Genomic DNA, 461,373 nt, shown 5'->3' with positions numbered 1-461,373 from the left:
TTTCCAATAATTCGTATTTGTTTCCAAGGCTTACATATTCCAGACCAGACGGTTTTATATCCTTTTCAAAAACTTCATATTCAAAAAGTACTATGGGCTTTTTTGCAACAATTGCTTCCAAAAGTTGATTTCCCCATCCTTCAAGAATGGAGGGATATGTTATTGCATCTGCAATACTATAGAGATCCCAGAAAGACCACACTTTATTTTCCACATTGGGGTATAAATTTATTGTTCTAACACCGTATTCAAACGCTTTATCTAAAAGTTTGTATTTATATACATCATCCTCGCACATGCCAGAAAAAGCGAGCACTATTTCACCTGTGAATTTTTCTCCATTGTAAAGTGTCTTTCCAATATAATTTTTTGCTTTCTTTTGCATGTTTGATATAAGATCTATAGCCAACTCTATTGCCTTTCTTTCGGTAATTCTTGTTGCCTGCAATAATACAATAGCTCCTGTTGAAACATTATAAGTTTCTCTGATTTTCAAGTTTATTTCTTTTTTAGTAAAAGCTGGCGCCTTGAAATCCATAACGTTAGGAACAACTACAGAATCAACCCCTTTCCTTGAATAAAGCGCGTGCTTTGCAAAGGTATTTATAACAAGATGTTTTATATTATCTCCTATCGGTGGGCAATATTTTACAAGAAGTTCTGTGATTTTAGAAGTTGTGGCATTTAAAAAGTATTTTCTTTCCCACCAGAAGTCATGATGGTGACCTATAAAAATTTTATCTGGATTATTTCTGGCATATTTAGTAAACGCTACAGCAGATGGTAGAAACGCTCCAATAGACCAGATATTGTTTGGAATTATTACATCATATTTATCTAAAATTGCCACTATATCGTTGTATATCTTCTCACTTTCCTGAAATATTTCAGCGATTAATTCTTTTTCTGTGTAATCCTCAAGTTTTTCAAATGCGTTTTTGTTGATAATTCTATATTTTGGATTTTCAAAACCTATAGATGAAACCTGCACATCTACACCTTTTTCACCATTTCCAGCGATTATATCAACATTGTGGCCAATTCTGGTCAATACCCTTTTCCACTTTTCCATTTCAAGAGAAACACCATCCATTAGCCCGGCTCGGTAGTGAACAAGAGCAACATTCATGAAATCATCTCCAATCTTTTTTTAGTGTCAATATCAAACAACATTATACGTTCGTAATCAAGAGTCACGTTTACTAATTCATCAGCGTTGTATTTTGGAAATGCAGGAGAAACTATCTTTACTATTTGTTCTCCAAGTTCAACAGCTATAATTTGATGCGAGCCCTGCGGCTCAACAACAAGAATTTTTTCTGAGAATATTGCCTGGCTTTTATCATCAGTTATCTTTAAATTTTCTGGGCGTATTCCAACAATTAAATGTGATTTATTGTACTTTTCAAGAATTTGTGTCAATTCCTCGGTAAGTAGTATGGAGATAAACTGATTTTTCAGGTACAAACGTCCCTTTTCACGCACAATTTCCATTTCAAAAAAGTTTGTTGGTGGTGTTCCAATAAATCCAGCAACAAAAACATTTGCACTGTTAAAATATACATCATCTGGTGTTCCAACCTGTTCAATATGTCCATCTTTCATAACAACAATTCTATCTGCCATAGACATAGCCTCAGACTGATCGTGTGTGACAAATATTGTGGTAGCCCCCGTTTTATGATGAATAGCTTTTAACTCTGTTCTCATCTTCACTCTTAGTTTTGCGTCAAGATTAGACAAAGGTTCATCCATAAGAAAAATCTTTGGTTTTACTGCAAGAGCTCTTGCAAGAGCGACTCTCTGTCTTTGACCTCCTGAAAGTTGAGATGGGTATCTATTTAAGTATTCTTCTATTTTTACCATCTGTGAAACTTCATGAACCACTTTGTTAATCTCATTGTCAGGTAATTTTCTGAGTTTTAATGGAAAAGCTATATTTTCATAAACTGTCATGTGAGGCCAGACAGCATAACTTTGAAATACCATACTAACTTCTCTTTTTCTCGGCTCTAAATAAGTTACATCCTGTTTATCTATCAGGATTTTTCCTTCCGTTACTTCTTCCAAACCTGCTATCATTCTAAGCGTGGTTGTTTTACCACAACCTGAAGGCCCTAAGAGGACTATAAACTCTCCATCATTGACTATTAAATTAACATCTTTTGCGCCCCACACTTTTTTACCATATCTTTTTGAAAGATTTATAAGTTCAAGTGTCGCCATATTTCACCGCTCCTTTTATCTTATAATTTTTATTAAACACGTACTCCGCCCCACATTTGAAGGATATATTTCCTTATTATCATAGTAAATACAACAGCAGGTAAAGCCAGAGATACGCCACCAGCGGCAGTTAAGTTAATCAGTCCCTTTGCTCCAACAAGTGTCTGATAAACTACTACTGGAAACGTAGGATTAAACTGTGTTAAGACTATTGCTTGTGCTGTTTCAGACCAGCTCCCAATAAAAGCGTACATAGCACTTGCAGCAAGACCTGGTAAGGCAAGTGGCAATGTCACTTTGAAAAATGCACCTCTGCGTGTTGTCCCAAATATCATCGCAGCTTCTTCTAATTCTACGGGAATTCCCATGAAAATACTGGCAGTTATCCACACAGTCATACCTATTTGACCAACTGAATAAACTAAAGACAATCCTATTGGTTTATCGTAAAAGCCCATATTTATAAGTATTATAACCATAGGCATTGCTATCGAGATACCGGGAAACATCCTGACAAAAAGAACACTTAATTTTAATAAATTTTTCCCTTTGAAAGAATACCTTGCAAATGCATAGCCGGCCATTCCGCCTATACTAAGGGAAATAATCACTGTAAGAACCGCAACCTGTACACTTCTCAAAAGAGCAGGCAAAGCATCGCTTGTAACTCTAAAGAAATTTATGTAATTGTCAAAAATATTCTTAGCAACACTAAAATGAACAGCACCAATTTTATCCAATTCTGCTGTAACATTTTCCAGATTCTTCACAAGTTCAGCCTTCTCTTGTTCATTATCTTCTATTTGTTTTTTTATCATATCTATAAATTCCTGCATATTGGCTTTTTCCGCCATTTCTAACTGGCTTTTAAGTCGAACAGTTTCGACGGTTAGTCTGTTAATCTGTCTTTTGAGTTTATCCCTCTCTTTTCTTAAAAGATCAATTCTATCTTTATTTTCCTGAATTATTTTCTCCAGCTTTTTTACCTGAGTCTCAAAAAGTTCTTTTTTTATCGTAGAATTAGTTTTATTACGCACAAATTTTTGAAGATCTTCAAAATTTGAAGACTGCTTTATAGTTACATAAGTTTTTTTTGCAGGACTATACACACTTATTAAAAATTCATTATCTACTATTTCCAATTTAAATTTATTGAAAAAACTTGGTATCATTTGAGTTGGCCAATCATAAGCTTCCTGGTCGGACATTAGAGAAATGGTTACAAGAAAATAAATAGGCGTAAGTATAACCAATACAATCCCTGCCACTATTATATAAAAAAGTGTCTGTCGTATTATTTTTGCAACCTTCATTATTGTTCCCCCTTCTCAAACGCACCGGAAACTTTTAAATAAATCACCGAAACTATAGAAACAATTATTGAAACTATAACGGAATAAGCCAATGCAACTCGATAGAAACCCAATAACTGCTCTTCATAAAACACCACTTCTTCAAGAAGCACCGGTATTCTTCTATAGCCAAAAATCATAACTATGATTAACCATACCTGAATAGCAGAAATAATCCTAAGTATAAGTGCCGTTTGAATACTCGGTTTAAGCATGGGTAAAGTTATTTTCCTTAGGACCGTAAATTTTGTTCCTCCAAATATATATCCAGCTTCAATGGCCTCCTTAGAAAGTCCCTGAAGTCCTGCAAGAAGTATCACCATCATAAATGGAATGACCTGCCACGCGTCTATAAGAATGATCAACATAAGGGATTGAAAATCACTTCCTGCAAGAAAAACTATTTTACCATCTGCGGAAATAAGGCCTAAATGATGGAGAAGACTATTCACCCAGCCATATGTTGCAAAACCACTTGACCACATGGCACCAACAGCAACAGCTGGAAGCGCCATAGGAATCAATGCAATTGATAATAACAATTGAGCACCTCTGAATTTTTTGTTTATAATTAGCGCAAGTCCAAGAGCAACTAAAAATTCAAGAGTAACTGAAATAACAACAAAAATTGCTGTATTTATAACAGCTTTCTTAAAATTAGGATCTCTAAATATTGTCAGGTAATTATTCAAAGTAAATATATTATTGTCATCAAAAAAGCTATAAACAACAGCAGAAATGACAGGTCTTAGCCAGAAAACTATATAGTAAATAATTGTTGGAGCAATCAGAATATACGGTATCCATTTTCTACTTTCTACTTTATTCAAGAGAAGTCACCACCTTAACCATTTAATTGCTCTTTTCTTTTAATTAAAGGGGGCTGGGCCCCCTTAAAGTCTATTTTTTAAGACTGTTTATCTTTATCTGGTAGAACTCAAGAAGATCTGGCTCAAATCTCTTATCTTCAAGAATCATTTTCTTGAATATTTCATCGTAAACCAGTTTTACCTGACCCCAGTCTTTCCATGTAGGTGCAATATAGGATAAAACTCCCTCTTTCAAAACCTTTATAGCATTTTTCACAACCTGGTCTTCTATATCATCACCAAGATAATTAATTGCTTCATCGACTGGAGGAATAAATCCACCTGTACCTTTGTGTGATTTCAAAATTATATCTGGTCTTGTCATATATTCCAGGAACTTGAGTGCAAGGTCAAAGTGTTTTGTACCTTTAACAATAGCAAGTCCACTTGTTCCAGCAACTGAACCTCTTCCAGCAGGTCCTTTTGGAGCTGGTGCTATAATGAACTGTGTTGGATTACTCTTGTAAACTTCTCCAACACGCGCAGAGTGTGCAACCGTCATCCATGTCTCTTCCCTCTTCATTGGTGGCCTTGTGTCATCGTATGTCTTAACTGCAGGTGCAAATGCATCTTTCATTTTGTATACAAGATACCAGGCTGCAACTGCTCCAGGATTATCAAGATTTGGCCAGTCTCCACCGTATGACAATGTTATAGCACCAATTTGGTAAATAAGAGATTTCATTGGAACACCGGTTACTGCAAATTTCCCTTCACCTTCACCTTGTGCAACAAGATTTGCCCATTCAGCAAGTTGCTCCCATGTAAGATTTTCTATATCTACGTCCTCTGGCTTATACTGTAACGCCTTCTTATTAATCAATGTCAAATAAACATCGGCACCTACTGGCAAGAAATACCTCTTTCCATCAAACACTGTCATTGTGTCGAAACCCTTTGAGAAAGTCCTATCCGTCCATTTGGAAACATAAGGAGTTAAGTCAACAACATAGCCTTTTTCAACCCATTCTGGCATTTTCGAAGCATACACTATAACAACATCGGTGGTGATCTTTCCAGTTTGTTCCTGAACAGCTACTTGCTTCAAAATCGACTCGTCATCCATTGTCTGGAATACTACTTTAACGTTGTACATCTCTTCGAAAGGTTTGATAATCTCGTTAATAATAAACTCTTTCTCTGTTGGTGGTGTCCAGAGCCTTGAAGTGACAACCAGAGTCTCAACACTGAACGCAAAAACAACCATTAACACTAACAACACAATAAATACTTTACGCATGACCCCACCTCCTCTTTGGAATGCGCTAAGAAATATTCCAAAATTTCCCATCCGTGGTAATATTATCATATAGTGTAAGCGTTTACAAAATTAGATTAATTTAAAATATTTCGAATTATATGGTATTATTTTCTATGAACAGAAAAAAACTTTACAGGAGGCGGTATAATGAATTTATCAAGATATATAAATAACCTGAAAGAATATCGAAAAAAAAGTCTGGAAGCACTTAAAAAGCAATGGAATCCAAAAAAAGAACTTTTCGAAAAAGTAGATAAAAACGGAAATTACAAAGAATTTAAAGGAGATACAATAGTATTTTCCCTAAACAAAGAAGATATCGAAAAAGTATATACAATTCAGAAAAAACTCTATTCAGAAATTCCAGATCTTCTGGCAAAACCGCTAAGCAAAAAATATTTCCATTTGACATTGCATGATTTGTGCAACACCAGCACAACAAATAACATAAAAAACTGCATGGAATACAATAAAAAAATTATTCCTGAAATATTTAAAACTCTACCAAAACGCAAGATTATAAAAATGAGTTCAATTGGACTATATAATGGAGGTTCTGCTATTGGTATCATGTTTGCTCCAGTTGATGCCACAGTAGAAATACTGTTTAATATAAGAAACGTCTTTGATAAATTAATAAAACTTGAAAGATTATTTATTCCACATGTTACATTAGGGTATTATTTACCAAGAGATTATACAGAAATTGAACGAAAAGAAATTATCTCCACGCTGGAAAACATGAAAGTTGACATAGACATCTCATTAGAACTTTCAAGATTAACATACCAGATATTTCACACCATGGATTTATATGAAAGCGTTTACAAGAATGAGTAAACATTTTTCATTATTACAACTGCAACAAAAAATATTAAAATAATACCGGAACCGTTTCCAATAACTTCGATTTTAACAAGTTTTTGCATAAAGCATTTTCATTTAATAATTCGTAATACGAAATACCGTTTATATTCCTCTATAAACACCTTTTTGAATACCCAAATATACAATTACATACAGAACAATCATTCGTGGCTTTAACAAGGATTTAAACGCGAATTTGCTGAAAACATTATAAAATCCGCACTTTTGCAGCATTTGTTTGACATTTTTTAATGAAAATTTCTTGATGCAATATAATAATTCTTATATTGCATCAACATTTTTTCAAAATAAAACCAATTAAAAATGGTAAAATTATTTTGAAAGCAACTTTTTGATAAATAAATGACCTGGAGGGTAACTAAATGATAAAAATTATCGACACATTCAAAGAATTCAAAGAGGTTTTTCAGAATAAGTTAGATTTGTCTGTAGATGAAAAAATTGATTTGTGGAATAAAGCATACATATGCAAATATCCAGAACTTGAAAACAAAATAAAAAAAGACTATGAACTATACGGTTACAATTGGCGAGAAATAGCAAAAAATAGGGTTTTTAATAATACCAAAAAAAATTTTAAAAAAATGGTTCAGGCGTATTATAACTTAATACAGGTTATTAACAATATAAGCAAAAGAGTTTCACACACATTTGATTTAAATTTAGAATTGTACATGGTGCTATACTGCGGACTTTGCAACAGTGCTGGGTGGGTAGATAAATATAACGGAAAAAGAGCTATTCTTCTTGGAATTGATAAGATTGCTGAACTTGAGTGGCATACTAAAGAGAAACTCGAACCACTTGTAGCACATGAACTTTGTCATGTTATACATTTCGAGTTAAGAGGTGAAGATGATTTACCAGAAGCAATGGAAAAAAATGAATACAATATAGGAATATGGAGATTATACGAAGAAGGTTTCGCTCAATTTTATCAAAATAAATTAATTGAAAAGGATACTGATCCACGAGGCAAAGAATGGCTTGAAAAATGTAGAAAAAAGAAAAATGCTCTAAAGAAATTGTATAGACAAGCGCTGGAAAAAGAAGGCGTAAAAAAGTTTTTCGGAGATTGGCATAAAATTTTAGGAATCAGTGATGTTGGTTATTACTTAGGAGCTGAATTTATAAAAAAATTAGAACAAAAATACAGTATAAAAGAGATAGCACAATTAAGTTTCAGTACAATTGAAAAAGAGGTGATGATCTATCTAAACAGTAACAACTGAATATTACATAACATTCAAATGGGAGAGAGAATTTCTCCAATTCAAATTGTTCTTTTTATGGGTTTCCCTGTAAAATCGGAAACATTATTCGCTTATCCTATAACTTTTTCTATATCTTTTAACAGTTTCTTTACTAATTTTAAAGCATCCGAAGCATTTTTAGCATAGAATACTCCAAATTTTTTGGCTATTTCACCATTCATCGATGCTCCTCCAGCTATTATAGGTATTTTTATATTTTCATTTTTAAGTAGGTCTTTAACTTCTTTTATTTTTCCTATCGTAGTTGTCATCATCGCAGAAAGTCCTAAGATATCTGGATTATACTTTTTTATTGCGCTTAATATAACATTAGCAGGCACATCCTTTCCTAAATCTATAATGTTGAACCCTGCACTTTTCAATACTGTCCCCACAATTTTTTTTCCTATATCGTGTACATCTCCTTCAACTGTTGCCAATAATATTGTTGTTATTTGCTTATTGTCTTTTTCTTCAATTAAGCTATTTAAAAATTCAAATATAGGACTAACAGTCTCTGCGGCAAGAATTAACTCGGGCAAGTGTATTTCTCCTTTAGAATAAAGTTCTCCCACATATTCCATAGCTTTTGAAAGTATATCCTGACTTATTTGCAATGGAGAATAGTCTTCGAGTAACTTTTCTATTTCTCTTTTTAAATCTGTTTCCTTTTTTTTCAATATCATATTAACTATTGGATTTTCAAAAAATTTCTTTTTCTCAGTTATTTCAATACCTTTTAACATTAAACTACCAAATATAACATTCATCGTACTTCTTTCAGAAGTATTTAATATAGCAGCACTTAAACCTTCATTTATACATAGCGCCAGGAAAGCTGAGTTTAGCGCCTCTCTATTTGGCATACCAAAACTAAGATTAGAAAGTCCTATACTTGTATTTATACCACTTCTGGATAAAATATTTATTGCTTCTATAGTTACATACGGATCTTTTTTCGCACCAATTGGAAGGACAAGAGGATCGACAAAAACTCTTTCTTTATTTATGCCATTTTTTTCAAGATATTTTATAGCATTTTTCGCTATCTCAGCACGTTCTTTTGCAGTTTTTGGAATTTTATCTTTCATAGTTAAAAGTATTAAAATTCCTCCGTACCGTTTTAATAAATAAATAGCCTTATCAAGTTGCTCTGTCTTACACGTAGAAGAGTTTATTATAGGACGTCCAACATACTCTTTTAAAGCTTCCTCCATAAATTCATACTGTTGAATGTCTAAAGAAAGCGGTAAAGAACTCACTTTATCAAGTTCATTTATAACGGTAGTAAAATGGGAACTTTCAAGAAGTTTTTCTATCCCCAAATTTACATCCAAAACATGAGCACCTTCCTGTTCTTGTGTAATAGCGAGTTCTACTATTTTTTCCGTATTTTTCTCTCTAATCTTACGTTGAAAATTTTTCTTTCCAGATGCGTTAATCTTTTCGCCAATTATAAGAAAAGGTTCAGTACTTTTTATTTTCGTTCTGCTTGAGACAAACTCTTTCAGCAAAATATTTCGTTTTTTACTTTTTACTTTTCCAAGAAATTCAATCATAAACTTTATATGATCAGGGGAAGTACCACAGCAACCTCCAATAATATTTGAACCCATTTCGATGAAATCTTCCATACAAATTGCGAATCTTTCCCTGGAAACTTTGTAAATAACACTTCCATCTCTCTGAAGTCTTGGTTTTCCTGCATTTGGTTCAACGCTTACAGGCTTCTTTGAATACTCAGAAATCTTTTTAAAAACAGGTACTAATTCTTCGGGAGCAAGTGTACAATTTGTACCTATAACATCAACATCCAGATCATTTAAAAGAGTGACAAAAATCTCAACGCTTGTTCCCGTAACGGAAACTCCATTTTTATTAAACGTCATGTGGGCAATTATAGGTATGTCATCGTCAAGATCTCTAATAGCCAGAATAGCAGCTTTTAATTCTTTCAAATCTGAGATAGTTTCTATTATAAAACCGTCAACTCCCGCATTTAATAAAATTTCTGATTGCTCTTTAAAAACATCATACGCTTCATTAAAAGAAATTTCCCCAAATGGTTTTATAAAATGTCCCGTTGACGAAATATCTCCAAGTATGTAAACGTTTTTATTTGCTGCAGCCATTTTTGCAATTTTCACCGCGTTATAATTTATATCCCTTAAATCATAATTCACTTTTAATGTTTCAAGTTTTAACCTGTTTGCACTAAAAGTATTTGTTAACAAAAAATCAACACCTGCCTCTACATAAGCTTTTTGTAATGAGTAAACCATTTCTTTATTTTCAATATTTAAAATTTCTATAACTCCCTTAAAACCAGATCTAAAAAATTCCGTACCATATGCACCATCAAGATAGTGTATTCTTTCATTCAAAAGCCCTAAAAATTCTTTTCTTGTCAAAATCACCACCACCCTATCATACATGTTGTAGTTTTCCTGGGAATCATTACTCCACTCTCAAAAACTTTTATACTTTCTATTTTCATAAGCCTAATAACTGTTTTATTCTCCCTTATATCTACATTGCCATAACCAGGAGAAAATCTTCTGGTTCCTTCTCCAAACATATGTCTCAACCTTATATCAAATGACTCATTCAAAGCTTCTAAAGCTTCTGAAGCCCATGCATCTAAAATAGTTCCATTAAGAATTTCATTGTTTTTCATATATTTATCTATCCTTACGTCTATATGTTTGCCAAGAGTAGAAACAAAAACAACTATCTTTTTTACTCCAGAAAATTCTTCTGGCATAATTGATTCAGGTACTCTGTCAAATATTTTCCACCAAACCTTAGGTTTTGAATATTTCATACCTTCAACATATATATCATTCACTTTTTTGTTAAAATATTGATCCACATTTTTATATCTGACACCAAGCCGTGCAAAAATCATCTTTTTTGATGGCATAAACTCTATATCATTTGGAAGGTAAGTCATCTTTTAACACCCCTGAATATTTCTTAATATTTCAACAATGGCATCTGTTTTACTCATTGTGAAAAAGTGAATACCTGGTATTCCAAAATCTACTAAATTTTCTATCATTCTCAACATATACTTAACCCCAACCAAAAATTCTTCTTTTTCCGTTTTTGCCTCACTTAACTGTTTTAATAGCTTTTCAGGAATGTCTATGTAAAATTTTCCCGGTAGTTTCAAAGCACTTTTGAATTTTGTAATTGGTTTTAATCCCGGTATTACTGGAACATTTATATTTTGTTCTCTCAATTTTTTTACAAAAGATATATATTTATTTTCATCAAAAAACATTTGAGTTATTACAAACTTTGCACCAGAATCAATTTTTTTCTTTAAACATTTTATATCTTCCAATATATTTGGAGATTCGAAATGCTTTTCAGGATATCCTGCAACACCTATACAAAAATTTGTTTTTTTAGCGTTTTGATAAAGATACTTTCCTGCATTCATATTAGAAATTTGTTCGACAAGTTGATATGCATAATCATATTGCCAGTCTTTTTTTACTACATTTTTTGATTTATCTCCTCTTACTACAAAAATATTGTCAATTTCCAAAAAATCAAGATCAATTAAAGTTTCTTCCAGCTCAAACTTACTATTCCCTGCACATGTAATATGCGGAACAACATTTACGTTGTATTTCATTTTTATTGCTGCAACTAACCCTATTGTTCCAGGTCTTTTTGTTTTCGGAAGCTTTAAAATATGTCCATCTATCTCATAATATTCTATTTCTGGTGGATGTTTGGTAACACTGATAAATGCTGGATCAAAAGGAAGTATTTTATCCAACACTTTATAAATCTGGTCAATACTATGTCCTCTTAAAGGAGGAACTATTTCAATAGACACAAAAAATTTGTCAATTTGTGATATCTTCAAAATCTCACCACCTTATCTCATGCGAACAGTTCAACACTACGGTTTTATCAACAACTACCACTATATCTTCTATATCTTCATATTTCTCCTTTAATACAATTTTGGCATCATAAACATTTTTAATTTTGTTAGATATTGCTGTAGCATAAGCATCAGACAGTGTGGGATCACGAGTAACTATTGTTGTTGAATCAGTCCTTCCGAAATTTTTTGAGTGCCCAATGGTCCCAGAAGATGTTGCTACACCAAATTCTCCGGGAGGTAAAATCAAAAATAAATTTATAGAACCTGAAAATATATGTATGGTAGTTTCTTCCAAAGAATAAATATAAAGATCTCCTCCGTTTTCAACTATCAATTTATCAAGTGCAACCTGTTTCAAAATAAATTGTCCAATAAACTTTGCAAAAGCTCCTGCCACAGCGGCCATAGGCCCAACGTTTGCTTTCTTTGAAGCCAGAATCATATCTTTTACAATGTCCGGGGCTTTTTCGTCGAAATCAATTGGGGTAAAACTTTCAAAAAATTGTTGATTTTGATAACTTTCTACCTGTTTTCTGAGATTTACTATGTATTCATAAACAATAAGCGGAAGTCCTGGAATCGTTTTATCCAGACCTATCCAGAGGTCACTTTCTTTATACTTTACGACGAAAGAAAATAAATGAGAATTCATAAATTTTCTATAATATCTCCTCAATTCAATAACCCCCATGGAAGTCTAATGCCAACAGGACAGACATCTTCACATAAGCCGCAATTTGTGCATTTGCCATTGTAAAATTCAATGCTATCGTCTTTCATAACGATTGAATCACAGTATCCGCAACATAGTCCACATTCTATACATCTTTTCTCTTGCAATTTTTTTGAAGAAGGAGTACTTTTCACAGACAATTTTTTGTAATCTGCTGTTTTGGGAAGGGGAGAAACAGGCTTAGTGAGGTAAAAATCTTTGTTTTCAATTTGCTCTTTCAAGATTTTAGCTATCTTTCGTGACATTTTTAAACTTGTAATTGAGGAAGTCCTTACCGATTTTCCAGATAATTCAACCCTCCCGCTTCTTAACTCTTTAAAAGTTACTTCTTTCAAAACAGGTTTTCCACATTTTCCATAATCTTTTATAGTTGTAACAAGTTCTGCGTTTGAACGTGTTACATAATATGCTATTTCCTCATCAATTATAGGAATTGGAATACCTATTCCTATGAACATAGTAACACCATATTTTTTAAATCGAGCAGCTTTTATATATTCCACAGACATTTCCTTTGCATTACCTATTACCGCAAGTGTTCTGGAAGGGCTTTTAGGTATTTTTTGATTGGATGGTGCAAATTGTGTTCCATTCCAGACTACATAACCATGTGTTCCTCCAAAAAAGATTTTGGTTCCTATGCCAATGGTTTCCAACTGTGGATCCTTTAACAATGGACTTAATTCTCCGGAAGTTGCATACGTAACATTTCCAAAATGTGGCAATAATTTCCCCATGTAAGTATACAGCATTCGTCCTGAACTATTTGTAGCCGCCGCATAATTTTGGTAAACATTTCTTGGATTAAAAAAGTAAAATTCGTTAATTATGTCCTTGTTTATATAGCCCCTCACATGCTTTCCAGGATAACAATCTGTTCCTTTCCCATATGCTTCCAGAAGTACATCCTCTCCCGATATCAGCTTTTCGATAACAAACGCTCCGCCTGTTTTTTCAAATTCCTGTGTCACACCAAGAAAACCATCAACAGCTGCAAGTCCACCATAGGTTAATACTCCATCTAACGTTATTTCTTCCATTCTCATAGGTGGCGTCGTGTGACCAAAATTAAAAAACACTCCGGAAGAACACATAGGGGCAAATGTTCCTGTAGTAACAACATCTATATTTCTATACACATAATCTACCCCTTTTTCTTTAGAGAGCTCTACCGCCTCTTCTGCCGTTACAACGACAACTTTACCTTTAGATATTTTTTCATTTATTTCTTCAAAACTTCTCATACAACCGCCTCCTTTGCAAATAAAATATTATGAATTATATTAACAGCATCTTTAACATTCTTTCTTTTCACCAATAAAATTATGAATTTTTCATCATCTTTTAAAACAAAAAAATCACATTTATTAGAATACAAAGTATTCAGTATTAAAAGTTTTTTTTCGATATTAATGTTTCCTGTAACAAAAACAAGGGAAAGATTTCCAATCAAAACTGGATTATAAAAACATTGTTCTATTTCTTTTGCCTGTTCTTCAGTTGCCACAATCCAGGCTTTCCTATGAAATACATCCATATATTTAGCATTTACCGGAATTTCCTTTATATATCCTTTTATCAATATTAAACTTTCTAAATAACTTATGGAAAAAACATTTAAGTCCATTTCCTTTGAAATAAGTGTAAAAGATTCACTATCTACACTTTTTATTTTGACATTAATATCCTTTAATTTTGCTGGTTTTATAGCTTTATAGTTAATAACCTTAGCTCCAAAATACGATAAAAGCTCTGCTACTTCATAAGAAATTTTTGTTATCGGAACAGAATTTTTAACAATTTTTGGATCACATGAGAAGACTGAGCTCACATCCTTATAAAGAATTACTTCTTTAGAATCTAATAAATATGCAATAGCAGTCGCTGTGTAATCACTTCCCCCTCTTCCTATTGTTTTTATCTGACCATTAAAAACTCCGTAAAAACCAGGTACAATATACGTTTTTTCTTCTTCAAAAAATTTGCTAATCTTTTGATCCAAATTAAATTCACCGTATTCTGTCAGTGAAAAATTTATATTTTCAGGTAGTATTTCCTCCACATCAAATCCTTTTTTCTCAAGAAACAATTTAAGTGCAAGTGAATTACACCTTTCCCCATGCGATAAAATTTTCTCAAAATTTTTTTCACACTCAATTTCAAATACCCTCTGTTTTAAAACACTTGAATCAAAACCTAATAATTGCTTGAAACGCCTGTACATCATCAATAAAAATTCACTGGATATAGCATTTTCTTTAAGTCTATCTGTGATTCCAAAAGGTGCTGACACAATAATCACTGTTTTACTATCATCGAGCAATTTCAAAATTGAATTAAAAGAATTTTCATCTTTGAACACAGAACCACCAAACTTTACAATTTTCAAATCACTCACCCCCTTAAAAAAAAAAAGCGGCCATAATTCTCACTGGCCGCTTCTCATTATACAAATGGCTTACTTTAATAACATAGCAACAACTGCGGCCAGTTATCAAACTCGCCGCACATTATCATCATATTAACATTGAAATTAATTAGACTTTTCACTTTAAGTTTTATATCACCCGTTATCATACAACCCCTCCTATATTTTCCCTTATTTTAACAAAATATACCCTTATGTCAAGATATTAATTTATCGTTCACATTTTCATACACTCAATTAATTTATTACAAATCTATCTTTGCATGACTTATTACAACTTCAACTCTTTTAGATTATCCTGAATTAATTTTAAAAGCCCTATTGTTTGAGACACATTATCAAACACTACATCCAATTCCCCTAAAAACTTTTGAATAGAAGCGCTGATCTCTTCTGCTGTTGCAGAACTTTCTTCCGATATTGCCAAAAGATTTTGAATACTGGTAGTGATATTTTCCAGTTTAGTTGCCTCATTATTTAATGATTCAATTAAAGAATTCAATTGTACAGTAATCTCAGATATTACTTTACTCGATTTTTTACTTTGCTTTGCGCTTTCAGAAAGCTTAATAGACTGTGTTTTTAGATTTTCATATTCGCTCATGACTCCATTGCTCAACTCTTCTATACCAAAAGAAATTGAATTTAAAAACTCGGAAATTTTATTCGCAGAACTTTTACTTTCTTCCGCGAGCTTTCTTATCTCATCTGCAACTACGGCAAATCCTCTTCCTGCTTCACCGCTTCTCGCAGCTTCAATTGCAGCATTTAAAGCCAGTAAGTTTGTCTGTTCAGCTATATTCATAACCGTATTGGCTATCCCCTTAATCTCATCTGCTTGATTTTTAAGTTCGCTACTTTGTGCTGCTATCGCTTCAAAATTGTCACTTACAGTGCTTATATTATCTGAAGAATCCTCAACACTTTTTGCTGCAAGTATAATATTCTCAACTGCATCATTTAAATTTTTCACTATGCTGTTTTGCTCCTCAATTGTTTTTGAGATCGTTTCAACGTTTGAAGAAACAGCTTCAGAAATTTTTTCTGCATCATTACTGATCTGGATTGCAGTATCTGCAACCTGACCTGATAACTCTTTCATAGTGTCTATTTGCTCTTGCACAGCATTGATAGAGCTGACTGTCTTATTTGAGAAATTTAAAAGTTCTTCAGTATCTCCCTGAAGCGCTGTGAAAAACTCTTTCAAATTCTCGTGAGCTTTTAAAGTTTTATCGAAAACTTCTTCAAAACCACGTTCGCCTTTGACAATAATGATATCACTGAAATCTTTTTCTTCATAAAGCTTGTTTAAATCTTTAAGTGCTTTAAACCCCTTTTTCAAATCAGTTGTTCCAAAAAATATGGCAATAAGAACTATTATTGATGTAACCATAGCTGAAAATACACTATTTAAAAATCTTGAAAATATTATTGACGATAAAAATACTACTATAGGAAGTAATACAATAAAGTTAGAAGTAAAACTTTTCATCAACCCAAACGACAGCGCTTTGAACTTTCTTAAAATGATCTTTTTACCGAACGGTTTTGTAGCTAAAACTCTAACTTCAAGAAATGTTTTATCACCCTCTTTTCCGCTATTCAATACTTCAATTTTTGCAGGATCGTCAAAAAAATCAGACGCAGCTCTTAAAAGTCCCAAAAAATAACTTCTAAAATCTCTTGAAGATTCATATCGTATTATTGCAGTTTTTTCATCAATATAAGTGTAAATTATTCTTGGAGGATTGGCTCCTTTAATTCTTCTTGTTAAAGCTTTGTGTACCATATCCATATCTTTCATGAATGATAATAATCCTTTCTTTTTAAAATAACCAGGATAGAATTTTTTAAACGACCAGAGATTCTGATATCCAGTTTCTTCCCAAATTTTTTCATAAGTTTTCCCCAACCTTTTTGCAAGTTCACTTGAAAATTTTACAACCATACTGTCATCAACATTTTTTATTGGATTTTGCAAAATCTCTGTATCAACACCTAATTCTGTAATCAAAGAATCAACAATTTGCTCACCATAAAGCTTCTTCCAGGTTGTAATCCATATATTCATAATAAAACTTTTCAAATCAAACACCCCCATGCATCAATGATTCTCTTTATGTATAATTATATCAAAAATCATTACTTCTACACACACACGAATATTATAAATTTTGAACTACTTTAAAAAAAGTTTATAATTGATATTGAATATTGGGAGGAGGAAAAACATGAATCTTCTTGAAAAATTTTTGGGCGATTATAAAGTTATAAATTTACTTGACACTTTAGATATCCCCGCATATGTTGTTGATAAAAATAGGGTAATAAAATACTGGAACAAAGCAGCTGAAAAACTCATAGGTTATAACTCAAACGAAGTAATAGGGAAATCCTGTGCAGATAACGTTTTACAACATATCGACAGAAATGGAATAGTGGTATGTCATACTGATTTATGCCCTCTTAGCATGTCAATGAAAAACAAAAAATATTTCAGGGTTCCGTTTGCTGTATACTCTTTAACCAAAAATAGTGTAAGAATACCAGTAAGTGTTTATGCTATTCCCATAAAAAATGATTCAGGAGAAATTATTGGAGCAATTGAAATGTTTGAAGACGCCACAATCGCAGATAGAGAATTATCAAAAGCATTTGAAATTCAGCAGGCACTTTTACCAGAAAAAGACAAAGTAATTGATTTTGTTTATTATCCATCAAATGTACTGGGAGGAGACCTGATATACTATAAAAAACCATGGATTATGCTCATAGACATAAGTGGCCACGGGCTCGCTGCGGCACTGTTATCCACATCGTTAAAACTTATGATAGATTCAATTCTTGAAAACAGTAACATCTCAATTAGTAAACTGCCAATGATTATGGAAAAAAAAGCCGAACGCATATGTGACCAGAATTATTTTACTGTTATAATAGGCAAAATTGATAAAAATAAGTTAGAAGTAATAAGTTGTGGTCACCCAGATCCAATAATATTTAATGGAAAACAATCCAAAATTATCGAAGTAGCCCGAACATTCCCCATAGGAATGGGATTTATTGATTCGGAAATTAAGCCAACCATAATAAATCTTAAAAACAAAAAAATTCTATTCTACTCAGATGGGATAACTGAATTAAAAACAAATACGAAACAAATGCTTACTGCAAATGGTCTTGCAGAAATATTTAAACAAACACAAAATTTAACTGAAATATACAAATATGCAATGAAAAACAATATCGATATTTATCAAAAAGACGATATAAGCATGGTATTGATTAAATAAAAAACACTCCAAATTACAAGGAACAAAAGATCTTATTCTTCTGTCATTCTGAACACATATGAGGAAGATATCTTCCTGAAGAGCAGGAAGGTGAAGGATCTTTTCCTCGTCGCGTATGCTCTCTGGAATGCCAACCTTTTCTGTCATCCTGAGCGTAGCGAAGGATCTTGTTTTTTTACCAATCTTGCTAACTCTCGCTAACTCTCGCTGTTTTTTGTCATTCCGAGTGAAGCGAGGAATCTTGTTTTTTACTAAGCTCTTGCAAATTAAAGGGAAAATATATCTATAACATTGAAAGAAAAAAGCTAAAAATGCCAGTAAAATGTTGTATAATTTGGTGGGGGTGATAAAATGAAGAAAATAATTTTTGTATTACTTTTGTTTGTAAGCATATTAGGACTCTCTAATGTTTATGTTCCTCGAAAAAGTATAATAGAATATCCTGTTAATAATATCACAATATATGCGGATGAAGAGTTTAATGTTCGTATATATTATTCCTCAATTGATAGAAACATAATAATTAATAATGATAAATCAAACTTTACTTTGACAAAGGATTTTTCACTGAAAAAAGTTAGGGATGGGGAATTTAAACTTATATTTCCAGATAAACCTGGAGCCTATAAACTAATAATTGAAACAAAAGAAAATTATTATTCAAGAGTGTTCTTTTATACGCATTTTAAGGGATTTATAGCTTCCGATGAAAACAATTTATATTTTGGTGTATATGATTTAAAAAGAGGAAAATTTTTAAACGAAATTTTTTATTTTAGCGGTTCTTCAAAGAAGAAACTAAATGGTCCTTTGTTCAGATTTTCGTTGAATACTTACGAAGATAAGTTATTTTTTGTTGATAATAACATTGTGGTAATAAGTAAATATTCTTCATGGAATCAGTATCCCAAAATTAAAGCTCTGGTTATTATGGATAAACCTTTATATGCACCCGGAGATACTATAAGGTTTAGAGTAAATTTGTTCAAAAGAGAGGGGAACAAATACGTACCATATGTCTCAAAAGCTCAGGTTATACTGGAAGACCCTTTTAGAAATATTATTTTAAATAAAGAGTTCTTATCGGATGAATATGGAGGATTTTCTCTGGAATATAAAACCACAAAAGAGATTGTAACAGGGAATTACTATATAAGAGTTGTAAATAATGGTAAAACGATCTCATGGTATTACTTCCTTATTCAGGATTATGTAAAGCCAACTTATAAACTTGAAATTTCAACTGATGCAACTCAAATAATTGCTGGAAACACTGTGAAAATAATTACAATAGCGAAATATCTAAATGGGGATCCTGTTAAAAATGCAGAAGTTTTATTTTACACCTATAAAGATGGTTATCTGATAAACAAAACATTTGAAAGGACCAATGAAAAAGGAATAGCAGAATACACAGTACTTCTAAATGAGCCAGGTTATCACAGGATACAGGTTCTGATTTCAGACGATTCAGGTAAACAGTACGATAAAAATACTTATGTAAAAGTACTTCAAGAAGATATAAATATATCCGGAAATTTTGAGGGAAATAAACTAAAATTACATATAACAAATTTGCAGGGGAATCCTTTAAAAGGAATAGCAACGGTAACATTCAAAGATAAAAGAGAATTTGTAACCATATTAAATGGAACTGGAGAAGTAACTATTCCAGAGGATATCTATATGGTTACTGTCAAATTTGGTAGTGTTACTGAAAATTTCTTTAAAGGTTACAAACAGGACATAGTATTCAAAGTTGATAGAAAAACAGTAAAACCTGGTGATAATATAAAACTTACTTTTACAGCAAAAGACGCTGGAATTTTATGTATAGGTGGTTCAAAAATTCAGCAAATATTTCTGGTTAATAAACCATCTGACTATTCTATTTATATACCAGACAATGAGATTTCAAAAAATTACTTTATTGAATTCCTTGGACTTGAAAATAGACAGCTCCAAAAATTAAGTATATTACACAGCAGAGTTAAAATTAAAAAAATCACCACAGACAAAGAAATTTACGTTCCCGGAGAAACGGTCAGTGTACAACTGGAAAACAGCAAAAATTTAAAAGTTGTAAGCGTTGTAGATGAAGGGCTGTTCGAATTAGCCAGAAGCCGTTCATTAATAGAATATTTGTATCCAGATAATAGATATCCAGGATTTTATGTTTACAATTCAGGAAACTATATCTATTTTGATGCACTATCACAATTTGAAAAAAACAAAAAATCTCATGTTTTTACTACTACAAAAGAAACTCAGGAAAAAAGAATAAGAGATTATTTCCCACAAGTTGCTTATTGGAATCCAAACCTTTTTGCCAGCAAATTCTCCTTCAAAGCGCCAGACAGCATAACAAAATGGAGAATTAATGTTTTTGAAATTTCAAAGGAATACGTATCATACTCAACAAAAACTTTTGTAGTATCAAAGCCATTTGAAATAAAATTGTTCTTACCTGAGTTTTTAATTGTAGGAGATGAAGTGGATGGAACAATTTATATCAAAAACTATACAGGTGAAAAAGGGAACGTTTTTGTGTCCCTCCAGGCAAGTGGAGCAAATGTAAATTTCTCAGAAAAAAGTTTCAGCGTTGATTCTGATTTAAGAATACCTATCACCTTAAAGGCGGAAAATACGGATAATATAGAGATAATCGCAAAAGCAGAAATGAATAATTATTTCGATGGGATCAAAATAACGATTCCCGTACACAATATTAATATTGTAAGGAAAACTGGAAAAATAATTAAAGTAAGTGGAGAAAAAAGATTTCCGAAAAATTCAAACATAAAGATCATAAATGATATTAGAGCCCTTTTAGAACCGTCTATTAAAGAGTTGATAAAGTATCCGTACGGATGCACCGAGCAAACCATGAGTTCGTTTTATCCTGCCCTGGTTGCAAAAAGTTTTATAGAAGTTGACAATCTTGATGATATTATATTGAAAGGTCTCCAGAGGCTCTTAAAATTTCAGCATTACGATGGAGGTTGGGGCTGGTGGCCCAACGACGAAAGCGACGTTTTTATGACTGCCTATGTTTTAGAAGGTCTGTATTATGCAAAGAAAAATGGATATTTTTATCCAAAAGAAGCTGTTAACGCTGCTATACAATTTCTAAAAAACAGCGAAATTAATGGATATTCTGCTTTTGTCCTCAAACTATACGGAGAAAATATAGCATTTTCTGGAAAAGATGTTTATGATTTTGTTTACACATCTCCTTCAAAAATTAAAAAATTAGCTATTCAAAAGGAAGATTACGCCTACATAAAAGGTGAAGGATTTTATTCCAGTGTACATCTTACAAGCGCTGCAATAAGGACATTAACAATGCACAAACAAAATCTTGAACTACGAGATAAATTAATCACCTATCTTATAAGAAAAAAGAAGGGGCCTTTCTGGTATTCTACCAAAGATACTGCGCTCTCTATTCTGGCAATAATTGAAAGTGGTAATTTAAAAAGTGAATTAACCACAATTGAGACAGAAAATAGTATCATTGTAAAGGGAAATGGATACGTGGAAATCACTGAAACTGAAACAATAACTCCAGATAATAAATCAAACAATAATTTAAATATAAAAAGCACAGATTATAAAAGACATATGGTAAAATTTAAAAATACTTATCTGGATGCATTTTTGCCATTATCAAGCGAATACATCCCACTTACGATGACTCTCGTTTCCACACCCTCTACTTTTACAGAAATCCCAGAATTTATATTAGAAACAGTTTCTAGAGGAACACCCGTTTATTTTGAAAATAACGCACTTGTAATCATAGGCCCTTTTAAATTTTCAGGAAATGAAGAAACTTTTAAAAAAGGTGCGTACAAAATAACATATAAAAAAATAAAACCCTCTCTTAAAAAAGGTGACTTTATAAAAACTGAAATTACTTTAGAAGGAACGTCAAATGAATATCTAATAATAGAAGAATTTTTGCCATCCTGTGCCGAAGTCATCAAATATTATGTAGAAAACACCTCAGAAGACAACAGTAAATTTTCATATAGCTGGTATTATAATAAAAAACTCTGGTATAGTTACGTTGATTATAAAAAAGATAAAATCTCATTTTTTATAAGAAGCTACGATGGAAATAAAAGAAGTATAAGCTATTATTGGAGGTTAATGTATAGTGGAAAGTTCAAGAAAAAGCCAACGTTTATTTACAATATGTATTTTGAAGATACTATTTCTATTGGTGATTTTAACACCTACACAATTAAAAAGTGAAGAATATATGTTAAAAGAGTACATACCAATAGGAGTTACTCTGCAGCTCTACAATTTTCTACAGGAGGCAAGTTTAACGCTTCCACCAACACCTGTAACTATTTACTATACAAAATCTCTTACAGAATTTCATTATTTAACAGATATGCCATATAATATTGGAGGCATATATGAGAATTTCCAGATAATTTTTCAACCGAGAGAGATTCTTGTTAAAAAGAAAATTTTTGAAAAAGTATTACTTCATGAACTTTTGCATTGGGTGTTGTACGGCTTAAGTGAAAAATATCAGGAGGGATTGATTTATTGGTATATGGGGTATTATGAAAAAAAAGAAGTGGATATTTTTCTCAATAAGTTTGCTGATTTTAACTATGAGCTTCCTTTATTCATTTCGTATTATTGGGAAAAATGACACAACTTTTGACAACAAATTAACTCTAACATTAGACAATGAAGATTCATGGAAATTTAGAATGTGGTTTGTTGCAATAGCACTTGATAATGTTGATAACATACACCCAACTTTTAAAACCAGAGATTGCTCAGGATTTGTTTTTTATTCGATAAAAGAAGCGTTGAAAAAACACACGACCAGGTGGATAAAACAAACTGGATATAAAGGACCTATTTTTGAAGATATAAAAAAATACAATTATCCTGATACTCCATCAGGGGTTAACATATTTTTCAATGGTAAAGAATATGTAAGCTATGTAAACGGACACAATCTGTTTTATTATAACGTAGAATTTATTTCAAAAGAAAGAAAGTTTGCAAAACCAGGTGATCTAATTTTTTTCTTTCACCCCGAAGATCCCAAATATCCATACCATGTAATGATTTATACAGGTAACGGTTTTGTTTACCATACAGGTCCAGGTGGAGAAGTTAGATACGTGACATACGAAAATATAATGCTCTCAGATATATCCTGGAGACCCATAAGTGTAAATCCATATTTTTTAGGATATTATAAATTAAAATTTCTAAAATAAAAACAGTTGTCGGCGAGGTTAGCAAGAGTTGGCAAGGCCTGTCCTGAGCGCGGAGCGCAAAAGATCTTGCGAGGGTTAGCGAGAGTAGTAAAATAAGATCCTTCGTCGCTGGCGCTCCTCAGGATGACATCTTCTCACATGCGTTCAGGATGACATTCCTTTTGCCGCTGATGCTTTTAAAAAAAGTATCCTTTTTCAGTCATTTTTTAAGATTAGTTTTAAAAATTGCACATGAAGAGTATAGTTGTTTCTGAAGTTGCTCGCATCTTTTCAACCACATTTTTTTGTATCGATTGTGTGAAATAACTCTTAAATGAGAAATATTGGTTATCTTTTCATTTATACACCAATCTATACAAATTAAATAAAGTTCCCAATCAAGTTCGTCAGTTTCCCAGGTCACTTTTATCTTTTTTAATCCTAATCTCCAGAGAGCATACGCTCTTGTGTGTCCATCTGTAAAAAAAGTAATGTTACCGATTTTTTTAATAGGTATAGGCTCAATATTGTTAATACCTACATTTTTTATGTATTTTAATACATTTTTCAATTTTTCTTTTGAGATATAAAGCTGACTTGGCATTACTCTTTTTAAATCTAAATAAAAATAATTCATGAAAATACCTCCATCAAACATACAGGTTTTTATAAATTGTTCTTATTCTTGTGAATTTTCTTTTTATATTGTATCAAATATGTCAAAATTTTAAAATGTAGAAAGCAAATGGCCAGATTGCCCATTTGCTTTTTTAAACACCAGATCAAAGTTATCCTACTATTTCTTCAAGTTGCCTTGCAGAAGTTATTCCAGAACGTATACTGTCCCATATTCCAATAGCAGCAAATAACTGATAACGTATCAATGCGAATAAATTTAAGAGAGCATAAAAAGTACCAGCATTTCCTATGATTATTCCACGATATACGATAAAAAGATAAAATACTGTTGAAATTAAATCCCGAATCGAAAAACTAAGTATGAAATCAACAAAAAAGAGTCTTCTTTTGTATTTCCACACAGGGTCAGTATTTTTCCTATAGAGATTCATTTCAAAATCGTATGCTTCGAATAACTGCGTCTCTTTTTTTCCTCTGAACATATCCGCGACATATGATCTAACCTCTAAAAATTTATCTTTCACTATTTTTGAATGTTTATAATAGTAAATGTTAGCTATCCAGAGAGATAGCAAAATTAAAATGGAAAATAAGATCATAAACATACCGGAAACATAATCAAGCGTGTATATAGTTAGCATGTAGAATGTAATTCTAAATGCAAAAACAAGTCCTCCTGAATTGTTATAATCTGAAATCAAATAAAGCATATCTTCAATGGTTCTTAAAGAAACCTCAGAATAAAAAGCAGGAGTTTTTTTAGAAAAATCAGAAAAATCTTTATTCATTATTTTTTTATAGCAATATTCACCAAAGTATTTAAGATAATTCCCTTTGGTAAAAGAAACAAACCCTTTTCCCAGGGTGAATAAAACATGACTTGTTAAAACTGCAATTACCAATAACATACTACTTATGAAAAAATTTTTATTCCCTGAAATCGCGTAATTTATAACATCTTTATTTATTATTGCAGTGTATGAAACAATCAAGCTTGAAAATATTCCGAATAAATTCATTATTCCGATCATGTATAATAATTTTTTCGGTAATTTTAGAATCCATTTTATCAATTCTTTCATACGACATCATCCTTTCTGAATTTTTCGGTCAGTTCCTGTTCGGCTTTGAAAAATTGCTTCAAAAGGCTGTCCTCTGAATGTTCGTGATATTTTCCTTTTTCAATAATTTTCCCATTTTCAAGTACTGCAAACTCTTCCGTTAACGAAAGAATACTAAATCTGTGCGAAATTAAAATCAAAGTCTTATCTTTTACAAAATCTCTAATATTTTCAATAACCTCTTTTTCAACAAGTTTATCCACACCTTCCAGAGGTTCGTCAAGAATAACAATTTCCGGCTTTCTAAGTAACAGTCTTGCAAGTGCTATTCTTGTTCTTTCCCCACCTGATGTGAATCCACCTTCATTTCCGAGAATAGTGTCAAGGTTCCTTGTTTGCATAAATTTCTTTAGTCCGGCCTTTTCAAGTGCTTCATACATTTCTTTGTCAGATGCTCTGGGATTTGCAATAAGAAGATTTTCTCTCAAACTTCTATTAAAAATATGCGCTTTTTGACTTAAGACTCCTAACATTTTGTACCAATTCTCAAATTCTGATATAGGTTTTTCATTTACCAGTATTTTTCCAGAATGTGGACTTATGAACCTTAACATGAGTCTTATTAAAGTTGTTTTCCCCTCACCACTTGAACCTACAATTGCAATTTTTTCACCACGTTTTATTTGTAAATTAAAATTATCCAGTATTTTTCTTCCTTCATATTCAAAAGATAAATTGATAAATTCGATTTTTTCAAACATATTATTCATCCTCCTTTAAATATTCTTTGTATGCAACTTTTGCTCGGGCAACTGCCCATGCGATATAGTCTGTATCTTGAATATACACTTCAGAATAGTCCTGTACTCTTTCTGCATAAACAAGGAGCATTATAGCCTTTCCAGCCGAAAGATTTCCAGAGAAAACTTCAAAACCCAGTATGAATGTTATAATGGGCATGGTTAGAATTGATACAAATTCATAGGTAAGTCCGAATTTAACTTCAACTTTTCCAAACAGATAATAAGCCTTTTTTAACCCGTTTAAAACCTTTTCCACCCATCGAAATGTTAAATTAAAGGTCTCATATGCTCTGATATCTTCGTATCCAGAATATAAATCCGATAACGTTTCTGCTACACTATATTCAGCTTCATTCATTTGAGACGCTGCTTTTTCTTCTACTTTCATTTTTTTATTACTCGACATCCATGTAAAAATAAAACTGAATATTGCCACAATGCCTGCTTTCCATTCATTTAACATAATCATTCCTATAGAAAATGCCATCATAACAGGAACAATTAAAACGTATAAAGAAAAAGTCGCGTAGAAAAATTCAAAAATATGAGAAAAACTGAATATTTTGTCCATTTCCTTTTCTGGAACAAAATTATTTTCCTTTCTTTTCAAAACATTTGATATTCCTTTTTCAAATAAATACTTTGGCCCATCAACTATTGAAAATGTTCTTCTGTTAATACCACTGATCTGTTGAAACAAAAACAGAGCAGAATAAACAAATACGTAAGCGTAAAGGCTGGGTAAAATTTCTCTTTTTCCAAAATTATCCACTATCTTTCCAAGAAAAATGGGAAGCATAAGCGATAAAAATCTGGAGATAAAATATGCAATGTCAATAAATAGTTTCTTGATAAAAAGAGAAGGCGAAAGAAGTTTATGAAACAGATAAAAATATTTATAAAATTCTTTCATCTAAAATCCCTCCATTTCCCAGAAAATTTGCAACAAAAAAGCCCCGGCAACCCGGGGCTTTTTACATGAAAATCTAATACAAAAGAAGATCATTCAACTCAAGAATGATAAAAACAGCAATATATCAAAAGGCAGATTATTACCTTTTATCTGGTTGCCGCAAATATTTTTTTATTAAATTGTCCTGAAAAAATTCTTATTCTTTCTCATACTCTTGCCCCCTTAAGTGTGAAAAAATCAAAAATCGTAAAAATAATAACATGGAAATTGAACAGTGTCAATACATTACTGGCCCTGTTTCAAAAATCGTATAAGAATAAGAAAAATGAACTTGAAATATACAATTTTTTTATGAATTTCATGTGAATTTATGTAATTTTATCTAATTTTATCTAATTTTACATGGAATTATATAAAATTTGTATATTTTTATATGATTTTCTATGAAATTTGTAATATCATTCCACAACTGTGTAAAAAGAAAAATATATGCCACATACAGGTTGTACAATAAAAACTTTATTAGTGCCTGTATCCTTGCCATGTCCTCTCTGTAGGCGTATACATATCCCCCAAGCTTTGTTTTTATGTTTCCAAATAGTCCTTCTATTTCGTTCCTTTCTTTGTATTCTTCATAATCTACTTCTTTCCTGCCTATTGCTCTTTTTCTTATTTTTATTACCTCTTTTATTCCTCTTTTTTTCAGATACTCCCTCAACCATTTAACATCGTACAGCTTGTCTGCTATGAATTTGGGAGTATAATAAAAAATGTGTCTAGGGGGTGAAAGGGATGGGAATTGATAAAGAGATGTACGAGAAAGCCAAGGAGTATGCAATAAACAAAATGATAGAAAAGTACTGTAAAAATAGTGACGAACAGACAAAAATAGCGCTCAAAGAGTTCTGTGAAGCGTTTCTTGAATCATTCATGCTGGGTGAAAGGGATATCTTTCTTCAGAATCATGTGCAAGACAAAGGCAACGGATTTTACACACGGACAGTTAATTCTGCGGGGATATCGTACAGTCTCAACATTCCACGAACAAGAAGCGGGCAATTCAGGTCTTCTATTCTTCCAGAACGCTGGAAACGGAACACAACTGAATACACACAATTTGTCATGGCATTAGTTTTGAATGGTTATTCTCCCACACAAATCATGGATGTACTTGAAACACTAAAACTTCCGTACACAAAGGAAGAACTGACAAAGATTCGGGAACAACTTATGGAGAGGTTAAAGGATTTCAAGACGAGACAACTTCCAACATCAGCATTTGCATTGGTGGTGGATGCATACAGATGTCAGGTAAAGAAAGATGGAAGGGTAAGAGATGCGAGTGTATATATTGTACTTGGAATAGACATGGAAGGAAAAAAAGATATATACGGATTTTACGTTCACTTTGGTCCTGAAAATAAATTCGACTGGATGCGTGTGTTTGATGATTTGGTGAGCAGGGGATTGAAAAGGGTAATGGTGTTGGTGAGTGACAACTTTCCAGGTATGAATGACGCGGTGAAACTTGCATATCCAGAAGCTGATCATCAGCTGTGCTGGGTACATCTGAAAAGAAACGTGAACAAGCATATGAACAAAGAAGATGCCAAACAGTTTAAAAAAGAACTGAAACAAATAAAGGTTCAACCCGATTACGACACAGGGCTTGAACAGCTTAAAAAGCTGTGTGAAAGCTACAAAGAAAAATACCCGATCTTCATGAAAAAACTGTTGAATGATGCAGAAAAGTATGTGGTGTTTTTGAAATATCCCGATGAGGTGAGAAGTTACATATACACAACAAACGCAGCGGAAAGTTTCAACAGTATGTTGGAAAAAGAAAGACACAGGAAAGGAGAATACTTCCAATCGGTGGAGGTGTTAGAATTGAATGTGTTTTTAATACGGGAGAGATTAAAAGAAAAAAATTGGAAAAATTCTATACCCAAAATCAAAGGTGTGGAGTACGAGCTTTTGCAACTTTTCAATCTCAGGTACGCTAACCAGACACAATTTTTTTGACTAGTCTCATGAATTTCTTTCCCTTGAGTTCTATCTTTTTCAATAGTTTTTTTAGAAGTTTTATTTCACTTGAATAAGCTTTTCCCACTTCCACATACTGAAAAAGTTTGTATTTTCCTTTTGTTAACACTACTTCACATCTAACGTGGTTCTTTATCTGTCGTACATATGTACCTCTCATCCAGTTCAAGGTAGTATGTTTCTTAAACCCTATTCCTGTACCGTCTACTATAATACTCTCTATCTCACACTGAAGTGTGTTGTGTATGAAGTTTATAAGATGTTTTATAATCTCTTCTAATTGAAGAACCCTGTAATGAAAGTCCCTGAGTGATGGAACTTTGTTAAAGTACATTGTACCTATTTCTAATGTCTCTCTGAATGAAAGTCCCAACAGTTCTTTAAGAACTGCTAATGAAAGTATTAATACATCTGAATATTTCCTAGGCCTCCCCCTATTGGTAGATTTTTGGGGAAGTTGTGGTAAAATATTTTTGTAGAATTTTTGGATAAGTTTGAATATCTTCTTTATGTTTCTTCTTCTCATAGCAAGGGAGATTATAACATCTCCCTTGCTTTTTTTCTATACCTTTCCTTCCTATTTTTGAAACAGACCCATACATTACTAAGAGTTGGCGAGATTAGAGAGGTTAGTAAAAAGAGCCTTTGTCGTTGTGCTCCCCAGGATGACATCACCCTCACATATGTTCGTAATGACAATAAGAAATAAGATCCCTCGTCATTGCATTCCTCGGGATGACAAAAAAAATAGCGAGGGTTAACGGAAGTTAGCGAGTGTTGGCAAGGTTGGCATCCACAAAATGTCATTCCGAGGAGCGTATGCGACGAGGAATCTTGTTTTTGTAGATTGTTGATAAAAAAATGAAGGCTTTAATATGTCAAAAATTAAAATTTTTTTCGTTTTATACAATGAAATACTAATTAATTTTCAGTGAGTCCAGCACTTTAAAATAAAAAAGCTTTTCTTTATTAGCTTTTATTTTCTTTTTAGTTTTAGGAGTGCTTACTGCACTCCAATTTTTTATATTTGGATTTAAAAAACTTCTGAATAGATAAAGAATAGAAAATAATATGTCAGACTTTGTGATGTTATTTCGTTTTATAAATTCGAGAAGAAATTCGCAAGTTTCAAGGGGAATATTTTTAACTCATTTTTTGTTTGAAAGGAGGTGAAAAAAAGAAAAACTGCTAAATAAACATGATTAAAGATGGAAGTTCAATTTAATAGGAAGGAGTGAAAACGTGAAAAAAGTTTGGATTGTATTATTTATATTACTTTTAGCTGTCATTGCACAAGCATATACTGTGACATCAGCAGCAGAAATTCAAAGTTTAGCTAAGAAACATGCAAATGAAGATATTAATAAGATAATGCCGTTTTTTGGAGGAGTACTTTTTGGACCGTTGGCGCCACTTTATCAGTATATAACTACACCAGAAGTTCCAGCGAATAGACTTTTTGAAATCAAGGAGATGATTTCTAATGATCAAAGTTATCTGCTTGATGTTTATGTACAAACTTACAGGGACGAAGTAAAAAAGATAAAGGCAAATTCAGGTTGGCTTGGATGGGTTTCATGGATTTTAATAGTATTGGCTGTTAATGCATAATATTTAATGATATTTTCTCAGTTATATTATCAGAAAATTTGTAAATTTCCCGCGGCAATTGCCGCGGTTTTTTAATAATTTTCCATTTAATACAAAAAGTATTCGACGCAACAAAAAATATTTTTGCCTATTGACAAAAATATTTGGTATATGATAAAATAATTTTGAAATCAGTTCAAAATTCTGGAGGTGTTATTATGTTAGAATTTGGTAGTGTTTTAAAATTTTTTAGAAAGTTTGTTAAATCAAGCAGGATAAAAGATGCTTTGGAAATGTTGAAAGTATCTTTTGGACTTGAAAATGATTTGTGGATAATTAGATGATAATATTCTGAAAAGGAGGAATATTGAGATGGATTTTAAAATTCGCTATTCAACTGTTAAACCAATGCTTGAATTATGTCAAAAATTAAAAGATGGAAAACTTGAACGTGAAGAACTTAATGGGTTGTTGAGTCATGAAGATTATGAAATTGAGTTTGAAAGATACGAAGGAAGAGTTTCTAAAAATGAGTTTATAGAATATTTTTTAAACTTAATGGATTTAACAGAGAAAGATATTTGTAACGAAGATTTGAAAATCCATCATAAATACTATAAAGATTTGCTGGATAATCTGGAATTTTATGTGGAAAAAAATAACGAACTTTCCAGATTAACACCAGAATTATTTAAAGAACAAATAGAAATAGCTCTGAGAGGATTACCAGATGATATTAATTTACCTGATTTAAATTTCATTTTTACTATAGGAATAGGTCAAAGCTTTGGTTATGTTCATAAAAATAACATGCACTTTGATTTTCTTCAACTGGTAAAAAATATGTCGATAGATGATTTTTGCGCGTCAATTGCTCATGAAGTTCATCATGTTGGAATGAATTTGATATACGAAAATATCGATATTAACACCATTTCACTTGAAGAACTATTTTACCTGTATTTTTCAGGTGAAGGTTTAGCAGTTAAATATTGCAATAATGCGGAAGGGGTCTTATCAAAAAGTATTTACGATGGACCTAAAAACGTAGGACTTGATAGTTTTACCTGGGAATATTTAAACAACGATTTTGATAATACCATGAGACAATTTAAAAAAACTATCGAAGATATAAGGAACAATGTCATAAAATCAAGGGAAGAATTGGAAAAACACATAGCAGAGTACTGGATGAATCCTTATATGGACGGTCAAAGTAAAGATGAAATTCCCAGGCTAAAGCATTTCAGGTTGTACAGCTTTGGCAATGATATCTGGGGAATTATACACGATTGTTTTGGAAAAGAGACAGTCTATGATACTGTAAAAAATCCAGGTAAATTCAAAGACGTATACAACAGTGCTCTGGAAAAACTTGGACGTGAAGAATACAAAATTTAAATATTTAATGTTTTTACAAAACATCAGGTTAATTATAAGATTCCTCGTCGCATGCGCTCCTCGGAATGACATAGGAGGGGAATTCCTCGCCTTCCCGTTCCTCGGAATGATTTTTTGTCATTCCGAACGAATGTGAGGGGGATGTCATCCTGAGGAGCGCTAACGACGAAGGAACTTATTTTACTAACTCTCGCCAACTATAAGATTCCTCACCTTTCGGGTTCGGAATGACATGAGAGAGGGTTATGTTCTTACTTAATTTTAAATTTGCTTCTTCCTTCTTTTTTTGCAGCAAGCATCGCATTTCTTGCTTTTTCAATGATTTCCTCTTCCTCTTCACGGTTTGCTGAAAATTTAGAAATCCCTATAGATACCGATACGTTTATCAATTTTTCCTCAAATTCAATCGATGCATTTGTTTCTTCGAGTATTTTTTGAGATAACTTTTTTACAAATTCTTCGTCTTTTCCCTTTAAAATTACAACAAATTCATCTGCACCCATACGTATTACATCAACATCGTTCAAGAAACTATCTAGTGTTTTCTTGATTCTTTTCGCTATTTCGACCAAAACAAAGTCTCCGGCTTTTCTTCCAAAATTTTTATTCACCTCTGCAAATCGATCAATATCTATCACCAGGATATACCCTTCAACTAACTTTTTCAATTTCTTAATCACATTTTGATTACCCATTTCAGTCATATAATCACCTCCATCTAAATCACTTACCTTCAAAACAATTTTAGGAAAAATATTCACGTACACCCCTTCCCTCCTGTATCTCCCGGGAGAAACTTTAAAAACTTTTTTAAAAGCTCTTGAAAACTGCTCATACCCTGAATATCCGTACTTTAATGCTATAAATAATATACTTTCTTTTGTGAAAATCAAATCTCTTGCCGAAAGTGCCATGCGCCTTTTTATTATGTATTCCTTCACAGTAAATCCAAGTAAATTTTTAAATAATTTACAATAAAGAGAGACAGAAATATTATAGTTTTCAGCAATATCCGAAAGATGTATATCTTCCAAAAGATTCTCTTCTATATAATCCAAAGAATCAGCTATGAGCTTAATAATTTCTACATTCATTTTCATCACATCTCCTTTTATTGGTACGAAAAAATTATAACTAATTTTTAAAGTAATAACATGACTTTTTTTATACAAAAATAAAAAACTCCAATATTGCCAGTACTTTTTACTAAAGTAGTTACTTAATTTCCTGCATTTTTTTTACAATATTGATAAAGGTCTCCTTTGCTCTACTTAAATCTTTCTCGTCAGGGTGCTTGGCAGCTTCTTCATGCCTTTTTAATCTTTCCGGGGTCATAGTATGCGGATGGTCAAGTGGTAACGATTTAAACTTTTCAGTTAATTTAGGATCTATTTTACCCTGACAATAAAATTCTCCCAAAACTTCGTTATTGTTTTCTTTTAACAAGTTTCTAATCCTATCAGCGGAATCTTTTGCATGTTTTGAATCAGGATATGCACCTAATGTGAAAAAAAACGCCACTTTTTTGTTTTTAACTTTCTTTATAAACTCCAATGCTTCTTTATTTGCTGTACCTCTATCTATCCAACATCCTAAGATTATAAAATCATGTTGTTCTAAAAGCTCATCAACAGTCTTCATTTTTTTGAAGGTCGTCCCTTCGGGCATAACTTCATAAATAGCTTTAGCAACTTTCTCCGTATTTCCAGTTCTACTGGAATAGGTCAGCAATATTTTCACATTATACACCCCTTTTCTTTAACTTCATTTATAAAAAATTCAGCAAACCTTTCTGCTATATCGGAACAAATATTGTTTCCCCAAAAAATCCCTTCTCTGGTGAGTTTGTACAAACCGTTATCTAACTCATCTAATAAGCCATTTTCAACGTACTTATCTATTAAATCTTTGCAATAAAAACGGAACTTTACATTATTTTCTTCATCCATCTGATCAAACGAAATATAGCCAAATTGTATTTCACCAATAATTTTTATTCCTATGTCATAATACTTATTTACTACTGTTCCTGTTAAAGGCAGCGGAAATTCATGATCTTGCCTTAAGTGAAAAGGCATTGGCACATTGTAATACAAATAATTCTTAAGTTTTCCTCCTGCTCCATTTCCAAAAGCCAAGCAATCACCAGCTTTATATTTTACCCGGATGTATTGGTATTTATCCCTATTCTTTCTTGCCAATTTTGTTAACTCTAATAGCTCAAATCCGTTATTGTTCAATTCATCACAAATTATGTTAAAAAAGAATTTATCTTTTTCTATTTTAGGCGGTGATACAACACCGTCATTTATCAATTTAAAAAGTAAAGAACCTTCATGCATTATAAGTGAATAGTAACTCAGTCCTGCAATATTTAAATCTTTTACTATTTTCAAATCGTACATAAGTTCATCTAAGGTTTGACCAGGATAATTGTAAATTAAATCAATATTTGTGTTCTCAAAACCTTTATCCAAGACTTCCTGAATTTTTTTAATAGCTAAAATTCCAGAGCCCCGACGGCCAAGTAATCTTCTGCCTCTATCAACAAAGGTTTGAACACCTATACTAAATCTATTTACGCCTAATTCTTTCATAATATTTAATCTATCTTCTGTAAGCTCTGACACTGAAGTTTCAAAACTAACCTCAGCATTTCTGCTAATTGGTAACAACTCATATAAGGCTTTAAGTATTATTTCTATTTGTTTTGCGGACAAAGTTGTCGGAGTTCCGCCGCCAAAGTATATGGATTCAAACTCTTTTGAACGTATATAGTTATATTTCGCAACATTTCTGATCTGTTTCAGAATCAGTTCATGGTAGTTTTCAATAGACGAATCTATTTTTGTGCGATTTAAATTACAGAAAGAACATAATTTCATGCAATATGGAACGTGAATGTAAATTGAGCGTGAATTATCTGAACTCGTGTTTAGCATTTCTTTTAAATATAGCGCAGGATTTTGTTTCTCCTCAAAAACTTTTTTCAATTTCATTAAAGCCGCATGATGACTTTTGTATCTTACTACATACATTTTTTCACACTCCAATTTTTAATAGTTTATATTTATTTTTGTTTATCGAACACAATGGAAGAAACACAGGTCTTAAAGTACTTTTGTCAATTAATATCTGAGCCTCAATATTAAAAATCTTTTTCATCATTTCTTTGGTTAGAATTTCATTTGGAGTTCCAGATGCAACAAGCTTACCATCTTTAATTGCAAACATTCTATCGCTAAATCTTGCTGCTTGATTTAAATCATGCAGAACCATAATTACCGTTACACCATGTTTTCTGTTGATTTCGTATAACAACTCCATTATTTCTAATTGATGGGCAATATCTAAATATGTCGTTGGTTCATCAAGCAACAATACTTTCGTTTTTTGAGCTAACGTCATAGCAATCCAGGCACGTTGTTTTTCTCCTCCTGATAAAGTATTGACAAATCTGTTTGCCAAATGCGTAAGTTTTGTAACTTCTAAAGCCCATTCTATAATCTCCTCATCTTTTGAGCTTGTAATTTCATACCATTTTTTGTAAGGAGCCCTCCCAAATGAAACTATTTCCTTAACAGTGAAATCGTATGGAGCGTTATTATGTTGGCTAAGTATAGACAACTTTCTTGCCACTTCTTTTGTGGGTAAATGCTGAATATCATACCCGTCTAAGTAGGCTACTCCTCCCGAAGGCTTGAGAAGTCTGGATAACACTTTGAGTATAGTGGACTTGCCAGAACCGTTTGGACCAATAATTGAAACAATTTCTCCAGGTTTTATTTCCATAGAAATTCTTTTTACTATTCTTTTTTCACCATAATTTACCTCTAATTCTTTAGCGTAAATCAATATCCTTCCCTCCCAACTTTTTTAAGTAAATATAAAAAGAACGGTCCACCAGAGACAGCCATAATTAACCCCACAGGTAATTCTATCGGAGCAAATATTGTTCTCGCTACCATATCTGCGAGTACGAGAAGCGAAGCGCCAAGTAACGCACACGAGGGAATTAAAAATCGGTAATTAGAACCAACTAATAATCTGCTTATATGAGGTATTATAAGACCAACAAATCCTATTATTCCAGCTATGGCTACAGAAATTCCTGTTAAAAAGGCAGCAGTTATAGACAATATAATTCTTGCCTGATTTAGTTTTACTCCAAGACTTACTGCATTACTATCTCCAAGTTGCAAAAGATTAGCTATATCCGATAGAAATAAAGCAACTATAAACCCAACTACAGTATAAGGAAGTAAAGTTTGCACATCAATCCATGTGTTTCCAGCCAAACTTCCATTCACCCACATTAGAATCCCCTGTATTCTATCACTGTATAAAATAGACAATAAAGAAGTTCCACCACCTAAAATAGCATTTAACGCTACTCCAGCAAGTACAATTCTGACAGCATTTACACCTGTTCCTTTTTTCCAAGCTAACGCAAAAACCAAAAATGTTGCAAGAATTCCTCCAAAAAAGGCTGCAAATGGTACAAAATAAGTTAATGCAGGAAATACGAGCATTATTGTAACAGCTGCTAAACTTGCTCCAGATGTAACCCCTATAATTCCCGGAGCCGCTAAAGGATTTTTCAAAACTGCTTGCAATAGAGCACCAGCAATAGCTATATTAGAACCAACTAAAATTGCCGATACAGTACGAGGTATTCTGATTTCCCGTACAATAACCCGGGAGACTGAATCTCCCTGCCCTGAAAGTGCCATTAAAATCTCTTTTGCAGAATAATTCACACTGCCAGAACCTAAAGACATAATAATTAAGAAAATAAGAATAATAGCTTCTACAGCGTAAATTGCTACTCTTTTTGTTAACCTATAATCTTTTAACTCTTTCTTTGAAACACTTTGTACACCCATATAATCACTACCCTATTTAAAAATTTTTTGTTCTATTTTTGTGGATATAAAATGTCTGCCAAATATTCCAGACTCTCAATTGCTCTAATTCCAGGATTTGCTGAAAATAATTTGAAATCAAGGAAATAATAGTTATTATTTTTTATCGCATTGATGTTCTTCCAGACAGGATTTTCTTTAAATTCTTTTTCAAAATTTTTTCTTACTTGCTCAGGATCTCCGTGAGCAACTAACAAAATTACATCAGGGTTCAGCCTTACAATTGTTTCGATGTTAAATGGAATACGAGAACTTAAATTTTCTTTTCCCACGATCTCTTCAGTTACATTTACAGCTTTTAATACTTTAGCCACACTTCCCACAAAAGTGTTTTCTCTCATCAACACAAAATTTGAACCTGCTCCAAACATTATCATAATTTTTGGAGAAGGTTTGCCTATTATTCTTTCGATAATTTTTTTCTCACTTTTGATAAATTCGTATAAAATTTCTATGGCTTTTTTCTCTTTTTTAAAAGCTTTTCCAAGATTTATTATAAGTTCTTTCGTATCACTATAAGTAACATTGCTGAGGGAGATTACAGGAATCTTGTATCTTTCAAAGGTTTCTTTATGCCGTTCATAAAACGTTGGTCCAAAAATTATTAAATCAGGTTTTAGTTTCACTATTCTTTCTATATCCGGTCTTTTAGGATTGCCTAATTTTGGAATAATCTTCAATGCGTCTGGTAAAGAGCGTTTTGTAGAGGTCATTCCTACTAAGTCTATTCCTAACTCATTCATAATAGTGGCTATACCATAAGACATTACAACAATCCTTTCGGGAATTTTTTCAAGTACAACTTCCTGACTTTGTGCATCAATGATTCTAAATTCTTCTACAATTTTTCCACCATTACTAAAGATTAACAATGGTAAAAGTAATATAACTCCACACACCAAAGCAAAAAAAATCTTTCTCATAAAAATCCACCTCCTATTTAAAATTTTTCTACTATCTAATAATTAAAATGTATTTTGTATAAAAAACGAATAACTATTGATATTGAGACTCATTCTCATTTATATTATAATAGTATTTGTCAGTTTTTTCTTCAACTTTTTTACTTTTTTAAAACAATCTTATTGTTTTAAATGCTGTGAAATATTAAATAATATTTGTGGTGTTGATCAAAATAGCTACAACAAAAATGCTTTTTACATTGTTTCAACTGTTGTAAAATAGACAACTTCTTTAGAAATCAATAAAAGATTATGTGTATCAAAAAGGCGATATAACAAACAATAAAATTCATTTTTCCGATAAATGTAGCATCTAAAAATATATCGCTTATAAAGGGGAGATAAATATGACATTTGAAAAAGGTCCAACTACAAAAAGTAAATATGCAGATATTCAATTACACTTGGAAAATGGGATTCTGGAAGCTATTCAGGAAGGAAATTTGAATCGTGCTTTAGATTTATACAAAAAAATCATAAAAATATATCTTGATATCGATATAGGAAATAAATGTAAATTAAGGTCTATTAAAAATCACATAATTTGTTTAACGACTTTGATTGACAAAACAAGTTACAAGTTTTTTCTGAACACTAACATTGCACACAAAGAATATTTTTTTAACAAAATAGAATCTTGCCGTTCGGTAAACTGTGTCATACAAATAGGGCAGCAAATAATCAAGAAATATTGTAAGACGATAGCGGATAACTGTTGTAGTAACAATAAAAAAATTATTGAAAAGGCCATTTTGTATATATACGACAATTTTTCAAGAGATATCAAACTTCATGATGTATGTAATTACGTACACGTCAGCAGCAGTTACTTTTGTTCTATTTTTAAAAAATCCACCGGTATGTGTTTTTCAAGGTATTTAAATAGAGTAAGAATTGAAAAGAGCAAAGAACTACTCAGGCAAAGTAAAATGTCTATATTAGAAATCGCACTTGAAGTTGGGTTTAACAGTCAAAGTTATTTTACAAAGATGTTCAAGAAAATTACCGGAGTTACACCCAAAGATTTTCGAAAAAATTATCTTGTTTCATTTTTAAAAAAATAATTGTAGAATGGAAATTTTCTAAAAGCCGGATATTTATTTCTCATTCATTTTTAATTACTTTTAAACGCTCGATAATAGGTGCAAAACCAACAAGGATGAACCCGAAGAGCTTTAATAAGTTAAAACCTTCCCCAAATATGAAAAATGACAGAAGACTTGCAAAAACAAGCTCTAATGGCATTATTATAGCAAGTGTGTGAGCTCCAAGTTTTTTTAAAGAAAAGAAATTAAGCGTTAATGGAATAAACGTTGAAAATATAGCAAGAACAAGCGCATATCCCATAAATTCTATTTCAATACTGACAAATTCTCTTAAACTGATAATCAAAACAAAATAGTACAAAAAAACACCTGTAAAAGTGTAAAATACAGAATCGACAGTAGTATTTGATGCATTCTTCAACTTTTTACCTGCAACAGTGACAAAAAAAGCGCTCAAAATTGCAGAAACAAGAACCAATAATGTCCCATAAAGGAGGCTATTTCCAACAGCAAATTCTTTTTCTCCATAGTTTGCAAAAATAACACCAGTAAAAGATACAAATACTGCGATCCAGTTTAATATGCTCATTTTGTCTTTGTAAAAAAATAGTCGAAACAATACAACAAAAATTGGATTAGTATAATACAAAACAGTTGCATACGCTGGATTTAGATAGTTCAAACCTTCAAAGAAAAAATATGCAGCTATTCCATAATTTAATATTCCAAGTCCACCAAACAAAAATAGTTTCTTTATATCTATCTTTTTTCTTTTTATCATAAATACAGAAAAAGCCACCAGAAAAGTAAAAAGAAATCTCAAAAATAAAATCTGGACAGCTGAAGCACCTATATTTAATGATAGTTTGCCAAAAATTGAAGTAACTGAAGATGAAAAAGCTGAAATAATCGCGGTTATATAATGCATTATCTTGTAGCCTCCTTATATACACCTTTTTTAAACCATTCTATCACTCTTGAACATTAATTTCCAAGGAAAAATACAAGATTCCTCGTCGCATACGCTCCTCGGAATGACAGGGATGGGTTGGATTCCTTCGTCGCATACACTCCTTAGAATGGCTATTCTTTTTCTGTCATTCCGAGCGAATGTGAGGGGGATGTCATCCTGAGGAGCACCGGCGACGAAGGATCTTATTTTACCAACCCTCGCCAACCTCGCTAACCTTGCTAACTCTCGCCAATTATAAGATTCCTCACCCTTCGGGTTCGGAATGACATCCCCCTTTTTTGTCATCCCGAGGAAGGAAGTGACGAGGGATCTTATTTTTTCCCGATACTCGCTAATTTTGTATTCAATTGTTTGATAGAAACCATTCCAATCTTTAATTTACTAAATAAAGTAAAGTATGTTAAAATATTAATTGTGAGGTGATAAATTTGGATCTAAAAAGTTTTCATTTGTTTTTAGCTTTAATTTTTTGTGTTTTTCTTTCATTGTTGTTCTGGTATTTTTATGCAAGTAATTATGTGGGTTTTTTATATTCTGTTAAAAATTCCTCTTATTATTTCCCTGAAACTTATTCGGGCAATTTGAAATTAGTTACTTACAGTGAAATGAGTGCCCCTGAAAAAGTATTGAGAAAATTTAAATCTAAGGGAGTAAATATAGTAATTGGTCCAACGTATAGTACAACCGGGGAGTTATTTGCACCTTATCTTGAGTATTTTGATGTAATAGCCTTTTCTCCAACAATCACTTCGTGGGAGCTTCTAAATAAAACTGATAGAATCTTTTCATTTTCACCTGATAATAATGCACAAATTAACGCCATTAAAAATTTTTTGAAAGCCAGGGGTATAAATAATATTTTGCTCATTCTTGATCCCATGAATAAAAAATATTCTGAGGAGTTTAAAAAACTATTAGATTACTTCTCAGGAACAGAATTTTATTTTTATAGCCTTAAAACTTTTCTGAAAAAGGAGTTAGATTATAAAAATTTCGAGGCAGTGGTAATAACAATTACTACTAAATCAGCTGTTGATATAATCTCTCAAACTAAATCTCTAAATCCAAATATGATTTTTGTATGCGCTGATGCTGCGGTAGATACAGAACTTATTGATTATGCAAAAAATGCAAAAGAAGAAATTTACGGTGTAAGCTTTACAAGTTCTTTGAAAGATCCTGTTGAAATTTTAATTAACGACGCTGTAAACGCTGTAGAAGATCATAAGTTTATTTCTGCTCAACAGGCTCTCAGGTTTTACAAAAATCATTATGTGCGTATTAAAGGAAACCTCAGTCATTTCAATAAAATGGGATTTCTTGACAGACCAGTGGATATAGTAAAATTAACAAATAGGAGGATTAACCAATGATTGAGAAAAAAAGAAAAATACTGTATATTTTTCTAATCGCAGCTGTAATTATCACCGGATTTATCTTATATTTTTTAACAAAATCAGAAATGGCAGAAAGTGCCACAGTTTTTGGAAGTTTTATTGACAATGCTTTCTCAAACGAAAATTTCATAGTAGCGCAACTTGATAAAAATTTTTTTGACAGTAAATTGAATCGAGACCTCAAAAATTTCCTTACAGTTGGAGCAAATGATTACCTTGTGGGAATTTATTATCCAGTAAAAACTTTAAAATATGTAAAACCCTACAAAACCGGGTATCTTTTATACGAAATTCCAGAAACTTTCTTAAATTTACATCCCACAGGTTCAAAAATATATATAATAACAAGAGGTGAAAAAATTGTTCATTCAAGTGATGAGGAATTGATAGGATCCAGCATGGAAAAATTTTTCATGATATCTGCTCGTGCAAAAACAAGAGCAGGGTACACGGCTATAGTAGGTCTTAGGGTTGGAATTTTCTTTGTAAAATGGCTATTATTTTCTCTACCTGTTGTTGGATTATTTCTAATTATGATGTATTTTATGAACAATTTCTATCAATTTGAAAAAAAGCTTTTAACCTCAGTAAAGTTAATAAATCGTTCATTGAACGAAAGTCTAAAGAAGTTAGAGGAAAAGAGAGAAGTTTCTTATGTGCCCGAAAACACAACATTTGAAGTTGTAAACGAGCTCCAGGAAATAATAAAGAAAATTTTCACAAGTTACTCAACTATCTTGAAAGAATACAAGGAAACAAACAATATTCTTGAAAGTACTATGGCTGAACTTGAAGAAACTTACTCAGAACTTATGGAAAGGAACATCCAGATAATCTCAGCACTTGCTGAAGCTATAGAACTAAAAGATGCAGGAACAAGTAATCACTCCCAAAATGTCATGGAACTTTCAATAATGCTGGCAAAAGAATTGGGAGTAAAGGATCCAACAGAATTAGAAGCTATAAAATATGGCTCTATTCTTCATGATATAGGAAAAATAGGAATTCCAGAATATATACTAAATAAAACAGGGAAATTGAGTGATGAAGAATTTGAAATAATGAAAAAACATACCATATTTGGTGAGAAGGTTATACATACTATCCCAGGCTGGGATCTTGTTGCAGATATTGTACGACACCATCATGAAAATATAGATGGAACAGGTTATCCGGATGGATTATCAGATGGAGAAATAAGTTTAAGATCACAAATTGTAGCTATAGTAGATGTATTCACAGCACTTACAGAAAAAAGACCGTACCGTGGTCCACTTTCAATTGAAAAAGCGCTGGAAATTATAAAAAATATGGTTGAAAAAAAGTTTTCCAGAAAAGTATATGAAGCATTTTTAAAAACTTTAAGAAAAAAAGGATTATTTAGTTAGACGCGTGTTGATTTTCTCAATCTTTTATGTTAACATATTTAGGGATTAATCGACCAAAAATACAAAAAAGGAGGAGGAAACGTGAAACGTACATACCAACCATCAAGGATCAAAAGAAAAAGAACCCACGGTTTTTTGGCTCGTTCAAGAAGTGCATCTGGACGAAAGATTTTGAAAAATCGAAGAAGGAAAGGTAGATGGAAACTAAGCGTTTAAAATTTCCAAAGAAGTGGCGCTTGAAGCTCAGGAAAGATTTCAAAGGATTAGTTCAGTTTGGCGAAGCTGTTCAAGATGAGTTCTTTGTTATTATATATAGAAAGAATGGACTTGAATACAGTAGGTTTGGTATATCTATTAAAAAAAAGTTTGGTAAAGCTGTTAAAAGAAACAGGGCTCGAAGATGGATAAAAGAGTGTGTAAGACAAAATATTTCATTTATACCTCAGGGATACGACTTTTTAGTTATTACAAGGAAGAGATTTTCAGAATTGTTTGAAAAACTAAACTATTATAAATGCTGTGAGGATTTACTGGAGCTTTTGAAGAGGGTAAACAATGAGAAAAATAGTACTATTAATCATTAAATTTTATCAAAAATTTATATCTCCCATTAAACCTCCAACATGTATATATACTCCCACATGTTCGGAGTATACTTATCAGGCCGTTAAAAAGTTCGGGGCTATAAAAGGCCTTTTCCTGGGCTTCAAGCGTATTTTGCGATGTAATCCCCTTCATGAAGGTGGAAAAGATCCTGTACCTGAAAAATTTTATATCTTTACAAGGAGGCGGTAACGTTGAAAAAAATAACCGTCCTTTTATTTTTGGCATTTGTTTTGATAATCTTCGGCGGTACAATTGGTGTTGAAGAAAGAAGTGATGGAATATATGTTATCACAAAATTTATGGAATACAAAATAGGTTATGATGGTAACATTCATGAGATTTACAGGACACTGGAAGGTAGAAGAAAAGTATTTACCTACTCAAACGATGGTTTTGATATAACTTCTGTTTCTACACCGTCTTATAAATGGAATGGTTTAAAAAGTAGCGACAATAAATATTCTGAAATTACTCTTACATTCAATTATGAGTTTGCGGAAAAAACTTATCATTTTGAAGAAGGGCCAAATTATACTTTCGATGTATATATTAAAGCCAGCACCTCAGTTGAAATTTCTATACCAAGAGTGGGTTACCCTCAGGATGATAGGATTCGTAATAACATATTTGTATCTTACTATAATAAAGGAGATTACATATCGATTATTAAATTTACCGGAAAAACAGCTGGACAGAATAAGGTTGTAGGAACTAATGTAAGATTTCTCGCTTACATAGGTCCCTATAAAAAAACTCTCATAAAATCTGCTTTTGAAGAAGATTATACAACAATTTCTGAAATGCTGAAAACTGTTCCAGGTGTTGGAAGCTGGTATGATCCTATAAAATACGGACTTGCATATTTTTTCAGCTGGATTAATAATTTTACAAAAAATTTTGGACTTACAATAATAATATTTACAATCATTGTACGACTTATCCTTTATCCACTTTACCATGCACAAACAAAATCTATGATAAAAATGCGAAAAATCCAGCCACAAATTGAAGTAATTAAGAAAAAATACAAAGATCCTCAGAAACAACAACAAGAACTTTTGAAAATATACCGGGAAAATAAAATAAATCCTGCAAGTGGTTGTTTAATGGCTTTAATTCAACTTCCCATTTTCATTGTTCTTTATCAGGTAATTAGATATTTCCAGGAAGAATTTGCATTTAGTGGTTCATTTTTAATATGGAAAGATCTCACAGCTGGTGGTTTTTCGGCGAACTGGATATTTCTGGTAATACAGATTGTGGCAGGATATTTCCTTGCACTAATTATGAGCCAGGATAGCAGAACAGCCTGGCAAAGTATACTCATGTCAGTGTTTTTCCCATTCTTATTTATAGGATTTCCAAGCGGCGTATTTTTATACTATACAACAAATACATTGATTCAACTTGCAACAACATATTATATTTATAAAAAATACAAAATCAAAGGTATAACTCAACGGGAACTCTGGGGCTTGCCAAATAAGGGGTGAGTTAACTTGAAAAAGCTCACTATTACAGGAAAAAGTGTGGAAGAAATAATTACACTTTTTGAAGAATCATATGGAATCAAAAACGGTGAATATGATTTTGAAATTATAGATAAAGGTTCGGCAGGGTTTTTAGGGATGTTTTCAAGAGATGCAGTTGTAGAAATAACTATAAAAAAGGAATATTACGAGAGACGTCTGGAAGAATTTCTAACTAATATATGTAAATATTTTGATAAGCATATTTTCGTAAGTGTTTACGCAAAAAATGCAAAAACGTTTCTTGCAAAAATCGAAGGTGATGGAATAGGAAAAATTATAGGTAAACACGGAAAAGGACTTGGAGCTTTGCAACATATTGCCACTATCTTTCTCAATAGATTATCTGACACGAAAGTTACTATTATAATAGACGCAGGAGATTATAGAGAAAGAAGAAAAGAACTGATTAAAAATATAGTGGAAAACGCATTGAAACGTGTTGAAAGGGAAGGAAAGGTTGCTCTGGATCCTATGTTTTCGTTTGAAAGAAAACTTGTACATGAATTTTTGAAAAATCATCCTCATGTTGTTTCATATTCTGTCGGGATTGAACCCTACAGGTATGTTGTAATTGAAAGGAGGAGAAATGGTGATAGTTTCAAAACCAGAAAACATCGAACCTATCATCATCGATAATGGTAATATAGAAAAACGTGTATTAATGGGTTCTAATGTTGGGGCACAAAACTTTGTTATGAGACTGTTTACTCTAAAACCTGGTGCAAAAACCCCCTATCATTCACATGATTGGGAACACGAAATTTTTGTTTTAGAAGGTACAATAGAAGCAGTTACCAACCAGAAAAGCTATAAAGCAGAAAAAGGAAATTTTATATTTGTACCTTCAAATGAAGAACACCAATTTGTAAATGCTGGAAAAGAACCTGCAAAATTTTTGTGTGTGATACCTTACATGCCCGGGAATGAATGAAAATGAACAAAGAAGAAGTTGGACATATTATTATAAGGCATATAACAATAATTCTAATAATCGTTTCTATAATATTGCTTTCAGGAACGTTTTATTATTACTATTTTGAAGGATTGACGTTCCTGGAGGCGTTTTTTTTCACTGCAATCACAATTTCAACTGTAGGTTATGAAATGCCACAAAATCTTTCACAATTTGGAAGGATATTCACTTCTTTTCTGATATTTGGTGGTATAAGTGTCGTACTCTACGGTGTGTCTTCCATAACAGCGATTGTTGTTGAGGGACAGTTGCGTGATTATATGGCAAGGAGGAAGATGAAAAAAATGCTTGAGAAATTGACTGATCATATCATTGTGGTAGGTGCTGGAAAAACAGGCCAATACGTAATTTCAGAACTTTTAAAAGAAAGAGAAAAATTTGTAGTAATCGATACCAACGAAGAACTTTTAAAAAGGTTGACAGAAATATACAAAGTTGAAATTCCATACGTTATAGGTGATGCAACAGAGGAGGATATTCTGATATCTGCTGGAATAGAACGAGCTAAAGCTTTAATAACAACCCTCCCTGAAGATTCTGTGAATGTATTTGTTGTCCTAAGCGCTCGAACATTAAATGCGACTATGACTATTGTTTCAAAAGTATCTGATGTTTCCTCTATAAGGAAACTCATATATGCAGGTGCCACTACAGTTGTTGCAGCCGCAGAAATAGCGGGAACACGTATGGCAAGACTTACGACAAGACCAGAGACAGTAAACTTCTTAGATATAGTTGCTTTTGGAAATGAATCATACAGAATCGAAGAAGTTTTAATTCCTTCAAACAGCCCATATGTGAATAAAACACTGGCAGAATTGGAGCTTGCAAGAAAATATAATGTGATGGTAGTAGCTATTCAAAGATCAGAAGATATATTATTTGCCCCAACAGGCAAAACTACCATTCATCCTGATGACAAACTTATGGTACTTGGAAAAAAGGAAAATGTTGAAAGTTTCAGGGAAGCTGGAAAAGTGTAGGAGTAAGTCCACCACTTGTTATTATAGCATTTCTTTCCGGATCAACCGCTATAGATAATACTGCCTGGGTGAATCTTTTGTATGTTTTTATCAACTTCCCTTCAAAATTGAAAATTTTTAACGTGTTGTCCACACTTGCTGTGATTATCCCATTTTGAAATATTTTAACTGTAAATACAGTTGCCTTATGAGCGTTTATGACAAGTATCCTTTTAAAGTCGTTCACACTATAAACAAACACTTTACCCTTTTCATCACCAAAAACGATGAAATTTTTGTAAATATCTATATCCCATATAGTACTTGAAGAGACGTTTGATACTGATACTTCACCTGTTGTTATATTTACGCGCGCAATATCGCCATTCACTTCTGAAGCAAAAAGAAAGTTTTTCCAGATTACTATATCAGTAACAGCTGAATTCGTTTTAACCTCAAATAAGATCTGACCACTCTCAAAGTTTCGAGCTATAATTTTGTTATCCCAGCCTCCGCTGTAAAGAATACCGTTTTTGTGCGCCAGAGCCCAGACATAGCCATTATGTTCTGACAAAGTCTTTACCAATCTACCAGAATTTTTATCCCAGATTTTTATAGTGTTATCAGCAGAGCCAGAAACTATATATTTATCTTTTACAAATATAACCGAACGAACCCAGTCATCATGACCTGCCATGGTTTTTTCAAGTTTAAACTTGTTTCCTTCTATTCTCCATAGCTTAACCTTGTTGTCAGCTCCACCAGTTACAACGTATTCTCCCTTTGATGACACATCAACAGCAAGTATTTTATTTTCTCCTTCACGTAAAATTTGAGAAAGATTATAATTTATATCGTAAACACCCACTGTTCCATTGGCAAGTCCCACAAAAAGTTTTTTGTCTCCATGTGACAGCGCAACCACCATAGCTTCTGTTTTTATAAACTTATATGTTTCATTTTCCAAAATATAAAATCCTCTTTTAGTACCTAAAACAATTTTTCCATCAAAAAAGGTTTCACATAAAACATTTTCATCAAATGATTTTGTTATTTTAAATAATCTTTGCGAAAAATTCATTTCAAATATTTTTCCCTCAAAAGTTATTACAAACAACTCGTTATATCCCGTAAAACCCACAATTAAAGAGTTCGAAATTTTTTCAGTCCATATCAGATCAAAGTTTTCAGACAATACGAAGATTTCTCCAGCTGTTGTCCCAAAGAAAAAATATTTTCCATTGTAATAAAAAGAATTAAACCAGCTACCTTCACTTTCAAAATAATTTTCTATTTCACTACTTTCTTCGTTAATAATGAAAAGATATTTATAAGTCCCTACTATCAATTTACCTTTGACTGATTTTAAAAGTGTTACTTCATTTTCTGTTTGAAAAATCTCAATGTTTCTATCTCCAAATTTGTAAACTCTGCCGTTTATGTCTGAATAAAATACACTATCAGATATATCTAAATTTGAAACTTCATCAAAACCTGCTCTCTTTAAAATCAGCCCATTTAAAACATTGTATACGATAAGCTTTCCTGAAGACATCACAACATATAATAAATTTTCTTTATAAAACATCCTTTTTATTTGAAACGTTCCTGTAAGCAGCGAGTTTATTCCGTTTGTCTTTAAGTTATACATCTTTATTTTTCCATCAGAACCACCAACATAAATTATTTCTTTAAAACCAGAAATACTTGTAATACTTGCTCTTAATATTTTTAATCTTTCTAATAGCCTAAAATCTGTACTTAAAATGTAAAGCATTCCCGTATTATCTCCTAAATAAATCAGCCTATTTGATGAATTAATAAAAGCTGCTGTAATATTTTCCTGAAAATATACTTTTTTTAATCTGGGAGAGATTTCATATACAAAACCTTTTGCTGTAACAGCATATACTACATCGCTTACAGTTAAAATTTTAATAACTTTTTCTGATAATTCAATTACTTTATCAATTTTCAAAGTGTTTAAATCAAAAAATATAATTTTTCCATCATCACCACCGCTTATTAGATAATTTTTATAAAATTTAAGGTCTCGAACCCATCTGGAATGAGCGTGATACTTTGCCACTATACCATTTGTTGATAAATTTCTTATAACTACCGTGTTATCTGAACCACCAGATGCAAGTAATAATCCATCTGTTGCAAGTGTAAAAATAGAGCCTTTATGATCCGAAAATGTATTAACCAGTTTCCCTTCCTTTTTTGAAAATATTTTTACACTATTATCCGGTTTATAACCCCCGGTTATAATATAGTCATTGGTTATTTCAACAGCACGTGTCCAGGAGCTATTTGAATATATTGTTCGCAATAAAATATCAGAACCAAATTTCCATATATTTACAGCACCATCTGCCCCCGCTGTAAAAACCTCACCATTATAAATTTTTATATCCCATATAGCCCCTGAATGACCGGCAAAGTTAAAAGAAAAAGACGCATAAAAATTAGAAATAATCAGAAAAAGAAAAAATATTACACAAAGTTTTTTCATACTATCCCTTCTTTGATAAATTCTCCATCCACTTTAAATATAGCATAAAAAAGAAGAAATTAGTTAGAAAACATTCACGACAACTAAATAGGAATCAACTCCTATTATGTTCGAAAATAGCATTTGTTCAAATTGATAAATAATGTTACATTTGATATGAAAAACTAAAAAACTGTTAGGAGGTTGAGACATGGATCCAAAAGAAATTGTGAAATTGGTAGAAAGTGAAAAAATTAACTTCATAGACTTAAAAGTAGTTGATATCTGGGGACGATGGCGACATGTAACCCTTGCCCGAACAAATTTTTCAGAAAAAACATTTCATGAAGGAGTTGGGTTTGACGCCTCTAACCTTGGGTACGCAAACGTAACCAATAGTGATATGATACTCATTCCTGATCCAGAAACATTTTTCATTGAAGAATATGATAATGAAAAGGTTCTTTCAATCATTTGTGATGTTTACGATGCTCAAACAAAATTACCATGTCCATATGACCCTCGAACTATACTTAAAAGTACTTTAAAGCTCATCGACAATGTAGCAGATAAAGTCTTTATGGGACCGGAATACGAATTCCATATACTGGAAGATGTTAAGTACAATGTTTCCACTAACGAGATCTCTTTATATGTAGATAGTTCTGAAGGTTTCTGGAATGCAGGAAAGAGCGGAGAATACTTTATAGGGAAAAAGAGAGGTTACCATAGAATTCCCCCATTTGACACCCTCATGGAAATTAGAAACAAAATAGTGGAAAAACTATTAGAATATGGAATACCTGTAAAATATCATCATCATGAAGTGGGAAGTTGTCAGGTAGAAATAGAATTGAACTTTGTAGACGCTTTGAAAGCAGCTGATTATACTTTGTTAGTAAAACATGTCGCAAGAAATATCGCTCATAAATTAGGTTACATAGTAACGTTTATGCCAAAACCACTTTACGATGAAGCTGGAAACGGCATGCATGTTCACCAATTTCTTGTAAAAAATGGCAAAAATATTTTTGATGGAAACGAAGTGTATAATTTATCAAAAACAGCTCTCAATTACATTGCTGGTCTTTTAAAACACGCAAATTCCGTAATGGCTTTTAGCAATCCTTCAACAAATTCTTACAGACGACTTGTACCGGGATTTGAAGCCCCCACTAACGCAGTGTTTGCGCTTGCCAATAGAACAGCAGCTATTAGGATTCCCGCATATGTAAAAGATCCTGCAAAACGTAGAATAGAATTTAGAACAATTGATGCCACGTGTAATCCATACCTTGCTTTTTCAGCCATGATTCTTGCAGGAATAGACGGGATTAAAAAGAATTTAGATCCAACTGTTGAAGGATTTGGACCATTTGAAGGCGATGCGTATAATCAAACAATTATGCCTCTTGCAGCAAATCTTGAAGAGGCCTGTAAGGCCCTTTTAGATGACAATTCCTACTTGACAACTTTTCCTGAGGAACTATTAACACACTGGGCAAATGCAAAAATAAAGGAAGCTCGCTCAATTAACTCTATTCCCCATCCAGCAGAATTTGAATATTACTTTGATGCTTGAGATATGGCACTAAAAACCATACCGCACAATAACATGCGGTGTGGTTTTTAGTTTTTGTTATATAATATTTATTAGAAGACATTTGTAAAATCCAGGAGGAAATTTATGGATATTATTACAGTTATTAAAAAGATACCGTATTTCGACAACATCGACGAAGTTGTTCTTAAAAATAAATCTGGATTTAAACTTTTAAAGTTTAAAAACGGCGAGCTTATAAAAGCCCAGGGTGAGGAAATCGATGAAGTGTTTATAATAGTCGATGGAAAAGTAGTTGCAGAATACGTATCTGAAAGTGGTAAAAGTCTCGAACTGGATATTTTGGAACCTTACGATATTGTCGCTCCAGGATTTATATATACATCAGAACCGTTTTACCCGGTGAATATAATATCCGAAGGAAATGCCAGAATACTTGCAATTGAAAAAGACACTTTCTTAGAGATTTTACAGCAAAATAAAAAATTGTTTTTGAAGTTTCTCAATGAAATAGGCGATAAATTTCATATCTTATCTCAAAAACTTTTTTTACTTTCAACCAAAACATTAAAAGAAAAAGTAGCTTATGTTTTATTAAAAAAGGCAACTTCAAGCAAAGACATTTATTTGAAAATAAACAAAGAAAAGCTTTCAAGATTTCTTGGCTGTGCCCGGCCCGCTCTTTCGCGGGTTTTTGCGGAATTTGAAAAGGAAGGAATCATAGAACGTGAAGGTCGAAATATCAGAATATTGAAGATCGAAAAACTCAAGCAACTTATAAATGAACTTTAATAGTTAAAAAGCGCGGGAATTTCCCGCGCTTTTTGATTATGCTAACATAGTTTTGATATCATTTTCAACATCTGAAATAGTTGAAATATTGAACTTTTCTGCTACCACTTTTAATACATTTGGTGACAAGAAAGCTGGTAAAGTTGGACCAAGTTTTATTTTTCTTACACCAAGATATAAGAGTGCAAGAAGTACCGCTACAGCTTTCTGTTCATACCATGCGATGTTGTATTCAATAGGAAGTTCATTGATATCATCTAAACCGAGAATCTCTTTTAATTTAAGCGCTGTAACTGCAAGAGAGTATGAATCATTACATTGACCAGCATCAAGTACTCTTGGGATTCCATCAATATCACCAAGATCAAGTTTATTGTACCTGTATTTAGCACAACCAGCTGTGAGAATAACTGTATCATTTGGAAGTTTCTTAGCAAATTCTGTGTAATATTCACGGGAACTGTGCCTTCCATCACATCCAGCCATAACAAAGAATTTTTTAATCTTACCGGCTTTTACTGCTTCCAGAACACTATCCAAAACTTTTGAAACCTGATCATGTGCAAATCCTATTGTTAGTTCTTTACCAGGTCTTTCTGGAATTGGTCCAAGCTCAAGCGCCTTTTGTATAACAGGTGAAAAATCTTTTGGTTTGCCATCTACACGATTCGGTATGTGTGTAACCCCATCAAATCCAACTAAACCTGTAGTAAATACTCTGTCTTTATAAGTTTCTTTCGGGGGAACAAGACAATTTGTTGTCATCAAAATTGCTCCGCCAAATTCCTCAAATTCTTTATCCTGTTTCCACCATGAATTTCCAAAATTACCCGCTAAATGCTTATACTTTTTCAATTCAGGATATGCGTGAGCCGGCAACATTTCTCCGTGGGTGTACACCTTTATGCCTGTACCTTCTGTTTGTTTGAGAAGCTCTTCAAGATCCAGCAAGTCGTGTCCACTTACAAGTATCGCTGGAGTGTTGTAAGTACCGGTGTAAACTTTTGTAATTTCTGGATGACCGTATGTAGATGTGTTAGCTTTGTCAAGAAGAGCCATTACTTCGACTGCATATTTGCCCGTTTCAAGAATAAGTCCCACCAATTCATCTGCCGTTATATCATTTCTCAATGTTTCTACCAGACCTTTCTGAATAAAGTAAAGTATTTCATCATTAGTATGTTTTAATATATAGGCATGGTCTGCATAGGCTGCTACTCCTTTTAACCCGTAAATGAGAAATTGCTTCAATGATCTTATGTCTTCATTTTTGTCAAGCAATACTCCAACTTCTGCACCTTTTAATTCGTAAACACTCATTCCACCAGGAGTACTCCAATCAGCTGGTTCCGGCACTTTTTCATTAAATTTTTTGCCATGTTTCTTTTCGTAAGCTTTCAGAAATTCTTCTTTTATTCTATCCCTTAACTCAATCGCTTTGTCAATCATCTGAGAAATTCTTTTGGCTGAGAAGTTAACATTTGTGATGGTTGCAAACAATGCTTCAGCTACAAATAAGTTCACTTCATCATCTTTGATACCGTACTCTTTTGCTTTAAGATTCCAATAGGAAAGACCTTTAGTCACCCAGATAAGCATATCCTGTAAATCTGAAACTTCAGGCTCTTTTCCACAAATACCTCTAATATCACACGCTATCCCTCTTGCAGCTTCCTGACACTGGTAACAAAACATACTTTCCACCTCCTACTTTTCATCATATATTCTTTTTTCACCTTGAATTTTTTGGAGAGGGGCAATATCCTGAGTAACTTCTAAAGTACCAAGATATTCCCCGTTTTTATCTCTAACAGCAAAATATTGAATATACACATATTTTTCTCCGAGCTTTATCCAGAAATCTGCTTTGTCTCTTTTGCCGCTTTTAAAGTCATTAAGAATTTTATTAACTATATCAATGCTTTTTTCCGGGTGGCAATTTTGCACTTTCCTCCCAATAATAGCCCGGCTTCTAACAAAGATCCTATCCTCAGTTTCGTTGAAATATTTCACTTCGTCGTTCTTATCCACAAAAGATATATCAACTGGCAGAACATTTAAGACAGCATTCAACTCTTCAAGAGTCAACTCTCCGCTTGGAAATTTAATTCTATTTTCTATAAGAATTTTTTCCTCAGAAATTTTACGTCCAAATGGTTTTGGTTTATAACAACAATAACCGATTTTATCAAATTCTTCTCTTATTAAATACCATTCGTTTTCAGATATCAAATTTAAAGCTGTTGGAAATAATATAGAATGCTCCTTATGTACATGACTCACAAAAAGCTCAGAAAGTTCTATAGCAATTTGCGATAATTCTTTTTTTACAGTTTCTAAATTTCTTTCGTCTTTTAGCTTTTTCAATCTTTTTCTCAGCTCTCTTACTATATCGTGTTCTTTCCACATAATCGCAGGAGGTTTAACCACTCCATGTTTTTCAATATACGGGAATAACGCGTTCTCTTCTTTTAAAAAATACTTTTCAGCTGCGTGCAACTCTTCTATAGTTTGCGATAATTTTAAAAGTTTTGGTAAAGCTTCATCAATACCTTGTATTTTACTGAGCTCTTTAGAAATGTTCCTTAACCCTTCCAGCGTATGAAGTATATGTTCGTGCTCTTTCATAAGAATGAAGATTGGATGCCACTCTGGAACATCAAGTTTCTCTTTTTCTACATACTCCTCAAACATTTGTAAATGTACATCACATACGTTTCTAATATCCTCAATTGATAAATTTTCTTCTTCCATAAGCTCTTGTTCAACTTTCGCTATCTCTTCTGGAGAAAGCTGGCTTATAATTTTTCTTAACTCCTGTTTTAACTGCTCAGTATCTTCATGTTTTGATCTTTTTATAAGATTTTTTAAATACTCCTTTTTACTAAAAATTTCACTCATAATCTCAACTCCTTATACTTAGCATATTCTAAGTTAATTATACGATACCTTTATAGCTAAGTCTGTAATAATTGTTACGAATAGGAAGGATTTCACAAGTTAAAGCCTGCCGTCTTTTATCGTAACTGAAATTTACTATTGACAAATTCTTGATATTTTCGGATAATTAGTATAGCGAACATAATCACTTAAATAAATTATATATGCCTGGAGGAATAATATGTACAAAGTAATTATTGCTGGAATTTCTATGTCTTTTATCTTTGGATTTTCATTTTTATTTACAAAAAATGCTCTGGATTACACTACTCCTCTGAATTTTATTGCGTTGAGATTTACTTTCGCTGCTATTGCAATGATTTTTTTGAGTTTAATAAAAGTCGTTAATCTCAAAAAGAAACGGTACCTTAAGCTTTTAATTTTAACATTTTTTCAACCAATTTCCTATTTTCTATTTGAAACATTTGGACTTAAAAAAGTTCCCTCATCGGAAGCTGGAATCCTTATAGCAAGTATTCCGATATTTATAACATTCTTAACTCCCCTAATATTAAAAGAAAAGGTCCCTCGTATCAACTATTTGTTTGTATTTTTAAGCTTTACCGGAGTATTTACTATTGTGGGATTTAACAGTTTTCGGGGAAATCTGGTTGGTGATCTTTTGATACTGGGTGCTATATTATCAGCAGTAGGATATAATTTTACATCGAGAATTCTCTCTAAAGAATTTACACCAAAAGAAATTACCTTTTTTATGATGATAATAGGAGCTATATTTTTCAACCTTATTGCTTTAATAAATAACGAGTTAAACTATAAAATTTTACTCAATTCTAATGTATTACTTTCTGCTTTATACCTTGGAATTTTGTCTTCCTCTGTTGCATTTTTTCTGGTCAATTACATGCTTTCTAAAGTATCGCCTGCTCAATCTTCAATTTTTGCAAATCTTGCCACGGTTATTTCGGTTATAGCGGGGGCAATTTTCAGGAACGAGACTATTGGCTTTTCACATATTTTTGGAATGAGTTTAATCATATCCGGAGTCTGGGGAGTCAATTATTTCTCCTATCGTTTTCGAAGGGAAAAATAAATATGTTCGGCTTTATAAATGGTATTTTGCGACAATGATATTTCTGATGCCAGGTCACTACAATATCCAACTCCTCGTATCTCATGCAAAACAAAACCATATTTTTCCAGCGCTTTTATATCTTCACATGTAAAACACCTCGATAAAAACAAACCATATTGGGAGCCTACTGTTGTAATATGAGTTTTTAGAAATGATTCTTTTTCTTTTGATGTTCCGTATTTAAACACAAGTTTCGACATATAATAGAAACTATCTACTGTGGCAAATAAGTAACCCCCAGGCTTTAGAATATCAGAAAGTTTTTTCATTGCTTTTTCAAGATTTTCCACATAACTCAAAACATCTCCCTGCAAGTTCGCCACATCGTATTTTTCTTCAACGTTGAGCTCTTCTACAGTAGAATTTATATAATAAACATTATCTCCCAATTTTTCTTTTGCTTTCTCCAGCATATTTTTAGATGGTTCTACAATCGTTACGTTATTTCCAAGTTTCAAGAAATATTCTGCCCAGTAACCTGTTCCACTACCTATATCTACTACATCTAAATTATGTGGTGAAATTGTATTCTCTATATAACTTTTAACAGCTTTTCTCACTATATCCCACTCTTTGTTATCATACATAGAATCATACAAATCTGCTATTTTGTTATAATACTCATAAGATTTCAAACAAATCACCTCAGGTTAAATTAAACCTTTTCTTATTACCAACTTTCAACAATACTTGTAAGATTTTTCGTCATTTTACTCCTCAGAACAGGTCTTGCCAACCTCGCTAATTATAAGATTCCTCGTCGTATGTGCTCCTCGGAATGACAACCTCTTTTCCTGTCATCCTGAGCGTAGCGAAGGGGATGTCCTCCTGAGGAGCGCCAGCGACGAAGGAGCTTTTTCACTTGTCATTCCGAACGAATGTGAAGAATCTTGTTTTTTACCAATCTTGCTAACTCTCGCCAACCTCGCTAACCCTCGCTAAATCACGATATTCTTTTATACTGATCATAACCCTTAACCACTTTATTTGAAACTTTCAAAACTTTAAATGATTTAGCTGCTAGTTTAACCTTCAATACTCCTCCAACTATGTAGCTTTCTTCTTGAGTAAATACATCTACAAACGGTGTACCACTCAATAATCTATGATCTGGAACAGAGAATGCTATCTCCTTTTCTTCGTTAATATTCACAATTACTATAATATCATCAAGTACCATAGGAGCTTTTCTCAGAAATACTAAAGGTTCATTTGACATAAGCTCAAAACTTCCAAATCTCAAAGCTGATTCAGTTTTTCTTAATTTTATCAACATTTTATAAAAATCTCTTAATTCTCTGTCCCATTTGTTTTCGTTCCATTCCATGGTAGCACGACATTCAGGATCTTTACCACCCTCAATTCCTATTTCTGTACCATAGTAAACAACAGGAACTCCAGGATAGGTAAACTGCAAAAGAATCGCTACTTTTCTCAAAAATTTATCCTTTATTACTGTTGCAAGTCGCTCAGTGTCATGACTATCGAGCATGTTCCAGCATCCATGAATGTTTGGTGTTTCTTTATATGCCTTTTCAAGTTCAACCCCTGCATTTTTCAACTTTCCAGTTAAATAATTTATAACAGTATTTCCAAAATGATAGTTCATAATTCCATCCACCATATCCCATCCCGATGGATAAGTCCATATTTCACTCACAAGATATTTCTCTGATGAAAATCGTTTCACTGTAGCATTTATATATCTGTTTATCATAGGTCCAAGATCATGTCCACAGTCCAATCGCCATCCATCTATACCAAGCTCAAGATACTTTTTTAAAATTTGTGATATATAATCTTTTACTTCAACCTCTTCTAAATGGAGTTCTGGTAATGAATGAGCTCCCCACCATGCTCTATAGTGAGTTTCATAAAATATAAAGCGATTCATATACTTCTTATTACCTTTTACAGCTTTTTCAAACCATACGTGTTTTTTTCCAACGTGGTTAAAAACTCCATCCAGTATTATTCTAATATCGTTCTTATGCGCACTTTTAATAAGCTTTTTCAAAGCAAGTATACCACCAAACTGGGGATCCACTTTAAAATAATCAATGGTATCATATTTGTGATTTGATTCTGCCAGAAAAATTGGTGTTAAATATATAGTGTTTATACCTAAATCTTTTAAATACTCTATCTTTTCTTCAATTCCCCAGAGATCTCCTCCGTAAAATACACGAACATGATCGTGATTTTTAGTCGCTTTTGGTGGAACACCCCAATTCTCGATTTTTCCACCCCTTGATTCATACAATTTTCTTTTATCTTCTATAGTTTTCCCTTTTCCAATAGCAAACCTTTCTGGAAATATTTCATAAACCACAGAATCATAAACCCACGAAGGAATTGGATATTTTGGAATAGACATTTATCATCAACCCTCCCAAACCTTTTTCTTTACCCATTATACCATTAAAAAAGGGAGCATTAAAGCTCCCTTCCCCTTTTCATTCCATAAAAACTATTACAACTTAAATTTTTTAACCTGTTCTCTCATTGTTTCAACAAGATGGTTAAGTTCTTCGCTAAGCGCTGCAACCTGCTGAACTCCCTGTTCAAGCTGAATGAGCATCTCTTTACTCTTCTCAATTTCAGTTACTTCCTCTGTAAGGGTTCTCGTAGTTGCATCCACAGCGCTCGACATTTCTTCCGCTGCAGCGCTTTGCTCCTGCGCAGAAGCTGCTGCGTTATCAACCATATGCGCCATATTAATTATTTCTTTTTCAATGTTTTTAAGCTGTTCATTAACTTTCCTTGAAAACTCTGATGCTTCCTTAATACTTTTCACCGTTTTTCTTGTGTTTTCGTCTACTTTAATTGCATCGTTTTTAATTTCTCCAAGTATCTGGGCAATTTCAGCAGTTGCATTCTTACTTTCTTCCGCTAATTTTCTAATTTCATCTGCAACAACTGCAAATCCCCTTCCAGCTTCACCGGCTCTTGCAGCTTCTATAGCCGCGTTAAGCGCTAAAAGATTGGTCTGCTCTGAGATTTGATTGATTGTCTCAACAATTTCACCTATATTTTGTGCGCTCTTTGCGAGTTCCTGAACTGTTTGAGCTGTTTCAAGTATTTCCTGATAACTCCTCTCAACTATATTTGTAACTTCTTCCACAGAATGCGTGCCTGAACGCACTGAATCTGTTATCTCACCTGATCTTTCAGATAATTCCTGCGCCGCTTTTGAAACAGCCTGGGCGCTCGCTGCAACTTCCTCGATACTTGAATTTATTTCCTGAAGAGAAGCAGAAATGTTTTGAGAGTTTGTAACTATTTTTTCAAATGTTGAATTTACTTCCTCAACTGATGCCTCCTGTTCTTCAGCAACTGCTGCAAGATTTTGCGAAGATTCTTCTACCTGAATTGATGCCTCATTTATCTGGGTCATAGTTGCCTTTAAATTTTCAACCATCTTATTTACAGAATCAGCTATAATGCCAAGCTCATCTTTCCTTGAAATATCAATTTCTTTCGAAAGGTCTCCTGATGCTACTGCATCAGTGATTGTCGCAACTTTATTTGCGCTTTTTCCAATACTTTTACCAATAAACAAAATTATAACAATAATTCCCGCAATTACAGCTATTGCTATATAAATAATTGGCATAATAATACTTCTAATTATGACACTAACATCATCTATATAAACACCTGCACCAATCATCCACTTGTACGGTTCAAACCACCTTGCATATGAAATTTTAGGAGTTTCTACATTTTTTGGCGGCTTTACCCAGATATAATCATACACAAACTCTCCGTTTTTTCGCGCGCCTTCAACAAGATCCACAAGAACAAGCTTACCATCTGGATCTTTAATCTTTGAGCCGTCTTTCCCCTCAAGAGTAGGATGAACAATTCCTATGTATCTATCGTTAAAGACAAACACATAATTGGAACCTTCAAATTTCATGCTACTGACTGCGGTCTTTATTCTTTTTATAGCCTCATCCCGAGAAATTTGACCGCTTTTCTCAAGACTATAAATTTTCTCAATAACACCATATGCAGCATCAACAATGTTTTTCACAGCGTCGAGTTTTAAATCCGTAGCATCTTTTTTTACCATAACATATGTTGAAATCAATGACACACTTACTGCAATAACAACAGCAACAACTGCTATGAAAAGAATCAATGTGGAAAGTTTCTTAAATAACATAATCCTACCTCCTAACCTTTCTACATACAAACCGGACATTTCATGTCCCTTAATTTAAAATTATACAACTCAAATCAAATGTTTTATAGATAAATTTTATAACTTTTTAATGTATATATATCACATATTTTGTTAATAAAATTTAAAACCATGTTATAAATTAAATTAAAAAATAAGGAATAGACTGAATTTGCAAAAAATTTCGTGTTTAGTTGCTTTTATTTTTTACCATTTCTCTGTGTGAATTTTTCTAAAATCAATTTCTTCAGAAGAATGTTCGGGTTTTTCTTCAGCTGGATAACCTATTCCTATGACACACAACACGCGGTATTCTTCTGGAATATTCAACAATTCTTTTATATTGTTTTCAACACTTTCATCATTATAAAATCTCTCATGCGCGTGTCCCCAGCATGATCCAAGCCCAAAATTTACCGCAGCAAGTTGAATGTAAATTGCAACAATAGATGCATCGTTTATCCAGGTGGTACTGTTCTTGTTTGCAACAACTACAATAGCAAGTGGAGCCGTTTCCAGAAAACCGTAAGCACTTTTTCTGAAATCTTTGACTTTTCTTATTTTGTCTCTCTCTGTTATCACTATTAAATCCACAGGTTTTGAATTTCTTCCGCTTGGTGCATACATTGCAATTTCAACTATTTTATCTATAATTTTTTCTGGTATAGGAATGTTTTTAAACTTTCTTATACTCCTTCTTTTCCTTACAACATCTAAAAAATCCATAAAATCCCCCCATGGTAAAAAAATTATTTATATATAAAACATATTATTTTTCTTTTTTTCAGAATTTCGCATGTTGAAAGTTTCACCAAGAGCCAGTATGATTGCGAGTTCTTCTGGAAGACCCGCCTTAATAATTTTTTCAATAGTAGTTTTCACATCATATTTTACAATTTCAAAAGAATACGAATATACACCTCTGTCAAATTCAACTATAAGATAAGATGCGCCACCTGAAAAACCATCCTTTGTTCTACCAACGCTTCCTGGATTTAACAAACTTTTTCCAGAAAGATGTTTTGCCAGCATGTGATGGGTATGGCCACAAATAATTATTTCCGCATCAGTACTTTCAACTACTTTTTTTAATCTATCTGAAGAAGTTCTGGAATGCAAATACTCAAAAAGTGGATTTAAAGGGCTTCCGTGGACTAATAGAACTTTTATACCTTCTATTTCGAAGTTATATGTTTCTGGCAAACTATTTAAAAATTCCTTATTTTCATTGGTAACATTTTTGATAGTCCAGTTCAAAGATTCATTACCTATTTCTGTTTCACGCCCCGGCGAGTATGAGCAACCACAATCCGACTTTTCGTTACCAACTGCATCGTCATAGTTTCCTTTAACACTGATTATATTTTTTTCTCTTATCTTTTTTATAACTTCATCTGGTTCCGGACCATATCCTACTAAATCTCCAAGACAATAAATTTCCTCTATGTTTTTCTTTTCGATATCATTTAGCACTGCTTCCAAAGCTTCAATGTTCCCATGTATATCAGATATGAAAGCTATTCTTTTCATATTACCCAGCTCCTTTTTTTACTAACTCTCGCAAGATCCTTCGCACTCCATGCTCAGGATAGAGCTTGCAAATCTCGCTAATTATAAGATTCCTCGTCGCATGCGCTCCTCGGAATGACAAAAAGGAACTACTAACCCTCGCTAACCTCGCCAATCTCGCCAACACTCGCTAATTATAAGATTCCTCACCCTTCGGGTTCGAAATGACATGAGTGGGGAAGCTAACCTCGCTAAATTTACATCCCCTTACTCCAGTAATTTGGTGGCTCTTTTGTTATAATTACATCGTGAGGATGGCTTTCTTTGATTGAAGCTGCTGTTATTTTAACAAACTCGGCTTTTTCATACAATTCTTTCAAATTCTTCGCTCCTATATAGCCCATACCAGATTTAAGGCCCCCTATAAGTTGATAAACAACATCTTTTACACTACCTTTATATGGAACCATCCCTTCTATACCTTCAGGTATAAATTTTTGATTTGAAGCCTGGAAATATCTGTCAGCACTTCCGCGACTCATTGCACCAAGAGATCCCATTCCTCTATAGGATTTATACTTTCTTCCCTGGTAAAGTATAGTTTCTCCCGGTGCTTCTTCTGTACCGGCAAATATACTACCAAGCATTACTGTTTCTGCACCTGCTGCAAGAGCTTTCACAATGTCACCAGAAAACCTTATTCCGCCATCAGCAATTACAGGAATATCAAACTCTCTGGCAATCCTTACAACATCGACTATTGCGGTTAACTGCGGCACACCAATTCCAGCTACTATTCTCGTGGTACATATTGAGCCAGGTCCTATTCCCACTTTTAGCGCATCAACTCCTGCGTTTATTAAAGCCTCTGCTCCTTCTTCTGTAGCAATATTTCCCGCTATTAATTGTATATCTGGAAAAACACTTTTTATCTTTTGAACAGTTTCAATGACTTTTTTAGAATGACCATGCGCTGTATCAACAACTATTACATCAACTCCCGCGTCTATTAACGCCTGAACTCTTTCCAGTGTGTCAGGTGAAGTCCCTACAGCCGCACCAACAAGTAGACGCCCCTTTTTATCTCTTGATGCATTTGGATGTTCCACAACGCTTTTAATGTCTTTTATTGTTATCAATCCACTCAACGTGCCATCTTTCTTTATAATGGGTAATTTTTCTATTTTATTTTCATGCAATATCTCTCGAGCCTCATCAAGGGAAATTCCTTCTTCTGCGTAAATTAATTTTTCAAATGGGGTCATTAATTCTTTGACAGGACGCTGAGGATTTCTTTCGAATCTTATGTCTCTGTTTGTTACAAGACCAATAAGCTTTCTCGAATCATCCACCACAGGTAATCCACCTATCTTGTATTCGGCCATAAGTCTTTCCGCATCTAAAACACTAACATCTGGAGAAATTGTGATTGGATCATCAATAATTCCATTTTCCGTTCTTTTTACTATATTTACCTGATGAGCCTGCTCTTCAATAGAAAGATTTTTGTGAATTATACCAATTCCACCTTCACGAGCCAGAGCTTTTGCAAGTTCTGCTTCTGTAACAGTATCCATGGCAGCGCTCAGTAATGGAATGTTCAACTTTATCTTTCTTGTAAGCCTTGTTGACACATCTACCTCATTTGGCAATATTTCACTGTATTTAGGTACCAGCAAAACATCATCAAAAGTTAGGGCCTCTTTCATAAATTTTTACCTCCTACTTATTTTCTCTGGAATACGTATAAAATATACGTAATGTAAATACTCAAAAGCAGTATTCCTTCTACACGTGTGAGTTTTCTCCTGGTAAAAGAAAATATTAATAGTAAAAGCGCAATCCCTATCATTACAAACAAATCTATATAATAACCACGCACATCGACAGTAAGGTTGCCAATAAGAGAGCTAATACCAAGGATAAGAAGAATATTGAATATGTTACTTCCTACTATATTACCCACTAAAATATCGCCTTCTCCCTTTACAATGGAAGTTATGCTTACAACTAATTCAGGAAGCGAAGTTCCAATGGCAACTATTGTTAAACCAACAAATGTTTCACTGAGTCCAAACATTTTTGCAATTTCCACAACATTTCTAATGGTTAATTCCCCTCCTAACGAAACACCAGCAATTCCAATAAGAACTAACATTACTGAAGTTAATGTTTTATACTTACCCCTTATTTCACTTTCGAGCTCTTCTTCTATAACATCCCGAGCAGACGTAACTATGTAATATATATAAACTATCATAAGCGATAGAAAAACAATTCCATCATTCCATTGTAATAAATAAGCACCGTTTCTTATAAGGAGCGAAAAGAATACAAATGTTGAGATTATCATAAAAGGCACCTCTATCCTCATTGTTTGCTTTCTTATATTAACAGAGGAAAAAAGTACACCTACAGCCAGACAAAGCCCAATATTCGCCACATTGCTTCCCACAACATTAGAAATAGAAACACTTGAGTGACCTTTTAATACAGAAACTACAGAAGCAACAAGCTCGGGAATTGATGTCCCAAAAGCTACAACTGAAAGCCCTACTATTAGCTTGGAAACTCCTAAATTTAAAGCTATAGAAACGGCTCCTTCAACAAGCCAATCTGCACCTTTGATCAATAAAATCATTCCCAGGACCAACCACAAAAAAACCATTCACCTTCCCCCTTAAAAATACCTAAGTTCAACGTATACTATGGAAATTACCAGCGATATAAGTGATGGTATTATCGCCAATTTCATATAATCTTTAAATGTAATTTTAGAATTTGAATATTTTGAAACCATGGTTATTGCAACAATATTAGCAGATGCTCCTATGGGTGTCAAATTTCCTCCAAAACAAACCCCCAAAGATAATCCCCACCAGAAAGGTGTTAAATTTGTAAGATTCACATTAATTTCTGGAAGCATTTTTATCACAGGCAGCATCGTTGCAGTAAATGGAATATTATCAAAGAATCCACTTATGAAAAACGAAGCTATCATTAAAACTATTCCAAACATTCTTGGAGAATCTCCAAGATTATTACTTAAAATATTTGCAACTGTTGAAAGTATTCCCGTATCTTCAAGAGCACCTGTTATGATAAAAAGTCCTATAAAGAAAAATATGGTCCCCCACTCAATTTCCATGAAATGTTTTTCAAGGTTTTTGGGATCCAGAATCAACACTGAAATAAATCCCATTCCAAAGGCAATTACAGAACTGTGTATTCCAAGAAATTCCTGGAAAACAAATAATAATAACGTAATTAAAAGGATCGCATAAGATTTTAAAAGATTTGACCTGGAAATATTCACAAAATTTATTTCAAACTTTACATGTTTTTTTAGTTTCGAAAACTGAATTAAAAGCAAAAATATAAGAACGACAAATAATGTTACAAGAGCAGCTGGACCTGTGTTTACAAGAAAATCATTAAAACTAAATCGTGCAGCATTACCAATAAGAATATTAGGAGGGTCTCCTATGAGGGTAGCTGTCCCCCCAATATTAGAACTTAAAACTTCAGCTATAATAAAAGGAACTGGATTTGTTCCTGCAATATCCGTAATTGCAAGCGTTATTGGAATAAAAATCATAATAGTTGTTACATTATCAACAAATGCTGAAAAGACTGCCACAGAAATAATCAAAAGCATGTAAGTACTTATCAAAGATCCTCTTGAAAGTTTAATTACTTTTGCAGCGATATATTCAAAAAAACCAACACTTTTAATTGTGGAAACAAGCAACATCATTCCTATTAATAAAAATATAGTATCAAAATCCACATAATTTTTAAACAAATACTCTGGATCTTCAAAGACTCCAAAAAAAGTTAATGTAAAAGCTCCCAGCACCACAGCAATTGATCTATGAATCTTTTCAGAAATAATAAGATAATAAACTACAACAAAAACAAATAAAGCTATTATTGCATCAACCGACATTTAATCCGCCTCCTAATTATAATAAAAATTATAATAAAAAAAGGGCTATAAAGCCCTTTACTGGAGCGGGCGACGGGACTCGAACCCGCGACCCTCAGCTTGGGAAGCTGATGCTCTACCAACTGAGCTACACCCGCACCTATCTATCTCGTCTAATATTGTATCAAAATTAAAAAGGATTTTCAAGTATTCCATTCACGCTCAGGATTGGCAAGTACTGGCAAGGGTAGTAATATAAGATCCCTCGCGTACGCTCGGAATGACACTCTCTTTTTATGTCATTGATTTCTTTATAATTTCTCACCAAAAACCTGCTTTCCTCCTACAAAAACTGCTTTAGGAGTACTATAAAATTGCTTTTCATAAACTACAAAATCTGCATAATAACCAGGTGAAATTTTTCCAATAGGTTTATCGATAATTTTTCCACCGTGCTCGGTATAAAGTTTTATAGAATCTTCTAATGAAAATCCCATTTTCACCGCCGACTGAATAACATACCAGGGATTTTCTGGTGAAACAGGTGAATCTGTTGAAAAAGCTATATCTATATTTTTTCTATACATTTCGAAAAAAGGGTATAACAAATACTCACCATCCTGGATATTCTCAAGCAACGGTAAATCTTCAAAATAAAAATGAGGCTGAATAGAAAATACAAAGTTTTTTAATCTTTCAAAGTCGGCTTTCTTTATTATTTGCGCGTGTATTATTCTATGACCATAACTTCTTCCAAAAGCGTTAAGAACTTCTGTTACTGCCTGATCTCCAATCGCATGAACACAAACCTGTAACCCATTTCTATCAGCAAAATCTATTATTTTACTAAAATTATGTGGTAAAGTATTGACCCCACTATTTTCAGAACCTTTATATGGTTTTGAAAGGAAAGCAGTTTTTCCACCCAATGAACCATCTGCAAATATTTTTATTCCAAATATCTCAGAAATTCCATAATTTCCATATTCATAATCCCAGGGTCTGTCTGTGTACAATTTCTCATAAATTCTTATTTCACTACGTGATAACAACTTTTTTAAAGTTTCAAAAGATATTCCATGAAAATCGTCTGAATGAACACATGTAACCCCACTCTTTAAAAATTGTTTCTCTCCAAGTTTAAAAGCATACTCATAGAAATCCTCCGGTAATAAACTCCATATTTTTTCTAACTCATTTTCAAAAATCATGTTTTCTTTCAACTTTAGAAGATTTTTTGCCTTATTATTAATCCACGCAACATGTCCGCATCTTCTTATAAGAATAACTGGTCTATCAAAATCCAATAACTTATTAATATTATCTGGTAATTTTGACCATCCACGACCCACTATTATTGATTCTTCTGTTTTTAAAATTTCATTTACAAAATCCCCTTCCAGATTTTTTATAAGTTTTTTTATCCCCACACCCAAAACATGTGCATGAGAATCTACAAACCCTGGAAAAACATAAAAACTTTCCAGATCAATACTTTTCCTGATTTCTTCTTCTTTCAGGAAACTTACAAAAATCCCTTCAGAATTTATATATAAATCTTTTTTCTCAAAATTTCTTCCGTTCCAAACTTTTGCGTTCTTTATTCTGATACTCATGACAATAGAGCCGCAAGTTCTACAAGCTCCATGTTTAAACCTTTTTTCTGTTTCAACACTTCATCAAGTTTTACCGGGACTATTTTTCCTCCCTGCAAAGCCATCATAACAAAACTTTGTCCTCGAGTTAAATTTTCAACAGCAGCGACTCCCATTCGAGAAGCAAGTAGTCTATCAAAGGCTGTAGGCGAACCTCCTCTTTGAATGTGACCAAGAATGGTTATACGTGTTTCGTAACCTATTCTGTGTTCAAGATGTCTTGCAACCGTATATGCACTTGCTGCGCCTTCTGCAACAACGACTATACAATTTATTTTCCCTCTTTCTCTCTCTCTTAAAATTTTATTAGCAAGTGCCTCGTAATTAACTGGAACTTCTGGGATTACAACAGCTTCCGCGCCAGTTACAAGCCCCGATACAGTTGCAATGTATCCTGATGTTCTTCCCATTACCTCAACAATAAAAGCCCTTTCATGTGAAGATGCTGTATCTTTTAGTTTCTGAATAGCATCAACTACTGTATTTAAACACGTATCTACACCTATACTCATATCTGTCATTGCTATGTCATTATCAATAGTACCCGGAATACCAACAACGGGAACTTTCTGCTCTTCTTCTAAAAACATTGCTCCATGTAAACTACCTTCTCCCCCAATGACTATCAATCCCTCTATATTATGCTTCTTTAATATGCTTGCAGCCTCGGCTCTTGTCTCTTTTCTAACAAATTCAGGACATCTACTACTCCTTAAAACTGTTCCTCCTTTTTCCATTATTCCCCCAACAGACGCAAAATTCAATGGAATAAAATCCTCGTCAAGCAATCCCGCGTACCCTCTTCTAATTCCATAAATCTCCAGTCCTTTGTTAACAGCGTATCTTACAACTGCCCTTACTGCTGCATTCATACCAGGGGCATCTCCACCACTTGTCATAACCGCTATTCTTTTCATATAATTCCTCCTTTTCAAATATACTTTTCAAAATAATAATATCACAATTATAGTCAATTTCAACAGATTAAAAATTGTCAAATTGAAATACTGGCAAGATTCTTACCAATTCTCAACATCTTTTGTCGAGCTCATTAATTATAAGATTATCTATCTTTTCGCTTCTTAAAATGATAATCTCTTTCCCTGTCATTTCGAACAAATGAAAGAGAGATGTCATTCCGAGGAGCGCCAGCGACGAAGGATCTTTTTCCTTATTGTCATCCCGAACGCATGTGAGGGGGATGTCATCCTGAGGAACGAAGTGACGAAGGATCTTATTCTTTTTACTAACCTCGCCAATCTCGCTAACCTCGCTAATCTCGCCATTTTTTCGGCGCATTTTCTGGCCCTGTTTCAAAAATCGTATAAGAATAAGAAAAATGAACTTGAAATATACAATTTTTTTATGAATTTCATGTGAATTTATGTAATTTTATCTAATTTTATCTAATTTTACATGGAATTATATAAAATTTGTATATTTTTATATGATTTTCTATGAAATTTGTAATATCAATACATAGCTTTGTAAAAAGAAAAATATATGCCACATACAGGTTGTACAATAAAAACTTTATTAGTGCCTGTATCCTTGCCATGTCATCTCTGTAGGCGTATACATATCCCCCAAGTTTTGTTTTTATGTTTCCAAATAGTCCTTCTATTTCGTTCCTTTCTTTGTATTCTTCATAATCTACTTCTTTCCTGCCTATTGCTCCTTTTCTTATTTTTATTACCTCTTTTATTCCTCTTTTTTTCAGATACTCCCTCAACCATTTAACATCGTACAACTTGTCTGCTATGAATTTCTTTCCCTTGAGTTCTATCTTTTTCAATAGTTTTTTTAGAAGTTTTATTTCACTTGAATAAGCTTTTCCCACTTCCACATACTGAAAAAGTTTGTATTTTCCTTTTGTTAACACTACTTCACATCTAACGTGGTTCTTTATCTGTCGTACATATGTACCTCTCATCCAGTTCAAGGTAGTATGTTTCTTAAACCCTATTCCTGTACCGTCTACTATAATACTCTCTATCTCACACTGAAGTGTGTTGTGTATGAAGTTTATAAGATGTTTTATAATCTCTTCTAATTGAAGAACCCTGTAATGAAAGTCCCTGAGTGATGGAACTTTGTTAAAGTACATTGTACCTATTTCTAATGTCTCTCTGAATGAAAGTCCCAACAGTTCTTTAAGAACTGCTAATGAAAGTATTAATACATCTGAATATTTCCTAGGCCTCCCCCTATTGGTAGATTTTTGGGGAAGTTGTGGTAAAATATTTTTGTAGAATTTTTGGATAAGTTTGAATATCTTCTTTATGTTTCTTCTTCTCATAGCAAGGGAGATTATAACATCTCCCTTGCTTTTTTTCTATACCTTTCCTTCCTATTTTTGAAACAGACCCCGCATTTTCTTGACAAAGACTATTTCTATGGTATATTGAATATGACATAAGATTATGCTATACTTTAAAAGTGATAAATGGTCTTTAATCACCTTATAATAAATAACTTCTTGACGTTTAAAGCATTGTATGGTATAATATATATTGGTGTCGCCGAGGTGGTGGAATTGGCAGACACGCATGGTTGAGGGCCATGTGAGCGTATAGCTCGTGCGGGTTCAAGTCCCGCCCTCGGCACCAGGGTCCCAGGAAGGGACCTTTAATTTTGTGAACACATTTTCTCTTTGAAATGTCTAATATTATAGAGCTGTGAAACGGGGGCGAAATGGTCTCGACGGGGGCAGGAGCCTCCGGGAAGCGAGCCGGGGTTCGCCGGACTCCTCGTAAAAAAGTCCGGACAAAAGATAAGTGCCAACGAAGAACTTGCTCTCGCTGCTTAATTAGAATAAGCAGCCGTCCTTCCTAATCCTGGCTGGGGATTAGAGAAGGGCGTGATATAACCAGCCTACTGGTCCCGGAAGTGCCTTCCGTCCTGGGCCGGGAATCTTTAGGAAGGCTAAGGTTTGAAGAGCCTGTCCGTGGGCGCTTCGAACCTGAATTTTAAAACACGGACTGCGCTCGGAGAAACCCGGAGGACCCTGTCTTCGGACGCGGGTTCGATTCCCGCCGCCTCCACCAGAATTCTATTTTTGAAAAACAAAATTTAAAATAAATCTATCTACTTTTGTTCTTGCTACTCTTTTTATTTTTTGAATAGTATTATCTATCTTCTTAAAATTTACTCCTAATTCCTTTTCTATCTCCTTGTATGAATATCCCAATAACCACATTTCAAAAATATCTATTTCAATATCTTTCAAATGGTTTATTATAGTTTCTTTAACAATTTCCAGAAACGCTGTGTGAACAACATTTACGTTGGTATCTGGAAGTAAATATTCTGATTGTTCAGAACTGTCTTCCTGAAAATTATCTATACTTGCAGAGTCTGAAAGTATTTTATTCTTTTTTCTATTAAGATATGTAATAAAAGTTTGCACTTCGCTTTCAATACTTCTCCATGCAAATGAATTAAATGAGCTTTTTTCAAAATCAAAGTAAAAAACAGCTTTTATAAGTCCTATTAGACCATTTTGAACTATGTCCTCAAACTCTGCCCATGGGGCATAATAATTGGAAGATATTTTCAAAACCATAGGATAATATCTTTCTATTATTAAATCAAGAGCCTCTTTTAATCCACTCTGGGCAAGTTCAATCAGCTTCTCGGTCCTTTTTCCTCTTAAATTATATTTTATCATTCACTATCACCCAAAAAATCTGCTATTTCACCTATATCGTTAGCAATTATGTCCGGCGTTATCCCCAATCTATGAACATCCTCTTCTTTAGCTTCGCCTGTAAGTACCAAAATTGTTAGAACTTCTGCACGAATACCAAGAAGAATATCAGTGTATAACCTATCGCCCACTACGCATGTTTTATGCTTTTGCACATTGAACTTTTTCATAACCATCTCAAGTATAAGCGGTTCAGGTTTTCCGAAAACAATATCTGGTTTTCTACCAGTTGTTTGCACAATAACACTTGCTATAGCCCCTGTATCAGGCACGGGACCATCTCTGGATGGACAATTTAAATCTGGATTCGTAATTACAAAAAGCTTTCCCTGTGAGACAAATGTAGAAGCTTTTGCAAGTTTCTCGTAATTTAACGATTTATCGAAAGTAACAACTACTATTTCTGGATCGTGTTCTACTACTTTATGTCCCGCTCTTTCAAATATATCTTTGATAGCAGATGTGCCAACAATATAAATTTTTTTACTTCCAAATTTTTCGTACAAATATTCAGCCGTCTCAATTCCTGCAGTAAACACCTGTTCAGAATCAAGAAATAGTCCGTTTTTCTCAAACTCTTCGAGATACTCTTCCAGCGATTTATTGGAATTATTTGTCAAAAAAACAAACTTTTTACTTTTTCTCTCTACATTAACAGCAAATTTTAAAGAACCTTCAAAAAATTTTCCACTTATAGAAAAGGTTCCATCTATATCAAGTACAAATAATTCTATATCCTTTAATTTTCTTCTAGCGTCTTTTGAAAGGAATTTCAACCTTTCCCACCTCTTTTTAAAAGGATAAACATTAATGGTGCTCCAACAAAGGATGTAATAACACCCACCGGTATTTCTATTGGCGCAACCACCGTTCTTGAAATGGTATCTGCAAATGATAAAAATATGCCACCTATTATAGCACTACCTATTAAATTGTATTTATGCCTTGAACCAACCACAAGTCGCGAAGCATGTGGGATAATAAGCCCCACAAATCCTATTATACCAGTTTTCGAAACTATTACAGAGATTGTAAATGATCCGAATATGTATAAAATCCATTTTAGTTTTTCAACTTCAACACCTAAAATTTTAGCTTCATCCTCTCCCAATGCCATGGCATCCAGCTCGCCATTCTTAATATATGCAAAAAGTAAAAATAATATTGTCACTAAAAACGGAAAAAGCAAATCCTCATAAGTAATTCCTGAGAGACTTCCAAAAAGCCATACATAAACATTTGTTAACGATCTATGAGAAAAATTTATCAACAAAATAGTTCCAGAAGAAAAGACTGTACTAATTAATACCCCAGACAAAATCAAATGTGTTATAGGTATTACATCTTTTTTTCTGGCCAGAGCTATTGTTAAAAGAGATGCTAAAAGGGCAAAAACAAAACTGAAAATAGGCACACTTACAGAAACATTCAAACTTGAAATAAGATATAATGCCATAACTGCACCAAATCCAGCTCCTGCGGATGTTCCAATTAAATATGGATCAACCAGGGGATTTTTCATAATACTCTGAAATACACTTCCAACAATAGCAAGAGCACTTCCAGTAATTATTGACATTAATACCCTGGGAAATCTTAATCTCCATATTAAGAAATGAATATTAGAGTCTTCAAATATTGAAGTAAAAATATCTTTAAATTCTATTCTCACACTTCCAAGAGAAATATTAATCAAAATTGTTAATACGAACAAAACTGGGAGGATAATCCTCCCAGTTTTGTTAAAAATTATACGCTTCATTCTTAATTGCCCCCATAAAAGAAGTTGTAGAATTTTTTAAGATATTTGACTGTTTCAGGACTTATCTGACTTATTTCATTTCCATTCACTATGTAAACTTTCCCTTTCCTCACAGCTTTGAGCGAACCAAAAATCTTGCTGTTTTTTATATTATTCAAAGTTTTTTGCGGATCTCCGTATGAAGCAATAATTATTATATCTGGATTTTTATAAACAAGAAATTCCCAATCTACTGGAAGCCATCCATTATTTCCCGTATACGGAGCCACAATGTTTACCCCACCAGCTATTGTTATTAATTCGTTTATGTACGAACCCATACCAGCTGTCCATAATTCTTTAACGTTATCATCTGGAGGAGTTACTGTGAAGAAAACAGTTGGTCTTTTTTCCAGGGGTATTTTAGAAGTTTTTATTCCCATATTTACAATTTCATTTCTTACATTATCTGCGAGTCTGGACGCTTTATCACTTATTCCAAATATTCCTCCTAATAGAGTTATGTCTTTTACTATATCATTGAGCGTTACCGGATTCAAAACAACAACCTTTAATCCCGCTTTTTCAAGTTTCTTAACCTCTGGAAGTTGAAATCCACCAAAAGTAATCACCAGATCAGGATTTAAAGAATAAATCTTTTCTATATTCAAAGGTACCAGATTCCCTATCTTCTCCGATTGAAACATATCCCAGTCTGTTACGCCCACAATTTTATTTTCCAATCCAAGAGATAAAAGGAATCTCGTAGCACTTGGAGCAGCACTAACTACTTTACCTGGAACCGATGGAATTTCCACCAATCTTCCAGCATCGTCAATGATAGTAACACCAAAACTAAGAGTTGCTACAATCAACAGAATCAATAGAAACATTTGAACAGACCTTTTCATAAAACCACACCTCCTTAAAAATTTGAAATTAAAACAGTAATAACCACCTTTAGGGACCGTAAAGGTGGGTTCCTTCCTTTTCACGACAGGTCTCCCGGCTTCCGGATCATCCTACTCACCACGCCTTCCCAGGCACCTTTGCCCAGTGGCATTCATGTGGCTTTCGTCCCCGGTCACGGTGGCGTCCCCGCGCCGGATTCTCACCGGCTTCCCATAATCGTGAAAAGGGAGGTATGGACTTTTCAATCCACAAAAATTATAACATACAAACTCTTAGCAAAACAAGGATTACAACTTACAAATTCATCTTGTTATAAGCAATTTCTCGAGCTAACCTGTCTATCTCAAAAACATCTTCTATGCTTTTTACTTTTTCATTTATTGATTCGCACACACTTTCTATTAATCCTGGAATTTTTGTGAATTTTATTTCCCCGTTTACAAACTTATGGACAGCCACTTCGTCCGCCGCATTAAAAGCTATACGTCTGGCAAGGTCTTTAGCTATCGCCCTACCATAAAAATATGCTGGATATTTTCTTTTATCAACTTCATAAAATTCAAAAAACTTATTTTCAAATGGTGGCCAATTATAATTTTCATAGCATCTTTCTGGATAAGTTAAAGCAAATGCTATAGGAATTTTCATGTCAGGGTATCCATAATGAATCTTTACAGTTCCATCTTTTAAAAGAACAGCACCGTGTACAGTACCAGTAGGATGAATATAAACTTCTATATCTTCTATTGGAGTTCCAAACAATTCATACGCTTCTATTATTTCAAACGCTTTGTTAACCATAGTTGCTGAATCTATTGTTATCCTTTTTCCCATATTCCAGACAGGGTGTTTTAAAATTTTTTCTGGAGTTAAAAACTCAAATTCATTAATATCTATATCTCTAACAGCTCCACCTGATGCGGTTATCATTATTTTTTTTATTTCAGATTCCATTAACTGAAAAATAGCTGAATGCTCACTATCAATTGGTATGAGCTCTGTATCATAATCTTTACATAGTTTTTTAACAAAAGGTCCGCTGCACACCAATGCTTCTTTGGTTGCAAGAGCCAATCTTTTAGTAAACGGTATAGAATCCAGAGCGGCTCTAACTCCTGCAAAACCAGGAATAGCTGAAACAACTATATCAGGCCTCAATAATTCAAGTAATTCTTTTATATTTTCGTATCGCGTGCCTTCATTCAACTGAACTTCAGCTACATAATGTTTTATCTTAAATTTTTTCATAATTCGCGTCCCAGTTTTTTTATTTTTACCAAAAGCTATGCCTATTACACGAAAATTATTAAGCGTTTCAATTACCTGAAATGTTTGAAGTCCAATGGAACCTGTCGCTCCAAGCACTACAACGGTCTTTTCTTCCACCTAAAATACACCACCTTACCTGAAACTATTTCTATCTTTACATTTTGAACAACGGCTTCATTACTAATTCCTATTGGATATTCTATACTCATTTCGCCGTCATAATTATATTTAAACCCTTCCAATTTCACATTCGATTTACAAAGTGGTAAGAACGACCAGAGTTCTCCAGGAAAAGTTTCAAATTCGCCTGTTGATTTCAAAACTCCTATCTCAAGCTTTTCAGATTTGGCAACAATTGGTATATCGTACCTCCCCATTAAACCAAACAACGCAAAAATCATATCCAGTCTTTCCCCCTGAAAGTTTAAAAGCTCAATGAAACGTGCTCCTTTCTTTAAGGCGTATTCAATTGCCAGCTCACAATCTGTCTCATCTTTCTCAGCAGGATATTGTATGATTTCAACACCTTTCATTTTAAAATATTCTAAAGTTTCTCCGCTGAGCGAATCCATGTCACCTATAACCACATGAGGTATTACACCACGCTTTTTCAAATAATCCGCTCCGCCATCAACACCTATTATAATGTCACCTGATAGAAATAATGTTTCATCAGCGCTGCCATTCAGAACAATTGATGCCTTCATATTCTCCTCCTCCAGTGATATAATAGCCTATGAAAAGATTATATCATAGGCTGGAGTGTGATACTAATGGAATTAATAGCTAAGGCAAAGAGTTTAAGAAAAGTTTACGGATCAAAAAATAGTGTAGAAGCTCTAAAAAATATTGACATAGAAATAGTTAAAGGGGAAATCTTAGCGATTTTAGGACCATCCGGGTGCGGAAAAACCACTTTATTAAATTGTCTTTCAGGTCTGGATAATCCGACAAGTGGAGAAGTGATTGTTTTAAATAAAAACCTAAATAAAATGTCTGAAGAGGAAAAAACAAGATTTCGATCTGAAAATATGGGATTTATTTTCCAGTTCTTTAATCTTATTCCTGTGCTTACAGCACTTGAAAACGTCGAACTTCCATTACTGATCTCTAAAAAATACCATAATTTGCCTCCTTCAGAAATAAGAAAAACTGCTATGGAGTGGTTAAAAAAACTTCACATTCATCACAGAGCAGGTGCTTACCCTTCAGAAATGTCTGGTGGAGAACAACAACGTGTGGCAATCGCAAGAGCGTTAATAACAAATCCAAAAGTAGTATGGGCTGATGAACCTACAGGTGCATTAGATACGAAAAATAGTGAAGAACTGATGGAAATAATCTCAACCATGAACAAAGAACTTGGAACTACGTTTGTAATAGTGACTCACGATGCAAATGTTGCAAAAAAAGCCCATAGAATAATAAGGATGGATAGTGGGTTAATAATTGGAGAAGAAACCAAAAAAATCTGAGGAGGAATATATGCACCTTCCATTACTTATAGAGGATTTATTAGATGAGTGTGAAATCCTGGCCCTGAATAAAGACTATAATGCATTAATAGAATACGTGGAGGAAAATTACAAAAGACTTGATGATCCTCTTTTAAATAATCCGGAGGTACATCAAAAACTACAAGCTCTTTATAGTTACATTGTTCAGATGAAAAAAATTCCCGAAACAAGGATTATAAAGAGGCTTGAAAATATTCCTGGAATGATAAACAGATTTCGAAAACAACATCTTGTATGGAAAGTATCAAAAAATGAGCTTTCAAAACCTTTAAACACTCCCATAAAGTATATCAAAGGTGTTGGTCCAAAAAGGGCAGTAAAACTGCAAAAACTCAACATAGAAATACTGGAAAATCTTATAAATTTTTTTCCAAGAGATTTCGAAGATCGTAGAAAAGTGATTCCCATTCCTTTATTAAGAGAGAACGAAAAAGTTACCACCGTTGGAAAGGTAATAAGTATTGAAAAGGTAAAAAAATCTGGCTTTTCAATAATAAGCGCAGTAATTTCTGATGGATTATACCAGATTCTTTTGAAATGGTTTAATCAGGATTATATGGAAAATCTCCTAAAGGTTCTTAAAAATAAAGAAGTATATGCCACTGGTCTGGTAAAAAAAGGATATTACGGTGCTCTTGAAATTCACAATCCTGATATAGAAGTAAATGATAATACAAAAAGAGAAATATTACCACTTTACCCTTTGACAGAAGGATTAAACCAAAAAACATTGAGAAATATTATAAGAGAAAATTTACCGTCCATATATTATTACGATGAAATACTTCCAGAAGAAATTAAAGAAAAACGCAAGTTAATAAGTATTTATGAAGCGTACACCGGTATGCATTTTCCAAAAAGTATGTACCATTTCAAACAATCGAGATTTAGATTAGCATACGAAGAAATTCTCACCTTACAAATAGCCTTTTTGCTCACAAAATTAAAAACAAAAGAGATTGGTGGAATTCCAAAAAGATTCGATGGAAAACTTTCAAAAAAATTTCTTCAATCACTTCCTTTCAAATTAACCTCAGCACAACAAAGAGTGTATAACGAAATAAAAAATGATTTAAAATCAGATAAACCTATGAATAGATTACTTCAAGGAGATGTGGGTTCTGGAAAAACAATAGTTGCAGAATTAGCTATTTTAGATAATTTTGAAGCAGGTTATCAGGCTGCTATAATGGCTCCTACGTCTATTTTAGCAATACAGCATTATAAAAAAATGTTTGAAGATCTATCAGCACTGGGACTAAGAATAGCTTTATTAATAGGTGCAACTTCCAGGCAGGAAAAAGAAAGAATAAAGAGTGGATTAAAGGATGGAACAATAAATGTAGTAATTGGAACTCACGCGCTTATACAGGAAGACGTTCATTTCAAAAATCTGGGGTTGGTTATAATAGATGAACAACACAGATTTGGAGTAAAACAAAGAGAAGAATTGATGAGTAAAGGTCATCTTGTTGATACTTTAGTAATGACTGCTACTCCCATTCCAAGGACTCTGTCTCTTGCACTTTATGGAGATTTAGACGTATCTATAATTGATGAAATGCCTCCAGGTAGAAAAACCATAAAAACTTTCCTGGTTCACCAGTCAAAACTCGACGAAGTTTACAATTTCGTCAAATCTGAAATAGAAAACGGGGGGCAGGCGTACATTGTCTACCCATTAATAGATGAATCTGATAAATTATCAGTTAAAGCTGCGACAACCATGTACGAACATCTATCAAAAAACATCTTTAATGGAATACCAATAGGACTTATTCATGGAAAATTAAGTGACTCTGAAAAAGATGAAATAATGTATCAATTCGCCAAAGGAAAACTCAAAATTCTTGTGTCTACAACTGTAATCGAAGTCGGAATTGATGTTCCAAATGCTACAATTATGGTGATAGAAAATGCCGAACGTTTTGGTCTTGCACAGTTACATCAGCTTAGAGGAAGAGTTGGTAGAGGTGAAAAACAATCGTATTGTTATTTAACTGTAGGAGATATTCCCAGAGAAACATGGGATAGGCTGAGTTTTTTCGCATCTACAAACGATGGTTTCAAAATTTCCGAGTATGATTTAAAATTAAGAGGTCCTGGAGAATTTCTCGGAATAAGGCAACATGGGCTTCCCGAATTTAGAGTGGCTGACATAATAAGAGATACTGATATAATGTTAATTGCAAGAGAAGACGCTGAAAAAATAGTCGAAACCCCTGAAAAGTATAAGCATATAATAGAAAAAGTAAGACAGCTTCACAAAGATCGTTTAAAGCTATTAGAAGTAGGATAACGAGGTGATAAATTGATTTTAAGAGCATCGTATGCAACTCTCGGATTAATGGGACTCTCTAAAAGCAAATTAAAAATGGAGACTGCATATCTTTTACTTGACGGAAAATGTGTTTACGATTGCCATTTTTGTACACATGCCAGAAATTCAAACTCGAAAAACAAATTTTTATCAAGAGTAACCTGGGGAGAGATCTCTTTTGATGATTTAAAATTACTACCAGAAAGTGTTAAACGTGTATGTATACAGGTTGTCAGTTACCCTGGATACAAAAATGATTTAAAGGAATTGCTTAATTTTTTAAGGAGCTATACAGTGTCACTTTCTGTTAGAACAACCACACTTCAGGAAATAAAAGAGTATTTTAATCTGGGGGTTGACAGTATAGGAATTTCTGTTGATGTTGTTAGTCCAGAACTTTTCAAAATAATAAGAGGTGGGGATCTAAAAAAAGTTATAAATTTATTGGAAGAAGCCGCTCAGCTCTATCCTGAAAAAATAACTACTCATGTTATAGTTGGATTGGGAGAAACTGATAAACAATTAATTGATTTTTTCTATTTTATGAAAAAACTGAATATAAATGTAGCATTATTTGCTTTTACTCCAATAAAAGGTACAAAACTTGAAAATTTAACCCCCCCTACAATGGAACGTTACAGAAAAATCCAACTTGCAAGATATCTAATTTATCATACTAAGACCAAAGAAAATACTTTCGAATTTGACAAAGAAGGAAATCTACACAAAATTCACGTAAAGCCATCAAAAGAATTATCAAAAGCATTTATGACTTCGGGATGCAGGCATTGTACACGACCATACTACAACGAAAGACCTGGAACAAATCTTTATAACTACCATATTTATAATGAGCATCTTGTTGAAGAATTAAAAAAAGTGTTAAGTGGGTGATTTTATGTTTTATTTTAAAGAAAGAAAAAAACACCCTCTTATTTTAAAAAATCCCGCTCTGTTAATAATCGATATGCAAAATTATTTTTTAGATCCTCATTCTCCTGCATATTTACATGGCGCAGAAAGAATTATTCCCAACATAAAAAAAATAGTATCACAAGCATTTGCTAAAGAAATTCCTGTGGTAATGACTGTTCACATTGGTGGAAATGAAAATATGAAAAACTGGTGGGGAAATATCGTTCAGGAAAATTGGGCAAATCCTTTTTTCAAAGAAAATAAAATAGAGTTGATTAAAAAAGATACTTACGACGCTTTTTGGCAGACAGATTTAGACCAAAAACTCAAGTCAAACAACATAAAAGATATTATAATAACCGGTGTAATGACTCATTTATGCTGTGAAACGACTGCAAGAAGTGCTTTTGTGCGTGGGTATAATGTTATTATGGTAGAAGATGCTTTGTGGGATAAAGATGAGTTTTACCATTTTTCATCACTTAAAAATCTTGCACACGGCTTTGCTACAATTTCGAAAACGGAGGAAGTTGTATGGCACATTTCACAGCTCCCAGGATAGGAATAGTAGGAGCCGGACCAGCTGGAATATCCGCTGGAATATTTTTAAAAAGGTACAATTTTAACGTTACTATTTTTGAAAAAAAAGCAATTGGAGGATTAATTTCAAACGCGTGGAGAGTTGAAAATATTCCAATTATGGAACCAGCAAGCGGAGAAACAATAGTAAATATGTTTAAAAAATACATAAGTCTTTACAATGTTCCTATAATTTTCGAAGAAGTTTTAAAAGTCACTGAAACCACAATAACAACAAATAAAAGCTCATATAAATTTGACGAAATAATAATTGCAAGCGGAACGAACCCCAAACGGATTCAGGAATTTGAGTTATGCGATAAAAAAATAGTGTATGAATTCAGAGATTTACCCGATAGTTTTGACAGCCTTGCAATATATGGAGCCGGGGATGTTGCGTTTGACGGGGCAATAAAAGCAAAACTTTCAGGAATAAGAGTACATATATTTAACAGAAGCAAGAAAATAAGAGCGCTTGAAAGGCTTGTGAGTCTTGCTTTGAAACTCGGTGTTGTGTATCATGAAGAAGAACCTATAATAGAAGTAACACGGGAAAATAATAACGTTATTTTAAAAACATCTAAAAATACTTACAAATTTAATTCTATGCTTATTGCAATAGGAAGAACTGGTAATACGGATTTTGTAAAAACTAAAAGCGTCTATGTCGTTGGTGATGCGGCACATCCAGAAATTCGTCAGGCTTCAATAGCAATCGGAGATGGCATTAAAATTGCTATGAAAATAATTCAAAAATATAAAAATATGAGTACATAGGAGGGTTTAAACAATGGAAATTCTAAAAAGATTCGGAAAAGATGAGATAGCGTACGTTTATCTTGGTAAAACTTCAAAGGGAAATATTATAGAGTTCGTTGAATCAATACAACCTCCCATTCCTCGAGAAGAAAAGTGGGTTCTGATTATATCTACGTTAAATGGATGTCCTATAGGTTGCCTAATGTGTGATGCCGGTGGTTTTTACAAAGGGAAATTAACAAAAGATGAAATAATGGAACAAATCCTGTTTCTAATTTCCAAAAGATACCCCACGTATAATGTCCCCGCAAAAAAGTTCAAAATACAATTTGCAAGAATGGGTGAACCGGCACTAAACATGGCAGTAATTGACGTTCTAAATGAATTACCTCATATTGTTAACGCTCCTGGGTTAATGCCTTCAATATCGACAATAGCTCCCATAGGAAGTGAAATGTTTTTTGAAATGTTGCTGGATATAAAAGAGAAGTATTACAGAGGAAAGTTTCAGCTTCAATTTTCAATACATTCCACAGACAATGAACAACGAGACAAAATAATTCCGGTAAAAAAATGGAATTTCAAACAAATAGCAAATTATGGTGAAAAATTTGTAAAAGATGGCGATAGAAAAGTTACTCTCAATTTTGCCCTGGCAAAAGAAAATATAGTTGAGCCTGAAATAATTTTTAAATATTTTGATCCAGATAAATTTTTAATCAAAATTACACCAATAAATCCTACCTACAGCTCTACTGAAAACGGTTTACACTCAGATATTGATATTACATCTAACAGCCCTATAATTCACAAAACTTTTGTTGAGAAATTACAATTAAAAAATTACGATGTGATTATAAGCATAGGTGAGCTTGAAGAAAATAAGATAGGTAGTAATTGCGGGCAATATGTTCAAAAGCACATTATGAAATCAGAAAAGTTAGTAGAAGGTTATCAACTGGTAACAAATTCGCTTAAAACATACCAGTGAAATTTATAGTGTAAAAAAATAATACTATTATGTTATAATCGTTAGCGGGAGGTGAGATAATGGGTGAAAACACACTTCTATGGATAGGGGTAGCAGTGGTTGCCGCGGCTCTTGTGGTAGGTGCTATTTTCTTTTTGATGCCACATGATAAGTTCATTACAGCACAGGGATACAGGATATGGAAAATCCCAAAAGAAGCAGAAAATGTAACCATCAATTATTCTCTTGAAACAAAAGTTGCACAACTTTACAAAGAGGGACGACTTTTCCTTTTTGAAGGCGTAAACGTCGGCGGTGGCGTGAATATGTCAATTGCAGAAAACGCTGCAAGAACGCAAGCTTTAGGAAAAATCGCAGAATTTTTAAATGCAAAAGTTGAAACTTTCAGAAAGGTTGTTGAAGGTCAACTTCAAAGTGTTCAAACAAACACATCCGATGAAGAAAAACAGCAAATTATTGAAACGGCAGTATCAGCTTACAAGGGTGTTACTCAGGTCACAGCAGAAGCTATAGTTAGTGGAGCGATGAAATACGCAAGCTGGGAAGTAAGAAAAGGAAATATTGTGGAATTTCATGTTCTATTCTTCTATGATCCTTCTAATCTACTCGCTATACTTGAATCTCAGGCAATGGTAAGCGATACAGTCAAAAAATTAGGCCAGCAAGGCGTAGACTTTTTCAAAGCACTTAATTCTGTTCTTGAAGAAGGTTCTAAAGGCACTCCTATGGAAAAATAGCTATTGATTGATCAATTAGAAAAAGTCGGGGATTTTCCCCGGCTTTATTTTCGTCTTTCTACAACCATTTTTTTCTTTTAAACCATATAAGAGTCAGGATAATGGTTCCCACAGACCATGTTATTATATGAAGATAGGCAAGAGGATTGTTCTGTAATGGCAAACCTACATTCATTCCGTAAAAACTCGTAATTATAGTTGGAATCTGCATAAGTATAGTAACAACTGTTAAAATTTTCATTACTATATTTAGATTGTTAGAGATTACAGAAGCGTAAGAATCCATCATACCAGCCAGAATATCACTGTATATATTTGAAACTTCTATTGCCTGCCTGTTTTCTATAATAGCATCTTCAAGCACATCTTTATCCTCTTCATATATTTGTAGTATGTTACCTCTCAACAATTTTTCCATCATTATCTCGTTCGAACGCAAAGAAGTTGTGAAATAAACGAGACTTTTTTCCAGATACATCATCTCTTCAAGTTCTTTATTTTTCATTGACCTATGCAATTCTTCTTCTATCATACCTATGGTTTTGTTTACCTCTTTAAGGTATCCAAGAAAAACCTTAGCATTGGTATAAAAAAGTTGAAAAATCATCCGGCTTCTCTTATTCAAGTCAAATTTGCTGGCGTCTATCATATGCTGAATAAACTCAATTTCATTTCGCATGGAAAATACTGTATAATTTGGACCAATGACTATTCCAAGAGAAACAGTTTTGTACGGAATTTTCGAGTCACCATTAAGTTTTCTTGGAATTTTTAAAATTAATAAAACGGTATCATCATCTATCTCTATACGAGCCCTTTCATCTTCATCCAATGAGTCATAAATGAAATCAGAGTCAAATTGTAAAAGGCTGGATAACATGTGGACCTCGTCTGCGGAAGGATCTACTACTTTAATCAACGCCCCTGGAACAAATTGTTTAACCTCAACAATTTTGTTCTCTTTCATTGTGTAAAATTTTACCATGTCTACTACCTCCTTTTTTAAATTTCACTATGGTGGTCTTGGTAAAGGATCATCGCTGTAACTACTAAAACTCTCACTGTTCATTACAATCTCACCTCCACAACAAAATTTATACACATCAAATTATTTCATCGAAAACAATTTTTCCCCTTTCAAATATTATAAGCTCTCCTTTTTTCATAGGAATGAAAAAATCATTAAGTTTCTCAGAAGAAACTACGCCTTTCTCAGAAAACCACATAGTATAATACACAGGATCCTCTTTGTAATCGCAGTATGCAAATAACTTTTTATCAAATGTCATCAAAAAGTTTATCCCGGTGTATTTATGACCTGCTCTGAATTTTTGAATATTTTGAATTAATTCTTTGATTGTTTCAAAATCTTTTATACTTACAAAGTAGTCAAAACTGTCACTTTTAAAAATATTCTGGCGATTTGCTGTGTATATTGTGCCATTATGACAGAAAGCCTTTCCTTTTTCATCAATAAATGGATGGAGTTGCAAATAAGTTATAGGAAAATTTGGAGAAGCTTTTCTTGCATGCATTATTCCTATTTCAAATTCAGGAAGACAAATCTTTAAATCAAAAATTGGTTTTTCCCATTTATGGTATAATATTTCATTTCCATTTACTGCAAATATTCCAGCTCCATGCGGATGTGGACTTTTTATTCCAAATTGAGCCATATCCTGAAGATTTTTGAATAAATCATTTACATTTTGTTTGTCCTTGAATGAAAAACCCAACATTCTACACATAGCATTCACTCTTATATTAAATTTTAATTATTTTAGCCTTCTTTTCTAAAGGCTCAATCAAAGCCACTGTTGAAACTCCTGTGAGCCATCCCGAAGATTCTCCAGGATTCACAATAAGAGCATCTCCTTCTTTTCTTTCAACAATTTCATGTGTATGACCAAAAAAGACAAAATCATAGATATTACTCTTTTCAATAGATTTTAAAGCGTATGGTTCATGCATCATCATTATTTTATAGTCTCCTATGGTTATTTCAAGTGGACCTGGTCTGATTCTTCCATTTGATTTTTGAAATAACAGTAGTTTCTCACCATCGTTATTTCCAAAAACACCGAAAAAATTCACACCATCTTTTACCAAATATGGCAAAACAAATGGAGCAACAAAATCTCCACAATGAAAAACTGTAGTTATTTTTTCTTTTTCAATAATCTTCTCTATCTCTTTCATTTTTAAGATATTATCATGGGAATCGGAAACAACAAGCCACATGATCCCCCTCCTGATATTATATTTTCCATTCTCCTTTTAAAAGTCCGTATATTATAATATTATAATATTTACCTTCGTGGTATTTACCTTCTCTGACAACACCCTCAACTACGAATCCAAGTTTTTCAAGAACTTTCTTAGAAGATACATTATAGTCATAAACTTCTGCAGTAAGTCGTCGCAAATTTAATTCTTTGAAAGCAAACTCTATCGCCTTTCTCAACATTTCTTTTCCTTTACCCATTCCTCTTTTCTCAGGTAAAAGATAGTAGGTAATGTAGGCATTTTTATTAAAATATCTCATATCAAAAGTTACAAATCCAATAACCTTTTCACTTTCAATAAAATTCAAAACAATTCTCCTCTGAGTTTTTAGGTACCTTGTCTCAGAAAAATATATCAAATCACTGGGTGCAATTTCCACTTTTTCATTTTCAGAAATTTCAAACAGCAAAATTGTCACCCCTTTCATTTTAATGTGTAAAACAGCTGTATTCCAACAGTGCTTTTTCCCATGCTTAACGTGAAAATTTCTTTTTCCATACAATAATACATATTAAACGCTGTAACAACATTAATCATCGTGTCAGCGACCAGCCCAAGTTTTATGGCACCTGACACCTGAACACCAAGAATATTAAAGTCGTTTGTTTTTATATAACGAAATCCTCCAGAAAAACCTATACCGGAGAAAGAAGCAAGGTTAAAAATATTGATTCTGTTTTCAAGTGGAAACATGGAAGCAAAACCTAAAAATGCATCTACTACACTATAAGTTGAAAAATCTACGTTAAAAAACGGATCCTCACTTTTTTTTCTGTACAAAAGCGATACATCGTATTCAAATGGTTTAAAAATCTTTTTTCCTTCAAAATTATAATCCACAACCAGAGAAAAATTAGGCTTTACCAAAGATTCTACATCGAAAAAATACGTAAAAAAAACTTCCAGTGAGTTTAGTACCTCATAAGAGTCCAAATTAAATGAATATCCAATCCCTGTAAAATATCCATACTTCAGTAAATTATTAAATTGATAACCAGTAATACCAGCTATTTCATCCTGTAAAAAGTTATAGTAAAATTTTCCGGCAAAAGAATGTTTAATCTCACGAATAGGCGAATAATTACCAACATTTATATCTTCGGCTATACCTATGGAAAAACTTGCTTCTAAAATTCCAAACTCGTATTTTCCTTCAAAAGTAGTAAACGAATCCGGAGAATATTTAAAATACGCTCCATAATCATACAAAGAAATATTATCTATTACCACATTGTTGGAAATTAACCCTACTTCAAAAACTGGATAATCTTTGAAATACAATGAATATTTCAGATTATAGGCGTTAATAGTATTAGTGGAACTAAGAGTTTCAAATTCGAAGTTTACGGAAAGCAAATAGTTATCAAACAAATCAGGATTTAAATCAAAAGGTAAAGCAAACTTTACAGGATAATAGTTGTTATGTCTTTCAATATCAAATGTTTTTTTATCCGGGTCAACACTTACCTGTAAAATATTCCTGTAATCTAAATACATGCTTTGGGTGGCAACAAAAGTTTCAGTTCCATCAGTCGTTTCAACAACAACTTTGACAGGGATATTTAGCCCGCCTAAATCTATATAAATTCCATTTTCAGTGTTATAAGCCTTAGCGTCAAACGGTTTTTGCGAATAAAAAAGCGAGTTAATCACGGCATCATCGACATCGGAAAAATAGGAAAGAAACTTTTTACTATTGCTAACACTGCCAACGTTTTCTAAATAATACCTCCGTAGTCTTTTAATCAAATTTTCTTTTCCTAAAAGCGTCTCAAGAGAGAACAAAGCTCTTTTGCCTTTTTGATAATCAAACGTTGCTCTAAAATTTGAAGGCGCTTTGTAACTTTCAGCAACAGAAATGTTTACGTTAGAACGATACGTGTTTAAAAGAACCAATTGATCATAATCGGAAAATGTTTTTGGTAGTAGACCATAAATATAATCTACAAAAACATCTGGAACATCCTGATTATAAAATGGATCTTCGTTATACATGTCAAACATACTAATATGTGCGATATAATCTGCTAAGCTTTCACTTAAATAATTGTCTTTTATAAAATCAACTGAAACTCCTACACCATACCAAAAATGGGCACTTTCATGGGCAATAACATAATACGAAGCAGGGTCAAGAACGCCTGGAATCCATAGATCTGACGTTGTAAAAAAACCATCTCCCAAAAGGAAAATTCCATCTGCTGCCATTCCCCATAAACCGGGATAATTACTCTGAATGACGTTTATCTCTTTATATCTCAATTTGCCTAAAAGTTTTTCGTGATGCGCAAGCACATTATTTAAAAATGCAGCGACTTTTGCCGCGTGTCCCTGTTGACCCTTTTTATAATAAACTATCAGATTATTCTCTTTGCTTTCCAATTTAAATATTTTAAACTTATCTTTTTTTAAAAATACTATAGGACAGGATGCATAAAAGCCATTAGAATAGTAATTTTCACCATTTTTCACTCCACCACCAACAAACATCCACTCATCCGGGTATCTGATACTTAATTTCCATTTATGCGGATAAAGAACTATACTATCTAATTTTTTAACGAGAAACGGGTACCATCCGAAACGCCAGACAAATATTTCATCATTCCCCGAGTTATCCGGCAAAAATTCATCTGAAAAATATGTATTAAATCGTATTACAACACCTTCTCCTCTGGAAGTTACCTTCAAAAGAGTATCTTTTTTATAATCTTTCGAACCAAGCCATGTTGATTCAGGTGTCTCTATTGAAAATTCCAGACTGTTGCCTGATTTATCTTTCACAGAAATTATTTCTATACGAGTCCCCTTATTTTTAAATAAACTATGAATATAAGGATTGTTTGAAGAATAGTTTGGCAGAAGGAAAAAATTGTAATCCCCTTCTGGAAGATTCATAGTTAAAGTTGCAGTAATTTCATAATTTTCTGGAACAAAAATAGCATCAAGAGAATATTCAAAGGAAAACAATAACACAGTTATCAATAAAAAAGCAATTAAAATTAACCTTTTCATTTTTATCTACTCCTTGCCTTCTGAACCAGATCATTTACGAGTTTGCTAATAGCATAAATTACTACCAAAAATTCTAATCTTCCCGTAAACATAGCAATAGTTAGAACCCACATTGCTCCAATAGGCATTGTAGGTGAAGTAATGCCTACAGATAATCCTACACCATTCATAGCAGAAGAAAACTCAAACATCGCTCCTGTAAGATTATAACCATAAGATGCAAGAATTATACTTCCAACAAAAAACGTAAAGAAATACATAGAAAAAACTAACAGAATTTCCTTTAAATCTCTATTATTAATATAATTTTTGTTTTGACCCTTCCATACGACCAATTTTGTTACAGTTCTTGAAGGAAGTAAAAATTCTTTTATTGAATGCAAAAAGGCTTTTATTGTAACCCAAATACGATACTGTTTAAGACCTCCAGCGGTAGAATCCATTCCACCCCCTGCGAGCATTAACGAGGTTAATATAAACATAGCAACTCCAAAATTCAACCACATGGGATTTGAAAGATCTACAGTTGAAAAACCTGTTCCTGTAAGTGCAGAAGTCGTCTGGAACACAGCTTCTCGAATTCCTTCAGAAAAGCTATCAAAAATCCTGCCCAAACCATTTAAAGCTATTACAATTGTGGTGATAAATATTGTAGAAAGCATTAACCACGGTTCTCCATTTTTAACAAGCGATTTAAAGTTACCACGCCACAGAGTATAATGAACCCCAAAACCTGTACCACCAAGAAACATAAGTATCATAGTTACTATTTCAACAGATAGATTTTTGTAATCGCCTATACTTCCATTCCGCACAGAAAAACCGCCTGTAGCTAATGCCGTTAAAGCATGATTAAAGGCATCAAATAGTGGCATACCAGCTATATCAAGGGCTATTATTCCAAATACCGCATACACTACATATATTAAAGCTATTATTTGAGCAGATCTTTTTATGTTAGGCGCAATATTATCGACACGACCTTCCGCATGATATAAACCGAATCCCTTAGGACCTATAACCGAACCCATCATAATTAACGCAAAACCCGCGCCACCTATGAATTGCATAATACTTCTCCAAAACAAAATAAGCCTGGAAACTTTTTCTACATCAGTAAACATCGTCAATCCAGTAGTAGTAAAACCACTTGTTGCTTCAAATATTGCCTGAGAAAAGGTAAGACCTTCTATAAAAATAAAAGGAAATGCTCCAAATAATATAACAAACAACCACGTAAAAAATACAATAACTGCACCTTCACGTACAGTAACAGTTGGAGAAGATTTCAGTTTCGACGCCTTCCATAAAAGAAATCCCATCACAAATGAAAAAACAGCCGGAAGTATAAAACCAAAAATATTTTTCATTTCTTCAGGATAAAAGGAGACAAAAAAAATTGGAGAAAGAAGAATTATGGGATAGAGCATCAATAGCAGTCCTAAGTTGTTCGATATTATACGGTATTGGACACTTAATTTCGGCATATCATTCCCCCGTAAGAATCCTTGCAATCTCAGTTTGAACAGTGGGTAAAGCCACTATAAACAATCGATCTCCTACATTTAATCTGGTATCACCTCTTGGAACTATTACTTCTCCCTTTCTGAGAATACCTCCTACCACACAATCGTGGGGTAATCCTATATCTTTTAACTCTTTACCGATTACCTTTGAATATTCAGGAATTTCTATCCTTAAAAACGCTAATTTTCCACCTTCGATAGACAAAAATTCTTCCAGTTCTTTACCAAACAACAGATTTTCTACTGCTTTTTGTAACATGGTTGTTGTACTAACAACAGAGGTAATACCAAGTTTTTGAAAAAGTTCAATATTATCTGGATTATTAACAAGTGTAACTATATTTTTCACGCCGAATATTTGCTTAGCAAGCTGTGTGATTATTAAATTTTCTTTATCTTTGTTAGTAAGAACAACTATTATATCATCTTCTTCTATATCGAGTTGCTCAAGTACTACCTTTTTACTCGCATCACCATTAACTACTACCGCTTTCAAATCACGAGCAAAATCCTCACATAAAACCGGGTCTTTATTTATAACATAAACTTTATATCCCTTACTGGAAAAGGATTTCGCCAAAAAATATGCTACTCTTTCGCCGCCTATAATAACCACTTTCATATTTTATCACCTGCTACTATATGAGTGAGTTCTCCTATTACAAGCAACGTAGGAGACACAACCTTAATACCTGATTCCTGGAATAACATTACATTATCAGGTTCATAAACCCTGGATATAACATTTTGAACAGCAAAATAATATTTGCATGCCATAGAAACAAGATAATTAGTATTATCATCGTCTGTGAGAACAAGCACAAGATCTGCTTTATCCACTTTCGCCTGGGCCAGAACATCTCGCTCAGTAGCATCTCCTAAGATTGTAAACCCGGTATATTCAACAGACAGATTCTCAAACGCATTTTCCACCTTATCAATTACCACTACGTTGTGTCCAGCAGTAGATGCCATACTTGCAATGTTAGCTCCAACACGTCCGCAACCAACTATAACTATATATAAAGATTGTATAGTTTTACCTATACCTATCATTGTTGCTTACCTTCTTTCTTATCGGCATACTTTGGGTCAAGAGCTTTAGCAGCGTTTAAGTGTTTCTGAGCGAGTTCATTGTTGCCTCGTTTTTTTAACAATTCGCACATTAAATAATGAGGAATTGGAGAGGAAGGCATGTATAAGAACATTTGCTTTATAAGTTTCTCCGCCCTATTCAAGTCATTATTTTTCAAACTTTCGTTTGCTTCTCTAAGAAATCTGTCAAAACTTTCTTTTGGTTTTTCCAGCAGTTCCTGAATTTTAGCAAAAAGTTCTTCTTTGGTGAAAGGTTTAGATAAAAAGTCAACATTTCCATATTTAAATGCCTCTGAAAGCACTTCAGGCTTTGCATAAGCGGAGATTATAAGAATTGGTACTGTTTCGCCAGAATTTCTCAACTCTCTTATAAGCTCTATTCCTGATTTTCCAGGAAGTTTAATATCAGTAGCAACCAGGTCATACTCGTTAGTTCTGAGAAGTTCAAAAGCCTCTTCGGCACTTACTATCGCTTCTACTTCAAAATTCTTTTCTTCAAGAAACTTCTCAACCAGCATTCTGATATTTCTCTCATCATCTACCACAAGAATCTTAGGCATGATAATCTCCTCCAAAATAAAACTCAAGGGGGAAATTCCCCCTTGGTTTATTATACCACTCTTGAAAGAATCTTGCCAAGTTCTATAAAACTTTCTTTTAAACTGGCGCCACCAACCAGGCCACCATCAATATCAGGTTGAATGATCAAACCAAAGAAATTTTCAGGTTTTATGCTGCCTCCATATAATATCCTTAGCTGTTCTGCAACTTCTTTAGAATACATATCAGATATTAAATTCCTTATGAAATGATGAACCTCCTGTGCCTGTTGCGGAGTAGCCACTTTTCCAGTACCTATCGCCCAGACAGGTTCATACGCTATCAAAACATTTTTCATACCTTCTGATGGAACATTTTTTAATCCTTTTTTTATTTGCATTTCAATTACTGCAAAAGTCAAATCTTGCTCTCTTTCCTCAAGTCTTTCTCCAACGCATAAAATAGGTGACATCTTATTTTCGATTGCCTTTAAAACCTTTTTGTTAATTACTTCATCAGTTTCACCAAATATATGTCTTCTTTCACTATGACCAATTATCACATATTCTATCTCCAACTCTTTTAACATTTTCCATGATATCTCTCCTGTGAACGCCCCAGAATCCTCATAATACATATTTTGTGCAGCGATTTTTATATTTGAATCCCTCAATATTTCGTAAACACCAGGTATAGACACAAATGGTGGCGCAACTATTACCTCATAATCGCTTACCCCTACAAACCCATTTAAAAGAACTCCTGCAAATTGCACAGCCTCGCTTAAAGTTTTATTCATTTTCCAATTACCCGCTAAAACCGGCTTTCTCATTTTTTTTTACTTGCTATTGAAACAATTCCAGGCAATTCTTTTCCTTCAAGAAATTCTAAAGAAGCTCCTCCACCGGTAGATACATGTGAAAACTCCCCTTTTATACCAAACTTTGCTACAGCAGCAGCGCTGTCTCCTCCACCAACTACTGTTATAGCTCCATTTTTCGTTTGATTTGCTATGGCAAGTGCTACTTCTTTAGTACCCACCGCAAAATCCTCTATTTCAAATACTCCCATAGGTCCGTTCCAGGCTATAGTTTTCGCTCCTGATAATTTCTCCTTGAAAATTTTTATAGATTCTGGACCTATATCAAGACCCATCCAACTTTCGGGTATACCATCATCAACTGAAAATACTTTTTTCTCTACACCTGCTTCAATTTTTTGTGCACATACCGCGTCTACTGGAAGTACAAGTTCTACACCTTCATTCTTAGCCATAGTGATAAGTTCGTTTGCAAGTTCAAGCTTATCTTCTTCCACTAAAGAAGATCCTACGTTTTTACCCATAGCTTTCAAAAATGTAAACATCATAGCTCCACCAATAAGTATTTTGTCTGCTTTTTTTATCAGATTTTTTATAACACCTATTTTGTCAGAAACTTTAACCCCGCCTAAAACAACAACATACGGTTTATCTGGATTCAACGCTGCTTTTGAAAGGAATTTTATTTCTTTTTCCATCAAAAAGCCCGCTACACTTGGTATATATTGGGCAATCCCAACGTTACTCGCATGTGCCCTGTGAGCTGTACCGAATGCATCATTGACATGTATATCAGCAAGTTCTGCCCATTTTCTGGCAAGCTCCGGATCGTTTTTTGTTTCGCCTTTATCAAATCTTGTGTTTTCAAGTAATATTACATCGCCATCATTTGCTTCCTGAATTATTTTTTTGACTTCCTCGCCATAAAGTGCGGGAACAAATTTAACTTCTTTCCCAAGTAGTTCCGACAGTTTCTCAGAAACAGGTTTCAGAGAGAATTCCGGTTTAGGCTCACCCTTAGGTCTACCAAGGTGGGATAATAAAATAACTTTTGCACCCTGCTCTACAGCGTATTTTATAGTTGGAAGTGCTTCAACAATCCTTGTAGTATCAGTAATAACCCCATCCTTAATTGGCACGTTAAAATCTACTCGCATAATAATTCTTTTCCCTTTAATATCAACATCTCTTATTGTAAGTTTGTCCATAACATTACACCTCCCCAAATTCGAAGAATGGGGGCAGCCTGCCCCCTTTCACTTTAAATCTTAAAAAAATCATAATTATAACAATTTTCTTACCATCTCAATTGTATCCACTACTCTACATGTATATCCGTACTCGTTATCATACCAGGAAAATACGTTGACAAGCTTTCCATCCATAACTTTTGTAAGTGTGGAATCAAAAATACCTGCATATGTAGTTCCAACAATATCACCGCTTACTATTGGAGCCTCGTTGTATCCTATTATACCTTTAAGTCTGCCTTCTGTTGCGTCTCTAACTACTTTATTAACTTCTTCTACTGTTGTTTCTTTTTCGACTATAACACTAAGAGCAGTTAATGAACCGTCTGGTGTTGGAACTCTCATTGCCATTCCGTCTAACTTACCCTTAAGCTCTGGTACTACCAAGGCTACTGCTTTTGCAGCACCGGTAGTAGTTGGAATAATGTTTATAGCAGCTGCCCTGGCTCTTCTTAAGTCTTTGTGAGGCAAATCCAGAATTCTCTGGTCATTTGTATAAGAATGCACTGTTATAAGATGCCCTGTAACTATACCAAATTCATCGTTAATAACCTTAGCTATAGCAGCAATTGAATTTGTGGTACAGGAAGCACATGAAATAATATTGTGTTCCGCTGTCAACTTTTCATCATTGCATCCAATAACAACCGTTATGTCTTCACCTTTTGCTGGTGCAGTGATGATAACCTTTTTAGCGCCAGCTTTTAAGTGTTTTTCCGCTCCTGCTCTATCTCTAAATTTACCAGTGGATTCTATAACAACATCCACACCCAAATCTTTCCAGGGAAGATTTTCTGGATCCTTTTCAGCAAAAACTTTTATTTCTTTGCCATCAATGACTATCCCGTTTTCAGTTGCCTTAACATCGTTTGGGAGAACCTTATGAACTGAATCATATTTGAAAAGATGTGCAAGAGTAGTAGAATCAGTTAAATCGTTAATAGCAACAACTTCAATGTCACTTTTGCGGCGTATAAGTTCCCTTAGTACAAGCCTTCCTATGCGTCCAAAACCGTTAATAGCTATTTTCATGCTTATCCCTCCTTTTAGAGTGTTCGTGAAAAATTTTACTATCTTTTTTTGACAACTACTAATTAAATTCCTTGAAATTTTGGTTACATATCACTATTCCTAAAACTTTACAAAATCAATTTCTTTTACAGGAAGAAACATAACCCCAACAGCTGTTTCTATAAGAAAATTACCAGACTCATATTTTAATATCTTTCCATAAATTTTTGCGCCATCTTTCATGTTAAAAACAACATTATATTTACTGTTTACTGGATAAATTATTGTTTCTATGAACTGTGTGGGAATTGAAATTATGCCTCTTTTAACAACAAAAGTAATAACATCTCCCAGACGAGAAGAAAAAGTCGCGTGAAAAATATTGTTATTTTTCAATTTTATCTCCAACTTAGTGACATTTCCAGGAAGAACAGAAGTATGCGTAGAAGAAGATATTTCAAATTCCGGTGACTCATAATTGGCATACTTTACAGCTGCTTTTTCAGAAAAAACAAAAGTTCCATTTGAAGAAAACAATATTGTCCCGCTTCTTCCATCAAACTTTGATAATACCCCTGGAACGTTGATCCATTCACCTTCATTGGGTTCTATCCACACTCCTGACACAGGAGTTGCAGAATCATCAAAATATATCTCCGAAACATAGTCCACATAAGATACTATTTGGCCAACAATTGATTTTACACTAACAATTTGAGAGCTTATTGTTAAAACATCTCCTTTTATCCTGCTCCCATCCCTTAAAACCACAGTCTCAGAAAAAATTACCGTCGAAAACATCAATATAAACCAAAAAACTAATGTTTTTTTCACAACAACTCCTCCTTGCCTTGCTTTTCAGGCTTTATTCTATCATACTGAGTCCTATTAAATCAAATCCAAATTTTAAGAAAACGTGTCAATAGATTAAAATCCCATATCCAATAATAGTTGATATAAATATCCGGATAATATACCACCAAGATATATAAAGCCTAAATAGAAAAGAATCGCTCTTTTTTTTAGTATTATTGACATACCCATTATAACCGGTATTCCCGTTGCTTTACCAGTTATCAGAAATGCCATTATCGCTCCCTCTCCAGCACCGGAATTCATAAATGATCTCATTAAAGGCAAAGATGCAGAGCCTGAAATATATAAAGGCAATCCAATTGTAGCTCCCAGAATTATAGAATAAGCTTTCTCTGCACTGAACAATGTCATAATCCATTCCTGAGGCACAATCATTTCAACAACCCTTCCTATAGCAATGAATAATATGAACAACAACAATATCTTTTTTATTCCAACAGTAATAAACCTTTCGACAAATTCGTCAATTTTATATTTTTTTATAAATGACCTGGATTTTGGCAAAATAATTTTTGTACAGCATAAACTATTCTGCTGACTATTTGTTGAAATTTCACCACAACAACTATTTTCCCCCCTTATTTTTGTGCGAAACTGTTCTTTAAAAAAAGTAGTTTTTCTATCGAGTATATGAGCTATAAATCCTGATGACAATCCTAAGAAAATTGATGATATAAGTACTGCAACCGCAAATTTAGTTCCAAAAAAAGCGGTCTGGAACATAAACTCTGAAGGACTCGTCAAAGGAGATGATACTAAAAATGCCATCACAGGTCCCCATGGCATGGCGGACGCAAACATAGCTAATATTACTGCCATCGTTCCACAAGCGCAAAGAGGTGTAAATGCACCAACCCCCACAGAACCTGGAATAGATAGTCTTGAATTTTTCGCCAAATATCCCCTTACTTTTTCTGGATCAAGATATACAACAATACCAACAGCTAATAATATACCTATCAATAGAATATACCAATCAGCCTTCAAGTAATAAAGAATTGTCATCAAAATATCATTAAAAAAAAGCATTTACCATTCCTCCTTTTTTACTGGTTTATGTTTAATATCAATCATTTATACAAATGATAAAAACTCAACAATAAAAACCGTAAACGTTAATATTTACATGTATATCACAAGACTATATATCGTGCATTTGCATATTACATAATTTGTATTATACAAATTTATTTCTAAAAAAATTAACAGCAATTTGGATTAGCTTTTTCAAAGGCATTCAATAACAAAGATACTGAACTTAAAACTTCTGTAACACGACCTTCCGGGAGATTTTTAATAATCTTTTTATAGAACTGATTGATACTATCTCTTAATTGTATAGCAGAAGATTTGCCTTTTTCTGTTAATTTGACTATAACAATTCTTCTGTCTTTTTCAGATCTTTCTCTCAATAAAAATTTATCTCTCACTAATTTATCCACAATTCTTGTCATGGTACTTGTATCCAGCTTCATTTTTTCACTAAGAGCATTCATAGTAAGACCAGAAGGATCAGATTTTAATAGTTCCAGCAAACAATAACACTGCGAAGTAGTAAATCCAAAAACCTTTATCTGATCTCTTTCAAATAACTGAAAAACTCTTACCAGTTTTTGTACCAACTCACCTATTTCATCAATACAGCAATTATCATCTATAACCTTTTCTTGATTTAATTGGCAACGTTTATCAGTAATTAACTCCTTTTTTTTATACAATCAATATCACCTCTTGCCTTAATTGTATTATACAATTATTGTATTGTCAAGCATTATAGTGAAAATTGAAATTTAAAAAACAATGACAAATCAAATATTTGCTCTGTTTTATTAGAAGGGGAAAAATAGGGTTTCTTTGTACTATCGTTGGCTTCAACCAATTCTAATTTGTTCCAGATTATTCCCGAAACAAAGTTTACACCTACTGAAACGAAATCAAAATATTTTTCCAGTTTCGTCCTGAAAAACAGACTTTTTTCGAGAAGTGGATCATTTAGTAAATTAAATCCCGGAGTATATGTATCACTTTCCGTCCAGGGATTAACAGGAGATTTTGTTCCAGAAATTACGTACTCTACATCTGAATAAAGATTTAAAAAAGGAAAATTCATTGAAAATTGACCTAAAAATGCCAGATTATTCTCTCCATATTTGTACCCAATATAGTTATCGAGATAATCTATTATGTACTCTTGCCCGTACTTTGTATACAATGTTTCTGTATAATAAGTGTACCCGTAATACAATGGCTCATTTTTTGTGTCAGATGGTTGAAACACATACTTGGTTGCCCCGGCATGGTATACACCAACAGAAAAAATTCCAAAGTCAAACTTCCCTCCCAGCGACCAGGCTATCTTATCGACAGTTGGATTGTCTGGATTAAAAAATCTATTTGCATTGAAATCATCCACAAGCATCTGAGCATATAAATATTTATCAAGAGTTTCGTATTTTATGAAAAAACCCATCATGGAATTATCATTCCAGCCTTCTGAAAATGGCCCCCATTCTCTTATATATTGTACAAAGAAGCTTGGCAGGGGATTAATAAAATAATCTACATCGAAAATTCTATTTACATATACAGAAGCTTCTTCATAACCAACAACAACATTCCCCAGCTTCATCGCATAATATTTAAAATTCATTCCTTTATCTAATAATGGCGAACTTTCATAAGACACAAGAATCCAGCGTGTTTCATATATAAACTTATCGTCCTGATACTTAAAAGAAACAGTTGGGGCACTATGTCCAAGAGAGGAAAGATAAAGTGAATACGGTGAATTAATTACATCATAATTTGAAAAGTTCCCTATTTTTATATTCATATTATTGTTTAAAGAAAATTCCACACCTGAATCTTTCATAATAAAATAGTAATTACCGTAATATCCTGGATAAAAAGGAGGATATTTATTATCGTTTGATAAATACATAGTCGCCCAGAACTGGAAATCTCTTGCAGAATACTCTATACCCACCTGAAACGCATTTGAAAATACTGTATCTGTTGAGAGAGTAAGCACATTTTGAGTATATTCCAGCGAAAAGTTCACCGCAAAAATGACAAAGAAATTCATAAACAGTATAACTATCGAAATGTTTTTTTTGTTCATTTTATCCCTCCCCCAATTTTTCTAAATGTTTGAGGTTTAAAAGCTTTTTTAAATAAATTCCCGTTATTTTTTTTATCTCACCCGGTTTTGGCACAAGTGAAATATGTATTGGTCCATGAGAAACTCTTTTCAACTCTAACACTTCACACCCGATACTTTTGAAAAGTCTTTTAACTTCGTGCTTTTTTCCTTCTGTCATAATAACTTTAACAATTGAATGATTTTTCCCGAGTTTTTTTATAAATGCTTTTTTACATTTTAAAAATTCACCTTCATTGTAAACACCTTTTTCAATTTTAAAAATAGAACTTTTTGATAATCTTTTTGAAACTTTTGCTATATAAACTTTCTCTACACCATATCTTGCATGAGTTAATATGTTTATTAAATCACCATCATTTGTAAGAATCAAGACACCACTGACATCTTTATCAAGTCGCCCCGCAGGTTTTACAGGTTCCTTGATTTTTGAAATAAGTTTAGATATTGTCATTTTTTCTTTTGGATCTTTTAGACTCGTTACATAACCAACAGGCTTGTGCAAAACATAGTACACATAGTTCTTTCTGTATTTTACTTTATGTGCTTTGCCTTCGATAAAAATTTCGTCATTTTCTTCCACATCATGCCAGGGAACCGTCACAGTTTTTCCATTCACTTTAACCTTTCCATTGAATATTTGTTTGTCAGCCGCCCTGCGAGAATATCCCAATTGCTGAAGAAATTTCTGAAGTTTAATAAAAATCACTCCCGGTGTTTAAAACATTATAAACGATATTTTTTATTTTAATTGTATCACAAACAAACATGATATAATTGGCTGAACTTGTTTTGAGCACGAGAAACAAAAATTTCTATGAACTTACCAAAATTTGTATCGAAAAGCTCGATACAGTATATTTTAGTTCATTTTACTATAGAGAGGAGAATATATATGGCGAAATTACTTTTTTCTTTTCTTCTTGTTTTTCATGGATTGATCCATTTAATAGGCTTTGCTAAAGCCTTTCAAATTGCAAAAATTTCTGAAATTACTCAAAATATTTCCAGACCTGTTGGTGTTTTGTGGTTAATATCTTTTTTACTCTTTATTACTACGGCAACACTGTTCTTGTTTAAAAATAACTTGTGGTGGCTATTAGCAATTCTTGCTGTTATACTTTCACAGACACTTGTTATTATGTACTGGCAAGACACTAAATATGGATCAATACCAAATATTATAATACTTGTTATTGCTATTATTGGATATGGAATCTGGAATTTTAACTCAACAACACAAAATGAATTAAAATCACTATTACCCTCTACAAACTATAAAACATTGTACATAACAAAAGAAACAATTAGCAAATTACCTCCAATAGTTCAAAAATGGCTGGAACGTTCTAACATAGTTGGTAAAAACTATATTAAATCTATTTACTTAGAACAGAAAGGCAAAATGCGAATCACTCCTGAGGGTAATTGGATGGATGTTACTGCAAAACAATGGTTCAATACAGAAAATCCTGGATTTATCTGGATAGCAAAGGTTAAAATGTTTCCAGGAGCATACTTTGCTGGTAGAGACAAATATGAGAATGGAAAAGGACACATGCTTATCAAATTACTTTACCTCATCCCTGTTGTAGATGAAAAAGGAAGAGAAATAGACCAGGGCACACTATTGAGGTATCTTGGAGAAATTGTGTGGTTTCCAACAGCTGCTTTAAGCAAATACATTAAATGGGAACAAATAGATAAGAAAATAGCAAAAGCTACTATAAGTCATGGTAAGATTACTGCTACGGGAATTTTTGAATTTAACGAAAATGGTGATTTAATTAGTTTCCAGGCCAGACGGTATTATAACAGAAAAGGAAAAAATACTTTAGAAAACTGGTACGTACGAATTGAGCCAGATAGTTATAAAGAGTTCGAAAATGTAAGAATTCCTACAGTATTTAGCGTCACATGGAAATTAAAAGAGGGCGATTTCACATGGTATAAATTTGAAGTTACAAACGTTAAATACAATTTGCCTCCCAAATAAACTTATCGAGGGTTAGCGAGGTTGGCGAAAAAGATCCCTCGTCACTTTGTTCCTCGGGATGACAAGAAGAAGGGTGTCATTCCGAACCCGAAGGGTGAGGAATCTTAATTAGCGAGGGTTAGCGAGATTGGCAATGCTTGTCCTGAGCATAGAATACGAAGGATCTTGCAAGAGTTAACAAGTGTTAGTAAAAAAAGATCCTTCGCCTTCCCGCTCCTCAGGATGACACCCCCCTCACATTCGCTCGGAATGACAGAAAAGGTATAGCCATTCCAAGGAGCACAGAGGGCAAGGAAGCTTATAATTGGCAATGTTAGCTTAAAAACTTTAAGAAGTTAGAAATAATTTTTTCGCTGATAAAAATCAACCCTTCAAATTGTATATGGTTAAAAAGACATCCACTCACAGAGCCTGGACAGTACCAATTTCATTCTGTGTTACTTAATAAAATCTTTTTATTTGCTTGCAATAACGCTACAAATAAAGCTTAGCTTGACTTAAAAAAGTTAAATTGATATAATTCTTGCAGAAATGCAAAGGAGGTGTATATATGAGACGAGTAGTGGTAACCGGCATCGGAACAATAAATCCTATAGCAAAAAATGTAAGCGAATTTGAAAAATCTTTAAAAGAATGTCTTATTGGCATCGAGCCTATTTCGGCTTTTGATCCTTCAAATATTCCCATAAAAATCGCTGGAGAAGTAAAAGATTTTGTACCAGAAAATTACATCGACAGAAAACTTTCAAAACGCCTGGATCGTTATGCACAGTTTGCATTAGTTGCAGCAAAAGAGGCTATTGAGTCATCTGGAATCGATTTTTCAGGAATGGAAAACAAAGTAGCAGTAATATTTGCTTCTGGAATGGGCGGCTTTTTAACCCTTGATCAACAAAATGAGATTTTTAAAAATCGTGGTGCTGAAAGAGTTAGTCCTTTTATGATTCCCATGATTCTTGCAAATATGGCAAGTGGAGTAATTTCAATGGTTTACAAATTAAAAGGACCTAATTTTACACCAGTAAGTGCATGTGCAAGCTCTATTCATTCAATAGCAATTGGAGCAATGCTTATAAGACACGGATACGCAGATGTGGCTGTGGTAGGTGGAAGTGAAGCAACAATTGCACCGTTAGCTATTTCAGGTTTTGCTTCAATGAAGGCTTTATCAAAGAGAAACGATGAGCCTAAAAAAGCCTCGAGACCTTTTGATAAAGAACGAGATGGATTTGTAATGGCAGAAGGTGCAGGCGCATTGATATTAGAAGCTGAAGAAATCGCAATTTCCAGGGGCGCAAAAATTATAGCAGAAATAAAAGGATTTGCCATGAACGATGACGCACATCATTTTAGCGCGCCTGATCCTGAAGCTCGAGGTTCTACAGCGGTTATGTCGCAGGCAATAAAAGACGCGGGGCTCTCGTTTGAAGACATAGATTTTGTAAGTTGCCATGCTACAAGTACTCCTATGGGAGATGAACTGGAAGCAAAGGCAATCCTAAACGTGTTTAAAGATAGAGCAAAAGAAATTTTTGTTAATTCCACAAAGGCACTAACAGGACATTTGCTGGGAGCTGCAGGAGCTGTTGAAACAATATCTGCAATTTTACAAATGAATAACGGTTTTGTTCATGGAATGCCGAATTTAGAAGAACCAGACGAAATATCATCTCAGGTTGGACTTGTAAAAGAAACTAAAAACGCAAAAATAAGAAACTTTTTGAAAAATTCTTTCGGGTTTGGTGGACATAATGCCTGTATAGTAGTGGGGAGGTACGAGAAATGACAAAAGAGGATATTATGAAGATACTTCCGCATCGACCTCCTATACTGCTTGTGGATAGGGTGATTGAGAAAGGCGACAATTACATAATTGCCGAAAAAGACGTTTCTGAAGATGAACCGGTCTTTAAAGGACATTTTCCAGATTATCCTATATATCCTGGTGTGTACATTATAGAAGGCCTTGCTCAAACTGCTGGAATTTTACTTTTAACTGGAAAAGAAATTCCTCTATTTCTTGGAATAGATAATGCTCGATTTAAAGCAGAAGTTAGACCAAATTGCGTTTTAAAATACGAAATAAAAGTCAAAGAAAAAAAGGGAAATATTGTATTTGTAACAGGAAAAGCTTCTGTTGAAGACAAAATAGTTGCTAAAGCACAACTAATGCTTGGAATGAAGGGGTGAGTCTTTTGAATAAAATATGTGAGCTTTTTGGTATAAAGTATCCAATTATAATGGGTGGAATGTCATGGGCTGGAACTCCTAAACTCGCCGCTGCTGTTTCAGAAGCTGGCGGTCTTGGAATCATTGGAGCAGGGCCAATGCGCACAGCGGATCTTGAAAATGCCATAAACGAACTAAAAACACTTACAGATAAACCCTTTGGTGTGAATATAATACTTGTATCCCCATATGCTGAAGAGCTCATTGAAGTCGTAAAAGAACATAAAGTTCCTGTAGTAACTTTTGGTGCTGGAAACCCTGCGAAGTACATTAAACAATTAAAAGAAAATGGGATAAAGGTTGTTCCTGTGGTAGCTTCGGATAATCTCGCAAGAATGGTAGAAAGGTCAGGAGCTGATGCGGTGATAGCAGAAGGAATGGAATCTGGAGGACATATTGGGGAAATCACCACATTTGTATTGGTCAATGCTGTTTCAAAAAGTGTCAACATACCTGTTATAGCAGCAGGCGGAATAGCAGACGGGCACGGTATGGCAGCAGCTTTTGCGCTTGGCGCCGAAGGTATTCAAATGGGAACTCGTTTTATAGCAAGCGTAGAAGCCGACACACATGAAAATTTTAAAAATATGATAGTTAAATCTGGGATACGTGATACCGTTGTTACAGGAGCTTCTTTAGGCCACGCAGCTCGTGTTATTAAAACAAGATTTGCTAAAAAAGTTAAAGAATTAGAAGTTTCAAGTCCCCTCGAAGCGGAAAATATACTAATCGGCAGTCTCAGGAAAGCTGTCAGAAACGGAGATATTAATGAAGGTTCATTTATGGCAGGACAATCTATTGGATTAATAAAAGAAATCAAGCCTGTGAAAGAAATCATAGAAGAGATTATAAACGAGTTCAACGCTACTATTAAAAAACTGGAGGAATTTCCTTTATGAGAAAAAGAGCCAAAGAAATTTCTTTAGTTGCACTTTTTATAAGCTTGATGGTTGTAGGAGCTCAGATTTCAATACCAATTGGTCCAGTACCAATAACTTTGCAGGTGCTAATGCTTTTTTTGACAGGTTATATTTTAAATCCTAAACTTTCATTTCTAACTGAGCTAATTTACTTAGCAATGGGGGCCGTAGGTCTTCCTGTTTTTGCAAACTTCACAGGTGGTATAGTTCACTTACTGGGCCCTACAGGAGGGTATTTAATTAGCTTTCCATTAGTTGCATATATTGTATCACTCTCGAAAAATCGTTTATCATCTCGTATAGTCTTTGGCTTTTTAGCTCTTGTTTTACTTTATGGTCTTGGAGTTGTTGTTTTATCGTTTCACATCAAAAGCATAGTAAAAGCATTTACTGTAGGAGTATTTCCTTTCATTCCCATTGATATTGGAAAAATGTTCCTGGCAATTTTCATAACAACAAAGCTTAAAAAAATCATCCCGGAGGTGGGTAAAGCATGAAAGCTTTCGTCTTTCCAGGCCAGGGTTCCCAGTATTCAGGTATGGCAGACGATTTTTCCATATACCCGGAATGGAATTATTACAGCGAGTTAGCAAATAAGACACTTGAAATTGATTTAATTTCTATTATGAACGGTGATGAAAATATATTAAAGATTACCGAAAATGCGCAACCAGCCATTTTCCTGGCAAGCTATGTTGCGTACAAATTTCTTGAAAAACACAATAAAACCCCGGACATAATAGCCGGGCATAGTCTTGGTGAATACACAGCATTTGCAGTAGCGGGAGTCTACGATTTCGAAACGGGCATTTATCTGGTAAGAAAAAGAGGAGAATACATATCCATGGCTATAAAACCTGGTGAAGGAAGCATGGCAGCAGTACTTGGAGTATCTCCAGAAGAAGTAGAAAATCTTGTGAAAAACTACGAAGGGTTATATGTTGCCAATTACAATACATCATCGCAAACTGTTATAAGCGGGCTGAAATCCTCTATTGACAAATTTATAGCTGATGCAAAGAAAAATGGAATACGTGCCAGAGAACTTGTCGTCTCAGGACCGTTTCACACACCTTTCCTTGAAATGGCTAAAGAAAAAATGGCCAGGGAGGTAGAACATATAAAATTTAAACCTCCAAAATTCCCTATAGTCATGAACAGTACAGCAAAAGAAACAAGTGACCCAGAAGAATTGAAACATTACCTTTTGGAACAAATTTCAGGCCCCGTTTACTGGTATCAGTCCGTAAAAAGGATGATAGAACTTGGAGCATCCGAATTTGTTGAAGTTGGACCAAAAAAAGTTTTAACAAATATGCTCAAACGTGAAAAAGTAAAAGCGCTTCATTTTCAGGAACTTGGAATAAACATTTAAAATACGTTAAAAAGCGCTCCTCTGGAGCGCTTTTTTATCATGTGGTATTCAAACTTATCCCCCTTCACAGATTTTTCGTTTTTTCAAACAACATTATTAAGACAAAAGAAAACACAAACACAATCATGAGACCATAGATGTTAAATTTTTCTATTGATTTAATCCAATATACAAAAAATGTCACAAGTAAGACACACAATGCCGCTTTTACCGATTTCTCCTTATTTTTGAAACAGGCCCTATAAACTGTTGGTTAACACATATATTTATGGTATTATAAATTATAGTACAAAACAAAATTTAGCCACTTTGGAGGTGCTATCATTTCCGAGAGAATATTTGATCCTGAACGTACCCCAGCTGACCTGATAACATTAAGGCCACAATATCTTTCCGAATATATCGGTCAGAATACTATTAAAAAAAGATTAAATCTGGCAATAAGTGCTGCTAAAATCAGAGGAGAAGCACTGGATCATGTGTTGCTGGTTGGGCCTCCGGGGTTAGGAAAAACTACTCTTGCCCATATTATAGCCAATGAAATGAATACAAATATACATGTTACAAGTGGGCCTGTTCTCGAAAAACAGGGGGATGTTGCCGCGATACTTACAAATTTAGAGCGCGGCGATGTACTTTTTATCGACGAAATTCATAGAATGAACAAGACAGTAGAGGAAATTTTATACACTGCAATGGAAGACTTTCAAATTGATATTATGATTGGAAAAGGTCCTTCTGCACGTTCTATAAGAATAGATTTACAACCATTCACCCTGGTCGGAGCGACAACGAGAAGTGGCCTGTTAAGTTCTCCTTTGAGAAATAGATTCGGCCTCATAATGGAAATAGACTTTTACTCTGAAAGTGAACTGGCAGATATTATTAACAGAGCTGCCAGTTTCCTCGATGTAGAAATGACAAAAGATGCTGCTCTGTTGCTTTCTAAACGTTCTCGAGGTACTCCACGTATTGCATTAAGACTTTTAAGAAGGGTAAGAGATATGAGTACAGTGAAAGATCAGAGGGTAATTGATATTGCAATGGTCAACGAAATAATGCAACTTCTTGGAATAGACGAAGAAGGATTGGATGATATGGACAGAAAAATATTAAAAGTAATAATCGAAGTATATTCAGGGGGACCAGTTGGTATAAAATCTTTAGCAGCTTCCGTTGGAATAACTGAAGACACTATTTCAGAAGTTTACGAACCATACCTCCTTCAAAGTGGATTTATTGCACGCACTCCCAGGGGAAGAATTGCCACACAAAAGGCATACAAACATCTGGGCTATAGCTATGGAGGTGGGCTTTTCGAATGATTTCTATAAAAGAAAACTATGAAGCTGTTCTGGAAAAAATTAAAGAAACCTGTGAAAACAGCAATAGAAGTTTCGAAGAGGTTAAAGTTGTAGCTGTAAGCAAAACATTCCCTTCAGAAACAATTGCACAAGCTTATGATGTGGGAATAAGAACTTTTGGTGAAAATTATGCCCAAGAATTAAGAGATAAAGTTAGAGAATTAGAAAAATATAAAGACATTGAGTGGCATTTTATAGGAAGAATTCAGTTAAATAAATTGAAATACATAGTTCCAAATGTTTACCTCATACATTCAGTTACAAGATTGGAAGAAATTGAAAAAATTAATACAATTGCCAGAAGATTCGAAAAAATTCAAAAAGTGCTAATTCAGGTAAACGTATCCGGGGAAGAAACCAAAGCAGGTATTGCCCCTGACGAAATCAAAGATATTTTGTACAAATCTCTGGAATATGATTCTGTAAAAATTGTAGGACTAATGACTATGGCTCCTTTTGTTGATGATCCCGAAAAAGTGCGATGGGTATTTTCAAAACTTAAAGAAATTCAAAAAGAACTTAGTAAAGAATTCCCGGAGATAAAAGATTTATCAATGGGCATGTCCGGTGATTTTACAGTAGCAATTGAAGAGGGAGCTACAATTGTAAGAATTGGAAGTGCAATATTCGGTAAAAGACAATATAAAAAATAAGAAAAAAGAAAAGGAGGGAGCAAATGTTTATACTTGGCAATTTTGTAATAGGAATTGGCGTGGCTTTAAGAGTTTTTTTGAATATAGAAATTGTATTTATAATAATATCTGCATTACTCAGCTGGATACCTGAAGCACACTACCATAGAGTGTATCACTTTTTTCAGGGAGTTGCTGATATAGTAGAAAACCCTATTAGAAGAATAATTCCAAGAATAGGCCCCATTGACATAACCCCAATTCTGGCAATTATTTTAATAATTTTTCTTGATAGATTTATAGCTCAGAGTCTAATAGAGCTGGGGTATCTGTTAAAATGAAAACCATCGGCATAATATACAAACCCAATCTGGAAAAAATTGCGAAAATTTTTGAAGAACGACTTAAAAAAGAAAGATTTCTCGTAAAGTTTGTAACCTCCACCATCTCATCAACATTCAATGGTGTGGATGTGTCTTTGATTATCGGTGGAGATGGTACTATATTAAAAACTGTCAAAAAGTTAAACTCCCCTATTATAGGGTTTAAAGGCGGGAGATTGGGTTTTTTATCAAGTTACACCACAAAAGACTTAGATAAATTTATTAAAGATTTGAAAGAAAATTCATTTGTTGAAGACAGAAGAAGTCTTTTAAAAGTATACAATAAGCACATTGAAAAGTATTGTTTAAATGATGCTGTTGCAATGAAAGAACCAGCGCAGAAAATGGTTGATATAAGTGTTTCATTTAAGGACGGAGAATTTTATTTTCACGCAGACGGAGTAATAGTCAGCACTCCTACAGGTTCAACAGCTTACGCGCTTTCTCTTGGTGGTTCTATTTTATTACCAAACGTAAATGCGTTTGAAATAACCCCAATAGCTCCGCAATTTCTTGCAACACGTAGTGTGATTGTTCCTGATACAGAAGAAATTTCCGTAAAAACAAACTATAAAATTCTTTTGATTCTCGATGGTGAAATTGTGGGAAACTTTGATTTTTTCAAAATCAAAAAGTCTGATAAACAGATAGTATTATTAAGACCAAAGGATTACGATTTTTCAAAATCTATTAAAGAAAAAATGGGATATGGAAAGAATTTCTTTACACAAGTCAGGTGATTAAAATGGACTGGATTCTTAAAGAAAACATTGAAGAATTAAAAAAGATGGTATTGAAAGAGGGATGGTTCACAGAAGGTATTTTTAATCAGACGATAAACGCTTTAAAAGAAAGAGACGAAAAATCAGCTAAAGCGGTGTTAAGCACTGGAGCAAAAGTTAACTTAATGGATATGAAAATAAGAGAAAAAGCAGTGATTATTCTGGGAACCATGATGCCAATGTCCACAGATTTAAGAATTGTCACTGGAAGTTTCGTAATATCGAGTTATTTTCAAAATATCACAGAACGCGCTCAGGAAATTGCAAGAAAAATTTTAGAATTAATTAGAGAACCGCAGTTAAAACCTCTTGTAATAATCCCGGAAATGGCAAAATTGGCTATTTCCATGCTTCGAGATAGCATGAGAATGTACGTTGATCAAAATATCACCGGTGCAGAAGCAATTTGCGAAAAAGACGCTGAAATGGATAATTTTTACGAGGAAATAAGAGAAGAATTAATGGTATATATGATGGAAAATGCCCGGTATGTAAAAAGAGCTCTTTTGCTGTTGGAAATAGCTCAAAAAATTGAAGAAACCGCAGACTTTGCCACCAAAATTGTTGAAACTACAAGTTATATTATTACTGGAAAACAATACAAATGTTATAGGGACAAACTTTATACAACAGAAACTCTGGATTCCTCGAAGGGTGAAACCTCTTGAAAACGTTAACAAAATACATTTTAAAACTTTCTATAACTCCCTTTCTTATGGGGCTTGTTGGTTTTGTAGTATTTGCAAGTGTAGAGCTTTTATACCAGCTTTCAGATATAATAGTACGACATAGGGTCGGAATAATAAAGTTATTTGAACTTATATACTATAATCTGCCATATTTTGTTTCTCTTGGGATACCTGTTGGCATCCTTTTTTCTATATTCTGGGTTCTCTCTCAGTTATACAGCACCAAAGAAATTACCGCTCTTCTTGTTCACGGTATTCCTTCCAAAACTCTTGTAATACCATTTTTTGTTTTTGCCATTATTTTAGGAGCCAGCGCTTTTTACTTAAATGACCAAATAGTTCCTAAATACAATCAAAAAGCTGTTAACGCTATCTCAAAATATGTTTATAAAAAGCCTGAAATCACTATAAGAGAAAACGTACTAACAAAAATCGACGAAAACCAATACTTTTTTGCAAGAAAGTACGATCAGGAAAATGGAATATTGTACAATGTGGTACTATTTAGAAACGAATATAACGAAGAAAGAATCGTAACAGCCAGAAAAGTTGTTAAACAAAACAATTCATGGTATTTATTAAATGGGCGCATGTACATAACTGATATATCTGGATTTTTAAAGCTTGACATGAAATTTTCAAAAGTAAAACTTAACTTAAAAGATGATCTTGAAAATCTGATGAGGTTCGGAAAATCTCCAAGAGACATGACTGGAAAAGAGTTGAAAGAAAAAATACAAACTTTTAAGAAGTTAGGAATTGATCCTGCTCCATGGACTGTGGAATTACATGGAAGATATGCAAACTCCGTCGGGCCAATAATCATTGTAATATTAGGAGTTCCTCTGTCACTTTTGTTTGGTTTAAAAAGTAAATCCTGGAGTGTTATATTAACGTTTATAATAGTAGTTCTGTACCAGGGCTCTGGAGCCTGGTTATCTGCTATGGGAAAAGAATCTTTACTTGATCCAATATTTTCTGCGTGGCTTCCAAATTTAATTTTCGGTGTTTTAGGACTTGTTTTATTTTTGTTTCTCGATACACCTATTGCCTATAAAATTAGAGAATTACTATCCAAAATTATGCTCTTTGTAATCGCCATAGCCATCCTGTCAACAACAGGCTTCTCTAAAACTCTAACTATTGCCGCTTCCGAAGTAACGTATAGTGAAAACCTTGTAATTGCTTATGGAAATGTACATATCCTGTGGGAAAGCAATGAATTATTTTCAAATAACGCTACAATAACCACCTTGGATGGAAAAGCTCAAAAAATTGTCGCCTCAGGTAATATAATTTACAAAAAAAAAGAAAAAATATACCATGCAAGTTATATTGAATACACGTTTGATAAAAACCTGGCATATGCTGTAGATGTTAAAGGAACTGCTGACTACCAAAACAAAAAGAAAAAAGTTAAACTCTATGTTGGTGGTAAATATGTACATACCTTTTCTGCAACCTCAGTTTTTCATAACGCTTATGTAACCACATGTGATTTAGAAGAACCTCATTACAAAGTAGAAGCTCTAAACGTTTATGTATATGAAAATAAATATATAGTTGCAGAAAATTCGGTGTTGCTTATTTTGGGAATTCCTTTTTTTCCTTACCCTATATACTTTACTTCTCTAAAAGGAGATCCACCTTTTTCCTTTTCATTTTCCTGGTCACCTGAAAGTGGATTTACAACTCGTCAGATCTATGTTACTCATTATAATGACCTCACGTTAAAAAGTGTATTTATAAACGACGAATCTAAAAGTTCCTCCAGTTTTACAATAACGAAGGGTACCGGAAAAAACTCAACAAAATTTTCGTTAGATTTTGATAAATCAGAATTGAAACTATTACTCGAAAATTTTACATACAAAACAAACTGGGACAGTAAAGAAACTTATTACAAATTACTGTTAACGCCAATTTATTATGAAGGAAAATATATTAATGATGACAATTGGTGGAAAAAATTAGGAGTGAACCTATCTAATAAAGACAAAACTATCAAATCACTCGTTAACTCTTACATCAAATACGACAAAATGAAAGATAAAACATATTTTGTAAACTCCTTCAGAGTCGAAAACATAAAATTTTCCCTTCCATTCCAGACCAATTTAAAAATTTCAAACATAAGGTATAACACAACATTCTCAACAAACGGACTTATCACTAAACCTGGAACAAAAACATGGCAATCAAATATCAACGGCTCTTATCAGTTTAGCCTCTACGACAAAAAATTCTTTAAAACAAAATTCACTGGAAATTTTAAAAATGATTCTTTCACAACAAAAATTACGCACGAATTTAAATTACCACTCGTGTACAAATTTGAACCTTTTGAAATATCTACAAATTACACATTTGGAATGAGTTTTCTAAACTCAATAACCGATAGTTACATTCTCCAGCTGGGAATGCATGATATGTATTCTGTCGGATTTAAGTATGAATTTTCTCCATTAAAGTTAGAGCTGAAATATAATTATAGAAAAAATTTTCGTGATGAAGCTACTGATACAGAATATAATAAGTTAATGAGTATATATGAAATAAACACAAAATATTCCATTTTTAGTGTAACCCGTGGCTGGGATTTTATTAATAATAAAGTATTAAATGATATTATAAAAACCAACACCCAGATTCCTTTCAATAATTACAATTTCACACTTAAAACGGAAACCTCATACGATAATGAAAACAAGAAACTCAATCCATCGAAAGTAAGTTTTTCTATTACAAATAAAAAAGACAGAATTTTTTATAATGCAAAATTTGATTATTTTCACAACTCACCCACTCCAATAAAAGAAATAATACACTCTTTAACATTTCAAAAACTTAAAGGAAATGTTGTACAATCAATTGAAAATGGTTTTATAAAGAGAGCCAACTTCAAAGGGTATTTTAACACATTTGGTTATAAAAACACGTTAGAGCTTAATTATTACCAGACGTTAAAAACAGCAACACCAAACTGGAATATGAAATACACCATAGCAAAAAGCAAAAATAGTTTCTCATTGAGCTACAACAAAGATAGAAAAAAATCCTGGATTTATGAAATGAAAATAGGGAATACAGACCCATCTTTTAGTTTATATACTAAATATAATCCTCTTGAAAATAGAATAACAAATTTGAAAATATCAGTTTCAAAAAAATTACACTGCTGGGCAATGAATATTTCCGGAGAATTTTCATTTAATAACGATGGAAAATTCGACATGCAAGATATAACAAAACTCTCTGTATTATTCTACGTAATCGAATTTGATGAGAAATTTTTTGGATGGGATTTCAAAGAAAACAAACCTGATATAGGACTGTTCTAATCTCAACAAACTTCTTATACAACGATACCAACAATGTTCTGTGCTATAATTTTAAAGTATTTAATAAAAAGGGGTGTAAGAATATGATAAATAACAAAGAGAAGATAGAAACTGTCTATATAGAAAAAATAGCTCATGGCGGACAGGGTCTGGGAAAGCTTCCAGGAGGAAAAATAATATTCGTTGATAGAGGATACCCAGGCGAACTTGTAGAGGTCAAAATAGTAAGAGAAAAAAAAGATTACGCTATAGGTTATGCTCACAACATTTTAGAAAAAATAAATGAAAGACGTTCTCCCGCATGTCCTTATTTTGGTAAATGCGGTGGTTGTCAGTGGATGGACATAAATTATGAAAAACAAATTGAATTCAAAGAAAGCATAGTAAAAGATCAACTTAATAGAATCGCTAAAATTCCTCCCGAATTTGTAGAATCAATAGAAAAAAGTTCGCATGAGTTTGAATACAGATTGAAAATGGAGTATGCTTTTGATTATAAAAACGAAGTATTTTTGGGTTTGAAAGAAAAAAATTCCAACAAAGTCATTCCTTTAAAAAATTGTCCTATTTCTCCAAAGGTTTTCAATAGAGCACTGACAGTTGTACCAAAAATTGTGGAAGAATTAAAAATACCTGTTTATAAAAACAAAAGAGGGATATTAAAACATCTTGTGATGAGGTATTCTCCTTCTGAAGGAACTGTTATGGCAATTTTCGTAACAAAAACTGAAAACCTACCTTTCGACAAATTGATAGCGACACAGTTAATTAAACACATACCAGGAATATCATCTGTTATACATGTTATGAACAGTGTTGATAAAATAGTCCTTCGAGGCCCATACAAGGTTTTAAAGGGCGAAGGAGTACTTTCTATAGAATTTGACTGGGAAAAATTTCAAATCCCTCCAACAGCCTTCTTTCAGAATAACTATTATATAACATCAAAACTTATTGAAACAATAACTAAACGACTTGAATTAACTGGTAAAGAAATTGTTTTAGATCTTTATAGCGGAATTGGAACATTTACAATGCGACTTGCAGCTTTAAGTAAACACGTCACAGCAGTAGAAAATAACAGAATAGCTATAAAAGCAGGAAGAGCCAACGCCAATATAAACAATTTAAGGAATATAAATTTTGTAATCGGGGATGCTGAAAAATTTCTGGAAAATAATCCAGAAAAATACGATGTTATAGTACTTGATCCCCCACGAACCGGTGCAGGGAAAAATGTTATAAATAAAATACTACAATCCTCTCCACAAAAGATAGCCTATGTTTCGTGTGATCCCTCAACTTTAGCGCGAGATCTAAAAATTCTGTTAGATTCACAAAAATATAAACTACTTTTTGTAAAACCATTTGATATGTTTCCTCAAACCTATCACGTGGAATCTTTAGCACTATTAAAAAAGAAATAATTCATTTTTATCAAAAACATTTTGTCTATTGCCAAAATTTTTTTGTATATGATAAAATATTTTTTGCATAGAATCAGATGTCTTTGTTTATAATTTCTGGAGGTGAAATTTATGTTGCATTTTCTCGCCACATTAGGGGTAATATTTCTTATAATTCTTGGTATTATTTTCTTCCCATTTCTTTCACCAATTCTTGTAGTAGTTCTTGGAATTGCTTTAATAGTACTGATTTTCGTTGGTCTTGTTACAATAGTATTCCCGGTTGTTTTGATCCTGATAGCTATCTGGTTAATAGCAAAAGGTATTGAATATATAAAAAACAAAGTTAGATAATCAGCAAATTATTTTTAACTATCTCAAATAAACACAGCCTTCTAAATGTATGAAGGCTGTGTTTGTTTATTGTAAATCAATACCTATTCTTCTACTATTTCAAAATCTATTTGCATACGCGTTTTATCTGCATTTACAACTTTTGCTTTTAATTTATCTCCTATTTTGTATATCTTTCCACTTTTTGAACCTATAAGCACGCTTCTATCCTGATCGTAGATATAATAATCATCCATTGTAGAAATATGAACAAGCCCGGAAATATATTTATCTATTATTTCTACAAAAAGTCCAAATTTTGTAACAGAGGTTACAACAACATCAAAGACATCTCCAATGTGTCTGGAAATATAATCTATTTTTTTAAGTGCAATATAATCCCATTCTGCCTCATCTGCTACTCTTTCCCGTTTGCTGCTTTGTACAGCTATCTTTGTAAGCTTTTTATTCAGCACTTTTATCTCTTTTTTAGAAAACTTCCCTTTGCTTTTTAGAAAGTTCCTTAATAATCTGTGAACAACAAGATCAGGATACCTTCTTATAGGAGAAGTAAAATGTGTATAAGCAAACGAAGCCAAACCAAAATGCCCTATGTTTACCGGTGAATATACTGCTCTTTTCATAGATCTTACGAGAAGTCTCTCTATACTACTTCTGAGGGGATGACCTTCTGTTCTTTCGAGTAAATCCTGTAAGATTTTTGGCTGAATTTTTTTTGGAAGTTTCAAATTAACTCCTATGGCAGACAGATAATTCTTTAATTGTAATATTGTGTCTGGATCAGGCTGCTCGTGAACTCTATAAACAAACGGTATGTCCATATGATGAAAAATTTCCGCTATTGTTTCATTAGCTTTTATCATAAACTCTTCTATAATAATCTCTGCCTCTCCTCTTGCCCGAGGAATAATATCAACAGTACGTCCTTTCTCATCAAGAACTATTTTAACTTCTCCTCCTTCAATATCAAGTATGGCTCCCCTTTTTCGTCTTGCATTTCTTAAGATGTCTTTTAACTCTCTCATCAATTCAAGGAAATTGCGTAATTCACCTATTTTTTCCTGGGCAATTTTATCCCCCTTGAATAATGCATTGACATCATCGTAAATTAATCTTCTATAACTTCTTATTACTCCAGGTGTTACCTCAAAATCCACAACTTCACCGTTTTTATCTATTTCCATAATAAGCGACATTACCAGACGATCTTCCCCCTGTACAAGACTACACACACCATGAGACAGTTTAAAAGGGAGCATCGGTAAAACACGGTCTATCAAATAAACACTGGTACCTCGTTTGAAAGCCTCTTTATCAAGCTCAGAATTTTCTTTCACATAATATGAAACATCTGCAATATGAACACCAAGTTCATAATTTCCATTAGAAAGTTTTTTAACACTAACTGCATCATCAAAATCTCTGGCATCAGGACCATCTATTGTGACGATAATCTCATCTCTAAAATCTTTTCTTTCCTTCAGATCAGAAGGTGTTACCTTTTCAGGAATTTTTGCAGCTTCCTTTAACACTGTTTCTGGAAATTCCACTGGTAAATCGTGTTTTACAACAACTGTCGGAAAATCTGTGCTCGGATCGTCAGCAAAGCCCAACACTTCCACAACTCTGGCCACCGGGTTCCGTGTAGCAGAAGGATACCTTAAAATCTGCGCAACTACTTTTTCTCCAGGCTTTGCATGCCCAAAATACTCCACAGGAACATAAAAATCGTATTGAATTTTTGGGTCGTCTGGTATTATATATGCAAACCTTCCACGTGGTTGAAAAGTACCAACTATTTTATTTAAACCACGCTCTAAAACCCTTAAAACCCGACCTTCTGGAAGTTCATACCATTTTCCAATAATCTCAACAACAACTTTATCTTTATGCATAGCATTACCTGCTTTTTCCACAGGAACGGCTATTTCATCCCCAGCCTCAGTCCATACAAACGCCAGAGTTCCGCTCCTCGTAAATTCTATATTCCCAACAACGAGATTTTCTTTAACTGTTCTAAATCTTCCTCTACTATCCCTGAAAATTTTTCCTTCACTCATAAGTTCATTAAGTATCTGACGCAATTTTGATTTTTCATCTTTTTTTCGCAGGTTGAATTTCTTGTAAAGCTCTTTTAGAATTTTAGGAGTATAGATTTTTGAAAATAAATATTTCTCTACTATTTTTCTCGTTATCATAAAATACCTCCTTCAAATTACTTCTTAAAAACAGACACGTAAAATGGTGTAAGTACTTCTTCAGGATAAAACAACGCTCCAAATCCATCCCATAAATATCTTACTCCATAATTGTCCAATTTTTTTCTAATATCAACAACCTCTGCTTTTTTCTCCTTGAAAAGCCACGAAGCCACTTCAGTATTTTCCTCTTTTGTTATAGTACAGGTAGCGTAAATTAGTTCCCCACCTTCTTTCAACAGACTCCAGGTAGCATCCAGTATTTCTTTCTGGAGTATAGATAATTTTTTGATGCTGGCATAATTTTGTCGTCTCACAACTTCCGGATTTTTACGAATAGTTCCAAACCCACTACACGGAGCATCAACTAAAATTTTATCAAAAATCTTTCCATATTTTTCTTTTATCTTTCTCGCGTCGCTAACTGTATATTTAGCCTTAAATCCCAACCTCTCCATTTGTTTTCTAACAATTTCTATTTTTTGAAAACTTATGTCATTAACGAAAAGATTAACATCAGCAAGCTCTAAAATATGCGTTGCCTTTCCCCCTGGAGCAGCGCATGTATCTAAAATATTTTCCCCTTTATTAAATTCAATAATCAACGGAATAATTTGCGAAGCTTCGCTTTGAAAAGTAATTATACCATTTTTATATTCTTCAAGTTCCCACGGTGATCTATCAAAAGAATTAAATATTATGCCATAAGGTGAATGCTTTGTAAAAGAAATATCAGAGATTTTTATGTTCTCCCTTACTATTTTTCGACTGTTTACACGCGCTACTACCTTTGCAGGTGTTAAATTGTACCTAAGCAAATCTTTAAGATAATCCTCTGGTAAAAACGAACTCCAATAATCCACAAGCCATTCAGGATGAGAATATTTAATATATAATTCTTTCGGTTCAATATACCCATGTTCAGATACTCTCCTCAATATTGCATTTACAAGTCCACGAAATCCTCTGTGCTCAACCATATTGACTGTTTCATTAATAACAGCATAGGCTGGAATGGATGTAAAAAATAACTGATAAACTCCCATCCTGAGGAGAACCCTTATAGAAGGTGGAATATCTTTCTTCTTTAAAAACTTATCTATAATCCAATCAAGATATTCCTGGCGTCTTAAAACACCGTATACAAGCTCTTTAAAAAAGGCTTTCTCCTCTACATAGGAGAAAGCCTCGCGAAAATCTTTACCGTATAATCCCCCTCTAAAGTTCTTTCTTAATAATCTATACGCTATATACCTATCACTCAATCTCTATTTCCTCCCATTAGACCAGCAAGAAACAACATTCTCAGAAGTTGCAAAATTGCCATCAATGTTCCAGCAACATAAGTAAGAGCCGCGGCACTTAACACCTGTTTCACTCCCTTTAACTCTTTTTCCGGCATCATGAGGTTTGTTCGAAGTATTTTAATCGCTCTATTACTGGCATCAAATTCCACAGGTAAGGTGATCAATGAAAAAATTATAGCAAACGCGAACAAAAAAATCCCTATTCTAATAAGCGCTATGTTAAAAAACAAGAAACCTGCTATAAACAATATCCAGGAAAGATTAGAAGTAAGACTCACCACAGGAGCAAGACCGTTTCGAACAACTAAAGGAGCGTAATTTCTCGCATGCTGAATTGCGTGACCTATCTCATGAGCCACTACTCCAAGAGCTGCAACAGAAGCTTTATTGTAAGTGGCACTTGAAAGCCTCACCACCTTACTTCTTGGATCGTAATGATCATTCAACTTACCGGGTATCATTTCAACTTTTACATCATATAGTCCCGCGGATTCTAACATAAACTTTGCCAGCTCAGCTCCTGTCATTCCAAGTGTAGAAATCACCCGCGAATACTTATTAAATCTCTCCTGAACGTATGCCTGGGCCATTAACGCTAAAATAATTCCGGGAATTAATATAATAAAACTCGGATCAAAAAAGAACACCATATCACCTCCAAAAAAATCTATTTATTAATTACATATCCTACTCCACGCACAGTTTTTATTATCTCTGAATCTATCTTTTTTCTTAAATAATTAATATACACTTCAACAACATTTGGAGAACCATAATAATCCATTCCCCAAACGGCATCTAAAATTTCCTCTTTCGAAACTACTCTACCAACATTTTTCACAAGATATGCAAGAAGATCAAATTCTGTCTTACTTAACTGTATTTCTTTTCCTTTATATTTGACTATCCTTGCACTTAAATCGATCGAAAGTTCACCAATTGTTACTTCATGTTCAAATTCAATTTTCTTTCTTCGAAGCAGTGCTTTAACTCGAGCAAGAAGTTCCTCAAAATCAAAAGGTTTTACCACATAATCATCTGCTCCACTTTCAAATCCTTCTACCTTATGTCTTGTCTCACCCAGTGCCGTTAACATAATAATTCCCGCATCTGGATCCAATTTTTTTATACGCTTTGCAACTTCTGTGCCATCTATATCAGGCAACATAACATCGAGTATCACAATATCAGGTTTAAATTCCTCATACGCTATAATGGCATCTTCGCCATACTCTACAGTTTGCACTTTAAACTTTTCATGTAAAAATTCCAATTCCAGCAGTCTTTTCATTTTTTGATCATCTTCAACTATCAATATTTTCATTTTGTCTCGCCACCTCAAATAAAATTATTCCTGCACTAACTGAAACATTCAAAGAATCAATAGAATTCTTCATTGGAATAGAAACTACCCCATCACATTTTTGTTTTACACCTCTTCTTATTCCCTCACCTTCACTACCAAAAACTATAGCTACAGGCCTTTTTAAATTCGCTCTATAATACGCTACTCCCTGCATATCCGCTGCATAAACCCAGAACCCTACCTTTTTTATTTTCTCAATAAATCTCGAAATATTTACAACTTCCACTATTGGTATTCTGAATATTGTCCCCACAGAAACTTTCACAACAGTCGGAGTTACTTTTACAGAATTATTTTTAGGGATGACAATGGCATTTGCTCCAGCTCCAACTGCGCTTCTTATAATAGCTCCAAAATTGTGAGGATCCTGAAGCTGATCAAGTATAACAAAAAAACCTTTTCCATTTTCTGTTTCTATTATACTACTCTCATCTTTGTATGGAAACTCCCCTATATCCACAACCACCCCTTGATGTTTGTCAAAGTTACAAAGCCTTGTTAAAATTTTTTTTGGTGATATTGTGTAAGGCAGTTTTCTGGATTTTGCCTGTTCTATTAACATTACTAACTCTTTATCACCATTCTCAGAAAAATACACCATTCTTACAGGGAAATTTGAATACAATATCTCGCGAAAGACATTTCTACCGTAAACTCTCACCTTTTACTGCCTCCCAGTATCTTTCAAGTTCATTTAAACTCATTTTTTCAAAATCTTTTCCATCGTTTTCTATAAGTTTTTCCATCGCCCTGAATCTTTTAACAAATTTTTCTGTAGCCTTTCTAAGAGAAATCTCTGGATCTATATTCAAAAATCGCGAAAAATTAACCAATGCAAAGAGTAAATCTCCAAACTCCTCTTCTCTTTCTTCATCATTCTTTGTGTTAAGAAGTTCATTCACCTCTTCCCTTACCTTTTCAGCTACATTTGTTACATCTGTCCAATCAAAACCCACATCAGCCGCATTTTCCTGGACTCTTCTTGCAAGTGAAAGTGCAGGTAATGCTTTGTTAATTTTACCAATTCTACTGTACCTTTCTTCTCCTTTCTCTTTCGCTTTTATTTCTTCCCATCGAGCATAAGAATATCCCTGCTTATCTCCAAAAACATGTGGATGCCTTCTAACTAGTTTATCTGTTAAATCGTCTATAATATTTTTTATTGAAAAATTGTTATTTTCGCTGGCTATTTGAGCATGAAAAATTATCTGAAGAAGAATATCTCCCAATTCCTCCTTCATATGTTCATAATCTTTTTCATTAACTGCTTCTATAAATTCATACGTTTCTTCGATAAGATATGGTAAAAGTGACTCATGGGTTTGAGATTTGTCCCAATCACATCCTTCTGGTCCTCGTAATTGTTTCATTACATTTACAAGCTTCTCAAAACTGATTCCCAGGTCCATTCTTTGCCCTCCATTTCTTAATTATTATGCAATCTATATTGAAGAGCTTCACTTAAATGTGAAAATTTAACATTTTCACTTTCTGATAGGTCAGCTATCGTTCTACTAACTTTCAGAACCTTGTCTATAGCCCTTCCAGAAAGCTTGTACCTTTTTACAAACATTTTCAACAATTCTTCTGATTTATCATCCAATTTTACAAACTTTTCTATCATTTTATGGGACATCCTGGAATTTAACAACGGACTTTCATAACGTTTTCTCTGAATTTCTCTTGCTTTTATTACCCTTTTTTTTATTTCCTTACTTGATTCCCCTGGCACGTAATTTCGAATCTCTTCATATTTTAATCTTGGCACGTCTATTTGAACATCTATTCTATCCAATATGGGACCAGAAACTTTTTTTCTGTACCTTTCTATTTCATATGCGTTGCATTTGCACTGTATCTCTTTATCACCGTAATATCCACAAGGGCATGGATTCATGGCTGCAACAAGTATAAATTCAGCTGGATAAGTTATTGAAAATTGTGATCTTGTAATATGAGCTACACCTTCTTCTAATGGTTGCCTTAAAGCTTCTAAAACGTCTCTTCTAAATTCTGGAAATTCGTCTAAAAATAAGACTCCTTTGTGAGCCAGAGTAATTTCACCAGGTTTTGGCCTCACTCCACCGCCTATTATTGATACTGCACTTGCTGTATGGTGAGGAGACCTAAAAGGCCTTTTCGAAACTATAGTATTTTCCAGAAGACCAGCGGCGCTGTATATTTTTGTTACCTCCAAAGTTTCATCAATTGACAAGGGCGGAAGTATCGTGGGAAGCCTTCTTGCAAGCATCGTTTTACCTGAACCAGGTGGTCCAACCATTAGTAAATTATGTCCTCCTGCAGCAACAATCTCCATCGCTCTTTTTACAATAGCGTGACCTTTAACATCTGAAAAATCTTCTTTGAAAGTCTCAGAAAAATCCTTAAACTCATCAATCTTATACAAATTATAATCCAATTCCATATCACTTGTAAGAAAGTTATAGACTTCATACAAATTATCAACTGGATAAAATTTTTTACCACTTAATCTTGCTTCTTTTTCATTATCTTTTGGTACTACAAATAAGAAATCATCAGAAAACCCACTCATAATTGGCAATATTCCCCTGACCTTCCTGATTTTTCCATCCAGAGACAGCTCCCCAAGTGCAATTACTTTTTCTTTCAAAAAGTCGATCTCTAACCCAAGTATTGAGAGTGCTACACTTAAATCAAGTAAAGAACCTTCCTTCTTTAAATCAGCTGGAGCTAAGTTAACTGTAATATAACCCTGTGGTACAGGAATTCCACTATTTCTAATTGCACTTATAACCCTTTTTTTACTCTCTTTTACGGCGGTATCGCCTAACCCCACAATATCTATATCTCTAACAACTTTTCTTTTGTTTATATCCGCTTCAACAGTTATAAGTATTGGGTTTAACCCACTGAGGATAGCAGAAAAAATTTTTGAAATCCCCATCGCCCCTTTAACCCCCCATACATTATTTATTAAACATATATGTATTCCAGTATTCCCTGACAAACAGAAGTGTTGGAATAGCTATTAAAATGCCAGCTAATCCAAAAATATCGTTGAATATTAAAAGCACTATTATTAAAACAAACCAATGAATCTTTAAATTGGCACTCTGAATCTTAGGAGCAAGGATCCAGGCTTCTACCTGGTTTACACCTATTAATATAATAGCAGCAAGAATCAGACCAAATAACCCTTTAGTGGAAAAACCAAGCATAAGCATTGGAACTGCCGTTATTATAACACCAAGAAAAGGAATAAAATCAGTTATAAACGATAAAACCCCTAAGAAAAAAGCTCCTTTTATCCCGAGAATAACACATGATGCTCCAACCAAAATGCCTACAATAGCCGCAACAACAACCTGTCCCTGTACAAACTTTTCAAACTCTTTATAAAATTTCTTCAAAAAACTTTTTCCTTTTTTCGGGTTTTCCAGAAAAAGTTTTTCAGCATTAATACCTATATATCCTTTAAGATTTCCAACTGCAACTGTGGTAACAACTATAAGAACAGCCATAGTTATAAACGAAGGTGCATATGAAATAACTTTATTCAATACTTCTAAAGCAAAACCTGAAACTTGTCTGTTTAAATCATTCAAAAAGTCAAGTACCCAGGAAGGCAGCACAGTATTCGAATTGATTTTTAAACCGCTAAGAGTATCAAAAATTATTCGTCCCTGTGCTATGACTATAGGCACAAAATTAACAAAAGCATAAGTAACAAGTCCAAGAATAACGATATATGATAATACTTTCGAAAAAGCTTTGTTCATTTTTTTTGAAAGGAACCCCGCAGGAACTTCGATGATTATTGAAAAATAAAAGCCTATAATCACAGCACTAATTATAAATGGAGATAACTTTACCAGAATAAGAAAAAACACCAGATAAATAAATATCAAAAGTGAGTCACCAATCTTCATTTTTTCACCTTTTCACCTTTCTATAATTAAACCAGATTTTTCGATCACTTAATTCAAAATAATTAACCAGATTTAGTTTTTTTCTATCCTGTATATTTTACCATATACCTATTTCTATTCATCAAATAAAAAGGCATCCCACCGGGATGCCTTTTTACTATTTTTTATTATCATTTTTTAGAAGATTTTGTTGCAATACCAAGAGCCCAGAAAAGTCCTCCAAACAACACCGCACCAGCCAGGATCAAAAATACAATAGCACCCGCTGTCACAATTACATTCCTCCTTCCTCTAAATCAATCTTTGCCTTTTTATAATAATTATTATCTTTAGGAGGAATCTTTGCAAATATAATTGCAAGAATCGGCGTTGCAATTAAAACGAAAAATCCTGTCCAGAGAGCCCACGATGGGTAACCACCATAAGGTTCCTTTAGCTCATCTGAAAAAGTCAAAACCAATACAATTAAGAGAACAACAGGAATTAAATATTTGATTGAAAAGTTAAACCATTTCCCGATTTTTACTTCTGAAACCTGATTTATATATTTTCTCAATTCTTCTGCCCCAAATATCCAGCCAATAACAATCGCCTCTAAAATCCCTACTATTAAGAGTGCATAGGTACCAAGAAAATGGTCAATAATGTCGAGCCAGTATAATCCACCCTGTGTAGAGTACAAAAGTCCTGCAGCAAAACCAAAAATCGAAAAACCTATCAAAAATGCCTTTTTATTTATCTTAAATTTGTCTTCAGCTGCCGCTTCTACAGCTTCCACCAATGAAAAAGCAGAATCAATTCCAAGTGTGAGAAGCATCACAAAAAACGAAAGTCCTATGATAGATTGAACTATTACACCACCCGGGAAAAGGGAAATTGCTTTTGGATAAACTACAAATGCAAGTCCAATGCCACCTTTTACAACTTCATTCACAGGTACACTCAACTGTGTTGCCATATAACCCAGAACTGAAAACACAGCAATTCCTGCAAGATAAGATGTTGCTGAATTTCCAAGAGCAGTTATAATAGCATTATTTGCCACATCTTCATTCTTTTTATTGTAACTTCCATATGCTATCATAATTCCAAAAGCAAGACTAAGAGTAAAAAAGATTTGACCAAACGCATTTGCCCAGACTCTCGGTTCAACGAGTTTTTCAAAATTTGGTTGGAATAGAAAATTCAAACCTTCTGCAGCACCTTCAAGCGTAATTCCTCTAATTCCAAGAATAATCAAAAGTATCACCGGCAGAGGGACAGTCCACATAACTGTTTTCCCTACCGATGAAGTTCCTTTCCTTAAAATAAAGTAAATCCAGAGCCAGGTAACAGCAAGGCCTATCACTATAGGCCATCGGAGCCCTCCCAATTCACCAGGACCACTTGAAACCTGTAAAAATTTTCCAAAAAAGAAGTTGTTAGGATCATCTTTCCACGAAACACCAAATGAATAATAAAGATAGTTAAATATATAAGCCATTATCACGTTGTAGTAAAAAGTAATTAATGCTCCTGTAATAACCGCCCACCAACCTATTATTTCTGCTCCCTTTTTGATCTTTCCCATGGATTTTGGAGCACTGCTTTGCAATCCCTGTCCAATAGCAAATTCAGCCATTAGCAATGGAATCCCTGCTAAAAACAGCGCTATAAAATAAGGTACATAGAACGCACCTCCTCCATTCGAATATGCCATATAAGGAAATCTCCACGCATTACCAAGTCCAGCAGCTGACCCTACAGCTGCTAAAATAAATGCCCATCTGGATCCCCACTTTTCTCTAGCCATCGTCTACCTCCTTTTTAACAAAGATGTTAGACATTTAAAATTATAGCAAAAATAGTAACCCCAAGTCAAATTATACTGCATCCTAACTTTATAACTTTATACACCTGACACTTTAAACTACTTAATAACTGTATAAATCGAAATATCAATTTCCAAAGTTTTGCTTTTTTACATAAATAGGCTTTTTTAAAAGCAAGTCCATTAATAATTGTTACCATATATTAAGTTTATCTTTGTGAATAATGTAGTATACTATAAACGGTCTAAAAAATTAACATAAAAATATTAACACTTTTAAACATGTATGCAACGCGTTATATCATATAATAGTAACTTTGTGGTTACGAAATGTGTTTTATTCGTAATCAGAGTGCAAATATTCGCGAATAAAATATTACTGAATATTAAGTTTTAATTGTTAAATATTCTGATATTAACGTTTCTGAAATCATAATGTGTTTATTATTAACCATTAGTAATTTCTTAGAAATAATCGTGAACACAAAAAACTTCAGGAAAGGGATCTTTATGAAAAACATAAAAAAATGGGCTGTGTTTTTTTCGTTTTTACTTTTATTAACAACAAACTATATATTTAGTAGAGATATAACAGTTGGTTTATATGACAATAAACCATTGACTTATTATGAAAATAATAAATTCAAAGGCTTCATTGTTGACATTTTAAATGAAATAGCCAGAAAAGAAAACTGGCATGTAAAATACAAATATGGAGAATTTGGTACTCTATATAATGAACTAAAAGAAGGAAAAATAGACATACTTCTGGATATAGCTTACTCTGAGAAAAGAACAGAATTTATCTTGTTTAATAAAGAACCTGTATTTATAAACTGGGCTGTTGTTTATTCTTTTGATAAAAAATTAAATTCCCTCCTGGATTTATCCAGAAAAACTGTTGCTGTAATAAAAAGCGATATATATTATACTGGAAAAGAGGGAATTAAGGTTCTTGCTGAACAGTTCCATTTAAGCATCAACTTTCTTGAAGTTGACTCGTATGATGATGCTCTAAAAGCGGTGAGAGAAAAAAAGGCTTACGCTGCCATTTTAAGTAGAATATATGCTGGAGATACATATGGTCTGTTCAAAACTCCCATAATATTTTCTCCTGTTGAAATTCATTTTGGTTTTTCAAAAGACATTGATAAAGGCATTATCGAAAAAATAGATTATTATTTGGGTAAATGGAAGGCTGATAATAACTCCATATATTATAATTTACTTGATAGATATTTGTTAATTGGAAAAAAGGAAATACCATACTGGATAAAACTGATTATAATCTTAAGTTTAGTTGTGATTGCTACAGTTTCGATGTCGCTTTATGTACACAAAAAGGCCCTTAAAAAAGCCACTGAGGAACTTAGAGAAAAAAATAAAAAACTCAGAGAAAATAACGAGCAGCTTTTGTTGATAAGTAAAGAGCTTGAAGAATTATATAAAGAAAATGAAGAGTTCTCAACCAACCTGTATAGAATGATAAACATACTTTCCAGTATGACTCCTGGAAAAAATTTAGACGAATTTTACCAGAATATCCTTGAAACCGCCATCCATATCATTCCTGAAGCAGATTATGGAAGTATCCTGCTTATAGATACAGAAAAAATGAAAACAAAGTTTATAGCTGCGTATGGTCATGATCTGAAAAAACTTCAACAAATTAACTCGATTGTGGGAACAATTCCCGACAAAGAAGATATTAGAATAGTAAAAGATATAATTAATTCAGAAAAAAGAAATGATTTCCCCGAAAAAGACTATAAAATACTGATAAGCGCATCAAGGCCTATTAAAGAAAGTCTTGTTAATGAAATAAAAATAAAGTCTGATACATGGATAAAGATCTTGTTAGATATTGATGCAAATAGTGATAAGAATTTCTCTGAACAATCCAAAAAATTAGTCAACGGATTCGGGAATTTAGTAAGGGCTTTTTGGCTTGAAAAGTTATCATCACAGGAGATTAAAAACGCATATTTGAAATTTGCCGAAAAGCTCTCTATAATTGCTGAGGCTCATGATGATATAACTGGAGCTCATATATACAGAGTTGGACAATTATCGAGGTTCATCGCGGAAAAATTGAAACTTCCAGTTGAAAAGATTAAGGAAATCGAAGCTTTCGCCCCTCTTCACGACATAGGAAAAATTTTCATCGATAGGGAGTTACTAAGAAAAAATGGTAGGTTAACTAAAGAAGAATTTGAGGAAATTAAAAAGCATACAGTTTATGGTGCACGTCTCTTAGAAGAACCTTATTTCAAAACCGCTAAAAATATCGCTTTGTACCATCATGAAAAGTATAATGGTAAAGGCTATCCACATGGTCTTTACAGAGATGAAATTCCAATCGAGGCTCAAATAGTAGCTCTCGCAGATGTTTACGATGCACTAAGATCGCCTCGTCCGTATAAAGAAAAATATTCTCATGAAAAAGCTTTGAAAATAATTCTCAAAGGTGATAATAGAACTTCACCAGATGATTTCAACCCTGAAATTTTGAAAATTCTTGAAAGGTTTCATCTAGAATTTCAAAAAATATACGATAAATTTTCTTAATAGTTTGGCAGGACGAATAATATGAATTTCAAGGATTTATTGAAATTTTCAAAAGGAAAAAAGATTTTACATACAACTCATACGTTCTCAGATTGTGACGGAATAGCCTCAGTTTTCTGGGGGTTAAAGGTGTTTGGTGGTGATTATTATATCCCGGCGTTAGAATTAAGAAGTGCTTATGGACTTGTTAAGAAACTCAATCTTACTCCTGAAAAAAAGTTAAATTACAAAGAATACGACTTATTTTTCATATATGACACCGAAAAACAAGAAAATGTTGATTTCCTCCCCCTTGAAAAGAATAAGTACGTCATTTTTGACCATCACCATGGAAGGGATAGTGCTTTCCTGAAAAATGCCATGTATGTTTATTCACAACCGTCAAGTGCCAACGTTGTAAACCTGTATGAACTTTCCATTGTCAATGAAATAGAACTTTCAGAAGATATTCTTCTTGCTTTTGCAGTTGGACTTTACACAGACACCGCGGCTCTGAGAACTGCTAGAAGTAACGAATTTTATTATATGTCAAAGTTCTTACTCGAAAAAAGATTGGAAGACATTTTAGATATCATCTACCTTGAACCAATTGATAAAGATAACTTTTTGAAACTCTTAGAAAACATAAAGTTTTTTTATATAAAAACTCTTTCGATAGCGGTATCTAAATTCAATAATCAAAATGAATACTTTGGTTTCATTGATGGATTATTTAACATTTTAAATTTAGATATATTGATAGGTATTTTACCAGAAGGAATAAAAATTCACATGAAAAAGAAGCACATTCAAAAAGTTTATCATAGATTGTTGATTCCTTTACAAAAAGAACTTAGAATCAATAGAGATCATGGTATATGGTATAACTTCTATGATTATAAAAGCATATTAAAAACCCTTGAAAATTATCAATGACATTTTCTGTACATCCCCGACAGTACTATCACCGTTGATAGCACCCTCATATAAACGTTTTATTTAAACAACTCCCTTAAAAAATAGTATACTCCCCTTTCTTTCCATACTATTTCATCAAAACGTGGAATTTCTTTTTTTGTTAATTATGCTGTCATTATCGGATAAAAAAATGATAAAATATTAATGGTATACACGTAATAAGGAGAGATAAATTATGACAGAAATTGTAAAAGCTCTCCCTTCTCAAAAATATGATTTTTCAAACTTAATGCTTTTAAGTGCCCCGGAATTTTTTCCACAATTTCTTGGAAAGAGATGCCAGCAACTTTTTGAAAAACTCTTTGTAAAAACCAAAAATTTGTTTAGTTATAAACATACCCTTTTTGCAATGGATAAGACAAAAGTTGCTGGAATGATCTTATCGTATGGGTGGAAAGAGAAAAATCATGAGAACTTAAAAACAGGTATTTACATGCTTTTACATCTAAACATTCTATTTTTAAAAAACATAAAAGCTTTTCTAAAAATGAATAGAATAAATAATTTTAAACAGGATGAGTACTACATAAGTAATATAGCTGTTTATCCAGAGTATAGAGGAAAAGGAATCGGCAAGCAACTTTTAAAAGCAGCAGAAAATGAAGTTTTGTCACACGATTACAATTATCTGGTCCTTGATGTTGAAAGTGATAACGACGTTGCTGTCAAACTATACAAAAAATTTGGGTTCAAAATTGTGAAAAAATATCAAGTTAAGCTGAAAAATACCTTCTGCTTTTACAGAATGCGTAAATTAATAAACATAAATCAGAAAATTTAACTCTTTTATTTGCAAACTACCATAATTCATTTTGTATTTATACAAACCGCTAATAATAAAATAGTGTTTGACACTCCCCTTCCAGTTATATCGTAAAATTTTCAAAAAACAACCATTATTACCTTTTAATAGTCATCTCAAATAAAAATTACAAATTTTTGTACAACATTTACATTTGACATTACACTTATTATTTTGATAGCATTTGTTTGAAAACGTTTTCGAAAACGTTTTCAACAGGAGGTGAAAGTTTGAAAAAAGATGGGATATTTAATTCTAAATTGGCACAGGTAATAGCCTCAATGGGACATCTTGATAAATTAGCAATTGTGGATTTAGGTTTTCCAGTACCAAAGAATGTAGAAAGAATAGATTTAGTTATTGACAAAGAAAAGCCTTGTTTTGAAGAAGTCTTAAAAGTTATATTAAAAGAGTTATACGTTGAAAAAGTAATTGTGGCAGAAGAATCCAATGAAAAATTTGTTGCAATGATTGTTAAATATTTGCCAAATGCTGAGATACTAAAAGTTTCTCATACCGAATTGAAAAAGATTTCCGAAGATACAGTGGCGGTGGTTAGAACAGGCGAAATAATTCCCTATTCAAATGCTATTTTAGTTTCCGGGGTGATCTTTTGATGCAAATTTTGAAAATGAAGAAGATCATAAAACAATTTCCCGGAGTTCTTGCTCTGGATAAAGTGGATTTTGATTTAAACAAAGGAGAAGTTCATGCACTTTTAGGAGAGAACGGTGCAGGAAAAAGTACTTTGATAAAGATAATAAGTGGTGTTCACAAGCCTGATAGTGGAAGGATGATTTATTTTGATAAAGAACTATTTTTTTCAAGTCCAACCGAGGCAATTAATGCAGGAATAGCAACAATACACCAGGAAGTCAATTTGTTTGAAGATTTAACAGTCGCAGAAAGCATTTTTGTGGGAAATGTTAAATCTTTTATTTTTTCAAAAAAGAAAATGTTTTCATTAACTAAAAAATTATTGGATGCTCTTGATTTCCCGTTAAAAGCAGCGGCAAAAATTCGGGAATTAAACACGTCTGAAAAGCAGCTTGTATCAATAGCAAAAGCTCTTTCTTTGAAGGCAAAGGTAATAATCATGGATGAACCAACTGCAACCATCACTGACCATGAAACAAAGCGATTATTTGAAATTATCAGGAATTTAAAGCAGAGAGGAATATCAGTAATTTTCATCTCTCATAGACTGGAAGAGATTTTTGAGATAGCTGACAGAGTTACAGTATTAAGAGATGGAAAACTTATTGGTGCAGGAAAAATCTCTGATTTTACACGCGAGAATCTGATTAAAATGATGGTAGGTAGGGAGATAGACGAAATGTATCCAAAATTTAACAAGGTGTCTGACAAAGTAATTTTTGAAGTTAAGAAGTTATCTGTTGAAAATTTTGTTAAAGACATTTCTTTTACTTTAAAAAAAGGAGAGATTTTTGGCCTGGCAGGGTTGGTAGGAGCTGGTAAATCTGAAATTGCACTTGGATTGTATGGATATTTACCATCAAAGTGGGAAAGTTTGAAATTACATGGAAAAGAAATTAAGAAGATCAACAGTCCTGTTAATGCTTTAAAAAATGGAATAGCACTTGTTCCAGAAGATAGAAAAAAAATGGGATTGATTCTCGAGTTAGATGTAGTAAAAAACATATCCATTCAGAATGCTGAACAAATTTCTAGTTTTGGTGTATTGTCCTGGAAAAAGGCCAAAAAAATTGCTCTTGAGGAAATTAAAAAATACGCAATAAAAGTGTCTTCACAAAAACAAAAAGTGAAAACCTTATCTGGTGGAAATCAACAAAAAGTTATACTTTCAAAGGTTCTTAGAAAAAAACCAAAGGTACTTTTTCTAGTAGAACCTACTCGTGGAATCGATGTAGGAGCAAAGGTAGAAGTTTACAATATAATCAACAAACTAGCCAATAATGGCGTAGGAATTGTTTTTATTTCTTCCGAACTACCAGAAATTGTAAGTCTTTGTGATAGGGTAATGGTAATGCATAGAGGAAGATCAATGGGAATTCTAGAAAAAGAAGATATTAATCAGGAAAATATTTTAAAACTTGCAACAGGAGTTGATGTTAAATGAAGTGGAAAAATATTCTGAAAAAGATGAAAGAGTACCCAGCAATTGTAGGTTTTTTTGGAATCGTCCTTTTCTTTTCATTGTTAAGTGATAGATTTTTAACGGTGTCAAATTTTGTTAACGTTTTTAGACAGGTTTCAATCCAGGCAGTAATTGCTTTTGGAATGACTCTTGTCATTATTTCAGGCGGAATAGATTTATCAGTAGGCTCAATATTTGCTCTTTCTGCGGTCGTAATGGCCTCAATTTTAAAAGGAGGCTCCGTATTTTTAGGTATAGTTGTCGCACTTTTAGTGGGGGCAGTAATGGGCGCTGCCAATGGAATAATAATTGCTAAAGGTAGAATTCAACCATTTATAGTTACTCTTGCGACTATGGCAATAGGAAGGAGCTTAACACTTGTATATACGCAAGGAATGCCTATAACTGGATTCCCTCAGTCATTTAGAGTAATTGGAAGAGGAGAAATGTTAGGTATTCCAGTACCTGTCATTATTATGTTTGGACTTTTTATGCTTATCTGGTTTATTTCAACCTATACAAAATTGGGGTTATACACTTATGCAATTGGTGGAAATGAAACTGCTGCAAAATTAAGCGGTGTAAAAGTTGATAGATATAAAATAATTATTTACGTACTCAGCGGAGTACTTTCAGCTGTTAGTGCGATTATTCTTACATCACGCTTGAATAGTGCGCAACCAACTTTTGGAACAGGATATGAACTTGATGCAATAGCAGCAGTCGTTTTGGGTGGTGCCAGTCTTGCAGGTGGTAAAGGTACAGTTATAGGAACATTATTTGGAGCATTGATTATGGGAATTTTGAATAACGGTTTAAATTTACTAAATGTATCACCGTTTTACCAGCAATCAGTAAAAGGAATTGTTATCTTGATAGCCGTCTTATTGGAAAGAGAAACTTAAATGTTGGATTCAATAAAATCCACGTTACTCAAAAGGAGGTGTGTGGTATGAAAAAAGCGATTTTGGTAATTTTTGTGTTGGTTTTATTAGTTGCTACAGTACTGGGTGCAAAGTATAAGATAGGGTTATCACTTTCTACTCTCAACAATCCATTTTTTGTAACTTTAAGGGATGGGGCAATTGACAAAGCAAAAGAATTGGGGATCGATTTAATCGTTGTCGATGCTCAGGACAAACCATCTAAACAGTTAAACGACATCGAAGATTTAATTCAACAGAGAGTAGATTTGATAATTATCAATCCAACAGACAGTGATGCAATTGTTACAGCTGTTGAGGAAGCAAACAAAGCAAATATTCCAGTAATTACTGTTGACAGAGCGTCAAACGGTGGAAAAGTTATAGTTCATATTGCATCCGATAACGTTTTAGGTGGAATGATGGCTGCAAAATTTATTGCCGAAAAGTTAAACGGGAAAGGTAAAGTAGTTGAATTAGTAGGGATTCCTGGAACTTCTGCTGCAAGAGATAGGGGACTTGGTTTTGAAACTGAACTTAAAAAATATCCAGGACTGACTCTTGTTGCGAGACAAACAGCGAACTTTAATAGGGCTGAAGGTCTTGTTGTTATGGAAAACTTGTTAGAAGCTTATCCAGATATTGATGCAGTTTTTGCACAAAATGATGAAATGGCATTGGGGGCTATAGAAGCAATTAAAGCTGCGGGAAAACTTGATAAAATAATGGTAGTTGGATTTGATGCAATTCCCGATGCAATTGATTCTGTAAAAAAAGGTGAAATGGCAGCAACTATCGCACAGCAGCCATACTTAATGGGACAAAAAGCTGTGGAAAAAGCCTTTGAATATCTTAAAACTCAAAGCATTTATATTCCTGTTGAACTTAAACTTGTGATTAAGTAATATAATAAATATTAATAAGAACAAAGTTTTTATGGGGGGAATTTCTCCCCCCCATATTTAGGAGGAATTATATGAAAAGAGTAAGCATAAAGGATGTAGCAAGGGAAGCTGGAGTTTCTATTTCAACAGTTTCGAGAGTTTTAAATAACTCAGCTCCAGTTTCAGATGATTTGAAGGAAAAAGTAGAAAATGCCATAAAAAAGTTGGATTATATGCCAAGTAATATAGCAAAAAGTTTAAGAAAAGGTAAGACAGGAACAATTGGTTTTATAATTCCAGATATTACCAATCCTTTTTTTGCAAACATTGTGAGAGGTGCGGAGGATTACTTAAGACAAAGGGATTATACATTAATTTTATGTAATTCAGATCAAGATGAAAAACAGGAAGTAAAACTTTTGGAAACTCTTATCTCCAAGCATATTGACGGTTTACTCTTTACTGGTACAGGTAATTTTAACCCAGTACTTGCAGAGAAAATTGAACGTGGATTTAATGTCGTCTTTCTTGATAGAATCATACAGGGTATTAGCGCTTCTTATGTAATTGTGAATAATAGCAAAGGGATGTATGAACTTTTAGATTATCTAACAGTCACTGGCCATAAAGAATTTGTTTTTATCAATGGAAATAAAGAAACTTTTAGCGCAAAGATCAGATATGAAACATTTAAAAAAGTCATGGGAGAAAAAAAACTTAAATTCACACATTTTTATACGAACTTTTCGTATGAAGCTGGTTATAATTTTGGAAAAAAGATGAAAAAAATGCCCGATGCAATTGTTTGTGGAAATGATTTGATCGCATATGGCGTGATAGATGCCCTGGAAGATAGAGGATTTAAAATACCAGAAGATGTAAGTGTTACAGGATTTGATGACATACCTTTTAGTAAACACTATAAACCTCCTTTGACAACTGTCAGACAACCAATGTATGAAATGGGAATGAAAGCCGCTGAATTGTTGGTCAAAATCATAGAAGAAAAACAGATAAATACGGAAGGAATAATTCTGGAACCTCAACTTGTAATAAGAGGATCAACAAGGAGAGGATAAAAAATGATTTCAATCGTTGGAAGTTCAAATATGGATATTGTTTTAAATGTAAAAAAGTTTACACTTCCCGGGGAAACTCAAAAAGCTATGAACCTACATTATTTTCCTGGTGGAAAAGGTGCCAATCAAGCGGTAACAGTTGCCAGACTTACAAATTTCCCGGTATTGTTTCTGACCTGTCTTGGAAACGATTCTTATGGAGCAAAACTTAGGGAAAGTTATAACCTGTTGAAAATTAGAGGATATGAAATTGTAAATGATTATAATGGACTTGCTTTTATTGAAGTTACAGAGCAAGGGGAAAATAGAATAATAATTTACCCTGGAGCAAACAGGAAACTCAGTATTGATTTAGTATTGAAGAAAAAAGAAATGTTATTAAAAAACGATATTGTGCTTTTACAAAACGAAATACCATTTAAAACCAGTCTGGAGGTTGCAAAACTTTTTAAAGAAAACGGAAAGCTTGTTATTTTTGATCCTGCTCCTGTTGAAGGTATCGAAAAAGAAATTTTCAGGTACGTCGATTTTTTAACACCTAACGAGGAAGAAACAAAATTACTATCTAATAAATTTTTCGGAAAATTTATTTCTTTTGATGAAAGTTTTAAAAATTTCCAGGAGTTTGGTTTAAAAAGAATGATAATAAAGCTCGGAGAAGCAGGCGTCTTATATTTCGATGGTTCCAGAAAAGTAAAAATTCCTGCATTCAAAGTTAAAGCAAAAGATACCACAGCAGCCGGAGATGTGTTCAACGGAGCTTTTGCTGTTGCACTATTTGAGACAAAGAATATAGAATACAGTTTAATTTTCGCATGCGCCGCATCAGCAATATCTGTTACAAGAAGTGGTGCTCAAACTTCTATTCCAGAAAGAAAAGAAGTCGAAAGATTTTTAGAAAAGAATCTGAAGGAGAAACAAATTCTAAGATAATTTAGTATTTATATTTTCGCCTACTCAATCTCTTTTTCCATTTTTTTATTTAATCTATACAACAACCATATAACTAAAGGAACCAATAAAATTGGTAGCAAAAATACGGCAGGTACATACCATGAAGGTAATTCCTGAGTTTTAATGCCAACAAGTGTTCCATATTCAAGGGCTAAAAGCAAATAAGTGACCGCATTACCTATAATTAAAACAATTTCAAACGCTTTATTTAACCATATTGATTGTTGTTCAAGAGGCATCTTATTCAAATTTGTATAAAAAGCTGGTAAATTCATTATGTAAGGAGCTTTGTTAAAAATAGAAAATCTAAATATGGACAGAAAAAATATAAGCAAAGGTGTTATAGAAAAACTTACAGGAAAAAACCAGAGAGATATTTTACTTCCATAGTTAAGTGGCTCTCCTTTAAAACTAAATTTTGTGATTATCTGTTCAGGTAAAGAATAATAAAAATAAACAAATGTTATCCACATAAGTGTTGCCCCAATAACCAACATTGTTAACAAAAACTTCCCCATAGCAGAAAAAGGTTTCATCGGTACTTTCATTACCTCACCTCCGTCTATTGCTAAACTGTTCTTTTTCACTATTCTATCAAACTTACATTATTTTGTAAAACTGAGAGTTTTAAGTAGTTATCTTGAAAAATTCTACATTATGTACTATTTCATATATTAGGTATACCTTATTATATATTGACTAACTAAGTTTTCTGAAATATAATATAATCAGGAAAGAGCATTATTTGCTTGAAAAGGAGGGGGAAAAATGAAAATTATTGTTATTGGATGTACACACGCGGGCACCGCATTTATAACCACAGCAAAGAAGCTTTATCCAGATATTGAAATCACCGTGTATGAGAGAAATGACAACATATCTTTTCTTTCTTGCGGAATCGCTCTTCACGTTGGCGGAGTAATAAAAGATCCACAAAAACTTTTTTATTCATCTCCAGAAAAGCTTAAAGAAATGAAAGTAGCGACGAAAATGTTACACAATGTAAAAAAGATTGACTTCGAAAATAAAAAAGTGATAGTTGAAAACCTTAAAAGTGGAGAGATATTCGAAGATAATTATGACAAACTTATTATAACTACAGGTTCATGGCCAATTATTCCGGATATTCCAGGTATAAATCTTCCAGGAGTAAAATTGTCAAAAAATTTTAACCATGCGCAGGATATAATAAATTCTTCTAAAAATGCCAGAAACATTGTTGTAATTGGGGCAGGTTATATAGGAGTGGAACTTGCAGAAGCGTTTCAATTAAACGGTAAGAATGTGACACTAATCGATATTGAAAAAAGAATACTTTCAAAGTATCTTGATAAAGAATTTACAGATGTTTTAGAAAAAAGGATGAAAGAAGCAGGAATAAATTTTGCACTGGGTGAAAGAGTCATCGAAATAATTGGAAATGGGAAAGTTGAAAAATTAAGGACCGACAAAAACGAATATAAAGCAGATCTTGTCATTCTTTGTGTAGGATTCAAACCAAATACTGAACTTTTCAGAGAAAATTTGAAGATGCTTCCCAATGGCGCAATAATAACAGATGATTATTTGCAGACAAATATTAAAGACGTGTATGCTGCCGGTGATTGTTGTGCAGTCAAATTTACACCTACAAATTCTTACGAATATATTCCCCTCGCAACAAATGCTGTTAGAATGGGAACAATTATCGCATACAACTTATTTGATGAAAAAGTCAAATACCAGGGAACGCAAGGAACATCCGGAGTAAAAATATATGAGTATAATGTTGCATCCACAGGTTTAAGCGAAACATTAGCAAATAGTAAAAATATAGATGTTGAATCAGTTGTTATAAAAGAAAACAACAAACCTGAATTCATGCCAGATTACAGGGAAGTTATTGTGAAACTTGTTTATAGAAAAGATAATAAGGTAATAGTTGGAGCACAAATTATATCAAGAGCAAATATCACAGAGGCGATAAACACTATGTCACTTGCTATTAAAACTAAAATGAAAATAGAGGATCTGGCTTTTGCAGACTTTTTCTTTCAGCCGCACTTTAATAAACCCTGGAATTTTTTGAACACAGTTGCATTGCAAGCGCTTAAATAAGTAAAGATTACTGGATTACCACATTTAAAACTCTATCCGGGGCTTCTAAAATCGGACTATGTCCAATCCCGGATAGAGTTATCAATTTACCATTTTTAAAAGCTTTTGAAGTCTTTTCCATTTGTTCTTTTGAAAGAATTATATCTTTATCTCCCCATATAACAGTAACCGGTGTATTTATTTTTTTAACTTCTTTTGTATAATTTATTTTTTCTAATGCTCTTGCATTTTCTGTAAAGCACTTTGGATTCATTCTCAAAGCATCTGAAACTGCTTCATCAAAAAAATTATCGTTAGTGTATGTCGGTGCTATAGCTTTAATAGCTTTTTTAAGAAGCTCAGGATTATTTCTGTACAACTCGAGTATTGGGTAGCTTTCTTCAGGTGTTTTTAAACCGTCAATTGGAGCTGGATCGACAAGAATCAACTTTTCCACTTTTTCACTGTAATTTATCAAATAATCAATTACTACAGCACCACCAAGTGAATGACCAACAAGGATAAATTTATCAAGATTAACTGCTTCTACAAAGGCATTTAGAGCTTCGGCATAAGAATGAATACTAATATTATCAATTGGATCAGAATACCCAAAATTTGGAAGATCAAGAGCAAATGCTTTATAATTTTCAGGGAGTAGATTCATAAGTTCTTTGTACCACAGAGAACTTGCAAAATTTCCATGAACAAAAAGGATATTGTTTTCACCCTGTCCCGATTCAAGATAATGAATATTTCCTATACGAGTTTTAATTAACTTTCCGCGCATTTTTCTCCCCCTTCTAATCCATGCAGAGATCTTAGACAAATATTTTAGTTCAAGAAGATATACGTAGTACCCTATACCCCTTGGCATAAATAAAACAACTACTATCAATAATGAACCAAACACTATTGAAAGTGAAATTTCTGTTCTGCTGAGAAAAAATGGTAATCCTGTGTAAATAATTGAGCCAAAAAATGGACCAAAATTTAATCCAAGACCTCCTATTACGACTATCGTGAGAAGATCCAGAGATTTTGCAAGTCCAAAATCTGCAGGTGAAATATAACCAACCACATGTGCATAAAGTGCACCCGCAAGTCCAGAAAACGCTGAACCTATTGCAAACCCCAGAACCTTGTATTTTGAAAGATTTATTCCCATTGCAACAGCTGCTTTCTCATTTTCTCGAATTGTTTTCCATGCTCTTCCATATTTCCCATTTATCAGCGAATCAAATATATAATAGGAAATAAAAAGAATTGCAAAAACAAAATAATATTTTAAAAGATCATTATTAGCAAAATCGTAAAACGGAATATTTCTAATCCCTATATGTCCACCTGTAACATTTTCCCAGGCTCCCATTATTTGCTCAACAGCTATTCCAAACCCCATTGTTGCAATTGCAAGATAAAAACCGGAAAGTCTTAAAGCGGGAAATCCAAGAATTATACCAAATATAAAAGAAAGCAATGTTCCTAAAATAACCCCTACCAGGATCGGAACATCGAATCTTAAAACAAAAATCGCCGATGTATATGCGCCAATACTCATAAATGCTGCGTGACCTATAGAAATTTGTCCTACATAACCCATTATTAAATTCAAACCAATGGCAGCAATAGAGTATATCATCACCAGCGTTATTATTGTAAGAACAAACGTTAATTTTAAAAGCAAAACAGGAAGAATCAACAATATCAAAATCCATACAATCTTCTTCATACTCTTTCCCTCTTTTTCATTCCAAATATTCCGTTAGGAAATAAAAGTAAAACAACAATAATGAGTAATAAAGAAAACGTCGATTTCAAATCATTTGATATGTACTTTCCAACGAGATTTTCTAAAACTCCAAGTAATAAGCCACCAAATATAGCCCCTGTAAAGCTTTCAAATCCCCCGAGAACAGCAGCAGTAAACCCTTCAAGCTGGTAGAACAGGAGCATGGAAGGTGAAACAAAAGTTTTCGGCGCAACAAGAATACCAACTCCCGTGGCAACAACTGTTCCAAATATCCACGAAAATGAAAAGATTTTCCCCACATTAATCCCCATATAACTTGATATTTCTTCATTTTCCGATACTGCTCTAATTGCGATTCCAAACTTTGTGTATTTCATCAGAAAAAATATCAAAATAGAAACCATTATCAACAGTGCAAATATTAACACATCCTGTTTTCTTAAAACCAGAATTCCAAAATCTCCTCTAAACACATATGGCCTTCCTTTTATAATTTCTGGAAAAGTTTTATAATCAGTACCCCAGATCTGCACAGCAAGTCCTTCAAGAACCATCAGTACACCAAAGGTGACTATCAGCATAGAACCATGTGACAGATGTCTAATCGACCTAAGCCCAAATTTTTCCAGAAAATATCCCATAACACCTGCCAGAATAAGCGAAAAAATAATTCCTATCCAGAAATTAACATTCATGGAAATAAACCAGTAAGCTATATATACAAAAAACATCCCCATGTTTCCAAATGCAAAGTTCACCACACCTGTTATTTTATAAATCATCACAAGTCCAAGAGCCACTAAAGAATAAATAGCGCCAGTGGAAAGCCCCAATAATATCTGATTTATCATTTCTTTACCCCCAAATATTTATTCTTGACTTCTTCACTATTTAATAACTCCTCTGAATTCCCCTGCAGCATTAACCTGCCAGTTTCAAGCACATAACCATATGTGGATATCTTCAAAGCAAGCGAGGCATTTTGTTCTACAAGTAACACTGAAATCCCTTTTTTATTAATATCTCTTATAATTTTAGCTATTTCAGAAACAATTATAGGAGCAAGTCCCAAGGAAGGCTCATCAAGCAAAAGTAATTTTGGTGAAGCCATCAAAGCTCGCGCTATTGCAAGCATTTGCTGTTCTCCACCTGACAATGTTCCTGCTACTTGCTTTTTTCTTTCTTTTAGTCTTGGGAAAAGTGAGTAAACGTATTCCAAATTTTCCTTTATTTTTGATTTATTAACAAGATAAGCTCCAGCTATAAGATTCTCATATACAGTCAATCCCATAAAAATACCTCTGCCTTCAGGGCACAGAACAATTCCTTTTCTTACCCTTTCATGCGTTTTAATGCCAGATATATCTTCTTTTTCAAATATTATTTCCCCTTTCGATTTTACCGTTCCCATTATTGCTTTTAAAGTTGAACTTTTACCTGCACCATTCGGCCCCAAAAGGCATACAATCTCGCCTTTTTTAACTTCTAAAGATATACTTTTCACAGCCTGTATGGGTCCATAATTTACTTTCAAATTAGTTATTTTAAGCACTAATTTCATCTCCTAAATATGCTTTTATAACCTCTGGATTATTTGCTATTTCCGCTGGAACACCTTCAGCTATCTTTTTTCCAAAGTTTAAAACCGTTATCTTATCCGAAATATCCATTACAAGATTCATATCATGTTCAACCAGCAAAACAGTTATCCCTTTATTCTTGATTCTATAAAGAGCTTCTTTGAATTTTTCAGTTTCCGCTTCCGTGAGTCCTGCAGCAGGTTCATCAAGAAGTAGCAACTTTGGTTTCAACATCAATGCCCTTCCAACATCGATTAATTTTTGTATTCCATAAGGCAAATTCCCTGCAAAAAGTCCCAATTTGTTTTTTAATCCCACAATATCGGCAACCTCAACAGACAAATCCCAGGCTTCTTTTTCCAGGGCATTCACTCTTTTTGTTTTGAAAATTTGATCCCAGGAAGAATAATTCAAATGAGGGTGATACCCTACAAGTAGATTTTCCAACACTGTCATGTATTTAAAAATTATTATATTTTGAAAACTTCTTCCAAGTCCAAACAAAGCCCTTTTATATGCTGGAACCTTACTTATATCATGATTGTCCAGTATTATTTTTCCATAACTTTTAACAAGTCCTGATATAGCATTAAAAACAGTGGTTTTCCCCGCACCATTTGGACCAATCAAAGAATGTATAACTCCCTTGTTCACTTCCATATTAAAATTGTCAACTGCTACTAACCCTCCAAACCGGACTGTCAACCTTTCAATCTCTAATAACACCAGATTCACCTCACAAAAAGGGAGGCAAAAGCCTCCCAGCTATTCTCTTATTTACCATCCCAGGTTATTAGTTCTGTCAAAGGTGTAAATGTTCCATCTTTTACTATTAATAAATACATAGAATCTTTTCCACGTCTTCTATTTTGATTCCATGTGATATCTTTTGCAAGAATTCCACTCCAGTGGTCAAAACTTTCAAGCGCTTTCACAAGTGTCTCCCTTGTAAGATTTTCTCCTGCTCTCAACAAACCTTCTACAAAGACTTCCGCTGCAATAAAACCAGCCGCTGCATAAGAAGAAGGCACCTGGTCTGGATATGTCTCCTGAAAAATTCTCACATATCTTTCAAAATCTTTAACATATTCAGGTTTATCTGGGGTTGGTAATGGTACCCAACCAGTGAATATTATTCCTTCAGCATAGTCTCCGGCAAGACGTATGAAATTTGGATCAGCATTTGGATATATTGTTATTATCCTGCTTTCTAATCCATAATCTCTTATTGTTTTAATCCATCTAATAGTATCTGTAATCAATCCATATATAACGATAAATTCTGGATTCACATCAAGTAAGTTTAAGACCTGTGCGCTGTAATCAGTTTCAAGAGGATTGTAAGAAACTTCAAAAGCAGGTTCTATGCCATACTTTGAAAGTTGATCCTTTACAGCATTGTAACCTTCTATTCCTATATCATTGTTCATGTACAAAATAGCAATCTTTTTTGCATCTTGTGCTTCTATAAGATATTTGCCTATGATATGACCCTCCAATGTATAGTCTGGCTGTACCCCAAATATATATTTTTTTGGTGGAACAACTAACTTTGATGTTCCGGCTCCTTGATAGACAAAAGGCACACCTTTTTCATTTAAGTAATCCATTACTGCCAAGCAACCGTAAGTTCCAAGTCCTCCAACAATAGCAAAAACTTTATCCTGCTCAACTAAACGTTTAACCTCAACAACTGTCTTTGAAGGATTCAATTGATCATCTGCGACAATAAGTTCTATTTTTCTGCCGTATAATCCTCCCCTGTTGTTAATCCAGTTGAAATAAGCTTTCATTCCTTTTGTCATTTCCTGGCCAATTATTGCGTAAGGACCGGATAGTGCCTGAAAACTACCTATAACCACTTTTTCAGGATAAACTCCTATTTCGGCAACAATTAAAACCGCTATCATCAAAACAAAAATCGCAAAAAATTTACGCATGAGCAGCCACCTCCCCTAAAATTTTGACTTTCTCCTTACACTTAAATAGTCAATCCCCCATCAACTCCTATAACCTGACCTGTTACATATGATGATTCATCGGAGGCGAGAAATAGGTATACATAAGCAACCTCTTCAGGTAACCCCATTCTTTTCAATGGTGTTTTTTCTTCCATAGCCTCAACTATTTTTTCTGGAACTTTATCCGTCATCGGTGTTTTTATAAATCCAGGAGCTACAGCATTAACTCTTATTTGAGCACCTTTTCTTGATAATTCTTTTGCCCACGTTTTCGTCATACCAATAACTCCCGCTTTTGTAGCAGCATAATTGGTTTGACCAATGTTCCCATAAACTCCCACAACAGAGGAAGTATTAATTATGCTGCCTTTACCTGCTCTAAGCATGTGAGGTGCCACAGCCTGAGTCATATTGAAAACTCCTTTTAAATTTACATTTATCACTGCATCCCAGGCTTCCTCAGACATTCGTTGTAAAAGAGAATCTCTTGTTATACCCGCGTTATTTACAAGAACGTCTATTTTCCCAAATTTTTCGATAACTTCACTGACCACTTCTTTTATTCGTTCTCTGTCTGTAACATTTAAAACATAAGTTTCAATGACACCCGGTCCCGGGTTATCCCCTTTCAACTTTTCAAGGAGTTCAGAAGACAAATCACATGCTACTACAATTGCCCCTTCTTTTGAAAATAACAGACTCGCCGCGCGACCAATACCACTTGCTGCTCCTGTTATAAGACAGACTTTATCTTTTAACCTCACAAAAATCCCTCCTTTTAAATATTTAAATTTTCAATTATAACCGCCGTTCCCATTCCTCCACCTATACAAAGTGTTGCAAGGCCATATTTTACATTTTTCTTCATCATTTCATATAAAAGTGTCACGATTATCCTGTTACCACTTGCACCTATTGGATGACCGAGAGCTATTGCCCCGCCATTTACATTGGTTCTTTCCAGAATCCATTCCGTTGCTACTCCGAATTTTTCACTTAAAAGTTTTATAACAGCAAGACTTTGTGCGGCAAAAGCTTCGTTTAATTCTATAAGTCCTATATCGTCTATCTTTAATCCTGCTTTCTTTAAAACCTTCTCAGTAGCTGGAACAGGGCCCAACCCCATTTCCATAGGATCAACACCTGCTTGAGCCCATGCAACCACTTTAGCAAGTGGTTTTAAATTATTCTTTTCAACATACTTTTCACCTGCAAGAACTATCGCACTTCCTCCATCGTTTATACCACTTGCGTTACCTGCTGTTATCGTCCCGTCTTTTTTGAAAGCCGGTCTTAATTTAGCAAGTTTTTCCAGTGTTATATCGAATCGTGGATGCTCATCTGTGTCAAAAATCTTTGTTTCTTTCCTGGTGACAATTTCAACAGGTACAATTTCATCTTTGAATCTTCCAGCTTCTATAGCCTTTTTTGCTTTCAGCTGACTATCAAAAGCAAACCTGTCCTGCTCTTCTCTGGTAATATTATATTTCTCTGCAAGATTTTCAGCTGTTATACCCATATGAACGTTATTGAATACATCTGTTAGACCATCTAACACCATATGATCAATAACCTCAAAATTTCCAAATTTTAATCCATATCTTGCGGAAGGTGGTATCAAATATGGCGCCAAAGACATATTTTCAATTCCACCAGTCAAAACAAGGTCAGCTTCCCCTGAGACAATATCTACAGCTCCTATCATTACTGCTTTCATACCGCTTCCACAAAGCATATTAACCGTATATCCCGGCTTTTCTTCAGGAATTCCTGCGTAAATTCCAACCTGTCTGCCAGGTCCCATCCCCTGGCCTGCAGTAAGTATTGAACCTATAATAGTTTCATCAAAATCCCGGGCCGGAACTCCTGCTTGTTCAATAGCAGCTTTTGCTGCTATAGCTCCCAATTTTGGAGCAGGAATGCTTTTCAATGATCCTGCAAACGTTCCTATAGCTGTTCTTTTAGCACCTAAAATGTAAACCATCTTATCCCTCCCTCAAATTAATCCAAGCTTTTGTGCTTCTTTTTTTAAATACTTTCTAAATTCTGGATGAGCAATTGATATTAAAGCCTCTGCTCTTGCTTTAACAGATTTACCTCTCAACTGTACTACTCCCCACTCAGTTACCACATAATCAAGTTCCTGTCTTGGAATAGTAACAGGAGAGCCTTCTGGCAACAACGGAACTATAGTAGAAATAGTCCCATTTTTTGCTGTTGATCTTATGGCTATTATTCCTTTTCCATCCCTACTTTTTACAGCTCCACGATGTGTGTCAAGCTGACCTCCTGTTCCACTATAATGATTGGTACCAATCGCCTCAGAACATACATTTCCCGTTAAATCCACCATCAACGCTGTATTAATACTTACCATTTTTTCATTTTGACTGATCACATAAGGATCATTAACATACCTTCCTCTCAAGAAAAAAACAGCTGGATTATCGTCTATAAATTGATACATTCGTTCGGTCCCATATGCAAATGTACAAACAAATTTCCCGGGCCATAATGTTTTTCTTTTGTTGTTAATAACTCCTGCCTCAAAAAGATCTACCATACTTTCTGTAAACATTTCTGTATGAACACCTAAATCTCTCTTTTCAACTAAAAATTTTGCTACAGCATTTGGTATTCCACCTATTCCTAATTGAATAGTTGAACCATCCTGAATTAAATCTACTATATTAAAAGCTATCCTTTTCTCAAGTTCAGAAGGTTCTAAAAGCTCCACTTCCGGAAGTTTGTAGTTTACCTCCACAATATAATCCACATCAGAAATATGAACTTGAGTATCTCCGTGCGTTCTCGGTGCATTCGGATTGACCTCAAGAACAACCTTTTTTGCTTTTTCAACAACGTCTTTTTCATATACCACACTGGCAGACAATGTCAAAAAACCTTTCGAATCCATAGGAGAAGCAACGCCTATGTATAGATCTACATCACGCGTTTCAAGTAAATTCGTTCCCGCTTGATGTAGATTGTTTGGAACATAAAATACCGTCTTATATTTTTCTTTCCAGGCTTTCCTATTAGACGCTCCGAAAAACCATGAATTGTTTCTAAAAAGGCCACCAAATTTTTCATCCATAAAAAAATCATACTCTTCCGTATTTAAACATGTGAAAACATCCACATTCGATGCTTCTGCTTTATGGAGGTTTCGTAAAAATACTTTCGGTTCCATGGGTGTCATACCAACGACTATTACAGAGTTAGAATGAACTAACTTTATAATATTTTCAATATCAGCTTTTTTTCTATTATACACTTCTTTCCAATCCATGACTACACCTCCAGACCACCTGTTATATATTTTGAAAGTTTTATTAAAAAACGAATCATATCTGCATCATTTGCCTTTCTCTTTAATAGTAGTTCAATTCCTAAAAAATGTCCTATACCCATCAAAAAAACTGCTAAATTATGAGCATCGTATTTCACAATTTCTTGTTTTTCCATTGCCCGCTCTAATGGCAAAAGATAAGAAGTTTTTATTTTTTCATAATACTCCAGAACCTTTTCTTGAATCACAAATTCACTTTCTCTAACAATCTTGTACATGTTAATATGGTGACTGAAAAACTTTAAAAAAGCATAAAAACCGGCTATTTCTGCGTCAATTCTATTCTCAAATTTCTGAACGGCCAGCTTTACAGAAAGTCTTAAATTTCTATTTGTTTTCATTACAAGCTCCTCTAAAATTTCTTTCTTTCTTTTGTAATATATATAAAACGTTCCTTGAGCTACTCCAGCGTTTTGAGTAATTTCGGAAATTTGAGTCTTTGAATAACCTTTTCTGCCAAACAATTCTTCCGCGCTTATCAAGAGCTTTAATTTCGTATTCTCCAGATCAATTGCCACAGGTGTATATTTATAGTCATAAACTTCCGGTGAAACCGAATAATCTGGCTTCCCAAAACCTACTTTCAAAAAAGTAACAAGATCTTTATTATCAACACTCTGTTCTTTCCACAAAATGTTATAAATAACATAAAACCTTAAAGATCCCCAAAAAAATACATAACCTGCATCATCTGAAACAAACTTCTCTGTTACGTTTCTCAAAATCATCTCATAGCTTTCACTAACCCAATTATGAATAAATTCAGCTTCATGAAGTACTTTCACTTTCTTCTTGTTTTTTAAAGCATAATTTATGTAAGTTTCTACTACATTCTCTACTGTGTCTTTCTTTAAAAATTCAGCCATATCTTTTAATATTTTCTGAACTATTGTTTTGAACAATGATTCTTTATTGGAAAAGTACTGATAAAACGCTCCTGTACTTATCCCTGCTTTTTTTACTATTTTTGAAACAGAAACATCGTTGTAATTTAACGAAGAAAAAAGTTCATAAGAAGCTTTTATTATTTTATCCTTTGTGAGCTTTCCATCTATTCTTACCGGATTTCGTCTCATTCTCTATAATCACCCCATTTTATTACTCCTGCATTCCACGTCCAGCCAACACCTGCACCTACCATTACTATAAGAGTTCCATTTTTTATTTTTCCAGAGCTTAAACCTTCCACAATGGAAATTATTTGATCATTTTGCCCAATGTGACCGTAGTTTTCCAGGTAAGTTGTTTGGTTTTCTGACAGCTTAAGCGTTTTCAAAACTTCTATATGTGCAGACCTTTTAATATGCAAAATAGCAAGATATCCTATGTCTTTACGTGTAAAACCACTTTTTTCAAGAGCTTTATCAATCACATCATAAAAATTACTAAGAGTCACTTTCGAAAGTTTTTCTTTAAAAACATCGGGCTGGTAAATGTGAAAATAAAAGTTTTCAACATCTTCACGTTTTGGAGGCCACTTTTTAGAACCAAACACCGGTACAATAACATCTTCTGAAAAGCTACCATCAACAATTGAATGAGTTGAAAAAACTACATTCTTTCTGGCATTTTTTTTCAAGATAACAGCAGAACCCCCGGCTCCCACATCAAACATAAAAGAAGTTGGTTTATGATTATAATTGATCATATCAACGTTTCTATATCCGCTAACCAGTAAAACTGTATTTATATCAGAATTAGCCATCATTAAAGATTTCGCCACTTCCATTCCCACAATCATAGAACCACACATCGCTTCCATATCAAAACTCCACGAATTAAATGCGCCTATCTCGTAAGCAACTTTAACTCCTGCAAGCCAGTTAGGATAATCTTTGTGTTGCGCCCCATTCCATATAACAACATCTATCTCTCCAGGGGAAATCCCTGCATTTTCAATAGCTTCTTTTGCAGCCATTATTCCCATAAAGCTTGTGGTATCTTTTTGCGAAGGAATCGGCTTTTTTACAATTCCCATTTTATCTCTGACAACATTTTCTGGTATACCTGTTATCTGCGATATATCTTTATATGTCATGTAATTCTCCGGAACGTATACGCCCAATCCTATTATTCCAATGTGCATGTTTCCGTCCCCTTTCATCTTAATGAATCACTTCTCACATTAAAAAACCTTTAATTAAATTAACCCATAATTCTTTTTTCTCCAGGAAAAGGCCATGTCCGGCTCCATGAACTGTCACAACCTCAGAATTTTTAATATTTTTTGACATTTCCAGCATATCCTGATACGGGGTAATAAAATCTTCATCAGAACAAATCAATAAAGTTGGAACTTTAATACTCTTCAGCTTAGAAGTTACGTTAAAATCTTCATTTGATTTAATTAATCGTCTAACACCTTCAAACCACTCTTTTGTTAAATATTCTTTGAATAATTCTTTCCTCTGAAGCAAGAATTCAATATTGTCATTGTAAAATGATTTTCCGTAGATAAAAGGAAGTGCAAGGTTATAAAATATTTCGCCTTCATTCAACTTACATGCAAAATCCCATACATTTCCAACACACAATAAAAAATTATCAACTTTAGCAGTTACATTAGAAAGTACTAATTTTTTTACAATATCAGGGAAATCTATAACCAATTTTAACGCCACCTGACCTCCATAGCTTAACCCCACAATGTTGTACGCTTTCATATTCAAAAAATATAAAAGTTCTTTCAGTACTTTTACTTGCAAATCTATTTTATATGACCTTTCCATTTTCTTGCTTTTTCCTTGATCAATAAAATCAAAGACTATAACCGTAAAGTATTTCGACAATTTTTCAATATGCCATTTCCAGCTATCTGTACTCATCATTATCCCGTTCGTTAGTACAACTGGTTCACCTTTCCCATAAACTTCATAATATATTCCTTTATAAACAGGCATTCTCTTCACCTCGATAATATATATGATTCACCTATCATATTAGCGATTAAATTGTAATACTTTTCGCTTTCAAAAAACTAAGCTTAAAAATTAGCATTAAACGAAATTATATTTATTTACAGAAAAAATGCGCTGTCTTTTGACAGCGCATGGATTTTTTGAATTTTAACATTTTGAATAAATTTTCAATTCAGCTCATAAATTTCTATTTTTGATAATAATTCTTCAACATCCCTTTTTCTACAAAGTTGTGTTCCAGGCGTCATGACAGCAGCATTCCCCGCCGCATTTGCCCATTTGAACGCTTCTTTACGTCCAAAACCTTCCGCAATTTTCAACACATACGCAGCAAGAAACGAGTCCCCCGCCCCAACTGCGCTCTTCACCGGTAATTTTAACGGTGGTGAAAAATATACTTTATCATATGAAATAAGCAATGAACCTTTTGCTCCAAGGGTTAATAATATTTCACTTAACTCATACTTTTCTAAAAAGATTCTCGCCTCTTTTATTAAGGTTCTTTTATCTTCTATTGAGAATTTTTCTCCTGCTATTCTTGAAAATTCGTGAATATTAGGTTTAATCACATCTGGTGAAGCTATTAACCCTGCTTTGAGTTTCTCACCATCTGCGTCAAAGAAAACTTTCGCTCCCCACTGTTTTAAAGCAAAAATTATACCTGTATAAAAGTCAGGTGAGATTCCTTTGGGTAAACTGCCTGAAACAACAACAATATCATTTTCTCTAACAAGAGCATTTAACACTTCCAGAACTGTCTGTAATTTTTTCTTGCTAATTCTTTTGCCAGGCATGCTGATTCTATACTGACCATTTTTTGATTCAAGAATAACGTTCATCCTTGTTTCTTCATTTACTCGAATAGAACTGTATATAACACCTTCCTTATCAAGCATTTCTTCTAACTTGCGACCAGTATCACCACCAACTAAAGCAACCGCTATGGAAACACCTCCAAGTTCCTTTATAACGCGTGAAACATCTATTCCTTTACCCGCAGGGTAATCAACCACTTTTCTTGCCCTTATTGTATCATCAACTACCAGTTTATCCAGATATATATATCTATCAAGACAGGGATTCATTGTAAGTGTAAAGATCATTAAATCACCCCCAAAAAATTACAAACATAAGCCCTGAAATTGATATTATTATAAATATAGTATCTTTAACGTTCCACTGAAGTTCATAATAACTTGTCCTTGGACCTACCCCATATTTTCTTGCTTGAAGGGCTATTGAAAGCTCCTCTGCTTTTCGAATAGCTGAAATAAGAAGAGGAATCACTATCACTATAAGTGCTTTAATTTTATGTTTTATTCCTGGTTGATCAAATCTTGCACCTCTTGCTATTTGAGCTTTTATTATTCTGTCTGCCTCATCGAAAAGAATAGGAATAAACCGCATGGAAATAGTCATTATCATACTGAAATCTTCCCTATGCCTTTCTTTTATCCCGAACCATTTCATGATATCAGAAAGCCCTTTCGCAATAAGAAGCGGCGAAGTTGTATACGTTAAAACAGACGCAAAAATAATCACGAAAACTAATCTTAATGTAATATATACTGCCATAGTAATGTTTGTAGAAATATATTGAATAATGAATGCAAAAGTAATGAGAACCCACATATTTTTGACACTTCTTAAATAAAGTATCAAATTCACCTTCGAAAGAAAAGAAATTAATATAAACAAAAAACCGGGGATAAGATATCCCCGTATATTCTGTACTAAAAGAACCATAGTAACAAGAATAAAAGTCGCCAATATTTTAGACCTTGGATCAAGCCTGTGTACATACGAATCTACTGGAACAAATTTACCTACAGCAAATCTCAATTTAGTAATATTCCTCCCAATAAATCAATTTTAGTTAATAGTGAAACGATTTTAGAACAAATGATAAACCATAAATAGTGGAGCCATTATCAACGAAACAACAGACATGATTTTTATAAGAATATCAAGACTTGGTCCCACTGTATCTTTCAAAGGATCACCAACTGTATCCCCTATAACAAGAGCACTGTGCTCAGGTGTTCCTTTTCCCAAACCTTCAAGTCTTCCCTGCTCGAGATGCTTTTTAGCATTATCCCATGCTCCACCAGAATTTGCAGAAAACAAGGCAAGCATTATTCCACTTAATGTAGTTCCAACAAGCACACCACCAACAAATTCTGTGCCAAACAAAAATCCGGAAATTAATGGTGTTGTAACTGCTATAAGCGTAGGTGTAACCATCTGTTTTAACGCCCCAGATGCGCTTATAGTGATACACCTTTCATAATCTGGTTTTGCTTTTCCCTCTAAAATACCTGGTATTTCCCTAAACTGTCTTCTAATTTCATCCACCATAATAGCTGCAGATTTCACTACAGATTCTATAAGTATACCACTGAACATGTATGGAAGAGCAGCACCAACAATGGCTCCAGAAAGAGTTCGTGCATTTATCATGTTCAATTTCAAAAGACCAAGAACATCAGCAGCTACCTGGCCGGGAGAAGCTTGAGAAAAGATGTACGATGAAAATAAAGACAAAGCTGCAAGTGCGGCTGAACCTATGGCAAATCCTTTTCCTATGGCTGCGGTGGTGTTCCCGACCATGTCCAGTTTATCTGTTATTTCTCTGACCTGAGGCTCAAGCTCGGCCATTTCACTTATACCACCAGCATTATCAGCTATAGGACCGTACGAATCCACTGAAACTGATGTCGCAACAAATGAAAGCATACCTACAGAGGCCATGGCCACTCCGTAAATCCCTGAAAAGTAGTCCGCAAGTAAAATTGCAAAGAATAAGAAAAGGGATGGCAAAAACACACTTCTCATGCCCAGGGCCATTCCACCACTTATAACAATTGCTGTACCCTGTTTCGATTTTTCACTAAGTATTCTGGTAGGTTTAAAATCATCAGATGTGTAATACTCAGCTAAAAGTCCTATTATTATACCTGAGAATACACCAAGGACAGAAGCCGCATAAGGTGAAAGTGCTCCAAATTTAAAACCAAATACCTCAAGATTTTTCACATCTTTAAAGAACAGGATGGTAAAAATTAAATTCCCCAATAAACTTAAAGCAGCTGAAGTAAAAAGGGCAACGTTCAGATCCCTGTGGGGTTTTTTGGTACCCTTTTTCAAAATAACGTAATAAATTCCAATTATGCTCGCTAAAAGTCCTATCATTGTATAACTGAGTGGATAATAAATTAATTTTTTCGCCGTATCGTAAAATTTAGAACCAGAAAGAGCATAAATATAAGACGCAAGAACAATCGCTGAAAGAATTGAACCAACATAACTCTCCAATAAATCTGCTCCTAATCCGGCAACATCACCTACATTATCACCGACGTTATCAGCAATGGTGGCAGGATTTCTCGGGTCATCTTCTGGAAGCTTGAGTTCTGTTTTTCCAACCAGATCAGCTGCCATATCTGCTGCTTTTGTATAAACACCTCCACCAACCCTATCAAACATGGCAATTATAGAGCATCCAAGAGCATAACCTGATACAGTCATGGCAAATGGAATGAAATTAACTCCCAGAAAATTTTTTACTATTACAAGCTGATCAGGTTCTAACTGGTGTCTGAAGAGATAAAACACAATAACTAATCCCAGCAAGGCAAATCCACCAACTGAAAGTCCCATTACTGAACCACCCTGGAAAGCTAATTTAAGAGTGGGAGATATATCTTTCGTAGTCCGTGCTTTATTAGCAACCCTGACATTTGCACGAGTTGCTATTTTCATTCCAATAAATCCTGCCAGAGAGCTCATAATTGCCCCTATTAAAAATGAAACTCCCACATACCATGCTGTTAGTATTCCTATAACAATAGCAATTGGAACTGCCAATTTAAAAACAACAGAGTACTCATGAGAAATAAAGGCGTCAGCACCTTTACGTATAGCTTGTGAAATTTCTTTCATTTTATCGGTACCTTCTGAATGTTTCACCACAAGAGAATAGTTTAACAAAGCAAAGAAAATAGCTAAAACTGGTGGTATAAAATATATCATACATTTTCCCTCCTTTGTAAGAAATTGTAGAGATAAATTGTGAAACCGTATCTTAATTTGATTTTAGCATAAATTTTGTTCCAAAATTCAGTAAAAGTATTTCCGTTTTGTTAAAAAGTATGATATAATGTTTCACAGATATATCAGTTAACATTTAATTATTAGAACGAGGGGAGGTTTTTTTATGGGAAAGCGAAGAATTATGGTAATTGACGATCAGCCTGAAATTCTTGAGCTTGTAAGTTTTAGTTTAGAAAAAGAAGGCTATGAAGTAATACCAGTTGAAGATGCTGAAAAAGCATTGGAAGAATTGAAAGATAAAGAAGTAGACATGTTTTTGGTTGATATAATGCTTCCAGGGATGGATGGTTTTGACTTTGTTAGAAACATCAGGAGTCAGGAAAAGTACAAATTAACACCTGTAATCTTTTTAAGTGCAAAAGGAGAAGAGTTCGATAAAGTTTTGGGTCTTGAACTTGGCGCAGACGATTATATTACAAAACCGTTCAGTATAAGGGAATTGCTTGCAAGAATCAAAGCTGTGTTTAGAAGAATGCAAATGTCTGCTCAGGTTAAAGAAGAAAAACCGAAAAAGATAACCGCGAAAGATTTAGAAATAGACGTTGACAAATACGAAGTTAAAATCAAAGGTAAAAAGGTAAATTTAACCCCATTAGAATTTGACCTGTTAAGATTTCTTGCAGAAAATGAAGGTAAAGTATTTTCCAGAAATGTTCTTCTCGACAAACTATGGGGATACGATTATTTTGGGGACACACGAACAGTTGATGTTCACATAAGAAGGTTGAGAACAAAAATAGAAGAGGACCCATCAAACCCAAAATACATTGTTACCGTACGTGGAAAGGGGTACAAATTCAGAGACCCTGGAAAGGAAGATTAATGAATGAAGCTGTATTTCTGGCTAATTTTTCTTGGAACAATTTCTTTTACACTCTTTACATTTTATCGAAAAGCGCTTAAAGAATTAAAAGAGTACAAAAATAGTTTTAGAAAAGTGGCAGAGGTAATTGGGGAGGATGTAGATTCTCCCCACCTTTATATTGCTGAAAAAGTAAAGAAAAGAATCAAGGAACTCGAAGAAAAAAATTATGAACTCGACATTTCAAGAAGAAATCAATTAACAATTCTTAACAATATAATTGATCCTATTATAATAGCCAAAAGTGATGGTACAATAACATTTGCAAACATAGCTGGAAGAGATATCACAAGACCTGGAGTAGAAGGAAGGAAAATCTACGAGGTTTTCGAAGAGTATTTTGTTAATCAAATGTTTGATGAAGCTGTCAAGACCAAGCAATTACAATCGGGTGAAATTACACTTTATGTTGATGGTGAAAAAAGATATTACGTTGTTAAAATTGTTCCTGTTCAACTTGAAGGGAACAACGATAGATACATTATAGTGCTGTATGATATTACAAAAGAACGTACCCTCGAAAAGATAAGGCACGAATTTATTTCCAATGTATCACATGAACTGAGAACACCTCTTACCTCTATACACGGTTATGCAGAGGCTTTAATTGATGATGATTTAAGTAATAAAAAACTTGTTAAAAGGTTTTTGAGAATAATTGAATCAGAAGCAGCACGAATGACTCGACTGATAAACGATCTTCTTGATCTGGAAAAACTTGAATCTGGAGAAACGAGCTTTGAATTTGAAAAATTGAATTTTGCTGATGTTCTCGAGCATGTAAGACATATTATAGAACCATTGGCTGAAGATTACGGAGTAGAAGTGGAATTCGAATATCCTGACGAGTTGGATTTAGTAGGTGATCATGATAGACTTATACAGATGATATTAAATCTTGTGGATAACGCTGTTAAATATACTTCTTTGAAAGAAAAAGGAGAAAAGAAAGTAACAGTGCGTAGTTATAACGACAATGGAAACGTCATCTTCATAGTAAAAGACACAGGTGTGGGTATTCCAGAAGAAGCTCAAAAAAGACTTTTTGAAAGATTTTATAGAGTTGATAAGGCAAGAAGCAGGAAAATGGGCGGAACAGGGCTTGGCCTTTCTATTGTAAAAACTATTGTGGAAAGGCATAATGGAACTATAGAATTTTCAAGTAAACCTGGAGTTGGAACAATGTTCAAAGTAATTTTACCAAAAGATTATGTAAAACAGGAGGATGTAAAAAATGAGAGCGTATGACATTATACTTAAAAAAAGAAATGGAAATGCTCTTTCAAAAGAAGAAATGGAATACATGGTTTTAGGATTTGTTAAGGGCGAGATCCCTGATTACCAGATGTCTGCTTTTTTAATGGCTGTATATTTTCAACATATGAACAAAGAAGAAAGAGCAATGTTTACAGAAATAATGGCGCATTCTGGTGATATGATAGACCTCAGTCCAATAAAAGGTAAAAAAGTCGATAAACATTCAACAGGTGGGGTCGGTGATAAAACGACTCTGGTGGTGGCACCTATAGTTGCTTCATTAGGTGTTCCTGTTGCAAAAATGTCTGGAAGAGCCCTTGGGCATACTGGTGGAACCATAGATAAACTCGAGTCGATTCCTGGCTTTCAAACAAGTTTAAGTCTGGAAAGGTTTTTTGAAAATGTTAACAAATATGGAATAGCAGTTGTTGGTCAGACAGCGAATCTTGCCCCTGCTGATAAAAAAATATACGCATTAAGAGATGCCACAGCAACTGTAGATGAAATATCCCTGATAGCATCAAGTATCATGAGTAAAAAACTTGCTGGAGGAGCAGATGCTTTTGTTCTCGATGTAAAAGTCGGAAGTGGCGCATTTATGAAAGATTTAAAAAGCGCAAAAGAACTTGCAGAAGCTATGGTTGGAATTGCAAAGTCTCACAACAAAGAGGCAGTTGCTGTTTTAACTAACATGAACCAGCCTCTTGGAAGATTTGTGGGCAATTCATTAGAAGTTCTGGAAGCTATTTACACTTTAAAAGGAAAGGGCGAAGAAGATTTTGTGGAATTGTGCATCACGTTAGCTGCATGGATGTGCTATCTTGCTGAAAAGGGTTCGTTTGAGAAGTGTCTGGAAATGGCAAAAGATTCTTTAATTAGTGGAAAAGCGTTAGAAAAGTTTAGAGATTTTGTGACAGCTCAGGAAGGAGAAGGTGAAGTTATAGAAAGACCTGAAGAAATTCTTCCAATTTCCGGTAAGATTGTCGAATTCAAGGCAAAACAAGAAGGTTATATATCAACTATAGACACTGAAAAAGTAGGAATCGCCTGTAACTATTTAGGAGCGGGAAGAAGCAAGAAAGAAGATAAAATAGATCACAGTGTTGGAATAGAAATATTGAAAAAAATAGGAGATCCTGTGCATAAGGATGATATTATTGCAAAACTATACATAAGTGAAAAAAGTGATCTTGAAACTTCTTTAAAACTTTTAAACGATGCTTACACTATAACCAATCATCCAGGAGAAAAATGGAATACTATATTAGAAGTTGTAAAATAAACCTATGAAGGGGTGCAAAGCTTTTGAAAAAAATTATAGTAATTTTTTTGAGTTTTTCTTTAATATCCATATTATTCTCAACTACCATATTGATCAACGGCCAGGCTTTCCAAACAACCACTGAATGGCTGCCAAGTAAATTAATAAATACACTCGGTTTTCGTTATGTACTTAACGAAAAGGTATACATGGTATATAAAAACGATCTGTTTATCGGCAAAGAAGGTACTTTTACTTTGAACTTTGAACAAAAATTCGAAAATGCATTTAAAATAGAAAATGACAAACTTTATATAAATGTACTTTTTTTAAAAAATTATTTTGGATTATACGAATATAGGCTCGAAAATGGTACAAAAATCTTTTACGATCATCTCCCGGAGCTTAAAAATATTCAGTTTAAAGACAACACTTTAAATCTGGTTTTTAGCAAAGAAATTACAAAAGAAATAGTCAATGTCGAAATAATTGACAGAGATCTGTATATAAATATAGAACCTTGTATAGGGAACCCTACTGTCAATGGTAATGTAAGTGTTCAAAAACAAGCCAAAGGATTTCTCATATCCATTACAAATAATAGGTTAAAGCCTATTCCAATAATAACTATCCAAAAAAATGTTATGAGAATTACTTTAAATTTTACCGAAGAAGAGTCAAAAAAAATTAAAGAAGGCATTCTATGGGAAAGAAAAATCGAGACGTTTAATAACAATAAATACCTTGTTAACTACCTTCACATCGATCCAAAAAAGGTTGAAATAACACCAATAATAAGCTCAAAAGGAATAGGCACACGCGACGATTTGCGAAATATATTAAAAGATAACAACTGCATTGCCGGTATAAATGGAAACTACTTTGATCCTGCAACAAATCTTCCTATAGATCTGGTAATAATTAATGGGAAAATACTTTCGGACAAATTCAGCTTAAGACCTGTTTTTATTATCACCTACTCTAACGATGTTTTCATAAAAAGGATTACCTTAGAGTTAAATGTTTATATAGGAGATCTACTTTTCCTGGTAAAAGGAGTTAACACCACAGCAAAAGGAGAAGTATTAGTGTATACCAGTGAGTTTTCATTGAAAATTCCATTATCTGAAGATAAAATATATTACGTTGTCAAAAATGGAAAAATTATTTCAGAAAATTATGTGGAAAAAGTTCCAGAAAATTCAGTAGTAATTTCTATAGATAAAAAGTATGAAAAATATTTAACCAATATAAAAATCGGTACGAAAGTTGATTTTGTGAGCAACACAGATTTTCCACTTCCTATAAAACACGCTATAGGCGGAGGTCCCCTATTAATTGAAAATGGCAAAGAGATAATTGATAGCGAAGAAGAAAAGATGAGATACGGAAATGGCCTTGCACTATCAAAAACATCACGAACTATATTGGCAATCACAAAAGATGGAAAAGTCGATTTTATAGTAATAGAAGGGTACAACAATAAATCTGGAATGGATTATGATATTGCTACAAAATTTTTGCTTGAAAAAGGTTACTATTCTGCTATGATGTTAGATGGTGGCGGTTCAAGTGCTATGGTAATAAACAACGAGGTTGTTAATCAGGATGGTGAAATTCAGCGGGGAATACCTGTGGGGCTTGGTGTGAAATAGAAAAATTAAAAAAATTTATTTGGAGGTGCTGATAAAAATGGATTTAAAAAAATTTATAAGGGATATTCCAGATTTTCCAGAAAAAGGGATCATATTCAGAGATATAACACCTTTATTAAAAGATAAAAATGCCTTCCAATATGCAATCAATGAAATGACAACAGCTTTAAAAAGTATCGACTTTGATGTTATAGCTGCTCCAGAAGCGAGAGGATTCATATTCGGTGGAGCTCTGGCATACAATCTTGGAAAGTCTTTCGTTCCCATAAGAAAGCCAGGGAAATTGCCATATAAAACATTATCAGAAAAGTATCAGCTTGAATATGGTACAGCAGAGTTAGAAATACACGAGGATGCTATTAATGAAGGGGAAAAAGTACTTATCTTTGATGACGTACTTGCAACAGGTGGTACTGCAAAAACTTTGAAAAGTCTGATAGAAAAGACCGGGGGAATAGTAGCAGGGATGGCATTTCTCATAGAACTGACTTATTTAAATCCAAGAAAATTATTAAAAGATGAAAAAGTCATTTCTCTTATAACCTATTAATTAAAAAAAAGCACATTAAGGGGTGTTTAAAATGCTAAAATTTGATTTCTCAAATACTTTAAAAGAAAATGTCACCGGGGGTATAAAAAGAGAAGAAATAAACTCTTATGAAAACAAAATTAATGACATATTGAGTTTAATAGATAAAGAAAGGCCTGGTTTTGTAAACATTGTTTTTAATAGAAAGTGGATTGATTCTGTTCTGGATATTAAAGATTTTGTTCACTCTTTTGAAAATTTAGTTGTAGTAGGCATTGGTGGATCAGCGCTTGGAAACATTGCTTTACAAAATACTCTCCGCCCAAGTGATTGGAATTATAGATCGAAAGAGGAACGAAATGGATTTTTAAGAGTTTTTGTTATAGATAATGTCGATCCAGATTTTGTCGCATCAGTTTTAGATCGTATTGACATTAGAAAAACACTTTTTAATGTAATTTCAAAATCTGGTTCCACAGCAGAAGCTATGGCAAACTACCTCATAATAAGAGGATTGCTTGAAAGTTATGGCTTAAAACCAAACAAACACATAATATTCACAACTGATCCAGAAAAAGGTGTATTGCGAAAAATCGCTACTTCAGAAAATATAAGAACTCTTGACATACCTCCTGAAGTTGGGGGAAGATTCAGTGTTCTGACCTGCGTAGGACTGGTTTCCGCCATGGCTGCAGGCATAGATATAGAAGAACTCTACGATGGAGCGCGTACAGCTTATAATCGAACCATAAAGGAATCTCTGTGGAATAATCCAGGCGCTCTCATTGCTCTAATACATTATTTACATTACCTAAATGGAAGAAATATTTCCGTTATGATGGCATATTCCAATAAACTCTACTATCTTGCAGATTGGTATAGACAATTGTGGGCTGAAAGCTTAGGAAAGGCGTATTCAAAAGATGGAAAACTTATAAATGTTGGCCAAACCCCTGTAAAAGCTCTTGGAGCTGTAGATCAACACTCACAAATCCAGCTGTATAACGAAGGACCAGATGACAAAATAATAACATTCCTAAAAACAGAAAAATTTGAGAGAGATATAAAAATTCCTCATGTTCATAACGAAGAATCCCTTAATTACCTTCAGGGTAAATACCTATCACAATTACTAAATAGCGAATTATCAGGAACAGAATCAGCTCTGGCAAAAAATGGTCGACCATCTTTAAAGGTCATTTTTCCAGAAATAAATGAATTTCACGTAGGTGAGTTTTTCATGTATTACGAGCTTGCAACGGCAATTGCGGGCGAGTTATTCAACGTAAATCCATACGATCAACCTGGAGTTGAACTTGGAAAAAAGATTACTTATGCTCTTATGGGGAGACCTGGTTTTGAAAAATTCAATATGAAACAAGATAATCAAAATGGTTGAAAGGACTGATATTTGATGAAAACCATAAAAGATTACATCAAAGAAATCTTCAATCCTCTTGAAATTTACTTCAAAGAAAATAGATATACTATTATAGTTGAAGATGATAAAGGAATTAGAGAAAAACTTGGATTTTTTGCAGAAACAATATCCGGATTGGAAGAAAATTTAAGTATTGCCGTTATGACTAAAAAAGAGTATGAACACATTAAAAAAGGAGAGCTGGGGGAAAAAATACTTTGAAATTTGTAGTTTGTATAACAGGAAAAATTGGGACGGGAAAAAGCACCGTCTCATCTTTTTTTGAAAAAAAGGGATTTGAATACTTAAACATGGATGAAATTGGTCATCATGTATTTAGTCAACTAAAAGAAACTATAAAAAAAGAATTTGGAACTCTCGAAAGAAAAGAAATTTCAAATATTGTGTTCAACGATCCAGAAAAACTAAAGAAATTAGAAGAGATTCTACATCCGAAAATGCTGCAAATACTAAATATCAAAACAAAAGAAGAAAAATTGTACATAGTTGAAGCTGCGATAAAAAGGCGTCTTAAAATTCAATGTGATTTAACTATAACAGTAATTGCAAAAAAAGAGGTCATAATCGAAAGATTAAAAAGAAAAGGACTTACCGTATCAACTATTGAAAAAATATTATCTGCTCAACGTGATATTCTCCCCGAAGGCCTTATTATAGACAATTCTTCCTCCTTAGAAAAACTTACTGAAAAATTAGAGTGTATCTATCATTTCATCAAAAAATCTATGAATTTTTAATTACTCTTTTTAAACTTTTTCATAAACTTTTGCTGATACATCAACTTGTCTGCTCTATCAATTGCCTGCTTTACACTCTCAAAACCATCTGGAATGTTTACCACACCGTATGAAAAACTCATACTTACAACTGCTTTAATTCTCTCAATAACTTCCTTTCCTCGAGAGGTATTGAGAAATAATACAAATTCATCTCCACCCCATCTTATAACGAAGTCACCTTTTCTGATAAATTCTTTGCATACAAATACAAACTCCTGTAGCTTTTTATCTCCTGCCAGATGACCTTCCTTATCATTGATCATTTTTAAACCGTCTAAATCTACAAAAACTAATGATGCAACTTGAGAGTATCTTTTTAAATCGCTAAATCTTTTTTCAAGAAATTCTATACCAACCTGGCGGGACAATGCTCCAGTTAACTCGTCATGAGAAGCCCTCTCTTTTAAAGATTGATATTTATACACGTTCCTCACATGAAGTTCTGCGACACCAAAAATAAATTTCAAAAGAGTTTTTTCAAAGTCACTTAAAGAAGCTGCATATATTAATATTTTAATTCTTTCCATTTCATAAATTTCCCATACATTATTTAAAGCACCGTATTTTAAATTCTTATCAACACTCTTAACTTCAACCCCTTCCACAGAAGGAACGATATTATAAATGGTACGTACCAATTTATCTAAAAACTCCTCTACTTCCAATACACCTATAAGATCTACAACCGACATAGAAAACAACGACAATAGTGCTTTATCTTTCAACTTTTCAGAAGCCTGTAATATTATTTCTCCTATTTTCTCCATATTAATCACCTGATTTCTTTAACAAATTTCTTTGCAAAGCTTTCCTTAATTATTTATCGACTATTACGCAATATTTTTAATTTTTCACGCACTTCAAATAACTCGTCACGTAACCTTGCAGCATCTTCATATCTCAAATCCGCAGCTGCTCTGTACATTTCTTCCTCAAGAACAGCAGCATATTCTTCGAGAGACAAAGATTCCTTAAGTGACAGCACCTGTTTCATTTCTTCTTTATATTGCTCTTCTTCCTCCATAAATGGTTTAAATATCTCAGTTGAAAGTGCCTTCACTATACTTCTTGGAATTACTCCATGTTTTTTATTGTATTCCAGTTGAAGCTTTCGTCTTCTATTAGTTTCATCTATAGCTCTTTTCATAGAAGGTGTTATTCTATCAGCATACATCAGAACTTTCCCATTTTCATTTCTTGCAACTCTTCCTATGATTTGAATAAGAGTTGTTTCACTTCGTAAAAAACCCTCCACATCAGAATCAAGAATTGCTACAAGCGAAACTTCCGGTAAATCGAGCCCTTCTCTTAAAAGATTCACACCCACTACCACATCTACATCTCCTCTTCTAAGTTTTTTCAGCACTTCTACTCTTTCTATCGTATCCAGCTCAGAATGAATATAAAGTGCATTTACTCCTATTTCAATAAGATGTTCCGCCAAACGTTCTGCCATCTTTTTCGTAAGCACTGTTACAATAGCTCTTTCATCATTTCTTTTCAATTTTACAATTTCATTAATTAGATCATCTATTTGATTTTTTGTAGGGCGTACTTCAACTTCAGGATCAACAAGTCCTGTAGGCCTTATAATTTGCTCAACAATTTGCTGGGAATTTTTTATTTCAAAATCTCCAGGAGTAGCAGAAACAAATATAATTTTATTAACCTTTCTCCAAAATTCTTCAAATTTTAGTGGTCGATTATCAAAAGCACATGGTAACCTGAATCCATACTCTACCAAGTTCTTCTTTCGTGAATAATCACCATTATACATGGCACGCAACTGAGGGACGGTAATATGTGATTCATCTATGAAAACTAAAAAATCTTCTCCAAAATAATCCAGGAGAGTATACGGAGCTTCACCTGGACGTCTTCCATCAAAATGTCGCGAATAATTTTCTATACCATTACAATAACCTATAGCTGATAGTAATTCTAAATCATTTAACGTCCTTTGTTTTAATCTTTCTGCTTCAAGATTTTTTCCAAGTTTTCTAAAATGCTCCAGTTGATTGTTTAATTCCTCTTTTATGTTTTCTATAGCTTTTCTTATTTTTTCCTCAGTAGTGATAAATTCTTTAGCTGGATATATGATAACTCTATCAAGTTTTTCTAAAACATGTCTGTCTATAGGATCAAAATGATAAATAGTTTCTATTTCATCGCCAAAAAGTTCTATCCTTATACCTTCATCCTGATATGTAGGAAATATCTCGATAACATCTCCACGAACTCTAAAACTTCCTGTCAAAGAAGCATCTTCTTTTCTTTCATAACCTATTTTAGCTAAATGCCTGGTAAATTTACCTATGTCTAAAACATCACCAATCTTTATTGTGTAATTTAAATCACTAAAATCACGAGGATCCCCACAATTATAAATAGCTGAAACGCTTGCAACAACTATTACATCTTTTCGAGTGATTATAGATTTTATAGCACTCATTCTCATCCTCGCTATTACTTCGTTTATATCTGCATTTTTTTCTATGTACAAATCCTTTGTAGGAATGTATGCTTCCGGTTGATAATAGTCATAATAACTAATGAAAAATTCTACTCTGTTTTCCGGGAAAAAAGACTTAAATTCTGAATAAAGCTGCGCAGCAAGCGTTTTATTAGGAGAAATAATAAGAGTTGGTTGCTCAACCTGAGCAATAACATTAGCCATTGTAAATGTTTTCCCGCTTCCTGTAACTCCGAGCAATGTTTGCACACGATAATTATTCTTCAAACCATTAACCAGTTTTTTTATAGCTTCAGGCTGATCGCCTGAGGGTTCAAAGTCAGAAACTAACTTAAATAACATGTTAAAGCCTCCTTGGGCTTACCATTAAAGTTTTGTAATTTTCGTAAAACACCATACCAGGTTTAAGCCCTTTTATTTTCTTCACATACTTTGCTTTTGTATAATCCACTGGAACTTTTGCCGAATCTTTTCCTTTACTATAACCCGCTGCAAGCGAAGCGGCAAATAGCAGTGTATCATCATCAAGTTTCTGGCCACCTGTTTTAATCAAAACGTGTGCTCCCGGTATCTCATGAGCGTGGAGCCATATGTCATTATCTGAAGATAATTTTACAATTTTATCATTTTGTTTGTTGTTTTTTCCTATTAGTATTTTAAAACCATTATGTATAATTTCCCTCGGTTTAGAAATTGCATCTTTTTGTTTTCTGTGCTTTGCTGATTTTAAAATTCCTGAACTTATCATTTCACCCCTAATTTCCTCCATTTCCTGCTCTGTTTCCGCTTCCAAAATCGTATACCAGAGCTGGTATAAATATTCCAGTTCTTTTTCAATCTCTTCAAGTCTTTTTGTGATCCCTGATCTTTTAGTCTTAAATTTATTGTATTTTCTAAAATAATGCTGTAAGTTCTCTATAATCGTAAGATTTCTTTCCAGAGGAACTTTCACATAATCTTCAGTTTCCCAATCATAAAGCGTTACCATATTTTGATTTTCTTTTATTTGATAAAAATACGCTTTCAATAGTTCTCCCCATTTTTTGTATTTTTCCATATTTTCAGTTTCAGACAATTCTTTTAAAAGTTTATCCTTTACATTTTCCAATTTATCGATGTTTTTTATAACTGCTTTCTCAAGCTGGAGTTGTTTTTGAATAAAAATACTCTTTCTTTCTTTCCATTGAAAAAATACATTAATTCCTTCAAAAACGTCTGAAAAAATTTCATAATCCAGATTCAGTGCTTTTAAAGGAAAGGCCGATATTTCATATGGCTTATCATCAGCATAGTACAAATACAACTTTCCCTTCTTAAACTCATCAATTAATTGTTTTATTACATGTATAATTATTTCCTTTTCTTTTTCGTTAAGTTGGGAAACGGGCTTGTTTTCCAGACCTGCCCTATGGAGCACTTCCATAGATGTTAATTTTGAAAATCCCTGAATATTCTCATAAATAAAATTCAAAAGAGCTTTGTTGTTATTATCCGAATTTTCAAACAACTTATGTGTTATATTTTCAGGATTGAGCTTTTGAAGAGGAAATACCAGAAACGGCTCTCCAGGGTAAATATTTCTGTATTTTGTTCTTACTTTTTTATAAGCTTCAAGGATTATACCATTTTCAACTAATATAATGTTTGAATGTTTTCCCATTATATCTATGTAAAGTTCATATCGATGACTTTCACCTATTTCATCTAATTTTGTCAAAACCATTTTCCACGTCCTTTCATATCCATATTGAAGCAATTTTTCCACTCGAGCATTTTTCAATCTACTTCTCAAAAAACTTACAAACGAAGTGAGTTTAAGATTATCGGGGATATTTCTTTTTTCAACAGTAATATATGAATAATTAGGATTCAATGATACTTTTAAATCCATATTCTGAAAACTAAAATAAACTATATTCTTAACAGCGAATACATTTCTTAACGGAAACCGCATAATCCTGTGAATTTCTTCCTGTACCCTTTTCATAACAAAACCATCGTATGCCATACCACTTTTCACCCTCCTGATAAAAAAGTATACCATATAAAAAAAGCGGCCCACAACCGGGCCGCCTTCCAAACACAATTATAATAATTATCATTTACCTTCGAAATAATATGCGTAGTAGTCATCACCTGGTCTCATCGGATTATGATACCAACCTTTGAGCCATTTTCTGTGTACACGAACTGCAATTGGCTGGTAAAGTGGTACACTTATAGCATTTTCAACAACAAACTTTTGGACCTTTGCGTACAATTCTGCCCTCTTTGCAGAATCAATTTCTGCAGAAGCAGTTTCGATAAGTTCGTCGAGACTTTTACCGCCAAGTTCCGGTCTTGGAGTACTTACAAATTCTCTAAATTTTGCACCCTGTCTTCCGCTGTAGTCACCTTTTGAATCATAGTATGTGAAAATGAAGTTATCTGGGTCTGGGAAGTCTGCAAGCCAGCCGAGAATGAATATTGGAAGTTCCCCACGTTTTGTAGCATCAAGGAATGTTGGCCACTGTAATCCAACAACGTCTATCTTAATTTTTGGTGAAAGCATTTCAAGATACATCTTAACCATTTCTGCTGCTCTCTGACGTGCTTCGTTTCCAAGGTTGTACGCTACTCCAAACTTGAATCCTTTTTTCCATGCCTCTCCATTCCACGCCTGCATAAGTTCCTGCCTTGCCTTAACCAGATTGAAATTGTAAAGTGGAAGTGTAGGATCATATCCGAGTAATCCTTCTGGAAGTGCCGTTGGAACTCTCTTACCAAAACCTTTAAGCACATCACTTATAATGGCATCATAATTTATAACGTATGCAATGGCCTTTCTTGCGTGAACATCGTTGAAGAAATCAAGTGGTATACCATTTCCATCGAGTTTTCCACTGCCTACATACTTACTTCCTTCTCTTATAGTCCAATTAAACGCAAGAACCGTTACGGAAAGTGTTGGAAGTCCTTCAATTATTTCAATGTCTGGATTTCCTCTTACCTGATCAAGATACTGTGTTGGAATGTATGCTATATCAGCATCGCCTTTTTCAAGCATGGCTTTTCTTGTTGAGAACTCGTCGATACCCCAGATTATAACCTTTTTAATCTTTGCAGGCTCTCTCCAGTAATTTTCATTTGCTTCAAGAACAACTTTTTGTTGTGTTCTATCCCATTCCACGAATTTGTATGGTCCAGTTCCCATTGCCTTGTCGTAAATTGGTGATTCTTCTTTTCTCTGATCATACCATTTCCACCATGTGTCTGCCTTACCATCCCATAATCCAACTTCTATACTCCATTCTTTGTCAAGAATTGCACTCCAGCTTGAACCCTGTGCAAGAATATTAAGGAATGGAGAGTATGGCCTCACAAGATGGAACACAACGTTATCTCCATCAACTTCTATAGCAGGGTCTATATAGTCAGTATAAACTTTAACAAACACATCTTTGTATTCTGGAAGAGGCTCTCCATTTTCATCTACAAGTTCATCGTAAGGTTTGCCTGCTACTTCTTCTACTAAATCAGCCACACTGTATTTTCCAAATATAGCATACCAGAGCATCCACATTGGACCACCTGCAGGACTGTAGAGAAGACCTCTTTCGAAACTGTACTCAACATCTTCCGGTGTAAGATCGTTACCATTGTGGAACTTAACGCCTTTTCTTATTGGGAAAATGTAAGTTTTGCCACCATCGGTGATAAGGCCGTTTTCAACACTTGGTACCTCTGTAGCAAGCCTTGGCAAAAATTCACTGAGGCTTGAACCTTTGTACTGGATTAGGTTTTCATACACCTGATAAATAACCTCTCCGCTTGCTGTGTCATATGCAAGATGAGGATCAAGTGTGTCTGGTTCACCTATGGTAGCATCAACAAGCACGTTTGGGTCTGCTGCAAACAATACAACTGCTACCAATACCGCTAAAAACACCAATACCTTCTTCACAAAAATCCCCCCTCTTCTGGAGTAGTTAAAGCCACACATTGGTTATTATACCACACGTTTTACAATAAAATCAACCATTTTACAAATACATCAACTTTGCTACAGGCAAATTATCCACACGAAAATCACGTGTAGTCACAAATAATTGGTATTTTCTTGATATTTTGATTATTTAGCTTCTCTAAAAATTACCAAATTGTAAATAGGATTTATTAAAGTATACATTTATATAAGATTTGCAAAACTTCAACTTAACAAAAAACTTATATCCACGTCTCAAATGTCCGATAAAATTTCTGGAGGTGATAGTATGAACATGTTAATTAGTAAAGAAATACTTAACATGTTTTACCAGACAAAAGTTCATTTTACAAATGTCATTTCTCCAGAAAAAAACAGAAGAAACTTCTCTTTAAAAGGTAACAAGTTCTCAAAAAAGCTTAAAATTGAGATGATTTTAAAAAATGAACAGAAAATTAACTCCGAAAACAATGCAGAATTACAGTTTTTGAAACTAATTTTAGAAATGTTTTTCAATATCAAAGATGAAAATTCTCAACGGCTCTTTAACAAACCAGGTAATAGTAAGACTTATAATTCTTTTGCACTCATAGAAGCAAAATTTTTAAAAACAAGAAGTTCATTTACACTTTCAAAACCAGGTATTATCCGCGAAAAATTATCACAGCAAATTTTAAATTTCAATTTAGAGATTGTTTTAAAAAACAAAAGAGGAAAAGATTTTTCCTTATTCTATAACCTTTTTGTCACCAGAACGATATATAGCAGATTTAAAATAGAAAAATACACTGAAAACACCATGAAATTTAAAATTCCAGAAGATATTTTAAAAAATCTAAAACTCTTTAATTTTAATAATTTAAAACACAAACACAGTATTTATACAAAGAAAGACATATTACTATTAGATTCCCTGGAAATGTTTTTTAAATTAATCAAAAATCTGGAACCCATTTATCAATACCCAAAAGTAAATTTAAAAGAGGTTTCACCAACCGCGTACAACTTGTTAAGTAAAAAATCTACAGTTATTTTCGTCCTAAATATTGATTACAATGTAAACTGACAAATTTCAAACTTTCCAGGTTGTACCTTCTGCCTATTGCAATTTTAAAAGTTCTATGTTAAAATATTAGACGGTTTTAAAATGGAGAGGTGGCCGAGGGGTCGAAGGCGCACGCCTGGAGAGCGTGTGACGTCCGAAAGACGTCCGTGGGTTCAAATCCCACCCTCTCCGCCAAAACGGAGAATGGTACCGGGACTTGGGTCCCGGTTTAATATTTATCGTAAAAAGAGGTGAATATTATGAATATAGCTCATATAAAAAAACAGGTAACAAAAATTGCAGACAAAATTGTCAAAGAGGTTGGATTGGAACTATTTGATGTAAGATTCTATAATAAATCAGGAAGATGGATCCTTGAAGTAATAATAGATAATCCTTCTGGATATATAAATCACTTAGATTGTGAAAAAGTGTCCAGAGCTTTAGAAGTAGAACTCGACAATCTGGATCTTATTACCAAACGATATTACCTCGAAGTATCTTCGCCTGGTCTTGATAGACCCTTGAGAAATAAAAAAGATTTTGAGCGTTTTAAAAATCATCTTGCTAAAATAAAGACTAATGAAAAAACATATATCGGAAAAATAGTTGACGTAAATGATGAAAGAGTTGTATTAAAAAACCAGAAACAAGGAGAAATTGTAGTGGAATTTAAAAATATAAAAAAAGCAAATTTAGAGATAGAATTTTAATTTTAATAATACGTGGAAATATAGGAGGTGAAGTAATGAATTTAGGGTTACTGGAAGCATTAGAACAACTTGAAGAAGAAAAAGGTATAAAAGTAGACGAAATAATTCCAATATTAGAAAAAGCCCTCATAAGTGCATATAGAAAAGACTATGGCGGGGAAAAAAACGTGGAAATAATAATTAATAGACAAACAGGAGAAATAGAAGCATACCAGCTTCTTGAAGTTGTTGATAATGTTGAAGATGAGAAAAAACAAATTTCACTCGAGGAAGCCTTGAAAATAAAATCAGATGTAAATATCGGAGACATAGTAAAAAAAAGATTAAATGTAAAAAAGTTTGGACGAATAGCTGCACAAACAGCCAAACAGGTTTTAATTCAAAAAATTAGAGAAATAGAAAAAGAAAAACAATATGAAAAATATTCAGAACTTGTCGGAAAAATAACCACTGCTGAAGTTGTAAGAGTCACTCCAGACTGGGCTGATATAAGAATAGGAAAACTTGAGACTCGACTTCCGAAAAAGGAATGGATTCCTGGCGAAGAAATTGAACATGGTTCTCTAATAAAGGTCTATATAAAAGAAGTCAAAAAAGATAAAAAAGGACCAAAAATTATGGTAAGTAGAACATGTGAAGAATTTGTAGCTGGGTTGTTAGAACTTGAAGTTCCCGAAATAGAAAATGGTGTTGTAGAAATTGTAAAAATTGTTAGAGAACCTGGAATCAGAACAAAAGTAGCTGTGCGTTCAAACAATCCAAAAGTTGATCCAGTGGGTGCATGTATAGGTGAAGAAGGTATACGTATATCTGCCATATTAAAAGAATTGAAAGGTGAAAAACTTGATATAGTAAAATGGTCAGATGATCCTAAAGAACTCATCGCAAGTGCGTTACAGCCCGCTTCTGTAATAGAAGTTGACATTTTAGATGCAGAAAATCAAGCCTCCCGTGTGATAGTTCCGCCAAATCAGTTATCACTTGCTATAGGAAAAGGCGGCCAAAATGCAAGACTTGCGGCAAAACTCACAGGATGGAAAATAGATATAAAGCCAATAATGAATATATAAACAAAGTTATAACTTAAGGAGGAAGAAAAATGTACATAGAAACACTTAAAAAAGAGCTCAAAGAAAGAAAATATAGAATGACACCACAAAGAGAATTAGTATTAAAAGTTTTCATGGAACACGATGCAGAGCATCTTGGAGCCGATGATGTTTACAGAATTTTATTTTCAAAAAAGCATTCTGTAAGTAAAGCAACCGTTTATAGAACCATTGATCTCCTGGTTGAATTTGGTTTTCTAAGAAGACTCGAGTTTGGTGAAGGTATATATAGGTACGAGCTTGCCAAAAAAGATAAATTACATCATCACTTTGTCTGCAAAATATGTGGAAAAATATACGAAATAAAGGAAAGTTACCTTGAAAATCTTAAAAACTCACTTGAAAATCAGGGGTTCGTTTTCGAAAATTTTGATTTAAAAATATATGGAATTTGTCCAAAATGTGCGAGAAAAAGCAAAAAGAATCCACTCAGGAGAAAATAAGTAAAAATATTTCCAGGAATTTTTGGAAACTTTGACAATATGTAAGAAACACCCTCAAGAAATATCACAAATGGTTCACCAGCTTTTAAAATAAGCAACGACATTGCATTTAAACCTAATTGATAAAAAATAAAAGCAAAAGTAAGAACGTAAAGAGTTATTTGAACTGGTATCATTACAATTAACGTGCCAAGGATTGAAAAAGGATTCACATTTGAAAATAGTGCTAAATATGGAGCACTACCTAAAAAACCACCTAAGGGTGAAAGATATTTGTTTTGTACACTCAATACACCAAATGTTGCAAAAAAGGTCATATAGAAAGAAAGAGAGTATACAATGTCTGGTTCAAAAAATATAAGGACAATTCCGACAAAAGAAAGGATTTCCAGAACGTCAAATTTAAATTCCAAAATTTCTATAAAAATAGCAAAATAAAGAAAAATAAGTGCTCTGATAGAAGGTAAATTTAATCCTGTTCCTATGACAAAAAAAGTTGGCAATATTAAAGCAAGCAGTTTTTTTAATCTTTTATGATACAAAATAGAAGATACAAAAAACAAAGAAAAACTGTACATGATACTTACATGAGCGCCTGAAATACTGAAATAATGATACAACCCACTTTCAGAAAATATTTCAGAAGCTATCTTACCACCGTACAATCCTGGATAAACGGGATTTATCGTGGATGAATAATTACGGAATTTTTCTGCTCTTTCATAAATTTTTGAAAACAAAGATACTGGATAAGGAGAAGTAAGAATTTTTTCCTTATCCAGTATTATTTTTGGATAGCCATTTCCTTTCAGAAACTTTCCGTTATAATATACAATCCATCCCAAAGGTATTTTTTTATATATTCCAACCGCTTTTCTTAACTTTTGCCATTTTCTCAAATAAACTTTTCCGTATACAACTGACAAATTTCCCTTAGCTTGGACAACCCTACCAACAAACTCATATTGCCCATCTGTTATTTGTGGACCTGAAACAATATTAACAACTAAATAAAAAGTTAGTGCCAGGGCTATCTTAGGATGTCTGTACAAAAAAAGTGGAACGATCAAAAAAATTTTTGGCATTATAAAAAGGGCGCTTGAAAGCGCCCCTAAAATAGAAATCAAAAAATAAATTACGAGCATATCGCCTTTATGCCCCAAATTTCTTGAGTCTACCAGCGTAAGCAAGAGCAAGCGTCATAATATCCACCGCTTTAATAGTACCAAGTGTTCCTCTTGCACATTCGTATTCATTAAATCTATCTGAAAGGCCTCTGCGTACAAATTTTGCTTTTATCATAACAGGAACTGGGTGGAAAGAATGAGATTTCATAAGACATGGTGTAGAATGATCACCTGTAACTATTAATACATCAGGTTTAAGGCTCAAAAGTTTTGGAAGTACACTATCAACTTCTTCTATAACTTTTACTTTCGAGTCATAATTTCCATCCTCACCATAAGAATCTGTCTTTTTTACATGTATATAAAAGAAATCGTATTCTTTCCACAATTTTGCTACAGTATCAAATTCCTCTTCCACAGTTTGCCCGGTTGAAACTACATCCATTCCAACAAGTTTGGCTATTCCTTTATACATAGGGTACACAGCAACAGCGGCAGCTTTTAATTTAAATACTTCTCCGAACTGAGGAAGATGAGGATGCTTTGAAAAACCTCTAACAAGAGCGAAATTCATTCTTGACTCTTCTTTTAATACTTCTTTTATTTTATCCAGTAATATATTTATTATTTTAGCCGTTTTTTCAGAATCAGAAGAAAGAGCTGAAGTGTACTTAATAGGCTTTCCTTCTTTTTGAGGATCTGCATCTTCCAGATTATCTCCCAATCCCTCTCCTGTCAATTTTAATACAAATCTATGTTCCTTTCCCGGAAAAAACCTTATTTCCACATCTTCTATTTTTGTTATTTTTTCATTTAAAAGCTCAACAATTTTGGCACTCTCTTCTGAACTTGGTCTCCCGGCTCTTCGATCTATTACTATACCATCTTTAATTGTAGCAAAGTTTCCACGCGCAACTACATCTTTTGGTCCCACTTCCACATTACTACCAAGAGCTTCTAATATACCTCTTCCTATCTGGTACTTTATTGGGTCATAACCAAAAATCCCCAGATGTCCTGGTCCACTCCCAGGAGTTATTCCAGGAAGTACAGGAATAGATTGACCCAGTTCGCTTTCTCTTGCTATAGCGTCAAGATTCGGTGTATTAGCTCTCTGAAGAGGAGTTAAACCAGATTCATCAGGGATATCCCCTATACCATCCATAACAAGTAAAACAATTTTCGAGTTATTTGGCGATATCAGACTCTTTATAAACTCATGCCTATCTACCATAAGTTCACCTCCTAAAAAAATCATTTATCTATCGCAGCTTTTTTGTTTTTTCGCAAATAAAGAAACATAATTAATCCTAAAACAATAAGAACAATACTCACAAGTTGCGCAATTCTCATGTTGCCAAGATATAAACTGTCAGTTCGCAATCCTTCTATCCAGAATCTATTTGCTGAATACAGTATAAAATACAGAGCTGTTGTTTCACCATTGCTTTTTTTTCTTAAATCATAATTATAAAGCACTAAAAAGATAATAAAATTTCCAACACTTTCATATAAAAAAGTAGGATGAAACTTAGAAAAGTTTTCCAACCCAAGAGGTCGATTTGCAGGTGGAATATACATACCCCACGGTAAATCTGTTGGAGATCCAAAAGCTTCGTAATTAAAAAAGTTACCCCATCTTCCAATAGCCTGACCTAAGGGTAGTACACTTGTAAACAAATCGAGACCCTGTAAAAAAGTAAATGTACAATTTTTCTTTAATCTTGTATATAAAAACGTAGATAAAATAGCTCCTATAATGGCTCCGTGAATAGCAAGTCCTCCATGCCATATCTTAAATATCTCTCCGGGATATTTTGAATAGAAATCACCCCACATAAATATGACATAGTAAGTTCTTGCACCTATTATGGCAGCTATAATTCCCCAGAATATTGCCTCGTCGACATGGTCAGGATTTATTTTGTAACGCTCAAGTCTTCTCCTCACAAGCGCATATCCCAATAAAATCCCACTGACTATCAATAAACTGTACCATCTTAGTTCAAACCAGCCCAACTTGAATATATACCTTTTTAAAAGAATTTGCCCTGAAAACACCTTGCCAAGAAAAATATATAATCCAATTAGTGCAACAATCCCCACAACTAAAACAAATAATCTCATTAACCTTTTCAAACAAATCCCTCCTATTTTCTCCGTCTCTTATCTTTTTCATAAAGAATGGAATATACATAACTCACTTTAGAAAGTTTTGTCTTGAGTTCTTCGGGAAATTCTATATACCTCCAGAATATTTCTCTAATCTCTTTTTCAAGTTTTTGAACACCTTTTGCCTCTTTTGCCAACCACAAAATATAATTCTTTATGAAATAATCATCAGGCCGTTCTTTTATCTTATTATTAACAAGGTAGTTATATATTTCACCAGTTAATCCTTCTTCCATCCAATGTCCAAAAGCTAATTCTTTTGATGCTTTCCATCTATAATCACCTAACGCCTGAACCACAGAAACCCATAAATTTTTGCCAAACATAGGAATAACAACACGGCCTCTTCCAGTACTAAAATTCATACCCTCAAAAGGTTCCCAGCAAAAACCAATATCACCATACCCAGGAATCAAAATAAAATATGGCGGAAATCTCACAGGAACTCTATCCAATTTTCGCATAAATATAGTATAATCGATGGACTCAATCTCAGATACAACACGTCTAACTTCTGCCTTCGTTCCCCACTTTTGAACATTCCTTAAATACAGAGTAGCAAGCGCCGGAAAATTATTCCCAAGTCTTCCTATAGATTTCTTTACCATTTGCTTTATAACAAGTGGTTCAGTAAAAACTTCCTCTTTATTCTGTGAATGAAATTCTCTTGAGCCAAGTTTATTTTCAGCATCTTTCAATTTATTGAAAATAATATGTATCTCTTTATCAATTTGCCTTAAAGCATTACACGTATCAGTAACCTGCTGAATAATCATCAATATTCCACTATGATACGGACCATCACTTTCGATACCTTTCACAAGCTCTTTTAACTTTTCTTCCAGAGTTTGTCTTTCTTGTAATTTCTCTTCATAAACTTTTTTTATCTGGGTTATATTTAACGGTGCAACGACTCTCTTTGTTTCTCTAAGTTCTTCAAAACTACTCGGAGTTACTTTTCCAGACTTAACTGCTATCAACCATTCATCAACATAAAAAAAATCTTCTTCTTGCTCTGAAAATGGAATGTTTTTTAACTTTTCAAGATCAGCTTTTAATAAATATTTGGTATCCACAAGCCCGTATCTCAGAAATAACCTCTTTTCTATCTCTGAATCCTCAGAAATATTATCAGCTATAAAATCGTAAAGCTGCCAGAACACTTCCACAAACTCTCTTTTCAACTTACTATTTGAAAATTCTTTTTCGAACTTCATTTTTATTTCAAGAAAACGCATTGCAAGTTCTTTATCGACACCTTTTAAAAGTTTTTCGACAAACTCTATACGAATCATCTCCTTTCGTCTTCATATTATTCCTCTATGTTTTATAAAACTATAAAGAATTATCCAGGTACCCAACATAACTTTAAAGTAAATTAACAAATTCAAAAGAACTATATGATAATTTTCCAGAAAAGTCAAAAGTGAAATTACAAAAATTATTATTAAAAACACTTTCTCAACTGTTCTAATTTTTAAACTAACAAACATATGTTCAAATTCCTGAAATGTTGTACTCAGCGCAAATAAAAGAAGTCCAGTTCCACCTGCAACTCCCGCTGAAAATCCACCACCAGGTGATTTGTGTCCAAACATCGCAAGGTAAAAGGAAGCGAGAAGAGTTAAATAACTGGAAAATCTCAAAAATAATCTTATGTGCTCATCGTGAACAAAACTCCTTCTTATCTCCATAGAAAAATTGAATATATAAACACCTAAAGCTGCTATTGAAAAAATAATCACCTCAAAAATAGTATCGTAAAGTCTATTTTTCAAATAAATTTCTGTCACCATATTTGGAACACTGCCAAAATAAGAAAAATCCACATAGTAATTGGATTTCTCAAAAATTAACATCATCAAAAAAAAGAAAATCAAAACGAAAGATAATATTTTAAAAACTTTTATCCAACCCATATGAGTTTTATAAAATCCTCCTCTATTTTAAACCTGTAAATATCCCTATAACCTTTTTTCAACGCTTTTTCTACCATTTTCTCGCCATTTTTAAAAGAAGCTATTACCAGGGCTTCTATTTTTGCAAAATCTCCCAATTTAACAACCGGAATTCCGTTGATCCTATTCCCTATTTTTTCGATATCGTCATCGAAAAAGACAGAAACAATATAATTTTTCTGCGATAACAAATCTGCCAATATATTGCCAACCAAACCTGCACCATATATACCGATTAGTTTCTTTCCTTTGAGTTTGAGAAATATATTTTCAAGCTGAGAATTAATCATTCCATAAAGCTTACTTATTTCATCAAAGAAAAGCAACCTCAAATAATTCATTTCCGATAAACCTTCCAGAGTCAGTTCATAAACATAGTGTTTCCCTTCTTTTCGCTTAACCAATAATCTATCTTTCTCAAAGTCTGCTATATACTTGTTAACCAGAGAAGGTACTATCCCAACATATTGAGAGATCTCCATCTGGGATGCTTTTTGATTTTTATTTATATACGAGAGTATTAACAATTTTCTATATACAGTCGATGGAATAAAAAAATGGAGTTCCTTTAATTTTATCAAAACATTGCACCTCCTCCCGCCCCTCCAGTCAAAATTATACCACGAATTACCTTATGATATAATTTAGTTGTAATGTTCCATAAAAATATTACGGAGGCGAAAACAAAATGTATTTAAGGATCACTTTAGCCCAATTAGATGCTGTACTTGGTGACTTTGATCATAATGTAGAGAAAATAAAGAAAGCAATAGATATTGCCGAATTGGAAAGATCAGACATACTCATTTTCCCGGAATTGTTTTTAACTGGATATCCTCCAGAAGACTTGATTCTAAGAACATCTTTCCTAAAAAGAAATATGCAGGCTCTAAACAATGTTATTAATTATACAAAAAATAAAAATACATTAGTTCTATTGGGGTTTATAAACGTAGACACTGATGCACATAACGCCGCTGCCATAATACAAAACGGAAAACTACTCGGAGTTTATCATAAACATTTGCTCCCAAACTACAGTGTATTTGATGAGCGCCGGTATTTTGCACCAGGCGACTCTCCAACAATTATCTCATTAAAAGAGGCAAAGATAGGTATAACAATTTGCGAAGATATATGGAGCCCCATAGGCCCCATGCATGAAGAGGTCCTCGAAGGTGCTCAAATTATAATGAATCTTTCAGCCTCGCCGTATTACTATGGTAAAAGACAGTTAAGGAAAAATTATGTCTCACAAAAAGCTTATGATTATCATTGTCCCATTGTATATTGCAATCTAATAGGAGGACAGGATGAATTAGTATTTGATGGAGGAAGTATAGTTGTTGATTCTAATGGTAATATTGTAGCTGAAGGGAAACCTTTTGAAGAGGATATTATAACAGTTGATCTTGAAATAGAAGAAAACTTGCGCTCCAATTTACACGATCCCAGAAGAAGACATATTGAAAAAGGATATTTTTCTCCTCCAGTGTTTATAAAAGCCGAAGGGAATTTTCAACACAAAAATTTAAAGGTAACAGGTAAAATTAGTTATAACATGACAAAAGAAGAAGAAATTTTCAAAGCACTTGTATTAGGACTAAAAGATTATGTAAGAAAAAACGGATTTATAAAGGTAGTTTTAGGCCTTAGTGGCGGTATGGATTCATCTCTTGTAGCTGTAATAGCTGTAGAAGCTCTTGGAAAAGAAAATGTAGTTGGCATTCTTATGCCATCAATGTACAGCTCTGAACATAGTATAAACGATGCGAAAAAACTTTCAGAAAATCTTGGAATAGAACACCATATAATTTCCATCTCTGAAGTATATCATTCCTATGAAGAAGCTTTGGAAAACATCTTCAAAAATTATCCCAGAGATATAACTGAAGAAAACATTCAGGCAAGAATAAGAGGAAATTATCTAATGGCTCTTTCAAATAAATTTGGATACCTCGTTTTAACAACCGGTAACAAAAGTGAAACAGCAACTGGATATGCTACTTTATATGGCGATATGGCAGGGGGCCTGTCTGTCATAAAGGATGTTTATAAAACTGATATATACAAAATTGCTGCATGGTATAACTCCTGGAAAGGCAGTGAAATAATACCTGAGAATATTTTTATTAAACCTCCAAGTGCTGAATTAAGACCAGACCAAACAGATCAAGACACACTTCCACCATATGAAATTTTAGATGAAATTTTAAGGTTATATATAGAAGAAGAAAGAGCAGTGGAAGAAATAGTCGAACGTGGTTTTGAAAAAGAAACTGTTAAATATGTTGCTCGCCTTGTGGATAAAAACGAGTACAAAAGAAGGCAGGGACCAATAGGAATTAAAATCTCAAAACGAGCTTTTGGAAAAGATAGAAGAATGCCTATAACAAATAAATATAGAGAATGGTAAAATTGGCGAGAGTTAGCGAGAGTTGGCGAGGGTTAGTGAGAGTTGGTTCCTACTCATGTCATTCCGAACCCAAAGGGTGAGGATTTAGCGAGGTTAGCAAGGCCTGTCCTGAGCACGGAGTGCGAAGGATCTTGCGAGAGTTAGCGAGGTTGGTAAAAGATCAAGATTCCTCGCTTTGCTCAGAATGACAGGGGATAAGATCCTTCGTCATTACATTCCTCGGGATGACAGAGGACAGCGAGGTTGGCACGATTGGCGAGTATTAGCGAGAGTTAGCGAGGGTTGGCAAATTTAGAAAATTTCATAAAAACAGAAAAAGGTGGTAGTGATGTCCTCTCAAATACTAACTTTTAAAGGTAGAAATTCTTTAAACTTACTAAAACGATGCTGGGCTATTAGAAAAAAAGTATTTATTGAAGAGCAAAACGTGCCTGAAGAAGAAGAGTTAGATAGTAGAGACAACGAGGCTGTTCATTTTTTATTGACTGCAAACGAAAAAGATATTGGAACATGCAGGGTTCGTCATATAGCACCATTTGTTCTGAAAGTCGAACGCGTCGCCATAATAAAAGAATATCGAGGTCTTGGTTACGGGAAACTTCTAATGAAATATGTAGAAAAATATTCCAGGGAAAATAAAATAAAAAAATTAGTTCTAAATTCGCAGTTACACGTAAAAGATTTTTATGAACAATTGGGATTTATTTCAGATACGAACAATATTGTATTTTACGAAGCAGGAATCCCACACATAAAGATGGAGAAGGTGATAAATCTATGATACTAATAGGTGCTCATATGCCCATTGGTGGGGGATTCAAAAGAGTTCCAAAAGAAACTTACGAAATAGGGGGTAATGCCTTTCAAATCTTTCCTCACAATGCCAGACAATGGAAAGCCAATACTCCAAAAGCAGAAGATGTCCTCGAGTTTAAAAGAAGGGTAAAAAAATACACTTTAAATGAAGAAAGTATGCTTTGTCATAGTGGTTATCTAATAAATATTGCCAGCCCAAGGGATGAAATATGGAAAAAATCCCTTGAGTTATTAAAAACGGAAATGAAAATATGCAGTGAATTAGGTATAAAATATTTAAACATTCACCCGGGAAGTCACCTTGGAACTGGAGAAGAAGGTGGTATAAAAAGAATAGTTCAGGCTCTCAATGAGATTTTCGAAGAAGAAAATAATGTGATAATATTGTTAGAAAACGTAACAAAAAAAGGTGGAAATATAGGATATACCATTGAACAACTTGATAAAATAATTTCGCTGAGTAAATATCCTGAACGTTTAGGAATAACTTTTGACACCTGTCACGGATTTGATGCAGGATATGACATTACAAATTTGAAAGAATTAGACAAACTTTTAAAAAACATAGATTCTCTCATTGGACTTAAAAAATTGAAATTTATCCATTTAAATGATTCAAAATACGGACTTGGATCAAACAAAGATAGACATGAAAATATTGGAAAAGGCGAAATCGGCATAGAGGGATTCACACGCTTCCTAAACCATCCAATTATAAAAAAGATACCGTGGATCTTGGAGACACCTGGTAGCAATCATGCACATGCCGAGGATATCAAATTAGTTAAAAAACTTATAAATGATCTGGAGGATCACAAAAAATGATTAGAGGAGTTGCACTTGCAGCAGGTGGCGTCAAAGGAATAGCTCACATTGCCACATTAAAATACTTAGAAAAGAAAAAATTAGACTTTCAAATAATAACAGGTTCATCTGCTGGAGCTATCGTAGCCGCATTGTATGGGCTCTATGGAAATAGCGATATTGTACGCAAAAAGTTTTTTGATGCTATAGAAGAATTTTTACCAATGTTTAAAGGCCATATGGAAAAAGTTGAAAAATCCGGAGTATGGAGCATTCTTCAAAGATCGTTAGTCACAATTGAAGAATATTACCCGTTTTTCAAATATCTTTTTGGTAAAAAGAAATTCAGCGATTGTATAAAAAATATTGGGATAGTTACTTTCGATACTTTAAATATGGAATCAATCCTTATCACCGAAGGATATCTTGTCGATGCTGTAATGGCAAGCTCTTCAGTTCCAGGTGTTTTTTCGCCACTATGGATTGGCGGCACACAAAATACCGATGGAGGTGTTTTATCACCAACACCAGTCAGTGAAGCCATAAGTATGGGAGCTGAATTCGTTGTCGCAAGCACCTTTCAAAGGACTCCCAGGAAAATTCCAGAAGATCAACTGGAAATTATACTTTGTGTAGATAAATGGAAAGAAATCGAGATCGAAAAAGTTGATTTAAATTATGCTGATGTGGTAATATATTATATGATTTCAGCGCATTGGTTTGAATTTCATAAATATAAACAGATATACGAAGAGGCTTTGCGGTTTATCTTTGAAAGGAGAGAAAATATTGAACCTCTCGCTTGGTGGTGACTCTGCTCTGTATCTTTCTATTCCCGCCTTTTTCAAGGCAGCTTATGAAGAAAACATAAGATTTGAAGAAATACATTGTACAGGTTTCTCATGTATACCCGCTTTTTATATAACTTATTTTAATTCTGTTGATAGAGCATATCTCATTTCAAGAAACATTTTTGATGAATTGAAAAACATTTTTAATTTTTATGAAGGAGTTAATTTATTAGGAATTGTAAGACAATTTAGAATGTTATACAAAGCTTCCAGAAGCATGCATGGTGTAAAAAATCAAAAATTATTAAAAGATTTCATAACCAAAAATTTTCCAGATATAACTACTGAAAAAGTTCCAGCTTTAAAAATTCACGTGTTCAATTTAGAAACAGCTACCGAAGAAATTGTTACAGGAAGATTTCACGAAGCATTAATGAAAACCCTGAGTTTTCCTTTGGATTATTCTCCATATGAAAATTGCATTACAGGTTCATGGGCATACGGGGTTCCCAACGGCGATCTTATAGTACTCCTTGAAAAAAATACTGAAATTGCTCCAAAAAATGCGTTGGATTATATGACTGCCGCTACAATTGCAAGGACGAAAAAAATTATAGAATTACGTTCCAAAAAAGCAAAGCATGTTTTAAAAGCAACTTTCACATCTATTGATCCTATAATAGTAGCACCAAAGCTTTACAAAGAAACAAAAAAATTTTTTCAAGAACATTTTAAAAATAAAGAATAGGAGGTTTTACATGAAAAGATTAATTGCGTTTTTTATGTTATTAATTATCGTTTACGCTTTTCCAAAAACTATTCATATAACTGCCGATTACGTTGAACCAACGGATACTCTCATAACTTACAAGGGAAATATTCAGGTTATAATTGAGGAAGATAATATAGTATTAATATCAGAAAGTATGCTCATAAAAAAGCAGGAAAACAAGTGGAAATTATTAGAAGCGTCCACAAATGTTACATTTACTTTTGAAAACGGGAAGGTTCAGGGAAATGAGTTAGTTTATAATATTGACTCAAAAGCTGGAAATATCAAAAACGCATCTATCACAATTAACGATTCAAAAAGTGAAGACATAATAAAAATTCAATGTCAGGTCTTGAATTTCGACTTAAAGAACGATAAGTTCAGCGGCGAAGATAGCGATGGAGTTCAGATCGAAAAAGGAAAAATTAGGGCAAACGCTAAAAAATTTGTCTACGACAGAAAAAACGGAAAAATTATTCTTGAAGGAAATGTCAAACTAAAAGATCAGGAAAAAGATATTACTCTTACAGCTTCAAAAATTATAATCAATACAGAAAATAACAACATGAAAGGCGAAAATGTAACAGTGGAAATAGTGGTGAAATAACTATGAAATACCTCATAATAAGTGGACCAACTGGGGTAGGGAAAACTGATCTTGTAATAGAATTTTGCCAAACAAAAAATAGTGCAGTAATTTCTGTTGATTCACGGCAAATATACAAATACATGGATATAGGAACAGCAAAACCCACTGTAGAAGAAAGAAAAAAAGTTCCTCACTATTTAATAGATTTCTTAGATCCATCCACTGATTATAACGCTTTTAAGTACAGGCAAGATGCTTTAAAAATAAGAGAAAAGCTGATTAAAAATAGTATTATTCCTGTATTTGTAGGCGGTACAGGACTTTATATTGATGCCCTGATAAAAGGACTGTTTGAAGGTGTACCACGAGATGAGAACTTAAGAAAAGAACTCAGCGAACTGGAAAAAAAGCAACCTGGAATCTTAAGAAACATGCTGGAAAAATTTGATCCCGCATCTGCTATGAAAATACATCCATCAGATTTAAAAAGAACGATTCGTGCGCTTGAAGTTTACATGAAAACCGGGAAAAGGATATCAGAGCTACAAAATCAAAATAAAGTGTCTTCTGAGTATTTTATAGTGATCTTTACAAGAAACCGGGATGAATTGTATGAAAGGATTAATGAACGAGTCGAAAAAATGATAGAAGTTGGTTTATTAAGTGAAGTAAGTTCTCTTATTAAAAAGTATCCAAAAGATATTAATGCGTTTCAAACTATAGGTTATAAAGAACTCATAGAGTATTTTGAAGGAAAATACAATTTAGAGCACGCTATACATCTCATAAAAAGAAATACAAGAAGATATGCAAGACGACAAATAATATGGCTAAAAAGATACAAAGATGCATTATGGTTAAATTTGTCTGAATTGAAACGAAAGGATATTCTTCAAAAATTAAACGAAATTTATGAAAAATATTCCATGCGAGGGTGATACAATGGAAACACTGTATAGAAAATACAGACCAAAAAGATTTTCAGAAGTTGTTGGGCAGACACACGTCAAAACACTTTTTTCACACGCTTTAACTCAAAATAGGTTAGCTCATGCTTATATATTTGCCGGTCCACGAGGAACCGGGAAAACTACAGTGGCAAGAATACTTGCGAAAGCTCTTAACTGTGAAAATAGAAAAGATTACGAACCCTGCAACGAGTGCTTTTCGTGTAAAGCAATTGATAACGGAAATTTTATAGACGTTATAGAAATAGACGCTGCTTCAAATCGTGGAATAGATGAAATTAGAAAAATTAGAGAGGCAGTGGGCTATCACCCGGTTCATGGGAAATACAAAGTATACATAATTGATGAAGTACATATGCTTACAAAGGAAGCCTTTAATGCCCTGTTAAAAACATTGGAAGAACCCCCTGAAAACGTTGTGTTTGTTCTGGCCACCACAAACCCAGAAAAAGTTCCTCTTACAATTTTATCGAGATGCCAGGTTATAGATTTTAGAAACATAGATATAAAAAATATTATAGAAAGGCTGAAGTATGTCTCTGAAATTGAAAACCTTGACATTTCTATAGACGCATTGAATGAAATAGCAAAAAGAGCAAACGGAGGCCTCAGAGATGCTTTAACAATACTTGAACAGGTAGTTAGATTTTCCGAAGGTAGTATTTCCTCTTCCACTGTCAAAGAAGTATTAGGAATGGTTCCAGACGAAATTATTGAAGAATTTATATCTAACATACTTTCTGGAAAAGTTCAGGATTTACTTAAACAAATCGATGATATCTATTCTTCAGGAAAAGACATAGAAGTCTTCTTTCAACAAACTCTAAACTATTTAGTAGAAAACATTGAAAAAGGAGAAATTAAGTACATTCAACTTTTAAAACCGTTATCAGAAATAGCAAAAGATATAAAATATGTTAATGAAAAATTACTCATTGCAAAGATAGGTATTGTAAATGTTTCCCATAAATACATAGAATCTTACAGCAAAAACAACTTTCAAAAAAATCAGACAAAGTCAGAAGAAATGCAATTTACCCATCCAGATAACAATGATGAAAAAGCACAGACAACTTTTGAAACTGAAAAAATAACATCTGAAAGCACAGAGGAACTAACTCAAAAAATGCAATCTGCTTTTTCAGAAATTATGGAAGAACTAAAATTATATGGAGATCTCTCTTTATATGTTGGCCTTTCCCTGGCAGATGTTGTGGAAAAACAAAATGAAATAACTATTTCATTTACACCTGATAAAAAAATTCATTACGAACTGATAAAAAGCAAAAAAGAAGAGCTGGAAAAAATGTACGCCACAAAAAGCGGTATATTAAAACCTATAAGTATCAAAATAGGAAAAGATATTGACACTGACGTGCTGGATAAACTCAAATCCATCTTTGGAGATGACTTTGTGGTAGAGGAGTGACAAATCATGATTGGGTTGAATATAAGAGAAATTATTCTAAAGGCGAAAGAACTAAGGGCATCGGATATCCACCTATCAGTGGGAATGCCACCAATAGCTCGTGTCGATGGTAACCTTACAAAAATTCAAGGTTTTTCAATTATAAGCAGAGAGGAATTAGAGGAAGCTTTAGATGCCATGCTTTCAGAATTGGAAGTGGATAAAGGAGCAAAAGAGATTGATTTTTCGTTCTCAATCGAAGATTTGAGAATAAGAGCAAATCTATACTATGAGCGGAAAAATCCCGCACTTGCTTTAAGGTTAATTACAAAGAGAATACGTTCAATAGAAGAACTAAAACTCCCCTCATTACTGAAAGATTTTGCCGAAAGGGATCATGGGTTAGTATTGGTAGCTGGTCCTACAGGTAGTGGAAAATCTACAACTCTGGCTGCAATGATTGAACACATAAACAATCGCTTTGCAAAACACATAATTACAATTGAAGATCCTATAGAATATGTTTTCGAAAGCAAAAGATGTCTTATTCACCAACGTGAAGTGGGAACCGATACAAACAGCTTTTCAGCGGGGCTAAAATACGCTTTAAGACAGGATCCAGATGTCATTCTCGTCGGTGAAATGCGTGACCTTGAAACAATGGCTTTGGCACTTACTGCAGCAGAAACTGGACATCTTGTATTTGCAACAGTTCATACCAATTCAGCTTCCACTGCTCCTGAAAGAGTCATAGATGTTTTTCCTTCGCATCAACAAAGGCAAATCTCTTTGCAACTTGCCAATACTCTCGTCGCTGTGGTATTTCAAAGGCTTGTCCCTAAAAAAGAATATGGAGTTTATCCTGTAATAGAAATTATGGTAGCTACACCTGCGATAAGAAATCTTATAAGAGAAAACAAGCTACACCAAATTGAAGGAGTAATGCAGGCAAGTCAAAAATACGGTAATGTTTTGTTTGATGAGGCTCTTATTAGCGCCTATTTAGAAGGTATAATTGAACGCGATGTTTTAATTGAAAATGCCAGAAATCCTGAGGAGGTGGCTAAAAAGATAGGATGGAGAATTTAGAAATCGCACGTCTAATTGAAGACTGGAGCAAAAAAGCGCTCAAAAAGCTTGAAAATATTTTATCCACACCTTTGTCTCCAGAAGACCTCAGAAAATTTTCAGAAGAATATTCAAAAATGAAAGAAATTAACGAACTTTCTCACAAGTTTTTAGAAATAGAAGATGAAATTGCCCTCTGGAAAGAAGAAATGCCAGACGGATTTGAGCAGGAAATAGAAAAACTTGAAAAACAAAAAGAAAAAACCATTCAACAACTTATTTCTTTAGTTATTCCTGATGAAGAATTTAGCGGTAAAAACGTGTTTTTAGAAATCCGTGCAGGAACCGGTGGAGAAGAAGCAGCACTTTTTGCCGGTGATTTATTGAGAATGTATTTAAGATATTCTGAAATAAAAGGATGGAAAACAGAAATAGTCGATGAAAGCAAAACAGATCTCGGCGGTTATAAAGAAGTCATAGTTAGAATTCAGGGAAAGAACGTGGGAAATTACCTAAAGTATGAAAGAGGTGTCCACAGAGTTCAAAGGGTCCCAACCACAGAGTCTGGTGGAAGAATCCACACTTCTACAGCCACTGTTGCTGTTTTACCCGAAGTCACAGATGTAGATGTAAAAATAAACCCGGGAGATCTTAGAATTGACACATATCGCGCTTCTGGAGCTGGAGGACAATATGTAAATAAAACAGAATCTGCTGTTAGAATTACTCATATTCCAACAGGCATTGTGGTAACCTGTCAGTCTGAAAGATCTCAACTTCAGAATAAAGAAAGGGCATTGATGGTTTTACGTGCCAGGCTTTATCAATTAAAATTATCCGAACAGGAAAAGACATTAAGTGCTAATAGAAAATCTCAGATAGGAACAGGTGAACGTAGTGAAAAAATTCGAACATACAATTTTCCACAAAATAGAGTCACAGATCATAGAATAAATTATACTTCATACAATCTGCAGGCAATTCTGGATGGTGAATTAGATGAATTCGTATCACGTCTGATGAAAGCTGAAATGATTAAACAGGTTGAAAACATTATAAAAAAGGAGGAGCACAGATGAAAGTAAATGTGGTGGACCATCCTCTGGTAAAACACAAACTAACCATAATGAGGCAAACTGATACTGGCCCAAAGGAATTTAGAGAACTTTTGAAAGAAATAACACTTTTGATAGCTTACGAAGCTACAAGGCATATTGAAATTTTCGAAACCGAAATAGAAACCCCTCTGGAAACCACCAAAGGATATTATATTAACGACAAAGACGTAGTTATAGTACCAATATTAAGAGCTGGTCTGGGAATGGCAGATGGCATCCTGCAACTTCTACCTAACGCTTCTGTTGGTCATATAGGAATTTATAGAGATCCTAAAACACTGGAAGCGATCGAATATTACAGTAAATTACCATCTTTAAAACAAACAAGTCAAATATTTGTACTTGATCCAATGCTTGCAACAGGTGTATCTTCAGTAAAAGCTATAGAAATAGTAAAAGAGCATGGCGGGAAAAAAATCGTGCTCGTTACCCTTATCGCATCACCGGAAGGTGTTAGAGTGGTTAATGAACATTGCCCGGATGTGATAATATATACTGCTTCACTGGACAGAAAGTTAAATGATAAAGGATATATACTACCGGGATTAGGAGACGCAGGAGATAGACTATTTCGAACAAAGTAGGAGGTGAAATTTTTGAACACAGACACATTAAACATCAAAGAGCTCGAACAAATGACAATAAAAGAATTGTACAAATTAGCAAAACAATACGATATTCCAAGATATACCTCTTTAAGAAAACATGACTTAATTTTTGCTATTCTGGAAGCAAAAGCAGAATCTGAGGGCTATTTTTTTGGTGAAGGAGTTTTAGAAGTTCATCCCGATGGCTTTGGTTTTCTCAGAAGTCGGGAAAGTATGCTACCCAGTTCTAAGGACATTTATCTATCAAATTCACAGATAAGAAAATTTAATCTGAATACCGGTGATATTATATCAGGTGTTATACGACCTCCAAAAGAAGGAGAAAGATTTTTTGCCATGATAAAAATAGAAGCAGTAAATTACAAAACCCCAGAATTGGCAAACGAAAGAGTTAACTTTGAGAATTTAACGCCGGATTATCCAAAAGCAAAGTATATTTTAGAAACAGACAAGTACACTTTGTCTACAAGACTTATAGACCTTTTTTCGCCTATAGGAAAAGGTCAGAGGGGAATGATAGTTGCCCCTCCAAAAGCTGGTAAAACAACTATTTTAAAAGAGATTGCTAATGGAATAGCCAAAAATCATCCTGAAACAATTCGAATAGTACTTTTAATAGATGAAAGGCCTGAAGAAGTTACTGACATAAAAGAATCTGTTGATGCTCATGTAATAGCTGCTCCCTTTGATATGCCTCCAGATAAACAAATAAAAATAGCAGAGTTAACCCTGGATATGGCGAAAAGATTAGTAGAATACGGATATGATGTGGTTATTTTGCTCGATAGTTTAACAAGACTCGCGAGAGTGTATAATATTCATGTGCCACCAAGTGGAAAATTATTAAGTGGAGGGGTTGACCCAGCGGCTCTGTACAAACCCAAACACTTTTTCGGAGCGGCCAGAAATACTCGAGAGGGTGGAAGTTTAACTATAATAGCAACTTCTCTTATAGAAACAGGGTCTAAAATGGATGAAGTAATATTTGAAGAATTCAAGGGAACAGGCAACATGGAACTGGTCTTATCACGGCAATTAGCCAATAAAAGAATATTTCCGGCTATCAATCTCTCTTTATCGGGAACAAGGCGCGAGGAACTCTTACTTGATGAACAAACTTTGAAGAAAGTATGGATTTTAAGAAAAATGCTCGCTTCTATGAGTGAAGAAGAAGGATTAAAATTAATTTCCAATAAGTTACGCGAAACTCACAGTAACGAAGAATTTTTAGCCCTTATTGATATGCAAAAAAAGGCTTAGGAGGAAAAATGTTAAGGAAAATTTTTATACTAATGTTAATTGCTTTCACATTGTTAACTTTTGGCTTAAGTCCTAAAGCCTTAGAATTTTATCAGTCTGGATTAAACGCATATCAACAGGAAAATTATAAAGATGCGTTGTATTATTTCGAGCAATCGCTAATAGAAGACCCATCTATAGAAGGATACGATCCAAACATAAAGTTTAAAGCTGGAATATCTGCGTATATGATAGGAGATTATGACAGGGCAAAAGCTTATTTATCTTCTTACAAGGACAACCCTCTTATTTCAAATATTTTCAAAGAATTAGAAAGCAAAGAAAAAAGTGATGAGTGGAAAAACTGGATAGATAAGTACACTCCAACAACCTCTCAAGAAGCCACTCCAACTGAAACCAAAAAAAGTTCCAACAAGTTATTTTTGTTCCTCATAACATTTGCTATTTCATTTGCCGTTCTTGGATTTATGGAATATCGAGTGTATAAGGCGAAAAAACTGTTACCTTCATCTGAGACAGCGCATCCCATGTCTGTTGTTGAAGAACCTTCGCTAATCGTAGAAGAAGGGCAAACAGATTTATTGCAGGAAAGCACAAAAATTGTTAATGTCGAGGAATTGTTAAATTCTGAACTTGACATGATCACCAGCCTTATTGGAGAATCAAACGAAGACACAAAAAAAGTATCGAAAACTTTGGAAGATAAGGAAGAAAAAGAAAATGAGTTTGAAAAAGAGATAACTGAAGAAATAAACGAAGTTCTGGAAGAATTAACCGAAACTATCGAAGAAAATAAAGAAAAAGTTGAAAAAAACCAGAAAGAAGAGGAAGAGGAACCAATTACATCTGAAAAGACGGAAGAAAAGCTGTCAGAAAAAGCGGACCTAAAAGACGAAAAAGAAACTATTGAAAAAGAACTAATAGAAAAACTCAAAACATATATAGAAGTTAATAAAGCCACTGAAAAAGAAATTTCAGATAAAAAAGAACAAGAAGAAATGGAAATTTCCATTGAAGAAGCTGAGGCTCTTGAAAGCGAGACTTCTGAAACAACAGAAGAAGATATTTTAAAAACTCTTGACGAAAAATCTCCAGAAGAAATCACAGAAGATGATATAAAAACAATTTCACATATAATTAAGGAGAGATTGAGTTAAAATGTCCCGTTACATTGTGTTACTTCTCTTCTTCATAGCTTATTATTTTATAATCTTTAAAAAGGATAAGTCTTCCGTCACAACTTTTCTCATAGGTTTAATGGTTGGAATCTTTAAAGTTGGAAATTTGAAAATAGAAAATGCTTCTGAATTTATCGACTTTAACACCATTTCTTTACTTGTAGGTATGATGATAATAATTTCTGTATTAAAAAGTACGGGTTTTTTTCAGTTCATAGCAGTCAAAACTGTTAAAATAAGTGGATCAAATATTTTTAAACTTTTACTACTAATGAATTCTATTATATTTGTGTTTTCTGCGCTACTTGATAATGTAACAACCATTCTTCTCTTTATACCTTTGCTTTTGTTGATATCCGACACTGCAGATATACCACCAAATATACTAATATTCACCGCTATTCTTTCTGCAAACCTTGGAGGTTCGGCTACACTGATTGGTGATCCTCCTAATATAATCATTGGAAGTGCAGCGAAAATCAGCTTTTTAACGTTTCTAAAAAATATGATAATTCCTTCTATAATTGCGTTTATTACCGTATCGTTTTATTTTTTTAAAATCATGAAATTTCCCGGGGATGTAAATCAAAAACTAAAAAATTTTATTCAGGTTGACGCTACCACACTTATTTCAAATTATCCACTTATGATTAAAACTCTGATTATTTTTTTAGGAGTAGTAATAGGTTTCGTTGTTCATGAATACATTGATTATGAAATGTCTCTTATTTCTCTTACAGGTGCAGCTTTAATACTTCTACTATCAGGAAAAAACTTTGAAAATACAAGCAAAGATATAGAGTGGGATACCTTATTCTTTTTTATTGGGCTATTTTCGCTAACTTACGCTTTAGAAGTTAGTGGATTAACAGAACTTATAACACATCAATTTCTTTTATTAGAAATTCATCCAAAATTTCTTACAATCATAATGTTCTGGGCTGTATTTCTTTTTTCAGGAATAGTGGGAGCTGTACCAAGTACAATGATATTTATTCCTATAATAGAGGGTTTAATAAACTCTGGAATGTCTTTCAATCTCTGGTGGTCGTTAGCATTGGGAGCTGGATTTGGAAGCAATTTAACTCCTATAGGTGCCGCATCTAATATTGTAAGTGTTTCATTACTTGAAAAACACACTGAAAAGAGATTATCATTTGGTAAATATATAAAAATCTCAATTGTTCCAACACTTGCCTGTGGAATAATTGCTACGGTTTACCTTTTTATAAAAGAAGCTTTAACTGTATAATGCATTATTCAATTTGCTGGAGGTGAAAAACATAAAAAAGGCAATAAGCTTGGCTATCATTTTATTTTCAACGCTTCTATTTTGTGGTACATCTATTTTTGAATTTGTAGAAAACACAGCTGGTGCAAGAGATTTTAAATTCTCTGCCGATATAGTTTTTGATGTTTACTCTCCCGATAACAATGAATTGATCACAAAATTCACCATTGATGGGACAATAATAAATCTCGAAAAATTTATTATAGAATTTAGAGAGCCGGAATTTTTAAAAGGAATAAAAATAAGTTTAGACACAATAAACAACTTAATAAACTATACATATAGTGATTATACTATAACCGAAATCTCAAACTATGATATGGAAATTGTATACGAGTTTATCAATACAGCTGTAGGTTTTTTGACTTCACCAATATTTCAAGTTCATGAAACTAAAACAGGATTAACATTTATACCTTCTGGATATTCCTTTTTAAAAAGATTAGGCCTTGAACCTACAAAAATCGATATATATTTAAAAGAAAACAAAATAGAAAAAATAACATTTACCACCGAAGAAAGTACAGAAAGTGTAATCATCCTTTTCAAGCAATTTGAAATAATAAGGAGGTAATCACTCTATGAAAAAAACTGCTATTTTATTTTTCGTAACTTTGATACCCGTCATGCTACTTTCTTCCAGCTTTGACATGGGAGCGGGATGGAATTTTGGTTCTGTAAACGCTTTTTCTGTAATTATTGGATACTCAGACGAAACTTTTTCCACAAATTGGATATACAGTTTTCAAGGGTTTGAAAAATATAATCATAGGATAACTTTTTCTTATAGTCTTTATAAAACTTCACAACTTAAAATTGGACCAATGCTGTTCATCGAAAATACTAATTTTTCTTCAGAGACTACTTCTCCCATATATGAACTTGGAATAACTATAAAAATCTCTCTGCAAAACTTGAATTTTTCAATAGGAATGGGATATCCTATTTCTGGCGTATTTAACTTTTCAGAAGCTATTCATATACAGGCAAGATACTTTATACCACCACCAAAAAACATGAAAATGCGAGATAAACTTTATTTAATAACTGACTATAGCAAATCAAAAATTTTTGTAGGAGTCGGCTTGCTCGAACCTATTAATTGAGGTGAAAATTCATGGATGAAATGCACAAAACAATTTTTGATATAAATTACGACCAGCTCATAAAAAATGGAAAGCAATGTTTCATCTACGACTTTGATAATACGTTAAACAGATGGCGTGAATCTCACGTTGATCAACCAATAATAGAACTTTTCAAAAAACTTAACTCAAAAGGTGTAAAAATATTAATAGTTTCTAACGGACATCCAAGAAAGCTTGAGATTGATGTTGAATGCATCTGGCTTGCCAGAAAACCTTTCGCTTTTAAAGTGAGAAAATGGTTAAAAAATAACAATATAGACCCTAAAACTGTTGTGGTCATAGGTGATCAATTATTTACGGATGTTTTATTTGGAAAATTTATAAAAGCATACACAATAAAAGTAGAACCTCTTGATAAAAAACATGAGTTTTGGGGGACTAAAATCCTGCGTTTTTTCGAAAAATTAGTCTTGAAAATGTTAAAAGCTATGGTATAATATTTCACGGAGGCGTGTCCGAATTGGCTAAGGAGCCGGTCTTGAAAACCGGTGGGGGTTACACCCCCGTGTGGGTTCGAGTCCCACCGCCTCCGCCAGTAATAAAAATTAAAAGCGGGACATCTGTCCCGCTTTTTCTATTTATTGTATGATCTCTACTTATTATCCCAGAGCCCTTGGATCCAGCGCATCTCTCAAGCCATCACCAACGAAATTAAATGCTATAACTGTTACAAAAATAAAGATTCCAGGTATAAGCAACCATGGGGCGCTTTGCAAAACGTATATATCCTGAGCTCTTGCCATCATCAATCCCCAGGAAGCGGAAGGTTCTCTTATTCCAAGTCCAAGGAAAGAAAGACCAGCCTCACCGAGAATATACGCAGGTATTGCCAGAGTCGCATTTACAATCATATAAGTCATTGTATTTGGAATCACATGACGCCACAAAATTTTTCTATCAGGGTAACCTAAAGCAATTGCAGCTTCAACAAACTCCATCCTTTTTATAGATAAAACCATACCCCTTATAATTCTTGAACGACCAGCCCAACCTATAAATGAAAGAATAAATACCAAAAGAATGTAAATCTGCGACGATGGTATGTCCATCGGCAACAATGACCTTAGCAATATAAGAAGATAAAAACCTGGTATTGACATTATAATCTCAGCAAATCTCATCATAAATTCATCAATCATGCCACCATAGTATCCTGAAATTCCACCAAATAAAAGTGATAAAGATAAAGTTATAGTTAATCCTATAAAACCTATAGATAGCGATATTCGAGAAGCAAAGATTAATCTACTCCATACATCTCTTCCAAATTCATCTGCTCCCATTATAAAAACTTTTACAAATTTGTTGTTATCATAATTGTCCACACCATAAAGGTGGTATTTCAAAGGAATAACCCAGAGAACATAGCCCACTCTACCATAGTCCTTTGCTTTCGGACCCCAGCTTTTTACAAACCACTTAATAGGATAATACTTATAGTCATATCCAACTACTTTTAAATTTTTCCCCATTAACAAATGAAGTTTCCCGCTTTCATCTCTATATTTGATGTAATTTATTGTATATTTTAGCCCTACCTCTTCAATAGCATCTTCGGAATCTACTTTAAGCTTAAAATTGTACTTCCCAAAAATAACAGACTTTGCCGTATTTGTTTTTGTAGTGACAAATGCTTCTCCTTTAGTAAGAACCTCATCATTATAATTAAAAACAAGATAAGGTGCTTTTTCAGCAGCGCTGGAAACTCGTATCCACTTTCCATTTATCTTTGCATATTCTTCCCTTTTCAGGGAGAATTCCAAACTTTTCGCATTAATAATTTCGCCGCTAAAATCTTTTCGTGGAAAATATTTAGCATCATTTAACACTATAGTCATTAACTTACCATTATATTCAACCGTTAATCTGCTTGGATAAAGCAGCTCTCGAATTTTCCTTGTATAGTCGAGTTTATCAACATAACTTGTACATGGAAGCACATGAGGTTTGACTTTTGTTTCAAAATCCCCTACCTTATACTTTGTTTTAATATCTGTTGGAGGAGCGTACGCATGTTTTAAGCTTTGTTCAAATGGGTTGTAAGGAGCCAAAAAGTCAGCTGCAAACATCATTATATACAATATAATTAGTACCCACATCCCAACAACTGCAAGTCGATTCTTTTTAAAGGCTCGCCACATTAACTGGCCACGTGTCAGGTATACTTCTTCGAAATCTATGTTTTCATTATTCTTTTTTTGCTTTTTTTCTTTTTCTTTAGCCATTCACTACGCCCTCCTTACTCAAGTCTAATTCTTGGATCAACTGCAGCGAGAAGAATATCGCCAACAAGATTTCCAGCAATCAGCATTATAACACTTATTACTATACTCGCCATAACCACATAAATATCCTGCTGTATAAAAGCCTGATAAACGAGTCTCCCAAGTCCTGGCCAGGAGAATATTGTCTCAGTTATAACAGCTCCACCAAGAAGTCCTGACAAACTATATCCAAACATTGTAACCAATGGGTTGATTGCATTTCTCACAGCATGTTTGTATATAACAACTCGTTCTGGCATTCCCTTTGCTCTTGCAAATTCGACATAGTCTTCGTTAAGAACATCTAACAAAGTTCCTCTCATATATCTCATTAACCCAGCGAAAGCTCCAAAACTTAAAGTAAACGCAGGTAATTGCAAATGCCAGAAAATATCTTTAAATCCCTGCCATACAGACATACGTCCATGGTTGACATCGTACATACCCGCTACAGGAAACCATCCAGTTTTGGCTGCAAAATAGAGCAACAACAGCGCAAGGAAAAATCCTGGTACGGCTATTCCACTGAATGCTATCACAGTCAAAAACTTATCCCAGAATGTATATTTTTTGAGCGCAGAAACAACGCCCAATATTATACCCACAATCCATGATATAACAAATGAATACAAAGATAAAATCAACGTAGCAAGAACTCTCTCACCAATAAGACCAGTCACAGGTCTTCTATAATAGAAAGAATAACCAAAATCACCTTTAAGAACCTGTTTTAGCCATAAAAAATATTGAGTTATCATAGGTTTATCAAGACCATATTGCTTTGAAAGATGATCCAAAAATTCCTGGGAAACTGATGGATCGAGTCTATATTGATCTAAAAAATCACCTGGGGCTGCATACATAATTGTAAAAACAATAAATGTTATTATGAAGAGTTCTGGAATCATTATTATCAATCTACGTGCTATATACCTTAGCAACCTATTCACCTCTCTTCAAAAATTTAAATAATGCGGGCGGATACAAATCCACCCGCTTTGCTCTTACATCACAAATTATTGTTCTTTCCATTCTTCGTAGACATTCCACCAGGTTCCACCAAGTGGTCCTATTTTTACATTTCTCAATGACGCGTCATAAGCATAAAGTCTTAAAGTATTAACTGTATAGATAAGTGGTAAATGTTCAGATACCAATTGCTGGAATCTTGCGAAGTAATCTTTTACTATATTTTCATCAAGAATTCTAACATTTTCTTTGAAAATACTATCGATTTCTAATTCCCAATCTGGCAGGTAATAATCGTTTGCATCAACGTATTCTGCAACTTTTGGACTGTAGTTCCAGAAGTGGAGACCTGCTTCAACTTTCCAGACATTTGCACCACTCTGTGGTTCGTCACCACCGGTAAGACCTATTATAACAGCTTCCCAATCGCCTGTATTAAGAAGTTTTTGAACGAGTGTATTGAAATCAATCGGACTGAATGTAACTTCCATTCCAAGCTGTTTAAGAGCATCAGAAATGATATTCGCAATACCTTCTCTAACTCTGTTTCCTGCGTTTGTTGTAAGAAGGAATTTAACAGGATTTCCATCCTCATCAACAAGTTGACCATTTTCATCCCATGTAAAACCACCAAGTTCAAGCATCGCTCTTGCCATATCAAGATCAAATTCATACTTTACTACAACATCTTCGTTATAATATGGAGAATTCATAGAAACTGGAGACCATTGAGGAATGCCAAGTCCGTTATAAAGAGTATCTATTATAGAATTTTTATCTATAGCATATGCAACGGCTTTTCTAAAGTAGTCATTTCTAAACCATTTTCTTTTTACAGGATCCGGGGTGTTCCAGTTAAAGGTAATAAACGCTGTACCATATGCTGGACCTGCCGTTGTTACCACAATATTAAGGTCTTTTTCTTTTTCTTTCAACTCTGCATATTCTGTACCACGTGGTGCATAAACATCTATTTCCTTATTTTCAAATGCTAGTCTCATGGCATCCTGATTGGAAATTATCTTAAATACTACTTCATCAAAGTATGGAAGTTGATTTCCATTTGCATCTTTTTTGTAATAGTATGGATTTTTTGTAAATCTTACATACTGATCCGGAACATATTCTACAGGAATATATGGACCAAGACCAACTATTTCACCATTGTTTATTGCATCAACTGTCCAGAATTCTTCAAAGTTACCTTCTTTTACATATTTTTCAGCTATGTGTTTTGGGAAAATGTACATACCGCCAAGGTATCTGAAAGCAAGCCTGAATGGTTCTGGATAATACATCCTTACTGTGTAATCATCTATTTTTTCCGCTTTTGGAAGATACCCGTTTGTACTCTTCAATACATCCTGCATGGAACTTGGAATATCTGGATTTGTGTAAATTTCATTTAAAGTAAATACCACATCATCTGCTGTAAGAGGTTGCCCATCACTGAATTTAATTCCTTTTCTCAAATGCCAGATAACTTCCATTCCACCATCAGCTGTGAGCCTTGGACCTTCCCAGCTTTCAGCAACTGCTGGATAGAATTCCATATCTACTCCATGGCGCTCAATAAGGGTTCCACCATATCCCATGAACATATCAATGACATCGGTAGAGCTTGTTTCTTTTGCTACAATGTCGTTCACCGTCTTTGGACCGCTAAGCGTTCCTACCACAAACTGTCCTCCAGCTTTACCGTTTGCATCCGCACCAATCCACGGTAGTTTTGGAGCAGCAAAGGCAAATACTACTATCAAAGCCAACAACATCACTGCAAGTTTCTTCATAAACTCACACCCCCTCTTTTTCTACCAGGTAACATGCTACCTGGTGATTTTCAGAAACATTCGACATTTTTGGATATTCTTTATCACATATGTTCATTTTATAAGGACATCGTGGATGGAAGAAGCATCCACTTGGTCTTGCAATAGGACTTGGTACACTTCCTGTTAAAATTATTCTTTTTCTTTGTTTTTCAACTTTTGGATCCGGCACAGGCGAAGCAGATAGTAATGCTTTTGTGTAAGGATGTACGGGATGATCAAATACCTCGTTCACATCCCCCATCTCCACAATTCTCCCCAGATACATTACAGCAACACGGTTGCTTATGAATCGGGCTAAAGAGAGATCGTGGGATATGAATATGTAAGTTAAATTCAATTCTTCCTGAAATCTTTGAAAAAGGTTAACAATTTGCGCCTGCACAGACACATCAAGTGCTGAGGTAGGCTCATCAAGGAATATTATTTCTGGACCAACTGATAACGCGCGAGCTATAGCGATCCTTTGCTTTTGTCCCCCGCTAAATTGGTGTGGATATCTATCCATATGATATGGTTTTAAACCAACCATCCTCAAAAGTTCAACTGCTCTCTCATAAGCCTCTTTATTTGTTTTCACTATATTGTGAAACAACAATGGTTCTGTTAATATTTGACCTATTGTCATCCTCGGATTTAATGAACCTATTGGATTCTGGAAAACTATTTGCATCTTTCTTCTAAAAGGTAACATTTCTTTTCGAGTAAGTTGAGATATGTCTTCCCCAAGAATTTCTACTTTTCCTTCAGTTGGTTCTATTAACTTTAGCATTGTACGAGCTGTCGTTGTTTTCCCACAACCTGATTCACCAACTAAAGCGAACGTTTCTTTTCGTTTTACATCAAAAGAGACATCATCTACTGCTTTAACATCCCCAACACGCTTTTTAACAAGAAAACCTTTCATTATCGGAAAATATTTTTTTAAATTTTGAACGCGAATAATGGTTTCACTCATTGTTCATCGCCTCCAGATTATTTTCTGGTTCAACAGGATTAAAACATCTTACAAAATGGTTTGGTTCCAGTTCTTCTAATTTTGGCAACTCTTTCGTACACTTATCTAATCTCCTTGGACATCTTGGGGCAAACGGACAAACGTCTGGAACATCTATCATTCTTGGAGGTTGTCCAGGAATAGCTTCCAGCTTATCAAGTTTCTTATCCAGCCTTGGGATTGCCCTTAATAACATATGTGTATACGGATGCATTGGCCTATAGAATATATCTTCTGCTGTACCTAATTCCATTTGTCTGCTTCCATACATAACATTTATTCTGTCAGCCATGGATGCAATTACACCCAAATCATGCGTTATAAACAAAAGACCTGTTCTAAATTCTTTTTGAAGATCCTTCATCAGTTCCAGAATCTGAGCCTGAATTGTAACGTCTAAAGCTGTTGTAGGTTCATCAGCAATCAACACTTTCGGATTACATGATAATGCGATAGCTATAACCGCTCTTTGCCTCATACCTCCACTGAACTCAAAAGGATACGCCATCATACGCTTTTCAGGTTCGGGAATCTGAACTTTCCTTAGCATCTCAATGCCTATATCCCAGGCAGTTCTCCTATCCACATTTTGATGCTGAATGATGGTTTCTACCAGCTGGTCCCCTATTGTATAAAGCGGGTTTAATGAAGTCAATGGATCCTGGAAAATCATACCTATTTCTTTCCCTCTAATTTTTGTCATCTCATCTTCCGGTAACTTTAAAATATCTTCCTCTTCTCCGCGACCTCGATAAATTATTTCACCGTTCACAATTTTCCCTGGTTTATGAATGAGCCTCATAACAGATTTCACCGTTACACTTTTACCTGAGCCAGTTTCTCCAACAATTCCAAGAACTTCATTCTCATGTAAATCAAATGACACATCGTTAACTGCCTTTACTACACCTTCCTCCATATAAAACCATGTACTGAGGTTACGCACAGATAATACCGGCTTCAAAAGTTTTCACCTCTCTTAGTAATTTTTTTCAGATTGTACTTCAGTAAACACATCAAGTATTGGATTATAAATACCCACTAATTTGACTTCATCACTTAATTTATAAACATACATATTTGTAACAAGAAAACCATTTTCGAAACTTCCATAATTCCCTGAAATTATATCAGATATTACCCGGAAAATATATAAATCAAGCCTTTCTAAAGGTGCAGGTAATATCATTATATTTATACCACATGAAAGGCTTATTGTAAAGTGTTCGTAAAATTCACTATTCGGCAGGTAATATTTGTTATTTACATTTAAGACTGTACATGTAGATAAATCTAAAGCAGAAAGAATTTTAGTAACAGTATTATTATCCCACTTTAAATTAAAAACCAATCCTTCCCCTGTACTCACTTCAAACTTTTCAAAATTTACAAAATAATTCGCTTCATCTTTATTAACCAATCTATATCTTATTCCCTGCGAACTTAAATAATCAATTAATTTCGCAATTGTTACATTATCAGCATCAATATAAATTTTCCTAGGACTATTAAAGCTGTAGAAAAGACTTACAATGATGATTACCAGTAAAACAAAAAAAAACCAGAGCGACTTCAAAAAATCCCTCCTTTCAGAATACATTATATTATACACTATAAAATATGTTTTTCTATATTTGAAATTTTGAATGGAGAATACTTTTTCATTGAAAATAATGAAATATCACTTTAAACTGCACATTTTCGCTTTATAGAACCTTAAAATTTAAAATTGTATGTAGAAAAAAGACAACACTTATTATCTCGCTAATCTAGTAACCCTTGCAAGATCTTTTGTCACTGCGTTCCTTAGAACAGGTCTTACTAAACTCGCCAATCTCGCTAATCTTGCCAATTATAAGATTCCTCGTCGCGTACGCTCCTCGGAATGACACAGAGGAGGAACTCCTCGCCTTTGCGCTCCTTAGAATGGCATTCTCCTTCTTTTGTCATTCCGAACGAACGTGAGGGGGATGTCATCCTGAGGAGCGCCAGCGACAAAGGATCTTATTTTACCAACTCTCGCTAACTCTCGCAAGATCCTTCGCACTCCGTGCTCAGGACAGGCCTTGCCAACCTCGCTAAATATAAGATTCCTCACCCTTCGGGTTCGGAATGACATAGATGGGTTGGATTCCTTGCCTCCACGCTCCTCGTAATGATATGAGTGGGGGGCTAACCTCGCTAATTTTTGACAAATGTTTTTGTAAGTGATAAAATATGAAATTGGTACCGTGCTAAGCGGGGGGTTGGTGGTCCCCTGAACCCGAAATCCACCAAAGCGGGGCTGAATTCCCTAACAGAGGCCGTTGGGGGTTGAAAACGGCATCTGAAGGGGCGTAGAAGATTGGGTCCCACGCAACAACTACCTGCGAACCGGGTCAGGTCCGGAAGGAAGCAGCCCTAAGCAGGCAAGTGTGTGCCGTGGGGGAGCCCGGTCGGAGCTCTTATTCAGATGCACGCTCAGGTCCCAACAGGTCGAAGTTAGGGGCACGGTACCTTTTTTATTGAGGATATATATTCAATAATTTACTCCGCAAATTGTATTTCGTACAATTTATAATACGTTCCCGATTTTTTCATTAATTCTCCATGAGTTCCTTCTTCTACTATCCTTCCATTGTGAACGACGATTATTCTATCTGCATTTACAACTGTTGCCAACCTATGTGCTATCATTATAACTGTTTTGTCTTTTGAAAGCTCCCTTACCGCTTTTTGAATGCGTTCTTCTGTTTGCACATCAATATTACTGGTTGCCTCGTCAAGAATAAAAATTTTTGCATCAAAAAGCACTGAACGAGCCAGAGCTATAAGTTGTCTTTCCCCGGCAGATATTCCTTTTCCCCTTTCTATTATCTTTGTATAAAGACCATCTGGAAGTCTTTCTATCAAGTCCCAGACATATACTTTGTTCAACGCTTTTATGACTTCTTTTTCAGGAATTTCATCATGAAACAGCCGAACATTATCTAACAGCGTACCACTAAACAGCACCACATCCTGTGGGACAGCTGAGATTTGTTTTCTGAGTTCGTGGATATTATAATCTTCAAGAGCTACTGCATCTATCAAAATCTCCCCTTTTTGCGGCCGGTACATTCCATTTATTAGATTCATTATGGAAGTTTTCCCAGCTCCTGTTTCACCAACAATTGCGATCAGTTCTCCGGGGGTAAACTTAAAATTTATGTCTTTTAAAATCCATCTATCTTCTGTATATCTAAACCATACGTTTTTGAATTCCAAAATTCCTTTTTCCACATGTTTTTTTCCATTAATTTTTCCGAAATATTCTTCGGGCTCATCCATTAAGTTAAATATTTTTTCCGCACTTGCCGTAGTGTTTTGAATGATATCATATTTTTCTGATAGGTCCTCTAAAGGCCTCATAAAAAGTTCAAGATAAGCAACAAACGCATATAAATCTCCAAAGTCAAGGGTTTTATTTATAATATATTTCGCTCCCATCCAGATAATAGCAGCTATCGCAATTCTATATAACGTACTAACTGTGGGTCTAAAAATAGCAAAGACATACATTTGTTGAATTCGGGATTTATACAATTCTTTGTTTACTTTATCAAATTTCTTCTCCTCATAAGCTTCGGCATTGAACAGCTTAATAACTGGCATACCGGATATATGCTCAGCAAGGTATGCGTTTACCCTTGAAATATTTGTTCTAACAGCCCTATAAGCCTTCAAATCAAAGTATCTGAAAAGCAAAACAGCCACAATGAGAATTGGAAAAACGAACGAAATATTTATAAACAAACTTGTACTCACTTTTAACATCATTATTATTACACCAGCAAGTAAAAACACATCATTTATAATGCTTGTTATAACTGAGGTAAAAAATTCCATAATGTTTTGAGTATCGTTGGCTATTCTTGTTGTCACCTGTCCACTTGGATGCTTATCAAAAAAGGACATAGGCAATTTCAAAACATGATCGTAAATGTCTCTTCTAATGTCATAAACGATTCGACCACCTATATACGTTGTTAAATATATGGAAAGATATTCAAGAACGAAAATTCCGGAAGAAACTAACAAAAAATATATTCCCATTTTAAAAATCCCTTGAAATCTCTCATTAATTTCAAGGGCATCGTTATTTATATATTGATTTATAGCAGTTCTAACTATCTGTGGTGGCATTAAAGTTATATAAGTAAGAGACAATACAACAATAATAGCTAATACAAACAATAAAGTATATGGTTTAGCGTATTTTAGTAGTCTAACAATTACCTTCACAAGTCTCTCTCCTTTAAACAGTATTAAACCAGAGTTTTATATATCTCAAAATGTCCCGTCTTTTTCGATTTATACGCAAGTTGATCAGCTATTTCCAGAACTTTTCTTAAATCGTGATTGTTAAACGGATATGGAACTATCCCTGCAGAAAAAGTTATTCCCAACATTTTCTCTGCTTCAGCTGCTATTCTTCGAAGCACGGAAACTCCCGCTTTTTCATCATCGGAAAGTATAACAATAACAAACTCATCACCACCGTATCTAAACGCTCGATCGTGACTTCTAATGTTCTTTTTAACTATATCACCAAACGCTGATAAAATTCTATCCCCTTCTTTATGTCCCCTCTTATCATTTACTTTTTTAAAATCGTTCATATCAATAAAAATTATTAAACTCCTTCTTTTAAAACCTCTTCTAATAAACTCTTCAAGGCTTCTTCGATTCTCGAGTCCAGTTAATCCATCATACATTGCGTATGTTTTAAGTCGTAAAAGAAATTTCTTATTTTCCATTAACATAGCAAGTTGCATACCGAAAAAATTAAGCGCTTCGACCTGAAAATTTTTAATATCTTTTTCATCAAACTTATTATCTGCTATAATAAATCCCAGTACATCGTTACCACTTCGAACAGGCATAAATGCAATATCTGTGGTGATTTCTAAATCGTCTTTTAAACTTGAAGGAATATCAGAAAGAGGGATAATTATTGAAGTTTCTGTTGCTAACAAATCAGTTATTTCATGACTTTCAATAAAAACATTTTTATACTTTAATTCAACTGTTGGTATAAAATCCGAGTTAACTGTTTTCAAGAAGTCCTGAATATCGTATTCTATAGTTTCAATCGCTTCCCAAATTCCATAAGCTTCTTTTCTGTCTCCTGGTCCAAGTGCTTTAAATAACCTGTAATTTGTTTCATCCACCTTATAAAATAAGAAAGCCCGATTAAAAGCACCAGAATATCCTGCGGTGATGCCTGTCAAAATCGAATATATTACAGTATTAAGATCGGCCTGCGGATGAAGAGCGTAATTTAACACAATTGAGGCGTTTTTTAACAAATGTGCAGCTTTTACAGCATTAACGTGAAAGTCAAATATTCTTCTCTTGAAACTTTCAGGCATAGCTAACATCAAATTATACACTATTTCAATAAAATCCCGTTTTAAATTTGTATAGTCTATTTTGTAATCAAATTCGCCTATTTTTAATCTTACCATTTGCTCTTCTACTCTATCAACAAAATGTACATCTTGAGAATTTGAATAGTATCTTGCTACTTTCCAGATTTTATACAAATTATCTGGAACTTTTTCCGGTTTTTTATGAGGAAAAAGTTTTATTTTTATATCTATACCTACCTTTTTTGAAGATTCAAGCAGATAAAGAATATAGCTGTCAAGATACGCTATATTTATTTTCTTTTTATACTCACCATTTATTTCCATAATTTACCAACTACCTCACAAATTGTTTCAAGAAAGAGTTTATCCCGTGCATCAAAAGGTGCTTTATAATGACTATCTATATCTATTTCCCCTATTACCTTTCCATCTTTAAAAATCGGAACAACTATTTCGCTGTTTACTTTTGGACTACAGGAAAGATAATTACTTTCCTGACTAACATCCTGTACCAAAAACACCTGTTTTAAAGCAGCAGCCTGTCCACAGATACCCTTTCCTATAGGAATTTTTACATGTTCTGTGGGTTCTCCAACAAATTCTGTAAGTTCAAGTAAATTTTCATCGTTTACCATATAAAAACCTACCCAATCATAATATGGAATGTTTTTATATAAAATCTCACAAATTCTTTTCATATAGTTTCTCACATTCTCCCTGCTTAAACTCTCAATTTTTTCTGAAATACTTTGAAATAAATTTTCTTTATTATAGTAGTTCCCACCACTTTCACCGTGTCTAAAATGAATAATAGCCTGATATACCGCATCGTGAAGGTTTGTAAGTTCATTTTTTAACCACAAATTATACGCATTTACAAATATAACATTTTCCTTTTTCCCTTCAACGACACACCAATCTTTTCCTCCAGGAAACACTGCTATAAAAATAATAAAATCTTCCCTCGACAACTCCAGTTCCTCGCTATATTTCCTTATTCTTTCGGAAATCTTCCCTTTGTTTGTTTTCTCATATTCTTTAAAATCAAAATAAAATCGATCCAGAGAACGTCTTTCTAATCCAAAAAGTTCACCTTCAACGTTTATGCTAAACTTTTTAACATAATTAGTTAAAATAGGAGAAAAGCGTCTTTCCATTTTTTTCCAGAATTCTCCCCATTGGGATTTATCATATCTAAGCATTTCCATAAATTCATCCACGCGATTCTCTATGATATTCCTCACTTTCAATCCTCCTTTTTACACTCTTTTCAAGTAATATATAATCTTTTTCACCTGTTACTTCAACTTTCAAATACTTATTACCATAATAAATTTCCAGTACATCTCCTACCTTAACGTTACTGGAAGGTTTCAACGAAATATTATTTCTGAGTATCCTACCACCTTTTGCCAGCTGCTGGGCTATTACTCTTCTTTTAATAATTTTGGCTTCTTTTAAGTATTTGTCTAACCTCATTTCCATCACCAGTAAAAATTATAGCATATTTTTAATTTGTTTGACGAATTTTTTACACAAATCCATGTAAAATGAATAAATGGAAACATTACTTTTCTACCAGAGACAATGATATCTGTATGAGTTTAACTGTTCAAAAATGATATAATTTTTCCGGGGTGTGGAGTATGTATAGAACTAAGGGAATTGTAACTACTAAAATTGGTTCTATAGTCATAGCTATTGTTGATGGCAAAGCGGTAGCAATAAATTTTGTAAATAAAAAATTAGAAGAAAGAAACGCCGGAGATTTTACCGAACAAGTAAAAGAATACTTTTCGGGAGAGAGGAAAGTATTGGATTTTCCTGTGAACATAAAAGGTGGATTAATTTTCAGAAAAATCTGGGAAACTGTAAGAAAAATACCCTACGGGGAAATTATGACTTACGGAGAAGTAGCCAAACAATTAAATATTAACCCACGCGTGGTTGGATTTGCAATGGCAAAAAATCCTCTTCCGCTTTATATTCCGTGTCATAGGATCGTAGGAAAAAATGAACTTGGAGGATTTACTCCGGGAATATCGTGGAAAAAATTTCTTTTAAGTCTTGAAAGGAGGTTCAAATAATTTAATGAAAATATATTCTATTATTTTAGCAGCAGGAAAAGGCTCACGATTTTCTAAGGGAGTAAAAATTTTATATAAAATTGAAAAATATCCTATGCTTCAACATGTTGTAAATTTAGTTCATAATCTAAGGTTTGAAAAAAACTTTTTAATAGTAAATCCAATGTGGAAAAAAATAGCCAGTAAATTTCTTCTACCTCAAAATTTTACTGTGATTGAAAATAAAGATTACGTGTCAGGAATTTCTTCTTCTATCAAAATAGCTATTTCACATATAAATGAAATAGAAGTCCCAGACTATGTGACGATTTTTTTAGGAGACATGCCTTTTATAAAAGAGTCGAGTGTGAAAAAAATTTTAGAACATGCAGACGGGAAGAGAAAAATCATTGCCCCTTTTTATAAAGAAAAAAAGGGTTTTCCAACACTTATTCATAAAACAGTTTTTTCAGAAATTTTCTCACTTCAGGGTGATAAAGGCGTGAAACAAATAATAGAAAGACATCCGGAATATTTATTTAAAGTCGAATTTAAAACGACTGATGTTATAAAAGACGTTGATAAATAAACTACAATATCCTGATTGATATGGTAACAAACAGAAACAACCGGGAGTTAATCCTTCTATTTCTATCATTATGAGCATACAGTGCGTGATATAATACTTTCCAGGGTGAGAAAATGAAAAATTTAAAACTTTACGTTAAACGACTGCTATATCTTGCTATATTTTTATCTGCTTTTGTAAACATAGGAATATTTATTTTTATTATAGTTATTCTGAATATCCCGCTAATAAAAAGAACTGTTCTTGGAAAACTCCCCATAAAAGTTCCAAAAAAGTCCTGGGAATTTATTAAGACTGTTCAATATAAAAAAAGACTTTTTATGGATATTTTATATCCTTCCAGCGGCATGCCACCTTTTCCTGTGGTTATATTTGCTCACGGTGGTGGCTGGATAACAGGGTATAGAAGACAACCAAACAATATTTCATGGTATAACTATTTAGTTTTTAACGGTTTGGCTGTTGTCAGTATAGATTACAGATACGGTTATCTTTACGATATAGAAGATCTATTAGATGATTACGAAGATGCTATAAATTATATATACATGAACGCGCCAAATTTGAAATTAGATCCAAAAAATATAAGCCTCATGGGGCTTTCCGCCGGCGGACATCTCGCGTTATGTTACACATTCATTAGAAACAATCAAAAAAGACCTACTATCAAAAATATTGTTGCCTACTATGCGCCTTCCAATTTATTGGATCTCTGGAGCCACGACTCCACTTCTATATTTGCCAAATTTGCTGTTGCTACAACATTAAAAAGAATTCCTGGAAAATCCAGAGAATTATACATGAAATACTCTCCAATAAACTTTGTTCCAAAAAAAAATAGCCCACCTATTTTATTAGTTCACGGAATGAAAGATAATGTAGTACCTGTAAAATCATCAATAAAACTTTATAAAACACTAAAGACCAACGGAACTAACGCAAAAATTCTTCTACACCCTGAAGGCAATCATGGTTTTGAATTTGTATTAAAAGATGAATTAACTAAAAAAATTCTCCAAAAAACGGTTGAATTTTTAAAAGAGGTGATTTAATTGATAAATTTTACATACGTGCACAAACCTATAAATTTCACCTCAGGATATATTCTGAAATCAAAACATTTTAGAGTTTCCATAATAAAGTTTCCCACACAGTACGATAACCCTGAAAAAGGAACAGAGACTGTAGAAATATATCTATTCAATCCAAAAAAAAATGTAGTAGGTACATTAGTAGCATTACATGGCCTTGGCACAAGCAATATTCCATTTTTATTATGGATGGGCACACATCTTGCAAACGCCGGTATTAGAACAGTAGTTCCTATCCTTCCTGGCAACTTCACAAGAACATCTCATAATTCAGTAAGCGGAAAAGACTTTTTTTCACCAGACATTGAAAAAGCAATAAAATACTGGGAGCACGCTATTGTAGACTCTTTAACTACTATTGAGTTTTTAAAATCAACAGATTTATGGAGTGAAAATAATTGTCTTTTTGGTTTTTGCCTTGGTGGCATGATAAGTGTAATTTTAAATGCTATAACAGATGATTTCAAACAAACTATTCTTATGACAACTGGAGGAGATATCTCTACACTAATATGGCACTCTCCAACGCTTGCCTTTATGCGTAAAAACATCAAAAAGCTCCCTAATAAACCAGCTTATTTATATCCTCAGGAAAAATTCATAAACATTTTTAAAAAAGATATTGAAAAACTTAAAACATTCAAAACTGTAGAAGAAATGCAAAAGAGCGATATTCACCCATTTCTTAAAGTCGACCCTATCGCTTATGCAAAATTTGTCAAAACCGATAAAATAACATTTATTGAAGCATTATTCGATAGAGCTTTACCAAAACAAAGCAGAAAATTATTATGGGAAATGCTTGGAAAACCAAAAAAATATGTTATTCCTTCTGGACACGTTACATGGTTACCATTTCAGTTTTTCCTTGCAAAATTCATTCTAAAGAAAATGAACGTAAGAGAATTTAAAAGACAGATCTTGCTTCTAAAAAAAGTAAAATACGATGAAAAATAAACTTCCAGAACACTTTTTTGCAGTCATTCAAAAAGTTTTCATTACTCTGGGTCTGTTTCGAAAATAGGCCCATTGACACCGAAAAACAAGATTTTTCACATTTGTTTGTAATGACAAAGAATAAGGTCCCTCGTCACTCCGTTCCTCGGGATGACAAAAGAGGAGGGGTGGGATGACAAAAACAGGCCCAGCATTACTCTTGACATAAATAGTCAAAAGTTATAAAATATATATGAACAGATATTCATATAAAAGGAGATTGGTAAAATGAACAAAATAAAAAAATCCAAAGACGTTAATATAGAGGTATGTCAAACAATATCAGTTCATGAAGATGTTGTTGATAAGGTACGAAAAAAAATACCGGAAAATGGAAATTTATCAGAGCTTTCAGAATTTTTCAAAATTTTCGGAGACCCCACAAGAATAAAAATATTATACGCATTATCTCAGGTTGATGAGCTATGTGTTTGCGATATCTCAGTTATCTTAAAAAAAACGCACTCAGCTATTTCACATCAACTAAGAATTCTCAGACAGGCAAAATTAGTAAAATATCGAAAAGAAGGAAAAGTAGTATTCTATTCGTTAAATGATGAGCATATTAAAGCTATCCTTGACATGGGTTATATTCATCTTTTTGAAGAAGATGAAAAAACTAAATAAAATGTTTTTTTATTTTAATCAATATATGAAAATATATTCATTTGTTCAACTATAAATTTTCAAGGAAGGTGGTAATAAATGGAAAAGAAAAAATTGGTACTCGAAGGTCTTGACTGTGCAAATTGTGCTGCAAAGATAGAGGAAAAGGTAAAAAAATTGGAAAATATTGAAGATGTTTCTCTGAATTTCCTCACAAAAACCCTGAGCTTCGAGGTTAAAGATGAAAGCAAAGTTGAAGAAATCAAAAAGATAGTAAAAAAACTTGAACCCAACATAAAAATTCGTGAATATGACAAAGAACAAGAAATCAAACAGGAAAAAAATCACCATTCTCACGATCATGGAGGTTCGTTTAACAAAAGAAATGAAATTATAAGGTTAATACTTACTGTAACTTTTTTCATTGCAGCAATATTTGTAAAAGACCCATATTCATTAAAAGTAACTTTATATGTAATTGCCTATTTAATATCAGGCGGAAAAGTTTTACTACGCTCTTTTAAAAATATAATTAGAGGTAACGTTTTTGACGAAAATTTCTTAATGAGTATAGCAACTATTGGTGCATTTGCTATTAAAGAATACCCTGAAGCTGTAGGAGTTATGTTATTTTTCGAAATTGGTGAGTTTTTGCAGGAACTTGCCATTGACAATTCAAAAAGATCCATAAAAGCTCTGTTGGATATTAGACCAGACTATGCAAATCTTTTAAAAGATGGAAATGAGCTGAAAGTCTCTCCAGAAAAAGTTCAAAAAGGCGATCTCATATTGGTCAAACCAGGTGAAAGAGTGCCTCTTGACGGAATAATAGTTAAGGGTTCGACAATGGTGGACACTTCAGCCTTAACAGGAGAATCAGTACCACGCTCACTTAAAGAAGGTGAAGAAGTTTTAAGTGGATTCATAAATATTAACAGTGTTATTACTGTGAAAGTTGAAAAAGAGTACTCAGAATCTACAATTGCAAAAATTCTTGACATGGTAGAGAACGCTGCTTCAAAAAAAGCTCGCACAGAAAAGTTAATTACAAAATTTGCCAGATATTACACACCTGTAGTGGTTTTTATGGCAGTGGCACTGGCAACACTACCACCTTTACTAACAGGGGCCCCATTTGAAACATGGTTGTATAGAGCTCTAATTTTTCTTGTTATATCATGTCCGTGTGGTTTAGTGGTCTCTATTCCTCTGGGATATTTTGCGGGAATTGGAAGTTTATCAAAACATGGGGTACTTGCAAAAGGTGGAAATTATCTCGAAGTGCTTAAGAATCTGGATACTATAATATTTGATAAAACCGGGACGCTTACTGAAGGTGTGTTTGAAGTGGTTAAAGTTCAACCAACTGAAGAATTTTCTCCGGAAGAATTACTTGAAATTGCTGCATACGCCGAAAGCTATTCTAACCATCCCATAGCAGATTCTATAAAGAAAAAATACAACAAAAAAATAGAAAAAGAATTAATAGAAGAATATGAAGAAATCTCGGGACATGGAATTAAAGCAAAAATAAACGGAAAAATCATCTTAGTCGGAAATAAAAAACTGATGAACAAATTCAATATAAAAGCCCCTGACATCGAATTTCACGGTACTATAGTTTTTGTGGCTGTAAATGGAAATTTTGCAGGTTATATAGGGATCTCAGACAAAATTAAAGCTAACGTTGCAGATGCTATAAGAAAACTAAAAGAATTAGGAGTCAAGCACACTATTATGCTTACAGGAGATAGTGAAAAAGTAGCCGAAAGTGTAGCAAAAGAAATAGGAATAGACAAGTATTATGCAGAGTTACTTCCAGAAGATAAGGTTAAATTCTTTGAAAAATTTAATTCAGGGATTTCCACAGCTTTTGTTGGGGATGGGATAAATGATGCGCCAGTTCTTACACGAGCAGACGTAGGCATAGCTATGGGAGGTCTTGGATCAGACGCTGCAATAGAAGCTGCAGATGTAATAATAATGGACGATGATATTTCAAAAATATCCGATGCCATTAAAATATCCAGAAAAACATTAAAAATCACCTGGGAAAATATAATAATGGTATTTAGTATAAAAGTTCTATTCCTTGTACTCGGAGCATTGGGAAGGACAGACATGTGGGGAGCAGTTTTTGCTGATGTTGGCGTTACACTAATTGCTATTTTCAACTCATTAAGAGTGTTCAATAAAAGAAAATAAATAAATTTTTTGTAAAGCATAAAGCCCATCTAAGATGGGCTTTATGTTTGTTGATAAAATTTGTATACTATAAAAAACTAAGTTTGTTCTAAGCTTCTTTTAAGGTTTAAGTATTATAATATAAATTGAAAACTCAATAAAATTACACTGTTCTTTGAAAGAAAAATTTACAAATTCAAAAAATAAAAAATAATTGAAAGGAGTGATTTATATGATGCATTGGTTCTGGTGGGGCTATGGACCTTTTTCAGGATTTGGATTATTCAGCTTTTTACTCTCGCTGGGGTTTATAGTACTTATAGGATTTGTGATATATTTTGTAGTCAAAAGTGCTTATAAAAGCTCTAAAAATTCAAAAAGTTTCAAAAGTGATTCAGAAGAAGCTTTGAGAATTTTAAATGAAAAATTTGCAAAAGGTGAAATAAGCGAAGAAGAATACAAAAGAAAAAAAGAAATAATAATGAAAGACTTTTAAGTTTTAAGGAGGTGACACAATGATGTTTTTTGGATTTCTATTAATATTATTGATTCTATGGCTTATAATTAAAAATCCCGACTTTTTTAAGAATCTTTTTGAAGCTCCGCAAAAAAACGATAATGCAAACAAAGAAGCTTTGAAAATTTTAAACGAAAAATTTGTAAAAGGGGAAATAACAGAAGAGGAATATCTGAGAAAAAAGAAATTACTTGAAGATTAAAAAATAAAAATTAAAAAAACCCATCCCTTTCAGGGATGGGTTTTCTGAAACTATTTTATAACTCCTAATTTTTTTCCAACCTTTTCAAATTTTTCAAGAGCAAAATCAAGATCATCTTTGGTATGAACAGCGCTTATCATAACTCTTATTCTTGCCTTACCTTTTGGAACTGTTGGATAACCAATAGATTGTGCAAAGATTCCTTCTTCAAACAATTCTTTACTGAATTGTGTTGAAAGCTTTGCATCATAAAGCATAACTGGTGTAATTGGTGTTTCACTTTCGCCTGTATCAAATCCAAGTTTATTCATCTCTTCTTTAAAGTATTTTGCATTATCCCATAATCTTCTTACTCGTTCATCAGATTCCTCAAGAATTTTCGTAGCTTCAAGCGCAGCAGCAGTATCTGCAGGAGATAAAGGACTACTGAAAAGAAATGGTCGAGCTTTTTGCTTTAAATAATCTATTAGCTCCTTTTTACCAGCAATATAGCCACCTAAAACGCCAAATGCTTTTGAGAGCGTTCCAATCTCTATGTCCACTCTTCCGTGAAGTTCAAAATGATCTACTATTCCTCTTCCATGACTACCCAAAACTCCTTCTCCGTGAGCGTCATCAACCATAATCATCGCATTATATTTTTCAGCAAGCTCAGCTATTTCTGGAAGAGGTGCCAAATCTCCATCCATACTAAATACACCGTCAGTAATTATAAGTTTTCTTCGCGCCCCATTTTTGTCAGCCTCTTTCAATTTTTCTTCAAGATCATTTATGTCTCTGTGTTTCCAGACATATCTTTTCGCTTTCGAAAGTCTTACTCCATCAATTATACTTGCATGATTAAGCTCATCGGATAATATAGCATCTTCTTCACTCGTTATCGCAGGTATTACAGCTTGATTTGCTACAAATCCAGACTGTAAAAACAGTGTCGCTTCAACTTTCTTAAACTTTGCAAGCTCTCTTTCTAATTCTTCATGGAGTGAAAAAGTTCCTGCTATAGTCCTCACTGCTCCTGGACCTACACCCCATTCTTCAACGGCTCTAAGTGCGGCCTTTTTCAAACGTTCTTCGTTTGCAAATCCAAGATAATTGTTCGAACAAAGATTCAACACTTTTTTTCCATTTATTACCAGCCATGCTCCCTGGGGCGATTCAAGAGTCCTTATATAAGTGTACAAGCCCTGCTCTTTTAAATTTTCAACCTCTTTTGCAAATATACTGTAATCAAACATATAAACAACACCCCCTTATATCATTATTCGTCAAAGTTGAGTACAACTTTTCCACATTTTTTATTAAGCATTAACTCAAAACCACTTTCCCATTTTTCAAATGGTATCACATGAGTTACCACTTTTGAAAGATCTACCTTTTTACTTTTTAAAAGTTCATCTGCTACTTTCCACGTATCAAACATACGTCTTCCGGTAATACCATACATAGTTATACCTTTCATAATAACAAGCGAATCAAGGTTGATATCTATACTTCCACCAAAAATTCCAAGTAATGACACTTCGCCACCCATAGTAACGCATTCTAAACCATCAATTAACGCTTTCCTATTTCCACTCATCTCTAAAAGTATATCTACGCCGTCTTCTGTTATTGAATAAACTGTTTCAATAAGGTTCTGTTTCATAGGGTTTATAACATAATCCGCTCCATTCTCTTCTGCCATTTTTAATCTATCTTCATTTACCTCAGAAGTTATAACCAAACTTGCTCCAGAAGCTCTGGCAACCTGTATTGCCATTAACCCAATAGGCCCGGCACCTGTAATAAGCACCTTTTTTCCTGTTAGATCAGTTACAAGAGAGGTGTGTATAGCATTTCCAAACGGTTCCATGACTGATGCAAAATCTAAAGGAATTTCAGGAGAAAATTTCCATAATACTGTTTCAGGAACAACTGTATATTCTGCAAAGACACCATTTCTATCTACTCCTAAGATTTCAAGATTTTTACATACGTGCATTCGACCAGTTTGACATTGTATACAATGTTCACATGGGATATGAGTTTCTGCAGATACAAGATCACCTATTTTCACCCTTGTAACCGCTTCTCCAACAGCAACAACTTCGCCAGCCATTTCATGCCCTACTATTAAAGGTGGCTTAATTCGAGATTGTGACCATTCGTCCCAGCGATATATATGAATATCTGTTCCACATATAGACGCTCTTCTTACTTTTATGAGTACGTCTCTTGGTCCAAGCTTTTCTGGTTTAGCTATGTCTTTCATAATAAATCCTGGCCCTGCTTTTTCTTTTAAAATGGCTTTCATTTAGCTTCCTCCTTCCGGATGGATTAAACTTCAAACTTTACAATACACACACAGTAACACCACTGATATTATATTACTTTTAGAAAGCTTTTCCAAGAATCGTATTATCTTTAAAACCTCAAATAAAAAAAATTAACTCTTTCAAAATAAATATTACTGACACAATAATAAGAAAGCTTTTATTTACTACTAAAACAGAACCAATGCAAACTAAAAATTCTATAATTTTACATAAAAAAAGCCCAAAAATGGGCTTTTTAAGTTTTTCTATCCCGTACTATTCTCCTTCCCAATAAATACAAAATCCCTCCGTAAATCAACATCACTACAAAAGCATAAACACTATACATTGTATTTCCTGTAGAAATAGATAAAGCTGGTAAATTTAAAACAGCAATCAACGGTATTCCTATAAATATTGAGAATCCACTGCCAAAAACAAGATTTTCTGCTGCACCTGACTCAAACGCGGGATCTACTTCTCTTAACAATGCCATACCTGTAGATATTGTTCCAGTAAGCATTCCATAAAAAGCTATTCTGTTTTCAACTTCATGATGCTTATACATTCGTTTTGTAATTTTCATTATAAAGAGGTATGTAAATACTCCTACAATGAAAGTCATTATAAATATTCCCCAAAATTCTTTTTGAATTCTTTCCAGAGAGACCGCACTAATAGATGCAGCAACCATAAAATCAAAAACCCCGCCTGCAATTCTCTGTAACAAAAAGTTATTAAGGTAATTTTCTTTTGCTATATCTTTACTTTTAAGATAACTGTATATGTTTCTAAAAACTATTCCAAAAATTGCTCCAAAAACAAAGTGAAATCCCCATAAAACTGTTGCAAAAGTATGACCAATATTTCCAAGTGGTTCTAGAACAAAACCAACTGCATTTAAAAACAGATAGGTTATAGCATAAATAACACCTATTATAACCAACTGGATTGTTAATCCATCCATATCAGAAAATTCGTAATCCTGAACTTCTATTGCCTTTTTTTCTATCATCACACGTTCTCTCGATTTTTTCCATTTTGCAAGCAATAGATTCAGTATTATTATCCCTCCAAGCGTTGCCCATCCAAACCCCGCAGCTGCTACCGCAAGACCTATAGCTCCGCCACTGTGAAGTCCCAGGTTTTCCCATTGCATGCCAATAGAATACGCCTGACCAGGCCCCTGCCCAAATCCCAGTGGAATCATAAAACCGATTTCAGGCGAAAAAGACCTATCAATAAAATGCAAGATAAAACCAACAGAAACTCCCAAAATTCCCTGAAAAAGATACGTTCCAACTATAATTAAAGCAGCTCCAAAAAAACGTGGCTTCCCATTAAAACTAACTTTTCTGAGTGATAAAGCAATAAAACCAATAGCCATCAAATGGTAAATAAGTCTCCCAAGACCATCTATATCTAATTTAACAAAGTTTAATAAGTTCGGCCCCAGCAAAAAACCAATGAACCCCGCAAGTATAGAATTAGGTATAACTATTTTTTTCAAAAATGGAATAAAGCGTTTCAATAAAATCGCTATTGCAAAAAATAAGGAAATCACAAAAAAATCATCCACCATACTTAAATACATCAGCATACCTCCTCAATAAGTAGTACAATAACAAACTATCATATTTCAAAAATATTCGAACTACGTATCTATCATCATAAATAAATTCGGTTACATTTTTCAGAAAAGTTGTCACACCTTTTATCCTGGAAAGTTCAAAAACTTCATGTCCAATAGACAAATAAGATTTAGTAACTTTCACCACCCCTCTAATTTTTTTTAAAAGACGAGCTTTTCTTTTTTCTCTCACAATGGCAATTGCTATACCAAGTTCATAAAAATCATCTATAAGCAAATTCAACTGTTCTGAAAGTATATGATCTATTCTTTTGTTAGCAACATATCCAAACTCATCTACAAACAACTTTGCTCCGCATCTCTTACAATACGCTACATTGCTTAAAGAAACAATGCTTCTAAAAGTCCCACACTCCGGACAATACCATATAATTCTTTCTATCCCTTTTGCCCTGTTATTACCTTTAAAAATTACACGCTGTTCTCCCTGCCAATCCCATTCATTGTGGTTTATAAAATCAAGGGCTTCGTCTCCAGAAAATTCTCTAAACTCAAGAGTAACTGTTCCTTTTCTACCGTAATCAGCCCATCTTGGTTTTGTTAAATACCCTCCTTGAATTTTAACAGCTACAATTTTTGCCTTTACCATGTTTAAAAGTTTGTCAGTTCCTTTTGGAACTTCCTGAAAGTTTCCATCCCAGGTCACAGAACCTTCTGGAAAAATTCCAACAATATTGCCTTTTTTTAAATTTCTATAAATATTTCGAATAGTAGAAAAATCAGGTACTCCTTTTTGCTTTGGAATAAAACCCAAACTTTTAAAAAGTCCACCTTTCACTGGATGTTCAAAATTTCCTTTAGCAACAACCCAATATATTGGTTCTTCTATCACAGAGTGAATAAAAAAAGGGTCAAAAAAATGTGTATGGTTAGCTATCAAAAGATACGGTGGAGCCGGAACTTTTCCAACAACTTTAATATTATAAAATTTCTTAATTGCCGGTGACAAAAGAGGTCTTAAAAACCATATAGGATTCATAATTACCTCCTTAAAAAAATTTTACTAAAAAAATTATAACAGAGAAAATTAAAAATTCACAAACCTAATTTTCAGATTTAATATGAAAATGACAAGAATTGGAGAGGCTGGCGAGGCTGGCAATATTAGCAGGGTTGGTTCTCCACCTATGCTGTTCTGAGAAGCGCAAGCGACAAGGAATCAAACCAATCACTCTCATTCCGAACCCGAAGGGCAAAGATAAGATTCCTCACATATGTTCGGAATGACAACAAAAAACTCTCGTGGCTATCGCTCCTTACCAGTGTATAAGATATTCTTATTTGCTCCATCCTGCCTGCTCCTGATCACTTTTTTTCTTTTGTAAACTATCCCCATCGCAGCTGACAAATAAACTCCTATTGTCATCACAACGATCTTTATCCACAAAGGCGCTTCCTCTCAACAAACCAAACTCCGGGTTTGAGAAATGCACTATCTCCCACGCGCATAATCCACCGCCTTCATCATAAAATTCTCTAAACAATCGTCAAGCATTGCACTACCTGCTCCAACAAAAAGCCTGCTATCGGTCCTCCACTAACCGTCCATGTTAAAGCTCCCAATATTCCTGCTCTTATCCAATTCGAGTACTTTGAGGAAACCACTTTCCTATCAGCCTGCCAGGATTTTGTATTAATCTCATCTATTTTTCTTGCAATTCCTTTGTTGTAATATCCATCGTGTACCCTTCCAGTTCCATCGTTTGCTGTTAGCGCATACGCTTTATCCATAATTCCTCACCCCATATGTGTTGTTTACAATCTTAATGTTTTTAGACCATATCTTTTCCCACAACCATAGAGTTTCAGATGTTTCTTTTCTCCCATTCTTTTAAAATAAAATTTTACTTATCTTCTCGATTTTCAAGTATTACGGATCTCGAAATCAGCTATTCATAGCAGTTTAAAGTATGCAATTTTTGTATGTTAAGGTTGTATTGAATACTTTTAATTCCTTTTAAATCTAAAAAACATCTTTCTCTTATTCAATGGATTTATCACTATCACTATACCCATATACACTGCGTACCCCACGATCCTGTACACAATATCTCCTCTTCCACCTATGAGAAAAATGTGAATGTTCATAAAATTCCCAACTTCAAAGTACAGTGACAGAAAAAACAACGAACCTGTCAGTCCTTTTTCTTTGTCCCTGAAATCCTTTTTGTGCATTTCAAATGGAATAACCATGTAAAGTACTATTAATAGAATTACAAACTTAGCTGTGAATGACAATGATGGCTTATCATAATAAAGCGGAACTATCATATCCGCAACTTTGTAAAGGTAGATGGTATCGAAGATAGTCATCAACACATAAGTCCAGACTCCATTTTTTACATCAATGAACGTTTCGTAAAACATATCGGATGGTTTTAATAAAACTTTTAAAAATTTTTGCACTTTTTCACTTCTCATGAGCATAATCTACAACTTTAAGAATAAAATTGTTAATATCATAACTGGTAAATCCCACTCCAAAACCGATTGCAAGAGCAGCTAATGGAGACGTTGTAATTTTATACGTTGCTATTCCAACAAGGCCTCCCAATACTCCCTGAAAAACTCTGCTCTGCACTACTTTTAAACAACCTCACCACTATTTTCATTAAGCTACTTTCCCCGCTTCCGTTTCTGCCTGCTATTGCACCATTTCTCCCTCGTTCACCTTGAAGCTTATCACATCAAGGATTTTCTCTTCGTCGTAGCCAAATGCAAGATCTTTTACTTTTAATTTCCCTGCTTCAATTCTTTCTTCCGTTTAACTTATCATCTGCAAAGAAATTAATTTCCTATATTTTTCAGAAGCATTTATCAATTCGCCATGCGGACCTTCTGCTTCTATTTTTCCATCATCAAGTAAAAACACCTTGTCACTATTTTGTATTGTTGAGAGTCTATGTGCAACAAACAAGATTATTTTTCCTTTTTCTCTTTCATTGTGAAGTATTTTATGAATTTCTTCCTCTGTTTTTGAATCGACGTTTGCAGTAAATTCATCGAGCACTAATACATCCGGAGTCCCTACTAATGCCCTTGCAAGTGCAAGAAGTTGTTTTTGTCCACCTGAGATATTAACTTCCCCGAGAAGTGTATCAATCTTTTGAGGAAAGTTCTCCACAAATCTACTTACACCTGTTTCATTGATAATTTTTTCAAATTCCTCATCTGGAATATCTCTTCCCATTAGTATATTTTCCTTTATAGTACAATACTTGAAAAACACTGGAGACTGCTCCACAAAACCTATCTTTTTTCTAAGAATTGTTAACTTCTCAGTCCAATCCTTATCATTAACAATTATGTTCCCGCTACTTGATCTATATAAACCTGTTAATATATTTAAAGTAGTGGTTTTCCCTACTCCGCTCTTTCCCACAAGAGCATAGCTTTTTCCTTCTTCTAGTTTCATATTTATCCCTTTCAATATTTCTTTTTCTTTATATTTAAACTTAATATTTTTTAATTCTAATTTCCTTATTTTCATATCCGCAATTTCCTCTTTTTCCGTTTTTTCCTCCTCATATTCGAGTATTTCCTTAATCCTTGATATACTTCCATACGAACTTCTATAAGTAACATTTGCTTGCATTAAAAGTTGTATAGGGTTTGCCAGTGCTTGCATATACGCCCAGAATGCTATCAATACACCTAAAGTCATCTTCCCATTTAAAATTTGATACCCACCATACCAAAAAAGTGCTAATGCAATTATTCCGAATATCGTATTTCCCAAAACCGCTGCAAGTTTTATTACCCTTGTAAAAGTTTTCTTAGTTTGAATATAATCCTCTTGAAATTTCTCAAAATGTTTATTTATCCAATTTAATGGATGTATAATTTTCAGTATTTTTATGTTTTCTAGAATATTTAATATCACGTCTGATAAAACTCCAAATTTCTTTCGTTCCTTTTGACTAAGTTTCTCTGCTTTTACGTTTACAATCATAATTCCGAACCATGATATTACCATAAGAGTGATAGGTAACAATGCAAGTTTCCAGTTGAGGAAAAACATTATTGCTAATATTCCGAAAATCTGTGTAAGTGCTAAAAATATTATTGGAAAAAACTGAGAAGCCAAAATACCAACCTGTTCTATATCAGAGATTAACTTTGAAACCTGTTCTCCTACTTTATTTGTCATAAAATATTTAAAAGGAACTCTCATAAACTTATTTATAATTTCTCTTTGCAAATCTTTTTTTACCTTAATAGCTGTAAACTCGAACCAAACTTCTCCCAAATAACTAAAAATTGTGGCAAGAAGCAATAACCCCATTAATCCTAAGATATAATTTAGTAATATTTTATAATCGCCTGACGGAATGGCTTTATCTATGATTTGCTTAAACACAAGGGGTATAAGAATTCCTCCACCGGACTCGATTATAACCAGAATTGATGTGACAACTTGACGTTTCCAATATCTTCTAAAAAATGTCCTTAAAAAGCGTTTTACACTTTTGTTCTCTTCCATCTCAATTCCCCCTTTTACTTCGTTATTTCCAACTAAAAACCTCTCCTTCGTTCCCATATATATTCGAGAACAATAAGGAACAGGTTCATAAAAATCCTTGAAATAACTATATGCGACAGCTCTACAACCACCACCACAAATTGTAAAATCTTCACAAGATTGACATTTTACTATATTTTTATTAGTTCTAAAATTATTTGCTTTTTCAGAAAACCAAATTTCCCTTATACTATTTTCATAAATGTTTCCTATCTTGAAAAGCGAATCATTTTCAAGCCCATATAACATATCACACGGATACACGTCACCATTGGGTGTTATATAAAGAGAAGTTTTTAAACCGCCGCAAAATGCATCGGACACGTACCGATATATTCCAATTTGCACATTGTATATTTGTTCATACTTTTTAATAACATTTAACGCTTCTAACGTTTCAAGTTTGTCCAATGTGTTTTCTACACTTCCTCTGCCAACTGGGATAAGCGAAGAAATTCTAATGGTTTCAGGATTGAAAAAGCGAAGCTCTTTTAAAGTATAATCTAAATCTTCAAAATTATCCTTTGATAGAGTAATTCGTATTCTTATGTTTATATGATACTTTTTTAGCAATAACATAGTTTCAATAACTTCTTTGAATTCACTTACCGACATCCTTGTAATTTTGGCCCATGTATTAGGATTCATTGAATCTAAGCTAATCTGAATCTCTCTCAGTCCCGATTTTTTAAGTTTCTTAATTAGGGTTTCATTTATGAAAACACCTTTTGTAGATATTTCATAGAAAATATTTCTATCTTCTAAGAATTCTATTATTTCTGGCAATTCCTCGTGCATTAATGGTTCGCCACCAGTAATAGAAACGTACCTTATATTACCTAACTTTCCTGCATCTATAATTACACCTTTAACAACTTCTGCTGGGAGAAAATCTCGCTTAATTTTACCGAAATTTCCATAACAATAATTGCAATTAAGTGGACAAAAATTTGTAATTGCAAAAGCAATAGATGTGATTTTCATAGGTATTAATTTTGTTGAATCATTTTCAGGAATAAAAATAAACTCTTCGCAATTCTTTTTAAACGAACTACTTAATCTTTCATGTAAAATGCTTAAAATATTAGCTTCTTTATACTTGTTTACTAAAAACTTTAAATCATCTATCAAACAGTCAAATTCTATTGAATAAAGTTCTGAAAAAATTTCTCCAATCTCTTTCAAAGAGTGAATCCCATCAGATAAAGCTAAAAAAAAGCCTCAGTTTGAGAAACAAATACAATATTGGGCATTCTATCGATTTTTAATATTGCTCCTTTATTTGTTTTGATAATATCTAAATTAGGGGAAACGATAGGGAATATATTTTCATACATATATACTCCTCCTTCCTTTAGATTATTATAAACCCCTTGGGGAAACAACTCCCCAAGGGTATTATGTATCACCAGAATACACCACAAACAAATATAGTTGTTTCACACCACTTGTTTAAAGAAACACTTTTTTTAGAAATTGAATAATATCCTCTTAACATAAAAATCCCTCCTTTTCTAAGGTTTCTCTTGATATCGAGAGATGGAATTCAACGCTGTTTCAAGAACACTATATCATACAAATTTTTGCACATCTCCGATATGTCTAAAACTTCCATACCACGTATAACTCTTTTAGGTGATGTTCATGTTCCGACTGTTAAACGTGTTGCTTTCATTACCACTACTTGACAATTTTAACAAGTTGATTTCGTTAACCAAGAAGCATTGAAATACCATCGAACTCCACAGCATATTTAATAAAATGAGTTTTCACCTCTTTCCCTTCTTTGCACCTTTCCCACCGGTGGAAGTTTTACACTACCCATCAACACGCTGCTCAATCACAGAGGTTTGGCCATGCGTGCTATCGCCCGCATCTGTTTTATCTGCAAAAACAAACGTTGCTAAAAGCAAAAACATCAAAAAAAAAAACACCATCACTGTCTTTCTCATTCCTTCACCCCCGTTTTTACCTATACCATACCCTATATGGTTTTCAATTTTTACAGGCTTTCAAACCCGCTATCCATGCGGGTTTGGTGTATGCAATTTTTGTGGGGTTTCAAACAATTTGATTTTTTATGGTATAACTATAGCAGGAGGAAACAAAAATGAAGAAAATTCCAGAAGGTTTGAAAGCTGTTTTCAAATATGGAGCCTTTTCTCTTCCAGTTGTGAATTATTTTCTTGAAAACCCCAGCTCGAATATCTGGTGCTCTTTCTCTCTTGTGCTCAAATACGTATGGAAAGGTGATTTCAACAAAGCACTCCGTGAAATAGACAGATGTCTGAGAAAGTGCAATTCTAATACGGTCAGGTATCTACTTCTTGCAAATAAGCTGTTTTTTTCGAAAAGTGTCGGAAATGTAGATACACAGCTTTATAGATACCTTAAGAGAGAGCTTCCTAAAATGTCGAAGCGAGCAAGAAACAGTGTAGTTAACATTTTAATAAACATCGAAGCGAGTGGGTTGGAGCCGGCGAGAAACGTTCGGTTGTGGGGGAACAGGTGTGAACTCGACGATGCAACACTTGCGTTTTTACATCTCGCGCAGGCGCGAAAGTATGTAAATCCGGGAAAATTGTCCGCCACAGTACACCATTACATACAAGCGTACAGATTGTCCAGAACCATCCCTCACCCATCTGGAATCGTTAGTTCTCTCAACGATCTTGCATGGGATATAAAAGATGTTGTAAATGGTAAAATACAGATGGACAAAAAGAGGAAAATAAAAATGCACAAAAATGTACATAAATGGTATCCTTCCTTTGGGAGGAGGGATACCAAAGATGGAGAAAATCAAACAACATTTGCAAATGTTAAGGGGGATGAATTTGAAACCTAACTTTTCTGAACTGGCAAGGATATATGGGATAGATAGAAGAACTGTAAAGAAGTATTGGGAAGGTTATCAGGGAAAGCCTAAAACCAGAAACAAACCCAGTAAGCTGGATAAATATTTTGGAAAGATAGCAATGTTAATGTCAATTAAAGGAATTACAATTAGAGCGGCATATGAAAGATTGAGAGATGAAGAAGGAGATGTAATTGGGACATATTCGAACTTTAGGAAATATGTAAAAAGGAAGGGGTTGAGAGCTGAGAAAAAATCTAAAGGATACCCGAGGTTTGAAACTTTACCTGGTATTCAAGCTCAAGTAGATTGGAAAGAAAATATGAGATTACATTCAAAAAGTGGTGAAGAATTTGTAGTAAATGTATTTAATTACAAATTGGGATATTCAAGATACTGTTACTTTGAATACAGACAAAGCAAAACACAACAAGATATTTTTGAATGTTTAATCAACGCATTTAAAGCTACAGGTGGTGTTCCTCAAGAAATACTATTCGACAATATGAAATCTGTTGTAGATATTACCGAAAACGGTAGAAAAATAAACAACAAGATGAAAGCTTTTGCGAAAGATTTTGGGTTTAAAATTAAATTATGTAAGCCAAAGCACTCATATACCAAAGGGAAAGTAGAATCAGCAAATAAATTTTTAAATTGGTTATTAGCATATAATTACGCTTTTGAAAGTGAGGAAGAATTAAAGGATATAATCAGAAGGATAAATAAAAAAGTCAACACACGAATAAATCAAGCAACTAATGTTCCACCACTGTTGTTGTTTCAAAAAGAAAAGGAGTATTTATTCCCACTACCAAAAAGACATATCATTGAATCATATGTAGATTATTCTGTCAAAGTTAAAGTCCAAAAAGATTCATTGATATACTACAAAGGGAATAAATACTCCGTTCCACCAGAATACATAGGAAAAATAGTTAATTTAAAAATCAATGAGAACTACATCTATGTGTATTATATCACAGAGTTAATAGCAGTACACGAAATAACAGGTAAAAAAATTAATTATCTTAATAACCATTATATGGCATTAATGAGAAAGCATATAAAAAGCGGCGAAGAATTAAAAGAAGTATGTGAGAATAATTTAAAAAATCTGGATAAATTCTTGCAGGAGGGAAATGTATGAATGTTTATATAAAATTACAAAACAATCTGGAAGAATTGAATCTGGTAAATATGAAAAATAATCTGGATAAATATATAACCCTTATAAATAATGAAGAAAAAAGCATAGTAGAAGCATTATATGAATTAAGTGAATTAGAGTTAAAAGCAAAGAGAAAAAGAGCTATTGCTTCAATGGTAAAAGTTGCTAATTTTCCTTTTTTGAAAGGAATAGAAGATTTTGACTTTGATTTTCAACCTGGAATAAATAAACAACAAATCTTAGATTTAAAAAGCTTAAGATTTGTGGAAAATAATGAAAATATATTATTTGTAGGTACACCAGGAGTTGGTAAAACGCATCTTGCTGTTTCATTGGGAATTGAATGTGCAAAACATAGATACTCAACATATTTTATACATTTTCAAGAATTAATAGCTCAATTGAAAAAGGCTTTAAAAGAAAATAGATTAGAAGTAAGACTAAAACACTTCGCAAAATACAAAGTATTAATAATAGATGAAATAGGATATTTACCAATAGATAAAGATGGTGCAAATATATTCTTCCAGTTAATCTCAAAAAGATATGAAAAACATTCAACGATAATAACAACCAATACACCGTTTTCAGAGTGGAGTGAAATATTTGGATCCCCTGTCCTGGCTCAAGCAATCCTGGATAGACTACTGCATCATTCCCACGTAATATCAATTAAAGGTGAATCATATAGATTAAAGGAAAAACTCGAATTTTTCTCTAATTCTTCTAAGCAATAATACTTTTTTTGTCCATTATTATTTTCCCTTTTTTATGCATTTTTATCTTGACTTTTACAGATGTCCACCAACTCTGGGCTTATTCCATTTCCCAAAAAGCAGTGTACTGGCTTGGATACTACCGGGAGACACCGGGTAATCTGTTCGGCTCCCTTGATACTCTGTTCGCGATTGAAATAGATCTTCTGTTTCTTTTTTCTATATCACGTACTGCAAAAGTCATCACAACCTTATCTGGACCGGAAAGGTATTTTAAACTTTTTGAAAAAGCCAAAAAAATGATAACAGATTACAGGGTTTCATCATATGAAAACACAGAAGAACTTAGAAAATACCTCAGAAAGGTTTTGAAATCTTACCGAGGAAAAAACGTCAGTATGAAAGGAATATGCGATATACTTACAGGAAAAACCAAGAAAGTGCGAGGAAATACGTTGAAAAAGATAATAATGAAAAAAGTAGTAGACATTGAAGTACCATCCCCAATCTACAACGAGCTGATAAAAACGGAACTTGAAGAAAAATTTGATAAATCAGTAAGAAAGTTAGAAAACCTGCCTCACTTTGAAAGAAAGCTACTTTTTATATCAACGTACATGGCGCAAGTTGGAAGAGAAAAGTTCTATCTGTCAAGAAAGGATAAATTCAAAACAGCGTACGAACTGCTCAAAAATGTTGAAGAATTTGGAAAATACATGTCAAAGAGATATGAAACAAAGGAATTTGTGGTAGAGATGGTTGAGGCTCATCCATACGTGGAAGGGCGGAAGGCGGTGGTGAGAAAAGCGATAGATAGGATGGAAATAAAGAGACTGAGGGAATTTGTCCAGAGATACATAGAACTTGACGAACACGACAGGAATTTAATGGACAGGTTTTTGAGAAATTACGGGCGGTATGATAGTGTAAGGTTTGGTATAAGGGTGAAAGGACCAGAGCCGGTAAGTGTTTTTGCAAAAAAGTACAGACTCAAGATCCAGCCTACGCTTCTGGCATACTGGTGCGAAGACGATAAAAGGGTGAAGCGGAGACTGGAAAGGATTTTAAAGGAACTAAATATTTGATATTTTTTAAAATATTAGATATAATTCTCTTGGAATTTATCTATACCAACAAAACTTTCATCCATAAGATTAATCATTGTAACATTTGAATATTCAAACTCAACAACCAGAATTTTTTGATAATTAAACAATGAATAGTTATTTTTAAATAATAACCCTATTTAAGAAGGAGGAGAATTATGAGAACAAACAAAGAAAAAGTGGTAAAACTATCTATTCTTGTAGAAATTGCCCATCCTTTGGTACGCATACCTTCGCTTAATCATGAAGGAAAGCCTTATTACTTTCCAGGTGTTGGAGGAATAACATATAATTTTGGTCTCGGAGATAATGCCTTTGCAATGCACGGGGATCATATTGAACCAGATGTTTCTACCAAAAACAAAGATGGAAATTTCAATTCAACATGTATGACTTTAGCCTGTATAGGAAACGAAGCAACAGTTATTTCAGGAGAGGCTAAAGGGTTAAAAGGTTTTGTCATAGGAAAACACGGAGGAATCAACCATATTCTTGTCTATTTTCCAGAAAAGGAAAAATTAACAATAGGTGATCGAATTCAAATAAAGGCTTATGGTCAGGGACTTGAACTTCTTGATTACCCACAAGTAAAAGTTTATAATATTGATCCAGAATTATTTGAAAAGCTACCACTTGAAGAAAAAGAAGGAAAAATTCATATTCCAGTTACAGCAATTATCCCAGCACATTTAACAGGCTCTGGAATAGGTTCAACCAATCCTGCTGGAACAGACTATGATATAAATACACATGACATGGAAGAAATTAAGAAACATAATATAGACAAAATTAAAATAGGAGACCTTGTAGCCATTACAGATCATTTTAGCGGTTTTGGAGTGGGAGGATTTAAAAAAGGAGCGGTATCTATTGGTGTAGTAGTTCATTCTAACTGTATAAAAACAGGCCATGGCCCAGGAATAGTGGTAATTATGACTTCTCCAGAAAACACTATTGTACCTGTTTTAAGCGATAATGCAAACATCAAACAGTGGTTGGTAACTAAGTAATTTCTACAATGCAAAAAATGTCTTTCATTCTAACAAAGTGAGAATATTTCTCCTTTGTTGTTTTAGTTTGTGATAAACTTTCCAACTCAAGATTTCTCGTTGCTTGGTTTCTCAAAATAACAACCTCTTTTCCTGGCACGTCAGACAAACGTGGAAGGATATCATCCTGAGAAGTGCCATCGGCGAAAGATTTTTTTCCTTATTGTCATTCCAAGCGAAGCGAGGAATCTTATTTTTTTACTAACCTCGCCAACTCTCGCAAGATCTTTCGCACTTTGTGCTCAGGACAGGCCTTGCTAACCTCGCCAATATCGCCAACCCTCGCTAATTATAAGATTCCCACCTTTTAAGTCCGGAATGACAGGGATGGTTGGATTCCTTGCAAGATCCTCCGTCACTACGTTCCTCAGGACAAGCCTTACTAATCTTGCAAGTTCTGTATCCATTTGCCCGACATAGACCACAATATAATATAAATTGCAAAAACTAACAAAATATGGTATAATTTGCGTGTTAACAAAGTTAACCATGTTTAACCTCCGGAGGTATATTAATGAATAAAGAGGATTTAATGAACATAGTCAAAGAAAGAATTCAAAAGTGCCAGAAATGTATTTTATATCAAAATCGTACAAATACAGTTCCAGGAGAAGGAAACTTAGACACTCCTATTATGTTTGTTGGGGAAGGCCCAGGAGAAGAAGAAGACAACACAGGAAGGCCTTTCGTTGGGAAAGCGGGACAACTTCTTACAAAGATTCTTGAATCAGTTAATATTAAGAGAGAAGATGTTTATATTACTAATGTGGTAAAATGTAGACCGCCGGGAAATCGAACTCCTACAAAGGAAGAACAGAATAGCTGCGCACATTTTTTATACGCTCAAATTGAAATAATTAACCCCCGAATGATTGTAGCCCTCGGGAAAACTGCTGTTGATTTTTTTGCAGGAAAAAGCTTACCAATAACAAAGATAAGAGGAAATGAATTTGACTGGAAGGGTAACATAACAATCTTTCCTATGTTTCACCCCAGCTATTTATTAAGAAATCCTTCAAAAGCTAAAGGATCACCAAAAGATCTTACATGGCAGGACATTAAAAAGGTGAAAAAATATTACGATAGATTTCTTCTGGAAAATAGGGGTTGAGTAAATGCCTGAGAAAAAATTAACTCCAACATTAGAGAATTATCTGGTTGCTATATATGATTTTATTAAAAAAAATGATGTAGCAAGAGTTTCTGAAATAGCCAACAGAAAAAAGGTGAGTTATCCAAGTGTTACAACTGCGATTAAAAGACTCGCTGAGCTTGGATACGTTGAACACCGAAAATATGGCTTTATAAAACTCACGCGAAAAGGCTATAGACTTGCAGCTACAATAAAACGAGCTGAACTAAGAATAAAATATTTTTTCATTTACATAGTAGGTCTTGCAGAGCAAAAAGCTCAAAAAATTGCAGAACTTATGATATACGGCCTTGATCCTGAAACAAGAAAAGCGTTAAGACGTTTCTACGCAATTATGATCGATTTTGACGAATCCAAAGTGAAAAAATTAATGAAGTTTATAGAAGAACAAAGAAAAAAGGCGGGGCTGAAAAATGTCCCAAAAGAAGCATTAGATTTAAAATTAAGAATCTCAGAGGAGGATTGAGCGTAGTGGAAAGAGTCCTTGTAACAGGTGGCGCAGGATTCATAGGGTCACATTTAACAGACAGATTAATTGAACTTGGATACGAAGTTGTTGTGGTAGACAACCTATCTACGGGAAAAAAAGAAAATGTAAATCCAAAGGCACAACTTATAGTTGCAGATATACAAAAGCATGAAGAAATGGAAAAACTTTTTTCAAAAAACACCTTTTCCTATGTATTCCACTTAGCTGCGCAAGCGAGTGTTTCAATCTCAGTAAAAAATCCTGTATTTGATGCTAATGTTAATATAATCGGAAGTTTGAATTTGATTCAAAATTCAATAAAATATGGTGTAAAAAAGTTTATTTTCTCATCAACTGGTGGTGCAATATATGGGGAAAACGTTGAAATATTCCCCACACCAGAATCAGTATCCCCCAAACCAATTTCTCCTTACGGTATAGCCAAACTCTCAGTAGAAAATTATCTTAATTTTGCATCAAAAGAATTTGGATTGAATTTTACGATACTGCGTTACGGAAATGTTTACGGTCCAAGGCAGGATCCTTTCGGAGAAGCCGGAGTAATAGCAATATTTACCAGTAAAATGATTAAAAAAGAGGATGTAACAATAAACGGCGATGGTGAATATGTTAGAGATTACGTTTATGTTGGTGACGTTGTAAATGCTAATATTCGAGCAATAAAAAAGGGAGACAGAATGGTAATTAACATCGGAACATCAATTGGAACCACGGTGAATCAATTGTTTTCATATCTAAAAAAATTAACAAAGTATGAAAAAGAACCTATTTATGGACCTCCAAGAAAGGGAGACATAAGAAAGAGTTTGCTCTGTTATACAAAAGCCAAAGAAGAATTGAGATGGGAACCAAAAACAGATCTTGAAAAGGGGTTGAAGTTAACAGTTGATTGGTTTAAGCGAACGATTAAGGCCTAAGAATTTTGAAGAAATAGTTGGTCAAAAACACCTTTTTGGAAATAAAGCCATTTTAAGAGTGGCTATAGAGTCCGGGGAATTATTCCCCGCTATTTTTTATGGTCCGCCTGGATGTGGGAAAACAACGTCTCTGGAATTGATTAAAAAGTATACCGACTACGAAGTTTATCACCTTAACGGAGCCTTTACCACAGTTTCTGAGGTAAAAAAACTCATTGAATATGCTCGCTCTGTAAAAAATTACAAAAAAATTTTGATTTTCATGGATGAAATACACAGATTTAATAAAAAACAGCAAGATATATTTTTGCCTGGAATTGAAGAAGGAGATTACATTTTAATAGGTGCTACAACAGAAAATCCCTATAAAATGTTAAATGAAGCTCTTTTATCGAGGGCAATGGTGTTAGCATTCAAAAGGCTTTCAAATAGTGATATAAAAAAAATTTTAAACAAAGCAGTTGATTTAGAAAATATAGAATTAAATGAAAATGTAGAAGAATTCATTATAAATGTTTCTCATGGTGATGCTCGTTTTGCCATAAATCTTTACGAAGTTTTAAGCAATATAGCAAGGTCTCAGAATAAACGAAAGATTGATGAAGAAATTCTCCAGTTGTATACCGGAGAAGAAAAATTTTCGTATAAAAAAAGTGATCATTACAACTTAATATCAGCTTTCATAAAAAGTATAAGAGGCAGCGATCCTGATGCAGCACTTTATTATCTTTCAAGGATGCTTGTTGGAGGGGAAGATCCGAGATTTATTGCAAGAAGATTAATTATACTTGCAAGTGAGGATATTGGACTTGCAGATCCAACTGCTTTATTAGTTGCCACTTCCACTGCCTATGCTGTTGATTATGTTGGAATGCCAGAATGCGTTATAAATTTGTCAGAGTGTGTTATTTACTTAGCTCTTGCGCCAAAAAGCAATACATCGTACATAGCTATAAATAAAGCTATGGAAGTTGCCAGAAAAACTACAGATCTTAAAGTCCCACGACATCTATTAAATATTCCAGACAGTGGTTATCAATATCCACATGATTTTGGAGGCTTTGTAAAAACAAGGTACTTACCACCAGAGATTTTAAACGAGAAATTTTATATACCAAAACCCATTGGCAAAGAGAAAAAACTAAAAGAAATTTTAAATAGTTTATGGAAAGGAATCAAAAACTATAATTCTTCTTCTCAAAAAAAGGATGAATAACATTGCATTAAAAACTAAATACGAATCATAAATTATATCAACCCGAGTAAAACTTGACAATCAACTGAATTTATGATAAGTTATGAGCAATGTGCTTCATATAATGTTTGTAGTATTGTAAAAAACTAAAAAAGTTTTGTATATTTTAAAACAGACAAAGGGGGGACAAAATTATGAGCGTTCTTTTCAAAACAAAAATCAGTAACACTTTGATAGAAATAGTTAAAGGTGATATTACTATAGAAAAGACGGATGCTATTGTCAATGCAGCTAACTCACATTTGAAACATGGTGGAGGTGTTGCTGGAGCAATACTAAGAGCAGGCGGAAAATCAATCCAGCATGAAAGCGATGACTACATTAGAAAAAACGGACCTGTCCCACCTGGAAGTATAGTTGTTACAAACGCAGGCAATTTAAAAGCAAAATACATCATCCACGCTGTAGGACCAATATGGCACGGGGGAAACAGCGGAGAAGAGGAAATATTAAAAAAAGCTCTGTTTAATGTATTGAAAAAGGCGGTTGAATTGGAATTAAAGTCTATATCTATTCCTGCGATAAGCAGTGGAATATTCGGATTCCCAAAAGATAGATGCGCTGAAATCTTTGCAGAGGTCACCGAAGTTTTCTTAAATGAGTTTAACTGCTCCTTAGAATTAATAAGATATATCAATATAGATGAAATTACATCTTCTACTTTTAAAAAGGTATTTAGCAATAAATTTCCACCTTTTGAGGATGTGAAATAAATGAAAAGTTTCTTCGAATTAATGATAGCACTTTTTAAACAATCTTTTAGAAATCGTGCCGCATTTTTTATGAATATAATTTTTCCAGCCATATTTTTAATAATGTTTGGACTTGTTTTTAAAGATAACAATGTTGAAAAATATAAATACGCTTATTATTCTCAAAGCAATATACCTTTGAATGTTCAGGGAGAAAAATATGATGATAAAAACCTTTTAACGAAAAACATATCTAAATACGATATAGTAGCATTTATTGAAGACTCATCCATAACATTTTACATAAATTATAGAGATTTCAACACTGAATCCTGGATTAATTCTGTAAAGTTAGACGTAGAAAGATACTTGAATAATCAAAAACAGATTATAAGAATTGTAGATATCAAAAAGACTCTTCCCACTATGCCTTCACAACTTGCATTTATTTTTACTGGAACTCTTGCCATATCTATTCTTTCATCGGGAATGTTCAGTTCAATAACAATTTTTTCTGATTATAAAAGGCATGGATTATTCAAAAGACTTAAAGTTCTTCCGCTCTCGCCACTAAAATTTGTACTGGATTTTTCTTTTTCTCAATTTTTCATCAGTTTTATTTCTGTAATATCTATAAGGTTAATTGCTTTACTAATGTTTTCTGATTTAAACATAAAAATCAATGTCATCTATTTTCTAATAGCAGTTTTTTCTACAACATTTGGAATGATTTCACTTGGAATTGTACTTACATTACTATTTGGAAAAGCCTCAAGTCTTGTTGGACAATTTTTATACACTGTTTTTTTCTTCTTTTCTGGCATTTATTTTCCTATTTCTTTTTTGCCTGACTTTCTTGAGAAATTAAGTTATTTTATGCCTGTTAAATATGTTGTTGAAATGATAAGATTTTCTGCCGGGTTGGGAAGTTTATCATCTAAAATGTTTTTAATATATGCTCTGTTCTTTACAGGAATAGGTCTATTTTTTGTAACCTGGGCTGGTTATTTTGTATTTCACGAAGAATAGGGGGAAAAGTATGATATTAGCTGTTAAAAATCTTAAAAAATATTATGGAGATTTAAAAGCGGTGAATAATATTTCCTTTGAAGTAAAAAGAGGAACTGTTTTCTCTTTACTTGGTCCAAATGGCGCTGGAAAAACAACTACCGTCGAAATTTTAGAAGGGCTAAGAAAAAAAACTGGCGGAGAAATTTACTATTTTGGTGAAAAAGTTAATGACATTACTAAAAGTATAAAAGAAAAGATAGGAGTGGCTTTACAAAAGACAGAACTATTCAAAGAACTAACTGTATTGGAAACCGTAAAACTTTTCAGGAGTTTTTATCAAAAAGGATTCACTCCAAAAGAGATTGTCGATATGGTTGGGCTAAACGAAAAAGCAAAAAGCAGAGTAAAAAACCTATCTGGAGGTCAACTTCAAAGACTTGTTTTAGGTTTAGCGTTTGTAAACGACCCAGAGATAATTTTTCTTGATGAACCCACTACAGGCCTTGATCCACAATCAAGAAGACACATATGGGAAATTATCCAGGCTTTCAAAAAAAGTGGAAAAACAATATTCTTAACCACTCATTACATGGAAGAAGCTGAAAGACTCGCCGATATGGTATGCATAATCGATAATGGAAAAATCGTCGCCTCTGGTTCACCAGATGAATTAATCAAATCTTCAGGTTTGAAATCAATTATAGAATTTCAAGCTGATAACATCAGCACAACACACTTCCCAAATTGTAAGAAACTTGGCGACAAATTTTTCTTTGAAACAACTAATGTTGCAGAGGATATTCAAAAATTGCTTGCCAATGGAATAGAAGATTTCATTGTAAGGCATCCAACTCTTGAAGATGTTTTTCTAAAACTAACAGGAAAAAAATTAAGAGATTGATGGTGATAATATGATAGGTGCCTTAATTAAAGAAGAACTTACAAGATCAAAAGAAGCGTTATTCTGGTTCGTTTTATTTCCGACACTTCTTACTGTAATCCTCTCTTCTATTTTCGGGAACATCGAAAAAAATTTAAATTTTAACGTAGGAATATTCGGAAATAGTAAAATAATAGACAAAATAACAGAAAACTTAAGTGACAGCAATCAATTCAACTTTATTCAACTAAATGAAAATTTCGAAGAAGCATTGTTAAGCGGTAAAGTTGATGTTGTTATAAAAATTCCAGATAATTTTGATTCTCAATTTCAACGTTCTCTTATTCTCTCAAAAACGAATCTTTTTAAACCAATAAGAGTAGAGTTAGTTTATATACCTGAAAAAGACGAATCTAAAATAACAAAAGACGTCATTTCACAAATTTTAACTACTATGGACATAGAATATTTCAAAGTTTCCAGTAGCTGGAAAGAGGCAAAAGTAAGGTATGTTGAAAAAACTTCTACATTTAACTATTATGAATATTTGTTCCCCGCAGTAATAGTTATGTCTATAATGTCTGTCGTATTTTTTGGATATACCCCGGGCATATCTTTCTTGAAAAAAAGGGGAGTGCTTAAAAGATTCGCCGTTACCCCTTACTCCTTAAACAAATTCTATCTCTCATATACCATAATTGCTGTAATTCAGGTATTCTCTGGCTTGATATTGCTGTATATAGTTGAAGCTTCAGTTTACAAAGTAAATGTATTTAACCACTTTCAAAACACAATATTTTATTCTTTATTTGGAATAATCGTATTTTTGGCTTTAGGATATATGATGGCTGTTCTATTTAAAAATCCGGAATCTACTGTCGTTCTTGGAAATATACTTTTTCAAGTTTTTATGTTCATGGGAGGGTTTTATTTCAACGTAAAAAATTCGTCTCCTATTATTTCTTTTATATCCTCTGTTATTCCATCCACTTATATAGTTGATGCACTTAGAATCCCGTATGGATACTCTGTGTACAAAAACCATATTTTAGTTCCTTCACTGTGGTTGTTATTCTCTATATTAATAATATTTCTAAAAAGGAACAAAATAAACGATCTATAAAAACACTAAAACTATTACAATTATTATTCTTATCAAATTTTGCATTTACAAAAAAATCTGCCCCGATAAACGGGGCAGATTTTGTAATTAGAAAATTAAATTACCCATAAACCATTTTCCATTATTACCGTAGGAGCATCATCTTTATAGCCAGTTACTCTCATATTTTCGTTTCCTATCATAAAATCAACATGTGTAATACTAATATTCAGACCTCTTTTTCTTAATTCTTCTTCAGAAAATCTTTCAGAATTTTTTAAACACGTTGGATATGCTCTTCCAAAAGCAAAGTGAGATGCAGCGTTTTCATCAAATAATGTGTTGTAAAAAACTGTGTTCATTTTATATATAGGAGAATTGACAGGAACCAGTGCAACTTCGCCAAGATATGAGGCCCCTTCATCAGTCTCTAAAATCGTTTTTAAAATTTTCTCCCCTTTTTCAGCTTTGAATCTTACAACTTTTCCATCTTTAAATTCAAGTTCAAAGTTATCAATTACATTTCCAGCATACACAAGAGGCTTGCTGTTTTTTACAACACCGTTAATTAAGTCACGATGGGGAGCAGTAAAAACTTCCTCTGTTGGAATGTTGGGTACAAAAACTATACCATCTTTATTTGTTTGAGCACCTGAAATCCACAGATGTTCCTCTGGAAGTCCTACAGTTAAGTCTGTACCTGGTCCCTCATAATGAAGATAATCAAACTGCATTTTATTTAAAAATTCAGTAACATTTTGTAACTTTTCTATATGTTGATACCATTCTTTTATAGGATCATCAATTCCTTCTACTCTCGAAGCTTTTAAAATATATTCCCATAATTTATCCAACGCTTTATTATCACCCGGAAACACTTTCTTCGCCCAGGCTTCTGTAGGATTCGCTATTACACACCAGCTTACCTCATTCGACATCACTCTTCTTGATACTTCTTTCATAGCATTGTTAATCGCTTTTGTTGCTATAGATATCCTTTCAGTTGGAACATCCTTTAATATATCAGGATCTCCTCCTGTAATACTTAAAAAAGCAGCCTTTTTATCAAGCATATCTTTTGCCGCATCGATCTCCCAGCTGTAAACTTCTTTTAAGGCTTCTTCAGGTGCTTTTTTCAAACGCTGCCGGGTAACTTTCTCATCAGACCATTTCACATACACATCATAAGCTCCTAAATCATAAGCCATTTCAACAATTTTTTCCACTAAAACTCTTGCATCAATTGGAGCCCTTACAAAAAGTCTCTGACCTTCCTGGAAATTAAGCCCTATTTTCAACAACAGTTCCACATATCTATCTATGTTGCTTGTGAAGTTTAAATTATCCATTAAAAATCCTCCTTTTACTCAATAAAATAACTAAAATTTCCTCATTCATCTTCCAGAATCTCTTTTATTTCATCAATAACATCCTGAGAAAGCTTTTCTTTTATTTCAATGGCCTTAAGATTTTCATGCAATTGCTCAATACTGGTAACTCCAAGAATTACACTGCTCACATTAGGATTTAATAAACACCAGGCAAGAGCAAGCTGGGAAAGTTTTGCATCAAGCTGATCAGCTATTTTTTGAAGCTTTCTAAGTTTCTCAAACACCTTTTCTCCCAGCATTCCTTTTTCCTCTAAATGTTTTCTCAAATTCGGAAACTTTGCCAGTCTTGAATTTTCCGGTATACCATTGTTATATTTTCCTGTTAAAACACCAGAAGCAAGAGGACTCCATGTAGTAAGCCCCATCCCATACTTTTCATATATTGGGAGGTACTCTTTTTCCACTCGCTCTCTTACAAGCATATTATACTGTGGTTGCTCCACTACAGGATGAATACAGTTAAGCTTTTCACACACCTTATGGGCCTCTTCAAGTTCTTCTGCACTCCATTCTGACGTTCCCCAGTACAGAGCCAATCCATTTCTAACAATGTAATCCATGGCCATAACCGTTTCTTCAATAGGAACTTCTGGATCCGGCCTGTGGCAATAAACAATGTCAACATAATCAAGCTGAAGTCTTTTCAATGAAGCCCATATACCCTCTAACAAATGCTTCCTTGATAATCCTCTATCATTTGGACCGTTGCCACCCCAGAATATTTTTGTAGAAACTACTATGTCACTTCTCTTAAATTCTTTTAATATATCACCAAGCATTGCTTCTGCCATACCATTAGCATACGCTTCTGCTGTATCAAAAAAGTTTATTCCACTTTTGAAAGCTTCTCTTACTATCTCTTTTGCCCCGGCAATATCAAGTTGATTACCAAAGGTAATCCATGAACCAAGTGAAAGCTCGCTGATTTTTAAACCCCATTTACCTACTTTCCTGTAATTCATACTTACCACCTCCAATTTTGAATTATATCATAAAAATGGTAAAATTGTTAGTAATACGAATAAATATCAGTATGTGAAAGTTACCTATATGTAAAAAAATATTCTGAAAAAACAAATATAATTGACAATGAACATCAGAAAATTCATTAACCAAAAAGGAGGACTATTGTTTGGCTAAAGTAAATTCAAACAGAGTTGATATATTCAACCGGACTATTATTTCTTCGTTGTTTTTATTAGGCTGGCCAATGGTTGTATCAAATCTAATGCAAACTTTTTATAACGTAGTTGATGCATACTTTCTTGGAAAATTAGGAAAAATAGAATTTTCTGCCCCTACTGTTGTATGGCCCTTGCTATTTGTGTTTATATCTTTTTCTATAGGTTTTTCAAATGCTGGTGTAGCACTAGTAGCACAGTACACAGGAGCCAGAGATAAAGAAAATGCAAAACGAGCAGCTGGCCAGAGTCTTCTTGTAAGCTTTGTAATAGGGACAGGCATTTCTATTCTTGGAATAATTATCTCGAAACCTGTTATAACAGCCATTGTCGGGCCGAGAAGCTCTCAAATTGTCCCTTATGCTATAAGTTATTTCAGAATAATAATGTTCGGACTTCCTCTTGGATTTATATTTAATACTACAACCTCTATAGTTCGCGGATGGGGCGATTCAAAGTTCACAATGAAAATAATGTTTCTATCAACTGTTATTAATATTATACTTGATCCTATTTTCATATTTGGATTCTGGATTATACCAGGTTTTGGGGTAAGTGGAGCTGCCTGGGCTACAACTTTAGCTCGTGGTATTGCTGGAATTATTTCTGCATATCATCTTTTTGAAGGTACTCGAGGATTTAAAATACATTTTAAAGATTTATACCCAAAATGGTGGCTAATAAAAAAGGTATTAAGAATAGGATTTCCTGGCTCAGCCAGTATGAGTGTTACATCCTTAGGATTTACAATAATTATGCGATTTGTTTCAAGCTTTGGTCCCGCCGTCATTAGCGCTTATGGAGTGGGTAATAGAATAATAAGCATAATAACAATGATTTCATTTGGACTTGGGAGTGCGGTAACTACAATGATAGGTCAATTTTTAGGTGCAAAAGATGTGAAAAATGCTGAAAAAACTGTTAAGGTAGCTTTCCTGGTGAATTTTTCTATAGTCTTTTTTCTTAGTTCTCTAACATTTTTCTTTGGGGGATCGTTAACAAAATTTTTTATAAACGATCCAGAAGTTATAAAAGTTGGAAATATCTTTTTCAAATATGTCTCTTTCTCCCTTCCATTTTTCACTTCAATGACAGTTTTCACTAATACCCTCATAGGAGCTGGAAGAACCGAACAATCTATGATAATAGATATAACACGCTTATGGGGAATTCGTGTTCCATTAATCGGAATTATGTCAGCAAAGTACGGTTTTATTGGATTATTTTATGCAATGATTATTAGCAATATTCTGGCACTCATTCTTGCCTGGTTATTTGTACGTTTTGGAAACTGGAAGACTCCCGTAATTTCAAAATCACAACTCTGATTTTAAAGGAGGGAAATCATGGTATATACAAACGAAACTATCCAGAAAAAGCAAAGAAAGTTTTATCCATACATTAACTCAACTTCCCCGGAAGAGATAATTTCTGAATTAAAAAAACTCCTGGAATCTCCTATTAACTCCCCTGAAGATATAATTGAACTCGTTGAAAAATTTACCGAGATAAACGACATTGTCTCAGAAGAAATGGGATGGCGATATATTAAAATGACCTGCAATGCAGATAATAAAAAGTACATCAATGATTTTAACAACTATTTTGCAAATGTAGTTGCAAAATTAAAACCCTATACATTTAAATTCGAAAAAAAGATTCAAACGTCGGCACAAAAGGATCTTTTACCTGAAAAATATAAATTAATGATAGAGATAATATCTAATAATACAAAACTTTATAGAGAAGAAAATGTAAAATTGCAGGTAGAGGAAAGAAAACTTGCAAACAAATATGGAAGTATTTACGGAAGCATTACCGTTAAATTTAAAGGTGAAGAAAAAACACTGCAGCAACTTACCCCTTATTTAAAGGACCCTGACAGAAATATAAGAGAGGAAGCCTGGAAGAAAAGATACGAAGGTTTACTTTCGAAAAAGAAAGAACTTGATGAACTTTTTGACACTTTGAAAGAAATTCGCATAAAGCAGGCCAAAAATGCTGGATTTGACAATTATAGAGATTATATTCACAAACTAAAAGGTAGATTCGAGTATACCCCAGATGACCTTTTCAAATTCCATGAAGCAGTTGAAAAAAAGGTAGTTCCTTTTTCCATTGAAAGAATGCAAAGCAGAGCCCAAAAATTAAAAATCGATTCTGTAAAACCATGGGATACATCAGTTGATCCTGATGGCAGAGTTTTGAAACCGTTTCATAGTACAGAAGAATTCATAGTTAAAGCAATTAAAACCCTGGGAAAAGTAAATCAAACTTTCGGAAAAAGGCTTGAAATGATGAAAAACTCCGGACTACTTGATTTAGAAAACAGAAAAGGGAAAGCGCCTGGAGGTTACAACTATCCTCTTCCTGAAACAGGTGCTCCATTTATATTTATGAATGCAACCGGTCAAAGCGGCGACGTGAGAACTTTATTACATGAGTCTGGACATGCAATGCATACATTTGAAACAGTCAATATTCCTATCATGTATTACAGACCAATTAGAATGGAAATCGCCGAACTTGCATCAATGACCATGGAGCTTCTTACACTTCATTACTGGAACGAATATTACAATGATAATGAAGACTTCAGAAAAGCTATGATTGAAGAATTGGAAAATGCCTTATTATTTCTTCCATGGTGCATGACAGTTGATGCATTTCAACACTGGATTTATACAAATCCAGACCACACACCCGAAGAACGTGATAACTATTTCGGCACTTTAATGGATAAATTTAACAAAGGTGTTGACTGGAGTGGACTTGATGTTGAAAAGAAAACAAGATGGATGTTTCAGCTTCACATATTCCAGGCACCATTTTATTACATAGAATATGGTATGGCGCAACTCGGAGCTCTTGCTATTTATAAAAATTATGTTAAAGCTCCAGAAGCCACTGTAGAAAATTATATCCAATTTTTAAAATCAGGTTATAAAGTCCCTATTGACAAAATTTATGAAATTGCTGGTATTAAATTAGATTTTTCAGAAGAATATATAAGTGAAATAGTAGATTTTGCAAAAGATAGGCTCTCTGAATTAGAAAAAAGCAAGTGAAATTTTTTTAGAGCCCAACATTTCAAAACATATAAAAAAATATAAATAAAAGGCTCCAGTATCTGACACTGGAGCCTTAACTGTATAAATAGGCAATTTTATCTTCAAATTATTTGTTTTCAGTCGAAGTAGATGAGAGCATGGTATCAAGCTCTGAATAAGCCGAATCATAATCCATGTAATCTGGTGTTGCCTTTTGAAGCTTTTCAAGGTAAACTCTGGCTGTTGTAGCGTCTCCAAGCATTTTGTTTATTTCATAAAGGTTGTATAACACTTCTGCCTTCATGTCAAGAGTTGCGTCTGTAGCATTTGCTATTGTATTAAATCCATTGTAAAGATCTATAAAATCATTAACAACGTTTTGCATCATACCGTATTCAAGATACGGTTTTATACGAGAATAGAGCAATCCATAATAATTGTAAAGCACTTTTGTATTTTCTGGATGAATTTCTTTCATTTTTTTGGCAGCGTTAAATGAACTCGAGTATTCATTATAAACGTTCTCTATTACCTTTTTTGCATCTTTTTCTGCATCAAGCAATACCATATTAAAGTTGGGATCGTCTGTTATCTCAGTAGCAGAACGCATCTTATCCACAAGTGTTATAAATGCCGTCTGGATTTCAAGAGGTGTTTGGGTATTAACGCTTGTTCCATCAAAAACTGTTTCATACAACTGCTTATAAACATCTATTAAATCTTTCCCGGAAGTGTTAAGTACAAGATTCCATGTTTTGTATACTGGATCAGTGATGACAAAATCAATGTTATTTTCATTTCTAAAAGTTTCAATTTTACTATTGAATCTTTCTGTCTTAAGTTTATTCAGAATATCCTGATATCCACTGGAAAGAGAAAATTTTTCGAATGTATCAACAGTTTTAACATCTTTTACATTAAATACAAAAAAACTATTTCCTATAGGAACAGGACCCACCATTGTGTTTGTTCCACTAAATATACTTCTTTCATACTCTTCCGGCACAAATCCTCTCTTAAATTGCGCGATGTTTCTAACATCCACATTCATATTAGTTGCAGCTTGCTGAAATCCTATCATCATTGCATCTTGAATAAATTTTTGAGCACTCGCATCGCTGGTGAAATATACATAATCAACATTGGCGTTGTCATATTTTTGCACCAATGCCTCCTTATTTTCCTCATAGTATTTTTTTATCTCTTCTTCTGAAACACTGCCTATAGTCTCTTTTACCTTATTTACAGTAAGATATTTTTCCACATCAGGTTCGATTTGCTTTTCATAATTGCTAACGCTTCCATATTTCTGCTTTATGTATTCCACCAATTGTTTATTTTGATTAATCTGGTCAACCTGTTTTTTTAATTCTGCGTTAATCTCATCTTTTGAAGGGTGAATTTTGTTTGCTTCGCTATAATACAAAATTAGTTTTGTGTTTAAAAGATCATTTAAAACTGAGGTTTTTAACATAGGTTCTTCAAATATTGGATCAATATTGGAAATTTTATAATAAGATAACGCCTGATTATAAGAAGTTTCAACTTCCCATGGAAAAACCCAATAAGTCGAATTTTCAAGAGCAGTCCCATCTTTTGTTAAATAAGCAACTGCATCGTTGACAGTGTATTTAACATTTCCTTGCTTTCTTCCGTAAAAATAAGAAGTTAATGACCATAAAGCTATTCCCACTACAAACGCTATAGCAATTGCCCAGATAATAACTTCCCTTGTTTTCTCAAACCATCTTCTCATTCTTCTACTCCCCTTTCTACTTCCATTTCTTCCTCTTCAAAAGATACAGGCCTTACAAGTGGAAAAGCAATAACATCACGAATTGTTGGAGAATCTGTGAGCAACATTACAAGTCTATCTATACCTATTCCCAGACCACCAGTAGGTGGCATTCCATACTCAAGAGCCCTTACAAAATCTTTATCCATCATTTGTGCTTCTTCATCTCCTGCTTCACGAAGTTCCATTTGCTTTAAAAATCGCTCGTATTGATCAACAGGATCATTTAGCTCACTGAAAGCGTTGGCCATTTCCCGTCCATAAATGATCAATTCGAATCTTTCAGTTACACGGGGATCTTCTCTGTGTCGCTTTGCAAGTGGTGATATCTCAACAGGATGCTCTAAAAGAAACGTTGGTTGCACTACTTTGTCCTCAACAAGATCCCACAATTTTTCTATCATATGTCCTCTATCGTTAATCTCCACTTCTACCTCATGGAATTTTAGCGTTTCTAAAAGTTTTTCATTAGAATCTTCCAGTATATCAACGTCAAGGTGTTCCTTTATAAAGTCTCGCATTTTTACCCTTCTCCATGGCCTTGTAAAATCGATTTCTATACCCTGATAATTAACTTTTGTCGTTCCAAAAATCTTTTCTACTATAAACGTTATTAATTCTTCAGTAAGTTCCATCATATCGTTATAATCTGCATATGCCTGATACACCTCTATTGATGTAAATTCCGGGTGATGCTTATAAGATAGCCCCTCATTCCTAAAGTTTTTTCCTATCTCGTAAACTTTTTCAAAACCACCAACAATAAATCTTTTCAAATATAATTCAGTTGCTATTCTTAAGTACATCGGAATATCAAACACGTTCAAACGAGTTTCAAACGGTCTGGCAGATGCTCCTCCAGTAACATGCTCAAGGATTGGGGTTTCTACCTCTATAAACCCTTTTGAGTTGAGAAAATCCCTTATAAGTTTGATTACTTCAAACCGTATTTTAAATCGTTTAACTGTCTCATCATTAGCTATCATATCAACGTATCTCTGTCTGTATAGCAATTCTTTGTCTTTTATTCCATGCCATTTTTCTGGCATAGGTCTAAGTGGTTTGTTCAACAGCTCTATTTCTTTCACCAAAACTGTAATTTCACCAGTTTTGCTTTTAAAAACATTCCCCTTTATCCCTACAATATCACCTATGGAAATATATTTTTTGAAAAAGTCAAAAGTTCTTTCCTCTACCATGTCTTTTCTTATATAGGCCTGTATTCTACCTTCAAAATCTTTTAAATGAAAAAACGCGCTCTTTCCATGCTTTCTTAAAGACATAATTCTCCCGGCAATCGCAACAAATGATTTTTCATCTACCTGTCCGTTTTCTAATCGAGAAAAATTTTCTATAATATCTTTACTACTATGTGTTTTATTAAATTTGTAAGGATATGGATTTATCCCTGCTTTTCGAATCTCAGAAATCTCTTTAAGACGTTGTTCTTTAAACTCCTTAAGCAAAACTATCCCTCCTAAACCTGTATACCTATTATTTCATATTTAAAAGCTCCTTTTGGAGCCTTTATCTTAACTACTTCTCCCATTCTTTTTCCTACAAGCGCCCTTCCAAGTGGAGATTCAATACTTATTTTGTTATTAAAAACATCCGCCTCGTGAGGTGTAACCAATTGAATCTTTGTCTGCTCACTTGTATCCAGGTTTTTTATGATTACCCAATTACCTATGTTAACAGTATTTGTATCCAGGTCGGATATAACCTCTGCTTTTGACAACATATTTTCCAGTTCATTAATTCGAGCCGCTATTCTTCCCCGTTCATTTTTGGCTTCCTGATATTCTGAATTTTCAGAAAGATCCCCTAACTCTCTTGCTTCTTTTATTCTTTCAGCTATTTCAAACATAAGCTTTTCCTTTAATGTATCAAGTTCACGTCTTAATTTTTCATATCCTTCTTTAGTAAGAAAAATAGTATCTTTGCTTTTTGCCATATTAGCACCTCCTAAATCTTCTATTTTTGATTTTTTAATTCTTCAACAAGTTCAAGAAACTGATCAATTTCTCTAAAATCTTTATACACCGACGCAAATCTGACATAGGCAACTTCATCAAGAGCCTTAAGCTGTTCCATAACAAGCGTTCCTATTTCAGCAGTAGAAACTTCAAGGTTACCAGATTTCTGCAATTTGCTTATCACAGTATCCACTGCTTTTTCCATATTCTCTAAAGGAACAGGCCTTTTTTCACACGCTTTCATAACACCATTAAGTATTTTTTGCCTATTAAATTTTTCACGTCTTCCATCTTTTTTTACAACAAATACCGGCCCAGATTCGTATCTCTCGTACGTTGTAAACCTCGCTTTGCACTGAAGACACTCTCTTCTTCTTCGAATTGTAAAACCACTTGAATCTACTCGAGAATCTAATACCCTTGTTTCTTCATGTCCACAAAAAGGACATTTCACCATGCCACCTCACTATTCTATTTGTTATTTGTTAATTCTTTATGAATCTTAAAAATTTTTTTCAGCCTATTATACACCATAGTTTTTGTTAAAGGTGGATCAAAAAGCTGACCAAGTTCTGAAAGACTCAAATCTTCGTTATCGAGTCTTGCAAGAGCTATGTTTCTAAGTTCCTCTGGCAAAACTTCTATTCCAAAACGATTTATAATTTCACTAATTACCTCTATCTGCCTGGCATTACTTTCTCCTGTACGTTTCGCATTAGCAGACAAAAAATTTAGTGACCTATTAAAGTCACTCTTTATTTCTCGCGATTGAACTATCCTTTCCATTTTGTCCGCAGCTCTTTGAGCCCCCATAAAATATAACAACTCTATTATATCACGAGCTCGTTTAACATAATACCTGAAATTATAATTTAATTTAACTACCTTCCCAGAAATCCCTAAAAATTCATTAATTTTGATTTTCAATTTATTCAAAAGATCTTCATTATACGAAACTATCTCAAAATGATAACTCTTAGATGGATCAGTCAACGAACCACTCGCAACAAAGACTCCCCTTAAAAAACATGAAAATAAACCTACATCATTAAAAATATATTCTGGGAGATTCATTGGCGATATACGCAATTTTTCAAGAACCGATATGGGAATGAATATTTGAACCCTCTTTCTTTTAAGTTTATTTTTTATCATGGTAAGCTTTTTCTTATCAATTTCTATAATATTCATAAGATTCATGATTCTTCGAGCAGAAGGAATAAAACCTACTTCTATCTTCACAAACATCTCTACTGATGTTTTGGTTATTGTACCTTTTGCTTTTAAATAACCTATTATCTCACTTTTGGCTTCTTCTGTAGTCGAAATATCCAACTGGCAAATTTCTCCTTTAACATCTTCTGAAAAAGTGTACCTCATTTCAATATCTCCTCACATGTTCTAAAATGACCTTCGCAATTTTATCTGGATCGTGTCTCAATTTCAATCGTCCATCTACATCCTTAATTATATCGCACAAATCAGTAGCTATTACCCTTTGATCATTCATATCTATTTTAACCGGGATTGAATTCTCCTTTTCATAACTCTTTAAAATTTCTTCAGGTATTTTCGAAGAGCTAACAATAATAATGTCCATTTCTCTTTTAAGATACTTTTCCACTATTTTAACATGTTCTGAAAGAGTTAAGTTGTATGTTTCACTACTCTGAGTCATTAAATTTGCCACGAACACTATTTTTGCACGTTTGTTCTTTCTTACTGCTTCTCTAAAACCATTAACTATTATATTAGAAACTATACTGGTGTACAAACTTCCTGGACCAAAAACTATCACATCTGCGTTCTCGAGTGCATCTTTTGTATCTGGAAGAATAAAAACATCTGGTTTGTCAATATATATATTTACTATCTTTTTTCTTTTTTGATTCATTATCTCCTTTTCTCCCACAGAAATTGTTCCATCATCATAAACTGCAACTAACCTGATCAAAGATTCTGAAACTGGTAAAACTGTCCCTTCAATTGCTAAAACCTCAGAAGTTAATTCTATAGCCTTTGTAAAGCTACCGGTAATCTTTGACAATGCAGTAAGGATAATATTGCCAACTGTATGCCCAGAAAGGAACCCATTTGAAAATCTATAATTAAACAATTTTCCAAGAATCTCTTCATCTTTTGCCAGTGCGACTAAATTGTTTCTTATATCGCCTGGAGGTGGAACGGAATATTCTTCACGTATTATACCAGAACTTCCCCCTTCATCTGTAACTGTAACAACCGCTGTCAACTCTATCTCGCGAAATTGTTTAAGCCCTTTTAACAATGTAGAAATTCCCGTACCACCACCTACTGTCACTATTCTCATCCTATTTCACATCCCTGTGTTCGACCGTGACATTAAACTTTTCAGAAAATATTTCACCTAATTCTTCAGCAAAAAACACAGATCTATGCTGCCCCCCTGTGCACCCTATACCTACATTTATCTCCATTCTACCTTCGTTTTCATATTTCTGAACTGCAAATTTTACAAGCTCTCCCATCATTCTCAAATATTCTTTCACACCCTCTGTCATATACATAAACTCTTTTACTTCCTTATCTTTACCAGATTTATCTCTAAGACCATTAATATAAAAAGGATTTGGAAAAAAGCGAACATCGAAGATAAAATCAACATCCAGAGGTATTCCATACTTAAACCCAAAACTTACAAACCTAACAGAAAAAACCTGAGAAAATTTTTCCAAAAATGTTTTCAACTTCTCTCTAAGCTCATGTGGATTTAAAAAAGATGTATCTATAATTATGTCCGCCATTTCCTTTAACGGTGAAGTTCTTTCAATCTCATTTTCTACAGCTTTTTCCAGCGAATGGAATTCTTTTAAAAGCGGATGATTTCTTCGAGTATGTGCAAACCTATTCATTAAAACTTCTTTTTTTGCCATCAAAAAAATCACCTGAACTATGTTAGAATATTTCCTTTTCACTGTATTAACAACTTCTACTAATTTCTCTATGTATCCACTTCTTGCATCCATAACAAGCACAAGATTCTCTATATTAATAGACAAAGCCGGTAGTAGTTTATCAACTAATACCGGCGGAAAATTGTCTATACAGTAAAAGCCTAAATCTTCTAACAATCCCATGGCTGTTGATTTACCCGCTCCGGATAACCCGGTTAATATTACCAGCTTTTTCAAAAGTATACACCTTCTTTTCAATTTGTTTTACATCAAGATTATGAACCCTGTATGGTATTCTGAAATTTATACGTCTAAGTTTTCTTTCAAATTCTTTAGAACTTCCTGTAACATAAAAATCTACAAATGCTCTCTTTTCTTTTGACACACTTATATTATGTGAAAGTTCTTCAGCAGGATCTATTATTCTCACGTTGGGCAATACTCTTGAAATAATTCCTTTTAAAAATGGAAAATGTGTACAACCAAGGATCAATTCTTCTATATTCTTTTTCTTTAGCGGAGTTAAATAAAAATTCGCAACAGCTTCCACCATTCTTCCGTAAAAAATGCCTTCTTCTACAAGCGAAACAAAAAGCTGCGTAGCCTTTTGAAAAACCCTTTTTTCCAATTGCTCCAGTCTACTTTTATATGTTGCGCTTTGAACAGTTATATTTGTTCCTATAATTCCAACCATATCCGATTTAACGGCACATACTCCCGCCTCTATTATACTGTGATATTCTATTCCGGGATTTATATTTTTCTCTAAAATTATAGAATCGGTGGTGTTACATGCGGCAAATATTTTCGAAACTCCTTTTTGGTGAAGAAAACTCAATATTTCATATATATATCGTTCCAGAGTTTCTGTAGTTTTAATACCATATGGTGCTCTGTCAGTATCAGCAACATATATATAATGTGCTCCGTTTAAATATGCTAACTTCTTTAATACAGAAACGCCGCCAATGCCAGAATCAAAAAGACCTATCTTCAATAAAGTTTCCCCCTATCTTCTTTGAAACCTTATCACTAATAGACTTTATAATCTTATTGGTTCTCTCAACATATATATAATATTCTTCAGCAATATCACATAACATAGCCAATAATATCTCATCAGTTGACGAGATATCTCTATATTTTTCTTTTAATTCGGACACCTTTTTTTCGATGTAATTCAAAATTTCTTCACCACTGTCACTTTCAATTATAAACCTTTTTGAGCCAATATTAAGCGTTTTCTTCACCATTTATCTCCGATAATGCTCCTAACAGACTTTTCACTTTTCCCAGAAGATTATCCACGCTTTCTTCATTTGTTTTAATAAGCATCTCCAATTCATTTTTTTCCTGCTCAAGCTGATTGGCGCGCTCCAGAGCTGCATTTAATTCTTTCCATAAATCCTCGTTTTCTTTTTTTAATTCATCATATTTCTGAAGAAGCCTATCAACCAACCCCTCAAGTTCCCTTATTTTTTCGTTCATCTTGCTCACCCTCCATATATTATAAAATTTGTTAAGCTTTCAATAACATTTATAAAAGGACTCATAATTAGCGGTAATACCCATAATAATAGCAATCCTAATAAGAATAACACTCCATAAACTTCATACTTGATGTACCAGTCGATATATTTTTCCGGGAGAATTACACCTAAAATTCTCGAACCATCCAGCGGTGGAATAGGAAACAAAGACAACAGCGCATACGTCAAACTCCATTTTGCTGCTCTATAAAACGTAGAAAATAAATAGTAATTTTCCACTCTTTTTGCTATTATACCATAGACAATAAACGTTATTGCACCAAGAATTGGACCAAAAACTGAAATTATTAAAAGAGCCTTCCTTGGATTTTTTAATCGCATTGGAATAACCGGAACTGGCCTCGACCATCCAAAGTTAAACATTATAAACGCTATTGTACCAATAGGATCAAGATGCACCAGAGGGTTTAAAGAAAGCCTTCCTAACTTTTTGGGAGTATCATCTCCAAATCTTGTTATTATGTATGCTTTAAAGTACTCTCGTGGGTAAACTACCAGTATAACAGCTACAAAACCTATAGCCAAGTTTTCAAAAACTTTTCCAACTATGTTCACCATAATCCCCCTTGTATTTATTACTTAACTTTTTAACTCTCTTGCTTTTTGTTTTAAAAACTGTATCTTTTTTTCATCCATTCCATACTTCCACCAAAATGGTAAAACCGTGTTATTCAACAAAACAGGATCTTCATTCCCCCTGAGTGCTCCTTTGTTTACCAGCTCTATCCAATCATCTGTTCCAACGATTGGCGTATATTCATTTAGAGAAAACCCTATCCCTTCTTCCCTGCAAATTTTCATTGCCTGAACAACTTCTTCTTCTTTCTGATCCGGGATATTAATCATTATATACGCAGATACTTCTCTTTCTGTGAAACCGACATCTCTTAACAACCTGGCCGCTTTTATTAAATCCCTATCAACAACTTTACCACCTGTCTTAATTTGCAAATCTCCAGAAGTTTCATATCCCAGTTTTATAGTTTTAAATCCCGCTTCTTTTAAAAGTTCCGCAGTTTCTTTATCCAAAAGTCTGGCATGTATACCATTTGGAAGATGATAATTCACTTTCAAATCTTTTTTTATAAGTTCTTTTAACAACGGTTTAAAATGTTTATGCGAATTTACAAGTATCGCATCATCAAAAAAAACCACATCTTTTACATCGAAATAATTTACATATTTTTCTATTGTTTCAACAGTGCGAAATATCTCTCTAAATTTGATTTTATTCCAGATTCTATGGGCTATACAATAAGTACATCTAAAAGTACAACCAAGTGTAGTAGTAAGAACAAGATATCCTACATTTTCATACAGGTCATACGCTGGTTCCAGCTCTTCAAACCAATCAAACACCTCAACTGAAAGATCCACGTCCAACAAATTACTTAAAACTTTCGGAAGCAAATTTAATTCGCTGCTGGAAAAAATGTAGGCTCCTGATTTTTTAGCGTGGTACGGTAAATTTCTAACGTAAAACCCTCCAAAAACAATAGGTACTTTTCTACCCAAAACCTGTTTAATTGTTTTTATAGTTTCCCAGTATCCCGGATACCAATAAGTTAATGTAGAAGTAACAAAAACTATATCAACTTTTCCTATTTCTCTAAGTTTATCATAAAAATACTCCTTGGGTGCACCATACCTTTTATATGTTCGTGGAACAAATGATAATACAGATGGCTTTTCGATTTTTGTATAAGGAAATTTTCCTGTTTTATAAAATTTGTCTTTTGGAACCTGGACATAATCATGTAATCTTTTATCATGCCGGTTCATAAGATCAATTAAAAATACTTCAAAACCTAATTTTTTTAAATATGAACCAACATAAAGCAAACCTAACGGTTTCAACCAGAAATCGTAAGCTGCGAAATCTTCAATCCATGGATTTATTAATAACGCTTTCATAAAAATAGTATATCCCCCTAAGTGTCAAATCCTGATCGAAAATGTATTGTAACTTGTAATGTTTTCTAAAAAAGTTTTCAACAAGCAAAGCCTGTCCACCAGTTAAAATTATATAAGTGCTTTCTGGAAAATTTAACTCCTTTTTTATTTCATCTATCGCATACCTTATGCCACCTAAAACAGTATTTATAACTCCAATTTTTATGTTGCTTTCTGTATCTTTTCCTACAAATGAACTAAACGGCTTTATCTCTATCATAGGAAGTTTAGCAGTCCCTTTAAAAAGAGCGTTAATCATCATATAAAACCCAGGGATTATAGAACCACCTTCATAAACACCATCGCGAAGTATTTCTATTGTAGTTGCCGTCCCAAAGTCCACTATAATACAGTCTTTTCCATAGTCTTTCCAGCTCGCAATCACATTTGCTACTCTATCTGCACCTATCTCTTCTGGAAATTTAACGTTCCACGTTAGATGTGGAAATCTCCTTGCATCAACAAAAATAGCTTCACTCTTTAAATATTTTTTTGAAAAAAATTCAAAAACATGATTTATTTGTGGAACAACAGATGATATCACTAATCTTTCAATGTGCGCATCAACTTTGATAAGAGATTTTACATAAGCATAGAGTTCATCTTCCGTTTGTATAGATTTCGTAGAAATCCGCCAGGTTGAAAAATTTTTCCCTTCCTCTGTAACCGCTAAAGTAGTATGTGTGTTTCCCACATCAAATAGTAAAACCATTACAGTGACCTCCCCTACCATCTGGTGGTCAATTCAGTCTTTAGTTTTGGAACTATATTATATTTTTCAAGCAAATCCCTTATATCTTTTGTTACATAGACTCTTACTATTTGAATTAAATTACTACTCATAAAATCATATGCAGGGTATTGCCTTACATACTCATCAAAACTTAGAATTTTGTTTTTCCATGAATCATATATATAGATGTTACTCTTCAAAAATTCCTCCGGATGTACCAATGTCAATTTATACGGAGTATCCACTCTGAATATCTCATCAAAATTTGATAAAACCATGGACAATTCCTCTTTATCCTCTTCTTCTGCGATTTCCACTGCCTTCTCAAGTCTCAACCTTATTTTCTGAAGAATATCCATTGCAAGTCCCTGACTTGCAACTGAAGGATCTATTCCTTCAACGGAAAACGGCGCCTCAAGAATCGTTTTCCAGAGTTCTCTGGATTTTAATTTCTGGATAATTTCATACGCCATAACAACATCCAACTCTATTGCCTGCAAATCTATTTCATAGTTCAATATTTTCTCTTTAGTAATCTCAAAAGAATCCACTGTATATTCCCTAACTATGTTCTCAAACATCACTTCTATTTCATTAATTATCCTTTGATCAGTTAATTCCATAAAAGTTTCAAGATTTTTCACCCGGTTTGGAAGGTTAAGGGGTCTATAAGAAAAATCAAGAAGTTCCTGTATCATCAAATCAGCAGCTCTGGATGTTTTATGAAAATAAACATTTTTATACATCATAAACCTTCCAAAAAGGATAGTGTATATTTCATCTATTACTTTTATGTTGTATGTTAATAGTTCTTTGTTCTCCGATTTATATATGGAAGAATTTCTTATCAACCTATCCAATGCACCTGTACCAAAGCCTCTGGTTCCTGCATAATAAGAATCACGGAGGACAAAGTCTAATCTGTCTGCTCCAAGTGGTCCTTGAATTAACCCAAAATCCACAGTGCCCTTTTCTTCCCCTTCAAATACCTCTACTATAGATTCCATAACCATTTTAAAATCCTTTTTTATATCATCTGAACATTTTCCAAGAGTATTTTCAATATCTTCAAGAACAGCCTTTTGAAGTTTCTTATGAGAACGATTATAAATTTTTTCCATAGCACCTGGCATATATTCCAGGAGTATCCTTTTTCTATATTCATCATGTCCCTCATCAAGCTGCATTCTTTTATAAACCACGTCGTCAAATTGATGGCTAAAAGGACCATGACCAATATCATGCAATAACCCTGCAAGTCTTAAAATTCGAACTTTTTCAATTTGATCATAAAGGTGTTCAGCATACATCCCGGCTATATGCATCGTTCCCAGAGAATGTGAAAATCGAGTATGTGTAGCTCCAGGATAAACATATTCAGCACCAACAAGCTGGGAAAGATACCTTAATCTTTGCAAAGCGTTAGTATCAGCTGCAAGAATTTCCAACGGGTACATGAATATTTCGGAGTATACAGGATCACGTGCAACTTTATAATACATTAAAATCACCTCTTTTTTTATTGGCAAATACTTCTTAAACAAGATTTTAACATATTTTCAAGCAAAACACGAAAATACATGCATTACTTCTTCATCACTTTCTTAAAAATAAATTCAACTACAACATTTACCGCTTTTTCATTAAATCCTCCTCTTGGTATTATTAAATCCGCGTATTTTTTAGTAGGTTCCACATATGCATCATGCATTGGTTTTACTAAGCTGAGATATTGATCAATTACAGATTCCATAGTTCTGCCTCTCTCTTTAATATCCCTTTCCAGACGTCTAATAAATCTCACATCATTCTCTGCATCCACAAATATACTGAGATCATAATATCTCCTGAGCTCTTCATAGTAAAGTGCAAATATCCCTTCCACTATAAGCACAGGTTTGGATTCAAGTTCAATATATTTTCCAGTTCTCGTATAAAGAGCAAAGTCATATTCAGGAAGTTTTATTCTTTCGCCTTTAAGCAATTTTTTCAAATGAGCAATCAACAAAGTATGTTCTATCATATCTGGATGATCATAATTATATTTTTTCCTTTCCTCAAATGGAACATGGCCCATATCTTTATAATAGTTATCCATTGGTAAAATTTCACAATTCTCTTTCCCCAGCACTTCATTAATTTTTCGCGCCACAGTAGTTTTTCCTGAACCGGTTCCGCCACCTATTCCTATTACAAACACAGTTAATCTCCCCTTTTTCTAACCTTTAATTCACCATTTCTCTCCATAAATAAAGAATCAAGTACAAGATGTGAAATATAGCCTGTTATAGAAACGGTACCAATAAATACTGTATCAGGAATATTTTTATAGCTCCACCAATAACCCGTAGCCACTATAGTTCCATAAATTAGTCCTGCAAGTACTGTATGTAATGGCCCCCTATGACGAGGTGTCACAATCTCATAAAGAGCTCCTACACATAAGGCAAAAGTAAATGAAATAAAAAAACGAATAGAAAAATAACTAACGTAAAGATGAGAAATTTTAAAAATATTTATAAAAAAAGAGTTAACAAACTCCAGATACGCCGCTGTCCCCATTAAAAGTAATTTTATAAATTTATGTAAAAATGAATGATTATGGTCAATGTCAGGCATATCCGAAGACAAAATGTATATTAAAAAACCTATTGCAATAACCTGGGAAGATGGAGAATCAAATCTGCCGATTCTTATAACAAATTCATATATAACAAGAATTATTGGATAAGAAAATATTCCAAATCGTATATGTGTATGAAAATTTGGCATTATTATTCACCTCTGAATGGCAGAAACAAGTTCTTCAAGAATTTCTCTATATTCATGTTTCATGTTTATATATTTTAAATTTTCAAGTGATACGCCACACAAATAACTGATAACTTCTTTTGCTTTTTGAATTGCCCCACTGTAAATAATTTTTTCTTTCAACAAAGTTACATCTTCATAGGATTTTTGAGGTTTGGACAAAATTTCAAAAAAACTTCTATCAACTTTTTTTATAGCAAGTTCAATGAGTGAGGTGAATTTCCCCTCTAAAAAATCCGTATCAGACGATTTCCCCGAGTTTTCATCAAAGCTACTTATAATGTCATCCCGTATTTGAAAAGCTATTCCCGCTGGAATAATCGCTTTTTCTAATTTTTTTTCTTCTTCTTCTGTATACTTTCCACTCAAAATTAAACCGATAACTAACGGGTAAAAAAAGGTATAATAAGCCGTTTTATATTTTGCAATTTGTTCGAAGATCCCAACGTCCTTTTCAGAGATGTTATTACGAAGCGTATACAAAGAATCCAATATCTGCCCATAAGCAGTTTTTATATAACAATCTGAAAACCTTTTCATAAATATATTTTTGTCCGGAATATCAAGCGAGGCCAGAGATTTTATAACATAAAACATTGCAATATCTCCTAAAACTATAGCTAAATCTTCACCTATTCGATCATTATTAACCAGATTTTCAAATCTTTTCTGAAGTAAAATATGCATCGCTGGCGCTCCACGTCTTTCCAGAGCTCTATCCATGATATCGTCATGAATTAGCAAGAAAGCGTGCATGATCTCAATACCAGCTGCCACAGTTAAAATTACATCTTCTTCTAAATTTTTGTCAGAATATCCATAATAACCCAATATTACAAGTAAAGGTCTTATTCTTTTACCAGGCCTCAATACGAAGCTTTTTAAATATTCCAGAATTTCTTTAAGTTCTTCAAAATAAGCTTCATTTATACCATCATCCATAATTTTTTGAATTTTTTGATCAATCTTATCTTTAAACTTCTCCTGAAAACTTTTAAGGAACATCATAAAGCCTCCTAATATAGATATTTTTCTATGTTATCCCCAACAAGTGTCAGGAGAATTTCTCGATACATAGGATTTTTCATTACAACAAAAGACAAGGCCTGTTTCAGTATTGCAAGTTCTTCTCCTTTGAATATTCCACTTTCTATAGCCTGTACAAGATCTTTAACAATTTCTGGTCGATCTATGTAAGAAAGAGCAATTGCTGCCTGCGCTCCAAATTTAGCTCTCTCGGTATCTTCCAGAAGAAAAAACCTTAATATATCATAAACTTTGTCACCTTCACCAAGTTTTGCAAGTGCCTCATATATTATAAGCTCTGCTTCTTCAAAACTATAAAAAGAAAGTAATTTATAAAGATATGGAACAATTGATCTCTCTCCAAAATCCCCTAACAAATCCACCACGTAAAGCAAATAAACATCATCTTTTTTTTGAGCTTTTAACCCTTCATGAAATTCTTTTAACAGGTACTCTCTGGCTTTATTACCCAGCTTAAATAGAGCTTCAGAAACTATATCTCTAACTTCAGAATCACCTTCTTTAAGTAATTTTACCAGTTCAGGAATTGCTTTATCTCCCTTTTCTTCTACAATTCTTTTTATTAAAGATTCTCTATCCATTACTTGCCTCCTCACAAAAATTAATACTATTCATATTTCCCTAAGTGAATTATATCACACCATCTGATATAATTAAGTAAAAGGCAAATGATGGAAGGTGAGATAATGATTGCAAGTGGTGGATTTAGAAAATACATAGCTATTACCGGGAGGAGAAACGTTGGAAAATCTTCCTTTATGAACGCTTTGATCGGGCAGAATGTTTCAATTGTTAGTGAAGTTGCCGGGACAACAACAGATCCCGTTTATAAAAGTATGGAACTCACTTCACTTGGTCCGATTACTTTCATTGACACACCAGGTTTAGATGATATCGGATCGCTTGGTAAATTAAGAATCGAAAAGGCCAAAAAAAGTCTTTATAGAGCAGATGCCAGTATATTAATAGTTGACTCTTATCCCACAGAATATGAAGACAAAATAGCAAAACTTTTTTTGGAAATGGAAATTCCTTTTATGATTGTTGTAAACAAAGCAGATATATTAAAGGATAATTCTCAAGAAATCGCCAATTCGTACATAAAAAAGTACAACGTTCCTGTACTAATAGTATCTGCAAAAGAAAAAAAAGGACTAAACAATATTGCTGAAACTTTAAAAAAAATAATCCCCACAGATGACGAGATTCCATTCCTTTCTGACCTGATAGATGGCGGAGACCTTGTGGTTCTTGTAGTCCCAATTGACCTTGGAGCTCCAAAAGGAAGACTTATAATGCCACAGGTCCATGCTATAAGGGAAGGATTGGATAGAGAGGCGTTAGTGTTAGTTGTAAAAGAACGCGAATTAAGATATGCAATAGAAAATATTGGCATTACTCCAAAACTTGTGGTTACAGACTCTCAAAGTGTCATGAAAGTAGTCTCAGACATTCCAGAAGATGTTCCACTTACTACCTTTTCTATACTGGAGTCAAGATACAGAGGAGATCTTCAGTACTTTATAGAAAGTGTAAAAGAAATAGAAAAACTCCAGGACGGTGATAAAGTCATAATAATGGAAGGATGCACCCATAGACCTCTTACAGAAGATATAGGTCGTGTAAAGATTCCAAGATGGCTTATAAACCATACTGGAGCAAGTCTGGAGTTCAAAATCTGGGCAGGTGTTGATATGCCAGAACTCGAAGAACTTACAGGTGCAAAATTAATAATCCACTGTGGTGGTTGCGTTATGAATAGAAACGCCATGATGCGCCGCGTCAGAATGTCAAAACGTTTGGGAATTCCCATGACAAATTACGGGGTAGTCATTTCTTATCTTCACGGAGTTTTAAGCAGAGCGGTGAAACCACTTTTAGGTGGTGAAAAATTATGAGAAAAGAAAAAGACTATCTTGGTGAAGTTGAACTACCTGATAACGCTTTTTACGGTATTAATTCGAAAAGGGCTACTGAAAATTTTCCAACAACTGGCGAACAGTTTGATGAAAAATTCATATGGGCATACTTTATGATCAAAAAAGCCGCAGCTATTCTAAACAAAGAGTTAGGTTATTTACCCGAAAACATTGCAAATGCTATAACTCAAGCATGCGACGAATGGGAAACGTTAAAAAAGAGCATAATCGTAGATCCACTTTCTGGTGGTGCAGGCACAGCAGTCAACATGAACATTAATGAGATTATCGCAAATCGTGCCTCCCAAATTCTTGGAAAAGAATTGGGAAGTTATTTCGTAAATCCATTTGACCACGTAAATCTTCATCAATCCACAAATGACACATTTCCAACAGCGGGCAAAATAGCTGTTATATTAAGGCTCAGAGAATTAATACAGGCAGTTATAAAACTTCAAGAAATCATTCAAAAAAAAGAAAAAGAGTATTATACCATAAGAAAAGTTGGAAGAACACAGCTTATGGATGGCCCCCCAATTATGTTAGGGCAGGAATTTGGAGCATGGGCCGACGCATTAGCTCGAGATAGGTGGAGATTAAATAAAGTTGAAGAAAGAATTAGAAGCGTTAATTTAGGTGGAACTGCCATTGGAACAGGCGTTGGTGCACCAAAAGATTACATCTTGAAAATTGTAGAAATTACCAGACAGGTAACCGGTGTAAAAATAGCAAAAGCTGAAAACTTAATTGACATGACACAAAATTTAGACGTCTTCTCAGAAATCCACGGTTTACTAAAATCTGCTGCCGTTAACCTTTACAAAATTTCCAACGATATAAGGCTATTGTCAAGTGGTCCGCACACCGCTATTGGAGAATTAATACCACCACCAGTACAAATAGGTAGCTCCATAATGCCTGGAAAAATTAATCCAGTAATTCCGGAATATGTTATGCAGCTTTCTCATGTGGTGTTTGGAAACGATGTTATTGTAACAAGCGCTTGTTCCCTTGGAAATCTGGAATTAAACCAATTTGTACCAATTATAGTTCATTACACTCTAAAATCTCTTTATTTCTTAAAAAATGCCTGCGATGCATTAACAAAATATATCGATAAAATAGAAGTAAACCATCAAAAATGTGAAAAAAATCTTGAATCGTCATTTTCAAATTTGACCCCGCTTATAAAAATTTTTGGGTATGACATTGTTTCAGCTGCTGTTAAACAGGCAAAATGGGATATAGAAAAAACTCTGAAAATCCTTGCAAAAAAATCGGGTATTTCTGAAAGTGAACTTAGAAAAAAATTGAATGTACAAAAAATGACAGGGCTTGGTTTTAACTTATAGATAGTGAGGTGATAAAACTATGATAGTGAAATTTGTAGGTGGAATACGATATTTTGTAGGAATAAAAGAAATAGAAGTAAACTTCGACACATTAGAAAATATTTTAGAACAGGCTGGGGAAAAAATCGGGAAAAAGATCAAACTAATTATCGACAAAGAAAATATGAAAACGTTTCTGGTTATCGATGACAACGGTAAAGAGATGAAAACATCCGTAGTGGTTCATAACAACGGAAAAAATATTTTAAAACAGGAAAACATTGAAGATGGGGAATTACAAATCATAATGCCGGTAGGTGGTGGATAATGCTTGACACATCAAGACATGAAAAACTATTAGGCAAAGAAACTATGGAAAAAATAAGTCAAACAAACGTTCTGGTTGCCGGAGCTGGTGGATTGGGCAGCACTGTGCTTCAATTGTTAGTGAGATTGGGATTTAGCAACATAACAATTGTTGATCCAAAGATTGTTGATCCCCCAGATTTAAACAGACAAATATTATACACAAGAGAAGACCTCGGAAAACATAAAGCTTTAATTGCCAAAGAAAGATTACTTTCCATAAACCCATCATGTGAAATTTTAAGCATTATTGACGAGATTGATGAAAATTTTAATTTAGAAAAAAATATAGATATAGTTATTGATTGCTTTGACAACTTTGAAAGTAGATTTATTTTAGAAAGCTGGTGTGAAAAGAAAGGTATCCCTTTTGTTCATGGGGGAGTTGAAGAATACAGAGCTCAAGTGACTGTAATTATCCCTGGAAAAACAAAAAGTCTCAAAGAAATTTACTTTGGTATTACAACGAAAAACAAGCCACAGGTTTTTCCACCCACAGTAATAATAACTGCTTCTTTACAGGTTAATGAGACCATAAAACTATTAAAAGGAGATCTTTCTAACGCATTAGTAAACAAAATACTTTTTGTAGATATATTAAAAAATGAATACGAAATTCTTTCTCTTTAAATCTAATTGGCACAATTTTCATGCCAAAGCTGCAACAAAAATTTTTGCTAATATGTGTGGAAATCGTTTGTGATTTCCACATTTTTTTAATTTGATGTTTCTGAAATTTTTCAAATTAACTATCGTTACAAAATAGAAAAATATAATTATCAATTATTAATCGTAACTGATATCCTGATATGTTAAAATATTACCGATACTTAACTTTCCGAATCTGAGGAGGTGTAACGATGTCAAAAAAATGGGTATACTTTTTCGCCAACGGACAAGCCGAAGGTAAAGCTGAAATGAAAGAACTTCTTGGCGGTAAAGGCGCCAATCTTGCAGAAATGACAAATCTTGGAATACCTGTTCCGCCTGGCTTTACTATTTCCACTGAAGTTTGTAAATACTATTATGATCATGAAAAAACTTATCCTGAAACATTGAAACAGGAAGTGGATGAAGCCCTAAAGAAACTGGAATCAGTTACCGGTAAAAAACTTGGAGATCCAAACAATCCTCTTCTTGTCTCAGTTAGATCAGGTGCTGCTGTATCAATGCCTGGAATGATGGACACAATATTAAATCTTGGTCTTAACGATGAAACAGTGGAAGGTCTTGCAAAATTAACTAACAATAAAAGATTCGCATATGATGCTTACAGAAGATTTTTGCAAATGTTTGGTGACACAGCACTTGGTATTCCACACGCTGAATTTGAAAAGGCATTAGAGGCAAGAAAAGAAGCAAAAGGAGTCAAACTTGATGTTGAACTTGATGCAGACGATTTAAAAGCACTTGTAGAAGATTATAAAGAAATTTATAAAAAACACGGGAAAGAATTTCCACAAGACGCATATAAACAACTATGGGCCGCTATTGACGCTGTATTCGGCTCATGGATGAACGAAAGAGCTATTAAATACAGACAAATTAACAATATTAAGGAAGGAGAATTACTCGGAACTGCTGTTAATATTGTTACAATGGTCTTTGGTAATATGGGTGAAGACAGTGGAACTGGCGTCTGTTTTACAAGAGATCCAAACACCGGTGAAAAGAAACCCTATGGAGAATTTTTACAAAATGCACAGGGTGAAGACGTGGTTGCAGGTATAAGAACTCCCGTTCCATTGGAAGAATTGAAAAAATTCAATGAATCTGTTTATAACGAACTTCTTAATATCATGGAAAAGCTCGAAAAGCATTATAAAGATATGCAGGATATAGAATTCACTATAGAAAAAGGCAAACTTTACCTGCTCCAGACAAGAAACGGAAAGAGAACCAGTCAGGCTGCTATTAAAATTGCTGTTGACCTTGTTCATGAAAATTTAATTGATAAAGAAACGGCTGTAATGCGAGTAAGACCTGAAGATATAGAAAAAGTTCTTCACGCAAAATTCGACGAAAACGAGTTGAAAAATGTTAAAGTAATAGCAAAAGGATTGCCAGCTTCTCCGGGTGCAGCTACAGGAAAAGTATATTTTGACGCAGCAAAGGCGGAGGAAAAAACAGCTGAAGGCGAAAAGGTAATTCTTGTTAGACCTGAAACAAGCCCAGAAGACGTTGGAGGTATGAATGCAGCTGAAGGTATTTTAACTGCACGCGGTGGAATGACATCTCACGCTGCGGTTGTTGCAAGAGGTATGGGTAAACCCGCCGTTGTTGGTGCCGAAGAAATAGTTGTTGATGAAAATGCTCTGGAATTCCGTGTCAATGGTGTAACGGTAAAAGAAGGAGATTGGATCTCAATTGATGGAACAACAGGTAATGTGTACCTTGGTAAAATAACCACTGTAAAGCCACAAGGGCTTGAAGGTCCTGTTGCAGAACTCTTAAGCTGGGCCGATGAGATCAGAAGACTTGGTGTAAGAACAAACGCTGATATTCCAAGAGATGCAAAAGTAGCGAGAGATTTTGGTGCAGAAGGCATCGGACTTTGTAGAACTGAACATATGTTCTTTGAGAAAGATAGAATCCCAAAAGTAAGAAGAATGATTGTAGCAAAAACAAAAGAACAACGTGAAGCAGCACTTGAAGAACTTCTTCCTCTTCAAAAAGAGGATTTCAAAGGCCTTTTCAGAACAATGAAAGGTTTACCTGTTACAATAAGACTTATTGATCCTCCTCTTCACGAATTCCTTCCAAATGACGAAGAACAGATGAAAGAAGTAGCTGAACAAATAGGAATTAGTGTAGATGAATTAAAATCTGTAGTGGAACAACTCCATGAATTAAATCCAATGCTTGGTCACAGGGGCTGTAGGTTAACCATTACATATCCAGAAATTGCAGTTATGCAAACAAAAGCTATAATTTCCGCTGCAATTGAGCTCAAAAAAGAGGAAGGAATAGACGTTATCCCGGAAATAATGATCCCTCTTGTGGGACACATAAACGAATTAAAATACGTTAAAAAAGTAGTTGTAGAAACAGCTGACTCACTTATAAAAGACGCAAATATAGATTTAACATACAAGGTTGGTACAATGATTGAAATTCCAAGAGCTGCCATCACTGCAGATCAAATTGCACAAGAAGCGGAATTTTTCAGCTTTGGAACCAACGACCTTACTCAGATGACATTTGGATTCAGCCGAGATGACGTTGGAAAATTCTTGCCAGAATATCTTGAAAAAGGTATTCTTGAACACGATCCATTTAAAAGTTTAGATTGGGAAGGTGTAGGGCAATTAGTAAAGCTCGGTACAGAAAGAGGTAAAAGTACAAGAAATGATCTAAAAGTAGGAGTTTGTGGTGAACATGGTGGAGACCCAAGATCCATTCTCTTTTTCGATGCAGCTGGTCTTGATTATGTAAGCTGTTCACCATATAGGGTACCTGTTGCAAGACTTGCAGCGGCACAGGCTACTATCAAAAATAGAAAGTAATCTTTATTGTTTCAATGGGGCCCATCTTATGGGCCCTTTTATTGTTTAAAGGAAAGGGTGAAAAACAATGTCATTTTTCTTATTTTCCATAGGAAGCGCTATTGTACTATACATCATTACTAAATCATTTTACTATTTCTTTTTAATAGCTCTTGGTCTCTACTATTTATGGCGTCAAAACAGTAGACTGGAGACTTTTTTAAGCTTGACTTTCGTTTTAATGATGGCACTTTCATTTCTTTCCAGAGTAAACGGATACAAACCATCTGGATTAAATTTTCTCTTTTACGGAAGTTTTCTTTCAGTTCTTTATGATCTTTCAAAGAAGGTTATCTGGAGCATACCTTTTTTTGCAACAATTGGAATAGGTATTTCCATGATTGGAGCTATTAAATATGGAAACATGGGATATCTTTTTGGCTTACTAATTATTCCTGTGTTCTTGCGGGAATTAACCATAAAAAGGGGTGAGCATGTTGAGAGTTCTGATTTTAGCCGCAGGTTTAGGAAAAAGAATGAAATCTAAATATCCAAAAGTAATTCATCCTATTCTCGGCAAACCCATGATAAACTGGGTTATCGATACAGCTAAAAATTTTGGAGAAACAGCTGTAGTATTAGGTCACGGCGCTGAATACATTAAAGATGTTATTCAAGATGATATTAAAACATTTTACCAGGAAAAACAGCTTGGAACTGCCCACGCTGTTATGTGTGCGTATGATTTTATAGATCCAGACGATAATTTTTTAATTCTTTATGGAGATGTTCCTTTCATAACAATCGAAACTTTAAAATCATTGGAAAAAACTCATGTGAAAGGTAACAAGGATGTTACCATATTGACAGCTATATTGGACAATCCTCGCGGTTATGGTAGGATATTAAGAGGGGAAAAAATTAGAATCGTTGAAGATAAAGACGCAACAGATGAAATAGCGAAAATCCGTGAAATAAACACAGGTATATACGTATTTAATGGAAGATTTTTAATTGAAAATATTAAAAAAATTAAAAACAATAACGCTCAAAAAGAGTACTATTTAACAGATATTTTGTTGTTTGCAAATAATATAGGAACAGTTACTGTAGAAGATACATTTGAGATTTCTGGAATAAATAACAGGGTTCAACTTGCTTATGTAGAAAAAGAAATTAGAAAAAGAATAAATGAAAAATTAATGCTTGAAGGTGTGAGAATAATAGATCCTGAAAATACTTACATAGATGTCTCTGTAAAAATTGGAAAAGATACAGTTGTATACCCAATGACTTTCATTGAAGGTGATACGACCATAGGTGAAGATTGTGTCATTGGTCCCATGACCCGTATAAAAGACTCAACAATAGGAAATAACGTTAAAATTATAAGATCAGAAGTTGAAAAAAGTGTTATAGACAACAACGTTTCTGTGGGACCATTCTCAAGACTAAGAGAAGGCACGCATCTGTCTTTGAATGTAAAAATTGGGAATTTTGTCGAAACTAAAAAAACATTCGTTGGGAATAATAGTAAAGCTCAACATTTATCTTATCTGGGTGATACTACTATAGGAAATAATGTAAATATAGGAGCAGGAACTATAACCTGCAATTACGATGGACGTAAAAAACACCCAACGTTTATAGCGGATAACGCATTTATAGGAAGCAACAGTTCATTAGTAGCCCCTGTTAGAATAGGCGCAAATTCAATTGTTGGGGCCGGTTCTGTAATTACCAGAGATGTCCCGGATAACGCTTTAGCTCTTGGGCGTGCCCGGCAAATCAACAAAGAAGGCTGGGTAAAGCATAAAAGGGAGGATAACAAAAATGCAAATTCAGAAAAATGAAATGAAAATATTTTCTGGTAATGCTAATAGAGCTCTTGCCACAAAAGTTGCAAATTATATAGGCTCAAGACTTGCAGATTGCGAAATAGGTAGGTTCGCTGATGGGGAAATCAACGTTAAGATTGGCGAAACAGTGCGAGGTCACGACACGTTCATCATACAACCAACATGTCCACCTGTTAATGATAATCTTATGGAACTGCTGATAATGATAGATGCTTTAAAACGAGCTTCCGCCAATAGTATTGCGGTAGTTATCCCTTATTATGGATACGCCAGACAGGATCGGAAAGCTAAAGGAAGAGATCCTATAACAGCAAAACTCGTAGCTAACCTTCTTACTATAGCGGGTGCAACACGTGTAATGACTGTAGATTTACATTCTGAACAAATACAGGGCTTTTTTGATATACCTCTTGACAATCTCTGGAGTTTTCCAATATTTGCAAAAACTTTAAAAGAAAGTGGAATAACAAAAGAAGATTACGTCATTGTATCTCCCGATGTCGGTGGAGTAAAACGGGCAAGACAGATCGCAGAGAGATTAGGTGGTCCTCTCGCGATTCTGGACAAAAGACGACCAAAAGATAATATTGCAGAGATTTTAAATATAATAGGTGAAGTTGAAGGAAAAACCGCTATAATTGTTGATGATATAGTTGATACAGCCAGGTCTTTAGTTAACGCGGCCGCCGCGTTGAAAAAGAATGGAGCAAAGCGAGTAATTGCGTGTATAACTCATCCTGTACTGTCAGACGACGCAAAAGAAAGAATTAAAAACTCTGATATAGAAAAAATATATATTAGTGATTCTATTTACCATGAAAATTTACCGGAGAACTTCGAAGTTGTTTCTCTTGCACCGCTTCTTGGAGAAGCAATTGTAAGAGTTCGAAAAAATTTATCAGTAAGTATTTTGTTCAGACAATAATAAACCCTTAAAAATAGAAAAAGAGGAGGTATATTTATGACAAACGCATCCAAGGTAGAAGCCCTTACCCGTGCTGTAGTGGGTAAAAAGAGGGCTATAAGAAGGTTGAGACGTCAGGGTCTTATACCAGGTGTAGTGTATGGTCCAGACATAGAACCATTGGCTATTGCCATTGACAGACGCATTTTAAACAAACTCCTTCATGAAATCACTGAATCCAGTTTAATTAACCTTGTAGTGAAAGATGAAAACGGAAAAGAAGTACTTGCTCATGACGTTTTCATCAAAAACGTCCAGTACGACAAGGTTACAGATGAGGTAAAACACATTGACTTTTACGCCCCGGAAAAGGGACACAAGATGAGCATAAAGATTCCTCTTGAGATTGTGGGAAAAGCTATTGGGACAGAAAAAGGCGGAATACTCGAAGTGATTCACCATGAACTTCCAGTAAAGACTTTGCCAGACGTTGTGCTTGAAAAAATCGAAGTTGATGTTACCAATCTCGGCCTTGGAGAATCAATACATGTAAGAGATTTAAAACTTCCAGAAGGTATGACCCCAGAAATACCAGAAGAAGAAGTAATAGTGACAATCGCAGTTCCAAGAGGTGTCGAAGTTGAAGAAGCACCTGCAGGAGAAGAAGAAGTCGAACCAGAAGTTATAGAAAAGGGCAAGAAAGAGGAAGAGGAATAACTTGGTTTTAGTTGTTGGTCTTGGAAATCCTGGCCCACATTATGCCTTTACAAGGCATAATGTGGGCTTTATGTTTTTAGATAGGCTATCAAGCCACTGGCAGAGAGAGTTCAATTATCTTTATTCAAAGATAAAAATTGAGGATAAAGATGTAAAATTAGTAAAACCTATGACTTATATGAATTTAAGTGGAAAAATATTTGATTTCATAAAAATTGAAAATTATAGTGGTATAATAGTAGTGTACGATGATTTGGATTTACCTCTTGGAAAAATAAGAATAAGAAAAAAAGGTTCTGCTGGAGGACATAATGGTGTAAAGTCTATTATTCATGCTATCGGAGAGAAATTCATAAGAATAAGAATAGGTATAGGACCAAAACCTGAAAAAGAAGATGTAGTACACTACGTACTGAGCAATTTTACAGATGAAGAATTACAAATTTTAGATAAAGTATTAAATGTTTCTATAGAAGCTTTAAGAGTGATAATTTCCGAAAGCGTTGATAAAGCAATGAATAAATACAATTCTTTTGAGGTGGCAAAGTGAAATGTCCAAGATGTAATGGCAACAGTGACTACTATCAGAAAGTTATAATTGATGGCGTAGAAAAACTCATAGTTTTTTGTAAAAAATGCGTGGTTGAAACGCTAAAATATGATGTGGCAGAATACACAAAAGCAGGTATTGAACTTTTAAACGCCCATACTAATTTTGCTGAAGAGATTTTCTCTAACAGCAATAATTTTACAAAAAATACCCTTGAAATTTTGACTTTGATGCCGCTTGCCGTTCAAACTGTCTTATTTAAAGGTGACGAATTAACCAAATTAAGACTAACAAAAGATATAAATTCCCGCCAGATTTACTTTCTACAACAAAGATTAAAAAAAGCTTTAGCAAGTGAAAATTATCAACTGGCAAACATCCTGAAAAAGCAAATTGAAAGGCTTCAAAATCTTACCGAAATATAATTATTCTTTCCTTCCGTTAAAAACACCCCTTTTTTGAACAATCCATTATTTTCTATTTTAATGTTAAAATAATTATAGATATCGTGATAACCATATCTGTTACATATAGGAGGAAAAATCGATGAACTATATATTTGTAAAGGGTGCAAAAATCCACAATCTAAAAGGAATAAATGTTCAAATTCCGAAAAATAAAATCACTGTCATAACTGGTCTGTCTGGTTCAGGTAAAAGCTCACTTGCACTTGATACAATTCACGTCGAAGGGCAACGACGCTATTTAGAAAGTCTTTCATCGTATGCAAGACAGTTCCTTGGAGAATTAAAAAAACCGGAAGTAGATTCCATAGAAGGTTTATCTCCATCAATTGCTATAGATCAAAAAAGTGTTTCACACAACCCGCGCTCCACTGTCGGTACTGTCACAGAAATATACGACTATTTACGAGTTCTGTACGCACAAGCTGGCACTCCCCACTGTTATATTTGTGGAAGGCAACTGGAAGTAAAAACCATTGATGAAATCGTAGAAAATATAATAGAACATTTCAAAGGAAAAAAAATATATATAGAAGCTCCCATTGCGCGTGAAAAAAAAGGGAGTTTTAAGGATATATTCGAGAAGCTTATGGAAAAAGGTTATCTCCGCATTGAAATCGATGGAACACTTTATAGATTAGAAGAAGTTCCAGACCTTAATAAAAATGTCAGACATAACATAAATTTAGTAATTGACAGGATTAAACTACAAAACCTGAATGAATTGAAACACCGGATTTTTCAATCGGTTGAACTGGCGTTAAAAGAAGGAAATGGCTTTGTTTTAATAAAAGAAATAGAAAACAATGTTGAACATATTTATTCAGAAAAAATGATGTGCCCTGTATGTGGAATTTCTATACCTGAAGTTACACCAAAATTATTTTCTTTCAACAGTCCATATGGAGCCTGTCAGCGCTGCCATGGCCTTGGATTTACGCTGGAAGTGGATGAAAACCGTGTGATCGACAAAAACAAACCCGTTTTAGAAGCTATTCGCATAGGACATAAAGAGGGTGGCTGGATAACAAGAAGGATTGTAAAAATAGTAAATCAATATGGAGGAGATTTAAAGAAACCTTTTAAAGAATTACCGGAAGATACAAGAGAAGCCATTCTCTATGGTACAAGCTATTTTGAAGGACTTATTGAAATTGTCAGAGAAAGATACGATGAATATACTTCTGAAGATTCAAGAGAGTGGCTCGTTAAAAATTTCTTTATAGAACAAACCTGCCATGAGTGTCATGGCCAGCGTTTGAGAAAAGAAGCATTATCTATACTCATTGATGGGCTTAATATAATTGACTTTACAAACCTTTCAATATCCAAAGAATATAATTTCATCTTATCGTTAAAAAATAAACTACCTTCAAAAAAAATAAAAATAGTAAAAGAATTGTTGGAAGAATTGGAAAAACGTCTCTCTTTTTTAATAGAAGTAGGACTGGGATATCTCACCTTATCAAGGAATGTAAAGACACTTTCAGGTGGAGAAGCTCAGAGAATTAGACTTGCTACACAGATTGGCTCTGGATTAACAGGGGTAACCTATGTGCTGGATGAACCTACAATAGGACTTCATCAGATTGACAACGAACGTCTGATAAAAACTCTTAAAAAACTAAGAGACCTTGGAAATACGGTAATAGTAGTTGAACACGATGAGGAAGTTATTAAAAATGCGGATTATATAATAGATATAGGTCCGCACGCAGGAACAGCGGGTGGCGAAGTTGTTTATCAGGGAAATTTAAAGGGAATATTCAAAGAAATCAACCGTTCAATAACTGCGCAATACTTAAAAGGTATTCGAAAAATAGAAGTTCCAAAAAACAGAAGAAAAGGCACAGGAAAATTTCTTACAATAAAGGGTGCAAAGCACAATAATTTAAAAAACATAGATGTGAAATTTCCCCTCGCGACTTTTATATGTATTACAGGTGTTTCTGGATCCGGGAAAAGTTCACTAATTGTTGATACTTTATACCCTGCACTTATGAATAATCTTCACAAATCAAAACTTCCCGTTGGAAAATATGAAAAAATTGAAGGATTAGAAAACATAGATAAAGTTATAGCAATTGATCAATCACCAATTGGTAGAACACCAAGAAGCAACCCTGCAACTTATACAAAAGTTTTTGATGAAATAAGAAAGCTATTTGCGATGACACCTGAAGCAAAAGCTCGAGGCTATACACCGGGAAGATTTAGCTTTAACGTGAAAGGCGGACGATGCGAAAACTGTCAAGGACAGGGAGTAATAAAAGTTGAGATGCTATTTTTACCAGATGTATATATAGAATGTGACGTTTGCAATGGAAAAAGATACAACAGTGAAACTCTGGAAGTTGTTTATAAAGAGAAAAACATATCCGATATTCTAAATATGACTATCGATGAAGCACTTGAATTTTTTAAAAACATTCCTTCTATAAAAAATACACTACAATTACTTCATGATGTTGGACTTGGCTATATAAAGCTCGGACAGCCTGCAACTACTTTATCTGGTGGTGAAGCCCAGAGAATAAAGCTGGCTTCTGAACTAAAAAAAAGGGCAACTGGCAATACAGTATATATCCTGGACGAACCTACTGTGGGTTTACATTTTGAAGACGTAAAAAAACTAATAGAAGTATTAAATCGACTTGTAGACAAAGGTAATACAGTAATTGTCATTGAACATAATCTTGATGTAATTAAAACCGCTGACTATATAATAGATCTCGGTCCTTACGGTGGAGATGACGGCGGATATATAGTTGCAACTGGAACTCCTGAAGAAATTGTTAAGAACAAAAAATCATTAACTGGAAAATATCTGGCAAATCTTCTATAAAATGGGGTGGTCTCCGTGATAAATGATGAAACAATCCAACTTTTTAAAGATTATCTTGAACATGTTAGGAGAGTATCAGAAAACACTCTAAAAGCCTATATCAAGGATGTCAAAAAATTTTTTAATTTTATACAAAAAGCACCTTCGGAAATAATAAGACAGGATGTAGAAAACTTTATTAAAGCTCTTTCACGGGGAGAACTTTTAGGAATTCGCCCGCGAGAGTCCACTATTTCAAGATACATGTCCAGCCTGAGTACCTTTTTTAGCTATCTTGAACTTGCTGGTATTATAAAATTCAATCCTATGGAACGGATCAGGCATCCGCGTGTAAGACGAAAAATTCCCGACTTTTTATCAGAAGAAGAAGTACAAAACATACTGAAATCTTTTGACGAAGAAAAAGAGTTGAAAAAAAAGACTGCTATAAGTCTTCTTTATTACGCTGGACTTAGAATCGGTGAATTGTGTAACCTGAGATTGACTGACATATCACTTTCCCCTCCATTTTTAAGGGTTGAAATGGGAAAAGGGAAAAAAGATCGCCTCGTCCCACTCCCGGAAAAAATAATTCCATTAATCGAAAAATACCTGAACAATTACAATCCAACTTTTTTTCTATTTGAAAATAATTCTGGACACATTCATCCTTCAACAATATTTAGATGGTTAAAAAGCGCTACAAAAAAAGCTGAAATAAAAAAAGATGTGCATCCTCACACGTTAAGACATTCCTATGCAACACATTTAATTAGAAAAGGCGTGAGTGTAAAAGTTGTTCAAGAATTACTTGGACATTCAAATCTCAGCACAACAAGTATCTATTTACATGTGGCAGATCAGGAAAAATTTGAAGCAGTAAAAAATTTATAATTATAACAAAATCCCCCGAAATCGGGGGATTTTATCATCTACCAGAACATAACCCTTACTTTTTAATCGAGTAAAAAGCGTTTAAACCTTTATATTCAGCAACCTCTCCTAACTCTTCCTCTATTCTAAGGAGTTGATTGTACTTTGCTATTCTTTCACTTCGTGAAAGTGAACCTGTTTTAATCATACCAGCGTTTGTTGCAACTGCAAGGTCTGCAATAAATGTATCTTCAGTTTCTCCAGATCTGTGAGAAATAACATTTGTCATATTATTGGTTTTTGCAAGCTCAATTGCATTAAGAGTTTCTGTAACAGATCCTATTTGATTGAGTTTTATAAGAATTGAATTTGTAGCTTTAATCTCAATTCCTTTTGCAAGCCGTTTTACATTTGTAACGTAAAGGTCATCACCAACAATTTGAACTTTATTCCCAACTTTTGAATTAAATTCCCTATAAGCTTCCCAATCTTCCTGATCAAATGGATCTTCAATGGATATTATGGGATATTTGTCAATAAGCATTTCATAATATTCTATTAATTCTTCAACATTCTTATCAGCACCATCTATATGGTATTTTTTTGTTTCTTCATTATAAAACTCACTTGCTGCAACATCCAATGCTATGTAAATATCTTTACCAGGTACATAACCTGCCTTTTCAATAGCCTGAATAAGTACCTGAATAGCCTCCTCATTTGAATTCAGATTAGGCGCAAAGCCTCCTTCATCTCCAACAGCTGTAACATGACCTGACTCATGCAAAATTTTTTTCAAGGCATGAAATGTTTCTGCTCCGTACCTTAAAGCCTCCCTGAAAGTAGGTGCACCAGCAGGAACTATCATAAATTCCTGAATATCAAGATTGTTATCCGCGTGTTGCCCACCGTTAATAACATTCATAAAAGGTACAGGTAACACCTTTGCATTTACCCCTCCAAGATATTTATAAAGAGGTAATCCCAGAGATATTGCAGCAGCTCTTGCAACAGCCATTGAAACTCCAAGAATTGCATTTGCCCCAAGATTACTCTTGTTTTCTGTGCCATCAATTTCAAGAAGCGTTTTATCAAGCCCAACCTGATCATATGCGTTAAAACCAAGAAGTTTTGGTGCTATAACCTCATTCACATTTTTAACAGCTTTTAATACACCTTTCCCAGAATATCTATCTTTTTCACCATCTCTAAGTTCAAGAGCCTCAAACTTTCCTGTAGATGCTCCTGATGGAACAATAGCCTTTCCAATAGAACCGTCTTCAAGCATAACCTCAACTTCCACAGTAGGATTTCCACGGGAATCAAGTACTTCACGAGCTTTAATATCAATTATTTCAATATACACCAACAACACCTCCTTTTAGTTAACCTTTTCACAAGATTAATTATACAAAAAAAATGTTTCAAAATAAATATAAAAACTTTACAAAAACACGGCCCCTTATTAATCGGGGCCGTGCTTTAAAACTAATAGACTGATTCGATTTTAATTTGAAAAATACTTAGAACCCAAATGATGCGCTTAATGACAACTCAACTCCATCGTTACTGTATGCTACTTTTGGTGTCAATGTTACATTATCATTATAGGCATACTCACCCCATGCACTTACCGCAAGAGAGGTGTTATCTCCGACTGTATAACCAAAATCAGCATAAACTGTCAATGGTTCAGATACAGGATAGGTTACCTTTGAATATAATGCAATTGCATTGAAATCTGTAAGATCACTTTCGACCAGAACTTTAACAGGATCAATAGATACCTCAGCACCAACTAACAGTGCGGTTATTGTAGAATCTTCTAAACTGTATCCAAATGCTCCTGAAACTGTCACTATATCAAACGAGCCGGTTACACCAAATCCCAGAGATTTGAAATTATCATCGGCTATGAAACCTAAGGATACAGGATCGAATGAAAGTGTTCCAAAAACATTTACAGATGGAGTTGCTGCTCCTTTTTCATATCTTGGATCAAGTGTAACATAAACGCTTCCCATATCAAATGAGTACTTAACACCAAGATATTCTTTTGGATAGTACCATGCAGAACCATAACGTCCCCAAATTAAATTATCAAAGAAAGCATAAGGATTCAACCAGTAACCTTTCTTTCCTAAGTATACACTTAATGAATCTGTTGGCTTGAGTGTAACGTACGCTTGATCAATAGAAAAGGTGTTGCTTTCATCATAAAATCTGATTCTTAAGTAATATCCATCACCACTTGCCGTCATCTGAATACGATCAAAATCTAATCCGACTGAGTCTGTCAAAACACTTGTAGAAGCGTTAAAAGTATACTCTACTGTGATACCTCCACTGAAAGTTACTTCTGCAAAAGCAAAACCTAAAACCAACACTGAGACTAACAAAACAAGCAACTTCTTCATACAACCAACCTCCCTTTCAGAGTAATGAGCAATATTAAAATAGAAACCAACATAAAATAACTTAATAACTATAATTTAAGGTGTTTTAAGAAATCCTGCATAAATTGCTATACCAAGGCCAACTGCTCCGAGTACAATTCCAATAATTGAAAGTGTATTTACACTATCTACTTTCTTACCAAGTGTTTCAACATCAGTTTTGTCAGCTTTAGTCTCAACTACCTTGGTAAGATTTTCAACATCAGATTTTAAAGCCGCTTGATCTACTGATTTTTGAACTTTTTCTATTTGTTTTCTCAAAGAATATTCCACTTCACCAAGTTTCATTGCAAGTCCATTTAATGTATCACTGTTAAATGTTGCTATTTCATTTACTTCATTTATTTTGTTATCAATACTTTTCACTTTAACACCTATAAGCTTCACCAATTTCTTTTCAAGATTTTTAATATTCGAAGCATTCTGGTAAACCAGATTTCTTAGCATAGGAATGGCATCATTTACATTTGCTTCGATATTTGCAACTTTACCCTTTACTTCAACAAGCTTTTCATCTGTATAAGCTTTTACATCTTCTTCTGTTTTTGCAATTTTCTTATACAAAAATTCAATTTGGCCGTTTACATTCTCAAGACTTGTATTTACAACACTTTCCACATCTTTCTTAGTTGCTTTTTTGGTAAGCTCCTCATAAATCTTTATTATATCCTTATCATGGATATCCAGAGCTTTATTAAGTTTATCAATAGCGGTAGAAATTTCAGAAAGATTACTTGTTTTGTTTTTGAGAACCGCTACATCTTTTTTAAGATCACCTGTAATTCCATAAAGCGTGGTAATATCCCCTTCGTGAATATCAACTGTGATTTTCAAGTTTTCTAAATCCTTTGTAGCTTCTTCAAGTTTGGCCACTTTCATTTCGAGTTCATCAATTGCGTTTGATACATCTTTAACGACTTTGTAAAGCGCATCAAGCTGGTCTTTATTGGCACTTATGAGCCTTAAGGAATTTAAATACCTGTTTTTAATAATTTCACCAAGCTCACTTTCTATGGTATTCATAGTACGTGCAAGAAAAACAGCAAGCTCATAACGAGTAACGTTTGATGTTCCCCTGAATGTTCCATCTGGATAACCGGTAATAATACCCGCTTCTTCTAACTGAGTGACTGCTTCATATGCCCAGTGGTTCTTTGGTACATCGTTTATTGCGGCAATAGCGAAAGCAGATACTAATAGTATAACAATAATGGCCAAATACTTCCTCATAAAAAATACCTCCCTTCCTGATTTGTGTTACACCTTGTTTACCTGACAGCAGTATTATAACATTTTTTTTTAACCTATTTCAAGTTTTTCTATAAGAAAATTTCCTATTTATCGGCAATTACCTTATAAAACTTTCGTTTTCCTATTCTTAACACATGTTCACTTTTTATAGATACAAAGCTTTTGAATCCTTCTAATCTTCTCCCATCAAAATAAACTCCACCTTGATTTACTGTTCTTTTTATTTCACTTCTGCTTGGTAAAAGGTTCAAATGGTCAATTAAATCTACTATGTTGTATTCTCCTTCCTTTATTCTATATTCCGGCATATTCTCAGGTAATTCTTTTTTTCTAAAAACAGAAATAAACTCGTTTTCCGCATCTCTGGCAATCTGCTCATTGTAAAAATATTTGACTAACTCATAAGCTAATCTCATTTTAACATCTCTTGGGTTTATTTCGCCGGATTTCATTTTACGATCATATTCCATTATTTCAGGTTCTGGTATATCAGTGAGAAGGTTCATATACTTTATTATAAGGTTATCTGGAATTGACATTATTTTACCATACATTTCTTGAGGATTATCAGTAAACCCTACATAATTTCCATAACTCTTACTCATTTTCAATTTTCCATCTGTTCCTTCAATTATAGGCATAGTCATTACTATCTGAGGTTTTAGGCCATGTTCTTCCTGAATTTTTCTTCCAACCAAAAAATTAAATAGCTGATCAGTCCCTCCAAGTTCCACATCAGCTTTTATTGCCACTGAATCATATGCCTGAGCAAGAGGATACAAAAATTCAGCTATACTTATTGGGGTACCCTCTTTCAAACGTTTTGAAAAATCATCGCGTTCCAGCATTCTTGCAACAGTATATTTGCCAGCAAGCTTTACAACATCAGCAAAATTCATTTTATCCAGCCATTCACCATTAAATCTTATTTCTGTTTTTTCATTATCCAGAATTTTAAATGCTTGCTCAGCATAAGTCTTTGCATTTTCCCTAACCTCATCCTCGCTCAACATTGGACGCGTTGTATTACGCCCGGATGGATCACCTATACGAGCTGTAAAATCGCCTATTATAAGAATAACGTGATGCCCAAGCTCTTGAAATTCCTTAAGTTTTCTTAACACCACAGCATGTCCCAAATGGAGGTCCGGTCTTGAAGGATCAACACCTAACTTTATACGGAGAGGTCTTCCTTCTTTTAATCTTTCAAGAAGCTCTTCTTCGGAAATAAGATCAACTACATTTTTTTTCAAAACTTGCAACTGTTGTTCTGGAAGCAATTACACCACCCCATAATAAAATTATAAATAAATCAGAGCCAGACTGAAAGTTACCTTGATATGAAAAAAGCTGTTAATAAACTTGAAACAAAAAACAAAACACCGAAAACAACCGTCAACTTACCACCGGCATCCAGACCTTTTTCTCTACCAAACACTGTGTTCAAAGCACCTGAACCAAAGGCTCCTCCAAGCTCAGCAAATTTCCCCATTTGCTTGAGAGAAAGAAAAATTAATATAGCACTAATCAAAGTATGGATAATTAGCATAACTGTTGCCATTAAAACACCTCCAAAACTTATTTTCCTTCCTCAATTCAAAGCTTATTATAACACATTCCCATTTTAGTTGCAAACTATTACTGAGTTTTTTTGTTTTTTTTCAGCGTATTTCTTACTTTGTAAATCTGACATACTCCACAAAATGTACAAACATCCCATCTACAATCATGTGTTAAAGTTCCACGATTATAATTTTCATACTCTTTCCACAAGAAAGCTTTGTTAACCCCAGAATCAATATGATCCCATGGTAAATCTTCTTTAAAATTAAAAGGTCCTTCATAATCCTCATAATTAACTTTTGCAATATGAAAAGCATTCAACCAATCATCAAAATTGAAAAACTCACTCCATTCATCAAAAAATGCCTTTTTGTATTTTACCATTATAACATCAAAAAGCTTTCTATCGCCTCTTGAAAGTAATGCTTCTATATAGCTTTTTTTCCCATTATTAATATCTATTTTAGCAAATTTCCTATATGGCTTAAGTATTTCAAAAACATAACGCATATAATCTGGTTTTTTTACTTTTGCAAATTGAAGAGGTGTGTGTGGTTTAGGAACAAGTAAATTTACAGAAGCTACAACATTTTTAAAACCTACTTTCTTTACTTCTCTTAAAATATTACCTATTTCTTTTATATCTTCATCTGTTTCATCAGGAAAACCTACCATAAAATAAAGTTTTATTCTACTCCATCCTGCCTCTTTTGCTCCCTCAACACTCTTAAATATATCTTCCAGTGAAATGTTCTTATTGATTCTATTTCTCATTAACTGACTTCCGGCTTCCGGCGCCAGAGTTATACCAGTTTTTCTAATCGAAGCTATTTTTGACATTATTCTTACACTAAACGCATCTGCCCTTGTAGAAGGTATAGATACTGAAATCCTGTTTTCTTCAGCGTAAGGAAGAATTGCTTCAATTACCTGCACTATTTGAGAATGATCCATAGTTGAGAGCGATAGAAAGGAAAGTTCTTCGTATCCTGTTACTTTTAACATATTTTGGGCATAGCTTACTATATTTTCAGCACTTCTTTCTCGAACAGGTCTATAAATATAACCCGCCTGGCAAAATCGACACCCTCTCGTGCATCCACGACTAATTTCCACAACTGCTCTATCATGAACACTTTCCACATTTGGCAAAGTTTTTTTAACTGGAACAGATCCATTATCAAGATCATCTATAACATTTCGCCTGATCTTTTTTGGTACACTTGTTAATGGAACTATTTTTTTTCCTTTTTGTTCATAAAAGATCGGCACATAAACCCCTTTTATCTTTGCAGCAAGCTCAAGTCTCTTGAAACGATTTTCTCCACGTGTTTCATACAGAACTCTTGCCAATTCTCCTATATTCTCTTCAGCATCTCCTATATAAATTATGTCAAAAGCACGAGAAATAGGTTCAGGATTAAACACACAGGGGCCACCTGCTATCACTATGGGATCTTTATCATTTCTTTCCTCAGCTTTTAAAGGCAACTCCGAAAGTTCTAATACCTTGAAGATATTAGTGTATGACAACTCATATTCTACTGATATACCAATTGCATCCATTTGCTTTAAAGGAGTTTTTGTTTCAAGTGTATATAGCGGAACATTGTTCTTAATCATTAAATCTATCATATCAACCCACGGAAGAAAAGCTCTTTCAGCATACACAAAGTTAAAAGAATTTAAGATATGATACAAAATTTCAAGACCATAATGGGACATCCCAATTTCGTAAACATCTGGAAATACAAGGGCAAATCTAAGTTTTTCCTTTTTATCTTTGATATAAGAATTATATTCCCCTCCAATATATCTGGCAGGTTTTCTAACTTTATGAAGATTTTCACTTATAAACTTCAGAATAGTGTTCATAACTCCCTCCCAAACTTTTATTATCTAATAAAACATATAATACCATATCCAGAGTCCGCTATTTTGAAATCTAAATTTTTTAGTTGCCCTAATTCCTAATTTCTTTTCAAAGTCTTTCTCTGGAGATAAAATGTAAATTTTTGCTTCTGGAAATTTTTTCCACAAAATATTTAACCTTTTTATGAAACCTGGTTCAAGTTGTAATCTTGAACCATAAGGAGGGTTAGTGATTATATAAACATTATCATCCCGTCCCGGAATGTTATCAAAACTTGATTGAAAAAACCTTATAAAATCCACTCCTGCATTCCTGGCATTTTCATTGGCGACATTTAAAACTTTTTTATCTATATCGTAACCCCTGATATCCTGACCTGAATATTGTTGACAATAAGACACTCTTAATATTTCTCGGGTTTTATTCCAGCTCTCTTTAAACACAGACCAATTCTGTGAAACAAAATCTCTTCGCAATCCCGGCAGCATTTTATTGGAAAGTAAAGCGGCTTCTATTAAAATTGTACCACTACCGCAAAAAGGATCTATAAGAGGTATTTCTTTTTTCCATCTGGACAATATAACTAATCCCGCAGCAATTGTCTCTCTGAGCGGCGCCTTTGAAGCTTTTTTTCTATATCCACGCTTATTTAGTCCATTCTTTCCAGTTGTATCTAAAAATATCTGTAAAACATTGTTTTTTATTATTATTCTAATAGGATATATCTTCTCTTTGCGTTTGGAGCTTAAGTACATTGGACTAAGTTTTTTATAAATTGCTGCCTTTACCACAGATGCTATAGCACCTTTGGCTGAAACAACGGAATTTCTTGTGACAATATCACTCACAACTATGAGACCATCTTTGTCAATTATGCTTTTCCAATCTGTATTATAAGTAACCTCAAACAGTTCATCAAAGGTTTTTACTTCATGTTCAACTATCAACCACAGAACTCGTTCAGCTGAACGAAGTAATAAATTCAACTCAGGAACATCTTTAACCTCTGCATCTATCAGTATTCTCCCGGAAGTAGAGCTTATAATCTTATAGTTTAACTCTTTTAGCTCAAGAGCTACAGCCCCTTCAAGCCCTGCAGTGCAAGTTAAGAGTAACTTCATCTTTCTTTTTTCTCCATATAAAAAGCATTCACAGGATAAGTGACAATCAACCCATCAAAATCTAAACTTTTAACTATATTAAGAAATTCGGACACCTTCTCATCTTCATCAACAATTTCTACAGTGATTGGTAGATCCTCTGAAAGTGTAAAAAAATCACTCCTGTGAATGTGTCTTTTTTTTCCATATCCCAGAATTCCTTTGCAAACAGTTACTCCTCTTATTCCGTTTTTATATGCTAACTCTACTATATATTCTGCTAATGTTTTTCCGTGTATTCTATCTTTCTCTCCAAGATAAATTTTTAAAAGTTTCAAATCCCTTTCCCCCTTCCAAAAATCATCCCAAAATACGCAGAAAAAAACGCTAAAACAATATTAAAAGCAAAGTATATAAAAGCTCTTTGAGGTGCCTTCATAAAAAGTGTTAAAGTTTCATAAGTAAAGGTGGAAAATGTAGTGAAGGCTCCAAGAAAACCTGTTCCAAAAAACAAAATAACATTTTGAGAAATCTCAACGCGCTCGATAGAAGAGAACATAATAAAACTCAGTAAAAAAGCTCCAATTGAATTGACAATTATCGTCCCCCAGGGAATCAGGCTAAATACAAGAGATTCATTAATAACCTTAGATAGAATATACCTGACCAGTGCACCAAGGGCGCCTCCTATACCGATAAGCAAAAATTTCAACGTATACCACTCCTGTGTCCTAAGAACCTCTCAAAAATTATATAAGACTTTGTATCCACAGTTATTCCCTTATCCTTCTCTGCCTGAATATAATTCACCCCGTTTTTATAAACTAACACACCCAAAATTGATTTTTTAGACAAATTGCTCCCCACGATAATCTGAGCTTTCCTGAACAAATATTTGGACATATACGCCGTTTTATCAAAACAAATAAAAAAATCAGCTTTTTCTAAATAATTTTCCGCTATGCCTACTGCATTTCCAACAAGTATATTTATGAAAATATTTTCAACATTAATTTGCCCAACATCATCATTTTTTATTATATCTTTCACTGAATTATTTCTATAAAATATTACTTTTTCATTATCATACACAAGCGCATAAGAAATATCCCCGATATCTGGAGATGTCGTAACAACAATATCTGGATCAAATTCCTCGATAAGCCATGGATTCCCCAGCAAAACTCTCAATTTTTCACCTTCAATAAATTTTATTTATCATTCTAAAAAGTTTTCTAACAGCTCTACTTCTATGACTTATTTCGTCTTTAACTTTAGAAGGCATTTCACCAAATGTAATATCATAACCTTCTGGTATAAAAATTGGATCATAACCAAAACCATTATTTCCCATTATTTTTTCAGCGATCCTACCTTCAATTACCCCTTCAGCCGATAGGAGTATTCCTTGTTCAGGGTCAAAAAAAGTTGCCACACATACAAAACGAGCATTACGCCTTGAGCAAGATTTAAGTTTTTCAAGAATTGCCAACATTTTTTCTTTATAACTTTTCCCTTCTAAAAATCTGGCACTTTTAACCCCGGGAAAGCCGCCAAGTGAGTCTATTACAAGTCCAGAGTCATCCGCTACAACGGGGAGATTGAGAATTGTTCCATAATAATACGCCTTCTTTATAGAATTCTCAAAAAAACTTTCACCATCTTCTTCCACTAGAACTTTTTTTGGAACAACTTCAAGCTGCACATCTATGGTATGAAGTATTCTTCTTATCTCCTCTACTTTATGTAAGTTAGTGGTTGCAACATAAATTTTCACTATTGCTCGTCCCTCCCGATTACCAGAAATTAATTGATTTTCATTTTCTCTAATAATGATATTTTTCATTCATAATAATTTTAAACCCTCTGAAAATTTGTTCAAGTAAAATGAGTAAAGCAAGCTCATGTGTAAAAGTTAAGTCTGAAAGCGAAATTCTCCTTTTTGCCTGGTCTCTTAACAATTCGCTCACACCTAAAGGACCACCTATAACAAACGTCATATTACCTTTCAAACGGTCAGTTTCTATCATTCTTGCAAATTGTTCGCTCGTTACTTTTTCACCATGTAAATCCAGCAGTATAAAATCGGCTTTTCCAATAGCGTTCAAAATATTTTGAGCTTCTTTATTCAATATTGTTTTACTGTCCATTACATTTAAATCCCCCCCAAGTTTAGTATATATTATTTCCAGTTTTGCAAAACGTTTCAAACGCTTTATATAGAAATCCACTGCACTTTTTAAATGTTTTGAAAGTTTTCCTGGAACTATTATTTTTATTTTCACATTAAATCCTCCTGAATCAAACGCCGGCAATAAATATTTTCGCATTCAATTTTCTTCAGTAAATTTATAACTTCTTTCCCCACCGGGTTATTTATACCTGCCAAAAAATCAGCGGTGTGTAAATGCAGGCATTTTACTTTTGTCCAGTCTTTTAATCCACCTGTTCCCACTTTGTTCAGTACTTCTTTCCATATGGTATTACCAAATTCTTTTGTAAGCAATTCAGCTCTTTCCTTTTTCACTTTTTCATGGGCTGAAAACAATTGCTTTTTAAATTCTAAATTTGTTTGAATTTTTTCCTCAAGCACTTTTACTAAACCTTTTTCCTCAAGTTTTGATATTTCTTTTCTTAAAAATGGGCAGGTTAAATAATGTAGAGTTGGAAAAGGTTTATTATCTTTTAATGGAAGGCTCTTAACAACTACCGGATAACCATATGAACAAACAACTATTACTTGATAAATATTTTCAGCTTCTCTTCCAAGCTGTATTTGAGCTATTTTTATTAAAACTTTATCACTAAAGCGTTCCATTCATTTTTCCTCCGGTGTTCTACAACTTTTTGCTGCGTAAATAAATCAACTTTTGAATCCACTATTCCAGAGAATATCACTTTTCCATTAAAATTTAAGAAATCTTTCACCTGTTCAAGAACTTTCAAAAGGATCTCTGCAATTATGTTGGAAATAATCAAATCAAACTTGCCGGTGACATTTGAAAAAAGATCTGATTGCCTTATTTCAATGTCAACTCCATTCTTTTTCGCATTTTCTTTTGCAACTTCGACTGCTAACGGGTCGTTATCCACAGCCACTACTCTGCCTGCTCCCATTTTTTTTGCAAGTATAGATAATATCCCACTGCCACATCCAAGATCCAGAACAACATCACCTGGCTTTAAATACTTTCTTAGCAATTCAGCCGCAAGCTTTGTGGTATCGTGCAGACCAGTTCCAAATGCCAAACCAGGAGTAAGTTTAATCACAATGCCAGACGTGTTAATTTCGTGAAAATCAGGATCTATCCATACACCGTCAATAAATTCAAATGGTTCTCTAATTATATTCTTTATCCACTCATCACTTGAGGTAACACGATTTTCTACAAAATCAGCGTACTTTAGAAGTTTTTGCACCAGAACGTCTAAAATTCTTTGTTCTTTTGAAACAAGGACAAGGAAAATTCCTTCAAAATTATCTATAAAATAATAATTAAAAAACTCTTCGTCAAAAAGAGTTTCTTCAATCTTTTCTAACTCCTCTTTTGATTTTAACCTCAAAACTTTTTCATAAAAAACCTTAGAAACGCTCAAATTATTCACCACCGAGATTTACCGTTCCTTCACGTAACACATATATTCTGTTGCTTGGAGGTAGATAAACAAATGGATTGGTATGTTTTCCTTTTATTCTAACTTCAAAATGAACATGTGGTCCTGTGCTAATACCAGTAGAACCTACACGCCCAAGAAGCTCTCCTTTTGACACTTTTTGCCCTTTGTACACTGAAACCTTAGACATATGTCCGTAAACTATATCATATTTTCCATAGGATACGACAACAGCCAATCCATAACCACCATATTCACCCGCAAGTTTTACAACTCCATCGGTGCCAGAAAATATAGGCGTACCCTCAGGCGCACTTATATCAACACCTGTGTGGAAAGACTTACGTTTGTAAATCGGGTGCACCCTCCAGCCATAATTAGATGAAATTACACCATATATTGGCCACATAAACATATTGCCATTAACGTTGAAGGCCAACCCTATTCCATCAAGTGCCACAAATAACTTTTGACCTACATATATAAAATCACTCTTTAAATTGTTTACCTTTTTTATATACGATACAGTCGTGAAAAACCTCTTTGATATATCATAAAGAGTGTCTCCTTGTTTAACTTCATATAAAATTCCAGGAGGTTGTGGAATTTTTAATAATTGACCTATTTTCAACTTATAAGGGTCAACATCATTCCAATCAAGGATTATTGATGGTGATACAGAAAAACGCTGAGAAATTAGATAAAGTGTATCCCCCGGTTTGACATAATAATTAATTACAAAATAATTACCAAAACCGTAAAGTGTTACCACAGCTAATGCAAATACAATAAATAGCTTCTTCATCTTCACACTCCTTTATTATGCGTATGAGGACGACGATATTTTAACATAAATTACTCCTTTTTTGCAAATGTTATCTTAAAAATGCGCATAAAAGATTTAAAATAAAATAGGATTTATTGTTCAAGTTTAAACATTTTTATCCATCAAAAACGAGTTTTGCAAGTCAATAACTTTTCTGTTAACATTGTGATAGCAAGCTTCTATTTATAAGGAGGAAAAAGCATGAAGATTATTGAGTCCAGTGAAATAATCGACTTTATGGAAAACGGTGATATTTTAATGGTGGGAGGTTTTCTTGGCGTAGGCACCCCAGAATCTTTGATAGATGCTCTTTGTGATTCAGAAATAAAAGATCTCACTTTGATAGCAAATGATACCGCTTTTCCTGAAAGGGGGATTGGGAAACTTATCGTAAAACAAAAAATAAAAAAAGCGATTGTTTCCCACATTGGTACAAACCCTGAAACTCAAAAACAAATGATAGAAGGATTATTAGAGGTTGAGCTTGTCCCACAGGGTACACTTGCAGAACGCATTCGAGCAGCCGGGTATGGATTGGGAGGAATACTAACACCCACAGGTGTTGGAACAATCGTTGAAAAAGGAAAACAAATTATTGAAATAAATAACCAAAAGTACCTGCTGGAACTTCCATTAAAAGCTAAAATCGCCTTAATAAAAGCCAAAAAAGCGGATTATTATGGAAATCTTGTGTATTCTTTAACAGCACGTAATTTTAACCCAATAATGGCAATGGCTGCTGACATAGTCATTGCAGAAGTGGAAGAAATAGTTCCTGTTGGTAGTATTGCACCTGATGAAATTATAACTCCCGGTGTTCTAATTGATTATATTGTAAGGAGTTGATAATATGGAAGAGAAAAAAAGAATAGCCAGAAGAGTTGCAAAAGAACTGAAAGACGGTTACCTTGTTAATTTAGGAATAGGTCTTCCTACGTTAGTTGCGAATTATATACCTGAAAATGTGAAAATATTTTTCCAGTCCGAAAACGGAATTCTTGGAATGGGACCCGAACCCATTCCAGGCATGGAAAATAAAGATTTAACTAACGCTGGTAGTGGCTTTGTCACAGCTTTGCCAGGAGCAATGGTATTTGATAGTGCTTTTTCATTCGGCCTTATAAGAGGGAAACACCTTGATGTAACAGTTTTGGGAGGACTTCAAGTTGACCAGAAAGGAAGACTTGCAAACTGGATGATTCCAGGGAAAATGATACCTGGAATGGGTGGAGCAATGGATTTAGTTACTGGCGCAAAAAGAGTTATAGTTGCCATGACGCATACAGCAAAAGGAAAACCTAAAATTGTGAAAGAATGTATTTTACCACTAACTTCTATACGGAAAGTCGACTTGATTGTAACTGAACTTGCAGTGATAGAACCTACAGAAAATGGTTTATTACTAAAAGAAATATACAAAGGCACTTCTGTAGAAGAAGTTTTGTCTTTAACTGAAGCTGAATTAATAATCCTGGATGAAATTAAAACATTTGAATAAAGGAGGTTTACTATGAAAGCACTGATTCGAGTTAGAATGAGCACTGCTGATGCACATTATGGGGGAAATCTCGTTGATGGAGCAAAAATTCTCCAGCTTTTTGGAGACGTTGCAACAGAACTTTTAATAAGACATGACGGAGACGAAGGACTATTTAGAGCATATGATAATATAGAATTTTTGGCACCAGTTTATGCTGGAGACTTTATAGAAGTAACCGGTGAAATAGTGGAGGTTGGTAGAACCTCCAGAAAAATGGTATTTGAAGCAAAAAAAGTTATCACTGCAAGACCTGATATAAATGACAGTGCCGCAGAGGTTTTAGAAAAACCTATCATAGTTTGTAAAGCAAGCGGCACCTGCGTGGTACCTCTTGAAAAACAAAGAAAGAGGTGAAAGATATGGAAAAATTAATAATAACTGTTGCTGTAACAGGTGCCGAAGTAACAAAGGAAAAACAACCGAATCTTCCTGTAACTCCCGATGAAATCGCCGAAGAAGTTTATAAATGCTATCTTGCTGGTGCTTCAATCGCTCACATACACGCAAGATTGGCAGATGGAACTCCTACCCAATCTTATGAAATATACAAAGAGATAAAGGAAAAAATAGAAAAAAAATGTAATATAATCTTTCAACCTTCTACAGGAGGGGCCACATGGCATACATTTGAAGAAAGAATGCAACCTCTTTTAACAAATCCTGAAATGGCCACATTATCTGCTGGAACATGTAACTTTGGAAATGATGTTTTCATGAATCCAGAAGAATATATAGAAAAGTTTGCAATTGAGATGAAAAAAAGAAACATAAAGCCGGAAATAGAAGTGTTCGAAAGAGGTATGATAGAAAACGCTCTAAAACTTGTGAAAAAGGGGATTCTGGAACTTCCCTTACATTTCGATTTTGTAATGGGAGTACCTGGAGCAATACCTGGTGATGTTTCTGATCTTGTCTATTTAGTCTCAAAAATCCCGGAAAATTGTACGTGGAGCGTGGCAGGAATTGGAAAATATGAACTTCCTTTAGCTGTTCACGCAATAGCAATGGGCGGGCATGTACGTGTAGGTTTTGAAGACAACATCTATTACAAAAAAGGAGAACTTGCCAGCTCAAACGCTCAACTTGTCGAGAGGATAGTAAGAATTGCAAAAGAGTTAGGACGTGAAATAGCAACTCCTGATGAAGCAAGAAAAATTCTAAATATAAAGAGGTGATAAAATTGCAAAAAATTGAAAAGGGATGTCCATACGGAACTCATCGTGTAATTGAACCGAAAGGTTCCCTGCCACAATCTGCTTACAAAATAGATAATTCTATGGAAATCTTTTCAAACGAAATATTAATAGATGTGTTAACTTTGAACGTTGATTCCGCCAGTTTTACACAAATAAGGGATTCGTGTAATGACGACATTAAATGTATTGAACAAACTATTTTCTCTATTGTTAAAGAAAGAGGAAAATTGCAAAATCCGGTTACAGGAAGTGGCGGAATGTTAATAGGCATTGTAGCGGAAATAGGAAAAGATATACAGGACAAAAACTTAAACGTCGGTGATAAAATTGCAACTCTTGTTTCACTTTCACTTACACCGTTGAAAATAGAAAGGATAAAAAACATCAATCTGGGTACTGACCAGGTTGATATCGAGGGAAAGGCTATTCTCTTTGAAACAGGCATATACGCAAAGTTACCTGATGATATTCCCGAAAAATTAGCACTAGCCGTCTTAGATGTAGCTGGTGCTCCAGCACAGGTAAACAAACTTGTAAAACCCGGAATGACAGTTTCAATAATTGGTGGAGGCGGAAAATCAGGAGTATTATGCGCTTATCAGGCAATGAAAAACGTTGGGAAAGATGGAAAAGTTATAGTTATAGAATATTCAGAGGAAAATGCTAAAAAAATCAAAGAATTAGAACTTGCTCATGAAGTAATCGTTGCAGATGCAACTAAACCCATGGAAATTTATCAGAAAATAAACGACATAACAAATGGATCTTTGTGTGACGTCACCATAAATAACGTAAATGTGCCGGGAACAGAAATGGCTTCAATATTAATAACTAAAGATGAAGGGATAATATACTTTTTCAGCATGGCTACTTCTTTTACCCGCGCAGCACTTGGAGCTGAAGGCATAGGAAAGGATGTAATGATGATCATAGGAAACGGTTATACAAAAGGTCATGCAGAACTCAGTCTAAATATTTTAAGAGAATCACAAAAAATCCGAAAATTATTCGAGGAAAAATATTGTTAAGGAGGAAATAACATGAGACATTTTAAGGATATTCCATTATGGAAAAACGTAACTGACGAGGAATGGAACGATTGGAGATGGCAACTGCGAAACAGAATAATGGATGTTGATACGTTAAAACAGGTCATTAATTTAACACCTGAAGAAGAAAACGGAATAAGGCATAGTTTAAAAACACTGAGAATGGCTATTACCCCGTATTACGCCTCTTTAATGGACCCTGATAATCCAAAATGTCCAATAAGACGCCAGGCTGTTCCAACTGTAAAAGAACTGGAAGTTTCTGCATGGGATATGGTAGACCCACTTCACGAAGATGAAGACTCTCCTGTACCAGGTTTGACACACAGGTACCCGGATAGAGTTCTTTTCTTGATTACTGATATGTGTTCAATGTACTGCAGGCATTGCACCAGACGGAGATTTGCAGGTCAACATGATAAAAGTCGCAGTAAAAAAGAAATAGATGATGCCATAGAATATATAAAAGAAACCCCAGAAGTTCGTGACGTGCTCCTTTCTGGAGGAGACGCTTTACTTGTTGGAAAAGATATGCTGGAATACATATTGAAAGAATTGAGAAATATTCCGCATGTTGAAATCATAAGAATTGGTACAAGAGCCCCGGTAGTGTTACCGCAAATTATAACTGAAGAATTAGTAAACATGCTAAAAAAATACCACCCAATCTGGATAAACACTCATTTTAACCATCCAGAAGAAATTACACCGGAAAGCAGTAAAGCATGTGAAATGCTGGCTGATGCCGGAATTCCTCTTGGAAATCAAAGTGTCCTGCTTAGGGGAGTCAATGACAGCCCCTATATAATGCTGGAACTTGTCCATAAACTTGTGAAAATTCGTGTAAGGCCTTATTATCTATATCAATGTGATCTATCCCAGGGAATCGCCCATTTTAGAACTTCTATTGGAAAAGGATTACGAATAATAGAAAGCTTAATAGGGCATACTTCAGGTTTCTGCGTGCCAACTTTTGTTGTGGATGCACCTGGAGGTGGTGGGAAAATAAGGTTAATGCCAGAATATATGGTATCTTATTCTGATAAAACCGTGATTTTAAGAAACTATGAAGGTGTTATAGTTGCCTATCACGAACCTGACGATACTGAAAGTGATGTTGATGATAGCAAGTATAGAGAGAAATACAAGCTCACAGGAATCGCTGCTTTGTACGAAGGAAAAAGCATAACCATAGAGCCTGCCCAGCTTGCAAGACGCGAGAGAATCAAAAAATGGAGAGAAAAAAAGGAGTGAGAAGATGAAATATGACGATTTAAAAATTGGCCAAACTTACGAAACAACCAGAAAGATAACCTCTGATGATGTAATAACTTTCGCAGAATTAACAGGTGATAAAAATCCTCTACACATCGATGAAGAATACGCCAAAAAAACAACCTTTGGTAAACGAATATCCCATGGAATGTTGGTATTAGGTTTTCTTTCCTCTGTTCTTGGCATGGAGTTTCCAGGTCCAGGTACCATTTACATGTCCCAAAGTGCAAAATTTTTAAAACCTGTTTTTGTTGGAGAAACTATAAAAATTAAATTAGAAGTTATCAAAAAAGATGACAATAAAAAAAGAGCACTTCTTAAAACAACTGTACTTAAAGAAAATGGAGAAATAGCTATAGACGGTGAAGCATTATTATCTCTAAAAAATCTTTAAAAAGTACATGGTGAAAAATGCTGGCAAGTATACTGAAACATAACGTTATCTCGATAGTCGGGCTGGCAAAAAATACAGGAAAAACTGAAACATTCAATTTTTTATTAAAATATTTATCATGTAAAGGAATAAAGTTAGGAATAACATCAATTGGAATAGACGGCGAAGAAAAAGACCAAGTTACATATACTCCTAAGCCAAATATTTATATTCAAAAAAATATATTTTTCGCGACTACTGAAAAATTTTATAGACAAAAAAGTTTTCTTTCAGAAATTTTTCATGTTACTTCAAGAACAACTGCAACTGGAAGAATAGTTGTAGCTAAGGCGCTGGAAAAAGGCAAGATAATACTCGCAGGTCCAACGACAAAAAACTGGCTAAATGAAATTGTAAACACCTTATTTTCTTTTAAATGCGAAAAAATACTCATAGATGGCGCTCTTTCAAGATTAACTTCGGCTTCACCACTTATAAGCGAGGCAGTTGTTCTGGCAACAGGGGCTTCGCTTAGTCTTAATGAAGATGAAATCATAAAAAAGACTCTGCACCTGCTTCATCTAATGTCGTTGCCTGTTACAGAACATTTTAACCTTTTAAAAGATCTTTCAGAAGGAGTGTGGGGGTTAGGAGAAAAAACTATAAAACTGGCAGAAAGTGCTTTGCGTTTTGAACCAACATCTTTAATTGAAAACTTTAAAATAATATATGTTTCAGGAATTTTAACCAACAATTTTATTACTAAACTAATGAAAACAAAAAATGTCAAAGAAGTTGTCATTGAAGATTTTACCAGAATTTTTTGCTCAAGAGAGAAAATTTTAAATTTTGAATCACATGGCAAAACAATAAAAGTACTTAAAAAACCAAATGTGGTAATGATAACTATAAATCCCGTATCTCCATATGGCTATAAAATTGACGATAATTATGTTATCTCAAAACTAAAAGAAAAAACGTCTATTCCTATAATCAACGTTAGAAAGGTTGATCCAGAATGTCAAAATTAGACATTTTTGAAAGTGCAGGCATCGATTTTATAATCAAAAATTTAGACATATCCTCGCCGATTACGCAGAGATACATAAGAAGTAAAAAGTTTAAGAGTGTTATCAAATCCCAAAAAAAAATTCAAAAGCACCTCAATGCTATTTCAAAAGTATTGGATGCAGAAGAAAAATACATCCAGAATATAAAATTGTCTCTATCACATCTTCCAGATATACATACCACTATAGAACGTTTAATAAATAAAAATATATTAGACGAAATTGAATTGTTTGAAATAAAGGTATTTTCTATTTATATTCAAGAAATCACTATCACTCTACGTAGAGCAAAGCTATATCGTACCTTTCCATTCCCTGATCTTGAAAAAGTAATCGAAATATTGGATCCAGAAGGACTTAGAATCCCAACCTTTTATATTTACAGCGCATACTCTAAAGAACTTTTAGAAATTAGAAAGAAGAAAGATATTACCAATGATGAAAAGGAACTTACCGAAATACTTCAACGTGAAAAAGAATTAGAAAGTCAAATATGTCACAAATTGTCCGCCGAGCTTGAAAAATACGCCATTAATCTCTTAAAATCCTACAATTTAGTAATTTTTCTGGATTTAACGATTGCAAAATCATTTCTTACAAAAAAATTAAATCTTACAAAGCCTGAATTTTCAAAAGATAACAGTATTTATCTGGAAAAGTTATTTAATCCTGAAATCTCAGAAAATCTTAAAAAATTAAATCTGAAGTTTCAACCTATAAATATAACATTGAAGCCAGGAGTACAGGCAATAACAGGTGCAAACATGGGTGGAAAAACTGTTTTACTAAAAACAATAGCGTTGTGTCAACTTTTATTCCAAATGGGCTTTTTCGTACCTGCACAAAAAGCTATACTACCTTTATACGACGAAATAACGTTGCTTTCAGGTGACTTCCAGTCCATTTCCTCAGGATTATCGTCTTATGCTTCTGAAATGATAATAATCAACTCAATTTATAAAAAACTAAAAAAAGGTAAAGTAATGTTGGTATTACTCGATGAACCTGCAAGAACTACCAATCCAACAGAGGGAAAAGCAATAGTGAGTGCCCTTCTAAATCTGTTTTCTAAAAACAATTCGTGTACAGTAATTACTACACATTTCGATGGCGCTATTCCAGAAAATGTAAGACATTTAAGAGTAAAAGGATTAAAAGAGTTAAACAAAAAAATTACTTTAAAAACCATACAAAAGTATTTTGATTACAGCATAGAAGAAGTAAACAATAATGAAAATATTCCAAAAGAAGCCATTAAAATTGCCAGAATATTAGGAATAGATAAGGACATAATAAAAGAAGCTGAGGAGGTATTAAGATATGAAAAGTAAATTAGGGCTTGATTTCGAAAAAGTAAAACGTGCCAAAGAACTTGCCAGAAAAATTGCAGTCGGCGTGAACGAATTTGTTATTCCAAGATCAACAGTTTCAATTGAAAGAACTATCTGTAGATTTCTGGGAATAGACGGAGTAAATGAAGAAGGAATACCCTTACCCAACATTGTTGTAGATCATATTAAAGAAGAAGGAGCTCTTGAAAACGGAAGTGCATTTTACATAGGAAATGCAATAATAGAAACAAATCTGACCCCTCAAGAAATAGCTGAAAAAATCGCTGAAAAGAAATTGAACATTGTAAAATTAAAACTTAATTCGCCTGACAAAATAAGAGAAACACTTGAACCTTTCGTTAATACCATGATAAATCGTATTCTAAAAAATAAACAAAAAAGGGCAGAAATGCTTAAAGAAATAGGCGAAGGTTCTCAACCATATCTTTATGTTATAGTAGCTACCGGTAATATATACGAAGACGTTGTTCAGGCTAAAGCCGCTGCACGTCAGGGTGCAGATATTATTGCTGTCATTCGTTCAACCGCCCAAAGTTTACTTGATTATGTGCCTTATGGTCCAACAACGGAAGGTTTTGGTGGAACATACGCTACCCAGGAAAATTTTAAAATAATGCGAAAAGCTTTAGATGAGGTTTCTTATGAAGTTGGAAGATACATAAGACAGGTGAACTACGCTTCCGGGCTATGTATGCCAGAAATTGCAGCCATGGGTGCCATGGAAAGACTTGATGTTATGCTTAATGACGCCCTGTACGGTATACTTTTTAGAGACATAAATATGCAGAGAACAATGATAGATCAATTTTTCTCTCGAGTAATAAATGGTTTTGCTGGCATAATTATAAACACCGGAGAAGATAACTACTTAACTACAGCTGATGCTTATAAAGAAGCTCATACAGTTCTTGCCTCACAACTGATAAATGAACAATTAGCTCTTATGGCTGGCATCCCGGAAGAACAAATGGGACTTGGACACGCTTTTGAAATGGATCCAGACATAGAGAATGGTTTCCTATATGAACTTGCTCAAGCACAAATGGCAAGAGAAATTTTCCCAAAAGCACCTTTAAAATACATGCCGCCAACAAAGTACATGACTGGCAACATTTTCAAAGGACTGGTCCAGGACGCTATGTTCAACGTAATATCCATATGGACAAATCAGGGCATTCAACTCCTCGGAATGCTTACAGAAGCTATTCATACTCCTTTTATGTCTGATAGATACTTAGCTATAGAAACGGCAAAATACATTTTCAACAACATGCGTAATATTGGTGATGAAATAATCTTTAAACCTGGCGGAGTAATTCAAAAGAGAGCTCAACAGGTTTTAAATGAAGCAATAGAACTACTTGAAAAAATGGCCGAAGAAGGATTATTTAAAGCTTTAGAACATGGGGTTTTTGCAAATATAAAGAGAGAGCTTCACGGCGGAAAAGGGCTTGATGGTGTTTTTCTCAAAGGAAAATATTATTTTAACCCGTTTCTGGAAAAAATGCTTGGGGAAGGTGTGGAATTATGAGCGGTTACAACCTTGAGAAAAAGAAATTTGATAAAACGCTGGATTTAAAAAATGTCAAGCCTTATGGAGATACCATGAACGATGGTAAAGTTCAGGTAAGTTTCACGCTCCCAGTTCCCGCAGGAGACGAAGCAATTGAAGCGGCTAAAATTCTTATGAAAAAGATGGGGCTTGAGAATCCCCATGTAGTTTTCTGGAAAGAACTGACAAAAGGATTTACCTTTTTTATAGGATATGGCGACTGTATACATACAGTAAATTACGAAAATATACACATTCCAAAAGTTAATATACAAAAAATGTCAATGGAAGAAATTGACCAACTAATAAAGGAAAAGATAGGAAGAAAGATTGTTGTAGTAGGTGCAACAACTGGAACTGATGCTCATACAGTTGGTTTAGATGCCATATTGAACATGAAAGGATTCGCCGGACATTATGGACTTGAGAGGTATGAAATGTTTGAAGTTCACAATATGGGAAGTCAGGTTTCAAACGAAGATTTTCTCAAAAAAGCGCTGGAAGTAAAAGCAGACGCTTTGCTCGTTTCCCAGACAGTTACTCAAAAAAACGTACATATTGAAAATCTTACAGAACTCGTAGAAATGGTCGAAGCCGAGGGAATTCGGGATAAAGTGATTTTAATTGTTGGTGGTCCAAGAATTACTCATGAACTCGCTCAAGAGTTAGGTTTTGACGCAGGTTTTGGCCCAAACACTTTCGCAGAAGATGTAGGAGCTTTCATTGCCCAGGAATTTTTAAGAAGAAACTTAAAGTAAAACCAAAAGATATTTTCAACTACCAGGAAACAAGCTATTAAAAAGAAAAGCGAGGCCATCCGCCTCGCTTTGTTAATATCTATTTAAATACTTACACCTTTTTCAAAAATATTAATTGAATGGTAAAAACTACAATTGAAAGAATTAATCCTAAAATTCCCAGCCCATATAAACCTCCAAATAAATCCAAAAAGTACCCACCTATTAATGGCCCAAAGCCGAATAACATTCCAATTGTTGCTTCATGAAATCCTCCCTGTTTCCCCTGATCATTTTCCTGAGAATTTAAACCATAAAAAATAGCAAAAGTATACGGTATAGCGTAACACATTCCACCAAAAAATGAAATCAAAACCAGTGTAAAGGCGTTTTGCGATAATAACATTAAAATAGATGTAAGGGGAAGTACCATTAAAAACAACGCGGAGATTTTTGGGTTACCAACCCATATATTTAACTTTCCAAAAACAAGAAAAGTTAAAAAGACCGATATATTAGCGGCCACAATTACAAAACCTGCTATTTTTAATGGTAACCCTGAAATAGATATTACTTTCGGAAAAAGGGACAATATAGCAGTATAAACCAATCCTGAAACAAATAAAGTTACTCTATAAACTTTTCTGTATAATTTTATTTTTGTAAAATCCATGGGAAACCTTTCAAGTTTCAAAGTTTTTGAAGGAACAAAATATAGTTTGTCTCCATGCTTTCTGAAATCTTTCCATACCATAAAACCGGAAAACAAACTGAATACAACACTAAAAAGAAATATAACATACGGCCATTTCACTGTTATATATGGCCCAAACGCCATTCCAAAAATATTTCCAAGACTCCAGGACAGGTTAAACCTCGTAACTGTAACAGAATGATCAATCCCAAATGATTTTTCCCCTTTAGCAATTAATCCTTCCACCTGAGGATAAAAGCTGCCAAAAAACAAATTTACTCCTGAAGCTAATACAAATAAATATATCACTCCAGAAAAACCTTCCATATACATCACAAACACAGAAAATACAAAAATAGATATTGTAAGAAACTTCTTATGACCAAATCTGTCGCCAACATGACCAAATGTTACACTCGCCAGTACATACGTCATGGCTCCCACAAAATTTATCGCGCCTATCGTAACATAATTCAACTTCATTTGTGCAGCAGAAGAATTTATAAAAGAAGAAAAAAGATACGCTATTATAGAGAATATACAGGAATAAATATGATACGAATGAAATTTACCTTTTAACAAGAAGTTCCCTCCTTATAGTAATCAAACAAAAGGTCGTCTTTCTAAAATCTATCACACTTCAAAAAAAAGTGCAATACCTTTTTTAGATTCCCGTTCTTTCTTAACTTTTGCCAATACTTGCTAAATTCAAGATTCTTCGCACTCCGTGCTCAGAATGACAAAAAAAGAATGTCATCCCGAGGAATGTAATGACGAGGGATCTTATTCTTTTCACCAACCTTGCCAATTCTCGCTAATCTCGCTAACCTTGCCAATCCTGCTAACTCTCGCTAATCTCGCCAACTCTCGCCAACTTTTTATAAAATGTTATAATTTTAATGTGAAAATCAGGAGGTGAACAGCGTTTGCTTTTTGAACATCTTGAGAATTGCAGGCTCTGTCCAATAAAATGCGGTGTTAATAGAAAAAAAAGCGCTGGTGTTTGCGGAGTAGGATACAATCCAAAAGTTTCTAACATCGTAATACACAAAGGAGAAGAACCACCAATTTCTGGAAAAAACGGTGCAGGAGCAGTTTTTTTCTCCGGCTGTCCAATGAAATGCATTTACTGTCAAAATATGGGATTTTCACAGAAAGGTGTTGGAAAGGAGATCAATGTTGAAAGACTCGCTTGCGCGTTTCTAAAACTTCAGGAAGCTGGAGCCCACACACTTGATCTTGTTACACCCACACCACATCTCCCCTGGATTATTGAAGCCATAAAAATAGCTAAAGGAAAAGGTTTCAGGTTGCCAGTGGTTTATAATACCTCAAGCTATGAAAATACTGAAATAATTTCCAAACTTGATGGCATTGTTGATATATATTTGGCAGATATTAGATACACAAATTCTATATACGGTGAAAAGTATTCAAAAGTAAAAAATTACTGGGAAATTGCTCAACGTGCAATAACAGAAATGTATTTCCAGGTCGGAGCTTATAACGAGAAACAAAGGCGTGGTTTAATAGTTAGAATACTCGTATTGCCAAATAAAATTTCAGGCCATGAAAAAGCACTTAGATTTATAGCCAGACTTGATAGCAATGTCCCGGTTGCTCTTATGTCACAATACATGCCCGTATTTCATGCAAAAAACGATGAGTTTATTGGAAGAAAACTCTCAAAGGGTGAATATGAAGAAGCAATAGAAATAATGGAGTTCCTGGGACTAAACGGATGGATACAGACGGAAAAAATAGAGCGAGTAACAACAAAGGCGGTGAACTGGGAATGCTCACTATAAATCCTTCTAAAACCCTGCCAATAAGTGTTACAAAATATTGTGCTCTAAACTGTAAGCACTGTGGAGGAGTTTATATAAAAAGAATGATTCATATTTCGGAGATGGAAAAGTATGTAAAAAGGTATAAATCATTTTTAATTAGTGGTGGAATGGGAAAAGAAGGAATAATTCCGTTTAAAAATTATATAGAATTTTTAACACGTTTAAAACTTAAACATGATTTATTGTATAATTTTCATATAGGTTTCCCGGAAACTCCGCCATATGAAATTGAAGAAATAGCTGATGTTGTGAGCTTTGACTTTTTCTCTGATCCTGAAATACTAAACGAAATCTACGGAATCAAAAGAACACCAGAACATATAATTAAAGTTGTTTCCTCACTAAAAACAAAAAAGGTTCCACATATAACAATCGGTGTTTTATGCGGAAATATAACCCATGAATTTAATAGTATAGAGCTGTTATCAAAATATTTTGATACAATTGTTTTAAATATATTCATACCAACCAAACGCACTTTATATGAAAATTGCAACCCTCCAGAGATTGAAATTGTAGCCCAGGTATTCAAAGAAGCTAAAAAGAAATTCAAAACAGTTATACTTGGGTGTATGCATCCTCACGGAACATACAGAGAAAAACTTTTAGAACTTATAAAAGAAGATCTCAGCATTTTTGTGAACTCTTCAGAAAAAAAACCCGATTTCAAAGGATGTTGTGCACTTTACAAAAAGAGGTGAATATTATGAAAAAAATTTTTTTGACACTGGCAATAGGACTTGGAATCATACTCGTTGGTATTATCATTTTCTATATAAGCTCAAAAAATGAACCTACTTTTTCAAAAGAAATCCAGGAAAATCTTCAAAAAAATGTACAGCTTCAAGGAAAAGATTCTCAAATATCACAGTCAGAAAATGTACAATCTGAGATTTCAGAGGTTTCTACTAATACTCAGGAAACTACCACACAAAATTTATCAACCTCTTATAAAAAAGGTGTTGTTTACAAAATTCGCCCAACCCCTGAAAAATTTGAAACTGATCTGGCAGCCAGAAGATACGAAGAATTATTGAACAATTATTTGAATAATTATAATCAGCATAATGATAACGGAAGTTTTAAAGAAATTGCACTTGATGAAAGACTGATTGTAAATTTATTTATCAATTATTTCAAGAAAAAGAATGGAAGAACTCCTACAAGTGACGAGATTCAAAAAGAAATAGAAAAATGGCAAGCTGTGATAGGGGGCTCATAATATGAATAAAAAAAATATTTTTTTAACAATTTTAATGATGCTTTTCCTTGTAATCACACTAACTTCTGGAAAAACTATTTATACTTTTTCAGCCACATATCCTACTCTTCCCATTGATCAGCAACATCCAGAAAAATCCTGGGGGTTTGTCTACACCAAAAATATTGTCACACGCGTTGTAAATAACAAGGTATATCTTCTTCAAAAGTTTGATGTAGAAACAATAAATGCCGAATCAAGTTCTGGAGCTTTTAAAGATGTTTCACAAACTTATGGAGTAGATTACAATAACGACGGTTTGGCAGATATAATTTCTGTTACTTACGATGGAAAGCTAATTATAAAAGAAAATAAAGGTGTCGATAAAGATGGAAAAATTACATTCAAAGATAAAAAGACATTTGATTTAACAAGTGTAAATTTTTTTGCAGTAGGTGATGGAACTTTTATCGTTGACGACTTTGACAACGATGGAAAACTCGATATGTTTTTGTACAATTCTTTAAAAACAGGAGTTTATGTTGACGATGTAATAAACGTGAACAAAAATAAAGTAAAAACAAGCTTTATATGGGTTGATTTTGACTTTATCACATACTGGACAGTAACGGCCATGGCAGTTTACGATTATAATGGCGATAATTACGACGACATAATCTATTCTGACCGTGCTGGAAGAGTATGGGTATGGTTAAATAACCCAACTCAAGGAAAAAATCGATTTTTTTATACCACTGTAAAACTGCTATTTGAAGATATTGATATAAGTTATAAAAATGATCCTGAGGGATTTTCCTATTCAGGAGGTGCGGTGCTTGATGTTGCAGACTTAAATAATGATGGAATAGTCGATATTGTGGCTGGCCATACTAATAAACGGGGAGTATTTATATACTTTGGTAAATTGGTCAACGGAACTTTAACATTTGATCCATCTGAAAAGGTTGCAATTGTAAAGATTGATGGAACTCTGAACAGCGATATTGTAACTGGAGATGATCCTGGTAGCTTACCTTCTTTTGCACCAACAATTATTAAAATCGCTGATATTGATCAAGATGGACTAAAAGATGTTTTTGTAGCCACCGATGCCTGGAGACAGGATAAAGACTTTGGTGGAACTGTGTACGTTTTTAAAGGCACGGAAATTACACAGGATGATATTCCAAAATTCGAAAGTATCGAGCTTGTCCATGGGAGTTACGAGTGGGAGAATAATCCTCCATACGATTTTGATGCAGGTACCCTTGCAGATTTAGATGGAAACGGTATGCCTGATCTTATAGCTGCAGATGGAAATCATAGTGGAAGTTTTTATATGATAAAAACCGAAACGTACAACACCTACGTTTTAGAAAACGGTGTTATGGTCTCAGCGCCATTACCAGAGTTAGTTGGGATACCTCTATCCGAATTAAAAGATAATTTTATAAAATCTTTTAAAATCACTTTTAAAGTCGCAAACAAAGAAGGAGGCACAATAAGAGTAAGATACTCTGAAACTGGGATTAAAGATCCTCAAAGTTTAGACCCAGAAGATTATCCAATACTATTTGAAATTCAAGAAGTGGGTGTTGAGAAGTCAGAAACAATTCAACTATCAAAGCCAAGACCTGATCCACAACTTATTATAGAATTAATCCCACAGGACCAAAACAACTCTCCACATATTGAATGGTACAAAATAGAGGTGGAAACGGCTTCTGCACAGGTCTCAGAACGCAGTATTTACTGGTACTCAGGGGGAGATTAATTTGAAAAGTGGTTCGTTATTAGTTGAAGCATTAATTGCCATTTTGATTATAAGTTTTTCCTTTGGAATAGCTTTCCTGCCTTCTTACTTTTTATTAAAAAAATCAAAAGAAGATTCCATATTACTTAATTTCACCGATCTACTTCTAAACAAAGCAGAGGAAATAATGACGTACAATGTTTCTGATTTACCCGCAAGCTCTACTGAAGTTGTCTTTTATAATGATCAAAATTACATACTAAGTTACCAGAAAATAGTGGATACAAATTACGATCTTTACACAAATGGATTACCAAATAGCGCTATTCCCAAATCCACTATCACAAGAATCTTAATAACCATACGCTCAGAAGATGGAAAATACAAAATAGAAACAGAGGTGATTCCTGAACAGTGAGCAAATTAAAAGGTTTTACTCTTATTGAAATACTTATAGTATTGGTGATAATTTCAATTATATCGGGAATTTTCTTTCTAAATGCCAACGAAATATTTGTCCGTCTATCATCAGAAGCAAAGCTTATAAATTTACAGGAAAATATATACTTTCTTCTTTCTTTAGCAAGAAAAGAAAGCGTAGATACTCAGCCAATAAAAATTGAATATAAAAATCATAAGATTCGTGTATTCAAAGACACTAACCTTGATGGTATACCAGATAGCTCTATAATAACGGAAATAAAAGTACCAGATAACATAGAAATAATTTTTAATGGAATTTCTGTAACAGAAATAAATGACATGTACGCAATAGATGGTATTTTCACAAAATACATTGGAAATTACAAGTTTGATTTAAGTTACCAAAACTGTGAGTTTAAAGTAAAAGATAGTAGAAGTCAAAAAATAATAAAAATAATAAACAGTCTTCCTGTTACGGAGTGATATGTATGTCAACAAATGAAGGTTATACTTTTGTAGAATTTTTGATTGTTCTTATGATAATATCCATTTTTGGTTTAATATTAACAAGTTCTATAAACAACACACTTAAAAGCTATGAAATTTCGAAAACAAATCTACGAAGATTGTATTCTGAGAATAATATAAATTTTCTATTTGATACTCTGGAAAAAGAACTCAGATGGGTTGGAAGCGGAGGTGTGTTGCTCGAAAACTTAACAAATGCGCAGGAAATAACTGATCACACTGGTTGGATAGCGTCAAGCATCGATTATGATCCCGCGTCAAAAACGTTATACGTAAGCTACTTAATAGCTCAGGATATCATTTTACAACGTTCTGCCAATAAATACTATCCTCTTTATGATACTATAATAGATGGACCGAAAACAACTGATTTTTATGGATATGCTATTACTATGACAAAGTACGATAGCAATGCGCCGGGTTTTAGCACAAAATGGAAAGGAATAACAGCAATTTTAGACGAAAACGGTGTTCCGATTAGTACAGTAACACATGTAGGAGAGGCAAGCAGTCTTACAATTGGGGAATTTTCTGGAAACGATAAATATGCAATTTTAATAAAAAACCCCGGTCCTTATATTCTGAAAATCCTGAATCAGGAATACTACTTTGAACTATTTAGACAAACAAGAATTACATATATTCCTGGAAGCAGTAAAGTGATATTTGAGCGATATATACCGACTTTAAACAGTTCCATAACTACTGATCTGTTAGATAACGTTGAAAATTTTCAGATATATCTTTTATACCAGGATTCTGGACTTAAAGAAATAGAAATCGGTGAAGCAAAAACTAATCCACCACCTGGTTTTAGCCCACAAAAAGTTAGAGCATTAAAATTTAAAATAATATGGGAATCTCCATGGAAACAGGCTGGAAAATCATTTCAAATACTTAAAGAAAAAGTGTTTGTGCTCCCAAATTTTTGAGGTGATAACGTGAAAAATGGTATCATAAGTCTTGCATTAGCATTGGCACTTTTAAGTATTTCTATAATATTTGCTACTCTTCTTGGTACAATCTTAAGGGAAAGTATAAACATATCTCAAAGTATAAATAACAATATAGACTCATACTTACAGAGAATTGAAATATATTCTGTATCCAATATATGGAAAAAAATATTAACAGATAACGCTGGACTATGGGATGAAATACATTCCGATGATTCAGGAACAACGACTACTATAACAGCCACTTTCAATGCCACCATAACATTAAATGAGACAGTTAATCGCGTTTACAGAATAGATTCTATTTCTTTAGAATATAATAAACAGGAAGGTATAATAACCGTTAAAATAGAAGCAAGTCCAACAAAAATTGGTGCAATAGTTAATTATGGATATTAAAAGATAACCTACACAAAGGAGGGAATGAATTAGTGAACATTGTAGGAGTAGACCTCGGGGGAACTTTTGTAAAGGTAGGCCTGGTGGACTCATTAAATGGAAAGATTAAACGGAAAACTGAAATAGAAACTCAGGTTACTTCTGGTAAAGACAGCGTTCTAAAACGAATAGCAGAAGCTATACAAAAAATTACAGCAGGAGAAAATTATATCGCTGTTGGTATAGGTTCACCAGGATCAATTGACAAAAAGCGTGGAATAGTAAGGTTTTCTCCAAACTTTCCAGATTGGAATAACTATCCTCTTGGCCCGGAGCTTTCCAGGATTCTGAATAAAAGTGTGTTTATAGAAAACGATGCGAATTCATTCGTTTTAGGAGAAAAATGGTTTGGCGCTGGCCAGGGTTACGAACATATAGTAGCCCTTACACTTGGAACGGGAGTAGGTGGCGGTGTAATTTCACACAACATTTTAATAACTGGTTCAAATGGAATAGGCGGAGAACTTGGACACGTAATAATTAATCCTCAAGGTCCACTATGTGGTTGTGGTAATCACGGATGTTTGGAAGCATACGCTTCTGCTACTGGCATAATACGAATGGCAAAAGAAAAAAGAAAAAAATTTCCCGATTCAGAGATATTCAAAGCAAATGAAATTACCGCAAAATCTGTCTTTGACGCAGCAAAAAACGGTGATAGACTTGCAAACAAAATAATAAATGAAGTAGTAGAAGCTTTAGCCATAGGGATTACCGGTTTCATTCACACGTTTAACCCATCTGTAATTATAATAGGAGGCGGTATATCAAGAGCTGGTGATATTTTATTTAAACCACTGAGAGAAAGAGTGGAAGAACTGGTCATGCCATCATTCAAAAACTCATACAAAATTTTGCAAAGTCCTCTTGTAGAAAACGCTGGTATATTGGGGGCAGCTTCAATTGTATTACAGAGAATCGGAAAAAGAGATTGACGTTTTTTGTGTTGGAAAAACTAACTTAGACATATATTATTATGTAGAAAAAATAACTCAAGAAGCCAATCATGTGGCTAAAGAGTTTACAGTATCACCCGGTGGTAAAGCAACAAACGTTGCTATACTTTTATCAAAATTAGGTATTAATGTAGCATTAGTTTCAGCTCTGGGTAACGATACATTTGGAAAAAAAGTATCGCAATTACTTTCAAAAGAAAATTTAAAATATATTCCAAAATTAAAAGATGCACCAACAGCCCTGACAAGCATTATAATAGAAAAAGATGGAAAAAATACCATGTTTCACAATCTTGGAGCAAATGCATGCCTGACTCCAGATGATATACCGCCATTAAATAAATATACTTACGTTCAAACTGGCATACCTGTAAAAACAATAATTTCGGTTATTCAAACCGCTCCAAAAGTGTTCGTTGAACTCTCAGAACCATCTCAATTTGAAAAGCTTAAAAATTACCTCTGGAAAGTTGACTGCGTTTCATTAAATGAAGAAGAAATAAACAGCATTTTTAAACACAATAATATAGATAGAAATATCAATTCATTCCTGAAATACACCCCCAGAGTACTTCTAAAGATGGGAGAAAAAGGGATACTTTTCAAAGAAAAAAATGGAACTTGTGTCAACCAACCTGCAATAAAAACAAATATTGTAAACACAACAGGAGCAGGAGATGCTGTATCTGCTGGATACATATATGGAGTTATAAAAGGGTGGGATATAAATGAAACTTTGAAATTTTGCGTAAAATTGGCTTCAAAAGTACTCAAAAGTAAATCATCCACTTATTAGAACAGGGGGGATAGCATGAATGAAATACTTGAGAAAAAGAAATTAGCATACGGTGTCCATTTGTTCTGGATAAAGAACGAGCTAATTGCGAAAAAAGCAAAACCTGGACAATTTGTAATATTTAGAACACATGATTCAGGAGAAAGGATACCAATAACCATCGCAGGAGTGAATAACAACAAGTTCAGAGTTATAGTAAAAGCAGTTGGGAAAAGCACATATGAACTTTGCAAACTTCAACCTGGAGATAAAATAGCAGATATTTCTGGCCCGTTAGGTATGCCCAGCGAAATAAAATTTTATGGAAAAGTGTTAGTCGTGGGTGGGGGAGTCGGTATCGCAACAATAATACCCATTGTACAGGCGTTGATTTCCAGCGGTAACGACGTAGATGTTATATTAGCATCGAGAAGTCGAGAATTTTTCTTTCTAACAGATGAATTTGAAAATGCAAAAAATGTTTATTATGTTACAGACGACGGAAGTTTTGGCGATAAAGGCTTTGCACATGAAAAAATGGATAAATTACTAAAAGAAAAACAATATGATATAGCCTGGGCAATTGGACCTGCTTTAATGATGAAAGCCTGTTCTGAGGTTGCAAAAAAGAATAACCTCAAAATATGGGTATCTTTAAATGCAATAATGGTAGATGGAACAGGTATGTGTGGCGGATGCAGAGTGTTAATCAATAATGAGATGAAATACACATGCGTTGATGGCCCCGAATTTGACGGTAGATTAGTTAACTGGGACAGTTTTATGATAAGATTATCTCAATACAGGGAAGAAGAAAAGTTAGCCCTGGAAAGATACCTTGAAAAGGTTGGTGAACCAACATGGCTGTAAAAGATAGAATTCCTCCAGTTGAAAGAAAACCAGAAGAAAGGGCAAAAGATTTTGAAGAGGTTTCGTTAGGTTATACAGAAGAACTGGCAATTTTAGAGGCCAAAAGATGCCTTCAATGTAAAGTTCCAACATGCGTTTCTGGATGTCCAGTAGGAATCGATATTCCTGGGTTTATAAAAGAAATTTCAAAAAGAAATTTTGAAAAATCATACAGAATTTTAAAAAGCTATAATTCTTTACCTGCCGTATGTGGACGAGTTTGTCCCCAGGAAGTTCAGTGTGAAGGTGTATGCGTTTTAAACAAAGCAGGAAAACCTATTTCAATAGGCAATTTAGAGCGTTTCGTAGCAGATTGGGCTATGCAAAATAATTTAGAAGATAAAATTACAATCGAAAGAAAAATAAACAAAAAAATTGCCGTCATTGGATCAGGCCCCGCAGGTCTAACAAACGCTGCAGAAATGGCAAAAAGAGGTTATGTCGTTGATTTATACGAAGTATTTCATACTCCTGGTGGAGTGTTAGTTTATGGAATTCCAGAATTTCGTTTACCCAAAGCTATTGTAAACAAAGAAGTTGCCTTTCTTGAAAAGCTTGGAGTAAATATAAAACTTGATATTCCAGTCGGATTCGCTGTTCATCCAATGGAACTTCTTGAAACTTACGATGCTATTTTCATAGGAGTTGGTGCTGGAACTCCAAAATTTATGGGAATAGATGGCACAGAACTAAATGGAGTATACTCTGCAAACGAATTTTTAACGCGAATCAACCTTATGAAAGCCTATAAGTTTCCAGAAGCAGATACTCCGGTAAAATTCGCCAAAAACGTAGTAGTAATAGGTGGTGGCAACACAGCAATGGATGCTGCAAGAAGTGCTTTAAGACTGGGTGCAAACGTCACTGTTGTTTATAGAAGAAGTAAGGTTGAAATGCCTGCAAGAAAAGCCGAAATTGAACATGCTAAAGAAGAAGGAATAAAATTTCAGACATTAACTCAACCTGTAAGATATATTGGCAACAATGGAAGATTAGTAGCAATCGAATGCATAAAAATGAAACTTGGAGAACCAGATAGTAGTGGTAGAAGAAGACCTATCCCAATAGAAGGAAGTAATTTCGTGATAAAGGCAGATATGGCAATCGAGGCTATTGGAACTCAGGCAAATAAACTGCTTCTTTCACAATTTGAAGGTCTGGAATTAAACAAATGGGGCTACATAAAAGCAGATGATTATGGTAAAACAAGTCTTCCAAAAGTATTTGCAGGGGGAGATATAGTAACAGGTTCTGCTACTGTAATTCTTGCAATGGGTGCAGGAAAAAAAGCTGCAAATGCTATGGAAAAATTTCTATACTAATTATTAAACAAAGAACTAACACACTTTTAACTAAACTCAATTGAATTCAAATTTCCAATTTACGTATTGAAAATGTATATTTATATTAATGTGCAAATGAACCTTTGAGCAAAATTATGTAATGCTCCCCGAAAAACCGGACAAAAAATTAAGCAATTTTGTATAGACTCATACTTTCTTTGAATTCCTCCTTTGGACTTTTGTATCCTAAAGCACTATGGGGATATTCTTCGTTATAGAACTTTTCAAACGCCCTGGTTTTCTCATACAACTCTTTGTAACCTGGATTATCTAATACCCATGCTACTTCTTCTTTGTATGTCCTGAAATATCTTTCCGTATTGGCATTTCCTTTTGGATTGTTGTAGCTTGTAAATATCTGTTTTATTCCAAGTACGGGATACAGGCTATTTTTACAGCATTTTCTTGACAGAACCAAGCAAAGGAAGCGGTATTGTCAAGCCAGTAGTAACAATAAGCAAAAAAAAGCAAAAACCAAATATAAAGTATGCTCCTTAAGAAGTTTTAAAATTTGTTTATTAATGAAGCTTCTCATATTCTTCTACCATCCTTAAAACTTCACTTGTGTAAATTGAGTCAATAGGAACCCGTGGATTAAGCTCATAGTTAGCCAGTTCCCATAAAATTGTAAGAACACTGTTAATAAATATATCACAAACCAAACGATCTGCCCTCGCCTCAAAATAGTTTTTTCTTTATGTAAGGCAACTCCAATGTACCAAGCACATCTATAATTTGTGTAATAGAATATCCATTTAAAACCATTGTTATGACAAATTGTGTTTATTCAGATGTATTCCATTTCAAACGCTCAAGAAGAATAGGTAGAACATTGAGATTCGATATACCGGTTGAGTTGAGCGTGCGTGTGTAATAACTGTTCCTTCTCCATTCTTCCATTTACAGACACATCTTTTATTATACCATCTTAGGCACAGCCAAGACAGCTACTATAAGCAAAGCAATACTGGCAATTATGAATAAATCTCGTATTGAAAAAATATTTACCATTGCAGCAGTTAGAAATGACGCTACTGGCACAGCAAGCGTAGCTGTGCTTTGCTGCAGTGCGAATACACGTCCCTGATATTCCAGTGATACTGTCTTCTGCAGGTGAGTAAACGTGGTAGTAAAAACTAGGGGAACACCTAAGCCTGCAAGGAAATAAAAACCAAGCGACAAAAAAGGTATCTGTGAGAGAGCTAACCCCATGACGCCAGTTGCCATTACCCCCAAACCGATTCCGATAGACATGGAAAGAGAAATGCGGGAAGCTAGCATACTGATAAGGATGTTACCCAATAACATACCCAAACCTTCGGCACCATAAAGCATTCCAAGTAGAAAGGAGCCACTTTCAAGCACCTTGGTTGCATAAGCCGGGAGCAACGCGTTTACTGGAGATACCGCCAGATTAAGACCTGTAATGGTTAACAGTAAAGTCAGAATATCACGCCGACTCGTTACGTAGCGTATCCCACCTAACACATCTGTCAAGATACCTGACACTCCTTTGCCCTTTCCTGACTGTGATTGCCTTAAACTTGGAGCAAACTCAACTAAGAATATCATTCCAGCTGCAAAGAGGAAAGTAGCAGCATCTAATGCTAGTGCTACTTGAGGTCCTATTGCTCCCACGATCACACCACCTGCAATAGCACCAAAAATGGACGTGAGTTGTTGAGTACCCAAGAGCAAAGAATTAGCTGATGCCAAAACGTCCGTAGAAACAAGTGTTGGAATTAAAATACGAATGAGCGGACGATAGATTAGTTCAAATACACCAAGTACGAAGGCTAATATGTACAGGTGCCAAATCGCAAGGAGACCACTCTGTTCTGCAATTAGGACAAGGAACAGAATAATTGCCCGTATCAGATCACTACCAATCATGAGGCGACGTTTCGGGAGGCGATCTATCATCACCCCAACGAAGGGACCAAAAAGTACCATAGGCAATGTTTGCAGGGCAATTATAATTGCTGGAGCACCTATTGATCCCCTTGTTACAGCAATCCACATAAAAGCAACAAGGAATAGTGCATCTCCCAAATAAGAGACCATCACTCCTGTCCAAAGGCGCAGCAAATTCTTGTTAAGATACCATTTTTTATCCACAATTAATATACCTCCTTCTTATCGATGCTTAACCAAGAGGTTGCGGGTAGACATTCCAACTTGATGCGCACGGCCAACCTACGGTCTTTGCCATTTGTTTAAACCTCTTGCCTCCCAGATGTCGTGCTCGATAACAAACGTCTAAAGGTTGCATACCAGGGACCAGTACTCGCACCACATGTAACCCAACATAGCGGACATCCTTAGTCGTTATATCGACTACTATGGGTTGCAAGCCCAATGCGCTTAATTCGTTAACCAGCTTATTCAATGTTAAATCATCTCTATCTTTCGGTGGTGGAGGAGGAGTATGTGATTCAAGCAAAAATTCGTATCCAGACTCCATTTCTGGTAATGTGTAAAGCAAAGCAGAATCAACAGCGTGTTCTATGCGCTCAAAGTTACGGTAGGTTTCTGGGGATCTATGCCTTAGTAAGATTTGCAACGAACGGCGCACCATGAGGGCTTCTAGCGTTGCCTTTTTTGCCGCTTGACTCCTAGTAGATGAAGCAGCAACACCAAAGGCTGCGGCTGGAAGTCTCCCTCTAAGATCACGAATACAAGCGCAAACAACTTCTACTTGGACATCTGTAGGTAGTAACCATAACCGCAGTTCCAATTCCAAATCGTTTATCTTTGTTAATATCTGAGTTAGTTCTTCTGGTAAAATATCGCAACTTAAAGGAGGACATTGCATTTTATTTAACCAAGCGATCATAAAAGCATCTCGCTCAATAACTTCCAAGAGTGCGTTCAAAGTCGCTTCTTCGAAAGAACGCCCGGCTGCTAGGCCAGTAGAAAGTAAATTGTCAAGTTCTGGTTCACCAACTGCTCGCGCATATCCTATGTAAACAAACTGGGCCGGTACTAATACTGGTTCCCCTGTAAGTAGAAACTTTCCCTGCACCCAAGTTATTGATCCAACGTCATTTGGATGGCGAAATGGGAAATCTGGCATTTGGTATTGCTCATCTGTGAACAGTGCAATTAGACGAGGGTTAAGTGCTAGAATTCCCAATTTTGTGTAACGTTCAGATTGCAAGTAATCTGGTTTGAAGCAAAGTCCGCAGTATCTTTCTAATGCTTCAGCGACGGCTCTCATTTTTGCATCCTCTTTGGTTATGCTCAATGCGCCGCCAATGACTATTGCATCTTTCGCTGGAGAAAAAGCATGCGCTGCTGGTCCTAAGGCGACAAAGAATGGTAGCGGAGGATCCTTACTTGATCTATCAACTGATTTTAACTCACAGATCAGTCCTAACTTGAGCGCTTGCTGCCATACAAATGATTTTCTTTTTGAAAGTGGCAAATGGCAGTGTTGACAAGAAAACATAGGCAAGATAAGGTACTTATGTTCTTTGTTTGACCAAGTATCCTGTCGATAAATAGTAAGAGGTTGGGGTAGTTTGTTGGACGACTCTCCTTCAATTCCAACTTTCGTGTTTATTACACACTCTGCCTTGCCATTTTGTTGTAATCGGTTTAGAAGCCGTAATACTAAATCCACGAGCACGAAATGAGCTCGTTGATCATGCTGATAAGTAATTACTGGAACACCAGTCCAGCCAGCTTTCTCGAGTGCATAAAACAAAATATTCCAATACTTCTCCTCTTTTACCATCGATTGGCAGCGACTTAGTACACAATTAAGACAACCGCTCCCCGGTAGAAAAGTTGCAGCAAGGGCGGTTCCTCCATACAAGAACCCAGCAATCCAAGGTATTTTCCATTGCCGTGCTAATTTTTCTGCTAACTTGAAAGGAGCAAGACAAGGACCGTCAGCTAATGCGACAATAACACTTGTGTGTTTTCGAAGTGAGTTAATCTGATCTAATGAACTCTCTGGGCCCACCAATTGGGTTATAGGCAACTTGCTAATAAATGTTGTAGCACACAGTCCTGTACCGACCACTACAATGGAGGACAAACAAATATGCTGCGGAATTTCTAGTTGCAGTGGTTGCTGGTATTGTTGTACATCATTACCTTTATATATCACACCAAGTTCATTCAGTTTATTGTATATATCTAAAACAGCACGCTCGGGTATACCAACCAACGATGCGATTTGTTGAATGGAGTGAGTTCCGTCGAAAAGCTTAAGAACACTTACTACTTGGTCTACCCTAGTTGCAGGCACCTTAAGTGATAAAATTCGGTCTATACCCCAGAGCAGACAACCTTCGGGGCTATGCAAGATAGCAAAGGAGTCGAGAGCAGGTAACAGGTTACTCATATCACTTCATCCTCGAGCATACCGAGCATGATGGCATACGATCGAGTTTATCAATCCGGCATGTAAGATCATTCATATTTATCGTTACGATCTTGCCGAGAGTAGCTACTGGGGCAAAACCTCCTAAGAACTTGAGAGCTTCTAAAGCTGTGAATGATCCTGCTAACGCTGGAATACTTACAAATGAAGGTGCTGTCCGTGTTCTAGCGAACACTTGTGATAGTTCTTCATAATACTGATGTGTCTTGCGCATCATCTCTTCGAAACAAGCCCAGCACGCGGTCTGACCTGGTATCACTAATGGTCCGACACGCAATGCTCCAACCATGAGATAAGGAACACCACAACGTGCTGATGCTAAATTCACAGCTCGCCGCAGTTCTAGGGGAGGGATATCTCCTGAACATATGAGTAAGTCGACATCGCGCATATAGCTTTCAATTTCGTTTGGAGAGTATACCATTTTAGGAACCATTTCGAGTTGAACTAAGGGGTTGAATTTCTGCAATCGTATGCACGCTGCCTCTGTTTTTAATTGCCCTATATCATCTTCAGTGTAAAGGATCTGCCGGTTCAAGTTACTACGTTCGACACGGTCTCCATCTATGCAACGTAAGAAACCTACTCCCACGGCAACTAGATTGTAAGCAATAAAGCTACCTACACCACCAAGTCCAATTAAAGTAACCCTGGCTTGTTTCAAAGCTACTTGGTATGAATAACGATTTCTGTCTGGTGTTTCATAGCGAGCCAGAAAGTCAATTTGTCGTGCATATCGCTCAAGATCTTGCGCATCCAAAGCGTCAGGAAGTGGTGCACCAGTGTCAATTACCAGCTTTTTCTCAAAGAGAGCAATGATAGCCTTCTGGATGCTTTCTGACGTAAAGTTTGGGTACAAACGCGAGTATTCAGTGATGATCTCGTCTACTGTGTGTTTGCCATCGAGCAATTGTATCAATGCCATCCGCTTACCTTCTGGATCAGCTAGTGAGATTGGAGCACGACCAAATTCGAAGAATATAACCTTCCCATCAGGTCTTGGAAAACATTGAATCCCGGGACGCAGCGTTGGTCGACAAGATTTATTAAGAACTATCATCGAAAATAATCCTCCTTTCTACCTGTGCAAAATAGAGATATCAATTAACAGAACTAGGACCCAGTGGGTCTCCACTAGGTCCTAATATCCCACACTTCTAATACTCATACGTGCAGAGAAGGACAACGGAAGGCATGTCACGAGTTTCCAGCTCTTCTACTTCAAGTATAAACTCTAGCTCCTCAGACTGTGATTCTTGAGGCACGTTATTCTTGATTTTCTCATCCATGCTGTTCACCTCCTTTCCATCAATTTAGTCAGAACTACGCTAAACCTATCGCAGTAACCAGAAAAAAAGCAGTGTAATAACCAGAAAGGATACAGCTAAACGCGTAAGAATGATCATTACTCCGTTGATGATCAGGAACAGTGAAGTTTTGATATTCGCATTTGGGATTTGTTTTCCAAGGATCCTAAAAATTGCAATTCTCAGAGCACGTAAGCTTTTCTGCTCTAAGTTGGGGATACCTATGATGTCGCTTAACAAATAATAGCCATCTGTACGTAACCAAGGAAATAAGTTCACAACTATCAAGACAATGGAGGTAACAAATATCATTGCTGCACTATCTTTGAGAAAGCTATGTGAGAGGAAGGGCCAGCTCACTATAGCTATGGCCGCTGTGACAGCATTGGCTATTGGTCCCGCAATTGTCACACATATTCTTTGATAGCGATGCGAGAGTAACCATACGCCACTAACATCACAATAAACGGCTGGTAAAAAATAAAGAAGCATGAAGCCAACCTCACGAACCCGTCCCCCAAAATATGTGTATACCAAACCATGTGCCACTTCGTGTAATCCTATTACTCCTGTCAATACCAGCATATATAAAGGTATCAGATACCAAAAAGGCAATAGTGTCCAACGACGGTTCCACCAATAGTGAAATAAATCTGGTCCGTTAATAAAACCAGCTATAGTTCCTATAAGTATTAAGAAAACGCAAAATACCATACTTGGTACTAATAGTGGTTTTATAAACTTGAGAGTTTTCTCGAATAAGCGCCCTGGCTGAAAACGTAGCAATCGTAGTGCGAAAAGAGATTGCTTGGGTGTAGTTACTCGTGATCCTACAAGTAGTCCTGCTCTTTCCAGTTGTCGAATAAACTTACTTATAGTTGCAATAGAAAGATCTTTTCCCATCTCTGCTTTGAATATTTGCTGCAATTCCGCAAAGCCTATTTGGCCGTTCAACTTGGAAAAAACAAACCATTCTTCTGGTCCTAGTTGAAAAGTTCTACCGGACTTTTGATCGTACACAATCCAAAGTCTGGTACCACGCTCATTCTTATTTGTTATGATTAGATCTGAACGGACAATAGGAAGCTGTATGGTTTGTTCAGTCATAGCGTTCACTTCTCTTCTCAACATTTTTTAATATGTAACGTATATCGATGCAGCCCGGCTCTTGGGCTGGACGAAACTATCTTTAAAGGACCCCCATAATTAGAGGGTAATCGTATTCGGTATCGACAGCTGGCTCGGCACCGTCCGATCGCGCGAAAGGAAGAGCCGTTTCCACTTATCCAATCCAGAAGATGTTCTACTCCGTAACCATCCAAGTTCCCTACTTCCCATTTTGTTTGTATATTATCAGCATAGCGAATGGTCACTGTTACAGGAGGCAAAATTGACTCCGCACGTTTTGTAACTGAAGTGGGCCAATAACCGGTGTTTTTTACTGTAAGCTGAAGCTCTATTTGATGATGATCAAGCCAATTCATCTTACAGTCTACAAGTCGTACAAGAGGCAATCCTTCAGCTAGTTTGAGAACAAAACTAATAAAATGTTCAACCTCGTCCTGTAGCAAGCGGGAGTTGGGGGGTGGGTTTTCCAACGCGAACTTGCGGTTTATTCCACCAATTTCCACCATGCCCAAATCTGGATGATGGAATGGCCGCCATGAACGTACAGCATTTGGTATATTATCAGTCAACCAATCGAGAAATTTCTTGTTCTCTTGTTCGGAACGCGGAATCATAGGATCAACATAATTGCTTACTACGCCTGCTTTTCTAAGAGGTTCCCATAACTCGACCGCCATTGCAAGAACTCCGCACTCTTGGTAAAGCCAGTCCACAAAAGTACCAGCACGACTTCCCAATGCTGCTGGAGAGAACTTCCATCCAGGTATACAAGGATAGCCAAGGGTGTCTTTGGCGACTTGAGCTATATAGTCATATAATATTTGGTCACCTGATGTAAGAGAATCTTCGGGATTAGCAAAGGGTGTTAAAATAACCCCTGCCCATGTATGTAAACTAAGAGCAAGACCAATGTTAGGATGGGAACGAATGAATTGCGCAACTGCCGCAGTTTCAGGTTCCGATAGAGGATTAGGACCACTGCTATAACTAGTAACAAATTGGTAGGGAAAATTACGATTTAAATCAACGAATGAATCAAATTCAGTCTTGGCGTGGGTATGATAGCGCCCCTCAGGAAACAAATCATAAAAGGGCCCCGAATCACCAGGTTGCCTAGGTACCATTAAACGGGAATCAAGAGTGGAAATACGCCATGCACCTGCTGGATTTGGTACTCTCATTTCCCTGATAATTCCGTCTCCATCTATGTCTTCCAGAAAAATCAAACCTGCTACTTCATAGGCTACACTGTTATTGCCTCGAGGGTAATACGGTGTGGTTAGATATGTATCTACTGCATCTACACACCATCGAGGCAGAATATAAAAGACTTTATGTATCAAGAGTTCTTGAATACGCCTATCTTTGCTCCAACCTTGCACTAATCTTGCAGCTAGATTGAGACAAGCGGTGGAACCCAAAACTCCACCAGGGTGCATATCACCATCAACCCAAATTCCAGATTTAGCAGTATCTGGTGTTGACGGTTCCGTGATTGTAAGGAGAAGCAGTGGTCGCCCAGAACGGCTGTACCCAATAACTTCAGAACGATACACTCTATCTGATATAGCTACCAAATTTTCTATTACACCCACCATATCATGCCATTTGTAATATTCATTCAGATACATTTTCTCTCTTTACCCCCCAGACCTGAACACTCTCTTTGAAGCGCTTCACATCCAAATTAAAAACCTTTCCACCTTACTACGCAACCATGTCAAGTTTTTACCAGCTCTCCCTTTGAGTACCACGGGCATTACAAAAATGAAACACTTTCAATTAATCATGAAAACATTAACCAATTTCGCTATATTTATCACTTTGCAAATAAAAAGTGTCAAAAATAAATTAAAATAGTGAATAAAGAGATATTAAAATTTATTTCATTGTTATTTTTCTAGTTCGTTAATTTATATTTATTACTTGACAAATGAATTCTATCAATCGTATGTCTGATTCACAACAACAAAAATAAGTCATTATTAGTTAAAAAAAAAAAAAAAAAAAAAAAAAAATTCTCATTATTATAATTTATCTCCTGTTTTTATATATTTAGAAAAACTTACAAATCATCTAATTGAACAAATCTCATTATTGAAAAAATATAATGTATATGCCCAAGAATATTTCAATAAATCAACGTCTAAATCATTAAATTAAAAACCTGGCTCCTATAATTACAGGAGCCAGGTCAAATAACACTTTATTATTTCTTTGCTTTGAGAAAAGCAGTCTAAAAGAGAACTTGTTTTTTTACTCCACTTTTACATCTATAACTTTTCTTGCCTTTTCTACTTTCTTTGGAAGTTCTATAACTAAAACTCCATCACTAAATTTAGCTTTAATTTTTTCAACGTCTACATAGTCAGGTAATGCAAAAGAACGTTCAAACTTTCCTTCAGCTCTTTCAACTATTTTGTAGTTTTTACCTTTTTCTTCTCTGTTAAATTTCCTTTCCCCATGAATTGTTAAGACACCATCTTCAACAACTATCTTAACATCTTCTTTTTTCATTCCAGGAAGTTCGGCCTCGATCACTACTTCTTTATCAGTTTCGTATGCATCAACTCTTGGATAGAACGAATAATCTCTTCTTACTGGTCTCATAAAGTCTTCAAATATTCTGTCAATCTCTTTTTGTAATTCTGCAAATGGTTCAAAAAAGTCTCTTCTTGCTAACATACTCTCAGCCTCCCTTCCTTTGTTTTTATTTTTTATTCTTATTGATTACCTGCACTTTGTGAATCCTGGTTGCCGGCCTGTTGTTTATAAATATATTCACCTATTTTATTCTTCTCTCTTTCAAGTTCATCAAAGAGCATTTTAATTCTTGGTATATCATTTTTATTAATAGCATCTCTCAAATCTCCAGCAAGTGTTTGAAGTTTATTTTTCAAATCCTCTGGAACTTTATCACCATATTCTTTCAATGATTTTTCAATGTAGTATACCAGTTCATCCGCTCTGTTCTTTAGCTCCACTTCTTCTTTTCTTCTTTTATCCTGTTCTTCATACTTTTTAGCATCCTCTATTATCTTCTCTATTTCACTTTCACTTAACTTATGTCTGCCTGTAACAACCATTGTTTGTTCTTTTCCAGTCCCCAGGTCTTTAGCAGAGACATGCACTATTCCATCGCTGTCAATATCGAAAGTAACTTCTATTTGAGGTACTCCACGAGGAGCTGGTGGAATCCCCACTAACCTGAAACTACCCAGGAGTATATTATCCGCAGCTATTGGTCGTTCTCCCTGGAATACCCTTACTTCAACTTCTGTTTGTCCATCTTCTGCTGTAGTAAATACCTTACTTTTCTTTATAGGAATCGTTGAATTTCTCTGAATAATTGGTTCAAATAAACCACCTTTTACTTCTATTCCAAGTGTAAGTGGAGTAACATCAACAAGTACTATGTCCTTACCTCTTGCGCCTTCCTCACCTGCAAGAATCGCTGCTTGAATCGCGGCTCCAAGCGCTACCGCTTCATCTGGATTAATTCCCTTATTGGGTTCCTTTCCAAAAATTTCTTTGATAAACCTCTGCACCATTGGAACACGTGTCATCCCACCAACTAATATAATTTCATCAATATCTTCCGGTTTCAATTTAGCATCTGACAGAGCTCTTTCTATAGGTTGTCTTGTCATTTCTACAAGGTCTTTAGTTAAAGATTCAAACATTGATCTTGTCAATCTTATTTCCAGGTGCAAAGGACCTTCAGAAGTCGCTGTTATGTAAGGAAGACTTATATCAGTTTCCATTTTACTCGACAATTCTATCTTGGCTTTTTCTGCAGCATCTCTCAACCTTTGAAGTGCCTGTTTATCTTCCCTTAAATCAACTCCATGTTGCTTTTTAAATTCTTCTGCAAGCCAATCTATAATTCTCTGATCGAAATCATCTCCACCGAGGTGATTATTACCAGAAGTTGCAATTACCTGAATTACTCCATCACCAATTTCTAAAATTGAAACGTCAAAAGTTCCACCACCAAGGTCATAAACCAATACCTTTTCTTCTTTCCCTTTCTTATCAAGACCATACGCCAGAGCAGCTGCCGTTGGTTCATTTATAATCCTGAGCACTTCAAAACCTGCAATAACACCTGCTTCTTTTGTGGCCTGTCTTTGGGCATCATTAAAGTATGCAGGACATGTAATAACAGCTTTTTTAATCTCCCCACCTAAATATTCTTCCGCATCTCTTTTAAGTTTTTTTAGTACAAATGCGCTTATTTCCTGTGGGGTGTATGATTTATCATCGATACTAACTTTATAATCTGAACCCATCTTTCTTTTTATAGATTTAATAGTTCTGTCCGAATTAAGAATAAGCTGTCTTTTTGCAGGTTCACCAACGAGAATTTCTCCTGATTTTGTAAAAGCTACTATTGAAGGAGTTGTTCTTGAACCTTCTGCGTTTGGTATAACCTCTGTAGAAGAATCTGGTTTCATCCAGGCTATTACGCTATTTGTTGTTCCAAGATCTATTCCTACTACAAATTCTTTTTTCTCTGCCATTTCTTTCACCTCCCATTTCATATTATATGATATTAGCACTCTCTTGTCAAGAGTGATAAATATAAAAAATAAAAAACGGATGAGCTCATAAATACTGCTCATCCGTTGTGTTAACATAAATATTACTTAAATGTATAGCAATCGTTACCCATAAATGTAAATTGCTATCTCTGCTTTCTTGTTAGCTTAACAGCGGTTCCATACGCAAGCATTTCAGCGGCTCCTGACATTACAGAGGAGCTTCCAAACCTTATGCCTATTACTGCATCTGCTTCCAATTTTTCAGCTTCATCTATCATTCTTTCCAGAGCTTTGTTCCTTGCTTCAGTCATCATCTCTGTATATGATCGTATTTCTCCACCTGCAAGTGTTTTAAAAGCAGCTGCTATATCCTTCCCTAAATGTTTTGAGTGCACAATATTTCCTATCACAACTCCCAAGACTTCTGTTATCTCATAACCGGGAACATTTTCTGTTGTTGAAATTATCATCTTTTCACCTCCTAAATTTCTTTCTTCAAAAACACCTGATAGCTGATGATTAAAATAATAACTGTCAATAGCAAAAGCATAAATGAATAGCTAACATTAATTCCTTCACCTTTTAATATATCAGTTCCAAGTATATACGTATATGTATTCAAAAATTGGAGCGGTTTTAAAAAACCTAACGCTGTAGTTCCACCCAGGAATACTACAGAAAATAGTATGGGTTTTACCTGATCGTTAAAAACAACGGAAAACATATAGGTAACACTATACCAGAACATTCCTCCCAGAATCACATGAATCATAAACTGAAACAGATAACTATAATTCAACTCTTTAGAAAAAATTATTGAATATATAGCGGGAAGAATCGAAAAAAACACTATTTCTGCCAGCAAGATTATAGAACTTACAAACAATTTATTCACAAAAACACGCTGCCGTGAATTTCTTGTAAGAAGAAATTCTATGGTGCCACTTTCATATTCTCTTGAAAACAATGGAAAGGCAAAAATTATGGCTATTATAGGGATAAACTGACCAAAATTTTTTCCAAACCACTGTGAGTATATATAGAATTTCCAATCTTTTAGATTCTCAACAAAACCTTTTCCTATAAACTTTTCAACTGCCTCTGCATTTTCACTTAGCATATTAATCGTCACTTTTTGAAGTGGTGCAATAACAAAGAATAATCCAGTTATAGCAATTAACAAGACTATTGATCTTACTTTAAGATCAAGTAGTTCTTTTCTCATTTTTTTGCCTCCTTTATCCAGTAATATATATCTTTTATTACCTTTTCACTAACATGACCTTCTTTAAAATATTCATAGGGATTAGGAACTCCTTTACCCTCTATAAACAGATGATTCAAACCTGGATAAACCTTTATTTTCAGATCAGGAAAATATTTTCTGTAAATCTCCTCTTCTTTTTTTGTTACCTGATAATCTCTTTCCCCAAATAGCAAAAACGCGTTAATACCTCTCAGATAATTAATAGGATTGTAATTCCTTAAATCATAATAGTACTTTACAGTAGCACCGAATATAATTTCAGATTCATCCATCACTTCTTTTCTCAATTTATCTATTTTTTCCAGCAATTCTTTGTTAATATCCTGAAAATTCTTTAAATAAATAAGCTGATCGTACATAAGATCTTCTAAATTTCTTGCAGGAGGTGCAAGCAACACAACACCATCTATGTTTTTATTTTTATTGGCAATATAAGGAGCTATGTACGCTCCCAAACTGTGCCCCAATAAATATATATTCTTTACATAGTTCAAGTTTTTAAGATAATTAATTGCAGCGTTCACATCATCGATTATTTCTTCTTTCACAGTTAATTTTTCTATGTTCATTTTACTTCCCAAAACATAAGTTCTTTTGTGAAATCGTAATGTTACTACACCATTTGTAGATAATCCGTAAGCTATATCTTTAAATATTTTGTTTGGACCTATACTCACATCCATATCATTGGGCCCAGAGCCTGAAATAAGAACAACAGCCGGAAATTTGCCTTCACCTTTTGGAATAGTAAGTTTACCTGGTAGTTTATATTTTCCTATCTGGACATCTTTTTCAACAAACTTATCTTTGTCCACATATTCCGGTAATCTGTATAAAATCTTCTCATCAGCTTTTTTGAAAAATAACCCGGATATTTCTCCCTTTTTATTTACACTTATAGTTATTAATGCATTTTCCTTTTCAAAATTACACGTAAAAATATAAACTTCATATTCTCCTTTTGTCATCGCATTCACTTTTAAAATCTTTTTATAATCTCCAAATAATAAAATGACATTTTCCCAGATATTTTTTAATTTATTTACATCGAGTTGTTTTCTCATTATTTCATCAGACATGTCATAAGCCGCACGAAAATTTTCTTTTGCTAAAAATTCAAGATACGTAAATGCTTCATCCTGAAATTTAAAAGAAAATCCAAAAACTTGTGTTAACAATATAACTATAAGTATTATCTTTTTCATTCTGTTTCACCTTCCTTTCATAAGAAAATGAATGTTATAAATTCGCGGTTCTTTTATCAGTTCTTACAATCGCTTCAAATATATTCTCAAATGTCACAGGTTCTATTTTGCCTATGGCTTTTTCTTTCAATGTAATATAGACATTCTCTTTTTCCGTTTCTTTAAAAAGGTAACCTTCCACATTTTCATTTTTGCCTACCACACACGCCACATATTTTTCTTTAAGATTATCAAGAAAATCCAGCTCGAGAATTTTTCCATGATTCATAATCGCTACTACATCCGCCACCTTTTCCACCTCTGGTAAAATATGACTGGTATAAACTATTGTCTTTCCTTCTAAAGACATTTTCCGAACTAATTCAATAACTTTTGAACGCATTAATGGATCAAGACCCCATGTTGGTTCATCTAAAAAATAAATATCCACATCTTCTGCAAATACAAGCGATATATAAACCTGCGTAAGCATGCCGTGGGAAAGATTCGCTATCTTTTCTTTTAAAGAAATCTTAAAGTCATTAATTAATTCAACAGCCTTTTCCTTCCTGAACATTTTAGAAATGTTCTGAGTAATCTCTATCATTTTTTCAACAGTTAAATATTTATAAAGCTCTTTTTTCTCGGGCAAATAAGCATAAGTCCCACCAAGATAAATTTTTCCAGAATCTTCTTTTCTCAAACCGAGTATGCATTTTAGAGTGGTAGTTTTACCGGCACCGTTTGGACCCAGCAAAGCAAAAATCTGGCCTTCTTCCACCGAAAAACTTATTTTGTTTACAGCTAACTTTTTTCCATAACTTTTTGAAAGTTCTTTAACCTGAAGAATCATCTAAATCCCTCCCATAATATTTGCTAACCAGTGATAATACTTCTTCATAAGTAATACCAGCTTGCTTGCATTTTTTTAAAATTTCTTCCAACTCTTTAATAATAGAAAATTCAAAAGATTCGAAACTTTCAGCATTTACAATGTAGCCTTCTCCTCTTATAGATCTCAGTACTCCTTCACGAACAAGTTCTCTATACGCCCTTGAAACTGTATTAAGATTTACCCCTATATCACCTGCCAGATTTCTAATTGATGGCACAAAATCTCCTTTTTTCAATTCGCCCTGAATTATCATTAACTTTATCTTTTCGGCTATCTGTCTATATATAGGAATGTGTGATGAAAAATCTATAGAAAACCACATTGTTTTTACCTCCCAATCTTATTACTGTAATATTATACTATTACAGTATACATATTGTCAAGTCTTCAAGGCCCTGTTTCAAAAATCGTATAAGAATAAGAAAAATGAACTTGAAATATACAATTTTTTTATGAATTTCATGTGAATTTATGCGTTTTATCTAATTTTACATGGAATTATATAAAATTTGTATATTTTTATATGATTTTCTATGAAATTTGTAATATTAATACATAGCTTTGTAAAAAGAAAAAAATACGCCACATACAGGTTGTACAATAAAAACTTTATTAGTGCCTGTATCCTTGCCATGTCATCTCTGTAGGCATATACATATCCCCCAAGCTTTGTTTTTATGTTTCCAAATAGTCCTTCTATTTCGTTCCTTTCTTTGTATTCTTCATAATCTACATCCACTCTACTCTTTTTCTGATCAATTCTTATGGGAAGCAGTATACAAGTTCGAATATCTTCTTTATATTTTTCTTCTTATAGCAAGGAGATTATATCATCTTCCTTGCTTTTTTCTATGCCTTCTTCTACCTATTTTGAAACAAGCACGGTTTTCAGTGATTTCTATGAAATAGGTTCTAAACTATTTTTCATATCTATCGTTCTACGCGAGATTAACAAATAATTAACCTATTCGTTTTGATAATGTGATTATATAAATGATAAAATACACATGAATCAAATATCTCCTTTTAAAGTATTGTAGCTTTATTAAAATAACATCAAGCAAGGGATATTTATGAAGGCATCTGTAAAAATGATATTTGTTTTATATATGAATTTTCTTGTAATAATAACTTATGGAAACCTCACAGTTTTGAATGAAAGTGTTACTTTTTTTGAAAAATCAGAAACATCTGTTTTACTCTTGACAGAATATAATCAAAGTCCGCCGAATATTTTAAGAGAATGCAATGAATCTATTACTGAACCATTAAAGCAATGTATATGTACTGAAAAGAGATATATACCCGGGCATATGGACACAACATGTATGGCTCATTGTACTACAGGTTGTGAGATTGCAAGGATTAAAGGGAAGATAGCATATTATGCATGCATAGCTTCTTGTCATGTAGCTTGTTGGGTTCCAGGAAATTATCAATGTTTTAAAATAGAATGTAAAACAATTTATCCCTGTAATAGCAATAATTGAAATCTATGATTCTTTTTGGTGTTTAAATTAGCCAATTAATGTATTATACAAACAGAGGAAGGGTTTAAATGAAAAAAATATTAATAATTTTAGGTTGGTTAATTATTTCGATGGTTAGTATAGCTCAAAACACAACGTTTATTGTTGGAAAAAGCATTGGATATATAGAAAGTATTCAGAAAGCGATCAACAAAGCAAGTAATGGTGATATAATTCATATAAAAGAAGGTGTTTATAAAGAAAACTTAAAGATAATAAACAAAAATTTAAAAATAGTAGGCGAGTCCCCAAATGTTTGGATTAAAACCAAGCCATTAAAATCCTATTCTATAAAATATCCAAATATATTTATAGAGAATTCCAGAGTCGAATTTAATGATTTATCAATATTTGCAACAAACACAACAGCCATTATAGCAATAGACTCAACAGTTATTTTAAAAAACATGGAAATAGTTTTAGGAGAAAATTCTATTGGTATTTTCACAGATTCAACTGACAGTGCGACAAAGATTCATAATTCAGTTGTAATTTTTAACGTTCGTATAAATGGAGCAAAGAAAACTAAACCAGTTAATTCATCTCAACAAATTACATTATTTAATAACAGAGGAATAATCACAAAAGGAAAAACTCGACTTGATGTTTATAAATCTCATTTTTCTTATTTACAGGTAGGAATTTCAGCTATGAATAAAAAAACTATAATAAGTAACTCGAAATTTTCCAACAATATTGTTGGATTAGTTTTATCAGATGGAAATTATTTGATTGTATCTAACACGTTTCAAACGATAGACAGGGGTATAATACTGATGGGAAAGTCAAAATCTGAATTTTTATACAACTCTTTTATTGAAAATAATATAGACATTTTTATACTCCAAAGAATATGTAATAGTTGTCCACACTCGAAACAATTTATCGGGAATATAGAAGGAATATTTAATTATTCAAAAGATGAATTCGTCATTTTACCAGAAAACTTTGATTTACCAGATTATTTCATAGGTAAATAAAAAACATTTTAGTTTGGTTTCTATACTTTGAAACCAAGCTATTTTTACATTTTTAATTATTGATTTATATCGTCTCTCATTCCTATTTCATTTAAAATAATAAAGTCTTTATCTCTCCAGTTTCTTTTTACTTTGACATGTAAATCAAGATAAATTTTTTGATTTGTAAGAAATTCCAGTTCTTTTCTTGCGTCCTGGCCTATTTTTTTAATCATTGAGCCTTTATGACCTATGATTATTCCTTTCTGACTATTTCTATCCACATATATGTTTGCCCTTATGTAAATTACATTATTTTCGCGTTCTTTTATCTCTTCAACAATCACAGCAGTGGAATGGGGGACTTCCTCATACGTGTATTGAAATATTTTCTCTCGAACAATTTCTGAAGCCATAAATGCAAATGGTCTATCAATCACCATATCTTCCGGATAAAATTGTGGCCCCTCAGAGAGATGATTTTTTATCACATCTAAAAGTTCTTTTATGCCTTCTCCAGTGACAGCAGATGTCTTTATAACACCTATACAGTTTTCAAGTTCTTTTTCAACTACCCTTGATAACTCCAGCAATCTTGTCTTGCTTACAAGATCAATTTTGTTTATAACTCCTATAGCTTTTGTTCCAGATTTATTTACATATTCAAACACAAACTTTTCCGGTTTCTTTATGCCATCTTTTGCGTCCACCACAACCAGCACTATATCAACACCTTTTAAAGCTGTTACCGCTGCTTTAACCATATATTCTCCCAATCGATAAAGAGGTTTGTGGATACCAGGAGTATCCACAAACACTATCTGCGAATTATCATCTGTATATATAACATTTATTCTATTCCTTGTCGTCTGGGGTTTATCAGAAACTATCAATATTTTCCTTCCCAGAATTGCGTTTACAAGGGAAGATTTTCCAACATTTGGTTTTCCTGAAAGTGCCACAAAACCTGATTCCATCTCATGCCCCCTCAAATCGAACTTTCACTGGATACTTGTTAATAATATTTTGTTTAATATTTTCCCATTCCTTATTAACTTCTTCATCATTTAAGGTTTTATCCTGTGATCTAAAAACAGCATAAAATGTTACACTTGTAAATCCTTCAGGGATTCCTTTGCCTTTATATATATCCGCTATTCCAGCTTCTTCAACAATTTTCGATTTTTCAAATTCTTCAACTAAAATTCCAGCTTTAAAGTTTGATGGAATAAGAAATGCTATATCTCTTCTAATACCTGGGTATATCACACTTGCCTTATATTCTGGAACCTCTATATAATTTTCATAAAGCTCTTTAGTACTAAGTTCAAACACAAATACCTCATCTTTTACATCATAAACTTTGTTTACAAAATCTGGCTCCAACATACCAATGAAACCTATTCTTTTACCATTTAGAATTACAGCTGCAACTTGCGTTGGTACAAAACCTTCTATTTCTGTATCTTCATAAGAAAATTTAACCCCGAAAGATTTTGAAATGTTATCTAAAATACCTTTGAAAATGTAAAAGTTAAATTTTCTATTATCTGTATAATCATATTTATTAATTCTTCCCACGGCTACCCCAGCTATTTTTTCAACATTTTCTGGTTGTTCTTTTGCGCCAATAAACACGTTCCCTATTTCAAAGATTTTAACATCTCTGTTTTGTCTTTTATAATTATACGAAAGTGATTCCATCAATCCATAAAGAAGAGTTGGCCTCATAATGTTCATATCTTCATTTATTGGATTTAAAAGTGGTACACTATTTTTCGATATTCCCCAGCATTTATGAATTTTTTCAGATATAAAAGATAAAGTGATAGCCTCACTGAATCCCTGGGACACCATCAATTCCCTGAGTTTTGATCTTAATCTTTGTTCTCGTGTTCGTCCACCTTTCCCTACTAACACCCGGAACGGTGTGCTTTCAACACTGTCGTAACCATAAATTCTTCCAACTTCTTCAACTATGTCTATAGGTCTTTCTATATCAAAATATCTAAAGGTTGGCACACAAATTTCCCATGTTTTTTCATCTCTATCTAAAACCTTAAAACCAAGATTTTGTAATATCGCTTTTGAAATATCTTCTGGAATTTGAACACCAATTACATTCTCTATTAATTGTTTCTGGAAAATTATTTTTCCTGGCTCCACTCTTTTTGAATAAACATCAAGAACTTCTGAGGAAACACCACCAGCTATTTCATAAATCAACGTCGATAACCTTTCCATTACAAACAACGCATCATCAGGATCAACGCCTCGTTCGAATCTGTATGATGATTCGGTCATCAACCCATGTTGTTTTGCAGCTTTTCTAATCTGAACAGGATCAAACATAGCCACTTCTAAAAGCAAATCAGTTGTAGTTTCTTTAACTCCTGTCAGTTCTCCTCCCATTATGCCACCAAGTGCTAAAATCTTTTCACCATTTGTTATTAAAATTTCTCCACCCTTCATTTCATATTCTTTTTCATCAAGAAGCAAAATCTTTTCACCTTTTTTAGCATTTCTGACAATAATTTTATTTCCAACCATATTTAGATCAAAAGCGTGAACTGGATGACCTGTTTCTAACATAACATAATTCGTTATATCAACTATATTGTTGATTGGTCTAATTCCCGCTGATATTAATCTTCTTTTAAGCCATAATGGGCTCTCCCCGATTTTGACATTCCTCACAACACGAGCAACATATCTCCAGCATCCTTCACTTTCAATAGTTACACTTACATCACACTTTCCCATTTTTTCATAATTATTTTCTGGAACAGAAAGAGGTATATTAAACAGCGCAGAAAGCTCGCGAGCTATCCCAATAATACTCAAACAATCAGGCCTATTGGGAGTTATTTCAATATCCAATGTCTCATCGTCCAGCTTCAAATATTTAACAACATCAGTTCCAACTGGCACCTGATCTTCAAACCTATAAACACTTTCTGATTTTTCTTCAAGACCTAATTCTTCCAGGGAACACATCATACCTTCCGAAATAACCCCTCGCATCTTTCTGCGTTCAATTTTCATCCCATTTGCAAGAATTGCCCCATCCAATGCCACAGGTATAATATCATTCACTTTTACCGTTAAATCCCCTGTAATTATATTTCTTTTTTCATTCCCAATTTCTACCTCACAAACAACTAATTTATCCGCATCTGGATGTTTCTGTATGTTTATTATTTTTCCTGCCAATATCGGTCCTGAAAGGGGAAAAGGTTTAATTATTTGTTCTACATTGTTTCCGCTAAGGCTTAATCTTTCAGCAATTTCACTAACACTTTTGTTAGTCGTTACAAAATCTTTCAACCATTCCACAGGTACTTTCAAATCTGTTCACCCCCGTTCTTTGCCTTTTCTTTTTCCAAAATTTATTACAAATCCAAGGATTATAAAAACAAGCAAAAGTCCCACAAAAATGCTTGAATAAACGGGTTGAGAAAACGTCTTTTCAAAGTCCTCTGACTTGATAATGTATTTAATTATTACAGCTATAATTGTACTACTTATAACAGCAGATCCTACAATTATCGAAAGAATGCTTACTATTTCTGTGCTTTTCCTGGCAGCAAAAAAACCTCCAATTATTCCAAAAAGAATAGCTCCACCAAAAATAAAATACCCGGACTCAGCTGGAAAACTTATACTGAAATATCTTACAACGAAATCTATTACATAATATCCTATGATTCCAAGTATTAAAAATCCAGCTATGAAAACAAATGCTCTATATAAAGCATAAATAATAGCAGCTACCAGAATACCTAATATAACCATAGCAACTTGCTTTGAAACATCGGTTGTAAGCCATTGATCAAGCTGCGGAAATTTTTCCATTAAAAACGGGAAAATAAAATTTATTCCTGCAATGAATCCTATCAATGCGATAGCAAACTTCTCAACATAATTTGCAGCGACCCATAAAAAGAACGCTACTGGAAGTGTATAAAACCAGTAATCTACAAGAGGTTTAAGATAAGTCAGCAAATCGCTTACATTTAAACTTTCTGAAACATTCACAGGTTCCCCCTCCCATCATTCTTTCAAATACTTTTTCACTTCATTTTCAACATTTTTATCGGAAAGTTTTTCTTGAGCTTTCTTTTGCTTTCCCGTTGCAATATAACACAAGGCAAGTTGTACATCCAAATCAAAAGAATGCAATCCAAGCTTCTGAGATTTTTCAAGAGCCATTATAGCCTCATCGTATTTGTCAATTTCCATTAACGCACACCCCATGTTGAAAAACGCCTCGGGAAATTCTGGATTTATATTTATTGCTTTTTTGTACATCTCAACAGCTTTTCCAATAAGACCCTTTTTTCTATAAATATTCCCGAGGTTATTGTAAGCTTCAGGTATATTTTTAGCTGCTAATTGCTGATAAATCTCTATAGCTTTTTCATATTCTCCAAGTTTTGTAAATTCAATCGCCTTCAAAAATTCATTCATTACACTATGATCCATTTATTTCACCCTCTGTAAAAATTATTGTATCAGAGTAGATCTCATCTACAATGTTTACCTGAACAGTAAAACGCATTAAAGGGAAAAGAGTAGGTCTTGCATACTCATACGTAATTTTCCATACAAGTTTTCCTTTCTTTTTTGTAAAAAGTGGTGAACCTCCTGTGTATATCCAGAGTTTTGTGTTACCATTTACAATTCTGCCTAAAAATCTTTCTGTTATAACCTCGATTCCGCTATCTTTTTTCAGATTCACTATCGATGCGTCTAAAGTTTCATACGTAACAGAAGCAAATTCTCTTACATCTTGCTCGAAAGTAGTTATAAAATCTTTAGCAAGATGTATACTATCTCCATAATAGTCTTCTATCCTTATCTGAGCAGTTAAAGTGGATTCTGTGGTCTTAAAATTATCGATATTTATAAAGATAGGCTTCTCATCTTTAAGTAAATACCATGTTATTTTATCTGCCTTCCAATCAATTACAAATAAATGCGGATAAAAGTACTCTATAAACATAGGAGAGCTTTTTAAACTAAATTTAGTATTACCAGCAATCAGAGTGTTACCTTCCAGATAAATTATTTCCCCATCTGGCGAAACCTCAAAGGACCAAACATTTTTGTTTAATGGAATTTCCTTTACATAATCTAATGTATAAATATCAAAAAGAACTATTCTATTGTTAAATCCATCGAGTATGTAAAGATTTTTGTAATTTATATCCGCATCAAGAGGTATAAATGGTTGTTTTAGCTCTTTTCTAATAAGTTTTCCGTGATCATAGATTATTATTCCGTTCATATCAACCATAACAATTCTGTCTGCTCTATCCACTCCTGCAATTATTGGAGATGCTAAATTTTCTAAGATAGGTTTATCAGTATTCAAATTAAAAAGGGAGTTATCAGAAAGGACATACACTCTTCCATAACTATCTATGGTTATATACTTTGGCTTATAATTTGTTTTTATAATTTTCCAGAGCACTCTATCTTTCAAAATAATTATTCTTTTATTTTCATAATCTGTTAAGTATATTTTATCGCCAAAAATAGCTATTGATGTAATAGAATAGAAGTATTCTTTGCCATTAACAACCCCAGAAAAAGAATCAATGAACTTAATTTTAAAGTTTTTCGAAATAGAGTTTTCAGGGATTCTGAACTTTTTTATTTTTTTTAAAAGTTCAGAAATCTCCTTTGAATTTGTTATTGTAAGTATGGTTTTTAAATTCTCTATAGCTTTATCCACCTGACCAACGTAAACATCCAATTTTGACTGAAAGTACCAATACCATGGAATTTCAACAGCGTTGATACTTCCAGTTAGAGCATCCAGCATTTTTTTATCAGCACTCTCGTATTGCCGTTCCTTCCAGAGATTTATAGCTTCGCTTAAAAATTTGCGACTCTGTTCTTCAGTAAGCAACCCAAAAACTGAAGTACCAATCAGAATCAAACCAAGAACTAACACTATTAATTTTTCTTTCATTACTATTTTCTTCCTTTCTTCCCAAGAAAATATTTCACCACATCAGTTTTTCTTTCATTACCACTAATGAGCCTCTGAATATTGTCTTTATGTCGTAAAATAGAAAACAACGCTAATGCTAAAAATACAATCCAATAACTTTTTCCCATTATCAGCGCAAACACGCTTCCAGCCAGAAGTCCTATTATAGAAGAAAGAGAAACGTACTTTGTAAAAATCACCGTTATAATCCAGAAAATAAAGAAAATCAAACCCGATAAATAATAAATCCCAAGAAAAACTCCAAAAGTTGTCGCAACACCTTTTCCACCTTTAAACTTTAGATATACTGGAAAGCAGTGCCCTATAACAGCGAAAATTCCTGCGATAATTTGAAAATTTATCCCATATTTTCTCACGATAAAAACTGCCAAAACGCCTTTTAATATGTCCAGTGCAAACGCAAATGCACCTGCCAGAGCTCCAGCGCTTCTTAAAACATTTGTTCCACCAACATTACCACTTCCAACTTTCCTTATATCTATTCCTTTCAATCTGGCTATTATAAAACTAAAAGGAATTCCACCAATTAGATATCCTATTATTGCTGATATTATAAGAGCTTTCACGTTGCACCTCCATATTAAAATTAATTTATCTCACTGGTTTTATTAATACAAGCACATAAATTTTCCTATGAAGATTTATTCTGAAAAATGCTAAATTATACATTCCATAACCAAACCGAGGAACTTTTTCAATTAATTGGTTAGCATAAATTTTTGCAATTTCTTTTCCAAATTTTTCATTGAAACTCTTAGTTTTGGAGTCGTAATAAACAACTTTTCCATCTTTAACAATTAACCTAAAGACATCAATTGATTCTTTTTCAACGGATTCGCGAATTTTTCTAAACAAAGCAGTATCAGTATCCTGCTTTTCTAATTTTTTAAAGTATATAAACTTTCCATCATTAAAAGTAAATAAATACATGATGAAATCTCTAAAATTTGGTTCAAACACATATCTCAAAAACACATTGTAATCTAAAAGACTTTTCCGAACCCCCTCAGATAATGAGTATTGGATATTCTTTTCTCGTTTTTCCTCACTTTTGATAAAATCCTGGATTGTATTTTCAAAAAACTCCGGATCATAATAAACAAGCACATGATATTCAAAAATATTCCTTCCCTGAGGAATTTTCCATTTCGCAATTATTTTTGAACTGGCAACGTAATTGTTTACAACAACATTTACACCCTGACTGTAAGAACTGTTATTAAAAAACTTTCCTAATTCTTCTGTAAGTTTACTATTACTCTTTATTTCAGCGCCTAAAAAAGTGGCGAGCTCTTCTCTTGCTTTATTACCTGCCTGTTGCCAGGCTTGATTTTCTTGTTTAACATTTGCTATAAAAGTTCCCTCAAAAACAAATAACTGATCTTTTTCATACAATTGTTTTATTCTATCTCCTGCTGTTAAATCCTTCTCTACTACTATCGAATTACCAGGAATTTTTCTTACAACAACACCATTAAAGTCTAACGATTTTTCTTTAGGTATCAACAAAAAAATTCCTAATAAGGTTATTACCACTGCAGCAAAAATTACTATAAATTTTTCATCACCTATGCTCATATTTTCCCCCCTACAAGTTATATTATAGCATTTAATATTTTTCCTGCCGCATTACCATCTCCAAAGGGATTTTTTAGATTGGTCAAATTAACACTAACACCATTTACAAGCGCTTTATAAACACTTTCTGCTGTTGTCCCAGCAAGTGTTCCAAAACCACTCTGGATTAGCTCCGGCCTTTCAGTAGTATTTCTACAAACTACCACGTATTTTGAAAAGCTTGGAGCTTCCTCTTGAACCCCTCCGCTATCAGAAGCTACAATTTTTGCTCCCTTTAAAAGAGACAAAAATGTAATATAATCCACTGGTTCAAGTAATATGGCATTTTTATATTCTTTCAATATTGGATTTACAACCTCGCGAACTTTTGGATTTAAATGTACAGGAAATACTATGGGGATATTATACTCTAAAGAAAATCTTTTGATCCCTTCAAGAATAGCAGCCATTTTTGTTCCCCAGTTTTCCCTTCTATGTAGTGTGACAAGAACGTAGTCTCTAACATCTATTACCTTTTCTCTTGCCTTATCAAGGTCAAACTTTTCTGAAATAAAATTTAATGCATCTACCACCGTGTTGCCTGTAATTTTAATTCTCTCTTTTGAAAACCCTTCACTTTCAAGATTATAGGCAGAAATTTCAGTTGGAGCAAACATTAACTCAGCAACACGATCAATTACCTGTCTATTCATTTCCTCGGGAAACGGGTCGTATAAATCACCGCTTCTCAAGCCAGCCTCAATATGCCCAACTTTGGCACCTCTATGAAATGCAGCAATCGCAGATGCCATTGCAGTGGTAGTATCACCCTGTACAAAAATCCAGTCAAATTTTTCTTTTGTAATATACTCATCCAAATAAGTTATAACCTTGGCTGCTACGGTATTCAGAGACTGATTTTGTGTCATTATGTTCATATCATAGTCAGGTGTTATATTAAAAACTTTAAGCATCATATCCATCATCTGTCTATGCTGAGCTGTTGCTATTGCCCTTACTTCTAACCCCATTTCTAAAGCTTTCATATACACCGGAGCTACTTTGATAACCTCTGGACGCGTACCAAATATTATTCCTATTTTCAAATCAATTCCCTCCTTGCTTTGATTGTTTTAATTCAAAAAGTTGCATTATAAAAACCAAAAATAAACCCAAAGCCGGTATTAAATACATTAAGGAAATATCGAAATTCGAAATGGCTCCCATTATTCCCGAAATTAACATTGCTCCTATACCTGTAAACGCATACGTTAACCCATTCAAAAGTCCTACTTCACGCCCTCCAAGTCTCATATTAGCATATTTCTGAATTGTTGGAAAAATAGGTCCCATTATGGCTCCAAGCACCCAAAAAATGTGATAATCTTTAAATACAATAATTAGAAAAACAGTTATTGAAGAAGTTATGGTTACAACATAAATGAGAAATTTTTCTCCCAACACTTCCCCTAAAAAATCACTAAACATTCGCGATATTGTATAAGTTATCCAGAAAATACTTATAGCTGATGCGGCCACAACTTTACTAATACCAAAATGTAGAAAAAGATTACCAGCCCACGTTATTACACCTATCTCACTTCCAGAATACAATAATAGCGAGATTATAGTAATATAAACTATTGGCTTTTTTAGAATCGTACGGATCTCAAAAAAATTTAGTTTTTCATATCTTGTTTCTGGAAACTTTGAAAAAATGTTCCAGACTATAAAAATAGCAACTGCAAAAGCATATATTAGATATAAATTATTGTACTCTATATTTTTAGAAATGATTTCTCTTACAAAAAGGGGAGCTAAAATCCCTCCCATACCAAAAAAGGCATGAGTTAACCCATATTTAGGATTTTTTGTGTGAGCAAGTAAAGTAGTAAGTGAAGTGAATAATAAAGCAGTTCCCGAACCAATAAGAAAAACAGAAATTAAAACCAGAGAAATTGTTTTCGATACAAAAAAAAGAACTGAACCACTTAAAATAAATGCAAATCCCAGATTATTTGCAGTTTTTACTCCTATTCGAGACATTAGAACAGAAATTATCAAAGAAAAAACAGTTGTTCCAAAGAGACTGACAACTGGTATCCATGAAGAAGTAGCAATAGATATATTAAGTGACTCCTGCAAAGTTGACATAAGCGGAGCAAGTGTATTAATAACAATAGAAATAATAAGTATGCTTGTATATGTAAAAATTTTTTCCAAAATTAAATCACCTCAAAATAATTTTATCATAACCAAACTGTATCATATCTGATGATATGAAATTTATACAAAAATATTTGAACCATTAAAACATGACCATGGTTCTATTGAAATATTCTATTGGTATCTTAAATTCACAAAAGGTGTTTATACTTAAAGACATATAAAAAATAGCTTATCATGAAGAAATTAACACTTTTATTCCGCCTTCTATTAATCCAGCGCCAATTAATACTAATATAAACTCCCAGAATCCTATATTGATAAATTCAAAAGCTGTAAGAATTACTATTATTCCAACTATAGTAGCCCCTATACCTGATGGAAATTTCTTTATCATCATTCCAAGGCCAGCAGCTGTGATGAGAAATCCTATGAATATCCAGAACGGAGAAGTTAAAGAAAAAAATACCGCAAGAATTAACAAAATACCAGCCGCAATAAGTAATCCCCCAAACATTGCAATAAACACCTCCTCTACTGAAAAAAATCCGTTAATTCCGCTTCTATCTCTATTTCATAATTTTCTATTGAGAATTCCTCAACTAAAAACTCGTTCTTCAATAAATAATTTAATATTTCAACTGCAATTTCTCTGTTATTCATATTCCTGGTGTTTTCCTTATCTACAATAACGTATGCTGTATCATTTTTTAAAATAAGTCTTCTTACAGTTAAAATTTCATTCTCTGGAATTTCTGCCAATTCTACATTAGTTATCAGCGATTTTGAAAGGCTTAATTTTTCTGAAAAAGTTCTATATTCTGATGTATCAAAAATCCATTCCATTGGTTCTTCCGGCAGAGCCAATCCTGAAAAATAAACCAGATCGTTGTCATGTTCGTCCTCATAAATTTCTAATCTTAACCGTCCATAATTTTCATTAGGTTGAATAACACATTTCACACCATTTTCTAAAAACTCCGAAAGTTTAGTAACAACTTTTTTTAAATATTCTTTTTTATCTCTTTTTACATACTTCATTATAAAACTCTCTATAAATTTCATGAAATCCTCCTTCCAAACCTTTTATCTCTCAATATTAAGTTCTGGAATAATTTTTTTGGCAATTTTCAAAGCCTCATTTATCTCCCATTTTTGTAAATGTTCTAAAATTTTTTTCGCCATAAATTCTATTTCATCTCGTGAAAAAATTGGAGATTCCTTAACCCTCCAGATTTTACTATGATATGTTTCTACTGGTATTTCGTATTCGTAAAACAATTCTTCATAAAGCTTTTCACCTGGTCTTTTACCCGTATATATTATTTCTACTTCACTTTTACCCATTAATTTTGCAAGTGTACGTGCCACCTGCTCAACTGAAATTTGCTCGCCCATATTTAACACATACAAACTCCGTTCATAAGTATACGCTCCTGCTTCCAGAACAAGTGAAACAGCTTCCGGGATACTCATAAAATATCTTTTCATTCTTGGATCTGTTATTGTAATCGGCTTATTTTGCTCTATCTGCTTTTTGAATTTCCAGAGTACACTTCCCCGGCTTCCTATAACATTCCCAAACCTTACCACAGCAAATTTAGTAACACATTCCTTAGTATTAGAAAGAACATAAAGCTCCGCTATCCTTTTACTAAGTCCCATAAATGATGTGGGATTAACAGCCTTGTCAGTTGAAATAAATATAAACCTTTCTACATTAAACTCGCAGGCATTTTTCACAAGATTAATTGTTCCAAACACGTTTACACGTATGGCTTCATATGGATTTTCTTCCATTAAAGGAACATGCTTGTGAGCAGCAGCGTGAAAAACTATTTCTGGGCTATATCTTTTAAAAACGGTTTTCATCCATTCTTCATTCTCAACATCTCCTATAACTCTATCTATATGTAAATCTGGAAATGATTCTGCCAGTTCCTCATTAATTTCATATATGCTATTTTCTCCACGCCCTAATAAAATTAATCGTTTTGGCATTTGTTTAGCTATTTGCCTACAAAGTTCACTTCCAATACTTCCACCGGCACCAGTTACCAAAACTACCTTATCTCTTATGTATCTTGAAATTGTTTCAAGATCAACTTTAACAGACTCTCTTCCAATAATATCTTCCAGAGAAAGATCCCTTATATCTTTTAACTCCACTCTATCTTTTAATAATTCTTCAACTCTTGGCAAAATCTTCACCTTAACTTTGTCAAGATTTAAATATTTTAATATTTTTCTTATCTGATCACCAGTTGCAGAGGGAATAGCAATAAGCACTTCATCTGCGTCATAGAGATGCACAACATCCATTACTTTATTTATTGGTCCATCTACTTTTATTCCAAGTATTCGTCTTCCTATTTTTGATCTGGAATCATCGACAAAAGCAACTACTCTTCCCGTCCCCGTTCTGTGCAACTCATTGGTTATCATAACTCCAGCGTCACCGGCACCAATTACCACTATTTTCTTTTCACTTCTTTTCGAAATATGGACAAAAAACTGATAAAACAATCGAGCAGTTATAAGTAAGACGTAAGACCCCAAAAAAGTTATCATTCCAACAGAACGCGGCAAAACAATATCCCTATATATATAAAAAAAGGCAAGTGCCGATAGATACGCTATAAATGACCCCCGGAAAACCAACAAAAAATCCTTGGGACTGGCATAACGCCATATTATTGAATAGTTACCATTAATTATATACACCGCAGAAGCAATAGCAACATAAATATAAACTGACTCATTATACTTACCCATCTCCAAAAAATCAAAACCAAATCTTACAAACAAAGCAAATATTCCTGCAATTAATGTTACGACAACGTCTATAAAAAAGAGAAAAAGTTTTCTCTCCAAATTGTTTGCCCTCCTCAGTTATCTTTCTACATGCTCAATTATTCCATTTAATTTTCTAAATTTATCCACAACTCTTTCATAACCACGTAAAATATGAAAATCATTATGTATCTCAGTATAGCCATTTGCCATAAATCCTGCTATCAAAAGCGCAGCGCTTGCTCTCAAATCCGTTCCTTCCACTTTGGCTCCACTTAAACTTTTTACTCCATTTATAATCGCTGTTCCATCTGATAAATATATATCAGCTCCCATCCTTCTTAGTTCATCTACATGCAAAAATCTATTTTTAAATACATTTTCTGTTATTGTACTCACGCCAGAGGCTGTGGACAGGTAAACCATTATTTGAGGTTGAAGGTCTGTGGGAAAACCGGGATATGGTAAAACATTAATTTTTGCTGAATATTTTTTTTCAGGTGCTTTTATAAATATCTTATCTTTAAATTTTTTTACTGTCGTACCGGTTTGCTTCAAAATCTCCCACAGTGTTTCAAGATGTTCTGGAACAATGTTCTCAACAAAGCCTGAGCCTCCAGTCGCAGCTAATGCTATTGCATATGTTCCTGCCTCTATTCTGTCTGGAATTATGGTATATTCTACCCCTTTTAACGAAGAAACACCCTCTATCTCTATCCTGTTAGACCCTGCACCTTTAACTTTTCCTCCCATTTTATTTAGAAAATCCTGAAGATCTACTATTTCCGGTTCCATAGCAGCATTTTCTATAATTGTAATCCCATTAAGTAAAACAGCGGTTGTCATAATATGCTCTGTGGCCCCAACACTTGGAAATGGCAGAAAATAAGTCACTTCTCTTTCTTTTTTTTCAAATTTCGCACATATTTCACCGTGTTCTATTTCTATAACAAACCCTAATCTTTCCAGACCTTTTATATGAAAATCTACTGGTCTAACACCTATAGCACATCCCCCTGGCAATGCAACTTTTGCGCTTCCCAAAACAGATGCAAGTGGCCCCAATACATTAAAAGAAGCTCTCATTCTCCTAACAAGTTCGTAAGAAATTTCTCCATTTTTCACCTGGCCACTTATGGTTACTGTGTTATTTTCAAAAACAACTTTTTTCCCCGCTTCTCTGAGAATACAAAACATGGTTTGCACATCGGCAAGGTCGGGAATATTTTTTAATACAACCTGTTCATCCGTTAACAAAGATGCTGCCAGAATGGGAAGTGCAGAATTTTTAGCACCGGAGATCTTAACTGTTCCCTCTAAGGTAGATTTTTTAACTAAAAAGTATCCCATGTTATCTCAGTCCTTAACCATATCAATTAGCTCTTCTAAATTAGTAGAATCAGAAGGATATGAAGCTAATTTTATTTCAAATTTAAGCTCAGGAATTTTAAGCTCTAAAAGTTTTGCTATTCGTTCTTTAACTTTTATAGCATCTTCACGTGTGATTTCAGTAAGAAGAACTATAAAAGTATTTTCATTATATCGTCCTATACTGTCGAGTGGTACCCTTACAGCTTCTCTTAAAACTTTCCCTATTAAAATAAGGGTATGCTCTTTTTCTAATTCTTTACTTTCGCCAAAACTTAACGCCTTTACAGTTATTAACGAATATTCAAAATTTTCCTCAAAAGCCTTTTGATGATAGTAATTTATTAACTTATAAATATGTTCGCGAGAGTATACCCTGGTAAGCGGATCAATCATTCGTTTTGTACCAATGTCTTTTATAAAACTATCGAAAGATTCAAACTGCCTTTTAACTATCTCCGAATATTCGTACAAAAGCGACTCGAGCTCGTTTTGCCTATTCTTTAAAGCTGTATTCTCATCCTCAAGTTCCCTTAGCTTCTTAATAAGTTCTTCTTTGCTCATTTTCTCATAAGCCGCCATTGGAATTTCCCCCCTTCAAATAATCCTCAACAACAACCAATTTAGTTTTTATACCAATCTCAGGAATATCTGGATAAAATTTTCCACTGACTACCCTTCCGATTCTTATCTCATTAGCAGCCAAAAGTCTTCCATAAGGTAAAAATTTAGATAAATAGACATTTGCATTATTTACTTTTATGTTATCTTCTATAATTAAGTTTCCCCTATTGTAAAAAGCTTCTATTTCCAACTTTTCTTCAGCCACTACCGTTACTCTGAAAGAATCATACCACCATTTTTTAAAATACGCATATTTTCCTGTCTCTCTCACAAATCCCACAAAACTTCCATCTATTGTAAACACTAACCCTCTTGTCTCAACTTTATACAAATAGAAACCTTCTGCATCTTCGCTTATAATATCGTGAGTGGTTAAAGAATCCCCAAAAAGTGTTATATTATACACGTAGTTTTTACTATCAAAAAATTCATTTACTGTTTTTCTAAAATAAAACAAAGGGTACGAAAATTCCCGATAAATATTATAAACGAACTCCGCAGGATAGTTCTCAAAAATTAGATTGAAAAAAAACAGAAATAGAAGCATCAATATAGAAAAGACCAATATTTCTGATTTCATTCGTTCCTCCTTAATCGCGAAAGTATATCAAGCTTATCTAATACCATACCAGCTCCACGCGCAACGCATGTCATAGGTTCATCAGCCCTTATAGCATCTATACCAGTTTCTTTAGAAATTAACTTAGTTATTCCTCTCAAGAGAGAACCACCACCTGCTACAACTATTCCTTTTTCAGTAATATCCGCAACAAGTTCTGGAGGAGTTTTTTCTATGGTAGACTTTGTTGCATCTATAATTTGCATAACAATGGGCTTCAAAGCTTCCCTGATTTCTCCGCCTTTTAATATTAATTTTTTAGGAAGCCCCGTTGAAAGGTCAATCCCTGTTATATATGTCTCAAGTTCATCATATTCTTTGTCAGGGTAAACGTTCCCTATTTCCATTTTCACACGTTCTGCAGTTCTTTCTCCTATAATAACCCTGTATATTTCGCGAACATACTGAACTATTGACTCATCCAATTCATCTCCAGCTAACCTGATGGAAGTCCACGTCACAAGGCTTCCAAGAGATATAACAGCTATTTCCGTGGTTCCTCCACCAATATCAATTACCATATTTCCAGAAGGTTCTTCAACATTAAGATTTGCCCCAATTGCCGTAGCCATAGGTTCTTCTATTAAAAATACACGCTTTGCTCCTGCTTCGTTCCCTGCTTCTAAAATAGCTCTGCTTTCTACCTCTGTTATACCAACAGGAACGCCTACAACCACCATTGGTCTGAACAACGAAAAACCATTTTGAGCCCTATTTATAAAATAATTGAGCATTGCCAGGGCAATATTGTAATCTGCTATAACACCATCTTTTAACGGACGAATGGCTTTAATATATGCCGGGGTTTTCCCGAGCATTCTCTTTGCTTCTTCCCCCACTTTTATAACTTCCTCAGTTTCGACATTTATCGCCACTACAGATGGTTCATTTACAACTATTCCTTTACCTTTCACATAAACTAACGTATTCGCCGTACCTAAATCTATTCCCAGATCCTGTCTTTTAAAAATCATACACTCAACACTCCTTTATTAAACTTTCAAGCCTTTCAATCGCTTCAGGCAATTTATTTTTCAACTTACCACCCGCCTGAGCGAAATCTGGACGTCCACCTCCGCCTCCACCTAATATCCTGGCAAGCTCTTTTGCTATATTTCCAGAATGCAAATTTTCTACACCTTTCTTCCTCTTAACAACTATTAAAATCTTATCTTCACTAACCACGTTAAATAACGCAACAAGATCCAATCCTTTGTCTATCAATTTATCAGCAACTTCTCTTAGTACATTACTATCCATTCCTTCAAAAACTGCTGTAACGAATTTTATTTTATTGATATTTTTTGAGTTTTTAAAGATTTCATCAAAGTTAATATTTTTAGAACGCAACTGTTTAATCTCATTCTTTAATTTTTTAATTTCTTCCTTATATTTTTGAATTTTATCTATCATATCATTTTCTGAAACTTCCAACTCATCTTTAACAGAATCAACTATTTTTGTCAGTTCTCTATACTTTTCCAAAAAGTTCATACCTGTTATGGCTTCTATTCTCCTGACTCCAGCACTTACCGAACTCTCGGATACAATCTTGAAAAGACCTATTTCTCCGGTATTATGAACGTGCGTACCTCCACATAGTTCTTCACTAAATTCTCCTACTTTCACTACTCTTACAACATCTCCATACTTCTCTTCAAACAACGCTACAGCTCCTTCTCTAACTGCTTCACTATACGCTTTTTCCTCAACAACAACAGGAATAGCCCGCATAATAACATCATTCACCAGATTCTCTATTTTTACAATCTCCTCTTTTGAAAGCGCTTTATAATGTGTAAAATCAAATCTAAGTCTCCTGGGTTCAACTAAAGATCCAGCCTGTTTTACATGTTCTCCAAGCAATTTTCTTAAAGCCGCATGCAAGATGTGAGTTGCTGTGTGATTCTTCATTGTGTATTTACGTTTTTCCGTATCTACTTTGGCTTCAACCATGTCGTTTACTAAAATTCTTCCGCTCACATAGCCTTTATGAACTATTACTCCTTCAACAGGGGAATACACATGGACTACTTCCATTTCACCAGCTGGTCCTTTTATTACACCTGTATCTGCAACCTGTCCACCCTTTTCAGGATAAAAAGGGGTTACAGATAACACTATTTCCCCTTCTGAATTCTCTATATGTTCGACAAAATTGTTGCCTTTTTTTATTGATAGCACTTTTGAAGTGCTATACATTTTCTCGTACCCGACAAATTCTGTCTTTACATTTAAATTTTCATAATCGGTCTTCTTAGAAAATTCCACATTCCCGAGAGCGGCACGCGCACGTTCTCTCTGTTCAGACATATATTTTTCAAAACCTTCTTCATCAAGCTCGTACCCATTCTCTTCAGCTATGTCTTTAAGAATATCAATTGGAAATCCATATGTATCATAAAGTTTAAATGCATTTTCGCCGCTTATGTAAAGATTATTTTCGTGAGCTATTTTCTCAACGAGTTCTAAACCCCTGCTTAAATTCTTTAAAAATCTTTCTTCTTCTCCCAGAGTTATTTCCTTTATGAAACTCGCCCTTTTCTTTATCTGTGGATAAATGCTACCCATTTTCTCAACCACAGCGTCAACAACTTTATATAAAAATGGTTCTTTTGAATTCAGCAGTGCTCCATGCCTTAACGCTCTTCTCAATATTCTTCTCAGCACATAACCTCTTCCTTCATTTGAAGGCAACACTCCATCGGCTATCAGGAAGGTCACAGCCCGCACATGATCTGCTATTACTCTTATAGAAACATCTGTCTTTTTTAAATCTTTATATTTTACCCCTAAAACTTCTTCTATCCTTTTGATAATCGGTTCAAATAAATCTGTATCAAAATTATAATAAACTCCCTGCATCATGGCAGCTATTCTTTCTAATCCTGCACCGGTATCTATGTTCTTTTTTTCCAATGGATGCAGTTTCCCACTTTCATCCTGATAAAATTCTGTAAATACCAGATTCCATATCTCAACAAAACGACCTTCTGTATTGGCAGGCGTCGGGGATTTTCCGTCAATGGTTGGAACTTCTATACCAGTATCATAAAATATCTCCGTATCAGGGCCACAGGGGCCTGTTGGCCCCACAGGTCCCCAGAAATTATCCTCTTTTCCCATTTTTACAATTTTATATTCAGGTATTCCCAGCCCACTCCAGATTTTATAAGCTTCTTCATCTTCTTCATAGACAGAAATCCAGAGTTTATCCTCAGGAACTTCCAAAATTTGAGTTACAAATTCCCAGGCCCATTCAATAGCCTTTTCCTTAAAATAATCTCCAAATGAAAAATTTCCAAGCATTTCAAAGAATGTATGATGCCTTGGAGTTTTTCCAACATTTTCTATGTCTGTGGTCCTTATACATTTTTGACATGTCGCTACCCTACGATAAACAGGTTTTACCTTTCCCCAAAATATAGGTTTAAATGGAACCATTCCAGCCACAGTAAAAAGAAGTTGAGGATCATTAGGTACCAACGATGCGCTTGGTAATATTTTATGCCCTTTTTTCTCAAAAAACTCAAGAAATGTTCTCCTTATTTCCGAAGATTCCATATATTTCAAACTTCAGCACCTCCTGAGACAATTAGAAGTATTCTAAGAAAATATAAATTATTGGAACAACAAATAATAAACCATCTATTCTGTCTAACATTCCTCCATGACCTGGCATTATACTACCCATATGTTTTACGCTATACACTCTCTTTATGGAAGATTCAAACAAATCTCCAAACGTATCAAAAAAGCCCGTGATAATTCCAAACGGTAAAGAATACCAGAGTGGTATGTTTTCAGAAACAAAAATATTGGCAATCCAGAGATAAATAAATGAGTATAAAACAGTTCCAAAAATTCCTCCAATAACACCTTCAATACTTTTGTTAGGACTATAAACTTTTGATATCTTGTGTTTTCCAAAGTTCACACCAGTAAAGTATGCAAAAGAATCAAACGCCCAGCTTAACGTAAGTGTTAAAAGTGCCAACGCAGCTCCATGTTTTGCATACATTGGTATAAAAAAAGACAAATTAAATGATATATAAATTAATGCCAGAGCAAACATCAAATAATGTTCGAGAACCCTATCAAGTCTTCTAACAGAATATAAAGTACCAGTTATTCCTGTTATAAATAAAACACTGAGTAACTCAAGAGGTCTGTCTTTAAAAACTATCCCATACAACACAGGATATGATGTAACTATAGCAATATAAAAAAATAGTGTTCCCATTTTTCTGTATTTTTTTAACGTAGAAAAAAATAGTTCAGAGCTTGACAAAAACACTATAGAAGCTACCAGTCCAACCAGGCTATTATAAGCTACAAAACACGCAACTACAAATGGCGCAATTATTAAGGCACTTATGACTCTTACTTTTGTCTCACTCACTTTATCCCCCCAAAACGTCTTTGACGAGCATTGAAATCTTTTATAGCCTCATCTAAATCTGCCTCGGAAAAATCCGGCCAATAAACGTCTGTAAAATAAAGTTCACTGTATGCAGCTTGCCATATTAAAAAGTTACTTAATCTCATTTCGCCAGATGTTCTAATAATCAAATCTGGATCTGGGATTTCAGGAGCATACAAAAAATTCCTAAAACTTTTTTCATCTACTTCCTTAATTCCCTTTTCAATAATTTTTTTCACAGCATCCACTATTTCCGCTTTTCCACCATAATTCAGTGCCATATTCACTATTATTCTGCTATTATTTCTGGTTTTTTCCTCGTATTCTTTACAGATTTTATAAACTCTGGTACTTATCTCTTTAACTCGTCCTGTAAAAATCAACCTGACTCCCTGTTTGTTCATTCGCTCGTAAAATTCGGAGATTTTATTTATCAAAAGGTTAAAAATAAAATCTACTTCACTTTTAGGCCTTTTCCAATTTTCAGTTGAAAATGCAAAAAATGTGGTATACTTTACATTCCTTTCAGCGCACCACTGAACGACCTCTTCTATTTTATAAGCTCCTCTGAGGTGTCCTTCAACACGCGGTTTATGACGCTTTCGCGCCCAGCGTCCATTACCGTCCATTATGAAAGCTATGTGTGTCAAACTCAAAATTCCATGATCTCCTTTTCCTTTTTTTCAAACAAACTATCCAGCTCTTTTATGTACTTATCAGTCAGAGATTGTACTTCCTTTTCATACCTTTTTTCATCGTCTTCTGACATTTCACCATTTTTTTTCATTTCTTTTAATTCTTTTAAAACATCTCTCCTTATATTTCTAATAGCTATTTTCCCCTGCTCAACTATTTCTTTACTTTTCTTCACCCATTTTTCCCTTTGTTCTGTAGTGGGTGTCGGAAATATCAACCTTATTACATTCCCATCATTTATGGGATTCAAACCGAGATCACTGGCCTGAATAGCTTTTTCTATATTATTCAATATATTTCTTTCCCACGGTTTTATTACAAGCGCCCTATCTTCTGTAACACTTATAGTTGCCACCTGATTAACAGGCGTAGGTACTCCATAATAATCAATCTTTATTTCCTCTAAAACTGCAGGTGAAGGCCTGCCTGTTCTTAATCTTTTCAACTCTTCCTCAATTGCATTTACGCTTTTTTTCATTTTTTCTTCTGTCTGTTTGATGAAAACAGGCTTCATTCAAACACACCTCCTAACAATTTTAATTTCATTTTTTATACAGTGAATATTATATCATGGAATTTCTACCTCATATGAAAAAGTTTTACGTTCCTGACCCACAAGTTGAATTACAAAAGTATATTTTCCACCCTTTGGAAAAAACACGGGAACCGTTAAAGCTATTTCACTTCCAGAAGGCGGTATGTAAACTTTAGAATTAGAAATTTCATAATTATAATTTATCTCGGGAATAAGAAGCGATAGGGAAGAAAATTTTAAAAAACGTTCCTTTGATGACTTATTAGTAAGTGACACATGGAGCGTAACTTTTTTCTTCGCTAAAAGAAGTTCATCGGAATACACATTGGCCTGAATATTCTTATAAGTTCTTTCTGGAAAATCTATTACTCTTATTCCAATAGCACTACTTTTTACTATATCATTGACTGTCAAAACAGTTTTTACATTATATATTCCTTTGCTTTTTACAACAAAAGTTTTTTCAGGTTCAAAAATCAAAACTTCACCAGAATTTATAGAATAGGTATTTTCCTTTTCCTGCTTATTAACAAAAATAACTTTTCCTACATCTGATTTTTCTATTTTCCATACTATACTTTTGACTCGTAAATCTGTTGGACTTGAAGTTCTATTACGCACCACCAATTTTGGAAGAAATTCTTCATTAACAACATAAAATGGATCCACCTGCAACGTATATGTTACTTCCTCTTTAACAACAAAATAGTTTGTCGTTGAGAGCTTTTTCCCATTTATTAACGCTTCCGCTTTAATTAAATATTCACCCGACTTGAGTCTTGAAAGGTACGCTTCTCTCTCAAGTTCAAAAACTAACCGACTTTTTAAAGCTTCTATTTCTGAAGATATCTGAGAATTATAATCAAAATTGTAAATACTTTGTCCGTCTTTTCGTTCAATCGAAAATTTAAAATAATTTAAAACAAATTTTCTATTTCTATTCCTTGTATTGATAATATAAACTCTTGCCTTAATTTGCTCATCAGAATAATACTCCTGAGAAGTTTTTATAATAAACTGGTACCCATCAACTATTTGTGAAGTAGTAGAAATTGGTGCTCTAAATTTCATAACTACAAACACCAGAATCACAACTATAAAAATATTTATAAATAGATAGTACACACTTCTTCGCCTATATGCATTTATTTCTTCCTTTAATTTTTTTTCTTTCTCTTCCCTTAATTTATTATAATTGTTCTGCATTATATCCCCCTGCTATCCTTAACACTTCTTCTAACGTTGTTTCTCCGCTAAGCACTTTTAAAAAACCATCCTCAAATAATGTTCTCATGCCATTTTTACGGGCAACTCGCGTTAACTCAGATGTAGATGCCTTTTGATTTATAGCTTTTCTAATTTCATCATCTACCATTAAAACCTCTGCTATTGCTGTTCTTCCTTTATAACCTGTATTATTACAAACCTGACAACCATTCCCTATATATTGAACAGTTTCCTTTTCCGGGTAGAGTTTTTTTGCTAAATTTTCATATTCTTCAGGCAACACCTTTTTAACAGCACAGTCTTTACACACTTTTCTTACAAGTCGCTGCCCAATTACCCCTATTAAAGAGGCACTTATAAGCGACGGATCAATTCCCATATTTATAAGTCTGTCAATAGCACCAACAGCGGTGTTTGTGTGCAATGTCGACAACACTAAATGCCCGGTTAATGATGCTTCTACTGCTAATTGAGCAGTTTCTCTGTCTCTTATTTCTCCAACCATTATTATATCAGGATCCTGTCTCAAAAAGGCCCTAAGATAACGCGCAAAGGTCAATCCAATTTCAGGATTAACCTGGCACTGCGTAATTCCTTCAATTGTATATTCAACAGGATCTTCAGCTGTAATTATATTAACTCCTTCGTGATTTAAAGTATTAATTATACCAACAAGCGTAGTACTTTTTCCGCTTCCAGTTGGTCCAGTCACAAGGATTATCCCATGAGGATGTTCTATTAGTTTTTGAATTCTAACAAAATTGTATTTAGTATACCCGGAATCTTCCAACCGCCTTTTAGAATGAGAAACCTTTAATATTCTCATGACAATTTTTTCGCCGTGAACAGACGGCATTGTAGAGACTCTAAAATCGTACTGTTCTCCTTCCTTTTTAATAAAAAACTTCCCATCCTGAGGTAACCTTCTTTCGGTAATATCAAGTTTTGAAAGAATCTTTATTCTTGTGATAACCGAATTATGACTTATTTTTGGATACTCTGTAACTCTTTTCAGTACACCGTCTATTCTATACCTTATAATAACCTTTCTTGAAGTTGGTTCTATATGAACATCACTTGCATCAAGTTCAATAGCATGTTCTATTATATTATTCACAAGACGAACTATAGGAGTATCCTCATGTGATGGCTCCTCTTCAATTGCTTCTTCGCTTTCCTCTTCAGAAATATTGTAAATGATATTATCAACTTCAAGATTCAACCCTGCGCTGGAGGAAAAAATCATTTTCATTTCTTCGAAAAGGTCAGGAGCTATAAGATAAATTTCCACATCTTTGTTGAGAAAAAATTTTAACCTTCTTTTTATCAATGGTATATTATATACATTGTCCGTGACAATCGTAATTTTTTTCTCATCTTCTTTTACAGGTAAAAATCTCAACTCTTCCATTAATTCTTTTTTAAACTTATTTCTCAAAGAAGAATCAATTTCTGGGATTTTTGAATAAAAATTTACATTATACTGCTCTGCAAGTGCCTTAGTCAACTGCTCCCAGGTACAATAACCTAACTCCACCAGCACCTGTCCAATGGGTTTTTTTGTTTCCCGCTGAATCTCCAGAGCCTTTTTCAAATCCAGCTCTGTTATTATTCCTTTTTCTATCAAAATGTCTCCTAGACGTTTATATTTCTTTTCCGTCATCACCCATTACCTCCAGCCCGAATTTGAATAGGGCAGGGATATCATCCTCGGAAAATAAGAAATCTTCCTCCTGATCAAATCCTGTAGCTATTAAAGTAACCCTTATTTCATCTTCAGGAACTTCTTCATCAATTATTACACCAAATTTCATGTCAGCATCTTCACTGCATGATTGTCTTATTATCATAGCTGCTTCCTGCATTTCATGAAGTTTAAACGTCTTAGGAGCAGTAATGTTCAAAATAAGTGACTTTGCATTTTCCACAGGATGTTCTATAAGTCTGCTTTCCATGGCTCCACGGGCAGCTTCAAGAGCTCTTTTACTACCCTTCCCAATACCTATACCAAGCATAGCTGCTCCTGCTCCCCTCATAACAGACTCAATGTCTGCGAAATCAAGGTTAATATATCCACGCTTTGTTATTAACTCCGATATTCCTTTAATTCCTTGATGAAGCGTTTCATCCGCTCTTGCAAATGCATTCACCAGAGGCGTATCAGCTGAAAGCTCCTCCAAAAGTTTATTGTTACTAATTTTTATTAAAGTATCAACTTTGCCATGAATCTTTTTAATCCCTTCCATTGCAGCTTTCCAACGTGGTGTACCTTCAAAAAAGAAAGGAGTTGTAATTATCGCAACGGTAAGAATCCCAAGATTCTTCGCAATTTCAGCAATAACCGGCGCTGCACCTGTTCCAGTTCCACCACCAAAACCAGCTGTTATAAACAGCATATCTGTTCCATGAAGAAGTTCCTCCAGCTTTTTTTTGTCCTCAAGGGCTGCTTCCTCACCAATTTTGGGATTTCCCCCTGCACCTAATCCTTTAGTTAGTTTTTCTCCAATCTGTACAATCTCATCAGCTTTGTTAATTTCTAAAACCTGAGCATCTGTATTCACTGCAACAAAAGTCACATCTTTTATGCCTGTCTCCACCATTCTGTTTACAGCATTACATCCAGCACCGCCAACCCCTATAACTTTTATAACCGGCAACTTTTTCACACTTTCGTTTTCTATTCTTATATTAAAAGCCATAACCATTCCTCCTTAAAATAATTTTCTGAATAAACTTGCAATCTTTTCAGAAAGGCTTAAACTATTGCCAGTCTTTTTATATCCTGTGTATTGTAACTTTCCTTCAGATTTCTCATAACTAATGATATTTCCAAAAGCCGCTGCAAAAATAGGATCTACCAGCACGTTTTCATTTTCTTCTATAAAATAATCTTCTATAAAAGCTAATCCTCCTACTCTAACAGGGCACTTTAATATATCTGCGGCTACATCTGTAACACGCGGGATATTTGCTCCTCCGCCTGATAATACCACACCTCCAGGTATTCCAAGATCTTTAAACTCTTCAAAAGTAATGACAGCCTCTCTATAAACTCTCCTAACTTTCATAAATACTTCTCTTAAACGCGCGTGGATTATTCGTGCTAACCTTATTTTATCCGTTTCCAAGCTCGTACGTCCATCAAGAGCTTTGTATTCTATTAATGCAGGTTCAATTGAATTAAAAACAGCTATTCCATGTATTTTTAAAAGCCTTTCAGCTTCGTAAATAGAAGTCCTTAAAACACGAGCAATATCTAAAATCACCTGCCTTATAGCAACAGGAACCCTCACAAGCATCACAGGAGCCCCGTTCAAAAAGACTGTTACTACAGTACTAAAATGACCAAGATCTATATGCATAACCCCTCTATCTTTTTCCATGTTAGTTAACACAGCTTCAGCTTCTGAAACAGGGGAAATATAATACTCTGCATCCCCGATAGTTTCTCTTGTTGCGTAATCAACAATACTTCTGTGAATACTATCTCCCAAAATTATCGAAAAGACTGCTCCTACTTTACTTGCATACATGTCTACAGGATTAAACACTATTTTTCTTTCATCTATAATGTATCTTTTTGTATAAATATGAAATACTATATTGTTATCACCTACTATATCCGCAAGTAAATTGCTTTTTAAATCCTCTAAATGCCTTTCATTTACAAGTATAGCGTCATCTTCAGACAAAATCATTTCTCTTTTCACGTCTTTTAACTCGTAATTCCCGCAACTCGAAGAAACTACGAAATCGCCTTTTAAAACCTTACCTACTTGTTCTTCTAAATTATCTAAAAGTACATTCATTGAATCATTTAACGCTACAACATCTTTAATATCGCCCAATTCTATTCCCCGGGATTTTACCACAGAATATGCAACAACTTCTTTACCATCCTGTCTATTGTTCACAACTATTCCTTTCAAAGTATCGTTTCCAATATCAATAGATATTATAGGGTTCCACTTGCTCATGGTTATTCACCTCACTTTAATAAGTTTATTATTTTTGATATAATAATGAGAACCACTTTCTGTATAATGGTATAAAAGTTTTAAACTTTCTATATATTCGCGGAGTTTATATGAATTTGAAAAATATACAACTGCACTATTCAACAAAATAAGCCTGCTGTTAACAAAATCAACTTCAAAAATAAATTCCGGCACACTCTCTGGTAACAATTGTAAATACTTTTCATTAATCCTTCCTGTAACCAAATTCAAATCTTCCTGAGGGATTCTAAGAACGAATAACTTATCATATTGAGGAAAAGCCATAACGTCAATAATTTTTCCATTACTGTCAACTATCCACGATTTCCCATTATATGGTAAAATACAAAATGGTCTTGCGGATTCTATTCTAACATTGTATTTTTTAAACTCGAAAACAAAATTTAAAGATAATATAAAAAAAATTATTACAATCAAAAATACATACTTTTTCATATATCACCATTTTAAATTTGAGAATATTTTACCATACAACACATATATTTTAACACAAAATACATCAAAGTTGCAGTTGAGAGTGGAGCGGTAGGGCGCGGCTATCTGAATTAAAAAACAGATAGTCGAGGAAAGTCCGGACTCCGTGGGCAGGATACCGGATAACTTCCGGGAGGAGTGATCCTCGGAAAGGGCCATAGAAACGGAAACCACCTGCTTAAAGAGCAGGTAAGGGTGGAAAGGTGAGGTAAGAGCTCACCAGGCATGGAGCAATCCATGCGCTTGGCAACCCCTATCCGGAGCAAGGCCAAGCAGGGATTGGGTGGCTCCGCCTATATCCCGGGTAGGCTGCTTAAGAGACTCGGTAACGGATCTCTTAGATAGATGCCCTACAAAACAGAATCCGGCTTATCGCTCCACTCTCTTTTTTTGTATCTCATGTTATAATACAGGTGAGAGAAAGTTATTTACATAAAGAAGGAGGGGATGCTTTTATGTACGTTAGCACAAAGGAAATTTTGAACAAAGCAAGTAAAGAGTTTTACGCTGTTCCAGCCTTCAATATTAATAATTTAGAGTTTCTTATGAAAATCATTGAAGGTGCAGTTGAAAAAAATGCTCCCGTAATTATTGAAACCAGTGAAGGAGCTATAAAATATGCTGGCAACGGTGATATCTACAGAGGTGCCAGATTATTCGTCAAAATGGTTAGAGAGTTTGCTGAAACCGTTAATATTCCAATAGCTCTACATCTTGACCACGGCAAGCACATGGAATTCATAGCTGCAGCTATACGAGCAGGATATTCTTCTGTTATGATAGATGCCTCTCATGAACCTTTCAAAGAAAACTTAAAAATAACCAAAGAAGTTGTTAAGTGGGCACACGCATCGGGTATATCCGTAGAAGCTGAGTTAGGTCAACTCGCAGGTATAGAAGATAATGTCTCAGCTGAGAAAAATGTACTAATTGATCCTGAAGAAGCAAAGATATTTGTAGAAGAAACAGGTGTGGACTTTCTTGCTCCTGCTATAGGAACAAGTCATGGAGCCTTCAAATTTAAAGGAGAAGCAAAACTTGACTTTGAAAGGCTCAAAAGAGTTAAAGAATTGACAGGAATTCCACTTGTTTTGCATGGAGCTTCAAGCGTTCCTGAAAAGTATGTAAAACTCGCAGAAGAATTTGAAGCGAATCTTGGGGGAGCAAAAGGTGTACCAGCAGAAGAGATTAAAAAATGCGTCAAACTTGGAATAAATAAAGTTAACACCGATACCGATTTAAGAATTGCATTTGTTGCCGGTTTAAGAAAACATCTAAAAGAAAATCCTAAAGAATTTGATCCAAGAAAATATTTTAAAGAAGGAATGAACTTTGTAAAAGAAGTTGTAATGGACAGATTAGAATTCTTAGGGGCTGCTGGAAAAGCCTAATTTATAAAATAAAAAAGGAGGAAAAAACATGAAAATATTAGTTGTAAACAGTGGTAGCTCCTCAATAAAATATCAGCTTTTAGATATGGATGGTGAAAAGGTTCTCTGTAAGGGTTTAGCAGAACGTATAGGAATTCCTGGGAGTAGAATTGTTCACAAAAAATCTGGTGAAAAATTTATTTTCGAAAAACCTATGCCCAATCATGAGGAAGCTCTAAAATATGTGCTAGAGCTTCTTAAAGATGAAAAAGTCGGAGCCATAAAAGATTACACTGAAATTGATGCTGTTGGACATAGAGTAGTACATGGTGGAGAAAAATTTGTCGGTTCTGTTTTAATCGATGAAGAAGTTATCAATGCAATAGAAGAATTTTCTTACCTTGCTCCCCTACACAATCCACCAAACTTAATGGGCATAAAAGCAATTATGAAATTACTCCCTGAGGTTCCAAATGTAGGAGTATTTGACACAGCATTTCACGCAAAAATGCCGGAGAAAGCCTTTCTTTATGCAATACCATATGAATATTACGAAAAATATAAAGTCAGACGTTATGGATTCCATGGAACAAGTCATAGATATGTTTCAAGAAGAGCAGCCGAAATACTCGGATTAGACTATTCAAAAGCAAAAATTATAACAGTTCACCTGGGCAATGGCGCTTCCATTGCTGCAGTGAAAAATGGAAAAAGCGTGGATACATCCATGGGTTTCACTCCTCTTGAAGGTTTAGTAATGGGAACTCGTTCCGGAGATTTAGATCCTTCCATTGTCACATTTTTAATGGAAAAAGAAGGATTAACATCTGAAGAAGTATACACTCTTCTTAATAAGAAAAGTGGAGTATATGGTCTAACAAAGCAATTTAGTTCTGATATGAGAGACATTGAAGACAAAGCTCTTGAAAATGATCCCGTTTGTAGATTAGTATTAGACATATACGAATACAGAATAGCAAAATACATAGGAGCTTACGCTGCTGCTATGAATGGCGTTGATGCAATAGTATTTACAGCAGGGGTAGGAGAGAATTCTCCTATAACTCGCGAAGAAATTTGTGAAAATTACCTTGGATATCTTGGAATAAAAATCGATAAAGAAAAAAATAACATAAAAGGTGAAGAAAGAATAATATCAACACAAGATTCGAAAGTTTCTGTTCTTGTAGTTCCAACTAACGAAGAGCTGATGATTGCAAGAGATACAAAAGAAATAGTGGAAAAAGGTCTAAAACAATTAGAATATTAAAAATTATTTCAGTTTCGCTGGCTGCTGTAAAAACAGCCAGCGTTTTTTCATCTATAATATTTAGAAGGTGAAAAAATGATAATAAAAAAAAGATTTGTATATTTAGACGTACCCGAAATTATTAATACAAAAAATACATTGAAAACCAAAGAAGAAAAAGAAGAAAAAGAATTCGAAAAAATAATTCAGAAAGCGCAGGAAAAAGCTAACGAAATTATTTTGTCGGCTCAACAGGAAGCTATGAAAATTATAAAAGATGCCGAAAAAAAGTCAAATGAAATTTTAAACAATGCGCGTAACACCGCAGATGAAATTATAGCAAGCAAAGAAAACGAAAAAGAAACTTTTATAAAACAATTAAAAACTCAGATTGACAACATAACCAAAGAATACGAAAACAAATTAAATGAAAATATAGAAACAATAATTAAAAGTTTAAAAGAAATTATTGAGCTTGTTATTTTCAAGTTTCTTGAAACACAAATTGATTCCAGTGTAACTGAACGCAAATTGCGAAAAATATTAGATCACATAATCGCAATGAACAAGGTAAAAATATTTCTTAATCCAGAAGATATAAAAATTCTCCCTGAAGATTTGTTATCCTCAATAAAAGATAAAGGTATAGAAATAATTGAAAGTACACAGGTAGATAATGGAGTTATAGTCGAAACAGAGTCCGGTATTATAAATACATCACTAAGCTTCCAGAAAAAACTATTGCAGGAAATGATAGAAGAGGTGCTTAAGAATGAATAAACTCTTGAAAAGAATGGAACTTCTAAAACAAACATTGGCAGAGTTTAATCCATATTCAACAATTGGAGCTGTTAATAAAATAATAGGTTTGACAATTGAATCAAAAGGGCCAGATGCGTTCTTGGGAGAAATTTGCAAAATAGTAACTGACAACAAAAAATTTTACGCAGAAGTAGTTGGATTTAAGGATAACGGAGTTATTTTGATGCCTTTAGAAGATATTTCCGGATTAAAACGAGGATGTCAAATTCTTAGAACAGGAGAGACATTAAATGTCAAAGTTTCTGAAGAATTACTTGGAAGAGTTATTGACGCTATTGGCAGGCCGCTGGATGGGAAAAGTATATACACAAAAGAGAAAGTTCCAATAGTTCGAGAAGCCCCCAACCCTTTAATAAGAAAAAGAATTTCTAAACCACTTTCTGTAGGGGTACGTGCAATTGATGGATTTATCACACTTGGCCTTGGACAAAGAATCGGAATATTTGCTGGAAGTGGCGTTGGGAAAAGCACACTTCTGGGTATGATAGCCAGAAATACATCTGCTGATATCAACGTTATATCGCTTATAGGAGAACGCGGTAGAGAGGTCCGTGAATTTATTGAAAAAGATCTTAAAGAAGAAGGTTTAAAAAGATCAGTAGTCGTCGTCTCAACTTCAGATCAACCAGCACTTTTAAGAGTTAAAGCTCTTCTAACAGCTACTGCTATAGCAGAATATTTTAGAGACAAAGGTTATAACGTACTACTTATGGTCGACTCACTCACCAGATGGGCTATAGCACAAAGAGAAATCGGCCTGGCTACAGGCGAACCACCAACAACAAGAGGATACACTCCAAGTGTGTTTGCCGGACTTCCAAAAATATTAGAACGTGCTGGCAATTCCGATAAAGGAAGCATTACGGGAATCTACACTGTACTGGTAGAAGCGGACGACTTCAACGAACCTATATCAGACACAGTTCGAGGAATAGTGGACGGACACATAATACTTTCAAGAAAACTTGCTGAAATGGCTCACTATCCAGCAATAGATGTATTAATGAGTGTAAGCAGGCTTATGAAAGATATAGTTAGCACTGAGCATATCAATGCTGCAATGACACTTAAAGATCTTATGGCAACTTACTATGACGCTAAAGATCTAATAGACGTTGGGGCTTACAAAAAAGGAACCAACCCAAAAATCGATAAATCAATAGAAATGATGCCAGAAATTAACCGATTTCTAAAACAAGCAATAGAAGAAAGAATATCATATAATGATACAGTAGAATATCTCATCTCTCTTGCAAAAAAAGCTTTATCTTAAATTCAATAATAATGTTCCACGCTAAATTCCAGATTAATTTTAGCGTAACCCTTTAAATTCACCTGCAAAAGCGCATAGTCTCCAGCTACGGATAATATGTTAGCATTGGTCTTTAAATCTTTAATATTATTACCAGAAATTTTTATTAAAAACTTACCCTTTCCTTTTATAAATAGCGTACCTTTTACCATGGTTCTTTGGCTGTACTTTAACAATTTTTCAAGTTGCCATTTATACCAGCCTTCCCAGGAAGAACCAAGATTTATTTCTGTCTCACTTTCAACATCTGGCAAATAAACTTCATCCAGAGGAAGTGTATATCCATTTACAGGTGACCATACAACAATTCTTCCCCGTGGAAGTTGTTCTGGTGTTTTCAGTCTAATTATACGCTGGGCTGGTATCCAGGAGTTTGTTGAACTTTTAAAGTTTAAATACACGAAATTATAATCTTCGCGTTCTATTTTCAATGTCTTTCTTAAAATATTCATTCCATTTTTCAATCCATCAAGTTCGCCTAAAATATAAATCTTTTTACCAAGACTATTAATTCCTTCACTCATCATCGCATAGCTTCTTTGCTTAATATAGCCACCAGCCGGTGATAAAACAGCAACAACAAACGCTTCGTCCACATCACTTTTCACTCTAAAAAACTGAAACAATTCATCATTTTTTAAAACATAATAAATCTCAAATAATGATGGAACTTTAAAAGTTGCCGTAGCTATTTTAGAGTCGAATAATAAATATCTTTTACTACTCTCCTGACGATAAACCTTCCCAAAAAGATTACCGTCAATGAAAGCATACTTATTCCCATCAGAATCGACATAATAACCATCATCCACCGTTACAATCCCGGATAAATCATCAACTGTCGCCAGCACAAATTTCATATTATATTCTTTTGTTTCAATAAACCACCTTTGAGCATCAACGGTTAACGGCTCCCAGTTTTCAGGTATCTCATAACCGTTACTTACAGTGGAAATATAAATCCCACTATCATGAAATAAAACTAACATATTGCCCCACACTAAAAAGGTATAAAACAACAAAAAAAACACAAAAAATTTTTTCAAAATTCCCCTCCCCTCCTATCTTAACCAGTTTTTTAAATCAGTAATCAATAAAAGTACGAAGGCCAATACTTCAAAACCCACTAATCCCCATTTTGATATTTTCCACAATCGATTAAATTTGATAGAATAACCGTATATTGGCACCAAATATCCCAAAAGCATTCCGCTTAAAAAACCACCTATATGAGCAGCATTATTTATATTCGTTCCTGGCATGAAACCAAGTACAAGATTCACAATTACAATAGGTAACAACGCAGTTCCCGTCAATGGTTTAAGCATATATGGAGTATCTTTTCTAAAACCAGCAGCAAACAACACTCCCACAAGGCCAAATATTGCTCCACTTGCACCAACTGAAAATGAATCATAATAAAATAAGTGAGTTGCAAGGTTACCAACAAGTCCTGTTATAAAATAAAAGTTCAGAAATTTATCTGTTCCATAAACACTCTCAACTATCCTTCCAAGGTAAAATAGCGCGTACATGTTAAACGCTATATGTATAAATCCACCGTGAACAAACATAGCAGTTGCTATCCTGTACCATTCTCCACTCGAAACAACTGGTCCATATTGAGCGCCATAAAGCATATAAATGAGTACTTCGTTGCTTATAAAAAATTTCGTTATTTCCATAAAAAATAGAACAAGAACATTTACAAGAATTAAATAATAGTAAGTATATCTTGTCATCTTTACACCTCTTACTGTTACATACCAAATGGCAAAAGTTCCTGGGTTACTTTTGCAAGTTCTTCCTCTCTTTTTTGTTCTATCTTTTCCATAAGTTCATTAACCGCAGCAATTAAAAGATCTTTCATCATATCTTTGTCCTCGTAAAGATCATCATCTATGTTTAATTCTTTTATTTTTCTATCAGCCGTAGCTATTATCTTAACTGCTCCTCCACCAACTGTAACTTCAAGCTCTATTTGCGAGAAACTTTCCTCGACCTTTTTCATTCTTTCCTGAACTTCCTCCTGAATCTTTTGAAGCTGATTCAACTGCTTTGTTCTTCCTCCCAGATTTTTCCCACCAAAACTCTTTAACTTTTTCACTTACATATACCTCCTTTTAGTAAACTTTTTCATACCTTTCAAATCCATCTGTTTTATAAATAGCTTTATTAGGCGCCACCAGAAACACTTCCGTATTATTCTTAGGAAACACCGTACGGGTAAAAATCCAATCTTTTGTCCCCAATACAAATGCCGCTGTCGAAAAAGCATCTGCTTTAATAGCATCATCAGAGATAACAGTAGCACTTATAGCATACTTTGCAGGTTTTCCGCTTTTTGGATTAATAATGTGATGATATCTCACACCGTCTTTTATAAAAAATCTCTCATAATCACCACTTGTTGCAATAGCACCGCTCTTAACGTATATATAATCTATACTCTCATTTGCGTCACCTCTTGGATTCCTAATACCAATTATCCAATAGTCGTTCCCAAATTTTGGCCCCAGTATTCTTATGTCACCGCCCGCTTCTATAAAACCAGTCGTCTTTGGATCGGCAGATTTAGCTATTTGATATGCTCTTTCAAGTGCGTAACCTTTCGCAATTCCACCAAGATCAATCCACGCTCCATTTGTTTTAACTGCTCTTCTGTTATAATCCAATTCTATTTTCTTATAACCCGACATTCCCAACGCTTTTTCAAGTTCCTCTTCATCTGGAATTAAAAAATCTGTACCCTCCGCTTTTTTCTCTGTAAAGTCTGAAAATCCCCATAAACTTATTAACCTTCCAAGTGCTGGATCAAATGTCCCTTCACTAATTTTTGCGTATCTTAATGCCAGATCAATTAAAGCAAATGTCTCATCATCAACCTCAAACCAATCATTACTGTGGTTAAGATTATACAAAACACTTCCTTCTTTATATGGATTAAATTTATCCGTTATTCTATCCATTTCTGCAAAAATTTCTCTGGCAATTATAGAAGGATTCGCTTTAGTGGAAATCTTTAAATGAACGTACGTTCCTAAAGAAAATGTTTCAAAATCACTGTACATTTTCGGATTCCTGAAAAACATTACCATTATTATCCCTGCAATTACAAGGATTATTGCCACCAACGCAATCAATGAAAAACGAGTTAATCTAACTATACTATCGCTATATTTCTGCCGCATATACTGCATTTCCCCTCCTCTGTTAAATTCTTGATTTGAACATCGTACCCCTCTCGCGATATTATTTCCGAATGACATTCTGGACAATATGTAGTTTCATACTTTTTATTAAAAATATTTCCAATATAAACATAGTTTAAAAACTCCTTGGCGACATCGTAAAGTCTCTCAAGCTTTTCAATAGACGTAGGAGAAATATCATAGTTATACGAAGGAAAGTACCTTGAAAGATGCAGAGGTATATCTTTATTTATGTCAGATAGAGCTTTGAATTCGTTTATAAGCTCCTCTTCATTATCATTCTTACCTGGAATAACCAAAGTAGTTACTTCAACCCAGACACCAGATTTTATTGCATATTCTATTACTTTCAAAACAGATTCGTAATCGCCTCCACACTCTTTTCTGTAAAAATCTTTATTGGAACCTTTCAAGTCAATATTCATAGCATGAATATTCTGAATAAGCAACTTAAGTGGTTCAAGTTCTATATAACCATTGGTAATAAGAACGTTATAAAGCCCATTTTTTACAGCCAACCTGGACGTGTCCAGAACAAACTCATACCACACTATTGGTTCACTATACGTGTAGGCTATCCCGGATGAATTCCTCGAAACCGCTATATCAACTATTTGCTGTGGCGTAACAACTTTAATTGGTGGTTTTTCCTGGGAAATTTCCCAATTTTGACAAAAACCACATTTAAAATTACAACCCCAGGTACCTATAGACAATATTTTTGTTCCAGGTTTGAAATGATACAAAGGCTTTTTTTCTATTGGATCCATGGCTATTGAAGATATATCTCCGTAATTTTTCGTGTAAAGAATGCCATCTTCACTATACCTGACTTTACAAACTCCAACTTCATTGTCTCCCAAAACACAGTGATTCGGACACAAATTACAAACAACTTTATCACCTTTTTCATCAAAAAAAGTAGCCATTTTTTTCATAAAAAAACACCACCCTAAAATCTTTCTCTTAATTATAATTATAACATACTTGAATTCTTTAAACATTTTTGATTCTTGTCGTCTCTATCAAGGAAACGGATATGAATCTGGCAAGTGTTGGCCCTTACTTATGTCATTCCGAACCCGAAGTGTGAGGAATCTTGTTTTTGGCGAGAGTTAGCAAAATTAGCGAGAGCTGGTAAAAAATAGATTTCTCACGTACGTTCGGAATGACAGAAAAAATAGTCATTCTGAGAAGTGGGAAGGTGAGCAATCTCACGATTAGCGAAGTTGGCAAGTGTTGGCGAGATTAGTAAAATAAGATCCTTCGTCGCTGGCACTCATTATGATGACATCTCTTTCGCCACTTCGTTCCCCATTTTGAACATAAATTTGATCCATTACATATCCTCCCAAAAATGAGCGGGAAATTTAGTTTTATTGCTAAAGATGCCTGAAACATTTGAATAACCTTTTAAGACCCCTGTAAATTTTCTCGTATTAGGACAACTATTACAACTTTCTGTTAACAATTCTATATCCTGATTATTCTCATCAAAATGATTATTTACCAATGAAACTTTAGAATCATTCGCTGCTACAATGCCCTGAACATTTAACACAAATTTGTTATTTATTATGTTTTGATTTCCAGAAAGAATTATTAAACATAATTCATTTTCAGAAAAACTGGAGTTAAATATGTAACTCTCCGTGTTTTCTAAAATAAATCCCTTTTTCATTCCCAAAATCTCAACATTATTTGCAACAATAGTTGTGTTATATGAACCTAAAACTCCTACACCATTGAAGATTAATGATACATTTCTTCCTGAAACTTTCTTGTATTTTTTAGCCATAATTTCAACCATTTCAAGTTTCACGTAACTTTCGTTTTTCTCATCGCTAACAGAAACTATTCCTATACCATTACTCAATACGATAGTAACATTTTTTAAATAAACAGAAGAATTTAAAATTCCGATTCCAACCACGTTCGACGCATTTATCTTTACATTTTCCAATGTAACCGTTGCATCTTCCAAATATATTATAGGTTTTTCGTTAAAAATATTTTCTGTATTTCTACTGACAAAAGATAATTCCACAGATTCATTTTTACCAACAATCTTCAATCTTTTACCCACAATTTCAATTTTTCCACTAAAAGAATTATTTAATATTAAAACATCCCCATCTTTTGCTGTATTAATCACTCTTTGAAGATCATTTTCAACTATAAATGTTTCAGAAAATGTAAAACCAGTAATCAAAAATACAATTAAAAGCAACAACCATCTTCTTAAATTTTCCATAAATCTCCCCCCTTTAGTTTCCTCTACATGGATATACTGTAACAGTATCATACTCAACACATAATCTTCGTTCAGGTTTATAACAAACTCCCAGACAGCTGGACTTACAGGCTAATTTTCCTCAGAAATTATTTATCGTGTCGCAGAACGATGTGCAAATTCCAAAACAATTCTGATCTAAATATCCATCTGAATCTTCATATCTTACACAAATAGCATATGTAACAGGTTCTGTTAAACTTTCATCACATTCTCTAAGAATACTTACTTTGCTATTTATCAAATAATTATAAAGAGAAAATTTTTCAGAAAACCCAACTCCACTTAATATAAAAAGCAAAAAAATAAAAAAGCAAAAAGCATATCTTTTCACTTCTAACACCCCCAAATAAAATGTTAACATTTTCTTGTTTTAAAGATAATTATTAACTAAATTCATATTTATGGTAAAATAAAAAAAATATTGTCAAGTTAATTTTGGATTAATAAAAAGAAACTTCAAAATAAATGATTCAGATTTAATGAAGATCAAATAAATCTCATATCTTACATTATAATCGTATATGACACCATTATAGTATCGATCCTTATTTCATAAAAATCAGCTTATCAAAAAAACTATTTATCTAACAAATTTATTGTTAATTAACACTTCTTAAAATACAAACAATAGAATTATATACAATCTTTTGAACTTTATAAATAAATTTATTAATATATTTTAATTATATATTCTGTACTAAATGTATTAAAAGAACTTTTTCACCCCACAAATAAAATGAGCAAACAAAATAGCAAGAAACGTATATGATAAAAAAGAAGAGGGAAGAATAGTTTCTCCCCTCTTTTGTCTTTTATTTTATATTATTATTATATATGCTTAACTTATTTACTTGATTCAACAACAAATGTTTCTCTTGATAAAGAATAACCAGCAAGTTTTGCAATTATTCTTGGAATATCTGTATTATCCATGAAACCTTTAAAGTTTTCTGCTCCTGCACCAAATGCAAACACAGGAATTGGAGCAGCAGTATGATCATAAGTTGTCCATCCTATCCGTGCTTTCTCACTCAATATCCTTCCAAGGGTATTTCCAAGCATATAAGGATTACTTGAATATTTCGCTTCTTTTAATCTTGCCATATCGTTTTCTGTTAAATCAATACCAAAGAATTTCTTCACAGTTGCTTTAAATTCTTCTTTGTTTTCAACATCATAATTTCTAACCATCCAATCTGCTGTCTTTTGATACTTTCTTACCATATCTGCATAAAGTGCATAACCACCTGTAGAAAGACCTAACCCACCTGTTTCATGGTCAGCAGTGATAACTATAAGTGTGTCAGGATGTGTTTCCAGGAACTTAAGAGCTACACCTATAGCCTTATCAAACTCCATAACCTCTTTCCAGACTCCATAAGCATCATTTCCATGACTTTCCCAATCTATTTGAGATCCCTCGACCATTAAGAAGAATGGCTCCCCATCTTTTGAAAGTATTTCAAGAGCCTTTTCAACCATTTCATACAACATGGGCTGTTCTCCCGCCCTCTCACTCGCTGCGGAAAGATGACTTGAAGAGAATAATGCTAACAATCTACCTCCGTTGTATTCCATGAGTTCAGATCTGGTTGTAATGTAATTAAAACCTTTTTTCTTTGCAAGTGCAATAAGATCCTTGCCATCTTTTCGTTTTCCACCTGTAGCTACAAAGTTTCTCCAGCCTCCGCCCATGACTAAATATAAATCACTGTTTACCAGTTGTTCTGCAAGTGTATTCTCATCTCGTCGACTTTTCACATGACCATAAAATGCACCAGGAGTAGCATGTGTGACACGTGAAGTAGAAATTATTCCTGTTCTAACTCCATATTTTGCAACAACTTCAAAAAGTGATGGAATGACTGTGCCATCGGGTAGCATTCCTATCATCCCGTTATTCGTTTTAAATCCAGCCGCCAATGCAGTCCCGGCTGCTGCAGAATCTGTTACCAGAGAATTAGCTGAATATGTTGTAATCAAACCAATGTAAGGTGCTTTCATCATGTTCAAAGTTTTTCCCTCAATATAGCTTGCTAAAAGAACCTGATTAATCCCCATCCCATCTCCAATGAAATATATAACGTTTTTTACTCCAAAATTAGCAAGCACCAAAATAGACACAAATAACACAAGAATCAAACTAAAATATTTTTTCATGTGAACCACCTCCTACTTTCTTAGTATGGGATAGCCTTTTATTGTATCATATTAAACAGAAAAAATAAAAAACTATAAATAATAAATATATCCCCAAAGAACAAAAGATAACCAATTAAACACTCATAATAGCCTATAATCAATGAAAAATAAAAAAACAAAGCCAATTTGGCTTTGTTTTTCGTCAGATCTTTATTCTATAAATACACCTAATGGCGTGCCCGGGGAGATTCGAACTCCCAACCTTCAGATCCGCAGTCTGACGCTCTATCCAGTTGAGCTACGGGCACATACATTTAAAAATGGGGGAACCTGTCCCCCGCAACTGGCGGAGAGGGAGGGATTCGAACCCTCGGTGGGAAAAATCCCACACTTGCTTAGCAGGCAAGCGCCTTCGACCACTCGGCCACCTCTCCTGATAATCATTTACCGTATAGATTTTAACTTAAAATCAATTTAATGTCAAGCAAGACCTCAATAAATATTCCACAATTCTTTTTTTGAAGTTGAGACACCAATGGCTCCAGCTTTTAGAATGAGTTCAACCTGCTCTTTTGTCTGAACTAAACCACCACAAACAATTGGTTGCAAAATTTTATCTTTCACTTTACTTACAAACTCTGGTATTAATCCCGGTAAAACTTCTACAAAATTAGATTTATGTTTTTTCACCTGAGCTATTCCTGTCTCAAATGCTTTTGAGTCTATCAAAAATATTCTCTGAACAGTTAAAAGCCCCAACTCTTTACCAAAATCGATTAAATTCGAACGTGTAGTGAGTATTCCATCTGCTTTGACAAATTCTTTAACAAGCTTTACACCAACATAATCCTTTCCTATACCCTGAACAAGGTCAATATGAATAAACACAAACTTTTTATTTCCCTTTAAAAACTCCACAGCTTCTTTTATTTTAAAAATATCCCCTTCAAGAATGAAAACTGAACTTACAGATGTGTTTTTCAGATGTTTTATCATTTTCAAATCCCTAATCGCCGGAACTATCGGATAAGAGAAAGGATGGAGCATTTTATTCACCATCCACCCAACTCATAGATCGTTTAACAGCTCGTTTCCAATTATTATACATTCTATCCCTGAGATTAGAATCAATTCCTGGTTCAAATCTTTTATCAAGTTCCCAGGCTATTTCTTCTTTATCATTCCAGAAACCAACTCCAAGCCCTGCAAGATATGCCGCGCCAAGTGCTGTAGTTTCAGTAACTTTTGGCCTCTCAACAGGAACACCTAAAATGTCTGCCTGAAATTGCATTAAAAAGTTATTGTTGGATGCCCCACCGTCAACTCTCAAGGTTTTCAATTCTATATTAGTTTCACTTCTCATAACATCAAGAACATCTCTTGTTTGATATGCAATAGATTCAAGTACTGCTCTCACAATATGTTCTTTTGTCGTTCCCCTTGTAATTCCTATCATGAGCCCCCTTGCATACATATCCCAATATGGTGCGCCAAGTCCAACCATAGCAGGAACAAAGTATAATCCACCAGAATCAGGAACTGAAAACGCTATTTGCTCTGTTTCCGAAGCATCGTTTATTAACCCAAGATTATCCCTCAACCACTGGATTGCTGCACCAGCAATAAATATACTACCTTCCAATGCATAAGTAATTTCATTATCCATACCCCACGCAATAGTTGTAATTAGCCCAGATTCGGAAAAGTATGGAATATTTCCTGTATTCATAAGTAAAAAACAACCTGTTCCATACGTGTTTTTCACCATTCCAGGAGTATAACAAATTTGTCCGAAAAGTGATGCCTGTTGATCTCCAGCATCACCTGAAACAGGAATCTCTTTACCAAAAAATTCAGTTGTCCCATACACATAACTTGATGGTACAGGAGTTGGCAATATTGAACGTGGTATTCCAAAAATCTCAAGAAGTTCTTCATCCCATGTAAGTGTTTTTATATTGAAAAGCATTGTTCTCGATGCATTTGTATAATCTATTACATGAACTTTCCCACCAGTTAAATTCCAAATAAGCCAGCTGTCAACTGTGCCAAACAAAATATTACCCTTCTTAGCCTCTTCATAAACACCATGTACATTCTCAAAAATCCATTTTATTTTAGTAGCAGAAAAATATGCGTCAATTACAAGCCCTGTTTTTTCTCTTATAATTTTCTCATAGCCCGCTTCTTTCAACCTATCACACATTTCAGCTGTTCTTCTACACTGCCAGACAATTGCATTGTATACCGGTTTGCCTGTTCGTTTATCCCAGAGTATAGTAGTCTCACGCTGGTTCGTTATGCCAATAGCAGCTATATTTTCTACGCCAACCCTTTCTATAAGCCTTTTTGCCACATATAGCTGGGAATTCAAAATATCCATCGGATCATGTTCCACCCAGCCAGGACGTGGGTATATCTGTTTAAACTCCTGATTCAACAGGTCAACGCATTTCCCATTCCTATCAAACACAATTGCCCGAGAGCTTGTCGTTCCCTGATCCAGTGCAAGTACGTATTTCATCTTCTCCCCCCATCTTTGTTTTTTCAACAGTTCTTGTAGCAATTAAATTAACACCTGTGTTAAAAATATTTTTTACAATAATCTCTCCCCTTTTTACTGGAGCTTTAACTTTAAGTTTCTTTATATATTCTATAATATCATAAATAAGTTTCTTAGGAATTGGTGCATCAGTTCTAACAGATACAAGGTCCATTTCCCCATTTTCAACTTTAACACTCATGGTTAAAACCCTTCTGGGATTTACCATTTCATTAATTCCATATTCTCTACCTCTCAAACATCTATTACCTTCTACCGTTATTTTTTCTCCTTGTTTTGAAACAGTTAATTCACAACCTATAGGACACATTATACATATCATCTTTTTTTTACTCAAGTTCATTCACCTCCACATTCGTTGTCTCCGAGAAAGCATCAAATTTATTCAAATGTAAGTCTAACATTTCACTTGGTCTAATTTTCCAATTAAATATTCTGAACCTCTTTCCGTTGAATTTTACTTCACAACTTTTCAAAATCTTTTTAGACCTTATGTACATTTTAAATGGAATTTCGCCGGTAACCCTGTGAGGCAGCATAACTCCCACATTATTACCGCGTTTAAAGTTATACTTCACCCCGGGTAATTTTTCTCCAAGAGCATAAAGTGCAGCATATTTCCCGGCAATTTTTCCTTCTTCATAAACAAAATCAACTAAATCATGAACTGCAACGTTATTTCCGGCAGCAAAAATCCATTCTACACTTGTTCTCATAAGATCATCAATTACAGGGCCACGATTGATTGGATCCATTTCTACAAAGTTCTCAATAAGTCCATTTTGTGGAATAAGACCTACAGAAGTTACAAGGGTATCAACTTTTAAAAATTTTTCCGTTCCAAGAATTGGTTTAAGTTCCCCATCAACTTTTGCCACAGTAACTCCTTCCAATCTGCCAGTTCCGTGAATTTCTGTTACAGTATGACTCAGCCACAAAGGAATATCAAAATCTTCAAGACACTGAACAACATTTCTTATCAAACCACCAGGCTCTGGCATAATTTCCACGACACCAACAACGTTCATTCCCTCAATTTTTAATCTTCGCGCCATTATTAATCCTATATCTCCTGAACCGACTATCAATACATTATGGCCTGGTAATCTATTGTAAATATTCACCATTTTTTGAACAACACCTGCAGTAAATACCCCTGCCACACGAGCACCTGGTATTCCCAAATTATTTAACGATCTTTCGCGGGCGCCTGTAGAAACTATAAGAGATTTTACCTGATAAATAACCACCCCTTCCCGGGATAGTACTGTAACCTCTTTACTTTCCGGTGCTATTTTTAATACAGTGCTATCACTTTTTACAATAGCAGATGTTTTAGAAAGTTCCTCCCAGAGTAATTCCATAAATTCTGGTCCAGTAAGTTCCTGCTTAAACACATGAAGGCCAAAGCCGTTATGAATACATTGATTTAACACTCCTCCTGTTTTTCTTTCCCTTTCAAGTAAAATTGTTTTAACTCCATGATTTGCAGATTCAATAGCTGCAGCAAGTCCAGCTGCGCCTCCACCTATCACCAAAACATCTACTTTTTCTTTTCTCATATTCTCACCTTGCCATCTATAATCCATGAGTTTCTATAATTTTGCTTTACCTCTTCCACAGATATTCCCAATTCTCTTGCCAGAATTTCTATTATTTTTAATCCACAAAAACCACCCTGACACCTTCCAAAAGAGGCTCTCGTTCTGAATTTAACACCATCAACTGTACGTGCTCCTCTTTTTATAGCTTCAACAATTTCACCTTCTGTAACATTATTACAAAAACATACTAATTTACCGTACTTAGGATCTTTCTTTACCAACTTATCCCACTTTTCTAAATTGAAATAACTCATGTTTGGAATTCTTTTTCTATACGGATTAAATTCTTTCTTTTTCACAAGATTTACTTTCAAATTTTCTGGAAAGATTTTTTCAACTATGTACTTAGCAAAAGCAGGAGCTGCTGTAAGCCCAGGGGATCTTATCCCGGCAACATTTATAAATCCCCAGATTTTTGTGGCTCCTATAATGAAATCTTTTCTATTATTTTCCGGGCGTAAACCTGAAAATGTTTTTATTGTATAAGAAAGATCTATACCAGGCACAAGATGTTTAGCCCTACCATAAATCTCAGTTAAGCCTTCTTTTGTTGTACTAAGATTTGACTTTTCTTCCACTGGAAGATCAACAGCGTTAGGCCCTATCAGAATACCTCCATCTACCGTTGGCAGAACAAGAACACCTTTTGAAGTCTTTGTTGGAGTAGGGAATATTACTGAATTAACCAATCCATTTAACTTTTTGTCAAGTAAAATATATTCTCCCTTTCTTGGATATATTTTGAAGCCTTCTGCACCTGCCATTCTGGCTATTTCATCTGCAAACAAACCTGCTGCATTTATTACTATGTCTGCCTTGTACTCTCCTTTATTAGTTACCAATCTCTTTACTTTCCCCTTTTCTACCACTATATCAACTACCTTTTCAGACAAATGAAGAATCAATCCGTTTTTTCTGGCATTTTCTATCGCAGCAATAGCTACTTCCCATGGTTCTGTTATGCCAGCGTCTGGACACCAAAGAGCCGCAATAGCATTTTCATTAATATTAGGTTCTTTAGTCTTTAACTCTTTTACATCTACAATTTCAAGATTAGTAACACCATTTTTTCTTCCACGCTCTTTTAACTCCTTCAAATATAAAACTTCATTTTCATTAAATGCCACTACGTATGAACCTATTCTTTTAAAATCAAAGTCCAGCTCCTTAGAAAGTTGATCATACATTTTATTCCCAATTGATGAAAACTGCGCTCTCACAGTTCCTGGAGGATCATCGTATCCTCCATGAATGATTGCAGAATTTGCCTTTGTTACACCCCAACCTACATCAGGATTTTTTTCAATAAGATGTACTTCCACTTCATATTTCGATAATTCCCGGGCAATAAGACTCCCGGAAATACCCGCACCTATGATATAAATTTTCATATAAACACCTCCAAAACGATAAAAAAAGCCATATGCCAATACACATTGGCATATGGCTTCTCCATTGTCTCCCAAGCCTGTTCTATTCACATAGCAATAATATTATACCACAATCATTACAAAAAAAGAAACTACAGCTTACTTTTATTCTTTTTCATGTTATACAACTTTTTATCAGCTACTTTGTACGCCTTTGAAAAGTTATTAAATATTGACATTCCATATGAAAAACCAATCCCAAGTTCTTTATAAACATCCCTTCTCAATCTTTCAATAAATTTCTCAGGCTCATGTGCGTTGGTAATTATAACAAATTCATCTCCACCTATCCTTATAATAAGATCCTCCTGTCTTATTCTTCCTTTTATAAAACTAACAAATCCTTTTAGCAACTCATCTCCCTTTTTATGCCCAAACTTATCGTTATATTCTTTAAATTTGTCAAGATCAATTAAAACAAAATAACCGGCGGGGTTCAAACTGTTAAAAATCTCCCTGTTATAGGCTCCAGTCAAAGGATCAGTAAGAGACTTTTCATAAAAATACTGATTTTCAAGGATTATATTTTTATAATCAAGAGTAAGTTTTATAGAGAGACCTAAAAATACTGTAATTAATCCATAACCAAGCAAAAAATCGTACTCTGTAAAAGTGTCAAATAAAAGACCAAAAATCGTTTCAGCGACACAAAGAGCTAAAAATGTGAACGAAAAGTAAAGTCGTTCAACTTTATATGCAAAAATTACTATCAACGTATAAATTATAAGAAATAACACAAAAAGATTACCAATCTGAGAAAACCTAACATAATAAGAAAAGTTTGGAGAAGTTGCTATTAAAAAAGCGATTGGAAAAATTGCAAAATTAAGCCATTTTGATTTAAAAAATCCAAGAACATACTGTTCAATTCCCATAAGATATAAAAACAGAGAAAAATAACTCGACAAAAGGAAAATTTTTTTCAAAGTTAAAAACATCACCACATTCCCGGAAGTTAATCTAAACTGATAGTCAAAAAGATATATTGATATAAGCAAAATAGAAATACCAAAATACAAATAAGCCCTTTTATATTGCTTTTTTGAAATATTCTTTCCAAATAATATAATAACAACTCCAGAGATCAAAGAGCTACCAAGTGCAATAAGATAAAAATCTTCTTTTTTTAGCAAATTGTTCAAAAAAGCATATCGCGAAGCGCTTTTATAATCGGTAAAAAAACAAATCTTGATGAATCCCGGCATCGTATGTCCCATAAATTTCAACTTTTAAATGATTATTTTCTTTAAACATTTTCCTATCAACTTTCACTAACAATACTCTATTCCATATATTTGAAGTTTCTGTTCCAATTTCATATATAAGAAAATCATTCAAATAAATTTTTAAAATATTCCCAGAAACTTTCGGAATAACCAGAGTATCGTAATCTTTTTCTGTAAACACTGCATGATAAGTTACAATCGATGGTTTATCAAACAAAAAATAACTTGGAACATCTTTATCAAACTCCAACACTAAACCTTCTGGTCTGGCAACAAAGTAATGATACAGACCGAATATTCCCATAAACACTCCTAAAGCAATTAATGGCAGATAAAAAGCTTTCAAACTACCACCCCACACCCCTGACAAAAATTAAGCTTCCTTTTCAGGCTTTTATTAAAAAACACTTCTTATTACTATTTGGATAAAGAATATCACAAAAAATATACATTTCAATGACATCGCAATTTCTTATAAGTAAAATTTTCTGCGTTTTTAAGCAAAAAGAAAATATGACAAAAGTCAGAAAAGATATCAGATGGTTAATGAAAGATAATGAAGTTTTTAGCAAAAAACATAAATAATAAAGGACTTTATAAGGAAAAAAATAAAGACGCTACAAACTTGTTAACGATGTATTTTAAACAACATTACTTAAAAATAGAACTTATTCTCAAGTCAAAAAGTCTAACTTAGTAGAAGTTTCCAGACATTCCTCCAGAATAAAGACTCGAAAAAGTCAAACAAAAAAGGAGCCTTTAAAGGCTCCTTTTTCATATGGTGCCGAGGGCGGGACTCGAACCCGCATGGGGCGTCAACCCCAGTTGATTTTGAGTCAACCGCGTCTCCCAATTCCGCCACCTCGGCTTTCACGCTTTATATTTTAACATAAAGCATTTCCATGGTCAACATTCACAAGGGTCTGTTTCAAAAATAGGAAGGAAAGGTATAGAAAAAAAGCAAGGGAGATGTTATAATCTCCCTTGCTATGAGAAGAAGAAACATAAAGAAGATATTCAAACTTATCCAAAAATTCTACAAAAATATTTTACCACAACTTCCCCAAAAATCTACCAATAGGGGGAGGCCTAGGAAATATTCAGATGTATTAATACTTTCATTAGCAGTTCTTAAAGAACTGTTGGGACTTTCATTCAGAGAGACATTAGAAATAGGTACAATGTACTTTAACAAAGTTCCATCACTCAGGGACTTTCATTACAGGGTTCTTCAATTAGAAGAGATTATAAAACATCTTATAAACTTCATACACAACACACTTCAGTGTGAGATAGAGAGTATTATAGTAGACGGTACAGGAATAGGGTTTAAGAAACATACTACCTTGAACTGGATGAGAGGTACATATGTACGACAGATAAAGAACCACGTTAGATGTGAAGTAGTGTTAACAAAAGGAAAATACAAACTTTTTCAGTATGTGGAAGTGGGAAAAGCTTATTCAAGTGAAATAAAACTTCTAAAAAAACTATTGAAAAAGATAGAACTCAAGGGAAAGAAATTCATAGCAGACAAGCTGTACGATGTTAAATGGTTGAGGGAGTATCTGAAAAAAAGAGGAATAAAAGAGGTAATAAAAATAAGAAAAAGAGCAATAGGCAGGAAAGAAGTAGATTATGAAGAATACAAAGAAAGGAACGAAATAGAAGGACTATTTGGAAACATAAAAACAAAGCTTGGGGGATATGTATACGCCTACAGAGAGGACATGGCAAGGATACAGGCACTAATAAAGTTTTTATTGTACAACCTGTATGTGGCATATATTTTTCTTTTTACACAGTTGTGGAATGATATTACAAATTTCATAGAAAATCATATAAAAATATACAAATTTTATATAATTCCATGTAAAATTAGATAAAATTAGATAAAATTACATAAATTCACATGAAATTCATAAAAAAATTGTATATTTCAAGTTCATTTTTCTTATTCTTATACGATTTTTGAAACAGGGCCACATTCACAACACATCTCTTACAACCTCTTTTAATTTTCCAGTGGAAAAACATTTTCAGAAGCGGGTAAAATCCTCACCTTTCGTCCTTTTACGAAAACCTCTATTTCTTTTCCATATGTAATAATAATTTTTTCCTTTTTAACTGTTATTACCATCTGCAATCCTTTCCAGAATATTTTATAACTTAAGCTCTGCCAATGCTCTGGTAACCACGGATCAAAATGCAACATTCCATTTTTATCCACACTCAATCCTCCAAAACCAAACACCGCCGCCTGCCACGCTCCACCTGCTGAAGCTGCATGTAATCCAAGCTCTGTGTTTCCCTGGTTATTTTCAAGATCAACAAGTACCGTTTTCATAAAATATTTGTATGCATTGTGTGTATCTCCTACTTTGATCCCCATAATCGAATAAATGGATGGACTCAGGGATGATTTATGCATAGTTCGTTTCTCGTAATATTCATAATTCACCCTTTTTTCTTCAAGAGTAAATTCCTCCTGCAAAAGAAGCATTAACATAATCACATCGGGTTGTTTTATTAATTTTGTTTCATTCAACTTTGAAAGATTTACACCTTTTGGCCATTTTGGCATTCCATTTTCATCATACTCTGTGATTACATAATCTTTCAATTTAAAGTACCCTTCAAATTGTTCTATAAGACTACTATCTTCTCTTTTCGGAATGTATATTTTCTTAGAAATTTCCAGCCATTCATTAATGTCGGATTTTGAAATACCTAATCCAGTAATAAGTTTTACAAATTTTTCAGGGGAACGTTTCTCAAGCCATTTGAGAAACTCATAAGCTTTACTAAGATGCCATTTTGCAAGGTAATTTGTATAAACATTGTTATTAACATGTTCGTGGAATTCGTCTGGACCTATTACCCTGTTTATTTCATACCTGTCAAACTTTTGATTGTATTCTACACGAGAAGCCCAGAATTTAGCCGTATCCGCTAAAAGCTCTATACCGTAATTTATCATAAAATCTTCATCACCGGTAGCTCTATAATAATCGAATATCGCCACCGCTATATCTGAATTTATATGGTACTCTTCATCTCCTGTCCATATTCTCACATGATTACCATAATAATCCAATCCCCATTTTGGAGTAACTTCTCTACCATCCTCTGCTGATTCCCACGGAAATTGTGCCCCACTGTATCCATTTTCAAAAGCATTTTCCCTTGCTCCTTCTAAGGTATTGTATCTATACATCAACAAATTTTTAGCTATACACGGTTGAGTATAAAGGAAAAATGGAAACATAAAAGTTTCAGTATCCCAGAACACATGACCTTTATAACCTTCACCGTGTAATCCTTTAGCACCTATACTTACCTTTGCATCATACTCACTACCACATGATGCAAGGTGAAATAAATTAAATCTCAATGCTTTATCAGCTAATTCGTCACCTTCTATTTTCACATTTATCTTTTCCCATATTTTTTTCTGAATTTCTTTATGGCGTTCCAATTCTATATCAAAGCCCTCTAAAATAAATTCCTCCAAATCAACTAAAGCTTCTTTTACAGGATCCTCTATTTCCCTGCTTGTATAAGTTACTCCGTACTTAATACATATATAATTTTTACCAGGCATCATAAAAACTTCATAAATCTCCCTTATATAGTCTCCAAATTCCTCATATCTTCTGTTCTTTGCAACATTGTCATTATTAGAAAAAATCAATAAATTATTCGCTTCTACCACAGTTATTCCTGAGTCCTTTGTTTTTGAAACCATCAGTAAACCTGGTGACATATTTCTTTTTTCAATTATATTGTAATGTCTTACTCTATTTATAGGATCAAAAGTTCCGTTAGTCGTACGACCATCAATAACATTCTCTACCAGCAATTTCCCCTCAAAGTTTCCAGAAATTATATACCTCACACCATAACGGTGTATGTTATTTCTACTAACAAACCTTTCAGCTTTTATTCTAATATGCTTTTTTTCAGAGATTTTAAATTCAACCTCAGTAATAAGAACTGAATTTTTCATATCAAGTGTTCTCGTAAAATACTTAAATTCCAGGTCATCAACACTTAATTTTGTATTATCTAAGTAAAAATTAACTTCCAGAGGATCAGGAAAATTAACCAGTTCAGGAACCTGAGCTGTACTTTTATCAAATATACCTGCTATATAATTTCCTTTGTCTCTAAACATCGAAAACTCATTGTAACCGCGAAAACCTCTGTAACCATTTGCTAATGTAAATATTGTCTCATAATTTCTGTTCTTTACCCTATCATAACTATCCTGAACTATTTTCCACATCTTTAAACTCCTCCCTCAAAATCCAGAACTTTCAAATCCACTCCAAGAAAATCCGGTATCACCTTATCCGCCATCCAGAGCTTTTCTGAATCACCAACACCAATACATTTCATACCTGCGGCTTTCGCGGCTTTTATTCCAGCAATTGAATCTTCAAACACTACACAATTTTCAGGCTTTACTCCTAATAGTTGACTTGCTTTTAAAAATATCTCAGGGTCTGGTTTTGCATTTTGAATTTGAGTCCCATCAACTAAAATATCTAAATATTTTCCCAATCCCGTTTTTTCTATAATAATTTTTGCATTTTTACTGGCTGAAGCCACTGCAATTTTTATATCACTTTTTCTTAAAAGATTTAAAAAGTCATTTACCCCTGGCAAAATCTCTGACTCATTCATTTTTGAAATATATTCAACATACCATGAATTTTTTCTTTCTGCAAGCTCTAATTTCTGTTTTTCAGAGACGTTTATTTTCCCTATATCCAGTAAGATTTCCAGAGAACGCATTCTACTGACTCCCTTCAGTCTTTCGTTATCCTCCTCCGTAAAATCGAATCCCATCTCTTTTGCCAGTCTTTTCCATGCTAAATAGTGGTATCTGGCAGTGTCAACTAAAACTCCATCAAGATCAAATATACAGGCTTTAACCACCAAACTCCTCCTTTCTAAAATTTAACCTTTTACGGCTATTGCTTTTCCCGTTTCAATAAATTGCTTCTGGAAAGATAAAAATATTATTAACATTGGAACTGTCATGAAAAGAGAAGCCGCCATCATGTATTGCCAGTAAGTATAATAAGTTGCTCTGAAAAAGTTCAATCCCATGGTGAGAGTAAACATTTCTTTTCTCGAAGTTACTATAAGTGGCCACATAAACTCATTCCATGCCCCCATAAAAGTATAAATTGACAATGCAGCAATTGCTGGTTTTGCGTTTGGAATAACTATTTTAAAAAATATCCCTGGTATGGAACTTCCATCTATTCTTGCTGCTTCCTCCAGTTCTTTTGGGAAATTTAAAAAGAATTGTCTCATAAGGAAAAGACCAAATACGTTGGTTAGTTTTGGCAAAAACAATCCACGATAGGTATTGATCAGTCCATATTTCACAAGCATATTATACAAAGGTATCATTGTAACCTGAAATGGAACCATCATAGTTGCAAGGAACAAAGTAAATATTATATTTTTTAACGGAAACCTCAAACGAGCAAAAGCGTAACCTCCTAACGTATCAAGTATTAAATTTCCTAAAGTAAGTAAAGAAGCATATATCACGGTATTCAGAACCCATCTTCCATATAAAGGTACTACTCTGAATATTTCTACATAATTTTTAAAGCTCAAAGGAGCACCAAATGCTTTTGGTGGAAACAATCTTATTTGAGGAGGCCATTTCATAATATCTACACCACGAGTTTCACCATTCTCATCCACGTAAGTCATTGGCGTAAGCGAAACAAGAAATGCCCATAAAAAGGGGAAAAGAGATATTACAACATAAGCTATTAAAACTATATAAGATATTATTCGAGCAATTGTCCACTTTTTCATAGTTTCACACTCCAGATTTAATATTCTTCTTTAACCACTTTTCTTTGAACCATTGTTATTAACAATATTATTCCAAATAACACAAATGCCAGTGCAGAAGCATAACCCATTCTTCCATACTCGAATGCATTTTTATAAATATAAAATGAAATAGTGATATTTCTTAAGTTTTTTATAAGAAAATAAATTTGATCAAAAACCTGCATACAGCCTATGGTTCCCATTATTGAAACAAATAAAATTTGAGGCCTCAAGAGCGGAAAAGTAATTTTCCAGAAAGTGTTCCAGGCATTTGCACCATCTATCCTCGCTGCTTCGTATATTGAGCTGGGAATATCCTGAAGACCTGCAAGAAAAGTTACCATAAAATACCCTGCTGTTGTCCATATATTCATCATCATAATAGCAAAAAGAGCTACTTTTGGCTCATTCAACCAATCTATTGGAACAAATCTGCCACCGGACAAAGTAACAAGTAACCTATTCAATATACCAGGTTTTGAGTAAATTAGAAGAAAAATCATAGATATTGCTGCCGAAGATGTTATCGAAGGAATGAAAAATACCAATTTGTAAAAATTAACTCCACGAATTTTTAGATTGGCTGCCACGGCCAAAATTACAGCCAGCAATGTTTGCACAGGTACAACTATTATGGTATATAAAATAGTATTCCAGAGTGAAGTCCAAAACAAATCATCTTTTAAAAGTCTTTTAAAGTTATTCACCCCAACAAAATCAGGTATATATTTTGAAAAAAGTGATGATTCTTTACTCATATAACGTTTCATAAAATCAGAAATCTTTATTTCAATATCGAGTTTATTCTCGATAAAATCTTTCAAAAGAAGATCAACGTTAAAGTATTTTCTTATTGCTTCTTTTTGATTTTCGTCAAGATTTACCCCTACATCAACCTCAACAAATGACACAGGATCAAATACACTTTTTAACTCTTCCAAAGATGGTGCATCTTCTATAAAATAGCCAGTATGAAATTCTATCGCTTCTTTCGGGTCAAATGTATAATTAAATTTCTGAGCTTCTAAAGGTTGATAATTTGTAAAACTATAATATACAGACATTATTATAGGGTATATCAGAAAAATCAAAAAAACAAGAATCATAGGTAACGAAAATATGTATCCATATAATGCTTCTTTAGTTCGCCATTTCAATTTTTGATACCCCCTCATTCATTAAAAGAAAGTGGGGAGGGCCCCACTTTCTAAGCAATATTACTCTCCAAGCACCCAATTATTATAGTTTTTAACTATGGTATTTATCGCTTTATCAACTGTTATTTTTCCGGCAAAGACGTCTTTTAACAAACTGTTGATTTGATCATTGGCAATTGAGAATATACCTGTAACTGTTGGGACTCTCCACGGGTGTCCATATTCAGCACCTTTGTAGAATGGTTGTTTCATAGGATCTGTATCTTTTTCTGCTATTTTCTTGTTTGACGCTAAAACACCTGCTTTTTCGACAAATATTTCCTGACCTTTAGTCACGAGGAATTTTAAGACTTCCCAGGCTTCTTCCTTATGCTTTGTCTGCCTATTTATCGACCATGAAACTGTGTAAATCATCGTTGCTTTTTTCTCGCCACGTGGCATTTCAACTATTCCCATTTTTTTCAATGTGTCTGGATATGCACCTTTCATATAACCATAAGTCCATGGTCCCGACATACCAAGTGCAACTTTTTCTGTTGCAAGCGCTTCCCCTATCCAACCAACTCCAAGAGTAGAAGGTTCAGCAGCTACTTTGTATTTTGTAACAAGGTCAGTGTAGAATTTTAATCCTTTGCGTGATTTAGGTTCCCCAAGAGCTGTTGACAAATCATCTTTAACTAATCTTCCACCAAAGCTCAATATAAATGGAATGACTCTATTGAAATCTGCAGCGAGCACAAGCGGTGTTTCAAAACCTTTTTTCTTTAACATCAAAGCTTTATTCAAAAAGTCATCCCAGGTATCGTTGCTTGTTGGATATGGTACCCCATACTTATCGAATATTTCTTTGTTATAGTACACTGCCAGAGTGGAGAAATCTTTGGCAATTCCATAAACTCGGCCATTGTAAGTAAATGCATTTATAAGTGAGGAATAGAATTGGTTAAGGTCAAATTTATCTTTTCTTATAAAAGCATCAAGAGGTAATAACACATTTTTCCTTGCAAGTTCCTCAAAAACATAAACATCTACATAAAACAGATCAGGACCGGTTCCTCCAGAAAGTCTTGTCATAAGAGTTTGCTTATAATCTCCAGGAATGGGCTCCCAATTTATTTTTATATCACTGTGTGTAGAATTGAAAAGATCCACCGCCTCTTTAATGGCTGCCTCTTCCACTGGGTTACCAGGCCAACCAGAAATGGTAATAGTAACTACACCAAACAGACTTACAAATAATAACGCTGAAAAAATCACAACTAACACCTTTTTCATAAAAATCCCTCCCTTTTATAAGTTGAGAAAAACAGCGGTATTATTTCTGATAACAAGTTTTACAGGTACAATTTCCGATTTAACCTCCTTTCCTAAAGAAAGTTTGTGGAGTTTTTCAGCAACTTTATACCCAACAAGCATTATATTCTGATCTATAGTCGTTATAGAAGCAATTTCCGAAAGCCTTATATTATCAAATCCTACAACTGGAACATCGATCCCATAATTTTTTAAGGAAATATATGCGGTATACGCCATTATGTCAGAATCACAAAAAATTCCCTGGAATAGAAATCTATTATCTGAAATATATCTCTCGATTATGTCATGCACCATTTGTTCCTTAAAATTTGCATATTCTATTTCACATTTCATACCAAATTTTTTACACGCATCTTTAAAACCAGCAAGCCTTAATCTTTCAAAAGGTAATTCCGCATACCCACCTATATACAATACCTTTTTACATCCTATTTCATATAAATGTTTTCCAGCCAAAAAACCTCCTGTAACATTATCTGTATCCACATATATGAAATTGTTTTTGTTGTTCTGACCCACACATACAAATGGGAAATTTGTACTTTTCAAATAATCTATACGCGGATCATTATCTACAATATCGAGAAGAATAACTCCTTCAAAAAGTTTACTGTTAACAATGGATTTATAATATTCAAGAATATTCTCCCCAGAATATACATCTATAACTATCTTTTTTCCATGCTTTGAAAAATACTCAACAGCACCTTTTAAAAATTTTGTGGAATATGTATCTTCAAACACATCTTCCACAGTACCCATAACAGTTAATGCGTATAGCCCGGTCTCTTTAGTTCTTAAAAATTTTGCAACTGCATGAGGACTATAACCAACTGATTCCACCACTTTCAAAACTTTCTTTCTGGTTTCCGGCTTTACCTTTTCTGGATCATTAAAGACCCTTGACACTGTAGCCACAGAAACACCTGCTAATTTCGCTATATCCTTAATTTTCATTGTTATCATCTCCTGATAAATGTAATCGATTACTGTAATCGATTACATAATATTATTTTTGCTATGAGCAAATCAAGTACTATAAATCATGATTTTTTAATAAAATACACGTTCATTCATTATTATCAAAAAAAATCATCGAATATTTCAAAATTAAAAAAATTCACAGGTTGTTAATTACTTTAAAATTGTAAAAAAGTTTTTTGTGGTAGAATTTTATTAATATACCAAGGAGGTGAAATCATTGCGATTTGATGTTGAATTTAAAGGATCGTATAGTATTTTGTTTGTAACTCTTTCACCTGGAGAGAGTATTTTAGCAGAAACTGGTGCGTTGGTCTCCATGACAGGTAATGTCAATGTGGAGACAAGTACAGGTGGAATATTCAAAGCTTTAAAAAGAGCACTGCTCGGTGGCGAACACTTATTTTTAAACAAATTCAGTGCTTTATCAAAATCCAGAATAGCCTTTGCTCCACGCCTTCCCGGGGATATAGAAGTAGTTTCTTTAAACGGAGGATTGATAGTACAATCCACATCTTTTTTGGCATCTGATGTATCCATAGATCTTGATACTAAATTTGGGGGCTTTAAAAGCTTTTTTGCCGGCGAAGGTTTTTTCCTTCTCAAACTTTCTGGAATTGGCAAAGCTGCTATTTCCTCTTTTGGTGCAATATATACTATAACATTAGACGCAGGTGAGAAATTAACTGTAGATACCGGTCACATAGTTGCTTTTGATGAAACCATGAGCTATTCTGTAAGAACTTTCGGCGGAATTAAGTCAACTTTATTTGGCGGAGAAGGTTTAGTATGTGATTTTGTAGGACCTGGTAGAATATTTATTCAAACAAGAAATTATCCAGATTTTGTTTCCTGGATAAAAAGCCTTGTACCAAAAGATACCGGGAGTAGGTGATATTGTGAAAAAACAAAAGCATTTACATAAGCATGAAAAAGCTGTACGAGATCTAAAAACTGCCAAGGGACAAATAGATGCTATTATAAGAATGATAGAGGATGATAGATATTGCATCGACATCTCCACGCAAATTCTTGCTGTTATATCTTTACTCAAAAAAGCCAACACCAAGGTATTAAAAACTCATATAGAAACCTGCATCAAAGAGGCAATTAATGCGAGTGAGGAAAAAACTGTAGAATCAAAACTAGAAGAACTTGAAAAAACCATTGAATATATGGAAAAACACATGTGAGAAATTTTATAAAACCTACATTCTTTTTTTGAACTAAACAATATTTCACATAGTCTAATGAAATAGAAAGGGATAAGAGATTTTTGCTATTCTTACAAAAAGGACCTTTTCACTTTATGTTAACAAATTCGGTTCGTGTTAGAAACTTTCATTGGTCTAACATTGTAACATAACTTATAGTATTCTATAAGTAGAGAAACCCCCCTATCCCCCTTGAGATACACCCCCCACAGCTTTGTGCGGGCCAGAAAAGGCCCGTGTTTTTTTATTTCCCAACACAAAAGTTAGAAAAAATTGTATTAAGTAAATCGTCTGAAAAAGTTCTTCCTATTAACTTATCAAACTCTTCAAGGCACTTTCTGATATCTATTGAAATTACATCAAATTCCAGACCAATTTTTAACCCTTTCAACGCATTATCAAGATATTTATAAGCTCTTTGTAAAGCTTCATATTGCCGGTAAGTAATCACATGAGAGGTTTCCCCGCTTTCTATAATCTCTTTCACGCGTTCTACTATCTTTTTCTCAAGTTCTCTGATTCCTTTGCCAGTCAATGCACTAATTTCTATATGAGGAATTTCTAGCTCTTTTATGTTATTGTTCGTATCTATTTTGTTCCAGACGGGTAAATAATTATAACTTTTTATCCTCTCGTATATGTACTCATCTTCATTGGTAAAACCTGTCGTTGCATCCAACACGAATAGTATAATATCCGCTTTCTGGATTTCTTTTATAGAACGCTCAATACCTATTTTTTCAATAGGATCTTCAGTTTTTCTAATCCCGGCAGTATCTGCTATAATAAAATGAACGCCACGAATATCTATTTCTCCTTTTATTACATCTCTTGTTGTACCAGGTATATCCGTCACAATAGCTCTATCCTCATATAATAATCTATTCAACAGTGTAGATTTCCCTGTGTTTGGTTTTCCTACTATTGCCATAACTACTCCTGTACTCAAGTGTAGACCTTTTCGCCCTTCCAGTATTTTTTTCTTTACTTTAATCGCAACTGCTTCTAACTTCATATAAATTTTATTCTCGTCAATTTCTATATCATCCGGGTAATCTATCGAAACCTCTATTTCTGCCAAAATATTTAGTAATTCTTCTCTCAATTCTTCAATTTCTTTACCTAAGGCTCCCTTTAAATTTTGCATTGCTATTTTCAATGCCTTTTCGCTTTTCGCCTCAATTATTCGATAAATAGATTCCGCTTCAATTAAATTTATTTTCCCATTTAAAAAAGCCCTTCTTGTAAACTCTCCACGTTCCGCCAGTCTCGCCCCATTTCTTATAAGAGCGTCAAGTACTTTTCTTGTCACAATTACTCCACCATGGCAATATATTTCTACCATGTCATCCCCTGTAAAAGAATTCGGTGCTTTATAAAATACTAAATTGACCTCGTCAATTATCTGATTTTCACTAATAAGTTCTACATGGTAAACCATCCTGTATTTAATGTCATCTATACGTTTACTCATTAACTTTTTAACTATTTTGTGACTCTCTGGACCATTTATTCTCACAACACCAATTGCTCCTGTACCAACAGGTGATGAAATCGCCGCAAAGGTTTCTCTTTCCAAAGAGACATCCTCCTTCATAAAGGTTTTTTGATAATTTGAGAATATTTTCTCGGATATTTTTCAGGCGCTGGGAATTTTTTTCCGAAAACCAACAAAAATCTTTTTTTATTTAAAATCTCATATTCCCTTACCTCGTCGAGTGATATCCCAAGTTGTATCATAGCATTTTCAGAAACCTTGTATTCTTCCTTCCATCGAGGACCTTTGTATAATAATAATTTTCCTCCCACTTTTGCAAAAGGTGCTGTAAGCTCTAAAAGTATTCTTAATTCCGCAACAGCTTTTGCAGTTACTGCATCAAATTTTTCTCTATAAGACCTTAAATTTTCCACACGTTCTCCTATAAATTCCAATCTATCAATTTTAAGTTCTCTACATATTCTTTCCACATAACTTATCTTTTTTTTAGATGAATCTACCAGTACACCCTGTACATCAAAAATCATTCGCAAAAAAACCCCTGGAACTCCTCCGCCAGTTCCCACATCCAAAAAAACTTCTCCTATGTCACTTGCTTTTATAGGTTTTATACTATCGACTGCTAAAAGCTGGTATGCAATTTCAAGATCTTTATGAGAGGTGAGATTCAATGGGGCGTTTATTATTTTACTTACATATTCTTTCATAAGATTTTGCACTTTTTGATTCATCTTACTTTACCTCTTAAAACAAGAAAACTATACTTCAATATTTCAAATGGGATATGACGCTTTTTGATAGGAGATTGAAGCCATCTATAAAACCATTCTAATCTCATTTTCTGTATTACTATAGGTGCCCTTTTTTTCTTACCAGAAATAACATCGAAACTTCCACCCACACCCATGGCAAGTTTAAACGGCAGGTGATAATTTTTAAAAATCCATTCTTCTTGTTTGGGAACTCCCATCCCGACAAAAAGCAAATCAGGTTTCAACCTTTCTATTTCTTCAACTGGACCATTTGCTTCAAAATATCCATGATGATATCCTACAACATTCACACCACTTCTTATTAATCTGTTAGCCGCTTCTTCAACCACATCAGGCCTGGCTCCTAACAAATATACCGACCAATTATACTTTTTTGAAATTCTACAAAGATACAACATTGTATCAATTCCTGTAACCCTATCCGAACTTATATTTCTGTTTCTTCTCAAAGCCCATATAATGCCAGAACCATCAGGTATTACAAAACCAGCATGATTTATAACATTGCGATAATAGGCATCATGAAGACTTCTAAGAAGGATAGATGCATTCAACGTTACCACAAACGTTTTGCTGTTTTCACAAATACTTTTTACAATAGCAGTTCTTATATCTTCCGTAGTTCCTACCATCAACTTAAGATTCGAAAAATTTACAATGTCCACAACTGCCACCTTTCTCCTGCTATATAGAAAAAACCCCGGAAAAATCCGGGAATCCTGGTGCCGAGGGCGGGATTTGAACCCGCACGGGCAAAGCCCACATGATCCTGAGTCATGCGCGTCTGCCAATTCCGCCACCTCGGCTAACACAGTTTTATATTATAACATAACCAGTGAACTTTTTTCAAGATTAACCTTCATGAATGTTTTCTTCTGCCATTTTTATATCCGCCATCAGCAATCCTTTTTCAAACATTACTCTCGGAGGGGCCATCCCGTTAAAAGTCGTACCATACTCTGTGGTGTAAGCCCCTGTGTTATATATAACGAGTATATCATCAAGCGCTACACTCTCCGGGAGCATCGCATCATAATACATAACATCAACACTATCACATGTTGGACCTGCTAAAACGAATTCTTTAAGTGGATCATCTTCTTTGCCAATAACCGATATTTCGTATCGTATATTTTGAATCGTTTCTGTTAAACCATGAAAAACTCCTGCATCAGTATAAACCCATTCTTCTTCTCCTTTTCTACTACGTAAAATCACCGATGAAACCATAATACCGGCGTTACCTACCATTGATCTACCAGGTTCTAATATAACGGTAATATTATCCTCTAAATAGTCTTCAACTGCCTGATTTATAACCTCCGATATTTCCTCAATTGAAGGAATATTTTTAGAATATTTCACAGGCATTCCTCCACCCGTATTTACCATAGAAAGATTTATACCCATTCTTTTTGTCTCTTCAAAGATTACTGAAACTTCCCTTATTGCAACTCTCCAGTTGTTAGGATTATAACTTTGAGAACCAACATGAAAGCTTACTCCTACCGGATTCAATCCTAAACTTTTTGCATACTTAACAAGCATTATCGCATGATCCACACTTGTTCCAAATTTTCTGGTTAACGGCCAATCAGCATCACTTTCCATACCGTTAGTACTTATCCTGACATACACTTGAGCTCCTGGAGCGTTTTGGGCTATTTTTTCTATCTCCATTTCAGAATCTGCTGCAAACAATTTTATTCCTACATCATGAGCAAATTTTATGTCTGAAGATTTTTTTATTGTATTTCCAAAACTCATTCTTTCAGGAAGAACCCCTATTGAAAGAAGTTTTTCTATTTCACCCCGTGAAGCAACATCAAAATTACTTCCTAAATTATTTAAGAGCGTTAATATTTTTTTATGAGAATTAGCTTTCACTGCGTAATAGACTTTGCTGTTTTTCACACTTTTCACCAACAGCTCATAATTCCTCTTTACAATTTCCAGGTCCATTACAAGTAACGGTGTTCCATAAATACCTGCTAATTTTTTCAGACGTTGGTGAACTTTATATTTTTCCATACTTTCTCACTCCCTTCACTCAAGTCGTAAAACAATGATAAACCATAATATGCTACAATAAAACATCCAGAAGTTTAAAATAATGAATCATTGTGTTACAATATTTAAAACATTAAAATGAGATGCTAATCAAAACGGGAATGTAATAAAAGCAGGTTAGATTAGGAAAAGGTTATCAATGCTCTTCTTACCAGGAGGATTCTAAATGTAAGGTACAAGGTAAAAAACGTGTATTAAAATTAAAAAGAAACAATTAATACATTGAATTGGTGAAAATATAGCGTTAAAACAACAAAATGTAAAGAAAATGCGCAAAAATACCAGCAGAAATCCCGCCTATTGTATGCGACAAAATAGCTTTTCCTGTTAAATATCTATAACCTAACTCATCCATCATGGCAACATGAGTGCTTAAATATCCACTCCATGTCATTCCCATTGCAGTAAACACTGCTATATCATTTGGAAATACTATTTTCATCTCTATAAATTTCGGAATAAGTGCCATAGCCGCTCCCGTAGAGCCAAGAGAAGTCAAAGGAAAAGCAATAAGTTCCGGGTGTTCAAACCCAAACAGCACCTTTAAAATGATATAAAACTTTTCTCCAAGAAATGGAAGTAAACCTATCCCTTCATAAGGTAACCCTTGATAACCGATCTGTGGATTCTTTGGCCCAAAAGTTATCATCATTACGAAAGTACTTATAACCAGAACTCCAGGAATTATTCCTATTCCTATTTCAACACCACTCTTACCTCCATCTAACAATGCTTCCAGAAATCTTTCCATAAAAGTCCCTGGTCTAACTTCCCGAAAAACCTTTTCAGGCATAAGTTTCTTTGTTTTTTTAGAACTTCCTAACCTTCTTTTTGTGTAAATTGAAAATATTTTAACGCTTACTATACTTCCTATAACAGCTCCTAAATTACCAATAATAACCGCTGGAACAAGATTTATATTCATCTTGTTACCCTGGGCTATCATAAACGTCGAAACTATTAATCCCATTCCAAACGATGTACCAAGATTGCATAGAAGCGGTTCCTGCCATTTTTCAAAATTATTCATAAACCTCTTATCTTTTGCAAGGCTTATAATCGCAGGATTATCTGAAAAATATGTAGATAATATTCCCATAATGGCTACTCCTGGAAGGTTGTATAGAGGTTTAATAAGGGGTTTTAATAAAAAGTCCAATAAATTAGAAACTCCAAATTCAAAAAGCAGTCCTGAAAAAGCACCTGTCAACACAGCTACCGCCATTATAAAAAATACTGTGTTTAACAAAAGATCATGTGCTGTAGTCATCAAAGTTTTGAAAAAATTGGCCGCTCCCATTACATCTATAATTGAAAAAAATATAAAAACCAAAACTCCAAGAAAAATAAAAGTCTCAAGGCTTATCGTTTTTTTTGGCTGCAGAATCTGTTCACTCCTTATACCTGTTATATTCAATCTATTCCAAGCACTATTAATAAACTCCCAACAATTAGTGATATAACACCTATTTCTTCAGGATGCAATGACTGTGAAATAGAAAAAGCAGCAAATACAATCACTGAATACTTAAAAAATGTAGCAAACATTCTTTTCCTCACCCTTCTAAGTGAAAAAAGAGCATATTCAAATCTGTCGTGACCAAGCGCCAGAACAAGTGTTCGAAATCTGTTATCAACTGAGTAAACCTCTCGTACTATTCTATATAAATGGTTTAAAACAGATAGTACAAGGAAAAAAACAAATATAAACCCTTTTGGCTTTATATACACCCACCCAAGAATACTAAAACCAAGAACCATCATTTCATTAAAAAACCTGAAAGTGCCATATTTAAAAGTATTACTTGAAAGAATTATCAAAAAAGCAAAAAAAATGGAAATCAGGAGCCCTAAGGCCCCTGTAATTAAAGATACAAAAAGTCCAAAAGTCATTGCTTACTTTCACCGCCTGCTTCTTTCTTAAAAAGTTCCGCTATAGCACCGACGCTTCCAAGAATACCTGAAAGTTCTACTGGTAAGAAAATCTTTGTAGCTTTGCCATTTGCTATATCTTTTAAAGCTTCAAGATATCTGACTGCAAGAAGATCGTTTGTAGGTTGTCCCTCATGAATAGCCTTAAAGACCAATGTTATAGCCTCACCCTGCCCCTGAGCTTCTGTAATAAGTTTATATTTATTCGCCTCAGCAACCCGTTTTATAGCTTCGGCTTCACCCTCAGCCTTTAAAATAGCAGCTTGTTTTTGCCCTTCTGCTTTTAATATTTCAGATTGTCTTACTCCTTCCGCCTCTAAAATAGCAGCTCTTTTTGTTCTTTCCGCTTTCATCTGCTTGCTCATAGCTTCCATTATGTCCTTAGGAGGATCTATTTTCTTTATTTCAACACGGGTAATTCTTATTCCCCATTTGTCTGTTGCTTCATCAAGTACCGTTCGAAGTTTTGCATTTATTCTTTCCCTTGAAGTCAACGTTTGATCAAGTTCTAATTCACCTATAACATTTCTTAAATTCGTCTGGGCAAGCTTTACCGTTGCAAATTCAAAATTGCTTACATTATAAGCTGATCTATAAGCATCTGTGATCTCGTAATATATCACTGCGTCCACTGTAACAATAACATTATCTTTTGTTATAACTTCCTGGGGAGGCACATCAATTACATGCTCACGCAAATCAACCTTTAACATTCTATCAAAAAAGGGAATAATAAAATGGATACCCGCTTTTACTTCGCGCCTAAACTTTCCAAGACGTTCAATAAGACCCCTTTCATATGGTCTAACAATTCTTATACCTGAAGCACCAATAATTAGCAGAAAGAAAGCTACAATAATAAGTAATAAATACATAAATATCCCTCCCTATTTTTTTTCTTCTTCACTTATCACTATTGGTTCAACAACCAGATGAGCACCTTCAACTTTTATTGCTGTAGCATGCGTGCCCTTCTCTATAACAACCTCTTCTTTAAATGAGTATGCCCGCCACGTATCACCATTAATCTTCACAACACCAGTACCTTTCTTATTGTCAATTGTTTCAATAACCAATACCTGTTTCCCTATAATCTCGTCCAAATTTATCTTCCTTGGCTGCTCTCCTGTCATTTTATTTACCAGAGGCCTTGTAAAAAACACAAGTAGTCCCGAGACAATCACAAAGGTAATTAGTTCCCATATGGTGTTTGCTAAAAAATATGCAACTATAGACGCTGCTATTGCACCGACTCCAAACCAGAATATAAAAAATGTCGGAGTGATTATTTCAAGAACCATCAAAATAACACCCAAAATGATCCAGAAGACTGTTGGATTAATTATACCACCCCCCTTTCTCTCATCATAAGCACAAACTTATCCACTAACTTTGGATCAAAATATGTCCCTGAAAGATTTTGAATCATCTCAACAGCTTCTGACGGCGTTTTTATCCTTGATTCCCATTCTGAGGAGATAAAATTGGTTATTTCGTCGTAGTAATCCAGCACAGATATTATTCTGGCAAAATATGGTATTTCCTCTCCTTTAAGACCATCGGGATAACCTTTCCCATCCCATCTTTCATGGTGATGACGTACCGTAGGAATATATTCCCACAATATATCAATCATGGAAAGAAAAACACTTCCCATAACTGTATGGTCTTGATAGTTGCTTTCAAAAAGGGTGATTCTGGTTGGTGAATACAGCATGAGCTGTTCAAGACTTATTTTACCAACATCATGAAGATAAGCATGTATTTCCAGACGCCTTATTTCCTCTTCGCTAAACCCTATATATTTTCCAAATTCTCTGGCAAGCTTTGCCATTCTTTGAGAATGACTAAATCCTTCCTCATCCTCTATTTCGCTCAAAACTATTATATTTACCAAAAGATCAATTATTAAGTTCTCAACTTTTTTTCGAGGCAAAAGACTAATATGTCCATCAACAATCTTTGAAACCAATAACCCTATTTCATCATAAATGTTTTGATCATCCTTAAAAATTGCAATTTTTTGGCCTTTTTGTTCAATTATTATTTTGCCTTCCTCAAAGTAAACGTTTATTTCCTTTTCTCCATGGGAAAATCCTACCTTTTCAATGTTTTTCACATATGAATTTAATTTTGAAAGTAATTCATTTGAAATCAAATTATCACCTTCTATCCTCAATTTCTGCAAGGAGTTCGTTTGTGAATTCTTCTAATTCTACATCGTTAGTTTCTTTACCCTCCCTGGTTCGAACGCTAATTTTGTTTTCCTTTGACTCTCTTTCACCAACTATAATCATATAAGGTATTTTGTTCAACTGTGCATCTCTAATTCTATAACCAAGCGTTTCCTTTCTGTTGTCAAGCTTTACCCTGATATTGTTCTTATCAAAAAATTCTTCTAATTGCTGCGCATAATTTATAAACTTATCAGAAACAGGTATAATGACAACCTGAACAGGTGCCAGCCATACAGGGAAAGCACCTGCATAATGCTCTATTAAAATCCCAAAAAATCTTTCAAGCGATCCATATTTGGCTGTATGTATCATAACTGGCCTCTTTTCACTACCTTTAGAGTCTACATATTTCAAATCAAACCTTTCTGGCATCAAAAAGTCAAGCTGGATGGTAGCGCATTGCCACTCTCTTCCAAGAGAATCCTTTATATGAAAATCCACTTTGGGACCATAAAAAGCCCCCTCTCCTTCTTCTATTTCAAATGGAAGTTCTATATCTTCTAAAACTTTTTTCAAAGCATTCGTTGCCTTTTCCCAGGTAGCCTCGTCTCCCATATGATCTTCTGGCATGGTACTCAACGTAGCCCTGTATTTAAAACCAAATGGTGCGTAAAGTTCATCTATAAGATTTACAACATTTCTAATTTCTTTTTCTATTTGTTCTTCTGTACAGAATATATGAGAATCATCCTGAGTAAAAGCTCTCACACGTAATAAACCGTGGAGAACTCCACTTCTCTCGTAACGATGAACCTTTCCAAATTCAAAAAGCCTTATAGGAAGATCCCGGTATGACACAACGTTATTTTTATAAGCAAGGATATGTCCTGGACAATTCATGGGCTTTATTGCATATGTAACATCCTCTTTCTCAGTAAAATACATATTATCTTTGTAATGTTCCCAATGCCCGCTTTGATGCCATAATTTCACATTCATAACAAGCGGAGTGATAATCTCTTTATAATTATATTTTTTATGAACTTTTCGAGAAAAATTTATAAGCTCATTTAAAATAATCGCTCCATTGGGTAAAAATATGGGCATACCTGCCGCGACATCAGTATTAATGAAAAATAGTCCGAGTCTTGGACCTAACTTTCTATGATCACGCTTTTTTGCCTCTTCCAGCATTTTTAAATATTCTTCCAACTCTTCTTTCTTAAAAAATGCTGTGCCGTAAATTCTTTGAAGCATTGGATTCTTTTCATTTCCTCTCCAATACGCTCCAGAAACGGATAAAAGTTTAAAATGTTTTGCAAAACCGGTATTTGGCATGTGAGGTCCTCTACACAGATCGACAAACTCTCCTTGCCTATAAAAACTGAGCTTTTCATCTGGAATTTCGTTTATCAATTCTATTTTGTATATCTGTCCTTTCTTTTCCATAAGCTCTATAGCTTCCTCTTTATTTAACTCAAATCTCTCAATTTTATGATTTTCCTTTATTATATCCTTCATTACTTTCTCTATTTTCTGAAGATCGTCCTCTGCAATAGAACCATTTAAAATTTCAAAATCGTAATAAAAACCATTTTCAATAGTTGGACCTATTCCAAGGCGGACATTATTTTCTCCATAAATTCTCATCACAGCCTGAGCCATTATGTGAGCCATCGTATGGCGTAAAAATTCCAGAGCTTCTTTATCCTTTTTCGTAACTATTTTTAACTTACAATCAAATTCTATAGGCCTTTCCAGATCCCACTTTTCCTCATTAACAATAGCACCAACGGCTACTCTATATAAGCCTTCGCTTATTTCTCTTGCTATTTCTGAAGGGGTTATCGGACTATCGTATGTTCTCTCAGAACCGTCTGGAAAAATTACTTTCACACTAAACACCTCCGTATTTTATCAATCGTTTTTTCCACAAATAAAAATATATTAATACGGCAATTGCTAATGATAATATAGGCTGAATATAACTTCCCTGTATAATCATAGGAAGGACTAATAATACAGCTTCTAAAAACGCCGGAACCCATAATTTGAAAAATGCATCTCTGTTTGCATCGATCATTATTATTAAAAAAGAAACAATAACCCAAAAAATACTTATTTGTTTATATATTACTGCCCCATAAAGTGTTAAAAGTATTATGTATCTTATCGCCTTTTTCCAGGTAAACTCATTTACAGAATCCAGGAACAAAAACAAAGGAAAAATAACAAACACATCGTAGAATGCCACGTCAAAGCTAATTAAAAATATAGCTATAAACCACAAAAATATTTCTTTCATAGACCTAACTCCCCGGAAATATCTTTCATAGCTTCCAGCGAAATTTCATAAAATTTTTCAAGACTTAACCCAAATTCTTCACATGTTTTCATCTGTTCTCGACTTGCTCCCCTTGCAAAAGATTTTTCTTTAAAACGATTGAGAAGAAATTTCACATCTATAGCATTAAGTTTCTTCTCAGGTTTTATAAGCGCTCCCGCAACAATAAACCCTGTAGTTGGATCGACAGCGTATAATACCTTCTCTATCAAAGTTTCACGCGGTTTTTTCTCGCAATGCGCCAATATAGCGTTTTTCATTTCTTCACTGATTTTGCCTGAAAGTATTTCAACTGTCTTTATTCCATGTATATCTGGAGAGTCTTTTGTATATTCATAATCAAGGTCATGGAGTAAACCCGATAATCCCCAGATTTCCTCATCTTTATTAAAATACTGAGCAAACTTTCGCATAACAGCCTCAACAGCCAGACAATGTTTTATCAAATTTCTGGTTTTTATGTGAAAGTTTAACAGCTCTATGGCCTCTTTTCGTGTTATCAAGGTTCACACCTCCATAAATCCCTTTTATTTTATATATAAGTATATCACAATTAAGTAAAGTTTTAATACAAAAAAAGGCCAAATTAGAATTAATCTTTCCTTCTCTATTTCATCTCATCTTAACAATTGCTTTTTTATTTTAAGTCAATATTCCACAATTAACCATAAAAATCAATGTTTGTTTTAATTTTTCATCAATTTTCACCACTTTTTACTAAAAACAAAGCAAATGTATAATTTTGTTCAAAGACAAAATAGGGAGGTAGTAATTTTGTACAAACTTAAATGTATAAGCTGTGAAACATACTATGATCCAGACGAAATTTTGTATACATGTCCAAAATGTGGAGATAGACTTGGAACTCTTGAAATAGTATACGATTATGACAACATAGTTATCAAAAAATCAGAGTTAGATCCTTACGATTCAATATTTCAATTTAAAAAAATTTTGCCTATTTCAAATAGTGCCTATCAAACTTATCTTCACGTGGGTGGAACACCACTTTATTCATTTAAAGGGTTGCTCGGAATAAAAGAAGTGTTCGTAAAGTACGATGGTACCAACCCCACCGGTTCTTATAAAGACAGGGCAACTGCTATAGCAATTTCAAAAGCTTACGAGTTTGGATTTAAAAATATATATTGTGCCTCAACAGGAAATGCCGCCAGTTCCCTTGCAGGATTAACTGCTCCCACAGATCTTGAAACATTTATATTCGTACCGGCTTCCGCACCAATTGCTAAAATAACTCAACTTTACGTTTATGGAGCAAATGTTATCCAGATTGACGGAAGTTATGATGAAGCTTTCGATATTTCCATGAAAATTGGACAAAAAAAGCGGTGGTATTCAAGAAACTCCGCAATAAATCCTTATCTCTTAGAAGGCAAAAAAACAGGCGCACTGGAAGTAGCTGTACAAACAGATTTTGAAGTTCCAGATACTATTTTTGTTGGAGTAGGTGATGGAACCGTGATAAGTTCCTTGTATAAAGGATTTTACGATTTCATGCAAATTGGGTTGATAGATAAGATTCCAAAGATAATAGGTGTACAGGCTCAAGGAGCTGATGCTATTGCACGAGTTTTTGAAAAAGGAGAACCATTTACCCCGGAAGATATAGAAGCTAAAACTATAGCTGACAGTATTTCTGTTGGAAAACCGCGAGATGTTATCAAAGCGTGCAAATATGTTCAAAAAAGTGGAGGAACTTTTCTAAGAGTCTCCGATGAAGAAATATTAAATGCAATTGTAGAGCTTGCAGAAGAAACAGGTGTTTTTGGAGAGCCTGCAGGAGCTTCAGCATACGCTGGCTTAAAAAAAGCATTGTCTTTAGGATTAATTTCCCGGGATGAAAGAGTTTGCGTGTTTGTCACAGGAAATGGATTAAAAGATGTGAGATCAATTGAAAGCCTGGTGAGATTAGAAAAGATTCCACCAAAAATTGAAACAGTGCTTCAATATATTGACACATTGAAACAATGATGGTGAGGTGAGATATGTGATTATAAAATTCAAACTAAACGGGAAAGAAATAGTTAGAAACGTTTTACCACACAAAAGGGCCATTGACTTTTTACGTGATGATTTAGGAATTTTGTCAATAAAAGAAGGTTGTGGGGAAGGAGAGTGCGGTGCCTGTACCATCCTTGTAAATGGAAAAAATGTTCATTCTTGTTTAATGCTGGCTGTTGAACTTGACGGAAAAGAGGTTATATCCATAGAAGGTATGAAAGACAACATAATTAAGGACGCTTACGTGGAAGCAGGTGCAGTTCAATGCGGTTTTTGTACGCCAGGATTTATAATATCCACTCATGCTCTTCTCAGTAAAAATCCAGAACCAACTGATGAAGAAATAGACGAAGCACTTGAAGGAAATCTTTGCAGATGTACCGGTTATTTAAAAATAAGAGATGCTGTTAAATTAGCCGCAAAAAAGTTAAAAGAAAAAGGAAGTGATAAAATTGATAGTTAATTACTTTCGACCAAAAACTATAGAAGAAATTGCCAAAATAAAGCAGGATACAGGTGGAGTTCTTTTCTCCGGTGGAACAGACTTGTTTGTAAAATTAAGAGCAAACACAATTAAAACTGACACAGTTATAGATACAAAATATATTGAAAAGATCCCTGTTGAACTAAAAAGTGAGCTCATTATTCCACTTAACACAACTTACTCTGAAATCAGAGAAATTCTCGAGCAGAAAAAACAATTTTCCCCACTTGTAGAAATTATAAAAACCATTGGCTCGCCTATGATAAGAAATCGTGGAACACCCATAGGAAACTTAGGAAATGCCTCACCCGCTGGAGACTTCCTTTTAGCATGTTACTTATACGATGCAGAAGTAACTATAGAACCAACAAAAAGAAAGTGTCACATATCTGATTTCATAAAAGGTCCTGGAAAAGTGGACCTTTCTCGGGAAGAATTTATATATGCTGTAAAAATTCCAAACCTTGATGGATATGAATACTATTTTGAAAAAGTTGGCCGAAGAAATGCCATGATAATCTCAATTGTGAGCCTTGGAATATTGCTCAAAAGAAATCAGAATAAAATTGAAGATATTCGAATAGCTTACGGTTCTGTAGCACCAACTATAGTCAGATTCAAAGATATTGAAAGAAGTTTAATAGGAAAAGAACTTACTCTTGAGATGTTTGAAGAAATCGCAAAAGAATATCAACATCGTGTAAATCCTATCACAGATGTTCGTGCAAGCAAAGAATATCGAAAAAAACTCGTTTATAACCTTCTTTTAAAAGCATATAATCACTTTAAAATATAACGAGAGGGTGGTGAAAAAAGTGCTTATTATAAAAGAATACGTAAAGCCAAAAAGCATTGAGGAAGCCTATAACATTCTCGTTTCCAGAGAAAAAGCAGAAATTATTGGGGGAGCAGCATTTGTACGGCTTTCCAACAAAACAATTAATGTAGGTATAGATTTGTACGATGCTGGCCTGGACTTTATAAGAGAAGATAACGACTATATTGAAATAGGTTCCATGGTAACAATATCGCAATTTGAGGACAATCAAGCTCTTTCACAGCTCTTTAATGGATTTTTGAAAAAAATATCAGAAACTATATTGAGTTACCAAATGAGAAACATTATAACAGTTGGTGGTACGCTCTATCCTAAATATGGTTTTTCTGATCTTATCACAGGACTCTTAGTATTGAACACAGAAGTTAAACTATATAAATCTGGAATACTTAATCTTGAAACTTTTCTAAAGGATAAACCTCGTATTAAAGACATTCTTGAAAGCATAAAAATAAAAAAAGAACCTATAAAAACTTCCTTTAAATATATTAGAAACTCAGAGTACGATTTCTCAATATTAAATGTCGCTGTTTCTATTAAAAATGTAAATGTAAAAATAGCTGTTGGAAGTCGTCCAGGAGTCGCTACACTTGCTTATGATGCTATGGGATTTTTAAACGAAAATGGAATCTCCAGAGAAAATATAGAGAAAGCTGCTGAAATCGCATCAACAGAAATAAACTTTGCAGATGATATGAAAGCCTCTGCTGACTATAGAAGAGAAGTATGTAAGGTCCTTGTGAAAAGAGCGTTGTTGGAGGTGGCAGAATGAAAATAAATTTGATAGTAAATGGCGAGAAAAAGATTTTTGAAATAGAACCTTCTGATATTTTACTTGATGTTCTTAGAAAAAACGGTTATTACAGTGTAAGACGTGGCTGCGATACTGGAATGTGTGGAATATGCACCGTGCTTCTGGATGGAAAACCTGTACCGTCCTGTTCAGTGTATGCCGCTCGTGTAGATGGGCATGAAATTACCACTTTAGAGGGAATAAAAGAAGCAAAAGAATTAGCCACTCTTCTTGCAGAAGAAGGAGCGGATCAATGTGGCTATTGCAGTCCCGGACTTATTGTTAACACAATTTACCTGAAAAATAAAAATATTAAAAGTATGGAAGAAGCAAAAGTTAAGTTAATTGGTAATCTTTGTAGATGCACAGGTTATGAAAGTCAACATCGAGCAATAGAGAAATTTTTGGGGGTGAAAAAATGAAAGAAGTAGCAAAAAGCATCATCAAAAAAGATGCGTTAGGTCTATTACTGGGAAAACCTGTCTATACCGATGATTTAGCACCTAAAAATGCGTTAATAGTAAAAGTTTTGAGAAGCCCCCACGCTTTTGCAAAAATAAAAGCCATTGATATTTCAGAAGCAGAAAAAATCAACGGCATTGAATGTATATTGACATACAAAGATATTCCAAGGGTACCTGTAACTCGCGCAGGACAGGGATACCCTGAACCATCTCCACATGACTGGTACATTCTTGACGAATATGTGAGATACGTTGGAGACGAAATTGCAATAGTTGCCGGAAACAATGAAAATGTCGTTAATGAAGCACTCAAAAAAATTAAAGTAGATTATGAAGTTCTCGAACCTGTCCTTGACTTTGAAAAAGCAGAAGAACATCCTTCAATAATACACCCCGAAAAAGAAACACATCCCATGTTTGAAATAGGATTTAATGCTTCAAAGAACATCGCAGCATCTTATGAAATGGAAATAGGTAACGTAGAAGAGGAGTTACAAAAATGTGATGTTGTAATAAAAGAAAGATTTTATACACAGGCTCAATCACACGTGGCGTTTGAACCTCACTCTGCAACGTCTTACATAGATATGCATGGAAGACTCATAATAATAAGCTCTACTCAGGTTCCATTTCACGTGAGAAGAATAATAGCAGAAGCCTTCAAAATACCCATTAAAAATATAAGAGTAATAAAACCAAGGCTTGGCGGAGGTTTTGGGGGAAAGCAAGCTATACACGGTGAACCATTTGTAGCAGCAGTAACATTAAAAACCGGGAAACCGGCTAAAATCGTGTACACACGCCAGGAAGTGTTCGAAGCCACTTACACAAGACATCCCATGAGATTTGATGTTACATTGGGTGCCACAAAAGATGGCAAATTGAAAGTTATTGATATCCAGGGACTCTCCGATACAGGTGCATATGGTGAACACGCCCTTACAACTTTCATGGTCGCCGGTTCAAAAACATTACCTTTATATAACAAAGTAGATGCTGTGCGTTTCAAAGGTAAAGTCGTATACACAAATAGGGTCCCCGGTGGAGCGTTTAGAGGATACGGTGCTATTCAGGCAAATTTTGCTTTAGAATCTGCCATGGACATACTTGCAAAAAAACTTAACATGGACCCTGTGATTTTACGGAAGAAAAATATGATAAACGAAGGAGAGACTTCACCAATATTCAAAATTATGGGTGAGGGCCGTGAAGGTGTTGATATGATAGTAAGAAGCTGTAAACTTAAAGAATGTATTGAAGAAGGAATGAATCTAATAGATTGGAAAAACAAATTTCCCCGGATAAAAATATCAGATACAAAAGTTCGCGGTGTCGGAATGGCCATAGCCATGCAGGGTTCAGGAATTGCAAATATAGACATGGCATCTGCTATTTTAAAACTCAACGATGATGGCTCGTTTAACCTTCTTATTGGTGCGACAGACCTTGGAACAGGAAGTGATACTATCCTGGCGCAAATTGCTGCCGAAGTTTTAAATACTCCCACCGAAAATATTATTGTATATTCTTCTGATACAGACTTAACTCCTTTTGACACAGGAGCATACGCATCAAGTACCACATATGTTTCCGGACATGCAGTAAGACTTGCAGCAGAAAAAATGAAAAAAATGATAATAAAAGAAGGCGCAAAAAAACTTGGGGTGGATGAAAAATCAGTTGATTTTGATGGTGAATTTATCTACGAAATAAATAATGCAAAAAAAGTCACTTTAAAAGAACTGGCAACTGTTCTTTATTACACTGAAAATCAGAAACAACTTGTAGCAGATGCATCATTTGTTGGCGAGGAATCACCACCACCTTATATGGCGGGCTTTGCAGAAGTTGAAATAGACACAGAAACAGGAAAAGTAAAACTTATAAATTATGTCGGTGTGGTTGATTGTGGTACTACTATAAATCCAAATCTTGCAAAAGTACAAATAGAAGGTGGAATAGTCCAGGGAATAGGAATGGCACTGTTTGAAGATGTTAAATATACTTATAATGGAAAACTTTTGACAAATAATTTGATGCATTACAAAATTCCTTCAAGAATGGATATCGGTAATGTCCAGGTGAAATTTGTAGAAAGTTACGAACCAAGCGGACCATTTGGAGCAAAATCTGTTGGAGAAATAGGAATAGATACACCACCTGCCGCAATAGCAAACGCTATTTATAATGCAATTGGAGTAAGAATTACATCCCTTCCAATAACACCAGAAAAAGTTTTAAAAGCTTTAAAGAGCTCAAAATAAAATTAGTAATCAATGTTTACATAAAAATTCCCCCGCGATCGATCTCGCGGGGGAATTTTTTATTGCGCTTTATTTATTATGATTGTCCAAACAAGCTCCACCACAGAGATACGCCTTTAGTTCCACCTTGATCATCCACTATTGTAACTGTGGCATCTTTTCCCAGCACTCCACTAATAGATATATCATATCCATTTATTGTAGCTGTACCGTTTAATGTAACTGTAGCACCTGTTGCATCTCTTTCAACCCGAATGACAACATAATCGGCGATAGACGAAAAATCATACGTAGTATTTGTATCAAATGTTTGAGCAGTTATTGTGAACCTTTTCCCGGACAAAATCTCGGGAATAGCTGAATCAATTGTAACCGTAGCATTTGAAAGCGTTGTTGATGGCTCACCAAATTTTACAACAAATGTAGAACTAAATGCAAATGTTTCCGTTGAATCGGCTGTTAAATTTATTATCCTGTTGTATTGTCTTTCTTCTTCCATCCTATACACCATGCTATTTCCAAAGTACCCACCCGCATAAGCTCTATCATTAGAATCTGGTCCACCTACTATTAATTCGTACTTACCAGCATCGATGTTTGAAAAATGCGCTATCCCATTAGAATCTGTTTTTGCAAAATAATCTGAACCATTGCCATCCAACCTCTTCATCGTCACAAAGACAGCTGACAAAGGATACCCTAAACTATCCTCAGCTTTTACATCAAACGTTACACCACCAGTAGTATCTAAAGAATATGATAAAGAATTCGCTGCATTTACTAACCCATACCCAGATGAATGATCGTATCCTAATTCATCTATATCAACTGCTCCTTTTTCTAACAATTTCTTAATTTGCCATGGTTTTGCATTTGGATATTTTTCAAGTAGCAAGGCAACAACACCAGAAACATGTGGACATGCCATTGATGTTCCCTGATAAAAATCGTAAGGTTCAGCATCTTTTCCAAGAGAATATCCCTCATATCCAAGCGCGTTGCTCCTTGGAACTGTGGAAAGAATTTCAACTCCTGGAGCACCTATTATTACACCATCACTTCTACTTGAAAACCATACTGTTCTAAAGTTTCCTCCATAATACTCAACTGCCCCAACCTGGATAATTCCTGGATAACCTGCCGGGTACAAAAGATGTTGATCAGTGTGAGAATTTCCCGCTGAAACAGTCACTACAACATTTTTATCAAGCGCATAATCAAAAGCACTTTTCAAAGTGTAACTGTAACCCCAGCCTCCCCAGGAATTCTGGAGTATATCTGCACCATTATCAACTGCCCAGATGATACCTTCTGCTACTTCATCATCACCTACATAACCTGACGTATCAAAAATTACTATAGGCATGATTTTAGCATCCGGGGCAACACCAACAATACCTATACCATTGCTTGAGGCGGCAATAGTTCCTGCAACGTGTGTACCATGTGCCCCTCCATAAGAAGAATCTGTACCAGCTTCCAGGATTTCATCTGTCAGTGGTCTATATCCTTTAATAACCTGTCCAACAAGATCAGGATGCATTCCATCCACACCCGTATCAATAACTGCTACCACAACTCCAGAACCTGTGGCAGTCTCCCAGGCTGTTCTTGCATTAATTGCATCAAGACCCCATAGATATTTAGAAAACTCTTCATCAGAACCTCCAGTTGTTGCAAACGTTTTGATTCCATCTAAATCTCGATATATTACAGAATCTGAAACAGGTTTAGGATCTATAATCTGCCTGACGTAACTTGGCTCAACATACTTTATACCAGAAAGATCTATTTTTGAAAGTTTCTTAAAAGCTTCTTCCACTGTACCGTCAAATTTAATAGATACCATTTTTATCTGGGGAAGATCAACGGAAATTTCTCCATTTAATACCTCAATAATCTTTTGGACACTCTCCCGATTTTCATAACCAACCAATACCTTACCTTCCTGGTACTTCATATCGACATTTTCAACAGAAGGATACTTTATAATACCTTCATTATTTTTCATTGAAAGAGAATCATTTAGCGAATTGTTCAATCCACACGCAGAAAGCACTAACAACAATAAAATCGTTAAAGGTACAACATATCTAAATATTATCTTCATCCCATGTCCCCCTTTCATCAATTTTCACCAGTTGTGAATGTATTATAAATCTCAGGCTCAATACTAAATGGATCGAATCTTTTTCCCAGATCAGTGTGTATCGAATATGCAACTGTATTATCCGTTGCATCCTCAACTACTGCAACCATAAGCTCGTTTCCCCACTCATATGTTTTATTCGCTTGAAGCTCATTATAAGAATACCAGCTTCCAGCCCCAAAATCTACCCACCATGCTCCTGATGGAGGTGCACTAAATTTAAAAGATACACCAGTTACTTCAGTAATAAACATAGAATAATATGGATATCCATAGCCACTTAATGAATAGTACCCATAATCATTTAAAGTTTCATCATAAAGCCATATATCCCAATAATATACAGGATTCCCCTCTGAACTTTTAACAGGATTTATTATTTCCCATGAAAATACCGGATCTCTGGATACATTTGTTGCTCCATCTGTTGGACTTATATACTTCACTTCAAACACATCAAGAGGAACAACAGAGCCAAGTTTCACCATAGTCGCTTCATATCCTGGATAAACCGCAGCCACTCCATACCATGTTTCTTTCCCGACTTCAAGTTGAGGCGATGCATCACGATAGTAATCATAACCTGATGGAACAGTAGCTATTGCTTCATAATTTGTCCCATCAAAACTTCTGTAAACCCTATAAGCTTCTGGTTCATCAGTTGTTGAACTTGCACTGGAATTTTCCCAGGCTACCCAGTAGACTTCTATCCAGAGATTTGTATCTTTTTCTGGCGCTGCGTTTATACGTCTTGTTTTTTTGAAAAATTCCGGAACGACTCTATCTTTTTTGTTAAATATAGAATCTCTTCCTCCATAAAACTTTATACCACCACGTCTTGTATAAGCAGCTAAATTATAATCTCCTGTTGCTTCGCTGACCTTTTCAATTTCATACCCTTTAACTTCTTTCGATACCTTATTTATATTGGCATAGAAAATCTTTTCTAACATATTATCATTTTTATCAAAAACAACTACATAAATCGGTGTTTCTCCTTCAAATCCCGCAACTGTAATTGTACCTTCAACTGTGGTTGAATTTGAAACATAGAGCCTTGGAGATGTTAAAAATCCAGAACCAGGTACATTTCCAGCTTTTGCATAAATTATACTGACATCATATTCCATACCAGTTGCTATAATTGATACATAAACATCACCTGTAACATTTGATAAATCAACAGGAGTTGCCTTAGTAGCATCTTCGAAAAATTTCACATCCACTTCTATTGGATTCAAACTTTTAGTAACTCCAACAGAAGCCACTCTTAACTTTGCTTCATTCAGCGTCGTGCTATCTTTGGTAAGCTTTAAACCTTCTATTCGCGTTACCGCATAACCAGATTTGGTGATAACAACATCCAGAAGCTCTTCGTCACCTTTAAGTACAGAAGAAATAGTAACTTTACCTTCTGTATCAGTTACACCTTCACCTCTTATACCTCCTGATTCATCGAGTATTTTTACACTTGCTCCTTCTACCGCCGCTCCAGAGTTATAATCTGTAACATAAAATTCTATCCCCCCTGTAAGCAAGGGAAATAGCTGCAAACAAGAAGTTGTCAAAAATAAAAAGCCAACTACAAAAATAAAAAGATAAAACTTTTTCATCCCAAAAACACCTCCCCTTCTTTAAAATAATTTAATGTAAATTTTTAAATTATAAAGCTGTCTTAAAATGTTTAGATATTGAAATTACTAATTCTATAAATATATGTAAACATAAGAAACCAAACTTAAGTATCTAACAACACAATAACATTATGTATCTTAAACAATTATTATTCAATTTTGCATTTAACTATTACACAAACAATTTTATCAATTGTAATATTCTAACATAATATTACAAAAAAAGTCAAGTTATTTGAATATTTTTTGTATATGCAATAATTCTTTTATTTTATTATAAATTATCACAATTTTCGAGACTATTCACAAGAAGAAAACTATAGTATACTGTTAAATGTGAACCTAATCTTTGAAATGGAGGGAAAGAATGGTTGAAAGATACGCCTTAGAACCTATTAAAAGTTTATGGTCGCTGGAAGCTCAATATAAAAGGTGGTTAAAGGTAGAACTGGCAGTTGTATGGGCATATGAAAGACTGGGAATCGCTCCAAAAGGCACATATCAACAGGCTATAAAAAACGCTTATATTGATGTTGAAAAAATTCTGGATATAGAAAAAGAAGTGGATCATGATGTTATAGCTTTTATAAAGGTTGCAACTTCAAAAATGGGAAAGGAAGCAAGCTTTTTTCATTACGGATTAACATCATCTGATGTTGTGGACACAGCTAACAGCCTTGCTCTAATAGAGGCGACAAATATTATAATCTCAGAAATGAAAAATCTTTTAAAACTTTTATTTGAAAAAGCTCTTCAATATAAAAAACTTCCCTCAATTGGACGTACGCACGGAGTTCACGCAGAACCAACATCATTTGGTTTAAAATTTCTTTCCTGGTATTCAGAACTAAAAAGAGATTTAAAACGCCTTATAAATGCCAGAGAAGAAATTTCTGTTGGGAAATTATCCGGAGCAGTTGGAAATTATGCACACATAAGCCCTCTGGTTGAAGAGTTAGCCCTTTCAAAATTATCTTTAAAACCAACACCCGTTGCCACTCAGGTAATTCCACGAGATCTTCACTCGAACCTTATAAACATTTTTGGATTGATTGCGTCAGCAATTGAGAGAATGGCCATAGAAATAAGGCACCTGCAGAAAACTGAAGTGTTAGAAGTTCAGGAACCCTTTAAAAAAACACAAAGAGGTTCTTCTGCTATGCCTCATAAAAAAAATCCCATTCTGTGCGAAAGACTAACAGGACTTTCAAGGATTATCAGAAGCTATGTTCACACTGCTTTTGAAAATATTCCGTTATGGCATGAACGAGATATTTCCCATTCCTCTGTGGAAAGGTTCATGTTTCCAGATGTAACCACAACATTACATTATATGATTGTAAAAGCCCAACATTTAATAAAAAATCTGGTGGTCTTTGAAGATAGAGTAAAAAGAAATATAGATACAACAAAAGGGCTTGTATACTCACAACGTGTGATGCTAAAGCTCATAGAAAAAGGATTAACAAGGGAAGAAGCTTACAAAAATGTACAAAAATTAGCTTTAAAATGCTGGGAAACTCACTCTTCTTTCAAAAATGAAATTGCAAAAAGCTTCTCACATTTGCTATCTAAAAATGAAATAGAAGAATTATTCAGTCCAGACTACTACCTAAAAAACATAGATGCTATATACAAAAGATTTGAAGATGAGTAAATTATTTCAAGACTATTAAAAATTCCCGCTTTCGCGGGAATTTTTAATTTGTATATATTAAATTTTTGAATATTCTTCGATAGCCTTTGAAATTATTCTCAACGCATCTTTCATTTTTTCCACATCAAGTACATAAGCTATTCTTATCTCACTCAGGCCTGCTCCAGATGTAGCATAAAAACCTGAAAGTGGAGCCACCATAGTGGTTTTACCATCAACATCGAATTTACTCAACATCCACTTTATAAATTCTTCGGAATTTTCTACTGGCAACTTTGCTGCTAGATAAAATGCTCCTTCTGGCTTTTGTACTATTACGCCAGGTATCTTTCTTATCTCCTCAAATGCTATATCACGCCTTTTCTGGTATTCTTTTCTAACCTGTTCTATATATTCGTCTTCCGCCTTAAGAAGACCAATTGTACCGTATTGCGTTATTTCTGCCGGGGAAAGTCTTGCCTGGGCAAATTTAAGAGCCGCTGCATAAAATTCCTTATTTTTTGTAACAAATGTACCTATTCTTGCACCACAGGCGCTGTATCTTTTAGAGACACTATCCACAATTATCAACCTATCATAAATGCCAAAATAATATGGAGAAAAGTGCTCTTTTCCATCAAAGGTAAATTCTCTGTATACCTCATCAGAAATTATAACCAGGTTATATTTAACAGCTATATCAGCTAAAATTTTTAACTCTTCTTCACTATATACAACCCCTGTAGGATTTGAAGGATTTGAAAATAATACGGCTTTTGTTCTGGGTGTAATAACTTCTTCAAATTTTTCTTTTTCCGGCATACGATACCCATTTTCCGGTGATGTAGTAACAGGAACAAGTTTTATATTCAAATACGACGCAAATCCTGCATAGTTTGCATAAAATGGCTCTATTACTATCACTTCATCTCCAGGATCACAAACCACCCCAAGGGCAAACATTATTGCCTCACTTCCACCATTTGTAATCATCACTTCTTCTGATGACACATCTATGTTCCATTTTTTATAATATCTGGAGAACTCTTCTCTTAATTCCAGAATTCCCTGAGAATGGGTATATGACACCACATCTTTTTTGAATCTTTCAATATATTCATACCATTGGTTAGGAGTTTTTATATCCGGTTGCCCTATATTAAGGTGATAAACATGAATACCTTTTCTTTTTGCTTCATCTGCGTAAGGAACCAGACGCCTGATAGGACTTGATGGAGTGTCAAGTGCCCTCTTTGAAATCATTAAAATCGCCTCCTCTTATATATATTACATCACTTTTAACTATATCAAATCCGTTTACATCCCCTGTACCCATGATTTCAATATATCCTGTGTTTGTATCAAAATCTGTATTTTTTATAATAAATCCTCTTCTATGAATTTCCTGCATTATTTTACCGTAAGATGCATAATTAACTTTTATTCTGTATATTGGCATTAAGACCATCTCTTCTATATTAGCACTGTTGATCAATTTTTCAACAATACCACTATAAGCTTCAATTAAACCACGAATCCCCAACTTGACACCACCAAAATACCTGGTAACGACAATTGCTACATTTAAAAGTTCGTACTTTTTTAACACTCCTAAAATGGGTTTTCCCGCAGTTCCAGAAGGTTCACCGGCATCTGATGAAAACTCAAGAATTCCATTATTTTCTATAATTCTATATGCTGGACAATTGTGAGTTGCGTCTCTATATTTGTGAGAAATAGTTCTGAAAAAATCCTTTGCTTCATTCACACTTTCAACATGAGTGGTTGTTGCAATAAACAGGGACCGTTGTACATTCATTTTTACACTATAGATTTTCAAAATCGTTTTGTATCTCTTGATCATAAAACTTTCGAAAACACCTCATTTCCTTCTATTGTAAAAATAGTTATCTTCAAAAAATCTGCTACATCCAGCACCATATAGCTTTGAGATGATTTACTTTTAGGCAGCGAAAGGCTTCCGGGATTTGCTATTATAACTCCTCTTTTTTCCATTATACTCGGAATATGTGTATGTCCATGCAACATCACATCAACTTTATGAAATCTTGCAAATTCAACAAGATCTACCCCATCATTCTCCACTATTTCTCCATGAAGCATCATAAAACGATATTTTCCAAAAAATTCTATTATCTGTCTTGGCATTTCAGGTAATCCTAAAACCTTCAAATCTACATCTGCATCACAATTACCACGAATGTATTTTATGTTGTACTTTTTCAACTCTTCTGCAAGTTCGCCTGGAGAATAACCTTCTGGCAAAGGATTTCGTGGTCCATGATAAAGTACATCCCCCAGATGAAAAATTTCGTCTACCTCTTTTGCGAGATTTTCTATTTTTCTCCAGCTTGTAACAGACCCATGTGTATCGGAAATCACCAATACTTTCAATTTCACACCTCCTGATTGCTAACCATGTTTCTATACTTACATACTGTTCTACGAGCAACATCGATACCCATTTTCCTCAATTCTTCCACAATTACATTATCTGTTGCATGGGGATTTTCCTTTAAGATTTCAGAAATGGCTATTTTCAAAATCGCAGGATGTACTTTCCGTCCAAAAAATATACTTAATGGAAAGATCCCTCGTGGAGTAGAAATATACTTATTTTTTATTGCCCTTGTCACAGTTGAACGGCTTAAGTCTAAAATATTCGAAATATTTTTCATGCTAATCCTTCTGGGAAATTTGCGTTTCCCAATCAAAAAACTTCTATTAACCTCAACTAATATGAAAAGTATCCTTAAAATTGTTTCGTTTCTCTTTTTTAATGCATCATTAACTATTTCATTCGAAGTCAATGGAGCCTGCGTAATCCTGACATTTAAGTCATCGTCAATTACAGCATCAGGAACAAACGAATCAGCTACATCACCATACGTAAAATTACGTATTTGCTCGGCAAAAAATTCATAAATCATGTTTATTATATTCTCGACATCTTTGCTATCACAGGAATATTTTTCAGCTACTTCTTCCGGTGTAACATTCAACTTTCCTGTGTGATCTATGTTGTATATTATGTACTCTGCTATTGTTTCTTCCTCATCACTTAAACCAAGAAATGGAATATCCTTAATAAGAATCGTGTGCAAATCTTCATGATATTTTATCTGAACATCTTGAAAGTTGATCAGATTTTCACCATGAATTTTCAGAATATCTCTAATTGGCTTTTCGAGATATTCTAAATAAATTTTTTCCTTTTTCGTTAAAATCAATCCATATTTAAGCTTTGTTTCTGAACGTAATTTCATAGCTTCACCAGGCTTTTGGCAATATCACATGCCAGTTTTGCGTTATTTTCCAGAAGAGTTATATTAGCCTCAAGAGTTTTTCCTTTTGAAAGTTCAACCAAACGCTTCAATGTATAAGGTGTGACATCCTTTCCTGATATATTTTTCGCGTCCATTTCTTTTTCCACTATAGACAAATATTTTTTCATTTCATCTTCGGATATTACATATTCTTCCGGTATAGGATTTGCCACTAAAATTGAGCCATTAATACTTATTTCATTTTTTATATTATAAATATTTCTTATATGCTCTACAGAATCTACTCGATCGATTTTATACGAAGAAATTCCATTATAAAAAATAGGGAAATACTCCGTTTTATAACCCACTACAATCACCTGAAACGTCTCCAAAAACTCCAAAGTTTTTTTCACATCCAGTATAGACTTGCAACCTGTAGAAACAACTATTATGTTAGTTTTAGATAATTCCAATAAATCCTGTGATACATCCCATTCTCCTTTATGAACACCACCTATACCACCTGTTGCAAAAACCTTTATCCCTGAAAGAGACGCTATTTTTGCAGTAGCACTAACCGTTGTTGCAGCGCTTTTTTTCAAAGCACACACATATGGTATCTCACGCGTTCCAACTTTAACAGGGGAATCTTCTATAAATTCTACTATCTCTTTCTCAGTCAAACCTACCACAATTTCTCCACGGAAAATTCCTATCGTTGCAGGAATACATCCCATTTCTCTTGCAATATTTTCCAGATTCCTAAATATTTCCAGATTTTTCGGATATGGTAACCCATGGGCTATAACTGTACTTTCAAACGCAACTACTGGAAGATTATTTTTTAAAGCATTTATTATTTCTTCCCTTATTCTCAATTTTACACCTCCGTCACTTGACACTTATTTGTTTTGTAAACTTTCCAAGACCTTTTATGTCGACTATTATTTTATAAATCCCAGGAGACAGTTTCCCCAACTTCAAGGTAACACCAGGATAGCTAAAAGCCTGAGTAACCATGGCATTTTTATCTGGGATTACAAAATTCCCTTTGACAGTTATAATATAATTACTTATTTTCATTTCAACGATTTCTATTGAATATCCACCAGTTTTCCTTTCTCCTGCAGAAATATGTAAGAACACATCTTCCTGCACGCTAAAGCTATCTTTTACCAAAAATTGCCCCTTATAAAGAACAAAAGTATAAATTCCCTTTTCTTTCACACGAAGCTTAGGAATTTTCATCTCATCAAAATTTTCTCGCTGTTTGTTGAACTTCAACTCAAAATTTTCTATGAATATACGGGAATTTGAAGGAGCTATCAATAAATGTTCAGGGATATAGTAGCGTTCTCCTTTTCTTTCAAGCAAAACCGTATAAGTATAAACTGTTTCTTTTTCTTTTACAAAAATATTTATACTGTTTTTCTTCATCCCCATAGATGTCGCTGAAAAAGCTCCTTTTAAAATATACGCTTTTTCCCTTCCATCATTATAAAGCTCTACATATGCTATGGAAAAAAACTTTGTATTAGTTGTTGTAAATATCTGATCAGGTAACTTTGTTTCTACAGGATGGATATATATAAACCCGCCAAAAAACTTTACCACCACCATAATAAAGAACAAAATCAGCATTTTTTTCATCAGGATCACCTCCTTAATAAATTTTACCACGCATTAAATACTTTCCATAAGAATCTGCAAGACATTTTCTGTTTCTTCTGGAAGTTTATCTCTTCCACCATTTTCTGTCTTTTTCAACACTATAAATTTTAACCTTCGAAGTATAGATTCTTTAAGTAAATGTTTGTATTCAGAACTTTCTGGCGGTTCAAATCCATCTATCACACCATATCTTAAATCTTTTATCCAGCTTTTCCAGGTTAACTTATTCTCCATTATCTTTTCAACTATTGATATTGTAACCTCTTTCGGTATTTTCTTTTCAAGAAAATATCCTGTATTCAATATGTAACACTCCACGCCTTTTTCAAACAGTCTCTTAAACTTCATATAATCGTCAACAAGAGGGTATGTTCTAAAAGGATTCGCATATGGTTCAAATACAAGAGCGTTTGGATCGACACCAGAATCAAGTTTTTCTGCAGTAGTTCTTTTTGTAGTAAGAGCAGCACCCATAGTAGAAGCAAGTATAACATCATCTATCTTAACCACAGGTGGTAAGACCGGATCTCTCATAAGCCAGAATATTGAATTTATAGGTTCGTCAATTTTGTCCATTCTATTTTGTGACCATAACTTTGATTTAATAGCTCTACCATTACCATTACGAATATCTTCCATAACTGGAATTATTCTACCTTTTTCATCCTTAGTAACACCGCAATTTTGCACAGTTAACAGGTATTTATTATCCATCGAATCGCTTGGATAATCAGACGTTTTATCAAAATAAGATGGTTCAAGAGCTATCGAAGAAAGATTATCCAGGGAAATTATAAAAGCATCGTCATGTAGCACACTTATTCTGTATTTACCACCATGCTTTGCATGGGTTAGCGTAGACTTCCCTGAGCCTGAAAGACCAAAAAATGCGGTAACATATATTTTATCTTTGCATTCAAATCTTTTAAGACCACCATGGCAAGAGACAAAATTATTCCTATTCGCTGTTGCCCATCCAAGTGTTAAAGTACCCTTTTTAAACTCTCCAAAATAACGCATTCCAAGAATAGCAGCGCAATTATGATCAGGATCAAATATAGCCAGACCAAATGGATAATCTGGATGTGTCCAATCAGGATCCGTAAATATATATATATCTCCATCCTCAAATTTTTCAGAGTCAAGATACATCTTTTCATATTCCGGTGATGGAAACTGGAAATTTAATAACCAATTGTATAACAAATTTTCATGACCCTCGGGTATTAAAATATGGTTTTTTACCATAAACTCTCTTGATAACCCTGTAAATGATATACCGTGGTACATTTTTTTATAACGAGACCTGTAAACCGCCTCACGAACTATTTCAGCATATTTTTCATCATCAATTCCCGGCGTGCCTATAATTCTTCTACCTGCTGCATATCTTCCTGTAATCGCACCATCGTTGAAAAGAAGCACTTTAGTCCCCCTATCAAGCCCTAAAAATTCTGGCTTGTAAACCTCCCAATCAGTCACTATTGTCCCAGGAGACTTTAATGCCAGTTTATAAGCTTCCTTTGGTGTGGATACTGTTTCTACGTTGTTTCTGTAAAATGCCGTTTCAACAGTAACTCTCATCCTTGAAAAAAGAGGATTTTTTCTGGAAATTTCGTTTTTATAAAAACTTTCTTTTGTTGACATAAATTCACCCCCTTATTATTCTATCAATAACAAACTAATTTTCATAGCCAAGCATAACAAAGTGTGCTCATGAATTAAAGGAAGAAATTTACTATAAGCTAATTTTACGAATATATTCAACCAAAACCTTAAAAATTGAATATCAATTTTAATTCATATTTTACTAACCCTCATTAATCCTTGGTAACCTTCGCCAATCTTGCTGTCTTTTGTCATTCCGAACGCATGTGAGGAATCTTGTTTTTTTGTAATCCCGAGGAATGTAATGACGAAGGATTTTATTTTACTAACTCTCGCTAACCTCGCTAATTCTCGCTAAATCAAGATTCCTCACCCTTCGGGTTCGGAATGACATGAAAGGGAGACCAACCTCGCCAACTCTGTATCAAATCATCTGACAGAGAACTAAAATTTTGCACACTTGCAAAATATGTCAAAAATGTTGTATAATAAGGTTGAAACCCGTCTGTTTATTTTCCATCCATGTTTTTTGGTTCCTGTTTATCCTTAATTTTCCACGATTCCACCGATTTTAAGAAACACAGATACATATTGTAAGACATTTAATTTAACTGTACCAAAAAAAGCTAAAACCAGGGAGGTGGAATTGAATGAAAAACATGCCTGTTTATTGGTTGGTTTTATTCGGTGAAAAAGACTTTCATGTAATACCAATTCTCTATATTCCATCACAAAAGCATGTAGATAAAATTCTGGAAATTGTTTATAAGAACAATCTCATAAATTTCGAAGTCAAAAAAGTAATGTTTTCTGACAATATTGATGCTGTAAAAGCCGCTACCAGAAAATATCTAAATTAATCTTTAAAAAGGAGCGAATATTTTAAAATGACCAGGTTACATTACGGCACAGCTTATAATGCTAATGTAAGATTCTCCGTTATAAATAGCACCGAGCTGGTTAAAGAAACCATAAGAAAACATAATCTTTCTTTGTTACCTGCTATTGCTCTTGGAAGAGCAATAACAGGAGTTTCACTTGTTCTTCCATGGCTCTCAATTAACGAAACATGGACGCTTCTCATAGAAGGAAAAGGGGTTTTAAAAAAAATCGCCTCTCAGGTAAGAGCTTCCGGACGAGTAAGAGGTTACGTTATACCGAAAAATTTGGAATTACCTCCAGAGCACAAATTTAATAGTCTTAAAGAAGTTATAGGTAAAGGGACTTTAAAAGTTATAAGAGATTTAGGTCTTAAAAATCCTTACATATCTTCAGTTCCACTTAAAACAGGAGAAATTGCAGAAGATTTAGCCTATTATTTTACAATTTCTGAACAAATCCCAACAGCTATCTCATTAGGACTATCATTTGACGAAAGTGGAAATATCACAAACTCAGGAGGGTTGATAATTCAAATTTTAAACGGTTCCATTGATGATAAAATTGTAACAGAAATAGAAAAAAGATTTACAAAAATAAATCCTATTACAAAAGCCCTTTATGAAAATTCACCAATAGAAGTGTTAAAATATGTATTTGAAAATAATTTAGAAGAAGTACTTACCACAGAAGTTTCTTTTTCATGTGACTGCACACAAAGCAAAGCTATCAATTCATTGAAAGTGTTACCAGAAAAAGAATTAAATTTTCTAATTCAAAAAGGAGAAGCAGAGGTAATCTGTAAATGGTGTAATACAAAATACACTTTTAAAAAAGATGAGTTAAGAAAAATATTAAATGAAAAGCAGGAGGAAAAGTTGTGAGTCTGTCAACAAAAATTACTCTGGTGACCACTTTAGTGGTAACAATAGTCATGTCAATAGTTTTAACTGGTATATACCTTTTAGTAAAGCAGACAGCAATAAATACTCAAATAAAAGATATTTCATCAATTCCCCATATTTTTAACAACATAATGAACAAAGGAAACATGTCTGGAATGATGCAGGGAATGATGTGGATGGGGCCTCGTCGAGATTTTTATGTGTCTAAAAATGGAAAAGTAGTTCTTGATCCTTATGGGATAGGACCAATAACAGAAAAAGGGCTCAAAAAGATCGACAATAGATACTACATATTTCTTTCCTTTCCCTCAAAAGTAATAATCGGCCGGGATATAACCCCTACAATTAATTTTGTAGAGCGCATAAAAATTTTGTTTGTATTTATGGTAATACTCTCCTCCGGGATTGTAACCGTCCTTACTTTTTTTATAACACGTTCCTCTACCAAGCATCTCCGAAGTTTTGTAAAACAAATAGAATCTTTAGACGGAAGAGATCTTGGATTTAGATTATTGAAACCGAATACCCACGATGAAGTAGACGAATTAATAGAAAAATTTAACAAACTTATGGAAAGATTAGAAAAGTATTACAAACTTCAGGAGGAATTTGTTTCAAACGTGTCACATGAATTAAAAACACCAATAGCTAATTTAATAGGATACACTGAAATGTTGAAAAGATGGGGAAGTAAAAATAAAGAAGTACTTGAAGAATCAATAAATTCTATTTGTGAAACAGCTTACACTATGAAACATTTAGTTGAAAATATGCTGTTTATCTCAAGTAACGTTACTCTTGAACTGACACCAATAGAACTTAAAAAATTAGTCTCACAAATAGTAGCAGAAAAGGAAAAACAATATGGCAAAAAAATATTACTTTCAGGCGAAGGAACAATTGTAGCCAATGAAAAAGGATTAGAAAGAATCATCTCAATTTTACTTGATAATGCTATACAACATGGTTCTCCTCCATTTGAAGTACAATTATATAAAAACAGTATCGTTGTTATTGACCATGGAAAAGGAATAAGTAAAGAGGAACAATCAAAAATTTTTGAAAGATTTTACAAATCACGCTCATCAAAAGGTCATGGTTTGGGGTTATTCATTGTTAAAACATTATGCGAACAAATGAATTTAAAAATTCATTTAGAGAGCTACAATGGATTTACAAAATTTGAAATAACAGGAGGGGAGTCTGGTGAAAAGTGATATAGAAATAGCTCACGAAGCCAAATTGAAAAAAATTTCTGAAATCGCTGATTCTTTAAACATTCCAGAAAAATACGTAGAACCATATGGTAAATACATCGCAAAAATTGACCACAAAATACTTGATACGTTAAAAAATAAAAATGATGGAAAATTAATATTGGTGACAGCTATTACACCAACACCCGCTGGAGAAGGAAAAACCACTACAAGCATAGGTCTTTCCATGGCACTTAATAAATTAGGAAAAAACTCCATAGTTACTTTAAGAGAACCTTCGCTTGGCCCTGTATTTGGTATAAAAGGAGGGGCAGCTGGTGGAGGTTATTCTCAAGTTCTTCCAATGGAAAACATCAACCTCCATTTCACAGGAGACATCCATGCTGTAACCGCCGCTCATAATCTTCTCTCAGCAGTAATTGACGCTCATATAAAATTTGGCAATGAACTAAAAATAGATCCCACAAAAGTTTATTGGAAACGAGCTATTGATATGAATGATCGCGCGCTTAGAAATATTGTTATAGCGTTAGGTGGAAGTGCAAACGGACATCCTCGAGAAGAGGGTTTTATAATAACAGCTGCCTCTGAAATAATGGCAATACTATGTCTTGCAAAAGATTTAAAAGATCTGAAGAAGAAGATTTCAAATATTGTAGTTGCACAAACATACGATAAAAAGTTAGTAAAAGTCAAAGATTTAAACGTTCAAGGTGCAATGGCAGCTCTTTTAAAAGATGCCATAAATCCAAATCTTGTTCAAACAATAGAAAATACTCCTGCATTTATTCACGGCGGTCCTTTTGCCAACATAGCTCATGGAACAAATAGCATTATTGCAACAAAGATAGCGTTGAAATTATCCGATTATGTAGTTACTGAAGCCGGTTTTGCTGCCGATCTTGGAGCTGAAAAATTCCTCGATTTTGTCTCACCGATTGCAGGATTTAACGTGAATGCCGTGGTTTTGGTGGCCACAATTAAAGCTCTCAAATATCACGGTGGAGTAAAAAAAGACGAACTCTCAAAAGAAAATGTAGAAGCTATGTTAAAAGGGATGGGAAACCTTTTTGTACATTATGAGAACTTAAAAAAATACAATGTACCTGTAATAGTTGCTTTAAATGTTTTTGATACAGACACTGAAAAAGAATTAAATCAATTTTCAAAATATTGCAAAGTTCCACACGCATTCGTTCGAGCATTTGAAAAAGGAAGTAAAGGCGCAGAAGAACTCGCAAAACTCATAATAGAAAATGCGAAAGAAAACTGTGCCACACCTCTCATAAATTCGAACATGTCCATAAAAGAAAAAATTGAAATATTAGCTAAAGAAATTTATAGGGCAGGTAACGTTATTTATACTGATAAAGCCAAAGCCAAATTAAAGTTTTTAGAAAAACACGGATATTCAAATCTGCCTGTAATTGTTGCAAAAACCCAGGCAAGCATTTCTGATGATCCAAAAAAACTTAATGCACCATCTGATTATGCTTTCACAATACGTGATTTTGAACTTTCAGCAGGAGCGGGATTCGTAGTAGCTCTTGCTGGAGATATTATGAGAATGCCCGGTCTTTCCAGAATACCAAACGCCGTGAATATAGATATTGATGATGACGGAAATATTGTTGGGCTTTCATAAACAGTTTATTTGTTAATCTTTTGTTGACACTTACTGAAATATATAAAGAAGCTAAAATTAGCATACTTTTGCAATGAAAAGAAAAGAACAATATTTGTCTATGAAAACAAATTATGTTAGGATTTTCACAAAATATCGAGTTTGCCAAAGTTACACAAATAAGCAATAATTAAGTTGCACCACTAAATTCAGGGAGGTATAAAAATGGAGATTAGCAAACTCGGAAATTTACAAACCCCCGGTCCTCTTTATGAAATGGCACAGAAACAGTTCCTAAAGGCAGCAGAACTCATGGACTTAGATCCAAGAATTGGAAATTTTTTGCTCTGGCCTCAAAGATCTCTGGTTGTCCATTTTCCAGTTGTCATGGACGATGGTAGAGTAGAAATATTTGAAGGATATAGAGTGCAGCATAACACTGCTCGCGGGCCTGCTAAGGGCGGCATAAGATACCATCCGGAAACAAACCTCGACGAAGTTTCTTCACTTGCTTTCTGGATGACGTGGAAGTGTGCTGTTGTTAACCTTCCATATGGCGGCGGTAAAGGTGGAGTGAGAGTCGATCCATCAAAACTTTCCGAAAGAGAACTTGAAAAATTAAGCAGAAGGTTTTTCTCTGAAATCCACATGATGGTAGGTCCAGCTAAAGATATACCAGCCCCTGATGTGAATACAAACGCAAAAATCATGGCATGGTACATGGATACATACAGCATGAATGTGGGATACACAACACTCGGTGTAGTTACCGGTAAGCCTCTTGACATAGGAGGTTCTGAAGGTAGACCGGAAGCTACTGGTAGGGGCGTTGCAATAACATCAGCAGAAGCCTGTAAAGTAAAAGGTATCGACATTTCAAAAGCTACTGTTGCAATACAGGGATTTGGAAACGTTGGATCATTCAGTGCAAAGATTTTAAACGAAGAATATGGTGCAAAAATAGTTGCAGTCAGTGATGTAAGTGGCGGTATTTACAACGAAAACGGCTTAGATATTGATGAGCTTATTAAGTATAGAGATGAAAATGGGGGAGTTATAAAAGGTTATCCAAAAGGAACTCCTATAACAAACGAAGAACTTCTTACACTCGACGTAGATATCTTAATTCCAGCAGCTCTTGAAAATGCAATAGATGATAAAATTGCAAAAGAAGTCAAAGCAAAAATAATAATTGAAGGTGCAAATGGACCTACAACAAGGGAAGCAGAAGAAATTCTCAATTCAAAAGACATTTTAATCGTTCCTGATATCCTTGCAAACGCTGGTGGTGTTACAGTATCTTACTTTGAATGGGTCCAGGATTTACAAAGCCATTTCTGGGAAATTGAAGATATCAGAAAGAAATTAACAAAGATTATGATTAAATCATTTGGAGAAGTTTACGCAACTAAACAAAAATACAATACAGACATGAGAACAGCTGCTTACATAGTTGCGATACAGAGAGTAGCAGAAGCTGTTAAGAAAAGAGGATATTACCCAATGTAATCTAAAAAATCGAAAAAAAGGTTCCCCATACGGGGAACCTTTTTCAAATCATTATTTTTCATTTAAAGCCATTTCCAATGTTTTCCACGCAAGAAGAAAACACTTAATTCTCATTGGATAATTTTTTATATCTGCCAGTTGTGCCACTGTTTCCAACACTTCTTCAGAAAATTCCTCTCCTCTTGCCATTGCCACGGCATTTTTAATTATTTCCTTCACTTCAGATAAATTCTTCCCACTCACAGTTTCTATCATAAGATTTGCAGATGCCTGACTAATTGCACAACCGATACCTTCAAACTTTATTTCTTTAACTTTATCACTTTCTATCTTCACATACAACGTTATTTCATCACCACACGATAAGTTCTTCCCTTCTTGTATAAAAGTTGCATTATTTAACTTTCCCTTATATTTCGTTAATTTTGCATAATCCATAACAAGTTCTGAATACATCAACTAAACCACCTCTTCACGAACTTTATTCCATCAACAAGAATATCTATATCATCTTTTGTGTTATAAATATAAAAACTCGCCCGACAGGTTGCATTAGGAAATAAGGACAACTTGCTTTCATCTTTTAAAATACTCATAAGTGGCTGAGCACAATGATGCCCACTTCTTACTGCTATACCGAATTCCTGATCAAGCATGTGCGCAACATCGTGTGGGTGCACACCATCAATGTTGAAACTTAATATAGCATGATGTTCCTCATTAAGTGGTCCATATATTTCAACAAAATCTAACTTAGAAATTTTATCTATAGCGTATTGTGTTAATTCAGACACATGTTCGGAAATGTTTTCAAAACCTATCGAATTCAAATAATCCACTGCTACACCAAATCCTACAATTCCAGCTATGTGAGGAGTACCTGCTTCAAATTTGTAAGGCAACACATTAAAGGTAACATCCTCTAATGTGACTTTGTCTATCATCTCACCGCCGTACAAAAACGGTTCCATCTTTTCCAGAAGTTTTTTCTTCCCGTAAAGTACTCCTATACCACTTGGTCCAAGCATTTTATGAGCAGAAAACACTAAAAAATCTATGTTCAAATCCTTAACATCTACTTTGTTATGAGGCAAAAGTTGAGCTCCATCTACAATTAAAATAGTATCTGGAAAAAGCTCTCTTATCTTCTTTATGTTTATAACCTGCCCTGTAACATTTGAATGCCCTGTAATTGCCAGAATCTTTGGATTTTCTCCGGTAAACTGAGCAAAATCGTCTATTAAAAGCTCCCCAAATCTTCCAGACGGTTTTACCGCCTTAAATGAAAAACCGTGCAATTTTGACATTCTTAACCACGGTACAAAATTCGCATGATGCTCAACTGCGGTTACTAAAACTGCATCGTTTTTCTTCAATATACCTGTTCTTACAAATGATTCCACAATAAAATTGATAGACATAGTAGTTCCGCTGGTAAATACTATTTCTTCACTTTCCGCATTCAAAAGTTTAGCAATATTGCTTCTTGAATTTTCCATCATCTCAGTAGATTCACTCGCTAATGTATGGACAGCCCTATGGACATTTGCATAGTGATAAGAATAAAATTCTGCAACTTTATCAACAACTTTTGAAGGTTTTAAAGAACTTGCAGCACTATCGAGGTAAATTAAATTTTTTCCGTTTATTGTTCGCTGTAATACTGGGAAGTCATCCAACAACCCCTTTAAGAGCATTTTCAACCATCCCCTCTAATCCATACTTTTTTAGCTCTTGAATAAGTTCCTCATAAATTCCTTCAATTATATACCTTTTTGCCTCATCTTTTGAAAAACCTCGGCTCATAAGATAAAAAATGGCATTATCATCTAACGGAGCAGAACTCGCAGCGTGTGATGCAGTTACTTCATTTTCATCAACCCATAAACTTGGGATTGCCTCCATTTTTGCATCTTTTGACAATAATATTGCCTTCTCCGACTCTTCAGCAACGGAGTTTTTGGCACCTTTTTTCAAATCGAGAATTCCTCTAAACACCAATTTGCTATTGTTTGCAAGTGTCCCCTCGGCTTTAATTACACCAGTATTCTCCATACCAACAAACCTCAACATATAAAGCAAATCAAATCTTCCATTTCCCGTTCCTATAAAATACGGCTTCAAATCCACATTAGCTTCTTTTCCACTCATCTTAACTCCAAAATATCCTACACTGACACCACTTCCCGCATAAAAATCCCTGACTTTCACATTTGCTTTCTCTTCAACTTCGATAAAAACATTATCAAAATGGTATGAATTTCCATGAACTTCATGAATATTATAAACGGTAAGACTTGCACCCTCGGAAACCAAAATTCTCGTGGTATGGTTTGAAAACATTTCCGGTCTTAATATTCTTATTAAAGTTAAACTACCTTTTTTAACATGGATAAGATCATTCGATATAGTTTGACCATATTCTTTCTTAATTAGTTTATCGTCCTCAATAACTATATAATCACCTTCAAATGAAAACACATCTGAAAGCAAAACGAATTTTCTATGAGAACCATCAAAATCAAGTTTTTTTAACAGCTCAACCCCGGACTTATCCAGAGTATCAAAATATTGTTTATATTCATAGCTTAATAAATTGAAATTTTCTATGTTTGTTCTTTTCCACACAGGAAAACCTATTTTTTCATACTCTTCATATTTTTCTTTCACATATTCTTTTAAATAAGCATTAGAAATACTTTTAAGAACTTTTGTAAAAGTGTCCCTTCCATAATCATCTCTTTTTAACTCTTTTGAAATAGCTATTACAGCTTTATTGTCTCCATGTTTTAGCTCAATAGTTTTTTCCATTTTTTGCACCTCACCCTATCGATGATTCTATTTCCATCTCAATAAGCCTGTTTAGCTCAACAGCATATTCAAAAGGCAAACTACTGACTATCGGTTCTATAAAACCTTTTACAATCAAACTCTTAGCTTCCGATTCACTCAAGCCTCTTGACATAAGATAAAAGATTTGTTCCTCTTTTATTCTACCTATCCGCGCTTCATGACCTATATCAGAATCACTGTTGTAAACTTCGATTATTGGAACAGTGTCACTTTTAGAATCATTGTCAAGCATTAATGCAGTACATTGAACATGAGCTTTACTCTTTTCTGCATTTTCTCCTATTCTCAGTAATCCGCGGTAAAATGCCCAGCCACCACCAACACTTATACTTCGAGCATCTATGGTAGAGCTCGTATATGGTGCCAGATGTACCACTTTAGAACCTGTATCCATATGCTGACCTGGACCTGCATAAGTTATTCCCAGGCTTTCTGCTTTAGCCCCTTTACCTTTTAATATAGTCATCGGATAAAGCATAGTTTTCATACTCCCCAAAGAACCAGAGATCCAGGACATCACACCGTCTTCTTCCACTATAGCACGTTTCGTATTTAAATTATAAGTATTTTTACTCCAGTTTTGAATAGTCATATATTTTACTTTTGCATGCTTTTTTACATATATTTCAACCATTCCTGTATGTAAATTTATAACATTATATCTCGGTGCCGAACATCCCTCAATAAAAGTAAGCTCAGCACCTTCATCAGCAACAATAATTGTATGTTCTAACTGACTCATTCCTGGATTACTCATTAAAAAATAAGCTTGCAGAGGAAGTGGTACTTTAACTCCTTTTGGTACATACAAAAATGTTCCACCACTCCATATAGCCCCGTGCAAAGCTGCAAATTTATGATCATATGCAGGAACAAGCTTCATGAAATATTCTTTCACAAGGTCAGGATACTCTTTTACAGCACTTTCCATATCCATAAATATAATTCCCAGGCTCTCTAATTCTTGCTTTATATGTTGATAAACAATTTCAGAATCAAATTGTGCCCCCACTCCCGCAAAAAATTTCCTCTCCGCCTCCGGAATACCAAGCCTGTCAAAAGCTTCTTTTATCTCTTCAGGAACTTCTTCCCAGGTAGTCGTTTTTTTCGCTTTAGGTTTTATGTATGGGATAATTTTGTTTAAATCTAAATCACTTATATCTACTCCAAATCTTGGATCATGCCAGCTTTGAAAAACTTTCAATGACTCCAACCTTATTTCTCTCATCCACTTTGGTTCTTGCTTTACCTCTGAAATTTCCTCAATAATCTCGCGGGTCAATCCTGGAAGAGATTTATATTCAATTTCAACATTTGCTATGTAATTGAACTTTTCGTCATTTATCTCTATATTATACCCCACATTTATCACTCCCTTACAATTGCATAACCTTTCTCTTCAACTTCATTTGCAAGCGTAAGATCTCCTGTCATAGCTATTTTACCATCGACATATACATGCACTTTATCTACATCCAGATAGTCTAAAATCCTTTTGTAATGAGTTATAATCAGAACACTTGTTCCATTTCTTTTGATTTCCTTTATTTGTTCAGCCACTATCCTTAAAGCATCAACATCAAGCCCTGAATCTATCTCATCAAGAATAAGTAATTTTGGCTTCAAAAAATACGCTTGAAGTATTTCTCCTTTCTTTTTTTCGCCACCTGAAAACCCCACATTCAAGAATCTTTCCAGAAAATCCTTTGAAACTTTTAATTTTTCAAGCCTTGCCTTTAAAATTTTATTCAATTCAGAAAAAGTCTCCTTTTCGCCATGAAGTTTTCTATACGCGTTGATAAGGAAACTTTGAAACTTTATCCCTTCTATTTCAAATGGATGTTGAAATGTGAGAAGTATACCCTTTTTTGCACGTTCATCTGTGGACAAATCAAGTAAAGATTCGCCCTCAAAAATTATGTCTCCCTTAGTAACTTTATATTTAGGATTACCCATTATAACATTAGCCAGAGTGGATTTTCCCGAACCATTTGGTCCCATTATCGCATGTAATTCTCCTCTGTTAATTGTTAAATTTACACCCTTTAATATCTCAACATTTTCCTCAGCCAAAACAGCATGTAAGTCTTTTATTTCAAATATGTTTTCCACGTTCATCCCTCCTAAATTAGCATAACCTAATTATAGTATATCATATTAATTTCCTTTTTGATAATAACTTTGGTAACATTTTTGTTGCTTATTTTTTGATTTACAATAAAAAAGGGGCCGAAAACACCGGCCCCATGATTTCTTTTACTATCTCATGATTTCTTTTACTATCTATTAATATTCTGGCATTTCTGGTACATTTGTGTTTGCTTTTTCCTCAGGTTTTTCCACAACAAGAACTTCTGTTGTAAGGAGCATACCTGCTATTGATGCAGCGTTTTGAAGAGCGCTTCTTGTAACTTTTGCTGGATCAATTATACCACGTTCAAACATATTACAATATTCTCCTCTAAGTGCATCAAATCCATAGTCTGCATCGTCTCTCTCAAGAACTTTGTGGATAATTATTGCACCTTCATAACCGGCGTTTTTGGCAATTTGCATAATGGGCGCACTTAATGCTTCGTAAACAATCTTAGCACCAATTTTTTCATCTTCTTCCAGTTCATTTACAACGCTCTCAACTGCTTTTCTTGCTCTTAAAAGTGTAATTCCACCGCCAGGAACAATTCCTTCTTCTACCGCTGCTCTTGTTGCACTAAGAGCATCCTCTATTCTATGCTTTTTCTCTTTCAATTCTGTTTCAGTAGCTGCACCAACTTTAATTACTGCCACACCACCAGCGAGTTTTGCCATTCTTTCCTGTAAAGTTTCTTTTTCATATTCGGAAGTTGTTTGTTCAATTTGAGCTTTAATCTGGGAAATTCTCTTTTTGATTTCTTCTGGATCGCCTTTTCCACCAACAATTATTGTATCATCTTTCTTTACTCTTACAACATCTGCTCTACCAAGATCATTCAATGTTAAATCTTCAAGGTTAATTCCTACTTCTTCACTTGCAACAATTCCACCAGTAAGAATCGCTATATCCTGAAGCATCGCTTTTCTTCTATCTCCAAATCCAGGAGCTTTAACCGCAACTGTATTGAGTGTACCTTTAAGTTTGTTAAGTACGAGTGTTGTAAGAGCTTCTCCCTCAACATCTTCAGCTATTACTACTAATGGTTTTCCTGTTTGTGCAACTTTTTCAAGAATTGGAATTAATGGTTTAATATTGGAAAGTTTTCTATCGGTGATGAGAATAAATGGTTCATTATATACTGTTTCCATTTTTTCTGGATCAGTTACAAAGTAAGGAGAAATGTAACCTCTGTCAAATTGCATACCTTCTGTAAATTCAACAAATGTCTCTATGGATTTGCTATCTTCCACTGTAATAACACCATCTTCTCCTACTTTTTCCATTGCTTCTGCAATAAGTTTTCCTATTTCTTCACTGTTAGCACTTATAGAAGCAACATGAGCTATATCATCAGAATTTTCGAGTTTCTTGGAAATCTTTTTTATTTCTTCTACAGCTTTTGCCACTGCTTTTTCAATACCTCTTTTTACAAGAATTGGATTTGCTCCCGCGGTAACATTTTTAATACCTTCCTTGATCATTGCCTGAGCGAGCACTGTAGCTGTTGTTGTACCATCGCCAGCAACATCATTTGTTTTACTTGCCACTTCTTTAACAAGTTGTGCCCCCAGATTTTCAAATTTATCTTCCAATTCAATTTCCTTTGCAATAGAAACTCCATCATTGGTAATTGTAGGGCTTCCCCATGATTTTTCTATAACAACATTTCTTCCTTTTGGACCCAAAGTAATTTTCACAGCATCTGCTACTGCATCAACGCCTCTTTCGAGCGCTCTTCTTGCTTCTTCACTGAATCTGAGTATCTTTGCCATAAGCTTTCACCTCCCCTTAGTCTTCAAATTTAGCAAGTATATCTTCCAGGTCAATTATTATGTAATCCTCATCATCGATTTTGATTTCAGTTCCCGAATATTTTGAAAAAATAACCTTATCTCCTACACGAATGTCAATATCATCATCCTCAATGTTCCCAACAGCGATGACTTCAGCCTTCATAGGCTTTTCTTTGGCTGTGTCTGGAAGAACGATTCCTCCTTCTGTTCTTTTTTCCTCTGTAATTGGCTTTATTAAAAGTCTCGAACCCAGTGGTGTAACCTTCATCGTCAAACCCCCTTTCAAAATTTTTGTGTTATCACTCTACATATATGACTGCTAATTTTAGTGTACACAAAAAACGCGATTTTGTGAAGTCTAAATATTTGCCATGAGCAGTGATTAAAGCAGAATATTTATAATTAATGTTATTTTTCTTTGAAAATCATACCCAGCTCTTAAAAACGGAAGGGAGGCTTATCGCCTCCCTTGTTTAAATGGTGGAGCCGATGGGACTTGAACCCACGGCCTCTACCGTGCCATGGTAGCGCTCTCCCAGCTGAGCTACGGCCCCATATTAAAATACATTTATTAATTTACCACATGTTTCACTTCTAGTCAAGTTTTTCAAACCAAAGGTCGAAATCGGCTTTTTGAGAAATCAAGAAGTGAAAAATTTACTTTTTTATCGTTTCAAACAAATGTAAAAGATTTTATTTTTTACTAACCTCGCCAATCTCGCCAACTCTCGCTAAGTTAAGATTCCTCGTCACTACGTTCCTCGGAATGACATAAGCGGGGGATTCCTCACCTTTTTGTTTCTTGGAATGACATAAACGGAGAGCTTTTTGCCTTCTTGTTTCTCAGAATGACATGAATAGGAATACTCTTCTTGCTCCTTAGAATGATTTTCTTCCTTTGTCATCCTGAGCGCAGCGGAAGGGATGTCATCCCGAGAAATGAAATGAGGAAGGGGATGTCATCCTGAGGAGCGTCAGCGACGAAGGATCTTGTTTTTTTCTGACACTCGCCAATCTCGCTAATCTCGCCAACTCTCGCCAAAATAAGATTCCTCACCCTTCGGGTTCGGAATGACATGGGTGGGGAGCCAGTTCTCGCTAACTCTCGCAAGACCTTTCGTACTCCGTGCTCAGGACAAGCCTTGCCAATCTTTTACATTCTAAATTACCGCTTTTTATAAATTTTATGGTACAATATTTAAGAAAAAGTAAAAACAGAAAATAGAAAAAAATAGAAAGGAGCAGGATAGTGAGATGGAAACTACGACAATTTAATAAGGAGTTGGTTAATGAGCTTTCTAAAAAGCTTAAGATTCCTTATCTTACTTCACAACTCCTTGTAACGCGAGGATTCAACGATCCAGAAAAGGCCTGGAAATTTATCAATCCAATAAAAGAGGATTTAAGGTCCCCGTTTTTACTCAAAGATATGTCAAAGGCTGTTGAAATTTTGATTATGGCACGTCAAAAAGGGTTACCCGTGCTTGTTTATGGAGACTATGACGTTGACGGAATTACTGGAACAGCTACTCTTGTGAGTTTTCTTTCAAAACATGGGTGGGAAGTAGATTATTATATACCAAACCGTTTAGATGAAGGTTATGGCATCCAGCCTTCAATCGTACAGAGCTTTTACGAAAAAGGATTTAAAGTTTTATTAAGCGTTGACTGTGGCATCACAAGCTTTGAAGCGGTTGAATTAACTAAGAAACTCGGTATGTATGCAATAATAACTGACCATCACAGTACCAAGGATGTACTGCCAGTTGCTGATGCTGTAATTGATCCAAAAAGAGCTGATGATAATTATCCTTTTAAAGATTTTGCTGGTGTTGGTGTTGCTTATAAACTAATTACCGCATTGGCAAAATCTCTGGATATTCCCGAGGAAGATGTAGATACTTTGCTGGATCTTGTGGCCCTGGGGACCATAGCAGACATGGTAGAACTTGTAGATGAAAACCGTTACATTGTAAAAGAAGGTCTGAAAAAATTAAACAATACAAATAGAATAGGTCTAATTCAGTTAATAAAAAAATTAAACTTGAATTACATCACAAGCCAGGATATAGGTTACCGTATAGCTCCCAAGCTTAATGCAGCGGGTCGTTTATACTCGGCTGAAGATGCGTTTAAGTTAATTATGACTGAAAATATGTCTTCTGCCGAGCAGCTCGCTGAGATACTCCTGGGATACAATTTTACCCGACAGGAAATAGAAACAAAAATATACGAAGAAGCAGTTGCTCAAATTGAAAGCACTGATATGAAAGATGCTCCTGTCTTAGTAGTTTACAAAGAAGGATGGCATGCCGGTGTAATAGGTATTGTAGCCACAAAACTCGTTCAAAGATATAATAAACCTGCTCTGGTTATCTCTCTTGAAAATGGTATAGGAAGAGGATCTGGACGAAGTATCGAGGGAATTAACATTTTAGAAATCTTAAAAAATTTTTCTCACCATTTCGAAGAATTCGGTGGTCATCCTATGGCAATAGGTTTCAGTATTTTAGAAAATAATATAAAGCCTTTCATCAAAGAACTTAAAGATAAATTAGAAGAACAACTGCTCAAAGTAACTTCATCACTTACTGTTGATGCTATACTCACAGTTGATGAAATAAACGAAGAAGTTTTAGAAGCTTTGAGATATCTGGAACCTTACGGGCATGGAAATCCTGAACCTATATTTTTAATAAGGAATTCTACAGTCGATCGTATCAGATTTTTTGGCAACAATGGAACAAACGTTAGATTAACACTTAGAGGAAAACACAAATTAATAGAAGGAATAGGCTTTGGTTTAAAAAAACAATATCATGAGATTCCAGCAATTCAAGCTCTTTTGACATCCCTGGACGTTGCTGCTAATATTCGTGAAAACGGTGTTGGGCCAGTTTTAAACGTAATAGACTTTAAAGTTTCAGCTGCTTCGGAGGAAGAGTACAAAGATAAGTACTTTATATATTCTTTCACTAACAACTGGAGAAATCAAAATTCTGAAGATTTTGATTACTACCATTCAAATGAAATTTTACAGAGATTCGAGAAAGTAAAAAAATATACAAGTTTCTCAAAGCCTTTTGTCCTTCAAACTGATCCACTTACTCGAAACGCTTTTTTAATATATCTTATGGAAAAAAGTAGAACATTAATAATAAACCCTACCAATGTTGATGCTTTACACATTTACGAAAGCCTTTCAAGACATTGTCCAAAAGACTTGTCTTTCGTAAATTCCATAAATACAAATTATAAAAAACATGTTATAACGAACGCTATTATGATTTTAGAAAACGTCGTAAATATTTCTGACTTTGACACAGTGGTACTTAATGAAATTCAAATACTTCCTGCTATTTCCAGCGAAATATTCTCCAGACTAATATCCAGAACTGGAAAAAATGTTATAATAACTTCTATTTATAATTTTGAAACAAATATACCATTGTATTCCGAGGATAGAAAAATCAACTTTGGTCTTGAGGATCGAAGGAATACAAAAAAAAGCATCGAATACGATTCAAATGCTGTAGCATATGTTTTTTCAAACTATCATTATGTCGATAAATTTTACGAAAAACTTATGAAAGCTTCTCATAATCCTAAGGATATGGTCTTTTATAGTCCTATCTTAGAACCTTTCCAGAAAAAAGCTATCAGCACTCTGGTGCGAAAAAAAAGGATAAAAAAATTAGTCTGTTCTACAAACACAGATGGTCTTCCTTCGATGTTACAAGATGGTGTTGAAATAAAACTATATGACTTCCCACTAACTGTAAAAGAATTGATAGACGCAGTAGCCGGTTCTTCTTATTCTATTCTTCAACTTTTTTACAATAAAGAAGACGTTAATCAAAGGCTCAATCATTTACAAAAGATTTTCCCAAGCAATGAAAAACTCAAAACTTTGTTTGAAAATATAACAACCATTCCTTCAAACGAAGAAATTCAACAACTTTCTGTAAAATATAACATTCCAGAAAAAGTTTTAAGGTCCGTGTTAAAAAATCTAATAACCGAAAAGACAAACACAATAGAATATGCCCCTGAAAAGATTCTCAGATTAAAAGAGCGGGAGATAGAATTACCATATTTTGAAAAATACACTATGATGCTCCTAAATGCCAATATAAAAGACATTTATAAAATGATCGAAGAAAGATATCTATACGATGTATATTTGCAAATTTAGGGGGATGCTTGTTGATAATAACAATAGATTACGGCACCAGAAAATGTGGCTATGCAATTGGATCACAATTTATTAGAAAAAGCGGGGTTGTAAAAACCGAAAAAATCAATGATATTATTAAATCCGGTAAGACTATAGTTTTAGGATTGCCGCTTTCAATGAGTGGTAATTATTCATCTCAAACTTTCAAAGTTCTCAAATTTGGAGAAAAACTCGTTAAAAAAGGCTTTGAAGTTTATCTATACGACGAAAGATTAACCTCCAGAATGGCCAAATCTTATGGAATTAAAGATGATGATGCGTTTAGCGCCCGGCAGATTTTTTTAGATTATATTCAAAATCCAGAAGTTGCACAAAAGCTCTTAATTGTCAAACCATTAAATATCAAACTTTTTGAAAGCAATATTCTTTATGTAGAAACGCCTCCAGCAATAAACGTTAAAAAATGCATAGCATTAACAAAAAATCACTCAATAGCCCTTGCCCATTATAAGAAACAAAATCTGGTAATAAAAAGCCTGAAATCAATAGACAAAAAATTTGATATTATTGTTTTACGCAAGGATTTTCTTATAAAAGATTTTTACAATCATATTTCCGAAAATGGTATAATTATAAAGGTATAAAAAACTCTGGGGTGTGTGCCTGTAGCTCAATTGGATAGAGCACTGGACTCCGGATCCAGAGGTTGCGGGTTCAATTCCCGCCAGGCACACCAGAACAAAGAATTCTATACAATCAGGAAAGGAGAGAATTTATGAAAAATTTGCACATGATTCTTGACGAACACTCTCTGGACAATATATTGATTATAAACATAGAAAATTCAAATTCACCTTCTACGCGATTTTTCTCTGGATTCAGTGGCAGCTTCTCGGGAATCATATTTGGCAAAGGTGTGCAAATGATAATCACTGATTCCCGGTATTGGGAACAGGTCAAGCTTGAAACTAATTTTGACCTTGTAAAGCTAACCAAAGAAAAAAAGTTTTTAGATCTTGTTTCAGAGATGCTCGAAAAAATAGGGGCAAAAAAAGTTGGTATTGAAAAAAATAGAATTTCAGCTTCAATTTTTGAACAGCTTCAGAAAAAATTTAACGGAACTTTCGTTGACATCTCAAAAGATGTAATAAAAGCACGTTCAATAAAAAGTTCTCAAGAAATTGAAAATATAAAAAAAGCTGTTTATATTGCTGAAGAGGCATTTAAAAAGACGTTAGAAATTGTTAAACCTGGAATTACTGAAAAAGAGTTCTCTGCTTATTTAGAGTATCAGATGAAACTTTTAGGTGCTGAAAAAGCTGCGTTTGATACTATAGTTGCCTCTGGCTGGCGAGGGGCTTTACCACATGGAATAGCAAGCGATAAAGAAATAAACAAAGGTGAACCTGTAGTAGTTGACTGGGGAGCTTTTTACAAAGGGTATGTTAGTGATTTGACAAGGGTATTTTGTATAGGTGAACCATCTGAAAAAGTTAAAGAAGTCCATCAAATAGTTGTTAATGCCCAGGAAAAAGCTATTTCAAAAATAAAAGCCGGAATGACTGGTAAAGAAATAGACTCAATAGCAAGAAACTATATCATAGAAAAGGGTTTTGGAAACAATTTCGGACATTCCCTTGGACATGGAATAGGACTTGAAGTACACGAAGAACCTGGTTTAAGTATAAATAATGAACATCCATTACCACATAATTCTATAGTAACAGTAGAACCTGGTATCTATATTTCAAATGAATTTGGAATAAGAATAGAAGATAATGTTCTGGTAAAAAATGATGGGTGTGACGTTTTAAGTAGTTTATCAAAAGATATATTCATAGTATGAATAAAAAATCAAAAAATCTGGGGAAAGAATTACTAAAATTAAATTTAATAACTATATTTGGCGCATCTGTTGCGGGAAATATAATTGTAGGATTCTTTATAGGAAAACTTTTAGATCACTTATTCAAAACCGAAAAGATCTTTGTTATCATATTTCTATTTTTAGGAGCCATTTCAGGAATATATAACGGAATCCGACAACTTTTAAAGGAAGTTGAAAAATATGATAAATGATGTTTTGAAAAAGATGTATTTCACCACATTTATGATAGCATTGTTTGTTGTGGGAAGTAGTATTGTTATTTCTAATAAAAGTTTTAGTTTCGGTTACATCATCGGAACAATTGGTGCGTTTTTATACATATATTCTTTATATAGGGATATAATTAATCTGAATTACAGAGAAATTTCGAAAAAGCGAAAAATTCTTAAGGGATTTTCTTTGAGATATTTCTTTTCGGCAAGTTTATTTCTGTTAGCAGGATATATTATGGAAGACAAAGTTTCCGCATTGTTTGGTGTATTCTTAGGATTAATTAATGTAAAAATTTCTGCGTACATAGTTGGACTTTTTTATGGAGGTGACCAGCGTGAAAAGAAGGGCTAAAATAGGCATAGCTCTCTTTTTAGTTATATACGTTACTCTCGGTCTTATAAATGCTATTTTCTTCATTCCAAAGGACGCAAAGGAAGTAACCCAGGGACTTGCTAACAGATGGATTGTACAATTGTCTGAAAAAAGCGTCTGGTACTCGCGGATAAACCCGCTTACTATTATAATGACATGGGTCATAATAGGTGGAGTAATAATTTTTGCCGTACGTGTTGGGAAAAACTTCAAACTTATTCCGGATCGAAAACAGTCTTTAGCAGAAGCGGTTATGGATTTTATGTATGAAATAGTCGAAGGTGTTATTGATGACCCACGTTTTGCTCGACCAACTTTTATGATAGCAACAACGTTGTTTATATTTATTGCTCTTTCCAATGTAATAGGTGGAGCAATTCCTGGAATCAATGTTAATGTTATAAATACCCCTGCTGGAAATCAGGTTACTTTTACACTTTTTAGTGATACATGGTTTGCACCAACTGCTGATTTAAATACAAATTTAACCTACGCTATTATGGTGTTTTTTATAAGTCACGCTTTTGCAATTAGAGCAAAGGGGTTAAAGGGATGGTTAAAATCGTGGTTAGAACCTAATCCTATAATGCTTCCAATGAATATAATAGGTGAGTTAGCAAAACCCGTATCCCACTCACTCAGGCTATTTGGAAATGTTGGTGGAGGTGCCATACTCACGTTTATACTTTCCTATCTTGTGAAATACATGTTTCTTCCCATTGTATTCTGGGGATTTTTTGGTATTTTCGTGGGACTAATTCAAGCTTTGGTGTTTTCAATGCTTGCAGTTGCATATATTTCTGCACAATTATCGTGAAATTATCGTGAGAAGAAAATCATCAATACTAATTAAAAGGAGGTAGAGTTTTATGGAAGAACTCAGTATAGCACAAGCATTGGTGGTTATGGGAAAAGCTATTGGTGCAGGGCTTTGTATGGGAATAGGGGCTATAGGTCCTGGTATCGGTGAAGGTAACATAGGAGCTCACGCAATGGACTCCATGGCAAGGCAGCCTGAAATGGTTGGTACTATTACCACCCGTATGTTGCTGGCAGACGCAGTTGCAGAATCAACAGGAATATATTCTTTGCTTGTTGCTTTCTTAATACTCCTTACTTTATAATGAGAGGCGATTAATATGGATATGTTTGAAATTAACCTGACGTCAGTAATACAACTGATGTCTTTTCTTTTGCTACTATACATTTTGAAAGTTTTCCTATACGACAAGTATTTCGAAACCTTAGATGCCCGAAAGAAAAAAATAGAAGATGAAATTAATGCAGCTGAAAAGCTTCGAAAAGACGCTGAAAAAATCAAAGAAGAAGCCACTAAAGAATTGCATGAAATCCGTGAAAAGGCAGAAGAAATTATTAAAAAAGCTAAGGAAGAAGCTAAAAAAATAATAGAGGATGCAAAAACAAAGGCTGATGATGAAGCGGACAAGATATTGATTTCTGCCAGAGAACAAATCGAACGAGAACGTATAGAAATGATAAAAGAAGTCGAAGAAAAAGCTGGAGAATTAGCCATTGCTTTGGCATTTAAAATATTAAAAGGTACCCTTGATGAAAAAGCCAAACGCGAATATCTTTTGAAAATATTAAAGGGGTATAAAAAATGAGATATTCAATAGTAGCCAGTAAATATGTGAAAGCTTTATTATTGGTAGCTAAAAAATATAAAAAAGAAGAAGAATATGCCTTTTACATTCAATTACTCAAAGAACTTTACACTATGTATGCTTTTTATCTAAATAATCCCACTGTGCGTGTTGAAAAACACTTAACTTTTATCGAAAACCTATTTGAAGAACTCTCAAAAAAAGTAGATAAAAGTATAAAAGTTGATTCTGTATTTTTCAAGTTTGTAAAAATTATATTTAATAATAAAAGGCAAAAATATATCCCACAAATGGCTTCGCTTTACAAATACGCCGCTATAGAATCTCAAAACAAAATACCGGTTAAAGTAACATCCGCTTATACGCTAACACCCGATGAAGAAGAAGCAATTTCAGCTTTCGTAAAAAAATACACTGGCAAAGAAGCAGTTATTGAGACATTTTTAGATGAAAGAATACTTGCAGGAGTCATTCTGGAATTTGCAGGAAAAAAATTGGATGTATCCATATTAGGAAGGCTTGAAAAGGTTGGTAGAGGAGTCTTTTCTTTGAGAAAGGGGTGAAACCTTGAGAATCAATCCCGGGGAATTAGTAAAAGTACTCGAAACAAAAATTGAAGAATTTAAAGAAGAAATAAATTTAGAAGATGTAGGAAAGGTCATCCAAGTTGGAGATGGTATTGCTCGAGCTTACGGATTAAATAATGTGATGGCTAATGAAATGGTGGAATTTGTTGAAACTGGCACAATTGGTATCGCATTTAATCTCGAAGAAGACAATGTAGGTATTATTATTCTTGGAGATTATAAAAATATAAAGGAAGGTCACACAGTAAAAAGATTAAATAGAATAATGCAGGTTCCTGTTGGTGAAGCACTTCTTGGAAGAGTGGTAAACCCATTAGGAGAACCTGTGGATGGACTTGGCTCAATTGAAACATCCGAATATAGAGATATTGAGGTTAAAGCTCCTGGTGTTATTTATAGGAAACCAGTTGATACACCTCTTCAAACTGGTATTAAGTTAATAGACGCTCTCATACCAATTGGTCGAGGTCAAAGGGAACTTATAATAGGTGACAGACAAACTGGAAAGACTGCTATAGCAATTGATACCATCATAAACCAAAAAGGAAAAGGTGTTTACTGTATATATGTTGCTATTGGGCAAAAAGCCTCTGCTATTGCACGATTAGTTGATAGATTAAAGCAACACGGAGCTATGGAATACACAACTGTGGTAGTTGCCAGCGCTGCTGATAATGCTGCATTACAATACATTGCTCCTTATGCTGGTTGTGCTATGGGAGAATACTTTATGTATAAAGGAAAAGATGCATTAGTAATTTATGATGATCTCTCAAAACACGCTGTTGCTTATAGGCAACTTTCCCTTTTATTGAGAAGACCACCGGGAAGAGAAGCTTACCCTGGAGATGTCTTTTACCTCCACTCAAGACTTCTTGAGAGAGCCGCGAGACTTGACGAAAAATACGGTGGGGGTTCACTAACTGCGCTTCCAATAATAGAAACACAAGCTAATGATATATCAGCTTATATACCCACTAATGTCATTTCCATAACAGATGGTCAAATATATCTTGAACCATCTTTGTTCTACGCCGGTCAAAGACCTGCAGTAAATATTGGTTTATCCGTATCTCGTGTTGGAGGAGCAGCACAGGTAAAAGCTATGAAACAAGTAGCTGGTTCTCTAAAACTTGATTTAGCTCAGTATCAGGAACTCGAAACGTTCGCTCAGTTTGCCACAGAGCTTGACGCCGCAACCCAAGCCCAGATAACAAGAGGGCAAAGACTTATGGAATTAATGAAGCAGGAGCAATATTCACCTTTAGAAGTAGAAGAACAGGTAGTGGTTCTTTATGCTGGTATAAATGGATATTTAGACGATCTTCCTCTTGATACTGTACAGCTGTTTGAAAAAAGATTACTTCAGTTCATGCATGAGGAAAAGGGCGATATTCTTGATGAAATACGTAAAGAAAAAAGAATCACAGAAGAATTAGAAACGAAAATTAAAAATGCAATCGAAGAGTTTAAATCTGATTTTGTCAAGTTCTTAGGGAAGTGATAACAAATGAGTCGTGGTAAGCTGCTTCAAATAAAAAGAAGAGTACAATCCACAGAATCTTTAATGAAAATCACAAAAGCTATGGAAATGGTCGCCACAGCAAGAGTTAAAAAAATTGAAAAAAAACTTCAAGATGTAAGAATGTTTCTTAAAGAAACTAAAAGACTACTTGAAAACATCGAAATAGAAAGTTCACATCCTTTTTTAACGGGTTCTGGCAAAAAGGCTGTGATAGTTTTGTCCACGGACATGGGATTATGTGGCGCATTCCCTTCAGAAATAGCTCGTGAAGCTTTGAAAGTTATAGATAAAGAAAATATTGAACGAATATATGCAGTTGGAACAAAAAATATACCTTTTTTCAAAAAACACCCAAAAATTCATCGAATATATGAAAGGGTATATGAAATCCCAACATTTGATTTCGCAAAAACCTTGATGAAAGATATTGTTGCAGAAAATATTGGAACAATTTACATCGTATATGGAAGTTTTAAAAATAGACTTATCCAAAAGCCAGAAACAGTAAAAATTACCCCCATTGATAAATCTCCTTTGAAAACTTCAAGATACGAGTATGAACCAGATATTGAAGAGTTAACATCTTCCATTATCGAATTTTACGTTGCCGCAACTATTTATTCTCTTGCTTTCGAAACAAAAGTTAGTGAACTGTACGCAAGGCAAAATGCTATGAGAAACGCTACTGAAAATGCAAGTGAAGTAATAAGTGAACTTACGCTTGAATACAATAAGGAAAGGCAGGCATCAATTACTCAAGAACTTATAGAAATTGTCTCTGGAGCCCAGGCTTTAAGTGAGGAATAATTCCCAAAGGAGCGTGATACAAAGTGTCAAAAACATCGAAAGGAAAAATATTACGTGTTATTGGCCCTGTAGTAGACGTCCAGTTTGAGGAAGGAGAACTTCCAGACATTTATGATGCTTTAATAGTTAAAAATCCCCAAACAGGAAAAGAGCTGGTTTTGGAAGTAGAACAGCTTATAGGGGATAACGCTGTAAGGACCGTGGCTATGGACACTACAGATGGTTTAATACGAGGTATTGAAGTTATAAATACAGGCGAGCCAATTAAAGTCCCTGTGGGACGTGGTATTCTTGGAAGAATGATCAACGTTATTGGTGAAACAATAGATGAGCGTGGAGAATTGAAGAACAATGAAATAGAAATGTGGCCTATCCATAAATCTCCCCCATCACTCACCGAACAGTCAACAACTGTTGAGATACTCGAAACTGGAATAAAAGTTATTGATTTGCTTGCACCATTTCCAAAGGGTGGTAAAATAGGATTTTTTGGTGGGGCTGGCGTCGGAAAAACTGTTCTTGTTATGGAGTTGATAAGAAATATTGCCATCGAACATCATGGCTTCTCTATGTTTGCAGGTGTCGGGGAACGAACAAGAGAAGGAAATGAACTTTACCTTGAAATGCAAGAAGCAAATGTACTTGACAATACTGTGTTAGTTTTTGGTCAAATGAATGAACCACCAGGAGCAAGATTCAGAGTAGCACTTTCTGCTCTTACAATAGCGGAATATTTTAGAGACGTTGAAGGTAAAGATGTTCTACTTTTTATCGACAATATTTTCAGGTTTGTGCAGGCTGGAAGTGAAGTTTCCGCACTTCTTGGAAGAATGCCATCGGCAGTTGGATATCAACCTACACTTGCAACGGATATGGGAGAACTCCAGGAACGTATTACCTCTACAAAAAAAGGATCAATCACATCTGTACAGGCAATTTATGTTCCTGCTGACGATATTACTGACCCTGCCCCGGCTACAACGTTTACACATCTTGATGCTACTGTGGTATTATCGCGAAGAATTGCTGCACTCGGATTGTATCCTGCTGTTGATCCTCTTGATTCAACTTCAAAGATGCTTGATCCAACAATCATTGGCGAAGAACACTATAAAGTTGCACGTGGAGTACAGGAAGTTCTCCAAAGATACAAAGATTTGCAGGATATTATAGCTATACTGGGTATGGAAGAACTTTCCGAGGAAGATAAAATAATAGTTCAAAGAGCTCGAAAAATTCAAAGATTCCTGAGTCAGCCATTCCATGTTGCAGAAAAATTTAGCAACATTCCTGGTAAATATGTTCCTATTAGCGAAACCGTTCGAGGCTTTAAAGAAATATTGGAAGGTAAGCATGACAACTTACCAGAAGCGGCGTTTTATATGGTCGGCACAATTGATGAAGCAGTTGAAAAAGCCAAAAAGTTACAAGTTTCCGCGTGAGTCTTATAAGACTCGCGCGACATTCTTTTCTCAGGAGGTGTAATTTTTTGAGGTTAAAAATATACTCTCCAGAAGGGTTAGTTTTTGACAAAAGTGTATCAATTGTTACTTTTAAAACTATTGAAGGAGAAATGGGAGTCTTAAGAAATAGGGCACCTATTATAGGGAAACTAAAAATCGACAAAATAATAACTAAAACTGATGACAACGAAACCTTTGAATATATGATAAACGATGGATTTGTTCATTGTGATGGAGAAAATGTTATAATTGTAACGGAAGATGCACGTTTGCCTGAAGAAATTGATCCCCATCATTTTATGGGGAAATAGGGGGGATTATTATGGTAGCTTTTGTCGTGGATTCATCGTGTGACATTCCAACAACTAACCTAAAATATCCTGTTTACAGTATTCCGCTAAGAGTATTTCTTGATGGAGCTGAGTACAAAGACAAAGTGGACATTAATGTTAACACTTTCTACAAAAAAATAGAAACCGCAAAAGATTTCGCCACATCTTTACCAAACCCAAAAGAAGCAGAAGAACTTATCAAAAAACTTTACAAAGAATATGACCATATTTATGTATTATCAATATCGAGCAGGTTAAGCGGAACGTATAACATGCTTAAAAGCATATGTGAGCCTATGTCTGATAAGGTTACTGTTTTAGACTCGAAAACTGCAAGTGTGGAAATTTATTGTATTTTAAAAAGATTGTTTGATGAGGTAGACTCAGGAAATGTTATTACCCAGGAAATCGTGGATAAACATAAAAATAATTCCATGTTAATTTTTGCTGTTGGGACATTAGAGTATCTGGAAAAAGGAGGACGAATCGGTAAAGCAAAAGCATTATTAGGAAAGTTACTTAGAATTAAACCAATACTAACAGTAGACGAGGAAGGTGAAGTGGCATCAATAGGAATGGCGAGAAAAATGACAAGTGTTGTTGATAAAATAATAGAAATAGCTGAAAAATTTATAAAAGAACATAAAATAGAAAAACCGTATTTTGTTTCAGGGTACGGAGGCGAAGTTGTTAAAGAGTACATACAGAAAATTCAGAAGTATTTTGGAATAAAAGACATTGCACGAATAGGGCCATCCATAGGTGTTCATACTGGTCCTAAAGTTTTCGGTATAGTTGTAAGTAAATAAAAAGGAGGGAGGAGGCACTGACCTCCGTATACATGGAAAAATATCTCACAGAACTTTTCTCAAAGAAAATCCCTTCCAATGATTTCGTAACATTCAATGCTTTACTCTTTTCAATTGGTTTTACAACCAACGTCTTTTCGAATGTATTTTTTAAGTCTGAATTTTTAAAGATATCCAACACTATTTATCTTCTGGGAGTTTTAGGATGTTTAATATTCTCCTGGAAGTGGTATTCTGTGATCTTAAAAAACAACAGTAAATTTGAAATAATTATATATTTATACGTGATACTCTCAATTGTATTTATTCTTATTGGATATTTTATACCTTACGTTTTTATTATCCCGGGAATTCTCGTGCTATCGTTGATATTAACCGTAGAAAAATTTTTTAAAAAAGAAAACAACGAAACAGAAACGTTAATCCCTAATCCCTGGATGTCAGTAATATTTGTTATTCTTACTTTAACTTTTTACACAGTGGAACTTGCTCCAAACTTAAACGAAGCCGTTAGATCAAAAAACCGGGAAGGTTTTACCGATTCTTAGGAGGTGACATCATGGATTACAGACTATCAGTAAAAGGATTTGATTTCACAAATGCTATGACCACTTACCTTGAAAAAAGGCTGGAAAAAATCGACAGAGTTTTAAATGACAGTGTACATTTGGAAATCAAATTTGAAAAAGACGCCACAAATTTTGTTGGAAAATTCTCCGTTCATTACCTTGGAAAAGATTTAATAGTTACAGAGCAAGATCCAGATATTTACACTGTAATAGACAAATTATCAGATGCTTTTGAAAAAAAGATAAAAAGGGAAAAAGATTATGTCCGACCAAGACACAAATCCAATAACAAAGGTTTAGGAAAAACATTCACCGAGGAAATGCCAATAAAAAAAGAACAAGACAAAATTTCTTCTATAAAAAGATTGGGTCTTATGATTACAAGCGTAGAAGAGGCTTTGGAACAAATGGAAGTAATGAATCACGAGTTTTTCCTCTTTAGAAACATGGACACCGATGAAATAAATTTAATACTTAAAAGGCACGATGGAACACTTATACTTTACGAATTCGTAGAATGATAAAACCAAAAGCCCCGTAAAGGGGCTTTTTTTGTGGTAGAATTATATCAGGCAACTTGAAAGGAGTCTAATTATGAAAGAGTTTCCGTACGATTTAATTTATGCAGCTACTAAAGAATTGGTAAATAATGGTTATCCAAATGAAAAATTAGAACAACTAATGAAAAAAATGGCGTATATTTTACGCACAGATTACGTTATATTCGCAATTTATGAGAAAAATAAAGACATTTTTAGAATAATAACAGGAAATAAAGCTTTATTATCAACAAAATATAAACATGTAGCATTCAAGAACAGAATCATAAAAATAAATGGAGAAAATTATTACATAAGAATACTATCAGTAAACTCTCATATCATTGGAGCATTTCTTACACATGCTCCTATAAAAGATGAGTTTGAAAGTATAGTTAATAGTTTTTCACTCGTATTTTTTCTGTCATATGAATATTTATACACAAAAAAGAGACTGTTCAGAATGCAGAAACTTCTGGAAATTACAGATATGTTTGAACATGCACCTGATAATAACGTTCTACTCGAAAACTTTATGAAAACCATATTCGAAACAATTAAAAGTGAATTGGTTATAATGGCAAAAAAGTCAAAAGAAGATTATAAAGTCATTTCTTCAATTCCTTCAAATTTGAAAAACATGTTAATTCCAGGGTTATCTGATTTTGCTTTTCAAGTATTTACAAAAGAACCTTCAATAACTATTAAACCATCTTTTGAATACAATCCGTTGAATTTCGAAATAAAATCGTATCTATCCATTCCTATAAAAATTGAAACAGAAATATTCTGGATAGTTTTTTTCAACAAATTTCATGAAACAGGCTATACGGCAGAAAAGAGTTTTGAAGTGATGGATTTAGAAATAGCAAACGATGCGGCTAAAAGATTTTCTTTAGCTTCTACAAGATTAAGTTATTATGAAAGACTAAAACACGAAATAGAAAATCTAAAAATGCTGAAGGAAGAGCATGAAAAATTAATATTTTCCCAGAAAGATCAACTACGAAAGATGAATGTTGTTCATTATATAAGCCAGGCAATGCGAAGTAGTTACGATGTGAACAACGTACTAAAAATTTTATTAATTGGACTAACTTCTGGGCGCACCCTGGGGTTTAATCGCGCGCTTTTATTATTAAAAGATCAAAAAAAAGATGTTTTGATTGGAAAAGCCTGGGTGGGACCTGCGAACGAGAAGGAAGTAGAAACTATATGGAAGAAAGCAAATCAACGCGCCATGAGGTATGCAGACATTGTGCAATATCTTCGCGAAGAAGCCCTTTCATTAATCACTGATAATGTCCTATCCCAAAAAATCAATGGAATGATTTTTCCATATCGCTCTCATAGATTTCTGGAACGTGCAGTTATAAGACGAAAAGTTGTTCATATAAATAATAGAATTATACAGGAATCTGAAAGTTCTCTGGATTTCTTAATTCCATTGCTTGATGTTGAAGAATTTGTAATAGCACCACTTGTGGGTAAAAGCGAGACAATAGGAGTTGTTATTTTAGATAATAAATACTCCAAACATCCTATAACTCCAGCAGATGTAGAAATATTAAGGATAATTTCCGATAGTGCAGGATTGGCAATAGAGAACGCAACCGGATATGAAGAGTTAAAAGCAAAAACTATCAGCCTTGAAAGACAAAAAAATCTCATAGAATATCTAAGAGATTTTTCAGAATCTGTTTTGCAAAATCTCTCAGCAGCAGTTGTTGTTTTAGACAAAAAAGGTCTTATTACTGAATGGAACAAAAAGGCGGAGACTTATTTTGGTAGAGCAAAAGAACATATGATAGGTCAAAAACTGGGGAAGTTAGGTACAGAATTTGAAGATATTGAAGGTATGGCTGAAGAGGTTTTAAAGTTAAAAGAAGAAATTCAACTATCAAGTTACCTTATACCTATTGCAGGACACGAAAAATTCTATGATATTCACATTTCTCCACTATGGGATGTTGAGCATTTGATGCTGAGAGGAACTATAGTCACATTTGAAGATGTAACTGAACGAGTAATGCTTGAAAGAGAAAGAAAACGCCAGGAAAAGTTAGCAGCGTTAGGTGAAATGGCCGCAAGAGTAGCACATGAGCTTAGAAACCCCATTTCAGTCCTGGGTGGATTTGTGAAACGTCTGGAAAAATATGCTGATGATGAAAAAGCTCGAAAAAGATATTTAAAGATTATATCTGACGAAATTATACGCCTGGAAGAAATAGTTTCCGAAATTTTAGAATTTAGCAGAGATGCAAAGAAAATTGAATTTACTACATTCAATATCAATGAAGTTATTTCTGAAGTATATCTTTTACATGAAGAAAAAATCAAATCAAAAAATATTCTTTTTGAATTTAAAGCCGAATCAGAAATTATAGAAGTCACAGCTGATCGTTCGAGAATAAAGCAAGTGCTCATAAATTTATTACAAAATGCTCTCGATGAAACACCTTCTGGAGGAAAAATAGAACTCTCCATAGAAAGAAGCCTTAAAGGGGTAAAAGTCCGCATATGGAATCAAGGCGAACCATTAACACATGATATTCTGGAAAAACTCTTTACCCCATTTTTTACAACTAAAGTTCAGGGTACCGGGTTAGGTCTTCCAATATGCAAAAAAATAATAGAAGATGAACATGGTGGAAAAATATGGGTTGAACCTGATGAAAATGGAAATGCTTTTTTATTTGAAATACCAATTAAAAGTGAATAATGGATATTTTCTTAGACTTAGATTTATGTTATAGTATTTTAGGTAAACAATAGTGAAGGAGGAGATTAAATGCAGGAAATTTTACTAAAAGCGAAAATACATATGGCAACAGTTACAGACAAAAGCATAAACTATATGGGAAGTATAGGAATTGATGAAGAATTATTGGAGCTATCTAATATAAAACCATATGAATTGGTCATGGTAGCAGATGTGAATAACGGTCAACGTTTTCTCACCTACGTTATTCCAGAAAGTAAAAAAAGCAGAAAAATAGTCATTAACGGCGCCGCTGCAAGATTGGTAGAAAAAGGAGATAGGGTAATAATAATGGCATTTGGAATTTTTTCTCCTGATGAATACACAGGACCAAAAGTCCTTATAATGAATGATGATAATACTGTTGCAAGTATTAAATAAAATTTAGAAATAAAAGGAGGCATTTAAATGCTTTGTGAAAATTACGAGAAAAACCTGTCAAACTGTAACTGCAGTTATCCTGGTTGTCCAAGAAAAGGTAAGTGTTGCGAATGTCTCGCGTATCATAGATCTCGTGGCGAATTACCCGCCTGTTATTTTACAGATCAAGAAGAAAAAACGTGGAATAGAAGTATAGAATATTTCGTGGAGTGCAGAAAGAACGTATGATTTACATTGGACCAGATAAATTAAAAAGGATAAAAGAGATCCCAGAACTTTTAAGTAACAAAAAAGAACTACTAATAAAATTCCTTTTCAAACACAAAGAAAAATTGGATGCTTTTCACAAGCATGTGATCCTTATCTCTGTAAAATCGCCTCCAAACTTTTCAATGATATGTGGTTATAATCACGAAGAAAAACCTTTTTTTGGTATTACTTTCTCAGATCCATTTGAACGCACACCTTCTTTATACAAAATGGAAAATTTTTACAATGAGGATCTGGGAAACTTTTATAATTCTATATTCAATCTTTCAAAACTTCCTCACTTTCAATGTGGAATTTTAAAATTCCCCGTCCAGACACATTTCATTGCCATTGGTGGAGATGAGACTTTGATCAAAAAAGAACTCTTTTCCGAAGAGCTAACGGGAAAAAAGTGGATGAGCTTTGCCAAAAATGTAACCGATGATTTTTATGAAGATCTGGTAAAGTACTCCAATGGAAAAGTAGGATTTTTGAAAACCCTTCTAACAGATGATGGTTTATATTTTGTAGGAATAAATAAAGAAATGGAATTTGCCTCGCTATACGCTGAATTTTTTTCTCTTTTAAGAAACAAATATAAATTTTTACCAGGAAAGTTTGCACAAATTTCCAGTTTAAAAGAACAAATTATAGGGGTTTTTAAAATAGAGTTAGACGAAATTCTTAACAAAAAATACGATTTATCTGTTCGAAATTTTATAACAGATTTCGAAAAATTTAGAAAATTTGTAAAGAATATGCTATAATATAAATCGAATTATTTCTGCGAGGTGTTTAATTATGACCAACACAGAGAATATTGAACTTTTACTTTCAAAAATCCCTGGAATAAAAGCGGCAAAAATTATAGAAGAAAATAATACTATGAAAGAGATTCATATAGTTGCAGATAGCAACAAAAGTCCAAAGCAGCTTGTAAGAGATATTGAAACGGTTTTGCTCGCTAGCACTGGTATAAGAATAGATCGTAAAATAGTAAGCATTGCTCAACTATCAAGTGATGTCAAACTCACAAAAATTGTTCCCTATAGCCTGAATTCACTAAAAGTTGAAGATATAGATTCGAGAACTTTAAAAGTATCAGTAACCATTGAACACGGAGAAGAAGATCTTCTTGGTGAAGCTATTGGACCAAAAACAAAAAGAAACGTTCCTAAAGTTGTCGGGAATGCTATTTTAAGTGCTTTGAATGATATTCATGATTATGCGCTTTCTTTAGATGATGTTGCAGAAATTTACCTTGCAGGAAAAAGATTTATAATAACTCATCTAACAAAAGAATTTAATGGAGAAGAAGAAAGCGTAATTGGAGCAGCTGAGCTTAATGGAGATTATTTGAAAGCTGTTGCAGAAAGTGTTTTAGACGCGTTCAGAAGAATTTAGTCCAGGAGGAAAATTAAGTGTTTTATTTTGAAACGTGGAATTTTGATGGAGCACTCAACATGGCTATAGATGTTTCTATGGGTTTATATTCACTTGAAGTTGGTGAACCTTTTTTAAGATTTTATTCCTGGAAAACCCCTACTTTATCTCTTGGAAAAAATCAGGATGTTCAAATCGTAAATTTCAAGTATATAAATGAAAGAGGATTTGATTGTGTAAGAAGACCTACTGGTGGTAGAGCTGTTTTTCATTCTCATGAAATAACCTATAGCATTACTATTCCAAGAACACATCCTTTATACAAAAAATCTGTTCTTAATTTGTATAAGGAAATTTCACAAATCATTGTCGAAGGATTAAGAAACTGTGGTTATCCGGTAGCGCTTACAACACGTGGCTCTCGCGGAAACAGCGCCTCATGTTTTGATTCACCTTCATGGTATGAAGTAACATTGATGGGCAAGAAAGTTATAGGAAGCGCTCAATTAAGAAAAAAAGAGTATATTCTTCAACACGGTTCTATAATTTTAAAAACCTCAACAGAAATAAAAAATTGTGTACTTAATGTACCGGACAATATCATTCAAACTGGTTTGTTCGATTTCAAGAAGGTAAATATAAACACTATCAAAGAAAATATTATAAATGCTTTTACCAAAAAATTCGACATAAAAAAGATAAAAATTCCTGAAAAACTTTTAATTTCAGCTGTTGAAGAGAGGATGAGATATAATTGTCTGCTGGGAAATTGTACGTAGTAGGAACCCCCATAGGAAATTTAGAAGACATTACACTGCGCGCACTTAAAATCCTTCGGAATGTAGACCTAATACTTGCAGAAGATACACGAAGAGCTTTAAAACTCTTAAATCATTATAGAATTTCAAAACCTTTAGATTCTTTTCATGAACATTCCTCTGAAAAAAAAGTAAATAAAATTCTAAGTAAATTACTTGAAGGAAAACATATTGCTCTCATCAGTGATGCAGGAATGCCTGTAATATCTGATCCTGGAAGTTCACTCGTAAAAAAATGTCGTGAAAACAATATTGAAGTTGACATCATTCCAGGGCCAAGCGCCGTTTTAACAGCTATTGCAGCAAGTGGATTTAATGGAAGTAAATTCACGTTTATAGGTTTTATACCAAGAGATAAAAAAAGAAGACGATTACTAAGGCAATTTAAAGATTATCACGGACTTTTAATATTTTTTGAAAACCCAGAACGACTTCAAAAAACTTTTAAAGATATTTTATCAATCCTCGGAAATGTTGAAATATTTATTGCAAGAGAAATGACAAAAAAGCACCAGGAATTTTTCTATGGAAACATAGAAAATGCGATAAATCATTTTAAAAACAATATAAAAGGAGAAATAACTGTCATATTAAACCTATCAAATAACTCAAACACGCAAAGCCAATAATCTTCACCAATATTTCTTACAACTGGCGCTCAAAAATGTTTGTTCAGTAAGATTATAAGCGGTCAATTTTCCTCCGTAAACACAACCTGTATCTATACCTATTTTATCTTCTCCAACAAATGGTTCTTCAAAAGGAGTGTGTCCAAAAACAACAATGTAGGGGAGATTGTGAGAGGAGTTGATAAATTCATACCTTATCCACAAAAGATCCTCTTTTTTTTGGCGTTCAAGTGGAACGCCTGGAACAACTCCTCCGTGAACGAATGCGTAATTTTCATATACAAAATAATATTTTGTATTTTCAAAAAAATTCAAATGGTGATCTGGAATATTGTCAATTCCTCCGTAACTGCTAACAGTTGCTTTTGAACCGTTTCTTTCCCATATCTGGTAATAAAATGGATCTCGGGTTCTCAAAAAATTCAGCATCATATCTTCATGGTTTCCTCGAAGAAATATGCAATTTGTTAGTTTAGAAAGAGTTATTAAGAAATCCACAACTTCACTTGAATACGGGCCTCTATCTATGTAATCTCCAAGAAAAATTAGAATATCATCAGAAGCAGGCTGGATTTTATCCAGGAGATTTACTAAACTTTCATAGCACCCATGAATATCGCCTATAGCATACACACCCATTTGTTATTCCCCTTTTGGTTCATTCCAGGACATGAAATCACATTCTGAATTAATACAAGCCCAATAATTTTTCCCTCTTTTACTTCTTCTTTGTGTAACAAGTGATCCGCATTTTGGACAGGGAACTCTGGCAATTTTATATCCAGATACGGTAAATCCACACGATTCGCACATAAAATAATAGCCATATTTTCCTTTTTTTCTAACTAAATGTCCTCCACATTTTGGACATGCATTTTCAACTTTTTCGTCTTTTTTAGTTTCCTGAATAACCGATTTTATATAAATTATGTTGTTTAGCAACACTGCCGGCATCGTTTGGTCAAGACTTTTATTTGTACCACAATATTCACAATTTAAATATAATCCATATTTTCCTATTTTCAAATTATAGTTTTCTTTTGTACAATTTTCACAGCTTAAGTCTGTTTTATAATTAAGTGTATAAAAACTGTTCTTTGCTTCTGTAAAATATTTTGAAAAATCTTTGTAAAATTCATCAAGAACTTCCTTCCAGGCTTTTTTACCTGCTTCCACTTCGTCAAGTTCTTTTTCCATAAGTGCTGTAAATTTTTTATCCACTATGTCTGGGAATTTCTTGGTTAAAAAATCTTCTACCACAAATCCAAGAAGAGTTGGAACTAATTCCTTCTTTTTCTTTAACACATATTTCCTTGAGAGTAACGTAGAAATTATTGTAGCGTATGTACTCGGGCGTCCTATTCCTTCCGCTTCTAAAGTTTTCACCAGCGAAGCTTCTGTAAACCTGAGGGGAGGTTTGGTGGTATCTTTTTCTACAAGAATATCCTTTATCTCATATTCATGATTTATTTTTAACTGTGGATCTTTTTCCTCTTTAGATCTGGAAGATAATATTTTTTCAAACCCATCAAATAGTCTATGAGAAATAGTTGTTCTAAACTCATATTCATCTTTTCTGAAGACATAAGTACGCTCCAGATATTTAGCTTCAGACATCTGTGATGCAACAAACCTATTCCATATTAATTTGTAAAGTCTATAATGATCTTTATCAAGAAGTTTTTCTGCAATTTTCGGTGTTATGTTAACATCAACTGGTCTTATACATTCGTGTGCATCCTGAACTTTTGTTCCACTTCTTTTTTTTCTTTTCGCCTTTCCTCCAATATATTCACTTCCAAACTCCTTTTCTATATATGAATAAGTCATTTGTTGCGCTTCCTCTGATACCCTCGAAGAATCTGTTCTCATATACGTAATAAAAGCGATATGGCCTTCCGGGGTATCAATTCCTTCGTATAGAGATTGTGCTATTTTCATAGTTTTTGAAACAGAAAAACCCAGCTTATTGGAAGCTTCTTGTTGAAGTGTACTTGTTATAAAAGGAAGAGGAGCTCTTTTTTTCGTTTCTTTTTCCACTATGTCTGCTAAAACTACACTTTTAACAACCTTTTTAATTTCCTCAGCAAGGGCTTTATCAACATTTTCTTGCTTTATTTTTTTACCATTTATTCCCCAAAATGCTGCTTTAAAAGCTTTATTCTCAAGCTGTATTGATATTTTATAGAACTCCTTTGCAACAAATTTGAAACGCTCTCGTTCCCTTTCACATATAATTTTAAGAGCCGCAGATTGAACTCTTCCAGCACTCATAGCTCCTTTAATTATTTTCCAGAGTAAGGGACTAATCTTATATCCTACTATCCTATCAAGAATTCTCCTGGCAAGCTGAGCATTAACTTTACTGAGATCAATAGCACGAGGATTCTGAACAGACTTTTTTATAGTTTCAGGGGTAATTTCTGTAAACACTACCCGATTCTTGCCATTCATATTGAGTCCCAATATCTGTGCTATATGCCACGCAATTGCTTCACCTTCTCTATCCATATCTGAAGCAAGTAAAACTTCTTTACCATCTGCCTGCTTTTTTATAAAGTCAACAACAGTTTCCTTGCCTGGAATTATTTCAAATTCTGGTTCAAAACTATCCAGCTTTACACCAAATCTTTTTTGAGGCAAATCTCTAATATGCCCTTTTGAAGAAATAACTTTATATTTATTTCCCAGTATTTTCTCTATAGTTTTCGCTTTTGCAGGTGATTCTACAATAATAACTTTCTCCGCCACAATTTTTCTCCTTTCATAATTATTGCTCTTTTTGTATTTCGTGTTTTAAGAAAAACCTTCTTCCAAGATTTGTATCATAATCGCTCCAGTTTTTCTTCGGATCTATTTCTAATTCCCTTTCTTTTATAAAAGATATTCTATTAAGTTTCGAATCCATATTCTCAATCATATGTAAAACATAAGCTTCAGGAGTTTTTGGAACCACCGGTGAACCCCATTCAAGTTCTCCATGATGAGAAAGGATTATATGCAACAAGCGAAGTGATAATCCCTCATCAGCGTTAATTTTATTAAGTTTTTTCCTTACCATTTCATACCCGGAAACTATGTGACCAATTAACTCACCCTGAGTAGTAACTTCTATCCCTCTGGGAGTTATTTCATAGTCTTTTACTTTTCCAATATCGTGTAAAAGTGCTCCAGCTATTAATAGATCTCTGTCTAACCACATATAAACTTTACAAACGTTATCACAGAGCTGTGCCACAGTATAAGAATGCTCTGCAAGTCCCCCTACGTAATTATGATGAACCCTTGCTCCAGCAGGACAATTTTTAAATTGCACAATAAATTTCTCATCTTTTTCAAAGAATTCTTTTAAAAGTTGATTAAGTTTCTCATTGTGTATAGTATTTATCAAAGACAGTATTTCTTTTAGGATTTCCTCTGGATCCTTTTTCCCTCGAAGTACGAAGCGCTCAAGATCATATTCACCTTCTTTAAGCACAATTAAAGGAATATTCTCTGAAAGATTAAACTGCAAACGCCCATCATAAATAACAACCTTGCCTGAAACTCTTATTACACTACCAACATCCACCTTTGTATCATTTTTTTCTGCGTTATACCAATCAATTGCCCTCACCATACCAGAACGATCTTCAAAAGTCATTAAAAGATATTTTTGACCATTCCGGGTTTCCATTAGCCTTTTACTCTTTACTTTTACAATCAACTCTACCCCGGTATTGATATAATTATTCAACTCAGAAATGTAAGGCTCTCTATACTTTTCAATCAATTCCTTGGGCAATTTCACAATTCCACTCCTCTGTATATTCTTGGTACACGCTCAGAGATTCTACACGTGACCTCATAATTTATCGTTCCAACAAGTTCGGCTATTTCTTCTGCAGAAATATTTTCATTCAACTGCTCTCCAATGAGTACAACTTCATCGCCTGAATTTACATTCTCCAAATGAGAAACATCTACCACAAACTGATCCATGCACACCCTGCCAAGTATCCTGCATCTTTTTCCTCTTATCAAAACTTCACCTTTGTTTGAAAGATGCCTCCAGTATCCATCAGCGTAACCAACTGGAATAGTGGCAACTTTCATTCTTTTATCTGCTACAAACGTCCTCCCATAGCTTATAGATTCTCCCTTTTCTATGTATTTCACATGAGAAACCGCTGTTTTCCAGCTTAAAACAGGTTTCAAATTTCTATAAATTCTCTTCCCGGGCATTAACCCATAACCTGCTATTCCAACTCTAACATAATTATGGCAGGGAATCCTTCCAGCTATAGCAGCAGCGCTATTACACACATGTTTTATAGACACATCAACATCAATGGCTTCGAATAATTTGTATTGCTGCTCTGTAAATTTAATATCTTCTATATCATCTGAATCTGCCACAGCAAAATGAGTATATAAACCTTCCACGTTAAAACCATCCTGTTTCAATTTAAAAATATAATCTTTAACATGCTGTGGTTTTATTCCCACTCTGTTCATCCCTGTGTCAACATTAACATGCACTTTTGGCTTTTTTGAAACAACACTATATTTTTCTAACTGTTCCCATGAATACATGGTAATCGTTATATTGTTCTCCACAGCAATCGTCAAAAAATCTGGTTCCACGTAATTAAATACCAATATGTCAGAACTTATACCATTTTTCCTTAATTCAATCGCCTCTTCTAAAAAAGCCACAGCAAAATAATCTATCCCCCATTTTTCAGCTGATTTTGCAAGCATCACAGCTCCGTGACCATAAGCATTCGCTTTTATTACTGGCATTACTTTTGCAGGAGCACACTTTTCCTGAAAATATTCTAAATTGTGTATATAATTTCTAACGTCTATAACTGCAAATGTGTTTCTACTTTCCGTAAAATCCCCTCCTAACAATCTCCCTCAGATTTTCAATGTTTTTTAGCGGAGGAAAATTCATTGTATCGCTAACAAGTTTAATTTTAACATGAAAAGCTGAAAATAATATATCTGATATATCATCCAATTGTATAATTTTTTTGCTAAAAACGGAGGAAATTACAATTTTATGGAAGTCAATCGTTATTTTTAACATATAAGCCTCTAAAAGCAGATAACTTATTATGAAAGTATTTCCGACTAAAAACAGTACTATAATTGGCGAAATCGGAAGGAAAAAGAGGTAAATATCAACTAAAATAACTATTACAAAAATAAGCGAAACTATTAAACGATACATCCACGTTACCTTATACACCTGCATAGAAAAAAAGCGGGATAACCCGCTTCTTATGCCTCCATGACTTCCGATTTTGGTGTACTAACGTATCTCTTAACTTTCCCAGAACTCAAACAATCTGTGCACACCCACATTCTTTTTATAGTTCCGTCTTCCAACAAAACTCTTACTTTCTGAACATTTGGTTTGAACCATCTGTTCGTTTTTCTGTTAGAATGACTAACATTTTTACCAGCAACAGGTCTTTTACCACAAACTTGACATTTTGCCATATTATACCTCTCCCTTCCTTTCTATATTTTATATATATTATACTTCTCGACACCAATACAAAGTATATTTTACACGCTCAAAACATTAGTGTCAATTTTTTAAATGTAAAAACTCTGTTTCATGTCAATCGTACACCCGTATCGCATCAGAAGGATTAATTTTTTGAGCAAGATTTGCAGGATATAGCGTAAAAATAATAGTTATCGCATACACACCAATTATAATCAAAGATAATTGTCCCCATGGAATTACGATAGAAAAATCTGGTAATTCAGAAGTTATCACAGAAGTGAGGTCTATTGTTATAAACGTTGCTGCTATTAAAGCTGTTAATATTGCCATAGTTACTATTATCAACGCTTCCAATAAGAAAAAGCCGAATATTTCTTTCTTCATAACACCTATAGCTTTCAAAGATCCAACAATTCTTTTTCTCGAATAAACATTTTTAATGCTAACAATCGTAAGACCCGAAAAACCGCTGACAAAACCAAAATAAAAAAGCTGAATGGCTATATTTACAAAATGTCGTATACTACTAAATATCTTATCAAGTTCCTCAGTAACAAAAATTGGACCATCGAAACGTTCATAAACAATATTTTTTGCTTTTTTAGCAGCTTCGAAATTCCTTACAATTCCTGCATAACCCCGAAGAGAGCCAGATATTTTTTTATCATAAAGGATAATTCCATCAAAAGGCACGACCAGTTCCCTTGGATCATACGTATCTATTACGTTAAACGTTTCTTTAACCTTCCCAGATATTCCAGGAAGAACCCCTTTAAGAATCACATCAACCATACCTTTTTTTGAAAACACCCTGGAACTTCCAACTACATCATAGAGTTTTGCCTCAATATTTTTATTTCCCAATTTTAATGACTTCAATATCTCTTCATTTGATAATATAAAAACACCTTCTTTACTTCCAACTTTTCCATTTACAAGCTGTATATTTACAATATCTTCAAACAAAGAAGTGAATTCACTATTTTTTGTATAATAGTCCCCAGAAAAGAATATTTTCAGAGGATTTTCCACTATAAGAAAATTATAGCCAAGAATACCTGTTTGAAGTTTATTGTTTATGTACGTGAAAATGCTTGTTGGTAGAACTGCCGTTAAAAGTATCACCAACGTAATAACAGAGTACACAAGAAACACTACAAAATTTCTCCATTTTTGCTTTTCAATATATGAAAGAGCTAAAATTGTAGAGACTTTAATATATCTTTTTAAATATTTTTTTAAATAAGGCACCAACCCAAATACTATATACACACTTCCTATTAAAAAAAACCCGGCCCTACTAAGATACCCCCAGCGCCCACCTGTTCCTAATATAAAATAAGAAAGTACTAAAACCAAACTCCCAGAAAGCAACTGCAACAGATTATTCTTCAAAAAAATGGGAATTATCATTATTGAAACTATTAATGCATAATATGGATCAACACTCAAAGTTATCAATGGCAATAATAAGAACAAATATTTTAAAAATTTTCGTGGTAATATTTCAGCATCCGATAAAAGTACCACGGGAGAGAGCTTGGAAAAAGATTTACTTCTCATTAAAAGTATCAAAACTGGCAAAATTATTGAAAAAATACCTCCAACAAAGATGGTTTTTAAAGTTATCACATGAGATATTTTTTCTGTAAGGGCAGTTTCAGAAGCCAGAACTGCAGGTATTCTATTAACAAGTGTAAGAAGGTACTTACCAAAATAAATTCCCGCAAAAGCACCTACACCTGCAGAGGCTATAAGATACATTGTTCCTTCTACAAACAATACACTTGCTATTTGAAATTTAGAAAAACCTATTGCTCTTAAGATTCCAAAAGTTCTACGCCTATCTTCCGCAAGCACACCAAAAAAGTTAGAAATAAATAAAAAACTACTTAAAAGCGCAAAGCCACTAAACCCTAAAAACAAATAACCAATAACCTTGTTCAAAGGGGAATATCTCAGCTCATACTTGGTGGCAACAACACGTACTCCCAAATCTTTGGATATTTTTTCGGCAATATCCCTGTGTTTCTCAACAGGCAAAGAAAGACTTATGAAAAATATATTTGGAGCATTAAATGTATAAAGTCTATATTTTTTTATAAGACTCCAGGGCATGAAAACAGATCCATTTGTCATAGCAGTTTCTCCGCGAAAATTAAACTCCTGGAGACCGACATAGTCAATCTTTATAATATGTTTTCCAGACATTGTAATAAGAGTTACCGTGCTATTCTGTGTAAGTGATAGAGTTTTAACAAAATCCCTGGAAATAACTACACCATTGTAATTTTTTTGAGTAAACCTGATAAAATCGTCATCATAACCAATGGCGAATATATCAAAAAATTGTTTGTTAACTTTTACCCGTGCTGAAACTAATGCCGCATATGTATAATCTTTAACTATTTTCTCCTTTTTCATTTTTTCTAAATATTCAGAAACGAATTTAACATCCAGTGGTTTTGGAAAGAAAAAAGAATCGCTCTTGTCTTTAAGTATTAAATCAATTTTTCCAAAATTATTTTCAATCTTTTTCTCAAACCAACTGTTAACTGAATCGTTTAGTGAAAGTGCTCCAACAATAAGCATCGTTGCTATCATAGTACCCAAAATAACAAGAACAGATATCTTCCAGTTCCTCAAAAAATTACGAGCTGCAATTTTAAATATCATATAACCACCTCATATTTTTCTCGATCTTGGAAAACAATTATATGCCTAATTTTAACAGTCATTTTAGGCTCATTTTTCACATTTTTATAAAGTAAAATATCATCTTTTCATAAGAAAAAACCGCACGTAAAGTGCGGTAACTTATTAGTCTTCATCAAGCATTTTAAATAATACTTTAAGATACCTACTTCTGGAGGGATGCCTTAATTTTCTTAACGCTTTAACCTCTATTTGTCTTATTCTTTCACGTGTTACGTTAAAATATTGCCCAACTTCTTCAAGCGTCTTTGCTTTTCCATCAGTAAGACCATACCGCATTTTCAATACAAGTTTCTCTCTATCGTTAAGCGTCTCGAGAACTTTTTCAACTTCTTCCCTTATTAACATTCTCATAGCTTCTTTTTTGGGTGAAGCAATAGATTCATCTCGAACAAAATCTCCCACTGTGGAATCTTCATCTTCTCCTACAGGAGCTTCAAGAGATGTAGTCTCTCTTGCAGCCTGCATGATCTCTTCAACCTTTTCGACAGGTTTATCAAGTGCCTTTGCAAGCTCTTCTATTGGAATTTCTTCTCCATGCTCTTGATAGTACTCTCTCATTATTTTCTGCATCTTATTTATGGTTTCAACCATATGAACAGGGACTCGTATAGTTCTCGCCTGATCAGCTATTGCCCGAGTAATAGCCTGACGTATCCACCAGGTTGCATACGTAGAAAATTTATACCCCTTTTTCCAATCGAATTTTTCTACAGCCTTCAATAATCCAACATTACCTTCCTGAATTAAATCCAGGAAAGACAAGCCTTTGCCCACGTATCTTTTTGCTATACTAACAACCAATCTTAAATTTGACTCAACTAACTTTTGCTTTGCTCGTTCGTCTCCATTCTGGGCCCTTCTTGCAAGCTCTCTCTCCATAGATTGATTAAGTAATGGTATCTTTCCTATATCTCTCAGATACATTTTTATAAGATCTTTTGGGGCCATGTTATCGTAAAATTTTGGGGATTCTTCCAGAAAATCTTTAACATCTATTTCGGTATCTATTGCTGATGAATCAGTTATTGTGATTCCATTTTTTTCCAACTCTTCATAAACTTTTTCTAACAAATTTCCATCAAAATCTTCGGCCTTTTCCGGGGGAAACATCTTGTCTATATCATCGTAAGTTACAAATCCCTTTTCTTTTCCTATTCGCACAAGCTTGGAAATCTTTGTATCCACACTATCTGCTTTTCTTCCCATTTAAGGAGGTCACCTCCCCATGTTTTTTAAATTACGTACCAAATCCATTCGTGCTTTTAAAAGCACCTTTTTTTCTGTAGGAGATGCTGTTTTGAGAAATTCATCAATTTCTTTTATTCTCATTTCTACTTTTCTTATTGTAAGCTTTTTTTCCACTGATTTTAAAAGTGCATCATCGGCCTGTAAATTTCTCGTCCTTTCCAATGCTTCCTTAACATATTCTGCCAAATCTTTAGACAAATTTGATATTGAAAAGTTCTCCTCTTCAAAAGATTTTACACAATTGAAAAATTCCTTTGCTTTTTCATCAAGAATATTTACATCTACGTTCAACTTTTTTACTGCAAACGGCAAATTAAAATACAAAAAAATCAATATATCTTCAAGAGTTGGGAATGTTTTCGCTTTTTGAACAAAACTTCTTTTTTTGACTTTAAAATTTAGATTTTTTATACCTGCAAGCTGACCAACAATTTCTTTAAACTTTTCATACCTTTTGGGAAATTTAGAAAAAATATTACTCCACAATTCCACTTCTTTAAGATATAAATTCACAGCGCTTGTATTTGAAAGATCATACTTTTTTGATAAGACAACGGGAATAAATTGTTCTACAGGAATTGCCTTTTTTACAAGTTCCACAAGGTACTCTTTTCCAAATTTCTGGAGAATCTCATCTGGATCTTTTTGTTTCTCATACTGCATAACAACAATATTAAACCCCATTGACAACATTACTTTTATACTATTAAGTGCTGCCTTAATACCTGCATCGTCCATATCAAAAGATAATACAACATTTGTGGTTAACTTTTTCAGCTTATAAGCATGATATTTTGTAAAAGCAGTCCCCAGTGTTGCAATCGAATTTGTAAGTTCTGCCCTATGAAACGCTATTGCATCAAAGTAACCTTCACATATTATCGCAAAATCTGAACTTTTTATATATTCTTTTGCCCTATCAAACATAAAAAAAGTGGCAGATTTCTTAAAAAATTGAGTTTCAAAAGAATTTAAATATTTTGGTTGACCGTCTCCCAATATTCTTCCACCGAAAGCTATTACATTCCCCTGTTCGTCTTTTATAGGTATTATTACTCTACCTGCAAATGGGTCTTTAAATCCTACAAATCCCAACTGCTTCAGCGCTTTTATTTTTAATTTTTTCGCAACTTTACCTGGAAATTCAGCGTTTATAGGCGAGTAACCAAATTCATATTTTTTTATATCCTCTAAACTCAAACCTCTATTTAACAAATAACTTATAGCAGCATCGTTTAAACTTTTCATATACATTTCGTGAAGTTCTTTATAAAATCTTAAATAAAGTTCTCTGAAAGTGTTTTTTTCTCCAGGTGTTATATCTATACCAGCCTCTTGAGCTAATCTCTTTAAAGCATCAATAAAAGAAATCCCTTCTATCTCTTTCAAAAAATTTATGACATCACCAGACGCACCACAACCAAAACAATGGTATGATTTAAAAGAGGGATTTACATAAAACGAAGGAGTTGTTTCTGTGTGAAATGGACATAAAGCTCTATAATTATTCCCCACTTTTTGGAGGCTAACATATCGCGAAACTACATCCACAATATCGACTCGAGACTTTATCTTTTCAATGAGCTCCCTGGATATCATTTCAACACCTCGATTAAAAAACAAATCTGTGGCAGCAATCGCTGCCACAATATATATTCTAACTTTTCTCCTAAAACATTAACGTTTCGAAAATTGTGGAGCTCTTCTGGCTTTTCTAAGACCGTATTTTTTCCTTTCTACCATTCTTGGGTCTCTTGTGAGCAATCCTTTTTCTTTTAACTTAACTTTAAGTTCTGCATCATACTGAAGAAGAGCTCTTGCTATTCCCAGGCGAATTGCTCCGGATTGTCCGGATTTTCCACCGCCGGAAACTCTGATAACCATATCAAACTTTCCTTCCAGACCAACAACTTTCAAAGGTTCCATTGCATGTAAAGTCCATACAGAATTATTCAGGTATCCATTTAAATCCTCATATTCTTTATCGTTAACTATTACTTTTCCATTACCTTCTTTTAAATAAACCCTTGCCACGGATGTTTTTCTTCTCCCGGTTCCGTAGTAATAATTTGCCATTCTTACCCCTCCTCAATTAAAAATTCAAGACTTCCGGTTTTTGTGCACTATGCGGATGCTCACTTCCTGCGTAAACTTTCAATCTTCTCAAGGCTCTTCTCCCGAGAACAGTTTTTGGAAGCATTCTTTTAACGGCAAGTTCTATAAGTCTTTCTGGATGTTTCTGTAAAATTTGTCTTGCTGTAAATTCTTTGATTCCACCAGGATATCCAGAATGCCTGTAATACTTTTTCTGATCTATCTTTTTTCCTGTCAATTTAACTTTATCTGCATTTACAACTATCACAAAATTCCCACAATCTATGTGTGGTGTCCAATTTGGATCATTCTTTCCCATTAGAACCAATGCTATTCTTGTTGCAATTCTTCCCAGAGATTGATTTGCAACATCTATCACATACCATTTCCTTTGCACGTTTTCCTTTTTTAATAAAGTTGTCTTTTGTATAGGCAATTGCCTTGCCATTTTTATTCCTCCCTCCTTATAATCTCTCCTTATTTGGTTCCAATATTTTTGCAACTCTTCCATGAATAATATAATTTACAACCGAATCTATGGTGAACTTAATAGCATTAAACCCAATAATCCATGGTAAAAGCGCAAAAACTGTACTTAAAGGTACTTTCCAGTACAACGGCACAACTAAAATATTTAAAAGCGCCATCCCGCCTGTTGCTGCTGTGATACCAACTACATAACCCAATATTTCCCTCATTCTTCCTTTTCTGGAATATATAAGCGCTGTTGGGTATACAAAAAGAAAACCAGCCACAAAATTCATTGCAATTCCTACTATATCGCCAGACTTAAAAATATAAAACAGAATATCTTTTATAGCTAAAACCAGAATCCCCATAATCGGAGAATATATAAAAGATATAAGCAAAGCTAATATATCACTTGGATCATACTTTAAAAAATTTACCGCTGGGAAAATGGGAAACTCCACAAACATTATTACAAATGCTAAAGCGGAAAACACACCAACAATTGCAACTCTTTTGGCATTAGACATAATTCCACTCCTGATTATTCTTCATAAACATTCACAAATTTCTTATTGTTTCTAACCTCAAATCTCACAACGCCATTCTTTAAAGCAAAAAGTGTGAAATCCCTTCCCATTCCAACATTTTTTCCAGGCCAAAATTTTGTTCCTCTCTGTCTGACTATTATGTTACCCGCCAATACTTTTTGGCCATCATGTCGTTTTACACCAAGAAATTTGGGATTACTATCTCTTCCATTTCTTGCACTACTGCTTTTAGCAAACAACTGTATATTAATTCTCATTATGCTTCACCTCCACCTTAACATATTTTGGATATTGAGACTGTAAATCCTGCAACGTTTGAAAAAGTTCTTCAACAAATATCTGCGATATTTCATTGTTAACTATATCTTTTACCAATAAATATCCCTCATCAACTTTGACTTTAGCTCCATTTTTTTTCAAAAATCTTGCGGTATGCTGTACAACTGTACTAACCGCTGCACAAACTATATCTTCTCCTTTTTTAGCATACAAAGAATGCCCCGTTATTTCAAACTTTTCAAAAAACCCACGTTTTACAAATACACACTTTATCATTTTATTTCAATCTTCTCCACTTTCACTGCTGTATACCACTGACGATGCCCCAGGTTTCGTCTGTAATTCTTTCTTGGCCTATATTTCATAACAATAACCTTCCTGGCTCTGCCATGTTCTATAACAGATCCAACAATCTCAACATTATCCAGGTAAGGTTTTCCTACCAGGGTTTTTCCGTCATCTGTTTTCACCATCAACACTCTGTCAAAAGTAACCGTTTCACCTTCTGACTTTCCAACAAGTCTTTCTGTAAAAAATACTTTTCCTGGCTCAACTCGATACTGTTTGCCACCGCTTTCCACAATCGCGTACACTAACTCCACCTCCTCGTAGATTTTGAAATAAACAACCGCTGGAACATGTAGCCTTTTTGGCGTTTTTAACACGTCCCAGGCGCACATTAACCCTTAGTATTTTACCATTTTACTTTCATTATAATGAAAAATTTTTGTTAATGTTATTTTTCTAAAATCAAAACATCAGCCCCTGAAATTACATTTTCTATTTTCTACATTCCCAATTATGATAATTTTTTTGAAGCTTTTTATTTGCAAATTCATACTTTGCTTTATCATATTTTACACTTAAATCTATTAATTTCAAAATTTTCCTATTTTTATACATAGACATTTTTGAAGAAAATTGCTATAATTGTTCGTAGTACGAAATTATCGAAAGGGTGATTTTGTATGGAACTTTCCACCGCTTTTTATCACTTTATAGCAGATTTCACCAACGCATTTGCAAAACCATTAGCCCCGTATTTTATTGAAAAATTTGGCCTGGACAATAAAACTTTTGCCAGTTTAATTGCACTCTTAGGTGGAATAACTTCCCTTGTACAGATTTTTTTTGGGGCTTACTTTGATAAAAAATCACGTGATGGATTATATATCGTTTTCATAGTAGTTCTTGAATTAATTTTTATCAGCTTTCTTGGAATATTTAATTCATTTTTTCTAACATTTCTTATAATTACCATAGTCCGTCTATTAAATTCAGCTTTTCACCCTGTCAGTGCTGGCTTTGCTGGTAGACACAACAAAGGAAAAAATGTCGCTTTCTTTTCAATAGCTGGTACATTTGGCGCCGCACTTGGACCGGTATTTATAACATCTTATGTAAAATATGCTAATATAACAGAACTCTATTTTGTAACAATTCCTCTTATTTTTATAACATTGCTTTTTTCAGGGAAACTTTTAAAATACAAAAAAGAGCATAATTTAAAGCATAAAAAGCTTTCAATAAAAGGAGATTTGTTTAAATTGCTGCCAATTTTTGCACTTGTTACTGGAAGAAGCTTTTCTATGGATGTCTTTCACACTTATATACCTATCTACATGAACGAAGTAAGTAAATCTCTAGTAATAGGCGGCTCTGTTCTAACGATGGGAATGATCTTTGGTGTCATAACAAACTATCTTGGAACCATGGTTCTGGAAAAAACTAATGAAAAGCTTACAAACAGTATAGGATTAGTTGGCATGGCAGTCTCGGGTTTATCCTTTGTGTTCATACCCCAAATTTCTGTAAAAGTGTTAATGTTCATACTTTACGACGGTTTTAGCTTTTTCACAATGTCATCGAACATTGTAGCTGCTCAAAAGCTCCTTCCAGGAAAAAAAGCACTCGCTTCCTCAATATCCATGGGGTTTTCATGGGCAATTGGAAGTTTCCTCTCCAGTGGATATTCTGCTATTTTTGGAAACAACGTTATGTTTATGATGCTCTCGGCCAGTTTTTCCGCTATAATTGTATTAATAACCTACCATTTACTTACTGTCAAAATTCAAAAATAGCATGAATTAGACATTTGAAAACATTTACTATAAAAAACTATGGAATTTTTGTTTAATCTTAAAGAGCAAGTAATACAAAAAATGTATAATTTGTTCTTGGAGGCCTCTTTTTATGAAAATATTAGGCATAGATCCAGGCTATGGAATATTAGGTTTCGGAATCCTTGAAGTCATAAAAAATAAAATAAGACATGTTGAACATGGTGTAATAACAACCCCCAAAAATTTCTCCGTTCCCAGGCGAATGGAACTTATTTATAACAGATTATTAGATATAATAAAAAAACATTCTCCAGATGTATGCGCAATGGAAAAGTTGTTTTTTTATAGGAATGTAACAACCGCCATACACGTCGGAGAAGCACGCGGAGTTGTACTTCTTGCACTTGCTCAAAACAAAATACCTTTAAAAGAATTTACTCCTTATCAAGTAAAAAACAATGTTACTGGTTACGGGAGAGCAGACAAAAAGCAAGTCCAGAAAATGATGAAAATACTTTTAAATCTCGATGAAATTCCACAGCCAGATGACGCTGCAGATGCTTTAGCAGTAGCGTGGTGTATCGCGGTTGAAGGAGGAATAACTAAATGAAATACCGCTTTAAAAATTTAAAAGTACCTATTTCTCACGTTGCACAAAAATTTGATTTAAAAAACATATCTGGAACAATCAACGAAGTTCTCTACGATTCACGGAAACGTACCCTTTATTTTTTCGTCGATGTGACTGAATCAGATCATAAGAAAATAGAATTTCTGGAAAACAAGCTGTCAGAATTTTTTAAAGTAAAAACAAATATTGAAAATATAAATCACAATTCTGAAACGCTAAAGAATGAACTTTTAAAACTTTTGAATGGAAACGTTCCATATGTGAAAGATATAGAAATTTACGAATCGAAAATAATAATTAAAACTTTCAGTGAATTTTCCGCCGCAATTATAAAACAAAAACTACCCAGTATAAATAATAAATTAAGAAAAGAAGTGTTAATAGAAATCGAGGAACAAAAAGAAAAAGCTATATTACCTTCTGCAAGTATCGAGGCCCCGAAAATCACAGGTAATGTTTTGCCAAAATTGAACAAAAAAGAAGTTAAATATTATACCCCTTCAAACATTGACTTTTCCGTCAAAAATATACTATTGCAAGGAAAAGTTTTTAACATTGAAGTGTCTGAATATGGAAAAACTGTTCTCACTGTTTATATAACAGATAAAAAAAATTCTATAGTTGCAAAAGCATTTGATAAAAATGCAATAAAGTTGCTTGAGCTATTAGAACAGAACAAATGGTACTTCTTTAAAGGAACTATAAACACAGACAAAAATGGAGAAATGTATTTTCAAATAAAAGAGGCCTTTATAGATGACTCACCTCCAGAAAGAATAGATAAATACCCGGTCAAACGGATAGAATTACATGCCCATTCGAAAATGAGCGATCTTGACGCTATTCTGGATATTTCAGACTATGTTAAAAAAGCAGCCCAATGGGGATGGAAAGCAATTGCCATAACTGATCATGGAAATGTTCAGGCAATCCCATACCTTTTTGAAAAAGCAACAGCAGCTGGAATAAAGCCAATTTTTGGAACAGAGATGTATGTTTTAAATGAAGAAGGAGATATAGTAAAAAATCTTGATTTCGAAGAAGAATTCGAAAATATTACTTTCACAGTATTCGATCTGGAAACTACTGGAACAAACGCTAAATTTGATGAAATAATAGAAATAGGTGCTGTAAAATATAAAAATGGAAAAATTATAGATAAATTTAGCGCTTTAATAAAACCTTCAAAAAAGATAAGTGACTTTACAAAAAAACTAACTGGAATAACAAATGAAATGCTTGAAAATGAACGCTCTATTCAGGAAGTTTTTCCAGAGTTTTTACGGTTCATCGAAGGTACCGTACTTGTTGCGCACAACGCAGAATTCGATTATGGATTTGTACGTGAATGGTATAGAAAGCTTTTTCACAAAGAATTCTACTACGTTTATATTGATACTTTGAAACTTGCTCGGGCATTGTTGAAAAACAAAATTAAATCATTTGGCCTCGATAAACTGGTTGAATATTTCAATGTAGGGTCATTTAAGCATCACAGAGCTCTGGAAGATGCTACTGTCACAGCAGAAATATTCAATAAGTTACTTGATTTAGCCATTAAACGAGGTATAAAAACTATTAGACAACTAAATAATCTAAAAAATAAGCAAAGGATATCAAACATCAGAACAAAACACGTTTTTAATCATATAACCATTCTTGTTCAAAATAAAAAAGGGCTCAAAAATCTTTACCATTTAGTTTCCGATGCACATATTAAATACTTTAAATACGTTCCTTTCGTTCCAAAAAATGTTTTGAAAAAATATAAAGACGGTCTATTATTTGGAACAGGTTGTGAAAATGGCGAAGTATTTAAAAGTTTAACAGGTTCTGCTACTGATGAAGAAATAATAGAAATACTCAAAGATTACAACTATGTTGAAATATTTCCTTTAGATACAATTTCAACTATTGATAGAGAGCAAGCAAAAGAAGTCTATAAAAGACTGTATAATTTGGCAAAGCGGTTAAATTTACCCGTTGTAATGGCTGGAAATGTTCACTACATAGATCCCGAAGATATAAAAGGACGGCATGTTCTTTTATCTCCCAAAGAAAGCGACAAGCCGAATGATGAAGATCTTAAAGACAAAAATTCAAATTATTTCCTCAGAACCACCGAAGAAATGATAGACGCAGCGTTTGAAATATTTGAAAGTGAAGAAATAGCTGAAGAAGTAGTCATAAAAAATCCTGAGATAATAAATGAAATGATTGAAAATATTACTCCTGTAAAGAAACAGTTAAATCCCCCCATCATCGAAGGAGCTGATGAAAAAGTAAAAAGGTTATCATACCAAAAAGCCATAGAGATTTACGGTAAGCCTTTGCCTGAAAAAATCAAGGAGAGACTGGAAAAAGAACTTAAAAGCATAATAGATCACGGCTATGCTGTTCTTTACGAAATTGCCCATCTAATAGTTAAAAAAGCAAACGAAGATGGATACGTCGTTGGTTCAAGAGGTTCTGTTGGTTCGTCTTTTGTTGCCTACTTAATGGGAATAACTGAAGTAAATCCGCTTCCACCACATTATCTCTGCAAAAATTGCAAATATATAGAGTTTTTTGAAGATGTTGGTTCTGGCTATGACTTGCCAGATAAAAAATGCCCAAATTGTGGCACTAACCTTTCAAAACTTGGTCAAGATATACCTTTTGAGGTCTTCATGGGATTCCACGGAGATAAAATTCCTGACATAGACCTAAATTTTTCCGGTGAATATCAGGATAAGGCTCATAAATACATTGTTGAATTATTTGGAAAAGACAATGTTTACAGAGCAGGTACAATAAGCACCATTGCGGAAAGAAGTGCTATCGGCTATGTAAAATCTTATGCGGAATTAACCGGAGAAAAAATAAACAAAGCAGAAATGCGTAGACTTGCCAATATGGTCACAGGAGTAAAAAGAACAACAGGGCAGCATCCAGGTGGATTAATGATAGTTCCAAAAGATAAATCTGTATACGATTTTACTCCTATACAATATCCTGCTAATAAAAAAGATTCTGAAATGTGTACAACACATTTTGCTTACGAATCTATCCATGATGATTTAGTAAAGTTAGATGCGCTTGGTCACGATGATCCAACTATGCTTAAATTACTAAAGGAATACACAGGAATAGATCCGACTACTATCCCAATGGATGATAGAAAAACACTGAAAATTTTCTCCTCTCTTCAACCATTAAAGATCAAACCATCAGATTTAGGAACGGACGTTGGTACAATTGGAATACCAGAATTTGGAACAAGTTTTGTTCAAGAGATGTTAAAAGAAACTCGGCCCAAAACATTTTCAGAATTAGTGAGAATTTCCGGGCTTTCTCACGGTACTGACGTCTGGCTCAACAACGCCCAGGAAATTATACGTTCAAAGAAAGCAACATTAAAAGAGGTTATATCCTGCCGTGATGACATTATGAACTATCTTATCCACCACGGAATTGATGAATCAACTTCTTTCAAGATCATGGAAAAAGTAAGAAAAGGGAAAGGAATAACAGAAGACGAAGAAAAATTAATGAAAAAACACAAAGTTCCTGAATGGTTCATAAATTCCTGTAAAAAAATTAAATATTTATTCCCTAAAGCCCATGCAGTTGCATATGTAAGCATGGCTTTTAGAATAGCTTATTTCAAAGTTCATTATCCTTTAGCTTACTATGCTGCCTTTTTTTCAATAAAAGGTGACGAGTTTAACACTGAACTAATTTTAAGAGGTCCAACCCACATAAAAAAACGATTAGTCGAACTAAAATCTCAACTGAAAAAAGACGTTAAAGAAAAGAGCGAAGAAAAAGTTTTAGAAGCTGCTCTGGAGATGTATTTGAGAGGATTCTCGTTTTTACCACCAGATATTATAAAAAGTGATTATAAAAAATTTATTATAGAAAACAAAAAATTACGAATACCATTAAATAGAATACCTGGAATAGGAGATAATGTTGCACTTTCAATAATTAATGCTCGAAAAGAAAAAATTTTCACATCGATAGATGATTTAAAAAGAAGAACAAAACTAAGTAAAGCACATTTACAGACAATGAAAAAATTAAAACTGTTAGAGGATCTACCAGAAACAGATCAACAAACATTGTTCTAAATTAATTAATAGAGCTTTCGTGTCCACTGTTTTTTACCTTTTCATTTAAATATTTTAAGAAGTCAACTTTGTAAATTAGTTAACAAGAATCTTATTTCATTACACATTCTTTTTAAAATTTTGACATTTTGTAATTTTATGTTAAAATATACCCATAGGAAATTAACAGTCTTTCTAATTCATCATATCAAGGAGGAGTGGTAGATTTATGGAAACTCTTAAAGTTAGTTCAAAATCCAATCCTAACAAAGTTGCGGGGGCTATTGTGGGGTCACTTTCAAAAAACGAAAAACTTGAACTTCAGGCGATAGGAGCAGGTGCCGTAAACCAGGCATCTAAAGCCTTGGCAGTAGCAAGAAGATTCCTTTCAGAAGATGGTAAGGATCTTTATGCAATTCCAGGGTTTATTGAGGTTGAAATTGATGGAGAAACGAGAACGGGTATTTCATTTAAAGTATATTTAACTAAAAAGAAGGCTGGATAAAAAAATTAATGGATGAACTCAGAGCTATTTCTGATGCATGTAAAAAAGATGAAAGATTGTTAAAAATAGTAAAAGATGTTGCGAAAATGACTCCAGAAGAAAAAGAAGAGTTTGCGATAAAAG

The 461,373-nt window shown here is 34.0% G+C and carries 449 protein-coding genes, 10 tRNA genes, 3 other RNA genes, 1 pseudogene and 1 riboswitch (2 of these 464 running past the window's edge); of the genes and pseudogenes, 198 read left to right on the top strand and 265 right to left on the bottom strand.

Annotation, left to right across the window (positions count from 1 at the left end; translation table 11 throughout):
- The 5 genes from mggS to JYK00_RS07420 form a co-directional block, all read right to left on the bottom strand.
- Positions 1-1,129, bottom strand: partial view of a mannosylglucosylglycerate synthase gene (gene mggS / locus JYK00_RS07440; RefSeq protein ID WP_207566282.1) — the 5' portion only. Its footprint begins 167 nt before the window's first position; 1,129 of the gene's 1,296 nt are visible here — the first part of the coding sequence; the start codon lies at positions 1,127-1,129; its stop codon lies beyond the left edge, outside the window.
- Positions 1,126-2,226, bottom strand: coding sequence for an ABC transporter ATP-binding protein (locus tag JYK00_RS07435; RefSeq protein ID WP_207566281.1), 1,101 nt, complete (start codon positions 2,224-2,226; stop codon positions 1,126-1,128). Before JYK00_RS07435 ends, mggS begins: the two co-directional genes overlap by 4 nt.
- A gap of 32 nt (positions 2,227-2,258) precedes the next feature.
- Positions 2,259-3,539: a carbohydrate ABC transporter permease gene (locus tag JYK00_RS07430; RefSeq protein ID WP_207566280.1), complete on the bottom strand. Its 1,281-nt coding sequence runs from the start codon at positions 3,537-3,539 to the stop codon at positions 2,259-2,261.
- Positions 3,539-4,408, bottom strand: a complete 870-nt coding sequence (locus tag JYK00_RS07425) for a carbohydrate ABC transporter permease (protein ID WP_207566279.1) — start codon at positions 4,406-4,408, stop codon at positions 3,539-3,541. Before JYK00_RS07425 ends, JYK00_RS07430 begins: the two co-directional genes overlap by 1 nt.
- A 70-nt stretch (positions 4,409-4,478) precedes the next feature.
- Positions 4,479-5,687, bottom strand: coding sequence for an ABC transporter substrate-binding protein (locus tag JYK00_RS07420; RefSeq protein ID WP_207566278.1), 1,209 nt, complete (start codon positions 5,685-5,687; stop codon positions 4,479-4,481).
- Between the two features lie 168 nt (positions 5,688-5,855).
- Here JYK00_RS07420 and JYK00_RS07415 point away from each other — a divergent pair, with 168 nt between their 5' ends.
- Complete coding sequence (locus JYK00_RS07415) at positions 5,856-6,548, top strand: hypothetical protein (RefSeq protein WP_207566277.1); 693 nt, start codon at positions 5,856-5,858, stop codon at positions 6,546-6,548.
- 410 nt (positions 6,549-6,958) lie between these two features.
- Entirely contained in the window at positions 6,959-7,828 is an 870-nt protein-coding gene (locus JYK00_RS07410) for a hypothetical protein (RefSeq protein WP_207566276.1), read from the top strand.
- Positions 7,829-7,920: 92 nt separating this feature from the next.
- On the opposite strand, the gene JYK00_RS07405 is transcribed toward JYK00_RS07410, so the two are convergent.
- The 7 genes from JYK00_RS07405 to JYK00_RS07375 all read right to left on the bottom strand — a co-directional run bounded on the left by JYK00_RS07405 (position 7,921) and on the right by JYK00_RS07375 (position 17,012).
- The gene (locus JYK00_RS07405; RefSeq protein WP_323128256.1) at positions 7,921-10,266 is read right to left on the bottom strand and encodes a homocysteine S-methyltransferase family protein; all 2,346 of its coding nucleotides are present in this window, start codon (positions 10,264-10,266) and stop codon (positions 7,921-7,923) included.
- Positions 10,263-10,802 carry a methionine synthase gene (locus JYK00_RS07400; RefSeq protein WP_207566274.1) on the bottom strand — a complete coding sequence of 180 codons (540 nt, stop codon included), beginning with the start codon at positions 10,800-10,802 and terminating at the stop codon, positions 10,263-10,265. Before JYK00_RS07400 ends, JYK00_RS07405 begins: the two co-directional genes overlap by 4 nt.
- Before the next feature lie 3 nt (positions 10,803-10,805).
- On the bottom strand, positions 10,806-11,732 hold the full coding sequence (locus JYK00_RS07395; protein ID WP_207566273.1) for a methylenetetrahydrofolate reductase: 927 nt from the start codon (positions 11,730-11,732) through the stop codon (positions 10,806-10,808).
- 4 nt (positions 11,733-11,736) lie between these two features.
- Positions 11,737-12,432 (bottom strand): UPF0280 family protein, encoded by a 696-nt coding sequence (locus JYK00_RS07390; protein ID WP_207566272.1) that lies wholly within the window; start codon positions 12,430-12,432, stop codon positions 11,737-11,739.
- Complete coding sequence (locus JYK00_RS07385) at positions 12,429-13,733, bottom strand: homocysteine biosynthesis protein (RefSeq protein WP_207566271.1); 1,305 nt, start codon at positions 13,731-13,733, stop codon at positions 12,429-12,431. The genes JYK00_RS07390 and JYK00_RS07385 overlap by 4 nt, the downstream gene beginning before the upstream one ends.
- Positions 13,730-14,887 carry an amino acid kinase family protein gene (locus JYK00_RS07380; RefSeq protein WP_228288145.1) on the bottom strand — a complete coding sequence of 386 codons (1,158 nt, stop codon included), beginning with the start codon at positions 14,885-14,887 and terminating at the stop codon, positions 13,730-13,732. The genes JYK00_RS07385 and JYK00_RS07380 overlap by 4 nt, the downstream gene beginning before the upstream one ends.
- Positions 14,888-15,188: 301 nt before the next feature.
- Positions 15,189-17,012 carry a heme NO-binding domain-containing protein gene (locus tag JYK00_RS07375; RefSeq protein WP_228288144.1) on the bottom strand — a complete coding sequence of 608 codons (1,824 nt, stop codon included), beginning with the start codon at positions 17,010-17,012 and terminating at the stop codon, positions 15,189-15,191.
- A 136-nt stretch (positions 17,013-17,148) separates the two neighbouring features.
- On the opposite strand from JYK00_RS07375, the gene JYK00_RS07370 reads away from it, so the two are divergent.
- The 4 genes from JYK00_RS07370 to JYK00_RS07355 all read left to right on the top strand — a co-directional run bounded on the left by JYK00_RS07370 (position 17,149) and on the right by JYK00_RS07355 (position 23,468).
- Positions 17,149-18,210: a SpoIIE family protein phosphatase gene (locus JYK00_RS07370; protein WP_207566268.1), complete on the top strand. Its 1,062-nt coding sequence runs from the start codon at positions 17,149-17,151 to the stop codon at positions 18,208-18,210.
- Between the two features lie 351 nt (positions 18,211-18,561).
- Positions 18,562-22,470, top strand: coding sequence for an MG2 domain-containing protein (locus JYK00_RS07365; protein WP_207566267.1), 3,909 nt, complete (start codon positions 18,562-18,564; stop codon positions 22,468-22,470).
- Positions 22,373-22,885 (top strand): hypothetical protein, encoded by a 513-nt coding sequence (locus JYK00_RS07360; protein WP_228288143.1) that lies wholly within the window; start codon positions 22,373-22,375, stop codon positions 22,883-22,885. Before JYK00_RS07365 ends, JYK00_RS07360 begins: the two co-directional genes overlap by 98 nt.
- Positions 22,794-23,468: a DUF1175 family protein gene (locus tag JYK00_RS07355; protein WP_228288142.1), complete on the top strand. Its 675-nt coding sequence runs from the start codon at positions 22,794-22,796 to the stop codon at positions 23,466-23,468. Before JYK00_RS07360 ends, JYK00_RS07355 begins: the two co-directional genes overlap by 92 nt.
- Positions 23,469-23,667: 199 nt before the next feature.
- Here the strand turns inward: JYK00_RS07355 and JYK00_RS07350 are convergent, their stop codons facing one another.
- The 5 genes from JYK00_RS07350 to JYK00_RS07330 all read right to left on the bottom strand — a co-directional run bounded on the left by JYK00_RS07350 (position 23,668) and on the right by JYK00_RS07330 (position 27,581).
- Positions 23,668-24,084 carry a hypothetical protein gene (locus JYK00_RS07350; protein ID WP_228288141.1) on the bottom strand — a complete coding sequence of 139 codons (417 nt, stop codon included), beginning with the start codon at positions 24,082-24,084 and terminating at the stop codon, positions 23,668-23,670.
- A gap of 151 nt (positions 24,085-24,235) precedes the next feature.
- Complete coding sequence (locus tag JYK00_RS07345) at positions 24,236-25,168, bottom strand: ABC transporter ATP-binding protein (protein WP_207566266.1); 933 nt, start codon at positions 25,166-25,168, stop codon at positions 24,236-24,238.
- Positions 25,165-25,908, bottom strand: a complete 744-nt coding sequence (locus JYK00_RS07340) for an ATP-binding cassette domain-containing protein (RefSeq protein WP_207566265.1) — start codon at positions 25,906-25,908, stop codon at positions 25,165-25,167. Before JYK00_RS07340 ends, JYK00_RS07345 begins: the two co-directional genes overlap by 4 nt.
- A gap of 1 nt (position 25,909) precedes the next feature.
- Positions 25,910-26,863, bottom strand: a complete 954-nt coding sequence (locus JYK00_RS07335; protein WP_207566264.1) for an ABC transporter ATP-binding protein — start codon at positions 26,861-26,863, stop codon at positions 25,910-25,912.
- A gap of 388 nt (positions 26,864-27,251) precedes the next feature.
- Entirely contained in the window at positions 27,252-27,581 is a 330-nt protein-coding gene (locus JYK00_RS07330; protein WP_207566263.1) for a hypothetical protein, read from the bottom strand.
- 74 nt (positions 27,582-27,655) lie between these two features.
- Here JYK00_RS07330 and JYK00_RS07325 point away from each other — a divergent pair, with 74 nt between their 5' ends.
- Positions 27,656-28,888, top strand: a complete 1,233-nt coding sequence (locus JYK00_RS07325; RefSeq protein WP_228288140.1) for an IS256 family transposase — start codon at positions 27,656-27,658, stop codon at positions 28,886-28,888.
- Here the strand turns inward: JYK00_RS07325 and JYK00_RS07320 are convergent.
- A complete protein-coding gene (locus tag JYK00_RS07320) occupies positions 28,866-29,435 on the bottom strand; it encodes a hypothetical protein (RefSeq protein ID WP_207566262.1) in 570 nt (189 codons plus the stop codon). The genes JYK00_RS07325 and JYK00_RS07320 overlap by 23 nt on opposite strands.
- Positions 29,436-30,151: 716 nt before the next feature.
- Here JYK00_RS07320 and JYK00_RS07315 point away from each other — a divergent pair.
- The 3 genes from JYK00_RS07315 (at position 30,152) to JYK00_RS07310 (ending at position 31,900) form a co-directional block, all read left to right on the top strand.
- Positions 30,152-30,520: a hypothetical protein gene (locus JYK00_RS07315; RefSeq protein ID WP_207566261.1), complete on the top strand. Its 369-nt coding sequence runs from the start codon at positions 30,152-30,154 to the stop codon at positions 30,518-30,520.
- Positions 30,521-30,717: 197 nt separating this feature from the next.
- Positions 30,718-30,843: a hypothetical protein gene (locus JYK00_RS09835; RefSeq protein ID WP_266097015.1), complete on the top strand. Its 126-nt coding sequence runs from the start codon at positions 30,718-30,720 to the stop codon at positions 30,841-30,843.
- A gap of 28 nt (positions 30,844-30,871) precedes the next feature.
- Positions 30,872-31,900, top strand: coding sequence for a DUF5700 domain-containing putative Zn-dependent protease (locus JYK00_RS07310; RefSeq protein ID WP_207566260.1), 1,029 nt, complete (start codon positions 30,872-30,874; stop codon positions 31,898-31,900).
- Positions 31,901-32,151: 251 nt separating this feature from the next.
- On the opposite strand, the gene JYK00_RS07305 is transcribed toward JYK00_RS07310, so the two are convergent.
- The 6 genes from JYK00_RS07305 to JYK00_RS07280 are packed head-to-tail and all read right to left on the bottom strand — an operon-like array spanning position 32,152 to position 37,748.
- Positions 32,152-33,072: a diguanylate cyclase domain-containing protein gene (locus JYK00_RS07305; protein ID WP_207566259.1), complete on the bottom strand. Its 921-nt coding sequence runs from the start codon at positions 33,070-33,072 to the stop codon at positions 32,152-32,154.
- A gap of 43 nt (positions 33,073-33,115) precedes the next feature.
- Entirely contained in the window at positions 33,116-33,640 is a 525-nt protein-coding gene (locus JYK00_RS07300; protein WP_207566258.1) for a flavodoxin family protein, read from the bottom strand.
- On the bottom strand, positions 33,637-34,938 hold the full coding sequence (locus JYK00_RS07295) for a coproporphyrinogen-III oxidase family protein (RefSeq protein WP_207566257.1): 1,302 nt from the start codon (positions 34,936-34,938) through the stop codon (positions 33,637-33,639). The genes JYK00_RS07300 and JYK00_RS07295 overlap by 4 nt, the downstream gene beginning before the upstream one ends.
- Before the next feature lie 4 nt (positions 34,939-34,942).
- Complete coding sequence (locus tag JYK00_RS07290; RefSeq protein WP_207566256.1) at positions 34,943-35,755, bottom strand: ABC transporter ATP-binding protein; 813 nt, start codon at positions 35,753-35,755, stop codon at positions 34,943-34,945.
- Positions 35,752-36,786, bottom strand: a complete 1,035-nt coding sequence (locus JYK00_RS07285; protein ID WP_207566255.1) for a FecCD family ABC transporter permease — start codon at positions 36,784-36,786, stop codon at positions 35,752-35,754. The genes JYK00_RS07290 and JYK00_RS07285 overlap by 4 nt, the downstream gene beginning before the upstream one ends.
- A 32-nt stretch (positions 36,787-36,818) precedes the next feature.
- Entirely contained in the window at positions 36,819-37,748 is a 930-nt protein-coding gene (locus tag JYK00_RS07280; protein WP_207566254.1) for an ABC transporter substrate-binding protein, read from the bottom strand.
- 386 nt (positions 37,749-38,134) lie between these two features.
- On the opposite strand from JYK00_RS07280, the gene JYK00_RS07275 reads away from it, so the two are divergent.
- Positions 38,135-38,851: an AraC family transcriptional regulator gene (locus JYK00_RS07275; RefSeq protein WP_207566253.1), complete on the top strand. Its 717-nt coding sequence runs from the start codon at positions 38,135-38,137 to the stop codon at positions 38,849-38,851.
- A gap of 40 nt (positions 38,852-38,891) precedes the next feature.
- On the opposite strand, the gene JYK00_RS07270 is transcribed toward JYK00_RS07275, so the two are convergent.
- Positions 38,892-39,761 (bottom strand): DMT family transporter, encoded by an 870-nt coding sequence (locus JYK00_RS07270; protein ID WP_207566252.1) that lies wholly within the window; start codon positions 39,759-39,761, stop codon positions 38,892-38,894.
- 473 nt (positions 39,762-40,234) lie between these two features.
- Here JYK00_RS07270 and JYK00_RS07265 point away from each other — a divergent pair, with 473 nt between their 5' ends.
- The 9 genes from JYK00_RS07265 to JYK00_RS07225 all read left to right on the top strand — a co-directional run bounded on the left by JYK00_RS07265 (position 40,235) and on the right by JYK00_RS07225 (position 46,685).
- Entirely contained in the window at positions 40,235-41,179 is a 945-nt protein-coding gene (locus JYK00_RS07265) for a type 1 periplasmic-binding domain-containing protein (protein WP_207566251.1), read from the top strand.
- Complete coding sequence (locus tag JYK00_RS07260; RefSeq protein WP_207566250.1) at positions 41,176-42,591, top strand: HD-GYP domain-containing protein; 1,416 nt, start codon at positions 41,176-41,178, stop codon at positions 42,589-42,591. The genes JYK00_RS07265 and JYK00_RS07260 overlap by 4 nt, the downstream gene beginning before the upstream one ends.
- An 81-nt stretch (positions 42,592-42,672) precedes the next feature.
- On the top strand, positions 42,673-42,807 hold the full coding sequence (gene rpmH / locus JYK00_RS07255) for a 50S ribosomal protein L34 (RefSeq protein ID WP_207566249.1): 135 nt from the start codon (positions 42,673-42,675) through the stop codon (positions 42,805-42,807).
- Positions 42,789-43,175: a ribonuclease P protein component gene (gene rnpA / locus JYK00_RS07250; RefSeq protein WP_207566248.1), complete on the top strand. Its 387-nt coding sequence runs from the start codon at positions 42,789-42,791 to the stop codon at positions 43,173-43,175. Before rpmH ends, rnpA begins: the two co-directional genes overlap by 19 nt.
- Positions 43,147-43,386, top strand: a complete 240-nt coding sequence (gene yidD / locus JYK00_RS07245) for a membrane protein insertion efficiency factor YidD (RefSeq protein ID WP_207566247.1) — start codon at positions 43,147-43,149, stop codon at positions 43,384-43,386. The genes rnpA and yidD overlap by 29 nt, the downstream gene beginning before the upstream one ends.
- A gap of 2 nt (positions 43,387-43,388) precedes the next feature.
- The gene (gene yidC, locus JYK00_RS07240; RefSeq protein ID WP_207566246.1) at positions 43,389-44,690 is read left to right on the top strand and encodes a membrane protein insertase YidC; all 1,302 of its coding nucleotides are present in this window, start codon (positions 43,389-43,391) and stop codon (positions 44,688-44,690) included.
- 6 nt (positions 44,691-44,696) lie between these two features.
- Complete coding sequence (gene jag, locus JYK00_RS07235) at positions 44,697-45,365, top strand: RNA-binding cell elongation regulator Jag/EloR (protein WP_207566245.1); 669 nt, start codon at positions 44,697-44,699, stop codon at positions 45,363-45,365.
- Entirely contained in the window at positions 45,319-45,660 is a 342-nt protein-coding gene (locus JYK00_RS07230) for a cupin domain-containing protein (RefSeq protein ID WP_207566244.1), read from the top strand. Before jag ends, JYK00_RS07230 begins: the two co-directional genes overlap by 47 nt.
- 2 nt (positions 45,661-45,662) lie before the next feature.
- Entirely contained in the window at positions 45,663-46,685 is a 1,023-nt protein-coding gene (locus JYK00_RS07225) for a potassium channel family protein (RefSeq protein ID WP_207566243.1), read from the top strand.
- Here JYK00_RS07225 and JYK00_RS07220 read toward each other — a convergent pair.
- Positions 46,663-49,182 (bottom strand): WD40 repeat domain-containing protein, encoded by a 2,520-nt coding sequence (locus JYK00_RS07220; protein WP_207566242.1) that lies wholly within the window; start codon positions 49,180-49,182, stop codon positions 46,663-46,665. The two genes, JYK00_RS07225 and JYK00_RS07220, sit on opposite strands and share 23 nt — an antisense overlap.
- A 190-nt stretch (positions 49,183-49,372) precedes the next feature.
- Here JYK00_RS07220 and glnA point away from each other — a divergent pair, with 190 nt between their 5' ends.
- Both glnA and JYK00_RS07210 read left to right on the top strand, forming a co-directional pair.
- A complete protein-coding gene (gene glnA, locus JYK00_RS07215; protein WP_207566241.1) occupies positions 49,373-50,743 on the top strand; it encodes a type I glutamate--ammonia ligase in 1,371 nt (456 codons plus the stop codon).
- Positions 50,744-50,848: 105 nt separating this feature from the next.
- Positions 50,849-51,514 carry a Crp/Fnr family transcriptional regulator gene (locus tag JYK00_RS07210; RefSeq protein ID WP_207566240.1) on the top strand — a complete coding sequence of 222 codons (666 nt, stop codon included), beginning with the start codon at positions 50,849-50,851 and terminating at the stop codon, positions 51,512-51,514.
- Between the two features lie 36 nt (positions 51,515-51,550).
- Here the strand turns inward: JYK00_RS07210 and hcp are convergent, their stop codons facing one another.
- On the bottom strand, positions 51,551-53,209 hold the full coding sequence (hcp, locus tag JYK00_RS07205; RefSeq protein ID WP_207566239.1) for a hydroxylamine reductase: 1,659 nt from the start codon (positions 53,207-53,209) through the stop codon (positions 51,551-51,553).
- A 12-nt stretch (positions 53,210-53,221) separates the two neighbouring features.
- Entirely contained in the window at positions 53,222-54,415 is a 1,194-nt protein-coding gene (locus tag JYK00_RS07200; protein ID WP_207566238.1) for a DUF438 domain-containing protein, read from the bottom strand.
- 220 nt (positions 54,416-54,635) lie between these two features.
- On the opposite strand from JYK00_RS07200, the gene JYK00_RS07195 reads away from it, so the two are divergent.
- Positions 54,636-55,508 carry a DMT family transporter gene (locus JYK00_RS07195; RefSeq protein WP_207566237.1) on the top strand — a complete coding sequence of 291 codons (873 nt, stop codon included), beginning with the start codon at positions 54,636-54,638 and terminating at the stop codon, positions 55,506-55,508.
- On the opposite strand, the gene JYK00_RS07190 is transcribed toward JYK00_RS07195, so the two are convergent.
- The 12 genes from JYK00_RS07190 to JYK00_RS07135 form a co-directional block, all read right to left on the bottom strand.
- Positions 55,484-56,185 carry a class I SAM-dependent DNA methyltransferase gene (locus JYK00_RS07190; RefSeq protein ID WP_207566236.1) on the bottom strand — a complete coding sequence of 234 codons (702 nt, stop codon included), beginning with the start codon at positions 56,183-56,185 and terminating at the stop codon, positions 55,484-55,486. The two genes, JYK00_RS07195 and JYK00_RS07190, sit on opposite strands and share 25 nt — an antisense overlap.
- A 308-nt stretch (positions 56,186-56,493) precedes the next feature.
- Positions 56,494-57,927, bottom strand: coding sequence for a cyclomaltodextrinase (gene aglB / locus JYK00_RS07185; protein WP_207566235.1), 1,434 nt, complete (start codon positions 57,925-57,927; stop codon positions 56,494-56,496).
- Between the two features lie 96 nt (positions 57,928-58,023).
- Positions 58,024-59,721: a methyl-accepting chemotaxis protein gene (locus JYK00_RS07180; protein WP_207566234.1), complete on the bottom strand. Its 1,698-nt coding sequence runs from the start codon at positions 59,719-59,721 to the stop codon at positions 58,024-58,026.
- Positions 59,722-59,946: 225 nt separating this feature from the next.
- On the bottom strand, positions 59,947-60,465 hold the full coding sequence (locus JYK00_RS07175) for a nitroreductase family protein (protein WP_207566233.1): 519 nt from the start codon (positions 60,463-60,465) through the stop codon (positions 59,947-59,949).
- 27 nt (positions 60,466-60,492) lie between these two features.
- Positions 60,493-61,269: a metallophosphoesterase family protein gene (locus JYK00_RS07170; RefSeq protein ID WP_207566232.1), complete on the bottom strand. Its 777-nt coding sequence runs from the start codon at positions 61,267-61,269 to the stop codon at positions 60,493-60,495.
- A 236-nt stretch (positions 61,270-61,505) separates the two neighbouring features.
- The gene (gene guaB / locus JYK00_RS07165; RefSeq protein ID WP_207566231.1) at positions 61,506-62,957 is read right to left on the bottom strand and encodes an IMP dehydrogenase; all 1,452 of its coding nucleotides are present in this window, start codon (positions 62,955-62,957) and stop codon (positions 61,506-61,508) included.
- A gap of 17 nt (positions 62,958-62,974) precedes the next feature.
- Complete coding sequence (locus tag JYK00_RS07160) at positions 62,975-63,916, bottom strand: calcium/sodium antiporter (RefSeq protein WP_207566230.1); 942 nt, start codon at positions 63,914-63,916, stop codon at positions 62,975-62,977.
- Positions 63,917-63,928: 12 nt separating this feature from the next.
- Positions 63,929-65,197 carry an ArsB/NhaD family transporter gene (locus JYK00_RS07155; RefSeq protein WP_207566229.1) on the bottom strand — a complete coding sequence of 423 codons (1,269 nt, stop codon included), beginning with the start codon at positions 65,195-65,197 and terminating at the stop codon, positions 63,929-63,931.
- A gap of 61 nt (positions 65,198-65,258) precedes the next feature.
- Positions 65,259-65,334, bottom strand: a tRNA-Gly gene (locus JYK00_RS07150).
- 153 nt (positions 65,335-65,487) lie between these two features.
- On the bottom strand, positions 65,488-66,792 hold the full coding sequence (locus tag JYK00_RS07145; RefSeq protein ID WP_207566228.1) for an amidohydrolase: 1,305 nt from the start codon (positions 66,790-66,792) through the stop codon (positions 65,488-65,490).
- The gene (gene pfkA, locus JYK00_RS07140; protein WP_207566227.1) at positions 66,789-67,748 is read right to left on the bottom strand and encodes a 6-phosphofructokinase; all 960 of its coding nucleotides are present in this window, start codon (positions 67,746-67,748) and stop codon (positions 66,789-66,791) included. The genes JYK00_RS07145 and pfkA overlap by 4 nt, the downstream gene beginning before the upstream one ends.
- A gap of 485 nt (positions 67,749-68,233) precedes the next feature.
- Entirely contained in the window at positions 68,234-69,130 is an 897-nt protein-coding gene (locus JYK00_RS07135) for a transposase (protein ID WP_207566226.1), read from the bottom strand.
- A 222-nt stretch (positions 69,131-69,352) separates the two neighbouring features.
- On the opposite strand from JYK00_RS07135, the gene JYK00_RS07130 reads away from it, so the two are divergent.
- A tRNA-Leu gene (locus JYK00_RS07130) sits at positions 69,353-69,440 on the top strand.
- 76 nt (positions 69,441-69,516) lie between these two features.
- Positions 69,517-69,878, top strand: a transfer-messenger RNA (tmRNA) gene (gene ssrA / locus JYK00_RS07125).
- 5 nt (positions 69,879-69,883) lie between these two features.
- Here the strand turns inward: ssrA and JYK00_RS07120 are convergent.
- The 6 genes from JYK00_RS07120 to JYK00_RS07095 all read right to left on the bottom strand — a co-directional run bounded on the left by JYK00_RS07120 (position 69,884) and on the right by JYK00_RS07095 (position 75,169).
- Positions 69,884-70,501, bottom strand: a complete 618-nt coding sequence (locus JYK00_RS07120; RefSeq protein WP_207566225.1) for a sigma-70 family RNA polymerase sigma factor — start codon at positions 70,499-70,501, stop codon at positions 69,884-69,886.
- Positions 70,498-71,316, bottom strand: coding sequence for an HAD-IIA family hydrolase (locus JYK00_RS07115; RefSeq protein ID WP_207566224.1), 819 nt, complete (start codon positions 71,314-71,316; stop codon positions 70,498-70,500). The genes JYK00_RS07120 and JYK00_RS07115 overlap by 4 nt, the downstream gene beginning before the upstream one ends.
- Complete coding sequence (locus tag JYK00_RS07110) at positions 71,313-72,254, bottom strand: FecCD family ABC transporter permease (protein WP_228288139.1); 942 nt, start codon at positions 72,252-72,254, stop codon at positions 71,313-71,315. The genes JYK00_RS07115 and JYK00_RS07110 overlap by 4 nt, the downstream gene beginning before the upstream one ends.
- Before the next feature lie 50 nt (positions 72,255-72,304).
- Positions 72,305-73,192, bottom strand: a complete 888-nt coding sequence (locus JYK00_RS07105) for an ABC transporter substrate-binding protein (RefSeq protein ID WP_207566222.1) — start codon at positions 73,190-73,192, stop codon at positions 72,305-72,307.
- A gap of 67 nt (positions 73,193-73,259) precedes the next feature.
- Positions 73,260-73,429, bottom strand: a riboswitch (cobalamin riboswitch).
- 58 nt (positions 73,430-73,487) lie between these two features.
- Positions 73,488-74,579 (bottom strand): 1-deoxy-D-xylulose-5-phosphate reductoisomerase, encoded by a 1,092-nt coding sequence (locus tag JYK00_RS07100; RefSeq protein ID WP_207566221.1) that lies wholly within the window; start codon positions 74,577-74,579, stop codon positions 73,488-73,490.
- Positions 74,558-75,169 carry a thiamine diphosphokinase gene (locus tag JYK00_RS07095; RefSeq protein ID WP_207566220.1) on the bottom strand — a complete coding sequence of 204 codons (612 nt, stop codon included), beginning with the start codon at positions 75,167-75,169 and terminating at the stop codon, positions 74,558-74,560. The genes JYK00_RS07100 and JYK00_RS07095 overlap by 22 nt, the downstream gene beginning before the upstream one ends.
- 66 nt (positions 75,170-75,235) lie before the next feature.
- Between JYK00_RS07095 and JYK00_RS07090 the strand changes: the two genes are divergently transcribed.
- The 7 genes from JYK00_RS07090 to JYK00_RS07060 are packed head-to-tail and all read left to right on the top strand — an operon-like array spanning position 75,236 to position 82,280.
- Complete coding sequence (locus JYK00_RS07090) at positions 75,236-75,937, top strand: ABC transporter ATP-binding protein (protein ID WP_207566219.1); 702 nt, start codon at positions 75,236-75,238, stop codon at positions 75,935-75,937.
- 10 nt (positions 75,938-75,947) lie between these two features.
- Positions 75,948-78,278: an ATP-dependent DNA helicase RecG gene (gene recG, locus JYK00_RS07085; RefSeq protein WP_207567660.1), complete on the top strand. Its 2,331-nt coding sequence runs from the start codon at positions 75,948-75,950 to the stop codon at positions 78,276-78,278.
- 12 nt (positions 78,279-78,290) lie between these two features.
- The gene (locus JYK00_RS07080; RefSeq protein WP_207566218.1) at positions 78,291-79,193 is read left to right on the top strand and encodes a radical SAM protein; all 903 of its coding nucleotides are present in this window, start codon (positions 78,291-78,293) and stop codon (positions 79,191-79,193) included.
- 4 nt (positions 79,194-79,197) lie between these two features.
- Positions 79,198-79,776: an isochorismatase family protein gene (locus JYK00_RS07075; protein WP_207566217.1), complete on the top strand. Its 579-nt coding sequence runs from the start codon at positions 79,198-79,200 to the stop codon at positions 79,774-79,776.
- Positions 79,749-80,570, top strand: a complete 822-nt coding sequence (locus tag JYK00_RS07070; RefSeq protein ID WP_207566216.1) for an NAD(P)/FAD-dependent oxidoreductase — start codon at positions 79,749-79,751, stop codon at positions 80,568-80,570. The genes JYK00_RS07075 and JYK00_RS07070 overlap by 28 nt, the downstream gene beginning before the upstream one ends.
- A gap of 13 nt (positions 80,571-80,583) precedes the next feature.
- Positions 80,584-81,543 carry a radical SAM protein gene (locus JYK00_RS07065; RefSeq protein WP_207566215.1) on the top strand — a complete coding sequence of 320 codons (960 nt, stop codon included), beginning with the start codon at positions 80,584-80,586 and terminating at the stop codon, positions 81,541-81,543.
- Positions 81,544-81,602: 59 nt separating this feature from the next.
- On the top strand, positions 81,603-82,280 hold the full coding sequence (locus tag JYK00_RS07060; protein ID WP_207566214.1) for a hypothetical protein: 678 nt from the start codon (positions 81,603-81,605) through the stop codon (positions 82,278-82,280).
- A gap of 58 nt (positions 82,281-82,338) precedes the next feature.
- On the opposite strand, the gene JYK00_RS07055 is transcribed toward JYK00_RS07060, so the two are convergent.
- The 17 genes from JYK00_RS07055 to JYK00_RS06975 all read right to left on the bottom strand — a co-directional run bounded on the left by JYK00_RS07055 (position 82,339) and on the right by JYK00_RS06975 (position 98,568).
- Positions 82,339-83,265, bottom strand: a complete 927-nt coding sequence (locus JYK00_RS07055; protein WP_207566213.1) for a magnesium transporter CorA family protein — start codon at positions 83,263-83,265, stop codon at positions 82,339-82,341.
- 118 nt (positions 83,266-83,383) lie between these two features.
- Positions 83,384-84,028, bottom strand: coding sequence for a class II glutamine amidotransferase (locus JYK00_RS07050; protein ID WP_207566212.1), 645 nt, complete (start codon positions 84,026-84,028; stop codon positions 83,384-83,386).
- A gap of 16 nt (positions 84,029-84,044) precedes the next feature.
- A complete protein-coding gene (locus JYK00_RS07045; RefSeq protein ID WP_207566211.1) occupies positions 84,045-84,521 on the bottom strand; it encodes a metallophosphoesterase in 477 nt (158 codons plus the stop codon).
- A gap of 16 nt (positions 84,522-84,537) precedes the next feature.
- The gene (locus tag JYK00_RS07040) at positions 84,538-84,975 is read right to left on the bottom strand and encodes a GNAT family N-acetyltransferase (RefSeq protein ID WP_207566210.1); all 438 of its coding nucleotides are present in this window, start codon (positions 84,973-84,975) and stop codon (positions 84,538-84,540) included.
- Positions 84,976-84,989: 14 nt separating this feature from the next.
- On the bottom strand, positions 84,990-87,581 hold the full coding sequence (locus tag JYK00_RS07035) for a M1 family aminopeptidase (protein ID WP_207566209.1): 2,592 nt from the start codon (positions 87,579-87,581) through the stop codon (positions 84,990-84,992).
- Positions 87,582-87,583: 2 nt separating this feature from the next.
- A complete protein-coding gene (locus JYK00_RS07030) occupies positions 87,584-89,068 on the bottom strand; it encodes a TrkH family potassium uptake protein (RefSeq protein WP_207566208.1) in 1,485 nt (494 codons plus the stop codon).
- A gap of 1 nt (position 89,069) precedes the next feature.
- Positions 89,070-89,729, bottom strand: a complete 660-nt coding sequence (locus JYK00_RS07025) for a potassium channel family protein (RefSeq protein WP_207566207.1) — start codon at positions 89,727-89,729, stop codon at positions 89,070-89,072.
- The gene (locus JYK00_RS07020) at positions 89,726-90,163 is read right to left on the bottom strand and encodes a potassium channel family protein (RefSeq protein WP_207566206.1); all 438 of its coding nucleotides are present in this window, start codon (positions 90,161-90,163) and stop codon (positions 89,726-89,728) included. The genes JYK00_RS07025 and JYK00_RS07020 overlap by 4 nt, the downstream gene beginning before the upstream one ends.
- Complete coding sequence (locus JYK00_RS07015) at positions 90,160-90,762, bottom strand: response regulator (protein ID WP_207566205.1); 603 nt, start codon at positions 90,760-90,762, stop codon at positions 90,160-90,162. The genes JYK00_RS07020 and JYK00_RS07015 overlap by 4 nt, the downstream gene beginning before the upstream one ends.
- Positions 90,763-90,812: 50 nt before the next feature.
- Positions 90,813-91,574, bottom strand: a complete 762-nt coding sequence (gene tpiA / locus JYK00_RS07010; RefSeq protein WP_228288138.1) for a triose-phosphate isomerase — start codon at positions 91,572-91,574, stop codon at positions 90,813-90,815.
- Complete coding sequence (locus tag JYK00_RS07005) at positions 91,571-92,770, bottom strand: phosphoglycerate kinase (RefSeq protein WP_207566203.1); 1,200 nt, start codon at positions 92,768-92,770, stop codon at positions 91,571-91,573. The genes tpiA and JYK00_RS07005 overlap by 4 nt, the downstream gene beginning before the upstream one ends.
- 75 nt (positions 92,771-92,845) lie before the next feature.
- Positions 92,846-93,844 (bottom strand): type I glyceraldehyde-3-phosphate dehydrogenase, encoded by a 999-nt coding sequence (gap, locus tag JYK00_RS07000; protein ID WP_212715425.1) that lies wholly within the window; start codon positions 93,842-93,844, stop codon positions 92,846-92,848.
- 99 nt (positions 93,845-93,943) lie between these two features.
- Positions 93,944-94,657: a hypothetical protein gene (locus tag JYK00_RS06995; protein WP_207566202.1), complete on the bottom strand. Its 714-nt coding sequence runs from the start codon at positions 94,655-94,657 to the stop codon at positions 93,944-93,946.
- Positions 94,658-94,750: 93 nt separating this feature from the next.
- Entirely contained in the window at positions 94,751-95,728 is a 978-nt protein-coding gene (locus tag JYK00_RS06990) for a permease (protein WP_207566201.1), read from the bottom strand.
- Positions 95,729-95,901: 173 nt separating this feature from the next.
- Positions 95,902-96,417: a MarR family winged helix-turn-helix transcriptional regulator gene (locus JYK00_RS06985; protein ID WP_207566200.1), complete on the bottom strand. Its 516-nt coding sequence runs from the start codon at positions 96,415-96,417 to the stop codon at positions 95,902-95,904.
- A gap of 53 nt (positions 96,418-96,470) precedes the next feature.
- Positions 96,471-97,820: a hypothetical protein gene (locus tag JYK00_RS06980; protein WP_228288137.1), complete on the bottom strand. Its 1,350-nt coding sequence runs from the start codon at positions 97,818-97,820 to the stop codon at positions 96,471-96,473.
- A 1-nt stretch (position 97,821) separates the two neighbouring features.
- The gene (locus tag JYK00_RS06975; RefSeq protein WP_207566199.1) at positions 97,822-98,568 is read right to left on the bottom strand and encodes a pseudouridine synthase; all 747 of its coding nucleotides are present in this window, start codon (positions 98,566-98,568) and stop codon (positions 97,822-97,824) included.
- A 186-nt stretch (positions 98,569-98,754) separates the two neighbouring features.
- Between JYK00_RS06975 and JYK00_RS06970 the strand changes: the two genes are divergently transcribed.
- The 14 genes from JYK00_RS06970 to JYK00_RS06905 all read left to right on the top strand — a co-directional run bounded on the left by JYK00_RS06970 (position 98,755) and on the right by JYK00_RS06905 (position 113,330).
- Entirely contained in the window at positions 98,755-99,855 is a 1,101-nt protein-coding gene (locus JYK00_RS06970) for a DUF6544 family protein (protein ID WP_207566198.1), read from the top strand.
- A gap of 550 nt (positions 99,856-100,405) precedes the next feature.
- The gene (gene fabF / locus JYK00_RS06965) at positions 100,406-101,641 is read left to right on the top strand and encodes a beta-ketoacyl-ACP synthase II (protein WP_207566197.1); all 1,236 of its coding nucleotides are present in this window, start codon (positions 100,406-100,408) and stop codon (positions 101,639-101,641) included.
- The gene (gene fabZ, locus JYK00_RS06960) at positions 101,638-102,045 is read left to right on the top strand and encodes a 3-hydroxyacyl-ACP dehydratase FabZ (RefSeq protein ID WP_207566196.1); all 408 of its coding nucleotides are present in this window, start codon (positions 101,638-101,640) and stop codon (positions 102,043-102,045) included. Before fabF ends, fabZ begins: the two co-directional genes overlap by 4 nt.
- Positions 102,042-102,983 carry an enoyl-[acyl-carrier-protein] reductase FabK gene (gene fabK, locus JYK00_RS06955; RefSeq protein ID WP_207566195.1) on the top strand — a complete coding sequence of 314 codons (942 nt, stop codon included), beginning with the start codon at positions 102,042-102,044 and terminating at the stop codon, positions 102,981-102,983. Before fabZ ends, fabK begins: the two co-directional genes overlap by 4 nt.
- Complete coding sequence (locus JYK00_RS06950; protein ID WP_207566194.1) at positions 102,980-103,501, top strand: biotin transporter BioY; 522 nt, start codon at positions 102,980-102,982, stop codon at positions 103,499-103,501. Before fabK ends, JYK00_RS06950 begins: the two co-directional genes overlap by 4 nt.
- On the top strand, positions 103,498-104,379 hold the full coding sequence (gene fabD, locus JYK00_RS06945) for an ACP S-malonyltransferase (RefSeq protein WP_207566193.1): 882 nt from the start codon (positions 103,498-103,500) through the stop codon (positions 104,377-104,379). Before JYK00_RS06950 ends, fabD begins: the two co-directional genes overlap by 4 nt.
- A 335-nt stretch (positions 104,380-104,714) precedes the next feature.
- A complete protein-coding gene (gene ruvB, locus JYK00_RS06940; RefSeq protein WP_207567657.1) occupies positions 104,715-105,704 on the top strand; it encodes a Holliday junction branch migration DNA helicase RuvB in 990 nt (329 codons plus the stop codon).
- Positions 105,701-106,396 (top strand): YggS family pyridoxal phosphate-dependent enzyme, encoded by a 696-nt coding sequence (locus tag JYK00_RS06935; protein ID WP_207566192.1) that lies wholly within the window; start codon positions 105,701-105,703, stop codon positions 106,394-106,396. Before ruvB ends, JYK00_RS06935 begins: the two co-directional genes overlap by 4 nt.
- 23 nt (positions 106,397-106,419) lie before the next feature.
- Positions 106,420-106,716: a YggT family protein gene (locus JYK00_RS06930; protein WP_207566191.1), complete on the top strand. Its 297-nt coding sequence runs from the start codon at positions 106,420-106,422 to the stop codon at positions 106,714-106,716.
- Entirely contained in the window at positions 106,713-107,498 is a 786-nt protein-coding gene (locus JYK00_RS06925) for an NAD(+) kinase (protein ID WP_207566190.1), read from the top strand. The genes JYK00_RS06930 and JYK00_RS06925 overlap by 4 nt, the downstream gene beginning before the upstream one ends.
- A 5-nt stretch (positions 107,499-107,503) precedes the next feature.
- Complete coding sequence (locus JYK00_RS06920) at positions 107,504-108,208, top strand: phosphate signaling complex PhoU family protein (protein ID WP_207566189.1); 705 nt, start codon at positions 107,504-107,506, stop codon at positions 108,206-108,208.
- The gene (locus JYK00_RS06915; RefSeq protein WP_207566188.1) at positions 108,205-111,570 is read left to right on the top strand and encodes an LptF/LptG family permease; all 3,366 of its coding nucleotides are present in this window, start codon (positions 108,205-108,207) and stop codon (positions 111,568-111,570) included. The genes JYK00_RS06920 and JYK00_RS06915 overlap by 4 nt, the downstream gene beginning before the upstream one ends.
- 83 nt (positions 111,571-111,653) lie before the next feature.
- A complete protein-coding gene (rlmD, locus tag JYK00_RS06910; protein WP_207566187.1) occupies positions 111,654-112,997 on the top strand; it encodes a 23S rRNA (uracil(1939)-C(5))-methyltransferase RlmD in 1,344 nt (447 codons plus the stop codon).
- Between the two features lie 111 nt (positions 112,998-113,108).
- A complete protein-coding gene (locus JYK00_RS06905) occupies positions 113,109-113,330 on the top strand; it encodes a hypothetical protein (protein WP_207566186.1) in 222 nt (73 codons plus the stop codon).
- Between the two features lie 83 nt (positions 113,331-113,413).
- Here JYK00_RS06905 and rnr read toward each other — a convergent pair whose 3' ends face one another.
- The 10 genes from rnr to JYK00_RS06855 all read right to left on the bottom strand — a co-directional run bounded on the left by rnr (position 113,414) and on the right by JYK00_RS06855 (position 123,904).
- Positions 113,414-115,528, bottom strand: coding sequence for a ribonuclease R (gene rnr, locus JYK00_RS06900; protein ID WP_207566185.1), 2,115 nt, complete (start codon positions 115,526-115,528; stop codon positions 113,414-113,416).
- Between the two features lie 17 nt (positions 115,529-115,545).
- Positions 115,546-116,793, bottom strand: a complete 1,248-nt coding sequence (locus JYK00_RS06895; RefSeq protein WP_207566184.1) for a 16S rRNA (cytosine(967)-C(5))-methyltransferase — start codon at positions 116,791-116,793, stop codon at positions 115,546-115,548.
- Positions 116,790-117,485 (bottom strand): zinc metallopeptidase, encoded by a 696-nt coding sequence (locus JYK00_RS06890; protein ID WP_207566183.1) that lies wholly within the window; start codon positions 117,483-117,485, stop codon positions 116,790-116,792. Before JYK00_RS06890 ends, JYK00_RS06895 begins: the two co-directional genes overlap by 4 nt.
- 17 nt (positions 117,486-117,502) lie before the next feature.
- Positions 117,503-118,159, bottom strand: a complete 657-nt coding sequence (locus tag JYK00_RS06885) for a response regulator transcription factor (RefSeq protein WP_207566182.1) — start codon at positions 118,157-118,159, stop codon at positions 117,503-117,505.
- On the bottom strand, positions 118,140-118,862 hold the full coding sequence (gene rlmB, locus JYK00_RS06880) for a 23S rRNA (guanosine(2251)-2'-O)-methyltransferase RlmB (protein WP_207566181.1): 723 nt from the start codon (positions 118,860-118,862) through the stop codon (positions 118,140-118,142). The genes JYK00_RS06885 and rlmB overlap by 20 nt, the downstream gene beginning before the upstream one ends.
- Positions 118,846-119,610, bottom strand: coding sequence for a nucleoside triphosphate pyrophosphohydrolase (mazG, locus tag JYK00_RS06875; protein WP_207566180.1), 765 nt, complete (start codon positions 119,608-119,610; stop codon positions 118,846-118,848). The genes rlmB and mazG overlap by 17 nt, the downstream gene beginning before the upstream one ends.
- Before the next feature lie 17 nt (positions 119,611-119,627).
- Positions 119,628-121,127 (bottom strand): YifB family Mg chelatase-like AAA ATPase, encoded by a 1,500-nt coding sequence (locus tag JYK00_RS06870; protein ID WP_207566179.1) that lies wholly within the window; start codon positions 121,125-121,127, stop codon positions 119,628-119,630.
- A 22-nt stretch (positions 121,128-121,149) separates the two neighbouring features.
- Positions 121,150-122,112, bottom strand: a complete 963-nt coding sequence (locus JYK00_RS06865) for an AI-2E family transporter (protein WP_228288136.1) — start codon at positions 122,110-122,112, stop codon at positions 121,150-121,152.
- Positions 122,113-122,282: 170 nt separating this feature from the next.
- Complete coding sequence (locus JYK00_RS06860; protein ID WP_207566178.1) at positions 122,283-122,384, bottom strand: MetS family NSS transporter small subunit; 102 nt, start codon at positions 122,382-122,384, stop codon at positions 122,283-122,285.
- A gap of 2 nt (positions 122,385-122,386) precedes the next feature.
- Complete coding sequence (locus JYK00_RS06855; RefSeq protein WP_207566177.1) at positions 122,387-123,904, bottom strand: sodium-dependent transporter; 1,518 nt, start codon at positions 123,902-123,904, stop codon at positions 122,387-122,389.
- Between the two features lie 528 nt (positions 123,905-124,432).
- On the opposite strand from JYK00_RS06855, the gene JYK00_RS06850 reads away from it, so the two are divergent.
- The 9 genes from JYK00_RS06850 to rbsK all read left to right on the top strand — a co-directional run bounded on the left by JYK00_RS06850 (position 124,433) and on the right by rbsK (position 134,187).
- Positions 124,433-126,490, top strand: a complete 2,058-nt coding sequence (locus JYK00_RS06850; protein ID WP_207566176.1) for an HD domain-containing phosphohydrolase — start codon at positions 124,433-124,435, stop codon at positions 126,488-126,490.
- A gap of 21 nt (positions 126,491-126,511) precedes the next feature.
- Entirely contained in the window at positions 126,512-127,405 is an 894-nt protein-coding gene (locus tag JYK00_RS06845) for a DHH family phosphoesterase (RefSeq protein WP_207566175.1), read from the top strand.
- A 217-nt stretch (positions 127,406-127,622) separates the two neighbouring features.
- Positions 127,623-128,228: a GNAT family N-acetyltransferase gene (locus tag JYK00_RS06840; RefSeq protein WP_207566174.1), complete on the top strand. Its 606-nt coding sequence runs from the start codon at positions 127,623-127,625 to the stop codon at positions 128,226-128,228.
- Between the two features lie 251 nt (positions 128,229-128,479).
- The gene (rbsD, locus tag JYK00_RS06835) at positions 128,480-128,866 is read left to right on the top strand and encodes a D-ribose pyranase (RefSeq protein ID WP_207566173.1); all 387 of its coding nucleotides are present in this window, start codon (positions 128,480-128,482) and stop codon (positions 128,864-128,866) included.
- Positions 128,866-130,350 (top strand): sugar ABC transporter ATP-binding protein, encoded by a 1,485-nt coding sequence (locus JYK00_RS06830; protein WP_207566172.1) that lies wholly within the window; start codon positions 128,866-128,868, stop codon positions 130,348-130,350. Before rbsD ends, JYK00_RS06830 begins: the two co-directional genes overlap by 1 nt.
- Complete coding sequence (locus JYK00_RS06825; protein ID WP_207566171.1) at positions 130,347-131,273, top strand: ABC transporter permease; 927 nt, start codon at positions 130,347-130,349, stop codon at positions 131,271-131,273. The genes JYK00_RS06830 and JYK00_RS06825 overlap by 4 nt, the downstream gene beginning before the upstream one ends.
- A gap of 47 nt (positions 131,274-131,320) precedes the next feature.
- Positions 131,321-132,196, top strand: coding sequence for a ribose ABC transporter substrate-binding protein RbsB (gene rbsB / locus JYK00_RS06820; RefSeq protein ID WP_207566170.1), 876 nt, complete (start codon positions 131,321-131,323; stop codon positions 132,194-132,196).
- A 71-nt stretch (positions 132,197-132,267) separates the two neighbouring features.
- Positions 132,268-133,254, top strand: a complete 987-nt coding sequence (locus JYK00_RS06815) for a LacI family DNA-binding transcriptional regulator (RefSeq protein WP_207566169.1) — start codon at positions 132,268-132,270, stop codon at positions 133,252-133,254.
- Positions 133,255-133,257: 3 nt separating this feature from the next.
- Entirely contained in the window at positions 133,258-134,187 is a 930-nt protein-coding gene (rbsK, locus tag JYK00_RS06810) for a ribokinase (protein ID WP_207566168.1), read from the top strand.
- Between the two features lie 20 nt (positions 134,188-134,207).
- Here the strand turns inward: rbsK and JYK00_RS06805 are convergent, their stop codons facing one another.
- Entirely contained in the window at positions 134,208-134,756 is a 549-nt protein-coding gene (locus JYK00_RS06805; protein WP_207566167.1) for a DUF1648 domain-containing protein, read from the bottom strand.
- A gap of 220 nt (positions 134,757-134,976) precedes the next feature.
- Here JYK00_RS06805 and JYK00_RS06800 point away from each other — a divergent pair, with 220 nt between their 5' ends.
- Complete coding sequence (locus tag JYK00_RS06800) at positions 134,977-136,305, top strand: FAD-dependent oxidoreductase (protein WP_207566166.1); 1,329 nt, start codon at positions 134,977-134,979, stop codon at positions 136,303-136,305.
- Between the two features lie 7 nt (positions 136,306-136,312).
- Here the strand turns inward: JYK00_RS06800 and JYK00_RS06795 are convergent, their stop codons facing one another.
- From JYK00_RS06795 to JYK00_RS06730, 14 genes are all read right to left on the bottom strand, one after another.
- Complete coding sequence (locus JYK00_RS06795) at positions 136,313-138,016, bottom strand: alpha/beta fold hydrolase (RefSeq protein WP_228288135.1); 1,704 nt, start codon at positions 138,014-138,016, stop codon at positions 136,313-136,315.
- On the bottom strand, positions 138,013-138,888 hold the full coding sequence (locus JYK00_RS06790; RefSeq protein WP_207566165.1) for a branched-chain amino acid ABC transporter permease: 876 nt from the start codon (positions 138,886-138,888) through the stop codon (positions 138,013-138,015). Before JYK00_RS06790 ends, JYK00_RS06795 begins: the two co-directional genes overlap by 4 nt.
- On the bottom strand, positions 138,885-139,598 hold the full coding sequence (locus JYK00_RS06785) for an ABC transporter ATP-binding protein (RefSeq protein WP_207566164.1): 714 nt from the start codon (positions 139,596-139,598) through the stop codon (positions 138,885-138,887). Before JYK00_RS06785 ends, JYK00_RS06790 begins: the two co-directional genes overlap by 4 nt.
- Positions 139,582-140,343, bottom strand: coding sequence for an ABC transporter ATP-binding protein (locus JYK00_RS06780; protein WP_228288134.1), 762 nt, complete (start codon positions 140,341-140,343; stop codon positions 139,582-139,584). The genes JYK00_RS06785 and JYK00_RS06780 overlap by 17 nt, the downstream gene beginning before the upstream one ends.
- A gap of 47 nt (positions 140,344-140,390) precedes the next feature.
- Entirely contained in the window at positions 140,391-141,557 is a 1,167-nt protein-coding gene (locus JYK00_RS06775; RefSeq protein WP_207566163.1) for an ABC transporter substrate-binding protein, read from the bottom strand.
- A 41-nt stretch (positions 141,558-141,598) separates the two neighbouring features.
- Positions 141,599-142,342 (bottom strand): 3-oxoacyl-[acyl-carrier-protein] reductase, encoded by a 744-nt coding sequence (fabG, locus tag JYK00_RS06770; RefSeq protein WP_207566162.1) that lies wholly within the window; start codon positions 142,340-142,342, stop codon positions 141,599-141,601.
- A gap of 14 nt (positions 142,343-142,356) precedes the next feature.
- Positions 142,357-143,562: an acetyl-CoA C-acetyltransferase gene (locus JYK00_RS06765; protein ID WP_207566161.1), complete on the bottom strand. Its 1,206-nt coding sequence runs from the start codon at positions 143,560-143,562 to the stop codon at positions 142,357-142,359.
- A gap of 12 nt (positions 143,563-143,574) precedes the next feature.
- Complete coding sequence (locus tag JYK00_RS06760; RefSeq protein WP_207566160.1) at positions 143,575-144,870, bottom strand: acetyl-CoA hydrolase/transferase family protein; 1,296 nt, start codon at positions 144,868-144,870, stop codon at positions 143,575-143,577.
- A gap of 2 nt (positions 144,871-144,872) precedes the next feature.
- Positions 144,873-146,006, bottom strand: coding sequence for a TetR/AcrR family transcriptional regulator (locus JYK00_RS06755; RefSeq protein ID WP_207566159.1), 1,134 nt, complete (start codon positions 146,004-146,006; stop codon positions 144,873-144,875).
- Positions 146,003-147,016 carry a 3-oxoacyl-ACP synthase gene (locus tag JYK00_RS06750; protein WP_207566158.1) on the bottom strand — a complete coding sequence of 338 codons (1,014 nt, stop codon included), beginning with the start codon at positions 147,014-147,016 and terminating at the stop codon, positions 146,003-146,005. The genes JYK00_RS06755 and JYK00_RS06750 overlap by 4 nt, the downstream gene beginning before the upstream one ends.
- A 34-nt stretch (positions 147,017-147,050) precedes the next feature.
- On the bottom strand, positions 147,051-147,830 hold the full coding sequence (locus tag JYK00_RS06745; protein ID WP_207566157.1) for an alpha/beta fold hydrolase: 780 nt from the start codon (positions 147,828-147,830) through the stop codon (positions 147,051-147,053).
- A gap of 185 nt (positions 147,831-148,015) precedes the next feature.
- Positions 148,016-148,951 (bottom strand): 1-phosphofructokinase family hexose kinase, encoded by a 936-nt coding sequence (locus JYK00_RS06740; RefSeq protein WP_207566156.1) that lies wholly within the window; start codon positions 148,949-148,951, stop codon positions 148,016-148,018.
- Positions 148,952-148,955: 4 nt separating this feature from the next.
- Entirely contained in the window at positions 148,956-149,690 is a 735-nt protein-coding gene (locus tag JYK00_RS06735; protein ID WP_207566155.1) for an energy-coupling factor transporter transmembrane component T family protein, read from the bottom strand.
- Positions 149,691-149,741: 51 nt separating this feature from the next.
- Entirely contained in the window at positions 149,742-151,880 is a 2,139-nt protein-coding gene (locus JYK00_RS06730) for a sodium-translocating pyrophosphatase (RefSeq protein WP_207566154.1), read from the bottom strand.
- A 184-nt stretch (positions 151,881-152,064) separates the two neighbouring features.
- On the opposite strand from JYK00_RS06730, the gene JYK00_RS06725 reads away from it, so the two are divergent.
- The 8 genes from JYK00_RS06725 to coaE are packed head-to-tail and all read left to right on the top strand — an operon-like array spanning position 152,065 to position 159,703.
- Positions 152,065-152,784 carry a response regulator transcription factor gene (locus JYK00_RS06725; protein ID WP_207566153.1) on the top strand — a complete coding sequence of 240 codons (720 nt, stop codon included), beginning with the start codon at positions 152,065-152,067 and terminating at the stop codon, positions 152,782-152,784.
- A gap of 3 nt (positions 152,785-152,787) precedes the next feature.
- Complete coding sequence (locus tag JYK00_RS06720; protein WP_207566152.1) at positions 152,788-154,071, top strand: sensor histidine kinase; 1,284 nt, start codon at positions 152,788-152,790, stop codon at positions 154,069-154,071.
- Complete coding sequence (locus tag JYK00_RS06715; protein WP_207566151.1) at positions 154,058-155,362, top strand: thymidine phosphorylase; 1,305 nt, start codon at positions 154,058-154,060, stop codon at positions 155,360-155,362. Before JYK00_RS06720 ends, JYK00_RS06715 begins: the two co-directional genes overlap by 14 nt.
- Positions 155,363-155,385: 23 nt before the next feature.
- Positions 155,386-156,996, top strand: coding sequence for a phosphodiester glycosidase family protein (locus JYK00_RS06710; protein WP_207566150.1), 1,611 nt, complete (start codon positions 155,386-155,388; stop codon positions 156,994-156,996).
- Positions 156,997-157,033: 37 nt separating this feature from the next.
- The gene (locus tag JYK00_RS06705) at positions 157,034-157,546 is read left to right on the top strand and encodes an adenine phosphoribosyltransferase (RefSeq protein ID WP_207566149.1); all 513 of its coding nucleotides are present in this window, start codon (positions 157,034-157,036) and stop codon (positions 157,544-157,546) included.
- A gap of 31 nt (positions 157,547-157,577) precedes the next feature.
- Entirely contained in the window at positions 157,578-158,924 is a 1,347-nt protein-coding gene (locus JYK00_RS06700; protein WP_207566148.1) for a glucose-6-phosphate isomerase, read from the top strand.
- Positions 158,925-158,939: 15 nt separating this feature from the next.
- Positions 158,940-159,167, top strand: a complete 228-nt coding sequence (locus JYK00_RS06695) for a hypothetical protein (RefSeq protein WP_207566147.1) — start codon at positions 158,940-158,942, stop codon at positions 159,165-159,167.
- Positions 159,164-159,703 (top strand): dephospho-CoA kinase, encoded by a 540-nt coding sequence (gene coaE, locus JYK00_RS06690; RefSeq protein ID WP_207566146.1) that lies wholly within the window; start codon positions 159,164-159,166, stop codon positions 159,701-159,703. Before JYK00_RS06695 ends, coaE begins: the two co-directional genes overlap by 4 nt.
- Here coaE and JYK00_RS06685 read toward each other — a convergent pair.
- The 4 genes from JYK00_RS06685 to JYK00_RS06670 form a co-directional block, all read right to left on the bottom strand.
- Complete coding sequence (locus tag JYK00_RS06685; protein ID WP_207566145.1) at positions 159,700-160,512, bottom strand: GGDEF domain-containing protein; 813 nt, start codon at positions 160,510-160,512, stop codon at positions 159,700-159,702. The two genes, coaE and JYK00_RS06685, sit on opposite strands and share 4 nt — an antisense overlap.
- A gap of 53 nt (positions 160,513-160,565) precedes the next feature.
- A complete protein-coding gene (uvrB, locus tag JYK00_RS06680) occupies positions 160,566-162,560 on the bottom strand; it encodes an excinuclease ABC subunit UvrB (protein ID WP_207566144.1) in 1,995 nt (664 codons plus the stop codon).
- Position 162,561: 1 nt separating this feature from the next.
- A complete protein-coding gene (locus JYK00_RS06675; RefSeq protein WP_207566143.1) occupies positions 162,562-164,226 on the bottom strand; it encodes an Rqc2 family fibronectin-binding protein in 1,665 nt (554 codons plus the stop codon).
- Positions 164,227-164,316: 90 nt separating this feature from the next.
- Entirely contained in the window at positions 164,317-166,161 is a 1,845-nt protein-coding gene (locus JYK00_RS06670; RefSeq protein ID WP_207566142.1) for an ABC transporter substrate-binding protein, read from the bottom strand.
- A 310-nt stretch (positions 166,162-166,471) separates the two neighbouring features.
- Here JYK00_RS06670 and JYK00_RS06665 point away from each other — a divergent pair, with 310 nt between their 5' ends.
- The 5 genes from JYK00_RS06665 (at position 166,472) to JYK00_RS06645 (ending at position 169,492) form a co-directional block, all read left to right on the top strand.
- On the top strand, positions 166,472-167,248 hold the full coding sequence (locus JYK00_RS06665; protein WP_207566141.1) for a hypothetical protein: 777 nt from the start codon (positions 166,472-166,474) through the stop codon (positions 167,246-167,248).
- Positions 167,249-167,331: 83 nt separating this feature from the next.
- A tRNA-Ser gene (locus tag JYK00_RS06660) sits at positions 167,332-167,422 on the top strand.
- A 71-nt stretch (positions 167,423-167,493) separates the two neighbouring features.
- Positions 167,494-167,940, top strand: a complete 447-nt coding sequence (locus JYK00_RS06655) for a ribosome maturation factor RimP (RefSeq protein ID WP_407701730.1) — start codon at positions 167,494-167,496, stop codon at positions 167,938-167,940.
- 35 nt (positions 167,941-167,975) lie between these two features.
- Positions 167,976-169,010, top strand: a complete 1,035-nt coding sequence (gene nusA / locus JYK00_RS06650; protein ID WP_207566139.1) for a transcription termination factor NusA — start codon at positions 167,976-167,978, stop codon at positions 169,008-169,010.
- A 29-nt stretch (positions 169,011-169,039) separates the two neighbouring features.
- Positions 169,040-169,492, top strand: coding sequence for a Fur family transcriptional regulator (locus JYK00_RS06645; protein WP_207566138.1), 453 nt, complete (start codon positions 169,040-169,042; stop codon positions 169,490-169,492).
- Here JYK00_RS06645 and JYK00_RS06640 read toward each other — a convergent pair.
- From JYK00_RS06640 to JYK00_RS06615, 6 genes are read right to left on the bottom strand one after another with little or no spacing between them, the layout of a single operon-like run.
- Positions 169,396-170,637, bottom strand: coding sequence for a ComEC/Rec2 family competence protein (locus JYK00_RS06640; RefSeq protein WP_207566137.1), 1,242 nt, complete (start codon positions 170,635-170,637; stop codon positions 169,396-169,398). The two genes, JYK00_RS06645 and JYK00_RS06640, sit on opposite strands and share 97 nt — an antisense overlap.
- A 7-nt stretch (positions 170,638-170,644) precedes the next feature.
- Entirely contained in the window at positions 170,645-171,853 is a 1,209-nt protein-coding gene (locus JYK00_RS06635) for a 2,3-bisphosphoglycerate-independent phosphoglycerate mutase (protein ID WP_207566136.1), read from the bottom strand.
- 20 nt (positions 171,854-171,873) lie between these two features.
- Entirely contained in the window at positions 171,874-172,758 is an 885-nt protein-coding gene (gene lgt / locus JYK00_RS06630; protein WP_207566135.1) for a prolipoprotein diacylglyceryl transferase, read from the bottom strand.
- A gap of 11 nt (positions 172,759-172,769) precedes the next feature.
- Positions 172,770-174,086, bottom strand: a complete 1,317-nt coding sequence (locus JYK00_RS06625; RefSeq protein ID WP_207566134.1) for a hypothetical protein — start codon at positions 174,084-174,086, stop codon at positions 172,770-172,772.
- A gap of 12 nt (positions 174,087-174,098) precedes the next feature.
- Positions 174,099-174,710, bottom strand: a complete 612-nt coding sequence (locus JYK00_RS06620) for an MnhB domain-containing protein (protein ID WP_207566133.1) — start codon at positions 174,708-174,710, stop codon at positions 174,099-174,101.
- The gene (locus JYK00_RS06615; protein WP_207566132.1) at positions 174,698-175,330 is read right to left on the bottom strand and encodes a winged helix-turn-helix transcriptional regulator; all 633 of its coding nucleotides are present in this window, start codon (positions 175,328-175,330) and stop codon (positions 174,698-174,700) included. Before JYK00_RS06615 ends, JYK00_RS06620 begins: the two co-directional genes overlap by 13 nt.
- Positions 175,331-175,437: 107 nt before the next feature.
- Here JYK00_RS06615 and JYK00_RS06610 point away from each other — a divergent pair, with 107 nt between their 5' ends.
- The 18 genes from JYK00_RS06610 to JYK00_RS06525 all read left to right on the top strand — a co-directional run bounded on the left by JYK00_RS06610 (position 175,438) and on the right by JYK00_RS06525 (position 191,519).
- Positions 175,438-177,165: an NAD+ synthase gene (locus JYK00_RS06610; RefSeq protein WP_207566131.1), complete on the top strand. Its 1,728-nt coding sequence runs from the start codon at positions 175,438-175,440 to the stop codon at positions 177,163-177,165.
- A gap of 328 nt (positions 177,166-177,493) precedes the next feature.
- On the top strand, positions 177,494-177,946 hold the full coding sequence (locus tag JYK00_RS06605) for a GNAT family N-acetyltransferase (RefSeq protein ID WP_207566130.1): 453 nt from the start codon (positions 177,494-177,496) through the stop codon (positions 177,944-177,946).
- Entirely contained in the window at positions 177,943-178,806 is an 864-nt protein-coding gene (locus tag JYK00_RS06600) for a deoxyribonuclease IV (protein ID WP_207566129.1), read from the top strand. Before JYK00_RS06605 ends, JYK00_RS06600 begins: the two co-directional genes overlap by 4 nt.
- Positions 178,803-179,597 (top strand): patatin-like phospholipase family protein, encoded by a 795-nt coding sequence (locus JYK00_RS06595; RefSeq protein WP_207566128.1) that lies wholly within the window; start codon positions 178,803-178,805, stop codon positions 179,595-179,597. Before JYK00_RS06600 ends, JYK00_RS06595 begins: the two co-directional genes overlap by 4 nt.
- Positions 179,575-180,324, top strand: coding sequence for a hypothetical protein (locus JYK00_RS06590; RefSeq protein ID WP_207566127.1), 750 nt, complete (start codon positions 179,575-179,577; stop codon positions 180,322-180,324). Before JYK00_RS06595 ends, JYK00_RS06590 begins: the two co-directional genes overlap by 23 nt.
- A 10-nt stretch (positions 180,325-180,334) precedes the next feature.
- On the top strand, positions 180,335-180,955 hold the full coding sequence (locus tag JYK00_RS06585; RefSeq protein ID WP_207566126.1) for an LptA/OstA family protein: 621 nt from the start codon (positions 180,335-180,337) through the stop codon (positions 180,953-180,955).
- Between the two features lie 2 nt (positions 180,956-180,957).
- Positions 180,958-181,875, top strand: coding sequence for a tRNA (adenosine(37)-N6)-dimethylallyltransferase MiaA (gene miaA, locus JYK00_RS06580; RefSeq protein WP_207566125.1), 918 nt, complete (start codon positions 180,958-180,960; stop codon positions 181,873-181,875).
- A 4-nt stretch (positions 181,876-181,879) separates the two neighbouring features.
- On the top strand, positions 181,880-183,334 hold the full coding sequence (gene dnaX / locus JYK00_RS06575; RefSeq protein ID WP_207566124.1) for a DNA polymerase III subunit gamma/tau: 1,455 nt from the start codon (positions 181,880-181,882) through the stop codon (positions 183,332-183,334).
- A gap of 6 nt (positions 183,335-183,340) precedes the next feature.
- The gene (locus tag JYK00_RS06570; RefSeq protein WP_207566123.1) at positions 183,341-184,402 is read left to right on the top strand and encodes a type IV pilus twitching motility protein PilT; all 1,062 of its coding nucleotides are present in this window, start codon (positions 183,341-183,343) and stop codon (positions 184,400-184,402) included.
- Positions 184,390-185,460, top strand: a complete 1,071-nt coding sequence (gene prfA, locus JYK00_RS06565) for a peptide chain release factor 1 (RefSeq protein ID WP_207566122.1) — start codon at positions 184,390-184,392, stop codon at positions 185,458-185,460. Before JYK00_RS06570 ends, prfA begins: the two co-directional genes overlap by 13 nt.
- The gene (upp, locus tag JYK00_RS06560) at positions 185,457-186,083 is read left to right on the top strand and encodes a uracil phosphoribosyltransferase (RefSeq protein WP_207566121.1); all 627 of its coding nucleotides are present in this window, start codon (positions 185,457-185,459) and stop codon (positions 186,081-186,083) included. Before prfA ends, upp begins: the two co-directional genes overlap by 4 nt.
- A 12-nt stretch (positions 186,084-186,095) precedes the next feature.
- Positions 186,096-187,367 carry a transcription termination factor Rho gene (gene rho, locus JYK00_RS06555; RefSeq protein WP_207566120.1) on the top strand — a complete coding sequence of 424 codons (1,272 nt, stop codon included), beginning with the start codon at positions 186,096-186,098 and terminating at the stop codon, positions 187,365-187,367.
- Between the two features lie 8 nt (positions 187,368-187,375).
- Positions 187,376-188,524, top strand: coding sequence for a tetratricopeptide repeat protein (locus JYK00_RS06550; RefSeq protein ID WP_207566119.1), 1,149 nt, complete (start codon positions 187,376-187,378; stop codon positions 188,522-188,524).
- Between the two features lies 1 nt (position 188,525).
- Positions 188,526-189,797, top strand: coding sequence for an ArsB/NhaD family transporter (locus JYK00_RS06545; RefSeq protein ID WP_207566118.1), 1,272 nt, complete (start codon positions 188,526-188,528; stop codon positions 189,795-189,797).
- A 49-nt stretch (positions 189,798-189,846) separates the two neighbouring features.
- Positions 189,847-190,410 (top strand): hypothetical protein, encoded by a 564-nt coding sequence (locus JYK00_RS06540; RefSeq protein ID WP_207566117.1) that lies wholly within the window; start codon positions 189,847-189,849, stop codon positions 190,408-190,410.
- A 7-nt stretch (positions 190,411-190,417) separates the two neighbouring features.
- Positions 190,418-190,942 carry a hypothetical protein gene (locus JYK00_RS06535; RefSeq protein WP_207566116.1) on the top strand — a complete coding sequence of 175 codons (525 nt, stop codon included), beginning with the start codon at positions 190,418-190,420 and terminating at the stop codon, positions 190,940-190,942.
- 11 nt (positions 190,943-190,953) lie between these two features.
- A complete protein-coding gene (locus JYK00_RS06530) occupies positions 190,954-191,421 on the top strand; it encodes a YqeG family HAD IIIA-type phosphatase (protein WP_207566115.1) in 468 nt (155 codons plus the stop codon).
- An 8-nt stretch (positions 191,422-191,429) separates the two neighbouring features.
- Positions 191,430-191,519 (top strand) — tRNA-Ser (locus tag JYK00_RS06525).
- 64 nt (positions 191,520-191,583) lie between these two features.
- Here JYK00_RS06525 and JYK00_RS06520 read toward each other — a convergent pair.
- The 6 genes from JYK00_RS06520 to JYK00_RS06495 form a co-directional block, all read right to left on the bottom strand.
- Positions 191,584-193,209 (bottom strand): ABC transporter permease, encoded by a 1,626-nt coding sequence (locus tag JYK00_RS06520; protein ID WP_207566114.1) that lies wholly within the window; start codon positions 193,207-193,209, stop codon positions 191,584-191,586.
- Between the two features lie 14 nt (positions 193,210-193,223).
- Positions 193,224-194,189, bottom strand: coding sequence for an ABC transporter permease (locus JYK00_RS06515; protein ID WP_207566113.1), 966 nt, complete (start codon positions 194,187-194,189; stop codon positions 193,224-193,226).
- Between the two features lie 75 nt (positions 194,190-194,264).
- Positions 194,265-196,007 (bottom strand): ABC transporter substrate-binding protein, encoded by a 1,743-nt coding sequence (locus tag JYK00_RS06510; RefSeq protein ID WP_207566112.1) that lies wholly within the window; start codon positions 196,005-196,007, stop codon positions 194,265-194,267.
- 4 nt (positions 196,008-196,011) lie between these two features.
- The gene (locus JYK00_RS06505) at positions 196,012-197,004 is read right to left on the bottom strand and encodes an ABC transporter ATP-binding protein (protein ID WP_207566111.1); all 993 of its coding nucleotides are present in this window, start codon (positions 197,002-197,004) and stop codon (positions 196,012-196,014) included.
- Positions 196,997-198,007 (bottom strand): ABC transporter ATP-binding protein, encoded by a 1,011-nt coding sequence (locus JYK00_RS06500; RefSeq protein WP_228288132.1) that lies wholly within the window; start codon positions 198,005-198,007, stop codon positions 196,997-196,999. Before JYK00_RS06500 ends, JYK00_RS06505 begins: the two co-directional genes overlap by 8 nt.
- 15 nt (positions 198,008-198,022) lie before the next feature.
- A complete protein-coding gene (locus JYK00_RS06495; RefSeq protein WP_207566110.1) occupies positions 198,023-198,619 on the bottom strand; it encodes a hypothetical protein in 597 nt (198 codons plus the stop codon).
- A gap of 653 nt (positions 198,620-199,272) precedes the next feature.
- Between JYK00_RS06495 and ffs the strand changes: the two genes are divergently transcribed.
- Positions 199,273-199,536, top strand: an RNA gene (gene ffs, locus JYK00_RS06490) — signal recognition particle sRNA large type.
- Between the two features lie 33 nt (positions 199,537-199,569).
- Here ffs and JYK00_RS06485 read toward each other — a convergent pair.
- The 4 genes from JYK00_RS06485 to JYK00_RS06470 are packed head-to-tail and all read right to left on the bottom strand — an operon-like array spanning position 199,570 to position 203,915.
- Positions 199,570-201,306 (bottom strand): ABC transporter ATP-binding protein, encoded by a 1,737-nt coding sequence (locus JYK00_RS06485; protein ID WP_207566109.1) that lies wholly within the window; start codon positions 201,304-201,306, stop codon positions 199,570-199,572.
- 23 nt (positions 201,307-201,329) lie between these two features.
- A complete protein-coding gene (locus tag JYK00_RS09925) occupies positions 201,330-202,760 on the bottom strand; it encodes a GGDEF domain-containing protein (RefSeq protein WP_207566108.1) in 1,431 nt (476 codons plus the stop codon).
- Positions 202,751-203,680 (bottom strand): GAF domain-containing protein, encoded by a 930-nt coding sequence (locus tag JYK00_RS06475; protein WP_207566107.1) that lies wholly within the window; start codon positions 203,678-203,680, stop codon positions 202,751-202,753. The genes JYK00_RS09925 and JYK00_RS06475 overlap by 10 nt, the downstream gene beginning before the upstream one ends.
- Positions 203,649-203,915, bottom strand: coding sequence for a S4 domain-containing protein (locus JYK00_RS06470; RefSeq protein ID WP_207566106.1), 267 nt, complete (start codon positions 203,913-203,915; stop codon positions 203,649-203,651). Before JYK00_RS06470 ends, JYK00_RS06475 begins: the two co-directional genes overlap by 32 nt.
- Positions 203,916-204,082: 167 nt before the next feature.
- On the opposite strand from JYK00_RS06470, the gene JYK00_RS06465 reads away from it, so the two are divergent.
- The 8 genes from JYK00_RS06465 (at position 204,083) to JYK00_RS06430 (ending at position 210,687) form a co-directional block, all read left to right on the top strand.
- The gene (locus JYK00_RS06465) at positions 204,083-204,523 is read left to right on the top strand and encodes a methylated-DNA--[protein]-cysteine S-methyltransferase (RefSeq protein ID WP_207566105.1); all 441 of its coding nucleotides are present in this window, start codon (positions 204,083-204,085) and stop codon (positions 204,521-204,523) included.
- Positions 204,524-204,527: 4 nt separating this feature from the next.
- Positions 204,528-205,091, top strand: coding sequence for a nucleotidyltransferase family protein (locus JYK00_RS06460; protein WP_207566104.1), 564 nt, complete (start codon positions 204,528-204,530; stop codon positions 205,089-205,091).
- A 113-nt stretch (positions 205,092-205,204) separates the two neighbouring features.
- Complete coding sequence (locus JYK00_RS06455; RefSeq protein WP_207566103.1) at positions 205,205-206,143, top strand: alpha/beta hydrolase; 939 nt, start codon at positions 205,205-205,207, stop codon at positions 206,141-206,143.
- Positions 206,144-207,139 carry a dienelactone hydrolase family protein gene (locus JYK00_RS06450; protein ID WP_207566102.1) on the top strand — a complete coding sequence of 332 codons (996 nt, stop codon included), beginning with the start codon at positions 206,144-206,146 and terminating at the stop codon, positions 207,137-207,139.
- Positions 207,140-207,406: 267 nt separating this feature from the next.
- On the top strand, positions 207,407-207,805 hold the full coding sequence (locus JYK00_RS06445) for an ArsR/SmtB family transcription factor (protein WP_207566101.1): 399 nt from the start codon (positions 207,407-207,409) through the stop codon (positions 207,803-207,805).
- A 78-nt stretch (positions 207,806-207,883) separates the two neighbouring features.
- Positions 207,884-209,989 (top strand): heavy metal translocating P-type ATPase, encoded by a 2,106-nt coding sequence (locus JYK00_RS06440; protein ID WP_207566100.1) that lies wholly within the window; start codon positions 207,884-207,886, stop codon positions 209,987-209,989.
- Between the two features lie 211 nt (positions 209,990-210,200).
- Positions 210,201-210,464: an SHOCT domain-containing protein gene (locus JYK00_RS06435; protein ID WP_228288131.1), complete on the top strand. Its 264-nt coding sequence runs from the start codon at positions 210,201-210,203 to the stop codon at positions 210,462-210,464.
- A 19-nt stretch (positions 210,465-210,483) separates the two neighbouring features.
- On the top strand, positions 210,484-210,687 hold the full coding sequence (locus tag JYK00_RS06430; protein WP_228288130.1) for an SHOCT domain-containing protein: 204 nt from the start codon (positions 210,484-210,486) through the stop codon (positions 210,685-210,687).
- Between the two features lie 50 nt (positions 210,688-210,737).
- On the opposite strand, the gene JYK00_RS06425 is transcribed toward JYK00_RS06430, so the two are convergent.
- The 11 genes from JYK00_RS06425 to JYK00_RS09825 form a co-directional block, all read right to left on the bottom strand.
- Positions 210,738-211,922, bottom strand: coding sequence for a glycine C-acetyltransferase (locus JYK00_RS06425; protein WP_207566099.1), 1,185 nt, complete (start codon positions 211,920-211,922; stop codon positions 210,738-210,740).
- Positions 211,923-211,945: 23 nt separating this feature from the next.
- Positions 211,946-212,980: an L-threonine 3-dehydrogenase gene (gene tdh, locus JYK00_RS06420; protein WP_207566098.1), complete on the bottom strand. Its 1,035-nt coding sequence runs from the start codon at positions 212,978-212,980 to the stop codon at positions 211,946-211,948.
- 257 nt (positions 212,981-213,237) lie between these two features.
- Positions 213,238-214,575 carry a sodium/glutamate symporter family protein gene (locus JYK00_RS06415; RefSeq protein ID WP_207566097.1) on the bottom strand — a complete coding sequence of 446 codons (1,338 nt, stop codon included), beginning with the start codon at positions 214,573-214,575 and terminating at the stop codon, positions 213,238-213,240.
- Complete coding sequence (locus JYK00_RS06410; protein WP_207566096.1) at positions 214,553-215,611, bottom strand: 1-acyl-sn-glycerol-3-phosphate acyltransferase; 1,059 nt, start codon at positions 215,609-215,611, stop codon at positions 214,553-214,555. Before JYK00_RS06410 ends, JYK00_RS06415 begins: the two co-directional genes overlap by 23 nt.
- A 267-nt stretch (positions 215,612-215,878) precedes the next feature.
- The gene (locus JYK00_RS06405) at positions 215,879-216,019 is read right to left on the bottom strand and encodes a hypothetical protein (protein WP_207566095.1); all 141 of its coding nucleotides are present in this window, start codon (positions 216,017-216,019) and stop codon (positions 215,879-215,881) included.
- Positions 216,020-216,108: 89 nt separating this feature from the next.
- The gene (locus JYK00_RS06400; RefSeq protein ID WP_207566094.1) at positions 216,109-216,363 is read right to left on the bottom strand and encodes a hypothetical protein; all 255 of its coding nucleotides are present in this window, start codon (positions 216,361-216,363) and stop codon (positions 216,109-216,111) included.
- 216 nt (positions 216,364-216,579) lie between these two features.
- A complete protein-coding gene (locus tag JYK00_RS06395; protein ID WP_207566093.1) occupies positions 216,580-217,053 on the bottom strand; it encodes a hypothetical protein in 474 nt (157 codons plus the stop codon).
- Entirely contained in the window at positions 217,043-217,213 is a 171-nt protein-coding gene (locus JYK00_RS06390) for a hypothetical protein (RefSeq protein ID WP_207566092.1), read from the bottom strand. Before JYK00_RS06390 ends, JYK00_RS06395 begins: the two co-directional genes overlap by 11 nt.
- Before the next feature lie 183 nt (positions 217,214-217,396).
- Entirely contained in the window at positions 217,397-220,339 is a 2,943-nt protein-coding gene (locus JYK00_RS06385; RefSeq protein WP_207566091.1) for an ABC transporter transmembrane domain-containing protein, read from the bottom strand.
- A 23-nt stretch (positions 220,340-220,362) separates the two neighbouring features.
- Complete coding sequence (locus JYK00_RS09830; RefSeq protein ID WP_266097013.1) at positions 220,363-220,491, bottom strand: hypothetical protein; 129 nt, start codon at positions 220,489-220,491, stop codon at positions 220,363-220,365.
- Between the two features lie 480 nt (positions 220,492-220,971).
- A complete protein-coding gene (locus JYK00_RS09825) occupies positions 220,972-221,106 on the bottom strand; it encodes a hypothetical protein (RefSeq protein ID WP_266097012.1) in 135 nt (44 codons plus the stop codon).
- A 158-nt stretch (positions 221,107-221,264) separates the two neighbouring features.
- Here JYK00_RS09825 and JYK00_RS06380 point away from each other — a divergent pair, with 158 nt between their 5' ends.
- From JYK00_RS06380 to JYK00_RS06360, 5 genes are all read left to right on the top strand, one after another.
- The gene (locus tag JYK00_RS06380) at positions 221,265-222,002 is read left to right on the top strand and encodes a hypothetical protein (protein ID WP_207566090.1); all 738 of its coding nucleotides are present in this window, start codon (positions 221,265-221,267) and stop codon (positions 222,000-222,002) included.
- Positions 221,947-223,161: an IS21 family transposase gene (istA, locus tag JYK00_RS06375; RefSeq protein ID WP_207566089.1), complete on the top strand. Its 1,215-nt coding sequence runs from the start codon at positions 221,947-221,949 to the stop codon at positions 223,159-223,161. The genes JYK00_RS06380 and istA overlap by 56 nt, the downstream gene beginning before the upstream one ends.
- Positions 223,158-223,919, top strand: a complete 762-nt coding sequence (istB, locus tag JYK00_RS06370) for an IS21-like element helper ATPase IstB (protein ID WP_207566088.1) — start codon at positions 223,158-223,160, stop codon at positions 223,917-223,919. Before istA ends, istB begins: the two co-directional genes overlap by 4 nt.
- A 47-nt stretch (positions 223,920-223,966) precedes the next feature.
- Complete coding sequence (locus tag JYK00_RS06365) at positions 223,967-224,983, top strand: hypothetical protein (protein ID WP_207566087.1); 1,017 nt, start codon at positions 223,967-223,969, stop codon at positions 224,981-224,983.
- Between the two features lie 179 nt (positions 224,984-225,162).
- A complete protein-coding gene (locus JYK00_RS06360; RefSeq protein WP_207566086.1) occupies positions 225,163-226,014 on the top strand; it encodes a DUF4438 domain-containing protein in 852 nt (283 codons plus the stop codon).
- Positions 226,015-226,310: 296 nt separating this feature from the next.
- Here the strand turns inward: JYK00_RS06360 and JYK00_RS06355 are convergent, their stop codons facing one another.
- On the bottom strand, positions 226,311-226,544 hold the full coding sequence (locus JYK00_RS06355; protein ID WP_207566085.1) for a hypothetical protein: 234 nt from the start codon (positions 226,542-226,544) through the stop codon (positions 226,311-226,313).
- Positions 226,545-226,567: 23 nt separating this feature from the next.
- Between JYK00_RS06355 and JYK00_RS06350 the strand changes: the two genes are divergently transcribed.
- The 8 genes from JYK00_RS06350 (at position 226,568) to JYK00_RS06315 (ending at position 233,574) form a co-directional block, all read left to right on the top strand.
- Positions 226,568-227,164 carry a uracil-DNA glycosylase gene (locus tag JYK00_RS06350; protein WP_207566084.1) on the top strand — a complete coding sequence of 199 codons (597 nt, stop codon included), beginning with the start codon at positions 226,568-226,570 and terminating at the stop codon, positions 227,162-227,164.
- Positions 227,165-227,168: 4 nt separating this feature from the next.
- Positions 227,169-227,672 carry a metal-dependent transcriptional regulator gene (locus tag JYK00_RS06345; protein WP_207566083.1) on the top strand — a complete coding sequence of 168 codons (504 nt, stop codon included), beginning with the start codon at positions 227,169-227,171 and terminating at the stop codon, positions 227,670-227,672.
- 5 nt (positions 227,673-227,677) lie between these two features.
- A complete protein-coding gene (locus tag JYK00_RS06340) occupies positions 227,678-228,613 on the top strand; it encodes an NAD-dependent epimerase/dehydratase family protein (protein WP_207566082.1) in 936 nt (311 codons plus the stop codon).
- Positions 228,582-229,829, top strand: coding sequence for a replication-associated recombination protein A (locus JYK00_RS06335; RefSeq protein ID WP_207566081.1), 1,248 nt, complete (start codon positions 228,582-228,584; stop codon positions 229,827-229,829). Before JYK00_RS06340 ends, JYK00_RS06335 begins: the two co-directional genes overlap by 32 nt.
- Positions 229,830-230,002: 173 nt before the next feature.
- Positions 230,003-230,581 (top strand): macro domain-containing protein, encoded by a 579-nt coding sequence (locus JYK00_RS06330; protein WP_207566080.1) that lies wholly within the window; start codon positions 230,003-230,005, stop codon positions 230,579-230,581.
- Positions 230,582-231,589 (top strand): ABC transporter permease, encoded by a 1,008-nt coding sequence (locus JYK00_RS06325; RefSeq protein WP_207566079.1) that lies wholly within the window; start codon positions 230,582-230,584, stop codon positions 231,587-231,589.
- A 10-nt stretch (positions 231,590-231,599) separates the two neighbouring features.
- Positions 231,600-232,472, top strand: a complete 873-nt coding sequence (locus tag JYK00_RS06320; RefSeq protein WP_207566078.1) for an ABC transporter ATP-binding protein — start codon at positions 231,600-231,602, stop codon at positions 232,470-232,472.
- A gap of 10 nt (positions 232,473-232,482) precedes the next feature.
- Positions 232,483-233,574 carry an ABC transporter permease gene (locus JYK00_RS06315; protein WP_207566077.1) on the top strand — a complete coding sequence of 364 codons (1,092 nt, stop codon included), beginning with the start codon at positions 232,483-232,485 and terminating at the stop codon, positions 233,572-233,574.
- Between the two features lie 95 nt (positions 233,575-233,669).
- Here JYK00_RS06315 and JYK00_RS06310 read toward each other — a convergent pair whose 3' ends face one another.
- Together JYK00_RS06310 and JYK00_RS06305 are read right to left on the bottom strand one after the other, a co-directional pair.
- A complete protein-coding gene (locus tag JYK00_RS06310; RefSeq protein WP_207566076.1) occupies positions 233,670-234,902 on the bottom strand; it encodes an aminopeptidase in 1,233 nt (410 codons plus the stop codon).
- A 41-nt stretch (positions 234,903-234,943) separates the two neighbouring features.
- Entirely contained in the window at positions 234,944-235,906 is a 963-nt protein-coding gene (locus tag JYK00_RS06305; protein ID WP_207566075.1) for a potassium channel beta subunit family protein, read from the bottom strand.
- A 170-nt stretch (positions 235,907-236,076) separates the two neighbouring features.
- Between JYK00_RS06305 and JYK00_RS06300 the strand changes: the two genes are divergently transcribed.
- Together JYK00_RS06300 and JYK00_RS06295 are read left to right on the top strand one after the other, a co-directional pair.
- The gene (locus JYK00_RS06300) at positions 236,077-237,453 is read left to right on the top strand and encodes an MATE family efflux transporter (RefSeq protein WP_228288129.1); all 1,377 of its coding nucleotides are present in this window, start codon (positions 236,077-236,079) and stop codon (positions 237,451-237,453) included.
- A gap of 18 nt (positions 237,454-237,471) precedes the next feature.
- Positions 237,472-239,193 carry a M3 family oligoendopeptidase gene (locus JYK00_RS06295; RefSeq protein WP_207566074.1) on the top strand — a complete coding sequence of 574 codons (1,722 nt, stop codon included), beginning with the start codon at positions 237,472-237,474 and terminating at the stop codon, positions 239,191-239,193.
- A 109-nt stretch (positions 239,194-239,302) separates the two neighbouring features.
- Here JYK00_RS06295 and JYK00_RS06290 read toward each other — a convergent pair whose 3' ends face one another.
- From JYK00_RS06290 to JYK00_RS06205, 18 genes are all read right to left on the bottom strand, one after another.
- Positions 239,303-240,931 carry a peptidyl-prolyl cis-trans isomerase gene (locus JYK00_RS06290; protein WP_207566073.1) on the bottom strand — a complete coding sequence of 543 codons (1,629 nt, stop codon included), beginning with the start codon at positions 240,929-240,931 and terminating at the stop codon, positions 239,303-239,305.
- Positions 240,928-242,436: a lysine--tRNA ligase gene (gene lysS / locus JYK00_RS06285; RefSeq protein WP_207566072.1), complete on the bottom strand. Its 1,509-nt coding sequence runs from the start codon at positions 242,434-242,436 to the stop codon at positions 240,928-240,930. The genes JYK00_RS06290 and lysS overlap by 4 nt, the downstream gene beginning before the upstream one ends.
- 11 nt (positions 242,437-242,447) lie before the next feature.
- The gene (greA, locus tag JYK00_RS06280) at positions 242,448-242,924 is read right to left on the bottom strand and encodes a transcription elongation factor GreA (protein WP_207566071.1); all 477 of its coding nucleotides are present in this window, start codon (positions 242,922-242,924) and stop codon (positions 242,448-242,450) included.
- Between the two features lie 20 nt (positions 242,925-242,944).
- Positions 242,945-243,400 (bottom strand): transcriptional regulator NrdR, encoded by a 456-nt coding sequence (gene nrdR / locus JYK00_RS06275; RefSeq protein WP_207566070.1) that lies wholly within the window; start codon positions 243,398-243,400, stop codon positions 242,945-242,947.
- Positions 243,401-243,417: 17 nt separating this feature from the next.
- Positions 243,418-244,326 (bottom strand): DNA-binding protein WhiA, encoded by a 909-nt coding sequence (gene whiA / locus JYK00_RS06270; RefSeq protein WP_207566069.1) that lies wholly within the window; start codon positions 244,324-244,326, stop codon positions 243,418-243,420.
- A 1-nt stretch (position 244,327) separates the two neighbouring features.
- Positions 244,328-245,275: a gluconeogenesis factor YvcK family protein gene (locus JYK00_RS06265; RefSeq protein WP_207566068.1), complete on the bottom strand. Its 948-nt coding sequence runs from the start codon at positions 245,273-245,275 to the stop codon at positions 244,328-244,330.
- A 1-nt stretch (position 245,276) separates the two neighbouring features.
- Positions 245,277-246,116: an RNase adapter RapZ gene (gene rapZ, locus JYK00_RS06260; protein WP_207566067.1), complete on the bottom strand. Its 840-nt coding sequence runs from the start codon at positions 246,114-246,116 to the stop codon at positions 245,277-245,279.
- On the bottom strand, positions 246,073-246,876 hold the full coding sequence (murI, locus tag JYK00_RS06255; RefSeq protein ID WP_207566066.1) for a glutamate racemase: 804 nt from the start codon (positions 246,874-246,876) through the stop codon (positions 246,073-246,075). The genes rapZ and murI overlap by 44 nt, the downstream gene beginning before the upstream one ends.
- Positions 246,857-247,129 carry a cell division protein ZapA gene (locus JYK00_RS06250; RefSeq protein ID WP_407701716.1) on the bottom strand — a complete coding sequence of 91 codons (273 nt, stop codon included), beginning with the start codon at positions 247,127-247,129 and terminating at the stop codon, positions 246,857-246,859. The genes murI and JYK00_RS06250 overlap by 20 nt, the downstream gene beginning before the upstream one ends.
- Complete coding sequence (locus tag JYK00_RS06245; protein WP_207566064.1) at positions 247,113-247,367, bottom strand: hypothetical protein; 255 nt, start codon at positions 247,365-247,367, stop codon at positions 247,113-247,115. Before JYK00_RS06245 ends, JYK00_RS06250 begins: the two co-directional genes overlap by 17 nt.
- Positions 247,368-247,372: 5 nt before the next feature.
- The gene (locus tag JYK00_RS06240) at positions 247,373-247,987 is read right to left on the bottom strand and encodes a site-2 protease family protein (protein WP_207566063.1); all 615 of its coding nucleotides are present in this window, start codon (positions 247,985-247,987) and stop codon (positions 247,373-247,375) included.
- A 21-nt stretch (positions 247,988-248,008) separates the two neighbouring features.
- Positions 248,009-249,343 (bottom strand): B12-binding domain-containing radical SAM protein, encoded by a 1,335-nt coding sequence (locus tag JYK00_RS06235; protein WP_207566062.1) that lies wholly within the window; start codon positions 249,341-249,343, stop codon positions 248,009-248,011.
- Positions 249,312-250,094: a type III pantothenate kinase gene (locus tag JYK00_RS06230; protein ID WP_207566061.1), complete on the bottom strand. Its 783-nt coding sequence runs from the start codon at positions 250,092-250,094 to the stop codon at positions 249,312-249,314. The genes JYK00_RS06235 and JYK00_RS06230 overlap by 32 nt, the downstream gene beginning before the upstream one ends.
- Positions 250,095-250,108: 14 nt before the next feature.
- On the bottom strand, positions 250,109-251,617 hold the full coding sequence (locus JYK00_RS06225; protein ID WP_207566060.1) for an HD domain-containing protein: 1,509 nt from the start codon (positions 251,615-251,617) through the stop codon (positions 250,109-250,111).
- An 83-nt stretch (positions 251,618-251,700) separates the two neighbouring features.
- Positions 251,701-252,315: a uridine kinase gene (gene udk, locus JYK00_RS06220; protein ID WP_207566059.1), complete on the bottom strand. Its 615-nt coding sequence runs from the start codon at positions 252,313-252,315 to the stop codon at positions 251,701-251,703.
- Positions 252,316-252,317: 2 nt separating this feature from the next.
- On the bottom strand, positions 252,318-252,887 hold the full coding sequence (locus tag JYK00_RS06215) for a metal-dependent hydrolase (RefSeq protein ID WP_207566058.1): 570 nt from the start codon (positions 252,885-252,887) through the stop codon (positions 252,318-252,320).
- Between the two features lie 6 nt (positions 252,888-252,893).
- Entirely contained in the window at positions 252,894-253,931 is a 1,038-nt protein-coding gene (locus JYK00_RS06210) for a polyprenyl synthetase family protein (protein ID WP_207566057.1), read from the bottom strand.
- A gap of 11 nt (positions 253,932-253,942) precedes the next feature.
- The gene (locus JYK00_RS06205; RefSeq protein WP_207566056.1) at positions 253,943-254,554 is read right to left on the bottom strand and encodes a HEAT repeat domain-containing protein; all 612 of its coding nucleotides are present in this window, start codon (positions 254,552-254,554) and stop codon (positions 253,943-253,945) included.
- A 105-nt stretch (positions 254,555-254,659) separates the two neighbouring features.
- Here JYK00_RS06205 and hydF point away from each other — a divergent pair, with 105 nt between their 5' ends.
- From hydF to xerA, 13 genes are all read left to right on the top strand, one after another.
- Complete coding sequence (gene hydF, locus JYK00_RS06200; RefSeq protein WP_207566055.1) at positions 254,660-255,871, top strand: [FeFe] hydrogenase H-cluster maturation GTPase HydF; 1,212 nt, start codon at positions 254,660-254,662, stop codon at positions 255,869-255,871.
- Positions 255,868-257,244, top strand: coding sequence for an aspartate ammonia-lyase (locus JYK00_RS06195; protein ID WP_207566054.1), 1,377 nt, complete (start codon positions 255,868-255,870; stop codon positions 257,242-257,244). Before hydF ends, JYK00_RS06195 begins: the two co-directional genes overlap by 4 nt.
- 19 nt (positions 257,245-257,263) lie before the next feature.
- Positions 257,264-257,551 carry a hypothetical protein gene (locus JYK00_RS06190; protein WP_207566053.1) on the top strand — a complete coding sequence of 96 codons (288 nt, stop codon included), beginning with the start codon at positions 257,264-257,266 and terminating at the stop codon, positions 257,549-257,551.
- Positions 257,551-258,219 (top strand): HesA/MoeB/ThiF family protein, encoded by a 669-nt coding sequence (locus tag JYK00_RS06185; RefSeq protein WP_207566052.1) that lies wholly within the window; start codon positions 257,551-257,553, stop codon positions 258,217-258,219. Before JYK00_RS06190 ends, JYK00_RS06185 begins: the two co-directional genes overlap by 1 nt.
- Before the next feature lie 230 nt (positions 258,220-258,449).
- Positions 258,450-261,095 (top strand): pyruvate, phosphate dikinase, encoded by a 2,646-nt coding sequence (gene ppdK, locus JYK00_RS06180; protein WP_207566051.1) that lies wholly within the window; start codon positions 258,450-258,452, stop codon positions 261,093-261,095.
- Positions 261,096-261,162: 67 nt separating this feature from the next.
- Positions 261,163-261,621 carry a hypothetical protein gene (locus tag JYK00_RS06175; RefSeq protein WP_207566050.1) on the top strand — a complete coding sequence of 153 codons (459 nt, stop codon included), beginning with the start codon at positions 261,163-261,165 and terminating at the stop codon, positions 261,619-261,621.
- Positions 261,572-262,927 carry a bifunctional UDP-N-acetylglucosamine diphosphorylase/glucosamine-1-phosphate N-acetyltransferase GlmU gene (glmU, locus tag JYK00_RS06170; RefSeq protein ID WP_207566049.1) on the top strand — a complete coding sequence of 452 codons (1,356 nt, stop codon included), beginning with the start codon at positions 261,572-261,574 and terminating at the stop codon, positions 262,925-262,927. Before JYK00_RS06175 ends, glmU begins: the two co-directional genes overlap by 50 nt.
- A complete protein-coding gene (locus tag JYK00_RS06165) occupies positions 262,908-263,858 on the top strand; it encodes a ribose-phosphate pyrophosphokinase (protein ID WP_207566048.1) in 951 nt (316 codons plus the stop codon). The genes glmU and JYK00_RS06165 overlap by 20 nt, the downstream gene beginning before the upstream one ends.
- Positions 263,859-263,894: 36 nt before the next feature.
- The gene (locus JYK00_RS06160) at positions 263,895-264,554 is read left to right on the top strand and encodes a 50S ribosomal protein L25 (protein WP_207566047.1); all 660 of its coding nucleotides are present in this window, start codon (positions 263,895-263,897) and stop codon (positions 264,552-264,554) included.
- A 1-nt stretch (position 264,555) separates the two neighbouring features.
- The gene (pth, locus tag JYK00_RS06155) at positions 264,556-265,104 is read left to right on the top strand and encodes an aminoacyl-tRNA hydrolase (RefSeq protein WP_207566046.1); all 549 of its coding nucleotides are present in this window, start codon (positions 264,556-264,558) and stop codon (positions 265,102-265,104) included.
- Positions 265,101-265,529, top strand: coding sequence for a hypothetical protein (locus tag JYK00_RS06150; protein WP_207566045.1), 429 nt, complete (start codon positions 265,101-265,103; stop codon positions 265,527-265,529). The genes pth and JYK00_RS06150 overlap by 4 nt, the downstream gene beginning before the upstream one ends.
- A gap of 121 nt (positions 265,530-265,650) precedes the next feature.
- Positions 265,651-268,413: an excinuclease ABC subunit UvrA gene (uvrA, locus tag JYK00_RS06145; RefSeq protein WP_207566044.1), complete on the top strand. Its 2,763-nt coding sequence runs from the start codon at positions 265,651-265,653 to the stop codon at positions 268,411-268,413.
- A 15-nt stretch (positions 268,414-268,428) separates the two neighbouring features.
- Positions 268,429-269,286 carry a site-specific tyrosine recombinase/integron integrase gene (xerA, locus tag JYK00_RS06140; protein WP_228288128.1) on the top strand — a complete coding sequence of 286 codons (858 nt, stop codon included), beginning with the start codon at positions 268,429-268,431 and terminating at the stop codon, positions 269,284-269,286.
- A 55-nt stretch (positions 269,287-269,341) separates the two neighbouring features.
- Here xerA and eno read toward each other — a convergent pair whose 3' ends face one another.
- From eno to JYK00_RS06065, 15 genes are all read right to left on the bottom strand, one after another.
- Positions 269,342-270,631, bottom strand: coding sequence for a phosphopyruvate hydratase (gene eno, locus JYK00_RS06135; RefSeq protein ID WP_207566043.1), 1,290 nt, complete (start codon positions 270,629-270,631; stop codon positions 269,342-269,344).
- Positions 270,632-270,788: 157 nt separating this feature from the next.
- Positions 270,789-271,682, bottom strand: coding sequence for a hypothetical protein (locus JYK00_RS06130; RefSeq protein WP_207566042.1), 894 nt, complete (start codon positions 271,680-271,682; stop codon positions 270,789-270,791).
- Between the two features lie 75 nt (positions 271,683-271,757).
- Positions 271,758-272,951 (bottom strand): S-layer homology domain-containing protein, encoded by a 1,194-nt coding sequence (locus JYK00_RS06125; protein ID WP_207566041.1) that lies wholly within the window; start codon positions 272,949-272,951, stop codon positions 271,758-271,760.
- Between the two features lie 104 nt (positions 272,952-273,055).
- Complete coding sequence (gene tyrS / locus JYK00_RS06120; protein WP_207566040.1) at positions 273,056-274,252, bottom strand: tyrosine--tRNA ligase; 1,197 nt, start codon at positions 274,250-274,252, stop codon at positions 273,056-273,058.
- A gap of 50 nt (positions 274,253-274,302) precedes the next feature.
- Positions 274,303-274,533 carry a preprotein translocase subunit SecG gene (gene secG / locus JYK00_RS06115; RefSeq protein WP_207566039.1) on the bottom strand — a complete coding sequence of 77 codons (231 nt, stop codon included), beginning with the start codon at positions 274,531-274,533 and terminating at the stop codon, positions 274,303-274,305.
- 77 nt (positions 274,534-274,610) lie between these two features.
- Positions 274,611-276,410, bottom strand: a complete 1,800-nt coding sequence (locus JYK00_RS06110) for a TIGR03960 family B12-binding radical SAM protein (protein ID WP_207566038.1) — start codon at positions 276,408-276,410, stop codon at positions 274,611-274,613.
- A gap of 24 nt (positions 276,411-276,434) precedes the next feature.
- Positions 276,435-277,529 carry a THUMP domain-containing class I SAM-dependent RNA methyltransferase gene (locus JYK00_RS06105; RefSeq protein WP_207566037.1) on the bottom strand — a complete coding sequence of 365 codons (1,095 nt, stop codon included), beginning with the start codon at positions 277,527-277,529 and terminating at the stop codon, positions 276,435-276,437.
- Positions 277,526-277,846: a DUF190 domain-containing protein gene (locus tag JYK00_RS06100; RefSeq protein ID WP_207566036.1), complete on the bottom strand. Its 321-nt coding sequence runs from the start codon at positions 277,844-277,846 to the stop codon at positions 277,526-277,528. The genes JYK00_RS06105 and JYK00_RS06100 overlap by 4 nt, the downstream gene beginning before the upstream one ends.
- Positions 277,843-278,220 carry a fluoride efflux transporter CrcB gene (gene crcB, locus JYK00_RS06095; protein WP_207566035.1) on the bottom strand — a complete coding sequence of 126 codons (378 nt, stop codon included), beginning with the start codon at positions 278,218-278,220 and terminating at the stop codon, positions 277,843-277,845. Before crcB ends, JYK00_RS06100 begins: the two co-directional genes overlap by 4 nt.
- Positions 278,217-278,699: a hypothetical protein gene (locus tag JYK00_RS06090; RefSeq protein WP_207566034.1), complete on the bottom strand. Its 483-nt coding sequence runs from the start codon at positions 278,697-278,699 to the stop codon at positions 278,217-278,219. Before JYK00_RS06090 ends, crcB begins: the two co-directional genes overlap by 4 nt.
- Before the next feature lie 10 nt (positions 278,700-278,709).
- The gene (gene rdgB / locus JYK00_RS06085; protein ID WP_228288127.1) at positions 278,710-279,285 is read right to left on the bottom strand and encodes an RdgB/HAM1 family non-canonical purine NTP pyrophosphatase; all 576 of its coding nucleotides are present in this window, start codon (positions 279,283-279,285) and stop codon (positions 278,710-278,712) included.
- Between the two features lie 49 nt (positions 279,286-279,334).
- A complete protein-coding gene (locus JYK00_RS06080; protein ID WP_207566032.1) occupies positions 279,335-279,793 on the bottom strand; it encodes a 23S rRNA (pseudouridine(1915)-N(3))-methyltransferase RlmH in 459 nt (152 codons plus the stop codon).
- Positions 279,790-280,326 (bottom strand): DUF501 domain-containing protein, encoded by a 537-nt coding sequence (locus JYK00_RS06075; RefSeq protein WP_207566031.1) that lies wholly within the window; start codon positions 280,324-280,326, stop codon positions 279,790-279,792. The genes JYK00_RS06080 and JYK00_RS06075 overlap by 4 nt, the downstream gene beginning before the upstream one ends.
- Positions 280,299-281,114, bottom strand: a complete 816-nt coding sequence (locus tag JYK00_RS06070; RefSeq protein ID WP_407701728.1) for a 50S ribosomal protein L11 methyltransferase — start codon at positions 281,112-281,114, stop codon at positions 280,299-280,301. Before JYK00_RS06070 ends, JYK00_RS06075 begins: the two co-directional genes overlap by 28 nt.
- Positions 281,107-281,928 carry a LysM peptidoglycan-binding domain-containing protein gene (locus JYK00_RS06065; RefSeq protein WP_207566030.1) on the bottom strand — a complete coding sequence of 274 codons (822 nt, stop codon included), beginning with the start codon at positions 281,926-281,928 and terminating at the stop codon, positions 281,107-281,109. Before JYK00_RS06065 ends, JYK00_RS06070 begins: the two co-directional genes overlap by 8 nt.
- A gap of 222 nt (positions 281,929-282,150) precedes the next feature.
- On the opposite strand from JYK00_RS06065, the gene atoD reads away from it, so the two are divergent.
- The 11 genes from atoD to kamE are packed head-to-tail and all read left to right on the top strand — an operon-like array spanning position 282,151 to position 292,114.
- Entirely contained in the window at positions 282,151-282,795 is a 645-nt protein-coding gene (gene atoD / locus JYK00_RS06060) for an acetate CoA-transferase subunit alpha (RefSeq protein ID WP_207566029.1), read from the top strand.
- 4 nt (positions 282,796-282,799) lie between these two features.
- On the top strand, positions 282,800-283,447 hold the full coding sequence (locus JYK00_RS06055) for a 3-oxoacid CoA-transferase subunit B (protein ID WP_207566028.1): 648 nt from the start codon (positions 282,800-282,802) through the stop codon (positions 283,445-283,447).
- Positions 283,448-283,459: 12 nt separating this feature from the next.
- Positions 283,460-283,843 (top strand): 3-aminobutyryl-CoA ammonia lyase, encoded by a 384-nt coding sequence (kal, locus tag JYK00_RS06050; RefSeq protein ID WP_207566027.1) that lies wholly within the window; start codon positions 283,460-283,462, stop codon positions 283,841-283,843.
- Between the two features lie 5 nt (positions 283,844-283,848).
- Complete coding sequence (gene kce / locus JYK00_RS06045) at positions 283,849-284,664, top strand: 3-keto-5-aminohexanoate cleavage enzyme (RefSeq protein ID WP_207566026.1); 816 nt, start codon at positions 283,849-283,851, stop codon at positions 284,662-284,664.
- Between the two features lie 5 nt (positions 284,665-284,669).
- Positions 284,670-285,713 (top strand): L-erythro-3,5-diaminohexanoate dehydrogenase, encoded by a 1,044-nt coding sequence (gene kdd / locus JYK00_RS06040; RefSeq protein ID WP_323128241.1) that lies wholly within the window; start codon positions 284,670-284,672, stop codon positions 285,711-285,713.
- A 12-nt stretch (positions 285,714-285,725) separates the two neighbouring features.
- Positions 285,726-286,988, top strand: coding sequence for a lysine 2,3-aminomutase (kamA, locus tag JYK00_RS06035; RefSeq protein ID WP_207566025.1), 1,263 nt, complete (start codon positions 285,726-285,728; stop codon positions 286,986-286,988).
- 4 nt (positions 286,989-286,992) lie between these two features.
- Positions 286,993-287,403, top strand: coding sequence for a MaoC family dehydratase (locus tag JYK00_RS06030; protein WP_207566024.1), 411 nt, complete (start codon positions 286,993-286,995; stop codon positions 287,401-287,403).
- A gap of 17 nt (positions 287,404-287,420) precedes the next feature.
- Positions 287,421-288,413 carry a lysine 5,6-aminomutase reactivase subunit KamB gene (gene kamB, locus JYK00_RS06025; RefSeq protein ID WP_207566023.1) on the top strand — a complete coding sequence of 331 codons (993 nt, stop codon included), beginning with the start codon at positions 287,421-287,423 and terminating at the stop codon, positions 288,411-288,413.
- On the top strand, positions 288,401-289,783 hold the full coding sequence (kamC, locus tag JYK00_RS06020) for a lysine 5,6-aminomutase reactivase ATPase KamC (RefSeq protein ID WP_207566022.1): 1,383 nt from the start codon (positions 288,401-288,403) through the stop codon (positions 289,781-289,783). The genes kamB and kamC overlap by 13 nt, the downstream gene beginning before the upstream one ends.
- Positions 289,773-291,335, top strand: coding sequence for a lysine 5,6-aminomutase subunit alpha (gene kamD, locus JYK00_RS06015; RefSeq protein ID WP_207566021.1), 1,563 nt, complete (start codon positions 289,773-289,775; stop codon positions 291,333-291,335). Before kamC ends, kamD begins: the two co-directional genes overlap by 11 nt.
- A complete protein-coding gene (gene kamE, locus JYK00_RS06010) occupies positions 291,332-292,114 on the top strand; it encodes a lysine 5,6-aminomutase subunit beta (RefSeq protein WP_207566020.1) in 783 nt (260 codons plus the stop codon). The genes kamD and kamE overlap by 4 nt, the downstream gene beginning before the upstream one ends.
- A gap of 91 nt (positions 292,115-292,205) precedes the next feature.
- Here kamE and JYK00_RS06005 read toward each other — a convergent pair whose 3' ends face one another.
- On the bottom strand, positions 292,206-293,369 hold the full coding sequence (locus tag JYK00_RS06005) for an MFS transporter (protein ID WP_207566019.1): 1,164 nt from the start codon (positions 293,367-293,369) through the stop codon (positions 292,206-292,208).
- Between the two features lie 344 nt (positions 293,370-293,713).
- Between JYK00_RS06005 and JYK00_RS06000 the strand changes: the two genes are divergently transcribed.
- From JYK00_RS06000 to gltA, 12 genes are read left to right on the top strand one after another with little or no spacing between them, the layout of a single operon-like run.
- A complete protein-coding gene (locus JYK00_RS06000) occupies positions 293,714-294,595 on the top strand; it encodes a radical SAM protein (protein ID WP_207566018.1) in 882 nt (293 codons plus the stop codon).
- The gene (locus tag JYK00_RS05995) at positions 294,583-295,338 is read left to right on the top strand and encodes a radical SAM protein (protein WP_207566017.1); all 756 of its coding nucleotides are present in this window, start codon (positions 294,583-294,585) and stop codon (positions 295,336-295,338) included. Before JYK00_RS06000 ends, JYK00_RS05995 begins: the two co-directional genes overlap by 13 nt.
- A gap of 5 nt (positions 295,339-295,343) precedes the next feature.
- A complete protein-coding gene (locus JYK00_RS05990) occupies positions 295,344-295,859 on the top strand; it encodes a hypothetical protein (RefSeq protein WP_207566016.1) in 516 nt (171 codons plus the stop codon).
- A gap of 1 nt (position 295,860) precedes the next feature.
- Positions 295,861-297,612 (top strand): FG-GAP repeat domain-containing protein, encoded by a 1,752-nt coding sequence (locus JYK00_RS05985; RefSeq protein WP_228288125.1) that lies wholly within the window; start codon positions 295,861-295,863, stop codon positions 297,610-297,612.
- Between the two features lies 1 nt (position 297,613).
- Positions 297,614-298,009: a hypothetical protein gene (locus tag JYK00_RS05980; RefSeq protein ID WP_207566015.1), complete on the top strand. Its 396-nt coding sequence runs from the start codon at positions 297,614-297,616 to the stop codon at positions 298,007-298,009.
- Entirely contained in the window at positions 298,006-298,497 is a 492-nt protein-coding gene (locus JYK00_RS05975; protein ID WP_207566014.1) for a prepilin-type N-terminal cleavage/methylation domain-containing protein, read from the top strand. Before JYK00_RS05980 ends, JYK00_RS05975 begins: the two co-directional genes overlap by 4 nt.
- A gap of 5 nt (positions 298,498-298,502) precedes the next feature.
- On the top strand, positions 298,503-299,474 hold the full coding sequence (locus tag JYK00_RS05970; protein WP_207566013.1) for a pilus assembly FimT family protein: 972 nt from the start codon (positions 298,503-298,505) through the stop codon (positions 299,472-299,474).
- 9 nt (positions 299,475-299,483) lie between these two features.
- Positions 299,484-299,897 (top strand): hypothetical protein, encoded by a 414-nt coding sequence (locus JYK00_RS05965; protein ID WP_207566012.1) that lies wholly within the window; start codon positions 299,484-299,486, stop codon positions 299,895-299,897.
- 32 nt (positions 299,898-299,929) lie between these two features.
- Positions 299,930-300,871, top strand: coding sequence for an ROK family protein (locus tag JYK00_RS05960; protein ID WP_207566011.1), 942 nt, complete (start codon positions 299,930-299,932; stop codon positions 300,869-300,871).
- Positions 300,840-301,688, top strand: coding sequence for a carbohydrate kinase family protein (locus tag JYK00_RS05955; protein ID WP_207566010.1), 849 nt, complete (start codon positions 300,840-300,842; stop codon positions 301,686-301,688). The genes JYK00_RS05960 and JYK00_RS05955 overlap by 32 nt, the downstream gene beginning before the upstream one ends.
- A 15-nt stretch (positions 301,689-301,703) precedes the next feature.
- Positions 301,704-302,537: a sulfide/dihydroorotate dehydrogenase-like FAD/NAD-binding protein gene (locus tag JYK00_RS05950; RefSeq protein ID WP_207566009.1), complete on the top strand. Its 834-nt coding sequence runs from the start codon at positions 301,704-301,706 to the stop codon at positions 302,535-302,537.
- Positions 302,528-303,898, top strand: coding sequence for an NADPH-dependent glutamate synthase (gene gltA / locus JYK00_RS05945; protein WP_207566008.1), 1,371 nt, complete (start codon positions 302,528-302,530; stop codon positions 303,896-303,898). Before JYK00_RS05950 ends, gltA begins: the two co-directional genes overlap by 10 nt.
- A 148-nt stretch (positions 303,899-304,046) precedes the next feature.
- On the opposite strand, the pseudogene JYK00_RS05940 reads toward gltA, so the two are convergent.
- The 16 genes and pseudogenes from JYK00_RS05940 to JYK00_RS05870 form a co-directional block, all read right to left on the bottom strand.
- Positions 304,047-304,295, bottom strand: a pseudogene (locus JYK00_RS05940) (integrase core domain-containing protein); the annotation flags it as partial.
- Positions 304,296-304,437: 142 nt separating this feature from the next.
- The gene (locus JYK00_RS05935) at positions 304,438-304,581 is read right to left on the bottom strand and encodes a hypothetical protein (RefSeq protein ID WP_228288124.1); all 144 of its coding nucleotides are present in this window, start codon (positions 304,579-304,581) and stop codon (positions 304,438-304,440) included.
- A 256-nt stretch (positions 304,582-304,837) separates the two neighbouring features.
- Positions 304,838-306,037 carry an MFS transporter gene (locus tag JYK00_RS05930; protein WP_207566007.1) on the bottom strand — a complete coding sequence of 400 codons (1,200 nt, stop codon included), beginning with the start codon at positions 306,035-306,037 and terminating at the stop codon, positions 304,838-304,840.
- Between the two features lie 28 nt (positions 306,038-306,065).
- On the bottom strand, positions 306,066-308,273 hold the full coding sequence (locus JYK00_RS05925; protein WP_207566006.1) for a YcaO-like family protein: 2,208 nt from the start codon (positions 308,271-308,273) through the stop codon (positions 306,066-306,068).
- Position 308,274: 1 nt separating this feature from the next.
- Positions 308,275-309,372 (bottom strand): TOMM precursor leader peptide-binding protein, encoded by a 1,098-nt coding sequence (locus JYK00_RS05920; RefSeq protein ID WP_207566005.1) that lies wholly within the window; start codon positions 309,370-309,372, stop codon positions 308,275-308,277.
- Positions 309,373-309,469: 97 nt separating this feature from the next.
- On the bottom strand, positions 309,470-309,601 hold the full coding sequence (locus JYK00_RS09820) for a hypothetical protein (protein ID WP_266097011.1): 132 nt from the start codon (positions 309,599-309,601) through the stop codon (positions 309,470-309,472).
- Positions 309,602-309,646: 45 nt separating this feature from the next.
- On the bottom strand, positions 309,647-310,726 hold the full coding sequence (locus tag JYK00_RS05915; RefSeq protein ID WP_207566004.1) for a site-2 protease family protein: 1,080 nt from the start codon (positions 310,724-310,726) through the stop codon (positions 309,647-309,649).
- Between the two features lie 17 nt (positions 310,727-310,743).
- A complete protein-coding gene (locus JYK00_RS05910; protein ID WP_207566003.1) occupies positions 310,744-312,378 on the bottom strand; it encodes a M14 family zinc carboxypeptidase in 1,635 nt (544 codons plus the stop codon).
- Between the two features lie 625 nt (positions 312,379-313,003).
- Positions 313,004-313,432, bottom strand: coding sequence for an Hsp20/alpha crystallin family protein (locus JYK00_RS05905; RefSeq protein WP_207566002.1), 429 nt, complete (start codon positions 313,430-313,432; stop codon positions 313,004-313,006).
- Between the two features lie 38 nt (positions 313,433-313,470).
- Positions 313,471-315,270 carry a molecular chaperone DnaK gene (gene dnaK, locus JYK00_RS05900; RefSeq protein ID WP_207566001.1) on the bottom strand — a complete coding sequence of 600 codons (1,800 nt, stop codon included), beginning with the start codon at positions 315,268-315,270 and terminating at the stop codon, positions 313,471-313,473.
- A 164-nt stretch (positions 315,271-315,434) separates the two neighbouring features.
- Positions 315,435-315,761 (bottom strand): YbjQ family protein, encoded by a 327-nt coding sequence (locus tag JYK00_RS05895; protein ID WP_207566000.1) that lies wholly within the window; start codon positions 315,759-315,761, stop codon positions 315,435-315,437.
- Between the two features lie 11 nt (positions 315,762-315,772).
- The gene (locus JYK00_RS05890; protein WP_207565999.1) at positions 315,773-316,516 is read right to left on the bottom strand and encodes an ABC transporter permease subunit; all 744 of its coding nucleotides are present in this window, start codon (positions 316,514-316,516) and stop codon (positions 315,773-315,775) included.
- Positions 316,513-317,763, bottom strand: coding sequence for an esterase EstD (gene estD, locus JYK00_RS05885; protein WP_207565998.1), 1,251 nt, complete (start codon positions 317,761-317,763; stop codon positions 316,513-316,515). The genes JYK00_RS05890 and estD overlap by 4 nt, the downstream gene beginning before the upstream one ends.
- Before the next feature lie 34 nt (positions 317,764-317,797).
- Positions 317,798-318,595 (bottom strand): ABC transporter ATP-binding protein, encoded by a 798-nt coding sequence (locus tag JYK00_RS05880; RefSeq protein WP_207565997.1) that lies wholly within the window; start codon positions 318,593-318,595, stop codon positions 317,798-317,800.
- A complete protein-coding gene (locus JYK00_RS05875; protein ID WP_207565996.1) occupies positions 318,579-318,959 on the bottom strand; it encodes a GntR family transcriptional regulator in 381 nt (126 codons plus the stop codon). The genes JYK00_RS05880 and JYK00_RS05875 overlap by 17 nt, the downstream gene beginning before the upstream one ends.
- Before the next feature lie 156 nt (positions 318,960-319,115).
- Complete coding sequence (locus JYK00_RS05870; protein WP_207565995.1) at positions 319,116-319,376, bottom strand: hypothetical protein; 261 nt, start codon at positions 319,374-319,376, stop codon at positions 319,116-319,118.
- Positions 319,377-319,710: 334 nt separating this feature from the next.
- Between JYK00_RS05870 and JYK00_RS05865 the strand changes: the two genes are divergently transcribed.
- Positions 319,711-320,127 (top strand): hypothetical protein, encoded by a 417-nt coding sequence (locus tag JYK00_RS05865; protein WP_207565994.1) that lies wholly within the window; start codon positions 319,711-319,713, stop codon positions 320,125-320,127.
- A gap of 68 nt (positions 320,128-320,195) precedes the next feature.
- Positions 320,196-321,146, top strand: a complete 951-nt coding sequence (locus JYK00_RS05860; protein WP_207565993.1) for a right-handed parallel beta-helix repeat-containing protein — start codon at positions 320,196-320,198, stop codon at positions 321,144-321,146.
- 56 nt (positions 321,147-321,202) lie between these two features.
- Here JYK00_RS05860 and era read toward each other — a convergent pair whose 3' ends face one another.
- The 25 genes from era to JYK00_RS05735 form a co-directional block, all read right to left on the bottom strand.
- Positions 321,203-322,102 carry a GTPase Era gene (gene era / locus JYK00_RS05855; RefSeq protein ID WP_207565992.1) on the bottom strand — a complete coding sequence of 300 codons (900 nt, stop codon included), beginning with the start codon at positions 322,100-322,102 and terminating at the stop codon, positions 321,203-321,205.
- A gap of 1 nt (position 322,103) precedes the next feature.
- On the bottom strand, positions 322,104-324,473 hold the full coding sequence (pheT, locus tag JYK00_RS05850) for a phenylalanine--tRNA ligase subunit beta (RefSeq protein ID WP_207565991.1): 2,370 nt from the start codon (positions 324,471-324,473) through the stop codon (positions 322,104-322,106).
- Between the two features lie 6 nt (positions 324,474-324,479).
- Complete coding sequence (locus tag JYK00_RS05845; protein WP_207565990.1) at positions 324,480-325,163, bottom strand: hypothetical protein; 684 nt, start codon at positions 325,161-325,163, stop codon at positions 324,480-324,482.
- 15 nt (positions 325,164-325,178) lie between these two features.
- Positions 325,179-325,610 carry a tetratricopeptide repeat protein gene (locus JYK00_RS05840; RefSeq protein WP_228288123.1) on the bottom strand — a complete coding sequence of 144 codons (432 nt, stop codon included), beginning with the start codon at positions 325,608-325,610 and terminating at the stop codon, positions 325,179-325,181.
- On the bottom strand, positions 325,600-327,105 hold the full coding sequence (locus tag JYK00_RS05835) for an NHL repeat-containing protein (protein WP_207565989.1): 1,506 nt from the start codon (positions 327,103-327,105) through the stop codon (positions 325,600-325,602). The genes JYK00_RS05840 and JYK00_RS05835 overlap by 11 nt, the downstream gene beginning before the upstream one ends.
- Positions 327,106-327,107: 2 nt before the next feature.
- Positions 327,108-327,713 carry a glycerol-3-phosphate 1-O-acyltransferase PlsY gene (gene plsY, locus JYK00_RS05830; RefSeq protein WP_207565988.1) on the bottom strand — a complete coding sequence of 202 codons (606 nt, stop codon included), beginning with the start codon at positions 327,711-327,713 and terminating at the stop codon, positions 327,108-327,110.
- 25 nt (positions 327,714-327,738) lie between these two features.
- Positions 327,739-328,725 (bottom strand): hypothetical protein, encoded by a 987-nt coding sequence (locus tag JYK00_RS05825; protein WP_207565987.1) that lies wholly within the window; start codon positions 328,723-328,725, stop codon positions 327,739-327,741.
- 17 nt (positions 328,726-328,742) lie between these two features.
- The gene (gene wecB, locus JYK00_RS05820) at positions 328,743-329,810 is read right to left on the bottom strand and encodes a non-hydrolyzing UDP-N-acetylglucosamine 2-epimerase (RefSeq protein ID WP_207565986.1); all 1,068 of its coding nucleotides are present in this window, start codon (positions 329,808-329,810) and stop codon (positions 328,743-328,745) included.
- A 1-nt stretch (position 329,811) separates the two neighbouring features.
- On the bottom strand, positions 329,812-330,927 hold the full coding sequence (locus JYK00_RS05815; protein WP_207565985.1) for an MFS transporter: 1,116 nt from the start codon (positions 330,925-330,927) through the stop codon (positions 329,812-329,814).
- 178 nt (positions 330,928-331,105) lie between these two features.
- Complete coding sequence (locus JYK00_RS05810) at positions 331,106-331,387, bottom strand: hypothetical protein (RefSeq protein ID WP_207565984.1); 282 nt, start codon at positions 331,385-331,387, stop codon at positions 331,106-331,108.
- A 17-nt stretch (positions 331,388-331,404) separates the two neighbouring features.
- Positions 331,405-331,935 carry a hypothetical protein gene (locus JYK00_RS05805; RefSeq protein ID WP_207565983.1) on the bottom strand — a complete coding sequence of 177 codons (531 nt, stop codon included), beginning with the start codon at positions 331,933-331,935 and terminating at the stop codon, positions 331,405-331,407.
- Positions 331,936-331,956: 21 nt separating this feature from the next.
- Positions 331,957-333,744: a polysaccharide biosynthesis protein gene (locus JYK00_RS05800; protein ID WP_207565982.1), complete on the bottom strand. Its 1,788-nt coding sequence runs from the start codon at positions 333,742-333,744 to the stop codon at positions 331,957-331,959.
- Between the two features lie 18 nt (positions 333,745-333,762).
- Positions 333,763-335,013: a UDP-N-acetylglucosamine 1-carboxyvinyltransferase gene (murA, locus tag JYK00_RS05795; protein ID WP_207565981.1), complete on the bottom strand. Its 1,251-nt coding sequence runs from the start codon at positions 335,011-335,013 to the stop codon at positions 333,763-333,765.
- A gap of 6 nt (positions 335,014-335,019) precedes the next feature.
- The gene (locus JYK00_RS05790; RefSeq protein WP_207565980.1) at positions 335,020-335,613 is read right to left on the bottom strand and encodes a diguanylate cyclase domain-containing protein; all 594 of its coding nucleotides are present in this window, start codon (positions 335,611-335,613) and stop codon (positions 335,020-335,022) included.
- The gene (locus JYK00_RS05785; protein ID WP_207565979.1) at positions 335,600-336,235 is read right to left on the bottom strand and encodes a hypothetical protein; all 636 of its coding nucleotides are present in this window, start codon (positions 336,233-336,235) and stop codon (positions 335,600-335,602) included. The genes JYK00_RS05790 and JYK00_RS05785 overlap by 14 nt, the downstream gene beginning before the upstream one ends.
- Positions 336,232-337,248 carry a rod shape-determining protein gene (gene mreB / locus JYK00_RS05780; protein ID WP_207565978.1) on the bottom strand — a complete coding sequence of 339 codons (1,017 nt, stop codon included), beginning with the start codon at positions 337,246-337,248 and terminating at the stop codon, positions 336,232-336,234. The genes JYK00_RS05785 and mreB overlap by 4 nt, the downstream gene beginning before the upstream one ends.
- A gap of 4 nt (positions 337,249-337,252) precedes the next feature.
- Positions 337,253-339,847, bottom strand: a complete 2,595-nt coding sequence (alaS, locus tag JYK00_RS05775) for an alanine--tRNA ligase (RefSeq protein ID WP_207565977.1) — start codon at positions 339,845-339,847, stop codon at positions 337,253-337,255.
- Positions 339,848-339,869: 22 nt separating this feature from the next.
- Entirely contained in the window at positions 339,870-340,676 is an 807-nt protein-coding gene (locus JYK00_RS05770) for a phosphatidate cytidylyltransferase (RefSeq protein WP_207565976.1), read from the bottom strand.
- On the bottom strand, positions 340,673-341,353 hold the full coding sequence (uppS, locus tag JYK00_RS05765) for a polyprenyl diphosphate synthase (protein ID WP_207565975.1): 681 nt from the start codon (positions 341,351-341,353) through the stop codon (positions 340,673-340,675). The genes JYK00_RS05770 and uppS overlap by 4 nt, the downstream gene beginning before the upstream one ends.
- Positions 341,350-341,907 (bottom strand): ribosome recycling factor, encoded by a 558-nt coding sequence (gene frr, locus JYK00_RS05760; RefSeq protein ID WP_207565974.1) that lies wholly within the window; start codon positions 341,905-341,907, stop codon positions 341,350-341,352. Before frr ends, uppS begins: the two co-directional genes overlap by 4 nt.
- Positions 341,908-341,961: 54 nt before the next feature.
- Complete coding sequence (locus JYK00_RS05755) at positions 341,962-343,134, bottom strand: hypothetical protein (protein WP_207565973.1); 1,173 nt, start codon at positions 343,132-343,134, stop codon at positions 341,962-341,964.
- Complete coding sequence (locus JYK00_RS05750) at positions 343,118-344,818, bottom strand: GspE/PulE family protein (protein ID WP_207565972.1); 1,701 nt, start codon at positions 344,816-344,818, stop codon at positions 343,118-343,120. Before JYK00_RS05750 ends, JYK00_RS05755 begins: the two co-directional genes overlap by 17 nt.
- Positions 344,799-345,854, bottom strand: coding sequence for a cell division protein FtsZ (gene ftsZ / locus JYK00_RS05745; protein ID WP_207565971.1), 1,056 nt, complete (start codon positions 345,852-345,854; stop codon positions 344,799-344,801). Before ftsZ ends, JYK00_RS05750 begins: the two co-directional genes overlap by 20 nt.
- Before the next feature lie 12 nt (positions 345,855-345,866).
- Complete coding sequence (locus JYK00_RS05740) at positions 345,867-347,132, bottom strand: cell division protein FtsA (RefSeq protein WP_207565970.1); 1,266 nt, start codon at positions 347,130-347,132, stop codon at positions 345,867-345,869.
- Between the two features lie 6 nt (positions 347,133-347,138).
- A complete protein-coding gene (locus tag JYK00_RS05735; protein ID WP_207565969.1) occupies positions 347,139-347,609 on the bottom strand; it encodes a cell division protein FtsQ/DivIB in 471 nt (156 codons plus the stop codon).
- A gap of 79 nt (positions 347,610-347,688) precedes the next feature.
- Here JYK00_RS05735 and rnpB point away from each other — a divergent pair.
- The 5 genes from rnpB (at position 347,689) to fliI (ending at position 352,362) form a co-directional block, all read left to right on the top strand.
- Positions 347,689-348,036, top strand: an RNA gene (gene rnpB / locus JYK00_RS05730) — RNase P RNA component class A.
- A gap of 67 nt (positions 348,037-348,103) precedes the next feature.
- Positions 348,104-349,039 (top strand): class II fructose-1,6-bisphosphate aldolase, encoded by a 936-nt coding sequence (fba, locus tag JYK00_RS05725; RefSeq protein ID WP_207565968.1) that lies wholly within the window; start codon positions 348,104-348,106, stop codon positions 349,037-349,039.
- 28 nt (positions 349,040-349,067) lie between these two features.
- Positions 349,068-350,288, top strand: coding sequence for an acetate kinase (gene ackA, locus JYK00_RS05720; protein ID WP_207565967.1), 1,221 nt, complete (start codon positions 349,068-349,070; stop codon positions 350,286-350,288).
- A gap of 75 nt (positions 350,289-350,363) precedes the next feature.
- The gene (locus JYK00_RS05715; protein ID WP_207565966.1) at positions 350,364-351,047 is read left to right on the top strand and encodes a FliH/SctL family protein; all 684 of its coding nucleotides are present in this window, start codon (positions 350,364-350,366) and stop codon (positions 351,045-351,047) included.
- On the top strand, positions 351,040-352,362 hold the full coding sequence (fliI, locus tag JYK00_RS05710; protein ID WP_207565965.1) for a flagellar protein export ATPase FliI: 1,323 nt from the start codon (positions 351,040-351,042) through the stop codon (positions 352,360-352,362). Before JYK00_RS05715 ends, fliI begins: the two co-directional genes overlap by 8 nt.
- Positions 352,363-352,364: 2 nt before the next feature.
- Here fliI and JYK00_RS05705 read toward each other — a convergent pair whose 3' ends face one another.
- From JYK00_RS05705 to JYK00_RS05620, 18 genes are all read right to left on the bottom strand, one after another.
- On the bottom strand, positions 352,365-353,447 hold the full coding sequence (locus JYK00_RS05705; RefSeq protein ID WP_207565964.1) for a hypothetical protein: 1,083 nt from the start codon (positions 353,445-353,447) through the stop codon (positions 352,365-352,367).
- Positions 353,448-353,462: 15 nt separating this feature from the next.
- Positions 353,463-354,143 (bottom strand): rhomboid family intramembrane serine protease, encoded by a 681-nt coding sequence (locus JYK00_RS05700; RefSeq protein WP_207565963.1) that lies wholly within the window; start codon positions 354,141-354,143, stop codon positions 353,463-353,465.
- 17 nt (positions 354,144-354,160) lie between these two features.
- Complete coding sequence (locus tag JYK00_RS05695) at positions 354,161-354,508, bottom strand: YbaB/EbfC family nucleoid-associated protein (protein ID WP_207565962.1); 348 nt, start codon at positions 354,506-354,508, stop codon at positions 354,161-354,163.
- Between the two features lie 16 nt (positions 354,509-354,524).
- Entirely contained in the window at positions 354,525-355,592 is a 1,068-nt protein-coding gene (locus JYK00_RS05690) for an FAD:protein FMN transferase (protein WP_207565961.1), read from the bottom strand.
- The gene (amrS, locus tag JYK00_RS05685) at positions 355,565-356,551 is read right to left on the bottom strand and encodes an AmmeMemoRadiSam system radical SAM enzyme (RefSeq protein WP_207565960.1); all 987 of its coding nucleotides are present in this window, start codon (positions 356,549-356,551) and stop codon (positions 355,565-355,567) included. The genes JYK00_RS05690 and amrS overlap by 28 nt, the downstream gene beginning before the upstream one ends.
- Positions 356,552-356,952: 401 nt before the next feature.
- Positions 356,953-357,867 carry a copper ABC transporter substrate-binding protein gene (locus JYK00_RS05680; RefSeq protein ID WP_207565959.1) on the bottom strand — a complete coding sequence of 305 codons (915 nt, stop codon included), beginning with the start codon at positions 357,865-357,867 and terminating at the stop codon, positions 356,953-356,955.
- 121 nt (positions 357,868-357,988) lie between these two features.
- Entirely contained in the window at positions 357,989-358,240 is a 252-nt protein-coding gene (locus JYK00_RS05675; protein WP_207565958.1) for a hypothetical protein, read from the bottom strand.
- Between the two features lie 512 nt (positions 358,241-358,752).
- A complete protein-coding gene (locus tag JYK00_RS05670; protein ID WP_207565957.1) occupies positions 358,753-360,069 on the bottom strand; it encodes an alkaline phosphatase in 1,317 nt (438 codons plus the stop codon).
- A 213-nt stretch (positions 360,070-360,282) separates the two neighbouring features.
- Positions 360,283-360,359 (bottom strand) — tRNA-Arg (locus tag JYK00_RS05665).
- 36 nt (positions 360,360-360,395) lie between these two features.
- A tRNA-Ser gene (locus JYK00_RS05660) sits at positions 360,396-360,485 on the bottom strand.
- Between the two features lie 58 nt (positions 360,486-360,543).
- Complete coding sequence (locus JYK00_RS05655; protein WP_207565956.1) at positions 360,544-361,098, bottom strand: glycerol-3-phosphate responsive antiterminator; 555 nt, start codon at positions 361,096-361,098, stop codon at positions 360,544-360,546.
- 1 nt (position 361,099) lies between these two features.
- On the bottom strand, positions 361,100-362,575 hold the full coding sequence (glpK, locus tag JYK00_RS05650) for a glycerol kinase GlpK (RefSeq protein ID WP_207565955.1): 1,476 nt from the start codon (positions 362,573-362,575) through the stop codon (positions 361,100-361,102).
- Positions 362,517-362,951, bottom strand: a complete 435-nt coding sequence (locus JYK00_RS05645) for a DUF1667 domain-containing protein (RefSeq protein ID WP_228288122.1) — start codon at positions 362,949-362,951, stop codon at positions 362,517-362,519. Before JYK00_RS05645 ends, glpK begins: the two co-directional genes overlap by 59 nt.
- Positions 362,944-364,176 carry an NAD(P)/FAD-dependent oxidoreductase gene (locus JYK00_RS05640; protein ID WP_207565953.1) on the bottom strand — a complete coding sequence of 411 codons (1,233 nt, stop codon included), beginning with the start codon at positions 364,174-364,176 and terminating at the stop codon, positions 362,944-362,946. The genes JYK00_RS05645 and JYK00_RS05640 overlap by 8 nt, the downstream gene beginning before the upstream one ends.
- Positions 364,173-365,609, bottom strand: a complete 1,437-nt coding sequence (locus JYK00_RS05635; RefSeq protein ID WP_207565952.1) for an NAD(P)/FAD-dependent oxidoreductase — start codon at positions 365,607-365,609, stop codon at positions 364,173-364,175. Before JYK00_RS05635 ends, JYK00_RS05640 begins: the two co-directional genes overlap by 4 nt.
- 131 nt (positions 365,610-365,740) lie before the next feature.
- Positions 365,741-366,790, bottom strand: a complete 1,050-nt coding sequence (locus JYK00_RS05630; protein ID WP_207565951.1) for a GGDEF domain-containing protein — start codon at positions 366,788-366,790, stop codon at positions 365,741-365,743.
- Between the two features lie 22 nt (positions 366,791-366,812).
- Positions 366,813-367,220 carry a hypothetical protein gene (locus JYK00_RS05625; protein WP_207565950.1) on the bottom strand — a complete coding sequence of 136 codons (408 nt, stop codon included), beginning with the start codon at positions 367,218-367,220 and terminating at the stop codon, positions 366,813-366,815.
- A gap of 433 nt (positions 367,221-367,653) precedes the next feature.
- Positions 367,654-367,742: transfer RNA gene (locus JYK00_RS05620), tRNA-Leu, on the bottom strand.
- A gap of 121 nt (positions 367,743-367,863) precedes the next feature.
- Between JYK00_RS05620 and JYK00_RS05615 the strand changes: the two genes are divergently transcribed.
- Positions 367,864-368,760, top strand: a complete 897-nt coding sequence (locus tag JYK00_RS05615; RefSeq protein ID WP_207565949.1) for a transposase — start codon at positions 367,864-367,866, stop codon at positions 368,758-368,760.
- A 128-nt stretch (positions 368,761-368,888) separates the two neighbouring features.
- On the opposite strand, the gene JYK00_RS05610 is transcribed toward JYK00_RS05615, so the two are convergent.
- From JYK00_RS05610 to JYK00_RS05585, 6 genes are read right to left on the bottom strand one after another with little or no spacing between them, the layout of a single operon-like run.
- Positions 368,889-371,162, bottom strand: coding sequence for a glycoside hydrolase family 65 protein (locus JYK00_RS05610; protein WP_207565948.1), 2,274 nt, complete (start codon positions 371,160-371,162; stop codon positions 368,889-368,891).
- A gap of 2 nt (positions 371,163-371,164) precedes the next feature.
- The gene (pgmB, locus tag JYK00_RS05605; protein ID WP_228288121.1) at positions 371,165-371,818 is read right to left on the bottom strand and encodes a beta-phosphoglucomutase; all 654 of its coding nucleotides are present in this window, start codon (positions 371,816-371,818) and stop codon (positions 371,165-371,167) included.
- A gap of 21 nt (positions 371,819-371,839) precedes the next feature.
- Positions 371,840-372,721 carry a carbohydrate ABC transporter permease gene (locus tag JYK00_RS05600; RefSeq protein WP_207565946.1) on the bottom strand — a complete coding sequence of 294 codons (882 nt, stop codon included), beginning with the start codon at positions 372,719-372,721 and terminating at the stop codon, positions 371,840-371,842.
- A 17-nt stretch (positions 372,722-372,738) separates the two neighbouring features.
- Positions 372,739-373,899: a carbohydrate ABC transporter permease gene (locus tag JYK00_RS05595; RefSeq protein ID WP_207565945.1), complete on the bottom strand. Its 1,161-nt coding sequence runs from the start codon at positions 373,897-373,899 to the stop codon at positions 372,739-372,741.
- A 60-nt stretch (positions 373,900-373,959) separates the two neighbouring features.
- Positions 373,960-375,174, bottom strand: coding sequence for an ABC transporter substrate-binding protein (locus JYK00_RS05590; protein WP_207565944.1), 1,215 nt, complete (start codon positions 375,172-375,174; stop codon positions 373,960-373,962).
- A 15-nt stretch (positions 375,175-375,189) separates the two neighbouring features.
- Positions 375,190-376,173 (bottom strand): LacI family DNA-binding transcriptional regulator, encoded by a 984-nt coding sequence (locus tag JYK00_RS05585; protein WP_207565943.1) that lies wholly within the window; start codon positions 376,171-376,173, stop codon positions 375,190-375,192.
- Positions 376,174-376,417: 244 nt separating this feature from the next.
- Between JYK00_RS05585 and JYK00_RS05580 the strand changes: the two genes are divergently transcribed.
- Together JYK00_RS05580 and JYK00_RS05575 are read left to right on the top strand one after the other, a co-directional pair.
- Positions 376,418-377,092 (top strand): TIGR00266 family protein, encoded by a 675-nt coding sequence (locus tag JYK00_RS05580; RefSeq protein ID WP_207565942.1) that lies wholly within the window; start codon positions 376,418-376,420, stop codon positions 377,090-377,092.
- Between the two features lie 4 nt (positions 377,093-377,096).
- Positions 377,097-377,390 carry a metal-sensing transcriptional repressor gene (locus tag JYK00_RS05575; RefSeq protein ID WP_207565941.1) on the top strand — a complete coding sequence of 98 codons (294 nt, stop codon included), beginning with the start codon at positions 377,097-377,099 and terminating at the stop codon, positions 377,388-377,390.
- Positions 377,391-377,655: 265 nt separating this feature from the next.
- Here JYK00_RS05575 and mnmE read toward each other — a convergent pair whose 3' ends face one another.
- The 13 genes from mnmE to JYK00_RS05510 form a co-directional block, all read right to left on the bottom strand.
- Positions 377,656-379,008 carry a tRNA uridine-5-carboxymethylaminomethyl(34) synthesis GTPase MnmE gene (gene mnmE / locus JYK00_RS05570; protein WP_207565940.1) on the bottom strand — a complete coding sequence of 451 codons (1,353 nt, stop codon included), beginning with the start codon at positions 379,006-379,008 and terminating at the stop codon, positions 377,656-377,658.
- Positions 379,005-379,640, bottom strand: a complete 636-nt coding sequence (gene rsmG / locus JYK00_RS05565) for a 16S rRNA (guanine(527)-N(7))-methyltransferase RsmG (RefSeq protein WP_207565939.1) — start codon at positions 379,638-379,640, stop codon at positions 379,005-379,007. Before rsmG ends, mnmE begins: the two co-directional genes overlap by 4 nt.
- Positions 379,637-380,347, bottom strand: coding sequence for a WecB/TagA/CpsF family glycosyltransferase (locus tag JYK00_RS05560; protein ID WP_228288224.1), 711 nt, complete (start codon positions 380,345-380,347; stop codon positions 379,637-379,639). The genes rsmG and JYK00_RS05560 overlap by 4 nt, the downstream gene beginning before the upstream one ends.
- Positions 380,348-380,402: 55 nt before the next feature.
- Positions 380,403-380,488 (bottom strand) — tRNA-Leu (locus JYK00_RS05555).
- Between the two features lie 46 nt (positions 380,489-380,534).
- Positions 380,535-381,713, bottom strand: a complete 1,179-nt coding sequence (locus tag JYK00_RS05550) for a type III PLP-dependent enzyme (RefSeq protein ID WP_207565938.1) — start codon at positions 381,711-381,713, stop codon at positions 380,535-380,537.
- Positions 381,714-381,996: 283 nt separating this feature from the next.
- Entirely contained in the window at positions 381,997-383,169 is a 1,173-nt protein-coding gene (locus tag JYK00_RS05545; RefSeq protein ID WP_456119864.1) for a CD0519/CD1768 family membrane protein, read from the bottom strand.
- Positions 383,166-383,645 (bottom strand): hypothetical protein, encoded by a 480-nt coding sequence (locus tag JYK00_RS05540; protein ID WP_207565937.1) that lies wholly within the window; start codon positions 383,643-383,645, stop codon positions 383,166-383,168. The genes JYK00_RS05545 and JYK00_RS05540 overlap by 4 nt, the downstream gene beginning before the upstream one ends.
- On the bottom strand, positions 383,642-384,559 hold the full coding sequence (locus tag JYK00_RS05535; RefSeq protein WP_207565936.1) for an SPFH domain-containing protein: 918 nt from the start codon (positions 384,557-384,559) through the stop codon (positions 383,642-383,644). Before JYK00_RS05535 ends, JYK00_RS05540 begins: the two co-directional genes overlap by 4 nt.
- A gap of 12 nt (positions 384,560-384,571) precedes the next feature.
- Entirely contained in the window at positions 384,572-384,985 is a 414-nt protein-coding gene (locus JYK00_RS05530) for an NfeD family protein (RefSeq protein WP_228288119.1), read from the bottom strand.
- 41 nt (positions 384,986-385,026) lie between these two features.
- Positions 385,027-385,842: an HD-GYP domain-containing protein gene (locus JYK00_RS05525; protein WP_228288118.1), complete on the bottom strand. Its 816-nt coding sequence runs from the start codon at positions 385,840-385,842 to the stop codon at positions 385,027-385,029.
- 4 nt (positions 385,843-385,846) lie between these two features.
- Complete coding sequence (gene thrS / locus JYK00_RS05520) at positions 385,847-387,757, bottom strand: threonine--tRNA ligase (RefSeq protein WP_207565935.1); 1,911 nt, start codon at positions 387,755-387,757, stop codon at positions 385,847-385,849.
- Position 387,758: 1 nt separating this feature from the next.
- Entirely contained in the window at positions 387,759-388,166 is a 408-nt protein-coding gene (locus tag JYK00_RS05515; protein WP_207565934.1) for a hypothetical protein, read from the bottom strand.
- Positions 388,163-388,708 carry an HD domain-containing protein gene (locus JYK00_RS05510; protein WP_207565933.1) on the bottom strand — a complete coding sequence of 182 codons (546 nt, stop codon included), beginning with the start codon at positions 388,706-388,708 and terminating at the stop codon, positions 388,163-388,165. The genes JYK00_RS05515 and JYK00_RS05510 overlap by 4 nt, the downstream gene beginning before the upstream one ends.
- Before the next feature lie 271 nt (positions 388,709-388,979).
- On the opposite strand from JYK00_RS05510, the gene thrC reads away from it, so the two are divergent.
- Genes thrC through JYK00_RS05480 form a run of 6 tightly spaced genes read left to right on the top strand, consistent with a single transcriptional unit; the run spans position 388,980 to position 395,070 of the window.
- Entirely contained in the window at positions 388,980-390,197 is a 1,218-nt protein-coding gene (gene thrC / locus JYK00_RS05505; RefSeq protein ID WP_207565932.1) for a threonine synthase, read from the top strand.
- 16 nt (positions 390,198-390,213) lie between these two features.
- Positions 390,214-390,690 (top strand): (2Fe-2S)-binding protein, encoded by a 477-nt coding sequence (locus JYK00_RS05500; protein WP_207565931.1) that lies wholly within the window; start codon positions 390,214-390,216, stop codon positions 390,688-390,690.
- Positions 390,680-391,507 carry an FAD binding domain-containing protein gene (locus JYK00_RS05495; RefSeq protein ID WP_207565930.1) on the top strand — a complete coding sequence of 276 codons (828 nt, stop codon included), beginning with the start codon at positions 390,680-390,682 and terminating at the stop codon, positions 391,505-391,507. Before JYK00_RS05500 ends, JYK00_RS05495 begins: the two co-directional genes overlap by 11 nt.
- A 19-nt stretch (positions 391,508-391,526) precedes the next feature.
- Positions 391,527-392,321 (top strand): FAD binding domain-containing protein, encoded by a 795-nt coding sequence (locus JYK00_RS05490; RefSeq protein WP_207565929.1) that lies wholly within the window; start codon positions 391,527-391,529, stop codon positions 392,319-392,321.
- Positions 392,318-392,764, top strand: a complete 447-nt coding sequence (locus tag JYK00_RS05485) for a (2Fe-2S)-binding protein (RefSeq protein ID WP_207565928.1) — start codon at positions 392,318-392,320, stop codon at positions 392,762-392,764. Before JYK00_RS05490 ends, JYK00_RS05485 begins: the two co-directional genes overlap by 4 nt.
- Positions 392,761-395,070 carry a xanthine dehydrogenase family protein molybdopterin-binding subunit gene (locus JYK00_RS05480; RefSeq protein WP_207565927.1) on the top strand — a complete coding sequence of 770 codons (2,310 nt, stop codon included), beginning with the start codon at positions 392,761-392,763 and terminating at the stop codon, positions 395,068-395,070. The genes JYK00_RS05485 and JYK00_RS05480 overlap by 4 nt, the downstream gene beginning before the upstream one ends.
- Before the next feature lie 76 nt (positions 395,071-395,146).
- Here JYK00_RS05480 and JYK00_RS05475 read toward each other — a convergent pair whose 3' ends face one another.
- On the bottom strand, positions 395,147-397,180 hold the full coding sequence (locus JYK00_RS05475) for a S8 family serine peptidase (protein ID WP_207565926.1): 2,034 nt from the start codon (positions 397,178-397,180) through the stop codon (positions 395,147-395,149).
- Positions 397,181-397,197: 17 nt separating this feature from the next.
- The gene (locus JYK00_RS05470; RefSeq protein WP_207565925.1) at positions 397,198-398,832 is read right to left on the bottom strand and encodes a carboxypeptidase-like regulatory domain-containing protein; all 1,635 of its coding nucleotides are present in this window, start codon (positions 398,830-398,832) and stop codon (positions 397,198-397,200) included.
- A gap of 388 nt (positions 398,833-399,220) precedes the next feature.
- Between JYK00_RS05470 and purB the strand changes: the two genes are divergently transcribed.
- On the top strand, positions 399,221-400,510 hold the full coding sequence (gene purB / locus JYK00_RS05465; RefSeq protein WP_207565924.1) for an adenylosuccinate lyase: 1,290 nt from the start codon (positions 399,221-399,223) through the stop codon (positions 400,508-400,510).
- Positions 400,511-400,567: 57 nt separating this feature from the next.
- Here purB and JYK00_RS05460 read toward each other — a convergent pair whose 3' ends face one another.
- Genes JYK00_RS05460 through JYK00_RS05430 form a run of 7 tightly spaced genes read right to left on the bottom strand, consistent with a single transcriptional unit; the run spans position 400,568 to position 407,097 of the window.
- The gene (locus tag JYK00_RS05460) at positions 400,568-401,752 is read right to left on the bottom strand and encodes a pyridoxal phosphate-dependent aminotransferase (protein WP_207565923.1); all 1,185 of its coding nucleotides are present in this window, start codon (positions 401,750-401,752) and stop codon (positions 400,568-400,570) included.
- Positions 401,730-402,329, bottom strand: coding sequence for an IMPACT family protein (locus JYK00_RS05455; RefSeq protein WP_228288117.1), 600 nt, complete (start codon positions 402,327-402,329; stop codon positions 401,730-401,732). Before JYK00_RS05455 ends, JYK00_RS05460 begins: the two co-directional genes overlap by 23 nt.
- 20 nt (positions 402,330-402,349) lie before the next feature.
- On the bottom strand, positions 402,350-402,910 hold the full coding sequence (yfcE, locus tag JYK00_RS05450; RefSeq protein ID WP_323128239.1) for a phosphodiesterase: 561 nt from the start codon (positions 402,908-402,910) through the stop codon (positions 402,350-402,352).
- Positions 402,907-403,776: an RNA polymerase factor sigma-54 gene (locus tag JYK00_RS05445; protein ID WP_207565920.1), complete on the bottom strand. Its 870-nt coding sequence runs from the start codon at positions 403,774-403,776 to the stop codon at positions 402,907-402,909. The genes yfcE and JYK00_RS05445 overlap by 4 nt, the downstream gene beginning before the upstream one ends.
- Positions 403,773-404,657, bottom strand: coding sequence for a pseudouridine-5'-phosphate glycosidase (locus tag JYK00_RS05440; RefSeq protein WP_207565919.1), 885 nt, complete (start codon positions 404,655-404,657; stop codon positions 403,773-403,775). Before JYK00_RS05440 ends, JYK00_RS05445 begins: the two co-directional genes overlap by 4 nt.
- Positions 404,658-404,670: 13 nt before the next feature.
- Positions 404,671-405,429 carry a protease complex subunit PrcB family protein gene (locus tag JYK00_RS05435; RefSeq protein ID WP_207565918.1) on the bottom strand — a complete coding sequence of 253 codons (759 nt, stop codon included), beginning with the start codon at positions 405,427-405,429 and terminating at the stop codon, positions 404,671-404,673.
- 33 nt (positions 405,430-405,462) lie between these two features.
- The gene (locus JYK00_RS05430; RefSeq protein ID WP_207565917.1) at positions 405,463-407,097 is read right to left on the bottom strand and encodes a phosphoenolpyruvate carboxykinase (ATP); all 1,635 of its coding nucleotides are present in this window, start codon (positions 407,095-407,097) and stop codon (positions 405,463-405,465) included.
- A 611-nt stretch (positions 407,098-407,708) separates the two neighbouring features.
- Between JYK00_RS05430 and JYK00_RS05425 the strand changes: the two genes are divergently transcribed.
- The 5 genes from JYK00_RS05425 (at position 407,709) to JYK00_RS05405 (ending at position 413,192) form a co-directional block, all read left to right on the top strand.
- Positions 407,709-407,918 (top strand): hypothetical protein, encoded by a 210-nt coding sequence (locus JYK00_RS05425; protein ID WP_207565916.1) that lies wholly within the window; start codon positions 407,709-407,711, stop codon positions 407,916-407,918.
- Between the two features lie 27 nt (positions 407,919-407,945).
- The gene (locus tag JYK00_RS05420) at positions 407,946-408,821 is read left to right on the top strand and encodes an Hsp33 family molecular chaperone HslO (RefSeq protein WP_207565915.1); all 876 of its coding nucleotides are present in this window, start codon (positions 407,946-407,948) and stop codon (positions 408,819-408,821) included.
- The gene (locus tag JYK00_RS05415; RefSeq protein WP_207565914.1) at positions 408,818-410,059 is read left to right on the top strand and encodes a HAMP domain-containing sensor histidine kinase; all 1,242 of its coding nucleotides are present in this window, start codon (positions 408,818-408,820) and stop codon (positions 410,057-410,059) included. The genes JYK00_RS05420 and JYK00_RS05415 overlap by 4 nt, the downstream gene beginning before the upstream one ends.
- Positions 410,049-411,704 carry a formate--tetrahydrofolate ligase gene (locus JYK00_RS05410; RefSeq protein WP_207565913.1) on the top strand — a complete coding sequence of 552 codons (1,656 nt, stop codon included), beginning with the start codon at positions 410,049-410,051 and terminating at the stop codon, positions 411,702-411,704. Before JYK00_RS05415 ends, JYK00_RS05410 begins: the two co-directional genes overlap by 11 nt.
- A 204-nt stretch (positions 411,705-411,908) precedes the next feature.
- A complete protein-coding gene (locus JYK00_RS05405) occupies positions 411,909-413,192 on the top strand; it encodes a Glu/Leu/Phe/Val family dehydrogenase (RefSeq protein WP_207565912.1) in 1,284 nt (427 codons plus the stop codon).
- 51 nt (positions 413,193-413,243) lie between these two features.
- Here JYK00_RS05405 and sufU read toward each other — a convergent pair whose 3' ends face one another.
- The 8 genes from sufU to JYK00_RS05365 form a co-directional block, all read right to left on the bottom strand.
- Positions 413,244-413,648 (bottom strand): Fe-S cluster assembly sulfur transfer protein SufU, encoded by a 405-nt coding sequence (sufU, locus tag JYK00_RS05400; protein WP_207565911.1) that lies wholly within the window; start codon positions 413,646-413,648, stop codon positions 413,244-413,246.
- The gene (locus JYK00_RS05395; RefSeq protein WP_207567640.1) at positions 413,648-414,889 is read right to left on the bottom strand and encodes a SufS family cysteine desulfurase; all 1,242 of its coding nucleotides are present in this window, start codon (positions 414,887-414,889) and stop codon (positions 413,648-413,650) included. The genes sufU and JYK00_RS05395 overlap by 1 nt, the downstream gene beginning before the upstream one ends.
- Positions 414,864-416,003, bottom strand: a complete 1,140-nt coding sequence (locus JYK00_RS05390) for a SufD family Fe-S cluster assembly protein (RefSeq protein WP_207565910.1) — start codon at positions 416,001-416,003, stop codon at positions 414,864-414,866. The genes JYK00_RS05395 and JYK00_RS05390 overlap by 26 nt, the downstream gene beginning before the upstream one ends.
- 10 nt (positions 416,004-416,013) lie before the next feature.
- Positions 416,014-417,408 (bottom strand): Fe-S cluster assembly protein SufB, encoded by a 1,395-nt coding sequence (gene sufB / locus JYK00_RS05385; protein WP_207565909.1) that lies wholly within the window; start codon positions 417,406-417,408, stop codon positions 416,014-416,016.
- 5 nt (positions 417,409-417,413) lie between these two features.
- On the bottom strand, positions 417,414-418,148 hold the full coding sequence (gene sufC / locus JYK00_RS05380) for a Fe-S cluster assembly ATPase SufC (RefSeq protein WP_323128255.1): 735 nt from the start codon (positions 418,146-418,148) through the stop codon (positions 417,414-417,416).
- Positions 418,149-418,331: 183 nt separating this feature from the next.
- Complete coding sequence (gene groL / locus JYK00_RS05375) at positions 418,332-419,951, bottom strand: chaperonin GroEL (protein ID WP_207565907.1); 1,620 nt, start codon at positions 419,949-419,951, stop codon at positions 418,332-418,334.
- Between the two features lie 16 nt (positions 419,952-419,967).
- The gene (gene groES / locus JYK00_RS05370) at positions 419,968-420,240 is read right to left on the bottom strand and encodes a co-chaperone GroES (RefSeq protein ID WP_207565906.1); all 273 of its coding nucleotides are present in this window, start codon (positions 420,238-420,240) and stop codon (positions 419,968-419,970) included.
- Between the two features lie 210 nt (positions 420,241-420,450).
- Positions 420,451-420,526, bottom strand: a tRNA-Ala gene (locus JYK00_RS05365).
- A gap of 695 nt (positions 420,527-421,221) precedes the next feature.
- On the opposite strand from JYK00_RS05365, the gene recJ reads away from it, so the two are divergent.
- The 24 genes from recJ (at position 421,222) to rsmI (ending at position 441,099) form a co-directional block, all read left to right on the top strand.
- On the top strand, positions 421,222-424,167 hold the full coding sequence (recJ, locus tag JYK00_RS05360; protein ID WP_207565905.1) for a single-stranded-DNA-specific exonuclease RecJ: 2,946 nt from the start codon (positions 421,222-421,224) through the stop codon (positions 424,165-424,167).
- 11 nt (positions 424,168-424,178) lie between these two features.
- Positions 424,179-424,793, top strand: coding sequence for a RuvX/YqgF family protein (locus JYK00_RS05355; protein ID WP_207565904.1), 615 nt, complete (start codon positions 424,179-424,181; stop codon positions 424,791-424,793).
- A gap of 15 nt (positions 424,794-424,808) precedes the next feature.
- Positions 424,809-424,885, top strand: a tRNA-Arg gene (locus tag JYK00_RS05350).
- 39 nt (positions 424,886-424,924) lie between these two features.
- Entirely contained in the window at positions 424,925-425,995 is a 1,071-nt protein-coding gene (locus tag JYK00_RS05345; protein WP_207565903.1) for an aminopeptidase P family protein, read from the top strand.
- Positions 425,992-426,228: an AtpZ/AtpI family protein gene (locus JYK00_RS05340; RefSeq protein WP_207565902.1), complete on the top strand. Its 237-nt coding sequence runs from the start codon at positions 425,992-425,994 to the stop codon at positions 426,226-426,228. Before JYK00_RS05345 ends, JYK00_RS05340 begins: the two co-directional genes overlap by 4 nt.
- On the top strand, positions 426,218-426,601 hold the full coding sequence (locus JYK00_RS05335) for an ATPase (protein WP_207565901.1): 384 nt from the start codon (positions 426,218-426,220) through the stop codon (positions 426,599-426,601). Before JYK00_RS05340 ends, JYK00_RS05335 begins: the two co-directional genes overlap by 11 nt.
- Positions 426,570-427,439 carry a F0F1 ATP synthase subunit A gene (gene atpB, locus JYK00_RS05330; RefSeq protein WP_207565900.1) on the top strand — a complete coding sequence of 290 codons (870 nt, stop codon included), beginning with the start codon at positions 426,570-426,572 and terminating at the stop codon, positions 427,437-427,439. Before JYK00_RS05335 ends, atpB begins: the two co-directional genes overlap by 32 nt.
- A 52-nt stretch (positions 427,440-427,491) precedes the next feature.
- Positions 427,492-427,746: a F0F1 ATP synthase subunit C gene (locus JYK00_RS05325; RefSeq protein WP_207565899.1), complete on the top strand. Its 255-nt coding sequence runs from the start codon at positions 427,492-427,494 to the stop codon at positions 427,744-427,746.
- 15 nt (positions 427,747-427,761) lie between these two features.
- A complete protein-coding gene (atpF, locus tag JYK00_RS05320; protein WP_207565898.1) occupies positions 427,762-428,247 on the top strand; it encodes a F0F1 ATP synthase subunit B in 486 nt (161 codons plus the stop codon).
- The gene (locus tag JYK00_RS05315; RefSeq protein WP_207565897.1) at positions 428,244-428,810 is read left to right on the top strand and encodes a F0F1 ATP synthase subunit delta; all 567 of its coding nucleotides are present in this window, start codon (positions 428,244-428,246) and stop codon (positions 428,808-428,810) included. The genes atpF and JYK00_RS05315 overlap by 4 nt, the downstream gene beginning before the upstream one ends.
- Before the next feature lie 4 nt (positions 428,811-428,814).
- Positions 428,815-430,338, top strand: coding sequence for a F0F1 ATP synthase subunit alpha (gene atpA, locus JYK00_RS05310; protein ID WP_207565896.1), 1,524 nt, complete (start codon positions 428,815-428,817; stop codon positions 430,336-430,338).
- A 6-nt stretch (positions 430,339-430,344) separates the two neighbouring features.
- Entirely contained in the window at positions 430,345-431,166 is an 822-nt protein-coding gene (atpG, locus tag JYK00_RS05305; protein ID WP_207565895.1) for an ATP synthase F1 subunit gamma, read from the top strand.
- 23 nt (positions 431,167-431,189) lie between these two features.
- Positions 431,190-432,608: a F0F1 ATP synthase subunit beta gene (atpD, locus tag JYK00_RS05300; protein ID WP_207565894.1), complete on the top strand. Its 1,419-nt coding sequence runs from the start codon at positions 431,190-431,192 to the stop codon at positions 432,606-432,608.
- Positions 432,609-432,655: 47 nt separating this feature from the next.
- On the top strand, positions 432,656-432,940 hold the full coding sequence (locus JYK00_RS05295; RefSeq protein WP_207565893.1) for a F0F1 ATP synthase subunit epsilon: 285 nt from the start codon (positions 432,656-432,658) through the stop codon (positions 432,938-432,940).
- An 11-nt stretch (positions 432,941-432,951) separates the two neighbouring features.
- The gene (locus JYK00_RS05290; RefSeq protein ID WP_207565892.1) at positions 432,952-433,770 is read left to right on the top strand and encodes a DegV family protein; all 819 of its coding nucleotides are present in this window, start codon (positions 432,952-432,954) and stop codon (positions 433,768-433,770) included.
- Between the two features lie 32 nt (positions 433,771-433,802).
- Complete coding sequence (locus JYK00_RS05285; RefSeq protein WP_207565891.1) at positions 433,803-434,318, top strand: hypothetical protein; 516 nt, start codon at positions 433,803-433,805, stop codon at positions 434,316-434,318.
- Positions 434,319-434,329: 11 nt separating this feature from the next.
- Positions 434,330-434,860 (top strand): ribosome hibernation promotion factor, encoded by a 531-nt coding sequence (locus JYK00_RS05280; RefSeq protein WP_207565890.1) that lies wholly within the window; start codon positions 434,330-434,332, stop codon positions 434,858-434,860.
- Positions 434,861-434,933: 73 nt separating this feature from the next.
- The gene (locus tag JYK00_RS05275) at positions 434,934-437,600 is read left to right on the top strand and encodes a GAF domain-containing sensor histidine kinase (RefSeq protein WP_207565889.1); all 2,667 of its coding nucleotides are present in this window, start codon (positions 434,934-434,936) and stop codon (positions 437,598-437,600) included.
- 69 nt (positions 437,601-437,669) lie between these two features.
- Positions 437,670-438,020: an aspartate 1-decarboxylase gene (gene panD / locus JYK00_RS05270; protein ID WP_207565888.1), complete on the top strand. Its 351-nt coding sequence runs from the start codon at positions 437,670-437,672 to the stop codon at positions 438,018-438,020.
- A gap of 27 nt (positions 438,021-438,047) precedes the next feature.
- Positions 438,048-438,248 carry a DUF6485 family protein gene (locus JYK00_RS09790; RefSeq protein ID WP_228288115.1) on the top strand — a complete coding sequence of 67 codons (201 nt, stop codon included), beginning with the start codon at positions 438,048-438,050 and terminating at the stop codon, positions 438,246-438,248.
- Complete coding sequence (locus JYK00_RS05265) at positions 438,245-439,036, top strand: DUF4895 domain-containing protein (protein WP_207565887.1); 792 nt, start codon at positions 438,245-438,247, stop codon at positions 439,034-439,036. Before JYK00_RS09790 ends, JYK00_RS05265 begins: the two co-directional genes overlap by 4 nt.
- Before the next feature lie 34 nt (positions 439,037-439,070).
- On the top strand, positions 439,071-439,673 hold the full coding sequence (locus JYK00_RS05260; RefSeq protein ID WP_207565886.1) for a hypothetical protein: 603 nt from the start codon (positions 439,071-439,073) through the stop codon (positions 439,671-439,673).
- Positions 439,674-439,690: 17 nt separating this feature from the next.
- A complete protein-coding gene (locus JYK00_RS05255) occupies positions 439,691-440,431 on the top strand; it encodes a lipoate--protein ligase family protein (protein WP_207565885.1) in 741 nt (246 codons plus the stop codon).
- On the top strand, positions 440,407-441,099 hold the full coding sequence (rsmI, locus tag JYK00_RS05250) for a 16S rRNA (cytidine(1402)-2'-O)-methyltransferase (RefSeq protein WP_207565884.1): 693 nt from the start codon (positions 440,407-440,409) through the stop codon (positions 441,097-441,099). Before JYK00_RS05255 ends, rsmI begins: the two co-directional genes overlap by 25 nt.
- 3 nt (positions 441,100-441,102) lie before the next feature.
- Here the strand turns inward: rsmI and JYK00_RS05245 are convergent, their stop codons facing one another.
- The 14 genes from JYK00_RS05245 to rplU all read right to left on the bottom strand — a co-directional run bounded on the left by JYK00_RS05245 (position 441,103) and on the right by rplU (position 454,553).
- A complete protein-coding gene (locus JYK00_RS05245) occupies positions 441,103-441,738 on the bottom strand; it encodes a metallophosphoesterase family protein (RefSeq protein ID WP_207565883.1) in 636 nt (211 codons plus the stop codon).
- Between the two features lie 3 nt (positions 441,739-441,741).
- Positions 441,742-443,850, bottom strand: a complete 2,109-nt coding sequence (topA, locus tag JYK00_RS05240; RefSeq protein ID WP_228288114.1) for a type I DNA topoisomerase — start codon at positions 443,848-443,850, stop codon at positions 441,742-441,744.
- A 19-nt stretch (positions 443,851-443,869) separates the two neighbouring features.
- A complete protein-coding gene (locus tag JYK00_RS05235) occupies positions 443,870-444,889 on the bottom strand; it encodes a 3'-5' exoribonuclease YhaM family protein (RefSeq protein ID WP_207565882.1) in 1,020 nt (339 codons plus the stop codon).
- Positions 444,886-445,995, bottom strand: a complete 1,110-nt coding sequence (alr, locus tag JYK00_RS05230; RefSeq protein ID WP_207565881.1) for an alanine racemase — start codon at positions 445,993-445,995, stop codon at positions 444,886-444,888. The genes JYK00_RS05235 and alr overlap by 4 nt, the downstream gene beginning before the upstream one ends.
- 372 nt (positions 445,996-446,367) lie before the next feature.
- Positions 446,368-446,589 (bottom strand): 50S ribosomal protein L28, encoded by a 222-nt coding sequence (gene rpmB, locus JYK00_RS05225; protein WP_207565880.1) that lies wholly within the window; start codon positions 446,587-446,589, stop codon positions 446,368-446,370.
- A gap of 124 nt (positions 446,590-446,713) precedes the next feature.
- On the bottom strand, positions 446,714-449,278 hold the full coding sequence (locus JYK00_RS05220) for an ABC transporter permease (RefSeq protein WP_228288113.1): 2,565 nt from the start codon (positions 449,276-449,278) through the stop codon (positions 446,714-446,716).
- A 144-nt stretch (positions 449,279-449,422) separates the two neighbouring features.
- Positions 449,423-450,526 carry an RNA polymerase sigma factor RpoD gene (rpoD, locus tag JYK00_RS05215; protein ID WP_207565879.1) on the bottom strand — a complete coding sequence of 368 codons (1,104 nt, stop codon included), beginning with the start codon at positions 450,524-450,526 and terminating at the stop codon, positions 449,423-449,425.
- Between the two features lie 9 nt (positions 450,527-450,535).
- Positions 450,536-452,167: a DNA primase gene (gene dnaG, locus JYK00_RS05210; protein ID WP_207565878.1), complete on the bottom strand. Its 1,632-nt coding sequence runs from the start codon at positions 452,165-452,167 to the stop codon at positions 450,536-450,538.
- Between the two features lie 78 nt (positions 452,168-452,245).
- Positions 452,246-452,644 (bottom strand): 30S ribosomal protein S9, encoded by a 399-nt coding sequence (gene rpsI / locus JYK00_RS05205; protein WP_207565877.1) that lies wholly within the window; start codon positions 452,642-452,644, stop codon positions 452,246-452,248.
- A 16-nt stretch (positions 452,645-452,660) separates the two neighbouring features.
- Positions 452,661-453,110 (bottom strand): 50S ribosomal protein L13, encoded by a 450-nt coding sequence (rplM, locus tag JYK00_RS05200; RefSeq protein ID WP_207565876.1) that lies wholly within the window; start codon positions 453,108-453,110, stop codon positions 452,661-452,663.
- A gap of 16 nt (positions 453,111-453,126) precedes the next feature.
- A complete protein-coding gene (locus JYK00_RS05195; RefSeq protein ID WP_207565875.1) occupies positions 453,127-453,660 on the bottom strand; it encodes an ECF transporter S component in 534 nt (177 codons plus the stop codon).
- 14 nt (positions 453,661-453,674) lie between these two features.
- Positions 453,675-453,938, bottom strand: a complete 264-nt coding sequence (gene rpmA / locus JYK00_RS05190; RefSeq protein WP_207565874.1) for a 50S ribosomal protein L27 — start codon at positions 453,936-453,938, stop codon at positions 453,675-453,677.
- On the bottom strand, positions 453,928-454,236 hold the full coding sequence (locus tag JYK00_RS05185; protein WP_207565873.1) for a ribosomal-processing cysteine protease Prp: 309 nt from the start codon (positions 454,234-454,236) through the stop codon (positions 453,928-453,930). The genes rpmA and JYK00_RS05185 overlap by 11 nt, the downstream gene beginning before the upstream one ends.
- A complete protein-coding gene (gene rplU / locus JYK00_RS05180; protein ID WP_207565872.1) occupies positions 454,233-454,553 on the bottom strand; it encodes a 50S ribosomal protein L21 in 321 nt (106 codons plus the stop codon). Before rplU ends, JYK00_RS05185 begins: the two co-directional genes overlap by 4 nt.
- A 375-nt stretch (positions 454,554-454,928) precedes the next feature.
- Here rplU and JYK00_RS05175 point away from each other — a divergent pair, with 375 nt between their 5' ends.
- The 5 genes from JYK00_RS05175 to JYK00_RS05155 form a co-directional block, all read left to right on the top strand.
- A complete protein-coding gene (locus JYK00_RS05175; RefSeq protein WP_207565871.1) occupies positions 454,929-456,041 on the top strand; it encodes an MFS transporter in 1,113 nt (370 codons plus the stop codon).
- Positions 456,042-456,153: 112 nt separating this feature from the next.
- The gene (gene ruvC / locus JYK00_RS05170; RefSeq protein ID WP_207565870.1) at positions 456,154-456,633 is read left to right on the top strand and encodes a crossover junction endodeoxyribonuclease RuvC; all 480 of its coding nucleotides are present in this window, start codon (positions 456,154-456,156) and stop codon (positions 456,631-456,633) included.
- On the top strand, positions 456,630-460,766 hold the full coding sequence (locus JYK00_RS05165; RefSeq protein ID WP_207565869.1) for a PolC-type DNA polymerase III: 4,137 nt from the start codon (positions 456,630-456,632) through the stop codon (positions 460,764-460,766). Before ruvC ends, JYK00_RS05165 begins: the two co-directional genes overlap by 4 nt.
- Positions 460,767-460,974: 208 nt before the next feature.
- Entirely contained in the window at positions 460,975-461,250 is a 276-nt protein-coding gene (locus JYK00_RS05160; protein WP_207565867.1) for a stage V sporulation protein S, read from the top strand.
- A gap of 8 nt (positions 461,251-461,258) precedes the next feature.
- On the top strand, positions 461,259-461,373 hold the beginning of the coding sequence (locus JYK00_RS05155; protein WP_207565866.1) for a hypothetical protein. It continues 119 nt past the right edge of the window; the window shows 115 of its 234 coding nt (coding positions 1-115); it begins with the start codon at positions 461,259-461,261; its stop codon lies beyond the right edge, outside the window.

Origin of the sequence: Thermosipho ferrireducens (assembly GCF_017358165.1) — a bacterium.
Taxonomy (GTDB): Bacteria; Thermotogota; Thermotogae; order Thermotogales; family Fervidobacteriaceae; genus Thermosipho_B; species Thermosipho_B ferrireducens.
This window is presented reverse-complemented; position numbering and strand designations above follow the sequence as displayed.

Bases quoted from the DNA above. Each gene is read 5' to 3' on its own strand.
- JYK00_RS07435 (WP_207566281.1), bottom strand. From the start codon at position 2,226: ATGGCGACACTTGAACTTATAAATCTTTCAAAAAGATATGGTAAAAAA.
- JYK00_RS07430 (WP_207566280.1), bottom strand. From the start codon at position 3,539: ATGAAGGTTGCAAAAATAATACGACAGACACTTTTTTATATAATAGTG.
- JYK00_RS07420 (WP_207566278.1), bottom strand. From the start codon at position 5,687: ATGCGTAAAGTATTTATTGTGTTGTTAGTGTTAATGGTTGTTTTTGCG.
- JYK00_RS07415 (WP_207566277.1), top strand. From the start codon at position 5,856: ATGAATTTATCAAGATATATAAATAACCTGAAAGAATATCGAAAAAAA.
- JYK00_RS07410 (WP_207566276.1), top strand. From the start codon at position 6,959: ATGATAAAAATTATCGACACATTCAAAGAATTCAAAGAGGTTTTTCAG.
- JYK00_RS07400 (WP_207566274.1), bottom strand. From the start codon at position 10,802: ATGACTTACCTTCCAAATGATATAGAGTTTATGCCATCAAAAAAGATG.
- JYK00_RS07385 (WP_207566271.1), bottom strand. From the start codon at position 13,733: ATGAGAAGTTTTGAAGAAATAAATGAAAAAATATCTAAAGGTAAAGTT.
- JYK00_RS07370 (WP_207566268.1), top strand. From the start codon at position 17,149: ATGAATCTTCTTGAAAAATTTTTGGGCGATTATAAAGTTATAAATTTA.
- JYK00_RS07365 (WP_207566267.1), top strand. From the start codon at position 18,562: ATGAAGAAAATAATTTTTGTATTACTTTTGTTTGTAAGCATATTAGGA.
- JYK00_RS07355 (WP_228288142.1), top strand. From the start codon at position 22,794: ATGAAAAAAAAGAAGTGGATATTTTTCTCAATAAGTTTGCTGATTTTA.
- JYK00_RS07350 (WP_228288141.1), bottom strand. From the start codon at position 24,084: ATGAATTATTTTTATTTAGATTTAAAAAGAGTAATGCCAAGTCAGCTT.
- JYK00_RS07345 (WP_207566266.1), bottom strand. From the start codon at position 25,168: ATGAAAGAATTGATAAAATGGATTCTAAAATTACCGAAAAAATTATTA.
- JYK00_RS07340 (WP_207566265.1), bottom strand. From the start codon at position 25,908: ATGTTTGAAAAAATCGAATTTATCAATTTATCTTTTGAATATGAAGGA.
- JYK00_RS07335 (WP_207566264.1), bottom strand. From the start codon at position 26,863: ATGAAAGAATTTTATAAATATTTTTATCTGTTTCATAAACTTCTTTCG.
- JYK00_RS07325 (WP_228288140.1), top strand. From the start codon at position 27,656: ATGGGAATTGATAAAGAGATGTACGAGAAAGCCAAGGAGTATGCAATA.
- JYK00_RS07320 (WP_207566262.1), bottom strand. From the start codon at position 29,435: ATGAGAAGAAGAAACATAAAGAAGATATTCAAACTTATCCAAAAATTC.
- JYK00_RS09835 (WP_266097015.1), top strand. From the start codon at position 30,718: ATGTTAGAATTTGGTAGTGTTTTAAAATTTTTTAGAAAGTTTGTTAAA.
- JYK00_RS07310 (WP_207566260.1), top strand. From the start codon at position 30,872: ATGGATTTTAAAATTCGCTATTCAACTGTTAAACCAATGCTTGAATTA.
- JYK00_RS07295 (WP_207566257.1), bottom strand. From the start codon at position 34,938: ATGTATGTAGTAAGATACAAAAGTCATCATGCGGCTTTAATGAAATTG.
- JYK00_RS07285 (WP_207566255.1), bottom strand. From the start codon at position 36,786: ATGGGTGTACAAAGTGTTTCAAAGAAAGAGTTAAAAGATTATAGGTTA.
- JYK00_RS07280 (WP_207566254.1), bottom strand. From the start codon at position 37,748: ATGAGAAAGATTTTTTTTGCTTTGGTGTGTGGAGTTATATTACTTTTA.
- JYK00_RS07275 (WP_207566253.1), top strand. From the start codon at position 38,135: ATGACATTTGAAAAAGGTCCAACTACAAAAAGTAAATATGCAGATATT.
- JYK00_RS07270 (WP_207566252.1), bottom strand. From the start codon at position 39,761: ATGCATTATATAACCGCGATTATTTCAGCTTTTTCATCTTCAGTTACT.
- JYK00_RS07260 (WP_207566250.1), top strand. From the start codon at position 41,176: ATGATTGAGAAAAAAAGAAAAATACTGTATATTTTTCTAATCGCAGCT.
- rnpA (WP_207566248.1), top strand. From the start codon at position 42,789: ATGGAAACTAAGCGTTTAAAATTTCCAAAGAAGTGGCGCTTGAAGCTC.
- yidD (WP_207566247.1), top strand. From the start codon at position 43,147: ATGAGAAAAATAGTACTATTAATCATTAAATTTTATCAAAAATTTATA.
- JYK00_RS07225 (WP_207566243.1), top strand. From the start codon at position 45,663: ATGAACAAAGAAGAAGTTGGACATATTATTATAAGGCATATAACAATA.
- JYK00_RS07220 (WP_207566242.1), bottom strand. From the start codon at position 49,182: ATGAAAAAACTTTGTGTAATATTTTTTCTTTTTCTGATTATTTCTAAT.
- glnA (WP_207566241.1), top strand. From the start codon at position 49,373: ATGGATCCAAAAGAAATTGTGAAATTGGTAGAAAGTGAAAAAATTAAC.
- JYK00_RS07210 (WP_207566240.1), top strand. From the start codon at position 50,849: ATGGATATTATTACAGTTATTAAAAAGATACCGTATTTCGACAACATC.
- hcp (WP_207566239.1), bottom strand. From the start codon at position 53,209: ATGTTTTGTTACCAGTGTCAGGAAGCTGCAAGAGGGATAGCGTGTGAT.
- JYK00_RS07200 (WP_207566238.1), bottom strand. From the start codon at position 54,415: ATGAGTGAAATTTTTAGTAAAAAGGAGTATTTAAAAAATCTTATAAAA.
- JYK00_RS07195 (WP_207566237.1), top strand. From the start codon at position 54,636: ATGTACAAAGTAATTATTGCTGGAATTTCTATGTCTTTTATCTTTGGA.
- aglB (WP_207566235.1), bottom strand. From the start codon at position 57,927: ATGTCTATTCCAAAATATCCAATTCCTTCGTGGGTTTATGATTCTGTG.
- JYK00_RS07180 (WP_207566234.1), bottom strand. From the start codon at position 59,721: ATGTTATTTAAGAAACTTTCCACATTGATTCTTTTCATAGCAGTTGTT.
- JYK00_RS07175 (WP_207566233.1), bottom strand. From the start codon at position 60,465: ATGGATTTTTTAGATGTTGTAAGGAAAAGAAGGAGTATAAGAAAGTTT.
- JYK00_RS07170 (WP_207566232.1), bottom strand. From the start codon at position 61,269: ATGAAAAGAATAGCTTTCATATCTGATATACATGGGAACATTGAAGCT.
- guaB (WP_207566231.1), bottom strand. From the start codon at position 62,957: ATGAAAGAGGCCCTAACTTTTGATGATGTTTTGCTGGTACCTAAATAC.
- JYK00_RS07160 (WP_207566230.1), bottom strand. From the start codon at position 63,916: ATGGTTTTTTTGTGGTTGGTCCTGGGAATGATTTTATTGATCAAAGGT.
- JYK00_RS07155 (WP_207566229.1), bottom strand. From the start codon at position 65,197: ATGTCGGTTGATGCAATAATAGCTTTATTTGTTTTTGTTGTAGTTTAT.
- JYK00_RS07145 (WP_207566228.1), bottom strand. From the start codon at position 66,792: ATGAGTATCAGAATAAAGAACGCAAAAGTTTGGAACGGAAGAAATTTT.
- pfkA (WP_207566227.1), bottom strand. From the start codon at position 67,748: ATGAAAAGAATAGCGGTTATGACAAGTGGTGGAGATGCCCCTGGTATG.
- JYK00_RS07135 (WP_207566226.1), bottom strand. From the start codon at position 69,130: ATGAGAAGAAGAAACATAAAGAAGATATTCAAACTTATCCAAAAATTC.
- JYK00_RS07120 (WP_207566225.1), bottom strand. From the start codon at position 70,501: ATGATAAAATATAATTTAAGAGGAAAAAGGACCGAGAAGCTGATTGAA.
- JYK00_RS07105 (WP_207566222.1), bottom strand. From the start codon at position 73,192: ATGAAAAGGTCTGTTCAAATGTTTCTATTGATTCTGTTGATTGTAGCA.
- JYK00_RS07095 (WP_207566220.1), bottom strand. From the start codon at position 75,169: ATGAAGGCATCAATTGTTCTGAATGGCAGCGCTGATGAAACATTATTT.
- JYK00_RS07090 (WP_207566219.1), top strand. From the start codon at position 75,236: ATGGAATTAATAGCTAAGGCAAAGAGTTTAAGAAAAGTTTACGGATCA.
- recG (WP_207567660.1), top strand. From the start codon at position 75,948: ATGCACCTTCCATTACTTATAGAGGATTTATTAGATGAGTGTGAAATC.
- JYK00_RS07075 (WP_207566217.1), top strand. From the start codon at position 79,198: ATGTTTTATTTTAAAGAAAGAAAAAAACACCCTCTTATTTTAAAAAAT.
- JYK00_RS07070 (WP_207566216.1), top strand. From the start codon at position 79,749: ATGGCACATTTCACAGCTCCCAGGATAGGAATAGTAGGAGCCGGACCA.
- JYK00_RS07065 (WP_207566215.1), top strand. From the start codon at position 80,584: ATGGAAATTCTAAAAAGATTCGGAAAAGATGAGATAGCGTACGTTTAT.
- JYK00_RS07060 (WP_207566214.1), top strand. From the start codon at position 81,603: ATGGGTGAAAACACACTTCTATGGATAGGGGTAGCAGTGGTTGCCGCG.
- JYK00_RS07055 (WP_207566213.1), bottom strand. From the start codon at position 83,265: ATGGTAAAATTTTACACAATGAAAGAGAACAAAATTGTTGAGGTTAAA.
- JYK00_RS07050 (WP_207566212.1), bottom strand. From the start codon at position 84,028: ATGTGTAGAATGTTGGGTTTTTCATTCAAGGACAAACAAAATGTAAAT.
- JYK00_RS07045 (WP_207566211.1), bottom strand. From the start codon at position 84,521: ATGTGGCTTGTTGTTTCCGATTCCCATGATAATATCTTAAAAATGAAA.
- JYK00_RS07035 (WP_207566209.1), bottom strand. From the start codon at position 87,581: ATGAAAAGGTTAATTTTAATTGCTTTTTTATTGATAACTGTGTTATTG.
- JYK00_RS07030 (WP_207566208.1), bottom strand. From the start codon at position 89,068: ATGCCGAAATTAAGTGTCCAATACCGTATAATATCGAACAACTTAGGA.
- JYK00_RS07025 (WP_207566207.1), bottom strand. From the start codon at position 89,729: ATGAAAGTGGTTATTATAGGCGGCGAAAGAGTAGCATATTTTTTGGCG.
- JYK00_RS07020 (WP_207566206.1), bottom strand. From the start codon at position 90,163: ATGATAGGTATAGGTAAAACTATACAATCTTTATATATAGTTATAGTT.
- JYK00_RS07015 (WP_207566205.1), bottom strand. From the start codon at position 90,762: ATGCCTAAGATTCTTGTGGTAGATGATGAGAGAAATATCAGAATGCTG.
- tpiA (WP_228288138.1), bottom strand. From the start codon at position 91,574: ATGAGAAAGCCGGTTTTAGCGGGTAATTGGAAAATGAATAAAACTTTA.
- JYK00_RS07005 (WP_207566203.1), bottom strand. From the start codon at position 92,770: ATGGACAAACTTACAATAAGAGATGTTGATATTAAAGGGAAAAGAATT.
- gap (WP_212715425.1), bottom strand. From the start codon at position 93,844: ATGAAAATAGCTATTAACGGTTTTGGACGCATAGGAAGGCTTGTACTA.
- JYK00_RS06990 (WP_207566201.1), bottom strand. From the start codon at position 95,728: ATGCTTTTTTTTAATGATATTTTGATGACAATTCTTTATTACTTGAAG.
- JYK00_RS06980 (WP_228288137.1), bottom strand. From the start codon at position 97,820: ATGAACAAAAAAAACATTTCGATAGTTATACTGTTTATGAATTTCTTT.
- JYK00_RS06970 (WP_207566198.1), top strand. From the start codon at position 98,755: ATGGCGAAATTACTTTTTTCTTTTCTTCTTGTTTTTCATGGATTGATC.
- fabF (WP_207566197.1), top strand. From the start codon at position 100,406: ATGAGACGAGTAGTGGTAACCGGCATCGGAACAATAAATCCTATAGCA.
- fabZ (WP_207566196.1), top strand. From the start codon at position 101,638: ATGACAAAAGAGGATATTATGAAGATACTTCCGCATCGACCTCCTATA.
- JYK00_RS06950 (WP_207566194.1), top strand. From the start codon at position 102,980: ATGAGAAAAAGAGCCAAAGAAATTTCTTTAGTTGCACTTTTTATAAGC.
- fabD (WP_207566193.1), top strand. From the start codon at position 103,498: ATGAAAGCTTTCGTCTTTCCAGGCCAGGGTTCCCAGTATTCAGGTATG.
- JYK00_RS06935 (WP_207566192.1), top strand. From the start codon at position 105,701: ATGATTTCTATAAAAGAAAACTATGAAGCTGTTCTGGAAAAAATTAAA.
- JYK00_RS06930 (WP_207566191.1), top strand. From the start codon at position 106,420: ATGTTTATACTTGGCAATTTTGTAATAGGAATTGGCGTGGCTTTAAGA.
- JYK00_RS06925 (WP_207566190.1), top strand. From the start codon at position 106,713: ATGAAAACCATCGGCATAATATACAAACCCAATCTGGAAAAAATTGCG.
- JYK00_RS06920 (WP_207566189.1), top strand. From the start codon at position 107,504: ATGGACTGGATTCTTAAAGAAAACATTGAAGAATTAAAAAAGATGGTA.
- rlmD (WP_207566187.1), top strand. From the start codon at position 111,654: ATGATAAATAACAAAGAGAAGATAGAAACTGTCTATATAGAAAAAATA.
- JYK00_RS06905 (WP_207566186.1), top strand. From the start codon at position 113,109: ATGTTGCATTTTCTCGCCACATTAGGGGTAATATTTCTTATAATTCTT.
- rnr (WP_207566185.1), bottom strand. From the start codon at position 115,528: ATGATAACGAGAAAAATAGTAGAGAAATATTTATTTTCAAAAATCTAT.
- JYK00_RS06890 (WP_207566183.1), bottom strand. From the start codon at position 117,485: ATGGTGTTCTTTTTTGATCCGAGTTTTATTATATTAATTCCCGGAATT.
- JYK00_RS06885 (WP_207566182.1), bottom strand. From the start codon at position 118,159: ATGAAAATATTGATAGTTGAAGATGATCAAAAAATGAAAAGACTGCTG.
- mazG (WP_207566180.1), bottom strand. From the start codon at position 119,610: ATGGACCTGGGAATCAGTTTTGAGAAGCTTGTAAATGTAATGAAACAA.
- JYK00_RS06870 (WP_207566179.1), bottom strand. From the start codon at position 121,127: ATGGGGATTTCAAAAATTTTTTCTGCTATCCTCAGTGGGTTAAACCCA.
- JYK00_RS06865 (WP_228288136.1), bottom strand. From the start codon at position 122,112: ATGAAGATTGGTGACTCACTTTTGATATTTATTTATCTGGTGTTTTTT.
- JYK00_RS06855 (WP_207566177.1), bottom strand. From the start codon at position 123,904: ATGGCTAGAGAAAAGTGGGGATCCAGATGGGCATTTATTTTAGCAGCT.
- JYK00_RS06850 (WP_207566176.1), top strand. From the start codon at position 124,433: ATGAAAAACATAAAAAAATGGGCTGTGTTTTTTTCGTTTTTACTTTTA.
- JYK00_RS06845 (WP_207566175.1), top strand. From the start codon at position 126,512: ATGAATTTCAAGGATTTATTGAAATTTTCAAAAGGAAAAAAGATTTTA.
- JYK00_RS06840 (WP_207566174.1), top strand. From the start codon at position 127,623: ATGACAGAAATTGTAAAAGCTCTCCCTTCTCAAAAATATGATTTTTCA.
- JYK00_RS06830 (WP_207566172.1), top strand. From the start codon at position 128,866: ATGCAAATTTTGAAAATGAAGAAGATCATAAAACAATTTCCCGGAGTT.
- JYK00_RS06825 (WP_207566171.1), top strand. From the start codon at position 130,347: ATGAAGTGGAAAAATATTCTGAAAAAGATGAAAGAGTACCCAGCAATT.
- rbsB (WP_207566170.1), top strand. From the start codon at position 131,321: ATGAAAAAAGCGATTTTGGTAATTTTTGTGTTGGTTTTATTAGTTGCT.
- JYK00_RS06815 (WP_207566169.1), top strand. From the start codon at position 132,268: ATGAAAAGAGTAAGCATAAAGGATGTAGCAAGGGAAGCTGGAGTTTCT.
- rbsK (WP_207566168.1), top strand. From the start codon at position 133,258: ATGATTTCAATCGTTGGAAGTTCAAATATGGATATTGTTTTAAATGTA.
- JYK00_RS06805 (WP_207566167.1), bottom strand. From the start codon at position 134,756: ATGAAAGTACCGATGAAACCTTTTTCTGCTATGGGGAAGTTTTTGTTA.
- JYK00_RS06800 (WP_207566166.1), top strand. From the start codon at position 134,977: ATGAAAATTATTGTTATTGGATGTACACACGCGGGCACCGCATTTATA.
- JYK00_RS06795 (WP_228288135.1), bottom strand. From the start codon at position 138,016: ATGAAGAAGATTGTATGGATTTTGATATTGTTGATTCTTCCTGTTTTG.
- JYK00_RS06790 (WP_207566165.1), bottom strand. From the start codon at position 138,888: ATGATAAATCAGATATTATTGGGGCTTTCCACTGGCGCTATTTATTCT.
- JYK00_RS06785 (WP_207566164.1), bottom strand. From the start codon at position 139,598: ATGAAATTAGTGCTTAAAATAACTAATTTGAAAGTAAATTATGGACCC.
- JYK00_RS06775 (WP_207566163.1), bottom strand. From the start codon at position 141,557: ATGCGTAAATTTTTTGCGATTTTTGTTTTGATGATAGCGGTTTTAATT.
- JYK00_RS06765 (WP_207566161.1), bottom strand. From the start codon at position 143,562: ATGGTTTACATTTTAGGTGCTAAAAGAACAGCTATAGGAACGTTTGCA.
- JYK00_RS06760 (WP_207566160.1), bottom strand. From the start codon at position 144,870: ATGGATTGGAAAGAAGTGTATAATAGAAAAAAAGCTGATATTGAAAAT.
- JYK00_RS06755 (WP_207566159.1), bottom strand. From the start codon at position 146,006: ATGAGACGAAATCCGGTAAGAATAGATGGAAAGCTCACAAAGGATAAA.
- JYK00_RS06750 (WP_207566158.1), bottom strand. From the start codon at position 147,016: ATGCACATTGGAATAATAGGATTGGGCGTATACGTTCCGGAGAATTAC.
- JYK00_RS06745 (WP_207566157.1), bottom strand. From the start codon at position 147,830: ATGCCTGTTTATAAAGGAATATATTATGAAGTTTATGGGAAAGGTGAA.
- JYK00_RS06740 (WP_207566156.1), bottom strand. From the start codon at position 148,951: ATGATCTTTACACTTACAATGAATCCCTGTCTTGATAGATATATATAT.
- JYK00_RS06730 (WP_207566154.1), bottom strand. From the start codon at position 151,880: ATGATATATTTTATACCACCAGTTTTAGCTATTTTCTTTGCTTTGTTA.
- JYK00_RS06725 (WP_207566153.1), top strand. From the start codon at position 152,065: ATGGGAAAGCGAAGAATTATGGTAATTGACGATCAGCCTGAAATTCTT.
- JYK00_RS06720 (WP_207566152.1), top strand. From the start codon at position 152,788: ATGAAGCTGTATTTCTGGCTAATTTTTCTTGGAACAATTTCTTTTACA.
- JYK00_RS06715 (WP_207566151.1), top strand. From the start codon at position 154,058: ATGAGAGCGTATGACATTATACTTAAAAAAAGAAATGGAAATGCTCTT.
- JYK00_RS06705 (WP_207566149.1), top strand. From the start codon at position 157,034: ATGGATTTAAAAAAATTTATAAGGGATATTCCAGATTTTCCAGAAAAA.
- JYK00_RS06700 (WP_207566148.1), top strand. From the start codon at position 157,578: ATGCTAAAATTTGATTTCTCAAATACTTTAAAAGAAAATGTCACCGGG.
- JYK00_RS06695 (WP_207566147.1), top strand. From the start codon at position 158,940: ATGAAAACCATAAAAGATTACATCAAAGAAATCTTCAATCCTCTTGAA.
- JYK00_RS06685 (WP_207566145.1), bottom strand. From the start codon at position 160,512: ATGGAGAAAATAGGAGAAATAATATTACAGGCTTCTGAAAAGTTGAAA.
- uvrB (WP_207566144.1), bottom strand. From the start codon at position 162,560: ATGTTATTTAAGTTAGTTTCTGACTTTGAACCCTCAGGCGATCAGCCT.
- JYK00_RS06675 (WP_207566143.1), bottom strand. From the start codon at position 164,226: ATGGCATACGATGGTTTTGTTATGAAAAGGGTACAGGAAGAAATTCAC.
- JYK00_RS06665 (WP_207566141.1), top strand. From the start codon at position 166,472: ATGAACATGTTAATTAGTAAAGAAATACTTAACATGTTTTACCAGACA.
- nusA (WP_207566139.1), top strand. From the start codon at position 167,976: ATGAATTTAGGGTTACTGGAAGCATTAGAACAACTTGAAGAAGAAAAA.
- JYK00_RS06645 (WP_207566138.1), top strand. From the start codon at position 169,040: ATGTACATAGAAACACTTAAAAAAGAGCTCAAAGAAAGAAAATATAGA.
- JYK00_RS06640 (WP_207566137.1), bottom strand. From the start codon at position 170,637: ATGCTCGTAATTTATTTTTTGATTTCTATTTTAGGGGCGCTTTCAAGC.
- JYK00_RS06635 (WP_207566136.1), bottom strand. From the start codon at position 171,853: ATGGTAGATAGGCATGAGTTTATAAAGAGTCTGATATCGCCAAATAAC.
- JYK00_RS06625 (WP_207566134.1), bottom strand. From the start codon at position 174,086: ATGATTCGTATAGAGTTTGTCGAAAAACTTTTAAAAGGTGTCGATAAA.
- JYK00_RS06620 (WP_207566133.1), bottom strand. From the start codon at position 174,710: ATGGGTTGGATAAAAGTTTTTAAAATATTATCTTTCGTTTTGATTTTC.
- JYK00_RS06610 (WP_207566131.1), top strand. From the start codon at position 175,438: ATGTATTTAAGGATCACTTTAGCCCAATTAGATGCTGTACTTGGTGAC.
- JYK00_RS06605 (WP_207566130.1), top strand. From the start codon at position 177,494: ATGTCCTCTCAAATACTAACTTTTAAAGGTAGAAATTCTTTAAACTTA.
- JYK00_RS06600 (WP_207566129.1), top strand. From the start codon at position 177,943: ATGATACTAATAGGTGCTCATATGCCCATTGGTGGGGGATTCAAAAGA.
- JYK00_RS06595 (WP_207566128.1), top strand. From the start codon at position 178,803: ATGATTAGAGGAGTTGCACTTGCAGCAGGTGGCGTCAAAGGAATAGCT.
- JYK00_RS06585 (WP_207566126.1), top strand. From the start codon at position 180,335: ATGAAAAGATTAATTGCGTTTTTTATGTTATTAATTATCGTTTACGCT.
- miaA (WP_207566125.1), top strand. From the start codon at position 180,958: ATGAAATACCTCATAATAAGTGGACCAACTGGGGTAGGGAAAACTGAT.
- dnaX (WP_207566124.1), top strand. From the start codon at position 181,880: ATGGAAACACTGTATAGAAAATACAGACCAAAAAGATTTTCAGAAGTT.
- JYK00_RS06570 (WP_207566123.1), top strand. From the start codon at position 183,341: ATGATTGGGTTGAATATAAGAGAAATTATTCTAAAGGCGAAAGAACTA.
- prfA (WP_207566122.1), top strand. From the start codon at position 184,390: ATGGAGAATTTAGAAATCGCACGTCTAATTGAAGACTGGAGCAAAAAA.
- upp (WP_207566121.1), top strand. From the start codon at position 185,457: ATGAAAGTAAATGTGGTGGACCATCCTCTGGTAAAACACAAACTAACC.
- JYK00_RS06550 (WP_207566119.1), top strand. From the start codon at position 187,376: ATGTTAAGGAAAATTTTTATACTAATGTTAATTGCTTTCACATTGTTA.
- JYK00_RS06545 (WP_207566118.1), top strand. From the start codon at position 188,526: ATGTCCCGTTACATTGTGTTACTTCTCTTCTTCATAGCTTATTATTTT.
- JYK00_RS06535 (WP_207566116.1), top strand. From the start codon at position 190,418: ATGAAAAAAACTGCTATTTTATTTTTCGTAACTTTGATACCCGTCATG.
- JYK00_RS06530 (WP_207566115.1), top strand. From the start codon at position 190,954: ATGGATGAAATGCACAAAACAATTTTTGATATAAATTACGACCAGCTC.
- JYK00_RS06520 (WP_207566114.1), bottom strand. From the start codon at position 193,209: ATGGCTAAAGAAAAAGAAAAAAAGCAAAAAAAGAATAATGAAAACATA.
- JYK00_RS06510 (WP_207566112.1), bottom strand. From the start codon at position 196,007: ATGAAGAAACTTGCAGTGATGTTGTTGGCTTTGATAGTAGTATTTGCC.
- JYK00_RS06505 (WP_207566111.1), bottom strand. From the start codon at position 197,004: ATGAGTGAAACCATTATTCGCGTTCAAAATTTAAAAAAATATTTTCCG.
- JYK00_RS09925 (WP_207566108.1), bottom strand. From the start codon at position 202,760: ATGGAAATAAATGGTGAGTATAAAAAGAAAATAAATATAGCGTATCTT.
- JYK00_RS06470 (WP_207566106.1), bottom strand. From the start codon at position 203,915: ATGAGGTTAGACAAATACTTAAAAGAAGCCAAAATTATTAAAAGAAGA.
- JYK00_RS06465 (WP_207566105.1), top strand. From the start codon at position 204,083: ATGTATAGAACTAAGGGAATTGTAACTACTAAAATTGGTTCTATAGTC.
- JYK00_RS06460 (WP_207566104.1), top strand. From the start codon at position 204,528: ATGAAAATATATTCTATTATTTTAGCAGCAGGAAAAGGCTCACGATTT.
- JYK00_RS06455 (WP_207566103.1), top strand. From the start codon at position 205,205: ATGAAAAATTTAAAACTTTACGTTAAACGACTGCTATATCTTGCTATA.
- JYK00_RS06445 (WP_207566101.1), top strand. From the start codon at position 207,407: ATGAACAAAATAAAAAAATCCAAAGACGTTAATATAGAGGTATGTCAA.
- JYK00_RS06440 (WP_207566100.1), top strand. From the start codon at position 207,884: ATGGAAAAGAAAAAATTGGTACTCGAAGGTCTTGACTGTGCAAATTGT.
- JYK00_RS06435 (WP_228288131.1), top strand. From the start codon at position 210,201: ATGATGCATTGGTTCTGGTGGGGCTATGGACCTTTTTCAGGATTTGGA.
- JYK00_RS06430 (WP_228288130.1), top strand. From the start codon at position 210,484: ATGATGTTTTTTGGATTTCTATTAATATTATTGATTCTATGGCTTATA.
- JYK00_RS06425 (WP_207566099.1), bottom strand. From the start codon at position 211,922: ATGTTTGATTACAGTATATTTGCAAAAGAGGTTGAAAATTTAAAAGAG.
- tdh (WP_207566098.1), bottom strand. From the start codon at position 212,980: ATGAAAGCCATTTTAAAAGAAAAAGCAGGGCCAGGATTTATTATGAAA.
- JYK00_RS06415 (WP_207566097.1), bottom strand. From the start codon at position 214,575: ATGTATTTAAGTATGGTGGATGATTTTTTTGTGATTTCCTTATTTTTT.
- JYK00_RS06410 (WP_207566096.1), bottom strand. From the start codon at position 215,611: ATGAATCCTATATGGTTTTTAAGACCTCTTTTGTCACCGGCAATTAAG.
- JYK00_RS06400 (WP_207566094.1), bottom strand. From the start codon at position 216,363: ATGGATAAAGCGTATGCGCTAACAGCAAACGATGGAACTGGAAGGGTA.
- JYK00_RS06395 (WP_207566093.1), bottom strand. From the start codon at position 217,053: ATGAGAAGTGAAAAAGTGCAAAAATTTTTAAAAGTTTTATTAAAACCA.
- JYK00_RS09830 (WP_266097013.1), bottom strand. From the start codon at position 220,491: ATGTATGAAAATATATTCCCTATCGTTTCCCCTAATTTAGATATTATC.
- JYK00_RS09825 (WP_266097012.1), bottom strand. From the start codon at position 221,106: ATGAGAAAGACAGTGATGGTGTTTTTTTTTTTGATGTTTTTGCTTTTA.
- JYK00_RS06380 (WP_207566090.1), top strand. From the start codon at position 221,265: ATGAAGAAAATTCCAGAAGGTTTGAAAGCTGTTTTCAAATATGGAGCC.
- istA (WP_207566089.1), top strand. From the start codon at position 221,947: ATGGAGAAAATCAAACAACATTTGCAAATGTTAAGGGGGATGAATTTG.
- istB (WP_207566088.1), top strand. From the start codon at position 223,158: ATGAATGTTTATATAAAATTACAAAACAATCTGGAAGAATTGAATCTG.
- JYK00_RS06360 (WP_207566086.1), top strand. From the start codon at position 225,163: ATGAGAACAAACAAAGAAAAAGTGGTAAAACTATCTATTCTTGTAGAA.
- JYK00_RS06355 (WP_207566085.1), bottom strand. From the start codon at position 226,544: ATGGTTAACTTTGTTAACACGCAAATTATACCATATTTTGTTAGTTTT.
- JYK00_RS06350 (WP_207566084.1), top strand. From the start codon at position 226,568: ATGAATAAAGAGGATTTAATGAACATAGTCAAAGAAAGAATTCAAAAG.
- JYK00_RS06345 (WP_207566083.1), top strand. From the start codon at position 227,169: ATGCCTGAGAAAAAATTAACTCCAACATTAGAGAATTATCTGGTTGCT.
- JYK00_RS06330 (WP_207566080.1), top strand. From the start codon at position 230,003: ATGAGCGTTCTTTTCAAAACAAAAATCAGTAACACTTTGATAGAAATA.
- JYK00_RS06325 (WP_207566079.1), top strand. From the start codon at position 230,582: ATGAAAAGTTTCTTCGAATTAATGATAGCACTTTTTAAACAATCTTTT.
- JYK00_RS06320 (WP_207566078.1), top strand. From the start codon at position 231,600: ATGATATTAGCTGTTAAAAATCTTAAAAAATATTATGGAGATTTAAAA.
- JYK00_RS06315 (WP_207566077.1), top strand. From the start codon at position 232,483: ATGATAGGTGCCTTAATTAAAGAAGAACTTACAAGATCAAAAGAAGCG.
- JYK00_RS06310 (WP_207566076.1), bottom strand. From the start codon at position 234,902: ATGGATAATTTAAACTTCACAAGCAACATAGATAGATATGTGGAACTG.
- JYK00_RS06305 (WP_207566075.1), bottom strand. From the start codon at position 235,906: ATGAATTACAGGAAAGTAGGTAAATGGGGTTTAAAAATCAGCGAGCTT.
- JYK00_RS06295 (WP_207566074.1), top strand. From the start codon at position 237,472: ATGGTATATACAAACGAAACTATCCAGAAAAAGCAAAGAAAGTTTTAT.
- JYK00_RS06290 (WP_207566073.1), bottom strand. From the start codon at position 240,931: ATGAGAAGATGGTTTGAGAAAACAAGGGAAGTTATTATCTGGGCAATT.
- greA (WP_207566071.1), bottom strand. From the start codon at position 242,924: ATGGCAAAAAGCAAAGATACTATTTTTCTTACTAAAGAAGGATATGAA.
- whiA (WP_207566069.1), bottom strand. From the start codon at position 244,326: ATGAGGTACACTTTTTCAGAAGATGTTAAAGGAGAAATTTGCCAGTTG.
- JYK00_RS06265 (WP_207566068.1), bottom strand. From the start codon at position 245,275: ATGAGAATAGTGACAGTAGGTGGTGGTACGGGAATTTCTACATTGTTA.
- JYK00_RS06245 (WP_207566064.1), bottom strand. From the start codon at position 247,367: ATGAACGAAAAAATAAGGGAACTTGAGGGGTTGGTTGATAGGCTTCTT.
- JYK00_RS06240 (WP_207566063.1), bottom strand. From the start codon at position 247,987: ATGGTGAACATAGTTGGAAAAGTTTTTGAAAACTTGGCTATAGGTTTT.
- JYK00_RS06235 (WP_207566062.1), bottom strand. From the start codon at position 249,343: ATGAAAGCGTTATTAATAAATCCATGGATTGAAGATTTCGCAGCTTAC.
- JYK00_RS06230 (WP_207566061.1), bottom strand. From the start codon at position 250,094: ATGGTTTTACTATTTGATGTGGGAAACACACATACTACTTTAGCGGTT.
- JYK00_RS06225 (WP_207566060.1), bottom strand. From the start codon at position 251,617: ATGTATTATAAAGTTGCACGTGATCCTGTATACTCCGAAATATTCATG.
- JYK00_RS06215 (WP_207566058.1), bottom strand. From the start codon at position 252,887: ATGCCAAATTTTCATACACATATACGATTTGGAATATTTTCTTATCCA.
- JYK00_RS06210 (WP_207566057.1), bottom strand. From the start codon at position 253,931: ATGTTCCTTAAAAGTTTTCAGGAGAAGTTTAAAGATAAGATTGATCAA.
- JYK00_RS06205 (WP_207566056.1), bottom strand. From the start codon at position 254,554: ATGGATAGAGAATCTTTAATAAAAAGAATTGTAGAAGAAAAGGGAGAT.
- hydF (WP_207566055.1), top strand. From the start codon at position 254,660: ATGATTGCAAGTGGTGGATTTAGAAAATACATAGCTATTACCGGGAGG.
- JYK00_RS06195 (WP_207566054.1), top strand. From the start codon at position 255,868: ATGAGAAAAGAAAAAGACTATCTTGGTGAAGTTGAACTACCTGATAAC.
- JYK00_RS06190 (WP_207566053.1), top strand. From the start codon at position 257,264: ATGATAGTGAAATTTGTAGGTGGAATACGATATTTTGTAGGAATAAAA.
- JYK00_RS06185 (WP_207566052.1), top strand. From the start codon at position 257,551: ATGCTTGACACATCAAGACATGAAAAACTATTAGGCAAAGAAACTATG.
- ppdK (WP_207566051.1), top strand. From the start codon at position 258,450: ATGTCAAAAAAATGGGTATACTTTTTCGCCAACGGACAAGCCGAAGGT.
- JYK00_RS06175 (WP_207566050.1), top strand. From the start codon at position 261,163: ATGTCATTTTTCTTATTTTCCATAGGAAGCGCTATTGTACTATACATC.
- JYK00_RS06165 (WP_207566048.1), top strand. From the start codon at position 262,908: ATGCAAATTCAGAAAAATGAAATGAAAATATTTTCTGGTAATGCTAAT.
- JYK00_RS06160 (WP_207566047.1), top strand. From the start codon at position 263,895: ATGACAAACGCATCCAAGGTAGAAGCCCTTACCCGTGCTGTAGTGGGT.
- uvrA (WP_207566044.1), top strand. From the start codon at position 265,651: ATGAACTATATATTTGTAAAGGGTGCAAAAATCCACAATCTAAAAGGA.
- JYK00_RS06130 (WP_207566042.1), bottom strand. From the start codon at position 271,682: ATGAAGAAGTTGCTTGTTTTGTTAGTCTCAGTGTTGGTTTTAGGTTTT.
- JYK00_RS06125 (WP_207566041.1), bottom strand. From the start codon at position 272,951: ATGAGGAAGTATTTGGCCATTATTGTTATACTATTAGTATCTGCTTTC.
- secG (WP_207566039.1), bottom strand. From the start codon at position 274,533: ATGGCAACAGTTATGCTAATTATCCATACTTTGATTAGTGCTATATTA.
- JYK00_RS06110 (WP_207566038.1), bottom strand. From the start codon at position 276,410: ATGAACACTATTCTGAAGTTTATAAGTGAAAATCTTCATAAAGTTAGA.
- JYK00_RS06105 (WP_207566037.1), bottom strand. From the start codon at position 277,529: ATGAAGTTACTCTTAACTTGCACTGCAGGGCTTGAAGGGGCTGTAGCT.
- JYK00_RS06075 (WP_207566031.1), bottom strand. From the start codon at position 280,326: ATGGAACGCTTTAGTGATAAAGTTTTAATAAAAATAGCTCAAATACAG.
- JYK00_RS06065 (WP_207566030.1), bottom strand. From the start codon at position 281,928: ATGAAGAAGCTATTTATTGTATTTGCATTAGCTGTGGTAACACTTTAC.
- atoD (WP_207566029.1), top strand. From the start codon at position 282,151: ATGAAGATTATTGAGTCCAGTGAAATAATCGACTTTATGGAAAACGGT.
- JYK00_RS06055 (WP_207566028.1), top strand. From the start codon at position 282,800: ATGGAAGAGAAAAAAAGAATAGCCAGAAGAGTTGCAAAAGAACTGAAA.
- kal (WP_207566027.1), top strand. From the start codon at position 283,460: ATGAAAGCACTGATTCGAGTTAGAATGAGCACTGCTGATGCACATTAT.
- kce (WP_207566026.1), top strand. From the start codon at position 283,849: ATGGAAAAATTAATAATAACTGTTGCTGTAACAGGTGCCGAAGTAACA.
- kamA (WP_207566025.1), top strand. From the start codon at position 285,726: ATGAGACATTTTAAGGATATTCCATTATGGAAAAACGTAACTGACGAG.
- JYK00_RS06030 (WP_207566024.1), top strand. From the start codon at position 286,993: ATGAAATATGACGATTTAAAAATTGGCCAAACTTACGAAACAACCAGA.
- kamB (WP_207566023.1), top strand. From the start codon at position 287,421: ATGCTGGCAAGTATACTGAAACATAACGTTATCTCGATAGTCGGGCTG.
- kamC (WP_207566022.1), top strand. From the start codon at position 288,401: ATGTCAAAATTAGACATTTTTGAAAGTGCAGGCATCGATTTTATAATC.
- kamD (WP_207566021.1), top strand. From the start codon at position 289,773: ATGAAAAGTAAATTAGGGCTTGATTTCGAAAAAGTAAAACGTGCCAAA.
- kamE (WP_207566020.1), top strand. From the start codon at position 291,332: ATGAGCGGTTACAACCTTGAGAAAAAGAAATTTGATAAAACGCTGGAT.
- JYK00_RS05995 (WP_207566017.1), top strand. From the start codon at position 294,583: ATGCTCACTATAAATCCTTCTAAAACCCTGCCAATAAGTGTTACAAAA.
- JYK00_RS05990 (WP_207566016.1), top strand. From the start codon at position 295,344: ATGAAAAAAATTTTTTTGACACTGGCAATAGGACTTGGAATCATACTC.
- JYK00_RS05985 (WP_228288125.1), top strand. From the start codon at position 295,861: ATGAATAAAAAAAATATTTTTTTAACAATTTTAATGATGCTTTTCCTT.
- JYK00_RS05970 (WP_207566013.1), top strand. From the start codon at position 298,503: ATGTCAACAAATGAAGGTTATACTTTTGTAGAATTTTTGATTGTTCTT.
- JYK00_RS05950 (WP_207566009.1), top strand. From the start codon at position 301,704: ATGAATGAAATACTTGAGAAAAAGAAATTAGCATACGGTGTCCATTTG.
- gltA (WP_207566008.1), top strand. From the start codon at position 302,528: ATGGCTGTAAAAGATAGAATTCCTCCAGTTGAAAGAAAACCAGAAGAA.
- JYK00_RS05925 (WP_207566006.1), bottom strand. From the start codon at position 308,273: ATGAGTAACCTGTTACCTGCTCTCGACTCCTTTGCTATCTTGCATAGC.
- JYK00_RS05920 (WP_207566005.1), bottom strand. From the start codon at position 309,372: ATGATAGTTCTTAATAAATCTTGTCGACCAACGCTGCGTCCCGGGATT.
- JYK00_RS09820 (WP_266097011.1), bottom strand. From the start codon at position 309,601: ATGGATGAGAAAATCAAGAATAACGTGCCTCAAGAATCACAGTCTGAG.
- JYK00_RS05915 (WP_207566004.1), bottom strand. From the start codon at position 310,726: ATGACTGAACAAACCATACAGCTTCCTATTGTCCGTTCAGATCTAATC.
- JYK00_RS05910 (WP_207566003.1), bottom strand. From the start codon at position 312,378: ATGTATCTGAATGAATATTACAAATGGCATGATATGGTGGGTGTAATA.
- JYK00_RS05905 (WP_207566002.1), bottom strand. From the start codon at position 313,432: ATGTTAGCAAGAAGAGACTTTTTTGAACCATTTGCAGAATTACAAAAA.
- dnaK (WP_207566001.1), bottom strand. From the start codon at position 315,270: ATGGCAGAGAAAAAAGAATTTGTAGTAGGAATAGATCTTGGAACAACA.
- JYK00_RS05895 (WP_207566000.1), bottom strand. From the start codon at position 315,761: ATGATAATTTCAACAACAGAAAATGTTCCCGGTTATGAGATAACAGAA.
- JYK00_RS05890 (WP_207565999.1), bottom strand. From the start codon at position 316,516: ATGAGAAAAGAACTACTTGATCTTAAAGTAAGATCAATAGTCTTGTTA.
- estD (WP_207565998.1), bottom strand. From the start codon at position 317,763: ATGAAAAAGATAATACTTATAGTTATATTGTTAACACAAGTTTTTGGA.
- JYK00_RS05880 (WP_207565997.1), bottom strand. From the start codon at position 318,595: ATGATTCTTCAGGTTAAAGAACTTTCAAAAAGTTATGGAAAAAAGTTA.
- JYK00_RS05875 (WP_207565996.1), bottom strand. From the start codon at position 318,959: ATGTGGTTTTCTATAGATTTTTCATCACACATTCCTATATATAGACAG.
- JYK00_RS05865 (WP_207565994.1), top strand. From the start codon at position 319,711: ATGAAGGCATCTGTAAAAATGATATTTGTTTTATATATGAATTTTCTT.
- JYK00_RS05860 (WP_207565993.1), top strand. From the start codon at position 320,196: ATGAAAAAAATATTAATAATTTTAGGTTGGTTAATTATTTCGATGGTT.
- era (WP_207565992.1), bottom strand. From the start codon at position 322,102: ATGGAATCAGGTTTTGTGGCACTTTCAGGAAAACCAAATGTTGGAAAA.
- JYK00_RS05840 (WP_228288123.1), bottom strand. From the start codon at position 325,610: ATGGATCATAGTGTAATGAATGAATTTTTGAAGGCGATTGAATTTACA.
- JYK00_RS05835 (WP_207565989.1), bottom strand. From the start codon at position 327,105: ATGAAAGAAAAATTAATAGTGTTAGTTCTTGGTTTGATTCTGATTGGT.
- JYK00_RS05825 (WP_207565987.1), bottom strand. From the start codon at position 328,725: ATGAGCATAGGTGATGAAAAATTTATAGTAATTTTTGCTGCAGTGGTA.
- JYK00_RS05810 (WP_207565984.1), bottom strand. From the start codon at position 331,387: ATGTTTGGGGGATTACTTATTGCGGCTGGTATTTTGTTAATTCTTGCG.
- JYK00_RS05805 (WP_207565983.1), bottom strand. From the start codon at position 331,935: ATGAAATTTATAGAGAGTTTTATAATGAAGTATGTAAAAAGAGATAAA.
- murA (WP_207565981.1), bottom strand. From the start codon at position 335,013: ATGGGATACTTTTTAGTTAAAAAATCTACCTTAGAGGGAACAGTTAAG.
- JYK00_RS05790 (WP_207565980.1), bottom strand. From the start codon at position 335,613: ATGGCGGCTTATGAGAAAATGAGCAAAGAAGAACTTATTAAGAAGCTA.
- JYK00_RS05785 (WP_207565979.1), bottom strand. From the start codon at position 336,235: ATGAAATCAGAAATATTGGTCTTTTCTATATTGATGCTTCTATTTCTG.
- mreB (WP_207565978.1), bottom strand. From the start codon at position 337,248: ATGATTTTTAAAAGACAGGATCTGGGAATAGATTTAGGTACGGCGAAT.
- frr (WP_207565974.1), bottom strand. From the start codon at position 341,907: ATGAAGCCTGTTTTCATCAAACAGACAGAAGAAAAAATGAAAAAAAGC.
- JYK00_RS05755 (WP_207565973.1), bottom strand. From the start codon at position 343,134: ATGCAGAACAATTATAATAAATTAAGGGAAGAGAAAGAAAAAAAATTA.
- JYK00_RS05750 (WP_207565972.1), bottom strand. From the start codon at position 344,818: ATGACGGAAAAGAAATATAAACGTCTAGGAGACATTTTGATAGAAAAA.
- ftsZ (WP_207565971.1), bottom strand. From the start codon at position 345,854: ATGGCTTTTAATATAAGAATAGAAAACGAAAGTGTGAAAAAGTTGCCG.
- JYK00_RS05740 (WP_207565970.1), bottom strand. From the start codon at position 347,132: ATGAGCAAGTGGAACCCTATAATATCTATTGATATTGGAAACGATACT.
- JYK00_RS05735 (WP_207565969.1), bottom strand. From the start codon at position 347,609: ATGAAAAAGTATGTATTTTTGATTGTAATAATTTTTTTTATATTATCT.
- fba (WP_207565968.1), top strand. From the start codon at position 348,104: ATGTACGTTAGCACAAAGGAAATTTTGAACAAAGCAAGTAAAGAGTTT.
- ackA (WP_207565967.1), top strand. From the start codon at position 349,068: ATGAAAATATTAGTTGTAAACAGTGGTAGCTCCTCAATAAAATATCAG.
- JYK00_RS05715 (WP_207565966.1), top strand. From the start codon at position 350,364: ATGATAATAAAAAAAAGATTTGTATATTTAGACGTACCCGAAATTATT.
- fliI (WP_207565965.1), top strand. From the start codon at position 351,040: ATGAATAAACTCTTGAAAAGAATGGAACTTCTAAAACAAACATTGGCA.
- JYK00_RS05700 (WP_207565963.1), bottom strand. From the start codon at position 354,143: ATGACAAGATATACTTACTATTATTTAATTCTTGTAAATGTTCTTGTT.
- JYK00_RS05690 (WP_207565961.1), bottom strand. From the start codon at position 355,592: ATGCGGCAGAAATATAGCGATAGTATAGTTAGATTAACTCGTTTTTCA.
- amrS (WP_207565960.1), bottom strand. From the start codon at position 356,551: ATGAAAAAAATGGCTACTTTTTTTGATGAAAAAGGTGATAAAGTTGTT.
- JYK00_RS05680 (WP_207565959.1), bottom strand. From the start codon at position 357,867: ATGGAAAATTTAAGAAGATGGTTGTTGCTTTTAATTGTATTTTTGATT.
- JYK00_RS05670 (WP_207565957.1), bottom strand. From the start codon at position 360,069: ATGAAAAAATATTTTAGTTTGATTCTTGTGTTATTTGTGTCTATTTTG.
- JYK00_RS05655 (WP_207565956.1), bottom strand. From the start codon at position 361,098: ATGCTCCATCCTTTCTCTTATCCGATAGTTCCGGCGATTAGGGATTTG.
- glpK (WP_207565955.1), bottom strand. From the start codon at position 362,575: ATGAAATACGTACTTGCACTGGATCAGGGAACGACAAGCTCTCGGGCA.
- JYK00_RS05640 (WP_207565953.1), bottom strand. From the start codon at position 364,176: ATGAGAAAAGAAAAAGTAGATGTTTTGGTGATAGGTGGAGGCGCAGCT.
- JYK00_RS05635 (WP_207565952.1), bottom strand. From the start codon at position 365,609: ATGAAAATTTATATCATAGGTGCGGGTATTTCCGGGAGTCTTATTGCC.
- JYK00_RS05615 (WP_207565949.1), top strand. From the start codon at position 367,864: ATGAGAAGAAGAAACATAAAGAAGATATTCAAACTTATCCAAAAATTC.
- JYK00_RS05610 (WP_207565948.1), bottom strand. From the start codon at position 371,162: ATGTGGAAAATAGTTCAGGATAGTTATGATAGGGTAAAGAACAGAAAT.
- JYK00_RS05600 (WP_207565946.1), bottom strand. From the start codon at position 372,721: ATGAAAAAGTGGACAATTGCTCGAATAATATCTTATATAGTTTTAATA.
- JYK00_RS05590 (WP_207565944.1), bottom strand. From the start codon at position 375,174: ATGAAAAAGGTGTTAGTTGTGATTTTTTCAGCGTTATTATTTGTAAGT.
- JYK00_RS05585 (WP_207565943.1), bottom strand. From the start codon at position 376,173: ATGAAAATTAAGGATATAGCGAAATTAGCAGGTGTTTCTGTGGCTACA.
- mnmE (WP_207565940.1), bottom strand. From the start codon at position 379,008: ATGAAGGAGGATGTCTCTTTGGAAAGAGAAACCTTTGCGGCGATTTCA.
- rsmG (WP_207565939.1), bottom strand. From the start codon at position 379,640: ATGAATCAAAAAGTGCAAAATCTTATGAAAGAATATGTAAGTAAAATA.
- JYK00_RS05550 (WP_207565938.1), bottom strand. From the start codon at position 381,713: ATGGAAAAATATAAAGTTCACCAACGTCTGAAAAAATTAGCAGGTATT.
- JYK00_RS05540 (WP_207565937.1), bottom strand. From the start codon at position 383,645: ATGACTTTTGGACTTTTTGTATCTTTAATTACAGGGGCCTTAGGGCTC.
- JYK00_RS05535 (WP_207565936.1), bottom strand. From the start codon at position 384,559: ATGTATTTATTACTTATTATTGTAGCTTTCTTTCTGCTAATTATTGGT.
- JYK00_RS05530 (WP_228288119.1), bottom strand. From the start codon at position 384,985: ATGGTTCTTGAAATAATCACTCCGACATTTTTTATATTCTGGTTTGGA.
- JYK00_RS05515 (WP_207565934.1), bottom strand. From the start codon at position 388,166: ATGAAAGAAATATTTTTGTGGTTTATAGCTATATTTTTAATTAGCTTT.
- JYK00_RS05485 (WP_207565928.1), top strand. From the start codon at position 392,318: ATGAAAATAAATTTGATAGTAAATGGCGAGAAAAAGATTTTTGAAATA.
- JYK00_RS05480 (WP_207565927.1), top strand. From the start codon at position 392,761: ATGAAAGAAGTAGCAAAAAGCATCATCAAAAAAGATGCGTTAGGTCTA.
- JYK00_RS05475 (WP_207565926.1), bottom strand. From the start codon at position 397,180: ATGAAGATAATATTTAGATATGTTGTACCTTTAACGATTTTATTGTTG.
- JYK00_RS05470 (WP_207565925.1), bottom strand. From the start codon at position 398,832: ATGAAAAAGTTTTATCTTTTTATTTTTGTAGTTGGCTTTTTATTTTTG.
- purB (WP_207565924.1), top strand. From the start codon at position 399,221: ATGGTTGAAAGATACGCCTTAGAACCTATTAAAAGTTTATGGTCGCTG.
- JYK00_RS05460 (WP_207565923.1), bottom strand. From the start codon at position 401,752: ATGATTTCAAAGAGGGCACTTGACACTCCATCAAGTCCTATCAGGCGT.
- JYK00_RS05445 (WP_207565920.1), bottom strand. From the start codon at position 403,776: ATGAAATTACGTTCAGAAACAAAGCTTAAATATGGATTGATTTTAACG.
- JYK00_RS05435 (WP_207565918.1), bottom strand. From the start codon at position 405,429: ATGAAAAAAATGCTGATTTTGTTCTTTATTATGGTGGTGGTAAAGTTT.
- JYK00_RS05430 (WP_207565917.1), bottom strand. From the start codon at position 407,097: ATGTCAACAAAAGAAAGTTTTTATAAAAACGAAATTTCCAGAAAAAAT.
- JYK00_RS05425 (WP_207565916.1), top strand. From the start codon at position 407,709: ATGAAAAACATGCCTGTTTATTGGTTGGTTTTATTCGGTGAAAAAGAC.
- JYK00_RS05420 (WP_207565915.1), top strand. From the start codon at position 407,946: ATGACCAGGTTACATTACGGCACAGCTTATAATGCTAATGTAAGATTC.
- JYK00_RS05405 (WP_207565912.1), top strand. From the start codon at position 411,909: ATGGAGATTAGCAAACTCGGAAATTTACAAACCCCCGGTCCTCTTTAT.
- sufU (WP_207565911.1), bottom strand. From the start codon at position 413,648: ATGTATTCAGAACTTGTTATGGATTATGCAAAATTAACGAAATATAAG.
- JYK00_RS05395 (WP_207567640.1), bottom strand. From the start codon at position 414,889: ATGCTCTTAAAGGGGTTGTTGGATGACTTCCCAGTATTACAGCGAACA.
- JYK00_RS05390 (WP_207565910.1), bottom strand. From the start codon at position 416,003: ATGGAAAAAACTATTGAGCTAAAACATGGAGACAATAAAGCTGTAATA.
- groL (WP_207565907.1), bottom strand. From the start codon at position 419,951: ATGGCAAAGATACTCAGATTCAGTGAAGAAGCAAGAAGAGCGCTCGAA.
- groES (WP_207565906.1), bottom strand. From the start codon at position 420,240: ATGAAGGTTACACCACTGGGTTCGAGACTTTTAATAAAGCCAATTACA.
- JYK00_RS05345 (WP_207565903.1), top strand. From the start codon at position 424,925: ATGAAAAATTTGCACATGATTCTTGACGAACACTCTCTGGACAATATA.
- JYK00_RS05340 (WP_207565902.1), top strand. From the start codon at position 425,992: ATGAATAAAAAATCAAAAAATCTGGGGAAAGAATTACTAAAATTAAAT.
- JYK00_RS05335 (WP_207565901.1), top strand. From the start codon at position 426,218: ATGATAAATGATGTTTTGAAAAAGATGTATTTCACCACATTTATGATA.
- atpB (WP_207565900.1), top strand. From the start codon at position 426,570: ATGGAGGTGACCAGCGTGAAAAGAAGGGCTAAAATAGGCATAGCTCTC.
- JYK00_RS05325 (WP_207565899.1), top strand. From the start codon at position 427,492: ATGGAAGAACTCAGTATAGCACAAGCATTGGTGGTTATGGGAAAAGCT.
- atpF (WP_207565898.1), top strand. From the start codon at position 427,762: ATGGATATGTTTGAAATTAACCTGACGTCAGTAATACAACTGATGTCT.
- JYK00_RS05315 (WP_207565897.1), top strand. From the start codon at position 428,244: ATGAGATATTCAATAGTAGCCAGTAAATATGTGAAAGCTTTATTATTG.
- atpG (WP_207565895.1), top strand. From the start codon at position 430,345: ATGAGTCGTGGTAAGCTGCTTCAAATAAAAAGAAGAGTACAATCCACA.
- JYK00_RS05290 (WP_207565892.1), top strand. From the start codon at position 432,952: ATGGTAGCTTTTGTCGTGGATTCATCGTGTGACATTCCAACAACTAAC.
- JYK00_RS05285 (WP_207565891.1), top strand. From the start codon at position 433,803: ATGGAAAAATATCTCACAGAACTTTTCTCAAAGAAAATCCCTTCCAAT.
- JYK00_RS05280 (WP_207565890.1), top strand. From the start codon at position 434,330: ATGGATTACAGACTATCAGTAAAAGGATTTGATTTCACAAATGCTATG.
- JYK00_RS05275 (WP_207565889.1), top strand. From the start codon at position 434,934: ATGAAAGAGTTTCCGTACGATTTAATTTATGCAGCTACTAAAGAATTG.
- panD (WP_207565888.1), top strand. From the start codon at position 437,670: ATGCAGGAAATTTTACTAAAAGCGAAAATACATATGGCAACAGTTACA.
- JYK00_RS09790 (WP_228288115.1), top strand. From the start codon at position 438,048: ATGCTTTGTGAAAATTACGAGAAAAACCTGTCAAACTGTAACTGCAGT.
- JYK00_RS05265 (WP_207565887.1), top strand. From the start codon at position 438,245: ATGATTTACATTGGACCAGATAAATTAAAAAGGATAAAAGAGATCCCA.
- JYK00_RS05260 (WP_207565886.1), top strand. From the start codon at position 439,071: ATGACCAACACAGAGAATATTGAACTTTTACTTTCAAAAATCCCTGGA.
- JYK00_RS05245 (WP_207565883.1), bottom strand. From the start codon at position 441,738: ATGGGTGTGTATGCTATAGGCGATATTCATGGGTGCTATGAAAGTTTA.
- rpmB (WP_207565880.1), bottom strand. From the start codon at position 446,589: ATGGCAAAATGTCAAGTTTGTGGTAAAAGACCTGTTGCTGGTAAAAAT.
- JYK00_RS05220 (WP_228288113.1), bottom strand. From the start codon at position 449,278: ATGATATTTAAAATTGCAGCTCGTAATTTTTTGAGGAACTGGAAGATA.
- rpoD (WP_207565879.1), bottom strand. From the start codon at position 450,526: ATGGGAAGAAAAGCAGATAGTGTGGATACAAAGATTTCCAAGCTTGTG.
- dnaG (WP_207565878.1), bottom strand. From the start codon at position 452,167: ATGATATCCAGGGAGCTCATTGAAAAGATAAAGTCTCGAGTCGATATT.
- rpsI (WP_207565877.1), bottom strand. From the start codon at position 452,644: ATGGCAAATTATTACTACGGAACCGGGAGAAGAAAAACATCCGTGGCA.
- rplM (WP_207565876.1), bottom strand. From the start codon at position 453,110: ATGGCAAGGCAATTGCCTATACAAAAGACAACTTTATTAAAAAAGGAA.
- JYK00_RS05195 (WP_207565875.1), bottom strand. From the start codon at position 453,660: ATGTCTAATGCCAAAAGAGTTGCAATTGTTGGTGTGTTTTCCGCTTTA.
- rpmA (WP_207565874.1), bottom strand. From the start codon at position 453,938: ATGAGAATTAATATACAGTTGTTTGCTAAAAGCAGTAGTGCAAGAAAT.
- JYK00_RS05185 (WP_207565873.1), bottom strand. From the start codon at position 454,236: ATGATAAAGTGTGTATTTGTAAAACGTGGGTTTTTTGAAAAGTTTGAA.
- JYK00_RS05175 (WP_207565871.1), top strand. From the start codon at position 454,929: ATGGAACTTTCCACCGCTTTTTATCACTTTATAGCAGATTTCACCAAC.
- ruvC (WP_207565870.1), top strand. From the start codon at position 456,154: ATGAAAATATTAGGCATAGATCCAGGCTATGGAATATTAGGTTTCGGA.
- JYK00_RS05165 (WP_207565869.1), top strand. From the start codon at position 456,630: ATGAAATACCGCTTTAAAAATTTAAAAGTACCTATTTCTCACGTTGCA.
- JYK00_RS05160 (WP_207565867.1), top strand. From the start codon at position 460,975: ATGGAAACTCTTAAAGTTAGTTCAAAATCCAATCCTAACAAAGTTGCG.